Annotated in this window: 344 protein-coding genes, 3 tRNA genes and 7 pseudogenes (1 of these 354 only partly in view); 182 read left to right on the top strand and 172 right to left on the bottom strand. The window is 41.1% G+C overall.

Annotated features, from left to right (window positions below; all coding sequences use genetic code 11):
- The first annotated feature begins 180 nt into the window (after positions 1–180).
- A complete protein-coding gene (locus ACFG4S_RS08240) occupies positions 181–4,839 on the top strand; it encodes a GAF domain-containing protein (RefSeq protein ID WP_392534331.1) in 4,659 nt (1,552 codons plus the stop codon).
- Positions 4,840–4,881: 42 nt separating this feature from the next.
- Here ACFG4S_RS08240 and ACFG4S_RS08245 read toward each other — a convergent pair whose 3' ends face one another.
- From ACFG4S_RS08245 to ACFG4S_RS08255, 3 genes are all read right to left on the bottom strand, one after another.
- Positions 4,882–5,760, bottom strand: coding sequence for an inositol monophosphatase family protein (locus ACFG4S_RS08245; RefSeq protein ID WP_392534332.1), 879 nt, complete (start codon positions 5,758–5,760; stop codon positions 4,882–4,884).
- Positions 5,761–7,269: 1,509 nt separating this feature from the next.
- Complete coding sequence (locus ACFG4S_RS08250; protein ID WP_392534333.1) at positions 7,270–12,390, bottom strand: hypothetical protein; 5,121 nt, start codon at positions 12,388–12,390, stop codon at positions 7,270–7,272.
- Positions 12,360–13,697, bottom strand: a complete 1,338-nt coding sequence (locus ACFG4S_RS08255) for a P-loop NTPase fold protein (RefSeq protein ID WP_392534334.1) — start codon at positions 13,695–13,697, stop codon at positions 12,360–12,362. The genes ACFG4S_RS08250 and ACFG4S_RS08255 overlap by 31 nt, the downstream gene beginning before the upstream one ends.
- Positions 13,698–14,399: 702 nt before the next feature.
- Between ACFG4S_RS08255 and ilvA the strand changes: the two genes are divergently transcribed.
- Positions 14,400–15,911, top strand: a complete 1,512-nt coding sequence (gene ilvA / locus ACFG4S_RS08260; protein ID WP_392534335.1) for a threonine ammonia-lyase, biosynthetic — start codon at positions 14,400–14,402, stop codon at positions 15,909–15,911.
- Positions 15,912–16,013: 102 nt separating this feature from the next.
- On the opposite strand, the gene ACFG4S_RS08265 is transcribed toward ilvA, so the two are convergent.
- From ACFG4S_RS08265 to ACFG4S_RS08275, 3 genes are all read right to left on the bottom strand, one after another.
- The gene (locus ACFG4S_RS08265) at positions 16,014–17,042 is read right to left on the bottom strand and encodes a hypothetical protein (RefSeq protein ID WP_392534336.1); all 1,029 of its coding nucleotides are present in this window, start codon (positions 17,040–17,042) and stop codon (positions 16,014–16,016) included.
- A gap of 10 nt (positions 17,043–17,052) precedes the next feature.
- A complete protein-coding gene (locus tag ACFG4S_RS08270; protein ID WP_392534337.1) occupies positions 17,053–17,298 on the bottom strand; it encodes a hypothetical protein in 246 nt (81 codons plus the stop codon).
- Positions 17,299–17,934: 636 nt separating this feature from the next.
- Entirely contained in the window at positions 17,935–19,392 is a 1,458-nt protein-coding gene (locus ACFG4S_RS08275; protein ID WP_392534338.1) for a TonB family protein, read from the bottom strand.
- A 361-nt stretch (positions 19,393–19,753) separates the two neighbouring features.
- Here ACFG4S_RS08275 and ACFG4S_RS08280 point away from each other — a divergent pair, with 361 nt between their 5' ends.
- The 3 genes from ACFG4S_RS08280 to ACFG4S_RS08290 all read left to right on the top strand — a co-directional run bounded on the left by ACFG4S_RS08280 (position 19,754) and on the right by ACFG4S_RS08290 (position 22,228).
- The gene (locus tag ACFG4S_RS08280; protein ID WP_392534339.1) at positions 19,754–20,407 is read left to right on the top strand and encodes a MotA/TolQ/ExbB proton channel family protein; all 654 of its coding nucleotides are present in this window, start codon (positions 19,754–19,756) and stop codon (positions 20,405–20,407) included.
- Positions 20,391–20,795, top strand: coding sequence for an ExbD/TolR family protein (locus ACFG4S_RS08285; RefSeq protein ID WP_392534340.1), 405 nt, complete (start codon positions 20,391–20,393; stop codon positions 20,793–20,795). The genes ACFG4S_RS08280 and ACFG4S_RS08285 overlap by 17 nt, the downstream gene beginning before the upstream one ends.
- Positions 20,796–21,130: 335 nt before the next feature.
- Complete coding sequence (locus ACFG4S_RS08290) at positions 21,131–22,228, top strand: Gfo/Idh/MocA family protein (protein WP_392535939.1); 1,098 nt, start codon at positions 21,131–21,133, stop codon at positions 22,226–22,228.
- Between the two features lie 93 nt (positions 22,229–22,321).
- Here ACFG4S_RS08290 and ACFG4S_RS08295 read toward each other — a convergent pair whose 3' ends face one another.
- Positions 22,322–22,762: a TIGR02281 family clan AA aspartic protease gene (locus ACFG4S_RS08295; protein ID WP_392534341.1), complete on the bottom strand. Its 441-nt coding sequence runs from the start codon at positions 22,760–22,762 to the stop codon at positions 22,322–22,324.
- Positions 22,763–23,121: 359 nt separating this feature from the next.
- Positions 23,122–23,904 (bottom strand): nucleoside phosphorylase, encoded by a 783-nt coding sequence (locus tag ACFG4S_RS08300; protein ID WP_392534342.1) that lies wholly within the window; start codon positions 23,902–23,904, stop codon positions 23,122–23,124.
- Between the two features lie 232 nt (positions 23,905–24,136).
- Between ACFG4S_RS08300 and ACFG4S_RS08305 the strand changes: the two genes are divergently transcribed.
- Together ACFG4S_RS08305 and ACFG4S_RS08310 are read left to right on the top strand one after the other, a co-directional pair.
- Complete coding sequence (locus tag ACFG4S_RS08305; RefSeq protein WP_392534343.1) at positions 24,137–24,742, top strand: isochorismatase family cysteine hydrolase; 606 nt, start codon at positions 24,137–24,139, stop codon at positions 24,740–24,742.
- 1 nt (position 24,743) lies between these two features.
- On the top strand, positions 24,744–26,132 hold the full coding sequence (locus ACFG4S_RS08310; RefSeq protein ID WP_392534344.1) for an ATP-binding protein: 1,389 nt from the start codon (positions 24,744–24,746) through the stop codon (positions 26,130–26,132).
- A 163-nt stretch (positions 26,133–26,295) separates the two neighbouring features.
- Here ACFG4S_RS08310 and ACFG4S_RS08315 read toward each other — a convergent pair whose 3' ends face one another.
- Together ACFG4S_RS08315 and ACFG4S_RS08320 are read right to left on the bottom strand one after the other, a co-directional pair.
- Positions 26,296–26,862 carry a hypothetical protein gene (locus ACFG4S_RS08315; protein ID WP_392534345.1) on the bottom strand — a complete coding sequence of 189 codons (567 nt, stop codon included), beginning with the start codon at positions 26,860–26,862 and terminating at the stop codon, positions 26,296–26,298.
- 285 nt (positions 26,863–27,147) lie between these two features.
- Complete coding sequence (locus ACFG4S_RS08320; RefSeq protein WP_392534346.1) at positions 27,148–27,759, bottom strand: macro domain-containing protein; 612 nt, start codon at positions 27,757–27,759, stop codon at positions 27,148–27,150.
- Between the two features lie 288 nt (positions 27,760–28,047).
- Between ACFG4S_RS08320 and fusA the strand changes: the two genes are divergently transcribed.
- Positions 28,048–30,051 carry an elongation factor G gene (gene fusA, locus ACFG4S_RS08325; RefSeq protein WP_392534347.1) on the top strand — a complete coding sequence of 668 codons (2,004 nt, stop codon included), beginning with the start codon at positions 28,048–28,050 and terminating at the stop codon, positions 30,049–30,051.
- 205 nt (positions 30,052–30,256) lie between these two features.
- Here the strand turns inward: fusA and ACFG4S_RS08330 are convergent, their stop codons facing one another.
- Positions 30,257–30,922 (bottom strand): class I SAM-dependent methyltransferase, encoded by a 666-nt coding sequence (locus ACFG4S_RS08330; RefSeq protein WP_392534348.1) that lies wholly within the window; start codon positions 30,920–30,922, stop codon positions 30,257–30,259.
- Positions 30,923–30,987: 65 nt separating this feature from the next.
- On the opposite strand from ACFG4S_RS08330, the gene ACFG4S_RS08335 reads away from it, so the two are divergent.
- The gene (locus ACFG4S_RS08335) at positions 30,988–31,392 is read left to right on the top strand and encodes a hypothetical protein (RefSeq protein WP_392534349.1); all 405 of its coding nucleotides are present in this window, start codon (positions 30,988–30,990) and stop codon (positions 31,390–31,392) included.
- 98 nt (positions 31,393–31,490) lie between these two features.
- Positions 31,491–32,264 carry a hypothetical protein gene (locus ACFG4S_RS08340; protein WP_392534350.1) on the top strand — a complete coding sequence of 258 codons (774 nt, stop codon included), beginning with the start codon at positions 31,491–31,493 and terminating at the stop codon, positions 32,262–32,264.
- Positions 32,265–32,599: 335 nt separating this feature from the next.
- Here the strand turns inward: ACFG4S_RS08340 and ACFG4S_RS08345 are convergent, their stop codons facing one another.
- From ACFG4S_RS08345 to ACFG4S_RS08360, 4 genes are all read right to left on the bottom strand, one after another.
- Complete coding sequence (locus ACFG4S_RS08345; RefSeq protein ID WP_392534351.1) at positions 32,600–32,905, bottom strand: hypothetical protein; 306 nt, start codon at positions 32,903–32,905, stop codon at positions 32,600–32,602.
- Positions 32,906–33,189: 284 nt separating this feature from the next.
- Complete coding sequence (locus tag ACFG4S_RS08350) at positions 33,190–35,424, bottom strand: CHASE2 domain-containing protein (protein WP_392534352.1); 2,235 nt, start codon at positions 35,422–35,424, stop codon at positions 33,190–33,192.
- A 95-nt stretch (positions 35,425–35,519) separates the two neighbouring features.
- Positions 35,520–36,287: a DUF928 domain-containing protein gene (locus ACFG4S_RS08355; RefSeq protein WP_392534353.1), complete on the bottom strand. Its 768-nt coding sequence runs from the start codon at positions 36,285–36,287 to the stop codon at positions 35,520–35,522.
- A gap of 670 nt (positions 36,288–36,957) precedes the next feature.
- Complete coding sequence (locus ACFG4S_RS08360; protein WP_392534354.1) at positions 36,958–38,640, bottom strand: DUF262 domain-containing protein; 1,683 nt, start codon at positions 38,638–38,640, stop codon at positions 36,958–36,960.
- Positions 38,641–38,881: 241 nt separating this feature from the next.
- Here ACFG4S_RS08360 and ACFG4S_RS08365 point away from each other — a divergent pair, with 241 nt between their 5' ends.
- From ACFG4S_RS08365 to ftsH2, 7 genes are all read left to right on the top strand, one after another.
- Positions 38,882–41,731 carry a CHAT domain-containing protein gene (locus tag ACFG4S_RS08365; RefSeq protein ID WP_392534355.1) on the top strand — a complete coding sequence of 950 codons (2,850 nt, stop codon included), beginning with the start codon at positions 38,882–38,884 and terminating at the stop codon, positions 41,729–41,731.
- A gap of 141 nt (positions 41,732–41,872) precedes the next feature.
- Complete coding sequence (locus ACFG4S_RS08370; protein ID WP_392534356.1) at positions 41,873–42,199, top strand: hypothetical protein; 327 nt, start codon at positions 41,873–41,875, stop codon at positions 42,197–42,199.
- A gap of 197 nt (positions 42,200–42,396) precedes the next feature.
- Positions 42,397–42,651, top strand: a complete 255-nt coding sequence (locus tag ACFG4S_RS08375; RefSeq protein ID WP_392534357.1) for a hypothetical protein — start codon at positions 42,397–42,399, stop codon at positions 42,649–42,651.
- 288 nt (positions 42,652–42,939) lie between these two features.
- A tRNA-Asp gene (locus tag ACFG4S_RS08380) sits at positions 42,940–43,013 on the top strand.
- A 97-nt stretch (positions 43,014–43,110) separates the two neighbouring features.
- Positions 43,111–44,556 (top strand): glutamate--tRNA ligase, encoded by a 1,446-nt coding sequence (gltX, locus tag ACFG4S_RS08385; protein ID WP_392534358.1) that lies wholly within the window; start codon positions 43,111–43,113, stop codon positions 44,554–44,556.
- A 232-nt stretch (positions 44,557–44,788) separates the two neighbouring features.
- Entirely contained in the window at positions 44,789–45,283 is a 495-nt protein-coding gene (locus ACFG4S_RS08390) for a hypothetical protein (protein ID WP_392534359.1), read from the top strand.
- A gap of 388 nt (positions 45,284–45,671) precedes the next feature.
- Complete coding sequence (ftsH2, locus tag ACFG4S_RS08395) at positions 45,672–47,558, top strand: ATP-dependent zinc metalloprotease FtsH2 (RefSeq protein WP_392534360.1); 1,887 nt, start codon at positions 45,672–45,674, stop codon at positions 47,556–47,558.
- 643 nt (positions 47,559–48,201) lie between these two features.
- Here ftsH2 and obgE read toward each other — a convergent pair.
- Entirely contained in the window at positions 48,202–49,230 is a 1,029-nt protein-coding gene (obgE, locus tag ACFG4S_RS08400) for a GTPase ObgE (protein ID WP_392534361.1), read from the bottom strand.
- Positions 49,231–49,381: 151 nt separating this feature from the next.
- Positions 49,382–50,059, bottom strand: coding sequence for a Mo-dependent nitrogenase C-terminal domain-containing protein (locus ACFG4S_RS08405; protein ID WP_392534362.1), 678 nt, complete (start codon positions 50,057–50,059; stop codon positions 49,382–49,384).
- Positions 50,060–50,693: 634 nt separating this feature from the next.
- Here ACFG4S_RS08405 and ACFG4S_RS08410 point away from each other — a divergent pair.
- Positions 50,694–51,794: a glutamate--cysteine ligase gene (locus tag ACFG4S_RS08410; RefSeq protein ID WP_392534363.1), complete on the top strand. Its 1,101-nt coding sequence runs from the start codon at positions 50,694–50,696 to the stop codon at positions 51,792–51,794.
- A 463-nt stretch (positions 51,795–52,257) separates the two neighbouring features.
- Here the strand turns inward: ACFG4S_RS08410 and ACFG4S_RS08415 are convergent, their stop codons facing one another.
- Positions 52,258–55,569 (bottom strand): efflux RND transporter permease subunit, encoded by a 3,312-nt coding sequence (locus ACFG4S_RS08415; protein ID WP_392534364.1) that lies wholly within the window; start codon positions 55,567–55,569, stop codon positions 52,258–52,260.
- 447 nt (positions 55,570–56,016) lie between these two features.
- On the opposite strand from ACFG4S_RS08415, the gene ACFG4S_RS08420 reads away from it, so the two are divergent.
- The 8 genes from ACFG4S_RS08420 to ACFG4S_RS08455 all read left to right on the top strand — a co-directional run bounded on the left by ACFG4S_RS08420 (position 56,017) and on the right by ACFG4S_RS08455 (position 62,237).
- Complete coding sequence (locus ACFG4S_RS08420) at positions 56,017–56,913, top strand: LysR family transcriptional regulator (RefSeq protein WP_392534365.1); 897 nt, start codon at positions 56,017–56,019, stop codon at positions 56,911–56,913.
- Between the two features lie 140 nt (positions 56,914–57,053).
- Positions 57,054–57,257, top strand: coding sequence for an RRXRR domain-containing protein (locus ACFG4S_RS08425; protein ID WP_392534366.1), 204 nt, complete (start codon positions 57,054–57,056; stop codon positions 57,255–57,257).
- 348 nt (positions 57,258–57,605) lie between these two features.
- Positions 57,606–58,268 carry a hypothetical protein gene (locus ACFG4S_RS08430; protein WP_392534367.1) on the top strand — a complete coding sequence of 221 codons (663 nt, stop codon included), beginning with the start codon at positions 57,606–57,608 and terminating at the stop codon, positions 58,266–58,268.
- On the top strand, positions 58,261–59,022 hold the full coding sequence (locus ACFG4S_RS08435) for a class II aldolase/adducin family protein (RefSeq protein ID WP_392534368.1): 762 nt from the start codon (positions 58,261–58,263) through the stop codon (positions 59,020–59,022). The genes ACFG4S_RS08430 and ACFG4S_RS08435 overlap by 8 nt, the downstream gene beginning before the upstream one ends.
- 153 nt (positions 59,023–59,175) lie before the next feature.
- Positions 59,176–60,291, top strand: a complete 1,116-nt coding sequence (locus tag ACFG4S_RS08440; protein WP_392534369.1) for a sulfonate ABC transporter substrate-binding protein — start codon at positions 59,176–59,178, stop codon at positions 60,289–60,291.
- A gap of 115 nt (positions 60,292–60,406) precedes the next feature.
- Entirely contained in the window at positions 60,407–61,228 is an 822-nt protein-coding gene (locus ACFG4S_RS08445) for an NADPH-dependent oxidoreductase (protein ID WP_392534370.1), read from the top strand.
- Positions 61,229–61,246: 18 nt separating this feature from the next.
- Positions 61,247–61,384, top strand: coding sequence for an SDR family NAD(P)-dependent oxidoreductase (locus tag ACFG4S_RS08450; RefSeq protein ID WP_392534371.1), 138 nt, complete (start codon positions 61,247–61,249; stop codon positions 61,382–61,384).
- A gap of 25 nt (positions 61,385–61,409) precedes the next feature.
- Positions 61,410–62,237 carry a hypothetical protein gene (locus ACFG4S_RS08455; RefSeq protein ID WP_392534372.1) on the top strand — a complete coding sequence of 276 codons (828 nt, stop codon included), beginning with the start codon at positions 61,410–61,412 and terminating at the stop codon, positions 62,235–62,237.
- 217 nt (positions 62,238–62,454) lie between these two features.
- Here ACFG4S_RS08455 and ACFG4S_RS08460 read toward each other — a convergent pair whose 3' ends face one another.
- On the bottom strand, positions 62,455–62,955 hold the full coding sequence (locus ACFG4S_RS08460; RefSeq protein WP_392534373.1) for a GNAT family N-acetyltransferase: 501 nt from the start codon (positions 62,953–62,955) through the stop codon (positions 62,455–62,457).
- A gap of 242 nt (positions 62,956–63,197) precedes the next feature.
- Between ACFG4S_RS08460 and ACFG4S_RS08465 the strand changes: the two genes are divergently transcribed.
- The 3 genes and pseudogenes from ACFG4S_RS08465 to ACFG4S_RS08475 all read left to right on the top strand — a co-directional run bounded on the left by ACFG4S_RS08465 (position 63,198) and on the right by ACFG4S_RS08475 (position 66,369).
- Positions 63,198–64,244, top strand: coding sequence for a 3-deoxy-7-phosphoheptulonate synthase (locus tag ACFG4S_RS08465; RefSeq protein ID WP_392534374.1), 1,047 nt, complete (start codon positions 63,198–63,200; stop codon positions 64,242–64,244).
- Between the two features lie 337 nt (positions 64,245–64,581).
- Positions 64,582–64,728, top strand: a pseudogene (locus tag ACFG4S_RS08470) (IS630 family transposase); the annotation flags it as partial.
- Between the two features lie 456 nt (positions 64,729–65,184).
- The gene (locus ACFG4S_RS08475; RefSeq protein WP_392534375.1) at positions 65,185–66,369 is read left to right on the top strand and encodes an SDR family oxidoreductase; all 1,185 of its coding nucleotides are present in this window, start codon (positions 65,185–65,187) and stop codon (positions 66,367–66,369) included.
- A gap of 489 nt (positions 66,370–66,858) precedes the next feature.
- Here the strand turns inward: ACFG4S_RS08475 and ACFG4S_RS08480 are convergent, their stop codons facing one another.
- Positions 66,859–69,597 carry a zinc-dependent metalloprotease gene (locus tag ACFG4S_RS08480; RefSeq protein WP_392534376.1) on the bottom strand — a complete coding sequence of 913 codons (2,739 nt, stop codon included), beginning with the start codon at positions 69,595–69,597 and terminating at the stop codon, positions 66,859–66,861.
- Between the two features lie 860 nt (positions 69,598–70,457).
- Positions 70,458–70,847 (bottom strand): hypothetical protein, encoded by a 390-nt coding sequence (locus ACFG4S_RS08485; RefSeq protein WP_392534377.1) that lies wholly within the window; start codon positions 70,845–70,847, stop codon positions 70,458–70,460.
- Between the two features lie 902 nt (positions 70,848–71,749).
- Here ACFG4S_RS08485 and ACFG4S_RS08490 point away from each other — a divergent pair.
- Positions 71,750–73,312 (top strand): ammonium transporter, encoded by a 1,563-nt coding sequence (locus ACFG4S_RS08490; protein ID WP_392534378.1) that lies wholly within the window; start codon positions 71,750–71,752, stop codon positions 73,310–73,312.
- A gap of 153 nt (positions 73,313–73,465) precedes the next feature.
- Here ACFG4S_RS08490 and ACFG4S_RS08495 read toward each other — a convergent pair whose 3' ends face one another.
- A complete protein-coding gene (locus ACFG4S_RS08495; RefSeq protein ID WP_392530720.1) occupies positions 73,466–74,377 on the bottom strand; it encodes an IS982 family transposase in 912 nt (303 codons plus the stop codon).
- A gap of 817 nt (positions 74,378–75,194) precedes the next feature.
- On the opposite strand from ACFG4S_RS08495, the gene ACFG4S_RS08500 reads away from it, so the two are divergent.
- The 5 genes from ACFG4S_RS08500 to ACFG4S_RS08520 all read left to right on the top strand — a co-directional run bounded on the left by ACFG4S_RS08500 (position 75,195) and on the right by ACFG4S_RS08520 (position 80,883).
- On the top strand, positions 75,195–75,578 hold the full coding sequence (locus tag ACFG4S_RS08500; RefSeq protein ID WP_392534379.1) for a hypothetical protein: 384 nt from the start codon (positions 75,195–75,197) through the stop codon (positions 75,576–75,578).
- 791 nt (positions 75,579–76,369) lie between these two features.
- Positions 76,370–77,800, top strand: coding sequence for a dihydrolipoyl dehydrogenase (lpdA, locus tag ACFG4S_RS08505; RefSeq protein WP_392534380.1), 1,431 nt, complete (start codon positions 76,370–76,372; stop codon positions 77,798–77,800).
- Positions 77,801–77,910: 110 nt separating this feature from the next.
- Positions 77,911–78,801, top strand: a complete 891-nt coding sequence (gene trpC / locus ACFG4S_RS08510; RefSeq protein WP_392535940.1) for an indole-3-glycerol phosphate synthase TrpC — start codon at positions 77,911–77,913, stop codon at positions 78,799–78,801.
- A gap of 242 nt (positions 78,802–79,043) precedes the next feature.
- Positions 79,044–79,295, top strand: coding sequence for a DUF5340 domain-containing protein (locus ACFG4S_RS08515; protein WP_392535941.1), 252 nt, complete (start codon positions 79,044–79,046; stop codon positions 79,293–79,295).
- A gap of 919 nt (positions 79,296–80,214) precedes the next feature.
- Entirely contained in the window at positions 80,215–80,883 is a 669-nt protein-coding gene (locus ACFG4S_RS08520; RefSeq protein ID WP_392534381.1) for a carbonic anhydrase, read from the top strand.
- 172 nt (positions 80,884–81,055) lie between these two features.
- Here the strand turns inward: ACFG4S_RS08520 and ACFG4S_RS08525 are convergent, their stop codons facing one another.
- Both ACFG4S_RS08525 and ACFG4S_RS08530 read right to left on the bottom strand, forming a co-directional pair.
- Complete coding sequence (locus ACFG4S_RS08525; protein ID WP_099065790.1) at positions 81,056–81,214, bottom strand: YqaE/Pmp3 family membrane protein; 159 nt, start codon at positions 81,212–81,214, stop codon at positions 81,056–81,058.
- Positions 81,215–81,363: 149 nt separating this feature from the next.
- Positions 81,364–81,711 carry a translation initiation factor gene (locus ACFG4S_RS08530; RefSeq protein WP_392534382.1) on the bottom strand — a complete coding sequence of 116 codons (348 nt, stop codon included), beginning with the start codon at positions 81,709–81,711 and terminating at the stop codon, positions 81,364–81,366.
- 426 nt (positions 81,712–82,137) lie between these two features.
- Here ACFG4S_RS08530 and trpB point away from each other — a divergent pair, with 426 nt between their 5' ends.
- The 5 genes from trpB to ACFG4S_RS08555 all read left to right on the top strand — a co-directional run bounded on the left by trpB (position 82,138) and on the right by ACFG4S_RS08555 (position 86,660).
- The gene (gene trpB / locus ACFG4S_RS08535) at positions 82,138–83,373 is read left to right on the top strand and encodes a tryptophan synthase subunit beta (protein WP_392534383.1); all 1,236 of its coding nucleotides are present in this window, start codon (positions 82,138–82,140) and stop codon (positions 83,371–83,373) included.
- Between the two features lie 31 nt (positions 83,374–83,404).
- Positions 83,405–84,541 carry a class I SAM-dependent methyltransferase gene (locus ACFG4S_RS08540; protein ID WP_392534384.1) on the top strand — a complete coding sequence of 379 codons (1,137 nt, stop codon included), beginning with the start codon at positions 83,405–83,407 and terminating at the stop codon, positions 84,539–84,541.
- A gap of 15 nt (positions 84,542–84,556) precedes the next feature.
- A complete protein-coding gene (locus ACFG4S_RS08545) occupies positions 84,557–84,844 on the top strand; it encodes a hypothetical protein (protein WP_392534385.1) in 288 nt (95 codons plus the stop codon).
- A 548-nt stretch (positions 84,845–85,392) separates the two neighbouring features.
- Positions 85,393–85,941 carry a CAP domain-containing protein gene (locus ACFG4S_RS08550; RefSeq protein ID WP_392534386.1) on the top strand — a complete coding sequence of 183 codons (549 nt, stop codon included), beginning with the start codon at positions 85,393–85,395 and terminating at the stop codon, positions 85,939–85,941.
- An 89-nt stretch (positions 85,942–86,030) separates the two neighbouring features.
- The gene (locus tag ACFG4S_RS08555) at positions 86,031–86,660 is read left to right on the top strand and encodes a ribonuclease H-like domain-containing protein (protein ID WP_392535942.1); all 630 of its coding nucleotides are present in this window, start codon (positions 86,031–86,033) and stop codon (positions 86,658–86,660) included.
- A 303-nt stretch (positions 86,661–86,963) separates the two neighbouring features.
- Here the strand turns inward: ACFG4S_RS08555 and ACFG4S_RS08560 are convergent.
- Positions 86,964–87,410 (bottom strand): annotated as a pseudogene (locus ACFG4S_RS08560) (rhodanese-like domain-containing protein); the annotation flags it as partial.
- Between the two features lie 1,177 nt (positions 87,411–88,587).
- On the opposite strand from ACFG4S_RS08560, the gene ACFG4S_RS08565 reads away from it, so the two are divergent.
- Positions 88,588–89,307, top strand: coding sequence for a response regulator transcription factor (locus tag ACFG4S_RS08565; protein ID WP_392534387.1), 720 nt, complete (start codon positions 88,588–88,590; stop codon positions 89,305–89,307).
- Between the two features lie 243 nt (positions 89,308–89,550).
- On the opposite strand, the gene ACFG4S_RS08570 is transcribed toward ACFG4S_RS08565, so the two are convergent.
- Positions 89,551–90,177 (bottom strand): CPP1-like family protein, encoded by a 627-nt coding sequence (locus ACFG4S_RS08570; protein ID WP_392534388.1) that lies wholly within the window; start codon positions 90,175–90,177, stop codon positions 89,551–89,553.
- 705 nt (positions 90,178–90,882) lie between these two features.
- Here ACFG4S_RS08570 and ACFG4S_RS08575 point away from each other — a divergent pair.
- Positions 90,883–91,602, top strand: a complete 720-nt coding sequence (locus tag ACFG4S_RS08575; protein WP_392534389.1) for a response regulator transcription factor — start codon at positions 90,883–90,885, stop codon at positions 91,600–91,602.
- 771 nt (positions 91,603–92,373) lie between these two features.
- On the opposite strand, the gene ACFG4S_RS08580 is transcribed toward ACFG4S_RS08575, so the two are convergent.
- On the bottom strand, positions 92,374–92,571 hold the full coding sequence (locus ACFG4S_RS08580; RefSeq protein WP_392534390.1) for a DUF2811 domain-containing protein: 198 nt from the start codon (positions 92,569–92,571) through the stop codon (positions 92,374–92,376).
- A 701-nt stretch (positions 92,572–93,272) separates the two neighbouring features.
- On the opposite strand from ACFG4S_RS08580, the gene ACFG4S_RS08585 reads away from it, so the two are divergent.
- Positions 93,273–93,395: a hypothetical protein gene (locus ACFG4S_RS08585; protein ID WP_392534391.1), complete on the top strand. Its 123-nt coding sequence runs from the start codon at positions 93,273–93,275 to the stop codon at positions 93,393–93,395.
- Positions 93,396–93,476: 81 nt separating this feature from the next.
- Here ACFG4S_RS08585 and hisIE read toward each other — a convergent pair whose 3' ends face one another.
- On the bottom strand, positions 93,477–94,127 hold the full coding sequence (hisIE, locus tag ACFG4S_RS08590) for a bifunctional phosphoribosyl-AMP cyclohydrolase/phosphoribosyl-ATP diphosphatase HisIE (protein WP_392534392.1): 651 nt from the start codon (positions 94,125–94,127) through the stop codon (positions 93,477–93,479).
- A 249-nt stretch (positions 94,128–94,376) separates the two neighbouring features.
- On the opposite strand from hisIE, the gene hemL reads away from it, so the two are divergent.
- On the top strand, positions 94,377–95,675 hold the full coding sequence (gene hemL / locus ACFG4S_RS08595) for a glutamate-1-semialdehyde 2,1-aminomutase (RefSeq protein WP_392534393.1): 1,299 nt from the start codon (positions 94,377–94,379) through the stop codon (positions 95,673–95,675).
- A gap of 262 nt (positions 95,676–95,937) precedes the next feature.
- On the opposite strand, the gene ACFG4S_RS08600 is transcribed toward hemL, so the two are convergent.
- Positions 95,938–97,323: a carotenoid oxygenase family protein gene (locus ACFG4S_RS08600; protein WP_392534394.1), complete on the bottom strand. Its 1,386-nt coding sequence runs from the start codon at positions 97,321–97,323 to the stop codon at positions 95,938–95,940.
- 54 nt (positions 97,324–97,377) lie between these two features.
- Complete coding sequence (locus ACFG4S_RS08605; protein WP_392534395.1) at positions 97,378–97,908, bottom strand: PadR family transcriptional regulator; 531 nt, start codon at positions 97,906–97,908, stop codon at positions 97,378–97,380.
- A gap of 228 nt (positions 97,909–98,136) precedes the next feature.
- On the opposite strand from ACFG4S_RS08605, the gene ACFG4S_RS08610 reads away from it, so the two are divergent.
- On the top strand, positions 98,137–98,553 hold the full coding sequence (locus tag ACFG4S_RS08610; RefSeq protein WP_392534396.1) for a hypothetical protein: 417 nt from the start codon (positions 98,137–98,139) through the stop codon (positions 98,551–98,553).
- A 298-nt stretch (positions 98,554–98,851) separates the two neighbouring features.
- Here the strand turns inward: ACFG4S_RS08610 and ACFG4S_RS08615 are convergent, their stop codons facing one another.
- From ACFG4S_RS08615 to ACFG4S_RS08775, 33 genes are all read right to left on the bottom strand, one after another.
- A complete protein-coding gene (locus tag ACFG4S_RS08615) occupies positions 98,852–99,736 on the bottom strand; it encodes an alpha/beta fold hydrolase (protein WP_392534397.1) in 885 nt (294 codons plus the stop codon).
- Between the two features lie 51 nt (positions 99,737–99,787).
- Complete coding sequence (locus ACFG4S_RS08620; protein WP_392534398.1) at positions 99,788–100,297, bottom strand: HugZ family protein; 510 nt, start codon at positions 100,295–100,297, stop codon at positions 99,788–99,790.
- A gap of 169 nt (positions 100,298–100,466) precedes the next feature.
- Entirely contained in the window at positions 100,467–101,597 is a 1,131-nt protein-coding gene (locus tag ACFG4S_RS08625) for a 3-oxoacyl-ACP synthase III family protein (protein ID WP_392534399.1), read from the bottom strand.
- Positions 101,598–101,676: 79 nt separating this feature from the next.
- Positions 101,677–103,437, bottom strand: a complete 1,761-nt coding sequence (locus ACFG4S_RS08630) for a ScyA-related TPP-binding enzyme (RefSeq protein WP_392534400.1) — start codon at positions 103,435–103,437, stop codon at positions 101,677–101,679.
- A 99-nt stretch (positions 103,438–103,536) separates the two neighbouring features.
- On the bottom strand, positions 103,537–105,075 hold the full coding sequence (locus ACFG4S_RS08635; RefSeq protein ID WP_392534401.1) for a class I adenylate-forming enzyme family protein: 1,539 nt from the start codon (positions 105,073–105,075) through the stop codon (positions 103,537–103,539).
- Positions 105,076–105,246: 171 nt separating this feature from the next.
- A complete protein-coding gene (gene hutH / locus ACFG4S_RS08640; protein ID WP_392534402.1) occupies positions 105,247–106,959 on the bottom strand; it encodes a histidine ammonia-lyase in 1,713 nt (570 codons plus the stop codon).
- A 107-nt stretch (positions 106,960–107,066) separates the two neighbouring features.
- On the bottom strand, positions 107,067–108,086 hold the full coding sequence (locus ACFG4S_RS08645; protein WP_392534403.1) for a beta-ketoacyl-ACP synthase 3: 1,020 nt from the start codon (positions 108,084–108,086) through the stop codon (positions 107,067–107,069).
- A 366-nt stretch (positions 108,087–108,452) separates the two neighbouring features.
- Positions 108,453–109,718, bottom strand: a complete 1,266-nt coding sequence (fabF, locus tag ACFG4S_RS08650) for a beta-ketoacyl-ACP synthase II (RefSeq protein WP_392534404.1) — start codon at positions 109,716–109,718, stop codon at positions 108,453–108,455.
- Positions 109,719–109,727: 9 nt separating this feature from the next.
- Positions 109,728–109,973: an acyl carrier protein gene (acpP, locus tag ACFG4S_RS08655; protein ID WP_392534405.1), complete on the bottom strand. Its 246-nt coding sequence runs from the start codon at positions 109,971–109,973 to the stop codon at positions 109,728–109,730.
- Positions 109,974–110,228: 255 nt separating this feature from the next.
- Entirely contained in the window at positions 110,229–110,591 is a 363-nt protein-coding gene (locus ACFG4S_RS08660) for a hypothetical protein (RefSeq protein ID WP_392534406.1), read from the bottom strand.
- Positions 110,575–110,901, bottom strand: coding sequence for an AMP-binding protein (locus ACFG4S_RS08665; RefSeq protein ID WP_392534407.1), 327 nt, complete (start codon positions 110,899–110,901; stop codon positions 110,575–110,577). Before ACFG4S_RS08665 ends, ACFG4S_RS08660 begins: the two co-directional genes overlap by 17 nt.
- 324 nt (positions 110,902–111,225) lie before the next feature.
- Positions 111,226–111,840, bottom strand: coding sequence for a hypothetical protein (locus ACFG4S_RS08670; RefSeq protein ID WP_392534408.1), 615 nt, complete (start codon positions 111,838–111,840; stop codon positions 111,226–111,228).
- A gap of 393 nt (positions 111,841–112,233) precedes the next feature.
- Positions 112,234–113,043, bottom strand: a complete 810-nt coding sequence (locus tag ACFG4S_RS08675) for a hypothetical protein (RefSeq protein ID WP_392534409.1) — start codon at positions 113,041–113,043, stop codon at positions 112,234–112,236.
- A 218-nt stretch (positions 113,044–113,261) separates the two neighbouring features.
- Positions 113,262–114,998 (bottom strand): FAD-dependent oxidoreductase, encoded by a 1,737-nt coding sequence (locus tag ACFG4S_RS08680; RefSeq protein ID WP_392534410.1) that lies wholly within the window; start codon positions 114,996–114,998, stop codon positions 113,262–113,264.
- 259 nt (positions 114,999–115,257) lie between these two features.
- Positions 115,258–115,707, bottom strand: coding sequence for an SRPBCC family protein (locus ACFG4S_RS08685; protein ID WP_392534411.1), 450 nt, complete (start codon positions 115,705–115,707; stop codon positions 115,258–115,260).
- A 307-nt stretch (positions 115,708–116,014) separates the two neighbouring features.
- Positions 116,015–116,785 (bottom strand): thioesterase II family protein, encoded by a 771-nt coding sequence (locus tag ACFG4S_RS08690; RefSeq protein ID WP_392534412.1) that lies wholly within the window; start codon positions 116,783–116,785, stop codon positions 116,015–116,017.
- Positions 116,782–117,888: an alpha/beta hydrolase gene (locus ACFG4S_RS08695; protein ID WP_392534413.1), complete on the bottom strand. Its 1,107-nt coding sequence runs from the start codon at positions 117,886–117,888 to the stop codon at positions 116,782–116,784. The genes ACFG4S_RS08690 and ACFG4S_RS08695 overlap by 4 nt, the downstream gene beginning before the upstream one ends.
- Positions 117,889–118,190: 302 nt before the next feature.
- Positions 118,191–121,433, bottom strand: a complete 3,243-nt coding sequence (locus tag ACFG4S_RS08700; protein ID WP_392534414.1) for a beta-ketoacyl synthase N-terminal-like domain-containing protein — start codon at positions 121,431–121,433, stop codon at positions 118,191–118,193.
- A gap of 139 nt (positions 121,434–121,572) precedes the next feature.
- The gene (locus tag ACFG4S_RS08705) at positions 121,573–127,116 is read right to left on the bottom strand and encodes a type I polyketide synthase (RefSeq protein WP_392534415.1); all 5,544 of its coding nucleotides are present in this window, start codon (positions 127,114–127,116) and stop codon (positions 121,573–121,575) included.
- Positions 127,117–127,263: 147 nt separating this feature from the next.
- Positions 127,264–133,305, bottom strand: coding sequence for a type I polyketide synthase (locus ACFG4S_RS08710; protein WP_392534416.1), 6,042 nt, complete (start codon positions 133,303–133,305; stop codon positions 127,264–127,266).
- Between the two features lie 146 nt (positions 133,306–133,451).
- Positions 133,452–139,055 (bottom strand): type I polyketide synthase, encoded by a 5,604-nt coding sequence (locus tag ACFG4S_RS08715; RefSeq protein ID WP_392534417.1) that lies wholly within the window; start codon positions 139,053–139,055, stop codon positions 133,452–133,454.
- A 135-nt stretch (positions 139,056–139,190) separates the two neighbouring features.
- Entirely contained in the window at positions 139,191–139,328 is a 138-nt protein-coding gene (locus ACFG4S_RS08720; protein WP_392534418.1) for a hypothetical protein, read from the bottom strand.
- An 80-nt stretch (positions 139,329–139,408) separates the two neighbouring features.
- Complete coding sequence (locus ACFG4S_RS08725; RefSeq protein WP_392534419.1) at positions 139,409–143,266, bottom strand: AMP-binding protein; 3,858 nt, start codon at positions 143,264–143,266, stop codon at positions 139,409–139,411.
- Between the two features lie 280 nt (positions 143,267–143,546).
- The gene (locus tag ACFG4S_RS08730; RefSeq protein WP_392534420.1) at positions 143,547–144,767 is read right to left on the bottom strand and encodes an FAD-dependent oxidoreductase; all 1,221 of its coding nucleotides are present in this window, start codon (positions 144,765–144,767) and stop codon (positions 143,547–143,549) included.
- 84 nt (positions 144,768–144,851) lie between these two features.
- Positions 144,852–145,613 carry a 2-oxo acid dehydrogenase subunit E2 gene (locus tag ACFG4S_RS08735; RefSeq protein ID WP_392534421.1) on the bottom strand — a complete coding sequence of 254 codons (762 nt, stop codon included), beginning with the start codon at positions 145,611–145,613 and terminating at the stop codon, positions 144,852–144,854.
- Between the two features lie 50 nt (positions 145,614–145,663).
- Positions 145,664–145,885: an acyl carrier protein gene (locus ACFG4S_RS08740; RefSeq protein WP_392534422.1), complete on the bottom strand. Its 222-nt coding sequence runs from the start codon at positions 145,883–145,885 to the stop codon at positions 145,664–145,666.
- A complete protein-coding gene (locus tag ACFG4S_RS08745; RefSeq protein WP_392534423.1) occupies positions 145,878–147,794 on the bottom strand; it encodes an HAD-IIIC family phosphatase in 1,917 nt (638 codons plus the stop codon). Before ACFG4S_RS08745 ends, ACFG4S_RS08740 begins: the two co-directional genes overlap by 8 nt.
- Before the next feature lie 10 nt (positions 147,795–147,804).
- Positions 147,805–148,839: a 3-oxoacyl-ACP synthase III family protein gene (locus ACFG4S_RS08750; RefSeq protein WP_392534424.1), complete on the bottom strand. Its 1,035-nt coding sequence runs from the start codon at positions 148,837–148,839 to the stop codon at positions 147,805–147,807.
- A 241-nt stretch (positions 148,840–149,080) separates the two neighbouring features.
- On the bottom strand, positions 149,081–149,836 hold the full coding sequence (locus ACFG4S_RS08755) for a 4'-phosphopantetheinyl transferase family protein (protein ID WP_392534425.1): 756 nt from the start codon (positions 149,834–149,836) through the stop codon (positions 149,081–149,083).
- A gap of 77 nt (positions 149,837–149,913) precedes the next feature.
- The gene (locus ACFG4S_RS08760) at positions 149,914–150,354 is read right to left on the bottom strand and encodes an acyl carrier protein (RefSeq protein WP_392534426.1); all 441 of its coding nucleotides are present in this window, start codon (positions 150,352–150,354) and stop codon (positions 149,914–149,916) included.
- 153 nt (positions 150,355–150,507) lie between these two features.
- The gene (locus tag ACFG4S_RS08765; protein WP_392534427.1) at positions 150,508–151,278 is read right to left on the bottom strand and encodes a response regulator; all 771 of its coding nucleotides are present in this window, start codon (positions 151,276–151,278) and stop codon (positions 150,508–150,510) included.
- Between the two features lie 420 nt (positions 151,279–151,698).
- On the bottom strand, positions 151,699–152,016 hold the full coding sequence (locus ACFG4S_RS08770) for a hypothetical protein (RefSeq protein ID WP_392534428.1): 318 nt from the start codon (positions 152,014–152,016) through the stop codon (positions 151,699–151,701).
- A 527-nt stretch (positions 152,017–152,543) separates the two neighbouring features.
- Positions 152,544–152,810: a Mo-dependent nitrogenase C-terminal domain-containing protein gene (locus tag ACFG4S_RS08775; RefSeq protein ID WP_392534429.1), complete on the bottom strand. Its 267-nt coding sequence runs from the start codon at positions 152,808–152,810 to the stop codon at positions 152,544–152,546.
- A gap of 1,681 nt (positions 152,811–154,491) precedes the next feature.
- On the opposite strand from ACFG4S_RS08775, the gene ACFG4S_RS08780 reads away from it, so the two are divergent.
- The 6 genes from ACFG4S_RS08780 (at position 154,492) to ACFG4S_RS08805 (ending at position 161,505) form a co-directional block, all read left to right on the top strand.
- Complete coding sequence (locus ACFG4S_RS08780; protein WP_392534430.1) at positions 154,492–156,303, top strand: ScyA-related TPP-binding enzyme; 1,812 nt, start codon at positions 154,492–154,494, stop codon at positions 156,301–156,303.
- An 86-nt stretch (positions 156,304–156,389) separates the two neighbouring features.
- Positions 156,390–157,529 carry a 3-oxoacyl-ACP synthase III family protein gene (locus ACFG4S_RS08785; protein WP_392534431.1) on the top strand — a complete coding sequence of 380 codons (1,140 nt, stop codon included), beginning with the start codon at positions 156,390–156,392 and terminating at the stop codon, positions 157,527–157,529.
- Between the two features lie 111 nt (positions 157,530–157,640).
- Positions 157,641–158,618 (top strand): SGNH/GDSL hydrolase family protein, encoded by a 978-nt coding sequence (locus tag ACFG4S_RS08790; protein ID WP_392534432.1) that lies wholly within the window; start codon positions 157,641–157,643, stop codon positions 158,616–158,618.
- A gap of 148 nt (positions 158,619–158,766) precedes the next feature.
- Complete coding sequence (locus ACFG4S_RS08795; protein WP_392534433.1) at positions 158,767–159,519, top strand: SDR family oxidoreductase; 753 nt, start codon at positions 158,767–158,769, stop codon at positions 159,517–159,519.
- A 418-nt stretch (positions 159,520–159,937) separates the two neighbouring features.
- Positions 159,938–160,957, top strand: coding sequence for a tRNA-dihydrouridine synthase family protein (locus tag ACFG4S_RS08800; RefSeq protein ID WP_392534434.1), 1,020 nt, complete (start codon positions 159,938–159,940; stop codon positions 160,955–160,957).
- 335 nt (positions 160,958–161,292) lie between these two features.
- Positions 161,293–161,505, top strand: a complete 213-nt coding sequence (locus ACFG4S_RS08805) for a hypothetical protein (RefSeq protein ID WP_392534435.1) — start codon at positions 161,293–161,295, stop codon at positions 161,503–161,505.
- Between the two features lie 162 nt (positions 161,506–161,667).
- Here the strand turns inward: ACFG4S_RS08805 and ACFG4S_RS08810 are convergent, their stop codons facing one another.
- The 6 genes and pseudogenes from ACFG4S_RS08810 to ACFG4S_RS08835 all read right to left on the bottom strand — a co-directional run bounded on the left by ACFG4S_RS08810 (position 161,668) and on the right by ACFG4S_RS08835 (position 168,384).
- Positions 161,668–162,102, bottom strand: coding sequence for a hypothetical protein (locus ACFG4S_RS08810; protein WP_392534436.1), 435 nt, complete (start codon positions 162,100–162,102; stop codon positions 161,668–161,670).
- Between the two features lie 170 nt (positions 162,103–162,272).
- Positions 162,273–165,275, bottom strand: a complete 3,003-nt coding sequence (locus ACFG4S_RS08815; RefSeq protein WP_392534437.1) for a valine--tRNA ligase — start codon at positions 165,273–165,275, stop codon at positions 162,273–162,275.
- Positions 165,276–165,559: 284 nt separating this feature from the next.
- Positions 165,560–165,706, bottom strand: a pseudogene (locus tag ACFG4S_RS08820) (arsenate reductase family protein); the annotation flags it as partial.
- Between the two features lie 29 nt (positions 165,707–165,735).
- Positions 165,736–167,352: an ATP-binding protein gene (locus ACFG4S_RS08825; protein WP_392534438.1), complete on the bottom strand. Its 1,617-nt coding sequence runs from the start codon at positions 167,350–167,352 to the stop codon at positions 165,736–165,738.
- Positions 167,353–167,406: 54 nt separating this feature from the next.
- Positions 167,407–168,012: a chemotaxis protein CheX gene (locus ACFG4S_RS08830; RefSeq protein WP_392534439.1), complete on the bottom strand. Its 606-nt coding sequence runs from the start codon at positions 168,010–168,012 to the stop codon at positions 167,407–167,409.
- Between the two features lie 6 nt (positions 168,013–168,018).
- Positions 168,019–168,384, bottom strand: a complete 366-nt coding sequence (locus ACFG4S_RS08835) for a response regulator (protein WP_335041344.1) — start codon at positions 168,382–168,384, stop codon at positions 168,019–168,021.
- A gap of 585 nt (positions 168,385–168,969) precedes the next feature.
- Here ACFG4S_RS08835 and ACFG4S_RS08840 point away from each other — a divergent pair.
- The 7 genes from ACFG4S_RS08840 to psbA all read left to right on the top strand — a co-directional run bounded on the left by ACFG4S_RS08840 (position 168,970) and on the right by psbA (position 176,818).
- Positions 168,970–171,156 carry a chemotaxis protein CheW gene (locus ACFG4S_RS08840; RefSeq protein ID WP_392534440.1) on the top strand — a complete coding sequence of 729 codons (2,187 nt, stop codon included), beginning with the start codon at positions 168,970–168,972 and terminating at the stop codon, positions 171,154–171,156.
- Entirely contained in the window at positions 171,149–171,619 is a 471-nt protein-coding gene (locus ACFG4S_RS08845) for a chemotaxis protein CheW (protein WP_392534441.1), read from the top strand. Before ACFG4S_RS08840 ends, ACFG4S_RS08845 begins: the two co-directional genes overlap by 8 nt.
- A 17-nt stretch (positions 171,620–171,636) precedes the next feature.
- Positions 171,637–172,938, top strand: a complete 1,302-nt coding sequence (locus tag ACFG4S_RS08850) for a methyl-accepting chemotaxis protein (protein WP_392534442.1) — start codon at positions 171,637–171,639, stop codon at positions 172,936–172,938.
- 59 nt (positions 172,939–172,997) lie between these two features.
- Positions 172,998–174,068: a chemotaxis response regulator protein-glutamate methylesterase gene (locus ACFG4S_RS08855; protein WP_392534443.1), complete on the top strand. Its 1,071-nt coding sequence runs from the start codon at positions 172,998–173,000 to the stop codon at positions 174,066–174,068.
- Entirely contained in the window at positions 174,068–174,904 is an 837-nt protein-coding gene (locus ACFG4S_RS08860) for a CheR family methyltransferase (RefSeq protein WP_392534444.1), read from the top strand. The genes ACFG4S_RS08855 and ACFG4S_RS08860 overlap by 1 nt, the downstream gene beginning before the upstream one ends.
- Before the next feature lie 179 nt (positions 174,905–175,083).
- The gene (locus ACFG4S_RS08865; protein WP_392534445.1) at positions 175,084–175,245 is read left to right on the top strand and encodes a hypothetical protein; all 162 of its coding nucleotides are present in this window, start codon (positions 175,084–175,086) and stop codon (positions 175,243–175,245) included.
- A 490-nt stretch (positions 175,246–175,735) separates the two neighbouring features.
- Entirely contained in the window at positions 175,736–176,818 is a 1,083-nt protein-coding gene (gene psbA / locus ACFG4S_RS08870; RefSeq protein ID WP_392531032.1) for a photosystem II q(b) protein, read from the top strand.
- Between the two features lie 188 nt (positions 176,819–177,006).
- On the opposite strand, the gene ACFG4S_RS08875 is transcribed toward psbA, so the two are convergent.
- The 6 genes from ACFG4S_RS08875 to ACFG4S_RS08900 all read right to left on the bottom strand — a co-directional run bounded on the left by ACFG4S_RS08875 (position 177,007) and on the right by ACFG4S_RS08900 (position 185,331).
- Complete coding sequence (locus tag ACFG4S_RS08875) at positions 177,007–179,130, bottom strand: substrate-binding domain-containing protein (RefSeq protein ID WP_392534446.1); 2,124 nt, start codon at positions 179,128–179,130, stop codon at positions 177,007–177,009.
- 21 nt (positions 179,131–179,151) lie between these two features.
- Complete coding sequence (locus tag ACFG4S_RS08880) at positions 179,152–180,054, bottom strand: DUF1822 family protein (protein ID WP_392534447.1); 903 nt, start codon at positions 180,052–180,054, stop codon at positions 179,152–179,154.
- A complete protein-coding gene (locus ACFG4S_RS08885) occupies positions 180,051–180,767 on the bottom strand; it encodes a hypothetical protein (protein ID WP_392534448.1) in 717 nt (238 codons plus the stop codon). The genes ACFG4S_RS08880 and ACFG4S_RS08885 overlap by 4 nt, the downstream gene beginning before the upstream one ends.
- A gap of 161 nt (positions 180,768–180,928) precedes the next feature.
- A complete protein-coding gene (locus ACFG4S_RS08890) occupies positions 180,929–182,872 on the bottom strand; it encodes a tetratricopeptide repeat protein (protein ID WP_392534449.1) in 1,944 nt (647 codons plus the stop codon).
- Between the two features lie 408 nt (positions 182,873–183,280).
- Positions 183,281–183,931: a hypothetical protein gene (locus ACFG4S_RS08895; RefSeq protein WP_392534450.1), complete on the bottom strand. Its 651-nt coding sequence runs from the start codon at positions 183,929–183,931 to the stop codon at positions 183,281–183,283.
- Between the two features lie 536 nt (positions 183,932–184,467).
- Positions 184,468–185,331, bottom strand: coding sequence for a DUF6671 family protein (locus ACFG4S_RS08900; RefSeq protein WP_392534451.1), 864 nt, complete (start codon positions 185,329–185,331; stop codon positions 184,468–184,470).
- A 361-nt stretch (positions 185,332–185,692) separates the two neighbouring features.
- Here ACFG4S_RS08900 and ACFG4S_RS08905 point away from each other — a divergent pair, with 361 nt between their 5' ends.
- Positions 185,693–186,715 carry an HNH endonuclease gene (locus ACFG4S_RS08905; RefSeq protein ID WP_392534452.1) on the top strand — a complete coding sequence of 341 codons (1,023 nt, stop codon included), beginning with the start codon at positions 185,693–185,695 and terminating at the stop codon, positions 186,713–186,715.
- A 151-nt stretch (positions 186,716–186,866) separates the two neighbouring features.
- Here ACFG4S_RS08905 and ACFG4S_RS08910 read toward each other — a convergent pair whose 3' ends face one another.
- The gene (locus ACFG4S_RS08910) at positions 186,867–187,064 is read right to left on the bottom strand and encodes a DUF5996 family protein (RefSeq protein ID WP_392534453.1); all 198 of its coding nucleotides are present in this window, start codon (positions 187,062–187,064) and stop codon (positions 186,867–186,869) included.
- Positions 187,065–187,141: 77 nt separating this feature from the next.
- Here ACFG4S_RS08910 and ACFG4S_RS08915 point away from each other — a divergent pair, with 77 nt between their 5' ends.
- Both ACFG4S_RS08915 and ACFG4S_RS08920 read left to right on the top strand, forming a co-directional pair.
- Complete coding sequence (locus tag ACFG4S_RS08915; RefSeq protein ID WP_392534454.1) at positions 187,142–188,782, top strand: ATP-binding protein; 1,641 nt, start codon at positions 187,142–187,144, stop codon at positions 188,780–188,782.
- Between the two features lie 632 nt (positions 188,783–189,414).
- Positions 189,415–190,492: pseudogene (locus ACFG4S_RS08920) on the top strand (IS1634 family transposase).
- A gap of 717 nt (positions 190,493–191,209) precedes the next feature.
- On the opposite strand, the gene ACFG4S_RS08925 reads toward ACFG4S_RS08920, so the two are convergent.
- The gene (locus ACFG4S_RS08925) at positions 191,210–192,106 is read right to left on the bottom strand and encodes an SDR family oxidoreductase (protein ID WP_392534455.1); all 897 of its coding nucleotides are present in this window, start codon (positions 192,104–192,106) and stop codon (positions 191,210–191,212) included.
- Positions 192,107–192,959: 853 nt separating this feature from the next.
- Between ACFG4S_RS08925 and ACFG4S_RS08930 the strand changes: the two genes are divergently transcribed.
- From ACFG4S_RS08930 to ACFG4S_RS08945, 4 genes are all read left to right on the top strand, one after another.
- Complete coding sequence (locus ACFG4S_RS08930; RefSeq protein ID WP_392534456.1) at positions 192,960–194,432, top strand: hypothetical protein; 1,473 nt, start codon at positions 192,960–192,962, stop codon at positions 194,430–194,432.
- Positions 194,429–195,829: a radical SAM protein gene (locus ACFG4S_RS08935; protein WP_392534457.1), complete on the top strand. Its 1,401-nt coding sequence runs from the start codon at positions 194,429–194,431 to the stop codon at positions 195,827–195,829. The genes ACFG4S_RS08930 and ACFG4S_RS08935 overlap by 4 nt, the downstream gene beginning before the upstream one ends.
- Positions 195,826–197,949, top strand: a complete 2,124-nt coding sequence (locus ACFG4S_RS08940; protein WP_392534458.1) for a ferritin-like domain-containing protein — start codon at positions 195,826–195,828, stop codon at positions 197,947–197,949. The genes ACFG4S_RS08935 and ACFG4S_RS08940 overlap by 4 nt, the downstream gene beginning before the upstream one ends.
- Before the next feature lie 99 nt (positions 197,950–198,048).
- Positions 198,049–199,236, top strand: coding sequence for an NAD(P)/FAD-dependent oxidoreductase (locus tag ACFG4S_RS08945; protein ID WP_392534459.1), 1,188 nt, complete (start codon positions 198,049–198,051; stop codon positions 199,234–199,236).
- A gap of 61 nt (positions 199,237–199,297) precedes the next feature.
- Here the strand turns inward: ACFG4S_RS08945 and ACFG4S_RS08950 are convergent, their stop codons facing one another.
- Positions 199,298–199,720 (bottom strand): hypothetical protein, encoded by a 423-nt coding sequence (locus tag ACFG4S_RS08950; RefSeq protein ID WP_392534460.1) that lies wholly within the window; start codon positions 199,718–199,720, stop codon positions 199,298–199,300.
- Between the two features lie 148 nt (positions 199,721–199,868).
- Between ACFG4S_RS08950 and ACFG4S_RS08955 the strand changes: the two genes are divergently transcribed.
- Both ACFG4S_RS08955 and ACFG4S_RS08960 read left to right on the top strand, forming a co-directional pair.
- Complete coding sequence (locus ACFG4S_RS08955; protein ID WP_392534461.1) at positions 199,869–200,018, top strand: hypothetical protein; 150 nt, start codon at positions 199,869–199,871, stop codon at positions 200,016–200,018.
- Positions 200,005–200,298 carry a strawberry notch C-terminal domain-containing protein gene (locus ACFG4S_RS08960; RefSeq protein ID WP_392534462.1) on the top strand — a complete coding sequence of 98 codons (294 nt, stop codon included), beginning with the start codon at positions 200,005–200,007 and terminating at the stop codon, positions 200,296–200,298. Before ACFG4S_RS08955 ends, ACFG4S_RS08960 begins: the two co-directional genes overlap by 14 nt.
- 334 nt (positions 200,299–200,632) lie before the next feature.
- Here the strand turns inward: ACFG4S_RS08960 and ACFG4S_RS08965 are convergent, their stop codons facing one another.
- The 3 genes from ACFG4S_RS08965 to ACFG4S_RS08975 all read right to left on the bottom strand — a co-directional run bounded on the left by ACFG4S_RS08965 (position 200,633) and on the right by ACFG4S_RS08975 (position 206,715).
- Complete coding sequence (locus tag ACFG4S_RS08965; protein ID WP_392534463.1) at positions 200,633–201,928, bottom strand: response regulator; 1,296 nt, start codon at positions 201,926–201,928, stop codon at positions 200,633–200,635.
- Positions 201,925–204,363 carry an ATP-binding protein gene (locus ACFG4S_RS08970; protein ID WP_392534464.1) on the bottom strand — a complete coding sequence of 813 codons (2,439 nt, stop codon included), beginning with the start codon at positions 204,361–204,363 and terminating at the stop codon, positions 201,925–201,927. Before ACFG4S_RS08970 ends, ACFG4S_RS08965 begins: the two co-directional genes overlap by 4 nt.
- Positions 204,364–204,582: 219 nt before the next feature.
- Positions 204,583–206,715, bottom strand: coding sequence for a tetratricopeptide repeat protein (locus tag ACFG4S_RS08975; protein ID WP_392534465.1), 2,133 nt, complete (start codon positions 206,713–206,715; stop codon positions 204,583–204,585).
- 205 nt (positions 206,716–206,920) lie between these two features.
- On the opposite strand from ACFG4S_RS08975, the gene ACFG4S_RS08980 reads away from it, so the two are divergent.
- Together ACFG4S_RS08980 and ACFG4S_RS08985 are read left to right on the top strand one after the other, a co-directional pair.
- Positions 206,921–207,625, top strand: coding sequence for a rhomboid family intramembrane serine protease (locus ACFG4S_RS08980; protein ID WP_392534466.1), 705 nt, complete (start codon positions 206,921–206,923; stop codon positions 207,623–207,625).
- Between the two features lie 194 nt (positions 207,626–207,819).
- On the top strand, positions 207,820–208,362 hold the full coding sequence (locus ACFG4S_RS08985; protein ID WP_392534467.1) for a response regulator: 543 nt from the start codon (positions 207,820–207,822) through the stop codon (positions 208,360–208,362).
- Between the two features lie 12 nt (positions 208,363–208,374).
- Here ACFG4S_RS08985 and ACFG4S_RS08990 read toward each other — a convergent pair whose 3' ends face one another.
- Positions 208,375–208,539, bottom strand: a complete 165-nt coding sequence (locus ACFG4S_RS08990) for a hypothetical protein (RefSeq protein ID WP_392534468.1) — start codon at positions 208,537–208,539, stop codon at positions 208,375–208,377.
- A gap of 183 nt (positions 208,540–208,722) precedes the next feature.
- On the opposite strand from ACFG4S_RS08990, the gene ACFG4S_RS08995 reads away from it, so the two are divergent.
- Positions 208,723–210,057, top strand: coding sequence for a GTPase family protein (locus ACFG4S_RS08995; RefSeq protein ID WP_392534469.1), 1,335 nt, complete (start codon positions 208,723–208,725; stop codon positions 210,055–210,057).
- A 119-nt stretch (positions 210,058–210,176) separates the two neighbouring features.
- Here ACFG4S_RS08995 and ACFG4S_RS09000 read toward each other — a convergent pair whose 3' ends face one another.
- Positions 210,177–212,513, bottom strand: a complete 2,337-nt coding sequence (locus ACFG4S_RS09000; RefSeq protein WP_392534470.1) for a beta strand repeat-containing protein — start codon at positions 212,511–212,513, stop codon at positions 210,177–210,179.
- A 1,378-nt stretch (positions 212,514–213,891) separates the two neighbouring features.
- Between ACFG4S_RS09000 and ACFG4S_RS09005 the strand changes: the two genes are divergently transcribed.
- The 3 genes from ACFG4S_RS09005 to ACFG4S_RS09015 all read left to right on the top strand — a co-directional run bounded on the left by ACFG4S_RS09005 (position 213,892) and on the right by ACFG4S_RS09015 (position 217,082).
- Complete coding sequence (locus tag ACFG4S_RS09005) at positions 213,892–214,398, top strand: Mov34/MPN/PAD-1 family protein (protein WP_392534471.1); 507 nt, start codon at positions 213,892–213,894, stop codon at positions 214,396–214,398.
- 71 nt (positions 214,399–214,469) lie between these two features.
- Entirely contained in the window at positions 214,470–215,642 is a 1,173-nt protein-coding gene (gene moeB / locus ACFG4S_RS09010) for a molybdopterin-synthase adenylyltransferase MoeB (protein ID WP_392534472.1), read from the top strand.
- Positions 215,643–215,882: 240 nt separating this feature from the next.
- Entirely contained in the window at positions 215,883–217,082 is a 1,200-nt protein-coding gene (locus ACFG4S_RS09015) for an MFS transporter (protein ID WP_392534473.1), read from the top strand.
- Positions 217,083–217,148: 66 nt separating this feature from the next.
- Here ACFG4S_RS09015 and ftsH4 read toward each other — a convergent pair whose 3' ends face one another.
- The 3 genes from ftsH4 to ACFG4S_RS09030 form a co-directional block, all read right to left on the bottom strand.
- Positions 217,149–219,014, bottom strand: a complete 1,866-nt coding sequence (gene ftsH4, locus ACFG4S_RS09020; protein WP_392534474.1) for an ATP-dependent zinc metalloprotease FtsH4 — start codon at positions 219,012–219,014, stop codon at positions 217,149–217,151.
- 193 nt (positions 219,015–219,207) lie between these two features.
- Positions 219,208–219,414 (bottom strand): DUF2949 domain-containing protein, encoded by a 207-nt coding sequence (locus tag ACFG4S_RS09025; RefSeq protein ID WP_392534475.1) that lies wholly within the window; start codon positions 219,412–219,414, stop codon positions 219,208–219,210.
- Between the two features lie 582 nt (positions 219,415–219,996).
- Positions 219,997–220,449, bottom strand: a complete 453-nt coding sequence (locus tag ACFG4S_RS09030) for a molybdopterin-binding protein (RefSeq protein ID WP_392534476.1) — start codon at positions 220,447–220,449, stop codon at positions 219,997–219,999.
- A gap of 312 nt (positions 220,450–220,761) precedes the next feature.
- Here ACFG4S_RS09030 and ACFG4S_RS09035 point away from each other — a divergent pair, with 312 nt between their 5' ends.
- Complete coding sequence (locus tag ACFG4S_RS09035) at positions 220,762–221,559, top strand: hypothetical protein (protein ID WP_392534477.1); 798 nt, start codon at positions 220,762–220,764, stop codon at positions 221,557–221,559.
- 3 nt (positions 221,560–221,562) lie between these two features.
- Here ACFG4S_RS09035 and ACFG4S_RS09040 read toward each other — a convergent pair whose 3' ends face one another.
- The 4 genes from ACFG4S_RS09040 to ACFG4S_RS09055 form a co-directional block, all read right to left on the bottom strand.
- Positions 221,563–221,799 carry a DUF4351 domain-containing protein gene (locus ACFG4S_RS09040; protein ID WP_392534478.1) on the bottom strand — a complete coding sequence of 79 codons (237 nt, stop codon included), beginning with the start codon at positions 221,797–221,799 and terminating at the stop codon, positions 221,563–221,565.
- A 99-nt stretch (positions 221,800–221,898) separates the two neighbouring features.
- Positions 221,899–222,081, bottom strand: coding sequence for a hypothetical protein (locus ACFG4S_RS09045; RefSeq protein WP_392534479.1), 183 nt, complete (start codon positions 222,079–222,081; stop codon positions 221,899–221,901).
- Entirely contained in the window at positions 222,059–222,400 is a 342-nt protein-coding gene (locus tag ACFG4S_RS09050; RefSeq protein ID WP_392534480.1) for a hypothetical protein, read from the bottom strand. The genes ACFG4S_RS09045 and ACFG4S_RS09050 overlap by 23 nt, the downstream gene beginning before the upstream one ends.
- Before the next feature lie 61 nt (positions 222,401–222,461).
- Positions 222,462–223,016 carry a cupin domain-containing protein gene (locus tag ACFG4S_RS09055; RefSeq protein ID WP_392534481.1) on the bottom strand — a complete coding sequence of 185 codons (555 nt, stop codon included), beginning with the start codon at positions 223,014–223,016 and terminating at the stop codon, positions 222,462–222,464.
- A 528-nt stretch (positions 223,017–223,544) separates the two neighbouring features.
- Here ACFG4S_RS09055 and ACFG4S_RS09060 point away from each other — a divergent pair.
- From ACFG4S_RS09060 to ACFG4S_RS09070, 3 genes are all read left to right on the top strand, one after another.
- Complete coding sequence (locus ACFG4S_RS09060; RefSeq protein WP_392534482.1) at positions 223,545–224,975, top strand: FAD-binding domain-containing protein; 1,431 nt, start codon at positions 223,545–223,547, stop codon at positions 224,973–224,975.
- A gap of 282 nt (positions 224,976–225,257) precedes the next feature.
- Positions 225,258–225,503, top strand: a complete 246-nt coding sequence (locus ACFG4S_RS09065; RefSeq protein WP_392534483.1) for a hypothetical protein — start codon at positions 225,258–225,260, stop codon at positions 225,501–225,503.
- Complete coding sequence (locus ACFG4S_RS09070; protein ID WP_392534484.1) at positions 225,484–225,765, top strand: hypothetical protein; 282 nt, start codon at positions 225,484–225,486, stop codon at positions 225,763–225,765. The genes ACFG4S_RS09065 and ACFG4S_RS09070 overlap by 20 nt, the downstream gene beginning before the upstream one ends.
- A gap of 343 nt (positions 225,766–226,108) precedes the next feature.
- Here the strand turns inward: ACFG4S_RS09070 and ACFG4S_RS09075 are convergent, their stop codons facing one another.
- The 3 genes from ACFG4S_RS09075 to ACFG4S_RS09085 form a co-directional block, all read right to left on the bottom strand.
- The gene (locus ACFG4S_RS09075; RefSeq protein ID WP_392534485.1) at positions 226,109–227,221 is read right to left on the bottom strand and encodes a glycosyltransferase family 4 protein; all 1,113 of its coding nucleotides are present in this window, start codon (positions 227,219–227,221) and stop codon (positions 226,109–226,111) included.
- Between the two features lie 234 nt (positions 227,222–227,455).
- Positions 227,456–228,175 (bottom strand): WecB/TagA/CpsF family glycosyltransferase, encoded by a 720-nt coding sequence (locus ACFG4S_RS09080; protein ID WP_392534486.1) that lies wholly within the window; start codon positions 228,173–228,175, stop codon positions 227,456–227,458.
- Between the two features lie 1,000 nt (positions 228,176–229,175).
- Positions 229,176–230,411 carry a glycosyltransferase family 4 protein gene (locus ACFG4S_RS09085; protein WP_392534487.1) on the bottom strand — a complete coding sequence of 412 codons (1,236 nt, stop codon included), beginning with the start codon at positions 230,409–230,411 and terminating at the stop codon, positions 229,176–229,178.
- A 417-nt stretch (positions 230,412–230,828) separates the two neighbouring features.
- On the opposite strand from ACFG4S_RS09085, the gene ACFG4S_RS09090 reads away from it, so the two are divergent.
- From ACFG4S_RS09090 to ACFG4S_RS09100, 3 genes are all read left to right on the top strand, one after another.
- Complete coding sequence (locus ACFG4S_RS09090; protein WP_392534488.1) at positions 230,829–231,848, top strand: Npun_R2821/Npun_R2822 family protein; 1,020 nt, start codon at positions 230,829–230,831, stop codon at positions 231,846–231,848.
- 118 nt (positions 231,849–231,966) lie between these two features.
- Positions 231,967–232,410 (top strand): RpiB/LacA/LacB family sugar-phosphate isomerase, encoded by a 444-nt coding sequence (locus ACFG4S_RS09095; protein ID WP_392534489.1) that lies wholly within the window; start codon positions 231,967–231,969, stop codon positions 232,408–232,410.
- 448 nt (positions 232,411–232,858) lie between these two features.
- Positions 232,859–233,536, top strand: a complete 678-nt coding sequence (locus ACFG4S_RS09100) for a response regulator transcription factor (protein WP_392534490.1) — start codon at positions 232,859–232,861, stop codon at positions 233,534–233,536.
- 34 nt (positions 233,537–233,570) lie between these two features.
- Here the strand turns inward: ACFG4S_RS09100 and ACFG4S_RS09105 are convergent, their stop codons facing one another.
- The gene (locus ACFG4S_RS09105) at positions 233,571–233,993 is read right to left on the bottom strand and encodes a lysozyme inhibitor LprI family protein (protein WP_392534491.1); all 423 of its coding nucleotides are present in this window, start codon (positions 233,991–233,993) and stop codon (positions 233,571–233,573) included.
- Positions 233,994–235,044: 1,051 nt separating this feature from the next.
- Between ACFG4S_RS09105 and crtR the strand changes: the two genes are divergently transcribed.
- Positions 235,045–236,097: a beta-carotene hydroxylase gene (gene crtR / locus ACFG4S_RS09110; RefSeq protein WP_392534492.1), complete on the top strand. Its 1,053-nt coding sequence runs from the start codon at positions 235,045–235,047 to the stop codon at positions 236,095–236,097.
- 87 nt (positions 236,098–236,184) lie between these two features.
- Here crtR and ACFG4S_RS09115 read toward each other — a convergent pair whose 3' ends face one another.
- Complete coding sequence (locus ACFG4S_RS09115; RefSeq protein WP_392534493.1) at positions 236,185–236,793, bottom strand: sterol desaturase family protein; 609 nt, start codon at positions 236,791–236,793, stop codon at positions 236,185–236,187.
- Between the two features lie 753 nt (positions 236,794–237,546).
- On the opposite strand from ACFG4S_RS09115, the gene ACFG4S_RS09120 reads away from it, so the two are divergent.
- Together ACFG4S_RS09120 and ACFG4S_RS09125 are read left to right on the top strand one after the other, a co-directional pair.
- On the top strand, positions 237,547–238,518 hold the full coding sequence (locus ACFG4S_RS09120; RefSeq protein WP_392534494.1) for a YegS/Rv2252/BmrU family lipid kinase: 972 nt from the start codon (positions 237,547–237,549) through the stop codon (positions 238,516–238,518).
- A 208-nt stretch (positions 238,519–238,726) separates the two neighbouring features.
- Positions 238,727–240,277, top strand: a complete 1,551-nt coding sequence (locus ACFG4S_RS09125) for a metallophosphoesterase (RefSeq protein ID WP_392534495.1) — start codon at positions 238,727–238,729, stop codon at positions 240,275–240,277.
- A 390-nt stretch (positions 240,278–240,667) separates the two neighbouring features.
- On the opposite strand, the gene ACFG4S_RS09130 is transcribed toward ACFG4S_RS09125, so the two are convergent.
- Together ACFG4S_RS09130 and ACFG4S_RS09135 are read right to left on the bottom strand one after the other, a co-directional pair.
- On the bottom strand, positions 240,668–242,155 hold the full coding sequence (locus tag ACFG4S_RS09130) for a M16 family metallopeptidase (protein WP_392534496.1): 1,488 nt from the start codon (positions 242,153–242,155) through the stop codon (positions 240,668–240,670).
- A gap of 49 nt (positions 242,156–242,204) precedes the next feature.
- On the bottom strand, positions 242,205–243,740 hold the full coding sequence (locus ACFG4S_RS09135) for a M16 family metallopeptidase (RefSeq protein WP_392535943.1): 1,536 nt from the start codon (positions 243,738–243,740) through the stop codon (positions 242,205–242,207).
- A 286-nt stretch (positions 243,741–244,026) separates the two neighbouring features.
- Between ACFG4S_RS09135 and ACFG4S_RS09140 the strand changes: the two genes are divergently transcribed.
- Positions 244,027–244,641, top strand: coding sequence for a TetR/AcrR family transcriptional regulator (locus ACFG4S_RS09140; protein ID WP_392534497.1), 615 nt, complete (start codon positions 244,027–244,029; stop codon positions 244,639–244,641).
- A gap of 243 nt (positions 244,642–244,884) precedes the next feature.
- On the opposite strand, the gene ACFG4S_RS09145 is transcribed toward ACFG4S_RS09140, so the two are convergent.
- Both ACFG4S_RS09145 and ACFG4S_RS09150 read right to left on the bottom strand, forming a co-directional pair.
- Positions 244,885–245,334, bottom strand: coding sequence for a DUF4332 domain-containing protein (locus ACFG4S_RS09145; RefSeq protein ID WP_392534498.1), 450 nt, complete (start codon positions 245,332–245,334; stop codon positions 244,885–244,887).
- An 83-nt stretch (positions 245,335–245,417) separates the two neighbouring features.
- Entirely contained in the window at positions 245,418–246,647 is a 1,230-nt protein-coding gene (locus ACFG4S_RS09150; protein WP_392534499.1) for a TetR family transcriptional regulator, read from the bottom strand.
- A gap of 171 nt (positions 246,648–246,818) precedes the next feature.
- Here ACFG4S_RS09150 and ACFG4S_RS09155 point away from each other — a divergent pair, with 171 nt between their 5' ends.
- The 4 genes and pseudogenes from ACFG4S_RS09155 (at position 246,819) to ACFG4S_RS09170 (ending at position 251,292) form a co-directional block, all read left to right on the top strand.
- Positions 246,819–247,721 carry an acyl-CoA desaturase gene (locus ACFG4S_RS09155; RefSeq protein WP_392534500.1) on the top strand — a complete coding sequence of 301 codons (903 nt, stop codon included), beginning with the start codon at positions 246,819–246,821 and terminating at the stop codon, positions 247,719–247,721.
- Between the two features lie 106 nt (positions 247,722–247,827).
- Positions 247,828–248,018 (top strand): annotated as a pseudogene (locus ACFG4S_RS09160) (DUF2887 domain-containing protein); the annotation flags it as partial.
- Between the two features lie 367 nt (positions 248,019–248,385).
- Complete coding sequence (gene sppA, locus ACFG4S_RS09165; protein ID WP_392534501.1) at positions 248,386–250,221, top strand: signal peptide peptidase SppA; 1,836 nt, start codon at positions 248,386–248,388, stop codon at positions 250,219–250,221.
- A gap of 291 nt (positions 250,222–250,512) precedes the next feature.
- The gene (locus tag ACFG4S_RS09170) at positions 250,513–251,292 is read left to right on the top strand and encodes a hypothetical protein (protein WP_392534502.1); all 780 of its coding nucleotides are present in this window, start codon (positions 250,513–250,515) and stop codon (positions 251,290–251,292) included.
- Between the two features lie 120 nt (positions 251,293–251,412).
- On the opposite strand, the gene ACFG4S_RS09175 is transcribed toward ACFG4S_RS09170, so the two are convergent.
- The gene (locus ACFG4S_RS09175) at positions 251,413–251,943 is read right to left on the bottom strand and encodes a pentapeptide repeat-containing protein (RefSeq protein WP_392534503.1); all 531 of its coding nucleotides are present in this window, start codon (positions 251,941–251,943) and stop codon (positions 251,413–251,415) included.
- 391 nt (positions 251,944–252,334) lie between these two features.
- Here ACFG4S_RS09175 and ACFG4S_RS09180 point away from each other — a divergent pair, with 391 nt between their 5' ends.
- Positions 252,335–253,225 carry a hypothetical protein gene (locus tag ACFG4S_RS09180; protein WP_392534504.1) on the top strand — a complete coding sequence of 297 codons (891 nt, stop codon included), beginning with the start codon at positions 252,335–252,337 and terminating at the stop codon, positions 253,223–253,225.
- A 50-nt stretch (positions 253,226–253,275) separates the two neighbouring features.
- Here ACFG4S_RS09180 and ACFG4S_RS09185 read toward each other — a convergent pair whose 3' ends face one another.
- Positions 253,276–258,294, bottom strand: coding sequence for a CHAT domain-containing protein (locus tag ACFG4S_RS09185; RefSeq protein WP_392534505.1), 5,019 nt, complete (start codon positions 258,292–258,294; stop codon positions 253,276–253,278).
- A gap of 361 nt (positions 258,295–258,655) precedes the next feature.
- On the opposite strand from ACFG4S_RS09185, the gene ACFG4S_RS09190 reads away from it, so the two are divergent.
- From ACFG4S_RS09190 to ACFG4S_RS09200, 3 genes are all read left to right on the top strand, one after another.
- Complete coding sequence (locus ACFG4S_RS09190; protein ID WP_392534506.1) at positions 258,656–260,488, top strand: ShlB/FhaC/HecB family hemolysin secretion/activation protein; 1,833 nt, start codon at positions 258,656–258,658, stop codon at positions 260,486–260,488.
- Between the two features lie 128 nt (positions 260,489–260,616).
- Complete coding sequence (locus tag ACFG4S_RS09195; protein WP_392534507.1) at positions 260,617–261,486, top strand: polyphosphate kinase 2 family protein; 870 nt, start codon at positions 260,617–260,619, stop codon at positions 261,484–261,486.
- Between the two features lie 109 nt (positions 261,487–261,595).
- Positions 261,596–261,991, top strand: coding sequence for a hypothetical protein (locus ACFG4S_RS09200; protein WP_392534508.1), 396 nt, complete (start codon positions 261,596–261,598; stop codon positions 261,989–261,991).
- A gap of 153 nt (positions 261,992–262,144) precedes the next feature.
- Here the strand turns inward: ACFG4S_RS09200 and ACFG4S_RS09205 are convergent, their stop codons facing one another.
- Positions 262,145–262,837: a glycoside hydrolase gene (locus ACFG4S_RS09205; RefSeq protein WP_392535944.1), complete on the bottom strand. Its 693-nt coding sequence runs from the start codon at positions 262,835–262,837 to the stop codon at positions 262,145–262,147.
- Positions 262,838–263,125: 288 nt separating this feature from the next.
- Here ACFG4S_RS09205 and ACFG4S_RS09210 point away from each other — a divergent pair, with 288 nt between their 5' ends.
- From ACFG4S_RS09210 to ACFG4S_RS09220, 3 genes are all read left to right on the top strand, one after another.
- Positions 263,126–264,088, top strand: a complete 963-nt coding sequence (locus ACFG4S_RS09210) for an aldo/keto reductase (RefSeq protein ID WP_392534509.1) — start codon at positions 263,126–263,128, stop codon at positions 264,086–264,088.
- 119 nt (positions 264,089–264,207) lie between these two features.
- On the top strand, positions 264,208–265,968 hold the full coding sequence (locus tag ACFG4S_RS09215) for a protein kinase (protein ID WP_392534510.1): 1,761 nt from the start codon (positions 264,208–264,210) through the stop codon (positions 265,966–265,968).
- A 416-nt stretch (positions 265,969–266,384) separates the two neighbouring features.
- Positions 266,385–266,948: a pentapeptide repeat-containing protein gene (locus ACFG4S_RS09220; RefSeq protein WP_392534511.1), complete on the top strand. Its 564-nt coding sequence runs from the start codon at positions 266,385–266,387 to the stop codon at positions 266,946–266,948.
- A 252-nt stretch (positions 266,949–267,200) separates the two neighbouring features.
- Here the strand turns inward: ACFG4S_RS09220 and ACFG4S_RS09225 are convergent, their stop codons facing one another.
- The 4 genes from ACFG4S_RS09225 to moaC form a co-directional block, all read right to left on the bottom strand.
- Positions 267,201–267,416 (bottom strand): acetyltransferase, encoded by a 216-nt coding sequence (locus ACFG4S_RS09225; protein WP_392534512.1) that lies wholly within the window; start codon positions 267,414–267,416, stop codon positions 267,201–267,203.
- A 451-nt stretch (positions 267,417–267,867) separates the two neighbouring features.
- A complete protein-coding gene (locus ACFG4S_RS09230; protein WP_392534513.1) occupies positions 267,868–268,176 on the bottom strand; it encodes a DUF3181 family protein in 309 nt (102 codons plus the stop codon).
- A 120-nt stretch (positions 268,177–268,296) separates the two neighbouring features.
- Positions 268,297–268,554, bottom strand: a complete 258-nt coding sequence (locus tag ACFG4S_RS09235; RefSeq protein WP_392534514.1) for a hypothetical protein — start codon at positions 268,552–268,554, stop codon at positions 268,297–268,299.
- Positions 268,555–268,917: 363 nt separating this feature from the next.
- Complete coding sequence (moaC, locus tag ACFG4S_RS09240; protein WP_392534515.1) at positions 268,918–269,421, bottom strand: cyclic pyranopterin monophosphate synthase MoaC; 504 nt, start codon at positions 269,419–269,421, stop codon at positions 268,918–268,920.
- Positions 269,422–269,458: 37 nt separating this feature from the next.
- Here moaC and ACFG4S_RS09245 point away from each other — a divergent pair.
- Positions 269,459–269,532 (top strand) — tRNA-Arg (locus ACFG4S_RS09245).
- A gap of 29 nt (positions 269,533–269,561) precedes the next feature.
- On the opposite strand, the gene ACFG4S_RS09250 is transcribed toward ACFG4S_RS09245, so the two are convergent.
- The 3 genes from ACFG4S_RS09250 to ACFG4S_RS09260 form a co-directional block, all read right to left on the bottom strand.
- Entirely contained in the window at positions 269,562–269,786 is a 225-nt protein-coding gene (locus ACFG4S_RS09250) for a hypothetical protein (protein ID WP_392534516.1), read from the bottom strand.
- Between the two features lie 59 nt (positions 269,787–269,845).
- Complete coding sequence (locus ACFG4S_RS09255; RefSeq protein WP_392534517.1) at positions 269,846–270,004, bottom strand: hypothetical protein; 159 nt, start codon at positions 270,002–270,004, stop codon at positions 269,846–269,848.
- A gap of 78 nt (positions 270,005–270,082) precedes the next feature.
- Positions 270,083–271,735, bottom strand: a complete 1,653-nt coding sequence (locus tag ACFG4S_RS09260) for an ABC transporter substrate-binding protein (RefSeq protein WP_392534518.1) — start codon at positions 271,733–271,735, stop codon at positions 270,083–270,085.
- 693 nt (positions 271,736–272,428) lie between these two features.
- Between ACFG4S_RS09260 and ACFG4S_RS09265 the strand changes: the two genes are divergently transcribed.
- From ACFG4S_RS09265 to ACFG4S_RS09305, 9 genes are all read left to right on the top strand, one after another.
- A complete protein-coding gene (locus ACFG4S_RS09265) occupies positions 272,429–272,755 on the top strand; it encodes a hypothetical protein (RefSeq protein ID WP_392534519.1) in 327 nt (108 codons plus the stop codon).
- Positions 272,756–273,255: 500 nt separating this feature from the next.
- Complete coding sequence (gene psbB / locus ACFG4S_RS09270; protein WP_392534520.1) at positions 273,256–274,788, top strand: photosystem II chlorophyll-binding protein CP47; 1,533 nt, start codon at positions 273,256–273,258, stop codon at positions 274,786–274,788.
- 146 nt (positions 274,789–274,934) lie between these two features.
- Entirely contained in the window at positions 274,935–275,039 is a 105-nt protein-coding gene (locus ACFG4S_RS09275) for a photosystem II reaction center protein T (protein ID WP_196514711.1), read from the top strand.
- A 312-nt stretch (positions 275,040–275,351) separates the two neighbouring features.
- Positions 275,352–276,419, top strand: a complete 1,068-nt coding sequence (locus ACFG4S_RS09280) for a 30S ribosomal protein S1 (protein WP_392534521.1) — start codon at positions 275,352–275,354, stop codon at positions 276,417–276,419.
- Between the two features lie 284 nt (positions 276,420–276,703).
- Positions 276,704–277,438, top strand: a complete 735-nt coding sequence (locus ACFG4S_RS09285; protein ID WP_392534522.1) for an HAD family hydrolase — start codon at positions 276,704–276,706, stop codon at positions 277,436–277,438.
- A gap of 446 nt (positions 277,439–277,884) precedes the next feature.
- On the top strand, positions 277,885–278,211 hold the full coding sequence (locus ACFG4S_RS09290; protein WP_392534523.1) for a hypothetical protein: 327 nt from the start codon (positions 277,885–277,887) through the stop codon (positions 278,209–278,211).
- 113 nt (positions 278,212–278,324) lie between these two features.
- Entirely contained in the window at positions 278,325–280,739 is a 2,415-nt protein-coding gene (locus ACFG4S_RS09295) for a filamentous hemagglutinin N-terminal domain-containing protein (RefSeq protein ID WP_392534524.1), read from the top strand.
- A 399-nt stretch (positions 280,740–281,138) separates the two neighbouring features.
- On the top strand, positions 281,139–281,432 hold the full coding sequence (locus tag ACFG4S_RS09300; RefSeq protein ID WP_392534525.1) for a hypothetical protein: 294 nt from the start codon (positions 281,139–281,141) through the stop codon (positions 281,430–281,432).
- Positions 281,433–281,636: 204 nt separating this feature from the next.
- A complete protein-coding gene (locus ACFG4S_RS09305) occupies positions 281,637–283,949 on the top strand; it encodes a filamentous hemagglutinin N-terminal domain-containing protein (RefSeq protein WP_392534526.1) in 2,313 nt (770 codons plus the stop codon).
- A gap of 84 nt (positions 283,950–284,033) precedes the next feature.
- Here ACFG4S_RS09305 and ACFG4S_RS09310 read toward each other — a convergent pair whose 3' ends face one another.
- On the bottom strand, positions 284,034–285,065 hold the full coding sequence (locus ACFG4S_RS09310) for a hypothetical protein (RefSeq protein ID WP_392534527.1): 1,032 nt from the start codon (positions 285,063–285,065) through the stop codon (positions 284,034–284,036).
- 164 nt (positions 285,066–285,229) lie between these two features.
- Between ACFG4S_RS09310 and moaA the strand changes: the two genes are divergently transcribed.
- Entirely contained in the window at positions 285,230–286,216 is a 987-nt protein-coding gene (gene moaA, locus ACFG4S_RS09315) for a GTP 3',8-cyclase MoaA (protein ID WP_392534528.1), read from the top strand.
- A 59-nt stretch (positions 286,217–286,275) separates the two neighbouring features.
- Here the strand turns inward: moaA and rpsD are convergent, their stop codons facing one another.
- Entirely contained in the window at positions 286,276–286,884 is a 609-nt protein-coding gene (gene rpsD / locus ACFG4S_RS09320) for a 30S ribosomal protein S4 (RefSeq protein ID WP_392534529.1), read from the bottom strand.
- A 419-nt stretch (positions 286,885–287,303) separates the two neighbouring features.
- On the opposite strand from rpsD, the gene ACFG4S_RS09325 reads away from it, so the two are divergent.
- Both ACFG4S_RS09325 and ACFG4S_RS09330 read left to right on the top strand, forming a co-directional pair.
- Positions 287,304–287,948 (top strand): hypothetical protein, encoded by a 645-nt coding sequence (locus tag ACFG4S_RS09325; protein ID WP_392534530.1) that lies wholly within the window; start codon positions 287,304–287,306, stop codon positions 287,946–287,948.
- 674 nt (positions 287,949–288,622) lie between these two features.
- Entirely contained in the window at positions 288,623–289,219 is a 597-nt protein-coding gene (locus tag ACFG4S_RS09330; RefSeq protein ID WP_392534531.1) for an acyltransferase, read from the top strand.
- 14 nt (positions 289,220–289,233) lie between these two features.
- Here ACFG4S_RS09330 and ACFG4S_RS09335 read toward each other — a convergent pair whose 3' ends face one another.
- Together ACFG4S_RS09335 and ACFG4S_RS09340 are read right to left on the bottom strand one after the other, a co-directional pair.
- The gene (locus ACFG4S_RS09335) at positions 289,234–290,007 is read right to left on the bottom strand and encodes a hypothetical protein (RefSeq protein ID WP_392534532.1); all 774 of its coding nucleotides are present in this window, start codon (positions 290,005–290,007) and stop codon (positions 289,234–289,236) included.
- 51 nt (positions 290,008–290,058) lie between these two features.
- On the bottom strand, positions 290,059–291,450 hold the full coding sequence (locus ACFG4S_RS09340; RefSeq protein ID WP_392534533.1) for a cytochrome P450: 1,392 nt from the start codon (positions 291,448–291,450) through the stop codon (positions 290,059–290,061).
- 263 nt (positions 291,451–291,713) lie between these two features.
- Here ACFG4S_RS09340 and ACFG4S_RS09345 point away from each other — a divergent pair, with 263 nt between their 5' ends.
- Positions 291,714–292,346: an AAA family ATPase gene (locus ACFG4S_RS09345; RefSeq protein ID WP_392534534.1), complete on the top strand. Its 633-nt coding sequence runs from the start codon at positions 291,714–291,716 to the stop codon at positions 292,344–292,346.
- Positions 292,346–292,969, top strand: coding sequence for a hypothetical protein (locus ACFG4S_RS09350; RefSeq protein WP_392534535.1), 624 nt, complete (start codon positions 292,346–292,348; stop codon positions 292,967–292,969). Before ACFG4S_RS09345 ends, ACFG4S_RS09350 begins: the two co-directional genes overlap by 1 nt.
- A 306-nt stretch (positions 292,970–293,275) precedes the next feature.
- On the opposite strand, the gene ACFG4S_RS09355 is transcribed toward ACFG4S_RS09350, so the two are convergent.
- The gene (locus ACFG4S_RS09355; RefSeq protein ID WP_392534536.1) at positions 293,276–294,172 is read right to left on the bottom strand and encodes an alpha/beta fold hydrolase; all 897 of its coding nucleotides are present in this window, start codon (positions 294,170–294,172) and stop codon (positions 293,276–293,278) included.
- Positions 294,173–294,442: 270 nt separating this feature from the next.
- Between ACFG4S_RS09355 and ACFG4S_RS09360 the strand changes: the two genes are divergently transcribed.
- From ACFG4S_RS09360 to ACFG4S_RS09385, 6 genes are all read left to right on the top strand, one after another.
- Positions 294,443–294,754: a BMC domain-containing protein gene (locus ACFG4S_RS09360; RefSeq protein ID WP_392534537.1), complete on the top strand. Its 312-nt coding sequence runs from the start codon at positions 294,443–294,445 to the stop codon at positions 294,752–294,754.
- An 85-nt stretch (positions 294,755–294,839) separates the two neighbouring features.
- Positions 294,840–295,193, top strand: coding sequence for a carbon dioxide-concentrating mechanism protein CcmK (locus tag ACFG4S_RS09365; RefSeq protein WP_392534538.1), 354 nt, complete (start codon positions 294,840–294,842; stop codon positions 295,191–295,193).
- 895 nt (positions 295,194–296,088) lie between these two features.
- Positions 296,089–297,276, top strand: a complete 1,188-nt coding sequence (locus tag ACFG4S_RS09370) for a HetZ-related protein 2 (protein ID WP_392534539.1) — start codon at positions 296,089–296,091, stop codon at positions 297,274–297,276.
- A gap of 243 nt (positions 297,277–297,519) precedes the next feature.
- Positions 297,520–298,749: a pilus assembly protein PilB gene (locus tag ACFG4S_RS09375; protein ID WP_392534540.1), complete on the top strand. Its 1,230-nt coding sequence runs from the start codon at positions 297,520–297,522 to the stop codon at positions 298,747–298,749.
- Between the two features lie 205 nt (positions 298,750–298,954).
- Positions 298,955–299,638, top strand: a complete 684-nt coding sequence (locus tag ACFG4S_RS09380; protein WP_392534541.1) for a Crp/Fnr family transcriptional regulator — start codon at positions 298,955–298,957, stop codon at positions 299,636–299,638.
- A gap of 57 nt (positions 299,639–299,695) precedes the next feature.
- Positions 299,696–299,848 (top strand): hypothetical protein, encoded by a 153-nt coding sequence (locus tag ACFG4S_RS09385; protein ID WP_392534542.1) that lies wholly within the window; start codon positions 299,696–299,698, stop codon positions 299,846–299,848.
- 163 nt (positions 299,849–300,011) lie between these two features.
- Here ACFG4S_RS09385 and ACFG4S_RS09390 read toward each other — a convergent pair whose 3' ends face one another.
- The 5 genes from ACFG4S_RS09390 to hetF form a co-directional block, all read right to left on the bottom strand.
- Positions 300,012–300,785 carry an SDR family oxidoreductase gene (locus ACFG4S_RS09390; RefSeq protein ID WP_392534543.1) on the bottom strand — a complete coding sequence of 258 codons (774 nt, stop codon included), beginning with the start codon at positions 300,783–300,785 and terminating at the stop codon, positions 300,012–300,014.
- Between the two features lie 3 nt (positions 300,786–300,788).
- Positions 300,789–302,255, bottom strand: coding sequence for an MFS transporter (locus tag ACFG4S_RS09395; protein WP_392534544.1), 1,467 nt, complete (start codon positions 302,253–302,255; stop codon positions 300,789–300,791).
- 256 nt (positions 302,256–302,511) lie between these two features.
- Complete coding sequence (locus ACFG4S_RS09400; protein WP_392535945.1) at positions 302,512–303,120, bottom strand: rRNA large subunit pseudouridine synthase E; 609 nt, start codon at positions 303,118–303,120, stop codon at positions 302,512–302,514.
- A 424-nt stretch (positions 303,121–303,544) separates the two neighbouring features.
- Positions 303,545–304,678 (bottom strand): substrate-binding domain-containing protein, encoded by a 1,134-nt coding sequence (locus ACFG4S_RS09405; protein ID WP_392534545.1) that lies wholly within the window; start codon positions 304,676–304,678, stop codon positions 303,545–303,547.
- A gap of 480 nt (positions 304,679–305,158) precedes the next feature.
- Entirely contained in the window at positions 305,159–307,672 is a 2,514-nt protein-coding gene (hetF, locus tag ACFG4S_RS09410; protein ID WP_392534546.1) for a cell division protein HetF, read from the bottom strand.
- A 1,793-nt stretch (positions 307,673–309,465) separates the two neighbouring features.
- On the opposite strand from hetF, the gene ACFG4S_RS09415 reads away from it, so the two are divergent.
- Positions 309,466–309,792, top strand: coding sequence for a thioredoxin family protein (locus ACFG4S_RS09415; protein ID WP_392534547.1), 327 nt, complete (start codon positions 309,466–309,468; stop codon positions 309,790–309,792).
- A gap of 115 nt (positions 309,793–309,907) precedes the next feature.
- On the opposite strand, the gene ACFG4S_RS09420 is transcribed toward ACFG4S_RS09415, so the two are convergent.
- Complete coding sequence (locus tag ACFG4S_RS09420; RefSeq protein WP_392534548.1) at positions 309,908–310,129, bottom strand: hypothetical protein; 222 nt, start codon at positions 310,127–310,129, stop codon at positions 309,908–309,910.
- 172 nt (positions 310,130–310,301) lie between these two features.
- On the bottom strand, positions 310,302–312,155 hold the full coding sequence (locus ACFG4S_RS09425) for a S8 family peptidase (protein ID WP_392534549.1): 1,854 nt from the start codon (positions 312,153–312,155) through the stop codon (positions 310,302–310,304).
- Between the two features lie 116 nt (positions 312,156–312,271).
- Here ACFG4S_RS09425 and ACFG4S_RS09430 point away from each other — a divergent pair, with 116 nt between their 5' ends.
- Positions 312,272–312,706 (top strand): hypothetical protein, encoded by a 435-nt coding sequence (locus tag ACFG4S_RS09430; protein WP_392534550.1) that lies wholly within the window; start codon positions 312,272–312,274, stop codon positions 312,704–312,706.
- Positions 312,707–312,751: 45 nt separating this feature from the next.
- On the opposite strand, the gene ACFG4S_RS09435 is transcribed toward ACFG4S_RS09430, so the two are convergent.
- Together ACFG4S_RS09435 and ACFG4S_RS09440 are read right to left on the bottom strand one after the other, a co-directional pair.
- Positions 312,752–316,315: a choice-of-anchor D domain-containing protein gene (locus ACFG4S_RS09435; RefSeq protein WP_392534551.1), complete on the bottom strand. Its 3,564-nt coding sequence runs from the start codon at positions 316,313–316,315 to the stop codon at positions 312,752–312,754.
- A gap of 235 nt (positions 316,316–316,550) precedes the next feature.
- The gene (locus tag ACFG4S_RS09440) at positions 316,551–316,787 is read right to left on the bottom strand and encodes a hypothetical protein (RefSeq protein WP_392534552.1); all 237 of its coding nucleotides are present in this window, start codon (positions 316,785–316,787) and stop codon (positions 316,551–316,553) included.
- A gap of 708 nt (positions 316,788–317,495) precedes the next feature.
- Here ACFG4S_RS09440 and thiD point away from each other — a divergent pair.
- From thiD to ACFG4S_RS09455, 3 genes are all read left to right on the top strand, one after another.
- The gene (gene thiD / locus ACFG4S_RS09445; protein WP_392534553.1) at positions 317,496–318,341 is read left to right on the top strand and encodes a bifunctional hydroxymethylpyrimidine kinase/phosphomethylpyrimidine kinase; all 846 of its coding nucleotides are present in this window, start codon (positions 317,496–317,498) and stop codon (positions 318,339–318,341) included.
- A gap of 184 nt (positions 318,342–318,525) precedes the next feature.
- Positions 318,526–319,110 carry a hypothetical protein gene (locus tag ACFG4S_RS09450; protein ID WP_392534554.1) on the top strand — a complete coding sequence of 195 codons (585 nt, stop codon included), beginning with the start codon at positions 318,526–318,528 and terminating at the stop codon, positions 319,108–319,110.
- Positions 319,111–319,636: 526 nt separating this feature from the next.
- Positions 319,637–319,975 carry a P-II family nitrogen regulator gene (locus ACFG4S_RS09455; RefSeq protein ID WP_012410794.1) on the top strand — a complete coding sequence of 113 codons (339 nt, stop codon included), beginning with the start codon at positions 319,637–319,639 and terminating at the stop codon, positions 319,973–319,975.
- Positions 319,976–320,062: 87 nt separating this feature from the next.
- On the opposite strand, the gene rdgB is transcribed toward ACFG4S_RS09455, so the two are convergent.
- From rdgB to ACFG4S_RS09495, 8 genes are all read right to left on the bottom strand, one after another.
- Positions 320,063–320,641, bottom strand: a complete 579-nt coding sequence (gene rdgB, locus ACFG4S_RS09460) for an RdgB/HAM1 family non-canonical purine NTP pyrophosphatase (protein ID WP_392534555.1) — start codon at positions 320,639–320,641, stop codon at positions 320,063–320,065.
- Positions 320,642–320,773: 132 nt separating this feature from the next.
- Positions 320,774–322,210, bottom strand: coding sequence for a phosphoglucomutase/phosphomannomutase family protein (locus ACFG4S_RS09465; protein ID WP_392534556.1), 1,437 nt, complete (start codon positions 322,208–322,210; stop codon positions 320,774–320,776).
- 242 nt (positions 322,211–322,452) lie between these two features.
- Positions 322,453–328,509, bottom strand: a complete 6,057-nt coding sequence (locus tag ACFG4S_RS09470) for a tetratricopeptide repeat protein (protein WP_392534557.1) — start codon at positions 328,507–328,509, stop codon at positions 322,453–322,455.
- Positions 328,510–328,550: 41 nt separating this feature from the next.
- Positions 328,551–329,855, bottom strand: coding sequence for a P-loop NTPase fold protein (locus ACFG4S_RS09475; protein ID WP_392534558.1), 1,305 nt, complete (start codon positions 329,853–329,855; stop codon positions 328,551–328,553).
- 350 nt (positions 329,856–330,205) lie between these two features.
- The gene (locus ACFG4S_RS09480; RefSeq protein ID WP_392534559.1) at positions 330,206–330,685 is read right to left on the bottom strand and encodes a plasmid segregation centromere-binding protein ParR; all 480 of its coding nucleotides are present in this window, start codon (positions 330,683–330,685) and stop codon (positions 330,206–330,208) included.
- A 5-nt stretch (positions 330,686–330,690) separates the two neighbouring features.
- Positions 330,691–331,839 (bottom strand): ParM/StbA family protein, encoded by a 1,149-nt coding sequence (locus ACFG4S_RS09485; protein ID WP_392534560.1) that lies wholly within the window; start codon positions 331,837–331,839, stop codon positions 330,691–330,693.
- A gap of 238 nt (positions 331,840–332,077) precedes the next feature.
- A complete protein-coding gene (locus ACFG4S_RS09490) occupies positions 332,078–332,701 on the bottom strand; it encodes a DedA family protein (protein WP_392534561.1) in 624 nt (207 codons plus the stop codon).
- Positions 332,702–333,198: 497 nt separating this feature from the next.
- Positions 333,199–334,281 (bottom strand): Gfo/Idh/MocA family oxidoreductase, encoded by a 1,083-nt coding sequence (locus ACFG4S_RS09495; RefSeq protein WP_392534562.1) that lies wholly within the window; start codon positions 334,279–334,281, stop codon positions 333,199–333,201.
- Positions 334,282–334,732: 451 nt separating this feature from the next.
- Between ACFG4S_RS09495 and queC the strand changes: the two genes are divergently transcribed.
- Entirely contained in the window at positions 334,733–335,407 is a 675-nt protein-coding gene (gene queC, locus ACFG4S_RS09500) for a 7-cyano-7-deazaguanine synthase QueC (RefSeq protein WP_392534563.1), read from the top strand.
- Positions 335,408–335,474: 67 nt separating this feature from the next.
- Here queC and ACFG4S_RS09505 read toward each other — a convergent pair whose 3' ends face one another.
- Both ACFG4S_RS09505 and ACFG4S_RS09510 read right to left on the bottom strand, forming a co-directional pair.
- Positions 335,475–336,893, bottom strand: coding sequence for a hemolysin family protein (locus ACFG4S_RS09505; RefSeq protein ID WP_392534564.1), 1,419 nt, complete (start codon positions 336,891–336,893; stop codon positions 335,475–335,477).
- 80 nt (positions 336,894–336,973) lie between these two features.
- A complete protein-coding gene (locus ACFG4S_RS09510) occupies positions 336,974–337,681 on the bottom strand; it encodes a hypothetical protein (protein WP_392534565.1) in 708 nt (235 codons plus the stop codon).
- 296 nt (positions 337,682–337,977) lie between these two features.
- Between ACFG4S_RS09510 and ACFG4S_RS09515 the strand changes: the two genes are divergently transcribed.
- Positions 337,978–338,050, top strand: a tRNA-Ile gene (locus ACFG4S_RS09515).
- A gap of 130 nt (positions 338,051–338,180) precedes the next feature.
- On the opposite strand, the gene ACFG4S_RS09520 is transcribed toward ACFG4S_RS09515, so the two are convergent.
- On the bottom strand, positions 338,181–338,615 hold the full coding sequence (locus ACFG4S_RS09520) for a hypothetical protein (protein WP_392534566.1): 435 nt from the start codon (positions 338,613–338,615) through the stop codon (positions 338,181–338,183).
- Positions 338,616–338,715: 100 nt separating this feature from the next.
- On the opposite strand from ACFG4S_RS09520, the gene pyrE reads away from it, so the two are divergent.
- The 5 genes from pyrE (at position 338,716) to ACFG4S_RS09545 (ending at position 347,322) form a co-directional block, all read left to right on the top strand.
- Positions 338,716–339,339, top strand: coding sequence for an orotate phosphoribosyltransferase (gene pyrE, locus ACFG4S_RS09525; protein WP_392534567.1), 624 nt, complete (start codon positions 338,716–338,718; stop codon positions 339,337–339,339).
- A 532-nt stretch (positions 339,340–339,871) separates the two neighbouring features.
- Complete coding sequence (locus tag ACFG4S_RS09530; protein ID WP_392534568.1) at positions 339,872–342,625, top strand: TIR domain-containing protein; 2,754 nt, start codon at positions 339,872–339,874, stop codon at positions 342,623–342,625.
- 81 nt (positions 342,626–342,706) lie between these two features.
- Complete coding sequence (locus ACFG4S_RS09535; protein WP_392534569.1) at positions 342,707–345,244, top strand: peptidoglycan-binding protein; 2,538 nt, start codon at positions 342,707–342,709, stop codon at positions 345,242–345,244.
- Between the two features lie 46 nt (positions 345,245–345,290).
- On the top strand, positions 345,291–346,616 hold the full coding sequence (locus ACFG4S_RS09540; protein WP_392534570.1) for a DUF58 domain-containing protein: 1,326 nt from the start codon (positions 345,291–345,293) through the stop codon (positions 346,614–346,616).
- Between the two features lie 136 nt (positions 346,617–346,752).
- Positions 346,753–347,322, top strand: coding sequence for a thermonuclease family protein (locus tag ACFG4S_RS09545; RefSeq protein WP_392534571.1), 570 nt, complete (start codon positions 346,753–346,755; stop codon positions 347,320–347,322).
- A gap of 225 nt (positions 347,323–347,547) precedes the next feature.
- Here the strand turns inward: ACFG4S_RS09545 and ACFG4S_RS09550 are convergent, their stop codons facing one another.
- The 3 genes from ACFG4S_RS09550 to ACFG4S_RS09560 all read right to left on the bottom strand — a co-directional run bounded on the left by ACFG4S_RS09550 (position 347,548) and on the right by ACFG4S_RS09560 (position 353,827).
- Positions 347,548–349,350: an ABC transporter ATP-binding protein gene (locus ACFG4S_RS09550; protein ID WP_392534572.1), complete on the bottom strand. Its 1,803-nt coding sequence runs from the start codon at positions 349,348–349,350 to the stop codon at positions 347,548–347,550.
- Between the two features lie 98 nt (positions 349,351–349,448).
- Complete coding sequence (locus ACFG4S_RS09555; protein ID WP_392534573.1) at positions 349,449–351,191, bottom strand: ABC transporter ATP-binding protein; 1,743 nt, start codon at positions 351,189–351,191, stop codon at positions 349,449–349,451.
- 644 nt (positions 351,192–351,835) lie between these two features.
- Positions 351,836–353,827: an ABC1 kinase family protein gene (locus ACFG4S_RS09560; protein WP_392534574.1), complete on the bottom strand. Its 1,992-nt coding sequence runs from the start codon at positions 353,825–353,827 to the stop codon at positions 351,836–351,838.
- Between the two features lie 403 nt (positions 353,828–354,230).
- Between ACFG4S_RS09560 and recN the strand changes: the two genes are divergently transcribed.
- The gene (gene recN / locus ACFG4S_RS09565; RefSeq protein WP_392535946.1) at positions 354,231–355,979 is read left to right on the top strand and encodes a DNA repair protein RecN; all 1,749 of its coding nucleotides are present in this window, start codon (positions 354,231–354,233) and stop codon (positions 355,977–355,979) included.
- Positions 355,980–356,135: 156 nt separating this feature from the next.
- Entirely contained in the window at positions 356,136–357,473 is a 1,338-nt protein-coding gene (locus tag ACFG4S_RS09570) for an AAA family ATPase (protein WP_392534575.1), read from the top strand.
- A 71-nt stretch (positions 357,474–357,544) separates the two neighbouring features.
- Here ACFG4S_RS09570 and ACFG4S_RS09575 read toward each other — a convergent pair whose 3' ends face one another.
- On the bottom strand, positions 357,545–358,510 hold the full coding sequence (locus tag ACFG4S_RS09575) for a glycosyltransferase family 2 protein (RefSeq protein ID WP_392535947.1): 966 nt from the start codon (positions 358,508–358,510) through the stop codon (positions 357,545–357,547).
- Positions 358,511–358,800: 290 nt separating this feature from the next.
- On the opposite strand from ACFG4S_RS09575, the pseudogene ACFG4S_RS09580 reads away from it, so the two are divergent.
- Positions 358,801–359,268: pseudogene (locus ACFG4S_RS09580) on the top strand (alkaline phosphatase PhoX); the annotation flags it as partial.
- 59 nt (positions 359,269–359,327) lie between these two features.
- Here ACFG4S_RS09580 and ACFG4S_RS09585 read toward each other — a convergent pair.
- Both ACFG4S_RS09585 and ACFG4S_RS09590 read right to left on the bottom strand, forming a co-directional pair.
- The gene (locus ACFG4S_RS09585; protein WP_392534576.1) at positions 359,328–359,468 is read right to left on the bottom strand and encodes a PEP-CTERM sorting domain-containing protein; all 141 of its coding nucleotides are present in this window, start codon (positions 359,466–359,468) and stop codon (positions 359,328–359,330) included.
- A gap of 143 nt (positions 359,469–359,611) precedes the next feature.
- Entirely contained in the window at positions 359,612–359,884 is a 273-nt protein-coding gene (locus ACFG4S_RS09590; protein WP_392534577.1) for a hypothetical protein, read from the bottom strand.
- Positions 359,885–360,322: 438 nt separating this feature from the next.
- Here ACFG4S_RS09590 and ACFG4S_RS09595 point away from each other — a divergent pair, with 438 nt between their 5' ends.
- Entirely contained in the window at positions 360,323–361,525 is a 1,203-nt protein-coding gene (locus ACFG4S_RS09595; protein ID WP_392534578.1) for an argininosuccinate synthase, read from the top strand.
- A 69-nt stretch (positions 361,526–361,594) separates the two neighbouring features.
- Here ACFG4S_RS09595 and ACFG4S_RS09600 read toward each other — a convergent pair whose 3' ends face one another.
- Positions 361,595–362,227 carry a DedA family protein gene (locus tag ACFG4S_RS09600; RefSeq protein ID WP_392534579.1) on the bottom strand — a complete coding sequence of 211 codons (633 nt, stop codon included), beginning with the start codon at positions 362,225–362,227 and terminating at the stop codon, positions 361,595–361,597.
- Positions 362,228–362,724: 497 nt separating this feature from the next.
- Here ACFG4S_RS09600 and ACFG4S_RS09605 point away from each other — a divergent pair, with 497 nt between their 5' ends.
- Positions 362,725–363,078, top strand: coding sequence for an STAS domain-containing protein (locus ACFG4S_RS09605; RefSeq protein WP_392534580.1), 354 nt, complete (start codon positions 362,725–362,727; stop codon positions 363,076–363,078).
- Between the two features lie 773 nt (positions 363,079–363,851).
- Here ACFG4S_RS09605 and ACFG4S_RS09610 read toward each other — a convergent pair.
- Positions 363,852–364,412, bottom strand: coding sequence for an Npun_F5560 family protein (locus ACFG4S_RS09610; protein ID WP_392534581.1), 561 nt, complete (start codon positions 364,410–364,412; stop codon positions 363,852–363,854).
- Positions 364,413–364,802: 390 nt separating this feature from the next.
- Complete coding sequence (gene rpsF / locus ACFG4S_RS09615; protein WP_392534582.1) at positions 364,803–365,171, bottom strand: 30S ribosomal protein S6; 369 nt, start codon at positions 365,169–365,171, stop codon at positions 364,803–364,805.
- 418 nt (positions 365,172–365,589) lie between these two features.
- On the opposite strand from rpsF, the gene ACFG4S_RS09620 reads away from it, so the two are divergent.
- Positions 365,590–366,363, top strand: a complete 774-nt coding sequence (locus tag ACFG4S_RS09620) for a fumarylacetoacetate hydrolase family protein (RefSeq protein ID WP_392534583.1) — start codon at positions 365,590–365,592, stop codon at positions 366,361–366,363.
- A 3-nt stretch (positions 366,364–366,366) separates the two neighbouring features.
- Here the strand turns inward: ACFG4S_RS09620 and ACFG4S_RS09625 are convergent, their stop codons facing one another.
- Both ACFG4S_RS09625 and ACFG4S_RS09630 read right to left on the bottom strand, forming a co-directional pair.
- The gene (locus ACFG4S_RS09625; protein ID WP_392534584.1) at positions 366,367–366,846 is read right to left on the bottom strand and encodes a Tic20 family protein; all 480 of its coding nucleotides are present in this window, start codon (positions 366,844–366,846) and stop codon (positions 366,367–366,369) included.
- Positions 366,847–366,927: 81 nt separating this feature from the next.
- Positions 366,928–367,125 (bottom strand): hypothetical protein, encoded by a 198-nt coding sequence (locus tag ACFG4S_RS09630; protein ID WP_392535948.1) that lies wholly within the window; start codon positions 367,123–367,125, stop codon positions 366,928–366,930.
- Positions 367,126–368,033: 908 nt separating this feature from the next.
- On the opposite strand from ACFG4S_RS09630, the gene ACFG4S_RS09635 reads away from it, so the two are divergent.
- Together ACFG4S_RS09635 and ACFG4S_RS09640 are read left to right on the top strand one after the other, a co-directional pair.
- On the top strand, positions 368,034–371,012 hold the full coding sequence (locus tag ACFG4S_RS09635) for a hypothetical protein (RefSeq protein WP_392534585.1): 2,979 nt from the start codon (positions 368,034–368,036) through the stop codon (positions 371,010–371,012).
- Positions 371,013–371,202: 190 nt separating this feature from the next.
- Positions 371,203–371,313 carry a photosystem I reaction center subunit VIII gene (locus ACFG4S_RS09640; RefSeq protein WP_084227157.1) on the top strand — a complete coding sequence of 37 codons (111 nt, stop codon included), beginning with the start codon at positions 371,203–371,205 and terminating at the stop codon, positions 371,311–371,313.
- A 266-nt stretch (positions 371,314–371,579) separates the two neighbouring features.
- On the opposite strand, the gene ACFG4S_RS09645 is transcribed toward ACFG4S_RS09640, so the two are convergent.
- The 6 genes from ACFG4S_RS09645 to ACFG4S_RS09670 all read right to left on the bottom strand — a co-directional run bounded on the left by ACFG4S_RS09645 (position 371,580) and on the right by ACFG4S_RS09670 (position 373,920).
- Positions 371,580–371,699, bottom strand: a complete 120-nt coding sequence (locus tag ACFG4S_RS09645; protein ID WP_392534586.1) for a photosystem II reaction center protein J — start codon at positions 371,697–371,699, stop codon at positions 371,580–371,582.
- A gap of 70 nt (positions 371,700–371,769) precedes the next feature.
- Positions 371,770–371,889 carry a photosystem II reaction center protein L gene (locus tag ACFG4S_RS09650; protein ID WP_015209609.1) on the bottom strand — a complete coding sequence of 40 codons (120 nt, stop codon included), beginning with the start codon at positions 371,887–371,889 and terminating at the stop codon, positions 371,770–371,772.
- Positions 371,890–371,898: 9 nt separating this feature from the next.
- Positions 371,899–372,036, bottom strand: a complete 138-nt coding sequence (psbF, locus tag ACFG4S_RS09655; RefSeq protein WP_334717164.1) for a cytochrome b559 subunit beta — start codon at positions 372,034–372,036, stop codon at positions 371,899–371,901.
- A 9-nt stretch (positions 372,037–372,045) separates the two neighbouring features.
- Positions 372,046–372,294, bottom strand: a complete 249-nt coding sequence (psbE, locus tag ACFG4S_RS09660) for a cytochrome b559 subunit alpha (RefSeq protein ID WP_392534587.1) — start codon at positions 372,292–372,294, stop codon at positions 372,046–372,048.
- A gap of 170 nt (positions 372,295–372,464) precedes the next feature.
- Entirely contained in the window at positions 372,465–373,469 is a 1,005-nt protein-coding gene (locus ACFG4S_RS09665; protein ID WP_392534588.1) for a photosynthesis system II assembly factor Ycf48, read from the bottom strand.
- 115 nt (positions 373,470–373,584) lie between these two features.
- Positions 373,585–373,920: a rubredoxin gene (locus ACFG4S_RS09670; protein WP_392534589.1), complete on the bottom strand. Its 336-nt coding sequence runs from the start codon at positions 373,918–373,920 to the stop codon at positions 373,585–373,587.
- Positions 373,921–374,275: 355 nt separating this feature from the next.
- Between ACFG4S_RS09670 and ndhC the strand changes: the two genes are divergently transcribed.
- The 5 genes from ndhC (at position 374,276) to ACFG4S_RS09695 (ending at position 378,636) form a co-directional block, all read left to right on the top strand.
- Positions 374,276–374,638 (top strand): photosynthetic/respiratory NAD(P)H-quinone oxidoreductase subunit C, encoded by a 363-nt coding sequence (gene ndhC, locus ACFG4S_RS09675; RefSeq protein ID WP_100899269.1) that lies wholly within the window; start codon positions 374,276–374,278, stop codon positions 374,636–374,638.
- Positions 374,629–375,366: a photosynthetic/respiratory NAD(P)H-quinone oxidoreductase subunit K gene (gene ndhK / locus ACFG4S_RS09680; protein ID WP_392534590.1), complete on the top strand. Its 738-nt coding sequence runs from the start codon at positions 374,629–374,631 to the stop codon at positions 375,364–375,366. Before ndhC ends, ndhK begins: the two co-directional genes overlap by 10 nt.
- Entirely contained in the window at positions 375,359–375,889 is a 531-nt protein-coding gene (locus ACFG4S_RS09685) for an NAD(P)H-quinone oxidoreductase subunit J (protein ID WP_392534591.1), read from the top strand. The genes ndhK and ACFG4S_RS09685 overlap by 8 nt, the downstream gene beginning before the upstream one ends.
- A gap of 319 nt (positions 375,890–376,208) precedes the next feature.
- Positions 376,209–376,604 carry a hypothetical protein gene (locus ACFG4S_RS09690; protein ID WP_392534592.1) on the top strand — a complete coding sequence of 132 codons (396 nt, stop codon included), beginning with the start codon at positions 376,209–376,211 and terminating at the stop codon, positions 376,602–376,604.
- A 1-nt stretch (position 376,605) separates the two neighbouring features.
- On the top strand, positions 376,606–378,636 hold the full coding sequence (locus tag ACFG4S_RS09695) for an SUMF1/EgtB/PvdO family nonheme iron enzyme (protein ID WP_392534593.1): 2,031 nt from the start codon (positions 376,606–376,608) through the stop codon (positions 378,634–378,636).
- 283 nt (positions 378,637–378,919) lie between these two features.
- Here the strand turns inward: ACFG4S_RS09695 and ACFG4S_RS09700 are convergent, their stop codons facing one another.
- The 4 genes from ACFG4S_RS09700 to ACFG4S_RS09715 all read right to left on the bottom strand — a co-directional run bounded on the left by ACFG4S_RS09700 (position 378,920) and on the right by ACFG4S_RS09715 (position 383,688).
- Positions 378,920–379,462, bottom strand: coding sequence for a transposase (locus ACFG4S_RS09700; RefSeq protein ID WP_392534594.1), 543 nt, complete (start codon positions 379,460–379,462; stop codon positions 378,920–378,922).
- A gap of 329 nt (positions 379,463–379,791) precedes the next feature.
- On the bottom strand, positions 379,792–380,160 hold the full coding sequence (locus ACFG4S_RS09705) for a hypothetical protein (protein ID WP_392534595.1): 369 nt from the start codon (positions 380,158–380,160) through the stop codon (positions 379,792–379,794).
- A 785-nt stretch (positions 380,161–380,945) separates the two neighbouring features.
- The gene (locus ACFG4S_RS09710; RefSeq protein ID WP_392534596.1) at positions 380,946–382,160 is read right to left on the bottom strand and encodes a DUF790 family protein; all 1,215 of its coding nucleotides are present in this window, start codon (positions 382,158–382,160) and stop codon (positions 380,946–380,948) included.
- Positions 382,090–383,688, bottom strand: coding sequence for a DEAD/DEAH box helicase (locus tag ACFG4S_RS09715; protein ID WP_392534597.1), 1,599 nt, complete (start codon positions 383,686–383,688; stop codon positions 382,090–382,092). Before ACFG4S_RS09715 ends, ACFG4S_RS09710 begins: the two co-directional genes overlap by 71 nt.
- Before the next feature lie 205 nt (positions 383,689–383,893).
- Here ACFG4S_RS09715 and ACFG4S_RS09720 point away from each other — a divergent pair, with 205 nt between their 5' ends.
- Positions 383,894–385,186, top strand: a complete 1,293-nt coding sequence (locus ACFG4S_RS09720) for an adenylate/guanylate cyclase domain-containing protein (RefSeq protein WP_392534598.1) — start codon at positions 383,894–383,896, stop codon at positions 385,184–385,186.
- A 508-nt stretch (positions 385,187–385,694) separates the two neighbouring features.
- On the opposite strand, the gene ACFG4S_RS09725 is transcribed toward ACFG4S_RS09720, so the two are convergent.
- From ACFG4S_RS09725 to ACFG4S_RS09755, 7 genes are all read right to left on the bottom strand, one after another.
- Positions 385,695–386,960 carry a hypothetical protein gene (locus tag ACFG4S_RS09725; protein ID WP_392534315.1) on the bottom strand — a complete coding sequence of 422 codons (1,266 nt, stop codon included), beginning with the start codon at positions 386,958–386,960 and terminating at the stop codon, positions 385,695–385,697.
- A gap of 246 nt (positions 386,961–387,206) precedes the next feature.
- Positions 387,207–387,773 (bottom strand): hypothetical protein, encoded by a 567-nt coding sequence (locus tag ACFG4S_RS09730; protein WP_392534314.1) that lies wholly within the window; start codon positions 387,771–387,773, stop codon positions 387,207–387,209.
- Positions 387,766–388,722 carry a hypothetical protein gene (locus tag ACFG4S_RS09735; protein ID WP_392534313.1) on the bottom strand — a complete coding sequence of 319 codons (957 nt, stop codon included), beginning with the start codon at positions 388,720–388,722 and terminating at the stop codon, positions 387,766–387,768. Before ACFG4S_RS09735 ends, ACFG4S_RS09730 begins: the two co-directional genes overlap by 8 nt.
- Positions 388,723–388,906: 184 nt before the next feature.
- Positions 388,907–390,046: a hypothetical protein gene (locus ACFG4S_RS09740; RefSeq protein ID WP_392534312.1), complete on the bottom strand. Its 1,140-nt coding sequence runs from the start codon at positions 390,044–390,046 to the stop codon at positions 388,907–388,909.
- Between the two features lie 220 nt (positions 390,047–390,266).
- Positions 390,267–391,232: a DUF6262 family protein gene (locus tag ACFG4S_RS09745; RefSeq protein ID WP_392534311.1), complete on the bottom strand. Its 966-nt coding sequence runs from the start codon at positions 391,230–391,232 to the stop codon at positions 390,267–390,269.
- On the bottom strand, positions 391,222–392,817 hold the full coding sequence (locus ACFG4S_RS09750; protein ID WP_392534310.1) for a tyrosine-type recombinase/integrase: 1,596 nt from the start codon (positions 392,815–392,817) through the stop codon (positions 391,222–391,224). The genes ACFG4S_RS09745 and ACFG4S_RS09750 overlap by 11 nt, the downstream gene beginning before the upstream one ends.
- Positions 392,780–393,907, bottom strand: coding sequence for a tyrosine-type recombinase/integrase (locus tag ACFG4S_RS09755; RefSeq protein WP_392534309.1), 1,128 nt, complete (start codon positions 393,905–393,907; stop codon positions 392,780–392,782). The genes ACFG4S_RS09750 and ACFG4S_RS09755 overlap by 38 nt, the downstream gene beginning before the upstream one ends.
- Positions 393,908–394,031: 124 nt before the next feature.
- On the opposite strand from ACFG4S_RS09755, the pseudogene ACFG4S_RS09760 reads away from it, so the two are divergent.
- A pseudogene (locus tag ACFG4S_RS09760) lies at positions 394,032–394,913 on the top strand (YifB family Mg chelatase-like AAA ATPase); the annotation flags it as partial.
- Positions 394,914–394,980: 67 nt separating this feature from the next.
- Here the strand turns inward: ACFG4S_RS09760 and ACFG4S_RS09765 are convergent.
- Entirely contained in the window at positions 394,981–395,862 is an 882-nt protein-coding gene (locus ACFG4S_RS09765) for a 4-hydroxybenzoate solanesyltransferase (RefSeq protein WP_392534599.1), read from the bottom strand.
- Positions 395,863–396,296: 434 nt separating this feature from the next.
- On the opposite strand from ACFG4S_RS09765, the gene ACFG4S_RS09770 reads away from it, so the two are divergent.
- The 3 genes from ACFG4S_RS09770 to ACFG4S_RS09780 all read left to right on the top strand — a co-directional run bounded on the left by ACFG4S_RS09770 (position 396,297) and on the right by ACFG4S_RS09780 (position 401,021).
- The gene (locus ACFG4S_RS09770; protein ID WP_392534600.1) at positions 396,297–397,949 is read left to right on the top strand and encodes a Ppx/GppA phosphatase family protein; all 1,653 of its coding nucleotides are present in this window, start codon (positions 396,297–396,299) and stop codon (positions 397,947–397,949) included.
- Between the two features lie 682 nt (positions 397,950–398,631).
- The gene (locus ACFG4S_RS09775; RefSeq protein ID WP_392534601.1) at positions 398,632–399,657 is read left to right on the top strand and encodes a DMT family transporter; all 1,026 of its coding nucleotides are present in this window, start codon (positions 398,632–398,634) and stop codon (positions 399,655–399,657) included.
- 206 nt (positions 399,658–399,863) lie between these two features.
- Complete coding sequence (locus tag ACFG4S_RS09780) at positions 399,864–401,021, top strand: peptidoglycan-binding protein (protein ID WP_392534602.1); 1,158 nt, start codon at positions 399,864–399,866, stop codon at positions 401,019–401,021.
- A 5-nt stretch (positions 401,022–401,026) separates the two neighbouring features.
- Here ACFG4S_RS09780 and ACFG4S_RS09785 read toward each other — a convergent pair whose 3' ends face one another.
- The 9 genes from ACFG4S_RS09785 to ACFG4S_RS09825 all read right to left on the bottom strand — a co-directional run bounded on the left by ACFG4S_RS09785 (position 401,027) and on the right by ACFG4S_RS09825 (position 414,824).
- Entirely contained in the window at positions 401,027–401,482 is a 456-nt protein-coding gene (locus ACFG4S_RS09785) for a DUF2141 domain-containing protein (RefSeq protein ID WP_392534603.1), read from the bottom strand.
- A 159-nt stretch (positions 401,483–401,641) separates the two neighbouring features.
- Positions 401,642–403,471, bottom strand: coding sequence for an ATP-binding protein (locus tag ACFG4S_RS09790; RefSeq protein WP_392535949.1), 1,830 nt, complete (start codon positions 403,469–403,471; stop codon positions 401,642–401,644).
- 89 nt (positions 403,472–403,560) lie between these two features.
- The gene (locus tag ACFG4S_RS09795) at positions 403,561–406,128 is read right to left on the bottom strand and encodes a PAS domain S-box protein (RefSeq protein WP_392534604.1); all 2,568 of its coding nucleotides are present in this window, start codon (positions 406,126–406,128) and stop codon (positions 403,561–403,563) included.
- Positions 406,129–406,694: 566 nt separating this feature from the next.
- Entirely contained in the window at positions 406,695–407,183 is a 489-nt protein-coding gene (locus tag ACFG4S_RS09800; protein WP_392534605.1) for a hypothetical protein, read from the bottom strand.
- Positions 407,184–407,271: 88 nt separating this feature from the next.
- The gene (locus ACFG4S_RS09805) at positions 407,272–409,668 is read right to left on the bottom strand and encodes a response regulator (protein WP_392534606.1); all 2,397 of its coding nucleotides are present in this window, start codon (positions 409,666–409,668) and stop codon (positions 407,272–407,274) included.
- Positions 409,669–409,680: 12 nt separating this feature from the next.
- Positions 409,681–409,833 (bottom strand): hypothetical protein, encoded by a 153-nt coding sequence (locus tag ACFG4S_RS09810; RefSeq protein ID WP_392534607.1) that lies wholly within the window; start codon positions 409,831–409,833, stop codon positions 409,681–409,683.
- A gap of 843 nt (positions 409,834–410,676) precedes the next feature.
- Positions 410,677–411,417 (bottom strand): dienelactone hydrolase family protein, encoded by a 741-nt coding sequence (locus ACFG4S_RS09815; RefSeq protein ID WP_392534608.1) that lies wholly within the window; start codon positions 411,415–411,417, stop codon positions 410,677–410,679.
- 188 nt (positions 411,418–411,605) lie between these two features.
- Positions 411,606–412,571: a class I SAM-dependent methyltransferase gene (locus tag ACFG4S_RS09820; protein ID WP_392534609.1), complete on the bottom strand. Its 966-nt coding sequence runs from the start codon at positions 412,569–412,571 to the stop codon at positions 411,606–411,608.
- An 87-nt stretch (positions 412,572–412,658) separates the two neighbouring features.
- Positions 412,659–414,824 (bottom strand): GumC family protein, encoded by a 2,166-nt coding sequence (locus tag ACFG4S_RS09825; RefSeq protein ID WP_392534610.1) that lies wholly within the window; start codon positions 414,822–414,824, stop codon positions 412,659–412,661.
- Positions 414,825–416,355: 1,531 nt separating this feature from the next.
- Between ACFG4S_RS09825 and ACFG4S_RS09830 the strand changes: the two genes are divergently transcribed.
- The 36 genes from ACFG4S_RS09830 to ACFG4S_RS10005 all read left to right on the top strand — a co-directional run.
- Entirely contained in the window at positions 416,356–417,708 is a 1,353-nt protein-coding gene (locus ACFG4S_RS09830) for a glycosyltransferase family 4 protein (RefSeq protein ID WP_392534611.1), read from the top strand.
- An 816-nt stretch (positions 417,709–418,524) separates the two neighbouring features.
- The gene (locus ACFG4S_RS09835) at positions 418,525–418,953 is read left to right on the top strand and encodes a hypothetical protein (RefSeq protein WP_392534612.1); all 429 of its coding nucleotides are present in this window, start codon (positions 418,525–418,527) and stop codon (positions 418,951–418,953) included.
- 38 nt (positions 418,954–418,991) lie between these two features.
- The gene (locus ACFG4S_RS09840; RefSeq protein WP_392534613.1) at positions 418,992–419,837 is read left to right on the top strand and encodes an ABC transporter permease; all 846 of its coding nucleotides are present in this window, start codon (positions 418,992–418,994) and stop codon (positions 419,835–419,837) included.
- Between the two features lie 15 nt (positions 419,838–419,852).
- Positions 419,853–421,133 carry a polysaccharide ABC transporter ATP-binding protein gene (locus ACFG4S_RS09845; protein WP_392534614.1) on the top strand — a complete coding sequence of 427 codons (1,281 nt, stop codon included), beginning with the start codon at positions 419,853–419,855 and terminating at the stop codon, positions 421,131–421,133.
- A gap of 19 nt (positions 421,134–421,152) precedes the next feature.
- Positions 421,153–421,674 (top strand): acyltransferase, encoded by a 522-nt coding sequence (locus ACFG4S_RS09850; protein WP_392534615.1) that lies wholly within the window; start codon positions 421,153–421,155, stop codon positions 421,672–421,674.
- A gap of 226 nt (positions 421,675–421,900) precedes the next feature.
- Positions 421,901–422,938 (top strand): Gfo/Idh/MocA family protein, encoded by a 1,038-nt coding sequence (locus ACFG4S_RS09855; RefSeq protein ID WP_392534616.1) that lies wholly within the window; start codon positions 421,901–421,903, stop codon positions 422,936–422,938.
- Positions 422,935–424,029: a DegT/DnrJ/EryC1/StrS family aminotransferase gene (locus ACFG4S_RS09860; RefSeq protein ID WP_392534617.1), complete on the top strand. Its 1,095-nt coding sequence runs from the start codon at positions 422,935–422,937 to the stop codon at positions 424,027–424,029. Before ACFG4S_RS09855 ends, ACFG4S_RS09860 begins: the two co-directional genes overlap by 4 nt.
- Before the next feature lie 12 nt (positions 424,030–424,041).
- Positions 424,042–424,737, top strand: a complete 696-nt coding sequence (locus tag ACFG4S_RS09865) for an acyltransferase (protein ID WP_392534618.1) — start codon at positions 424,042–424,044, stop codon at positions 424,735–424,737.
- Position 424,738: 1 nt separating this feature from the next.
- Entirely contained in the window at positions 424,739–425,713 is a 975-nt protein-coding gene (locus tag ACFG4S_RS09870; protein ID WP_392534619.1) for an NAD-dependent epimerase/dehydratase family protein, read from the top strand.
- Positions 425,706–426,908, top strand: a complete 1,203-nt coding sequence (locus ACFG4S_RS09875) for a DegT/DnrJ/EryC1/StrS family aminotransferase (protein ID WP_392534620.1) — start codon at positions 425,706–425,708, stop codon at positions 426,906–426,908. Before ACFG4S_RS09870 ends, ACFG4S_RS09875 begins: the two co-directional genes overlap by 8 nt.
- 452 nt (positions 426,909–427,360) lie before the next feature.
- Entirely contained in the window at positions 427,361–430,387 is a 3,027-nt protein-coding gene (locus ACFG4S_RS09880; protein WP_392534621.1) for a N,N-dimethylformamidase beta subunit family domain-containing protein, read from the top strand.
- A 23-nt stretch (positions 430,388–430,410) separates the two neighbouring features.
- Complete coding sequence (locus tag ACFG4S_RS09885; RefSeq protein ID WP_392534622.1) at positions 430,411–431,427, top strand: hypothetical protein; 1,017 nt, start codon at positions 430,411–430,413, stop codon at positions 431,425–431,427.
- A gap of 436 nt (positions 431,428–431,863) precedes the next feature.
- The gene (locus ACFG4S_RS09890) at positions 431,864–434,221 is read left to right on the top strand and encodes a glycosyltransferase (protein WP_392534623.1); all 2,358 of its coding nucleotides are present in this window, start codon (positions 431,864–431,866) and stop codon (positions 434,219–434,221) included.
- A 34-nt stretch (positions 434,222–434,255) separates the two neighbouring features.
- Positions 434,256–435,479 carry a glycosyltransferase family 4 protein gene (locus ACFG4S_RS09895; protein WP_392534624.1) on the top strand — a complete coding sequence of 408 codons (1,224 nt, stop codon included), beginning with the start codon at positions 434,256–434,258 and terminating at the stop codon, positions 435,477–435,479.
- A 13-nt stretch (positions 435,480–435,492) separates the two neighbouring features.
- Entirely contained in the window at positions 435,493–436,497 is a 1,005-nt protein-coding gene (locus tag ACFG4S_RS09900; RefSeq protein ID WP_392534625.1) for a glycosyltransferase family 2 protein, read from the top strand.
- A 12-nt stretch (positions 436,498–436,509) separates the two neighbouring features.
- Positions 436,510–437,514, top strand: a complete 1,005-nt coding sequence (locus ACFG4S_RS09905; RefSeq protein WP_392534626.1) for a glycosyltransferase family 2 protein — start codon at positions 436,510–436,512, stop codon at positions 437,512–437,514.
- A 166-nt stretch (positions 437,515–437,680) separates the two neighbouring features.
- On the top strand, positions 437,681–438,928 hold the full coding sequence (locus ACFG4S_RS09910) for an ISL3 family transposase (protein WP_392535950.1): 1,248 nt from the start codon (positions 437,681–437,683) through the stop codon (positions 438,926–438,928).
- 134 nt (positions 438,929–439,062) lie between these two features.
- Entirely contained in the window at positions 439,063–440,145 is a 1,083-nt protein-coding gene (locus ACFG4S_RS09915) for an acyltransferase family protein (RefSeq protein ID WP_392534627.1), read from the top strand.
- Positions 440,146–440,246: 101 nt separating this feature from the next.
- Positions 440,247–441,581, top strand: coding sequence for a glycosyltransferase (locus tag ACFG4S_RS09920; RefSeq protein WP_392534628.1), 1,335 nt, complete (start codon positions 440,247–440,249; stop codon positions 441,579–441,581).
- A complete protein-coding gene (locus tag ACFG4S_RS09925) occupies positions 441,574–442,722 on the top strand; it encodes a glycosyltransferase (RefSeq protein ID WP_392534629.1) in 1,149 nt (382 codons plus the stop codon). Before ACFG4S_RS09920 ends, ACFG4S_RS09925 begins: the two co-directional genes overlap by 8 nt.
- 62 nt (positions 442,723–442,784) lie before the next feature.
- Positions 442,785–443,696: a glycosyltransferase family 2 protein gene (locus tag ACFG4S_RS09930; RefSeq protein WP_392534630.1), complete on the top strand. Its 912-nt coding sequence runs from the start codon at positions 442,785–442,787 to the stop codon at positions 443,694–443,696.
- Between the two features lie 92 nt (positions 443,697–443,788).
- Positions 443,789–444,964, top strand: coding sequence for a glycosyltransferase family 4 protein (locus ACFG4S_RS09935; protein ID WP_392534631.1), 1,176 nt, complete (start codon positions 443,789–443,791; stop codon positions 444,962–444,964).
- Positions 444,961–445,989 (top strand): glycosyltransferase, encoded by a 1,029-nt coding sequence (locus tag ACFG4S_RS09940; RefSeq protein ID WP_392534632.1) that lies wholly within the window; start codon positions 444,961–444,963, stop codon positions 445,987–445,989. Before ACFG4S_RS09935 ends, ACFG4S_RS09940 begins: the two co-directional genes overlap by 4 nt.
- On the top strand, positions 445,986–447,173 hold the full coding sequence (locus ACFG4S_RS09945) for a glycosyltransferase family 4 protein (RefSeq protein ID WP_392534633.1): 1,188 nt from the start codon (positions 445,986–445,988) through the stop codon (positions 447,171–447,173). Before ACFG4S_RS09940 ends, ACFG4S_RS09945 begins: the two co-directional genes overlap by 4 nt.
- A gap of 2 nt (positions 447,174–447,175) precedes the next feature.
- On the top strand, positions 447,176–448,558 hold the full coding sequence (locus ACFG4S_RS09950; RefSeq protein WP_392534634.1) for a hypothetical protein: 1,383 nt from the start codon (positions 447,176–447,178) through the stop codon (positions 448,556–448,558).
- A 75-nt stretch (positions 448,559–448,633) separates the two neighbouring features.
- The gene (locus ACFG4S_RS09955; RefSeq protein WP_392534635.1) at positions 448,634–449,776 is read left to right on the top strand and encodes a glycosyltransferase; all 1,143 of its coding nucleotides are present in this window, start codon (positions 448,634–448,636) and stop codon (positions 449,774–449,776) included.
- Between the two features lie 30 nt (positions 449,777–449,806).
- Entirely contained in the window at positions 449,807–450,784 is a 978-nt protein-coding gene (locus ACFG4S_RS09960) for a phytanoyl-CoA dioxygenase family protein (RefSeq protein ID WP_392534636.1), read from the top strand.
- A 6-nt stretch (positions 450,785–450,790) separates the two neighbouring features.
- Positions 450,791–451,930 (top strand): glycosyltransferase family 4 protein, encoded by a 1,140-nt coding sequence (locus tag ACFG4S_RS09965; RefSeq protein ID WP_392534637.1) that lies wholly within the window; start codon positions 450,791–450,793, stop codon positions 451,928–451,930.
- Positions 451,931–452,028: 98 nt separating this feature from the next.
- On the top strand, positions 452,029–453,219 hold the full coding sequence (locus tag ACFG4S_RS09970) for a glycosyltransferase (RefSeq protein ID WP_392534638.1): 1,191 nt from the start codon (positions 452,029–452,031) through the stop codon (positions 453,217–453,219).
- An 81-nt stretch (positions 453,220–453,300) separates the two neighbouring features.
- Complete coding sequence (locus ACFG4S_RS09975; protein WP_392534639.1) at positions 453,301–454,335, top strand: methyltransferase domain-containing protein; 1,035 nt, start codon at positions 453,301–453,303, stop codon at positions 454,333–454,335.
- Positions 454,336–454,351: 16 nt separating this feature from the next.
- Positions 454,352–456,172, top strand: a complete 1,821-nt coding sequence (gene asnB, locus ACFG4S_RS09980; protein WP_392534640.1) for an asparagine synthase (glutamine-hydrolyzing) — start codon at positions 454,352–454,354, stop codon at positions 456,170–456,172.
- 10 nt (positions 456,173–456,182) lie between these two features.
- Positions 456,183–457,352, top strand: a complete 1,170-nt coding sequence (locus ACFG4S_RS09985; RefSeq protein WP_392534641.1) for a glycosyltransferase — start codon at positions 456,183–456,185, stop codon at positions 457,350–457,352.
- Between the two features lie 31 nt (positions 457,353–457,383).
- Complete coding sequence (locus tag ACFG4S_RS09990; RefSeq protein WP_392534642.1) at positions 457,384–458,502, top strand: acyltransferase family protein; 1,119 nt, start codon at positions 457,384–457,386, stop codon at positions 458,500–458,502.
- A 311-nt stretch (positions 458,503–458,813) separates the two neighbouring features.
- On the top strand, positions 458,814–459,686 hold the full coding sequence (locus ACFG4S_RS09995) for a hypothetical protein (RefSeq protein ID WP_392534643.1): 873 nt from the start codon (positions 458,814–458,816) through the stop codon (positions 459,684–459,686).
- A 13-nt stretch (positions 459,687–459,699) separates the two neighbouring features.
- Positions 459,700–460,602, top strand: a complete 903-nt coding sequence (locus ACFG4S_RS10000; protein WP_392534644.1) for an aldo/keto reductase — start codon at positions 459,700–459,702, stop codon at positions 460,600–460,602.
- Between the two features lie 12 nt (positions 460,603–460,614).
- Positions 460,615–461,373, top strand: partial view of a glycosyltransferase family 2 protein gene (locus ACFG4S_RS10005; protein WP_392534645.1) — the 5' portion only. Its footprint extends 18 nt past the window's final position; the window shows 759 of its 777 coding nt (coding positions 1–759); it begins with the start codon at positions 460,615–460,617; the stop codon falls past the right edge of the window.

Below are 461,373 nucleotides of genomic sequence, written 5' to 3' on the forward strand. Positions count from 1 at the left end.
CGGGATGTTTAGGCAGTGCTGAGTAAAGAAGTGAGATTTGCACTCAGCACTCACTACTCAGAACTGATGAGCGGCATTGGGCATTGGGTATGGATAATAGAATTTAACTTTTAATTTCCTGTCCCTGTGCCCCGCCTCTTTGCTCCCCACTCCCCAATCCCTTGTAGATAAGGCTTAAGGATGAAAGCACCATTACCTGATAACGAAGCCCAGAGAATCGAGACGCTTTTGCAGTATAAAATCCTCGATACCTCACCAGAAGCCGCCTTTGACGATCTCACTCGTTTAGCCTCGTATATTTGTCAGACTCCTATTGCCTTAATTAGCTTAATTGATACCGATCGCCAGTGGTTTAAGTCAAAGGTCGGTTTGGCTGTCCCAGAAACACATCGAGACTTCGCATTTTGTGGCCATACTATTTTAAAACCTGACGTTTTTATTGTGCCGGATGCAACAAATGACGAACGGTTCGCCGCTAATCCACTGGTCACTTCTGACCCAAAAATCCGATTTTATGCTGGTGTTCCACTAACTAATGCTGAAGGATATGCACTAGGAACACTTTGCGTAATTGATTATGTACCACGAGAGCTTAGCCCAGATCAGATAGAAGCATTAAGAACTTTGGGTCGTCAACTGATCAAGCAACTGGAACTGCGACGTAATTTAGCAAATTTATTACTTGTGACTAATAAAGGCAAACAGCCGGAAAAAGTACGCAAGCAATTTTTCCGAAAGATTGCGGTAGGTTTTGTTTTGCTATCGGCAATTTTAGTTTTGATTGGCATAGTTTATTATCAAAATACAAGAGTATCTATTAATAACCGTCATATAGTAAAAAATACTTATAAAAAAATCAATGTCTTGGAAAAACTACTCTCGCAAACCAAGGATGCTGAGACCGGAGAACGTAGTTATATCCTCACTGGAAAAGAAATTTATCTAAAAGCGTATCAAATAGCACTGACCAACGTTGATGAACAAATTGCAAAACTGAAGAAATTAACCGCAGAGCAACCAAACCAACAAAAGCAGATTGCAAAGCTTGAATCTCTGATCAAAACTAAAGTTACTGAACTCAAACAGACTATTGACTTGCGTCAGAAGCAGGGATTGCAAGCGGCTTTGCAGGTACTAGTGAGAAATGATAGTCAAAATATCATGGATGATATCCGCAAGGCGATCTATCAGATCGAGAATGAAGAAAGGACGCGGCGTCTGCAAATATTACAAGCCCAAAAAGCTTGGACTCGCACAACAACTATGACAATGGCGATCGCTATTTGTCTGAGTTTTTTCGTTCTTGCTGTAGTCTACTACGTAATCTATCGTGAAGTTTGTGAGCGCAAGAGAACACAAGAAAGCTTAAACCAAGAACGTAACTTTATCTCCGCAGTCCTTGATACAGCTAGCGCTTTAGTTATAGTTACCGATACCCAAGGGCAAATCGTTCGTTTTAATCAAGCTTGTGAGCAAACAACAGGTTATTCCTTCGATGAGGTGAGAGGTCGGTATTTCTGGAACTTGTTTTTACTTCCTGAAGAGGTAGAGTCAGTCAAAGCAGTTTTTGAGCAATTGCGAACTGGTAAGAGTTTCCAAGAACACGAAAACTATTGGGTAATCAAGAATGGCACTCGGAGACTAATTGCTTGGTCTAATACTGTCTTAAAAGACGATGAAGGTTCAGTAGAATACATTGTTGGCACAGGTATTGATATCACAGATCGCAAACGTGCCCAACAACATCTGACTGCACAATATGCTGCAACCCGCGTTTTAGCAGATGCGACTACAATCAACGAAGCTATGCCCCAAATCCTCCAAGGAATCTGTGAGAGTTTGAAATGGGATTTAGGTGAAATTTGGATGGTAGATCGGGAAGCAAATGTCCTGCGTTTTTTCGATATGTGGCATAAACCATCCCTGGAAGTGCAAGAGTTTACCGAACTGAAGCAACAAACAACATTCATACCAGGAATTGGACTACCTGGCCGTGTTTGGGCTAGTTCAGAACCTGTTTGGATTGCTGATATCGTTAAAGACCTGAATTTCCCTAGCTTCCAAATTGCTGCTCAAGTAGGACTACACGCAGCTTTTGGTTTTCCGCTCCGCACTGGTAATAAAATTCTCGGCGTCATTACCTGCTTCAATCGTGAAATCCAGGAACCTGACAAAGATTTGGCAAAAACGATGAATTTTATTGGCGAACAAGTGGGGCAATTTATCCAGCGGAAACAGGCTGAAGAAGAATTACAACGTCAAAACTTGCGATCGCAATTATTTACCGAAATCACCCTAAAAATCCGCCAGTCTTTGCAAATCGAAGAAATCCTGGAAATCACTGTCAATGAGGTGCAAAAGATTCTTCAAACTGACCGAGTATTAATTTATCAGCTTTTGCCAGATGAGTCTACAACTAATGTTATCGAAGCAGTAGTTTCGGGCTTACCAGCAATCAAAGAGCAAAACATTATTCCCCCATACTTTCAAGCGGAATACCTACAACAGTATTATCTACAGCAGTACCGTCAAGGACGAATTTTGGGGCTGGCTAATTTAGATCTGTTGGAAGTCGAACAAAAGCATCTGGAATTAATGCAACAGTTTGGAGTGAAAGTCAATTTGGTTGTGCCGATTTTGGTCAAAGAAGAACTTCGTGGTTTGCTGATAGTCCATCAGTGTGCCTATTCTCACCAATGGTCTAGTTTTGAAACTCATCTTTTGCGACAAATAGCCGATCAAGTAGGTATTGCTTTAGCCCAAGCCCAACTATTAGAAGCAGAAACTCGCCAACGACAAGAACTAGAAATTGCCCGTTACCAAGCTGAATTAGCTTCTCAGACGAAAAGTGCCTTTTTGGCGAATATGAGTCATGAAATTCGCACTCCCATGAATGCTGTATTGGGAATGACCAGTTTGGCCTTAGATACTTCCTTAGACCCAGAACAGCGAGATTTTATTGAAACAATTCGCATCAGCGGAGAAGCCTTATTAACTTTAATCAACGAGATTTTAGATCTGTCCAAGCTAGAAGCTGGACAAATGGCTCTAGAAACTCTAGATTTTGACCTATCTATTTGTATTGAAGAAGTATTAGAATTATTGGCTCCCTCAGCCCATAATAAGGGATTAGAAATTGCTGCCCTGATCGATCGCAATGTCCCCATTCACCTCCAAGGAGATGTTAGTAGGCTCCGGCAAATTCTTATGAACTTAATCAGCAATGCTATCAAGTTTACCAGCGCTGGTGAAGTAGTAGTGCAAGCAGAATTGCGTTCGCTTTCCTCCACTACAGTCACTATCTACTTTGCCATCACAGACACAGGTCTTGGTATTAATCCTGAAGACCAACACAAACTCTTTATGGCATTTACTCAAGTCGATGCTTCTACCACTCGCAAGTATGGTGGTACCGGTTTAGGATTAGCCATCTGTAAACAACTGGTGACTTTGATGGGAGGAGCAATTGGAGTGGAAAGTCAGATAGGTAAAGGATCTAAGTTTTGGTTTGAAGTACCTTTCGCCAAGCAAATCGAGCCTATTTTCCCAAAATATGAACGCCCATTTTTAATCAATCGCCGCTTATTAATGGTGGATAACAACCCGATTAATTGCAAAATGATCGCTCATCAAGCTAGTAGTTGGGGAATGCAGGTAGATCGAGTCAACAATGCTACTGCTGCACTCAAAGCTCTTGAGGAAGCTTGTGAGCAAGGAAATTGCTATGATGTCGCCTTAATTGATATCCAAATCCCTCACATAGATGGCATCAAATTAGGAGAAGAAATTAAAGCCAATTCCGCAATTTCTGAGATTCCTTTAATTATACTCACCTCTACTAATCAACGTCATCAAGTACAGCAAGCCCTGAAAATCGGATTTGCGGCTTATTTAGTCAAACCCGTTAAGGCATCACGACTTCTGGATACGATTATCAATATTTTAGAAACTCAGCCTGAAGTGGAAAAAGGAGCTAGAATTTCTGGGCTACAAGCTAGGGGAAAAGTGCAAAATACAGAAAACTCAAGGATTATTCTTTCTTCTTCCTCTAGCCTCCAGAATAAATCTAAATTAAGAATTTTACTCGCTGAAGATAATTTGGTAAATCAAAAAGTAACGCTCAAACAACTCCAGACTTTGGGCTACAAAGCTGATGTTGTCGCCAATGGCAAGGAAGTTTTACAGCTATTAGAAAAAATTCCTTTCGATTTGATTCTCATGGATTGCCAAATGCCAATTCTCGATGGTTTGGAAACTACAAAAGAAATTCATCATTGGCAAGAGAGCGCTTTTGTCAGTCATCGTCGTCCTGTGATCGTTGCGATGACAGCTAATGCTATGAAAGACGATAAAAAAAAGTATTTAAATGCCGGAATGGACGATTACCTAAGTAAGCCAGTGTTGAAAGAACAATTGGCAGCTATCCTAGAGCATTGGACAGATGTAATCTTTTCCAAACAAGAGTTAGCTGTGACTGAGCAGAGTGTTTCCCTCACAAACGATGCTAAAGTTGATCGATCGATCAATTGGAAATACCTCCATGAAATATCGGAAAATGATACAGGATTTGAATTAAATTTATTGCAAATCTTCGTTCAAGATATTAAACCTCGTTTAGAGATCATTAAAACAGCGATCAAACTTTATGATTTTGGGAAAATTGTCCGAGAAGCTCATTACCTCAAAGGTGCTAGTGCCAACATTGGAGCCACAGCTATGTATCTAGCAGTCGAGAAACTAGAACAATTAGCTCTCCAGCAAGAGCAGAAAGGTACGAGTAATTTGATTTCAGAAATAGAAGATTTTGTCAACCGTATTCAAGAATTTTTAACTAATTAGCAAACAAGGCTGGAGGCAGAGGCAAAAGTAAAGAATAATTTACTAGTTTTTACTTTCAGCTAGGCTTTGGGTTGCTTCTAACAGGTGCTGATGAACGGATTTTGATGCAGCTATTATTAATCCAGGCAAACTATAGTTTTTACAGGTATGCAGTGGCGGTAAAGTAGAACCATCCAGAGTAGTTACAAGATAGCCAGCTTCTTTGGCCAGGAAAGCGAGTGCAGCAGCATCAATAAATTTGCCCGCTCTGATTGCCGCTCCACTTAAGTCACCAGTGAATATACCATTGAGATTGGGAATTTGCATATCACTCGAATAATCATTTGCAATATCAATTACTTGATATCGATCTTTTAGTAGAGGTGCGATCGCATTCATTCCCCATCCTAACAATACAGCAGATTTAGGCGATGTAATATTTAACGGAGTGCATTCTTCTAGGTTCATTTCCAGCGTTCCTTTAAAAGCACCTTGCCCTCGAAAAGCATAAAAATAAACATTTTCAGCCGGAGAAATTGCCAGTACTGCCTCAAAATCATCATAGTTGAGAATACTGAGAATAATTTGGTAATTAGAATGCCCATCCATATAAAACTTCGTACCATCAATCGGGTCGAGTGTGACTAAATAATCACCTTCTAAACCCAGTTCCGTAGCACGAAAATACTTAGTATTGCTAGAACTCTCATACTCTTCCCCATAAAAGCGAATCTCTGGGAAAGTCCCCAGTAGTACTACTTCCACCATATTTTGAATCGCCACATCCGCATCCGTAAGTGCAGCGGCAAAAAAGTTTTTTCCTTGTTCTTTCGCGGGAAGTGCAGCAATTTTTGGTTGAAGAAAACGGGCATAGGCTGCTGCTACTTTGAGATGAGGAAGTAAAGTCTCCAAAATTAATCGAGTAGTCGGTGTTGTGGACATTGCAGCAAACTCCTTTGAGAAATAATCTCCTGTTTCCAGGGCGATAGAATTCTATATCCAGAAAAATAGGGTATCACTTTAATGCAAAGATACCACCGTTGTTATATTACTCTAATCCGTCTATTTCAAAGAGCTTATCTTAGAGGTTGTTTGAAAAGTGTTTTGCTGTGACTTTAGGCACTTTTAGATCCTTAAAAAGGGGGACTTAGCAGGGTGGTTTCATACGAAAAAAGAAAAATACATAAGTCTTGATTGATCGTTTGGTAGCATGGCTTTTTCCCTCTCTCCAAACCTCTCACCCTCCGGGGGAGAGGTTTTGAAACCTAGTTTTAGTTTTTCTCTGCTTGTATGAAACCACCGTGCTTTTTAAGGGGGACTTAGGGGGATCTAAAACTTTTGATACCGAGAAGAGGACTTTTCAAACATCCGCTCAGCGTACAAAGAGACCATTTACAGAGTAAACCTAAATTGTCAGGTGCGTTACGCGTTGCTTTAACGCACCTGGAAATATCCTGGTTAGCGCTAAATTAGACTTTCTCAAACCCTCAAATTCCTAGACATTCGTAACGCACCCTACTTAATATTTCGTTAATATTTACTTAATAAATGGGCTATAAATTATTGAATTATCACTGAGCTAGAGATAAAAAGATATAATCCTTTTCAGCTATAAGTTTCTTAACATCGCCAATATGTATTACTAGCTAAGCTTGTACATTTTATCCTCCTTCTAAAAAAGTTTTATGGTATCAGAAGATGATTGGAGTGGTTAAGATAATAGGAAATAGTAGGTAACTTTTGCTCTAAATTCTTAAAGGGTAAAAGAGTTAATTCAACCAGAAGATTTCCTGGAGGTAATAGCAATGACGGGAATATTTTTGTTTTCGGTTTGCTGCTTTCTTTGGCTAACTGGCTTAGCCCTTTTAGCCGAATTTTTATTTCATGAAGAAGAACAGGAATTAGGACAGTGAGCATAGTTAAATAAGCTCTAATACCAATTTTTTATGAAGCTGCATATAATTCGATCCCTCCTAGCCCCCCTTAATAAAGGGGGAACTGGAAAAACATCTATCAAAGTCCCCCTTTTTAAGGGGGATTTAGGGGGATCAAGATATATGCAACTTCACATTAAATTGGTATAACCCTCTTCTGTCACTCTCCGCGAGGGCAATCGCTAGAAGCCTGATGAGGCAACCAATACAAGCTATACTATTAGAAAAAATGGGTCTTGTATTTGTTATTAGAAAAGAATCGCGCGACGCCGAATAGCCCGTCGTAGACATCGCTTGCTATACAAAAGCTCTAGAATTCAGAAATGGCAAATGTTTTCGAAGAGTGACAGAAGAGGGATAAGAGACTTCCCAATTCAAAAAACATTAAATTTTTCTTGTAGGGTGGGTGTCTCGCCCACCCACAACAAAAGGCAGACAAGATGTCTAGCTCAGAAATAATATTAATTCATACCAATTTGAAAAATTATTTCGACAGATAGAGCATTCAAAATGAAAATTACCTACTAGAACACAAAGACTGATCGCCTTTCATTAACTTCTGGTTAGTCTGCAAATAATCATGTAGCAAATCGCAACCCCGTGCCAGTAATTTTTCCAGTTGGATATCTGCTAAATTCTGGAAAATTACTGTACCGTTGGCACTTCCTACAGCTAAAGTTTTGCTGTCAGGGCTAAAACTGACGCTGGTTAATTCATCTTTATAACCTTTCAAAGCAATCAGCAATATTCCTTCACGGTTCCAAATATTCACCTTGTCATCACTACTAGCTACCAAAGTTTTACCATCAGGACTAAAGCTAACACTGATGAAACTATCGCCATCCCCAGTAATATTACTTAGTAGATCGCCGGCTCGATTCCAAATCTTCACTGTGCTATCAATACTAACTGAGGCGATCGCCTGACTATCTGGTGACCAAGCTACCCCATTTACCCGGCGATTATGACCAGTTAATGTATGTAGCAGTTTACCATCCTGACTCCAGATTTTCACGGTTTTGTCATCGCTGGCTGAGGCTAGTAACTTGCCATCAGGGCTAAAACTTACCCAATTCACTGCATCTTTATGTCCCTGCAAAGTGTTCAACAGTATACCGTTACGACTCCAAAGCTTGACTGTTTTATCTTTGCTAGCTGAAGCAATTACTTGACCATCAGGCGACCAAGCTACACTCAATACGGTGTTATTATGACCCTGTAAGGTGTGAAGCAATTTACCGTCCTGACTCCAAAGCTTGACTGTTTTATCTTTACTAGCCGAAGCGATCGCTTTACCATCAGGACTAAAACTAACGCCCCAAACTTGCCCCTGATGTCCAGTTAAAATACGTACTAATTTACCTTCTAGACTAAAAATTTTTACAGTTTTATCTCGACTCCCTGCGGCTAAGGTGCGACCATCAGGGCTAAAATTTATACTAGTAATCCAGTCATCGTTATCGGCTTTGGGTTTTCGCAAAAATACATCGTCCCAACGCCAGAGTGTAATAGTTTTGTCCCGACTCGCAGAAGCAAGGGTGCGACCGTCTGGGCTGAAGCTGACGCTGTTTACCCAATTATTATGCCCCTTCAGGGTTCCGAGTAGGACACCTTCAGGACTCCAAAGTTTGATTGTTTCGTCAGTACTTGCAGAAGCAATGGTCTGACCATCTGGGCTGAAGCTGACACTGGTAACTCCAGCACTATGTCCTGATAAGGTTTTCAGTAGGTTGCCTGATAAACTCCACAATTTGATCGTCTGGTCTAAACTAGCAGAAGCGATCGCTTTACCATCAGGCGACCAAGCTAAACCTAATATTGCATCATTATGACCTTGAAAGGTTTTGAGTAATTTCCCATCCCGATTCCAAAGCTTGATGGTGTTGTCAGCACTCCCGGAAGCAATGGTTTGTCCATCAGGTGACCAAGCGACAGCCAAGACTGCACTAGTATGTCCCTCTAAGGTTTTGATTAATTTACCGTCGTGACTCCAAAGTTTTATGGTTTTGTCTGTACTTGCAGAAGCAATCAGTTGACCGTCAGGGCTGAAACTAACACTATTCACCACTCCTTGATGTCCTGATAGAGTGGTTATTAGTTGACCCTCCCGACTCCACAATTTTACGGTTTTGTCTTGACTGGCGGAAGCAATAAGTTGACTATCGGGGCTGAAACTGACGCTATTGACTACATCATCATGTCCCGACAAGGTTTTGACTAGGCTACCATCAGGACGCCAGAGTTTGATTGTAGTGTCTGCACTGGCTGAAGCAATTAAAGAGCGATCGCGGCTAAATATAACACTATTTACCCCAGATATATGCCCGTCAAAACGATTATATTCTCTTGCTCCAGAAACTGCTTGATAAAGAGCCGTTTGTACTTGTTCTCTTGTATAGGAATCTACCCAGATTGTCTGTTGTAATTTTTTCCCGGCTTTTAAACCTTCTTTTAAAGCATCAATGCCTTTTTGCGATGCAAATAAGGCTTCACTGGATACACTTAGGGTTTTAATCTCGCTATCTATTGCTGTGACAATAGAAACGCTCAACCCTAATATCGCCAGTACAGAAGCAGTCAAGGCAATTTTCAGCGAACGATTTAATTTAGCTTCACTGACTCTTTGTTTTTCTTGGCTTTCTGCTAGTTTAGCTGTTAATTCTTTTTCTTTGAGTTCAGCTCGCAACTGCTCAATTTCTAACTGACTTAATTCTTCCCGCTTTTGTAACTCTCGCAATTCTGTTAATAAATCTAATCCCGGTTGGGGATGAGTACCGATTAATTTGGTTCGCTGCTTTTTTTGGCTAAGTTCGCTTTTTAGTCGCTCAATTTCCGCTTGACTTTGTTCTACCTTGTAGCGTAGTTGATTGAGTTGTACTTGTAAGCTTGATTCTTGTTGTTGCAAGTAACGAATTAAGTCTACTAAATAATCATGAATCAATTGATAGCGTTCTGGTACATCGGGAAAAAGCACCACTAACCCAGAGCTTACTAAAATATCTAAGACTAACTCTAATTTGCCAGCATCTTCTAACTCTGATAACTGCGCTGCTAATTCAGCACGAGTTTTAAAAGGTCGGTTGTTGCTTTCATCTGTTAATAAATATAAAACAAGTAAAGCGGCTCGTTCATTTTCTGGACCACAGTCTTTAATCAGTTCTTTAATATATCGCTCAATCAGTTTATTGGGTCGATATGGTTGATATTCTTCTAGGGTGGTAATTCGTTCATCTTGGATTTGTGCCCCGACAACTTGTAATTCAATGGGACGGACTTCTCCAAATTCTGTAGATAAGTCTTCAACTAAGGCATCAATTAAAGCAGGTTCTAAGTTAAATTGAGAACGCTCTGTCAACTTTCTGATAATTACTTTGGCATATTCTGACGAAAAATTATTTAACTGATAGCGGATATTTTTATCGAGAATATTGTTGTTAATCGCTTCTAATGCCGACAGATGTTTAAAGTCTAATAAACGGTGTAAATAATCTTCTCGCAGAGAAAGAATAACCTTGACAAATGGTATATTGAGACAGTCACTAATAAATTGATCGAAGGCTTGCTTTTGATTGCGATCGCTATATCCAAAGAAAAATTCTTCAAACTGATCGAAAATTAAAACTGTGATCAAATGATTATCAGCATTTCTTTGTAATTGTTGTAAAATATTAATGATAGCGATCGACTTAGCAGAGTAGGGTAAATTTTCGGGTTCAATGCCGACTTCTCCCTGAATCTGAAACATCGCCTCAGTTAAAGATTTGCCTAATTCCCTAGCCCAATCGGTATAAACTTGCAGCACCACAGGTACAGCAATTTGATCGCCAATAGCTCGATTTTGTAGCGCTGGAACTAAACCTGCCGTCACCGTAGAACTCTTGCCCACTCCCGATTGACCGTGAATCACCGTCAACTTTTGATCGGCGCGGCTAATTCTGCCAATTAAATTATTAATATCACGCTCTCGACCAGAAGCCGCAATTTCTAAAGCAACAGTGCTACTCCCAGTAGGTGACATCAATGCTGGGTTTGTCACTTGTCTTTGGGGTTGCAAGCGTCCGGCGCCAATAAAAGCCCGAAAACCATACTGCTGCTCAACAGAACGCCGTTTCTGGCGAATGCAATAGGCTTGCAAATAGCGACCTTCTTCAAAGTAAAGCGATCGCAATGTCCGCAACATCCGAATATAACGATGGGCATCATATTGATGAGCGCTGGTTTCTAATGCTTCTTTTAGTTCTTTTGTCGCTTTTTCTAAATATTCACGGGCGACTTCTTGCTCGCCTAAATTCCGCTGGGCTTTTGCTAAAACTAAATAGTAAATTTGTGCCAACAGCAAAGGAAATAAGCAGTTGTAAGGGTCATTCTGCTTTTGAGCCTCGGCTAATTTCAGCAGTGATACATGTGCAAAGATACTCGCCTGTGCCCAGCGTGACTGCTGTATAGCCACTTGTGCCAGAAAACCGTAGTCACAAGCGAGTTGAATTTGACTACCATAAGTTTGATGCAACTCCAAAGACTTTTGAGCAACAATCTGCAATTCTTCCCACTCTTGCAGATATTGCAAAACTTCAGCGAGTTGATTAATAAATTCGGCAACTATATCTAAACGCCCAGCTATCTCTAAAACATTCAAAGATTGCTGAAAATAAGATTTAGCCGCTAACCAATGACGACGATTTTCTGTTTGATTTTGTTCTGCTAAACGACAACAAGATAGCCCAATATAAAACAGCAAGACTCCCTGGCGAAGGAGTAGGGGAGATGGGGGAGATGGAGGAGATGGGGAAGAAAACGGAGTAGGGGGAGATGAGGAAGCAATATTTTTATCTCCCTCATCCCCCTCATCCCTTCTTCTGCCCAACTTTTCCCAAACCTGTAAGCTTTTATGAAAATGACTTAAAGCTGGATTAATGCGATCGCTAACATAATTATCTAGACCAAAAACAAATTCTAAACTAGCGTGTAATTCTGGCTCTAAGGTAATACCACGATTTTGCAACTCTCGAATTCCAAAGTGGAGTTCATAACTATGTTCCCAGACTTGCTCTAGAGTAGAATAATTTTCGGTAAACTTAGGTGCCTGAGGTTGTTTATTATTGTTTGCTAATACTGTAGCGAATAAAGAATCTGTTTCTTGCTGGAGAAATTCCAGTAACGAGCGAGTTGTCATTTCAAAATGAATCGGTGTCGCCGCCCAACTGGCAAAATCTGGCGCTAAACGTACCACCTTTTGCAATACTTCATCATTCATCCAAACAACTATGGGAAATGCATGGCGCTTGCGAAATTCATCCCGAATATGATTAATAGACCGGAGAAAATCATCAAGTCCATCCACTGACTCTAAACCCAAAATCATTAATGCCGCTGGCGGTTGATTCTTGGTAACTAATTGTAAATGAATAGTAGTATAAAGACTTCTGGCATTCTGGGGTAAAACTACCCTTTGAATGTTCTGTAATCCCGGAGAAATTTCTTCGAGTCGCTGCAACATTTGCTCTTGCAAAACTCGATAGTTACAGCATACTAATACTAGGGAAAATTGACCGCTAGAAAGGGCGATCGCTCTCCCTAAACTTCGTAACGCCCGCTCATTAGCTGCTCTTATATCTGCTTGTGGGTGTCGTTCAACCATGATTTAAATTTTTGCGTCTCTGCTAAAACTGGGTTGACGGCAAACCAAGCCCCCTCGCGATCGCGGTATTCAAATACAAATAAACTCCGCAATAGGGTATGGTACTCTATATCACCTCTAACCCTCTGCTGTTCCACTACCTGAAAGATGAGTTCCCATTCCTGAGGGTCAATGGCATTGGCTCGGTAATCGCGCTGTCTTTGAATCACCAATTCGACACACTCCCGCTCAAAGGGTGGATCTTGTTCGCGCAAACAGTCAAACAGCAACCCTAGCAAGTCACGCACATGACCACCACTAATCAGGCATAACCGATCTAAGGTTTCCAAACTATCAAACACTTCTGTAATTAAGCCTAACCGATCGCTAGGTAAATTGTCTGGGAAAGCTCTAGCTAGCACCATTTGTCTCATCATTGCTAGCCCTTGCGGAAAAATCTCTCCAGAGCGCAAACGTACAGGTATCATCGGTAACACTTTTGGCGCTACTCCTCCCCCCAAACGATGCTGAAGTTCGGCGCTATCGTTGGAGAAAGTCAAAGCTAGGGGAATAGTGTAGACAACATGACAATTTAGTTTGCGTAACTGTTCGCCCCGCTGAATAAACAAGTATTCTGGTAGCGATCGCCCCGATGGTAAAGGTCGAATTGCCACTCGATCCAAATTATCAACAATTACCACTAGTCCTTTTTTGCCCCTAGCTTTGAGTTCTTTATTGGCACGTTCTAATAATTCTTGATTAATTGACTGTAAAATATTTGCCGTTCGCGGTTCTAGATAATCTCTTAACCGCCGCCGCAATTGGGGACTTTCTTTGGTTTTGGCTGTAATTTTGCCAATCCCCACAGATAATTCGGCTTCAACTCCCAGTTCAATTGGGGTTTGCAAAAAATCTACAATTTCGCCAAACAACTTGGTAAAATAGGCAGGTTTGAGCTTGATTTTCATGGCTTCTAGGCTTTCACTTACCTGACCAGCGATCGCCAACAAAACATCAGTCACATCCACATCTGCCATTTCTAAGACATGGGTAGACTCAAAGTAAACTACTTGAAATTGCTGTACTTCTAACTCAGCTTTCAGCCGCAGCAATTCCGTAGATTTTCCACAGCCGAGATGTCCTGTAAATAGCTGACAAGTGGGTGTATCTGGCGAGATCCGAGTGATAGTCCGCTGCAAAGCCTCAATGATTTTACCACCCCGCACCGCAGCAAAATCAATATAATATCGGCGATCGCTCGGATCTTCTATCATTAGAGGTCTACTTGGATTGCAAGCCTGATAAAATCTTTCTAAATCTAGGAGCATAACTAATCGAGTTCACTCACTAATAGGGATGACAAAATTTATAAAGAATGGGGAGGGTGGGGTATCCTCTGGGGATAAGGAGCGGGGGAAAGATAAAAAACGAGTGGAATGGTGGGCGACCGAATTCAACCCTTTCCCTTTATTTGTTATCTATATAATTTAAGTAAATCTTACTTAAATTACTAACTAAGCTAGCAGCATTCCGGATTATTTTTGATATCTACGTTTTATATAGCACAGGGTAATGCTGATATTCGATTTTTAAGTAAGTAGAAATACCGCTATAAGTACAAATAGGATAAATCTTTAATCGAGAATAAGGTACTCTTATGAATATTAAAAATATTCAACACAAAAAAAGGTACTATTAAGTACAATTTTCTAGTGTTATTGAATTTTGTACCAAAATTAGGGGTATAAGCCTCCACTGATTTATTCCCTACACTCCACACCCTTATACCCTTATACCAATTCTGGATGAAGATAGGCCAACTACGTCATTTCCAATTTGCAATGACGCTCTCTACAAGATACTGTATGTAGGTTACTTCTGGGGAAGAGTAGGCGGACTCGCTAACGCATTTTAAATTGCAAATTGCAAATTGTTTTATCTTGCCCATCTCCTCCTTATTCTCTTCTGGTCAGGTACATCTCTAACGTAGAATTGATCTCTATCTGGTATGTGCTAAACCCTTGACGCTCATGTATTGCGACTACCTCATCCAAATTCTGACTGCACGTGTGTACGATATTGCCCAGGAAACACCACTAGAGTGTGCCCCAAATTTATCTGCACGGCTGAATAATCAACTGCTGCTGAAACGGGAGGATATGCAGTCAGTATTTTCCTTTAAATTGCGGGGTGCTTATAACAAGATGGTGCAACTGCCACCAGATATATTAGCACAAGGTGTAATCGCAGCATCTGCGGGGAATCATGCTCAGGGGGTCGCCCTTGCAGCTCAGCATCTGGGAACAAAGGCGATTATCGTCATGCCAATAACCACACCTCAAGTAAAGGTGGATGCCGTGAGAAGTAGGGGGGGAGCAGTCGTCTTACATGGAAATACCTATGACGATGCTTATATTTATGCACGTCAATTGTCAGCCGAAAAAGGATTGACCTTTATTCATCCCTTTGACGATCCCTATGTAATTGCTGGACAGGGAACAATCGGGATGGAAATTTTACGCCAATATCAGCAACCCATCCATGCGATTTTTGTCGCCATTGGAGGAGGCGGATTAATTTCTGGGATTGGAGCTTATGTGAAACGGTTGCGTCCAGAAATCAAAATTATTGGTGTTGAACCAGTCGATGCTGATGCCATGTCTCAATCTTTAAAAGCCGGACATCGGGTGCGCTTATCCCAAGTAGGGTTGTTCGCCGATGGGGTAGCGGTGCGAGAAGTAGGTGAAGAAACCTTCCGTCTATGTCAGCAGTATGTAGATGAGATTATTTTGGTGGATACAGACGATACTTGTGCCGCCATTAAAGATGTATTTGAAGATACGCGATCGATTTTAGAACCAGCCGGTGCATTGGCGATCGCAGCAGCCAAAGCCTATGTCGAACGAGAACAAATCGAGGGACAAACCTTAATCGCGATCGCTTGCGGTGCAAACATGAACTTCGATCGCTTACGCTTTGTCGCAGAACGAGCAGAGTTTGGCGAACGCCGCGAAGCGATCTTTGCAGTCACAATTCCTGAAGAACGGGGAAGTATTCGCCAGTTTTGTGAATGTATTGGCAACCGTAATCTGACTGAGTTTAATTATCGCATTGCCGATGAAAAAACAGCCCATATTTTTGTCGGTGTGCAAATTCAAAATCGTGCCGATGCTGCCAAGATGGTAGAAACCTTTGAAGCTCATGGATTTGAAACCCTTGATTTAACCGACGACGAACTAACAAAATTACATCTGCGGCACATGGTGGGTGGACACTCTTTTCTTGCTCACAATGAATTGCTCTACCGTTTTGAGTTTCCCGAACGTCCCGGTGCATTGATGAAGTTTGTTACTTCTATGAGTCCCAACTGGAATATCAGTCTTTTTCACTACCGCAACAACGGATCGGACTACGGGCGAATCGTAGTTGGTATCCAAGTTCCCCCCCAGGAAATGGAAGAGTGGCAAGCTTTTCTCGATGCTCTTGGTTATCGCTATTGGGATGAAAATAAGAATCCAGCATACAAGCTGTTTTTGGGATAAGGGGATGAGGGAGTGAGGGGAGATGAGGGAGACAAGGAGATAAACAAAACTCTTAACTCCTAACTCAGCACTCAGCACTCCTAACGCCCCATTCCCCATTCCCTAATTCCGTTCCAATATCATATTTGAGTCCCAAGTGTAGAGGCCGATTTGGTCAGGAACCTTAGAGAATCTTCCTGTCCGATAGCCTCTAGATAATTCATTCAGCACCTTATTTTTAATCTCTCGAATTTCCTGAGAATCTAGTTCTCCGTAAATTCCGGCGATTACTTCAGCGACGCTGAAAACTTTACCTGGATTTTGCTCAAAAAGAGAGGTGAGAGCATCAATCAAGAATTGACCTTCAAAGACTTTGAGCATTGGTACTGTTTTTGTCTTCGGAGGTACGAAAGCTTTCTTCTTTTTGTTTTTGATGCTCCGAGAAGCACCATTGCCATTAGTTTGGGAGACTAAACTTAAATCCAGAGTATAACAACCTGGTTCTTCGGGAATAGTTGCCCAGTAATTCCTTTCTCTACCTTGGGTAAGGGAAGATTGAACTCTACCTTTAACGACTCTGAATAGAGTAGAATCTAACTCCCCATAAAGCGATCGCACGATGAAATCGATATGACATACAGTACCTATCTGCTCTTGTAATAGCTGCTTTATCGCTTCCATTCGTGAGAGAGCATGTTGATACTGAGGTAGCATGGGAATTTCCGACACTTTGCTGAAGTTGTCGTTGTTCTCCGGAGGTGTCTCAATGTCTAAACTTGGAGATTGACTTCGTTGTGTATCAACAGCAACAGACGAATTATCTATTTCAATGTCTATAGAGTCTTTTTGTTGTGACTGTCTAGACTCAACCAAGTTGATTTGGGAGATATCATCATGGGATGATAAAAACCGCACAGAACCTTCTTGGGAAGAATTTGAAGTTTCATCAACTGCCTGAAGTCTTGATATATGCTTGTTAGCATCAGAAAAAGACCAGTTAGATAACAACGCTTCTACATGATCGAGTTGCGATCGCGCCTCCACAAATAAGCGTTCGTATTCTTCTGTGAGGCGAGCATAATAGTCTCGTAATTCCAATAGTGGCGAGAGAAACGTGCCCGGAGGTGGTTCTAATTGTCCTTTAGGATTCATAAGGCTTTAATCAATTTAAATCGGTGTCACTTTGGTAAGACATTGCTCTGGGTTTCGCTTTGTGAGATGTTGGCTGGGATTTCTTAGGCGGTTGAGGAGGGCGACATCTCTCACAATATAAAGGTCGAGGTCCAAAAGTCTCACGTTTTGTCAGTTCGTTACACTCTTTACAGACAAATTGGAAAACACGAGTGTGAATCTGTCTTTTGTGCGCCCTAACAGTATATTCTCTAACATCAATGAATTTACTTGCCATAATCAGGAATCTTCAATTTCCTTCGTATCAATGTCCTATCAATATAGCTATTCAAGCAAATCAACCTGCATCAGTGTGTGTTTATGTAGAAGTCTTATTCAAATCAGTAAATTTGACGCCAAATACAAAGTGCAAATGTTGCTTGGTAGCAAATCTGTTGTTCAGGAAAAAAAAGTGATTGAGCATAGGATATGGGGAATGAGGGTATGAGAAAATGGCACGCTTGTTAAGTGCAAACCCAAAATATACAGCGCTATCCTGCCTCCAAACCCATAACTTTGTACTTGATGCAAAAGAAAACTGCTGTAAATAGTTTTTGGGGTGTAGGAGTGTAGGTAAAACCTTAACCTGTCTTGACTGGCTAGGATCTCGTCGATTTTACGTGTTAGTTTCACTTATACTCCTATCCCCTTATACTCTTACAGCCAGCCAAGTGCAAGAGTTTCATCTTTATCAACATCAAAGTGGAGTAGGTTCGGTTTTATTATGAAGAGCGATCGCAATAACCGTACCTTTTATCAGTTCACAAAAAATCAAAAGTTGTTAATGGTCAATGGTAATCAGAAGAATACTGAAGCAATGACAACTAACAACTAAGTGACAAAACGATTTTATCTGACAGTAGGTTTTGCAGCTCTACTCCTGAGTTGGTCCAGTCGGTTGCGATTGGGGTTGTTGACGTAAACGGCGCAAAGACTCCCGCAACTTGTTTTGGCTAGTGTTTTCTCTTCGGCGTCGTCGATCTGTAGTTGTTTGTGGCTTTTGTGATGAATTACTACTGGCTCGTTCGCTCCGGATGCGGCGTAGAGATTCTCTTGCACTTCCTTGAGAGCGAGTTGTCCTCGATTCAGATGATGAACTGGCGCTATTAGTTTCCACTCTCTGACGACCTACACCCCGACTCAATCCCGATTCTGATGGTTTTGTAGCTGTAGCTTCATTAGATGACGATGTAAGCTCTCGCCGCCTACGCCTTGAAGTTCCTTCTGTGGTATTGGAATTAGATGATGCTGCTTGTTGGGTTCTCTCTTGTGCTTGTCTTTGTCTATTCCGTTCTTCAACTTGGCGGTGTCGTCGTGAACCTTGTATAGCAAATTCAGTGGCGATGGAAACTCCTTGTCTACCACCTTCTGCGGGTTTTAATTTCCAGTTACGCGCTTGTCTTAAGGTTTCTTCATCTAAGTCACGATTTCCACTGGAATTAGCAATCCGCACGTTGGTAACGTTACCTTGTGCATCAGTATCTACAGCTACTTCTACTCTGCCTTCGACTCCTCGCCGTCTTGCTGCTTCAGGATACTTGGCATTACATTCACGACAAGCTGCACGACCATTACCATTGCTTGAACTGTTAATTTTTGGAGGTGTTGGTGCTGTTGGTGCTGTTGCTACTGTCGGACGGTTTCCTGTTTCGTTGCTAATTCTGCTACCGATGCTACTACCAATTCCAGTGCCAGCACTACCAATTCCACTACCGATGCCAGTGCCAGTACCGCTACCAGTCCCAGTGCCAGTTCCACTGCCAATGCCTCCACCAGTGCCAGTGCCAGTTCCTCCACCAGTGCTAGTACTGCTGCTAGTACCTACAGCAATACCACTACCAGAGCCTAAACCAACACCAGAGCCACCACCGCCACCCCCACCCACCGAACTTGCTTTAGAATCTTCAGATAGAGGCGATCGTGAAATGGATGCAGATTTCACAGGAACTTCTGGCTTGGTAACAATTGCTTTTGGGGAAGTATTTGTTGGCTGTGGCTTTTGAGCAACTGCTGTAATCTGTTCAAATTGCTGCCGAACTTTTTCTATTGGTGGAGTTTCTACAGACTGTTTTTGGATACTTTCTGGTTCTTTTTTGGGTTCTTCTGGAATTGCTTCAAGTGGTTTTTCTGGTTTTGCAGTCGGAGCATCAACGATCGCCAACTCTACTGGTTCATCATTATCTTCAGGCGTTCTTGTCAAATAATTACCTAGGCCTGATGATAATACGCCGAAATGCAGCGCCAGTGAGCCTATCAGACTGTAAGCCAGAAAAGACTTGAGAGCCTCAACTTCTTTGGAACGTTGCTTGACAGTAATGCCGGAAAAGCTCATAGCTCTTGCTACCTATTCTCACTAATCTAGTCATCTTAGAATGCACTGTTACAAATATCAAGTAAAAAATTAAATTTATTTCCGGTAGCGTTACGTAACCGAACACTAGTCAAAATATCTTTGAAAGCTATCATTATCAAGATTTCTAAACAAAACCAATTTTGGTTTTCATAGAATTAATTTATGTAAACTGAGCAATTTATGTACAGGAGTTACACATCTGGCACATAAAGTAAATCAATATTTTGACGATCTCATTTGAGAAATTATCATTATATTTTAAATTTTATTGAGAAAAAGTTTCAGCTTTTCTCTAGATTCTGCTAGTCTTACTGTGTATTGTTGATGACGTTTAGAAAATATGGGTATTCAAAATCTTTTTGCAGCAGGTGGTGTGGTCATGTGGCCGCTGCTGGGGTTTTCAGTATTGGGTGTGGCACTGATTATCGAGCGTATCAGGTTTTGGGTAAGGATCAATCAGCGTCAAAGCCGCGTGGTACGGGATGTATTGAATCTTTATCGCATCGATAATGTTGTTGGTGCAATGGATAAACTTCAGAAAAACGCAGATTTGCCACTCGCTCGGATTTTTCTGGCGGCTTTAGAATTAGAGGAGCCAAATCCAGAGGAATTCCGTTTGGCGTTGGAAAGTGAAGCACAGGCGGAAATCCCAGTACTCAAACGTTTTCAAAACATTTTTGAGACAATCATTAGTCTGGCGCCACTGTTGGGTCTTCTGGGTACAGTGTTAGGATTGATAGCTTCCTTCGCTTCTCTAAATCTTGGTGATGTAGGAGGTAGTAAAACAACTGGCGTTACCTCTGGGATTAGTGAAGCTTTAGTATCTACAGCATCAGGATTAATAGTTGCTATATTCATACTTTTGTTTGCCAATACCTTTCGGGGACTCTACCAGCGACAAATCGCACTGATTCAGGAGTATGGCGGACAACTAGAATTACTTTATCGCCGTCGTTATGAAAGAGGAGAAAAAACTTATGCGCCTACCAGATGAACCAGAACTTCCACTACAGATCAACATTGTGCCGATGATTGATGTGATTTTTGCAATTTTGACATTTTTTATTATGTCAACTTTGTTTTTAACACGATCGGAAGGTTTGCCTGTAAATTTACCCAAAGCAGCAACAGCCAAACAACAGCAAATCCCCTCTAAAGTTACCATTACGGTAGATGAACAAGGCGTAGTCAGCCTGAACCGTAAACAAGTTGCAGTTGATGATTTGACAAACCAAGTGCGGACTTTAATTGGTTCCAACTCAGAAATGTTAGTGATTATTAATGCTGATGAAAAAGTTAGTCACGGTAAGGTGGTAGCTGTGATGGATCGAGTACGTGAGGTTCCAGGGGCAAAATTAGCGATCGCCACTCAAAGACGATAGGGGAAAGGGGTTAGGAACTAGGAGTTAGAGACTAGATGTATTGCATCCAGTCGAAAAGTACCAAAATTCCTAACTCGATCAATTTTGAACTTTGAATTGAAGAAAAAATCTAAAAGCTAAAATTTGGCGATATTTACAATGATCTAAACTTAGACATTTGTAATTCTTGAGATAGAAGTTTAACTAATGATTTTTGATGTGTCTGAATTTGCTATCAAATGATGTAATGACTGTGGTGCGATAAAAATAATTCAGCCTCAGAGAATTATGATAAAATGCCACCAGACTTTCCATATCTTGGTTTGTCTATTTGAATTGTGAATTTTGAATTGCTTATGATTGGAGTTGCGATCGCCGGTACTGGATTTGGTCAAAAAGTCCACATCCCTGGATTCCAAGCACATCCTCAAACTGAGGTCGTTGCTGTTTATCATCGAGATATCAATAAAGCCAAAGCCATAGCAGAATCCCATAATATCACCCATGCGTGCGACACACTTGCAGATATTATGGCATTACAAGAAGTACAAGCAGTCAGTATCTCTACGCCGCCGTTTTTACACTATGAAATGGCAAAAACTGTATTGCAAGCGGGGAAACATTTATTACTAGAAAAACCCATAGCTTTGAATGCAAATGAAGCTAAAGAACTTTATCAGTTAGCTAAAGAAAAAGGGGTTATTGCTACTGTAGATTTTGAATTTCGGTTTGTACCAGGATGGCAATTATTTGCTGAACTTTTATCAGCAGGATATGTAGGTGAGTTACGCCTGATTAGAATTGATTGGTTAGGTTCTTCTCGTGCTGATGCTTCCCGCCCTTGGAATTGGTATTCTGACAAAAGTAAAGGCGGCGGTGCATTGGGATCTTTGGGTTCCCACGCTTTCGATTACATTCATTGGTTATTCGGACCGATACGTAAATTAAGCGCCCATTTGAGTACTGCAATTCCGGCGCGAGTTGACCCAATAAGTCAAGAATCAAAGCCAGTGAATACAGATGACAACTGTATATTAACGCTGGAATTAGCTGATGGCACACCTTGCCAACTTTCAATTAGTGCGGTTGTTCATGCACCGAGAACCCATTGGATAGAAGTATATGGCGATCGCGGTACATTAATTCTAGGTAGTGAAAATCAAAAAGATTATATACACGGCTTTCGTGTTTGGGGTTCTCAGCCAGGTAAACCTCTCGCAGAAATAGAAATACCAAATCGATTAATTTTTCCCCAAAATTATGCTGATGGGCGAATTTCTGCATTTATTCGTGTCATAGACCAATGGGTACAGGGAATTCAGCAAAAGCAGCAAACAATACCATCCCTGCGAGAAGGAGTTTATTCTCAGTTATTGATGGATTTATCCCACAAATCCCATGAAATCAGCAGTTGGGTAGATGTACCCAGTTTGGAAGCTTATCTTGAAAACTAGTAAAAAAAAGCGACTGAGAATCGATTGGATGTTAAATTTTTCCTTCAATCTAAAATTCCAAATCTAAAATTAGCAGAGTGATGGATTTACAATCTAGCGATGCTGAAATTGGACTTCTTTTTCTAAAATCTTGATATCGTAGTTACCGAAGAAATCGTGACCTAATAGCCCAATATCGGCTTGTGGTGCGATCGCTACTTGAAGATTATTCGCTACAACTCCACCTACTGCAATAGATTTCACCTTACTGGTTGAGAATTTAACTTCACTACCATCAGCAACTTGAGCTTCTATTATACCAGTATTTTCGAGTTGCAAGCTACTTGCCATCTTTCGAGTGATCACAGTCGCACTTGCACCTGTATCTACAATCATTTCAAAGGTTTTTTTGTCGTTGAAAGTGACATCAATTATCGGAGTTCCACCAAAGCGGCGTTTGATAGGAATCCGAAAGATTTTGTCGTCTGGAGGTGCGGTGATTGTACCAGCGCAAAGCCTTCCCAATCCAACTGTTTCACCAGAAGATGTTACCATGAAACATACTCCCGGATCTGCAATTGATACTTGATTAAATAATAGTAAAAATACTAGTGTTTGCATGAATGAGGAAGCGTATCCCCTCGTAGACATCGTAGTTAAATTTATGATCTTCATCCCATGCTTTAACACATTATTCATATTATATTTTTCCTCAATAATTTAGATATTTATAAATATCTAAATTATTGTTTATTTTTAATTTTTAAATCTGACTCAATATATATTAGCTAGAATTACGATAGAGAAATTAAAGATTAGATAAAGACATGATAAAACTACTGAGAGTAGGGGCGCATAGCTCTACGCCACTGAGATTTACCTGATTAAGATGAAAATGCTGGATGAAGTAAATGTTAATTAGCTGACTCCAAAGTTGCGGCTGTGCGAACAGCAATTGCGATCGCATTTTTAATAGCAATATCTTTCTGTTCTAAGATGACATTTTCACCAACATTACGTTGAGCAACTACACCGCAAATAGCTGCTGCGGCAAAATTATACACTCCTGCCATTTTAAACAGGGTGCCGCATTCCATCTCATAATTCAAGATATTTAATCGCCGATATTCTTCTGTAATACCATGCAGCGATCGCATTAAATTTGGATTCGCTGAATTAGTACGTTCTTGTCCTTCGTAAAAAGTATCAACTGATGCCGTAATTCCTAAGTAATAGTCAACCTTTAATTCTCGTGCGGCTTTAACTAAAGCGACTGTCAAAAACGGGTCGGCTGCGGCTGGATATTCCACTGGTGCAATGTCATTTGCTGCACCTTGGCGACACAATGCTGCACTGCTAATAACAACGCTACCGACTGGTATGTAAGATTGAATTGATCCGCAAGTTCCAATGCGAATAATTTGCCTGATTCCTACTTGGATTAACTCATTTACCACAATACTTAATGAAGGCGCACCCATACCGCTAGTAGCTGATAAGATGCTGCGACCATTTGGTAAGTATCCCACATAGCTGTTAAGACCACGATTTTCGGACAATAAGCGGACATCTTGGAAATAAGTTTGGGCAATTAGATGCGATCGCTCTGGGTCGCCAGATAATAAAGCAATGCTAGGAGGTGATGAACCTAAATCATCTTGTCCAAAGCCAATGTGATAGAAGCGTTTGCTAGTCATACAATGACAATTTATCTCAAATTATATGCTTTTTCTAACTATTCCCAGCTAAATCCCGATCGCTAATAGGCTTTACGCAAAAAGACGGTGAAAGCCTTGATATGCCGTAGAGTTAGCGCGTCTTAAACCCTATACTCACACCCCTATATGTTCTCTGTGTTAGTTATCGCTAGAAACACATTTAAAACGGGAATAATAAAGTGTCTATATCTACTAAATAGTTAGAAATACAATGCAACCCCAAAGTAGTGCTGTGATCTTGATTGGTTATCAAAATGACTACTTTGCAGCCGATGGGATTCTACATAATGTCATTGAGGAATCCTCAACAGCCACCAAAGTATTAGAAAACACCGTTGAGCTTGTACAATGTTTGCTGCAAACTCCAGTGTTGATGATTGCCACACCGATTTTTTTTACGCCAAACTACCAGGAATTGGTTGAACCTGTTGGCATTCTTAAAACTATTAAGGAAGTTGGGGCTTTTCAAGCTGGTACGAAGGGATCGCAGATGATTGATGAGTTGCTACCCTTTAGCAGCAGAATTCTCGAAGTTCCCGGTAAACGAGGATTTAATGCTTTCATTAATACTAACTTAGACATGATTCTCCATGAAAAAGAGATTACTCATGTAGTTCTAGCTGGTGCAGTCACTTCGGTTTGTATTGATTCTACAGGTCGTTCTGCCCATGAGAAAGGTTATCAGGTTGTTGTTTTGTCTGATTGCACTTCTGCTCGCACGGTGTTTGAGCAAGAATTCTACCACACTCACGTCTTCCCCTTATACGCCGATACAATTAACCATACCGAGCTACTTCAGCGTTTGAGAGTACAGTAGAATGTCAGACTTGAGCAATGAATTGCATACACAGATTCAGTACAGTTTGATTGAAAAATTGTCTGAATCCGAACGGCGTTACCGCGAATTGGTGAATAGTCTGCGCGAAATTGTGTTTAAGTGCGATCGCTTCGGTAATCTCAATTTCCTCAACCGAGCCTGGACAAATACCCTTGGTTATGGGATAACAGATGCTATCGGTAGTGCTTTAGGCAATTTCATTCACTTAGATGATCGGCACTTGTGGTCAGAAACTCTAGAAAAGCTACAAACCGGAGTAGAGGTTTGTCAACAACTCCGCTTTTACCATCAAACTGGTGTAATTGTTTGGTTGGAACTGTCTGCTCAACCTCAAAGTGAAACAGAATTCTCTGGCTCACTGATCAATGTTAGCGATGTCTACGACGAGCTTCGCTTACGCAAACACGCAGAAGCATTACTGAAGCAAACAAATGAGCAACTTGAAGCTAGGGTAGAACAACGAAATATTGAGCTAATTCAAGCTAATCACGACCTAAAAGTTACCCTTGAGAAACTTAAATATACTCAGGCTCAACTGGTGCAAACTGAAAAAATGTCGAGTTTGCGGCAATTAGTTGCAGGGATTGCTCACGAAATTAATAATCCAGTTAACTTTATTTACGCTAATCTCAACTATGCATCTGAGTATACAGAAGTCTTATTAAAAATCTTGCAACTCTACCAGCAAACCTATCCAGTTCCCTCGCTACAAATTCAAGAAGCAATAGTAACCTGGGATTTGGACTTTATTCAAAAAGATTTAGGTAAGCTGCTGGAGTCGATGCAAGTTGGCAGCGATCGCATTAGAGAAATTGTGCTGTTACTGCGAAATTTTTCTCGGTTGGATGAAGCAGATATCAAAAATGCTGATATCCACGCAGGTATCAATCACACAATCACATTGCTGCGTCACCGCTTTCAAAGTGAGTCGGGAAATCTGGTAATTAAAATAATTAAAAACTATGGGGTAATTCCTTATGTAAAGTGCTATCCCGCACAACTAAATCAAGTATTTCTGAATATTTTAAATAACGCTATCTATGCTTTAAATGAGGCAATTACTAAGGTAGCAACTATTGAAAATTCTCAATATCAAGCGTTTTCCCCTACTATTTGGATTAGTACTGAGATCGTTGATGAGACTTGGCTTAATATTCGCATTAAAAACAATGGTCTGGGTATTAACGAATCGGTAATTTCCAAAATATTTGATCCGTTCTTTACAACAAAACCTGTTGGTAAAGGAACTGGACTTGGCTTATTTATTAGTTATCAGATTGTAGTAGAAATGCACCAAGGCAAGTTAACTTGCACTTCAAAAGCGAGCCAAGAAACAGAATTTTGTATCCAAATTCCTATCTATAGTTGATAAAGAACTATCAGATTTGGGTTATGAACGCGATCGCTCTGGGTCGCCAGATAATAGAGCAATGGTGGGAGGCGATGAACCTAAATTATCTTGCCTAAAGCCAATGTGATAGAAGCGTTTATTTGCCATTCAATTTTGGATTTTAAATTTTAGATTATCTTACTTACGAACCGTCTTTACCTCTCCATGTAAGATGCCATTGGTCATAGAACTTAGACTGTGGAAGAATTTTTTGGCGAATTTCTGCCATTTCTTCGGAGCGGTTAATGCTTTGCATCAGATAACCACTGTCAAAGATAAGTTCATGAACTTCCTCGTATTTATAAGCAGGTTGAAAGCCAAGATGAACATATAAACTATTAATAAAATTATTAGCTAATAATAAGCTTCCTGTGAATTCAATAAGATGATTGAGCTCATCATAAATAGCACTAGGATGACCCACAGGTGTATTTCGTAGATATGGTAAGACACCCAGAAAATCTCTTTTTGCTCTACCATGTTTTATAGCAAGTTTTTCTTTTAGTCCGACGGAGATAATTAATTCTTTTAAGTAAAGTGTTTCTTCTATTATCTTATAAGTGCAAGAATAGCCTCGCCAACAAGCTGTTGTACCCAATTGAGGAGAAAAACCGTGCTGTGTTGGCTCAAATAATCCTACGCCATCAACACCTGCAATGCAGAATATTTGACTTTTATAGATTAATCCATCACTAACTTGACCAGTCATTTTTTGTTCTTATACCAATTTTATATTTAAGCAAGTCGGTGAGAATAAATCAAACTAGATTAAGTAATGTAAAAATATTGAGATTAGTTTGTAGTAAGCGGCTCCAGCCCTTATAAGAGGACTAAAGTCCTCTCTGCGAGACGCTACGCGAACACTACAAACCTTGAATTATTTACGCAGCTTTACTTAGTTAGGGTTAAAGCCTACGCTAAAACCCAGATGAGTAAATTGTTTCATACTTCTGTGTACACCATAGAGTGGTTTGGAGGAGAAGTTATAACAGAATTACTGAATTGATGTTCTAAAATCTCCTCCTTCCCATATCTGAAGTTGTCTTTCAGCCGCAACTATGCAATTAAGATGCTTGGGTGGATACAAAAAATGATCGTAAGCTAATGCCATCTGTCTAGCAGCTTCAGTATATGGCACTCGTCCTATTCCCGTACCCAATCCAGGACAGGCAATGGTATTAATTTTTTGCTTGGCGTGTTGATTATGATGCCGAACTGCCAGCAGCATCGCCCACATTGCGATATAAGGAATATCTGTCCCAGCAATAATCATGGGAACTCGCATCGTAGGAGTATGAGCCAAAAAAAGATGCTTGTAATGACCTGTTTCCACAATCATTGATGTTCCTACAGGCTGTTCACCCAAATAATCTTCAAGAATGCGCTGCTGGACTTTTGCCATTAAGGAATGACCGAAAAAACGGATAATTGCCGCATCTATGCCACCATCCATCATTCCGAAAGAGTTAGCAGGGCTAACCATACAATCAAAATCTGGCAACCACTCGAAATAGTCATTCACTATTTCTATATTGGGTAAATAATTAAAATGCTGTTGAAAGGCTGCACACAACAAAGAGTCAGGAGCTACCAATATCAATTTCAAGCTTTCATTTCCTCCGCTTGAATACCTATTTTAAACGTCAGCTAGTAGTTCGCCAAGGAAACTTGGCGGGGTAAGGGGTAAGGGGGAAAGGTTTCAAATCCCTTGCCCTTTCCCTTTTACCCTTTCCCCAGCCCTCACCTAACAATTTTGGGTTTGCAGACTACTAGGGCAAATATCAACGGTTTTTCTGTATTATCAGCCTTGTCTTTTATTTATACTACACATATAATACAAAATATGTCACCACTCAGTTGGTGACTGTTTGTCGCTTGAACAAAAGGAAATTTTATGATTCCCCGAACACGCATCCGAAATATTGGTATCTCTGCCCACATCGACTCTGGTAAAACTACGCTGTCAGAGCGAATTCTCTTCTACACGGGCAGAATCCACGCTATTGAGGAAGTGCGGGGAGGCGGTAAGGGTGCAACGATGGATTTTATGCCAGAAGAAAAGCTGCATGGTATAACTATCACTTCTGCTGCTACTACCTGCCAATGGCACGATACTCAAATTAACCTGATTGATACACCTGGACACGTAGATTTTACAATTGAAGTGGAACGCGCTTTAAGGGTATTGGATGGGGCAGTGATGGTGCTGTGTGCTGTGGCGGGTGTGCAGTCCCAGTCCATTACGGTGGATCGGCAAATGAAGCGCTACCGTGTGCCGCGTTTGGCGTTCATTAACAAAATGGATCGGACGGGAGCAGATCCATTTCGTGTAGTACAGGGAATACGCGATCGCTTGCAACTAAATGCAGTATTGCTCCAATATCCTATCGGCAGTGAAGACCAATTCCAGGGAGTAATTGACCTGGTAGAAATGACCGCCGACTATTTTGAAGGTGAAAACGGGGAAAACTGGGTGAAAAAGCCAATTCCCGAACCTCTTAGGGATGAGGCGCAACAGGCACGCGACAAACTGCTAGATACTTTGTCGCTCTACTCAGAATCGATGACTGGGATGCTACTGGCGGGTGAGGAGATTCCCAAAGAATTAATTTGGCAAACTATCCGACAGGCAACCTTGAGCCTCGAATTCACACCTGTATTGGTGGGTTCGGCATTCAAAAATAAAGGAGTGCAAAACTTATTGGATGCAGTTGCGCTCTATCTACCATCTCCCATAGATAGAGAAGTGGTCAAAACCGCAGAGTCGGTGAGTGTCTACCCTAACCCTGATGATCCTTTGGTGGCATTGGCATTTAAACTCACCCTTGAGTCCTTTGGGCAGTTGATCTATACCCGGATTTACTCTGGGACGCTCAAACCAGGCGATATTGTCTACAACTCACGGACTGAACAACGGGTGCAAATCGGTCGCTTGGTGAGAATGCACGCCAATAAGCGAGAAGAGGTAAAAGTTGCCGTAGCTGGGGATATTGTGGCTCTGTTGGGTGTGGATTGCGCTTCTGGTGATACATTCTGTTCTGGGGAACCACTGGTATCTCTAGAAAAGATGTTTGTGCCGGAACCAGTGATTACGCTGGCAATTACGCCCAAGAAACAGGAAGATAGCGATCGCCTTTCCAAGGCACTCAATCGCTTTCAAAGGGAAGATCCCACCTTCCGGTTGAGCATCGATCCCGAATCAGGAGCAACTCTGATTTCTGGGATGGGCGAACTCCATTTGGAAATCTACCTCGAACGCATTCAACGAGAATATAATGCCGAGGTTTTCGTTGGTACTCCTGCGGTGGCGTACCGCGAAACCATTAGGCAACAAGCTACTTTTGACTACCGATTCAAGAAACAGTCAGGCGGTCCCGGTCAATACGCCCATATTACTGGGTGGATTGAACCCACAGATGAGCCGTTTGTCTTTGAGAATCAAGTGGTTGGAGGTGCGATTCCCAAAGAATATATCCCGGCGTGCGAGAAGGGTTTCCGTGAGGCGATGCAATCAGGACAGCTGGAAGGCTATCCGGTAACTGGGGTGAAAGTCGTTTTAGATGGTGGTTCTTATCATCCAATTGACTCTTCAGAATTGGCTTTCCGGTCAGCATCCCATCAAGCAATTGAGGGTGCGATCGCCAAAGCCAAACCCTACATCCTGGAACCCATCATGCTTGTAGAGGTGGAAACACCCCACGAGTTTATGGGAAGGGTTCAAGGTGACTTATCCTCTCGTCGGGCTTTGTTGTTGGGTTCTGAGACAATGCAGGGATACACGGTGATTCGAGCAGAAGTACCGCTGGCGCGAATGTTTGGGTATTCTACAGAATTGCGATCGCTTACTTCTGGTATGGCGACTTTTTCGATGGAATTTGGCTGCTATCGACAGTCTTAAACCCACATTGCCAATTAGCATAGCTCCAGCTTCTGCGATAAAAACATAAGCTGGAGCTTAATTAAGTCAAGTCTGAAAATAATAATGACTGGCAGGTTTGTCTGATTGTAATAATCAATAGACTTCTTGCATAAATATTTTTTTGTCTCACGCAGAAGCGCAGAGAAGAACGCGGAAAAAGGACTTTTGCAAGAGGTCTAATTATTTAACGTCGTTTAAGTGCTAAAGTCAGTCCATCAGCGATCGGGACAAGAGAAATATTTACCCGTTCGTCATGATGTAACTTTTCATTAATAGCTCGGATTGCTTGGGTACTTTCATCTTGATTTTGCCGATTGGCAACTTCTCCTGACCATAAAACATTATCAATAGCAATTAATCCACCTGGACGGACTAATTGTAGCGATCGCTCATAATATCCATCATAATTCTCTTTATCAGCATCAATAAAAGCAAAATCAAATGTTTCGGCCTGTCCAGTTGCCAACAATCGATCTAAAGTTTCTAAAGCTGGCACCAAGTGTAGGTCAATTTTATCGCTAACCCCGGCTTCCTGCCAATACCGTCGGGCGATCGCGGTAAATTCTTCGCTCACATCACAAGCGATAATTTTTCCATCATCTGGTAGCGCCAAAGCTACAGAAAGTGAGCTATAACCGGTAAACACTCCAACTTCTAGAGTTTTTTTGGCGCCAATGAGTTGCACCAAAAGTCTCATAAACTGTCCTTGTTCTGGTGAAATCTGCATTGTGCCTCTGGGATGACTGGCGGTTTCTTGGCGCAATTTCTGAAGAACCTCTGGCTCCCGTAGAGAAACCGATAACAGATAATTGTAGAGTTGATTATCAAGACCTATAGACTGTTTTGGCATAGTAGATGAGAAAATTAAGAGAATCTACAGTTATACTATCGCCCAAGAGTGGAATCTCAAAAAACATGGTGCGGTTAGTTTTGACAGCAATATTGCTGGTGCTAGTGACAGCCTGTGGCAGTATTGGACTGCTACCGACTAGCGAGTTAGTGCAAAAAGCGATCGCATTTGAGTTAGAACAAACTCAACAAAAGCTCAGCCAACAGTTGGATCTAGATTTTCAAGGCTTTGAAATTAAGCGGCTATCAATTAGCCAAGAGCAACCCCTAACCATTGAAAATTTACCAGCTTTCCGCGTTCGGGGAACTTACGACTTAATTGTTAAGTTACCAAAACGACAATTGACACAACCGAAAAAATCCTTTGAAGTTTATCTGCAAATTCAGCAAGAAGGTAAAACTTGGCGATTACTGCTTCCAGATAAGGATAGTAAAAATACTAAACCAATTTGGCGCAGTTATCTTATCTGATAGCTGATGTGTGCAGCTAGAAAAAGCATCACAATGATTTCAGTATAACTGCTGGGGCACAGTCACGATCGAGTTAATCCTTTCGGAGACAGGGCAAAATGTATATTAACTTTTTCATCAGTTCCATTGCCGGAATTGTGGTTGTAGTGCTAGCGGCTTTTGGTTTGCTGCAATGGTTGCACATACCGGCTGGTAATTTTCTCGATTGGGTGATTGGTGGTGCGAGTTTTTGGTGGCTGTTGGTAATTGTTACCGTACCGTGGAATGTCCATTTTCAAGCTAAAGAAGTCTTAGCAGAAGCAGCACAATCAAGTGAGAAAGGAATTCCAGTCGATGAGAAACAAGTGAAGTATGTCACAGTTTTGGCAAAGCGATCGCTCTGGGTTGCCATTGCTTTACACTTACTCTCAGCCATTGGTCTTTATACTCTCGCCGCAACTGGTATTAGTACGGTGGGATATATAAGTTCTGGTGCAGCTTTATTATTAACAATTCTGCGTCCAGCGATTCGGGCATATGAGTATTTATATGCACGATTAGCGATGATTCGCCAAGAATGGAAGTATCCCCGTGAAGATATTATTGAATTGCGCGATCGCTTTTCTCTATTGGAACAAAAAATCCAATCGCTAGAAGATCAACTCAATCCAGAACAACCCTACTCATTACCCACAACTCAACAACGCTTTGCCGAAGAGACCCGCCGAGATTTAGCCAGAATTGCGGCTAATTTAGAAGAATTAAGGGCGACAAATCAAACTGAACATGAGCGTTTAGGTAGAGAAGCTAGAAACGCGATCGCGCAACTTTCCACTGACGGACAATTTCTCGATCGTGTCCGCGAAATTATCCGATTTTTTAAAACAGCCTGAATTATCTCCTGAAAAACATGATAAATCGCCCGCTGTTTCTACAAAACGCGATAAATCGCCGTCTCTACAAATGTTTTGCTCTCATCCGATCTGTATTGGGTTAATAAGTATTCTGAAATCATTGGTGAAAACTACTATAGGAATCATATTTGATTTCTGAAAAATCTAAGTATTTGTAGGGTGTGTTAGGCGTAAGCCGTAACGCACCATTCTTAAGGCTTTGGTGCGTTACGCTGTCGCTAACGCACCCTACGTATCTTTTCAAAAATCAAAGAGTAGTCCTATATCCCTGCCAAAGTTGACAGGGATAGTAGTTTTTAGCTGGGTCTTTTCTGCTAACTAACAAAATCTTTGTGGGCAGCAACAAGCATCTGAGCTTGCCTTAAAACGTTTCCGAATAAATAAAAAGGTATCTGCCAAGCTGCAACGGTAACTTCTTTAACTATATCCTGTACGCTAACTGCGATTAATTCATGCTCTGGCGGCTCTCCTTCAATTGCACCAGACCAAGTAAAAGCTAATAAGAAATCATCGTCTCCAGGTAAGGTTGCAATCAAGCATTCTTCTGGTGTTGGCTGGCAAATAATTCCATGATCGTTTGCAAGTTCTACTAGTCTTTGAAAGTTGTTTATGTTCGTCATTTGTCCTTAGGATGTTATTTAATCTCAGTTTGAGAACAAATCATATTTTGACCTTCATAACTCAAGTTGCTTAGTCTGTACCATATATTACAAAATATTAATTATTCGGTCAGAGTTAGGAGTTATTGAAGTTGAATCGAGCTTAAGTCCAAAATCTTACCGCGATCGCCTACTTCTATCAGCAACAATTGCTACTGTTTAAAAAAAAGCTATTACAGTAGGTAATTTTTCGGTTGACGATATTGACGCTGAATTGGTGACTATTTCAATACAATATTTTTGTCCTAGTCCGATCCGGACTGACGGAGGGCATTGAGAAATGCGATCGCTTTTGGAGGAATGGCTGTAAACCGAATTAGAAAGAGATTCTTTTCCACATCAGATTGTTTTATTACTTTGGCATAAATATATTCTTCTTCTGTAGATATTTCTGAAGATATTTCTGATTTAATTAATAATTTCAGTTTGAGATTATTCAAAGTTTCTAAAGAATGCAAAGATTGCAGTTGTGCCGCTTTTTCTGAAAGACAAACTAAATTTCCTGCAAATACTGTTCCTTCTGCATGTTTTCCCTGTAAAATGCTGTATTCTAGAGGTACTTCTGCATTGAGGGTAACCATCGCTTCATCATCTTCAGGCAAGAATAGATTATGTTGACCGCCAATGCCACGAATATCACAAATTGTCACAGGATCTTTGATGCCCTTAGGTTTTATTTGTAATTCTCCAGCAATTCTCAGGTCAATATTGGCATCTTTGCAAGTATTTTCGGAAATTAAAATCTGCCCTCCCACAGTATAAGTTTCAATTCGGGCAGCCAAATTGACATGACTACCAATAACTGTATACTGAGCGCGTTTTTGAGAACCAATATTTCCGGCTACGACTTCGCCTGTATTAATTCCAATTCCCATTTCGAGAATTGGTAAATTCATTTGCTGATTTTTTTCGTTTACTTGTTTCATAGCTAATTGCATAGCAATAGCACAAGCGATCGCTCTTTGAGAATCATCTGGGCGACTAATGGGCGCACCAAAGATCACAAAAATGCCATCGCCCATAAACTCATTAATTGTGCCTTTATGCTGGTTAATTACATCGGTCATTGCTCCCAGATAAAGATTGAGAATCCTGACTACTTCCTCTGGGGGTAATTGTTCAGAAATAGCCGAAAATCCTCTTAAATCAGATACCAGAACTGTAACTTTTCTTCGTTCTCCTCCTAGCTTCAACCCAGAAGGAGTTTCTAGGATATTGGCGACTATTTCATCAGTTAGATAGCGACCAAGAGTTTTTCGCATTTCCGCAGACCCTTGGGCAATATACTGAGTCAGGGCGATCGCAGAACCTCCTAACGCCAGCATTGAAGGTACAACCGGAATCCACCAACCAGCTAGAAAGGCTAAAAAGCTACCACCGAGTAAACCAGCAGCCCCTAAACCAACAGCCACAAAAATTTTCTGGTTACTGCTGTGGCGTTGTCGCCAACATAAAATAGCACCAATAATTGACCAGATCAAAATCAATAGCCATTCTATCGGTTCAGGTAAAGTTTTAATCAGAGTACGACCATCCAAAGCCGCACTCAAAATTTGACTAATTAAATTAGCATGAATTGTCACACCCGCCATGCGTTCTGGCTCAGTCAGTACATTGCTGCTATAAGGCGTATAAAACAAATCTTTTAAACTTTCAGCCGTAGCACCAATTAATACCACTTTCCCCCGCATGAAATTTGGTGGAATGCGATTTTTTTGTACTTCTGTGAGAGAAATTTTATGAAACTGTTGTATCCTTCCTCGATAGTTCAAAATTATTTGATAACTTCCTGCATCTGCTCTGACATAACCTCCATCATTAGCTTCAAAAGTAGGAAAAATAGCGTGATTTAACTGCAAATAATTAGAGTTATTTGCTGATGGCTTCGAGGTAATTCCTTCAGGTTTCAAGTACAACAAAGCCAGTTTCAACGCAAAACTTTCTAGAACTTCATCATTTTTTAAATTAACGTAAAGTAATCCTCGTCGAATTTTGCCATCTCCATCTAAAGGTAAATCGTTTGCTCCAATTTGATTGAGTTGTTTTAGTACTGGAGATGCATCAACTGAAGAACTATCGAAGCTATCAGAAGTTTTTTGTACACCAATCAAATTGGGGGTAGACTTAAACAGTTTAACTAGAGCTTGATGACCAGGATTTACAGGTAAATCTCGATAAATATCTAAACCGATCGCTCTCGGTTGCTGTTGTTTAATATTATCTAATACATTGGTAAGCACCGCATCCGACATCGGCCACTGTCCTTGCTTGCGGATATCTGCCTCATTAATTTCAACTATCACAATACGAGTATCAACTGGTTCTGGTGGACGGAGGAGAAAAAATTGATCCAGTCCAGCCAATTCCAATAATTGCAGTAATCCAGTCAAGCGTAGTGCAATCACCAGAACTGTAATATTGGGAACTGCAAATAAAACACCCCGCCATTGCCAAATTCGCGGTTTCAACTTTGCCCACATAATATTTAGTGCTAAGTGCTGTTAGCGGGGCGTTTAGCCCGTTGTAAGTTACAAGTGATAAATTATCCCAATGCCCGATACCTAATCCCAAATGTTTAATTTGATGACGAATTTTTAGATGTACAACAATTAATTACTGGACTTGGGGCGATCGCACTTAAACCAACTGATTTGAAAAATTGTCTCCAATCGATCCTCACTTTTAAATTATTCGGCTCAGATCGGCGTAGTTGCACTAAAGTAGTCAGGGCTTCGTGCCAAATTCCCGCTTCTGCATAGATGCTGGGCAAGTTTTGCAAATTGGCTTTTGCTAACGCCTGAGACAAGGGTAATTCTGGTTGAATCCGTTCTACCCAACCATCTACAATCGGATTTTCACTGGAGTCTTGAGCATCGCAAAGAATTGTGAAATACCAATGATATGTTTTACCTATTGCAAGCGCAGGGGCACTATCAGGAAGTTTAAAGCTAACAATTCCGGATCTATTTGGAAGTGTAAAAGATGTTGTATAAAATTCTGTGCGATCGTCATCGGTAAGAAGCAAAAACTTGGCTGTTTTGACTGAAGATTCCGGTAGATGCCAAAAAAATGTCGGATGTTGACTAAGTGTCAGCCCTAATTTATTTGGAGGGATTAAGGGAGTTATCAGTTTTTTATCTGCGAGACAAGAGCCACCACGAGTTGAACCACCAGCACTTGCCGGAGGCGCTCCCCGCTTTGGTGGCTTAAATGTTTGACTAATTTGCCAAGTTTTGTTTTGTTGAGACAACTGAGCCTGTGCTGTCAAGGCAAGCTGAACGAAATTCAAATACAAAGGTAAGGAAAACACTAGAAAATATTGGGATGGCTTAATCCATTTCATATTGATATCAAAATACCTTGGTTCTAGATTGGATAACTAAAATTGCAAATAGTCAGTTGACTAAATCAAGTATTCCCCAAAAGCAGACTGAGATTTCACATTCAATGAAAGACTGTCAAGTATAACCAAAGTTTATCGTTGTTACCGATCTCAAAAAACAGATACGCGACTTATTCGAGAAATGAGGGATTTGAGTAATACCAATTCTATGTAAGGCTGTACTTGATTCATGTAGTTATTATGTAAATCCTTTAGGTGCATCTTAAAAAAATCATAGAAGTAAAAATCAGGCTCAAAATTTTCACAGAAATATCTTGGCTATTTAGTAATTATTCTATTAGCTAGATAAGATTCCTTCATTGGTCATTGCATTAAGTTCTTCAATCATCAATGGGGATATACTAGTTGTGTCCTGAGTCCCACAACCTATAAGACAGACTATCTAGTTTTATCAACCGTTACAACCCCATCTGAAACTATTAGTAATCGAGCTTAATTTGTGGTTCTGGTTGAAGATGGTCATCCACAAATACAACCAGTCTAATCGGTTAATTACTAGGTATCCACACCAGAAAACCTGATATCAAACAAATGGGGCGTGCAGCTAGCTGTATGCCCCTACCAGCCTATTTGTGTGTTGCTTAGATTAAAAGTGGCGTGGCGATCGCACTTACAGCCGCCATATTTGTCTAAGGCTTTGCAAACAATCTTCTTGTCGCTGATTGATAACTTCTGGAGTCCATTCAGATTGCTGTAAAACTTGGGTTGTCAGCACAAAAGGCACGATACTTGTATTACTCAAAAAATACTTTTTTTTCTTTTTATCAAAGTCGTAGTTTTGCGCCTCTGCATTCTTCTTTCGAGAAAGCAACGCTAAATTCCCTATACGATGCACATACTGAATACGCTCTTCATCATTCGGAAACCATTTAAGCCATATACTTCCTTGACTGGGATTTTGAGGAAGGACATGCTCAACTGTAATAACTGGATAGTCATAAGTCGCTTCGCCTTCGCAAAGTGCAGAGTCAAGGCGCAGAAGAACATATTGTCTAATTCGTGTGATGAGATATAAATCTCCATCAAGCGTTTTAATGATTCGATTAATTTCTTCAGGAGTTAGCTGTAAAGGTGACTCAAATGCGTAGAGATCGATATCTCCTTCAATAGCTGCAATGAGTTTTCCATACCGCCGTATACGTTCATTGATATCTGCTCGTAAAATCATTAATCCCGCGGCTAATCTTTCTAGTCCAGTAAAAAACTGCTTTAATTTATCAGGATAATAGCTATTTTTAGAAAAATAAAAAATTGCTGGTGGAATCCAATCAACGTTGTCTATTTGATTTAACCATCGAAGCAAAGAATTAATAGTTTTGGCATCTTTACCACTGTGGTAATTTGCTGTTTTAATAATCTCTAAAGCATCAGAATATGGCTTTAGTACCTCATTAATAAATTTCTGCGGCTCTCTCTTGGGCAGTATATATTTACGAAATTCATTAAGGGCTGTCTCACTCAGTTTTGCCTTACGCTCAATCATCCGGATATGGGAAAATAGTTCTTGAAACGTCTCTCGACCTAAATCTTCTTCTTCAGTTTCCCAGATTCTTGTGTATTTATCCTGTTCAGATGGATCAATTTCTCCAATAACCTCTGATTTCAGGAAATCACTGAGTGAGAGGTCTAAACCACGTGCATTGAGAATAGAAAATATACGATAAGCCGAGTCAAGATCCGGCGTAGAAACAAGTACTAAGAAACAGCGTGTCATTAGATAATGAGAAAAACGCTCTCGCTCCTGCTCAGAACGTTGACCCAATTTGCCAAGAAAATAACTTGCGTTTGCTTGAATGTTTCTTTGGCTATCTGTTAACTGCGAAGCATCAAGTTTTAGAAGATTATCTAATCTATTTTCGGATTGTATATATTTACGAAAGAAATCTTCATCTCGTTCTCTTAACTTAAGACGATAACAATCAGATGTTCCTTCAATCTCATCGCCTTCCTGATAAATATATTTTGTCATTTTTGATGCGTTCTTTTCGCTGAGTAAACTTCGTAAAACAGCTAGAAGAATTGTGAGCGTTGTCAAACGCTGCTGTCCATCAACTACATCGGCTTTAGGAGCATCTTCACTTTTAATCAAAACTATACTCCCCAAAAAATAAGGGTTGGTATCGGCTATAGTTTCTGAATCATCCCCTAAAAAAGACAACAAATCACTTAACAAATCACCTGCTTGCTCTTTTGTCCAAGCATAAGGACGCTGATAAGCTGGTATCGAAAATGCAAAGTCATTACTAAAAACCTTGAATAGTGCTTTTTCTGTTGCGTGAATGGTTGCTGGCATAAGATTTCAAGTACTACCTGAGTATAATGTGATGCTACATTCCCTAATCAAACGCAGTTTAACTCACTAATTACTGCGATCGCCACAAGTCACAAATACTCTGCTACATATAGGATATACTTACGTTGGCGTAGCCTCTCCTTTGAAAAATCACCACCAGTTCAGCGTGCATAAGCATCTTAGATTTTTTACTTCCTTTTGGGAATCCTAAATTTAGGAAGCTCAAGAAATGCAGATGTATATGACTAAATTTAAAATATCTGACTCAATACAATGGCAATTTATCCCATTTGTAGCAGGTCGTAGTATTCTTGTTTTAACCAGTGTTTTGTTATTTACAGAATCAAATATTGCAATTGCTAAAGAATATCCGGTAAATATTGCCCAGACGACACAGACCAATGATGCGATTCACACTGCTGCAGAACTTGCATATAAAGAGGGAAAGCAGCTATACCAACAAGGAACAGCAGAATCTTTGTTAAAGGCGATCGCTAAATTTCAAGAAGCACTTCCACTCTATCGCAAAATAGGCGATCGGTCATCAGAAGCTTTTACTGTCGCTCACCTCGGCAAAATCTACTCAGATTTAGGACAGCAGGAAAAAGCACTCGATTATTTGAATCAAGCTCTATTACTCAGGCGTCAATTGGGAGATAAAACAGGAGAAACTATTACTCTGAACAACATTGGTAGTACCTACTCAGATTTAGGAGAATTGCAAAAAGCACTCGATTATTTTCACCAAGCTTTGTTAATTAACCGAGAGATAGGAGATAAAACCGGGGAAGCCCGTACTATCAATAACATTGGTAATGTTTACTTAAATTCGGGAGAATCTCAAAAAGCACTAGATTATTTTCAACAATCTCTTTCCCTCAGGCGTGAAGTAGGAGATAAACTAGGGGAAGCACGTACCATCAATAATATTAGTTTAATTTACTTAGATTTAGGACAAAAACAAAAAGCGCTAGATTATTTACAGCAATGTTTGCCCATATATAAACAAATGGGAGACGAGTCAGCAGAATCCATTTCTCTTAACAATATTGGCACTATCTACTTAGATTCAGGAGAACAACAAAAGGCGCTGAATTATTTACAGCAATCTCTTGTTCTCAGAAAACAAATAGGAGATAAACTAGGAGAAGCTCGTACCCTCAATAATATTGGCAATGTCTATTCAAAATTTGGAGAAAAACAAAAAGCGCTAGATTACTTCCACCAATCGTTACCTTTATTTCAATCTGTAGAAAATAAATTAGGGTTGGCAGCTAACCTCAACAATATTGGCAGTATCTATTCAGATTTAGGAGAACAGAAAAAGGCACTGGATTATTACCAACAATCTCTACCTCTATATCAAAAAGTAGGAAATAGAGGAGGAGAAGCTCTAACTATTTATAACATTGCATCTGCTCAACGTAAGCAAGGTAATCTTAATGCAGCCCTGACTCAAATAAAAATAGTCATCAATATTGTTGAAGATTTGCGTACCAAAATTAACTCTCAAGAACTCCGCACTTCCTATTTTGCTACAGTCCAAAATTATTATCAGTTCTATATCGATTTGCTAATGCAACTGCACAAACAGCAACCATCCCAAGGGTATGATGCTCTAGCATTACAAATTAGCGAACGTGCGCGGGCTCGCAGTCTTTTAGAACTGCTGACAGAAGCTAAAGCTGATATTCGCCAAGGTGTAGAACCAAAATTGCTTTCTCAAGAAAAAAACTTGCAACAACAAATTGATGTTTTAGAAAAACGTCGAATACAACTATTAGGTGGTAATTACACTCAAATCCAACTGCAAGCCTTAGAAAAAGAAAATGAAGCAGTTCTAGAACAATATCAGCAAGTCCAGACACAAATCCGTGCCACTAGTCCGCATTATGCAGCTTTGACTCAACCTCAACCCCTTTCACTCGCACAAATTCAACAGCAAGTACTTGATGAGGATACCTTACTTTTAGAATATTCTTTGGGTGAAAACCGCAGTTATGTTTGGGCAGTTACTAATAAGAGTATCACTAGTTATGAATTACCTAAACGTGCAGATATTGAAGCTATTGTTCAAAAGTTCCGTCAAGAAATCACTACCCCATATCTCAAACATAGCCCATCTATAGATGCTCTCTCTAAAATTATACTTGCACCAGTAGCCCCACAACTCCAAAATAAACGCTTAGTAGTTGTTAGCGATGGGGCTTTGCAATATGTACCATTTGGCGCTCTAACTAAACCTAATTCACAACAAACTAGCAGCTATGAACCATTACTAATTAACCACGAAATCATTACTCTACCCTCAGTCTCTACAGTCGCTATTCTCAGAAGCGAACACAAAGAACGTAAACCTGCTACCAAGACATTAGTTGTGTTAGCAGATCCCATTTTTAGTATTGATGATGAGCGTCTCCAAAGTAAAGTACAAGTGCCTCCTGCACCTGTGCCAGAAGATAATTTAAACACCCTCGCTTTAAGCAGAGCAACTAGAGATTCAGATATTAGCTTTAAGCGTTTACAGTTTACACGCCAAGAAGCTGAGGAAATTCTTGCCCTTGTTCCAGCTGACAAAGCCAAGTCAGCTTTTGATTTTACCGCTAGTCGTAACACTGCGACTAGCAACGATTTGAGTCAATATAGTATCATCCATTTTGCGACTCATGGCATTCTCAACAGCAAGCATCCAGAATTATCAGGAATAGTGTTGTCGCTATTTGACAACAAAGGAGTGCCAGAAAATGGCTTTTTGCGCTTGCACGATATCTTCAACCTCAACCTGAAAGCAGAACTAGTGGTACTTAGCGCTTGCAAAACCGGATTGGGAGAGGAAGTTAAAGGTGAAGGATTGGTAGGATTAACGAGAGGATTTATGTATGCAGGGAGTCCACGAGTTGTGGTGAGTCTGTGGAGTGTAGACGACCAGGCAACATCGGAACTCATGAAAGTATTTTACAAAAAGATGCTACAGGAAGGATTAAAACCCGCGGCAGCATTGCGAACAGCCCAGCTAGAAATATGGCGCACTCAAAAATATGCTGCACCTTATTACTGGGCGGCTTTTACCCTACAAGGTGAATGGAAGTGAGGGAGATCAGGGAGTAGAGGCGCAAAGGAGATAATACTAACTCCTAACTCAGCACTCCTAACACCCAATTCCCAATTTTTCCGGATGAACCAAAATATAACTGAATAATTACTTTACATTGAATATGTATAGCTAAAACTCATGGACATACCTCAACGCGTATCAGTCCGCTACAAAGACGCGTCCTACAACAGTAATGAAATCCGTTTGAGGACTTTTCGGCTTGGATTGCAGATATGGGATGAACAAACCAAGCCTAGAAAAACAGAGCTTTATGAGTTTATATTGTCTTGCTTAAAACAAGTTGATCGCCAAGATCGTTTTATGTTTTCTCTGCTGTTTATAGAATTAACAGACCTCATACGCAATTCTTCTCTGGAGAGAGGAACCAAAGAGGTTCTAATTAAGACAGCTTTTAGGGAGTTCGCTTATGCAATAACAGACTTTGAAGACGTTGCGAAAAAATAGTACAGATTGGGTATGGGGCATTAGACTTTGAGAATTGTATAGATTGACCATCATCAGGTTACGGAATTTACCCAAACTACCTGGTGCTGAGTCATTTATTTTCAGCAGTAGTTCTGGAATGGAAATTTATGCTGTGTATTTAGACTTAGACAAAAATTAAGTCTATAACTGTAGTAATAATTATCAAGAGCGAACTGATGACACACCCTAATCCACAAGACAAAAATAACTTTCTTTACCCTCGTAGTCGGTATTATGGTAAATTCCAGCCAGAGAACTTAGTCTTTAATGCCAATCTGCAAGAATTTTCCCAAAAAATTAGTTACATTACTTCTCTGCAAACAGGTGGAAAATTATCTGTGGAAGAAGCTTACGAGCAAATAAGGGTGCTTTGGAAACAGTTGAAACATAGCAAAAAAGAACTAGCTATTGGCGTCAATAAAGAAATTTAAATTTTTAATAAGATCTGCAATATTTTTCGGGAAATTTGATAGACAGAATTACTCAAGTGTCTCGACATGGCAATTTCTACATCGGTAAGGGATACAAAAAATAACTAACCACCGATGAATATAGATCCTTGTAGGATAACATCGCTGCGCTACCCTAATTGTGTAGCTTTTAAGAATAAATTGACGATCGCACCCTGGAAAAACGGGGCAAAAATAATTCCTCAGTTTTCAATCCAGAACACTTGACAAGCAGAAAAAAAATAGTGATAATAGCAAAGTTGACCACAAGGGACTGTAGTTCAATTGGTTAGAGCACCGCCCTGTCACGGCGGAAGTTGCGGGTTCGAGCCCCGTCAGTCCCGTTCAAAATATATGAAAAGTAAACTCCTAAATATTATGTGTTTGGGAGATTCCGTATAAGCTACATTTATTCATGCTTTACAAAAGAGAGAATTAACTGTGACTGTCAGAGTCCGTATTGCGCCCAGTCCGACTGGAAATTTACATATTGGTACAGCTAGAACGGCAGTATTTAACTGGTTATTTGCTCGCCACCACGGCGGGAAATTTATACTGCGAATAGAAGACACAGATTTAGAGCGATCGCGTCCCGAATACACCGAAAACATTCTTGAAGGGTTGCGCTGGCTGGGATTGAACTGGGATGAAGGACCATTTTTTCAATCCCAACGCCTGGATCTTTATAAAGAAGCAGTAGAAAAACTGCTAGATCGAGGATTAGCCTATCGCTGCTACACTACTTCCGAAGAACTAGAGGCGCTCCGAGAAGCTCAAAAAGCTAGAAACGAAGCACCTCGCTATGACAACCGTCACCGCAACCTCACCCCAGAACAACGCGCCGCATTTGAAGCCGAAGGTCGCTCCTTTGTGATTCGCTTCAAAATCGAAGATGGGCGGGAAATTGTCTGGAATGACCTAGTACGCGGAAAGATGTCTTGGAAAGGTAGCGATTTAGGTGGTGATATGGTCATCGCCCGCGCCTCAGAAGAAGGTAGCGGTCAACCTTTATACAACTTTGTAGTTGTAGTGGATGACATTGATATGCAAATCACTCATGTCATTCGCGGAGAAGACCACATCGCCAACACCGCCAAGCAAATTTTACTGTATGAAGCAATGGGTGCAAAAATTCCAGAGTTTGCCCACTCACCATTGATTTTGAATAAGGAAGGGCGCAAACTTTCCAAGCGAGATGGCGTCACTTCCATTTCTGACTTTCAGCAAATGGGCTTTACCGCCGAAGGCTTAGTGAATTACATGACATTGCTAGGTTGGTCGCCACCAGATTCAACGCAAGAAATATTTACCTTAGAAGCAGCAGCCAAAGAATTTAGTTTTGAGCGGGTCAATAAAGCAGGTGCTAAGTTTGACTGGGACAAGCTGGATTGGTTGAATAGCCAGTATATCCACCATACCCCTGTGGATAAACTCACAGATTTACTCATACCTTATTGGCAAGCGGCTGGGTATAAATTTGATGGTGGAAGAGAACGCCCTTGGTTAGAGCAATTAGTAACTTTAATTAGCCAAAGTTTGACTCGACTAGTGGATGCTGTAGCTCAAAGCCAAGTGTTTTTTAGCGACACTGTTGACTTTAGCGATGAAGGTAATGCACAGCTCAAGCAAGAAGGTTCTGTTGCTGTTCTTCAAGCGATTATCGCAGCTTTGGAAAATCAGCCCCAATTCTCTGAGGAATTTGCTCAGGACATCATTAAACAAGTTGTCAAAGAGCAAAAAGTCAAAAAAGGCTTAGTAATGCGATCGCTCCGAGCAGCTTTAACTGGAGACGTTCATGGAGCAGACCTAATCCAATCTTGGTTACTACTAAATCAGATTGGTTTAGATCGTCCCCGCTTGAATAGAGCGATCGCCCAAGCTAATTAGCGATTACTCCCAGATTTTAGAAATATTTTAGATTTTAAGGGCGCACAAACGTGCGCCCTTATCCATAAACTAGAGCAACTATAGAAACAATAGAAACAAAAAATCATTGACTAATTACTAATGAATTATCCCCAATTTCAAATCTAAAATAGGTAGTCAATTATTCTCGTATTGGGAACTTGGGGTGTAAAAATCATGTCTTCAAAAGCACTTAGAAGCAAACCTAATTACAATGCCGACAAAAGCGCTCAATAGAGGGATCAGATTATCGTTGATGATAGTTACGCTCTTCATCACTTCAGCAGTTAATGCCATAGCTGATGCCCAAGAAGCGCCAACGATATTTGGAGATGTCACCATTAGCCCCCAGTTTTCCCCAGACCCTCTAACAGTTCGCGGGATGAGTGGTGGCTCAATATCTGGAAGTCAAGTAGGTGGGAGAAGTGAAACAGCCACCGGTCCTTGTACTGGATTTGTTGATGAAACACCAGACCATACATTAGTACTAACAAATAAATTTGACTACCTGAAGCTACAAGTTCAAAGCCCTGAAGACACCACCATGATTGTGAAGGGACCCGGTGGTACTTGGTGCAATGACGATTTTGATAGCAAAAATGCCGGCATTGTTGGTGAATGGCTGGCTGGAACTTATCAAATTTGGGTTGGTTCCTACGACAAAGGCAAGTATCTTCCTTACACTTTACAAATTACAGAAGTTAAGTAGGGAATGGGGCATTGGGGATTGGGTAGGGTGAAAATTCCTCTCCTCTACACCCCGACTCATTGTCTTCATCTCCTCATACTTCGGCTTTGTGGTAGTTGAGCGTAGTCGAAACTCAGTACAAGTCCGCTCAGTACAAGTCTCGTCATCTCCTCATCTCCCCTTTCCCTTTATTTTCTCGTGCGATATTGTATTAAAATTAAGTTAACTTTAATTAAGATTCTTGTTGGCATTGCCATAATGCCTTAATGCTTCTATGGCAGTGTATGTAAGAGATCGATTAAACAAAATGGATTTATGAACATCCGTTTAACAGCTTAAAGTGACAGAGTAATGAACCATTCGGTTGCTAAGGCTAATGAGTTGTATAAACATCTAGAGGCAAATTAACATGAAATTCTCCTGGAAAGTCCTGGTACTCTGGACGTTGCCAGCTTTGGTAATTGGCTTTTTCTTCTGGCAAGGGGCTTTTGCAGGTGCGCCTGCGGATATGAGCAAGAATGCAGCCAATACTCGCATGACTTATGGTCGCTTCCTAGAATATTTGGATGCCGATCGCGTCACCAGTGTCGATCTGTACGAAGGTGGTAGGACAGCAATTTTAGAAGCCCGCGATCCGGATATCGAAAATCGTGTCCAAAGATGGCGGGTGGATCTGCCTGTTAACGCGCCTGAGTTAATTAGCAAGCTGAAAGAAAAGGGAATTAGTTTTGATGCTCACCCCATGCGGAATGATGGCGCAATTTGGGGATTGTTGGGCAATCTTGTGTTTCCAGTTTTATTGATTACTGGATTATTCTTTTTGTTCCGCCGTTCTAGCAACCTTCCCGGCGGTCCTGGTCAAGCAATGAACTTCGGCAAATCCCGCGCCCGCTTCCAAATGGAGGCAAAAACCGGAGTCAAATTTGATGACGTAGCGGGAATTGAAGAAGCCAAGGAAGAACTGCAAGAAGTTGTCACCTTCCTGAAACAGCCAGAGAGATTTACCGCTGTGGGCGCACGTATTCCCAAAGGAGTTTTGTTAGTTGGACCTCCGGGAACTGGTAAAACTTTACTAGCAAAGGCGATCGCTGGAGAAGCAGGTGTACCTTTCTTTAGTATCTCTGGTTCGGAATTCGTGGAAATGTTCGTTGGTGTGGGCGCATCCCGCGTCCGCGATCTGTTCAAGAAAGCTAAAGACAACGCTCCCTGTATCATCTTCATTGATGAAATCGACGCCGTGGGCAGACAACGGGGTGCTGGTATCGGTGGCGGTAACGATGAGAGAGAGCAAACCCTCAACCAACTCCTCACCGAAATGGACGGGTTTGAAGGCAACACAGGCATTATTATTATTGCTGCCACCAACCGTCCTGACGTATTAGACTCAGCATTGTTGCGTCCCGGTCGCTTTGACCGCCAAGTAACAGTGGATGCACCCGATATTAAAGGGCGTTTGGAAATCTTACAAGTTCATGCGCGGAATAAGAAACTAGACCCTAGCGTATCCTTAGAAGCGATCGCTCGCCGCACTCCCGGATTCACTGGTGCTGATTTAGCCAACTTACTCAATGAAGGCGCAATTCTCACCGCCAGAAGACGCAAAGAAGCTATAACCCTCCGCGAAATTGATGATGCGGTGGATCGGGTAGTAGCTGGGATGGAAGGTACTCCTTTAGTAGATAGCAAGAGCAAGCGCTTAATTGCCTACCATGAAATTGGACACGCCTTGGTGGGGACTTTGTTAAAAGACCATGACCCAGTGCAAAAAGTTACCCTCATTCCCCGCGGACAAGCCCAAGGTTTGACTTGGTTTACTCCCAACGAAGAACAAGGATTAATTTCTCGTTCTCAGTTAAAAGCCCGGATTACTGGTGCTTTGGGTGGTCGCGCCGCTGAAGAAGTGATTTTTGGCCCTGCGGAAGTCACTACTGGCGCTGGTGGAGATTTGCAGCAGTTGTCAGGAATGGCGCGGCAAATGGTAACCCGCTTTGGGATGTCCGATTTAGGTCCACTTTCTCTGGAAAGCCAACAGGGAGAAGTCTTCTTGGGTCGTGACTGGACAACCCGATCTGAGTATTCTGAATCCATCGCTTCCCGCATTGATGGACAAGTTAGGGAAATTGTTGAGCAGTGCTACGAAACTGCTAAGAAGATTATCCGTGACCATCGCACCGTCACCGATCGCTTAGTAGATTTGCTCATTGAAAAAGAAACAATTGACGGCGAAGAATTCCGTCAAATTGTAGCTGAGTACGCTCAAGTCCCTGACAAGCAACAATACGTACCACAACTGTAATAACTGACTTTTTTCTGGGCTAATGCCTGTAAATGAGTAAAGAAGCAGAAACAAAACTGAGGATGCCATATGACATCCTCAGTTTTTGTATACAGTAGACTTCTTGCAGAAGTCGGGAAAAGGGGAAGGTGGGGTCCCAAGAAGGGGATAAGGGGCGGGGGAAAGGGGAAAGAAAAAACCTTTAACCTTTACCCTTTAACCTTTACCCCAAACCCAATTCCGAGTTAAAAATTCTTTACCCGAGCAGTATTGGGTGGGGTCCCAAGAAGGGGATAAGGGGCGGGGGAAAGGGGGAAAGGTTTTGTATTTTCCCCCGCCCCTTATCCCCGGAGGGGACCCCACCTTCCCCTTTAACCTTTTCCCCAAACCCACCTCTTGCAAAAAGCACTTTTGCAAGAGGTCTAGTATATCTGACTTCAATTTTTATCAAAGATCGTCAACATCGTTGGATATTAATTAACGATCGCTACTGTGATTTCGTGGGTTATGGCAATTCGGAATTCGTAATTTCAAGACACTCTCTAAGAGAGGCTGGGCTGGGGGTGGCTAGTTTCTCAGTGATATTAAGTAAGGAGAATTCTTCCCCTTGCACTACAAGTAGTAGCTCCGAAAATCTCCACTATCTTTAATTAAGAATTACGAATTATCTGAGTACCTCCAATTCTTCAGTCACCTTCATTTGATCCAGAATTCCCCAGATTTGCTGTAACATCGGCTCTAAGCCGGTGCGGGTAACTGCTGAAATCAAAAAAACCGGGGCGTAAGAGAGATGATTGAGTTGGGTAGCTAATGCTTCCAAGTCCACAGTTTCCCGATCTACTGCATCAATTTTATTCAACGCCAAAATTTGCGATCGCTCTGTTAAACCTCTTCCATAAGCTTGCAATTCTTGCTGAATTGTATGATAGTCTCTAACTACATCATCGCTGGTGGCATCAATCAAGTGCAATAGCACCCGTGTGCGCTCGATATGACGCAAGAAATCGTGTCCTAATCCAGCCCCTTGGGCCGCCCCTTCAATTAGTCCAGGAATGTCAGCGAAAACAGTACCATCGCCAGTAGGTTTCCGGACTACACCCAAATTTGGGATGAGAGTAGTGAAGGGATAATCAGCAATTTTTGGGCGTGCAGCTGACAAAGATGAAATTAAAGTGGATTTCCCTGCATTTGGTAACCCAATAATCCCAACTTCTGCCAAAAGTTTCAACTCTAGGCGCAACTGCTTTATTTCGCCTGGTAATCCAGGGAGAGCGTATTCTGGGGCGCGGTTACGGTTGCTCAAAAAGTGCTGATTTCCCAGTCCGCCCTTACCGCCTTGAGCAATACGCAAAGTCTGCTTATGCTCAATTAAATCTCCCAATAATTCACCTGTTTCTGCATCATAAATAGAAGTACCACAGGGAACTTCAACGGTCAAATCTTTACCATTAGCCCCAGTGCAGTTATTTGGGCCTCCACGAGTACCGTTTTCTGCTTGAAAGCGATGCTGGTATCTGAAGTCCAGCAAGGTTTGCAGGTTTTCCTCTGCAACAAAAATTACCGAACCGCCTCGTCCTCCATTACCACCAGAGGGGCCACCAGTCGGCACATACTTCTCCCGCCGAAAGGCGACAATACCATCGCCGCCCTTTCCAGCTTCAACTTCAATTTCTGCTTGATCGATAAATTGCATATTTCTAGAGTGCTGAGTCCTGAGTTATGAGTTATAAATTATAAGTTTTTAATTAACTTTAACTCCTTACTCTTTACTTTTAACTCAATACTCCCGGCTCAGCACTTTTGTAGAGACGCGATTAATTGCATCTCTACTTTCCACTCAACACTCAAATATATGGTGAAACATCTTCATTGCATTTATCTGCCAGATAAGAGAGGGCGCGGAAACGTAACCCTACCAGCTGTTCATACAACGGGTTAATTTTACACATAGGGGGTATATGCACAATTTTGCGTCCAAATAAGGTGACATCCCGCTCAAATGGACATTGGGAGGGAATCATTTTACACAAAAAGCGGGCTACTCTTGGATCTTGGATATCTAGTTTATCGAGCCAGTCGCGCAGAGGGTGTAGTGCATTAATTTGACGCTTTGTCAGTTCAGTTGCTGGAATGGTGGGGGTAATTTGCTCTGGGTGTTCCAGGGTATGGCGGAGGGCTTCGAGTATATTCTCTGGTTGTTCTAAGGCTTGGCAGAACTGTTGCAGAACCTCATCTTCACTGGGAGAATAAGTACCATCTGCGATCGCTACCATCACTGCTGTCCTTAAAAAATTTTCCGCTGCTGGCGTACCTTTACCCAACACCGCGGTTAATTCTTCAGGTGTAATTATCTCTAGTGAGTCCCATTGAATCTTCGGAGCTAATTCATCTTTAGTGATGCTGGTAATTAATTGCTGTTCTTGCTCATCAAAATTACCATCAGCCCAAGCAATAGTAAGCAGTCCACGCAACCAAGCGGCAATTTGTTCGCTGCTGTAGGGGGATTGAACGGTACTTGTCATAAACTCACGTCCCAAGCTTTCCTCAGTCACTACTAAGCTACCCTAACCAGGGACTATGAGGATAGTGGGTGCAATAGAGACTTGCAAATCAAAAAATAGCTAATCGCTCTAGGAGTAGGGAAAACGCGGGAATAAAAGCCAAACCCAAGGAAATTTTTAAATTGCCACACTCTGTCTTAAGGTAAAATTTATCTGAAACAATCTTGGGAATATTTTCTATTTATTTTTACAACGAGAAGTTAATCTGTGTCATGGAGGTATTCATAAGTAAAATCAAAGTTAACCTGAGTGTGATTCAAGAAACGGTACTAATTTCCCTCTGGGCTAGAACTTGTAAGCTTCACACAACAGACCCAATTATTGCAGATCCTAAGTTAGCCGAGATTCTGACCAATACTTTTCGGTTAAGGGGGAAAGGGGAAAGGGAAAGGGTTTGAATTTCACTTTCCCCATTGCCCTTTAACCATTCCCCAGACCAAAAAAGAGATTATTGGGTTTAACCGAAAAGTATTGAGATTCTGAACGCAATTGATGACTAATTTAATAAATTTATTTCTGCAAAATTTTCTCAGATAGATTGTCGCTTTGGCATTAGTTAAATTAGGTTAAACCTAAGCAATTAAGGTAATATATAATGTTTTTCTTTGGCATTGAGCATGAAGTCGCCTTCCTAAATAAGGAAGGAAAATTTGCTGATTTTTCCCAGACACAGTTTTCTGATTTCAATCAAATTATTGAAAAGCTACCCACATATCCCAGTGACTATCCTCAACTGCGAGTCGGTGATGCAGGTATTAAAAAAAAGAGATGGTACATTGAGGGATTTGAAAGATTTGCGGATTGCGATCGGGTGATAGACTGTCATTCTAAAGGTATTGAAATTAGAACAACCATACATTCTAATATTCACGGCGTAATTGCTGAATTATCAGAAAGTTTTGACTTATTGCGTCGGGTTGCAGCTAACTTTGGTTTTTCACCAGTGTTAGTCAGTTTTAATCCTGACAATAAGATTTTTGAGCCTCACCCCCCGTTAAATGATTATGAAATCAAACAGTTAGAAGCTTATCCTGACGAACAAACTGCTAATATTCATATGGTGACATACGGGCCAGATTTAAATATTTCAGCAACCAATTTATCTATTGAACGTGTAATTGATATTGGGAGAAAGTTAACTTATTATAGTCCCTATATTGTTCCTTTTAGTTATAGCTCTCCTTTTTATGCAGGAAATTTGTGGGATGGTCTATCAGTAAGGACTTTTATCAGAACTGGAAAACGACCAGCAACTTTAGTTTTTGTCGAGAAACAAGAACAATTGATAGCTAGTACGCCTTCATTGACAAAAATTGCCCGTATTCCCAATGAAGTTGGTCGAATAGAATTTAAAGCTTGTGATAGTTGTGATGATTTTTATATTTATGCTGCTTTACTAGCATTATTGAAAGGTTTGATCTTAGATGAGACTCTGCTTGGTAGAGCAACTGTACCGAATGCAAATTTACATCAAACTTCTGCTAAAGAAGGCTTTGATAATGAGGATATTTTTGAGAATACTACAAGAATTTTACAAGCAGCCGAAGTTGCACTTGGAGATGACCGAGATGTTAATTTGTTAAATCCATTGAAAGTTATGCTGTCAAAGCGCAAAACAAGATCCCATACACTAATAGAAATGTTCCATAACTTAGATTCAATAGAAGAGGTAATAAAGCAGACTTACCAATTTTAAAGATGCTTTAATTTTGGCTGCACCTTTGTAGGCGTCCTCTAAAATTTATATAAAAATTGTTGATTCAGGTGAGGGAGATAAGAAAGATGGAATAATTGGCAATACTGCTCGGATAAGCAGGGGAGGTAAAACTCAACGCCAGCCTCCATTTCTCCCCCTGCTCAAGAACAGCTTGCCTCAAGCAAGAAATTCCAAAACCTACGCAGTATTGGGATGATTGGGGGTGACACGGGGATACGGAGACAAGGGACAAGGATAATAAACAAAACTCCTCACTTTTAACTCAGCACAGGCTAAACGCCTCGTTACCCCTAACAGCACTCAACACTCAGAACTGTTTTGCCCCAGACCCTTCAGGAGTGCTGAGTGCTGAGCGGGGAATTTCGTTCTTTACTCAGAACTCAGAACGGGCTAAACGCCCCGTTAAGGGAACTCGGAACTGTTTTGCCCCATACTCAATATCCTATAAAGCAGTTCCCCCATCCTGCTGAGACCTGAATTGTGTCTCTGGCTGACCTGAGGTAGTAGTCAAAGCTCCATATCCAGATCCGGAAGTTCCATTTGGAGAATCTGGAGGATTTGAGCCGCCACGACGGTTACGATAAAATATCGCCTGAGCTAAGCTCTTAACCAAAATGTACAGAATTGGCACTAAGAACAAACTTAAGAACGTCGAAAGCAGCAGTCCGCCAAACAGCGCTGTTCCTAAAGACCAACGGCTACTTGCTCCCGCTCCTTGAGAAATCACCAAGGGTAAAAAGCCTAACAGCGCCGCAAAGGAAGTCATTAAGATGGGTCGCAAACGTTCTTGTCCAGCTTTCACCGCCGCCCGCGTGTAGCTCATGCCTTGCTCGTGCAATTGATTGGCAAATTCCACGACTAAAATCGCGTTCTTTGCAGCTAGACCAATCAAAGTTACCAGACCTACCTGGCAATAAATATCATCTACGACTTTTGGGAAGAGGCTACCCACCATGAAAATATTCGATCGCACCCAAAGCGCTGTCATAGCTCCCAAAACTGCTAGGGGAACCGTTAGCAAAATAATGATTGGGTCTATGTAGCTTTCATATTGAGCTGACAGCACCAGAAACACAATCACGATCGCTAAGGCAAAAATCAGCCCGGTAGATCCTCCAGATGTCTTCTCTTGGAGATAAGTCCCTGTCCACTCGTAACCAAATCCTTGAGGTAAAACCTCTGCTGCTAGTTGCTCCATCGCTTTAATTGCCTGTCCGGAACTAGCACCAGGAGCCGGAGCGCCCTGGACTTTGATTGAGCGATACAAGTTGTAATGGGAAATAGTTTTCGGTCCCACAAAGGGGGTAACTTTCACCAAATTGCTCAAAGGAATCATTGCCCCAGTAGCAGAGCGAACATACAGCTTGCCAATGTCATCAGGATTAGAGCGGAAAACCCCATCGGCTTGGACATATACCCGATACTGTCGCTGTCCCTGTATAAAGTCATTCACGTATTGCGACCCTAAGTAAGTTTGCAATGCCCCAAAGACATCGTTAATCTCCACATTTAGGGCTTTGGCTTGATTGCGGTTTACCTGGATTTCAAATTGGGGAGTGTCTGCGGTGAACTGAGTGAAGACTCGTTGGAGAGCAGGGTTTTTATTAGCTGCCCCAATGAACTTTTGAGCGGTATCAAGGAAGGTTTGAATTGGCGCACTACCGGTTCGGTCTTGAATAATAAACTCAAAACCACCTGTAGTACTTAATCCTCTAACTGGAGGAGCATTTACAGCGATCGCTCTAGCTTCAGTAATTGCAGACAGCTTTTTGTTTAGCCTTTGAAGTATGCCATAGACAGATTGAGATTCTTCAGCTCTCTCTTTCCAAGGTTTCAGGTTAGCAAAAGCAATGCCTAAATTAGAAGCATTTCCATCGAAACCAAAGCCACTAATCATAAAACTAGCTCTGACTTCCGGAGCCGAGGTGACTTCCTTGACAACCTTATTCATTACAGATTCGGTGTATTTCAAAGAAACCCCGTCAGGTCCTTGGACAATTACAAAGAAGTAGCCCTGATCTTCCTCTGGAATAAATCCAGTAGGCACTGCTCTGTACATCAAAACAGTTGCTACTAAACCACTGATAAAAACCCCAATCACAATCGGCTTGATATGGGTAAGGTAGCTAACAAACCTGACATAGCGCCGCGTGAACCAGCTAAATCCCCGATTAAATTGGGTGAAAAACCAGCCCAAAGGTCCCCGTGGAGTCTGAGCCGGGCGCATCAGAATCGCTGCCATACTAGGAGAGAAGGTTAAAGCGTTAAAAGTCGAGATCCCAATGGAGCAAGCAACGGTTAACGCAAATTGTTTGTAAACAATCCCAGTAGTGCCTGGAATGAATGCAACTGGAATAAACACCGCCATGAGTACGAGTGAAGTGGCAATAATTGCCCCAGTTAACTCTTTCATCGCTTCCACTGCTGCGTCAAATGGCCTCATGCCTTCTTCCAGTTTGACTGCAACAGCTTCCACCACAATAATTGCATCATCAACGACAATACCGATCGCCAGAACGAAACCAAATAAGGTCAGTGTATTAATCTGAAATCCTAAAACGAAAAGAGCCGCACATGTCCCAATCAAGGAAACAGGGATCGCAACAGTGGGAATAATCGTGGTGCGCCAGTCTTGCAAAAACACAAAAATTACCAAGACCACCAGGATAATCGCCTCAACCAGAGTGTGGAGAACTTCTTCTAAAGAAATTTCCACAAATGGAGTCGTATCAAATGCCAACTGTGCTTTCAGTCCGGGTGGAAAATTCTTTTCTAGTATCTTAATTTGTTCTTCAACAGCATGAGCAACATTCAGGGCATTACTACCGGGAAGTTGATATATCCCCAAACCTACGGCTGGCTTGGGAGCATTTCCTGGTATGGTGAATTTGGCATCAGCAAGATAGTTTTCTGCACCGAGTTCAACTCGACCAATATCTTTGACTTTAACTAGGGTGTTGGTGTTACTCGTAGTAGTGTTACCTTGAGCCACCTTTAACACCATCTCCTCAAATTCCGCTGCATCTTTGAATCGACTGGTTGCCTTTAAAGCAAATTCAAAGCTTTGATTATCTGGTGCTGGTTCCTTACCAATTGCTCCTGCACCCACCTGAATATTTTGTTCTTGCAGAGCAACTGTCACATCTTGAGGAGTTAGCTGATGTTGGGCGAGTTTGTTGGGATCGAGCCAAAGGCGCATCGCATATTTGCGCTCTCCAAAAATGGTGGCTTTTCCTACACCAGGAAGCCGTTTAATCTGATCCAGAATAAATAGGTCAACATAGTTACTAATAAAAATGTTGTCATATTCATTATTGTCTGAGTAAAAGCCATAGACAAGAAGCAGACTACTTGATGCCGTTTCAACAGTCACACCTGTTCGTTGAACAGTATCCGGTAATTGAGGTTCAGAGAGAGCTTCTTTATTTTGAACGTTTACTTGAGCAATATCGCTATTGACATTAGTTGGGAAGGAGACAGTTATATTGCTCGAACCATCATTACCCGTATTAGAAGATATATAAGATACATCTTTAACGCCATTAATTTGTCGCTCAATAATGTTGGTGACGGTGCTTTCTGTTGTTTGAGCGTCTGCACCAATATTATTGGAGCTAACGGTGATTTGTACCGGGGCGAGATCTGGTAGCTGAGAAATCGGCAGGATGGGAATACAAATGCTTCCCAGCAGCAAAATTATGAATGTACAGACGGTCGTGAGAACCGGACGCCTGATAAAAGTATTGACAAACATAAGTCAGAGAAGAGTTTTTGGGCATTGGCTATTGGGCATTGGGCATTGGGCATGGGGCATTGATCGTAGGGCATTGGGCATAGAGAAAAACAAAGCAGAAAGCTCGAGTTCTTTAATTTTATTAGCGTAGCGTAAAGCTTTACTCTTCTACCTTGGCGCTAGCCTCTCCCTTTGGGAGAATGGGAGACTTGCGTTCGAGAGACAGTTCCTTCGTCGGCATAGTAACCCTATCAGAAACTGGGCGCAGCGTCTCGTAGAAAGCGTCATATTGAATTTTGAATTGATTTATCATCTTAATTTCCCATACCCAATGCCCAATGCTCAATGCCTAATGCTTAATGCCCCATACTTAATGCCCATTAACAGTTTTTATCGCAAACTATCTCAAAAGTCCAAGACATATTGCTATAACCAAAAAGAATAGATCAAAAAACCAAATAGTATAGTATGGATGCTGACTTGCGCTTGCTTCGTTATTTTGTTGCCGTGGCTGAAGAATTAAATTTCACCCGTGCTGCCGAACGATTATATATCTCTCAACCAGCATTATCTAAGCAAATTCGCCAACTAGAGCGGGAATTGGGTATTGAACTACTGCGCCGTAATAGTCGAGAAGTGAAACTGACCGCTGCTGGTACAGCACTCTTACCTTTAGCCCAAAGACTTATCGATGATTGGGAGTTTACCTTATTAACTGTGCGAGAAGCAGCAGCAAGCCAAATGCAGACATTACGCGTCGGTTTCATTTGCCGGATTGGCAGCGAATTAACGAAAGCTGTACTTTCACGCTTTCAAGCCCTACAACCAGGATGGAAGGTAACGATTCGCTTCTTTGAGTTCTCAGATCCAACAGCAGGATTACTTTCTGGAAATACCGATGTTGCTCTATTACGATTACCAGTTCCTAAGCAAGAAAAACTATTCACTGAAATCCTGTTGGTTGAGCCAAGATGGGTTGCCTTATCATCTGAGCATCCCTTAACGCAGCGCGAAGTTTTGCATATGGCTGATTTGGTTAATGAGCCTTTTATTACAGTGCCTGGTGAAACAGGGATATGGCGCGATCACTTGCTAGCAAATGATGAGCGGGATGGCCATCCAATTGTCTTTGGTACAGAAGTAAATAATACTAACGAAGCAATGGAAGCGGTGATTAATGGTCAAGGAATAGCACTAGTCCCAGAAACCACTACACAGGTTTACGCCCTCTCCGGACAAACTTTCCGCCCAGTTAAGGATCTCAGCCCCAGTGTGCTAGCTGTGGCGTGGCGACGAGATTCTTCAAGTAGTGTAGTTCAAGACTTTGTGCAAGCTTGCCTTGATGTGAGTCAGCCAAGTGCCTGAATCAACGAGTATTTTTATTAGCTTGCTTTTTGAATTTGTATGTGATAATTTCTGCTTGTAGCGTATTCTACTGTTTTCCGACCGACTTAGTGGATTTAAAGTAACTAGGAATTTCCAATAAATTTGAATAATTTTAATGCATGACCAAAGTTTTCATTCTCGATGCCAACCAACAACCGTTATACCCAGTACGGATCAGTCGCGCTAGGCTGCTGTTGTCAGAAGGAAAAGCTACCGTATTTCAGCGATATCCCTTCACTATTATCCTTAAGGAGTCGCTTTCCCATTCCAAACTTGAGCAACTTGGCTTTAAGATTCATCCTAGTACAGCACGGCGGAAATAAACCACCCATTCTAAATCAACGAAACCCTTACGCTGCATTAATTTTGAATTTTGAATTCACGGCGGTACTAGTGTCAAAACTACTAAGCTGATGCGCGTCTAAAAGATATAAACACTCTTGATGGTCGTTGACTGTTGACTGTTGACGGTCATCAGTCATCAGCTAAATGTACAAATTAAATGCGTAACAACTTAGTACTACGATCGCTAAAATTAATCAACTTGGTAAGTAGCTTGATACAATAAAACGAAGCTATTTAAAGTGAATAACTAAACTAAAATCCTCATTTTTATTGCCAACGACGAATATTTACACCGACTTATTTATGAATGTCAGTAGTTAATATAGATGACAAACGATACTATTTTAGAACCATTGGCAGAAGACCAATGGTTTATTGAAAGCCAAGAGCTGCGTTCGCTTGTAGCAACAGTGCGCGAAATTAACGCCAGTAGTATTGGCGATCGCACCCAAGCTCTCACCAAACTGGAACCCTATTTTCAAGAGCTACTTGCCCAACAGCAATGGTTACCTGAAAAGTTTGCCCAAGTCAACCCCGACAGTAAAATGGGCGGTGGGATTGGTCAGTGGCTACTTTATCGGGCTAAAGACCGTTCTTTGTCAGTCTTTAGCTTGGTGATTCCCCCAGGTTCGACGACTCCCATCCACGACCATTTGGCTTGGGGATTAATTGGTTTATATAAAGGCAATCAAGAAGAAATAGTCTATCGCCGTGTAGATAACGGCGATGACCAAGGACACGCACAATTACAAATAACTGAAGTGCGATTCCTTCAACCAGGGGATATTTACCGCCTCTTACCTCCAGATGGTGATATCCACGCTGTTAAAACTACATCCCAGGGTGAATCTATATCTATTCACCTTCTCGGCAATGATACTGGTTGCGTCTGGCGTCACCAGTTCATCCCAGAATCTCACACCGTCAAATCTTTCCGCTCTGGATATTCCAATGCTCCCTGTAAAGAGGAGGAAAAAGAACATGCCTAAGTACGATAGACCACAACCCCCCAAATTCGAGCGAGTTGAGGATGAACGCTTGCACCGCAAGCAACGCCTAGCCGCTGCCTTTCGCCTATTTGGTCGCTTTGGTTTCAGTGAAGGGATCGCAGGTCATATTACAGCTCGCGATCCGGAGTTTACAGACCATTTCTGGGTCAATCCATTGGGAACATACTTCGGTCATATCCGAGTTTCTGACCTGCTCTTAGTTAATAGCGAGGGTGATGTAGTTAAAGGCGATGCTCAGGTGAATCAAGCCGCTTTCGCCATTCATTCTCAGATTCATGAGGCTCGACCTGATATAGTCGCGGCTGCACATGCTCATTCAATTTATGGTAAAGCGTGGTCTAGTTTGGGTCTTCTCCTTGACCCCTTGACTCAAGATTCTTGCGCTTTTTACGAAGACCATGCGCTATTTGAAGACTATAGTGGTGTCGTGTTGGATACCTCTGAAGGCAAGCGACTTGCTGAATCATTAAGCGCCAATAAAGCCATTATTCTCCGTAACCACGGCATTTTAACTGTGGGACATACGGTAGATGAAGCTGCTTTTTGGTACATTAGCTTAGAGCGATCGTGTCAAGCACAACTCCTAGCACAAGCAGCAGGTAGACCCACTATTATCAAGCATGAAACTGCCCGTTTAACACACAGCCAAGTGGGATCGGCGACAAGTGGGTGGTTTAGCTTCCAGCCACTTTACGATCGCATTATCCGCGAAGAACCCGATTTACTCGATTAGTACTGTGTTTTTTGGCACTGGGAGAATAGGGAACAGGGTCGCAAAAAAGGATATGTAGATACTGAGTCTTATTCAAAAATCAAATAGGAAGCCTATATACTACGGTAAACCTATAGATATATAGTATTTATATACTTCCAAGAAATCATTTTGATGATTAACCTAATCTTTCATCGCTTAATTGCCAAGTGTATATCCACGATCAAAATCAGGAAGATTTCATTTAACAATCAACCTCAATTATTCTCTTCTTCTGCTTTACCAATAGCGGGGGCTTTTATTACAGGTCTTTGTTTGAGCTTGCTATTTGCTGCCTGTTCATCGACATCCACTGTTAATTCTCCTGATCCCAGCGCTACATCTGTGGCTAATTCTACTTCTAGCAAACTAACAGTGTTACGATTTGGCTATCAAAAATCGAATATTTTATTGAGAACTAAAGGTGTCTTAGAAAAGCGTTTGTCACCAGATGGTATATCTGTAGAATGGATTGAATTTCCTGCGGGGCCACAATTATTAGAAGCGATGAATGTTGGTAGTATTGACTTTGGACATGTAGGAGAATCACCGCCAGTATTTGCCCAAGCCGCAGGAGCATCATTAACTTATGTAGCTGGTATTGTTTCTAGTCCTGCTGGTTCAGCTATTCTTGTTCCTCAGAATTCTCCTATTCAAAAACTGACTGACCTGAAAGGCAAAAAAATTGCTTTTCAAAAAGGGTCTAGCGCCCACTTATTGTTAGTCCAAGTTTTAGAAAAAGCAGGAGTCAAATACAGTGAAATTGAACCTAAATATTTGCCACCAGCTGATGCCCGTGCTGCATTTGTCAAGGGTAGTATAGATGCTTGGGTAATTTGGGACCCATTCTATGCAGCGGCTCAAGAGGCAACTAAAGCCAGAGTCTTGATTGATGGAACAGGAATTAATAAACAGGGAGGATATTATTTAGCAACCCGGAAATTTGTGACTGAAAATCCCCAAACTGTGAAGGCAGTTTTGGAGGAAATACAAAAGCTAGAAGAATGGTCTAAACAGCATCGAGAAGAGGTAGCAGAAACTCTATCATCTGTGTTAGGAATTGACATAGAAACCATGAAAAAGGCTACTCAGAGACGAAGCTTTGGAATTGTCCCAATTGATGATGATCTGATAAATTTACAACAAAAAGTTGCTGATACATATTATCAATTGAAGTTGATTCCTAAACAAGTTAATGTAAGAGATGGAGTGCTAACCAAAGAACAATACGCGGCATTTTCACCAAAATGACTGATGACTGTTAACTGATGATTGTTAACCGTTAACCTTCAACCATCAACGTGAAATCACATCCCCTTTTAAGGGTGGGATGAGCTTAATAATTTTGAATTTGGAGCGAAGCAACGTGACTAATCCTACAGAACTACTGCGATCGCGCTACGGTGAAATTCCCTTCAATCCCGAAATTGAATGGAACGATTCGCTGACAGCACTACTATCTCACCGTTCGATTCGTGCTTATTTATCTGATCCTTTACCACCGGGAACTCTGGAATTACTTGTTGCAGCCGCCCAATCTGCATCAACTTCCTCTAATTTGCAAACTTGGAGTGTGGTAGCAGTAGAAAATCAAGAACGCAAAGATGAGTTATCAAAACTAGCGGGGAATCAAGCACACATTCGACAAGCGCCTTTATTTTTGGTGTGGTTGGCAGATTTAGCGCGTCTGGCTTATGTTGCTGACAGTCGTGGCATATCCCATGACGGTCTGGAATATTTAGAAATGTTTGTTATGGCAACAGTTGACGCCACTTTAGCGGCGCAAAATGCCACAGTTGCAGCTGAGTCCCTCGGTTTGGGAACAGTATACATCGGTGGAATCCGCAACCGCCCGCAAGAAGTCGCAGAGATATTGAATTTGCCTTCCTCTGTGTATGCTGTGTTTGGGTTGTGTGTAGGCTATCCGAATCCGGAAGTGGATGCTGCAATTAAGCCACGCTTGCCACAATCAGCTGTCCTGCATCGAGAAACTTATAAATTGGCAGAACAAGACGAAGCGATCGCCCATTACAACAACATCATCAAAGAATTCTATACTGAACAAAAGATGAACATTGCTGGAGATTGGTCAGAACACTCAGCCGGGCGGATTGCAACTGTCGAGTCTTTGAGAGGACGCGATCGCTTGCGAGAAGTTCTGAATAACCTGGGATTCAAGTTACTCTAAACACGAAAAATCAAAATTATGGATTTGCAACTCCGTGGCAAAGTCGCCTTAGTAACAGCTGCTAGTAAAGGTTTGGGTAAAGCTACAGCAAGGCAATTTGCCCGTGAGGGTGCAAAAGTGTCTATTTTCTTCATTAGGATATTACATACTTGTTGAGACGTTGAGATAAGGTGGTATAACTGTGCATCAAAAACTCAAGGAACTAATAAATCTGTGTAGAAAACCCACCATCGAGCTACTTAGAAAGGCACTTTTGTGTAGACAAGAATTTTCTGAAGCTGAGAGTAATTTTATTACATATATGGCTGGATTTTCTCATCATGAATTTGCAGAAAGTTTATTTTCAGATTTTAATTTATCCTTCTTAGAAGGAACTTCGATATTTTTTGATAGAGAAAATAATAAGTTTCACTTCAAAATATTATTAAATGACCAATCTCATTACTGTAGTAAGTTACATATGGGAAGCATAGAGCGTAATTATGCCTCTCCAATGTTTGGGAGTCGCATGGCTTTCAGGGATAAAGATGGTTTATACATTGATAGCCTTGGAAAGCAGCTGCGCGGATGTTCTGGAGAACAGGTCAGAGCATACATCGCACAAGGAACATCAGGTCTAGCTGAAAACGTGGTATCCTATCAAAGAGATTTGCAAGATTATTGCTTAGTTACTCATTTCGTTGGAGCAGCTGAACCTAATGTGGATATAAATGTGAAAACTGTTTTCAGCAGAGTCACAGCGTGCATTTTTGTAAACACAATGGAGAACATTTTCTATAATTTGTCGCTCGATCAATTTCAACACCGAGTCGAGCTATACCCGTTACTAAAAAGCGTATATTGGTATGTCATAGATGCCATACAGCCTGAAAGAGTTACATATTTTCTACACAAAATTAAAGCCGATTTCAAACTCATGCAATATGATGTAAAATACGACTATCTTCAAGAAATATTACCTGAGATTGAGATAATGGTATTAGAAAATATTAGAAAGTCTTTCCAATAGTGCCTTTTAATTATAGGACTAATATTTGATTTTTGAAAAAGCTCCGTACATCTGAAGAGTGGGAAAATCAAATCTCGATCCCCCTAAATCCCCCTTAAAAAGGGGGACTTTGATAGACGTTTTTCCGGTTCCCCCCTTTTTAAGGGGGGCTAGGGGGGATCGAATTTTATGCAGCTTCATAAAGAATTGGTATTAGACCGTAAAATTGAGGCACACATCAGCTTATTCTTTCAGTGTTGTCGAAAAACTGAATTGTTCCTTGGCGATCGCTATCATCGATCGCAATTTCTGTAAATTTCCCTGTTGTGTACTCTCCAACGACATTGCGCCAGAATTTTTGAGCGATTGTATTTGTAGTAATTTGATAGATCTCCCACTTTCCGTAAAATCGGTCGAAGACTTGAGAAGCGACCAGCTTACCAATTCCTTGCTGCCTATATTTTCTTAAAATAAAGAACTCTGCAATCGAATATTCACTCTCTTGAATGTATGTGAACTGACTCACTAAAACAAATCCAGCCAGCTTTCCACCTACTCGTACAATGAAAGGGTAGCGATCGCCTTCCACCCAGTAATAATCTAAATATGGGTATCCAAAATAACCATGTTCATTAAGTTCTTTATGTTCAAACTCTGAAAAATCATACTGATAAAGCTCCATCATTCTTTGAATGAGTGGTTTGTCATCGATTGAAGCAGATAATACCTCTACATACATAATCAATCGAGCAAAAATAATCTTCTTTAATCATATTCAAGAGCAGCCCCAGAAGCATCTACAAACTTCTCTTAGATGTTATTTTAAAAATGGTTAGCTCTAATTGCTTGACTAAAATTAAGTTTAATTCTAGATTTTTAGAGGCAAAACATTTACTATCTTGTATTTTTTATTCAAACTGCGTACATGAAGTTTTACTTGGTACTCAGTATCATAATACCATAAGTTCAGAGAAAACCTCCATGCACGACCACAAATTATTTGATGCTAACATTGAGAGCGATCGCGTTCTCTTAACCCCCAATCAAATCAAATCAAGACTACCCTTAACTAAATTAGCAGAACACAGAGTTCTAACATATAGACAGGAACTAGAAGATATTCTTGAGTTTCGCGATCGCCGAAAATTCATAGTAGTTGGTCCATGTTCAATTCATGACCCAAAAGCAGCAATCGAATATTCTGAAAGATTGAAAATATTGGCTGAGCGAGTTAAAGATAACCTACTCATAATTATGCGAGTCTACTTTGAAAAGCCAAGAACAACCGTAGGCTGGAAAGGATTAATTAACGATCCAGATATGGATGATTCTTTTCATGTAGAAAAGGGGTTATTAATTGCCCGCGAACTGTTATTAAAAATTACAGAATTGGGATTACCTGCTGGCACAGAAGCACTAGATCCAATCATCCCTCAATACATTAGTGAACTGGTCACCTGGTCTGCTATTGGGGCACGCACAACAGAATCACAAACTCATCGAGAAATGGCCAGTGGACTCTCCATGCCTGTGGGTTTTAAAAACGGTACTGATGGCAATATTCAAGTAGCTTTGAATGCTCTACAATCAGCGAGAAACCCTCATAATTTTTTGGGAATTAATCAAAATGGACAAGTCGGTGTATTTGAAACCAAAGGAAATGCCTACGGTCATGTTATTTTAAGAGGTGGTAATCAGCCCAACTTCGATGCAGCAAATGTAAAACTGGTAGAAAATAACTTAAAAGAGGCAAATTTACCACCGAGAATTGTCATTGATTGTAGCCACGGGAATACGAATAAAGACTACAAATTACAAGGTGCTGTCTTGGAAAATATTATTCAGCAAATATTGGATGGTAATACATCAATAGTTGGTATGATGCTGGAATCGAATTTATTTGAAGGTAATCAACCAATTAATGGTAAAAAAGAAGAATTAAAATATGGTGTTTCTGTAACTGACAAATGTATTAACTGGGAAGAAACAGAGAAAATTATTTTGGCTACTCACAAAAAACTTAAGTAAGTGACCAAAGAATTCAGTAGTCAGTCAAATTAGAGGTTATTTATCAAAAAAGGCAGAGGGCATTTCTTGCTGGAGGCAGAAGGGAAATACTGCTTCCTGCAAGAATAATAGTCAGCCCTGGTTAATCCCAAGCATTCACAGGCCATACCTAACGCCTCTCAGGTATGGGGATATGAGTAAAGGCGATCGATACTGTTAGCGAATGTATTACATATTTGTAAATAGAAGTATTACGTGAGATCAAACCTTCAATGTCTCATTGCAACTTTGAGTTGTAATACCTCTGTTTATCCTTTTGTAACACTTTCGCCCACAGTATCGGTTGCTTATTCTACTGCAACAAGAGCAAATTGACTGCATCCGTTTTGCTTATAATTGCCCATGACAAAATCTGAGTGAGGATATTTGGTTAGAAGCTAAAACCTGGGTGCAGCGTTTATGTGCTTTAATTCCTTCATTCTCTTATCTCAAATGGATTTTTGAGTAGTTTATCCGTCACACTATTTTGATTTTAGCACTCTTTAAATATACGGATATTAGTCCCATAACAAAATATTTATCTGAAATTTAATTTGATCTTAAACAAGGAACACTGATTTGTTAATTTAATTTAGTTGTTTATCAATTTAAATAAAATTAAACAAATCATGCCTGATGTCAGAGGATGTTTGAAAAGTTCTCTTGTCGGTATCAAAAGTTTTATATCCCCCTAAATCACCCTTTTTAAGGGGGGTTACGGGGGATTTAAAAGTGCCTATCACAGCAAAACACTTTTCAAACAACCACTTAACTAAGAATGTCTCTTGTGTCATAAAAGTTTCTAGGCTTCAGCAAAATCATGATTTTGGAAATATCGACGGAATTACAAGAGTTTTAACGACTAATTCACATTAAACGTAAATCTAGCAAATATTCCCACTACAAAATTATGCAGAAAAATATGAGAATTGTGATTACTGGCGCAACGGGTTTATTAGGACAAAATCTGTTATTAGAATATATCAAAAACTATTTAGATAACCTAAGTAATATAGAAATTATTATTTTAGGTAAATCAAGTGGAGATTTGAGCCTGAATCAACGTATCCATCAAATCATTTTAAATGATAATTTCGGCTATTTAGAAATTAGTGATTCTCGAAAAGAAGAATTACAGCAATTTGTTACAACCCAAATCAAATGTATTGAATCAGATTTATTGAAATATAAACTTGGCATATCTCCAGAGTCGATTGAAAATTTATCTTCGTTAAATATAAATTATTTTTATCATGTTGCTGCCTTAACTGATTTTAGAGATTCACCACAAGTCGTTTCTTTATTGGAAAAAATTAATGTTGAAGGTACACAACAAATATTAGAATTAGTTTCTTGTTTAAATGTTGAAGAATTTGTATATGTTAGTTCAGCGTATGTCTGTGGAAGCGCTACAGGAAATATACTACCTGATTATTTAAATATAAATGAAACATTTAGAAATCCTTATGAGAGAACCAAATTACAAGGTGAATTGCTAGTTCGGAAGTTTGCCAAAACTTCAAAGATTAAATTTCGTTATTGTAGACCTTCTACTATTTGTGGTCGTTTAATAGAAAACCCATCTGGTTACACAAATAAATTCGATGTTTTCTATCAATGGATAGCCTTTTTCTTACGTCAAAGATTTAACAAAAATAATAAATCTATTAACTATTATAGTAATTCTAATATCCCATTACAGGTATGCATGAATACAACCAGTGGTTTGAATATCGTCCCAGTAGATTATGTTGCTAAAATGATGTATCAATTATGTATTCAAAATGATGATGGAGAAAGCTATCATTTAGTAAATTCTCAAGAAACTCCTCATTTACTTTATCTTTTATCTCCTTTAAAACGGTTTAATTTTGAAGGTATTACTGTCGTTGAAGAAATACCGAAAATTAAAAATAAGTATGAAACGCTATATTATAAGACCATTGGTAAAATATTTCATGGATATATAAATTCTGAACCAATACTTTTTGATTCGTCAAACTTAAAAAATGTGATGAATCATAATCAGCTTTATTGTCCAAAAATCAATGAAGATGCTTTACAAATACTAATAAACTTTGCCATGAAATATAACTTTGGTCTATAAGACATTGAGGAAAAATACATCTCTGCTGGGTAGATAAAATTGACGTGGTAAATTTGGTATTTATTGATGAGTTCGGATTAAATTTATCAATGTAACGGTTGTTCTTCATCTATTACTCCAGCGAATGAGCGGTTGCTAGTAATGCTGGAACTCAGGGTGGAAAGGTTTATTTAATTTGGTATTCATAAATGAACTTACAAAAAATGATTTCTACAAGAACTTCAACCAAATGGAATATACCTGGGCCTAATCCTTCGCCCATTTTTGGAAACCGAGCTTCAGTTATTAAGTTAGTTAAAGACTCTATTGGATATACAGACCAACTCTTTAAAACTTATGGTAATGTAGTTTCTTTATCAGCAGGTGGTAGGACTCATATATATTCTCCACTAATTTAGATGGTGGAGTTACCTATCTAAACTCTAGCGAACTCTAAACAAACCAAAATTAAAACTAAAATCCGGCTATTGGAAACTTTTGGCGATGGTACTATTTTGAGAATAACTGTGCGTTTAATACTTTATTTATACGATCGCCAGAAACTTGCAAATGGGCTAAGGTGTAAGTATCAAAGTTTTCACCCAGTTGCTTGAGTCTGACTTCAATGGCTTTTTGTAGTTGATGCAATTCGTACCAAGCCAGTGTTCGGCCGTCTTCAGGTACATTAGTACTATGCAGCGCCATCCCTAGCAAAATATTCAGATATTCCCCTTGCAATGAACGGCGGATGCTAGAAATTGGTTTTAATTCACCTGGGGCTAAGACTTCTGTCCAAATACCTGTTTGCAAGGTATCGAAGAGTTCCGGGATAGAGAGTGCTTCGCCAGGTAGGCTTTTTAATTCTATATCTTGTAAACGATTTAAACGATCGCTGTCTAATAGCGATCGCAATATCGCACTTTGGAAACTCAAAATGCGATCGTGAATGGGATAATCAAGGCGTTCGTTGGGTACAAAACTACCCCAATGTTGCCAGCGTGATGGTGCTAACTGATTCAACAATTGCGGTGAAAAATTAAAAGCATTTTCAGTAAATACATACTCTTGTAATTTAGTCAATGCTTGACGTTGTTTTAATAATGAAACTGGTACAAATGCCCAGGAAGTTTCATCACCAGCATGGAGACGCCGAAACGATTCCCCACCAATGTATTGAGAGAGCAATTTAGCGTTACTAAAATAATATTGAAGTACTCTATCGAATAAAACGCGTAGATTACTATAACTTTCTCCTGGTGATAAATAACCCTTTTCTAGGCGCTGCCACATAACGCGAGCATTATCCAATTGCCACTGAGAATAAACTAGGACATCATTACTCATATCCCAGACATTTGCCAGGGGATTGATATCTAATATATCTTCGTCTGTGGCATAGGATAATTCTGGTTGCGGGGACGCCAAGGCAATCTGTTCCAAAAAACTTTTTTCGCTTTCTGGAATTATCGATCCAAGTGCTGCTGATGTGCTGATTTTATAACCATACTCAATTGCCCATTCATCATAAGGACCAACAATTTCCGGGAAATAGTCACCTTGCTGTATTCCCTGTGGTGCTACGTTCACAGGTAAGTAATCCATCACCGAACCCACCAAACCTTTAGTGTGAGTAATTTCAGTGTTATTTAATTCTTCGGGGGGTAACATACTGCTACCGTGAAAGTTGTGGCGCAAACCAAGAGTATGCCCAACTTCATGAGCGATGAGAGAACGCAAATATTGATGGACATATTCCTGCATGGTTGCACTACTGGGTGTAGCGTTTTGCAAAATTGATAAGGCGATCGCCCCCATACTTGCCTGATTTATAAACCCCATACCATAGCAAATATCCGAATCCTTTTGGGAAGACAACGCTTTCGAGTTAAAACTCTGGGGTAAATCTTCATCAGTGCATTCGGACACGAAAGTAATGTTTTTCTTGCCAAATTTGTTGTTCTTTGAGTCTACGTAGGTGTGATACATTTGCTCAATTGAGCGTACCATACTGCCATCCACCATAATATCTGCATCTAATATTTCTCCGGTGAATGGGTTGACGCGGGTTGGTCCTTTGGCAAAACCTGCATCTAGAGAATTAAACCAGCGAATAGTGTTGTAGCGCACATCTCCCGGTTGCCAATTAGCATCATCTGGCATTTGCTGTACTTCAATGGCATTTTGAAATCCGGCTCTTTCAAATGCTTTGTTCCACATAAGAACACCTTCACGAATCGCATCGCGGTACTCTAGCGGCACAGCATTTTCAATCCAAAATACAATTGATTTTTTGGGTCGAGATAAAGGAGCGTTAGGATCGGCTGGTTCTAAATGCCAACGATTGATATAGCGTACAAATTCTTCTTCAGGGTTCTTGCTAGAGAAATTTTGGAAAGCAGTAATAAAATATCCTACTCTGTCATCGGCAAGTCTGGGAATATAAGCATTGTTTTCTTTTAGCTGGGAAAAACTGTAGTGTACTTTGAGAGTAAGTGACCTACTATCAGGTACAGTGACTAAATTTGCTCCTTCTAGTGATGAAAAACCATAAATAGAATCAATCTCGATGTTTTCTGAGAAGCTATTGACATCACCAAAATAAGACTTGTTTGGTTCCAAGTAGTAATCAGCTTGTAAAGAGTATTTTAATAGCAGAGTTAATCCGGAAAAATCCTGCATTAATAGGTGTTCCAGGTTTATTAAAATATTCTTACTACGTGGATGAATACTATCGATTTCCAGTGAATAAAGAACTGAGTCGCTAAATGAACGAGCAAGCGATCGCTGTTCTGATATACTTTCTGTACGGAATTTAACATTCCGAATAACAAAATGTAATTTATTGTTGACTCGTCGAAAATAAAAGATAAAATCAGACAGAGGTAATCCGCTATAAATTCCACTTTCTCCAACACCGGATTCTAATGTCACAGTAGCTAAATAGTTTTTATTTAGCTGCTCTGGTTTAATTTCTAAGTAAATTTTGCCGGAGCCATCATTGCAATAAACTGTGAAGAGTCCCTCTAGTTTATTTGACCTTTTGACTATTTCACTAAATCGACGGAAATCTTCCTTTCTACTGTTACCAAAATTATTGTCAGCACTTGCTAAGTTTTCAACTACCGGGAATACATTTAATCCCTCTACATCAATAGTTGAAAGTTGGTTAGCTCCTGCGTAATCTATAGTCAGTATGAAATTACATAAAAAAAATACAAGTATTGCTAATTTCGCTATCCAGTATTTCATCCTTTGGCTTTCCACCTGAAGCAGTTCTCGTGTCGAGGAAAAAATGTGGATTAATCTGTTGTCTCCAAGCCTCTCAAATACTTAGGCTTTACAGTATAAATCCATCTCAATAGGCGAATAATTGTTCTTTACCAGCGAAAATAATGCTCCTAGCCGAAAAATAGTGTGACTTTTGATTGCTGTAGTTCTTCAGGAATTATCTATTTCCTAGAAGAAATCAATTATACACTAAAAAATTTATATCTTAAGATAGATACATTTTCTAACTAAAGATATATGTTTCTGAATTATATCTGTATTAAAAGCCAAAGCTAGCAATAAAAATGTATTCAATGCTACCGTGAAGGACTAGTTTTGTCTGACAGCAAAAGTAAGTACACCAATTTCTTCTGCGTAACTGGTGTCATCAAGTCAGACATGAAAAATCATGTCTTCTAGTTGAGGGCTGATGTTTAGGAACGTGGATTAAATAAGATGCAAAACTTCATCCGGTCTCTAGCTTCCCTCTCCTTTATAAGGAGAGGGATTGAGGGTGAGGTAAGCCAGGAACATAAATTGTATGTTATTTAATTCTTATTCTTTAATGGAGTTGATTTACCTGCATAATGATTGGCATATTCTCCTCCATAGAAGCTTTGAGGATATTAGCTTAATTTTTCTAAATCATTACAACGCTGGAATCACCATGATTTCGTTGATAATCGCGCCACTGAGAAGTTATTCCGAACACTTATCATTTGATTAATACATTCACGTTTTCGAGATGAATTCCTTTTGTGTTATTTAATCAACACAAAACCTCCGATGTTAATCGGAGGCTTATTGCTGGAAATTAAACAATTCGGAAAACCTTAATCTGCCTATTTAGAACCAAAAAAGCTGTACTCACCGAAAGACCCTAGATCGGAGTCAAACACCCCACTTATGTAATTTTTAGTACCAGCTTGCGAAAGATTGGCGCTATAATCCTGAATGGTAAAGCCCGAAGAATCTTTCCGTAAAAAATGAATACGACCACTGGATGGACAGTAAAAGCCCACAATAGAATTGCCGAAAATAGTGCCTAGAATTTTCCTACATTGTCCTGTTGTATCTTGAAAGGTAATAACCAACTGTCCAGAGGTTTGATTGGCAGTAACATTCCAGGTTCCAACGACGCTTGTAGGCCAACCGTCAGCTAAGGCATGTTGAGAAAACATTAAAGGACTTAGAACTACTAATGCAGATGACAAAAAGCTAAATGGTTTCATATTATTAACTCGGTTTGAGCGTATTTTAATAGTCAAAAGTATCCCGCGATACAGTGATGTTAATACTAATACAATCATCCGTGAAAAATGTCAATTACATAAAGTTAATTAAAATACATCTTTAATCTCGATATAAAAATGAATAAACATATTTTCCCTAACATATCCACTTGACGAAAGCATGACAAAAGCATGACGAAAATGTGACAATACTGATGAGGTTGTAAATACAAAAAGTAACAACTTATTGATTTGTTGTATATAAAATTAATAACATTCTGAATGTTTCTATCTTAATATCGGGAAATACTGATACTGTAAAGAATACAGTGGTTATACCTGATATAGCAGGAGTAAATTCATGCAACATCCTAAACATAAACTGTATTATATAATACAGTTTTTTGTCATAAATAAATAAACAATTAGTCAAATTTATTAGTTTATTCCTGTAAGTGAATATTCAGATTTATCAAAATATCAGTGTTTTTGATATTAGAAAAATTTGGTTAAAAACTTACAGAAAAACTCCTTTTTTGTTGTTGATAGTGCCGCAACTATCGTAACCTGATAGGCTAGCAGTTTTGAGACAATCATGCTCAATTTTTTTTGCCATAAAGACTTCAGATAATTCCTCAACAGCTTGACTGACAATTGAGGTTTTGCTTGTTGAAAAATATTTACCTTCATGGAGGTTTGACTTAGTGGTTAACAAGAGAAGCAGATTCAAAACTATCTTGTTTAAAGCTTGTAGTTATTTGGGAAAAAACAGTCGAAATTCCCTCAACCTATTTGGCTATTTGGTAACAAGTTTTATTATCTTTTTCGTAAAAGCGATATCTACCCCAGTCAATAAAGGCTTTTTCCTCTTTAAGCATCAGCAATTCCCTACAATTAAGAAAATGTCTCTTACTGTTGGGCAAAGTCAGCAAGTTAACAAGTTGTCACGATTGGGACAGCGTTTACGCGATCCGGAGTGGAGGCGCTACGGCTACTTACTACTGCTGGGCAAGGCAACGGCTATCATCATGCTGTTGATGGTATTTACCTTCATCCCCAATTTGATGGAAACACCAGTTCTGGCAGCCGATCCAATACTCAAAGGCAATGACATCATTAACCCAATTAATACACTCTGGACACTGCTAGCGGCCTTCCTAGTATTCGCAATGCAGGTAGGTTTTACAATGCTGGAAGCAGGTTTCTGTCGCTCTCGTGAAACCGTCAATGTCTTGATGGAGTGCATCGTTGACACTTGTCTTTGCGGTTTATTGTTCTATGCATGGGGCTTTGCCTTCATGTTCAGTCATGGTAACGGCTTGATTGGACTGAATTGGTTTTTCTTGCAAGGGTCTCCTGCTACCTATGAAAGTACAGGCGTAGCGTTTCTGGCGTTCTGGCTATTTCAGTTCGCCTTTGCAGACACTTGCTCGACGATTACCTCTGGGGCAATGATTGGACGGACAGGGTTTATTGGCGATCTTCTCTACAGCTTTGGCGTTTCTGGATTCATCTACCCAATTATCGGACACTGGGCTTGGGGACCAGACGGCTTTCTGGCAACGATGGGCAGCAAAGACGGTTTCCTGCCTTTCTTGGGAATTGGTTTCCATGACTTTGCAGGGTCTACAGTTGTTCACACCATTGGGGGATTCATTGCCCTGGCGGGTGCGATCGTCCTTGGTCCGCGTTTAGGTCGTCGGTTCAAGCGCGACGGTGGCGGGCCGATGTTACCCCACGATCTTGTAATTGCTGCTTCCGGTGGTCTGATTCTGTGGTTCGGCTGGTACGGTTTCAACCCCGGCTCTACACTCTCAGCGATGGATTTTGTGGGGACTGGACGGGTTGCTGCCAATACTACCTTGGCAGCATGTGCAGGTGGTCTGTCGGCACTGTTTTTTGGATATCCGAAAACAAAAAAGTGGGATTTGAGCTTCACGGTCAACGGTTTCTTAGCGGGTTTGGTTGCGATTACTTGCCCCTGCTATTGGGTGAATCCAACAGGTTCTATCATCATTGGGGCGGTAGCTGGCGTAGTTGTCATTCTCGGAATAGACCTCTTGGAATGGCTTCGGATTGACGACCCCATCGGTGCAGTTCCTGTACATGGTTTTTGCGGGATTTGGGGAACGTGGTCGCTAGGGTTGTTTGCTACCGGTGAATTCGGCGCGACTGGTCCCATCACACCTGATGTCTCTGCACCCTTAAGAGGTCTATTGTATGGTGGAGGGATACAGGTGTTGAGCGCACAAGTTATCGGCAACCTAATTATTACTGTGTCTACATTTGCTGTGGCACTAGGGTTGATGTATTTAGTAAATTTAACTGGGACTCTGCGTGTGTCGAAAGAAGGCGAATTGGAAGGTTTGGATTTACACGAGCATGGCATACCAGCCTATCCTGAATATGTCATTAGTACATCAGCTAATCTTGACAGTTCTCCATTAGAAGAAGTGAATAGATAGAGAGTTTTCCCAAACGCACCCTAAACAGATTGGACTTTAGACAAAAAGAAGATAGTTCGCGAGTGTAACTCGCGAACTAAAAACTACGCATAATAAACTACCCCAGTTATTTTTCAAACTGAGTCCAACTGAGTTAACGTGAGTTCGACAGAGCTAAAAAAGGGCAGGAGGTAGAGCAAGTAAGCCTTTTGGGTAAATGTCAATAGAAGGTTTTTTAGGCAAATAAGTATAAGCAGCTAAACCAGCCATTAAATTAACCAAAAAGTTAAATGGACTACGATGGCGAGAATGTTCGATTTGACATATATTTTTTAGATGGTCATTGACGGACTCAATCACAGCGCGTTTGCGTAACAGAATCTTATCAATCAGTTTTACCAAACGGTTTTTCATTTTCTTCTTAGATTTTGTGACTAACTGCAATCCGCGCTCATATAACTCCTCAAATAATTTTTGAGAGATGTATCCTCTGTCACCAAAAAGTTTACCAATTAAGTCACGAGTCATTTCTGGAACTGGTTTTCGGTCATCTACATTCGCCGGAGTTAATGAAAATGCAAGTAATTCTCCGCAATCATTAATAATCAAATGAAGTTTAAATCCAAAGTGCCAACCTACAGAATTTTTACCCCATTCTACTAAGCCTTTAAATACCTTATGAGAATGGGCTCGACAGTTATGACAAACATTAATCGGAGTGGAATCAATAAAGCTAATCCCTGTAATTTCTCCTGTACGTGTATGTAAAAAGCAACATAATAACATTAAGCACCAAGGCATCAATTCCACAAACCGAGTGTAGCTGACCAAATTCGGAAATGCTTGATGCCAACTTTGAAGCACATGCAGAGTGTAGAATTCCTTGAAAGTCTTATATCCACTGCCATGAAACGCAATGACTATTGTCATTACCTCTGATAAACACATCCTCGATTTACTGCGACGCTCTCCAGAAGTAGACGGTAATTGTGGTATTTGCTGCCATAGATTTTCCCATTGGTTACAGAAATCATCTACATCCCAGAATATTTGAGTGATATCGAGCCGAGATACAATGGTAGACATAGCCGAGACCTTGATTTTTCTTAGATATTTTTAGTCTCGGCATTTTTTTGTCACTTTTTCACAGATTCTCAATCAATCGTAGCGATCGCCTGAACAATACCCAATTGTGCAAATCTATATATGGCAAGCTTTTTTGGCTTTTTCTAACCGTCGAACTCACGTTGAGTTAAACGCCTAAAGTCTAAGAAAATTTACGCGTTTTTTTGTTTATCAGGTGTTGATAACTAAATTTACAGATTATTTTGCATAATTATAATTATAGATTCCTGGACATGATTTAAGTATTAAAGACGTTTAGTAGTACTCTGAAAAGCAAAGCGTCTATCTTACTTAACGATTCCATTTGATGACATCAGGTTTTAAATCAGATGCGCTTTCCCTGGGATAATATCCAACTAATGTTTGAAATTTTTAGCCGATTACTGGACAAAATTTAGCAGCGAATAACTCTGATTAGATTTAAGAATGTCAATATCACCCAAGTTTTGTGAGCTTGTCTAAACTATAATTGTTTTTCTATTGTATCTTTTGAAGCCTCAGATTTTTATGTTGACTGATAAAACTTTGTATAGCGCAAGATGTAGCTCCTTCTCAAAGGTAATTAACCATCGATAAAAAAACTGTTTAAGATACACACAAAGGTATACTTTTTCTGGATGAATATGCAATACATCTACCAATTGATTTAACAACTCACATCTTCCCCAGGATTTAAAAAGCTTTTATTTTTCATAACTGAGATACGTCTTTTGCTAGAAGGATAATTAATTTTTTATAGTTAGTCTTTATCTGTACTAAAAAAAGCAATCTAATCACCATGACAAATTTAATTTCCAAGACGATTGGTCAGATCGGTTCCCTGCTTAAAGGACTTCAGATAAAAAGTTTTTTAGCTGTTGTCTTAGTTGGTTTTCTTGTGCTGACAACGAATATTGCTTCTGCTGACAATAATAAAGCCTTAAAAGAGAGAGTTCGCGAACAAGTCCAGCAAGATGATTCTCAAAGACCGAAAACAATAGGTCAGTGGAATAGAGAAGCTCGGGAAACCGAAGGCTCTCCTGGTCAACGACTGCAAAAAATTGGAGAAGAGTCAGCAGAAGCTTTTAAACAATTTGGATCGGGCTACGTAGAAGGTACAAAAAAAACTGCTCGTGATGTAGGGGAAAGTGCAGCACAGGTAGGCAAAGATATTTCTAACTAGTTTCTACGGTGACATACTCCTACACTGAACACAGTTCAGTGTAGGGTTTTGGGCGAATCTGGCTGCTGGGGACGTTTTGACTAATTCCAGCTTTTTAAAGTTAATTTAACGAATTATCTAAACTTTTGTTTTTTTTAGGACTTACGAAAATGTCACAAAAAATTAAAACTTTTAGTGTGTAGTAAGGTCTGAAGCCCTGATTTTGAGGACTAAAGTCCTCTCTGCGAGACGCTGCGTGTAGCTTGCTTCCCCAGGGGGGTGCACTACAAACTAAAAATAATATACCAGTTGCGTAAGTCTCATTCTTATTCAATATTTATAGGGTGGTAGTTTTTCTCAGAGCTACTAGTGGTATGACCTGAAACCAAGTATTTGACAGTTAGAAGAGTGCTATATCTGACCATCCAGCACTGAACTATAGAACTACTATTTGATTTTTGAACAAGACTCAGTACGTATCTATCGATTTTTTTGTGTTCGCTGTTAAAAGTTCCCTCTCGACGCAAGTAAGTTTAGGAATCAAACCGGATTCCTATATGTAGATTTGACTATAATTACTGAAAACATCCATCTTTTCGCCAAAAGTGAGTGAATCATAATTGGATTGGAGTTAGCAACGCCCAAAGGTTAAATGTTCCCAGTGTTCAACGATCGCAGATCACAGGTAACTCTGTCTCAAGGCTCAAACCCAGCGACGAAACTGACAACTTATAACCGATAACTGTTAAAGGGGTTGCGTTGATGCTCGGTCAAGTTGAGAATAAATAGGCGAAGCACACGGGGAAACTAACGTGAGTCAAGGATTTGATTACGATTTAGTAATTATCGGCGCTGGTGTAGGCGGACATGGCGCTGCCCTACACGCCGTAAGTTGTGGTCTAAAAACAGCGATTATTGAAGCTGCTGATATGGGAGGAACCTGTGTTAATCGGGGCTGTATTCCTTCTAAAGCACTGCTAGCAGCATCTGGACGTGTGCGGGAGTTACGGAATGCCCACCACCTCAAGTCGTTGGGAATTCAAGTTGGTAGCGTGGAATTCGATCGCCAAGCGATCGCCAATCATGCTACCAATCTTGTCTCGAAAATTCAAGGCGATTTAACTAACAGTCTCAAACGTCTGGGAGTTGATATTATCAAGGGCTGGGGAAAAATCGCTGGGGCACAAAAAGTCTCCATCGCTGGAGACGGTGGTGAAAAAACCATCACAGCCAAAGATATCATCCTTTCTCCTGGTTCAATTCCTTTTGTTCCTCCGGGAATCGAAGTAGACGGCAAAACTGTCTTTACTAGCGACCAAGGTGTGAAGTTGGAATCACTACCAGAGTGGGTAGCAATTATTGGCAGTGGTTACATCGGCTTGGAATTTTCTGATATTTACTCAGCTTTGGGTTGTGAAATCACCTTGATTGAAGCCCTAGATCAGTTAATGCCAGGATTTGACCGCGACATTGCCAAACTTGCCGAACGGGTGCTAATTACTCCCCGCGATATTGAAACCAAAGTTGGGATATACGCCAAAAAAGTCATCCCAGGTTCACCTGTAGTCATTGAGTTAGCAGATTTCAAAACCAAAGAAGATCTAGATGTCATCGAGGTAGATGCTTGCTTGGTGGCTACTGGACGCATCCCAGCGACCAAAAATCTCGGTTTAGAGTCTGTAGGTGTAGAACTCGATCGCCGGAATTTTATCCCAGTGGACGATCGCATGGCGGTGCTATCAGCCGGTGAAGTCGTGCCCCATGTCTGGGCAATTGGCGACGCTAATGGCAAGATGATGTTAGCACATGCGGCTTCTGCTCAAGGCATCATCGCTGTAGAAAACATCGTTGGTAGGGAAAGAATAGTAGACTATCGCAGCATCCCAGCAGCGGCGTTTACCCACCCAGAAGTCAGTTATGTAGGCTTAACAGAAACAGCAGCCAAGGAATTGGGACAAACCGAAGGCTTTGAAATCGCCACCAGCAAGAGTTACTACAAAGGAAATTCTAAAGCGTTGGCAGAAAATGAAGCCGACGGTATGGCCAAGGTGATATATCGCAAAGACACCGGAGAAGTCTTAGGCGTCCATATTTTCGGACTCCACGCCTCAGATTTAATTCACGAAGCGTCAGCCGCGATCGCTCACCGTCAATCTGTGCAAAGCCTTGCACATCTAGTTCACGCCCACCCAACACTTTCAGAAGTTCTGGACGAAGCTTATAAACGAGCGATCGCCATTTAGGGATTGGGGATTGGGTATTGGGTACTGGGGATTGGGAAGAATTCTTCCCCAGTCCCCATTCCCCAGTCCCCATTCCCCAGTCCCCAGTCCCCATTCCCCAGTCCCCAATTATGGAAATCCGTCGTCGTTCACCTAACCCAGCTATTGCTGTATCCACGTTACGTTATCAGGCTACTGTACCTGATTCAGAGCCAAACAATATTTTGGAGGAAATTGTTTGGCAGAAAGAAGTAGAAGTTGACCAAATGCGCGAAAGGTTACCTTTACGGGAATTGCAACATCAGGTACTTTCCGCGCCGCCAACCCGAGATTTTTTTGCAGCTTTGCATTACGGTAAGACGAAGCCAGCATTGATTGCGGAAGTCAAAAAAGCTTCACCTAGCAAAGGCGTTTTACGAGAAGATTTCGATCCAGTAACGATCGCCCTTTCTTATGAACAAGGTGGTGCTAGCTGTCTTTCTGTGCTAACGGATACGAAGTTTTTTCAAGGTAGCTTTGAGAACCTAGCCAAGGTTCGCGCTGCGGTAGATTTGCCCCTACTGTGCAAAGAATTTATTATCTATCCATACCAGATGTATTTGGCACGAATTCACGGTGCAGATGCTGTTTTGTTGATTGCGGCTATCTTAAGCGATCAATATTTACAATACTTCCTCAAAATTGCCAACAACCTGAAAATGACTGCCTTGATTGAAGTCCACAGTTTAGCTGAACTTGACCGTGTGTTAGCCTTGGATGGAGTCTCCTTAGTAGGAATCAATAATCGCAATTTGGAAGATTTCTCTGTTGATCTCCAAACTACTTGCGAACTTTTGGCTAGAAGAGGTAGCCAATTGCAACAGAAAAACATCCTTGTTGTCAGCGAGTCAGGACTACACAACCCAGACGATCTGAGTTTGGTGGTTAAAGCAGGTGCATCCGCTGTACTCATTGGAGAATCTTTGGTAAAACAACCCGATCCCGGCGCTGCGATCGCCCGTCTGTTACCAAAGAATTTCTGAAAAAAACACCCTCCCTAGGCCAAAAGCCCAGGGAGACTGCAAATAATAATCAGGCAATTGGGCATACTATACGTGAATATACAGCACTTTGCTGCCTAATATGACCAATATCTTTGCTAAATCTTCATCGCTAACCAAATCAAAGCCCTAAACAAATAGTTATTTCTTATGTAACAATTCATTAACAAGAGATAAACTCTGACTGATAAAAAATCCCAAATTTGAAATTAAAAATTAACTTCATGGAGCAAATTCCTCTACCTTCACCTATCCACTACGAACTTATACTTCAACTATTAGAAAGACAAACTATGCTAGCTGTAAATGATAATCCAGATTTAAGGCATCAGGTGAATCAGCTAATTATTACTCTCCGTAAAGCTGCTGTGCAACAAAAGCGACTAGAAGAAATTTGCCAGTTTTCCTCTCTCGATATCGATCACCGTTGGTCAATCAATCATCATAACGGTAGCAAAGTTGTTGCTCATGATTGAAGCTGATAACTTAATACCATTTTGGATTTTATATTTGGGGTAAAAATTCAGATTGAGGAATAGTTGGCACGTAAGAATTCAGGACTCAGAATTACTCGAAAATCAAGGTTGCTACGGATGCTTGATATTCTTCAAAATAATCAAGTTGGAGTCTTCAAGTATTATAAATTCTGGATTCTCGATTTTGAATTCTTACAATTATAATATTGCCATAAATGAGGATTTAAAATTGGCAATTTCAATTTATACACAGACATAATATTAAATTTATACTAACAATTATCAGGTTTATAAAGATTTTAGATCCAAACCAATTTATATTGCTTTAGAAAAAATTTGAATCAGCTAAAATATTTATAATATCCTCTCTCTTAAGTAGGTAGACATAATTAAACCTAAAATGCAAACCACTGAAATTATGTCCTACGAATGACTTATCATTAAAATTTCTCCGCGTCCCTGTGTCTTTGCATCAGCCCAAATAATAAGTAGACCTCTTGCAAAAGTGCTTTTTGCACCTTCGTGGGAAAAGGGAAAGGTTAAAGGGGAAGGGGAAAATATAAAACCTTTACCCGGGACCATCTCACTTTTGTAGAAAGCTTTTTCAACCTCACCCCAACCCTCTCCTTACTAAGGAGAGGGAGCAAATATCTTGTTTCCCCCCTTACTAAGGGGGGACTAAGGGGGGTCGATTTAGGGTGCATTTGCAAAACTGAGATGCTCACCCTTTACCCTTTCCCCCCGCCCCTTATCCCCAGAGGGGACTCCACCTTCCCCTTTTCCCGACTTCTGCAAGAAGTCTAGTCTTTTGCTCATGATATGAAATCAGCTGAGTGAGTAGATTTTACTTAACTTGTACCTAACCTGCAGTAAGCCTTTTGCGAACTGCCTCGTGCCTTCTACTTAATTTGATGAAAGAATGAAATATAACAGCATTGATGAACTCTTCAAAAATAATCAGGCTTGGGTTGCCCAAAAGCTGGCGATCAATCCAAATTACTTTGAAGAATTATCTAGCGGACAAACACCACCCTTTCTGTATATTGGTTGTTCTGATAGTCGTTTGCCTTTAACAAACTTTACCAGTACAGAACCGGGAGAATTATTTGTACATCGTAATATTGCTAATCAAGTATCTCTGACAGATATTAACTTTTTAGCCATTTTAGAATACGCAATTCTCCATCTTCAAGTGGAACACATTATCGTTTGTGGCCACTACGATTGCGGAGGAATTAAGGCCGCTTTAGAATGGAGAAGCATCGGAATCATTGATAACTGGGTAAATCCGATCCGGGAATTATATTTACAGAAACAAGAAGAAATTGACGCCTTGCCAACAAGAAAAGAACGTCTTAATCGTTTGGCAGAAATCAATGTTGTGGCACAAGTAAAAAATCTTTACCAGACTTCCGTAATGCGCCAGGCACTTTATGCACGAAAAGCACCTACGGTTCATGGCTGGGTATTAGATATAAGTACTGGGTTAATCAAAGATTTGAAAGTCTCAACCGCACAATGGCAATTGCATATCTGCCCATTGCTTCTAGAGTTTAGACTCTACGCTATGTTAAAAAATGATAGTTAATTTATAATTACGAATTATAAATATGTTTTGTAAACGTCAAAATTGGGGTTTTTAATGCTTTTTTTGGAATGAAATAGGTAGTCTTTTCATAGTTTAGAGGCAATTCATCAATTGCCTCTAAACTATGATTCAGAATCGCCAAGATTCGCATACCAAATGATTCTACAAAGAATTATTTCTTCGCAATTATCCAGACTGCATGAATAATCCCAGGAATATAACCAAAAAGCGTTAAAACTATATTAATCCAAAAATCTATACCAAAACCTACTTGCAAAAAGACTCCCAAAGGGGGCAAGAAAATGGCACACAGAATCCGAACTAAATCCATTTAAACCTCCTAACAATTTTATCAAATACAGGTTGTTGAACAAGTCATTTACTACTCTTCAAGCATATTTATATATACTCTTTAAACATAACATTCCTTCTCTAAATTTATGTTGCGGTTGAGATGCGGTAAACCGCACTCAATTAACATTAGCCACCACTAATTTTGGCTTTGTAACCTAGCTTAGTCAAAATCTCGAGAATTTTCTGCTTGTGTTCGCCTTGAATTTCAATTTCGTTGTCTTTAACTGTCCCACCTGTGCCACACTGAGTTTTCAACTGTTTCACCAAATCTGCCAAGGTTTCTGGTTTGGCTTGAAAACCGCTAATCACAGTGACGGTTTTTCCTTTACGTCCTTTGCGTGAAGCTTGTACTTTCAGATTTTGTTGTTGTGGAGGTAGTTCTGGAATTGGTCTTTCTGTGGCGGGGGAGTTGTCGTTGCCAAATTCGCGGTAGACAAAGCTTTTATCGTCAGATTTAGAATTGGAAGAAGACATAAAATTTTTATTACAAAAAAATTCAAAGCAGTGGAAACTTCTACACAACCATTTTGCTAGGATATCAATTTCTAAGCTAACATCACCAATCCATTGCAAGGAAGTGGGCATAGGGCAAAACAGTGAGTGGTGAGTGCTGAGTGCTGTACATGGATAGCGGGACGTTTAGCCCGTGCTGAGTTAAGAGTTAAAAGTCAGGAGTTGTATCAATACTTGTCGGTTAAGGGGAAAAGGGAAAGAAAAAACCTTTAACCTTTACCCTTTAACCTTTTCCCCAAATCCAATTCCGAGTTAAAAATGCTTTACCCGAGCAGTATTGGGAGTTGTATTTATCTCCTTGTCCCCTTGTTCCCTATTCCCCACTCCTCAGATATGCTTAGACTTTTCTATAATGATTTAAGCCCTTCCCATCATTAAAATCAGCCTGTGACTACCACTCCCCTGCCTACAAATTTAACTACTTCTGTTCCCGATACGCTAGGTCGCTTTGGACGTTTTGGCGGTAAATATGTGCCTGAGACACTAATGCCTGCCCTTGCTGAATTAGAAACAGCTTATCAACAATACCGTAACGATCCTGGTTTTCAAGCAGAACTACAGCAGTTGTTACGAGATTATGTAGGACGTGCCACACCATTGTATTTCGCTGAACGCCTGACTGCTCATTATGCCCGACCCGATCGCACCGGGCCACAAATTTACTTAAAACGTGAAGATTTAAATCATACTGGCGCTCACAAAATTAATAATGCTCTTGGTCAGGTATTGTTGGCGAAGCGTATGGGTAAACAGCGGATTATTGCCGAAACGGGCGCTGGACAACATGGAGTTGCTACAGCCACAGTTTCCGCTCGTTTTGGGCTGGAATGCATAATTTACATGGGCGTTCATGATATGGAACGCCAAGCTTTGAATGTCTTTAGAATGAAGTTGATGGGGGCAGAAGTACGTCCGGTGGAAGCGGGAACGGGAACCCTGAAGGATGCCACTTCTGAAGCTATCCGAGATTGGGTGACGAATGTGGAAACGACTCACTACATTCTGGGTTCAGTTGCAGGACCTCATCCTTACCCAATGATGGTACGTGATTTTCATGCAGTCATTGGCGAAGAAACTCGCAGCCAAGCAATGGAAAAATGGGGTGGGTTGCCTGATATTCTTTTAGCTTGTGTCGGTGGTGGTTCCAATGCGATGGGACTATTTTATGAGTTTATCAATGAACCTTCTATCAGGTTAATTGGAGTTGAGGCAGCCGGAGAAGGTGTCAATACTGAAAAACACGCAGCAACCTTGACAAAAGGACGAGTTGGTGTATTGCATGGGGCTATGAGTTATCTGCTACAAGATGAAGATGGACAAATCATTGAGGCACACTCAATTAGTGCGGGGTTAGATTATCCCGGTGTGGGGCCAGAACATAGCTATTTGAAAGATACTGGTCGGGCTGAATACTATAGTGTGACGGATGCCGAGGCTTTAGCTGCGTTCCAGCGATTGTCGAAATTGGAGGGGATTATTCCGGCATTGGAAACAGCTCATGCGATCGCCTACTTGGAAACCCTCTGTCCTCAACTAACCGACAGTCCTCGGATTGTCATCAACTGCTCTGGACGTGGTGACAAGGATGTACAAACTGTAGCTAAGTTATTAAATCCTGGGTAAATAGACGTTAAATATTGGGGAGAAAGCAACAATGGATCGACAACTCCAACACGCTATGCTGCCGCAAGCCACTCATGATGAGTTGGCACGCCAAAACTTTGTCCAAACTCTAAAAATGCATATTTTCAGGAATCTCTCTCCTCAAAATAAAGTAATTTATGAAAAACTAGCAAAGCCCAAGTTTGAACAAGAACATCAACGTTCTCCCGAGAATCGCTATGAAATTCGGGAAGTAATGCAGCATCAACCCCAATATCTCTGGATGGGTCTTCTGAAGCGGATCAGCCAGGAAATGTTATGGGATGCTGTAAATACCAGCGTTGATAGACAACTGCCAGATTTGATTGAACGTGCCAAAAATAAGGGTAATGAACTGGGTATTTTAACCCTCGATCCAAATCTTCCCATACCTATTCATCAAAAGGCTGTAGACATTCACTGTATGCCTGGAGGATATCACAGTGAATTTACTGCTGATGATGTAGCCGCCGGAGCAACTTACGATCGCGGCAGTTATGTTTATGGTGTTGGTTGGTTAGGACCACTTAACGATGATATGGGGTTATCTATAGTCAAAAACTACCTCTTACCAGAGTATCCCGACTTTCAAGCGAGAAAAATTCTTGATATGGGATGTTCTATTGGCAATAGCACATTACCTTATGTAGATGCTTACCCAGATGCAGAAGTCCATGCCATAGATGTAGCCGCACCTATGCTGCGTTATGCTCATGCAAGAGCCGAATCCTTGGGTAAACGGGTACATTTCTCTCAGCAAAATGCCGAACACACTAACTTTCCAGATGAATCTTTTGATTTAGTGGTTTCTCATATTTTGCTGCATGAAATTCCCCCGCCAGTTGTCCGTAAAGTGATGCAAGAGTCTTATCGTCTGCTGGCTCCTGGCGGGATGATGCTGCATTTGGAAGCACGCTTGTATCATCATATGGATGCCTATACACAGTTTGTTTTTGATTGGGAAACTGCTAACAACAACGAACCCTTCTGGAGTGCTGTACGCGATCTCGATTTGGTGGCGCTAGCTATAGAGGCTGGTTTTGCAGCAGATAAAACATTTGAGAAATTTGTTCCAAATGGAGCATGGAAAGCTCAAAATAGCAACTCCAACAGCCAAGGCACTTGGTTTGTAGTTGCTGCAACTAAGTAAGCAAAGGAAGTGAGGATGGCAAAAATAGCCAAGGGTAAACGACCAGTTTACTTAGAGAATCCGCAAATCGATAAATTATTGGCGATCGTCATGGCTTTAACTGGTGAAGTATCCGTACTGCGTGAACGCCTAGACACCATTGAACAGTTGCTAGAAGCTAAAGGTATTCTATCGGTTACTGATATTGAAGGTTATGACCCTGATGAGAAAGTAATTCAAGAGCGACAAAAGTGGCGTGCGGAATATATTGCGCGGGTTTTGCGCGTAGTCCAGGAAGAGTCACAAACCTTCAGTCAAGATTAATTTAAATTACCCAAAAGAGTAGTGAATTTTTACCCAATACGGTTCAGTTAAGGCTAAAATCCTTTGTCAAAGTCAATTTTTTTAACGTAGACGCAAAGCGGCCTGCCACAACCTACCGAGAGAACAAAGAAATGTACATCCTTTACCCTTTACTTCTTCCCTTTTCCCCAGACGACAAGGAAAGGGAAAAATTCTGATCCGAACCGTATTGGAACTCATATTTGATTTTTGCGAAGTTAGGTACAACTAAAAGAGCCATCTAAGTCAAGTAAGTTCTTCAGATGAAATTGGTTTCTCTATATCTGTACTGAATACTACATTCTTGTTTAGTAATTGATGAAAATTATAAATTTTCAGCAAAAGTAAAGATAATTTTGGGAAAGTGACCGATGAGAGTATTGACAATTGGAAGTGATTGTTTGTATGTCTTGTAAAGGGTATGGTCAAATTGCCGAAATTCATCAATCCTTAATAGTATTCTCTTATATATTTTAGGAACTATGAGGTAGAGTATAAGTCTTATATCTCTACACATTACGCAATTCTCCATGTTCCGACAAACTGCTTTTGGCATCGCTTTAAGTGCGCTTGTCCTTGCTAGTGGATTAACAACTGTTCCGATACCAGGGCAAAATTCTACAAATACATCCACCCGTAATAAGCTGTTGTCGCTTTTTTCCAGTCAGGCTGCAATCTCGACTCCTACTTTTAAATCTACGGAGCTAGAAAAATCTGTTTTTGAGGAAATTAATCGATATCGAGCTTCTAAAGGGTTGCCAAAGTTGACCCTAAATGCGAATATCACACGACAAGCAAGAATTCATAGTCAAAATATGGCTAAAGGTAAAACCCCATTTAGCCACCAGGGATTTGAGGGGCGAGTCAAAGCTATACCTATTCGCTACAACAGTGCGGCGGAAAATGTCGCTTTTAACCGAGGATATAGCAACCCTGTGGAGGAAGCTGTTACTGGTTGGATTAACAGTCCGGGACATCTAAAGAATATTAAAGGAAATTACAACCTCACAGGAATTGGCGTTGCTACTAATAATCAAGGGGAAGTCTACCTGACACAATTGTTTTTTCGCACTAGGTAGATTTAATTTTTGATATTTTTGCACAATAATAATGTAGTGTCTGACAAGACTTTTATTTGCTAGACACTGCTATTATTTTTGAACATTTGATGACATTACCAGATTTTCAGGTGAGCGATCGCGATCTCAGCGACGCAGCCCTTGGAGAATATTTAGAATCGACTGCGATCGCTGTGGATACAGAAACAATGGGATTATTGCCACAGCGCGATCGCTTGTGTCTCGTCCAATTGTGCAACCTCGAAGGAAAAGTAACGGTAATCCGCATAGCTAAAGGACAAGCTGACGCCCCAAACTTAAAAAAACTCTTGGAAGCAGCGAATGTTGTGAAAGTGTTTCACTTTGCTCGTTTTGACCTTGCTACTTTACGAGCTTATTTGGGAATTCAAGTTCAGCCTGTTTTTTGCACCAAAATTGCTAGCAAGTTAGCGCGTACTTACACAAATCGTCACGGACTTAAAGATGTCGTGCAAGAGTTAGAACAAGTAGAACTCGATAAAAGCGTTCAAAGTTCTGATTGGGGTAACGCTGCTAATTTATCTGAAGCTCAACTGAGTTACGCCGCCAATGATGTGCGCTATTTACTGAGTGTCCAGCAAAAACTCACAGAAATGCTCAAACGAGAAGAACGTTGGGAAGTTGCTCAAGAATGTTTTAAATTTTTACCCACAATTGTTTCTTTAGATTTGTTGCAATTTAAAGATTTGTTTGAACATTAATTATTCTCAAAAAGCAAAGCCATTAGCCTATTAGTCCATCGTTTATAACTAATGGCTAATGACTAATGACTAATAGGTATGTTGCTAATTTTCTAACTCATTTTTTCCCTAAGATCCAACATTAGAATCATCTCGCTCTGTAGAATTTCTAGATTCAATGCCTTCTTTAAGGTCACTAGCTTTCTCTTGAATACCTTCCTTCAAGTTACTGGCTCCTTCTTTCAGGTTACTAGCTCCTTCTTGAATTCCTTCCTTCAGGTTACTAACTCCCTTTTTAATACTTTCTGCGGCATTACTACCTCCCTTTGCCTGATGTTCTGCATGACTTTGTAGCCGAGCTACCACATTGTACTCATCTGCTCCTGGGGGAGTCTTTGATTCAATAATCCCTTCTGTTGGACCGCCGATCGCCTTCCATGCAGCAAGACCACCTATGAGTTGAGAAACATGCTCAAACCCACTAGAACGAAGTTGTTGGGCAGCTTGGGCAGTCTCTTCTTCACTGGCACCGTAAACATAAATATCACGGCTCTTATCCAGGGAAGCTCCTGCACGCTCTACCAATTCATCTATTGGCATAGGCATCGATCCCATAATGTGACCTTGATTGTAGGTATTGCGATCGCGCACATCCAGTATTGTAAAAGCTGGTTCACCCCATTCCAAACGAGATTTCAGTGTGTGAGCATCAGATTGTGCTTCTATTGGTGGCTGTGGGGGAATGATGCCGCCTACTAAATTGTTGTTCATAACTATTCCTTGCTGACGATATTAATAGCAATTTAACGAACAACACTTCTTTAATTGCTCCTTCTCTGGGATGAATATCTTCAATGTCTCTCCTCAGATATACTGGTTATTTTTTAGAATTTCTACCAATTAATCAATTGCAAATAAAGCAAGATCGGACTATGGGAAGATACAAATATTGTCTCTAATATTTAACTATTCTGACAAATTATCTACCTTTTTAATATCGGCGATCGCTAATAATAATGTTTCCTAAATTGCTTTTTTATGTTCCTTTTTAACGTTGTTCGATCATAGCAATTCATCATTACAATTTATCCATCAATCCAGTCGATCGTGAAATATTAATTAGTAGATTTTTCTATCTTTATCGCTCAATAGAGTTGTTTTGTACAATTAATTAAAAATTACCTTAGCAAGTTGGGAAAGTAATAAGCTGCAAGTAGCTTGCTGAATACCAGGGATATGAGCATTACTACAAATTAGTAATTATTTTAAATAAAAAGGTTTAAGACCCCAACCATTACATCTGGCGCCAGTTAAACTGCGGGATCTTGCTACAACCAGGGTGTCGTAGACACCCTGGTTGTAGCAAGAATTTGGAATTTTTAATTGTTAATCTGCTTATGGTCTCAAACTCAGACTTGTAGTATAGTATATGCTTAAGAGGATAACTACATGTAAATGCACGTCAAGTAAATTTTCATAGGTCTTTTTGAGGAGGACATACATCTTAGTAAGAGCCAAGTTGAGTAAGTGTTTAGAATATAGATTACCGACTCGCTTTGTAAGTCTTTATAGAAACCTAATTGTTCGGGTAGTGTCTTCCTTTATCAAGTTGTAGCGATCGCAGTTTCCTCTGGTTTTTCTCTCAGCAATTTGTGGTGATGGAAATGATCTTTAGTGGCATCTTTAAGTGTGTAAGTTTAAATTTATACTATAAAAAATCAAAATTATACCAAATTCAAACAATACTCATACAATTAATAAGCATTACGATGGCTGAAGTTTTTAGTAACTTCATGGAAAATTTATTGTAAACAAGTACTACATTAGCGATTGAGCGATTGTAATCATCACAGGTAAGCGTGAATACACTCTCAACACAAATACGTAAAGCAAAACTGGCGCAACAGCCAATTGCCCAATCAACAATAGGCAGCAAGGTAGCATTATTATGATTATGGCTCCCGATACTACTCCGAAAATTCTCATAGTCGATGACGATTTCGGCGTCCGGAATCTCGTCTACCGCTTTTTAAGTCGGAAATATCAAATAGAATCAGCAGCAGATGGTAAGACTGCTTTATCCTTGTTTGAGCAATTCAACCCGACCTTAGTGATTTTGGATTGGAATTTACCAGATGTTAACGGCTATAGTCTCTGCCAAGAAATGCAGAGTCGTACTAATGTTTTAGTGATGATACTGACTAGTAGGACTGATGAGGCTGATAAAATTAAAATCTTAGGCGCAGGTGCTGATGATTTTATGACTAAACCGTTTAGTCTTGCAGAAGTCGAACTTAGAGTAGAAGCGCTTTTGAGGCGGATACGCTACATTAACCCCTCTCCAACACAACGTATCGTCTTCAAGCAGTTAGTAATTAATCCAGAAGGTCGGGAGGTAACACTTAATGATAAACCTCTCACCTTAACAGCCCTAGAATTTAATATTTTACATTTTTTGGCAAGCCATCCTGGTCAGGCTTGGAGTCGTCCACAACTAATCCAAAAAATTTGGGGTTGTGACTACGTAGGAGATGGACGAGTCGTTGATGTGCATATTGGTCAGCTTCGCAAGAAGATGGAAATAGATGCAAGTGTACCAGAGTTTATTAAAACTGTGCGCGGCTATGGTTACAAGTTTGAAGTATCTGAAGAAAATACTAATTCATAAAATTTACCAATTTCCAAAGTAGTTGATAATAAAGAATATATTCCATGAATTAAAACTAGTGTTATCACTTACAAACTGACCGTGACACCACCACAAAATAGTTTTACAAATTTAATTTAAAAGCTTATCGGCTTAATACTGGGTAATAAGTAATTTGATGCTAACTGGTTACCAATTTTACCTACTACCCTAAATACATAAGCAACTACGTCTTCTTCGGCCAGCCTTACTTAAAACTGGAATCTAGCGTAGAAAGCTACTAACCAACCACAACAAAATAAAAGTTAGTACCGTAGAGAACTGATTCGATCCCAGAGTTATGAATGGTATTTGTGGTAACACCCAGCTAGCAATGAGACCTCCGGCAATTAAACCAATTATCAAACTGACTAGGGTGAATAAAACTGCCCGGCCAAATTTGCCTTCTTTGCGATTGAGAAAGTAAATACCGATACTTACCCCAACCACCAAGGCTAATTGTAAAATCTGAGTACCTCCTTCTGGGTAAAACAGACTAATAGCACTCAAACCAAGATACCAAGCTCCTGGTAAGAGAATATCAGTAGGAGTTGGCCGATCGAGTATTCGTTGCAGCCACGCAGGTGATTTTTCGCGAGGGGTTTGAGTTTCTTTGGGAGGCAATTGTACTCGCAACTCTGGAAAACGGATACGTTCAGGGACTTTGATTTTACCTTCCTGGCGCATCCGTAAGCGATCCATTAAAATCGCATCGTAAGCAGCTTCAATGACTTCTAGATGCTTTGAGTCGCCACTATACTGCTCAAATAGGCGATTACGAGCATCCTGAATTTCATCGAAGGTAGCCTCTTCTGATACCCCAAGTTTTTCGTAGGGATTTTGATCGCTCATGGGAGTTTGTTACTTCAGCCTCAGTCAGCGGCAGTCTTTTGTCGAAGAAAAAACAGTTTTAGCTTTAATATGGATCGAAACATTGGTTTCGATCTATAGTCTATGCTCTACCAGGATAGTAGCACGGGTTTAGTTTGATTGACTTTGACATTTTAGACTATAGTCACTTTAACATATCACCATAACTCCGTGTATACCCTCATGTCGTTGCTTAGTTCTGGCTCTAATCTAGAATTTGAACTGATAGTACCTAAAACAGATGCTTTTTATGAAAAAATTAACTTTACTGTTTCAGATTTGGCAACTTACTGTGCCCTAAAAGAGTTTTTTTAATTATACTAATGATCGCTTGTGGTGTAGCTTTGCGTCTCGATTTATTAAAATTGAAACGTTTTAAATTACCACCTAACTGGGATAAAAAAGTACTCCAGTCCTACAAATTGCTCCGGTTAAGGTCAGAACGTTTGTTTGGTAGACATAAAATTGACAGTTACAAGACCTGCACTCCATGCAGGGCTAAGCTACTGGCCAACAGAAGTTTCCCGTTCTCATCTCCCACAATCCTGATTACAGTATTAAATATTTGAATTATCAGGATTTTCATGCCGTAGCTATGTAGATTCTTAACATTAGTCCCAAAGTGGAAACTGTGTTTTTACGTAACTTTTCTGTTAATCTTACGAATTTTTGTGCAAAGTGATGGTCATGGCTCCTGCCAAGATTCTTGTAGTTGACGACGACCCTGCGGTTCGGAATCTAATCCAACGCTTCTTGATGAAGCAGAACTATCAGGTGGAGGCTGCCGAAGATGGAAAGACAGCCTTAACTCTATTTGAGCAATTTAACCCTGATTTGGTGATTCTAGATGTGAATTTACCAGATGTAATTGGGTTTAACCTCTGCCAAGAGATGCAAAGTCGTAATGGTGTTTTTGTTTTGATGCTGACTAGCCGTGCTGACGAAGCTGACAAAATTCGCGGCTTTTCTAAAGGCGCTGATGACTATCTCACTAAGCCTTTTGGGCTGGGAGAGCTAGAAGTCAGAGTGGGAGCGATTTTGAGACGTCAGAGAGTCATAACTACTGCTGAGCAAAAACGCTTAGTATTTGAAAAGCTGATGATCGATCCAGTGCGACGGGAGGTGGCATTTAATAACCAACCAATACCCTTAACTGCTCTGGAATTTGACTTGTTGCATTTTTTAGCCAGTCATCCAGGTCGAGTTTGGCGGCGTGCAGAACTAATTCAAGAGGTCTGGGACTATGAATATGTGGGCGATCAGCGAGTTGTAGATGTACATATAGGTCAAATTCGGAAGAAGATTGAAATTGATGCTAGTCAGCCAGCATTAATTCAAACTGTACGCGGTGTAGGGTATAAATTTGAATCTCCTGCTCACTCCCAGCAATTGGAAGCCAAGTCCTGAGTTTATACTCTAAAATTTTTTAACTTTTGACCGAAACAATTTTGGATTATAGATTTTGGATGAAATTTATTTCGGTTTCACAGCCATCGGGAGGAACTTGCTACAGGGTAAAGATACTTGAGCAAACTCGTTTAACGTTCGTAGGGTAGCACAGCTAACTGTGCTACCCTACGTGTTTTGCATTTACATCACGAAGAGAAGCCGTAGATACAACTAAGACTTACGTAAGTGTCATATTTTTTTGTCGCCGTTGTCAAAAGTCCATGACAAAAAAGATATGTGACACTCCGTAAGTCCTAAAGAATTAACCAACGCTCAGCTAAAATAGTCAAGTTTTGCTTCAATTCTAAATTTTTGGCTATTACCAGATAATTTTAGGGATATAAGAAATTAATCTCCTGAGTTTCTTTGCTCGAGTACTTTGTACGTAAGTGAGGTAAAAAATGCAAAACTCAAAATCATAATAAAGAAAAGAGTTTCTAACTCCTGCTGACGCTTTTTACGAGACGCTAAAAGTGAACGCAGACTCGCTACAGCTGCGCTATCCTGCATCAAAACACGTAACTTTGTACTTCACGCAAAATAAAACTGCTCTATAGTCTGATCCTAGACGATCGCCTTGGGTCGCAATCAATGCTATTGATGGGGCATGGGGCACGATTTACCGTGCCCACATTAGGGCATATGCCACAATAAAGCGCTTCATACCAGTACCTATGGGGTGTCTAGTAGATTAGCTGTTGTTTGTGAATCGATGCAGGGTATTTCTACTTATGAGTGGTGAAACAAAGTTTCTAGATAAACTCGGGCAGCACGGCGATCGCTATCTCCATTTTGAAGTAGAAACAATGATAGCGCCGCCGTTAATACTCTGTTTTCATCCCAATCAGGATGCGTTTCTAAGTAGTTTTTTAAGGATTCGTGGAGCGTTTCGGGAATTTCTGTAAAGATGCTAACCGTTGCTTTCATGAGATTTTCCTCCTATGAGGACAATCAAAAGGGACAAGTCGCTTGCGGTAAAGCAGCCTAAAGCTACCTCACACGCTCTTTTGGCAGCCCGATAATCTACGCCAACATCTTAGGTAATATATTTTACACATTTGATGTCAACGGTTAACGGATTACAAAAGCAAGCCGCATCATTGTGCGCCAAGAGGGGGTAGGTTTGTCAATGCTGCGAAATGTAAAAAACGGTGGTATAAAAAATAAATACGAACGAAATAATCAGTTTTCTAGCCAACTTTTTGTTACTTTACTTTACAAAAACTCAGTCCCAGAAGTTTCTTGCCACTGTTAATTAACAATCCCCAGTAAAACGGCAACAGCCTATTAGCTCGTAGTTCACCTGTGGAAAACTTGAAAAATCTCTGTGGAAACCCTGTGGAATTAGTGAGGAAAATTGCAACCAATGATAAGAATTACAAAAATGTCATGTTTTGTTGATATTTGAACTGATGAAATTAGCTTCGCAATCCCAGTTTTCCTTGTGGTTACCCTCAACACATCGCCAGGTATGGATTTTGGCGATTACGTAGATTTCTCTTGGAAGTTGGTACTAGCTTTACCCTGTTTTACGTGCCGATCTTTTTTGTGAATGAAGTTGGTTTATCTATAACCTCCTTCTGCATAGCCTTGGGTATGCCTCAATTTCCGGCATTCTAGGGCAGATTGTGGGTGTTTATTTGGGTGATTCTGGGGAACTGGGAACACCGCCAAACTTTGTTGCTAGCCAAGGCGATTCTGAGACACACAGCAACCCTGTGGTTTTAGTTGAAAAACATTGGGAATATTGACGGTTGTGATTGTTTCCCATAGCCGATCTTTTGGTTCTAAGTAAGGTAGCTTAGCTATGCCGCCTGACTTATTTTTTCCTCCTATCGGCGACGTTCTTGGAGCTTACGATACACCGACTTTAAATCAACTTGATGGTGAGCTAGGGCAACCAAAGTATGATATAGCAAATCAGCCACTTCACCAGCGATCGCCTCTGCTTCATCATCTTTAAACGCCATTATCACCTCAGCGGTTTCCTCACCGATCTTTTTCAAAATTTTGTTATCGCCATCTGCTAATAATTTGCAGGTATAAGAACTTTCAATCGGACGATCGCGGCGATCGCAGATTATTTGAAACAATTGTGACAATGTATCCCCTGGTGGAGGTACTATTTTCCCATCTGTTTGATGAAAGCAACTCCGTTCTCCTGTGTGGCAAGCAACATCTCCTAATTGCTCTACCCCAATGAGCAAGGCATCACTATCACAGTCATAACGGATACTCTGCACTTTTTGAATATGCCCAGAAGTCGCCCCCTTGTGCCATAACTCTTGACGAGAACGACTCCAAAACCAAGTTTCTTGAGTTTCTAAAGTCTTTTGTAACGACTCCTGATTCATCCACGCCATCATTAGGACAGTACCATCCAAATAGTCTTGGACAATTGCAGGCACTAGACCTCGTTCATCGTAGCGAATTTCCTTGATAGGGATGGAGTAATGCAGTGAATGCGAATCGTTAGAATACATACCAGCTAATCTGCTTTAATGAGAATGATTCATGGATTCACGATACCATTCTCAATAGGGTAGCTAGCATATTTTTTGAAATCGAACTATTTTATCTACTTCTAAACAAAAGCATTCCCTTCCATATTGGACCTTCATAACATATTGTTATTTTTTTGGTCGATCTAATTTTATACGATAGAAATTCTAAGCAGCTTTTGACCCTATTCTAAGATAGAGCTTTTTATTGCCCACTGTTAGGAGAGAACTTTGGTAAATACCACAATTAAAACAACAAAATCACAAGAAATCTTTGCCGCCGCTCAAAACCTCATGCCAGGAGGAGTCAGTTCTCCAGTTCGTGCTTTTAAATCTGTAGGCGGACAACCCATCGTTTTCGATCGCGTTAAAGATGCGTATATTTGGGATGTAGATGGCAACCAATACATTGACTATGTAGGCACCTGGGGACCAGCCATTTGCGGTCATGCTCATCCGGAAGTCATCGCCGCGTTGCATGAAGCTTTGGAAAAAGGTACCAGTTTCGGTGCCCCTTCAGCACTAGAAAATGTGTTGGCAGAAATGGTCATCGATGCGGTTCCTAGCATCGAAATGGTAAGATTTGTTAACTCTGGAACCGAAGCCTGTATGGGAGTTTTGCGGGTGATGCGGGCTTTCACCAACCGAGACAAAATCATCAAGTTTGAAGGCTGCTACCACGGACACGCTGATTCATTTTTAGTGAAGGCGGGTTCTGGTGTGGCTACACTTGGTTTGCCAGACTCGCCAGGAGTTCCTAAATCGGCAACTAGCGGCACTCTAACGGCTCCTTACAATGACCTAGAAGCCGTCAAAGCCTTATTTGAAGAAAACCGCGACGAGATTGCTGGTGTCATTCTGGAGCCAGTTGTTGGCAATGCTGGATTTATTGCGCCTGATGCTGGTTTCTTAGAAGGATTACGGGAACTTACCCAGGAGCATGGAGCATTATTGGTGTTTGACGAAGTGATGACCGGCTTCCGCATTGCTTACGGTGGCGCTCAGGAAAAATTTGGTGTCACTCCCGATTTAACGACTTTGGGCAAGGTTATTGGTGGTGGTTTGCCAGTAGGAGCCTATGGCGGTCGTCGGGATATCATGTCATTGGTTGCCCCCGCTGGTCCGGTATATCAAGCAGGGACTCTTTCAGGTAATCCTCTGGCGATGACTGCTGGTATTAAGACTTTGGAATTATTGCAAAAGCCCGGTACTTACGAGTATCTTGACCGGATTACGAAGAAGCTAGGAGATGGTTTGCTAAAAGTAGCTAAAGAAACTGGTCATGCCGTTTGCGGTGGTCAAATTAGCGCCATGTTCGGCTTATTTTTTACCTCTGGTCCAGTTCACAACTATGAAGATGCGAAAAAGTCTGATACAGCCAAATTCGGACGCTTCCATCGGGGTATGTTAGAACGCGGTATTTACTTAGCACCTTCTCAGTTTGAAGCTGGGTTTACGTCTTTGGCTCACACCGAAGAAGATATTGACCAGACTTTGGCAGTTGCACGGGATGTAATGTCGAGCCTGTAATATTATGTCCGATTGAATACTTATCATTTAGACTGACGCGGGGAGACGGGGACGCGTAGACACGGGGAATTTTTTTGATCGGTGATTAGGCGGACATAAATATCAGCTGTTAAGGAATTTCTAGATAAAAAAGTATCTAAGCGAAATTCTTGAACAAGCTAATAATCATTCAAATTGCATCCCCGCGTCTTTGCGTCTCCCACTCTCCGCGTCTTTGCGTCTTTGTGAGGCTAAGGATTATGCAACTTCAAGGCGGATTAGTTTATTTCTCTGCAACCCAGGCACCATGAAACCCATAAGGCACTCGCTGGGGAATTATCACCCGCGCTAGAGGTTCAGCCGCTACATCTTGGGCATTTACTACTACCAATTCGGAAATATCTGAACCCTCATCGTGGACGAAAGTCATCAGCCAACCATCATCCTCAGCGGTTGCACCAGGACGGGGCGCAAAAACGGCTTCACCGCCATAGCGTCCTTGTCCAAATTGATGAGTTTCAGACTTTCCACTGCTGAAGTCGTATTTGATGATGCCTTCAAATAAAGGTAGGGGACTGTTTGCTGCTTTGTTAGTGTAGCCATATCGGTTTTGTCGCCCCAATAGGTTTTCGTTGACGCGAGGAAATTCTGAAGGTACATCATCCAACATTTCTTCGCGCACTGTCCCAGTGCTGAGGTTAAATCGCCAGCGATGCAGACGGGGAATATTTCCTTGTGGGTCGGGTTGCGAATCATCTGAACTCAAAACACTGGTAGAAGTCATACGACAAGCAATCAGCACTACTTCGTCTCCTTCTTCATAGGCGTTGAGGGTATGGAAGACGTAGCAAGGGGGACTTTCAAACCAGCGAATATTACTGTTGTCTCCGTGACGTGGTAAAATACCAAAGCGACTGGGGCGATCGCGCTCAAACATCATTACTGGTTCTCCCCGTTGCGCTCTTTCTGGATTGATAGTCAACGGCAAATCCATAAAAATAGTGTATTTTTCAGTGATGGCGAAGTCATGCATCATCACCCCCATTGGCAAATCAATTGGCACTGTCCACAATAGTTTGCCTTCTGCTGAAACCACACTATATTGCAGGTACGGTGGCGCGAAGAAAGAGTAGCCAAAGAAGATCATTTCCCCTGTAACCGGGTCTACCTTGGGATGGGCTGTGAAGGCAGAAACTAGTTTGCCATTGTAGGTATACTCGCCAATAGTATCTAATTCAGGAAGCTTGATAGCATGAGGATTACCTCCCTCATTCAGCGCCAACATCTGACCAGCGTGCCACACTAAGGCAGTGTTGCCAGTATTTTTGTAAGCACTGTGAAGATTATCCATTTGCGGTGGTTCTAACAACCCCGTCCAAATAGCTTTACCCGCTTCTCGTTCCTTTTTCCATCCGGCTGTCTGGACGTAGCGGTTACGATAAGTAGCTACGCCGTTGCTAATTCGCACACCATGCAACATCCCATCGCCGTCAAACCAGTGATATTGACCGATGGGTGTCCATTGAGGGTTAGGTCCATTCCGCACAAACATCCCCGATAAGTCAGGGGGTAATTCACCAATGACTGACAATTTGTCGGTGGTGATTTCTTGATGAATTGGAGCAAAATTGCCATCAAGATACGGATTGACTGCTGCTATTGTTACCATTATTTTGATTTATGAGAGTTAGAGAATTTGGTAATGTGATGAATGTGGGTTTTCCTAACTAATCACATTAATTACCGTCTTCAACCAATCAATATAAATCTGTTCTCTCCGAATTACCAACTCCAGCACGAGCCTTTGCATTACCTGCTCGCGGTTAGCCGACTCATCACCCAGGGGTGGTAAATCAATGGTTTCACATTCGGTAAGCTTTTCGTTTCGAGCTGCCAATTGCTGCTCTAGCAAATGAATAATGCTTTCATTGGGCAATTGATCTGCAAAATGCAACTGAACAAGCATTGGTTCTCGTACAGTCGGTAAGGGCTGGTGAGTACCAAGCCATTGAACTAATTCGGCTTTTCCTGGCTCGGTTACAGTGTAAACTTTTCGATTGGGGCGATCGTGCTGAATCTGAATCGTACAGGTAATATAGCCTTGCTCAACTAGCTTATCGAGGGTTCTATAAATTTGTGCCTGGTCGGCTGGCCACAAATGGGCAATACATCGATCAAAGCAGCTAGTTTTGAGATCGTAACCCGTCATTTCTTGCTGCTGAAGAAGACCCAGGATTACATGTGCTAGGGACATGAAGACGATTTTTCCATAATTGATGTTTGCTTGACAGCTTCTATCTATGTACTTGCTATAATTTTATGCTATTATATGATTAATCAAATATAAGACGTAACTACTATAAAAAGATATGTTAATTGTAGTGCGTCGTCAAGAAACCGATATGTTAACTGAGGTTGATATATACCAAAGCAGAAATTATTTAAGCTATTGAAGACTATCGTAACGAGAGGATGGGGAAAATTGACTTCTAACACACTTTTACAACGAATACGTCAACATCAATATCTGCGTGATTTACGAAACAAATTACTATACCTTCACAAGATGTTGCTGGAAACAGAACGTATCGCCTACGAACAAGTTAGCGGACGGGTATCCAGTGGAGAATTACTGCAACTTGTGATTGCTCATGAGCAATTTGCTTGGCTACATCGGATTTCTGAGATTGTTGTGCAAATCGATGAAATGCTCACATCAGATGAGCCAATATCGCTGGATGATTTGGAAAAGTTGATTACCGATGTCCGCACTTTAATCGTGCCGTTAGAGACAGGTAATACCTTTGAAAGAAAGTATTATAATGCGCTTCAGAGCGAACCTGGTGCTGTATTGGCACATGCGGAGATATCAAAGCTTCTCATGTCTAATGTCCAGTAATTTAAGGGTATGCAGTAATTGAAAAAGGGATTGGGGACTGGGGACTGGGGACTGGGAAAATTTGGGTAATGGATTCAGACCTAAACCTTGTTTTGTTCGTGCAGCGTCTCTCTCGTAGAGAAGAAAACTCTTCCTAGTTCCCAGTCCCTAGTCCCAGTCCCTAATCCCCATTCCTTTGCGAGTTGCTCCGCCCAAGTCGGAGAATCCTGGCGCGACCCGTTGAAGCATAAAGTTTACAAGGAATACCATTTTGGATTTTGGATTCAAGAAAAATCTAAAATCTAAAATCCAATGGTTCCTAAAGATATCGCTGTAATAGACCAATGATAATTTCTGGTACTTCCAAATGAGGTAATATTCCTGCATCTGCGATCGCCTGAAAATGTTGAATCGCATTTTTGTTTGAATTTGCCAAGCGTTGTCCTAATTTAATGTTAGTAAATTGTGCCTTTTCTCCCCAAAAAATCACTGTGGGAGTCGTTAGTTGTTGAATATATAAACTCAAGTCAAAATAAAGGTCACCTCGCAAAAAAGCTAAAGCGGCAAACTTGGCATTGGGTTGTTGTGCAGAAGTTAAATAAGCCTCAACCATTTCTTGGGATACTCGTTGTGATTTGGCGAAGAGAAAACCTTGTAAAAAGTTTCGGACGGCAATTTCATTTTTAGCACCAAGAATATAAATAAAATCGTCTAACAGAGGCGTATTAATTACCGAAAGTGGAAGTCTACGTCCAGCACCTTGTCCATAGTCATCAAATCCAGAAGGAGACACCAAAAATAATCTTTGGAATAGATTGGGTTGGTTAATGGCTAAGCGAATAACAAAAGCCGCTGTCAGGGACGACGCGACTACTGTCACTGGCTGTTGACAAGTTTGAATGATAAACTCGGCGATCGTGGTGAGATAATCCCTAATTTGATAATCCCGAACTGGATGAGCCGATTCTCCCCAACCGATTAAATCGGGGGCTAAAATTTGGTAATTCGAGGCAAAAGCTGGATAAACTTTAGACCATTCATATGCAGATGCACCACCACCAAAGTTATGTAGAAACAAAAGTGGGGGTAAATTTTTAGTATCAGCGATAGCCCAAGGTGCATTAGTTTGGGTATAGTAAACTATTGCTCCCAAGGATGTATAGATGACTTTATGTCCAAAACCAGGAGGTTGAAACTTAAGCATAAAATTAAAAAAGTTAATTTAATGGAAAAATTAATTTTGAATTTTCAATTGTTAATCTTGCTTTTGGTTACTATCTCCTGTAATTTGAACAAGTTGATGGAGGTTATCACCGCTGATGTTATAGGCTGCCCCAAAACCCACTACAAAACGACCTTCATTAGGAGTTAACTGGAAAATCCGAAAGTCAGCCAAGCCTCGCAAAACCTCTATAATTTGACCAAATCGCCCTTGAAATTGCTCAACAATTTGATTCCACTTATCTGTTTCACGCTCTATCAAAGTTGCGGTACAATCAAAACTTAAACGGCTACGGGCAAAAATTTGGTTACTCTTAATTTCATCCTCGATAAACAAAACACTAATATGAGGATTGGCATAGAGATTTTTGGTATGAGTCGAAAGACCACTAACGTAAATGTAGATATTTTTGGAATTATCCATCACAAAAGGAGCATAGCTAGCATTGGGTATTCCCTGGGCGCTAACGGTGCTAATGATTATACTTTCAAATTTTTCAGGAAACTTTTCGTACTCAGCTTGAATGTTTTCCAGTTCACTCATAAGTAAATTACTATTTAATAAATAACAATTAATTTTGTATTCTAACGTGGTTGAGGGATTACGCGTGGAATGCCAAAGATTTGCCTTAATTGTAGCTATTCCCAAAGTTCTAGGGGCAATTTATCAATTGCCCCTAGCTCAAATGCTAAAAATAGTTGTAAAACATCCTTTAACTTATTAAACAAGGTTCTTGAGTTAGATTATCTCTGGTTCTAGACTTACTCGCAGAACCTAGAGCAACATTGCCCCAGCGCATTACAGTTGCAGCAGCGTTAGACACTGAACCAATAGAGTATACAAGAACCAAATCGTTTTCCTGAATCTTGCCTAATTGTGCGCCGTGGTAAAGATTAGCGATGGGGAGCATTGGCCCAATGTTGGCATATTGAGGGTAAAGGTCGATGGTTCGTTCTTGCTGGATGCCGAGTGCTTCGATACAGAGGCGGGAATACCAGGCAGTGGGTGTATTAAAAGCAAAAAATTTAATTTCATCTAGAGTAACACCAGCCGTAGCGATCGCCCCCAAGCAGCACTCACGCAAATAATCTACAGCAGTATCGCTCAGTACTTTGTTAGTGTGCTTGGCTGCTCGGATTAACATCCTTACCTTACCCTCAGCATCCGCAGTAAACTCATTATAGAACGTGTCACAAGTTGCACACGTATTCACAATTTTCGTACTAATAATTCCTTGATTTTCTTTGAGTGCCCCAACCACAAAAGCTCCAGCACCATCACCGAAAAACCATGAAAGCGTATCATTTTCATCAGTAAAGCGAGAGTAAGTGCAAGAAACTACCACAAGCACATTGCGATACTCTCCAGTTCGCACCAACGCAGTAGCATTTTGCAGGGCAACTAAAGCATTAGAACAAGTTGAATCAAGATTCCAAGCGGCACCGCGCAGACCGAGTTGAGCAGCTAGGAAAGCCGCATTACCAGGTAGAATATTTTCCGGCCAAAGTGAAGCAACAATCATCAAATCTACCTCTTCCGGAAACAGCTTTGCCGCTGCCAAAGCGTCCCTAGCTGCGCCATATTCTAGCGTCAGCGATGACTCACCTACACCCAATATTCTGCGCTCAACAGTACCACGGAAAGGGTCTTTGAGATACGGTGACATTTCCAGTTCAAACTCATTACTGGGAGTAGAATTACCAGGCGAAAATACTTTTGATAGACTTTTTTGCTCAGCTGTTGCAACTAAATCGGGATAATTATTTCGCCAATAATCATTAGTGCGAACAACACTAGGAAAATTGACTGCAATTGAGCGAATTCCTACTGGTGGATATATCATAATAAATTTCCGGAAAAATTGAGTGGGGAGTGAGGGACACGGGGGAAAAACCAATGACAAATGACCAATGCCCAAAATATTACTTTCCATGAGAAATAAGACTGTTAATCCTACTACCAATGGGTGCTGGACGAGTCGGATCGATAATCACATCAACAACAAATGGGATACTCAAGGTTAGTGCTTTTTCTAAAGCCGCTTCTAGATCGCACTCCTTATTTACACGAATACCATCGGCTCCCATAGCACGAGCAATCATCACAAAATCTAGGCTGGGAATCTTTGCATCGACACCGTGAAATCCCTCCATATTCATACCTTGGTCGCACATGTTGTAACGTGCATCATTAAGTACAATCCAGACAGCAGGAATTTTGTGTTTAACAGCGGTACTAATTTCGTTGTTCATCAGCATGGCACCATCACCGAGAATGGCCACAGCTTTACGATTTCGGGCCAGTGCGGCACCTAAAATACCCGTACCAGCATGTCCCATTGAACCAAATCCAGTACTTACTCGATAACGTCCTGGTGCAGTAAATCGCAGCATATTTGTTCCCCAAGCAAAGGAGTTACCAGCCTCGGTCATGATGATTGCATCGCTTTTTTCGACAATTACCCTTTGAATGGCATCCATCAAAAATTCAGGGCGTACCAAACCCTCAATATGGGGCTTGATTACTTCGCGTTCAGGATGGGGTAGGGGTAACACTGGTGAAGAACGAGAGATTTCTGGAAAATACTTCAGTATAGACCTGACAAAAGCTCCAATATCAGACTGAACGGAGAATGTCTCTGCATATGGATAAGCCGCTCCCGGTACTTCTGGGTCGATATCCACATGAACAAACCCCCGTGAAGGAACCATAATTGGGTTCCAAAATGAAGTAAATTCACCTAATTTAGTTCCTAAAACCAGTACGCGCAAAGGACACTGTTCCTGCATATATCTGAGAACAGAATTTTGTCCGCCGAAGCCAGTCACACCGACAAACTGAGGATGATCTTCAGGGAATATACCTTTACCACGAGCTGATGACATCACAGCGGCTCCGGTTCTCTCAGCAAGTTGGCGGATTTCTAAAGCTGCATCTCTAGCACCGAAACCAACCCAAATGGCAAACGGCGCTTCACATAGCAGTTGTAAACATTTGCTGACAGTATCTTCCCCAGCAGTCACCAGAGTTGGTGCGAAATTCACATGGGGTAATGGTGTTGTTAACAAACTTGTCTGGATGGTTCTGGGAATACTAATATGGGCGACAAAGCCACCTAATTTTCCTATACCTAATGCCAGCCTACGAGTAATTTCTGGGAGTTCCGAGTTGCATTCAACAGTGGTCGCATAATGAAATAATGTGCCTGAAGTAAAAATCCCTGTATTAGACATTGTGTAGTGACTCGTTTCTTGAAAAGCCCAGCGTCCGCGCTGCGTTGCAGAGGTGCAAGGGGATACGAAAATAACTTTTGCTCCTTCCCAACGAGCAGCAAACAGCCCAGTCAAGGCATTAGTAATACCTGGTCCGGTTGTGCTAAACACTACAACGGGATGTCCGCTAGCAAAGTATGATTCAATAGCTGCGAATGCAGCTCCGGCTTCATGACGAAATTGCAGTACCTTGATTGAGCTTTGCTCTAGGCTAGCGATAAAGGGTGTGATTCCGCCTCCGAACAGACCAAAAGCATAGCGGACTCCCAAATTTTCCAGGGTCTTTACTAAAGCTGCTGCAACAGTTAAATCGCTTGTTTGTTCAACTGATAATCGATTCGATTGGATAGCAGTATTTCTCTGCAACAGCTCCAATAAATTTAAGGTTTTTGTAATTGTTTCTAGGTTCACGATCGCCTTTTTTAATTCTACAAAAATTGGATGAACTTGAGAGTATGAGTAAGATAAAAATCCTAACTCTTGTAAAGACGCTTAATCGGGTCTCTACTTCTAACTTCTAACTCCTAATTCCTGCCTTTTTTCAGCAATAATAGATGTTGATTCGTGACGTAAAACTCGCTTTAGCACTTTACCAGTCGAGTTTTTGGGAATTGAATTTACAAAGTTGATTGCATGAGGAACCTTATAAGCTGCCATCCTCTCATAGCAAAAATCAATAATTTTTTCTTCTGTGATTGTGTGACCAGTTTTGAGAATAATGTTTGCTTTGACAATCTCGCCTTTAAGAGGATCGGTAACGCCATATACAGCTACTTCAGCAACTACCGGATGTTGATAAATAACATTTTCAATTTCTGTCGGATATATCTTAAATCCAGAAACAATAATCATGTCTTTTAAACGGTCAAAAATGTAGAAAAAACCGTCTTCATCCATGCGACCAATGTCACCAGTATGTAACCAACCATTTTTAATCACTTCTGCGGTTTCAAAAGGGCGATTCCAATAACCAAGCATCACATTGGAACCCTTAATCGCTATCTCACCTAATTCGCCTATTTCTACCTGATTACCATCACCATCGACAACCTTCATTTCTACATTTGCGATAGGAGTTCCAACACTTCCTAGTTTGTAGTTGAAGTTGTGGTTATAACTGGCAAATGGTGATGTTTCAGTTAGACCATACCCTTCATGAATAACAATTCCAAACTTTTGATACCAAAGTTGTGCTATTTGTGAGGGCATAGGTGCTGCTGCTGAAAAGTAATAACGAATGCTTTTGAGGTTATAGCTAGAAGTATCCATATTCAACAGTTTAATAAATACTGTCGGCACCCCAAACAACATTGTTATTTGATGTTGAGTGATAGTTTTTAGAACTTGGTCTAGGTCAAATCTTCGTTGCAATACAATCGTTGAACAGCCAGAAATACCAGCATTTAGAATCGCATTTTGTCCAAAACAATGGGATAAAGGTAGAAAAAGTAATAAGCGATCGCTCTTTTGAATCCGATAACAACAATTCGCACAGTAGCTATTAAAAAGAATATTGCCGTGAGAAAGTGTAGCACCTTTGGGAAAGCCTGTTGTGCCTGATGTATAAAGGATACTCGCCGGAGCATCACGATTCATTTCAACGGCGCGTGCCTCAGGAGAAGATTTTGTCATCAATTGTGTTAGGCTAATACCTTTATTGGCTCTACCTTCGGCAATTAAAATATGTTGGAGTTCCGGTAAGTCTGGCTTTTGAATATACTCCGTTTGTGACTCTGTTGTAATAATTGCTTTGGCAGCACAATCGTTGAGAATGTATCTCACTTCATCGGTTTTGAGCATGATATTGATAGAGACAGCGATGGCGCCAATTTTCAGAATGCCAAGATAAGAAATCACAAATTCTGGAATATTTGGCAAAAATAAAGCTATACGATCTTTACGCCTAATACCTAAATCGCGTAAACCGTTAGCAACACGATTTACCATTTCATTAAGGTCTTGGTAAGTTAAACATTGTTCTTCAAATATTAAGGCAGGTTTATTGGGAAAAAGGTAGCAACTAAGCTCTAGGTTTTGGGCAATATTCATTATTTAATCTCCTTGGTGTCTTAATTCGTAGTTTGTAGTTAAAAAATTTGGTGTTGCTGATGGAAGGATGAATTAGTCTCACGCAAAGGCGCAAAGACGCAAAGAAAGAAGGGAGTATTTATATCGAAAAATGTCAATTCATACTCTGATTCAGCAACACAAAGTTACGAATTATATTGACTTTAAGTTTGAAAAAATATGGTCAACTGCTTGTACAATTAAACCGCCAGCAGCGATATCAGCTGAAATCCGGGCAATATGCTCATCTAAGGACTGCTCATTGTCGTTCCAAATGTAGGGACGCAGAGGTGTTGGTCGTTTTCCAACTACTTCGCAGACTGCTGTGTATAACTGCACAGTACTAGGGGAGAGGCATGTACGTGCGTCATAATGACCTGTCATTTTATATGTGCGGAGGTCAACAGCTTGAACTCCAAACATGAGCGCGATCGCCATATAATTCTGAAAGATGTCTACGGAACGACGTGTCAAATTTGCGGAAATATAGCCTTGACTGTTGATATTTTGATTAAATTGCTCGGCGTGGGTAGGAAAGCGATCGGCTAAGGAATTTCCATAGAAGCTCAATAGTGGCATAATCGAGTTTCCACTGATTTGTAAACCTTTGAGTCCCATATTGACTTTGCGATCGCTATTACCAACTAAAGAAGGTGGTAAGCCGTTGCTAAACTCAGGCGAGACAAGCAGTGCAATCTGCACATCGATGTGTTTGGCCAATAGCCCGATGTAATAACGTAGGCGATCCATTGTCACACCAACATACTGTCCGAGAAAATTACCGCCGTGATAACTTGCTTGGTTCTCGACATCAATCAGTGGGTTATCAGTAACTGAGTTCATCTCTACTTCGATTTGCTTGCTAATCTCCGATAATCCATCAACGATTGGCCCGATGAACTGTGCAAGACAACGCAGAGAATAACGATCCTGTATCAAGTCTTTACCACGGTATTCGTGCTTACCATCTAACTCTTCACGAACTAAATATGAATCTTTCAGCAGGGAAAACATTTGATCTGCTGTCCATAGTTGACCGGGATGTGGTTTGCACTGATGAATAAACGGATGAAAGGATTGATTCGTTCCGTATAAACCTTGGATGGCTAAGGCGTGTACACCCATTGCAAGAGCGAGTAAAACTTTCGCATCATAAACACAATTAGCTGCAATACCTGTCATGACTGAAGTGCCATTCATCATTGCTAAACCTTCTTTCGGTTGCAATTGCAACTTTGGCAAATTCAACCGAGACAAGGCTGTAACGGCATCCATTTCTTTACCGTCGAAGTCAACTTTAAAGCTAGGATCTAGACCAATTAATGCCCCAGTAATGTAGGATAATGGCACCAAATCACCACTAGCACCGATGGAACCAAATTCATAGACATGGGGTGTAACGCCAGCATTGAGGAAACTTTCAATCCGCTGAATTAGTTGGAGACGGATGCCAGACGCACCATACAAATGTGAGTTTGCACGTAAGAGCATAGCTGCACGTACATCTGCTAACGGCAATCTGTTTCCTGCACCCGATTTTAAAAACCAAATTAAATTGGTCTGAAGTTCCCCTGCTTGTTCGCGAGATATAACAACATCCGCCATACCGCCAAAGCCAGATGTTACACCATAAATTGGCTGTGCATTTTCGACTGCATTATTAATGTAATCACAAGATGCTTGAACACCCCGAATGACATTGACATTATCAGTTAAACGTACTTGTGTGCCATGACGGGCAACACTTACAACCTCGTCGATTGTGAGACTGCGATCGCCTACAGTTACAATTGAGTCTGAACTGTTAGTAAAAGGTATTTGCCAAGAACGTGTTATGTTCTGTTGTAGAGATGTTAGATTCTTCATACGCGAGTTATTTTAACTGGTAATATGGACATTGCAAAAGACAAATTTCTCTTGATTTTGGCTAGATGATGAAGAGAAATTTGCATAACAATAAATCTCGAATCAGATTAATTCTTGAAATCATCCAAAGAACCCCACTCAAAAATTGCAGCACCCCAAGAAAGTCCTGCTCCAAAGCCAGCGAAAGCGATAACATCATGTGCTTTAATTTGTCCTCGGCGAACAGCTTCATCCAAAGCCAAAGGAATTGAAGCAGCAGAAGTATTTCCGTAATTTGCTAAATTACTAATGATTTTTTTATCAGGAATTCCTAAACGTTCAGCCACAGCGTCTAAAATTCGCTGATTAGCCTGATGCATCAACAACCAGTCTACTTGTTTAACATCAAGACCTGCCCTAAATAGTGCCTTTTCAATAACTTCAGGGACTTTTTGAACAGCAAATCGATAAACTTCTTGTCCATTCATTGAAATAGGTTTATATGTACCTTGTCCAACGCTGATATTATCAACAAGTACTTTCTCTTCTTCCTGAAATTGTAATTTCAAATGCTGACTTTGCGTGCCATCAGTATGAAGTTGAAAACCAAGGAGACAATCATATTCACTTGCTTGTAAAACCACTGCTCCTGCTCCATCACCAAACAAGATGCAAGTACGTCGGTCAGACCAATCTACCCATCTTGAAAGAACTTCAGCGCCAATGAGAAGAACATTTTCATAAGTCCCAGTCCGCATAAATTGGGCAGCAGTTACTAAACCAAAAACAAAACCAGAACAGGCTGCTGTTAAATCAAAAGCTACAGCTTGAGTAGCTCCGAGCCGAGCTTGAATTTGACTAGCATTACCAAACAAATCATCAGGAGTAGATGTAGCTAAAATAATTAAATCTATGTCTTGTGCTGCTATACCTGCCATTGCTATGGCTTTTTGAGCAGCTTCAGTAGCCATAGTTGTGAGGGAATTCTTGGGTGGAAGAAGATGGCGATGGTGGATTCCTGTGCGAGATTTAATCCAATCATCAGAAGTAACTACCATTTGGTTAAGTTGATGATTATCTAAGCACTGATGTGGAACCGCAGAGCCAGTCCCTGTTAGAACAACACCTTGTCTTACTAAGGATTTCATCTGCTTTAATTACTAATTATTTTTTCTAACTTAAATCTTTGATTCTGTTTAATTTTGTAAGGTGCGTTATAGACGTTATAAGCTGATGCGTGTCTAAAGTATATAAACAGTCTTGATGGTCGTTGACTGCTAACTGTTGACGGTTAATGGTTAACAGTTAACAGTCATCAGGTAAATGTACAAATTAAATGCCTAACAGCTTACCATTTATTTATGAACTGCACCAAACCCTTTTAACTTCTTTCTTTGTGTCCTTTGTGGTTCGTTTTTCTTTCTTCTTTCTTGTACTTACATTGGTATTAGTCCTAACCCGTCTAAAATCTAGGATGGAGCGTTAGCCTAAGGCATAACATACCCTACTAACTCCTAACTCTGAACTCCTAACTCAAATTTTTTAAAAGCTAAAGAGACATTATGACCTCCAAAGCCAAAAGAGTTAGAAAGAGCAACATCTACCCTTTGACTTCGGCTTTTGTGAGGAACATAATCCAAGTCACACTTTGGATCTGGCTGCTCTAGATTAATTGTTGGTGGGATTAAATCAAGAGCCACAGTTTTGACAGTAGCAACAGCTTCGATGCCTCCAGAAGCGCCCAAAAGATGACCAGTCATTGATTTTGTGGAACTAATGGGAATTTGGAAGGCGCGATCGCCAAGAGCTTTTTTAATCGCTAAAGTTTCTATGGCATCATTAGCTGAGGTGCTAGTACCGTGAGCATTGATATAACTTACTTCGTTAGGGAACACGCCACCATCTTTTAAAGCTAGTTCCATAGCTCTCATCGCTCCCTCTCCGCTAGGAGTTGGAGCAGTCATGTGATAAGCATCGCAAGTCAAACCATAACCAACAATCTCTGCATAGATTTTAGCTCTACGACCAAGAGCGTGTTCTAAATCCTCTAAGAATAAAATACCTGCGCCTTCTCCCATCACAAAACCATTGCGATCGCGATCGAATGGACGAGAAGCACGGGTGGGTTCTTCATTCGTGGTTGATAGCGTTTTGGCAGAACCGAATGCAGCTATCGATAGAGGTGTAATCACTGCCTCTGTACCACCACAAATCATTGCTATAGCATGACCTAACTGAATTGAACGAAAAGCTTCTCCAATAGCATTCCCTCCCGCAGCACAAGCCGAAACAGTGCAAAAATTTGGACCTTTGGCTCCAGTGTAAATTGCTATTAATCCAGATGCCATATTAGCTATTGTCATCGGCACTGTAAAAGGACTACAGCGTTTAGGCCCGTGAGTCAGGTAAATTTTCTCTTGTTCCTCTACAGTATAGAGGCCGCCCATACCGTTGCCCACAATAACACCCACTTGAGTAGCATTAGAGTCATTAATTTCAAAACCAGCATCGGCGATCGCTTGAAAACTTGCAGAGACTCCAAATTGAGCAAAACGAGATATATGCTTAACATCTTTGCGTTCTAGATAATCATAAGGGTTAAAGTCTTTAACTTCACCTGCAATTCTACAAGTATGCAAAGAAGCATCAAATTGGGTAATCAAATCAATTCCACTCCGTCCTGCAATCAATCCTTCCCAATATTCTTTGACGGTATTTCCTAATGGGGTAATAGCTCCCATACCTGTAACTACAACCCGCCGGATATTTTTGCTAATCATAACTAAAACTCAAATAAAAACTTTCTGATTGATGTAATTAACGATTTGTTGTACCGTTACAAGCTGATTTGCTTCCTGATGAGGAATTTTTGTATCGAAAGTATCTTCTAATATTTGGAACATTGCGATCAAGTCTAAATAATCAGCTCCTAAATCTTGAGTAAGATTAGCATCTAGGGTAATTTTTTGTTGTTCATTTACTAATTCTGCGGCAACAACAGCTTGAACCTTGTTAAATATATCTTGTTGGGTCATAAATAACCTCTTGTGTTTGATAGATTGAAATATTTATTCAGAAAAAAAATTGGATGAGAACACTTATAATATAAGTCTATTAAAATATAGTTGCAATGGAGTTTTGTTTGAAAAATGAGGAGATATATTAGACATAATTAAATATATTTTGATTGATATTCTTTCTTCCTAAAATTAAGATTTTATATAAAATATCCCTGAATTATTTAATAACTCAGGGATAGATATATTTTCTGTTACTCTATATTTAATTAACTAAATGAAAGATTTTACCAGAACTGTTTTTAGATATTTATTAGGAATTTTATCACAAAATTCCACAATTTTAGGAATTTGGAATTCTGCTAATCGTTCTTGACAATAAGAAAAAATCTCTTGTTCATCACACTGTTCTGATTCTTTTAGGACAATAAGAGCTTTGACTAGTTCACCAGGGTAAACACCTTTAATACCAAAAACGAGAGCTTCTTTCACTTTTGGGTGCTTAATCAAAATATTCTCTACCTCTATCAGATCTACCTTGTAATCTTGGAAGACAAATGGCATCTCTACTGGTACAACATTTTGGATAAATGGCTCCAGTATGACCAAGGTTGAGCCATTACAAATAGCCGGCAATAAACAGTTTTCTAAGGTGTGAAGATGAGACAAAGGCAGAATAAATTTCTTCTATTTTAGACAAATGATTGAGGGGAAGAACAATGGCATTTAAAAAGGCGATCGCGTAAAAACTAATCAAAAATTCTGGATAATTAGGTAAGAAAATTGCAACACAATCTCCTCTCACAATACCAATTGAATTTAACTCCTCAGTGAAACTTATAATTTCAGAGTAAAGCTCTTGATAGCTGATTTTAATCTTTTGATAGACAATTGCTGTCTTTTGAGGATAATTCAATGCAGTCTCAGTTAATATTTTAGTCAACATATGAGTGTTTGATTCCTCCAAATATTACATAAAAATCTGAAAAAAAGTAATTTATTGATTTACAATTTGTTGAGGATTTTACAAATAACTAACATGATTATTACCTGGCTTGTTTGAGTTAGGATTTAAACCCTAACTCAAACATTGATAAATGTTGACTATTCATTGTTAAATCATCTAAAAAGGACTAATTTTAATGAACCGCTATGCTACAAAATCACTTGATTTCAGCAAGTAGACAATTAATCCAAAAAGGATGAAATTTTCCTGGGTAATATAATCTTCTATTTACCCAGAAAATATCTGGAATACTTAGGAAATACACTATTTTTGTGATGATATCTTAAATGCAGGTTTGCCATCTTCTAAAGTTAAAAGAAGATAACATTTGCCAAATGTATCATCATTCCAACGATGGACGGGAATTCCTGAACAACCTAAAGATTCTGTCATAACTTTTGGTAAGTCTTGTAACGTAATATTTTTGACTGAATTCAATGATGAAATAGCTTCTGCAAGTATAAGAACTGAACCAATTTCACTTAACCGTCTACTTTCTAGTGAAATGGTATTACCATGTTGAAGCTCATTTAACTCGAATTCAGATACATTTAATCCAAGAAGATTGAAGCCCTTCTGAATTTCAGGACTTCCGATTTGAGTTGATGCAGACTTAATTGGAGTTGAGATAGACATAATTTCAGAAGTTCCGATTTGAGTTGATACAGACTTAATTGGAATTGGAATTGCAATTGATGGAGACATAACTTTTAACCTGTGGAATGATGTAGTTGGATTAACTTTTAAGAAACACATTGTATAAACCTTGCCTAGTAAGGATTTGAGGTTTTTAATTTTAATGTGTTTATTTCTGATGTTGGAAGATAAAAAAAGGGTTTGTGGAGGCTTATATCTTGTACCACCTTTTTCATCCGCCAATAAATGTATTTCTTCGCTCAGCTATTAGCTTTAGTCTGCTTGGCTATGCAACCCCGAACTTTACTTCAATGTGTACTCAGGGGTAAGTGCAAAACTTTAGATGCTAATTCAACAATAGCTGATTGGAGTTGAAATGTAGAGGCTTAGCAAATAGTTGCAAGTTATTTATCAAACAGATTATTTTGACAACCTTTGAGGTGTAATAAGATAGTTGTCGTTATGAGGAAAATGGCACTCACTGACTAATAAGAGATTAGGCATAAATAAATTAAAGTTTGTAGTAAGGACTAAAGTCCTTACAATCCTGGAGAAGCGATGAATCGCTCACTACGAACTAGGATTTTATTTTATATTTAATTATGCCTATCTACTTAACACTCTCAAGAGTCTAAATTAGATTTCTGCTTTATAACTAAAAAGCAGTGCCTGAATTTCTTTTTTTTGTTGTGAGCGATGAGTTTTTAAGTTGCTAATACCGAAAAAACTTGCAACTAATATACTAGCTAGAAAAGATGAAGGTTCGGGAATAGGAGTGACTTTAAATTGTGTCACCAATCCAAGAGTAGAACTAAATTTTGGATTAGCATTGACAGCATTAGCATCACCGGCAGCAATCACTGTAGATACAGAATCTCCCAAGACAAACTCGCTATCAAACCTGTTACCTGTAATTTCAGGTGTAAACTTTTTGTACTCTAGTAATAAGTTACCTTCTCTAGGATCGTAGATAAATGGTTTTGTGAAATTGAGAACAATATCAAAGTTTTTTGGCGAACCGGCGAGTCCAATATTTTGAGAACTTGCTTTCCATTCTCCATCAAAAACTTTTGTATAGTTCGCGCCAATGTTCTCTTCAAAAACACTGCTTAACGCATCAGGATTTCGTGTTGTTGTGGAAAAGTAAAATTGGATATCTCCAATTGTAAAGTCAAAAGGTGTTGTGTTTGACTCATCAGGACGCAAAGCAAGTTGAGAGATTTCTATAGGTGCAGAACCAAACTGTGAAGCATCATAAACCTGTTGAAATCTTGATGGAAATGGAATGAGAAAACCAAGTCTAGAATTACCTTCTCTATCTTGTAATTGATCTGTTGATACGAAAGATGCTGCTTGAGCTGCATTAGTAATTCCTACAGATAATAATGCTACTTCTACAGTAAGCATTGATAGTTTATTTAAGATTCTCATTGATTTAAGCTCCAACAGAGTAAATGTTTAGCTCGATTTTATACTATTAAGCTGTGCCAAACCAATACAGTCCAGTTAATGTTTAAAATTGAAGTTTATGTACATTAATTTTAATTTCTTAACCAAAACTAAAACTCTGCTTAACTGAAATGTATTGGTATGAAAATAGTACATTACGGTACAAATAAAGCTACCAGCTTAATCTTTATTCAAAATCGAAGTTAACTGCAAAATCAGGACTCAGCGTTAATGAAAGACCATTCAACATCTTCAGATTGAATATCTGTCACGATATTTGGCTCTGGGAAGACTGCAAGAAAGAATCTATTCACTAACTGCTGCCAATTTTCCCACACTAGTATCCACCACGGGAACAAGAATGGATACTCTACTTCCTCGACTCCCAAAGCCTCACATTGCTGTTTCCATTCACGTTTGCAAAACTCAAGGTATTTACCATTTCCTCCTTTTTCTATCATCGATTTTGATTTTTTCGCAGATGTCCGTAGAAGAAATTTCTTGATATCTTTATTAGCAACTAGTAATTTTGAGAGTGAACCCATGTGATAAGAAATGTTATATCCGGCATTTTCACTTGTTGGGAGTAGAGGTATAATTTGCTCAAATTTACTTGGATTAATTAAGCTCATAGCAAACACTCTGGCTGCTATCTTTGTCAGTAATAATGTACTGCCGCTTGTCATCAGCTTAGTTGCTTTCGTAGTCATACCAAACTCAGGATCTTGATCTAAAACGAAATTAGTTTTTTTGTTAACCCAAATCCAATTTACTGCCTCAAATGGAGGATAAACTTGTTTGAAAACATCCATTTGTCCTTCAAAGCCCACGCACTTGAGAATAATATCTGCCTCAACTTGACTACCATCACTAGTGATGACACTATTGCTATCTATAAAGTCAATACTGCCTTTTTTAAATTCAGCTTTACCTACTTTATGTGCTAAGAAAATAAAATCTGAAATGATGGGAACAGTTCTTTGGTTAATAGAAAAACCATCCAAGTTTTCTTTCATAAAATTAGTTCCAGCCCAATCATACATTTTCCAACTCATTTTTAATAGAGGAGCTACAGGAGCTAGTCTCATAGAGTTGAGCCAAAACATTACCATACGCGGTAAAACTATATTTATTGTCTTGGCGATGATAGTGACATGCGTGGCGCCGTTAAGCAGCGCAGTCCGAGCATTTTCCATCGCAAAAGCACCGCAACCGATAATTGCAACTTTTTTACCACGGTATTCGGAAATAGGCATATCATCTGAAAGTCCGTAGCGAATTAAGCCTTGAAAATTTTCTTCTCCAGGGAAGTGAACTGTACGCCGTTTATGCAGTCTACCGCCAGCATAGTAAATGCCATCTACTTCTAATGATTTGTTACCATTATCGTGTTTGTAATGCACGCGGTATTTGCTATTGGAAATATCTTCTATGGAGAAAACTTCTGATTTGAAGATGATATGTTTAGCAATCCCATGTACATTGATGAAGCGTTCAGCATGAGCTAAAATTTCATCTCTAGGTGTAAACTCACTTGGTAATCCATTAGGATAATCCATCTCAAAGCGATATTCTGGTTCGGGGATTTGTACATAGCTTGACTGATTAGCAAAGGTTCTCCAAACTCCTCCTGTAGCATCATTTTTATCGAGGATAACAAATTCTATCCCTGCATCTTGAAAAATCTTTGCTGCTGTGATACCTCGGAAACCTGCTCCAATAATGGCAATTTTTTTGGGCTTTGTTAGTTGTTGCATTGATTTATTCTCCAAAGTAGTATTTGACCAATTGAATTGGCAGTAGTTGTGTATTTTGAATTTTGTTAGGTAAGCTTTTTTCGAGTTTCCAAATATCTTTGGAAGATGAATATTCAATTCATCAATCTGTGCATTAATATCACAGGAGCTTGCTGTATTTTTTGTTGGCAGAAAAATTTTATATAGGAATCCCATTTTAATTTTGAAGATTTAAGCTGATTGAAACGTTGCTAGGCTTATAAATATATCTAGCAAGACTCAAATGGGATTCCTATATTTCAATCAGGTTCAGTTAAGATTTGATCCTCCCTAACCATATTTAAAAAGGAGAGAATTATAGTAAGCTTTTTAAGATGGTTAGGGAAATCTTCTAAAGTTCAATACTACTAACATCAAGCATCTTGTCTTATGTTTTACATTCATGATGTTAGTATTAGTTGCACCTGCATAAATCTCATAATGTTGATGCTCGCTCTACACGGGTTTTCAAGGCTTGATTCATTGCTTCAAAACCAGCCCGTGAATTACCTTCTAAGCTTCTTTTAAACAAGGGTACTAGCAATCCAGAAAAGAATTCACTATGAAAAAGCTGTACTGAATTGGTTCCAGTTTTTTCGAGATAAAAAACATGTTCTGCATCCAAAAGTTTAGGAAGTAGAAACTTTCCTAACCAACGAAATTCTTTCTGTGGCTCTGCTTTCAGAACTATGGGTGTGAATGTCATGCCTTTAGAACCAGGGGGCTTAATAAAAACATTTAATCTAGCTCCAGTTCTAACATTTCCAGTTGCCCGAAGAATGAATGGATTCCACTGAGGATAACTGGCTAAATCTGTAAGTTGTTGCCAAACTTCCTGGGCAGAAGCTTGAATTTCTATTTGGGTGTGTATTTGCATACGAAACATTTGAATACCTCTCGAAACTAATTAGTGTAAATGCCAATCTGTCTATATAGCCGTATTCAGAAAAATGGCATTTTTTGACATAACATTTGCTGAAGTTGGCTTTGCTACATACAGCCGCAAATCTTGATATTGAATTCGTAGAGATTGACTTGCTTTATTTCGGAAAACTTTATTTTGCAGTTGTGACTATATTCTACATGACTTGGAAGATAAGAGACAATTAAGCTGTCAGATGATAATAATCATCCCCTTGATTCAGATGTCATAAACCTGTAAAAATACTTTATTTTATTGACAACTGAGGTAATCAGAATAACTCATATGTATCTTTGTGGCTCCAGTGTATAATTCCTGATTGAATCAGATTGAACAGCTTGGTAATTTGGTTCTTATTTCTAATATAAAAGTGTCCTTCTGGAAAGAAATAACTTCTGAACTCCTTAGTTGTATGCTGTTCCCAAGCATTGATATCCTGTTGGCTAACCATTGGATCAAATGTTCCTCCAAGGGCGTAAATTGGGCAAGGTAAAGGTTCAATTGGGCGCGGTTGGTAGCTTTCACATAGGAGGAAGTCGTCTTGCATTAGTGGCAATAAAACTTTCATCCAAGCCTCATCATGCAACATCGATTCTGGGATGCCGCCAAATCGATTTACGAATGATTTAAATTCTTCTAGGTTCATACTCTTGCAAGAGTTATGAGGATACTGAATGTGAGGGGCGCGGTGAGCGCCTAGAAATAAAACTAAGGGTAGGTTTGTATCTTTTTTGCGACATTCATGAGCTAATTCATAAGCGATTAGCGCACCTAAGCTGTGTCCATAAAAAGCATAAGGTTGGTGTAGATATTGTTTTATCTGGGTGTACAGTTCTGGAATTAGAGTATTAAAATCAGTGATGCGAGGTTCACCAAAACGGTTCTCTCGTCCAGGTAACTGTACTGAGCATATTTCTACATTATGTTCTTGAAATGACTCAGCCCAACCTCTAAAACAAGACGCTCCTCCACCTGCAAAGTGAAAACAAAAAAGGTGGGTTTTTTGATTTGTTGAAACAGGCTCATTTATCCAAAGATTCACGCGTTTTGCCCTCCCAATTTGAAGATTCGCTTTGTTTGTAGAATAAATAATACTGTTCGGAAAAGTTGTGCTTTTAAGGCTAAACTATGTCGGTTTTTGAGCAGCGAGAGGAGAATCCAAAATTTAAATTCCTTCATATGATTCGGTGAGCCATGTACATCATTGAACTCTTTCAAGTTAAGTTTGGAAGTATGCTGTTGTAAAAAACGTTTCTCGGAAATGGGAATGATTTCGTCACGCAGACTGAAGATATAGTTTAATGGAATGGCTAAGGACTTTAATTGAGTTTGGGTAAGCGCCATCGGTGAAATTGCGCTGAATAAGTCTTCGATCTCAATATCAATACCCATGAGATGTGCGAGAGTACGTTTTGTGGTGATGGGTACTTGATTCCACCACTGTCGATCGCTAAAAAAGTCATGAATAGGTGCGCTGGCTGTTGTAATTCCTTGAATGCGTCGATCGCCGATCGCACTTTGAATCGCCATATGTCCACTAAAGCTTAAAGCAACGAAGTAGGTGTTATTCACGTCTGCTAGCTGGCTTAAGCGATCTAGGAGGGCGGAAAACATCTTCCATGCGGTTGGGCTATACACAATCTCGTTTTCGCCTACTCCTGGCATTTCGACAAGAGCGATCGCCATTCCCAATGTATCAGCATTTTCAATAAAGGCAGCCCATTGTTCTTTGATGGAAACTATGCCGCCACAAACTACGAGTAAGGGGCGTTTTTTTTGCTCTGAGCCACTAGTGAAGTAGGTTTTAAATGTCCCCTGTGGTGTTTTAATTTCTATTTTTTGGGTGTTTGGTTTTGTTAGTAACCATTGCTGAAATGAGTTGATACAAGCCTGGTGAGCTTCGATGTGGGCGGCTGATTTAATGAAGGGGAAACGAGCTAGGTTATATAGTTGGGCTGATTCTAACCATCTGGCTTTTTTTTGTAATGCAGGTGCATCTTTTGACCATTCATAAACCCATGAACCTGGTTGATTTCCTTCTTCGCTAGTAATTTTTTCTAGGATGGATTTGCTGTAATCAAATGAAATTCCTTGAGCTTGGCTGTGGAGTAAAACTAGTTCTTTGAGTTCATTTAGATATATCATACTGGTTTTGGTGGGTGAGTAATGGGATTTTTGGAGTGAGTTTTCGGGAGTTAAAGAATGAAGGAACGAACCGCAAAGGACGCAAAGGAATAAGAAGTTGAAAGAGTTTTTGCGTCAGTCTTACCCCACCCTAACCCTCCCCTTATAAAGGGGAGGGAACCATATTTCCAGTGTCCACCCTTTCTAAGGGGGGATTAAGGGGGGTAATTTGACTTGTGTATAGACGGTAGCCTTTATAAGGAGAGGGATTGAGGGTGAGGTAAGCTAGGGAGATAAATTGTATGTTATTTAATTCTTATTCCTTAGGATTTAAGTGCTGAGATGCTACCGCGTTCTATTAGTTGTTTTGTGAGTTCTTCAGCGATTTTAATTATGGTAGGGTTTTCCATGAATTTTTCTACGGAGACGACAACTTGAATGTCGGTTTCTATACGACTGTTTATTTCCATGAGCATCATTGAATCAATACTTAAATCAATTAGGGTTTGCTTGGAGTCGATGGTTTTATTGGTATCAAGTTTGGCGACTTTGGCAATTTGTTCTAAGACATAGGTCGTTAATAGTTGCAAGATTTCATTTTTGTTTGTGGCTTTCTGTAAGTTTTCTAAGATTTTTGATTGCTGTTGCGCTAATTGTGGAAAATTTTGTTGATGTTGATTAACTAAAACTGACAGCAATTCTGGCAAAAGTTGGATTTGTTCTGGTGAAAAAGTTGCAGTTTTCTGGAGATGTTGGGTTAGTTCTTCGGTGTTTCCTTGATTGAGTAGGCTCAGAATTGGTGTCTCAATTATCTGAGAAGATTCTGAGATTTGAGGCTTTTCAGTAGTTTCAATCCAGTAGTGTTGACGTTGCCAGGGGTAGGTGGGCAATATGACTTTATGTCGTTTATGGTTACACTCCAAGGCTGACCAATCTACTTTGATGCCGCATGTGTATAAATGCGCCAAACTGGTTAACAAAGTTTGCCGTTCTGAGTTTTTTAAGGACAAACTGGATAACCAAATTCCAGTTGTTTTGAGCGATCGCTGTTGCGCCTTTTCTTGTAATGTGGAGCCGGGACTAATTTCCACAAATAACTCATATTTCAAGCGCTGCAAGGTTTTAACGCTAGTCTCAAATTGCACTGGTTCGCCTAGTTGACTCAGCCAATATTCAGGTGTGGCAATTTGTCCATCGGCTACTTTTCCCTTGCGATTGGCAATTAGCGAAATGCGTGGTAATTGATAGTTGATTTGACGAGCAATTGTCTCAAAGTCTGCGAGTAATGGCTCAACTAATGGAGAGTTGAAGGTTTGGGCAATACTTTCGGCTTGTGGTGCGAGGGGTTTGTAAACTGTCTCGAGAGGTTGGGAAAAGGATAAGCTACGGGAACTTCTGTCTGTAGAAATTGCTACTGGCTGCGGTATTTGTGTGGATTCGGTAAAAGCGATCGCACTGTTTACAGGTACAGCTTCTATGAATCGGGCATGAGCGATGGTTAATTTCAACCCGTCTTCTAAGCTAAATACTCCCGCTACACAAGCAGCGACATACTCGCCAACATTATCGCCTAAAACAGCATCTGGTTGAATACCCCAAGAATGCCACAACTGATACAGAGCGTATTCTAAGGCAAATAGAGCGGGTTGAAAATAGGTGTATTCGTTCAACAGGTAGGAGGATTTGCCCCAAAGTAATTCAAAGAGGGAAACATTTAATTGTGGGTGTAAAATCTCTTCACAGTGGTCAAGGGTGGCACGGAATATAGCTTCAGTTTCGTAGAGTTCTTGACCCATACCTAAGCATTGTGACCCTTGTCCACCAAACAAAAAGGCGATTTTAGTTTTGGCAGATGACACGGCTGATGGTTGGTGAGAAATACCAGCAACGTTAGTTTTACCTGCTACCCAAGCAGCAAGGCGATCGCTAGCTTGACTCGCACAAGAAGCGACAACGCCCAAGCGGTAAGGAAAATGCGATCGTCCGGTGTTAGCGGTGAAGCAAACATCAGCGAAAGATTGTTGCGGATGAGCATTGAAGTGGAGCTGATAGCGATCGGCGAGTTCTTTCAAAGCTTCCGGCGTTTTCGCAGAAAGCGTCAGCAGGTGGGAAGACTTGCTGTAACTTCTCCCCTGCCCCTCTGCCCCTCTGCTCCCCTGCTCCTCTGCCTCTTCAACGGGTGCTTCTTCTAAAACAACGTGGGCATTCGTTCCGACTAAACTAAAGGCGCTAACTCCAGCAATGCGAGACTTCTTTCCGCGCCGCCAAGGTGTGCGCTCAACTGGGATTTTGATGGGCAATTTGTCCCAAGCAATGCGGGGATTGGGTTTTTTAAAGTGAAGGTGAGGAGGAATTTCTTCATTTTGCAATGCCAGTAAGACTTTCAGCAAGCCAGCAATCCCTGCTGCACCTTCTTGGTGGCCAATGTTTGTTTTCACTGAACCGATAACTAGGGGATGATCTTGAGAATGATTGTTGCCAAATACTTCACCCAAGGCTTCCACTTCAATGGGATCGCCCAGTGATGTACCTGTTCCATGAGCTTCTATATAATCAATATCAGCCGCTTCTACATTACTGTTGGCGAGTGCTTGACGAATCAGTTTTTTCTGAGCAACTCCGTTGGGTACTGTCAAAGCACTACTGCGCCCGTCTTGGTTAACAGCAGAACCGCGAATTAAAGCTAGGATGTTATCGCCATCAGCAATGGCATCTGATAAACGCTTCAGAGCGATCGCCCCACAACCTTCACCACGCCCCATGCCATTGGCACCTGCATCAAAGGTTTTGCAACGACCATCGGGCGCCAACATCCTCGCACGAGATTCAATTACACTCATATAAGGATGGAGAATCAAGTTAACTCCACCAGCTAAGGCAAGGTCACATTCTTTCAGGCGCAGACTTTGACAAGCTAAATGGACAGATACCAAAGAAGAAGAACAGGCGGTTTCAATAGTTAATGTTGGTCCCTGTAACCCCAGGAAATACGCTAATCTCCCAGCACCAGCGCACAAACCTAAACCTGTGGCTGTATGAATATCTGCACTAGTAGGTTCGCTACCCACAACCTGAGTATAATCTTGAGTCATCACCCCAATGAATACACCAGTTTGACTATCTCGCAACTTGTCAGGAGATAAACCAGCACATTCCAAGGTTTCCCAAGCCACTTCTAAGAGTAATCGCTGTTGCGGGTCTAACATCACTGCTTCACGAGCCGAAATGCCAAAAAATGAAGCGTCAAATTGGTCAACTTGTTCCAGAAAGCACGCATTGCGACTATAAATTTTTCCTGGTGTATTTGGGTCTGAGTCGTAGAATTTGTCAACATCCCAGCGGTCTTGGGGAATTTCTGCGATCGTATCGACTCCATCCCTTAACAACTGCCAAAAAGCTTCTAAATTATTGGCTTTGCCGGGAAATCGACAACCTGCTCCGATAATGGCGATCGCTTCGCTTTTTTCATTTTCCAGTGTATTGATTTTAGTTTGCAGTTTTTCTAACTTTAGTAAAGCTTTAGCTAATAAAGCCCGATTATCTGTATTGTTTTGATTTGCGTTCATTATATTTCTCCAAGATGATTTTTTTCACGCAGAGGCGCGGAGAGGATGAGGAGTTTGAGATTTCGGTAACACACTCTTGCGTTCTTCTCTGCGCCTCTGCGTCTCTGCGTGAGATAAAAAGATGTCATTCACCTAGCTGTTAATCTAAAGCATCGAGTTTCAGAGTTAGCAATTCAGCAATTTGTGCCTCAGATAACTCTTCCAAACTTTCTGAAAATTCAACAAGCAAATTGTCATTATTTGACGCTGGTTCACTTGCAGCCAATGGAGTTTCTGTCTCCAGTACTTTTTCGGCAATATAATCAACCGCAGCCTCTATCGTCGGGTAATTAAACACAAAAGTATCAGGAATTTGGCATCCTAAACTTTTCTGCAAGCGGTGTTTTAATTCCACTGAAGTCAAGGAATCCATGCCTAAATCAAAGAACCCATGCTGAGGATTAATTTGTGATGGGTCAAGAGCAATAACTTTGGCAACTTGATTACATACATGAGCAGTTAATAATGCCCGTTGCTCGTTAATTGGTGCAGTCTTTAACTGCTGTAAAATATCAAATTCTTCTGCCTCTGGTTGCTCTAATTTAACAGCGAAAGCTTCAAAAAATTGTTCGCCAATACCGAAGGATGATTGCTGAAAGAACTGATTCCAGTTGATTGGCAAAACGCCTACTTGGTAAGCTGATTGCCCTAATAACTCTCCTAATACCTGCAATCCCTTTTCTAAAGGAATGCCACTAATTCCTTGGGCTACTATTTTACTTTGGCTGCGGTTTTCTAAACGAGCTGCCATTCCCACTTCTGCCCAAGGACCCCAGTTAATACTCAATCCCGGTAAACCATGAGCTTGGCGATCGCAAACCAAGGCATCCATAAAAGCATTTGCTACTGCATAGCTTCCTTGTCCAGGAGTACCAATTAATGAGGCAATAGAAGAGTAACAAACGAAGAAATCTAAAGTCAAGTCCTGAGTTAGGCAATGTAGATTCCATGCACCTGCAATTTTTGGTTCGAGGACACGGTTAAACCGTTCCCATGAGAGTTGACGCAGTGCGCCATCATCTACAACCCCAGCGGAATGAATGACTCCTCGTAATGGGGGAAGAGATGAGCGAATAAACTCGAACACATCAGTGGCGGCGGTGGTATCTGAGATATCTGCTGTCACCACATGCACCTGAACGCCTGCATTTTCTAACTGAGCAATCGTGTCTTGGGCTGCTGCGGAAGGCTGGTTTCGTCCTACAAGAACTAAATGCTGTGCCCCTTGTTCAACCAGCCATTCAGCACTTTGAAGACCTAAAGCGCCTAGTCCCCCGGTAATTAGATAACTGCCATCCTTTGCAACTTTGAAATCCTTGTTTGGCGATCGCCCCCGATAACGTTCTAATCTAGCAACATGGCGCACACCTCGATCGTAGCTAATTTGATTTTCGCTATCAGTGGAGGATAATTCACTCACCAAGATTTCTATGTCCGCTTCTGCATTAGCAGCTAAATCAACGCAGGTGCAAGACAATTCGGGATGTTCGTGGTTAATTACCCGCCCTAATCCCCAAAGTGCTGCCTGGGAAACTTGTACAGGAACTGGATTTTTACTGACATTTTGAGTTCCCCTGGTTACTATCCACAATCGTGGAGATTCTAATCCCGGTATCTGTAGAACTGCTTGTACCAAATGTAAAGCGCTAGCATAACTGATTGTTTGCGCCTCCCGCAGGGCATTCAATGATACATCCTCTGGGATGGCAGATGTTTCTAAGTAGACAACGCCACGCAAAGGCGGTTGTTCACTAAGGCTGTCTTCAAGTAATTGCTGAAAGTCTTCTGGCTGGGTGGGATTAACTTGATAAGTTTCTTGATTTAATTGTTTGTAGCTCGTGCCAACGGTAGCGATAATACAATGCTGACCTTGCTGGCGCAATTGTTGGGCTAATTGCAATCCTTGTTCGTAGTCGTGGGCAAAAAGCAGCCAACTACCGGGTTGTGGATGTGTAGGAAGTACTGAAAGTTCCTGGGCTTGCCAATGAACTTGATAAAGCCAATTCCCAGTTTCCGCTTGAAAATTTCGCAGTACGGCTTGGCGATTGGCTTTTCTGCCTTCAAAACCTGTGACTTCTGCAATTAGTTGTCCAGTTTGGTCAAAAAGTTGCAAGTCGCCAATGACTCGATCTGCTTGAATGGTATCTAGCGATCGCAATTTAGCATGACACCATAACAATTCGCTTGCTGGGCGTTGATAAAACTGGAATTTGTCTAAGCTAAAGGGAATAAAGGTTTCTTCGCCTTCAATTGGAGTGATGGCAAAAAACAGTTGAAAGCAAGAATCAATCAGCGTCGGATGTAATTCATATTCGGCTGCATCTAAAATAGTTGCTGGCACTTTCAGACAACCAAGCGCTTCTCGTTCTCCCAAATGAATCGAATTCAACCAACGAAAACTAGTCCCTAAATCAATATTCCGTTCTCTGAGAGCTTCGTAAAGTTGAATACTTGCTAATTCCTGCGTGCAGCGCGATTCAACTTCCGAACGGGAAACTGTTGACGGTTTCCCGTAACCAGTAGTAACTTTCCCGGTGGCGTGGACAGCCCAATTATCAGCTTCCTCTTCTTCAAAGCTAATTAGTTTGAATGCAAAATCTACGTCTTCTGCTGTCAGTGCTAATTGTACAATCCGTTCTTTATCTTGAGCGATCGCCAACGCCTGGGGAAATACTACGTTTTCTAAGACACATCCGGAATTTTTAAACGTGCTTTTTGCTGCTGCCAATAACAGTGACAGGTGACACGCTCCCGGTACTACCACTTCACTGTAAACTAAGTGGTCGCCTAAAAACGGTAGTAATTTGGTGCTAAAACGAGACTCAAAGAAAATATCTTGGGATAAAGGCGATCGCAATTGTTTATCTAACAGTGGATGCAACTTGTGCAATGATGTAGCCTTGGCTCTGGATTTGACCCAGCAGCGCTGACGTTGCCAAGGATAGGTAGGTAATATAACTTTCGCTCTAGTGTAATCGCGGTCAAAACCTACCCAATCGACTGTCACACCGTAGGCGTATAACTGCGCTAAGCTTGGCAACATACTATACCAATCCGATTGCCCCGGATGTAGACTGGGCAACCATACCGCAGAATTTTCTGGTAGACATTGCCGTGCCATACCCAAGAGAGTAGGCTTACTGCTGAGTTCGAGAAATAACTCATAGCCTGACTGCTGGAGAGTTTGAACACTCTTCTCAAATTGCACGGCTTCCCGCACATGTTTTACCCAATATTCCGGGGTAGCAATTTCTCGTTGTGCGACTTGTCCAGTCAGGTTAGCAATGAGCGTAATCCGGGGTTGGTGATAATCGACTTGACGGGCAACTACCTCAAACTCTGCCAACATTGGCGCCATTAAACTTGAGTGGAAGGCGTGAGAAACAATCAAGCGCTTGGTTCTCGCTCCCACAGCTTCTAATTTCTTGCAAACTGCTTCTAATGGTTCCACAGCCCCAGAGATGGTAAAGCTGCGCGGACTGTTGTAGGCAGCAATTACTACCTGTTCTTTATAAGGAGCCAATGCTTGTAGCAATTGAGATTTATCTACCAACACCGCAGCCATCGCCCCGCCACTAGGCAAGGCTTGCATCAATCGGGCGCGGGTAGCAATCAACTTCAGCCCGTCCTCTAAACTAAACACCCCAGCTACACAAGCCGCAATGTATTCACCAACACTGTGTCCCAAAACTGCCTGAGGTTGAATTCCCCAAGATTGCCACAATTGATAAAGGGCGTATTCAATGGCAAAAATGGCAGGTTGAGTATAAGCAGTTTGGTCAATGAGATGGGAAGAACTACCCCAAAGCAATTCCAGCAGGGGAATATCTAAATAAGAACGTAAAATATCGGCGCATTTATCAAGGGCAGCTTTGAAAGTAGGTTGAGTAACGTAGAGTTCTCTACCCACGCCTGCACACTGCGAACCTTGTCCAGCAAACAAAAAAGCAATTTTGGGTTTAGCAGTAGGTTGTTGACCTTGCCAAATACCAGCAGTGTTAGTTTCGCCAGCCTGCCAAGCAGTTAGGCGATCGCGTCCTTCTTCCCCAGAAGCGGCGATAATGCTCAGGCGGTAAGGTAACTGGGAACGTCCGGTATTAGCAGTAAAACAGGTATCAGTAAAAGACTGTTCTGGATGTGCAGCTAGGTGAGACTCATAATTAGCAGCCAGTTGTTTCAGAGCCTCTGGAGTTTTAGCAGAAAGCGAAAGAATATGCAGAGGGCGATCGCTGCTAGCCACAGAAGTATCTGGCAAAAAAGTAGAAGCTTCTTCTAAAATCAGATGAGCGTTGGTGCCACTGGCTCCAAAAGCACTAACTCCAGCAATCCGCCGTCCTTTTGTTGCCTGCCAAGCAGTTTGTTTTGTGGGGACAGTAATTGCCAGTTCTTGCCAATTTATATGAGGATTTAGCTGTTTGAGGTGTGGGTGAGCAACTATTTGTTGATGTTGCAGTTGGAGGATAGTTTTAATCACCCCAGCAACACCCGCAGCTGATTCTAAATGACCAATGTTAGTTTTTACCGTACCAATTTTCAGGGGTTCAGAAGGCGATCGCTTTTTCCCCAAAACCCCTGCTATGGCTCTAACTTCAATGGGGTCGCCCAGAGAAGTACCAGTCCCATGAGCTTCAATATAACTAACTTCCGAAAAGTCTACTTTTGCATTCTTCAGGGCTTGGCGAATTACAGTTTGTTGTGCCGAACAGTTGGGAACAGTAAAGCCGCTACTAGCTCCATCTTGATTAATTGCTGAACCCCGAATTACAGCTAAAATATTATTTTTATCTGCCTGGGCATCAGAAAGGCGCTTCAAAACTAAAATTCCACAACCCTCACCACGAGCAAAACCATCAGCATCAGCATCAAAGGTTTTGCAGCGTCCCTCTGGAGAAAGCATTCGGGTTCGGCAAAGAGCAACTGTCACTTCTGGAGAGAGAATTAAGTTAACGCCACCTGCTAGCGCTTGATTACACTCTCCATTACGCAAACTTTGACAAGCTTGGTGAATCGCCACCAAAGAAGAAGAGCAAGCGGTATCAATTGACATACTCGGTCCTTGAAAACCCAAGGTGTATGACAAACGTCCGGCGGCGGCATTTAAAGTATTTCCGGTAATATAATAGCTATCAATTTGGTCGAGTGCTTGAGATTGCAATCTGGCGTAATCGTTGGCTGTAATGCCAATAAATACCCCAGTTTGAGAACCAGCTAACTTATCAGGGGCTTCACCGGCTCTTTCCAAAGCTTCCCAACAGACTTCTAAGAGTAAGCGCTGTTGGGGGTCAGTACTAGCGGCTTCTCGTGGAGAAATTCCGAAAAACTGAGGTTCAAATTGGTCTATTTCCGATAAAAAACCCGCCGAACGAACATACATTTTTCCTGGAATATCTGGATCTGGATGATAGTGAGAGTCAATATCCCAGCGTTCGGGGGGAACTTCTCTAGTAGCATCTAAACCGTCGCATAATAATTGCCAAAGCATCTCAGGATTATTAGCACCACCAGGAAAACGGCAACCCATACCGATAACGGCGATCGCTTCATTTTTTGAACGTTCCGTCGCCTCAATTTTAGCTAAAGCTTCATCGAGGGCAAAAAGTAATCGTTTTGAGGATGAAAGTTGGTTTTGATCTGCAATAGTCATTGTTTTAATTCGTAATTCGTAATTCGTAATTTTTGAAAAAAGAGGCGTTGCATAGATGCGAGATGATCTGATTTACCTTTGCGTCTTTGCGCCTTTGCGTGAGATTTTCATCTTGTTATTTAGCAACGCCCAAAATCCCAAATCATATCAGTTAGCGTCCTGTAAAAAACTTTCTAACCTTGCCAGCCTTTGACTAATTGAGGCTTCAATTTCATCTTCGCCAAGCTGTTCAATTTCAAAAAATGTATTGACTTGCTCCTGAATCACAGGTAACTCTAAACTTTCTGTTACCGAAGATTCCCAACCTAATACCTCTGTGCTGAGATACGCCACCAGGTCATTAATTGTCGGGAATTCAAATGCCAGAGTTGAAGGCAAAGTACAATTCAGACTAGCTGCTAATCGATTTCTCAACTCCAAGGTGATGAGCGAATCCATGCCCATATTGAAAAAGCCTTGTTGGGGATCTGGCAGATGCGCCGAACCGAGTCCCAATACCTGAGCCACTTCTGATTGCAGGTAAGCAACTAAAATCTCATGGCGATCGCCTTCTTGTGCATCTTGAAGTTTCTGCAAAATCTCCGGTTGTTTTACAGTAGCTTCTTCAGGCTGATTCTCAGATGCAACTTCAATGTCTAAAAGTAATCGCCGTTGTTTGTTGGCTTCGTAAACAGCTTTGAATTTACCCCAATCAACTTTAGCAACCACTGTTTGCGTAACGTTGGCTGCAAGTAAGAAACCTAAAGCATCAAATCCTGCTTCTGCGGGGAATTCTTCAATACCAATGCGAGATAACCAGCGATCGTATTCGGCGTTAACCATGCCGCCAGAACCAATTAGTGCCCAGTTAACGCTCAGAGCCGGCAATCCAATGGAACGGCGATAATGAGCAAAGGTATCTAAGAAGTGGTTGGCAGCGTCGTAATCTCCTTGACCTTTTGCTCCCCATACAGAGCCAGCGGAGGAGAAGCACACGAAGAAGTCTAACTTAATTTCTTGGGTGAGGCAATGCAATACCCAAGTCCCGACTGTTTTGGGATACAATACCGCTTCTAGGGTTTTGCTGTCTAAGTTGTGTAAAGCTTGGTATCCTGGTGTCACCCCAGCAGCATGAATAATACCTCGCAGAGGAGAGTGAACGGTGTGAACCTGCTTCAATGCCAAGGACATCTGCACCAAATCGCAGACATCAACTACCAGGACTGTGACTTTCGCACCCTTTGCCTCTAATGTCTGAATTGCTTTGACTTTTCGCCCTTCTTCGGTATTTTCACTCAGGTTTGCCCACTGTTGGCGCGGGGGTAATCCTCGGCGTCCGGCTAAAATGATCTCTTTTGCTCCCTGTTCAACCATCCACTGAGCAAGTTTCAACCCTAAGAAACCCAAACCACCAGTAATTAAATAACTTCCATTGGCTTGGAATTGCAAGTTTTGCAAGTTTTCTGGATGCTGGCTGCGAACCAAACGAGCAACGTAACGCTGTTGTTGGTGGAAAACAATATGGTCTTCGCCATCGGATTCTAAAATTTCTGCTTGTAAGATGATTGCAGCTTTCTCGCTAGCTAAACCAGGTTCTAAATCAATCATTCCCCCCCAAGCTTCGGGGTGTTCGAGGGAGATGACTTTACCCATACCCCACAGTGGAGATTGAGCGATACCGGGAACGGGAAACGCTTGATTAGCGATCGCCTGTGTCCCTTGGGTAACTAACCACAAGCGCGGAAGTTGGGAAGCTTCTGCCTGGAGTATAGATTGAATTAAGTGAAGTATACTGCCACAGCTTTGATTAGTAGCCGTTTTGATGCCTTCCACTGTTAGCACATCTGCATTCGGCGCATCTAAACCCCAAAGATGGACAACTTTAGTAATGGCAGATTGAGATGTTAGTAGCCTTGAGAAGTCTTCGGGGCGATCGCCTGCAACAACAAAACTTTGCTCTCCCAGATCCCGGTATTTTTCTCCTTGGAAAACTAATACACAGCCTTGTCCTTGAGAGCGTAACTGGTTGGCTAGCTGTTGGCCGATGCCTTGTTGGTCAGCTAAAATCAGCCAATTTTGAGAAGAGTCAGCCGGAATCTTGGCTACTTGGGCAACCATAACAGCTTGTTCTGGAAGAACGCCGTTATTTTGAGAAATTGAAGGTAACGCTGTAGTTGTAGAAAAACCAACTTCTTTGAGTAACTTTTGCCATTGGACAGTTGTCAACAAGGCGTAATCTGGGCGGAGGTCTACATCTTCAAAGCGCCACCAACCATCCAGTAATCCAAAAATCAGATCCAGCCAGCGTTGACGAGCAGTCACTTCCATTAATACAAGTATTCCACCAGGCGCGAGCAGTTGCCGTGTATGTTGCATGGTTACACGTAAGTCTTTAGTGGCATGTAACACATTAGACGCTACGATAATATCGTATTGTTCGGCTGGAAATCCTTGGGAAATGGGGTCTTTTTCAATATCTAGGGTTTGGTAGCGCAAGCAAGGATAATCTGGAAATTTTTCCTGTGCTTGACCCAGAAATACCGGAGAAACATCGGTAAATACATATTCAGTCTGTTCTTGTGATAACAGAGGTAATAAGTGTGCCGTTGTCCCGCCAGTTCCCGCACCGATTTCTAACACTCGCAATCCCCGCCCTACGGGTAACTGCTGCAAAGCGGAACTGACCGCTTGTCGCACTAAAATATTCATCACCCGCGCACCTGGAGATTCTTGATAGAACTGAGTGGCGATCGTTGCATCTCCGTCGGGGAAAATCAGTTGTAGTGGGTCGCATTTTCCTTGTAAAATCTCAGCTAGATTTGGTCCGCAGTTACCCAACAAAGTTAACTCTGCCTGGGCTGCTGGATATTCATGGTGAAGATATTCAATTTGTGATTGTGGGTCGCCCTTTTGTGGCACTTGGGTCACTTCCCATTGAGTGCCTACAGGTTGTACAATTCCTACTTCTGCCAGCATTTCTACTAAACGCTGCCAAAGTCGGCGATGTTGGGAAATCACACCCAACTGTTGAGCCAGTGGTTCCGCTGAGAAACGCGAACCTAATTGGAAATTCCAGCCCAAATCCTCAAACGCCTTGACAACGTAATCGATACTAATAGCTTCTAATGGGGAAAGAACTTCTTGTCTGTAGCTATTGAGTTCGGGTAGCAACTCAGCGATTTGAGGATTTAGGTCAGAGCTAATTTGTTCTGGAGTCGGCAGATAATTGGGATAAAGTTCCTTGCCAAAACGAGCCTGAGGACGCCAATTCAACTCATAGAGCCAATCTTTGACAGATGCTGCTGTCACTTGCTGATGATGCTGTTTCACCAACTGGGTTAACATCTCTAGTAGGAGTTCTTGCTGTTCTGGGGAGTAGTTGCTTGTGTTTGCAAGTTGTTGCAATAACTCCTGGGTATTTCCTTGGTCAATTAGGCGGACAATAGAAGTAGAAGTTGTTGATTTTACAGACTGAGTTTGCTTGTCTGGGGTTTCTATCCAGTAGCGCTGGCGTTCCCAAGGGTAGGTAGGTAATGCTACTTTATGGCTGGGACTGCCTGACCACTCCACTGTCGCACCAGATACATACAACTGCCCTAAGCTTGACAGCAAACTTTGCCAATCTGACTGCCCTGGACGCAAGCTAGGTAACCAAACTCCGGTTGATTCTGGCAGACATTGCCGAGCCATAGATAACAGAGTAGGTTTAGCACTGAGTTCGACAAATAACTCGTAGCCGTCCTGATGCAATGTTTGAATACTCGCCTCAAATTGCACAGCTTCCCGCACATGGCGCACCCAGTATTGAGGAGTGGCGATTTCCCGCTGTGCTACTTGTCCGGTGAGGTTGGCAATCAGCGGAATTTGGGGTTGCTGGTACTTGATTTGACGAGCGACTGCCTCAAACTCTGCCAGCATTGGTTCCATCAAGGTTGAGTGGAAGGCGTGAGAAACACTCAAGCGCTTGACTTTACCTCCGTTAGCTGATAAGGCTTGGCACACTGCTTCTAATGGTTCCACAGCACCAGCAATCGTAAAGCTGCGTGGTCCATTGTGAGCAGCAATTGTTACCTGTTTTGCATAAGGAGCCAGTGCTTGTACTAATTTGGCCTTGTCTACCAAGACCGCAGCCATTGCCCCGCCACTTGGCAAAGCTTGCATCAGTTTGGCACGGGTGGCAATCAACTTTAACCCATCGGCTAAACTAAACACACCAGCAACGCAAGCGGCAATGTATTCTCCAACACTATGCCCCAAGACAGCATCAGGTTTAATCCCCCAAGATTGCCATAATTGATAAAGGGCGTATTCTACAGCAAACAAAGCGGGTTGGGTGTAGGCGGTTTGGTCGAGGAGATGGGAAGAATTACCCCACAGCAGTTCTAACAGAGGTACATCTAAATACGGGCGTAAAATCTCGGCGCATTCGTCAAGGGTAGCTTTGAAGGTGGGCTGAGTGGCGTAGAGTTCTCGACCCATTCCAGCTTGTTGAGAACCCTGTCCCGCAAACAAGAAGGCGATTTTGGCTTTAGTTGCGGGTTGTTGACCTTGCCAAATACCTGGAACGTTAGTCTCACCAGCCGCTAAAGCTGCCAATTGGTCGCATAATTGACTAGAGGAATTAGCTACCAAGCTGAAGCGATAAGGAAAATGGGAACGTCCGATGTTAGCGCTGAAGCAAACATCAGCTAGGGATAGTTCGGGGTGGGCTGTCAGGTAGAGGTGGTAGCGAGAGGCAAGTTTTTGCATCACCTCTGGGGTTTTGGCTGAAAGAGTGAGCAGATTGAAGGGTTGCTCAGGGTTTGTTACAGACGAAGTTCCAGAAGTGGGTGATTCTTCTAAAACGACGTGGGCGTTGGTGCCACTAAAGCTAAAAGCACTCACTCCGGCAATGCGGCGATCGCCTGGTGCAATCCAAGGTGTAGATTGTGTAGGTACGGCGATCGGTAGCGCTTCCCAATTAATATGCGGATTGGGCTGTTGAAAGTGCAAGTGAGGAGCAATTTCTCGATGTTGTAATTGCAACACAACCTTAATCAAACCGGCAATCCCGGCGGCGGCTTCTAAATGACCGAAGTTTGTTTTGACAGAGCCAATATTTAGAGGGTTACTTGGGGAGTGGTTCTTGCCAAAGACAGCACCCAAAGCACCGACTTCAATGGGATCTCCTAAAAATGTACCAGTACCGTGGGCTTCGACATAGCTGACTTGAGCGGGTTCTACGCCTGCGGTTGCCAAGGCGCGTTGAATAACTGCTTCTTGGGATGGGCCGTTAGGGACAGTTAAGCCACCACTGGGGCCATCTTGGTTAACGGCAGAACCACGAATCACTGCTAAAATCCGGTCTTGTTCTGTGATTGCATCGGATAAACGCTTTAAGACGATGATTCCGCAACCTTCCCCTCGTGCATAACCATTAGCAGCGGCGTCAAAGGTTTTACAGTGCCCGTCATCAGCCAGCATTCGAGCTTTAGAGAAAGTCAAACTAGCTTCTGGGGACAGGATTAAGTTAACTCCACCCGCTAGTGCTAAATTACACTCGCGTTGGCGTAGGCTTTGGCAAGCTAAATGCACTGAAACTAAGGAGGATGAACAAGCTGTTTCTACGGCAAAACTTGGCCCGGTTAGTCCGAGAAAGTACGATAAACGTCCAGCGGCGGCGCTAAATGCTTTACCTGTGCCAAAGTAGGCATCAATACCTTCGCGTCCCTCTGCATCGAGGAGGCGTTGACTGTAGTCGTCAGCGCTAATACCGATAAAAACTCCTGTGGGGCTGTTAAATAAGTTTTGCGGAGTTTGATTGGCATTTTCCATCGCTTCCCAGGTGACTTCGAGGAGTAAGCGCTGTTGGGGGTCGAGGCTGATGGCTTCACGGGGGGAGATATTGAAGAAGTGGGGGTCAAAACTATCTACTTCACCTAAGAAACCACCGTTGCGGGTGTTGATTTTACCGGGTTTGCTGGGGTCTGGATCGTAGTAAGCATCTACATCCCAGCGGTCTTTGGGAACTTCGGTAATGGCGTCTACTCCATTGCGGAGGAGTTCCCAGTATGCTTCGGGGCTATCTACACCGCCGGGAAAGCGACAACCTAATCCAACGATCGCAATTGGTTCTGCTTTGAGTAATTCTAGTTTAGATTCTAGTTGTTGAGCTGCGAAGGCCAGCTTGATGGGGGACATGTCGGAGATGCGTTTGGAGATGGTGTTCATGGTGGTTGGGTATTGGTGAAATATGGATTTGTCTCACGCAAAGGCGCAAAGGCGCAAAGAATAAGAGTTTGAGAGAGTATTTGGCAAGGCCTTTGCGTACCTTTGCGCTTACTTTGCATTCCTCTGCGTTTAAAGAAGTTACGATTTTAGGCGTGGGATAAGTTGACTAGTTTGTTTTGGATGTCAAACTCTGACATCTGCTCTAGTTCTAAGAGGAGGGCTTCTAGCTCATCGTCTTGAGCGATTTCTACTGTCTCTGCTGTGGGTGATTCTAGAGTTAGGATTTCGCGGGAGAGATAATCTACGAGTGCTTCGAGCGTGGGATAGTCGAACAGTAAGGTTGTGCGTAGCGAACAGCCTAAGCTTGACTCCAAGCGGTTTTTTAACTCGATCGCCATGAGAGAATCTACACCCAAGTCGAACAATCGTTGACGTGGTTCAACTTTTTCGGGTGAATTCCATCCGAGGATTTGGGCGATTTGCGAACGAACGTGAGTTGCTAGGAGTTGTTGACGAGTATGAGGCGGGCTATCTTCTAATTGTTTGAGGAATTGGGAGCGATCGTTCACTTTTGCTAAGGTTGGCGCTAGTACCTCGAACAGTTTCAGGTTGGTTCCGCTAGAAAACTGCTTGACGAACAATGACCAATCAACGGTCATTACTCCGACTTGCGGGATTTGCTGAGTTAATAATTCTCCCAACACCTGCAAACTTTGTTCTGGGTTAATGGGAACGATTCCCTGGTCTTTTAATCTCGCTTGTTCTCGACTACCCAAATTAGCTGCCATTCCCGTTTCTGCCCAAGGACCCCAGTTAATTGTTAATCCAGGTAAACCCAGTCCTCGACGATAGGAAGCCAGGGCATCCATGAAGGCGTTAGCGGCTGCATAATTGCTTTGACCAACGGAACCGATGAGGGAAGCAATGGAAGAGAAACAAACGAAGAAATCTATTGGCAAGTCTTGAGTTAAGGTGTGCAGATTCCATGCTCCAGCTAGCTTTGGCGCCATGACGCGGTTAAAGCGTTCCCAAGTTTGTTGCAGGAGGAGTCCGTCATCTAAAACCCCGGCGGCGTGGATGATGCCGCGTAAAGGAGGATGAGATGAGCGAATTTGCTGGAGACACTGGGCAACTTCTTGAGTATTGGCGATATCTGCGGTAATAATTGTGACTTCTACCCCAGATGTTGCTAAATGAGCGATCGCATTTTGAGCATCTGTCAAAGGTGAACGCCGACCCACCAACACTAAATGCTTTGCTCCTTGCTGGGCAAGCCACTGCGCTACTTCCAACCCGAGCGCCCCAAGTCCGCCGGTAATCAGGTAACTAGCCTCAGATGTAACTGGGATTGGAGATTTCGTAAATTGGGCGCGGACTTGTTCGAGACGGGCTACATATCTTTTGAGTGCTGAGTGCTGAGTGCTGAGTGCTGAGTGTGGAGTGGAAATACTAGTCCCCAAACGATAGGCAATTTGGTTTTCTGTGTCTGCGGAGAACAACTCGGCTAGTAAAATTTGGATATCTTCGGTGGTCGTTAGCGGTAGGTCAAGGCGTGTGCAGTTCAGTTCTGGATGCTCGATCGCAATTACTCGACCTAATCCCCAAAGTGTAGTCTGTGAGAGTTGTAGAGGTTCGAGATTGCTATCAACAGCTTGAGTATTTCTGGTCACCAACCACAAGCGCGGTTGAGTCTGTTGTTGGGATTGCACAAGCGCCTGTACCAAATGCAGAACGCTGGCGCAACCTAATGTTTGTGCTTTGTCAAGACCCTGTAGAGATAAATTTTCAGTTGTGTCTTCTGCCAAACCCCAGAGGTGAACGACACCATCTAAGTTAGGAATATCTTGTAGCAGTTGGCGGAAGTGTTCTGGTTCTGTAGGATCGAGCTGGTAATGTTGGCTGCCTAACTGGTGGTAAATTTCTCCGACTTCTGCAAGTATACTGTAGTGTCCTTGTTGTTCTAACTGTTGAGCTAATTCCAGTCCGCTTTCTGTACCATCGGTGAAAATTAACCAATTTCCTGGTTGCTGATTGACTGGAGATGCTACATTTTCTTGCAGTTGCCAGTGAATTTGATATAAGGAATCTCGTCCTTGAGATTGCAGACTATTGAGTAAAACGGCACGAGAGGCTTTTCTCGCTTCAAAGCCGATCGCTTCTGCTATTATCTGTCCAGCATCGTCAAATAAATAGAGGTCACCTACCCGCTTGTCTTCCTGGGATTCTGTCCCGTGTTGCAACCGCGCATGACACCAAAGCACATCACTGCTGGGACGTTGGAAAAACCGGAATTGTTTGATGCTCAAGGGAATAAATGTCTCATCGCCGTTGATTGTCCCCGTTGCTGCGAGAATTAAATGGAAACAGGAATCAATTAAGCCTGGATGCAATTGATATTCAGCAGCATCAAAGGCAGCCGATGGCGCTTGCAAACAACCCAACGCTTCTCGTTCTCCAAGCCAAACTGTTTTCAGCCAACGGAAGCTAGCCCCTAATTCAATTTGGCGTTCCCATTGGGCTTGGTAAAGGTCTGCGCCTGGTATTTCTTGGTTACAGCGCTTTTGAATTTCACTCCCAGAAACAGCCTCTAGGGTGGTATTATTTGCTGACACTTGAGCGATCGCATGAACAATCCAACTCACCGATTCTTGAGGATCAGAAGGATTTTCAAAACTCAAGACTTGTGCGGCTAAGTTGCCTGATTCTTCAGGTGTCAGTGCTAATTGTACAGTTCGCTCTTTGCCTTTAGCGATCGCCAACGCCTTGGGAAAAACGATATTCTCCAGCAAACAACCCGGTTTACCAAATGTTAATTCTGCTGCTGCCAATAACAGCGATAAGTGAGATGCTCCCGGTACCACTATTTCGTTGTAAACTAGATGGTCAGCGATAAATGGCACTAATTCAGTATTAAAGCGAGTTTCAAAGAAAGTTTGTTTAGAAAGGGGCGATCGCAATTGCTTGTCTACTAGTGGGTGCAATTTGCTAGTTGGTTTTGCAGATAAGCTTTTTAGCCAATAACGCTGACGCTGCCAAGGATAGGTAGGTAATACTATTTTGCGACCAGGCAGATTATTTGCCCAACCAGACCAATCTACTGTGACACCAGATACATATAATTGCCCTAAACTTGTCTGCAAACTCTGCGTATCTGACTGTCCCGGACGCAAGCTAGGTAACCAAACTCCGGTAGAATCTGGCAGACATTGCCGTGCCATTCCTAAGAGAGTTGGTTTTGCACTGAGTTCGACAAATAACTCATATCCTTCCTCGTGCAAGGTTTGAATACTCGCTTCAAATTGCACAGCTTCCCGTACATGCCGCACCCAGTATTCAGGAGTAGCAATTTCCGCTCCTGCCAATTGCCCAGTGCGATTGGCAATCAGTGGTATCCTTGGTTGGTGGTAGGTAATTGTATTGGCAATTGTCGCAAACGCTCCTAACATTGGTTCCATCAAAGGTGAGTGGAAGGCGTGGGAGACATTTAGGCGTTGGGTTTTGCCTCCTTGGGTGGCTATGGTTTGGCAGATATCCTCCACAGCCGCAACCGCCCCAGCAATGGTAAAGCTGCCGGGGGTGTTATAGGCAGCAATTACTACTTCATTTTTATAAATATTCAGTACTTCTAGCAGTTTGGATTTATCTAGAAACACCGCAGCCATCGCCCCGCCACTTGGCAAAGCTTGCATAAATCGGGAACGAGCGACGATTAGCTTCAGCCCATCTTCTAAACTAAAGACTCCCGCAACGCAAGCGGCAATGTATTCTCCAACACTATGTCCCAAGACAGCATCGGGTTGGATTCCCCAAGATTGCCACAATTGATAAAGGGCGTATTCAATGGCAAAGATGGCAGGTTGGGTATAGGCGGTTTGGTTGAGGAGATGAGAGGAATTACCCCAGAGGATTTCTAGCAGAGGGACATCTAAATGACCTAAGATATCAGCGCATTCATCAAGAGCGGCTTTGAACGTCGGTTGAGTCGCGTAAAGTTCTTGACCCATTCCCACTTGTTGAGAACCTTGTCCGGCAAACAAAAAAGCGATTTTAGACAGCGTATCGCCGACTGGACTTGTAAGCACCCCAGGACTTTCACTACCTGCGTTAAAAGCTGCAAGTTGTTGCTGTAACTCGGCAATTGATTCTGTGGTAATAGCTAAACGGCGATCAAAATGCGATCGCCCCACATTAGCTGTATAACAAACATCATCAATAGATATCTCCGGTTGCGCCTCTAAAAATTCTTGATAACTTTGTGTTAGCTGACGTAGAGCAAGTTCATTTTTAGCAGAGATTGTCAAAAGGTTGCTGCAATTTCTCCCCTGCTCCCCTGCTCCTCTGCTCCCCTGCTCCTCTCCAAAGGGTGTTGCTTCTAAAATAATATGAACATTAGTCCCGCTCATCCCAAAAGAACTGACACCTGCAAACCGTTGTCCTTCTTTGGCTGACCAAGGAGTAAGCGCTGTCGGTACAACAATCGGCAGTTTTTCCCAAGGAATGTGGGGGTTAGGATTTTGAAAATGCAGGTGCGGAGGAATTTGGCGATTGTATAAGGAAAGAACAACTTTCATCAAGCTAGCTACACCAGCGGCGGCTTCCAAATGACCAAAGTTAGTTTTCACTGAACCGATGGCTAAGGCTTCTTCGGCGGAACGATTTTGACCTAAAACTCTTCCTAAAGCTAAAACTTCAATCGGATCGCCGAGGGAAGTTCCGGTTCCGTGGGCTTCTACATACTGAATTTGCGTTGGTTCTACCCGCGCTTCCTTCAAAGCTTGGCGAATTAATCTTTCCTGCGCTAAACCATTGGGTGCTGTGAGTCCATTACTTTTACCGTCGTGGTTGACAGCCGAACCGCGAATTAGTGCAAGAATATTATCACCGTCAGCGATCGCCTCAGACAACCGCTTCAACACCACAACGCCGCACCCTTCGCCCCGGCTATACCCATCAGCAGATGCATCGAAGGTTTTGCAACGACCATCGGGGGCTAAGGCTTTCAGCTTACAAAAGCTAATGGTCATCACTGGCGACAGCATCAAGTTGACTCCACCTGCTAGAGCTAAGTTAGATTCTCCAGCGCGTAAACTCTGACAAGCTAAATGGATTCCTAAAAGTGAAGACGAGCAAGAAGTATCAAGTTGCAGCGTCGGTCCTTGCAATCCCAAAACATAGGCAACGCGACCGACGGCAATACTCCGGGCACTTCCCAAGCTACTATAAGCATCAATGCGATTTAAGTCACCAGAATTAACGCTTAAACGAGAGTAATCATCTGAGCCAATACCCACAAATACGCCTGTGCTGCTACCTTTGAGAGATTCTGGAGCAAGACCAGCATTTTCTAAAGCTTCCCAAGCTACTTCTAAAAGTAAGCGTTGCTGAGGGTCCATACCTTCCGCTTCTCTGGGAGAAATCCCAAAAAACTCCGGGTCAAATTCATCTACTCGATCGATGAATCCACCGTTACGTACATACATTTTACCGGGAGCGTCAGGGTCAGGATGATAGCAGCGATTAACGTCCCAGCGATCGCTCGGAATTGGGGCGATCGCATCTACGCCCTCACGCAGCAAATCCCAGTAAGCTTGCGGGTTTTTGACTCCTCCCGGAAAACGGCAACCCATGCCAATAATAGCGATCGGTTCGGTTTTCTTTTGTTCTACAACTTCAAGTTGAGTACGAGCGTCTAGAAGGGCTTGAAGTATGCGTTCTGATGAAGAGAGTGTTTCTGAAGTGTAGTTTGACATTTTATACCAATTCTCCAAAACAAGGCAACAGATTTAAATTTGGAAACCCAGACAAAATGCATATTTGTGAGATGATTTATCTCAAGCAGAGGTATCTACCGTGTACACACAAGTTTTTTAGAGTTGTTGTGTAATTTAAAGAAAGTTAATTGTTGCAGGTCGATGTATTAAAGGTGCAGGTCGATGCATTAAAGGTGCGAGTCGATGCATTAAAGGTGCGAGTCGATGCATTAAAGGTGCAGGTCGGTGCATTAAAGGTGCAGGTCGATGCATCAAAGGTGCGTGACTTTCTTACAAATTACGAATTACGTTGGCGTAGCAGGGCGTAGCCCATTACGAATTACGAATTGTTATTATCTACTTCCATTCTTTCCGAGCAAGTTTTCTAGTTTGGCGAGTTCTTGAGCAATTGAGGTTTCCAAAGGCGTTGTTGTTGGTGGGATGAATTCAAACACAGCTTTTGCAGAAACTTTGACTGAATCTTGAGGTTCTGGTGTTGTCGCCAGGGATGCTAAATGCTCAGCCAAAGATTTGACTGTGGGAAAGTTCCACAGGATAGTCGATTCAAGAGGATATTTCAGCCACTCTTCTAAATCTTGGGCTAATTCCACGGCCATCACAGAATCTAAACCGTAGTCAGCAAAGGAGGTATTAGCATTCACAGAACGCGCAGCAATTCTTAATTTCTTAATCAGCCATTTTTCTAGCCAATGTTGAATGGGGAGTGGGGAGTGGGCAGTGGGGAGTGGGGAGTGGGGAGTTACGAGTGAGGAGTTACGAGTGAGGAGTGGGGAGTTAGGAGTTAGGAGTGAGGAGTTAGGAGTTAGGAATTCTTCCCCTGCTCCCTCATCTTCCCCTGCTTCCACTGCTTCCCCTACTTCTTCTAATTGCAGAAGTTCGTCTAAATTGTGGTTCTCTCCGGCGGAGGTTTGTACTACATTACCAATGCTTGCAATATAATCAGAAATTTGAACGGTTACAGTTTCGGCATCTGATAAAACATTTTCTGCGGGGGTTCCACTGAGAACGCTTGCGAGTTTTTGCTCAAATTGTAACTTCGCCCAGGTAACAGCACGTTGTAATTCAGCAGATGGCGATCGCTCTAATTCTCCTTGAACTGCTGCCAGTAAAATTGCGAAGGTAACTACTTCACCTGTACGAATATAAGCCCAATGTTGTGCTGATTTACTTTCTAAGAAAGCTGGCTGTACGCTTGTTAAATGCGTCTTAATCTGGGTTACAGCTACAGCTAAGGTTTCAGCTACCGTTGCTGCACCTAATTCTTCACTTAAAAAGCGGTGTAACTCTGCACCTTGATTCATCGCGCGAGAGCCAAGGAACATATTCAGGGTTTCAGTGGGTCCTTCAAAAATGCGGAATAATCTGGCATCGCGGAGGATTTGCGGTGCAATGTTGGTTTCAATATAGCCACGACCGCCTAACATTTGTACCAGGCGATCGGCTGCTTGCCAAACCAATTCCGGTCCGGCTGTTTTGCACGCAGTGAAGGCTTCTTGAGGAATGACGCGTCCTTGGTCTAACAAATCGGCAATTTTGAACAACAGGGTTTCTAAAGATGTAATTGCTGCTGTTAGATCGCTCAACCAAACCAGAGAAATGGGGTTATTAAGTAACCGCCCTGTGGACACAGAACGACGGGAACTGTAACGTAGCATCAATTGGGCACAGCGTTTCATTCCACCGAGACTCATGACGCCGATGATTAATCTACCGTGCATCATCGCATCTTGGGCGACTTCCATACCATTGTTGAGGGTTCCTAAAAGATTCTCTGGAGTAACCAAAACATCTTTCAGGTAAATGGTATTCTGTACCATCCCGCGCACGCCCATCGTCAAAGCTTCCGGCCCTTGACAAAATCCTGGTGTTCCTTGACGGATGATAAAGCTGCTAATCCCAGTTGGTTGGTTGTTCGCATCCAGTGTTTGAGCGAAGACATTAGTTACCCCCGCCCAGGAACCATGACCAATCCAGATTTTCTCACCGCGTATTCTCCAACCGCCCGCATCAGGAATTGCTCGTGTAGCGATCGCTCTGGGATTAGAACCCGCTGTTTGTTCGGTGATGGCAAAACCAGCCAACTCGCGCCCACCAGCTAGCAACGGCAGTATTTCCTGACGCACATTCTCCGGTGCATAATTCAAAATTGGGCGAGTACCTAAAACGTGGTGAACCGCCACAAAGGACGCCAGGGTTAAATCGATCGCGGCTAATTGCTCAAAAACGCGGAAAGTATCTCGATAACTGAGAGCCAAACCGCCGTATTCTTCGGGAATTTGCATCCCCAAAAGTCCGCGATTGCCAAAATCAAGGACAATATAAGGCGGAATACAACGGCGTTCATCAATTAATCGGGAGTTAATGCGATCGCTGGCATAACCGCGCAACCACTCAATGATATTATCAGCTTTGGTTTTGCTAACAACTGGCTGCACAGCAACTTCTGACTCAGCTTCTATTTCAAATTTCCACTCACCCACCACCTCTAAAGCATTCTCTAGAAACTTGGCTCGACAGGTGCGGCGCTGAATCTTACCGCTGGAAGTTTTGGGAATAGTTGCCGTCTTCAATAGAATTACTGCATAAAGTTGTAATTCATGTTGTTGTGATACCGCCCGCCGGATTGCTCCTATCACCTCATCTACATCTAACTTTCGCAAATGTAGCCGCTCTATTTCTTGAGCCACAATCAACCTTTCCTCGCCCTCAATCTCTACCGTAAAGGCAGCGGTACAGGTTGGTCTAAGTGCTGGGTGACTCTTTTCAACAGTCAGTTCAATATCTTGTGGGTAATGATTGCGACCCCGAATAATAATTACATCTTTAATGCGTCCAGTGACAAAAAGCTCACCGTTGTGAATAAATCCTAAATCACCTGTACGCAGATATGGACCTGCTTTAGTATCTGTTAAATAAGCTTGAAAAGTTTCCGCCGTCGCTTCTGGTCGATTCCAATACCCCAGAGGAATCGTAGAGCCAGACGCCCAAATCTCACCAACTTCGTCATCACTGCGCTGAGTCAGAGTTTCTGGATTAACAATAACAATTTGAGTATCAATTTCCGTCCAGCCGCAACCAACAAATTGCCGACATCTAGGATGATTGGCGCTCACTTCCACAACCCGATGCTGCTCTAGAGCCTCAGCATCAACATGGAGATAAACAGGTAAATCTTTTGAGCGCACAGCAGAGACTTTCAAAGTTGCTTCCGCCAAACCATACCCCGGACAGAATGCTCGTCCATCAAAGCCACAGGGTTTAAACGCCTCAACAAACTCTTCTAAAACATCCGCTCTCACAGGTTCCGCACCATTGAGCGCCATCCGCCAACTGCTGAGGTCTAACTTAGCTCTTTGTTCTGGTGTTATTTTCTCCACGCACAATTTATAAGCAAAGTTGGGAGCGCCACTGTGAGTTCCGCGATAACGGGAAATCGCTTGTAACCAGCGAATCGGTTTTTGGAGAAAACTTACAGGAGCCATCATGTAGCAACTACAACCTTTATACAAGGGTTGTAGCATTCCATAAATCAGCCCCATATCGTGAAAAGTCGGTAACCAGGTAACTATGACGCTATTTTCATCATGATCCCAGCCTAAATCTAAGTCAGCAGAATTACGCAAAAGATTGTTATGAGTGACCATTACCCCCTTCGGTGTTCCCGTCGAACCAGAGGTATATTGCAGAAAAGCTAACGTCTCACCGTTAATTGCTGGCCGAACCCAACTAGAACCATCGCAGAGGATTAAATCGTTTGTTGCTAACCACTGTATCTCAGCTAACGCTAGACTGTACTTGCCTACATCCTTTAAATTAGACATAACCCCAGATGTAGTCAGCACAATCTTGGCTTCCGCATCCAAGACAATAGCTTCCAACCGAGAAAGCTTGTGATTTTGTCGGGGAGGATAAGCCGGAATGGGAACGATTCCAGCATACAAACAGCCAAAAAACGCCGTAATAAAATCTAAGCCGGCTGGGTAGAGCATTAATGCTCGTTCTCCAGCATTCATTATAGACTGGAGATGAATGGCGATCGCTTTAGCTTGCCGATCTAACTCTTGATAACTAATCTGTATAGATTGAGATTCATCTTCTCCATCAAGGAGAAAAGTATAAGCAATACGTGACGGTTGTTCCTTTGCTCTAATAAGCAGCAATTCAACCAAATCTTTAAACTGATTGTTCATAATTCTAAGTCTCAGCTTAATCCAGAAATTTCCCTATTTAACTTCCATTTGATACAGTAAAAAACAACATAGCAATCCTAAATCATTCGTGAAATCGGCGTTAGTGAATTAGAATATGAAATTGAAAAATAAACTCTTCTCACCTCTTCCTCTCTGCGTCTCTGCGTGAGATTAATTCATATTTCTACTCAGCAACGCCGTGAAATCTCTCTTCTCTTCCCGTCCTTGGCGCCTTGGCGGTTCGATAAAATCACAAATCAAATAGGATTGCTATCTACATCTAACTTGCTAAATCCCTAGCCTGATGCTTGTAATATACAGGCTGCCACATTTTCGCCTTCAGCCAACCGCTAGAATTAAACAATCTATAAAAAATTGTCCGCAGAGAAACCGTCAAATTAGTAGAAAGAGTCAACATTTTCTCCTGACGAAGCTGCATATTCCGTATCGGACGCAAATCTTTTTCTCGAATTGCTTGAAACTCCTTCAAAACACTAGCCTTCACCGGAGAACCAGGATTTTCAGTCAACGCTTTTGCCACAAATGGAGCCAACGTAACAGCGTCAAAAATAGCATGATTCACACCTTGACCAAGAATAGGAGATAAAGTATGTGCAGCGTCTCCAATTAATACAAATCCTTCCCGATACCACTGCGGAACAACAGTCATGAAAATGTCTAATATAGTCGTATCCGACCAACTTGTAATCGACTTCTTCGCACCCTCAGCCAAATCAGGTTCAATTTGAGCGATTTTCTCATGCAAATATTGAATTCCTTGCGCCTTAATTTTTTGTATTCCTCCCTTAGGAATATTAAAACCTACCCGCAACAAATTAGGATAACTGGGGATAACTACTGCATGACTATCGCGGTCAATCTTCACACGATAAGATAATTTTTGTTTCCAATGTTCTGGAATCGGGACTTTAAACCACATAAAGTCTCTCTCCAACATCCGCTTAACATATTTGCACTTCGCCATGTCACGAGTTTTGCTGTAACGTCCATCAGAACCCACAGTTAGGTGAGCATTAATTATTAACTGCTCCTCCTCAGTTTTACACTTCACCCCAACAATTGCTTCTCCATTCTCAATTAATTCTGTACAATTAGCACCACGCAAAATGGTGAATCCTTCGTATTGCGAAGCCTTCTGAATTAATGCCTCCAACATTACAGGTTGCGGCACATCAATAGGATATTTGAAATCATATTTGAAATCGCTCAAATTGATATGTAAAACTCTTTGATTATTTTCAAACAACTCTAACTGACGAGTATAGAGAACATCATGTTCACCTAAACCCTCCATGATTCCCAGCTTATCAAGAATATAAACAGAATCTGGCGAAATTGATTCACCTCGAAAAGAGCGCGTGTAAGCTTTTGCTTGCTCCAATACAACAACATTCAGATTTCTTCTAACCAACTCCAAAGCCAAAGTCAAACCAGAAGGACCGCCGCCAACAATGCACACATCAGTATCAATTGTTCTCATGATAATTACTCTTTTGGTGAAATTTGCAACTAAATCTTTCTCTCTGCGCCTCTGCGCCCCTGCGTGATATTTCCATCACCTAATTCATTCGCAAAACCTTTCCAGCGATTCCCTAATATCGCTCAAAATATCCGCTGCCATCGCACCATCAATTACCCGATGGTCAAAAGTCATACTCAAACGCATCACAGGAGCAATTTTAATTTCCTCCTTTTGCACAACAGGCTGCGATTGAATTTGTCCCAATCCAAAAGTGAGTGTAGTTCCTCCTACCGAAAAAAAGCTGTTAATTGATTTGTGTCCGAGTGAAGAAACCGAAAATGTTCCTAAGCGGCTTCTCCGTCTTTTTAAATCGGCAAGAATCAAACCAAATATCAATTCTGCTAAGAACAAAGGAAGTTTTTGTAACTTTTTCAGAGCAGCGTATTCCTGAATGTTATCAAAATCATTTAATTTGTAATAATCAATGATGTTTTGAATTCCCTGTAAAGAAATTTGGTTAGCATGAGGAATTAAACCAGGAAGAACTACACGCTGCTCACCTATTTTTTTATCCAAAGCAAACTTTGCACTGACAGTATCAGACTGTGCTAACTTCGGTAATAATCCCCCTAAAAGACTACTATTAGCTTCTGGATATTTAGAGAGAACTCGTGCAGCTGCATAGATAAAATAAGTGATGATGCTCAATTTACTTTGTGACAATGTAGCAGAACTTTCTCGTAAATTGAGAATTTTCGTCATGTCTACATCTGTATCTATAAAAACAGGACTGCAAGCTTTGGCATAGTTTAAAAAAGCAAAGGTATGTTTCCGTTCATTGGGAAATGGCAGAATGTTAATCATAGAGCTTATACACCTCAAAAATGAGTTTGTTGGATGAATAATATCCTGGCTTACTGAATAGACTCGTAAATATCTTGGATATTACGTGCTTGGAGCATAGACAAAACAGAAACTTTCTTACCTGTGCGGATTTCAATCGAAGTAATCAAACGCAATAAACCAAGAGAATCCCAACCTCCTAATTGATCGAAAGGAGTATTAATATCTTGTTCGGCGATGGGTAATTCTAGTACGTCTTGAATGAGATGAACTAAATCTGTAACGTTATTCACAAGTAAAACTCCTGTAGTCAGAAGATAAATTAATATGCTTAACGGAAAGAGCAATATTGTCTGTCAATGAGCGAAGATAAAGTACTCTCTGAGGAGTTTCTTCTACAAGCTCAAAGCCCTGTTTTTTGTAAAATTCATGGACTTTCTGATTTTTGGAAGATGGAATATACTCTGCGTAAACCTTTTCAATGTTTGCTTTTTGAGCTTGCTGTAGAACATGCTCTAGGCTAATTGTTTCAATTCCTCGTGAGAAAACCCGACAACTCAGCAGAAAATTATCTATGTAAAGTTCGTTTTTATTATCGATAGGTTGGCGAGTAAAGATACAGCCGACAATTCCATTATCTCCAAAGCGATCTTGAGACTCAATTCCAATAATAGTTATGGATGAATCATCAAGAAGTTGATTAATTTCTGCCTCTTGATAGCGCTTGGTAGTCATGTTGAATTGATTGGTGCGTAAAGTGAGTTGAGAAATTCGCACAATATCTGCCTGTTGCGGCGCGAACAACCTCACTTTCAATTCCAGTTCATTCAAGTAATCATCTATGGAATCAAATTTTCCGATAAATTCTTGGCGTTTAACCTCAGTTTTATACTTTTGAGTTCGGCTGTAATCTTCCTTGGTGATTTCAAGAGTATTAAACCAACCTCCTGTAAGCAAAGTTTTGCTGTAGGTTGCTGGGTCTTCCTCAAGCTCTAGCACTGTAACACTTGGTTGTTTGGAACGTACAAGATTGCGTTCAAATTCACTATCATCAACAAACACAAAACTATCTAAACCCAAGTTCAGAGATTGAGAAATTTCTTTGAGGTTTTCATGTTTTGGAGACCAGTTAGCGCAGATGTTGACAAAATCATCTTCCCGTAAAGCCATTTTTGGATGATTCTGCAAAACATCTTTAACTTTTTCTATGTCATTTTTACTATTAATGGCAAGAACTATACCTTGGTCTACCAGTTGTTTTATCGCAAGTTGAAATTGATGATAAGCTTCTCCAACTAAAGTATCGCTAACTTCAATTCCTTCATTACCATCATCCCCAAGAATACCTTTCCAGAGAGTATTATCTAGGTCGAGAACTAGACATTTTCGGGTTTTTCCTTTGATGGCTCGACTGATTTTACTAATCTCAAAAGCATAATTTGATAATAACGATTCCGTCATGTATATCTTGGCATATTGACTTAGACGGTCATCTGATAGTCCGGTAGCATTTGCTAATAAAGGCTCAATGTCTATAACAATTAAACTTTTAAATTGATTAGACAACTTGAGGAGACTAGCGTTAAATTCTTTCCACAGACTACTTAAAGATGCTTTGGATTTATAATCTAGAAGTTGGTTAGTTTGGTTGAGCGAAAGAGGAATTGTGTTTAAAACCAGTAATCCTGAACTTGTATTAACATACTGAATTACAAGTTTTTCTAGATGTTGCAACTTTTCTTGTAAAGTATGCTCAATATCTAATAAGCGCCAGGGAGTCGCTAATTCATTAAATATCAAATGTTCGTCAAGCAGACAAACTGTGATTTCTGGTTGATGTTCATACAGCGCACTATTTACATCAAGAATTTCATAGACATATTGCCCATAGTCTGCAATATAGGTATCAGGAAATATATTGTCACAGAGGTGAAAATAATTCAAAAAAGGCTGGATAGGATTGAGAACAAAATTACCAGTCAAAGCAATATTGACTTTTTTAACTTCAGGATATCTTGTGGTAATTTCCGAGTAGTCAAGATTTTTCAAAATCTGACCTAATTGTGCTATTTCTTCAGTTGTTTTGATATCTTTCAAAAGATAAGATACTCTGGAAAATTCAGCTTCGATCTGCTTTGAACGTTTAAGTTCACGAATTTCTTGGATAACACTATTAACGGTATTTGAACTGATAGTAACCATAATTTATTCCTTACACTCTTGATAGTGCTAAACCACCTTTAATCCATTTGGATGATTCGACTGTAATGCAAAAAGCTCGTTGTCCTTGATGCATCATCGACTCCAAGTTTTGCAGCTGAATGAAGGGTAAAGCATTAGCTACATTTCCGGTTTCTGTAACGCAATGCACAGCTTTCTCTACAGGAATATCCATGAACTCAACAATGCGCTTGCTCATATTTCCTGAGAGTTGAGGAGGCAATATAAAATCAACGTCATATAACTCCCAGTCCACTGCATCCATCAGAGATTCTAATATTTCTTTCGCCAAAACTGGAACTGCTTTTTCTATAGCTTTGTAGTCTTCTTTAACAGCTTGCGGAAGCTTTGTATCACCTGATGGAGGTACAGCAAACCAATTGAGTATTTGACCTGGTTCTTTGTCTAAACCTGTTAGTTGGTTTAGCACATATTCGATTGTAAAACCTGTTTTGTTTTCCTCACTTGTCAAAACTGCTGCACCCGCACCATCACCAAACAAAACGTAGTTTACTAGTTCACCCGACGGCATATTATTAAAGTCACGGTTGAAGTCTGCAAATCTAGAGCAAATATCACCGCCAATTACTAAACCAACTTTGTAGCTACCACTAAGTAAAAATTGCTGGGCAACATCTAAGCATTGAACTGCGCCGCTACATCCAGATTGTAGTTGATATGTTGGGACTAAATTAATTCCTAGTTTTTCGGCAACGAGATTGACTGTAGCAGGCATGAGATAATCTGGAGTGCCTGTTGCCATAACTATAAATTCAATATCTTGGATTGAATAACCAGAATTTTGAATTGCTTCTTTAGCAGCATAAGCGCATATTTCTGCTAGTGTATGCGTTGTTTCTTGGGTAATAAGGTCAACGGCAAAATAACGTCTTTTACTACCAATAAAAAGCTCAATCCAATCTTTATTGATATTGAAGATTTCTGCAAGTTGTTTGTTTTCAACTGCTTTGCCTGGTAAAAAAGTACCTAGCCCAGCTATAGTAACTGTGCATTTTGTGTCTGTCATAATCTACTCTAATTGGTGATAAAGTTGGAAGTCTGTTTGTTACTTTTTTATCTCACGCAGATTCGCAGAAAAAGAGAGTGAAGTAAGTAAAATTGTGTTGCGATATGTAGAAATGTAGGGGATATGAGATTTAGATGCAAGGGAAAATCTTTCGCTAATCAGGGATGTATATAAGGTTTTAGAAGTTGGGAGTTAAGAATTATTTGTGCAATTTCCCACTTTCTCCCTTCGCCGCGTCCTTTTACTCCCATTGCCAGCATTTAAGATGCCAGTCATGTCCTTCTACAGCCAGGGCACCGACATAGCTCAAAGCAGGGATAAATGCTTGAAGAGACCAACGGATGACAGTGGAGCGATCGCCATTTATACTGTAAAGTTGAACTGGCTCATTCTGTGATAATGAAACATCTAATTGATCCATCGGAAAAACTAGTCCCTGTCCAGTAGCTTTTAAATAAGCTTCTTTCCGAGTCCAACAGTTAAAAAAGGCTCCTAATTTCTCATTCTGAGGCAGTTGACGAAAGACATCTTTTTCTCTTTCTGAAAAACAACGTTCAGCAACTTGTTCAAAGTCGGAAATAGGGCGCATATATTCAATATCTACACCAATTTCACGTTGACGCGTTACGGCATATAAAACAAGTTCATGAGAATGAGATAGATTAAAGCTTAATGTATTCCCACCTGATGTTTCTGCTAGAACGGGTTTACCATGTGAGCCATAACAAAACTGCAATTGCCTGGCATTCGTGCCTAAGTAAGAGCCTAAAATTGTCCGAAGTAACCCACGTCCAACAATGTAACGCTTTTTATCTCGCTCCAAATAAAAACGCTCAGATCGGGTGCGTTCATCTTGTGAAAGTAATTCTGCTAAAGTTTCAACACGAGATGTTGATTGGTTAAGAAAAGTACACCAAACATGAACATCTTCGCCTAAGACTGACCAGTTTGTTGGTGGAGGACGCCACAGACAATCAACAGTATCAACAGCGATCATAAAAAATAGCCCTGGTGGTTCTATAGGAATGTAGTTTCAGTCTTTGTCTCATACTGGTCTTAGTTCACGGAAATAATTTAGCGGACACACTCAACTTCCTGGGCTAAATGTTGGGCTAATACCTGAACTGTAGGATACTCATATACAACCTCTATAGAAAGGCCACGGTCAAGCCAAACTTCTATGGCATGTGTCAAACGTAATGCTTCTAAAGAAGTTATACCGTAGTATTCAAAAGGTAAATTAATGTTAATTTCACTATGATTAACTAACAGCAATTTAGAAAGATAAAAAACTAACCACCCTTGAATAACTTCCTCTGTTTGAAACAGTTTTGGAGAAGGTAATGCTTGACGATAAGCTGCTCTGAGTTGTACTTGAGAATTCTTCTTATATGAGAATGTTTCGTTACTCTTAGCATTGCCAAAATTTTGTATCCACTCAAGTAGTGCATTCTGATTCTCTGTGAAAAACTGCACTAATCCAGCATTGATGAAACTATCGGTTGCAGATGTCATTTTTGTTTGTACTCCTTTCATAATTCAATAATCTCCTTTTAAATCCAGATGTTATAGAGAAGAAAAACAATTCATTTCGAGTGTATTATTTTGCTTTCTTAGCAAGCTATTTTCCAGATATTAGAAACTAGCACTAAAATCCTTAAACAATACTTATAAAATAGATGCCTTTCTCCATTCTTTTGGAGGACGCTTATGGATTTGGCGAAATAAGCGAATGAAATAACCTGCATCTAGATATCCTACTTTAGTAGCAATTTGATTGATGGATTCATCACTATTAAGCAGCAAAGAACGGGCTTGTGTCATCCGACGCTCAACAATCCAGTCGTGTACTGTTCGTTTAGTTTGACGCTTGACTAAATGTGTTAGGTAAGCATTAGAGTATCCCGCTGCTTGAGCAACATCAGAAAGGCTGATTTGTTGATGATAATTCTCTTCAATAAATTGGAAGACTCTACTAAGTCTAGAGCTAGTGGGATAAAAATTTGTAGTGTCGGTAGATTGTGATTGTTTAGCTGACTGGCGCTGATTAAGATACCACTGTTTAAGAGTTTTTTGTTTTTCCAATCTAGCAGCGATCGCTCCTACTAATTCTTCTACAGAACAAGGTTTAGTCAGATAATCATCTGCACCTAAATTCATACCTTTACGAAGTTCAGCTTTGCTAAGTTTAACAGTTAGAAAAATAAAAGGAATAATCGCAGTTGTAGGATTTTGGCGTAGTCTAGTCAGAACACCATAACCATCAAGTTCTGGCATCGAAGTATCACAAAGTACTAAATCAGGTGAATATTCCTCTGCCCGTTGGACACCAACCATACCATTCTCAGCACCAATAGTATCAAAACCTTTAGATTTGAGAGAATTGACAAAAAGGTTGCGGGTTTGTGTCTCATCTTCAATCACTAATATATTGTTCATGATTTCTCCTGCTAATGATCTTGTAAACAAAGCGAATACATTTAGCATCTCTCAATCTTGTTTCAAAAGAGCGATGACGAAGCCTGTAAAAGCTTATCTGCTACAGCAGCTACATTCATTCGCAAACCTTGTTATTTATAGATTGCCAGTCCTTAAAGATTTTCACCAGTAAATATCTAAAATTTAAGGATCAAGTTAATGATTTACTGTTTTTTACATAGTTCAAGCTGATTAGGTATATAAATAGCTTAACTTTTAAAGAACGTTAGCCAATAACTTAGCGATCGCAACTTGACTTAAAGAAGAATTCAGAATCAATTATAGGCATTCTTAATTGAATTAGTTAGACAGTAGGGGCGCACAATTGTACGCCCCTAGAAGAATTTATTTTCATTTAAAAATGACTATAATTAAAAACCTTTATTCTATAGAACCACCCTTCTCTACCCACTGTGTTATGAGTGCATATAAAACCGAGCGCATCGTTACTTGTTTCTGCTTACAGAGAATTTTGAACTCATACTTTAGATTTTTTGGGATGTATCCTTTAATCTCTTCTAATTCTTCTATCGCCAAATTATTAGTTATTTCAGGAATAGGTGCGCCTATTTGTATCCATTGGTGAATTAAAATTTCTAATATTTCACTCATTTCTACGTTTTTCTGTACGCAGAAAACTTTGAATTGAATTTTTAGTTGTTTTGGTATATTGCCCTTAACTACTGCAAATTCTTCCATTTCTTCTCTAAGCACTATCATACAAACTTATAATTTTAATTCCATTTTTTACCTAAAGCATGAAGACTGAGTTCTAATTTTATCTTAAAAATTTTACATATAGTCTACTGTTAGATTGAAATATTTTCCTAGAAATTATTAATATATATTTAAACAATTTTGAATTAAATATTTTTGTTGAATTCACTGCCTGATATACTGTTTTTCTATCTAAAAAAGACTTACAAAAATAACTATAGATGTTGCAGAGTAAAACTTCAGGAGATACGTCAAATAAATAAGTCATCTCGGGCGGAAAAAATTAACTTGTGTAATTATGTTAGAACATTGGAAAATATTCACAACTGAATATCTTCAAGATAAGAATCAACTTAAGACAATATCCAAGTTATAATCGGTCATTCAAGGAGCCAATTGTAGAAGAGGGCGAACATAGAGATAATTAAACAGACAGTACACTGTATGAGATGCATCTACGCATTAAGTCAATTTAAGTGCTTGAGTATTTACGGAATCAAAGTAGGGATTTATAATTCAGATGCATTCTCCTGGTGCTGGGTGAGATAACATGAAGCACGAAAACGCAACTCAATCAACTGGTTGTATAGCGGGTTGAGCTTACATAAAGGTGGAATGTACATAATCAAATACCCAAATAGGTTGATGCTGCATTCAAATGGGCAAGTAGATGGAATGACTCGGCATAACAATTTCGCCAGTTCTGCGTTACGAATTTCGATAGTATCTAGCTTCTGTTGTATTATTTGTAGTATGTTTAACTTGTGTACATTCATAGTCAGTTCCCTTAAATTACAAAGTTCACATCATCCCTGAGCAGTTCCGGTTACCACAGGGAAGGCGAGATAGAGATATTATGGATATCAAGTCTGCGATCGCTCTTTCTCTGCTCAGCTTTACTCCAACCTGGTTACTTGTCAGTTTGCCAATTCTGAAAAATTTTAACCAGTCAATATCTATAAGTTAAGCAGCAATTTAAAAGTCGATTGGATGCCATTTGTCATTTGTCATTCAGCAATGCCCCATCCCCGAAAGAAATTCCTATTTTTCTATTGGTATTAGGTTAAGTATACTTTAACGTCAGGATAAATAATTGCTTTATTAGTCTGTTATCTCATTTTTTCGTATCGTTAAATCCCACTTAAAATAACCTTTTATCCAAAAACAGTAAGATTTTGAGAGATCGCAACGACTTATTCTACTTATTTTAAAGTAGTGTCGCTTGCAATCATCCCCACCGTTTTTGCAGGATTATCTTAAGTTGTTGCTTAAGTTAGTGATTTTTAATCGACAAAATTTCGTTAAGTAGGGAAACTGAATTTTAGCAAGACAAAAGTTCTACTGAGTTTCCAGTTCTAAGTAATCAGTAGAGATAAGCTGTTATGCTTTTAACTTATATATTTACTTAATGACGTTTGACCCATAACCGTCAACGATTATAAAGAGTGTTTATATAATTTAGACGCATATTAGCTTACTCACATCTGTACACTCATGACTTTTAATGCTTTCAAGCTGAAGTCTCATATAATTCATCAAGAAAGGTACTTTGTGTTAACATTTGTAAAGTTCAGCAGTATAAACTAATAGTTATCGATTAGTTTATATAGGAAAATATCACAGCTATTTTGTATCAAAACTGTGCTATTTTATGGATGTATGACTTATCAATTTTTATCCTTAATCTTAAGGTAACCAATTCTTAATCTTGAAGAAAACATTTTTGTAAATGTAACTTGAGTTAGATAAAATACATTGAGTAGCAAATTACAATGGCCGAAGAAAACTTTTTGTCAGGTTTTCGTGTATAATCTAACCAAGCTGCTGGAGAATTACATAGTCTTTAAATAACAAGACAAAAATAAGCTTTAACCTCTACAATTTGCTCTTTTTAGAGTTTTAAGTTTCTAGTTCAAGACTTGTTACTTAGGAAATTGTCTACTGACTGTTGGCAAATTTAAAATTTCATGTGAGTGTGATTTTAAATTTGTCATCTAAAACTATGAGGGACTGATTAAGGTTTTCGGATAAATGTTAAATAAAAAAAGACCTAAGCACTTTTTAATTTTCTCTGTAAAAGGACTTAAGTCCTTTTTGCTAAATCAAATTCAATTGATTTGTTTGAGTAAGGTAATAAATACAACTTTTAAAAGGGTAAAAACTCGTATGACATAATGACGTAAATTATCGAATTAAATCCAGTTAGAGGCATGATTAATTAATCTGTTTGCAGATACTATTACTAGATTGGCGTTGCAGAATAATGAGATGATTGGGGCTGAAACGGAGACGCAGTGATTATGTATTTATCCAAATTCTCAAACCATCCCGAAATTATGCAACGCCACTAGGTTCATTTACCTTCAGATTGATCCTGACGTAAAAGTAGCTACTAAATTATACTCAGTAGCATAAATTCAACACATTGTCCCACACATCAATAATTTGGAGCAAAATATGTTGGTATTATCAGAAGGAACTACACAATTAAACTATCCATCCAAGGCTTTCGTTTCCTTCCCGGAAAATAACTCATTGATTGCAGACATCCAAGCAAGTATGCCGTTGGATACGTTTTCTTTTGATAATCAAGACTTAGAGCCGATTTCAGTTGCTTCTGCAATTGTGAAAATGCTAGAAGACTTAGGAGTGGAATATGCGTTTGGTGTTTCTGGAGGTGCGATCGCTCCTGTATGGTACAAACTGCAACATAGTTCAATAAAGTTGCTGCACTTTCGTCACGAAGCGGGAGCAGCTTTTGCAGCCACTGAAGCTTATTTTGCCAGTGGTCGCCCGGTTGTAGTCTTTACCACATCAGGTCCGGGAATCACCAATGCCCTCACTGGATTATTAGCTGCACGTTGGGAAGATGCCAAAGTTATTTTTCTGTCGGCTTCTACCTCTACACCACACCGGGGACGTTGGGCACTCCAAGAAACCAGCACCTACACTATGCCCAGTTCCGGACTTTTTACCTCAGACTCACTCTTCCATTATGCAACTACTCTCGAATGTAGTGAAGAACTTCCAGAAGTATATCGACGACTAGCCAAAGGTTTAGCTCGACCCGATGGGTTTGTCGCCCACTTGAGTATCCCCACTAACATCCAAACCAATTCAGTCGAGAAACCTTTACCACCAGTCACACTTTCTTTTGCTGCACCAACAGCCAGCGACGAAGCCATCTCAGAATGTGGACAGTTGCTTTCAGAAGGGTCATTCGCTATTTGGGTTGGCTTTGGTGCGCGGTTTGCGGCGGCAGAAATTCGCCAGCTAGCTGAGAAGACGGGAGCAGGGGTGATGTGTTCGCCACGCGGGAAAGGTATTTTTCCAGAGGATCATCCTCAATTTGTGGGAATCACAGGTTTTGCTGGACATGAATCAGTTCTGAGATATATGCAAGAACACCCTCCTCTACGGACATTAGTACTCGGAACACGTCTTGGTGAATTTACCTCATTTTGGAACCCCGCGATGATACCTTCTCGGGGCTTTTTGCATGTTGATATCAATCCAGATGTACCAGGAACTGCTTATCCATCTAGCGAGACGATCGCTATTCAGTCTGACGTGAAAATGTTTGTCAAAGCCTTACTCAAGCGCTTTCCGAAACGGCAAAATCGGACAAAAAAACAGTCTTTGCCCAGACCAGAACGTAGTGTAATCAATGCCAGTACAAATGGTCCGGTGCGTCCTGAAGTACTGATGAATCTTATGCAACGAGTGATTATTGAAGGTAGCGATGCCATCGTCATGGCTGAAGGAGGGAATTCATTTGCTTGGGCAATTAACCTATTGCGATTTGGCAAACCGGGACGTTTCCGGGTCAGCACTGGATTTGGGGCTATGGGTCACTTCGTTACTAGCGTTGTCGGTGCAGCCTTAACACATCAAGGTAAAGCGATCGCCATCGTTGGAGATGGTGCAATGCTGATGAACAATGAAGTCAGCACAGCTGTGAGGTATCAGATACCTGCCGTTTGGATTGTCCTTAATGATGCACGCTACAACATGTGCGAACAAGGTTCCACAATGCAGGGTTACGAGAGTATGGATGTAGAAATACCACAGACCGATTTCGTCATGCTTGCCCGTAGCATGGGAGCCGACGGCATTCGGGTTGAAAAAGAGTCTGATATCCAAGCAGCATTAGAGATAGCAATGGCTTCCACTAGTCCATTCGTTATTGATGTACTTATCGACCACACTAGATTGGCACCAATTGGAACTCGTATTTTTAGTTTGATGTCACAAGGCGCTAAAAATTAGGGCGTTGCATATTTGCAAAATGAATTGAGATTCTTGACCAATATTCAAGATAGATACTTTCGCCAAAATTCCCGGAGATTTTCATCATGAATCACCCAGTAGGTATTCGCTCCATAGCATTAAGCTTCCCAAGCATCAAGCGTACAAACGATTACTATACAAATAAATATCCCGAAGCGATCGCTCAGTCCGAGCAAAAAAGTTTAGCAAGATTGTTTTCCCTCGCTGGTACTACCCCCAGCAACGAGTTTGACTCAGAAATGTTGCCCTATATCAAAGACCCTTTTCGCGGCACTGTTCACCGATGGTTACTAGCACCAGACGAATCCTCACTCATGTTGCAAGAGCGTGCGGCTCGTCAAGCCCTCGACGCAGTAACATTGACTCCCAAAGAAATCGATCTCATGCTCGTTGCTTCAGTCTGGCCTGAACAAATTGGATTTGGCGATGCTGCTTTTCTAGCTGGTCAACTTGGTTTGGAAGGTGCTGCGTGGAATCTTGATGCTGCGTGTGGGGTTACCCCAGTTGCACTGCAAACTGCCTTTGCCTTAGTCCGAGCCGGACAGTACCGTAATGTGCTGGTAGTGATTTCATGTGCATACTCTCGCTTTTTCGATGAAGACGATACCTTGTCATGGTTTATGAGTGACGGTGCTGGGGCTTGCGTAGTCAGTTCACTTGCACCAAATCAAGGCATCCTTGGTACAAAGACCATTCATACTGCTGCTTTATGTAATAGCTTTTTTGCCAAACTCACCGAAGATGACCTGGGTAATCCACGCATACATATGCGGATGGGCAAAGGCGCAAATAAAGCCATCCGAGAAACGGCTGTGGGACAACTGCGTACTTGTTGTGAAGGCGCTCTGGCTGCGGCCAATGTCACACTTGAAGAAATTGACTTTTTTATTTTCAATACATCTACTGCTTGGTCGGCAAGCTTCTGCACGCGCGTACTAGGCATTGATCCAAAGCGGACAATCAACCTTTACTCTGAGTATGCAAACATTGGCCCAGTTATCACAATAGCTAATTTGTACTATGCTGCACAACTGGGCAAGATTCACGAAAATGACTTGGTTCTTATTTATGGTTTAGGTGCAGCAGGTGCCGCCTCTGCAAGTGTTATGCGTTGGGGCGATGTGGCATTAGGTTCTGTTCCAAATCTCTACCAACCTGAGATAATACTAACAAGTTCTTCAGATTGTAGCTTGGCTGTTTGCTAAATATAGGACTCATATATATTTGATTGCGTGAGAAAAATGACTTACACCAAGCGCTCACTCAGAAGCAATTAATACTTTCCCAATTTCCAATTCACCATTCCCTATTCCCTTATGCAAAAACAATTTCTAGCAACAGGGTTTTTTCTCTTGTCTTTGATGTTTCCGCTCAAAGTTTTGGCACAAAATTATGACGATATTTATGTCTTTGGTGACAGCTTATCTGATACAGGTAATGTATTTAATTTGACAAATGAATCTGTTCCCCCAAAACCAACTTACTTTAATGGACGTTTTTCCAATGGTCCAATTTGGCTGGAATATCTCGCCTCTGATTTAGGGTTAACTTTCAATCCAAACAACAACTTCGCCTTTGGTGGTGCGACAACAGGAACCGATAATTTAGGACTAAGTTTCTTACCAGGATTAAAACAAGAAATTAATGAATTTACAACAATAAATAACTCCGCAGATCCTAATGCCCTTTATATTATTTGGGCTGGTACTAATGATGGTCTTGAGTACTTTTTTAATAAGACTCCCAACCCAATAGAATCCGTCAGCAATTTATCTGCTGCAATCACTTCCCTGGCTGCTGTGGGTGCGGAAAATATTCTGGTAGTTAATTTACCAGATTTAGGAAAGTTCCCAGTTACAGGCGGTGATAGTCAAACCGCAAGCGTACTAGAGACTTTCACCAATGCACATAACTCTGATTTAACTACAACTATTAACTTGTTGAACCAGGAATTAAGTCCTGAGACTCATATTATTCCTCTCGATGTTAATTCTTTATATAATCGCATCATTGCTTCTCCCAAAGAATTCAGTTTTACAAATGTCACCGACTCTTGCATCGGAGATTTATCGGTGGTGCCGATCAAAGTTCCAGTGAAGCCAGTTGTATGTAATCCAGACCAGTTTTTATTTTGGGATGAAGTCCATCCAACAACTGCGACTCATCAGCTAATTGGGGAATTAGCATTTTTAGCATTGAAATCAGCTTCTATTCCTGAATCTTCTACTCTGTTAGGAGTATTGGCATTTGCTACTCTATGTGTGATTTCGCTACGAAAACGTCATAGCTATTAGTCCAAATAATTCGTAATTCGTAATTGTTAACCCACGACTAAAGTCGCTTTTTCTGAAAAAGAAATTATGTTTTTATTTTCATTAATTACGAATTATGAATTATTCAGTCAGTACAAAACAAACCAATTAAAAACAAAGGAGTACGCCCATGAGCAGCCAATTGTATGGAAAAGTAGCGTTGGTGACTGGAGCTTCATCAGGTATTGGTAGAGCTACAGCGATCGCCTTTGCCCGTGCTGGAGCCAAAGTTGTGACTGCTAGCCGTCGCACCACTGAGGGAGAAGAAACCGTCCATCGCATCCAAGAAATCGGAGGAGAAGCTATTTTCATCAAAACTGATGTGTCAAAGGCTGTTGATGTAGAAACACTAATTGAGAAAACCATAGATATTTATGGTCGTTTGGACTATGCTTGCAACAATGCTGGACTTGGGGGTGCAGCCAGCTTAATAACAGATATGTTGGAAGAAGACTGGGATCAACTGGTTGACGTAAATTTGAAAGGAACCTGGCTTTGTTTGAAGTATCAAATTAAAGCAATGCTTAAACAGGGAAGTGGGGCGATCGTCAATATCGCTTCCGTCGCTGGTGTGGTGGGTTTCCCCGGTTTTACTGGCTACTGTGCTAGTAAAGGTGGGGTTATCGCCTTAAGCAAAGCCGTAGCTATGGAGTATGCCAAGACAGGCATCCGAATCAATGTTGTGAGTCCTGGTGCGATCGCCACTGATATGCTAGCTACGTTACCTACAGATGTACTTACTCAACTAACAGCAATGCATCCCATTGGACGCATTGCCAAGCCTGAAGAAGTTGCAGAAACTGTAGTGTGGTTATGTTCAGATGCGGCTTCCTTTGTCGTCGGGCACAACATGATGGTTGATGGAGGGTATACCGCACAGTAAAATAGTTGAGTGAAATACCCCTTGTAGTCTATCAAGTCAACTTTTAATTTCTCTCTTTTCCTTCTTCCTTTGTGCCCTTTTCTTCTCTACGAGAGGCTGCACTTCCACTACGCAGTTCGACTGCGCTCACCGTAAACTCAGTGACCACGCCAACAAGACACTTCTCTTCGAGAGGCTTCTCCTGTCGGAGACGCTTCGCGAACGCCAACGTGAACGCGTCTTTGCGGTTCGTTATTATCTCTTCAGTCTAACTTAGCTTGTGGTTCAATTATCTGAAAATTGGTGTAATCAACACTTCATCGCTAACAAGCATTAAATAAAGACGTTTGATTTTTTTCTTTTCTGGAGATGTCTTTTTGTGTTCCCAACAAGTAATCATTTTTGATAGAGTGATGCTTTGTCGATCGCTGGAATCTCTATGTCCCAGGTATCGCTCCCCCCATCGCTCCAGAAAGACTTACCTCTCACCGCTCTTGCGCCTATGCAGGATGTGACAAACCTCTGGTTTATGAAGGTCATTGCCCACTATGGCAGTCCTGACTATTTTTTCACCGAGTATTTTCGCGTCAATGATACCTCACGCCTCAATCGTAGCATTCTCGCAGCAATCACTGAAAACGACACCGGGCGTCCCGTTTTTGCTCAAATGATTGGCGAAAGTATTCCAGACTTAGTAAGAACAGCAAAGGAACTCTGTGGCTATAATATAGGTGGAGTTGACTTGAATATGGGCTGTCCAGCACCTAGAATCTATCGCAAAAACGTTGGGGGTGGATTGCTGCTCTTACCAAAAAAAGTGGATCGGATTTTGGGAGAACTGCGTCAGGCAGTCAACGATCGCCCTTTGACCGTCAAGATCCGCGTAGGTTTTGAAAATACAGATAACTTTTACGAAATTCTAGATATAATCAATCGCCACAACATTGATTTGCTCAGTTTGCATGGCCGCACAGTGAAAGATATGTACCACGGGGCAGTGAAATATGATTTGATCGGTGAAGCGGTCAAACGAGTCAATTGTCCAGTGCTGGCTAATGGCAATATTCACTCGGCGACAACTGCCCTGGAAGTGCTTTCTCAAACAGGCGCAGCTGGTGTGATGGTGGGACGGTGGGCGATCGGGAATCCTTGGCTTTTTAATCAAATTCGCCAGGCTTTGCGAAAAGAGCCGATCGCACCCGTTCCTTTAGTAGAAGTACGCAAATATATTGATCGTTTATGGCAAACCCCCAGAGCGGCAACTATGCCAGAGCGATCGCGTGTAGGCTATCTCAAAATGTTCCTCAACTACATTGCCCTAAGTGTTGACGCTGAAGGTGATTTTCTGCGGCTAATGCGACAGACGCAAACCGAGCTAGAAATGTTTAATCTCTGCGATCGCGTTCTCCTTACCGATCTGACGAAAACTTTAGCCCTAGCACCTTACTCAGGCGTGTAACTACGTAAAGGAAGCAGTCCCGAGAAACAAGTTTCAAAAGCCTTGAATGAAAGAATAACTGGAGACTAGTATTTTCACTCATCACTCAGCACTCATCACTCATCACTCAGCGTTGATGCGTCACAGCGATCGCCTCACAAAAGCTATGTTGAAAGTGCGATCGCTAGATGATATTATCCCAGTATCCAGGGTATGGTTTTGGACATCTCAATAGGTCTTTAGCTAACTCAAGTGGGTCGCTTTGAAAAAGTGTCATCAATGAAAGTTACAAACAAGCCTTAATATTTCCAAGACACTCGATCATCATCAAGACGCTCGCACTAATTGTTATTTTTATGAGCAACTACTCATTTCATGACGAAATCAGTTTAGCAGAACAAACAGAAGATTTGGGAAGAAAAGCAATGAAGTTGGGATTGATTCCTTCTTTTGTTGTTCATCACTTCCCTGATAGCTGGGTATTCTATATTCCCGATCAAAACGCCTCAGCTGCTCTTACACCAGAAGAGGCATATCTAAAATTGAAAAAATTATTAAGTGTTGCATAATATTAGGGGGATTAATTCAAAATTCCCCTAAGTTTATTTAAGATAAATAAGTTGGTGGGAAAAAACAAACTATGCGAATAAAAATTAACTAGTCTCCAACCCTCTTCCTTCCTGCCTCCTGCCCGATGGCAACTACTAAGTATTTACGCCAGCCTACTTAATTCATCCCTCATCTTTGTGATAGCCATTTTTCTCACGTTTGAGGCTTTCTTCTAAAGCCTGAATTTGTTCGCGTCTAGCTTCCAATTCCAAGGAACGCCGCGCTAAGTCTTGGTTTTGCAATGTTAGGGATTGTCGCCAATGTTCTGCTCGCTCAGCTTCGTGCTGCAAGAATTCTGGTGTAATACCAGTAGTAAGATATGTTTGTACTAAATGAAGTACCCAACCGGTGGCGTCTTCCAGTCTTTCAATGTCACCTGTAGAGGAAAGCTCTACTAAAACAAGCAAGTTCTCATTCATAGAATTTCCCTTTCCCAGCAGAATGAAGGCCTCTTCTGGAATTATTGCCCACAGGTTATCAGCTTCCTGACGCGCCAATAAACGTAACTGGTGCTGGTCTAAAAAATCGTTTTTATGCACCTGAGCTAGATATAGCATGAGAGTCGCTTCGCTCCAATTCAAAATTCAAAATTCAAAATTAATAAAAAATTAATAAAAAAATAAGTCCTAAAATTGATATTTGGATCTTGTTAATTGGTAATGGGTAATTGGGAATTATTGACATTCCCATTACCCATTACAGTTATCCTAAGCCACCCAGGCGATGCTTACGACAATGCCTTGAGGCGATCGCGTAAAATTTCCGCTTGTTTGGAGGCTTCGGCTAAAGCATCTCTCGCTCCTTGAACTACGTCAGCTCTTGCTCTATCGACAAAACTAGGATTGTTTAATCTGGTACTCAAAGATTCAACTTCTGCTTCAGCTTTGCTCAAGCTTTTCTCTAGTTTGGCACGTACAACCTCGATATCTACCACACCGCTGAGAGGAATTAGCACTTGTATTGTACCTATCACACCAGCGATTGCATTTTCTGGTTCTTGTGCCTGTTGTGATTCTGTCTGCGGGAAAAACTGTCTCCATAGCTTAAGTCTCGCTTCAGCAGTCAGTAAATTTTGACTAACAAACCAAGCTGCATAAAGAAAACCAACCATTTCAAAGAAAGTTCCAACGATCGGAGTTTCATCGATGGCATTTCCCACAGCTAAACCTAACTTACCAAAGACTATAGCCACAATAATTAAGCCAATTGTCTTTAAACCTCTTTGAGGTTTGTTCGCTGCAACAGTTTGCTTTTCTTGTTTGTCAGCAATGGTTAAAGTCTCAACCTTGGCCAAATCTTTAATGTAAGCCTGTCCAGCAGTGAGGATTTCCCGCTCTTTTTCACTTTCAGTTTGTAAATTAGCTGTTACCTTCACTCCTGGTTTCACATCCGCTTCAGCTCGCAAATTCCGAATTGTGCGAATAGTAGCAATCAGTAATTCAAACTGCTCTTCTAATGCTTCATCGATGAGATTTACATCTACCTGGGGATAGGTTTGTAAAGGTAAAATTTGTTGTGAATCTGCTGGTTGTTGGGTGAGAGTTTGCCAAATTTCCTCAGTAATATGGGGCATGAAGGGATGAAGTAATTTCAAAATCCCTTCCAGTACGTAGGCGAGGGTTTGTTGTACTACCCGCCGCGATGCGGGGTCTGCATCTGGCTGGAGGCGAGATTTAACTAGTTCAATATATTGGTCGCAGAAATCACCCCAAATGAATTCATACAATCCCTTTGCTGCTTCTCCTAGACCGTAACTGTCGATGTCATTAATAGTTTGTTTGACAACTTGATGATACCGCGAGATAATCCAGCGATCGCTCAGTTCTAGGGATTGGGGATTAGGGATTGGGGATTGGGAAGATTCTTTCCCAGTCCCCAATCCATCCAAATTCATCATCACAAATCGGGCTGCGTTCCACAACTTGTTAGCAAAGTTGCGGGATGCTTCTACTGATGCTGATTCATCCTTTTTGCGATCGTACTCCAATCTGATATCTTGACCCGCACCAGCCACTTCTCTAATTAGGGTATAGCGGAGAGCATCAGTACCGTATTTGTCAATTAATAACAGTGGGTCAATACCATTACCTTTGGTCTTTGACATCTTCTGACCTTTTTCATCCAGCACCAAGCCGTGGATGTAAACTGTTTGGAAAGGCATTTGTCCAGTAAAATGTCCAGCCATCATTGTCATTCTGGCTACCCAGAAAAAGATAATGTCAAAGCCTGTTACCAAAGTGGTAGTCGGGTAGTAAGTTGCTAAATCCTGAGTTTGTTCCGGCCAGCCTAAAGTCGAAAACGGCCAAAGTCCAGAAGAAAACCAAGTATCTAGTACATCTGGGTCTTGTTCTAAGTTGACACCTTCGCCAAATTGCGCTTTAGCTTTCTCCCAAGCTTCAGCCTCTGATTTTGCCACCACAAATGGCGTGTTATCGGTAATTTGCCCACCCGTTTCACTGATAGCGTACCAAGCGGGAATTTGGTGTCCCCACCATAATTGGCGAGAGATACACCAATCAGTGAGTTTTACTAGCCAATCACGATAAACCTTTGTCCAGCGCTGGGGGACAAACTCTGGAGAAGTTTGCTGGTCGAGGAATTCGAGAGTTTTGTCAGCTAAGGGGCGAATTTTGACAAACCACTGAGTTGAGAGGAGGGGTTCAATGGGTACTTTACCGCGATCGCTATAAGGAACGGTATGCTTATAATCTTCGATCTTCACCAAAAAGCCATCTGCTTCTAGGCGAGAAACCACATTTTTTCTAGCAACAAAGCGGTCTTGTCCTTGAAACTCCCCAGCATTGGTGTTGAGAGTGCCGTCTTTATTCATAATGTTGATTAACGGCAGATTGTGACGCTTACCCATGTCAAAATCGTTCGGGTCATGGGCGGGAGTTACCTTCACGCAACCCGTACCAAAGGTGGGATCGACGAATTCATCGCCAATGATGGGAATCTCTCGTTGTAGAATTGGCAAAGTTAAAGTTTTGCCAATGAGATGTTTGTAGCGATCGTCATTGGGATTAACAGCTACAGCCGTATCGCCCAGCATCGTTTCTGGTCTAGTTGTCGCCACCTCCACAAAACCAGAACCATCGGTGAGGGGATAACGGAAATGCCAAAGATTGCCATTAACCTCTTGATTTTCCACCTCCACGTCAGATACAGCTGACTGAGAAGCTGGACACCAGTTAACTAAATATTCACCACGATAAATTAAGCCTTCTTCGTAAAGACGAGTAAACGCCTCGACAACAGCTTTAGATAAACCCTCATCCAGGGTAAACCTTTCTCGTGACCAGTCCACCGAGACACCCAAGCGTCGTAGCTGATTAAGAATCGTTCCCTCAGACTCCGCCTTCCATTGCCAAGCGCGGTCTAAAAATTGCTGACGTCCCAATTCGTAGCGAGTCTTACCTTCTGTCTTGAGTTGTTTTTCCAGCATACTATGGACAGCGATGCTGGCGTGGTCAGTTCCGGGTAGCCATAGGGTATTTCGTCCCTGCATCCGGTGATAGCGGACGAGGGTATCAATTAACGTACTTTCAAAGGCGTGACCCATGTGTAAGCTGCCGGTGACATTCGGTGGCGGAATCACAATGCAGTAAGGCTCGCCGCCTTTGTTGGGGTCAGCTTTATAAACTTGGTTGTCTTCCCAGAATTTTTGCCACTTGGCTTCAGTGGAAAAGGGGTCGTAGAGACTGGGGAGATTGGGAATGGTTGCGGTCATGCGGGAAAACTAAGGAAGGACTCTAATAAATTTTGCCACAGGGTTGGAGAGGGATTAATGGAAACGAACCGCAAAGGGAAGAGGAGGAAGGCAAGATGAGGCAAACTAGTAGTCTACCAACCCAAAATTGCTAGGTTTGGACTGGGAAGAGGGGACTGGGGTTGGGGGAAGGAATTAAAACCTTTTCCCTTTTCCCCTTACCCTTTACCCCGCCAAGTTTCCCCTTTACCCCGCCAAGTTTCCTTGGCGAACTACTAGCGCTCAGTTAGAAAATTTAGCTTATGGAGTGATTCGGGCGGCGGAGTTTCTTTGGTGTTAATGAACTGATAATCAATATTGTTGTGTTGGAGGCACGTCAAAGCTTTTTTGCAAGTGCCGCATTTTTGAATGCCGTAGACTTGAATTCGTAGTTTGTTTACGTATCTTAACAATATATCCAGAAAACCTTTTGATTAAGCAGTTAGCCCTCAACAAGTGCTGCAATTACAGCTATTAATTTTGAGGGGTCGGCTGGTTTAGTGATATGAAGTTGAAATCCAGCGGTTAAAACCTGTTTTTGTGTAGTTTCTGCGGCATAAGCAGTTAGAGCAATGGCGGGAATTTGTCCACCTTGATTAGCAGGCATTGCTCGTAATTTTTTGATTAAAGCGTAGCCATCGACTTCTGGCATACCCAAATCGCTCAAAAGTAGGTCTGGTTTTGACTGTGCAATTATAGCGAGTGCTTCGTTGGCAGATGCTGCGAGCGTCACAATTGCTCCGTTCTCTTCCAATAGGAAGGCAAGAAACTCACGGGTATCAGCATCATCATCCACAATTAACAAGCGTATTCCTTCTAGTGGAGTATGGAGCATACAGAATGGATAGAAATCGTCAGAAATGTTCTGATCTTCAATTTTGAATTCCAGACTCTGTTGAACCACTGGTAGGCAAACTGTAAATGTCGCGCCTTGTCCTTCGCCAGGGCTTTGTGCCCAAACTCTACCACCATGTAACTCGACAAGTTGGCGCACAATTGCCAAACCAAGTCCTAAGCCGCCAGAACTTCGGCTTGTACTACTATCTGCCTGATAAAAATGCTCAAATACGTGTGGCAAAAAATCAGGATTAATACCTTTGCCCGTATCACAGATTCTGAGTTGTATCTGAGAATTAATCTGTTCTAAACAGACTTCGACTTTTCCACCGGCTGGTGTGAATTTAATGGCGTTAGAGAGTAAATTCCAAACAACTTGTTGAAGACGACTACTATCACCTTTAACTTGTCCAGTTTTTATATCTAGATCGAGATTAATTTGAATAGACTTTGCTTTTGCTGCCAAATGCACTGTCTCTAACGCAGCTTCAATAATAAAAGCAAGATCAACAGTTTCTAAATTAAGTGCTAACTTGCCCCGCAGAATACGAGAGATATCCAATAAGTCTTCAATCAACTGAGCTTGTAGTACAGCATTTCGTTCGATTGTCTCAAGGGCACGTACAGTAGTAGCTTCGTTTAAGGAACGGTTTCTCAGTAGCTTTGCCCAACCCAAAATTGGATTAAGAGGGGAACGAAGTTCATGAGAAACTATGGCTAGAAATTCATCTTTAATGCGGTTTGCGGCTTCAGCTGCTTCTTGCGCTCTCTGGCGATCTTCTGCTAGTGCTAATGCTTGATCTCGTAAGTTTTTATATTCCTGAACTCGAAAAGTTAAATCTGTGAAATCCTCAATTGAGAAGAGGGCATAAAACCTATCTCCATCCAATGCAGACACAGCAGTTACTGTTGTTTGCTGAATGCGATATTTATTTTGAGATAGCGGTATAGGAATAACATATTTATGCAGTTGAGAAGAAAAGATTGCCGGAGGACCGCCTTGAAAAATTTGATCCAAGCGACTAGTATAACGAGGCTGATTCAAATGAGGGAAATATTCAAGAATAGAATTTCCTAAAATTTTACTTCGGGGAATTTTTGTCCATTCTTCTAAACAGCAGTTCCAGAATAAAACAATGTAATCTGACTGTAAAACAAAAGCTCCCAAAGGAATGTTATCTAAAAGGCTAAATTTTTCATGAGCTTGTTCTATGATATTCATTGTTTTAGCCGAAGTTTCGATCTTTTATACAGCCATTTTATAAGATTTTATCGATCACATTATTGCAATTTCATCATGAATTGCATTGATCAGCGTATCAAATGTACCTACGTGGAAGATTAAAATAATATCCCCAATAATTTCTAACTCTTCAATTATGAATCGAGCTTGTGCCAGCAAAATTTTGGAATCGTTTTCGTATGTAGATAATAATAAGTTTTCAATTGTATCTTCTAAGTAAACAGGTAATGTATAGTTTACGTGCTGCTTTAGCACATTACTAAGTGAACCCATTACCCCATTGATCACAATGTTACCAATTTCGCTGAGAGTGCCAATTTTCACCGCATCTAGATCAACAGAACCTGGCTCTTCACCTGTAAGCACTGCAACTAATGATGATGCACTGTCAGTAGGAAAAATCAAGCCAGCAGCACCAGAAAAAGAACCTGTAAAGCCTAGTCTTACAGATGCCAAGCTGTCATCATGAAATCGTGTTGCTAATTCCTCATAGGCTTCAGTAGCAGTTAATACTTTCACAAATGGAATTTTGAGACCAATGTGAGAGTCTACCATCTCATTCAGTAGACTTGCAGCTCGACCAACTCCAATATTAATCAGCTCTTGCAGTGCATCCAGTTCTTCTGCTGTTACATTCATCAAAAGTTATTCCTTAGTATTAAGAACTTCTTGGACTGCCTTTCGCAATTCATTTTCTTTTGGCGGTTTATTGATAAAGTTAATAGCGCCAAGACTATAACTTTGATTGCGTGCCCCTTCTTGGATATCCGCTGAGATGATAATTGTGGGGATTTTCAATTTTTCATCTTGTAAAGCTTGTAGAAATTCAAACCCATTCATGTCTGGCATAAGTAGATCCGCTAGTACGCAATTGGGCTGGCGTTGGTGAACTAATTCTAATCCCTCACGTCCATTTGTTGCTTCTATAATTTCGTAACCATCAACTTGCAGAAACTTCCGAATCATTCTGCGAGAAAAGGCTGCATCATCAATAATTAAAACTAATGCCATTATCTCTGCCCTTTTGTGTTGTAGCTCAATAATTGTTAATTTATCTCAGTTAACTGATAAGCTGATGCGCGTCTACAGTATATAAACACTCTTGATGGTCGTTAACTGCTGACTGTTGACGGGTTTTCAGTCATGAGTCATCAGTCAAATGTACAAATTAAATGCGTAACAGCTTATCATTAATAAAATGAAATCTTACCCATAAAAAAATTAAATCTAGTTCCTCAACTTAAAAATATTTAATAAATAATTCATCGGGTGAAAAGTTAATGGTATAGGGTGTCACTTAACTTTAGTTAAGTATTTTAAATTTTACTGGAGTAATACCAAGGTTGGTAAGATTCGAGGAACTGACGATCGCATTGTTTACATTTGTAACATTGTCTGCTTTTACGAAAACTATTTTTGAAAGTTTGAGTGAATAGCAACGAGGACATTGCATATTTATTACTTTACCATTAAAATAACATTATCTTTTCAGCATTAAAAATCTAACATTATCTAATAGTGGTATATTGCTGAGATTTAAAATTAAATTACTATAAACATAAACACAAAGGATATAGATTTTTAACCTAAAAGGCAATGGAGTTAACTGAAATTAACGATGATATAGAAGCATTCCTGATTGAAAGCTATGAAAATTTAAATCAAATTGAACAAGATATTATTTCTATAGAGAAAACATCAGAACAACGAGAAGCCCTAGTTCGCATTTATCGCTCACTCCACACAATTAAAGGAAACTGCGGCTTTTTACCTTTTCCCAAATTGGAATCACTTGCTCATGCCGGAGAAAATTTGCTTTCGTCTTTACGCGATCGCCAGCTAGCAATTACCCCCACGATCATCAATACTTTACTGCAAATACTTGACAGCATTCGGCAGATTCTGTCTCAAATTGAAGCAACCAGACATGAGGGCGATCGCGATTATTCAGCACTCATTACGACTTTAACTCAATTGCAGTCAACTGAGCAGCCGATGGTAGCATCTGCTGTTAATCAGCAAGCGTCACAGCTAAATCCAGATACTACGTATCTCAATCACGAATTGCCCGAAGTCTCAACCCTGACAGCATCAGAATCTTCTCAGATCCGAGTCAATGTTAACCTGCTAGATCAGGTGATGAACCTCGTAGGTGAACTCGTTTTAACCCGTAATCAGGTGATCGGATTTAGTACCAAGTTTAAGGATAGTAGCTTTACTGCTACTTGCCAACACCTGAGTCTTCTGACATCCCAGTTGCAGGAAGAGATCGTGAAAACTCGCCTGCAATCAATTAGTACCATTTGGCAAAAGTTTCCTCGCGTCACCCGCGATTTAGCGATCGCTGCCGGTAAACAAGTTAAGGTTGACATGGAGGGAATAGATACTGAACTCGATAAAAGCATTATTGAAGCGATTAAAGACCCCTTGACTCATTTAGTCCGCAACTGTATAGATCATGGCATTGAGTTACCAGCCGAGCGGACTGCTTGTGGAAAGTCATCTGTAGGACGGTTATTTTTAAGAGCTTTTCATGAAAGCGGCAAAGTCAATATTGAAATTGGCGATGATGGTCGTGGTCTGGATTCAGAAAAACTCAAAAAGCGAGCGCAGCAACTGGGTTTAGTGAGTGCCGTAGAAGCTGCGTCCATGAGTGAGACAGAAGCAATAGACTTAATTTTTTTACCCGGCTTTTCTTCTTCAGAACAGGTGACAAACCTTTCTGGGCGGGGAGTCGGGATGGATATTGTGAAAAATAATATTGATAAAATTAACGGCACCATTGAAATTTATAGCCAGCAAGGACAAGGAACGACATTCAAAATTAAGATTCCCCTGACCTTAGCGATTATTCCGGCATTAATTATCACCAGTGGTGGCGATCGCTATGCTATTCCCCAAGCAAATATCCAAGAGCTAGTACGCCTAGAAGCACAGGCAGTTAATCACATTGAGATGTTTTACGATGTCCCTGTATATCGCTTGCGGGATACTCTTGTGCCATTGGTTTATTTTGATCAAGTATTGCAAATAGCCAATAGCGATACCAACTTGGAAATGTTCAGTTTAGTAATTGTGCAAGTTGATAACTATCAATTTGGATTAGTTGTGGACACAATTGAAGACATCCAAGACATTATGGTTAAACCTCTAGGAAAACAGTTAAAGGCGCAATCTTTATTTGCCGGAGCAACTATTCTAGGGGATGGCACAGTGACATTAATTATTGATATTGTTGGTTTGGCAAACCGATCTGGTGTAACTGCAAAACAAAAGCAGCAGTTATTAATTGAAAACGCCGTAAAAGACCAAGATCAAGTTATTGATCGCCAAACAATATTATTGTTTGAAGGACCCGGAGGCGCTCGCATGGGCATTCCTCTAACCATTGCCTTTCGGCTCGAAGAAATTCTTTGTTCTGCGGTAGAGAAAGTAGGTAATCAGGATGTCGTGCAATCCTACGGGAAAATTTTGCCATTAATTGACCTCCACAAAGTATTTTCCCATAGTTATGAAAATAACCTCCGCGATCAGACTAAGGCAACTGTTGCAGAGACTCTCCAAATAGTGATTGTCTCCCCCTCATCAGAACTCAACGTTGCGCTAGTGGTTGATCGCATTCTTGACATTGTAGAAGAACCACTGATAATTACAGGTGTCTCTAGTAGACCGGGTGTACTTTTATGCGCTGTATTTCAAGGTCAAATTACAGAAATCCTTGACATTGAGGCTGTAATTCGCATTGCTAACCCTCATTTGCTGCAATTGATTACTAATGGCTGAACAACAAATTTGCACATTTTTTCTTAAAGGAGTTTATTTTGGTATTAACGTGCTACACGTTAAAGAAGTGATTCGCCCACAACCAATAACTCGTATACCTTTAGCCCCACCAGATATCTGTGGCTTGATTAATCTACGTGGACAAATTATTACTGTAATTGATTTGCAACGCCGACTAGAGATGAGCGAACCGCAGACACAATCAAATATAAAACTTGTAGATGAAGCCCAGGGATTTAATATTATTGTAAATTTTGAGGATGAAATAGTCAGTCTGCTCGTCGATAATGTTGGTGATGTCTTAGAGTTTTCACAGAACATGTTTCAACCCCCACCTACAACCTTAAAAGGTAAAATTCGTTGGATGCTAGTAGGGGCTTACCCTCTCCCAGATGGATTTTTGCTAGTTTTAGATGCCGAAAAAATTTTAGATGTTAATTTGATAAATAAAGTTATCGAGTAATTGAGGAGCGCTTTGCAATGACTACGAATCGGGCTGCAAAAATAGCCAACTCTAAATCTTCTTCAGAAGATAGTGTATCTTCACAGGCTGATAACGGTGTCACAAAAGAACAACTGCAAGCGTTACTATTAGCACTTAAATCTGTAAAAAATGGTGATTTTAGTGTCCGTTTAGCTGTTGAAAATAATGAACTAGGTGAAATTGTCTTGGTTTTTAATGAATTAGTAAGTTTAAACCAAAACTTTGCCCAAGAAGTTTCTCGATTGACAACCGAGATTGGTACAGAAGGAAAGCTCGGCTCTCAAGCCGTTGTCAAAGGAGCAGAGGGAAGTTGGCAAGGATTGCTTGATAACTTCAACCAAATGTCTACAAATTTAAAAGAGCAGATCAAAAGTATTAATGAAGTAACCCTTGTCGTTGCCCAAGGAAATTTATCCAAACAAATTGAGGAACGCAATGCTGGAGATTTTAAGCAACTCACAGATAATGCCAATCAAATGATTAGCAGCTTGAGGTCTTCAATTAGACAGATGGCAGAAGTGGCGACAGCAGTTGCGTCTTCATCAGAAGAATTGACCGCAGTCAGCACACAAATGACTCAAAATGCCGAACAAACTTCTGAACAGGCAACCTCGGCATCTAGCTCCGCCGAACAGGTGAGCCAGAATAGCAGTACAATTTTGACTGCGGTAGAGCAGATGAATGCCAGCATTCAAGAAATTGCTAAGACCGTCATGGAAGGGGCAAAAGTCACGACTCAAGCAGTTAAAACTGCTGACCGCACCAATGAAACAATTAATAAACTGGGTCAAAGCAGCATTGAAATTGGCAAAGTAATTAAAGTTATTACGGCGATCGCTGGGCAAACAAACTTACTGGCACTCAATGCGACAATTGAGGCGGCAAGAGCCGGAGATGCCGGCAGAGGATTTGCTGTAGTCGCCAACGAAGTGAAAGAATTAGCCAAACAAACAGCAAATGCCACTGAAGATATTAGCCAGCGCATTGAAGCAATTCAGACAGATACAAAAGCTGCCGTTCAAGCCATTACTCAGATTACTGATATTATCAATCAAATCAATGACTTTCAAAGCACAATCGCTAGTGCTATTGAAGAGCAAACAGCAACGACAAATGAAATTAGCCGCAATATTGCTGAAGCAGCCAAAGGAACATCTGATATTGCTAAAAATATCGCAGTTGTGGCATTGAATACTCAAAGTACGACAATTGGCACGAGTAATACCTTACAGGCAGCCACAGAATTATCGCGTATGGCAGTAGATTTACAAAAAGTCGTCAGCCAGTTTATGTATTAGTTTTTTCACTATCCCCAATTCCCAATTCCCAATTCCCAATCCCCAATCCCCAATCCCCAATGCCCAAAATCCGGGTACTAATTGTTGATGACGCGGTAGTAGTTCGCAGTCGAATCAGTAAAATTTTGTCCATCGATCCAGAACTGGAAGTGGTAGGAGTCGCTGCTAACGGTCGCATTGCCCTTGCCAAAATTCCCCAGGTCAATCCTGATATTGTGATTCTGGATATCGAAATGCCAGAAATGGATGGTTTACAGACTCTAGCGGCGATTCGACAAATCTATCCCTACCTACCAGTGATAATGTTCAGCACCTCTACACGGACTGGAGCGATCGCAACCCTCGAAGCTCTCTCTTTAGGGGCTTCAGATTACGCCACAAAACCTAGTAACTTAGGAAGTGTAGAGGCGATAAATCAACATATTCAAGCGGATTTAATTCCCAAAATCAAAGTATTTGGTGCAATAACTACTCCATTTCCCACACCAAGCACGGTTGATCCAGTTGTTTTTGGCGTTTCCACCAATCCCAAGCGGGTAGAGGTTATAGCAATTGGGGTTTCTACTGGAGGTCCTAATGCCCTAAGTGTATTACTTAGAGAGCTTCCAGCCGATTTATCAGTTCCCATTTTGATTGTGCAACACATGCCCCCCATGTTTACGAAACTATTAGCTGAAAGATTATCTTCTAAATGTCAAATCCCAGTGAATGAAGCGGTTCCCGGAGTGGTACTAGAACCTGGACAAGCTTGGATTGCACCGGGAGATTTTCATTTAGTTGTGCAACGCGACAAAGGTGTAGTTCGACTTGCTACTCATCAAGCACCGAGTGAAAATTCCTGTCGTCCTTCAGTAGATGTTCTGTTTCGGTCGGTAGCAGAGGTTTATGGTGCTGGAGCGATCGCAGTCATCCTTACAGGTATGGGGCAAGATGGGTTACATGGCTGTAAGTGTATCCGCGAGGCGGGTGGACAAGTGCTAGCCCAAGACAAAGCTAGTAGCGTAGTGTGGGGGATGCCTAGTTTTGTGGTTAATGCTGGACTTGCCAATCAAGTTGTCACCCTTGACCAAATGGCAAGTGAAATTATGCGGCGAATTCGTTACAAGCAAATTCCTATTTCAGGTCTGTAATGGAACAGACTAAGGGTGTCAGCACCAATGATTTTGAGTATCTTCGTCAATTAGTTCGCGATCATTCAGCAGTTGTGTTGTCTGCTGAGAAAAGCTATCTAGCGGAGTTACATTTACAGCCAATTGCCGAATCAGCAGGATTTGCTTTAATTGCTGAACTGGTAAAATATCTCAGAACTCAACCCTTTAACAATCTTCATGTCCAGACAATTGAGGCGTTAGTCACTAATGAAACCTCATTCTTTCGAGATCATTACCCTTTTGAAGCACTGAGACAATACATACTACCAGAGTTAATCAAAAAACGGGCTGTTGAGCGATCGCTCAATATTTGGTGTGCTGCTTGCTCTAATGGACAAGAACCCTACAGCATCGCTATGCTAATTCGTGAACATTTTCCTTTACTTACCAATTGGTCTATCAGGCTAATTGCTAGCGATTTTTCTACTAAAGTTTTAACGCGTGCCGAAAAAGGGCATTATAACCAACTTGAAATTAGCCGTGGACTATCTAAAAATCTCCGTGACAAGTACTTTCATCGGCTAGATAGTGACTGGCAAATAAAGGACGAAATTCGCCAGATGACAGAGTTTCGTCAGATCAACCTGATGCAATCTTGGTCATGCCTTCCCGAAATCGACGTGATCTTTTTACGCAATGTTTTAATCTACTATGATCTAGCGACCAAGAAAGCCTTGCTAAGAAAGGTAAAACAGCAATTAAGAACAGATGGCTACCTGTTTCTTGGTAGCGCTGAGACGACTATCAACCTGGATGGCTCATTCAAGCAGGTTTCGTTTAACAAGGGTATCTGCTATCAATTGCACAATGCTTAACAAGTTTGCCTACAATCGTTTCCGTTTTTACCAGCTAGTCGATGCAGCAATTGTTGTGAACAATCTGCAAAAATGTCCACTAATTGGGGACATTTTGCCAGCAGCAGAGAGGCAAGTTCGACCCTGAACAAAGCTTGAACCCCAGCAACAGCAAGAAGTGTGGCTAAAAGCAGTAGAACTTGCTGGCGACAAAGCGAAGTAATAATTCCATACGGACTTTAACACTACAAGAAGCATTCTTAAATAATTTTGTATCTTTGCCTTTTGATGAGTGGACATCTCAAATTTTTGGCACAATTCGGGCAGAGTTAGGGATGCTTGGTACACCAATTGGGCCTTGACTTTTTTCTCTTTGAATGGAAGCGATGGACTACGCTCCGCGTAAGGGACTTCCAACTAAAAAAATATCCCATCGCTTTGGCAAGTAGGGGAAGCAGCACTTCGGCTTCGCTCAGTGGCCTGGGCGCAGAGTAAGCAGGGGAGGAAGAATCTAACGATCATCTTCGTTCCAAAATTGAATAATTTAATTTCTGGAAGTCCCTAAGGCGATCGTTTCCATGTCAATACTTGTCGGTTAAGGGGAAAAGGGGAAAGAAAAAACCTTTAACCTTTACCCTTTAACCTTTTCCCCAAACCTAATTCCGAGTTAAAAATGCACAAAGCGAGCAGTATTGGTTTCCATATAGTTCTTAAATAAGTAAAACTAATAATTTATATCAGTTTAGCAAAAGTAATAAAACTTGATTAAATTTTGTAAAGCAGTGTAAAGTATACTCACAAGCGAAAACGAAATCGCTTGATTCATTCATAAATAACCGCACTTATAAAACAATGACAGCAACCATTCAACGCCGCGAAAGCGCCAACGTATGGGAGCGGTTTTGTAGCTGGATCACCAGCACCAACAACCGCTTATACATCGGCTGGTTCGGAGTATTGATGATTCCAACCTTGCTAGCCGCAACAGCTTGCTTCGTAATCGCCTTCATCGCAGCACCACCAGTAGATATCGATGGTATCCGCGAACCAGTAGCAGGTTCCTTGATGTACGGAAACAACATCATCTCCGGTGCAGTTGTTCCTTCTTCTAACGCCATTGGTTTACACTTCTACCCAATTTGGGAAGCAGCATCCTTAGACGAGTGGCTTTACAACGGTGGTCCTTACCAATTGGTAATATTCCACTTCCTAATCGGCGTATTCTGCTACTTAGGTCGGGAATGGGAATTATCTTACCGCTTGGGTATGCGTCCTTGGATCTGCCTAGCATTCTCAGCACCAGTAGCTGCTGCAACCGCAGTCTTCTTGATCTACCCCATCGGACAAGGATCATTTAGCGACGGTATGCCTTTGGGTATCTCTGGAACCTTCAACTTCATGATTGTGTTCCAAGCAGAACACAACATCTTGATGCACCCCTTCCACATGTTGGGTGTGGCTGGTGTATTCGGCGGTTCTTTGTTCTCCGCAATGCACGGTTCTTTGGTAACATCTTCTTTGGTTCGTGAAACCACCGAAAACGAATCACAGAACTACGGATACAAATTCGGTCAAGAAGAAGAAACCTACAACATCGTTGCGGCACACGGCTACTTCGGTCGCTTGATTTTCCAATACGCTTCCTTCAACAACAGCCGTTCCCTGCACTTCTTCTTAGCAGCATGGCCTGTAATCGGCATCTGGTTCACCGCCTTGGGTGTCAGCACAATGGCGTTCAACTTGAACGGTTTCAACTTCAACCAATCAGTGATTGATTCTCAAGGTCGCGTCATCAACACTTGGGCTGATATCATCAACCGGGCTAACTTGGGTATGGAAGTAATGCACGAGCGTAATGCTCACAACTTCCCCCTAGATTTAGCGTCTGCACAAGCTGCTCCTGTAGCTCTGACTGCTCCTGCTATCAACGGTTAGTTCTCAAACTTAGTTAAATCAAAGAGCGCTCTCCTCAAAAGGGGGGCGCTTTTTAGTGTCTATGATTGGGGGTGTAGAATTAGGAGGGAGGCTTAGACACTGCATCGGCTTGTCGCAGACATCGCAAGTAAAGTCGGGTTTCACTGCGATCCCCGCGTTCTAGTCTCAAAGTAGTGTAAATTTTATACTCAGCGGATACGTACAAATCCAGCTTTATTCATCAGTTTTTGTCCCTGAGATGTTAATAGCATATTGGCATATGCCTCGCCCGCTTGTTGTTCTAAATTGCCATTTTGCTTGACTATGACAAACATCTGACGTGTAATCGGATAGTCACCTGTTTTAAAAGCATCGATGTTTAACTTGTTGCGCTGATTCGGACATTGTTCGGCTTTAATCAAAGGTTCTTTGTAAGGAGCAACAAAACTGTTTCCGTGTTTGGCGATCGCCAGTGGCTTAATTTTACATTGGGGGACGACTTCTGGAGCCGAAGCGTAGTAAATTCCACTGCGATCGCTTGCTAATTTTTGCAGTCCATCTGTTGTATCGTGGACGTATACTACGTTACTTCCAAGTTTTTCTCCATTGAGAATGTTGTTAACTAAGAACTCAACAGTACCTCCGTCTTCAAAGCGACGTGAGTAAGCAGTAATTTTCAGATTAGGGCCGCCAATTTGATTCCAGTTAGTTATTTTACCAGTGTAAATATTTTTGATTTGTTCTAAAGTTAGCCCTGGAATTTGCAGATCGGGGTGAACAGCGATCGCTAATCCTTCCAAAGCCACTGAAATCTGTTTCAGACTCAATCCGCGTTGTTGAGATTGTTGATACTCTCTATCTGCGATCGGGCGGGAAGATTGAGAAAAGGTGAGTTGTCCTTCCAACAACATCCGAATTCCCGTACCAGAACCTGGTGTAGCATTAATCGCGTCGGTATAGCGTAATTCAAACTGGGGATGCGCTTTTTTAATTTCAGGATCTACGTATTCTCGAATTGGTGCCCAAGATGTGCTACCACCATATAGCCATGTTCCTTCGGGAGCATTTACGGAACTAAAATCGGAGTTGACTTTTTTATTAGCTAAATATAAGACACCACCACAAACAACCACACCAAGCAAACCAATTAATAACCACGGCTTAATCTCGATTTTTTTCTTTGATTGATCGTTTAATTCCTTTAGCTCGATCGAAGTCGGCTTTGGCGGAGAAATTTCGCGTAATCCTTGCCAAGTTAATGGTTCAACATTGGCTTCAATACAAATTGTTGGCAACCAAATTGCACCCGGGTAATCAGATTTAAAATGTTCTAGGCGTTTCCGTGCTTTTTTGACAGAAGAAAATAATGACTTATTATTATGAGTAAATTCTTGAAAAAAGTACCTAAGAAAATCTATTGCTACGGTGTCTGGTACGGGTTCCCGCATAACAATAACTTGAGGCAAATGTATTTGGGCAAGTTGGTTAGCTAATCCCAAACCATCACAAGAATTAAAAATTGCTAACTGTAATCCTTTTTCAATAGCTTGCTTCAAAGCTTCATTAAATTCTTCAATAGTCAAGCTATCTTCGTCATTAAGTTCAATCCAACCTATTTGCCCATCTTCTTGACTGCCACTGTGTCCTGTAAAAACGAAAATATGGTAACCTTGATCGTCCCAAAGTGTTTCACACAATTCTCTGCGGCTAGGCTTAATTAGACAGCGTACTTCTACCCCATCCGTCTCTAAATCTTGAATTACCTTTAAGTCATTTTTTGTATTAATACCGTCACTTCTACCGACAGCAACTAAAATTCTGACTTTTGTACTTTTAGGAACTAGCTTATTTATCTTTGTATTGGAACTTTTGGGCGCACTGAGGGCGACTTCGGCGTTGGGATAGTGTTCTTCAAATAAATTCCATGCTTGCCAAGGAAGACGACGTAAATTAATATCTTTGGCATCAATGATGACGCGAATCTCATCATTTGACTGATGTAATTGTTCGGCGATCGCAATTAATCTATCTCGAATTGGTTGCCACCTACTATCTCCAGAGTTGAGCCATTGATTCAGATAATCTTTGACTGCTCCCGTGTGTTCAGCGTGGGAATGAATTGTGACACTTTTGGGTGTGAGACGGAACGTAGCACAAGAACGCACCGCCTCGATTTGGCGATAGGCTGATTGCCATTCATTAAAAGATGATTCTAAGTTAGGTGGTAACGGAGGCAGAAACCCTTCTGTTTCTTCATCCAAGTTCTTCGCTGTGAGAATTACCAGAAATCCATCTGGTGAATTGCGTCTGAGTTTCAACTTGACGATCGCCATTGTTGTCTCCTTTTGTTTGTCTTAAACAACAAACTCTTGCATCAAACTTGTTTCTCCTAACACTATCTTGACACTGAATTTTTCTTCGTGTTGGCAGCTAAATTCTAGTTGCATCCAGTCATCTGTGCTTCTTGCTTGCACTTCCATACCAGTGTTCCCCGCTGCATCAAGGACAATCAGTTGTAAATCTGGTGGTAGATGAATCGCATCATCACCCGGATAAATCCGCAACCGAATATCGAAAACTTCGCTATTTGTGGGAGTTAACTGCACTAATAACAGCACTTTCCTTCCCAAATCAATCACCTTCGCCCGATTAATGGAGTTAGTTAAGGGGCGAATTGTGCTACTGCTTCTCAAATTGTTAGCAAACAGCAACTCTGGGGCTTGCCAATCTGACTGGAAGACTCCCATAACCCATTGACGCAGATTTATTGATAGCCTTCGCCTATGTATGATCTCGAAAAGAGTATCAAAGGATTGCAATTGTGCTATTGGCAGTATTGTTGGTGATTCAGTCATCTCCCTTGCTGGAAGAAATCCCAGCAATTCCACATAATCTAATTGCTGACTAAACTGAACTCCTACATAACCAATGCGCTCTTGTGTCATGCTTGGAGGCAAAACTATGGCAACCTCACTCGGTAACACTGGACGGCATTCAAGCTTACCAACACCCGCCAAGACTAAATCAGCAACATCAAAAATCGCCCTTAAACCGCGATGCCAGCTATCGCCTTGATTCAGGGCTGTTTCAACGTTTAGCCATTTGAGATAAGTGTGAACGGCATAAACAGCCAAAGTATTCAAATAAACTTGTTTGCCCTTTTGGGGAGTATCTTGCTGGGCAGCAAATTCTTCAGCCCAACGGTGGGCATTTTGAGGTAGAGGGACGCTTAAACGATGTGGTTGTGTGTTAATCATTGCTCATATCCGAAATTCATACCAATTTCTCTTAACAAGGGAAGGCAATTTTGCTTCCAGTGAGAGTAAAGAGTTTGATTGCTTATATTTAACTCTCTAGCAATATCAGCGATTTTATGAGGTGGATTTTCCAGAAGTAAGCGCATTGCCAATAAGTGACAATGGCATTCGGGATTTTTGCGGGGATGACTGGCTGTTAATCTACCGTCTTCGTCTTGCTGAATGTATTGCTTGATGCGGTTCCCAAGGCACTGGCGCTCAGTTTCCTGGATTTGAGCAATTTTAAGATCCAGCAAATCTAAGGAAATAGTTGCTGACTGACGATCTGGCAAGATATTGAGTAAGGTTGTTTCGTCACCCTCATCGTTACGGCTAAGTCTGTCTAAGCTGATGGTATATTTAGTGTCTGGGATGTATAAATCTTTTATACGCCATTTGAGATAGCCATTAATCCAGATTACTAGGCTTTGTTGGAAAGAAGGCGATACTCCTTCGGAGTCACTTCGTGAACGCGCTTCAAATTCGCAAATCTTTCGACTTACCCATTCCCAAGTTTGATTTAAGGCTTCTAAATAGTCTTGGTGTCCAGATTTATAAATGCCAGGGAGTTGTTGAATCACTATAAGCAGTCTATTTAATGCTTTCTGCCTCTCTGGACTGGAGTCTGGATAGCAGCGCACCTCATCAATCAGTTTTTTCAGTTGTTCATCCACAAGGATTATTCTCCCAAGCTGCTGTGCTTGTTAATTACTTACCCGAAAGACTGCAGCTTGAGTTTACCCGATTTTTAATTGGTATTGTTAGATTAAATCCATGTTGGCGCTCAACTAGCATAGCTGTCACCAGGGCAAATCGATACTGGAAATTACATGAGCTAAGTTAGAGAAGACTGCAACAACTGTCGTATGGATACAGCCTGTACATGATTAGGGAAGATAGTTAAAAAGTCATTTAGGTCTTGAATAGCTGCATGGATACTTTCTAAGGAAGCACCTTGAGATAAGACATAGCGGTAGAACCGCTCTGCTAGTTGAGTATATTGAGCAGCCAAATAGTAAAGGGCTAAATTAAAGGCATTGCGCGAATCTTTAGAATCTTTTTCGTAATGCTGTTTAGCACGCTTTCTAGCAATAACAAGGTCAGATTGTGCTTTGTATACTTGGTTAAGAGCTAAATAAGTTAAAGCGCGATTGTATAAATACCAATCATTATTAGAATCTAAATCAATAGCGCAATTTAAATCTGTAAGAGCCTCATTATATAGCTTTAGCATCAGGTAGGTTTGACTGCGACTTGCGATCGCCCAGTCATATTTGGGATTAAGCTTAATCGCACAGTCAAAATCTTCTAGAGCTTCTGTGTAACGCTCCATTTGGCGGTAAGTTATACCCCGATGTGCGATCGCCCAGTCCGATTTGGGATTAAGCTTAATCGCACAGTCAAAATCTTTTAGAGCTTCTGTGTAACGCTCCATTTGGCGGTAAGTTTCACCGCGAAGTACGATCGCCCAATCATATTTGGGATTAAGCTTAATCGCACAGTCAAAATCTTTTAGAGCTTCTGTGTAACGCTCCATTTGGCGGTAAGTTATACCCCGATGTACGATCGCCCAGTCATATTTGGGATTAAGCTTAATCGCACAGTCAAAATCTTTTAGAGCTTCTGCGTAACGCTCCATTTGGCGGTAAGTTTCACCGCGAAGTACGATCGCCCAATCATATTTGGGATTAAGCTTAATCGCACAGTCAAAATCTTCTAGAGCTTCTGTGTAACGCTCCATTTGGCAGTAAGTTATACCCCGATGTGCGATCGCCCAATCAGATTTGGGATTAAGGTTAATTGCACAGTCAAAATCTTCTAGAGCTGCTGTGTAACGCTCCATTTGGCGGTAAGTTTCACCGCGACCTGCCAGCGCAGAGTCAGATTTGGGATTAAGGTTAATCGCACAGTCAAAATCTTCTAGAGCTTCTGTGTAACGCTCCATTAAGCGATAAGTTTCACCTCGACCTGCCAGCGCAGAGTCAGATTTGGGATTAAGTTTAATCGCACAGTCAAAATCTTCTAGGGCTTCTGCGTAACGCTCCATTTGGCGGTAAGTTTCACCGCGAAGTACGATTGCCCAGTCAGATTTGGGATTAAGCTTAATCGCACAGTCAAAATCTTCTAGGGCTTCTGCGTAACGCTCCATTTGGCGGTAAGTTTCACCCCGCCAAGCTAGAGCAATTGGTTGCCTTTTTACTTCAATCCTAGAATTTTGTAGGACTGCGGTAAACATTTCTAATGTAACTTGGTATAAGTTCTCATCATAGGCTTTTAATCCATTAGCTAGTCGCTCACCCCAACGCTGAACTTCGGCACAATCGACATCTTTACCAGCCTGAAGCATTGTTTCTGCCCACTGTTGGGCAAATTTACGTTGATTTTTGAGTGCAGTGAGAAATTCATTGAGAGCTGAAGATAAACTCCTTTGGGGTGACTGACATAACCTGTGGTACAAGACATTTAAAGTATGACTTTGCCAGCTAGGGTCGCGCTGTTTCTTCTCTTCTGACAATTGCAGATCATTCCGCAAGGTGTCGTAGTAATTTGCAAATTTACCATGTATGTCAGCCCAACCCTGCGGCGATGAAAGACCCTTGTGGCGTAACATTTGCATTTTGAGGACATCATGATAAGCCCAGCCATCGGTACGTTCGTTAACAAAGGATGTTTGTTTTAGCCAATTAAATAGCTCATCGGCTTCTTGTTCTCCTCTCAATTGAGCTATGATATCCCGATTCAAGCTTCGAGGAATTTTAGGTTTGTTTTGCAGGTTCATTACAAGATTTAATTTTCAACAGAAGAACTACTAAATATACAAGGTGTATTTCAGGATTTATGAAATGTTTTCTAGGTAATTTTTACGTGTAACCTTGATTTGATCTCGACGTTGGCTTTTTGAGACTCAACGTTGAGCCAATACTTTTCGGGTTTTGGGGGAAAGGGGAAAGGGAAAGGGTTTGAATTTCCCTTTCCCCATTGCCCTTTAACCTTTCCCCAGACCAAAAAAGAGATTATTGGGTTTAACCGAAAAGTAGACCTCTTGCAAAAGTGCTTTTTGCAAGAGGTGGGAAAAAGGAAAAGGTTAAAGGGGAAGGGGAAAATACAAAACCTTTCCCCCTTCCCCCCGCCCCTTATCCCCTTCTTGGGACCCCACCTTCCCCTTTTCCCGACTTCTGCAAGAAGTCTATTGACTAGCACCAATAGCAGATTTCAATTGAAGTTTAATATTTGTACCTTTTTTAAGGGCAACTTCTCCACCAGGGCTAGACAAAACAAAAGCAGCCGCAGCAGCACCACCTGCTAGCCCACCATGCTTGAACTTAGCTTGATTACCAAGAAAATGACCTGCAATTGTACCACCTAAAATAATTCCTGTATTTTGAATAAATTTACCTTTGGTTTTTGTTTCTAACTTGGTATTTACTAAAGTTGCGTCAATGGGATAAGATGAACCATTTTTAAGTGAAATATCATCAAAAACTAAATGTAAACTTGCTTTTTTTCCTTTAGCAGCTTTGACAACATCTTCCAGGTGTCCCTGTATTTGACCTTCTTGAAGAACTTTATTGACTCCGGTTGAGGAATTCTTGATTTCTAAAACAAAGCGGTCATTATTTTGACTTTTACTTGTAGATATATCTTGTTGAAGAACAGTCTCAAAACTTGTTCCAGCAGGTACAGATATTTGTTGATTATTTGGTTGATTAGACGTGCCTTCAGGGAGCGCAGGTTTATTGTTACTAGAAGTGTTGTCAGTCTGGGTATTAGTTTTATTACAACCTGATGTGCTACTTAATAAAATAACACTTAATAACAATGGCAACAGATTTTTCATAGCGACGGTGTTGATGTAATAAATAATAACAATACAATCTTTTTAGGGTTATTCGGTTATTTTTATGGAAAACCTGGTTCCAAATCCTTGAAAGCCTTATTCTGTAAGTATTTTATTTAAAACAAAGTTATAATTCTTTATAACTCTTGCTCCATCTGACTTTTCACGGGAAGTACTGAAACTCTCCTCAAGGCGACTCGGATTCAGTTTGAGTATCTTGAAGAAACTATTGAACGACTGGCAAAACTTGCCCAAGGCAATCGCACTTTTAGAAATGCTTTTAAATTAGGTGCTGCTAATAGACTTGTAAGTAGGATTCTTGATAATCGGGATCAACAGAAAAATCAAGGGATTGTTGGAACTACTGAATCGGTTGCAGTACACGCAATTATCGTGCAAGCACTTTACGAAAAACTAGAATCGGAGTTAGAAGCATATCTAAACAAGGTGAAAGTTAAACAAATGGTGGTATCATCTTGTGGTTCAAAATACGGATATTTGACCAATCCCCCAAATCCTCTCCGTGTAGAGACACCCTACGGATTACAGTACATACATTCGGCTGGATTCGCAAATTCCATACCATTGGGAAATAGTTTCTCTTGATTAAAACCACATTTTTTACATTGATAAATTGCAGTCAGTGGTAAGGTGGTTGGGAGCTGACAAAATTCACAGGGTAATCCCTGAATTATTTCAGCTATTTCAAAACCAGGGATATTACATTTCGGGCAACAATTGCTAATTTTATTGAGTAAATTATGGGTAGCTTTTGCAATATTTTTCATCCGAGTGGGATTATACATTGCCCGCATATCTGTCTCAATATTTACCTGACTATTTGGGGAATTATGCAATGCAAAATTTACTGATGTTATCAAATCTATTTCTTTTGTAATACCTTTAGTTATCTCATTACATCTATTCTCTAAGTTTTCAAACCAGACAACTAATCCATGTTCTGGAAAACCAACTTTCTTAGCAAAAATATATGCTTCATCTAAACTTGTTATAATTTGATGATTAAAGTTAGTATCTGTAGAAATTTCCTGACCAATAATTTCTAAATTATTAATTTTATCCAAAAAAAGAACTATTTCTCTATTACAGTAAATGTAAGGAACTAATGGATGAGGTGTAAAACTCCCTTCGCTGGCGATCGCTAAATTTTCTCCTGTTAATTCTAAGGCTTTCTCTGCTTTGAATTTAGCTGCGGCAATTTGTGTTCCTGGACGTTTTACCTCTCTAGTAAATGTGCCAAAAATATCAGTATTAAAATCCTGTGGTACTATAACTTTGATGCCTAACTCTTGTTCTAATAGTGGAGCAATTACCTTTTCTTTTTGGTGCATGGTCGCCAACACAGCGAGACGATCATTAAATAATTGCTGGTCATGCATTCTGTGCTAATCCCTATTAATTAAGTTTATAGCTTTATCGTAATTCTAAAACGGCCGATCATTCTGATTTTATCGGCGCAAACCAGCGTGAGCTTCTTGAGCGCAAGCGCGCTGGCAGCGACGTATGACCCTCAAGTTCATCAAACCCAAAGCCCCCTAATTAGGGCTTCCTGAATGAAAAAACAGCCTACACTAGCTTCATAGTTCAATTTCTAAACTAGCACAACCTAAATTTATAAATTCCTTACTATCTCTTTAAATATTACCCTGGAAGTTCATGATTAATGCTGATGTAGTTTTTAGCTTTGAGAGGAGAAGCTGAACTAAATACAAAATCGTCAAAACAACAGTTCACTAAAACATGTATTTCATCAACCAAGCACGAAATTTGGCGGATACGCTCAAAGATAAAGCGCAAGAAGCAGCAACTAATACAGCAAAGGGGATAGAAGAAGTAGTTGATGGAATCAAAAATACTACTGTAGAGATTACTACCTCAAGTATTAATGCAGTTACTGATTTACCTGCAACAGCACAGCAGGGTTTTCAAACTTTACAAAATGTGGGTAAAGCATTAGAAAGCACTGCTATTGGTGTGACAACTTCGAGTGTAGCTATAGCTGAGGCATTACAAAACTTGCCTAAGACAGCTGCGGAACTAGCCCTAGAGATGCCCAAGATTGCATATAGATTGAGGTATCGTGCTGGTCTGAGAACTGGGGATTTACCTCGTTCTGATACAGATGTGGTAAAGCTTTTTGAGAAAATTCCTGGTACATCAAAGCTGGGAGGTAACGAAAGAACCATCCGTCAATTCTTGAGCGATAAACATGGTAGCCATATCATTCCACGCTCCCAAGGTGGCCCAAATGGTGCTGACAACATTGTGTGGGAAGTGGGTGTTGATAATCTGCGTCGTGGTGCCAAGGTTATGACTGTTGGGGAGCAGTTTTATATTCGGGTTTACAATGCCGTAGATTCTATTGTCAGCAATTCTGGAACAATTGCTAGGCTGGGGATCACTGCTACAGGAACCGCTATTCTTACCCAAGTTATAGTTACAGCGATTTCATACTCCTTGGATCTTTATCGGGGCGACATTACTGTTGAAGAGTATAAAAATTTAATTGTAGAAGCTGCAAAGGCAGCAGGCATTGCTACACCAATTGTTTTTCTGATCTTAGTGGCTGTATTAGCCTTATTTCCAGAATTTACAGTTGTATTATCTGCACCAGTCGTTATTGCAGGTTTCAATGCCTTATTTGGCATGAGTATTGCGGTGCCGATAGTACAATCGCTACTCCGTCATGCTCAAGCTGGTGGTTTTGGCACAGAAACTGCTGATGCTTACAGAAATGCGCTTAGTGGATCTGCGCCTGCTTGAAATCTGCGATCAACTTTACCATGAGTGCTGGCTTCATCTTCAAGGCTACTCTTATTTGGGCTGACTACAGACACTTTAATGCGATCGCAGCAGGTGTTATTAGAAGCCGTATTGAATTTTCAACAGATTTACTGATAAAGATTGTTTGAAATTAGCTTTTCAGCACTGGAGCGTAGTCTAATGCAGCACGGTCCCATTGTGCTAAATTGGCTGCTGCTTTGTATGTAGTTTGTAAAAACGTAAGTACCATTGCATCTGAGTCGTTAGCCTGGCGTACTGCTTCGTAAGGCAGGATAGATTTTAGGTTTGATAATTTATGCTTTAGTTTAATCTTCACTGTATTTATCATTATTCAGTAATCTTAACGTTGTAACTAGTGGATATACTTAGTTACCTTAAAGACAAAATTTAGATAACAAGATTAGTGTGTTTAATCTAGAAGATTTCTTCAACCTTTCAACTGATCTATTCTGTATCATCTCAAGGGATGGTTGCTACCAGCAAGTCAATCCTGCATGGGAAAAGGTATTGGGATGGAAACCAGAAAACTTAATTGGGCATCCTTGGTTAGAATTAGTACATCCAGAAGATATTGCAATCAATCAGCTACCAACCGAACCACTGCAAAATTTGCACTGGGATAACCGTTATCTTCACAAAGATGGCAGTTATCGGTGGTTATCTTGGAGTATTTCTACTAGCGAACAGGGATTCATCTATGCAATAGGGAAAGATATCAACCAGCAGTTGCGTCAAATAGAAGCACTCTCAACTGAACGCCAAAGCCTCTATAACCTATTGAATCAGCTACCTGCTTTCCTTTATCTCCAACCCAATGATTATGGCGTAGGATTTTATAACCAACGCTTCCAGGAGGTATTTGGAGACCCCACAGGGAAACGTTGTTATGAGGCGATCGCTGGGCTGAAGCAACCTTGTCCAGTCTGTCCTACCTTTCGCGTCTTTGAAACTAATGTTCCGCAACTTTGGGAATGGGTTGATAGCAAAACAGGTAATGTGTATCAGATTTATGATTATCCGTTCAAGAATATGAACGGTGAACCAATGGTTGTGGAAATGGGTTTAGATATTACTGCTGTGAAAAAGGCAGAGGTAGCCTTGCGACAGCGCGAGAAGGAATTAACCGAAAAAAATCAACAACTCACTGAAGCACTAAAACAATTAAAAAAGACGCAAGCGCAACTAATCCAAACTGAGAAGATGTCTTCTTTAGGACAACTAGTGGCTGGAGTGGCTCATGAAATTAACAACCCTATTAGCTTTATCAATGGTAATGTTACTCATGCTGAAGAATATGTTCAACAATTACTAAAAATACTACAACTTTACCAACAAGAATATCCTGACCCTCCACCAGTAATTCAGTCAGCCATAGCAGCGAACGAGTTAGAGTTTATTACTGAAGACCTAAAAAAATTGCTCGATTCCATGAAAATGGGAAGCGATCGCATTCGTAATATTGTACTATCCCTGCGGAACTTCTCTCGACTAGATGAAGCTGAAATGAAAACTGTGGATATCCACAGTGGTATTGAAAGTACACTATTGATTTTGCAAAACCGTCTCAAAGATAAATCCGACTATCCGTCAATTGAAATTATTAAAGAGTACGGTCAATTGCCTTTAGTAGAATGTTATGCAGGTCAACTTAACCAGGTGTTGATAAATATCCTCACTAATGCTATCGATGCTTTAGAAAATTTGTCTGTTATTAATCAAAAAGATAACCTACAAATCGTTATCCGCACTCTTGTACTCAACTTAGATTGGGTTGCGATTGAGATTGCTGACAATGGGTCTGGAATGTCGCAAGAAGTTCAGCAGCGTCTATTTGACCCTTTTTTTACGACCAAACCAGTAGGTAAAGGAACTGGTTTAGGAATGTCAATTAGCTATCAAATTATCACAGAAAAACATCAGGGAAATTTAAGCTGTATTTCATCTCCAGGAGCGGGAACTAAATTCATAATCGAGATTCCCATTCAACAAATTAAACCTGTACAAGCAAAGATACCAGAAGCTCACAATAATATCCCAGTTAAATAACTAGTGTCTTTTTAGTGGCAAAACACTACTGCAAAAAATAAAAATGTCGCTCTGTCAAGCTTGGGATGAATAACCCATATCAGCGTTATGCGACTTGCAATAAATAAGGACAGACTCGCCTCTACCAGTTCATTAAACAGTCGCTTAAACTCATCTGAACGAACCGTTGACCCTTTACCTGGCGGATTAATTAAGCATCAAAATCAATCAGATTACCGTTGAAATGGTTGTAACCCACATTCCGCACTTCAAAATGTAGTATAAAAGCCTAAGTAATGATTTCCGAATACAAGTAAATAATAAGATATGTAAATCTTTAATAAACTCGCAGAAATAAACCTGTGTGACGAAGACGGTGAGGGAGCATCTCACTTTTGTAGAAAGCTTTTTCAACCTCACCCCAACCCTCTCCTTAGTAAGGAGAGGGAGCAAATATCTTGTTTCCCCCCTTACTAAGGGGGGACTAAGGGGGGTCGATTTAGGGTGCATTTGCAAAACTGAGATGCTCCCAGACGGTGAGGCTTACATTGCTGAGAAGAAATTGATTTCAAGCTTTGTCTAAAACTAAATAGACATTGGTTCAATCCAAGTGAGACAATTCATATAAACTCAAAAACATTTGAGGGTAAAAAATGTCTCCAATCGAAAATGCTCAAATTAAAAATATTGACCATTTAGGAATAGTAGCTGGGTTAATTGATGAAATAGGAATAGTTGAAATAATTAATTCCCAATTAGGAATAGACCCTCGTGAAAAGATAACAGCAGGAACACTGGTGAAAGCAATTTTAATCAATGGATTAGGAATGGATAAGTAGAGTGCCAATGACCATAAAAAAAGCACGAGACTTAGTGCAATTGGTAGAGATAGAAGAGAGAAACACACAATCAAGAGAGAAAGGGGTGGCCCAAACTTTAGATGAATACCAGTGGAAAGAAGAAATAGTAAATTATGGTGGGATTAAACAAACTTGGCTGATAGTAGAAAGCCAAAAAAGAAAGTCCAGTGATTTAGAGAAGCTAGAGCAAAGGCTCAAGAAAGAAAAAGTTAACGTTGAAAAACTACTACAAGAATTAAAAAGAGAAGATTTTGAAACTCCGGAGACAGCCAGATATAAACTAAAAGTCATCAATAAAAAGCTGAAACTCTTTGAAATTAAAGAACTCCAACTTTTTGAAAGTCAGTCAAAACAGAAGAAAACTGTTTATAAAATCTCAGCAGAGATTCATGAAAAACTAGAAGAGATAGAAATCCTCAGAAAATCAGCCGGAAGATTTATTTTAGCGACGAATTTAGTTGATGACGAAAAGTTAACACCCTCAGAAATTATTACAACTTATAAAAATCAACAGTCTTGTGAAAGAGGATTTAGATTTCTGAAAGACCCTTTATTTTTTGCAGATAGTTTTTTTGTAGAAAACCCTGAGCGCATTGAGACGATGTTATTTTTAATGTCTTTGTGTCTGTTAGTTTATAATCTTGGTCAAAGGGAACTGAGAAATAGCTTAAAAAGACTCAAAGTCGGCATCAAAAATCAACTAGGAAAATTAACAATTTCCCCTACCTTAAGATGGGTCTTTCAATGTTTCCAAGGAATTCACTTTTTGACTTTAAATGGGATTAATCAAGTGATTAATTTAACCTCAGAACGCTATTATATTTTGAATTGTTTACCATCATCTTGTCAAAAGTATTATCTACTTTCTTAAGCTAAACACTGTTTTCAGATTGAATCAAAATTTATCAACATCTGGAGGAACAATCATTGCTCTTCAAAATCAGCGTCCTTGCATAACCTATTTTATGGGTCAAATTTTTTATATTTGCTCATTTATCTTCATGCGTTAGATTCATTCTGTACTCTAGTTCTTAACTATCCTAATTTTTGGCTTTTCTCTTCCTCGTAATCTTTTTATACTTCAATTTGAAGTGCGGAATATGGGTTGTAAATATCCTCTGGGTTAAGCCAGCTTAGTGTACGCTCTGCTAATCATCAAGTCACTACTCAACGATAAAGTAAAGGTCTCAGCTTTTAAAAATGCTTTGCGATGGCGTACCCGCCATAAGTCGGTGGCGATCGCAGTTAACTAACCAGAATTAATCTGAACGTTTTCCCCATGTTCAAGATCAGTGACTCTTATAAAAGTTCTTCTAGAGTCATTTCAACATTTTAGAATTCTTGGCATTTGTGGGGAAAAGAGAAATAGGGAAGGGGTAAAGGTATGGCAATACTGCACGCTTTGTGCATTTTTAACTAGGAATTGGGTTTTGGGAAAAGTTATTGGGTAAAGGTTAAAGGTTTTTTCTTTCCCCTTTCCCCTTAACCGACAAGTATTGAAAGGTATGGAATTTTCCCTTCCCCTTTAACATACAAACATGCACCCTAATATTTTGGCATTTGTTACTTTTGCAAGATGTCTTTTGAATTAGGCAATCCCGATGCCACCTGTTACACCATAAACTTCTCCAGTGATGTAGCTGCCTTCTTGGGAAGCAAGCAACACATACACAGGAGCAATTTCTACAGGTTGTCCGGGTCTTCCGAGCGGAACTTCAGAACCAAATTTCTCGATTTTGTCTTGGGTCTGACCACCACTAGGCTGTAGCGGTGTCCAGAATGGACCGGGTGCGACTGCATTAACGCGCACTCCCTTGTGGATCATCTGTTTGGCGAGAGATTTGGTGAAATTCTCAATGCCGGCTTTGGTCATCGCATAGTCAAGCAGACTCGCTGAAGGTTGATATGCCTGAATCGAAGTGGTGTTAATAATTGATGCTCCGGGCAAAAGATGTGGAATGGCAGCTTTGGTAATCCAAAATAGCGCGTAGAGGTTTGTCTTCATCACTTTATCGAAATGCTCAGTCGTGATATCGCTAATTGATGGGTAAGATGTCTGTGCGCCAGCATTGTTCACGAGAATATCTAAACCGTTCAAAGATTGCACTGCATCTGTCACCAGCTTTTGGCAAAAATGCTCGTCGGTGATGTCACCCGGAAGCCCAACCGCTTTGCGTCCTGATTGTTCAATCAATTGGATCACCTCTTGAGCATCAGCCTCTTCGCTCTTAAGATAGCCGATCGCCACATCAGCACCTTCCCGCGCAAATGCGATCGCAACAGCACGCCCGATACCAGAATCGGCTCCGGTGACCAATGCCTTCCGACCTGCAAGCTTTCCACATCCAATGTAGCTCTGCTCACCGTGATCCGGTTGGGGCTGCATCTTTTGAGCAAGTCCTGGTACGGGCTGCGGTTGTTGAGGAAAGGGCGGAGCGGGATATTGCTGCCGGGGGTCTTGCATCTCTAATCGATCGTCTTTCATCACTTAGTTGTTTTGATAGTTTTTGCAATTCAAGACTCAAGTATCAAGCATTGAGGAGAACGATTCCTCACCCTTTGAGCAGAATAATCTTCCAGAGTATGTAAGACTTAGGCGCGGGCTGCTGCTCTTTCAACTCATGCTAATGCTTTGAAAGTGAATTTTCGCAATGAACATTTAAATACTAATACTATTGCTTTTAATAACACTAAACTAATCCGTGAGCGTCAATTCCATGAACAGCAGGTTCGTGAACAAAAAGCTCGTGAATTACGTGAACACCAAGCCCATCTTCATCACTATTTGAATTTTTACTCGCTCTGCGGTAAGCGAACCCGAGTAGCGTCTCGTAGAGAAGCTATGCCGTAGGCTTATAGTCATCGGGAAACTGCCAAGATGAAATACCAGTATAGGTGATAGGTTTTTCACTTGAATAAGTTTATGTTTTTGCTCATTTATCAGGCAGTTTGGGGTTTGATAAACGAATTTAAAGATAGCATCAGAAAAATTATCCCAACTTTTAGCTTTTGTATTTTCCCCCGCCCCTTATCCCTAGAGGGGACCCCACCTTCCCCTTTAACCTTTTCCCCAAACCCACCTCTTGCAAAAAGCACTTTTGCAAGAGGTCTATTGAGAATCAGTGAGTTAAGGCAGGGCTGGCATTGCTGAGTAAGAAATCTCACCTGTTGACTCTTAAATGTTTTGTCGAATACCCCAATTCCAGCTAGGTAAGCAAAAATAAATCTAGCTATGTAAATATATGTAAAGTTTAACCTTCAAGTATGTGCTTATAAGACACTAAATATTCTAGAGTTTGTCTAGAGAGTATTTAATAATACATAACAAAACATTCTTTATGTCTTCTCAAGATCAGTTAATTCTTGAAGAAATTTGGATTTGTCCCCCCTTAGCCTTTGCTCGGTTTGGACAATCCCCATACCCAATGGAGAATTTCCATTGGGCGGAGAATGATTACTCGCCTCGAGGTACAGCTGAAACAGTCATCAAACCTGCACTGACGTTTAATATCGATCCCAATGGCAATATTTCTGCTTATTTGCCAGAAGAAATTCGCTTCAAAGATAAAGGTAAGTGGCGTCCGGTTTGTCCTTTTTTTGAGTTACATGGACGTTGGTCAGACGGGCATGAAGGTCCCATAGGACTGAATGAATTGCAAGCAGCTAAATTGAGTCTCAATGATGTAGTGTGGCACGTGGAAGCAGCCAATCGCAAAGCATATCACTACACCTTAGCAGATGGGGATCTAGTTGAAGCTGCGATCGAAATTCCCGGTACAGATCATCTTTTACACCCGATATTGGGTCACAGTCCTGAAGGGGCAGAAAATCCTCTGATTCCCCCTGGCGTGGATGTTCCATTAGGCCATGTGCAGGTAATTCGCCCTAATCCAAGTTGGCCTGAGTTGCGTTTGCGAATTACCCCACCGCAGGGATTGATTTATGCTCCTAGCAATAGTAGCGATCGCAACTTAACCCAATTGATCCCACTGATTCAAGACCAAGAGGCATTTTTGCGACAAATTAACTGCTGTCTCAATCCCAATGCTGCATGGCCTCACTGGAATCCAGGGCCAGAGGATAATCAAGATCCGCGTACCAATCCTGGTGGTCTGTATGCTCAAGAGCCGGATAACACTAGCTTGGGATTTTTGGATGATTCCAATGACGGTTTGATTAGAGTGACAGTCACAGGAGCAAGTGTCGCCACAGGTAAACTCACTGCTTATGCTCGTTACACATGTTGTCCGCAAGATTTCCAACCAGACCGTCGGCCATTTGTCTCCATTGCTGATGGTTTGAGTGATTTAGTCAAGCGAGACGAAGTTTTGCATCAAGCATTTATCAAGGGGGAAAACTGGTCGGAAACAGAAGCGGAAATCGCTGATTTGATGCAACGAGTCCGCGAGACAATGGAAGCTTCTAATTTGGATCAGCAAAACTTGCGATCGCAGTTAGCCAATAACCCAAGTGATTCAGGTACAGACGCTCCTTTCCCTTTCGACCCCGTACCCCCACGCCCAGGGCATCCATTACCCTTGACCGAATTAGGTCGGATGAATCATGTACGTTTTCTGGCTTACGAAGTGTTCAAGCAACGTATGGGACAACGTCCAGAAGTGTTTGAACAATGGATTCGCAAACCCACCGACGAACCGAAATCATACGACAAACAAATGCCCGCCTTGATGCGAGGTTCAGATTCCACACCGATGTCCATTTCCCAACGTCAGTACTACTTGATGAAGGAATGGTTAGAAGTATTGCAAAACGGCCAAGGAACATCTCAAGAAGAAGATAGTTCATCATGAATCCTCTATCGCCACAGTCATCCATATCGTCGGAAGTAGACAATTTATCCCGCGACTTTCATCTGTTTGAGAGCGCTGTTGCAAAACACTTGCTGGTGGTAGACGCTTCACGAGTATTCGATCTCGACGAGTCCACCGCCCAGCGCATCGCTCAATTGCTAGTGGTAGACGACTCAGTGAATGAGCAGGAAATCGCCGACTTTCGTCAAAGCTTTGTGATGCCAAGTGGTTATCCTGCCATTGATGATAATCCCCTCGAACCGCCTCCTCTGCGTTCCTTATCGTTGAACGTCGCCCAAAGCTGTAATCTTGGTTGTAAGTATTGTTATGCTGACGAAGGCAAGTTTGGCAGCAAAACACAATTCATGCCCCAGGACATTGCCCAGCAAGCCGTAGACCGTCTAATCGCCGAGGCCGAGCCAGGTGTAGATTTAGTTGTCGGGTTTATGGGGGGAGAACCTCTGTTAAACCGCCAATTAATCCACCATATTACCCGTTATGCCAGCCAGCGCGGCCAAGAAACCCGGCATAGAGTCCGGTTTTCTCTGACTACAAACGGCACCTTGGTTACAGAGGAAGATGCAGCCTTATTCTCCGAGTACCGATTTAATGTGTCTGTTAGCCTCGATGGGCCGCAATTTCTCAATGACCAATTGCGCCCAACAGTCAACGGTCGCGGAAGTTACGAAGCGGTTTTACGTGGCTTAGAAGTCATGTCAGTTCAGCGTCCCGGTCATTTGTCGGCTCGGATGACAGTCACGCCCCAAAGCGGACGCTTACTGCCAATTTTGCAACATGTGCTGTCCTTGGGTGTTGATGATGCGGGATTTGCGCCGGTGCTGGTGTCACCCAATGCAGAGTATGCCTTTGGGACTGAAGAGTTCGAGCTATTTTTGCAGCACATGATCGAATGTGGTGAGGTATGTAAACAACACCTCTTGCAGGGTAAGCGTTTTCCTTTTACCAACTTTGAAACGGCACTCAATGAAATTCATCGTGGTAGCCATCGTCCTTACCCCTGTGGTGCGGGTGCAGGTTATTTGAGCGTGAATGCCCAAGGCGAACTTTATGCTTGCCATCGATTGGTAGGAGATGAGGAGTGGGCTATGGGGTCGGTCCAACAAGGCTCAGACTTTGCGGCTCGAGAGCAGCTATTACAGCGCAATCATGTCAACTCTATCAAACCATGTAGTGATTGTTGGGCGCGTTACCTCTGTGGAGGAGGTTGTTACCACGAAGTCAGCAAACGTGGGCGAATTGGCTGCGATTACATTCGCGGCTGGCTGGAATTCTGTTTGGCAGCTTATGCCGAATTGTCTACTTACACTCCTGAGTATTTTGTGACTCCCGAAATCTACTTTGCAAACGGAATTACAAATTTAACTGGAAAAATATGAAAATCACCAAAAATAATAACCCGTGGCGACCCAATGAATTCTCACCCCAAGATCCAAAAGAATGGAAGATTTTTCCGCGTAACCTAACCGCACGAGCCGCTTACATTGTTCCGGGGAACCCAACCACTACCCGCCCAGAAGATGCTGTAGACAATTGCTATCCGGGGTTAGAAATGGATGCCCGAAATCTACATAAGTACTTCTTCCCCGGTTTGTATTTTGAAGTTTATCCGGGTGATGGCGCTCGACTTGTTGAATTAACTCCCAGCGATCGCGCCGCCCAGTGGATTAACTTAGGATTGAAAGAAAGCGATCTCCAAGATGAGTTGTTTTTGTGGATTCTCAAGGGGAAAACTGCTGCTGATGAGGATGCCACGAATCCGCCAGCTATTGAGTTCGTTGATACTGATAACACTACGAATATTAAAGACCTAGGCGGCTTATATATCTGGCGCAAAGTTAATGCGCTGTTTGCGGGAAAAACTGCCGTGGCGATCGGGCCGAAACCGCCAGCGACAGGTGATAGTTTGAATGCTGCGAAAGCTCAATTAGATAGCTCTTGGAACAATAACAATAGCCATGTAGAACGAGATCCAAATGGTAAATTGAAATTTGCCGTCTTGATTACAGACCGCTCAGTTTACTTGAGCAATCAAGGTGTCATTGACCCGGATGTTTACAAACCAGGTGAACTGACACGTACCCTGTGTACCCCCTGGACTTATGATTTCCGGGATTGCCAATGTTTTTATTGGGCATCTAATAAGCCTGATGTCAATAGCAGTGAAGATGGTAAATACCAATATCTCAACTTCCAGCGTAAGAACTCGAATATAGAACCACAAACCGAAGATATTGCTAACAGTTACGAAGCTCGTCGCCTCCGGGAAATCGACTATGCAGAAATGATGGTCGATTGGGAGCAACTGCGCCCAGTGGTGAATGGTCGGGAATATGGCGAATCCTACAAACCTCCTATTCCCCCGAAAGGACGAATTCTAACTCTAGAAGAAATTAAAAAGGAACTAGCTTATTTAGCTACAGTAGAACACGCCCTAGCGGTGCAATATCTCTACGCCTACTATTCTGTAAATGCTCCAGCAGAGGAGCCGCCAGAGCCAGATTTGAAAACATTCCGCATTTGGAAAGGAGCTAATGAGGTTTTCAATATCGCTATTGATGAAATGCGCCATTTGCACTGGGTCAACCAAGTATTAAAGTTACTGGGAGTCAAAACGACTGTCAAACGCGCTGCTAAGATTGGACGCAGGTTTGAAGTACCCTTCTATTTGCAAAGTCTTACCAGTACTCAGTTGCAGTGGTTTATCGATGTAGAAGAACCTAGTCGCTCTACCTCAACTGGGTTGGATGGAATGTACGTTGGGATTCAGACCTCGTTGCAACAGCTTTCACCAGAAGAGTTAGACCCAGAAACGCAACGTCGGGCGGTGGAAATCATTAAGCTGATCATTGATGAGGGTGAAGGACACTATGTGCGTTTCAGTACCGCCCAGCAGAATTTGGCTTTCTATGACAATGCGGGTCGTGGTGATTTGCCAAAATATATTCGCGGCGGTCAGTGGAGTCAATTAAGCAATCAACCCAACCCGGAATTACCTAACAGTAATCTCTATGGTGTTCCCCATGTTGAAGAATTCGGCAGCGAAGGCTTCATCCTGCAAAAACAAAGTGACGCTGTATATTTAACGTTGATAGTGTTTTTGAAGTTGGCGTTTGCTATGCAAGATGAAAAAATTAGTGGTGCATCGCTACGCAAAGCGATTTCTTTGATGTTTAAGCTGAACGCAATCAATTTTCAGCTAGCAGAAAAGGGACTGACACCACTGTTTACCATTCCTAAATGGTGGGAAAGCGATCCTCCCGTTACATCGCAGGAGATTGCCCAAACTTTGTTAAATACAGCCAAAAAACAATTGCTGGAATCAGGAGTATTGCAAAGCCCTGCGATCGCTCAATTTGCCCAAAAAGCACCATTGACTGAATCAAAGGTGTTGAAAGAGCCGATTCTCTCTAAAGTTTTGCAGAAAGCCCACAATGAAAGCATTGATGAAGTGCTTGCCCATTTTGATAATGCTATTTCCGAAACCACATTTCAATGAGCCAGTCTGAAGTTTGTTCCCTAACAACGATGATGTGAAGAAGGAAGCAGGAAGCATGTTAATTTTGAATTTTGAATTTTGAATTCGGAGCGAAGCGACGTGACTCGTGTGGCTGTTGTTGGCGATAGTTTGAGTGCTTATGCTGTGGTCGCAGTTTTAACTAAGCTGGGTTATCATTGCGATTTGCTATGTTACCCAACAAAATCTAACTTTTACGGGCCTTCATTAGTACTCAACGATGTTAGCGAAACATTGCTTGCCGAGCTTTTCCCGGATGTGAATTTGGGTATTGACAGTCAACGTCTGACTCATCGTTGGGTGTGTTGGGGCACACAGCCAGTGCAGGTAGAACAGCCTGCATTGGCGATTAGATCCCACTCTTTACTAGAGTTACTACGAGAGTCCAAGGTCATGCAGCACACGCGTATGATTGATGCTAGTCAATTGACTGCTCAACAAATATCCCAGAAATATGCTTGGACAGTCTATACCAAACGCAAACAAGGTGCAATGCCAACTCTTGGAGAGCCTTGTCTGCAAAACGCTTCGCGTAGCTTGCTTCCACGTTCGCGCAGCGTCCCGCTCTTAAGTGGTACGCCAACGGCGGACGTAGCCATCGCTTTGTCGGAAAGTTCCCAATCTTTGGTTGGTGGTCAACGAGTCATAGTCACCGCTGAGGTACAAGACACGCCCAAATCTGCATATACCTGTTATATGGAGTCGCTGGCTGATGGTTGGTTATTTTATGCTCCAGTCACTGGCTCTGGCGCTATGCTTCAGGCATGTTTGCCGATAACTCCAGCCAATCCTCGACGGGCGTTATTAGAATGTTTGTATCAAAGCACTACAATCAGCACGTTTGTCAACGATTTGCAAAAGGTAAATTGTTTTTTTTCTGCCCCCCACTTGGAATGGCCTCTCTGCGGTTTAGGTTGGCTGATGGTGGGCGAACCTGCGATTAAGATCGATCCTGTAAGTGGAGAAGGTACGCCTTTTGCATTACGCAGTGCAATATTGGCAGGAGCGGTAATTGATGCAATTTTGAGCGATCGCATTCCTGATATATCTGCATTAAATCATTATCAAACTAGATTAACTCATTCATTCATTTCTCATTTGCGAGGGTGTATCCAGTTTTATCGAGAAGTGTTTAGCACAAATTTAGCATGGCAAGCTGAAATAAATCAGATGATTGATATTGCTGAGACTCTATTGACTCAGCTAGAACACCAGGCTGTTAATGTGTTGAACTATCGGTTGATTGATTTTGAGTTGCATATTGGGTGAAGGGGTGAATTTGTCGCTCAGTACTTTTCATTCAATCATAGCCAGATTATCAAGCATCTACTCAAGTAATGCGATCGCCATCGAGCAGGCGAATCCGTTGAGCATCGACAGCAACCCGTCCACTCTGATTGTTGTTTCCAAAGGTGATGAACGTGCCAATCGTATTCACAATGCCCAAAGAAAAAGATGTTTCGTCTCCTACCATATCCAAATCGGTAGCGTGGATGGTAATGTCTCCTGTGATAGAGTTGTTGCCAGATGTTGAGGACTGAATCCAAGCGCCATTGGCTAACCGCAAGCGATTGGTTTCGATGGTTTTAATAATATTAAAATTATTACCATTTTGGTTAACAATAGTGTTGGTAGTACCATCAGATGTTACTTGGGCGTTGGCACAGCCACTCCAAAGGAGTATCGCCGTTAGCATCATCCCTGGAGTTAATAACCCACTTATTAATATAAATAGAAAGGCTAGGACTCTCATCACCAACAACGTCCTTTATTGGATTTAAGGCTAGTGTTCCCTAAATAGTGTTATTGATAACATGATTACTGAGTAGCAAAATAGGATTTTTTCTCACACTATGCCCGAACAATAATCAAAGAACGCCCATTTTTTGTAGTTGTCATTTATGTTGTTAATCGCTCCTCTATGGGCAAAGCTTTGGCAAGTAAATCGAAAATCATTAACCAACCAAAATTTACCCGCAACCTTGCCAAATAGGAATCTAACTGTTCCAGGCCTGAGTCCATTGGCGGTAAATCGCATTGGCGATCGCTAATCCTCCCAAGGAGTCTATTTTACATAAACCCAGGTCGAGAACAAATTGGGGTAAATATAGCGGTGCGATCGCCCAAGTCCTTGAATTGCGTTATGAAGTTCCACTAGGGACTTTTGAGCAAATGACAGGACTGAGCCTCACTTTCCACGAAGGCGGTATGAAAATCGATCTCCCACCCCTGCGTCAATTCTTTAACCGACTACTGGCTGTACGAATTGATATGCAAAACGTCATTTTCCAGAGGTTTGAACTACTCTTGAAGCAGCAATCTATGAGATAGGGGTGGAAACACTTCGAGCAGAACGGTTTACTGTTGAGAACCAGGAAATCGTGTACACTCATACTGCCACTGGTAGCATAACAAACTATTTCTATATTGAAAGTTGAGGATGAGTACTACCATTGCTTATGCTGTCATTGATAGAATTCAAACAAGAGGAGAAAAAGGAAACTACAGTACACAGCGTGTAAGATTTAACTCTAACTCTTCTGCTTAATTGTTTGTTACATACTTATAAATTTTCTCTACGACTTACTTATGTAAACTGTATTGGTAACCAACTGATTACAATCTGACTTCTGAATTATTATTCAATTAGTTTGCAAATTTTAATTTAATGGACAGGTAGTTTAATAATAAACTCCATACCTTTACCTGGTTGGGAATAGTATGTGAGCTTGCCATGATGATTATTAGCCACAATTTGGTAAGCAATAGATAGACCAAGCCCTGTTCCTTTACCGACGGGTTTTGTTGTGTAAAAGGCATCAAATATTTTTGTTTCATCTCCTTTATTTATACCTGAGCCATTGTCAGCAATTCTTAAAATAACTTGCTCTCCAATTACCTCAGTTTTAATTTTAATCATACCAGGATGTTGATGCAATTTATCAACATCTTTACTTTTATGTGTTTCTTCGATTGCATCGATCGCATTACAAATTAAATTCATAAAAACTTGATTTATTTCACCAGGAAAACACTCCACAAGTGGCAAATTTCCATATTCTTTGATGACTTTTATGCCTGGGTGATGAGTATTTTGTTTCAATCGGTGTCCGAGAATGAGTAATGTACTTTCTAACCCTTCATGCAAGTTAGCTAGTTTCTTGCCAGCTTCCCTGTGTCGGGAAAAGTTATTCAAATATGACACAATTTCTGTAACGCGATTTGTCCCGACTTGCATAGATTGAATAATTTTAGATAAATCATCCAGCAAAAAGTTGATTTCGCTTTTTTGAATTGCGTTTTTAATTTCATCTGGTGGTTCGGGCAGATATTTTTGATAGAGATTCAGTAAATTAACTATCTCCTGTACATACTGTTCCACAAAACTTAAATTACCAGCTATAAAATTGATGGGATTATTAACTTCATGAGCAATTCCTGCTGTAAGTTGACCTAAAGTTGCTACCTTTTCTGCTTGAATCAGTTGAGTTTGAGTCTGTTGTAATTCGGCATTTTTAGCGATTAAGGTTTTCGTCAAATTTCTCAGCTTGAGATGATTTTCGATCCGTACTAAGACTTCTTCATGCTGAAAAGGTTTGGTAATGTAGTCTACAGCTCCTAATTGTAAACCTTTGATTTTATCAGCAGTTTCGGAGAGGGCTGTCATAAAAATGACCGGAATATCTTGGACACGAGGATTGCTTTTTAGCTGTTTACAGGTTTCAAAACCATCGATACCGGGCATCATTATATCCAGCAAGATTAAATCAGGTAAATCATCATTTTCTAATCGTTGAAGGGCTTTTTCTCCACTGCGTGCTGCCCAAACTTCAAAGCTAGACCGATCCAGAAAGCTGGATAAAACTTGTAAATTAGTAGGGTTATCGTCAACGACTAAAATAATTCCCCTAGAACAAGGGTAATTGATAGAATCTTTTTGATATCCAATAGTAGTTTTCATAGTCTTTCCACCGCATATTGAGTCAAGAAATTGAGGATTAAATCTTCATCAAATTGCCTTGCTAGTTGCCGTAGTTCGTTAGCAAATGGTGCAAAAGTTGTATCTGTTTGTTCCAATTGATCCGCCCACTTAAGAATGGCATTGAAATTACCTTTACTAGCTAGAGTGACTAGTTCCTGTAACACTTTGGGGGAAGGAGGAATTAATTGACTAGATTGACTATTCGCTGTCTTTGATTCTCGAACTTTTTGTACATCAGGCTGAGACTGCTTGTAAATCCATACCAAATTTAAGAGGCTTTTTAATTGATGGAATAATTCATCTGCTTGTACAGGTTTGCTGAGGAAGTGGTTACCTCCGGCTTGCAGACTGCGATGTTGATCGGCTTCAAAGACACTAGCCGAAGAGACGATAATTTTGACATCCTGAATTTCTGGAGTGTGGCGCAGGTGTTGAATTAATTCAAACCCGTCCATTTCTGGCATTAGCAAATCTGTAACGATCAAGTCTGGCTTGAGGGCGATCGCTTTTTCTAAACCTTCTTGACCATTACTGGCTTCAACGACATTAAAACCCAGTGGTTGCAGTAGGTTTGTAATCACTGTGCGATTCTCCCAGCGATCGTCAACCATCAAGATAGTGTAAGGGCTACCCTCAAAGCCAATGATTTGTTTCTCTGATGCAGCCATTGCAGACTCTACCCAGTCTGTCGCTTCGGGAATCTCCAATTCAAACCAGAAGCTACTCCCCTGGCCAATCTGACTCTTAAGATGGATCTCGCTACCCATCATCTGTACTAACTGTCGAGTAATAGCTAAACCTAGCCCAGTACCTTCAGCTTGGCGCTTTTTCTCTCCTACTTGTTCAAATGGCAAAAAAATTTGGCTCAATTCTGTGGGACTTATACCAATTCCCGTGTCTTTTACAGTAAAGCGAAGGCAATGTTTCAGTGTCTTTCCATCGCTGGGAGGTCGCTCGATTACTTCAACATTGAAAGTAACTTGACCTGCATCCGTAAATTTGATCGCATTTCCCAGCAGATTCAATAGTACCTGACGTAATCTTTTGACATCAACATGAATTGCTGTAGGCAAATTAATTGCAGGTTCATAGACAAACAAAATGCCCTTTTGTTTTACCCGAATCTGGCAGATTTCGACAATTCCTTGTAAAAAAGAGGGGAAATGCAGATCGTGGGGATGCAGTTCTAGCTTTTTCGCTTCAATTTTGGAGAGATCCAAAATGTCATTAATTAAAGTCAGCAGATGAGAGCCGCATTGTTCAATAATACTGACATGATATTGTTGTTGTTCAGCTAAAGCTGGGGAACGTAGCAAAATTTGGGCACAACCGAGAATGCCATTCAACGGCGTTCGCAGTTCATGACTCATGTTGGCTAAAAATTCGCTTTTAGCATGGTTGGCTGTATCAGCTGCTGCTTTAGACTTTTTCAGTTGAGTTTGTTCAAATGCTTGTACTTGCCACAACACAGTAATCATGGTGACTGTCAGTCCACCAACAATTAAGGCAATTAAATCGAGGAATTGCAATCGAGATTCGATATTTTGGCGGGGAATCACCAAAGCCACAGACCAATTAGCTTGTGTCAACGGCAGATAAGCTACATACTTTTGAGTGCCGTCAATTTCCATCAACTCAATTCCCTGTTGTTTGTTTACCATGTGGTGGGCGATCGCCTTTAAATTGCGATCGCCCATTTTCAGCAGACTGGGTGCAGGTTTTTCTACAGTTGACATTAACGCCGAGTTAGGGTGAACAATCGCCTGTCCTTGGGAATTGAGAGCAAAAGCATAGCTATTCGCGCCGTAACGCAGCGAATTGACTACCTCTGCAATGCGATCGACTCTCACATTGCCTTGAAAGACGCCGATTGGTGAACTACTGCGAACAGAATTTGACGAGATCGGGGTGGCGATCGCTATTAAAGGAATTCCTGTAGAACGGCTAATGAAGGGATCGGAAATGTTGCTATTTCCTGCAATTGCTTTTTGAAAATAGTCTCGATCCTGAATATTTTTATTTGCTCGACCAACTTTTGTATTGGAAAATGAACCATCTGGAGTAGCTATTTGGAAAAAGAAAAATTCATCATTGATCCGCTTAACTTGTGCCTTTAAATAGGGTTCTGCCACAGACCAGTTTAAGGAGCGTACAGTTGAAGTATTCGCCAGGGTTTGTACCTCTGCTTGGCGAACGTGTAACCACTCCTCAATTTCAGCAACCCCTCTCTGTACCTCTAAAAAAGCACTATGTCTTAAATCTTTGAGCATCAGATTTCTAGCAGCTTGATAGCTGAAATAAGCAGAGATGCTGACTACAAGAGTAGTGCCGCCAATAATAAATCGAATCAGTAAATTTTGCGAGGGATGATTTCCTCTGTCAGATACTGATAGGCTGGAGTTTTCTGGTATCAAGGGTTAGCTCCTTAATCACATGGTTCGGTAAGCAGAAATTCTAGGCTGTTTTTAGATTGCCCAATAAATTACCGATGCTCACAGCTTTTGGTAAAATAAACAATAAATTTATAGTAATGCCATGAATGATAAGTTTTGATCTCAAAATCTTCTTGATAATCAATTAAAATTCCACTTATTGCTTCTAATTCAGTGTTGTTAACAATTCGTAATTACGAATTATGGTATCCTCTGTGGTGGATTGCTGGGATTAAGAAGTGGGATGGTCGGTACAATAATTAGAGGCTTTGATTTTTCGCCTTGTAGTTGAATTTGCGCTTGGTTGCGAGCGTCTATTGCTTGTTGGTAATTAGGCTTATATTTGATTGCTTGGTTATAAGAAGCGATCGCATCTTGATAGCGTTTCAAATTTAAGAGGGCATTGCCTCTACTATACCAGCTTTCATAATTGTCTGGTTTATAACGAACTGCTTTATTATAAGATGCGATCGCCTCTTCATATTTTTGCAAATTGTATTGCGAATTTCCCAAGTTATACCAGAGTTGATAATCGCCTCGCTTAATATTTGCTGCTTTATTATAAGATTCTATTGCGGCTTCATAGCGTTGGCTTTGATGCAGCGACCAGCCCATATTATACCATGCTTGATAGTTACTGGGATTGTATTTAATTACTTGATTAAAAGATTCAATCGCTTCTGGATAACGTTGTAAATTCATGAGTATATTACCTCTAGATAACCAAGCTTGATAAAAATCTCGCTTGTATTGCACCGCTTTATCGTAAGCTGTAAATGCATCTCGGTAACGTTGCAAATTGACTAGAGCATTTCCTTGATTATACCAAGCTGACACGTAATCTGGCTTTAAATCAACGACTTTTTGATACGCAGCGATCGCTTCTTCATAGCGTTTGGAATTTTGTAAAGCTAATCCTTTTTTGTACCATGCTTCAAAATCATCTGGTTGAAATTCAATGGCTTTTTCATAAGCTTTAATTGCTTCGTCATATTGGTTTAAATTACTTAAAGCTTCTCCTTTAGCATTCCAAACTTCGCCATTTTGATTATTTAATTCTAAGGCTTTGTTAAAAGAAGCGATCGCTTCTTGATATCGCTGTAATTTTCCCAAGACAAAGCCTCGTCCAATCCAAGCTTCTAAATAATCTGGCTTAATTTGAATTGCTTTGTCATATGCTGCAAGAGCGTCTTTATATTTTTTCAATTCATAAAGCGTTTTACCTTGACCATTCCAGCCTTGAGGATAATCTGGTCTAATATTAACTGCTTTTTCATATACTGCTAATGCTTCTTGATAACGTTGCAAATCAAAAAACGTATTTCCTTGTTTAGATAATTCTATGGCGTTATTAGAATTAACGTGATTGAAAATAAATATTGATACTACTCCACTGACCCCAATAAAAAATATTACCAATAAAATTTTACCTAATATGCCTTTTTTCGGTGGAGAATTTTTGATCTGATTTGGTGAGGAAATAGGAGTCAACGCTATTGTTTGAGCCGGTGGTTGGGTTAACTCTTTTAGCGCTCTTAATGCCACCGTTGCCGAAGGGTAACGTTGCCGAAAATCATAACAGACCATTCTATCTAAAAATTGAGCAAATTCTGGTGTAACTGTGGTTTTATTCTGCCAGATAATCTCATTCGTATCAGCATCTTTGACTATTTCTTCCGCAGATAATCCGGTCAGGGCTTGAATAGCAATTATCCCTGTAGCATAGATATCACTGCTTAATTTGGGTGTACCATGAGCCTGTTCGCTTGGAATATATCCAGGTGTACCTATAGCAACAGTACCTTGACTTACACCTTGGGGAGTAATAACTTGGGTAGCAATTTGTTTAACTGCACCAAAATCAATTAAGATTAATTTGCCATCAGCAGCACGCCTAAGAATATTTCGGGGATTGACATCACGGTGAATTACATTCTGTTGATGGACAAATTCTAAGATTGTCAAAATTTCTTGTAGAAGTGAAATCACCTCGTCTTGACTCCAGGTTTTCCCAAGTGTTAATTCTTCACTTAGGTCATGACCTTCGATTAATTCCTGTACGAGATAAAATTCGGCATTTTCTTCAAAGTAAGCTAAAAGTTGGGGAATACAATCGTGAGTACCCAGTTTATACAAAACTTGAGCTTCTGTATCAAATAAACGCCTTGCTGTTTCTAAAGTTACTGGGTCATTTGCTTGAGGCTTGAGTTTTTTGACCACACATTGAGGAGAACCAGGTAATTGAGTATCATAAGCAACAAAAGTTTCACCAAAACCCCCACCTCCCAAGTTACTAATAATTTGGTATCTTCCAACAAGCGTATTTCCCAGCATCTCGTTTGCCTAGTGTAAGTGCGATGCGATCTGATTTCAATCTTGCCACAGGTTAAGGGAAACTGAGGGAGTAGGGAGCAAGCCTTGTTTAGCATTTCTGAATTACGAATTACGAACTTGTACTGAGCGTCTTGCTCTGAGTTTCGACTACGCTCAACTACCGCGAAGCCCAAGGGAGCCGAAGTATTATGAATTACGAATTAGTATGATTCCTATTAGTGATAACATTCGTTGTTGGAATAAGCCGATTATTAATTACTGGCTAATCGGCATTAATATTGCTGTATTCTTATGGGAATTGAAACTAGAATTTACTGAAGAATTGGGCTACTTTGTCAATAGTTGGGGTGTAATTCCAGCCCAGATTAGTGGAGCTATTACAAATGCTATTTTCTTTAATTCGGCTGCTTGGATAGTTGTCTTTTGGCGAATATTTTCCCTAATTTTTGCAGTATTTTTGCACGGAAGTTTTAGTCAAATCTTGGGAAATCTTCTATTTTTATGGGTTTTTGGGAAGACTGTAGAAAATATTCTGGGACATAGACGCTATCTCGTATTGTATCTGGCGGGTGGTGTTGTGACTGGGGCGATCCAAATTTTAGCTGAACCGAGTTTGACTGTACCTTTGATTGGAGCAAATGGGGCGATCGCTGCTATTTTAGGAGCGTATATTATTAAGTTTCCTAAAGCAAAAATTGACAGTATTTTGCCACTCATAATTGTGTATGTTCCTATGGAACTCCCAGCCTTTTTTTATGTCTTTTGGTGGTTTGCCCAACAGCTATTTTATGGTATTGGAAGTTTGAATATCCCCCCATTTGGTGTAAATCAATCTGGTGTTGTCTACTTGAGTCAGGTTGTAGGATTATTGATTGGTGCTGGTTTCATGCGATTTAGAAGGATTTTATAGATAAACAAACAGATACCCAACTTATTAGACAATTTGGGGATATTAGCCTTGGGATTTTCGAGTATTTTAAAATTTTTAATTGTTTATGCGCCTTTTGATAGATTGTATTTCTTAACTGAAAAATTCATACTCATAAAACTAGGGGATGCCAAACTTGAAGAGTAGGCATTGTTTAGTTATGAGTGCTGTGCAAGATGCCAACTGTTGATATGATTCATAGGCAAAAAGTTAAAGCCGAAAGTCTCGCAGAAGAATTGAATCCAACTTTCACCATACACTTACCGCTTTTGATCGCAAATGAACAGATAGGGAATCAGGAAAATGAGTCTTTAGTGGATGAGCTTGATACATCATTTCTCAAGGAAACTAAAATTCTAGTGGTGGACGATGAACCAGATATCCGCGACTTAGTGACCTTTATTTTGCAAGAGTATGATGTAGATGTCACCACCGTCACATCAGCGCAAGAAGCACTAAAAGCACTATCTGAGTCCATCCCAGATGTTTTAATCAGCGATATTGGAATGCCAAAGACAGATGGTTATATGCTGATGCGTGAAGTGAGAAAACGATCGCCTCAAGCAGGTGGATGCGTACCAGCGATCGCGCTGACGGCTTATGCTGGGGAAATCAATCAGCAGCAAGCACTAGCAGCAGGGTTTCAAATGCATATAGCTAAACCAATAGAACCAGATGCATTAATCAAGGCGATCGCTGATTTAATTAACTTAAGTTGATAAAGTTCCAGGTCAATGCAACAAAGATGCAGGTCGATGCAACAAAGATGCAGGTCGATACAACAAAGATACAGGTCGATGCAACAAAGATGCAGGTCGATGCAACAAAGATGCAGGTCGATGCAACAAAGATGCGGGTCGATGCATTAAAGGTGCAGCGGCTGCGTAGCTGGACAAAAATTATTTATCGTTATTCCCAACGAAGTATTACCCAAGTTCACAACACTACTTATGGCAGTGGTTATTTTTTTGATAATCGCTATAAAATCACTATTAAAGTTCTTCTAGATATAACAATTTCAGTCTTGAACCGGAGTAAGTTTTCTGAGCTATGGAAAGCAATCTGCCATTTGGATGGGAATGAGTGAACAACATAATCCTGACTCGCTGTCAGATGACTCTCAGCAATTAACTGAATTGGCTGATGCTGTAACCAATAAATCAGTCGATAATTCCTGGACAAACCGCATTGCTGGTGTCTGGAACAACGCAACAACACGTTTGACGCAACTTTTACCCGTAGAACAACTGGCACAGACAGTTATTGATTGGTTTAGTGTAAGCGAGGCTCAAGTTGCTGAGATTTTAGAGAGAGTTCGAGCCGAACTACCAACCACAGAAGCCCTGTTAATTGGTAAACCCCAAGCCGGAAAAAGCTCAATTATCCGGGGATTGACGGGAGTTTCTGCGGAAATTATCGGTCAAGGATTTCGTCCGCACACCCAACACACCCAGCGCTATGCCTATCCTTCCAATGACCTGCCATTACTGGTTTTTACTGATACCGTGGGGTTGGGTGATGTTAATCAGGATACTCAAGCCATCATTCAAGAGTTAGTTGGCGATTTACAACAAGAAACTCGTTCCGCCAGAATATTACTTTTGACCGTCAAAATTAATGATTTTGCAACTGACACCCTGCGACAAATTACTCAAAAGCTGCGCCAGAAGTATCCAGATATTCCCTGTTTGCTAGCCGTTACTTGTTTGCATGAGGTTTATCCTCTCGATACTGTCGATCATCCCGTCTATCCGCCAGACTTTGAGGAAGTCAACCGTGCATTAACTGCGATACAAGAAGCTTTTGCTGGAGTCTTTGATCGCTCTGTAATCATTGACTTTACCTTAGAAGAAGATGGCTATAACCCAGTCTTTTATGGCTTAGAAGCTCTAAGAGATTCTTTAGCAGAACTACTCCCACAAGCAGAAGCCCAAGCAATTTATCAGTTATTGGATCGAGAAGAAGTTAGTAAGCAAATTGGTAACCTCTACCGTGATACAGCACGGCGTTATATTTTACCATTTGCGATTATGTCTGCAACCCTGGCCGCTGTGCCGCTGCCATTTGCCACAATGCCCGTGTTAACAGCTCTGCAAGTTTCGATGGTAGGTATTTTAGGAAAATTATATGGGCAAACAGTTACTCCATCCCAGGCAGGGGGTGTTGTAAGTGCGATCGCTGGTGGTTTTTTAGCACAGGCCATTGCACGGGAATTAATCAAATTTATACCAGGATTTGGGAGTGCGATCGCGGCATCTTGGGCAGCCGCCTATACCTGGGCGCTAGGGGAAGCAGCCTGTGTTTACTTTGGTGATTTAATGGGTGGCAAGAAACCCGATCCCCAGAGAATTCAGTTGGTAATGCAAGAAGCTTTTCAGGGCGCACAAGAACGGTTTAAGGGAATTAAACTTTAAGATTTGGTTTTGGGAAAAGGTTACTGGGTTTGGGTTAAAGCTTTTTTCTTTCCCTGTTTCCCCACCCCTTATCCCCAAAACCCGACAAGTATTGCGTTATGTGCGATCGCTAATTAAGATTAAACAACCACAAAATTGTGTGCGGTTAGTGATAAGCCTGTAGATAGCTGTGCAAATTGTACCTGACTAAATACACCTGCGCTGCCATCCCGGTCAAAGAATAATGCACCTGTAGTTGAGTTATAGATAAATCGCTGAGCGCTAGTGTTTGCATATGCTCCGATTCTAAACTGACTAACTGAAAGTGAACCTATGGATAACCCGCCACCAAAACCAGCAGCTGATACCTGAATCACTTCATTAGTGGCCTTAAAATCATCCAGTCTATCAACCCCTTCATTGAAACTATTGAAAGCAAAGGTGTCAGTACCAGTTCCTCCAATTAGACTATCATTACCGTAGCCACCTGTGAGGATATCATTTCCATTACCACCAGAGATGGTGTCATTGCCATTGCCACCGTTGAGGGTGTTATTACCAGAGGCGCCAGAGGCACAGAGATAATCATTGCCATCACCCCCATAGAGTAAGTTCTTGCCTGTTGAAAAATCAACAATCAAGCGATCGCTACCTGCCCCACCATTGAGAGTATTATTGCCTGATGTAACACTGTAGGTTCCGTCGTACTCATTGTAGTTGTAGCCAGATGCAGAGAGATAATCATTGCCATTGCCTCCATCCAACAGGTTATTACCTGATGAATAGTCAATATTCAACGTATCATTGCCGGCACCACCGTTAAGGGTGTTATTGCCTGATGTGACATAATAAGAACTTCCGCTATAGCCGTAGTCGTAACCAGAGGCTGTGAGAGAATCATTCCCATCACCGCCATTAAGTAAGTTGTCGCTTGTGGAAAAATCAACTTTTAAGGTATCCTTACCTGCGCCGCCATTTAGAGTATTCTTACCAGAAGCGAAAAATTCTCCTCCGTAGTAATCAAGGTAGCCAGATGCAGAGAGAAAATCATTGCCATCGCCACCATTGAGTAGGTTATTGCCTCTTGAACCGTCAACATTCAAGGTATCGTCACCAGTACCACCATTGAGGGTATTATTGCCTAAGGAGCGATCTATACCATATCTAGTGATGTTGCTGGAAGCAAATAGATAATCATTTCCATCGCCACCATCAAGTAGATTATGGCCACCTGAAGCGCTAACATTTAGTGTATCATTACCAAGACCTCCATCGAGTAAGTTATTACCTGTTGAATAATTAGCATTCAAGTAATCATTATCAGCACCACCGTTAAGGGTGTTATTACCTGATGCGCCAATGGTTGAGTAATATTGGAAGCCAGACACAGAGAGAAAATCATTGCCATCGCCACCATCCAGCAAGTTATTGCCTGATGAGTAATCAGCATTCAATTTATCATTACCACCGCCACCGATGAGGGTGTTGTTCCCTAAAGCGCCAATATTCAAGTAGTAGTATTCGCTACTGACACTGAGAAAGTCATTGCCATCGCCACCATCCAGCAAATTATCGCCTGATGAATAATCAGCATTCAACTTATCGTCACCAGCACCACCCTGAAGGGTGTTATTCCCAGAAGAATAGACAACATCTCCTGTATCGTTGGATGTCCGGAAGCCAGAGGCAGAGAGAAAATCAATGCCATCGCCACCATCTAGCAGGTTATTCCCTTCTGAATAGTTATCATCACTAATACCACCAAGGGTGTTATTCCTCGTACCAGCAATGAGAGTATCATTGCCTACACCACCAATGAGGGTATCATTTCCTGTACCACCCCTCAAAAGGTCGTCACCACTTAACCCGTCGATTTTGTCATTACCCCCCTGACCATTCACTACATCATTTGAGTCGTCTAAAGCCGTAATGTTGTTATCCAGGTCATTGAGGAAGGTTACCGTATTCTTGATGCCGATGCTTGTATCTGTAGAGTTGGCATCGAGAACATTAAAGCTGTCGGTGATACTAGTTTGTCCATCAAACAGAATATTACCAATGGCCGACATTGCACCAGAAGCTTTCAGGTTCTCCAAGTCTTCTAATTTGAAGTTTTTCAGGATGATTTTGGCATCATCTACTCCTTCAAAAGTGATTTCCAAATTTGTACCATTCTGTGTCAGCAGCAGATTTCGTGCAGTAAATCCAGCACCAACGAATTTGATGACATCAACTTCGGCAATGACTCCTGCTGTCGGATTTCTACCTTTACCTACACCACCGAAATCGGTGATGGTATCAGTACCGTCACTCAAGTCACTGTTGTAAACAAATTTATCTTTGCCACCACCACCAGTTAAGGTATCGTTACCCTGCTTACCTGTAATGATATCGTTACCGGCTTTACCGTTAATTGTGTCCGCATTGTCAGTGCCCACTAAGGTATCATTCTCGTTGCTTCCAATGATATCTACCATTACTTTTTCCTCTGTGAATTGATTTTCTCAGTAAATTAAGTTCTAAAGTTACTTAGGACTTACGCAAGTCTCATATTTTTTCGTCAAGGTTATCCAGAGTGAAGAGTTAAATGGCACTCTTGTAAAGTTGAAACCCTTGCGCTTGCCTGGGTGTAACGGTATAAGTCGGTAAGAGTACAAGTGAAAGCACTAAGCTGATGCGCGTCTAAAAGTATATAAAGACTCTTGATGGTCTTTGACTGTTAACTGTTGACGGTTGACGGTTAACAGTTAACAGTCATCAGGTAAATGTACAAATTAAATGCGTAACAGCTTACCTCGTGAAATCGAGATTTGAGCGAGTCAATATATGTTAGGATTTTCCACACCTACATACTCCTACACTCTCTGTCAAGAGTTATATTAAGGAAGGATCTGTGCGTGAGTATGCGTGCCATTCGCATCAAGAGTCAAAAAACTCTAGACTCTTGACCAGTATCAGAGAAGATAGATTTGGCAGTTGCCTAAGTCCTGTTAGTTTTAGTGTCTTTTGAGTACACAAATATTAGCCAAGACTGAGGCTTTCAACATAATTTAATGTCACCCTTGAGAGTTAGGATTTTTTCCGTAGATTCTCACTTTGATTGGCTTGCAAATATTACTTACCCAACTTATTGGACTCTCTAAATCTTAAGCACTGTAGACAAATTCATTGGTGTGTGGATTCACAAAAATAAGTAGTCTCAGGCTTATTTTATTTATCCTTGGTCAGTAACAACGGCAAGCATTTACCGTAAGCATCGCTGAAAAAGAATTGAAAAATTAAGCTTGAACACCTGAAACCCAAAGCCAATAATTTGGTCGATTTGTCAATGCGTAAATTTTACCAGCTTCAAAATAGAAAACACTTAGTAGGGCATAGAAGTATAAATTTTATACCTTTATTGCCGACTATCACCCGCAGGTGTTTAGCTTTAAAAATAGGGAACATTTGAATAACCTGTTAATAACAAAATAGCGAATATTTACTTAAATGTCTATACTTAGACAAATATTTTTTCCTAGTTATTTGCTAAGTGATGTCTATATAAATACTTAGATTTGTAGATTGTTTATATTTTGATAGTCTAGCTATATGCAGAAAGCCTCAGCCTGATGCATCAGGCTCATTAGAATAAAATTAGTAGTGACTAGTAGTCTACCAACCCAAAAATGCGCTTGTGAGGACTGGGGAAAGGGAAAAGGGAAAAGGGTAAGAGATTTAAACCCTTTCCCCCTGCCCCTTATCCCCACTTCGTGGGGGCCCCACCTTCCCCTTTTCCCGACTTCTGCAAGAAGTCTACTGAGGTATGGTGTCTAAACGAGAATCCCTAGAAATTGCAAAATTACAAACGCAGACATGATCCGACTTAGCGAAAAACAATTGCAAATCATCTGTACCCATGCCGAAAGTATCTACCCAGAGGAATGTTGTGGTATAATTTTTGGCCATCTGGGTAGTGATGGCAAAATCACAGTGGAAGTCATGCCAACAGAAAATGTCTGGAATACTGAAGCAGCAGCTGAGTTTTCTGGCGATGTCTCACGACAAGCTGCTTCTCTACGAGAGGCTACGCCAACGCGTCTACGTACAGCAGAAAGTAAAAAGCGGCAATATGCGATCGCTCCGGAAGTGATGTTACAAGCACAAAAGCAAGCACGGGAGCGTTCATTGAACATTATCGGCATTTTTCACTCCCACCCAGATCATCCGGCTATACCCTCAGAATGCGATCGCCTATACGCTTGGCCAGGATACTCGTATATAATAGTTTCCGTCCAAAACGGTAAAGCCGGAGAACTCCAAAGCTGGAGCCTTGATGATAGTCATCAGTTCCAAGCAGAGGCAATTGAGAATATAATTTAACAGCTTAATTTCAAGACAGATATCATTTTTCGATAGGATTAATATTCTCGCTCTTCCACATCTTAACTGCTATGCTTAATCCCAATCTGGATGAAATCCAGTTGACCAAAGACGATTACGAACGCTACTCCCGACATCTGATTTTGCCGGAAGTGGGACTAGAAGGACAAAAGCGCCTGAAAGCCGCCAGTGTACTGTGTATCGGTACTGGTGGATTAGGTTCGCCATTACTTTTATATCTAGCGGCGGCGGGTATTGGACGCATTGGGATTGTCGATTTCGATATTGTTGATACTTCCAATCTGCAACGCCAAGTGATTCACGGTACATCTTGGGTGGGTAAACCGAAGATTGAATCTGCAAAAAACCGCATTCATGAGATTAACCCCTATTGTCAGGTTGATTTATACGAAACTCGCCTGAGTTCCGAAAATGCCCTAGAAATCCTTCAACCTTACGATATCGTGGTGGATGGCACAGATAATTTCCCCACGAGATATCTAGTTAACGATGCTTGCGTATTGTTAAACAAACCCAACGTCTACGGTTCGATTTTCCGCTTTGAAGGGCAAGCTACTGTATTTAACTACGAAGGTGGACCGAATTATCGTGACCTGTTCCCAGAACCACCACCACCAGGAATGGTTCCCTCTTGTGCAGAAGGTGGCGTATTGGGAATTTTGCCAGGAATTATTGGTTTAATTCAAGCCACGGAAACTGTCAAAATCATTATGAGACAGGGTAATACGCTAAGCGGACGGTTGTTGTTATACGACGCCTTAGCAATGAAATTCCGAGAGTTGAAATTGCGTCCTAATCCCATTCGTCCAGTCATTGAAAAGCTGATAGACTACGAACAGTTCTGCGGAATTCCCCAAGCTAAGGCAGAGGAGGCGAAACAGCAGATGGAAATTCAAGAAATGACGGTTAAGGATTTGAAGGAATTGCTAGATAGTGGTGCGAAAGATTTTGTGCTGCTAGATGTCCGCAACCCGAACGAGTACGAGATTGCGAAAATTCCTGGTTCAGTTTTGGTGCCCTTACCAGAGATTGAAAACGGTGATGGCGTTGCTAAAGTGAAGCAAATATTGAACGGTCATCACTTAATTGCTCATTGTAAAATGGGCGGGCGATCGGCAAAAGCCCTGGCTATCCTCAAAGAAGCCGGGATTGTCGGAACAAATGTCAAAGGTGGAATTACCGCTTGGAGTCGGGAAATCGATTCCTCAGTTCCGGAGTATTAAAGGAGATAGGGAGATAAGGAGATGAGGCGATGGGGAGATAGGGAAAGAAATTTACCCAATCACCCTATCAACCCAACCCTCCCACACTCCCCACCCCCTCCTCTCTTCTTAAGCTGATGCGCGTCTAAAGTATATAAACACTCTTGATGCTTGTTGACTGTTGACTGATGACTGTTGACGGTTAACGGTTAACAGTCATCAGTCATCAGGTAAATGTACAAATTAAATGCGTAACAGCTTATGACTACTTCAAATTCTTCTTTAAATATCTTATGGGTGCAAGTTTGGGTGTTGGCAGCCGTGCAGGGCGCCATTACCCTGACTTGGTTAATTTATAATGCATATTTGCCCCAACTTTTGACTCAGTTTGGTTTTCCTGCGTCCTTGGCTGTTGGTTTATTGCTAGTAGAAAATGCCTTGAGTGCGGTGTTGGAACCAGTGATGGGAGGACTTTCGGATCAATCTAGGCGCTGGGTAGGAACTCGTTTTCCTTTCATTTCAGTAGGTGTTATTCTGGCATCGGCTTTGTTTATTGCCATACCATGTGTTGTGAGTTTTATTCCACCTACTATGGTAGGGCGATCGCTCTTGCCTATAGTATTAATAGCCTGGGCATTAGCGATGACAATCTTTCGCTCCCCAGCTATGTGTCTGTTGGGAATGTATTCTACACCCGCTCAGTTACCATTGGCAGTCAGTTTTGTGACTTTGGCAGGAGGATTGATTGGCGCTTTTAGACCGATCGCTAATAAGTATATTCTCAGTTTAGGGCCAGTTTTGACCTTTGCCATCGGTTCTTTTGTTTTGTTGGGGGCAGTGGCTGTGTTGCGGTTAGTCAATCCGCCAGAAACACCGGTTGAGCCACACAATGCAGAGATAGTAGAGTTTCCTTTACAGCAATTGGCTTTGATTTTAGGAACTGGTTGTGGTGTAGCGTGGGGTATCCGTTTTTTGATGGATGTCTTGGGTAAAGTACTCAAAGCCCAACTTAATACTGATAATATTGATATGCAGATGGTAGGCATTGGAATAGCGATCGCTCTCGCTAGCATCCCAGCTGGAATGTTCGGCGTCAAAATCGGTAATCGTCAAGCGATGCTTTGTGGGATCTGTGCAATCATTCCCTCATTACTGATAATGATATCTGTGGGCGCACAAATTCCCATAATTGTGCTAATCATTGCTGGCTTTAGTTTAATTGTCAACGGCGCAGTTCCTTTTGCTTTAGGAATGGTACCCCAAAGGTGGGCAGGATTAGGAATTGGTATGTATTTTGGTGGATTCGCTTTGGCGATGAGTTTGTTTGGCATTATATTTCCGCAGATGCAAACGATAACACCTTTTGTTGGTGCAGTTGGCAGTGGATTGGCTTTTTTCCTAGCTGGTGTTTGCATTGGGGTGAGTGGCATTTCGGAAACGCAAACGAACGCAGAGGTTTAACGCAAAGTACGCAAAGTTATTCTTTGCGTACTTCTGGGTTTAAAACCTGACTTTCTTAATTACGAATTACGAATTAGTTACAGGTTTAACTTGACTTAACAAACTGTGGAGTTTTTCGCCTTCAATGACTTCTGTTTCTAGCAGTTGAGTAGCTATCTCTTCTAGCAAGTCTCGATTCTGTCTGAGAATCTCTAGGGCTTGTTCGTGGGCTGTTTCAACGATTTCCTTAACTTCGCTATCAATAGCTTTCGACGTTTCTTCACTTACCGCCCGCCGAGGATTAGCCGCACCATTACCGAGGAACATTGCTTGTTGTCCTTGTTGGTATGCCAGTGGCCCTAAGACTTTACTCATACCATAGGCTGTTACCATCCGTTCTGCCAAGTCAGTTGCTCGTTGCAAATCGTTGGAAGCACCAGTGGTAATACTGTTAAACACAATCTCTTCGGCGGAACGTCCACCTAACAAAGTCGCAATCTGACCCCGCAATTCTGCTTCATTCATCAAAAAGCGGTCTTCGGTTGGTAATTGTAGGGTGTAGCCTAAAGCAGCCATCCCACGAGGGATAATCGAAATCTTTTCTACACGACCGTTTCCAGTTGTTAGCGCCCCAACCATTGCGTGACCGACTTCATGGTATGCAACAATCTTTTTCTCAGTCTCGTTCATCACGCGACTCTTCTTTTCTAAACCGGCAACTACCCGCTCAATTGCTTCGGCAAAGTCTTCTTGAGCAACACTTTGACGGAGATTGCGAGCGGCCAATAATGCAGCTTCATTCACCAAGTTGGCTAAATCTGCCCCAGCAAAACCAGGAGTACGAGTAGCGATCGCTTTTAAATCTACATCATCTCCTAATTTTACCTTTTGAGCGTGAATCTTGAGAATTGCTTCGCGATCGGATAAATCAGGACGGTCTACCAACACTTGGCGGTCAAAGCGACCTGGACGCAGCAATGCAGGGTCGAGTATTTCGGGGCGGTTAGTAGCTGCAAGGACAATCACCGTTGCATCGCCAGCCGCAAACCCATCCATCTCAGTTAATAACTGGTTGAGGGTTTGTTCTCGTTCATCGTTACCGCCGTAGAACCCGTTACTGCTGCGAGACTTACCGATCGCATCCAATTCATCAATAAATATAATACAGGGAGCCTGTTTCTTGGCCTGTTCAAATAAATCCCGCACTCTAGAAGAACCCACACCAACAAACAGTTCTACAAACTCCGAACCAGAAATACTGAAGAATGGAACTCCTGCTTCCCCTGCTACAGCTTTCGCTAAAAGTGTCTTCCCAGTTCCCGGAGGTCCAACCAATAGCACACCTTTGGGAATCCTAGCGCCAATTTGCGTAAAACGTGCTGGAGTCTTGAGGAAATCAACAATTTCCACTAATTCAGTTTTCGCTTCTTCTACCCCAGCCACATCTGCAAAAGTGATTTTTGCTGATTCCCCTTCAACGTAAACTTTAGCTTTGCTCTTACCAATAGACAGGGCACCTTGAGGACCACCGCCACCACCACGAGCTAGAAAAAACTGCCAGATGCCAATAAAAATCAGGGGTGGAATCACCCAACTCAAGAGGGTTGTAAACCAAGTATTTTTAGGTGGAGGTGTAGCAGCAAACTCAACACCTTTTTGTTCTAGTAGTTTGGGCAATTCCAAATCAAAGATTGGTGTAGTTGCAAATACCTGGCCTGGTTCGCCATTCTCTGTTTTTATTTGGTAGATAATCTGGTTTTGCCCCACAGAAACGCGGCTAACTTCGCCTTCCTGTACTTGATGAATAAATAGGCTGTACGGAACACCAGCAGGCCCGGAAGTAAATAAACCAGGTAAAAAGAGATTTAAAAGTAGAAATACTCCTGATACCGCCAACAATATATTAGCAATGATCCGAAACCGAGGTGACTTAGGCTGTTCTTTAATTGGCATAGGTGTTATCAATCTTTAGAGAAAATCGGCGTTAGGAGTGCTGTACATGGATAGCGGGGCGTTTAGCCCGTGCTGAGTGTTGAGTGTTGAGTGCTGAGTGCTGAGTTAGGAGTTAGGAGTTAGGAGTTAGGAGTTAGTATTAATCTCTCCTCTGCTCCTCTGCTCTTCTGTCCCCTTGTCTCCCTCATCTCCCTCATCTCCCCAATCCCCAGTCCTCAGTTCCGTCTAACCAATCAAAAATTTGGGCTAACTGGTCTATTGTTACCAGACCATATTGCCAGAGGGTCATTGCGAGGAAGTTGGGAGTCTGTTCGCAGTGTCGCAAGGCGAGGGAAATTGCTTTCCCAGAAATACCCAACTCTTTTTCTAAAAAATCCACTAATTGATTTGTAGCTTTCATGGCAATGTTAAACAATGTTAAATAAGTTTTATTTTTGATGGGATTTGAGAAATTTAATTCAAGAGTGGTCAACAATGCTTAGCAAACAAGCAAGTTGCCAGGACGATACCTGTGTTGTCTGACATAAATCCAGTCTTCAAGCCGTGTCTGCCTAATTTAGGCAATGTGTACAACGGGCTAGCCCAACGCCAAGTTTTTTATTGTATCTTGATTCTCTAGGATGCTATCCCTTCTCATAGATTTTTCCTTCCAGCTATGTTTGCTGCAATTTTTAATTTATGTAACTAAACTTAACAATTAAATTAATCTTTGGGAACTAATGAGCAAATACGGTTTACCGTACTCAAAGCACGCGGGGACGCAAAGATGGGAGACGCGGAGAATGAGAGACGCGGGACGCAAAGAAATTATTATGTTAAGTCTGGAAAATCATTTACTATTCAAAACTCCCCGCGTCAGCTTTTATATCTGCGATCGCATCGAAATATAAATACTCAATTTATGTTACAGATTTTCAGAATCAAAAATGTTAGTGAGGTAAATTTATCTTCCTAAGATATCATGTCTAAAATCAATATATTTCTATTCTCTGGCAATCACTATATCATTCGACTTAATGACTGCATAAGCTTCTTTTCCTTCAGCTAATTCCAACTCTTCAGCAGAAGCTCTGGTAATAATCGAGGTTAATTCTACTTTGTGAATAATCTCCAGCGTCACCTCACTATTAACAGCCCCATAAACAACTCGTTTAATGACACCTTTAAGAATATTGCGAGAGCTAACTTTTAATGATTTTTTCGGAATATTACTTTCTATCTCAAGTTTTTGACTGTAGTCATCTTCCTGCCTTTCCTGCTTTTCCTGCTTTGTTGATGGTGATATTGGTAGTGAAGAGTGCTGATTGAGACTACGCACTAGTTCTCGCAGAATCTCAGTCTTGGTTCGTTGAGAGTTTTCGCAGAATTCCTCCAGAATCTTCCGCTCCTCTTCTGAGGTTTGAAATGTGACCCATCCTTGTTCTTTTCTTGGCATAATATTATCAATTTGAGTTATCTGGGTATGATTCTACCAAGTATTAATTCGATCTATCATTTTACTAATAAAAAATTTTCCGCAGGATTTTTTGCATTTCCCTGGAAAATTCATCAATTAATCTCATATATTTAACTACATAGATATTTATTTTTTCTAGATACAAAATAATTTGTTACTTGATAATGGATAAACATCAGTATAAATATACCAACAAAAATGGTAATATTAGCTGGATTCATCTGGGAGAAAACTAATGGAGCGATCGCCCGAGTACCATAGGATTATCTAATGTAAGTTCATAAAAGGGTGATGAAGCACCTCAAATCGCGTTCTCAAGACCTGCGGAGTTTGTTTGAGAACAATATCACCATTGAATACGTTGCAGAACCCCTCAAAGCTATGCCAGCTGATGCGGAGGTGACAGAAGTGCTGCATTGGATGCAAGCACAAAATTTTGATGTCATTGGTGTGGAAACGGGAGATACAATTAGCGGTTATGTAGAACGCTCTAGTTTGATTCAAGGTAAATCTGGGAAATGTAGCGACTATCAACGGGTGTTTCATCCCAAAGAATTAATTGCTATTTCCACCCCACTGATGAAGTTGCTACCGATTTTACAACAAACTCCCCGATTGTTTGTTCTCGACTGCAATCAAGTAACTGGGATTGTTACCTGTGGCGACTTGCAGAAAGCACCTGCACGAATGTTACTGTTTGGGTTGGTAACGCTGCTAGAAATGAATCTGTTACGCCTAGTGCGTCTTTACTATCCCCAAGATTCTTGGCAAAAAGTCCTCAAAAAAGAGCGGTTAGAAGTTGCTCAACGGCTATGGCGAGAGAGCCAGGAAAGAAACGAAGCTACGGATTTGTTAGATTATCTGCAATTCTGCGATAAGCGAGAGTTAGTTTTAAATCAACCAGAACTTTTCGACCAACTAGGACTGAAATCTAAGCGCTTTGGCGAACGCTTCCTTAAGTCTGCTGAACAGTTGCGAAACCGATTAGCTCATGCCCAAAATTTAGTCACTGGCTCCTCTTGGACAGATTTAATTTCTCTAGCACAAGAGATGGAAATGCTGTTAATTCGCTGTGAGGAAGTTGAGTAAAGTCTATTGGTGATTCTCCAGCCAGCTTATCAAATCTCCTGGTGTGGAGAAATCTAATAGTGCCTCGCTCAACTCTTCCAATTGAATCAGAGATAAATCTTGAATCGGCGATCGCAATTCTGGACTAACTATACCAATTCGCCGAGTCAGTTGGTGCACAACCACAGAGAGAGCCTCTTCTTTTCTCCCCTGCTCAATTCCTTGTCTAATAATTCTTTGATAAACCACAGATTCCTGCATAAGCTCCTCCCGCAAAAGCTACTGATTAAATTTTTGTCATATTTTAACCCTGCAAGCAACTGAGTACAGGCAGAAATATTTCGCTGCTGGCTTGGTTCTTCAATCATTATCTACCTGAGCAGCAACTTGCTCTAGCAAAGATTCAGGGGAATCTGTTCGCGCTAGAACTGCTAAAGGTAGAAGACCAACAAATGCTAACAAAGGAGCAGGGTCTTGCTCCCAAATCCGAATCACTCGGAAGCGATGAACTGTGTTTGTATCAGTAAATTGTTCGATAAACACCGCGTCTGAAGTGGTTTCTTTGAGGTAGATGACAACCTGTATGTAGAATGGTATAAAAACTGTATTGCCGACGCAATCTTGCATAGTAGTCTAGCATCCGAATCGGCATCGGCGGGACTGAAGTGGGTGCAACTTGGAACTCGATATGGAGAATTTCCTGTTGGGGATTTAGCAGAATAATGCAGTCTGCTCTAACTGGCTCAACGCTCAACTCAGTTTTGAGGTCTTTAACTTCTGCTGGAGTTTTACCTAATAACCAGGTAGCAAAACTTTCGGGATACTGTTCTGAAAGATAGCGGCAAACGTTATCGATAGACATTGAGGTTCTGGTTAAAGCATTAAGTAATAAAAATTACATATACTTACAAAATAAATGAGCTTTAACGCGGTTTATTGAGCGAATCACTTAACTTAGTTCCCGTATATTTGGGAACCCATCCCTCTGCATTTGCAAAATAGCGTACTGCTTTAAAACTCAACGATGCAGTTGGGCTGCACCAATGCTCAACACCAGGGGGGATATAAAGATAGTCTTGTGCGTGAACTAAAAGCTGTACTTGGCTACCATCAGGTTGCACGAAGCCATAGATCATTTCTCCTGCCAACACATAGAGAGGTTCAGGAGTAGTGTGAGTATGGTAACGGCTGTAAGTTGCGATCAGATGATGAAGATTAGGGGAACCTGGATGCAGATTTAGCAAGTCACACCACACAGCGTTATTTTCTTGCTGGATAAATTCAAAGACGCTGTTATGGAGTTCCATAGTATAAAGCTTCTCAGACTCAGTTAAAACGTCTTGCTCTACCAGATTCGGGAAGAGAAGCGATGTTCCTGGGTCGTAGTGTCGGAATTCAATTCCCAGAGGGGTAAGTTCACGAGTTATTTCACCTAAATCGCTCTCAATTGTACCGTCATCAAGTAATAGGTTAGCCATGACAAAAAGACTAATTAATTGTTAACAAGAGTATACTCAATTTTTAATTTAAAAGCCACTATTACCGATTGACAAACCGGGGATTTGGGACTGGGTATTGAGAAAGTATTTCTAAATATTTATATTTATTTCCTGAGAGCATCCCAAATGTGCAAGTTTATTTTTATACGGTATTTGGACTTAGGCGGAGAATAGACCTCTTGCATAAGTCGAATAGACCCCCTTAATCCCCCCGATATATTGGGGGGAAACTTGAAATATCGCCCCCTCCCCTTGTGAAGGGGAGGGTTGGGGAGGGGTGATTCAACGATTTTTGCAAGAGGTCTAATGAAATAACGAACCGCAAAGGACGCGAAGAACGCAAAGTCAAGAGGTTTGTACAGGGTTTGTGTACCAGTCCTATGATTTTGGCAAAATTGGGATGCTCCCCAGTCCCTAGTCCCTCACAGAATAAATTTATCAGCAGAATGATGTTTATTGGTACCACTAGCATCTAAGCTAGTACGGGTGAACTATATCCAGTGTGGAATGTCTGACTTAATTTTGTTTTGGCATCGGCGTGATTTACGTGTTTCTGATAATACCGGGTTGGCTGCGGCAAGACGGCAGAGTCCGAAAGTGGTGGGGGTATTTTGCCTCGATCCGCATATTTTGGAACGAGATGATGTTGCTCCGGTGAGGGTAACTTATATGATTGGCTGTTTGGAGAAACTACAACAGCGATATGCCGAAGTTGGCAGCCAGTTGCTAATACTCCATAACAATCCGGTGCAAGCCATACCAGCTTTAGCAGAGGCAATGAATGCCAAAGCTGTTTTTTGGAACTGGGATGTAGACCCTTATTCCCAAAAACGCGATCGCACCATTATAAATTCCCTCAAAGAAAAAGGTATTCAGTTTCTTCATCAAAATTGGGATCAAATCCTCAATTCCCCCGAAGAGATACGTACAGGTAGTAATCAACCTTATACGGTTTATACGCCCTTTTGGAAAAATTGGATTACCAAACCCAAGAGTCAACCAGTAGAAACTCTACAAAATGCCGAAGGGTTAACGGAAGCTGAAGAGAAAATTGCCAAACTTGCAGGAGCGAACGCATTACCTTCAGCCAAAGATTTAGGATTTATTTGGGATGGAGAACTAATTATTGCACCAGGAGAGGCAGCAGCACAAGAACGCCTAGAGGAATTTACTGCTAAAGCCATTACTGAATACCAAGAACAGCGGAATTTCCCCGCAGTTGAAGGAACATCGCAACTGAGTGCAGCTTTGAAATTTGGCGCGATCGGTATTCGCACTGTTTGGCAAGCCACCATAGAAGCACTAGAAAACAGCCGCAGTGATGAAACAGCAGTTAATATCCGCACATGGCAACAGGAACTAGCTTGGCGGGAGTTTTATCAACATGCAATGTATAATTTCCCCGAATTGGCTGAAGGTGCTTTCCGCGACACTTTCAAAAACTTTCCTTGGGAAACTAACGAAGAACATTACCAAGCTTGGTGCGAGGGGAGAACTGGCTACCCCATTGTGGATGCAGCCATGCGCCAGTTGAATGAAAGCGGCTGGATGCATAACCGTTGTCGGATGATTGTCGCTAGTTTTCTCACCAAAGATTTGCTAATTAATCCCCAACTAGGAGAAAAATATTTTATGCAAAAGCTGATTGACGGTGATTTATCTGCTAATAATGGGGGTTGGCAATGGAGTGCTTCTAGCGGTATGGACCCCAAACCCGTGCGAATTTTCAACCCAGCCAGTCAATCCCAAAAATTCGATCCAGATGGGGAATATATTCGGCAATGGGTTTCAGAATTACGCTCAGTGGATACCGAATATTTAGTTACTGGTAAAATTTCACCTTTAGAACGCCATGCTGTTGGCTATCCTGAACCAATTGTGGATCATAAGATACAGCAACAGCAGTTTAAACAGCGTTATCAACAACAAAAAGCATGAGTAGTGCTGAAGGTTGAACAAAATTGTTAATTTTTTAATGTTTATAGCAATCTATCTTAGGGGGACAGATTATTGTACCCCTATAAATTTGTCCTGTAATTCACTGAGAATCAGGCTTGAGCAAGGTTGCAGTCCTTTTGCAGTAAATTTATAATTTCGGATGCCTTACCGCAAATGCGCTGATATTTTAATTTCCCCTCTTCATAAATTCCGCAAAAACACCGTTACGCAATTTGTGCTTCTGATCAAAACTTAGAGCATCCAGTTTATTAGGGCATGTTTATGACCAACCCTGTAAAAACGGTTATACAAGTCAATCAGGAGATGGCTCAAGAGGTAGCTCAAGAATTGGAGCAAGCTCCATACACTAAACTCGGTGCTTATTGTTTAGAAATTTTGCGGGAGATAGGATGCCCTGGTACTGAACTCCCAGTTAACTTACAAACTCGCGATCAGCAGCTAAATTTTATTACTGGCTTTGCATCTTATGCATTTGGGGAGGTACAAAGTGTACAAAGCATTAATTGAAGATATATTTTCTGATTCAGAAGAGGAAGAAGAAATTACTTTTCCTGCCACCGATCAAGATTTGTTAATTTTAACAGAAAAATTTTTAGGGTTTGAAATTCCCTCAAAGGTTTTCTTGCAAGCTATATCTATTGCTGATTACGACTGTGCCGCGGCTTTTCGCTACGTTGATAATTATTTAGCGACCCGGAAGAATAAGAATAAGCGTAGGCAGAAAAATTTACTTTTGTTAAATTCTGCGGTTGGTTTTGAAAATAATTGAGATACATTCATTTTTGCTAGTAAAAAACGCTGCTTGGACTGGGAAAAAAGAGTAATACCTCTCTTTTTTCCTTTAACACTTATCAATTTAATCCTTTAACAAAACAAAATACTAAAGGACTAATATTTGATTTCTAAAAAAGCTCCGTACAAATCGAAAAGTCTGATTTCCTATTCCCTCCTCCCTACTCCTGGCTTATCCCGCTTGCGCTGCTGCTCACGCACCACTTAGATAATTTCAAAAATCAAAATATGATTTTGAGGCGATCGCTAAGGTATAACTATACTTCATATATAAAGCTTGAGTTTCAAGGATGCACCTCATTTGAGCGAGAATCGTTATATTAGTTATCACTGAAGGCTTTGTCTTGATATAGACTGTTTTTTTTGTAACTATCAATAACTAAGCAATAAATATTAAGCAACGATTTTATATAATTTTTGATATCAAATGGCATTACACTTTTTCTCGCAGATTTACCTAGTGTCAGCCTTAATTGCTCGTTACTAATTAAAGATTGCATTGCTAATGATAAATTTTGAACATCGCCTGGTTCAACTAGTAAGCCATTCTCATTAGAGATTATTAGTTCGGGAATTCCTCCAACCGGTGTAGTAATTACAGGTAATTCCCAACTCATTGCTTCAAGTATTGCCATAGGCAAGCCTTCATTGTAAGAGGGTAATAAAAATATATCAGCTTTAGCTAAAAGTTTGTCGCGTTGTTCTGAGTTTACCCAACCCAAAAAAGTCACATATTCGGAAATATTTAGAGTCTCAATGAGCTTTTGCCCTTGTTCTATATCTCCATCTCCAGCAATAATCAACTCAGCACAGTTTTTTTGCTCGGTAGGTAGGTTTGCAAATGCTTTAATCAAATCGAAGGTTCCTTTACGTTCACCAACTCGCCCACAAAAGAGTAAAGTTACTTTATTGTTATCTTTATTTTTATTTAGATGTTGGGAAATTTCTGTTGGGTTAGACAGCACAAAAACTTGTTGTGGATTTAAACCTAAATTCAGAACATAGTACTCTTTCCAAGAATTTGATAAAACAATCAAACCATTGGATTGACGAAATATTTTAGCCACTAACTGCTTTGCAAATTGAGGAAGCTGAGGGTAATTTAAGTGAAATTCAGCACCATGAGCATGTATCAAAACTGGCTTGCGAAAACCAAAAGCAATGAGGGCAATAATTGATTTTCTTAAAATACTCCCACGTTCGGAAACATGAATATGTACAATATCAGTTTTTTGAAATATAAATATCTGTAGTAGCTTGATTAAAGCTTGTGCAAATATTATTAATTTTGATCCCATTGATCCATCATTAAAACTAGTAATATGTTCAATCTGTAACTCAGTTGGAGCGTGCTTTACGATAAGTTTTTGACAAGTTGCTATACCTCCATTTTGATTTAAGCTTGAACCCACCATTGCTATTTTAACCAGCATAATTTTTAGCTTATTTCTGTATAGTGTTTTTATTTTAGCTGCTTAAAACAAAAAAGCCGTACTAGTACAACACGGCGTAAATAAACTAGCCATTCAAAATCAATACAACTCTTGGAGAGGCTGGCACCAACGGCAAGCTGAGTAACTATGAAACACTTACGCTGCATTCATTTTGAATTTTGAATTTTGCCTTGTGGTACTAGTCCGATAATGGTAAGCAATAAGTTTTTATTTTTAGATTGTTTGTTCATCTTGATTTGAAGAAACAAAGGCATAGATCAACAGCAAACGCAAGAATACAAAGTTGCCGATGAGATAGCGCTGCCACATCCGACTTGGTTCCATTGCTAGTCGCCATACCCACTCCATTCCAATAGCACGAATTGGACGTGGGGCACGAGGTACACGTTTAGCAATAAAATCAAACAGCCCTCCTACACCCATGCAAGTAATACCAGGTAGTTCATTGGCGTATTGGTTAATCCAAATCTCCTGTAGCGGTACACCCATCGCTATTAACAGTAGGTGCGGACGAGCTGCTCGGATTTTATCCAACACTTGCGGGGTTTCTGCTGGGGAGAAATAGCCATGCTGAGTTCCTGTAATTACTAGTCCAGGATAAGCCTTCGCCAAGTTAGCCGCCGCTTCTTCAGCTACGCCAGGTTTGGCACCTAGAAGATAGAGTGATAGACCTTTGGGTGCCCCATTTTTGCATAGAACTGGAACTAAATCAGTCCCATTGAGGTTATGCACCAATGGTTTACCACATAAGGCACTACCCCATAGAACTCCACTTCCGTCTGGGAACAAAAAGTCGCTTTTCTCTAAGGCCTCCACTAGTGCTGGGTTTTTGGCAGCAGTTACCATCGTATGACTGTTGGCATAGCATACACGTCCACCCTTTCGCTTTAACAACCACGTCAGTAGAACTTCGATCGCTTCCGAAGAGGACATACGATCAAAGTCGGTGTTTAGAAAATTAACTCGGTCTGCCATATAAATCAAGCCTGTCATTTCAAGTTTGGAGATGCGACATTACAAAACTTATGGAAAACTGCCCTCTAAGTGAGTACAAAACTGGATTGTCGGTAAAGAAGGCAGTCCCGATGAAGCAGGTTTCAAAAGCCAAAGATGAAAATCTTTTAGATACTGAGGCTGGGAAGTTAGATTTTTACTCCGCATGGGCTAAACCTTAGCTATCCGTTAACAGCACTTTCAAGTCAGAGGCGGAAAAGGTAACAATTTTCAATGGGTCGGAAGCCCATAAAAATGTGAGACCACTAAATCAAAGATTTTGATGGAGGGTTTAAACCGTTGCTTTTTTCGGTCATGAGAAATACACAGACAAAATTATTTTGCCTCTGTAAATCATCGTTTTTTGCTAAGTAATATTACTATGTCGCATATTGTATATTAGAATTTTTGCGTATAAACACGCTGATTTTTTGGTTTATTTGGCCTTTAATAATTATAATATTTGATTTTTACTTGGATACATCCACCATTACATAAAGAATATGTAAAGATAATGCAAATATTTCACATAAACTGGGATTTATCCGTAAGACTTCTTACAGTATTTTTACCATATTAACAAGTTAATAGGAACATGTGGGGTAGTTTTGCTTATAATAATGATTATCAATATATTGAGAGCGAAACTAACTGACTAAAGCTGGCAAACCTTGAGAATTATGCTGAATAATCAATTTCAAATAAGCCTGGCTATTAAAAAAAAATTGTTATAGATAACGATCTACCATGTAATATGTAGAATCAGATTGAATCACTGTGTATTACAAATAATTTTAGGATAAATAAATAAATTACAAACAAAGGCAGAGGAGAGAACGCAGAAGGCAACTATGTAAGAAGTATTAATAAAAACTGATGACTGATGACTGATGACTGATGACAGAAAACCCCTCAACCGTCAACCGTCAACCGTCAACCGTCAACTGTCAGAGGGTATATCTTTGCGAAGACAAACTTCTTCATAGCTTTTACCGGCGATATCCCAAGTAAATTCTGTTTCTACTAGTTGTCTGCCGTTGTGAGACAATTGCGATCGCAGATCTGGATTATCGAATAACTGACTAATTGCGCTGACGTACTCCGCAGGTTCATTGGCTCGTAATGCTCGTAGGGATGTGGTATTACTGTCTACAGCTAATCCTTCTAAACCGCGATCGCTTCCTACTATCGGTACGCCAGCTGCCATTGCCTCTAGAGTCTTATTTTTAATGCCAAACCCAGTCCGCATCGGGACAACGCAGATTGTAGCTTTATGTAAATATTCTACCATTGAAGGTACACGCCCAGTCACATTAATTCCTACTTTTTTATTAAGTGCTAAAACTTCTGGTGCAGGATGAGAACCAACAATATCGAAAGTTGTATCAGGATAATGTTTTTGAATTTCTGGTAATACTTGATTGCTGAAAAAGCAGACAGCATCAATATTCGCCAGATTATCCATTGCACCAATAAAAATTAAACGATGTCCTCCTGGATCGCTGGTACGATTGGGGAACGAAACAAAATCTACACCATTGGGAATAACTGTAATTTGACTATTGGGATTAAATTCTTGGATTTGAATTTTATCTTCTTCTGTTGTCACAACAATTGCTGAGAATTTAGCACAGTAGTTTTGCTCATAACGACGCAGAAGTGGGAGATTAATTTTGTCTCTAACTGAATTTTCGGAAATACCTGTTGTGAGTTGATTCCGACAAGTAGCGTAAACAGAACTATGAACATTAACTATAGTTTTTAGCTGTTTCTGAAAATGTGGCTGCACATAAATTTCATTAACGCTATGTTCGCAGGTAATCACATCACATTTTCCTGCTTTTACCCAATTGTTAACCCACGTTTGCATTTCAACTGAATAGCGGTTGAGTACGCTTGGTGGTGTCCCTTGTAATAAGAAGTTACCAAAGCGCTGGAGCTTCTTCAAGATTCCGGCTGTGGTTGGAGAATCAGGCGGGCGATCGAAAACTACCAAACGATTGACGCGATCGCGTAATTCACTTAGTTCTACATCTGTAACATCACTTTCGCGTTGAGTGACAAGGGTAACACTATGGTTTTGACTTAAGTACTTAAGTAAATTAAATGTCCTGACTTGGGTTCCCCCCCTTGTTGGTGGATAGGGAAACGTCGAAGATAGCATTAAGATGTTCATATAGGTAATGCATCAAATGTGATACATACACCATGACCTGATTATTGGTTGTATGTCATCACAAGTATCCCTTAATATCTTATTCGTAAAATTTTTATAAATTAAAGTAAATAAAAAGCTAGTTGCCTTTTGACACACCACAATGGTAAATTTACTGTATAGTTACCCGTTAACTGTTGTTTTTACAGTTAAGTGTAAGACAGTATATAACTGTCACTGAAAAAGTGCTGAGTCAAAAATGCTAAGTAATTAAGCTCACATCACCACTAAAAGGGGACGAGATTTCACGTTAACACTTATAAGGTGTCGGCTATCCCTCCCACCTCTCTTGTTGGAATGGGTTTCCCGTCGGCTTCGATGAAAATTACTCAGTACAAGCGAACAAAGTACTCTATATGTTAAGTAGGATTTAGCAAAATGAAATCATTTGGTATTTATACACTTGCCAATGACGCTGTATATGACCAACTAGTTGCTTTGCTAAACAGCATTGAGGTAAATGTTGGAAAAGATATCCCTGTTTGTGTGATTCCTTATAATCAGCAATTAGATTTGGTTAAGCAGGAAATAAAGTCTAGAAGAAATGTCACACTTTTTGAGGATTGGGAAGCAATTCATCGCTGGGATAATTTTGTAAATCAGCTTTGGGATGCTCATCCAAGGGCAAATGAATCTAAGTTAAATCGTCCTGGGTGGTACAAAGGCTTTGTACACCGAAAGTTTGCTTCTTTTAATGGCGAGTTTGAGAAATTTGTGTTTTATGATGCTGATAGTTTAGCCATGAAACCAATTGATGATATTATTCAAAAGCTGGATACTTATGATTTAGTGTTTAATGATTGGGAACATGCTAAACCTAGAGAGAAAACACAATTAAATCTTGATGTCTTGGAAAGAGTAATGCAGCTAACAGAAGCTGATTTGCGTCAAAAAATCCATTGTGATAGCTTTTTTGGTTCAAAACGTTTGCTTTTCGGCGGCAAAGATTTAGATATTATCAAAGAAAAATGGATTGAAGAACGGGAATTTGAATGGATTCGTGAAGGTTCTTGGTGGTCTAGTTCTGGCATATTCGGTTATATAACTTTATACGGCGATCCCCGAATCTTTAACTTTACCCTCAGTCACAATGCTCAAGATAGAACAGGTAATTGTGCTAATGCAGATCCATTCATAAATATTAATAATATTCTTTATAATCAAGATGGCTTAAAACCAATTCATCGCATTCACTATATGAGCTATTCTTCTATTGATTTTACTCGTTTATGTCAAGGAGAAGCTGTCAATATTGATTATAGAGATGAGTTTTTACATTATCGATTTCTCAAAGAGCCAGAACGAAAACCAAAACAATTGAGAGATCCTAGTATGGTGTCACAAATGAATCGGTTTCTCAAAAAATCTCGGAAAAAGCTTGAGAGAATGATCTCTTAAATAAGTCTGACTGTTAATATAATCTTGGCACATTGTAGCGACAGTTAATCACTTTTTGAAGTGTCGCTACTTATCGTAAAATCAGACAACAGAGCAGACTACTTTTAAAGGGGAAGGCATGAGAATCGCTATTGGCAGTGATGAACGCACTAACCTTACTGACATGGTACTCAAAGAACTTAAGCAGCGTGGGTATGAAGTTATACCTTTTGGTTCCCTAGACGATAATTCTCCAGAAGTTGATTGGCCTATCAGCAGTAGTAAAGTTGCTTTAGCAGTATCAATTCAGAAAGCCGATGAGGGGATTGTCTTTTGTTGGACTGGTACTGGTGCATCTATTGCTGCGAATAAAGTCTCTGGGATACGTGCTGCTTTGTGCCATGATGCTGAGACGGCACGGGGCGCCCGCATTTGGAATCATGCCAATGTTTTAGTATTAAGTTTACGTGCAACTACAGAAGCGATCGCTAAAGAAATATTAGATGCCTGGTTTAGCACGCCTTATTCTGAAGATGACTGGAACTTGTTACAAATAAAGCGGATTCGACAGCTAGAGAAATGAGGAGCAGAGAGTAAATAAGGCTGATATTATACTGCTAGCCGCGTGCCTCCTGCCTCCTAAACTTGCTTGCTGAACTTCAATAAAAGCATCAACAGGTCAGGGCGATCGCGTAGCTAAACGTGTTTTACCTGCGACCTGTTGTGCCGAGCTTACTTAAGAGCAGGGTAGGAGCGTCATAATCGCCGACCATACTAGGATTTAGGCAGAATTATCAATTATTAGTGTTCTTCTCTTCTGCTGAGGTCGGCGTTGGGTGTAGTTTGCTTCTCCTGGTAAATAGGAGATGCTCTATTGAGCATGACATATCAAAAGTAAGGAAATTAGTCAGGAAATAGTAAAGAAATCGGAAAGAAGCACTGAAATCGAGAAATTGTTACTTTTTGCAATATTTTCTGAATCAGAGTTCACAGATTGTTTTAAACATAACTTGTATTGTTAAAAAAATGCTATGCGAATTCTCTTAGTTGAAGATGATGTACGCCTTGCTGAAACTTTAGCAGAAGCGCTGACAGATCAGCGTTATATGGTTGATGTGGTGACGGATGGTGAGGCAGGTTGGAATCAAGCAAAAATGCTGGATTATGATTTGCTGCTGTTGGATGTTATGTTGCCAGAACTCGATGGAATTAGTCTATGCCATCGGTTGCGATCGCACAGCTATAGTATGCCTGTTCTCATGCTGACTGCGCGTGACACGGTTAGCGATAAAATCACCGGACTTGATGCAGGAGCAGATGATTATGTCGTTAAACCAGTAGATTTGCAAGAACTATTTGCCCGAATTCGCGCCTTGCTTCGTCGAGGTAGTGTTTCATCACCACCGATTCTGGAATGGGGTAATCTGCATCTCAATCCCAGCACTTATGAAGTGACCTATGAGAAAAATATGGTGCATCTTACCCCAAAAGAGTACGGTATATTAGAGTTATTACTGCGAAATGGTCGCCGTGTTCTGAGTCGCAGCGTGATTATTGAACATATTTGGTCGCTAGAGTCTCCTCCAGAAGAACACGCTGTCAAAGTTCATCTCAGAAGTCTGCGTCAAAAGCTCAAAGCAGCAGGAGCTGATGAAGATTTTATTGAAACAGTCCACGGTATGGGCTATCGTCTCAAGCAACTCGAATAACTACAAAGGCTGTATTGATATTTCTTTAAACTATTTAATGGTCGGGTTTAAGATATTCCTGTAATTGTTGAGTACGCTCTTTTGTCGTATTTTCCAGACAAGAAAAGTAAATGCTAGGGGCTATACTTCCGCCCTGATATGCACTTTTTTCAAACTCACAATTGTTATCTCTAAACTTAACCCATGCTTGCTGTGCAGCAATCAATTTTTGTTTTCTAGTTTTGTTTAAGTTAGGTACAAGTTGTTGATACACTTGGTTCAACTTTTTATCAGCATTTTGATACGACAACTTACTGCATTCATTAATTGCTGCTTGAGTTTGAGCATTATCGCAGTTTAGCTTTTGAGCTAAGTGTATTTTTGGGAAATCCGGTGTTGTGCTTGCTGCTGTCACGCTAGGAGTGTATAAACTGCTGAAAGCTAGTACATTTACTAGCAAGAGTGATAAATAATGCATGAATTACTTTTTACCTGATGTTGATTTGTATACTACGTAAGTCGTCACCTTGACTTTATCCCACTACTATACATAAATCAGTTCATCAGTCAAGAATCTTAATTTGAGAGAATCCAAATTTTGCAAACACAAATATCTAATGACTATAAATCGCAGTTAGATATAGAAAGATCTTCAAGACAACAAAGTCCGCGTAGTTTTAGAGAATCGAAAAGCGCCAGAGCGATCGCTTGTGCATATACTTTTTGTAGAAGTCAGCAAAAGGCACGAAATTTTCCTTTGCCCTTTCCCTGTAAATGTGCAAAAATTACTTTTGCAAGAGATATCAATCGACTATAATAGGCAACTCCCGATGAAAATACCTGATTTTTCCTTCTCTACTGCCCACTCTCTAATCTCAAGACAGCCCTGATTGGTTGTTCAAATTGAAGTCTAGAAGCTTCAAAAGCTTAGCTTCTTTTAAGCTCGATACCATAAAACGGCATTGAATCTGAACTGCTATTTCGATAAAATCTAAAAATTAGAATTTATCATAAAAACTTTAAACATCATAAACAAATAACATATAGATTTTTTCTTAGAAGTATAATACTTGTGTCTAAAATAGTTCTCTCACATATTAAATTATGGCAAAAGTATTGCGTTAATGAATCAAAAAACTGTATTGTTTATATTGTTGAAAATTGTTTTTCCGTAAAATCAAGTTAACAAAACACAAGTTTAGCACACGGGAGAAACCATTGCTTTGGTGAATCGAAAAATATCGATACCAAACCACAATAGTTATCCCGTTGTTGTTGGCGTCATTAGCAAGAGGACTAACTCTAGAAACAAAAAATCAAATATTTTGTTGGTGCGTTTAGTGTAGCGAGGAATCTAAAATTTTACCTACATAATAGTTCTAACAATGGATACATAATTTTCATAGAGAACAGTATCGGCTAGATTTTCAGGGTTTCATCTCTTTAATCGGGGCAAGAAATCTCTTCTGTGCTGGCTGAATTCGGGATTTCAAGCTCACTTTATCAAGGAACCGCGACAGGAAAAAATTATGACCTCTTTAGATCCTAATTTTTTTGACGACATCCCACCCAAAAGCTTAATCATCATTGACCCAGCCGTTGATGACTATCAAAAGCTAAATGGTAAAAACTTTGAAGACGTAGCAAATAGAGAACCAGGAGCGATCGCGTCAAAGCCACAAAAACTGCTAAAAGTTCCGCCTAAGGAATTTCTAGCGCCTCCTGGTGATTTTAATCCCACTTTACTGCTATTTTTGGCATCTGTAGCAGTGTTGGTATTATCTAATTGTGGTTACTGGCTTTGGCACTGGCCAGACTGGATATGCTTTAGCGCTAATGTTATTGCTTTACATTGTGCTGGTACAGTAATTCATGATGCTTGTCATCAATCAGCCCACCGCAATCGAGTCATCAATGCCATGCTAGGACATGGCAGTGCCTTGATGCTAGGATTTGTCTTCCCAGTGTTTACGCGGGTGCATTTGCAGCATCATGCCCATGTAAACGATCCCAAAGATGACCCAGACCATTATGTTTCTACAGGTGGTCCACTGTGGCTAATTGCATTTCGTTTTTTGTCCCACGAAGTGTTTTTCTTTCAGCGACGATTGTGGCGTAAATATGAACTATTAGAATGGTTTATCAGCCGTTTAATTGTTATTGCAATTGTTTATATCTCAATTCAATATCATTTTTTAATGTACGTCCTCAATTTTTGGGTTGTACCTTCTGGGATAGTTGGGCTAATACTGGGCTTATTTTTTGACTATTTGCCCCATCGTCCTTTTAGCGAACGCGATCGCTGGAAAAATGCTCGTGTATACCCCAGCCCTATTCTTAATATCCTGATTTTAGGACAAAACTATCACTTAGTTCATCATTTATGGACTTGTGTTCCCTGGTATAAATATCAGTCTACATACTATCTGATGAAGCCCTTGTTAGATGAAAAAGGCTGTTATCAGACTTCCGGGTTACTACAAAAAAAAGACTTTTTAGAGTTTCTTTATGATATTTTTGTAGGAATTCGCTTCGATCATGAAACAACTAAAAATAAAGATGAATCACAAAATCGGAAGTAAGTCGTTAAGTCTTTGAATTAGCATATTAATTTGTGAGGTTGTCATTAGTCATTTGTTATTCACTAATGACCAATGACTGATAAAAAATTAAAACTCCCTTGTGGGGGTTTTATTCTCATAACTAGAGTCTTCAGTGCCAAGGAGTTTATCCCAGAACGTAAAATACAAACCGTAATGTACTTTATATTTACGGTGATGTATTGAATGATGCATAGAACCGATAAACCACCTGCTAATCCAGTAGTTTTGAGATGACGAGGGAAATACCTCAAATCCAATATGGGTAAACACTGCCCACACGGTCATAGTTATAAGTGCGACAACTAAAGTGATAAAATGAAGCGGCACTATGAAGCTCACACCGACAAAAAAAAGTGCTTGTACAATCGCCTCAGGCAGATCAAAAGCGGAGGAACTCCAGGGCGTTGGCTCTCCTGAACGGTGGTGTCCATAATGCATCCATTTAAAAATCCGAGGGTGGTGAAATATCCGATGGATAAAGTAAAAGTATGTATCTTGAAGAATTAGCACCAGAACAAAGCTAGCTACTAAATACCATAGTCCGTATTTGTTTAGGTCAGTGTATAACAGCGTTGCTCCCAAACTATACTGTGAGACAATAAATGCTCCAGAAATAGCAAAAACCATTGCCGAGAGTACCGATAATTCGATATCCTTTTGAATGGAACAACTCATCAACGGCTTCAAACGTAAACTCTTGTTAGCAAGGGACTTTCCCAAAACTGAATAAAAGAGCAAGTATGCTCCCCCAGCTATCAGAAAGTATCGGGCAAGAGTGATACAGAATAAGAAAAAGGAATAATACCAAAATGAGTGATTCGTCAATTAGACCCATCCATAATATTAATTTAGTGAAATAAAATTGCTGATTATATCCACAATAGCTAAGTTTTCACTTAATTTATTAATCGACAAAATCCACTGTTAATCCTACAATACTTAATACTCAAGCTCTACTATATTTAAATTTCTTAATATATTTTTAACAAGAAAGAATAAAAGTGCCAAGCTCCAGAATTAAACTCTGAATTTATGTGTCACTACTGGGTGAATCAACGGCGACACACCACACTGAAATATACAGATTCAGTGGTCTTCACTACGTGACACAAAGGGAAACAATGATTGGCAAATCTGAGTCTCCCACTTATTGATTATGAATTTTGAAATTTGAATTATACATGCTTATTTAACCTTGTTTTGTTGTAAATACAGTAAAATATTCGGTGTTCGTGAAAAAGCGTTTTTGCTCAACTTGGATATTATTTTTTAAAGCAAATCTCAGGTTGTCATACTCCAGAATTTGTTAAATTTGATCCAACATACTTTGGGTGAGTATAAGCTAGCCGCTAGAAGGAAGTCGAAATTTTGTAAGAATGTTAAAAATAATTTGATATCTTAGTGATCCAAGCTTAGTTGTCATACCCTATGAATCGTTCCGCCTGCCTCATCTTCAATCCAGTAGCCGGTCAGGGTGACCCAGAATTAGAACTGGCAGAAATTCGAGCAATATTAGAGCCAGAAATTGATTTAGATATTTATTTGACAACTGAGGAAATTGATGCAGATGCCCTGGCTTATGCAGCAGTAGAGCGAGGGGTTGATGCGATTATTGCTTCGGGGGGAGATGGTACGCTCTCAGCAGCGGCGGCGGCTGTGGTAAGTACTGGTATTCCATTTGGTATTATTTCTAGAGGTACAGCAAACGCTTTTGCCACAGCTTTAGGAATTCCAGATACGATCGCAGCTGCGTGTGAGACAATTTTGCAGGGAGGAACCCAGAATGTAGACGTAGCCTATTGCAACGATCGACCAATGGTACTCTTGGCAGGTATTGGTTTTGAGGCTGAAACGGTGGAACTAGCAGACCGAGATGCCAAGAATCGTTTTGGAATGATGGCCTACGTCTTGGCAGGAATTCAGCAATTAAGAAACTTACATAACTTTGATGTTGAAATTGAAACCGAGGATAGAATAATTAAAACTAGTGCCTGTGCAGTCACAGTTGCAAATGCCGCGCCTCCTACTTCAGTTTTGGCACAAGGGCCAGCCGGTCTGATTTATGATGATGGTCTACTAGATTTGACGATTGTAGCTCCAGCTAACAAGGCAGGAGCGATCGCTGCTACATTCCATCTTTTCCAAACAGCTTCTACAGGTAACGCAGCAGAAAGAAATGACATTGGTTACCTGCGAGCCAAACAATTTAAAATCACCACAGAACCACCACAAAAAGTTGTTCTAGATGGTGAAATAGTTGGTACAACACCGATAGAAGTTAAATGTGTACCAGCAGGCCTGAAAATTTTTGTCCCACTAGTAGAAGAAGTTGAGCCTACAGAAAAATTAGAGGGATTGCCCAACTTGACAATTGAAATGAAAAATCCAGTAGAAGAGTGAGGGGATTGGGGATTGGGGATTGGGGATTGGGCATCCCCTCGGCTTCTGTACGAGACGCTACGCGAACGCTCAGGGCATGGGGCATTGAGCATTGGTTATTTCTCCCCCTGCCTCCCCTGCCTCCCCTGCTTCCCCTGCCCCTCCGCTCCTGTGCCCCTGTGCCCCACTCCCCACTCTCTCCAATTCAACATTTAGGAGTTAGGTTGCATTGAAATTAGTATCCGATCCAGCGATCGCTAAAAAAATTCGGAAAATGAGCCAGCGGGTACGATGGCAAGACCCGTTGATTGTGGAACGCAATATCGACCAAACTCGGCTGGTGTTGGATGATGGTCAAGCAGACGATTGTGAGTTCTCGTTTTTAGTTGTAGGTGATAGTGGTTCTGGAAGGCATGGGGGACAAAATCCTCAGCGACAGGTGGCTGAACTGATGCTGCCCCATCACAATGAATGTCGTTTTATGCTACACACTGGGGATGTGATCTATTTAGTGGGATCGAGTGAGTACTATCAGCAAAACTTTATCCAGCCCTACCGAGAGTTTCTCCTAGGTGGAGAGCATCCCAAACAAATTGCCTATGACCAGATGATTTTTAAACTGCCGATCTTACCTGTACCGGGAAATCATGATTATTATGACTTGCCGATTTTTTTAAGCTTGGCGTCCTTGACAACATTACCGATTCGTCGTCTGTTGCGATCGCGGTTAGATTTAGATGTCGGTTTGCATGGCTCAGATACAGGTGACGCTTACGCACGGGCGTTTTTAGACTATCTCAAAGCCTATGGGTTGACAACAGAGTTAGAGGATCATTTCAATCGGTACTACACAGCCAAGACAGATACAGGTCATTGTCTTCGCTATCAACCAGGGCACTTCACGCGCCTCCCCAATCGCTACTACACTTTTCGCTATGGCGGGATTGACTTTTTTGGCTTGGATTCTAATACATTTAACGACCCACCACCTCTACCAAAAACAAAACAAGGCCAAGTCGATCGCCAAATTTTAGAAAAACGTCGTCAAGATTTAGAGCAAGAAAAGCTGCAAATCATGGAAACCTCAGCCAAGCTTGACCCCAACAACCCCATCGAGGCGGATGAGTTAGAGGATTTCCAAGCCAAGATGTCCCAAATTGAAGAAATTATTGTTGATATTGATAAGCAATTAGCCACAGATAAATCAACGCAGACTGACACGGAACAACTCAACTGGCTTCAGCACAGACTAATTGAATCTTGGAATAATAGCGAAGTTCGGGGGAGAGTGATTTATTTCCATCATCCTCCCTATGTGACTGAGGCGACGAAGTGGCAACAAGGACAAACTCTAGCGATTCGCAATCGCCTTCGTGGTGTACTGGATGCAGTAGCTGAAGAAATAGGTTCTCTAACTCAGGGGCGTCCTTTAGTCGATTTGGTATTAAATGGACACGCGCACTGTTTGGAACACCTGGAAACAATGGATACGGGACACGGTGATTCTCATATCCATTGGATTGTTTGTGGCGGTAGCGGGTTTAGTCTGCGACGCCAGCGAATTGAGGGAGCAGATTTGATAGAAAAGAATAGATTAATGGCGCGATCGCACCTCTTCATCGGTCGTAACGGTCAAGGTTCTCACAAGGGAAGACCTTATTCAGCTTTACGCATTGACGTTAAAGGCGAAGGTCAGCCTAAGTTTATTGTTCGCCCCTTGGTTGCTGAATGGTATCAACGACAATGGCATAATCGGCAACTTGAACCCTTCATCGTTTAGGAATAATAAGAAATAACATACAATTTATCTCCCTGGCTTACCTCACCCTCAATCCCTCTCCTGATAAAGGCTACTGTGTATACACAAGTCACCAGTTTTACCCCAATACGCTTGGGATCAGCCAGAAAGCCCTCATGTAGAGACCCGATTCATCGCGTCTGATTCATCTTGACAGACTCCTATTTCCGACTTGTGTATACACGGCAGCCTTTTTAAGGCCGGGTTATACCAATTCACTCAAATTATAAAACAGATGTAAACCCTGAAAGGATTGCTATATCTAAGTTTTTTAATTGCAAATTGTGAACTGGTATTAGGGGGGAGCTAAAAGTGCCTAAAGTCACATTAAAACACTTTTTAAACAACCTCTTAGGAGGATCTATTATGGAACTAATTCTTCGCCTCTGGTTGTGAGTTAGGAATTGTCACATCTATTGGTGTTACCTTGGCAGCTAGCTGCGTCAAGGGTGGTTGAATGGCGGTTTGATTCCCTACCACTAGAGTTACAATATTTTCTGGCTTCAGGTATTCTCGTGCTACCCGTTGCACGTCGGCGGCTGTGGTACCTGCGACGGCTTTTTGATAGCGGAAGAGAAAATCAGCAGGATAGCCGTAATATTCGTATTGCATCAACCGTGATAAAGTTTGGCCTGGATCTTGAAAGTTGAACACAAAGGAGTTGAGTGTAGATTCTTTGGCAAAAGCTAGTTCCTTTGGTGTAACTGGTTGAGCTTGAATACGCTTAATTTCAGCTTGTAAGGCTTTGACAAACTGCACAGTAGCATCCGATCGCGTTTGTCCACCAGCGACGAACATTCCACGATAATCGTAACGGGGACTCCAGTAGCCGTATACAGAGTAAGCTAAACCTTGACGCGATCGCACTTCATTAAATAAACGTCCGCCAAAACCATTTAATACTTCATTCAACACATCCAGCGCTGGATAGTCTGGACTATCGTACTGTCCGCCTAAATGCCCCATCAATACGCTACTTTGGGTTAGTTGCGGCTGATTGACAAAAAAGACTCCGCTAGTATTCGCTGGGGAAACTTCCGGTAATTGGGGTTTAGCAATTTTGGGGTTCGGCTTCCAGTCGCCAAATTTAGCTTCAATGAGCGATCGCATTTTTTTCGGTTCAAAATCCCCGACAATCCCCAAAATCAGATTATTTGGGTGGAAATATTGCTGATAAAACTTGAGTAAATCCTCACGGGAAACTTTATCTACCGTTGCATACTCTGTTGTCCGACCATAGGGGCTATCTTTCCCATAGATCAATTTGCGAAATTCTCGACTAGCAATGCTATCTGGATTGTCGTTGCGACGCGCAATGCCTCCCTTAGCTTGAGTTTTCGCCAAATCTAGCTTTTCTTGAGCAAATACAGGCGATCGCAATACTTCAGCAAACAGCCCAAACACCGTATCTAAATCTTCACTCAGGGTATCAAAGCTACCACTACCAGCAGTTTCGCCAATACTAGTTTCTACCGCCGCCGCCCGTTGTTCTAAAATGTCATTTAGTTGATCGGGCGAATGGTTTTTAGTTCCTCCAGTTCGCATCACCGCGCCTGTAAAAGCAGCCAACCCGACCTTTTCCGGAGGTTCCAAACGATTCCCAGTTCGTACCAACGCCGTACCCTTCACCAAGGGTAACTCATGATCCTCCATCAAATAGACAATTAAGCCGTTTTGCAGAACAAACCGTTCATACTTTGGTAACTTAATTTCAGGTAGCGGTGGCAACTGCAACTCAGTGTAGTGCTTTGCCTGTGCCGTCGCCGCCATAGAAAAATTCCAAGAAGTTAAAAGTAAAAACGCCAAAACCACAACCAACGCATAAACCAATTTCTTCCCGTTTGGGATTTTCACAGCCATCTTTCTCTTATACCTTTGCATATCTCTCTTCCTCTGCGGTTTGTTTCTCTTAAGCTGGTTTCGACAACAACTTACCAATGGTGCGATTTTCCGGCGTAAACGTTCCTTTTGCTACGCGCTGAATATCACCAGGAGTTACCGCAGCAATGTCATCCAACTGCTTAAACAAATTCCGCCAAGAGCCAGTTTTCACTTCATATTCCAACAACTGTTGAGCCATCCCCGTATTAGACGCTAGAGTGCGTAATAAATCCGCTCGTGCTTGGGTCTTTACTCGTTGCAACTCATCTGTGGCAACAGGCTCAGTTTTTAATTTGTCAATTTCTTGGCGTAAAGCGATCGCTAACTCATCAACTGTATGACCAGGAGCTGTGAGAGCATAAAATAACATTAGGTTTGGGTATTTATCCCCAGGAAAACCACTGAAACCCTGAGCATTTAAGGCTAAGCGCTGCTTTTCTACCAAAGATTTATACAGTCGGGAGGTGCGCCCATCACTTAATAAACTGCCAATGATTTCATAGATTGCATTATCTGGATGAGTAACTGCCGGACGGTGATAGCCTTCTAAATACAAGGGTTGAGAAGGTAGTTCTAAAGTGACTTCCCGTGTTTGTTTTTGTTGCGGTTCCACCGAGATTTTTTCCACAGGTTTGGCTTTTGCTTGATAGCGACCAAAATAAGTTTGTGCTAGTTTTTTCACTTCAGTCGGATTAACATCTCCGACAATAGCGATCGCTAAATTACTTGGTACATAATAAGCGTCATAAAACTTTTGTACATCTGCTGGTGTTAAGTTACGAATATCTTTGTCATAACCAATCACCGGACGCCTATAGGGATGGACTTTATAGGCAGTATCAATAAATTTCTCCAGCATCATCCCAATGGGCGAATTTTCCACCCGCATCCGTCGCTCTTCCAAAATTACATCTTTTTCCTTATAAAACTCACGACGAATTACAGGATCGAGAAATCGCTCCGACTCCAGCGACATCCAAAGTTCCAACTTATTGGCAGGAAAGCTGTAAAAGTAACGGGTAGCTTCGTTTGAAGTATTAGCATTTAAACCCACGCCTCCCGCTTGTTCGACAATTCGCCCCATTTCGTTTTGCTTGACTAGTTTACCTGCTTCGGATTCCACTTCTTTAAACTCAGCTTCTAACTTGGCAACTTCATCTTTTTTGCCATCAGCTTTTGCTGTTTTAATTTGAGTATCTAACTGTTCCAAGCGTTCTAGTAGGGGTTTTTCTGCCGTGTAATTTTCTGTACCGATGCGCGTTGTGCCTTTAAATGCCAAATGTTCTAGAAAGTGGGCTACACCTGTTTTGCCATCAGGCTCATCTACACCACCGACATCAGCATAGGTCAAAAAAGAAACTACAGGAGCTTGATGTCGTTCCAAAACAATGAATTTCAAACCATTATCGAGGCGAAACTCGGTTAACTTCTTGATGACTCCATCTAGATAAGGTTGGATTGAACTAGGAACTGGCAAAGTTTGAGTTTTCGTTGGTGGGGGAGGAGATATTGTTTGAGTTTGAGCCAGAGCAATTTCTGGCTGCCATCCCCAGCAAAAAACCATTGAGGCCAACAAAGCGACAAACAGCCTACGGGATGTTAGGGATAGATTCTTTGGCAATTCCAGAATCCAAGTTGAGCTGCAAGCCAAGGAAAGACGCGACGTAAAATCCCAAATTGACCGACTGAGTTTGTTCATAAGCAAAAATTAAGATAAAGTTACACTACCGAAGAAGTACGCTACTTAGCAAATAGGGCGTTAATGTTGTATTAAGCTTTTTCGGCTTTTTCAACTTGACGTTAGACAATAATGTTACAAATCCTGTTCCGGATATCTCACCATAACTGTTATGCGAGTTTTTAATTCTCCCCCACCATCAGAGGCTCAGACACGCACCCGGATTTTACAGGCAGCACAACGCTTGTTTGCGTCTCAGGGATTTGATGGCACTACCACCCGTGATTTAGCACAGGCAGCAGGTGTAGCTGAAGGCACTCTATTTCGTCATTTTCCCAATAAAAAAGCGATTTTGGTAGAAGTAGCTACAAGTGGATGGGTGGAGATTCTGACAGATTTACTGACAGAATTAAGTGAAATGGGTAGCTATAAAGCTGTAGCTCAGGTGATGCGTCGTCGGATGTGGAACTTCCAAAAAAATGCCGATTTAATGCGCGTTTGTTTTATGGAAGTGCAATTTCACCCCGATTTACGCGATCGCATTCAATTAGAAGTCATTGCTAAAATGACCGATGTCGGCGAAGCCTTCTTTCAAACAGCTATGGATAAAGGCATTTATCGCCAAACAGATGCTAAACTAGTCGCCAAAGTTTTCTTAGGAATGTTTGCGATCGCTGGTTTTTCTAACAACACCCTCATAGAACCAGACGCCTCCCCCCAAGAAATGCAGCACATGGCAGAAGGACTAGCTGATATTTTTCTTAATGGAGTATTGGTTAAAGATTAGGGGATTGTTGACTGTTGACTGTTGACTGATGAGTGTTGATTGTTGATTGTTGACTGTTGATTGAGGAGTTATATCAAGTCCGGTTAATTACTCATAATTCAAAATTGCCCGTGTCTCCGTGTCTGGTGTGTCAGAGCGTCAGTCTTAACTATAAGTATTCAACCGAACGTACAGTTATTATTCTCCCTTGTCTCCCTCATCTCCCTATTCAAGAGTCAACAGTCATTAATCAACAGTCATCCGTCAACAGTCAACAGTCCCCACTATCTTCGCTTGCTGACTCCACTGTTGTACTAACTCAATTGCTGGACACAAATCTCGTCGCTGCATTGTTGCTACCTGCAAGCGCAAAATCTGTTTGTGCAATCTGTGAGTAGGAGTCTGAGCTAACTGTGCCACAGAACCAATACCTGCATGAAGCAATAAACCACAATATTGTGTACCTACGCTGGGAATACGTGCCAAGTCAGCCAAAGCCATCCATTTATTTACATACTGAAGATGAATCTGGAGTTTATTTGCTAACGCCACCCTTGCCTCCAGAGTCTTTCCTTGTTTTACTAGCGCTACTGTGGTGGTAATCCCACAATTTTGTAGTTGGGATTGTTCTTCTTGGCTGAGTCCAGGTAATTGCTCAATTGGCCAGTCACCAGATGCGACAAGATTTCGATTATCTCTGTGCTTAGCAGACATTTGTAAAAATAAAACATAAGCGTATTTAAATATTGTGACAATCGTAGCGTGCAGCGTGCGTGAAAGTTTATCTTCCCGGTTCTCTATCCTGGTTTTTGATCTAAACGGGTAGCTTGCTCTAGGGCGGCTTTTTCTTTGGCTCGACGAGCATAGGCTTGTAATTGGGCGCGATCGCAACCTGTCAAAATAGCCAGGTTTTCTAAGCTAATTCCCCGCATTAACATTTCTACCCGCCAAGTTTGTTGTGCTTGGGCGATGGCTGGCGGTTGTCCTTGGGGAGTTAACAATCCCTCACTCCATAGTTCCCAACGTATCTGAAGCTCTGATTCGGAAATCGGTTTGCCTGTTTCATTCAGAAACATTGCTGTTTGATTATCTTTACGATTTTTCAGCAATTTGATTAAGGGATTATTCGTGTAATAACCGTAGCGTTTGCCCAAAATCCACTGATTTACAGGTACTTGCCGGACAAAGCCGGGAATTGTAATTTGTAGGAAGTGTCCTTGAGTATCATAAATTTGGTGCGATCGCTCTAAGCTAATTATTTCTGCAGCAGATAACCCAGCACCAAATAACACATAGGCTAAGGCATAATCTCGTATTCCCAATTTCCTGGCTTGTTGCAGAATTTCATGAACCAAACTACCAGGTAAATCAGCTACTTCTGTGGCGATCGCACCTCCTTGTAAGGAGTTAGCTGGTGATTCCCCAGAGTATGACATTGCCCCATGTAAAAACAACTCTACCAAATTTTCCAAAAAATCATCCCGATCCTCCCAAAGTTCATGGAATTCACTGGTGAATTCAATTACGGCATATCCCAAAATCATCCCATTGAGTAAACTGGCTAATTTTTCTGCTGGAAGATAGGTATTTAAATGTCCTTGCTCGATTATAGTAGCTAAATACTGCGCTACATAACGGTTTGCCTCTGTTACCCCCCGGCCTAAGGCGCGGCGGTTTTCCGCCGGGAATTGGTCGGCTTCCCCCACCACAGAGCGAACCAACTCTGGCACTCGTTCTAATGCGTGTAAGGTGTCACTTGCATAATCTTTGAGAGCTTGGTAAACATTACCAGGAGGAGTTGCCCGCCGCACCAGCGACTCACCGAGATTCTTGAAGGCTGCGGACTCTTCCAGCACAGCCAAAAGCAACCCATGCTTGTTACCAAAATTTCGGAATAATGTCACTTCATTGACTTCAGCTTTTTCAGCTATTTGCCGGGTTGTGGTAGCGCTGACTCCATGAGCAGTAAATAACTCAAGTGCAGCTTGGATAAGGCGTTGACGAGTTGAAATAAGTTGAGACGACATAAAATATGCAAGTGGCACTTGCACCATTATAAGACTACTGCTAGGATAAAAATGTAAGCGATACTTGCTTGACTCTACTGTAACGAACTAGTGTACAGATTGGGTAAATCCCTTGGGGGATGGCATCCGAGAAAAGGCAAATCGCTCGATCATCCATCAAGAGGAATTTTTATGACCGCAAATTTTGGAGCGATCGCCAAAGGCGTTGGCGAAGGCGTTGCCTCTCGTAGAGAAGGCATCATTCCTGAGACAGGAAATCCACCTAAACTCAGTTGGACAAATGTAGTATTTTTTACTACATTTCATGTCTTAGCACTACTAGCTCCTTGGTTTTTCTCTTGGTCAGCATTAGGTTTGGTAATGTTTTTCCACTGGTTATTCGGGAGTATTGGTATTTGCCTGGGATATCACCGACTACTGAGCCATAAGAGTTTCCAAGTTCCCAAATGGTTAGAATATGCGATCGCCTTGATCGGAGCGATGGCTTTACAAGGGGGGCCAATTTTTTGGGTAGGTGGACACCGCCAGCATCACGCCCACACCGAAGATATTAACCTAGACCCCTACTCTGCTCAACGAGGATTTTGGTGGAGTCATATGCTGTGGATTCTATACCCGCGTGCAGAGTTTTTTGACTATGAAACTTATCACAAATATGCTCCCGATCTAGCAAGACAACCCTTCTATCGCTGGCTAGATCGCTACTTTTTACTGTTGCAAATTCCCTTAGGATTATTGCTATATGTCTTAGGAGGATGGTCTTTTGTCATCTACGGAATGTTTGTCAGATGTGTCTTACTTTGGCACTCAACTTGGTTTGTGAACTCAGCATCACACTTGTGGGGTTATCGCACCTTTGACGCCAATGATGGCGCTCGTAATCTCTGGTGGGTATCCCTTTTAACCTATGGAGAAGGATGGCACAACAACCATCATACTTATCCTCACATGGCCAAATCTGGCTTATCTTGGTGGGAAATTGATGTAACTTGGTGGAGCATTCAAGTTTTGCAGACTTTAGGTTTAGCTAAAAAGGTTGCCTCGCGTCCTCCTCAAAGTGCAACTCACGGCTAAATTGTAATTAGTCATTAGTCATTAGTCATTAGCAAAGATAAATGACTAATGACATATTCTTTGACGATAAAATCCCAACGAGGAAAATCTCAGCAATACATCAAGCGTGAAAACTGACAGCATTTCTTACCGCCTTTTTCAAGAATTTTATGGCATTGTTTTGAATTAATTGGCAACCCACCTCAAACTGCAGATAGTTATAAATTCTCTTCAATTGAAATTAAGCAAACTGCATTCCGCATAGGTGCTGTTTTTCTCCCAACACAAGGGGAAGAAAATCCGATTTACTTTCTTAAATCCCCAGTGAGTTAGTTTGTCGGAGTTGCAGGGCTAGGGCGTCTCAAAACCTATTGACAAGAGGACTCGCCCGATGGGTAATATTTGGACGCGCTAACCCTGTAGAAACACGCGAGATTCCCTATTACCTTAAGCCTTATGCGTGTCGGCACACCTTCGCTACATGGGCTATCAGCAATGGCAGTACACTGGACAAGGTTGCCCTCTTGCATTGGGGATGAGGTTTTAACCGTTTTGCGTTATTACTGCCACCCTAATGTCGTTGATGCCAAATGCCCTGATTTTTGATTTCCGGGCAAGACAAGCTGCTACTTAAATGCTACTTATAAGAAAAGGAAAAAATCAGTAGAGAATAGACTTACAAGATATGAATAACTTTATTAAACAAACTTTTGCTAGTTTAATTGGCAGCTTACTAGGACTAATTATTTTCGCCGGACTGGGAACCAGCGGACTATTTTTGCTGATATTAGCTGCAACTTCTTCTAAAGAGACAGGTCCGCAGGTGAAAGATAAGTCAGTGCTGGTTTTTGACTTATCCATGAAAATTACTGATGCTGAACCCAATTCCGACAAATTTCTTCAGAACGCACTCTCAGGTGTCGATGAAGAGACAATGACACTCCGCAAAGTTGTGGAAACCTTAGAAAAGGCACGGCGCGATCCGCGAATTGTCGGTATCTATCTAGATGGGACACGCAGCGGCGAAGCTAGCAATCTCGGCTATGCTTCTCTCAAAGAAATCCGGAAAGCACTCGAGGAATTCCGCGCTGCTGGGAAACAGGTTGTTGCCTATGGCAGTAACTGGAGTAAAAAGGAATATTATCTGAGTTCAGCAGCAAATTCCGTTATCCTTAATCCCTTGGGATTAATGGAAGTCAACGGTTTGAGTTCACAACTGATGTTCTTAACGGGAGCATTGCAGAAGTATGGTATTGGTGTTCAAGTTGTGCGGGTGGGGAAATTTAAAGGAGCAGTTGAACCGTTAATTTTGACAAAGTTGAGTCCAGAAAACCGCGAACAAACTCAGAAGTTATTGGATGATGTTTGGGGAGAGTGGCGCACTACTGTGGGTGCCAGTCGGAAAATTGAACCAGAAAAGTTACAGGCGATCGCAGATAATGAGGCGTTTTTAGAAGCAACACAAGCTAAAAGCAGTGGTTTGGTAGATCGAGTAGAATACGCCGATGAAGTAGTGAGTGACCTGAAAAAGCTCACAGATAGTGATAAAGAAGAGAAAACATTTCGGCAAATTAACTTGAATGATTATGGAGAAGTTAGCGGCAAATCTTTAGGTGTAGAACGCAACTCAAAAAATAAAATTGCCGTTGTTTATGCTGAAGGTGAGATTGTCGATGGCAAAGGTGAAGATGGAGAAGTAGGAGGCGATCGCTTTGCGAAAATATTTAGCAAATTGCGAGAAGATCGGGATGTGAAGACAGTTGTATTGCGAATTAATAGTCCTGGTGGTAGCGCTACCGCAGCCGAAGTGATGCAGCGAGAAGTAAAATTAACTCGTCAAGTCAAACCAGTTGTAGTATCAATGGGCGATCTCGCCGCCTCTGGTGGTTACTGGATTGCTAGCGACTCTAATCGCATTTTCGCCGAACCAAATACAATTACAGGTTCCATTGGAGTCTTTGGAATATTATTTAATGGGCAAAAGCTGGCGAATGACAATGGTATTACCTGGGATTCAGTGAAAACTGGACGCTATGCTGATAGTCAAACAGTTTCTCGCCCGAAATCGCCTCAAGAGTTAGAGATTTACCAACGCAGTGTTAATCGGATTTACAATATGTTTCTGAATAAAGTTTCTCAAGGTCGGAAACTCCCAGAACAAAAAGTTGCAGAAATCGCCCAAGGAAGAGTTTGGTCAGGTGTAGCAGCAAAAGAAGTTGGTTTGGTGGATGAAATTGGCGGTTTGAATAGTGCGATCGCATATGCTGCCAAGCAAGCGAAACTAGGAGAAGATTGGGAATTACAAGAATATCCCCGCTCTGGCGGCTTGGGAGAACGCTTTTTTGGGCGAGCAGCTCAAGAGGTACAAAATACTTTCGGGATTGAGAAAACCCAACTCAAACCAGCTACTCCCCTCACCGCCGAATTCCAAAAACTGCAACAAGAAATCGGAATTCTGCAAAAAATGAACGACCCACAGGGAATTTATGCTCGGTTACCTTTCAACTTGAAAATTGAGTAGGTGGGCATTAGACCTCTTGCAAAAGTGCTTTTTGCAAGAGGTGGGAAAAGGGAAAAGGTTAAAGGGAAAGGTGGAAAGGGAAAGGTGGAAAGGGAAAGGGGTAAGGGGGAAAGGTTAAATTTATCCCTTTACCCTTTACCCTTTACCCTTTAACCTTTTCCCCTGCCCCTCTGCTCCCCAGTCCCCATCCATCTAAGACAGTCTGTCAAAGATTTTTTAATTATGTGGAGAATACAGACAAGGCCTCACTTAGGGTAAATTACACATTAAAGTCTGAAATGGAGATTGTCGATGCAACTTCTCGAATGTCCTCGTGTTGCAGTCATTGCTGGAGAAAATGCGGTTCACGTTTCTCAACTACCCCATACATGGCAAGAGATTGCAAGAGGAACCACGAGTGTGGGACTTTCCCATCCCCAAACTTATGTTGAGATGGCACAGTTGTTTCTATACAAATTAGAGCATGGTGAAGTTGACTTGTTTAGCGATCGCCCCCAACTAGCTCATTTAATACCGTCATTTTCCCAAATATTTGCCCAGCTAGCATGGGAAACCCTCGAGTTTTTTGGGCAAGATTTTATGAAACAGAGCTATCCCAATTTTGCAGAAATTCTCCGAGAGGTAGAGTCAAAGGGAATCGAGTCCGCTGATGAGGTAAAAGTAGCTCGTATTGGCATAGATTTATTCAATGAGTTTGGTTACGAACTCCCTGCCAGCTTTTATCATGTGCATTTAGCACCAATTTACCGAGATCATATTTTTGAAGAACGTGCTTTAAGATTTGACCCCCGTGACATCGAACATAAACGTTCTTGGGATGCCATACTCCATGCAGGTAAGGTATTTGCTATTCAAATGAAAGTGCAAAGTATTGCCTCCAAATATGGTTTTACTTATCAACATGGTTGCGGTTGCAACTCTCACCTATCTTCCATCGATCCGGCGCATGGGGCATTTGAATACGAATTGAGTCCCGAAAAGCGTCAGCGATGGATTCGCAGTTTCATCTGGACTGCCTGGTATGAGTATGCCTTTTTTGCGATCGTACCGAATACGAGTTATTTGGTGTAAAAGGTACTGGGGAGATGAGGGGCGGAGGGGCAGAGGGGCGAAGGGGCAGGGGAGATAATACTAACTCCTAACTCCTAACTCCTAACTCCTAACTCCTAACTCCTAATGCCCCATTCCCTTTTACAAATTCTCATCCAAAATTGTTCCTTCTATATTGGCTCCTTCCAAATTTGCCCCGTTTAAATTTGCCTGGTTTAAGTCTGCTTCGTGGAGATTTGCCTGGGACAAGTCGGCGACAGTTAAATCTGCGCCACTCAAATCCGCTCCATTTAAATTTGCAGCAATTAAGCTTGCTTCGTGTAACTCCGCATCACTCAAGTTAGTTTCAATCAGCTTGGCAACTGTCAAATCAGCTTGACTCAAATTTGCTCCATCCATTGCTGCTCCATCCAAAATGGCTCCATCTAGGATGGCTCCAGTTAAGTTGCTACCACTGAGATTGGCATTGCTCAAATCTGCTCCATTCAAGTCTGCCTGAATCAAACTGGTTTGCACTAAATTAGCATGACTCAAATTAGCTCCATCCAAAATGGCTCTATCTAAAATTGCGCCACTGAGGTTAGCTTCCCTGAGGTTTGCCTCACTTAAGTTGACACCAGTAAAGTCTCTTATGCCTGCGGCATAATTTTTCAGGAGTTGTTCTGCTTTCATATCTGTTTTGCTCTGCTAAAGAACTTTGAATAGAGGCTACCCAGACAGGCAGTAGATCCTCGGCACGCGCTGCAAAGGATATATGTGGTAAAAAGTCAATACTAAATCAATACTTTTCGGTTAAACCCAGTAATCTCTTTTTTGGTCTGGGGAATGGTTAAAGGGCAATGGGGAAAGTGAAATTCAAACCCCTTCCCTTTCCCCTTTCCCCCTTAACCGAAAAGTATTGAATACTAAATCACTTTTATCTAGGTTAGCCATCCTGAACTGCTAGCACTACTACCTGGAGTTGTGAATTTTTTTCATACCTGGGAGAGATGTTTAGAGATTATTTAAGCATTGGTGCAAAGCGATCGCTATACTCTATTGTGGTGTTCGTCTGGTACAGGTTATGGCAAAACCAATTCGTATTCTTTTGCAGACTACGATTCCTACGACTGAAAATGACTGGAGCATTTTTCGTTTCTCAATGTTACAAGATTACTTAGCATCTATTAAAGATGAAGCGGGAAACTCTGTATTTGAAGTTACAGGACGCGATTATGAGTCAGATACAGTAAGTGGTGACCCAGTATTAAGTACTCTCGACAAATCAGATTTTGACGAACTGTGGCTGTTTGGCTTAGAAGTGAGTGACGGTTTAACCGAAAAGGACATTGCCGGAATTAATGCTTTTCGGCAACGTGGCGGCGGTATTCTGACAACACGCGATCATCAGGATATGGGCTGTTCAATGTGCGGTTTAGTTGACATTGGTGATATCCACTATTTCAACACCAAAAACCCCGACCCCGATGAATCTCGTTGGAACCGAGATGACTCATACACAACTTATATTTCCTGGCCTAACTATCATTCTGGGGCAAACGGCGATTATCAAAAAATTACCATTGTTGAACCCATTCATGAACTTTTGAAAAATCCCAATTCACCTTCGGGACATATCGAATTTTTCCCAGCACATCCCCACGAAGGCGGTATTGGAGCGCCTTCAGGCAACACTAATGCACGGGTAGTTGCTTTAGGGAAAAGTTTAGTGACAAATCGTAACTTCAATCTTGTTGTCGCGATCGAGCATCATCCAGATCGACAAGGAAATATTCTCGGACGAGCAGTAGCTAACTCAAGCTTTCATCATTTAGTAGATTACAACTGGGATATTGAAAAAGGCTGTCCCACTTTTGTCGATGAACTACCAGGAGATGGCATGAAAAAAGAGCCACGTGCCTTAGAAGATATCAAAATCTATGTACGTAACGTCGCTTTTTGGCTAGCAAATTAAAAATTCATACTGCAATCAGCAACGCTGAATTATGAATTAATTTTTCTGCTTTACCAAGGATTGCCAACCATTGTGAATCCAGCCCAATAATAAGGATGCATAAGTGATTCATCAGGTTGATCGATACTTTCAGCAGGTAAAGACAAGTTACCGATTTCTCCCAAACCTTGGATTTGACCATTCTTGACGTAAATCTGTCCTTTAGCCATTGCTACTTGAGCCTTTCTCAAAGCTTCCGCCTTAATGGGGGCTGTTCTTAAATTCTCATAAAACTTCGTCATCAATGCTGCTGTACCAGAATCGTTAACTGACCAAAGACTGGCAACACTAGTTTTCACACCTGCCAATACTGCTAAACCTGCAAACCCAAGTTCTGATTCTTCATCGCCCAGGGCTGTTCTACAAGCACTCAGCACTATCATCTCAACTTGGGGTTCATTCAACCGCAACTGCCGTAATTGGTTCAAGCGTAATTTGTCCTCCCACAGTTGAATATAGGAATTATTCAACGCGCCAGTAGTAAAATCAGCATGGGTTGCCATATGAATAATCCCAAAAGGTTGTTGACGGCGAATATTTTTGAGATTTTCTAAGGTGGCTTGCTTGTCCAATAATAATTTACCTTGCCACAGTTTCGATACCAATGTTGATATTTCTAGAGGGACTGCTGGTAAAGGATCTTGGCCTTGAGTACTCTGAGAAATACCCAACGCTAAAACTTGAGATTTTCTAATATCTGTATAGAGAGTGTTGGTTAAGCTGAGACTTGGCATCAAACCGATACTATATTTTTCGATCAGAAACTGCTTACCATCATGAAGCGCCGCCATTGGAGTTGAACGTAACCCAATGTCCGGTAAAAAAACTAAATTGTTGATTCCTCTGGCTTGTAAATCTGCCTCTAGTGGTGTAATTATCCAGCGATAAAGTTGTTGAGATGAAGGCAAATAACCAGTGCGGCGACGATTTTGTGGACTAACAATTTCGTCACGAAATTCGTGAGCTACTTCTAAAACTTTCGCTCTCGTTGTTTTGGGAATGCGCTTACGAATGGGGTTGCCTTTTGCAGTGACTACCACGATTTCCAGTTCGTCGGTATTTTGTTCTGCTAGGGTATTCAGCTTTTTAGTTCTCTCTGGTACGATTTCCACAGGCACAAAACTAATGTAGATAAATGCAGGTTTTGCACCAGTAGCTTTCTCAATTTGGCGAGCAATTTCTTTGGCATCATCTAGTGTTTTAATTTTGGGACTCGGTATGCCTAAATGATCGCTAAAGTCATCTGTGAATTTATCTTCGGGAGTAGCATCAGTATTAATTACAGGGTTATCAATCTTAGGATTGCCTGGGTCAGGGTTACCTACTTTATTTGGACCGCACTCGAATGAGCAGGGGGGAGGAGTGGGGTTAGGGGTCGGGGTAGAAGTTGGGATAGGAGTTGGAGTAGGAGTTGGGATAGGAGTCTGGTTTACGTTGATTCCTATCTGTACAGGCGCAGAGGAGGAAACGCGGTCATTTGCACTAATTACAAAGGCATTTAGTAACCCATTAGTATTTGCCGGAGGTGTATAGACCAGAGTATCGCCGCTAGATAAGGTCGTAACGCCAGGGACGACGGGAAGTCCATTGACAGTCAGATTTCCTGTATTCACCGCATCAACTTGGATGAAGGTGATGTCATTATTTGTATCGCTGACCAGTGGAGCCAAACTAGAGAACGTTAAGGTCACTGGTTGATTAGTTTGGGTATCGGGTAGCGATGAGTTTGCCGTTAATGTAGGTGGCGTGTTGACAGATGTAATAGTGATGCCGCTTGGGGTGCCAGTAGCATTTCCACCATTTGGCAAGACGGGAAAGTTATTTAAAGAGGTAATTAGAGTTGCTCCCGTATTAATTGACCCTGCTGTGCCATTAACACTGGCATCACCTACGGTAAATGGCACATTGTTTGGACCACCATCATGTCGAATGCTAACAATACCTCCCGCTAAAGGTTGAATGGTAGAACCTGCTGTACTAGTAAAAAATCCACCAGTTGCGATGGTGTCACCCGTCCCCGATCCTTGAATTAGACCGTTAGTTAGCACTTGCACATTGCCACCTTGAACGGTGTTACCATTAACAAGGTCGTCGGCTATGGCTTGAGTGTTAATTCTGGTAAAACTAATATTGCTGCCAGCAGTATTGGTAGTCCGTAAAGTCACGTTGCCAGCTGTAACATTTCCAGTACCATCCACTCCAGTGGCACTGGCTGAGGCATCAATAGCGTCATTAACGGTAATTTTATCTGTGGCTGTTAAGGTGACTGCGCCAGCCGTTCCGATAAAATTGCCACCTCCAGTTTTGACTACAGATGAGTTAATTGCCCCGGTGGTGATACTGCCGTTTGTCGTTGTTGCTATTACACTGCCACCCGTACCTGAACCAGAAGCATTATTGGAAGAGGAGTCAATCCTATTGGTGATAATGTTACCACCGGCAGACAAGTTGACATTACCGGGAGAGTAACCCCCGCCAGTGGTAATAATGTTACGTGCAATAATGTCACCGATCGCAGATAATGTTACATTGCCGCTATTTCCAGAAAAATTAGTAGTTGTATCTAAATTTCCTAGTGATAGGCTGGTTCCGGAAATGTTTATTGCTCTTCCGTTTGTCTGGATTGTGTTGGTAGGGTCAATAAAGTTTACAGAACCGTTTTGTGAGCTAAGGCTGAAACTACCGCCAATACCCAAGTTTAATGTCGCAATCCCAGCGGTGGTAGTTACTCCGGCTGTAGCTCCGGTGATATCATTGATGGTAATATTGCCTGTGGCTTGTAAATTGATATTTGCACCCGACGCAGCGATCGCACCCCATGAAACTGTATTAGCCCCAATATCTGCATCCCCAAAGGCAATATTCCCTGCTGCGGCATCAAAATCACCTGTACCTGCTGTACCATCGATAATGGTCAGTGTACTGGGATCTAGCAATAATGTACCAAAGCTGCCATTAACTGCTGAAGTATCTACCAAACCGTTAAAGGTCAAGAAATTTTTCCCTGATACTTCGACATTTCCACCATTCCCGGCATTTGCTCCTCCACGAGCCGAAATTTTACCAAAATACTGAGTTGTGTTGTCCCCCCAAACAATTACCCGTCCACCATTTCCATACAAATTACTATCAGCGTTAATCACGGAGTTGGAGTTAACATAAGTCTGCTCTGCATTCGGTAAACTTCCTTTACCTTGGTAATCGCCACCAATTAACACGGTGCCGCCGCCATTGGTTCCAGAGGCGTTAATGTTGGCATCAATCAGCCCGACTTTTGTACCCAAAGCAGTTACTGTCCCGCCTGTTTGACCTGAGACATCCACTGTGCCAGAAACAATAGTTGTACCTGGAGTTGTGGGGATTTTGACCTTAGAACCTGTCAGTTGCACAGTACCATTAGGATTGGCAGTTAACCCAGTCTCAGTGTTACCAACTGTCAGCAATTCGGGTAAAGATGCAATGGGAATTGTCCAATTATTGGGTTGGTTGCTGCTAGAGGCTAGGGGCTGAATTTCCAAACTTAGTACATTTCCGGGCTGACTGATACGCACCCAATTTTGACCCGGTACAGATGTGACAGAAATCTGTCCTCCTGGTGCTGAGATTTTCCCAGTGTTTACCACCGTACCGCCCAATAAATTCAAATTCTGCCCTGTACCTACTGCCAAATTCCCCGCATTGACGATCGCCCCTGGCTGATTACTACTAAAAGCAAATCCATTGGGGTTTCCCAGTAAATTAATGTAGTCATTAACACCGATAGCATTAAACCAACTGCTGCCAAAGCCAATTCCGTTGGCTGTTGTCACCGTGAAAGCCGCAGGTACATTTAAGCTGGCGTTTGAGCCGAAAATAAATCCGGCTGGATTCATCAAGAACAGGTTAGGGCTACCACCTGTCACCTGAATTAAACCATTGATAATGGAAGGATTTCCGCCTGTAATCCGACCAAGGATATTTTGTAACGCCGGACTGGCTTGAAAGTTGGCAATTTGTTGTGGTGAAATTCCAAACTCTTGAAAGCTATGGAAGAGGTTAGCATTATCCTTAGAAGTTGTACCGCCTGTAATATCAAGTCGATTGCCGTTGGGAGTCACAATTGTGCCTGTACCATCCTTAGCAGGAACTATTTGCTGTGCTTGGGCTAATGTGGGACTTCCCAGGGAGGCAATAACTAGCACTGAAGCAGCGATACTAGACAGTGAAGGTTTTTTACAAAAAAGGTCTTCTTTCCCCTCTGCTCCCCATCCCCTCTGCCCCTCTGCCTCTTTTTTGTGCCGCAAGATGAAGCGACCTACGGGCAGTTCTATATCAATTTGTAACTTATTTGCTAATCCGCGTCGCCAAAGTGCTTGGGCGATCGCCTTTTGTGACCAAAGTATTTGTTCTGTTCTTCTACTAACAGAGATGCTTTGAGAATGAATCCGGTAGAAGTAGAGGGGCTGTTTAAGTTGACGCACCTGGGCTACTTCGGAAAGTTTTAAACATAAATCGTAATCATAGGCACTACCAGCAAATGACGCATTGACACCTCCCACTTGGTTGTAAACTGAACGGCGCATGAGGCGGAAGTGGAAGGTCATAAAGTTTACTAACAAACCTTCAGGAGAATAAGGGATGTTACAGCGATCGCCATAACCGAGAACTTGGCTATCTGCATCGATATTTAAGTAGTCGGTATAAACAAATCCTGTTTCTGGGTGACAATTTAGTACTGTGGCGGTTTGAGCGAGGGCGGTAGGGGCTAGGATATCATCACTGTCAACTATACCGATGTAAGTGCCGCTAGTTTGGTTAATCGCTGCTTTACAAGCCGCAGCCACTCCTTGATGGTGTGCTGTAACTACTCGCACTCGCTCATCTTGTTGAGCAGATGCTTTGGCGATCGCCACCGATCCATCTGTGGAACCATCATCCCAAATTAGTAACTCAAAATCTTGCCATGTCTGCGCTAAGACACTGGCGATCGCTTCTTGAAGGTAAGCCTCCCGGTTGTAATTGACGATGACAATGGAGATCAATGGTGACATCGAAGTAATCCCAAGTTTTCTACCTATTTACCAGAATATAATGTTCAGGGCTTTCACTTAGGTAATGATTGCTGTTTATTATTTTTTAGTTACAAATTGTCTTAAATTTCCATGTCAAAAATATGATATTCAATACTCATGCACCCATAAATAGGCATTAGGAGTGCTGTACATGGATAGCGGGGCGTTTAGCACGTGCTGATTTAGGAGTTTTGTTTGTCTCCTTGTCCCCCTTGTCCCCCTTGTCCCCTTGTCCCCTTGTCCCCCTTGTCCCCCTTGTCCCCCTTGTCCGCTTGTCTCCCAGTTCACAGTCGATTTGAAATCAGTCATGTTGTAAAATCAGGCACTTTAACGAAAACAAATGAGAAAAGGAACAGAAACTCGTGTTCAGTCTAAAGCAATGACTCAGCAAAGAATTGTCTATCTCTGCGATCGGTTAGACACTTGGCAAAGTCTAGCAACTACTCAATGGAGTAAGCACAGTTTCAGTTTCAAGTGCGGCTTGCTAATTTTACCTGCGGTCTGGATTGTAACTAGCAATGGACTCACAGCTACCGCTGATATTTCTACACCAAACCCGATTGAAAATAGCAATCACCCACAGTCACAAATAGTACAGGAAACAGAATCTTCCCCAACAACTGAGCCTAATCAACCAGAATCCTCCGAATCACCTCTACCACAACGCATTCGGGTTCGGAAAATCCAGGTTGTAGATAGCACAGTTTTTAGTGAAAATGACTTTAATCCAGTTGTCAAACCGTTTGAAGAACGAGATTTGACCTTAGAAGAAATTAGACAAGCAGCAGATGCCGTTACCCAGCTTTACCTAAATAAAGGTTATTTAAATTCCAGAGCAATTCCAGAGACTCAGCAACCTGGAACCACAGATGGTATTGTGGTAATTCGTGTGATTGAAGGGCGTTTGTCAGATATAGATATCGAAGGAACGCGGCGATTAAATCCTTCTTATATTCGTAGTCGGATTGAATTAGGTGCTGGTATCCCTCTGAATATGGGTAAGTTGGAAGACCAACTGAAGTTATTGCGACTCGATCCTCTATTGAAAAATATCGAAGCACGTCTGCGTCCTACGGGAAAAGTCGGTCAAAGTGTTCTCGCTGTGAGAGTTGAAGAGGCAAATCCTTTAACTGGTAGCTTGGGTGTAGATAATTATTCGCCTCCCAGTATAGGTGCAGAAAGATTGGGCGTTGACCTGCGCGATCGCAATTTAAGCGGTATGGGAGATGAGTTAGCCGGCTCTTATTACCACACATTCTCCGGTGGTTCCGATGCCTTTGATTTGAGCTATCAAGTACCAGTGAACGCAATGAATGGCAAAGTGCAGATTAGAGCTGCATTTAACCGTAATAAAATTACTGAAGCACCATTTGATGCCTTTGGCATTCGGGCAAACCAGGATCTTTATGAAATTAATTATCGCCAACCATTAATCCAATCGCCAAGAGAAGAATTTGCCCTATCTTTAGGATTTACCTATGAAAATGGTCAAACTTTTCTGTTGAATAACCTTGCAACTCCCTTTGGAATTGGAGCTGATGCCAATGGGGTTAGTCGCACCAGTGTAATTAAGTTTGCTCAAGATTATATCAAACGGGAACCCCAAGGTGCTTGGTTTTTGCGATCGCAATTTAGTTTTGGCCTTGACATTTTCAATGCCACCATCAACAATGACCCCATACCTGATGGTCGCTTTTTTAGTTGGCTCGGTCAAGTACAACGCGTGCAGCGACTCAGCAACGATCAACTATTACTCATCCAAGCAGACTTACAGCTAACACCAGATAGTCTATTACCTTCTCAGCAATTTGTGATTGGCGGCGGACAATCTGTGCGGGGATATCGTCAAAATATCCGCTCTGGGGATAATGGATTTCGGGTAGCGATCGAAGATAGAATCACTGTCCAGCGGAATGAATCGGGATTATCGACCATTGAAATCGCGCCCTTTGTTGATATGGGATCTGTCTGGAATAAGTCTAATAATCCCAATTTGCTACCCAATCAAACTTTTCTCATCGGTTCAGGCTTAGGATTCTTGTGGAATCAAGCCTTTGGCATCGATAATTTGAAATTACGACTCGATTATGGATTTCCATTTATCGATCTGAGTGATCGGGGTAATAACGCCCAGGATGATGGCTTTTATTTTAGCCTTCGCTATCAACCCTAGATAGATAATTAATTTCTAATTCGTAATTTAGGCAATGTACAACTTATTCTTAAAACCCTACCTCGATCGCTAATGATAAGTCTTCAGAAATTGATATGAATTCTTACAAAAATTAGGAGATTTTATATATGGATTGTGATGCTTTTATTGTTCCACCAGGTTCAAAGATTTCTCTCAAAAAAAACTATAACCCAGCTTATAAAATCGATTTTCATAAAAAAACTGATGCTGTAATTAAATTACAAGCAGATATTGAACGACTAGCAAATTACCAAAATATTCTTTATGCTCAAAACACTTATGCCTTGTTAATTATTTTTCAGGCAATGGATGCTGCTGGGAAAGATAGCACAATTAAACATGTGATGTCTGGTGTGAACCCACAAGGATTTCAGGTGTTTAGTTTCAAAGAGCCAAGTGCAGAAGAGTTAGACCATGACTACCTATGGCGAACAACGAAGGCTTTACCAGAAAGAGGGCGAATTGGTATATTTAACCGTTCATACTATGAAGAAGTCTTAGTGGTTCGCGTGCATCAAGAAATGCTTAAAAAGCAACAGCTTCCCAAATTTCCAGAAGAAAATAAGATATGGAAGCAGCGCTTTCAAGAAATTAATAACTTTGAAAAATACTTGGTAGATAATGGTATTATCGTTATGAAGTTTTTTCTTAATATCTCAAAATCAGAGCAGAAAAAACGCTTTTTACAAAGGATTGAATCCCCTGAAAAAAATTGGAAGTTTTCAGCTAGTGATGTCCAAGAGAGAGCTTTTTGGGACGATTACATGGATGCTTATGAAGAAGTTTTTAACTACACCAGTACAAAATCAGCACCGTGGTATATTATTCCTGCCGATCGCAAATGGGTTACACGACTGGTAGTTGCCAATATCATCTGCAAAAAATTAGAAGAACTTAATCTCAAATACCCAGCAGTTAGTGAGGAACATAGACAGCAACTTTTACAGGCCAAAGAAATTTTAGAGCAGGAAGATTAACTGATTAGCTTATGGTGGTTAATATTTTTGACTACAACTAAAATATTAACTTTGTATTATTACCAGCCTTAGCAGCAAGAATATGGAATTTTTTTACAGGATTCCTGTGATGTCTTTAGTATTACTCTCGCTGGCTTATGATTTCTTGGGATGGTATCTTGCTGCTAATCATATTATTTGGTTGGTGGGAGCTTTTGTTGCTTCTATAGTTATAGCTGTAGCTCGTAAGAGTATTTCTTGGTTAGAAAGTTTAGTTGAATTTGGTTCTAAAACATTAATTGTCATCTTGTTTTTAAGTATGTCAATTGCTTTAGTCGCAACTTGGTCATTATTATTTAGTCTATTTATTATTCCATTAGCAACTACGCTTTTAGCTGATTTAGAAATGCGTTTTGCTGGCTTCAACAAAATAGATTCATTTTGGATATTAACAGTCTTAGCAATCTTGGGTTTAGTCGTAGGTGAATTAATAGATATTCTATTTTTTCCTAGTAGCAGATACTAATAATAAGGGTTGGCGCTTTTTCTAAAATAGCGATCGCTTGTATCGACATGAAATTTATTATATAGAGAATACTTATAAAACTAACCTTCATGAGAATGTTAAAAGTGACATTTCTATGGTCAAAATCGCTTTTAAATTATGTTGTGCTGACTGTTACTTTTTTGGCTGCTTTTCTCGTTGTTTAGTGGAAGGAGTTAGAGATGGAGTTAAATTATAGACTGGTGGTTGCTTAGCTGCGTTTAATTCCTCTTGCAACATTTTTTGATAAATCTTCGGCAAAGAGTTACTCACAGAGTTAGTTTCTATACCATATCCCAAACTTGTCCAAGTGGGAGAAAGTCGCCGGAAAACATCATTTAATTTTCCATTACGTAGTTGTTGAGAAATGTCAATTCCCCAAACTTTGGAATCATTCAACCATCGATAAACTACTATATCTTGATACTCTGCTTCAAAACTATAATTAGTCCAGAACATTAACTTCATTGCTTTTGGGTGATAGCGGGGGGCTAGATGATACCAGGTAGTGTTGATAATTTGATATCTACCAGCAGCAGTAGAACAATTACCTGTGTTGGGACCGATGACAATTGTGACGCAGATTTCAGGATGTCGGCTCAGGTCGCTGACTTGCTGTCCACCATACAATAGAGAATAGGGACGGTTACTATTTGCCTCACTTGCGGAGATGGTTCGCATTAAAGCACGGATATAAGGGTCACCCTCCTTCATTACCAAAGGTGGTTGTTTAACTTCAAAGATGGGATCGGAAGGCGATCGCAATTCCCCATAAATATACCACTGCAACAAACATACAAAGCCGAGAAGCGCTGCTATTGGCCCAATAAGTTTTTCAACGCCTTTGAATTCAAAACCTTTCAGAGTCTGACTCCTTGAAATTCGCTTTCTTAAGTAACAAAAACTATCGACGAATTCATTGTGACAAAGTTCATAGTTGATTGTCAGTTATTATCATTCCCGGTTCGCACATCTTTTTAACTCCTAAACAATGGAAATCCTGCCCGATCGCCTGGAAAAGTGTATCTTGAGAAAGATATAGTGAAATTTTCCTTGTGTTTAAATGAACACGCAGTTGTATGTACTTGATTAGTCGCTGGTATACAAGGAAAACAGATGTCAGAAACTACGCCAAATTCACAAATGCTATATCGAGTTCTCGGTAGTACAGGAGAGAAAGTTTCCGCCATCGGACTGGGTGGTTGGCACCTCAGTTTAAAGCACGTTGATGAGCAACTGGCTATCCGAATTGTTCGCACAGCGATCGATCGCGGCATTACTTTTATGGATAATAGTTGGGATTACAACGGTGGAGTCAGCGAAATTCGTATGGGAAAAGCACTGCGCGACGGCTACCGAGATAAAGTGTTCCTGATGACGAAAATTGATGGTCGCTCCAAAAAAGCAGCAGCAAAACAGCTAGACGAATCACTTCAACGTCTGCAAGTAGATTACATCGATCTCGTTCAGCACCACGAAATTATTCGCTATGAAGATCCGCATCGTGTTTTTGACCCAGAAGGAGCAAATGCTGCCTTGATTGAAGCGCAAGAAGCCGGTAAGCTGCGATATATTGGCTTCACTGGACACAAAGACCCCCATGTGCATCTGCATATGTTGGAAGTTGCAGCCACTCACAACTTTAAATTTGATACAGTGCAGATGCCGTTAAATGTCATGGATGCACATTACCGAAGCTTTGCCAAGCTGGTTGTGCCAGAACTTGTAAAACAAAACATCGGCGTTCTGGGGATGAAAAGCCTAGCCAACGGGATACTTTTACGCTCAAATACTGTCAAGCCAATTGAGTGTTTGCACTACGCCCTAAATCTGCCGACATCGGTTGTGATTACCGGAATTGACAGCATGGAGATTTTGGAGCAAGCTTTTGAAGCAGTGCGGACATTCCAGCCAATGAACGAACAGCAAGTGCGATCGCTTTTAGAAAAAACGGCAGCAGCAGCATCACGCGGCGAGTTTGAGCCATTCAAAACATCATCAATTTTTGATGGCACTGCCCAAAATCCCGATTGGCTGGGAGATGAGCCACAGCGCCTCCAACAATTGATGTCAACATAATCTATTATTAATACCATTTTGGATTTTATATTAGAATGCCCAATGCCCAATACCCGATTTTAAAATCAGGAAACCTAAAGAAACGCTAAAATCAAGTCAGCCTTTGTATTGTAGCGGTTGTGTCTCACATCACTCAGAGGGCGGTTCACTGCGTAAATCCTGATTGTCAACGTCCTTATCCTCAGCCTTGGGGAAACAAATTTTGTAACAGCTGTGGCGCACCGCTACAGCTGTTAGACCGCTATGTTCCAGTTCAGCCATTAGGATCGGGAGGATTTGCTCAAATTTACACGGTTTGGGATGAAAAAACTCAAACCGAAAAAGTGCTGAAAGTTTTAGTAGAAGATTCACCAAAAGCACTGGAATTATTTACCCAAGAAGCGGCAGTTTTATCAAGGTTACAGCATCCAGGTGTGCCCAGAGTGGATGCTGATGGCTATTTTCAGGTAAATTTATTCAATCCCAAACCGCACCAACTACCTTGTTTGGTGATGGAAAAAATCAATGGGCGGACTTTAGAGGAGATATTAAAAAAGTATCCCCAAGGATGTCCTGAGGATTTGGTTTTAAGCTGGTTCGCCCAAGCTGTAGAGATTTTAGAGGAATTACATAAACGTCAGATTATTCACCGGGATATCAAACCTTCTAATTTGATGCTGGGTACTTCTTCGCCAACTGTACCCGCGATTCCCGGAGAAACAAGAAGCGATCGCCTGGTATTAATTGATTTTGGCGGAGCAAAACAAGTTAGTCCCTCAAAACTGCGTTCTAAGTCTAGTTCCACCCGATTATTTTCTTCTGGCTACAGTCCACCAGAACAAGTGACTGGAGGAATTGTTGGGCCAAGTGCTGATTTTTATGCCCTCGGTCGCACGATAATTGAACTACTAACAGGCAAGTATCCCCTAGATTTGGAAGATCGGCAAACTGGGAAATTGGATTGGCGAACTGAGGTGAAAGTCAAACCACAATTAGCAGATTTACTCGATGAGATGGTGCAGGAGGATGTGCGATCGCGTCCGCTAAATGCAGCAATGATTCAAAAACGTTTGGCGAAGATTTCCCAACCATTACCGTCGCCAGGGTTGTTTTCCCAACTGCAAGACAAGGTTAAGCAAGCCTCAACCCAAATCTCCCAGAAATTTATCCAGCTAAGACAAGATATTAAACAAGCTTTAGTTAAGTTTAGCCAAGCTGTAGGTAAAACCATTATTTTCATCGCTCAGACAATCCTGAAAATTTTCCAAGCTTGTTTGGCGACAATTTGGGCCATGATGTTAACTTGTATCGGTGGTTGTTTTGGTGCGATCGCTGGTTTTATTTTGGCCTATCACACAAGCTTAGGCCGTCAGCTTGTAGAATTTCTTGGGACTCAGCTAAATCAATTAGTTCCAAATACTCAACCCACGTTTGGGGCAGATATTTTGGTCTTTGTCGCTGCGGGTTGGGGAACCGCATGGGGACTGACAGTATCCGGGTGTTTTGGTCAACGACGGCGGTTTTTAGTAGCGTCGGTCATGGGTATAATTAGCTACGGCTTCGGCTGGTTGATTTTGCAATTAATCACCCCAAAAGACAGCGGCGAGGGTTTAGTAGCAGTAATTCTAGTGGGAGTTTCGTTACTCACCTTGAGTTTAGGAATTCGTAGCCATCACATAGTCTATGCTGTATTCGCTGCCTTTGGTAGTGCGATCGGCTATGCATCTTTGATTCTTTTGAATTTAGCACCTCGGATCTTGCAATTTTCGAGTCAACCAGGTTGGTCAGAATTATACAGCCCTCTGATCTTTTTTGGTTCTGTAGGCTTCTTTCTCAGTTTCTGGTTAGGAGTGAGTTTTTACCTAATTGTGCCTGGGTTGCGTCTTTTGGGGTGGCGATGAAGAAGCTAGGGAGCAGGGGGGACAAGGGGGACTAGGGGGACAAGGAGATAAACAAAACTCCTCACTCCTCACTACTCACTACTCACTCAGCACGGGCTAAACGCCCCGCTATCCATGTACAGCACTCCTAACGCCCAATCCCCAATGCCCAAAAACAAGATCCCCCTAGTCGTATTTTTCATCGAGCTAGGGGGATCACATATGTGGTAGTCTATAAATGGTTCGGTATAGTTCCTTACGACTTGATTGTATAGCGTAGATTTGAGTTTGAGTAGTCCTACCGCTAGAATTTATAGTATATTCATTGCTTCTTAATCAATGCTTCATTCGCGTCATTCACTTGGAAACTTTTATATGTAAGGATGACAGTACCCACTGTAAATTGCTTGTCATCCTTCTAAATATCTGTAGAAAATATGAAATTTAAGATCCTCCCTACCCTAGCTCTGTTAGGTTGTTTCGGCTTCGCAGGGCAAGCCCTTGCCTTAAATCAGCAAGACTTGGATCAGTTGAAGGCAACCAACGACTGTCCCAGGTGCGATTTGAGTGGTGCTGACCTAACTAAACAGAATCTAACAGGAGCAAATTTACGAGGGGCTAACTTAATGGGTGCGACATTATCTCAAGCTAATCTCACAAATGTCGATCTAACTGGTGCAAATTTAGAAGGTGCAATTCTAAATTCCGCGAATCTTACTGGTGCTTCCTTAACAGGTGCAAACTTGAAATCGGCATCCCTAGAAAATGCCGATCTGTCTTATGCTGGTTTTATGAGTGCCAATTTAGAAGCAGCAAACTTGAAAGATGCCAAATTGGACTTTACCAATTTTCGGGCGGCAAACTACCGATTAACAATTTTAACTAATGGTGTAGTTACCTCTGACAAACCCTATGGTTGGTCATTAGAGCGTCAAAATATCAGAGAATGTAACGAGTTCAAACCCGAAAATACTCCAGGTACAACCTGCTATACAAAATAACTAGCTTTGAATTTAAGAATGGGGATTACAGAGTACTGCTTCTCTATTTTAAGTTGGCGTATTCCCACGGATAAGCAAGCTACACGCAACATTCCAAAGGAAAGTATTTCCTAGAGAAGCAACACGAAGTCCAGCAATAAGGGTTGCAAAGCTTCTCTGCTTACAGTACGTTTACTTGATCTCAACCCTCCTTTTATAAGGAGGGTTAGGAAGGATCATGCCTTAATTCAAGTCGATTAGATTTGAAATTAATTAAGCATTAGCAGTTCGGTAATCGGCATCTAACCAACAGCGTGGTAAATCTTCACCCGAAGGGAAAACGAGATTTTCTTTTTTAAAAGAATCAGGTTGTTGTTCTTCTTCACCTTCTTGCTCTTTTGCATGAACAATATCACTATTAGGGTCAAGTAATTCTTGAATCTCAAGAATTTTTACCAATTCGCCGCTATGTTTGAGTTGTAGTAGCATATAACCAGCCTCAATAAGTTTGCACGAAAATCAACTTGCTCAAATCTCAACTATTTGAGAATACGGAGATTCCTTAATCGTTAAAGGAAATTTTTATCTGATATCCACAGTAAAACTACACTAGTACAGCACGGCGTAAATAAACCACCCATTCTAAATCAACGAAACCCTTACGCTGCATTCATTTGGAATTTTCTTAGCGCAGCATTAGCGAGTCCACGTACCATTACAGGGAAGCAAGCTACGCGCAGTGTCTCGTAGATGAGCGTCATTTTGAATTCACGGCGGGACTAGATTCATCTGGGTGTATCAGTGGTTTTTATTTTTATAAGATTGATACAGTGCAAAAGCTTTAATGTTTTCAAATCAATACTCAATTGTTGACCCCAGATTAGACCGGGTGATGGCGACCGAGAAAATTATTTAACTAAAATAGTCTTGGTTTTAGTGATTAGATTTCGCGTTGATATTTTTCCAAAATATCGACTAAATTCACTTGGCATTGCATTGGCAGAAAATCAATTAAAGGAAGTTCGCGTTTACCGCCGCCAATTTTTATTTGAATTGATTTCAATACTTCTATAACTCGGTCTTCATTGACAGAGTTGGAAGTGATTAAGGGATAGAGTTGCTGAGCAACAACCGTATGCAGTTTGGCATTAGATAAATAAAGATGCCATTTGGCAACGTCTATATAGACATTTTCGCCAATTTCTGCTGCTAGGGCTTCTAATAGTTCTGAGGTGTTAGTCTTAGCCATAAAAATAACCCTAAATTAACAAAGAGTGTGAAATTTCCGGCTTTTCTACATTATTGCTCAATTAACTGGGTTCAGACTACTGCCGCAGGTTACAACTGCCCTAGCATCAGCAGTCCATCTTCAGGTGGATTTGGGTGGAGTTTCGGTGTAGTTGGCGATCGCACTAATATAAATCAAATGCACCAATACTATTGCTGTCCAACTTGTAGTTAACCAGGGTAGCCACTCCCAGGTAGTGCCTTTCAAGATATGGAAAAACCACAAGCCAGAATTGATAGTAGCAGCGATCGCCACATGCACAGCAAAATTCATCCGATCGTCGATTTTGCGATAATCTGGGTCTTTGCGATCGGGTTTGCGAGGCCAACGAGGAGGCATAAATATTTGTTACAGATTTAGATACACCCTACCTATTCTAAGGTTTTTGGGACAGCCATTGCGATCGGACTTCTATAACCATTAAAAGTCATGACAACCTCCCATCAGTAGGCCAACGGTGTACACACAAGTTACCAGTTTTACTCCAATACGCTTGGGAACAGCCAGAAAGCCCTCATGTAGAGAAGCGATTTATCGCGTCTAAAAAACTGCGACGTTAAAGAGACAAGATAAATCGCCGTCAAGACAGATAATCTACTTGCCAAGTATTCCTTAACAGACTACTATTTCCGACTTGTGTGTACACCGTAGATCAGTAGGCAGAGGAATAAAGCAACTTGCAGTAAGTTTTTCCCCAATCCATCAACCTAGTGAAGAATAATCTCCTGATTTCCCGCCACTTTTACTAATTAAACGAATCGATTCAATTTGAATCGACTTTTCTAAGGCTTTTGCCATATCGTATAGAGTTAAGGCCGCGACAGAAACGGCGGTTAAAGCTTCCATCTCTACACCAGTTTCAGCTTTGGTTTTGACTGTGGCTTGAATTTCATAGCCTGGTAGTTCGGCATCGGGTATGACCTCAATAGCAATTTTTTGCAAAGGCAACGGATGACACAGGGGAATTAAAGCAGCTGTTTGCTTGGCTGCCATAATTCCAGCCAACCTTGCAGTTGCCAACACATCCCCTTTTGGGACATTTCCAGCTTGAATTGCTGCAAAGGTTGCTGGTAGCATCCGCACCTTAGCAGCGGCTATTGCTTGGCGGACGGTAGGCGCTTTCTCAGACACATCTACCATTTGTGCCTGTCCTTGGGAATCTAGATGAGTTAAGCTGGGAAAATTAGATGAAAAATTATCTTGCATTATTTAGTAAGAAGGTGTTAATATAGATTGTCGGTGAGGGCGTGTAGCTCAGTGGACTAGAGCACGTGGCTACGGACCACGGTGTCGGGGGTTCGAATCCCTCCTCGCCCGTTTTTATAGAGACGCGAGACCTCGCGTCTCTAAAATTTTTTCAGGCGTAGATATCTGGAGCCCGAACCTAGTGCAAAGCAAACGGCTTTAGGTAGCTTTTTACTGGACTGGGTGAAGAAAATCGTTAATGCCAGAGAAGCGATCGCAGCACCATCGCCAAAGGTATTGCGGTCACTCACAATTCTCAGATAAAATCCAGTTACGCGAATACCAAAAATTCGCTCCTTTTGTTGTGGTAGTGAATCGTCTGCCATCAAGGTGATAATCACCGATATAACTGTACACCACTAGCACCTTCAAAAATCGCTGCCAATCAGAAAGCGATCGCACTGTGAGGATGCCACAGCAGTATCACCGCTAAAGCATAATAAATTATGCCAAAGATGATGAATAAACCGCGACTGAGGCGTAACAGCAAAGATTTTTGATAGTAAAGCGAGAAATTGCTGCAACTGTAAAAACAACCCACCATTGAAGTTTACCTGAGTTTATTTGATGAACAATGCATTTTTAGTCATTAGTTATTTGACTAATGACTAATGAATAATGACTACTTTTTAATTGTCTGGTAAACCAAAATTTGGGTCGGATTAAGTTTTACGTTACTAATACCATTTCGGGCAAATACATAGTCTTTGTTTTGCCATAGGGGAATGTAAGGTACATCTACAATTACTTGATTTTGAATTTCGGTGAAAATTTTCTGACGCACTTGGGGATTTAGTTCTTTACGTTGCTGGTCAATCAATTTATTCATAGCTTCGTTATAGTAGAAGGAACCCTGAGTTTGACTTGCCCCATCTTCGCATCCCTTAGCAACTGAACCTTTGTCACAAGACAAAAATGGTTGGACGTAATTATCTGGATCTAAAAAATCTGGATACCAATCAAGTAAAGCTGCCGGATATAATCCTTTAGAAATGTCTTTAAAGAAAGCAGGACCTTCCGCAACACTAACTTCAAATTGCAGTATTCCATCCATTTTGGCATCGACCAAAGATTTAAGTGTCTGTGCTGCCAAACTACGAGTAGGCGAACTAGAAGGATACCAAACTTGGATTTTGGCAGGATTTTCTTTGGAAAAACCAGCCGTAGTTAATAATTGCTTGGCTTGATTAAAATTAGCATCGCCATATTTATCTTTAAACAATGGCAGAGAAACATTAAAAGTCGTAGGAATCATGCTGTAAAGCAGATCGGCTTGACCAAGTAACACTCGTTCATTTATTAATGGACGGTCAACTATTGAGGCGATCGCTTGTCTTACTTCTGCTTTATCTAAAGGCTTCTGATTCCGGTTCAACGCCATATAACTTACTACACTACCCTCAGCAGCGATCGCTTGCCAATCCCCTTTTTTACCACCTTCTTCTAAGCTACGAGTTTGGTCTGGTTGCAGAGATAAATAGGCTACATCTACTGCACCTGTACGGAAAGCATTAAACAAATTAACCGGACTAGTTTGAATTTGGAGGTTAACACCTTTGTTAACTGGTTTTTCACCCCAATACTTATCAAACGGATCGAATCGGATTGAATCAGTACCATACTGTCCTAATTTGTAAGGGCCAGTCCCCACAAAAATATTTGGCTTGAATTTACCAGCACCGACTTCGTAAGCTTTTGGCGAAACTGCACAGACCCCAGGAAATGCTAGGAGTGAGGGAAATGCTGAAAAAGACTTTTTCAGCTTGATGGTTAACTCATACTCACCTGTGGTTTTGACCGAATCTACTATATCGCTTAGTAAAAAGGAAGGTTTGCCTTTATTTTCGATAAAGCGTTGGATGGTAAAGGCCATTGCTTGAGCGTTGAAGGTAGTCCCATCATGAAAAACTACTCCCTGACGTAAAGGAATGGTATAAGTTAAGCCATCTTGACTGACTTTCGGTAATGCTGTTGCCAGTTGTGGCTTAATTTCTGTACTTCCTGGTTCGTAGGTGTAGAGGCGATCGCTCATATTAAACACCAAGCCTAAAGATGCTAACTCATAAGCATCAGCCGGATCAAGGGTTCTCGGCTTGGCTGTTGTACCTATAGTAATGCGACCATCACCTGTAGGGCTATTTACAGAACCCGCTCCTGGCGTAGTTGGCTGTGGGCGAGGAGCGCAACTAACAACTATAAGTAAACATACACAGAACAAAGTTAGGAATTGTGTAATCCGACCCCACCGTTTCACGAACAAGGAAAACCAGGTCATAGTAATAATATTTTTGATATCAGCGGTCAGCCATCTTACTACAGTTGTTGGGTATTATGCCTTAATTTTTACAAATTATTTTGCTAATGCTTGTAGCTAAGTATATACGTATAAATAAACATAACTTTCACTCAGAGTATGAGAGAAGTTATTTTACATAATGATTCCCTAGCCGTCTAAATAAAAAATTGTGGTAGCGACTCAATTTGATAGTTTATAGCCCAAACTAGGGTTACTCAGACAAGTATTAAGGCTGTTTTACTTCTTTTAGTGCAGTTGAGCGTAGCCCATTCTGAGTCCAGAATTATGCTGTAAAATTATTATTTTTGTGCGATGTCTACGACGGACTACGCCTACGCACTATTTGTTACAAAAAAATATTGATAAAAGTCTAGACTTTAATAAGTATTAATTAGGTAAAAATTTTTATTTAATTAAGATTTTCAACATTGACTAAATTTGTCGTAAATTCATAGTTACTAGGGAATAGCTTTGTTAAGCTTTGACAGTAACCCAAGTAGTGTACATTAAAACTTAGCCTGTTGCTGCTTGGATACACATACTCATGCAACAGTTTCTCCTAGAGAACGGCTGCATGGTTTTACTGACAAATCTAGTGTTTATACATCAGCGAATCAAGCGATCGCGATATCGTGAACAGCAGATTTAAAGTCTAATAGCGAGACTAAAACCGTGAAGTATTTCTTTCTATCTGAGGGATGGACAGTAGCCAGAGTCTGGGCATCTGATGGACTCTGGCAAATAACAGCATGGCGACGCCAACCAGATATTCAGCGAATGAATATTTGTTTGGTGGAAGAAAACGAATTGCTATGGCTTTATCGAGTTGAAGAAGCCGTTTTAACAGTGGAAGTGAAGCCAACAACACCAGTAACCGCCAGTAAGACTATCGGTCAAGTAGTACTCAAGCGTTTAATGAGTGCCGAACAGGTAATCGAACGTCTGGGTACAGCTGAAACCAAGTGTCAGCTGCAAAACATCCAGTTGGTGGTTCAGTAGGGATTGGGCATTGGGAGGTGTGGGAGGTGTGGGGGGTGCTGCGTTGCACAAAGCGAGCGACATGAAGCGCCCATTCTCAAATCCTCCTCATTCTCCCCACACTCCCCACACTCCCCATCTCCCCAGTCTCCAGTCCCACTCTCCTCGTAAAGAAAAGATAAGCAAATTTAATCCCTAACAATGATTGGTAGCGAAAAAACTTCTACATGCTACGCGATCGCATTAATTTACACGCTTGCAAACAGTTCCATCAATAGTTACACTTTTTAAAACATTCTCATTTTTGCTTGGCGATGCCTACCCTACGGGGTAAATCTCAAGGGAGCAAGTAAGCTTTGCCAAACCACCCACGCTGTCTAACTTATAAGACGTTGTGGTAAAACTCTGGCTCTGGCAATAACAAAAAACAAAAGAGAGTTTTCTGAGTGGCGTTTTCGTTTCTCAGAATCTCAGTAAGAAAATTGCTTTGTAAACTAACTCATCGAGGAGGAGCGTAGTCGATGGGACTACCCTGGTACCGAGTACACACAGTCGTTCTGAATGATCCAGGGCGGCTGATTTCTGTACACCTGATGCATACAGCCTTAGTAGCAGGCTGGGCTGGTTCGATGGCACTATACGAACTGGCTACTTTTGACCCAAGCGATCCGGTTCTCAACCCGATGTGGCGTCAAGGAATGTTTGTGCTGCCTTTCTTAGCACGTTTGGGCGTTACGGAATCTTGGGGTGGTTGGAGTGTTGTTACCGGTGCTTCAGCTGGCGATCCTGGCTTCTGGTCATTTGAAGGCGTTGCTGCTGCTCACATCATTCTTTCCGGTCTGTTGTTCCTAGCCGCTGTTTGGCACTGGGTTTACTGGGATTTGGAACTCTTTAGAGATCCTCGCACAGGTGAACCCGCTTTAGACTTGCCAAAAATGTTTGGCATTCACCTGTTCTTATCTGGTCTACTTTGTTTTGGCTTTGGTGCTTTTCACCTCACCGGACTATTTGGCCCGGGGATGTGGGTTTCTGACGCCTACGGTGTAACTGGCAGTATCCAAGCAGTAGCACCAGAATGGGGACCAGATGGTTTTAACCCATATAACCCTGGTGGTATTGTGGCTCACCACATTGCCGCAGGTGTTGTTGGTATTATTGCAGGCTTATTCCACCTGACAGTCCGACCCCCCGAACGGCTCTACAAAGCTCTGCGGATGGGGAACATTGAAACAGTACTTTCTAGCAGTATTGCAGCAGTATTCTTCGCTGCTTTCGTGGTAGCTGGTACGATGTGGTACGGTAACGCTACCACCCCCATTGAATTGTTTGGCCCTACCCGCTACCAATGGGATCAAAGCTACTTCCATCAAGAAATTGAGCGTCGCGTTCAAAATAGTGTTGGACAAGGTGCAACCCTTGAGCAAGCTTGGTCGCAAATTCCAGAAAAACTGGCTTTCTACGATTACGTCGGCAATAGCCCCGCTAAAGGCGGTCTATTCCGTACAGGACCGATGGTTAAAGGTGATGGTATTGCCCAATCTTGGCAAGGTCACGCCGTATTCAAAGATTCTGAAGGGCGCGAATTGACCGTGCGTCGTCTCCCCAACTTCTTTGAAACCTTCCCAGTGGTCTTGACTGACGCAGATGGAGTTGTCCGCGCTGACATTCCTTTCCGTCGGGCAGAATCGAAGTATAGCTTCGAGCAATCTGGTGTCACCGTCAGCTTCTATGGTGGTGACCTCAATGGTAAGACCTTCACAGATCCAGCTGATGTGAAGAAGTATGCCCGTAAAGCTCAAGGCGGTGAAATCTTTGATTTTGACCGGGAAACCTTGAACTCTGATGGCGTATTCCGCACCAGTCCTAGAGGTTGGTTTACCTATGGACACGCTGTGTTTGCTCTGCTGTTCTTCTTCGGTCATCTTTGGCATGGCGCTCGAACAATCTACAGAGACGTATTTGCCGGTGTTGATGCGGATCTAGAAGAGCAAGTTGAATGGGGTCTATTCCAGAAAGTGGGTGACAAGTCAACCCGCCGGAAGGAAGCCCTTTAAGGGAGTGGGGGACTGGGGACTGGGGACTGGTGACTGAGAATTAGAGAAAACTTTTCCCAGCACCCAATAGCTAATCCCTAATACCCAGTCCCCAATACCCAATCCCTAATCCCTCATTATTAGCTGGATAGGCAGGAAATCGTAATATGGAAAGCGTTGCATACATCTTGATTTTTACCTTGTGTATAGGTACTCTCTTCTTTGCGATCGCATTTCGCGAACCCCCCCGCTTTGAGAAGAAAGATAAGTAGGTTGCCATTAGCAAAACTTTAAGCACATTCAATGTTAATATCCGTTGCTACTGAGCATGGTAGCGACGGATATTATTGTATTTGTCGTTGGTTATTTCTCTCTACATTTCCCTATACCCAATGATTAACAACCAATCATTTTGATATTATGATATAATTTCCAATCTTGGGAGTTGATATGTGTTAATACTAGCTTTTCTGCGCTAGGATGAAAAAGCATGTGTTTTGTGTAGACTGCCTTAAAAACGGATGCATGTACATCGCGCTTTTCGCACAACCTTTACGGAGACTAGAACCAGGAACTAAATCAGCATGGTCAATCAGAATTTAACCGCTACAGAAATTGGATTCACTCACGAAGATTTCGCTGCTCTACTTGACAAATACGATTATCATTTTAGCCCTGGTGATATTGTACCAGGAACAGTCTTCAGTATAGAGCCGCGCGGCGCTCTGATTGACATTGGTGCTAAAACAGCAGCATATATACCCATACAAGAAATGTCTATTAACCGGGTTGATGCCCCGGAAGAAGTTTTACAGTCAAATGAAACGCGCGAATTTTTCATCCTCACCGATGAAAATGAAGACGGTCAATTAACTCTTTCCATTCGCCGTATTGAATACATGCGGGCTTGGGAACGAGTACGACAATTGCAAGCAGAAGATGCTACAGTCCGTTCTGGCGTATTTGCAACTAATCGCGGCGGAGCTTTGGTAAGGATTGAAGGATTACGCGGGTTTATCCCTGGTTCCCACATCAGTACCCGCAAACCTAAAGAAGAATTGGTAGGCGAAGAACTACCACTTAAATTCCTAGAGGTGGACGAAGAACGTAACCGCTTAGTTCTATCCCATCGTCGAGCGCTAGTTGAGCGGAAGATGAACCGCCTAGAAGTTGGCGAAGTAGTTATTGGGACAGTTCGTGGAATCAAACCCTACGGTGCTTTCATTGACATCGGTGGTGTCAGTGGTCTACTACACATTTCAGAAATTTCCCACGAACATATTGATACACCTCATAGCGTGTTCAATGTCAATGATGAAGTGAAAGTTATGATCATTGACTTGGATGCAGAAAGGGGTCGGATTTCTCTATCTACCAAGCAGTTAGAACCTGAACCCGGTGATATGATTAAAAACCGGGATTTGGTGTATGATAAAGCAGAAGAAATGGCTGCTAAATATCGGGAACAGCTGCTCGCTAAACAGCAAGGTATTACTGTTGCGCCTGGTGGAGTTGCGGAAGTTATAGCAGAGGAAGATATTCCACCAGCAGCGGAACTTGAAGATGAGATTCCACCAGCAGCGGAACTTGAAGAAGAAATTCCACCAGCAACGGAGACAGAAGAAGAAATTCCAGCAGCTATTGAAGAGTAATACATTTATAGTTTTACTATCTTTAATTAAGAGTATCAAAATATTGCTTAGAGGGGGTTTTTCCCTCTTTTTTTATGTGAATAGTTTGTCATTGGTCATTAGTCAATATAGTTAAGTTAAGCATTTTTTCCTTCTCTTCCTTTGCGTTCTTCTGTGCGAGACTCTGCATGAAGGCGGTTCTTTAAAAAATTGACTTTCACAAATATTTAACTGAAGCGTATTGGATTATATAGTTAGAAACAACAAATGACAAATGACAAATAAATTAAAAGGGGTGAAATATTTTGGTAACTATTAAATGTAAAAACATCACGTTTGATAATATCCAGGCAATTTTGTTTGACAAAAACGGTACTCTAGAAGATTCAGAAACATATTTGCGATCGCTCGCACAAAGAGGAGCAAGATTAATAGACGCGCAAATTCCCGGTATTGGGGAACCGCTATTAATGGCATTTGGTGTCAATGGCAATAATTTAGATCCTGCGGGTTTAATATCGGTAGCAAGTCGCCGCGAAACAGAGGTTGCAGCTGCGGCATATATTGCCGAGACTGGAAGGGGATGGTTTGAATCTTTAAAGATAGCTCGTCAAGCTTTGGATGAAGCCGAAAAATACATTGGACAGACTCCTTCACCACTATTTGTTGGCAGTTTGGAAATGTTGAAATATCTACACGAAACTGGACTGAAACTCGGTATACTTTCAGCTGCAACAAGTGATGAAGTACGTAAGTTTGTAGCCCATCACCAATTAAGTGATTATATGCAACTGGAAATGGGAGTGGATGAGGGACCGAGTAAACCAGATCCAGTACTATTTTTGCAAGCTTGCGAAGCTTTGGGAGTGGAACCTAGCGCTACGTTGATGGTGGGTGATTCAGTTGGTGATATGCAAATGGCTCGTCATGCTAAAGCCGCAGGTTGCATCGGAATCACTTGGGTAGGCAAATCAGATAATGTTAAAGGTGCAGATGTGGTGATTAATCAACTTGATGAAATCCAAATTTTAGAAGATTAATTCGAGAAAGCTAAGTACAGGGGCTTGTCGTCAGACATCGCTATTTTCTATCGGAATTGGCCAGCCAAAAGATTACTGATCCGAAATATAGGCAAATGTATCATACATCATACATTTAATCATGTGTCAAGTTAAAAATTCTCTGATACTAATTGCTCCTCACCATTGCAAAATAACATTAAAAAGTGGGAGAACCCAATCGTTAAAAGTTCCATGAATTTAGGCAAGCTGTTTCTTCTCGGCTCTGTTTAATCTTAACTTGCAATTTGAGACCCATCAGACTTGTACCAAATACACTCTTGTTAAGAATTTAGAGCAGCTTCATATACAAATGGTATTAATGGAAATCTGGGAGAAAAATATCAAGTTTTATTACACATTGCGTAATTCCTACAGGGTAACTTGAACCAATAATTGTAAACATCCCGTAAGGAACCCAAACAGTTATGAGTTCTCAAACAGTTATAGACTCTGAAACACTAGAGCAGTTACAAAATGAGATTCAGCAGAAACTCGGTGAAAGCCTACAAAACGCTGACTTACACTCACTCCTGGAAAAGTACGGCATATTAGAAGACAGAGTTCTGAGAATTCATTGGCAGTGTAATCTCGACCCGAATCAACTCCAATCTGATGATGCAGTTGATGAGCAGCAACCTAATGCATTGTTGGCAGCAAACCCAAAACTTCCAATACCAGAAATTGTGTTAGTTAAAAAATCATTGTGTATCCCTTGTCCCTCAACTGGCAGTCCTTTAGGCTGTAACTGCTAAATAGTTTAGTTTTGGTACTGCAAAAAGTTTATCCTAGTCATTAACTCTGATTTTTTGAGTGCAAGTTTGTCATGTCTCAAAATCGAAGCAGTTGGTACTGGGAGTTAAATATAATGAGTACTCTAGCAATAGCTGGAGTACTCACTTACTTTGAAAGTTTTGCTTTAGCCCAAATTCAAAACGATGATACACTTGGATCTGAAAGTTCAATCATTACACCAAAGCTAATCGATGGTCACCCTATAGACCAGATTGATGGAGGGGCAGTTCGTGGTAAAAACTTGTTCCACAGCTTTGAAAATTTTTCTGTTTCTGCGGGAAGAACAGCGTATTTTAACAATCCAATAAATATTAATAACATTATTAGTCGGGTGACAGGCAATTCTATTTCTAATATAGATGGCATTCTCAAAGCTAATGGCATTGCCAATCTATTTTTGATTAATCCTAACGGCATTATCTTTGGTCCCAATGCTTCTTTGAATATCAGCGGTTCATTTGTGGCTAGTACGGCAAGTAGTTTGAATTTTGTTGATGGTACAAAGTTTAGTGCTACATCTCCTCAATCTACGCCTTTGCTAACATTAAATGTTCCCACTGGTTTACAATTTGGAGCAACTGCGGCTCCTATCCGCAATCAATCGCAAGCAAGTTCAGATGGCGCAATTAATATTTTAGGACAAGGTGTTGGTTTACAGGTACAGCCAGGCCAAACGTTGGCAATTATAGGCGGTGACATAATCCAAGAGGGCGGAAATTTAACCGCAAAGGGAGGAAGAATTGAGTTAGGAAGCGTTGGTCCTAATAGTTTGGTCAGTCTCAATTCAACGAATCAAGATTGGGTATTGGGATATAAAGGTGTTGAAAATTTTCAGAACATTAAACTAATTAAGTTAAATAAAATTCCATCTACTGTAGATACTAGTGGTGAAAGTGGTGGCAATATTCACCTACAAGCCAAGGATGTGTTAGTAACTGGCAGCTCATATATCTTTGCTATTACTTTGGGAATGCAACCAGGAGGCAATTTGACAGTGAACGCTTCTAAGTCTGTAGAACTTGGAAGAAATGCAATATTGTCTACTGGAACTTTCAACACCGGAAACGCTGGAAATATCAATATCACTACTGGGAAGTTGATTGTTAAGGATGGAGCGCAAGTACTAATGTACAATATCGGCTCCGGACTGGCAGGACAATTGACCATAAACGCCTCAGATTCAGTAGAACTAATCGGCGGCACTTCCATTCCTTTGTTGCGAGATGGTAGTGATTTAATATCCAGTGGATTATTGAGTGCAACTTATGGTAATCAAAATGCTGGCAACATCACAATTAACACTGGAAAGTTGCGTATCCAGGGAGGAGCAAGAATATCAACCAGTTCTGAAGGCATCTATAGGTTTAGACTTAACCAACTTACACCAGTTACAGGAAAAGGAGGAAACTTAACAGTGAACGCCTCTGAGTCTGTAGAACTAATTGGCACATCACCAAATGGTTCTAAGCTCAGTGGCTTGTTTTCTGGCACTGAAGGACCTGGAGATGGGGGAAACTTGACGGTAACTACAGGGCGATTGATTATCAAAGATGGGGCTGCAATAACTGTGAACAGCCAAGCTCGAAAGAATGTAATTTATGTGGGAGATCCAAATAATCTTGGGAAAGCAGGTGATTTAAATATAAGTGCTGACTCCATACTTTTGGATAATCAAGGAAAACTCACATCTAATAGTGAATCCGGTCAAGGTGGAAATATTGCGCTACAGGTACGGGACTTATTACTAATGCGCGGCAATAGCCAAATATCCACTAATGCTGGGGGTGATAAAACTGGTGGTAATATCAACATCAATGCACCTAATGGCTTCGTCGTTGCCACTCCCTTAGGAAATAGCGATATCACTGCCAATGCCTTCTCTGGCTCAGGTGGTAAAATTGCGATCGCCACTAAAAACATCTTTGGATTTGTGCGGCGTACCCGTGCAGATGTAGAGAAGTTAGATTCACAAGAAATAAATCCGAATAATCTGCCAACAAGTGATATCACCGCATTTTCTCAGCAAAATCCTTCCTTAAATGGCACAGTCCAAATCAACTCACCAGATGTTGACCCCAGTAAAGGATTAGTCGAATTGCCGACAAATCTGGTTGATGCTTCCCAGCAAATTGTTACTGGTTGTGGTTCTAGTGCGAAAATAGCCAGGAGTTCATTTATTAATACTGGGCGTGGAGGAATAGCAGCTAATCCCACAGAGCCATTAACATCTGATGCAGTGCTGACAGATTGGATTGCACCGAATCCAGAAAGTGAGAATCGTACTGAGGGTATCGAGAATAAAGTTGTTCGCGCGCAGAGAAATACAGAAGAATCACAGAAAGTTAATTCTGTCAATGAACCTAGTGAAATTGTGGAAGCCCAAGGATGGGTAATGGATGCTAAGGGAAATGTGGTTTTAGTTGCTGAAGTACCGACTGGGGTACCCCATAGTTCCTTGCTTACAGCTACATCTTGTGCTGCTAATTAGAATTTGACTGCCCTTTATACTAAAACTCATCTGTACGATCGCTTCTTGGCTATGAGGTTGAGACAAGCGATCGCCAAGCAGAGTGTGAGAGTTAAGGAGGTATCAATTACTGAATCCTTTTGAGCGATCGATAGTCAGTAGCCAGATTCATGAAGGCTTTAAGGAAATCCAACAAAAATATATGAAGTTATGTTACACAATGCGTAATTATTACTAGTCAAGTTGAACTAATAATTATCGGAGTTCGCAAGAGCATTATAAACCTAATGCGATCGTGCCACTCTAGACTCTGTATTTTTGATTCTTTCGTTGCCAAACTGTACTAATCAAAGTCAGGTCAAATTAGTACATCATAAGATAAGTTCACACATCTATCAATCTGCAAGGAAAGCACAACTCATGGATTCTCAAACAGTACAGCCAACAGTCATAGATGCTCAAACATTAGATTTATTAAAAGACGAGATTAAACAAGAAATTAGTGAAAGACTGAGGAATTCTAACTTGAGCAAGCTGCTCGAAAAGTACGGAATATTAGGAGATGATATCTTACAAGTTAAATGCGATATTGACTTAACTAAAATGCAACTTAGAGATACGAATTGTTCGCTATTACTTCCAGCTAAGCGTGTCGAGGTATGGGCTTGCTTGTGTAAGGGTGAGATTACTGATTGTCCTTGCCCAAAGCCATAGCTTAAGTTTTAGTTTTTCATAGCGTCATAATTGTTTATACCAATTTTCTATGAAGATGCGCTTAATTTTTATTGAACAAACCACAAAGGACGCAAAGAAAGAGAATGCTAGTCTGTTAGTGGTAAGGGAGTAACTATTAAGTGTGAGTTTACAGAAAATTGGTATTAGCAACTGGTACTACTTTTGAGAGGTGTAATATCTGGTATGGTTAATCTTTGGGGCTGGTGTCAAGGGCTAGGAGTTGTAATAGTTAGTGTAATAGCTTTTTCTGGAAACTCTGCTATTGCCCAAATCAGTCCTGATAGTACTCTACCTGAAAATTCTCGCGTTATAGAACAAGGCAACATCAGAATTATTGAAGGCGGAACCCTATCTCAAGATAAACACAATTTGTTCCACAGTTTTAAAGAGTTTTCCTTAATTAAGGATGGTATAGCTGATTTTCACTATGTTGGCAATGTTCAGAACATTATTACTCGGGTAACAGGTAAATCTACCTCTAATATTGATGGCATTCTTAAAGTTAACGGCACAGCTAACCTCTTTTTAATTAATCCCAATGGAATTATTTTTGGTCCCAATGCCTCTTTGCAAATTGGTGGTTCATTTGTGGCGAGTACGGCGAGTAGTCTAAATTTTGCCGATGGAACGAAGTTTAGTGCTACAAATCCCCGAACTACACCTCTGCTAACAGTAAGTGTTCCCACTGGTTTACAATTCGGAGCAACTGCTAAACTTATCCGTAATCAATCCCAAGCAAAAAATCCAGATGGTAAAACAACTAATATATTTGAGCAACCTGTTGGTCTACAAGTCCAGCCAGGCAAAATCTTAGCATTGATAGGCGGTGAAATAACGCTGGATGGTGGAAATTTAACGGCGGCGTCGGGACGAATTGAGCTAGGAAGTGTCGCTAGCAATAGTCTAGTCAGTCTCAGTCTCGAACCAATAAACCAAAGCTGGAGTTTGGGATATGAAGGTGTCCAGAATTTCCAGGATATTAAATTAACTGGGCGAACTATTAATGGTGAAGTATTTCCATCTCAAGTAGATACTAGTGGTAAGGGTGGTGGTAGTATTCAAATCCAGGGAAAGTCTGTAGAACTAAGTGGTCTTCGTGTGCGCGTCATAAGCCAAACTACAGGCGATCAAGATGGTAAAGAAATAACCATCAATGCTAGAAAATTAATTGTTCGGGATGGAGCACAAATAGCCACTTCTACTATAGGTATGGGATCGGGAGGAAGTTTGACGGTCAACGCCTCCGAGTCTGTAGAGTTAATTCGTAGTAGAACCCAACCAAGTCCTCTGACGGGACTGTTGAGTACAACTTTTGGTGATGGAAATGCAGGTAACATTACGATAAAAACTGGGAGCTTGCGTATCCAAAATGGGGCAGGGGTAACAGCAGACTCCACTATGATGGACGATCAACCAGCTAGAGGAAACGGAGGAGATTTAACTGTTGAAGCCTCTGACTCTATAGAACTAATAGGAATTTCACCAACAGGAATTGCCAGTAACTTGGGAGCTGGGACTCTAGGCTTTGGAGACGCTGGAAAAGTAACAATTAGTACAAAAAAATTGATTGTTCGGGACGGAGCTGAAATAGTTGTGAGCAGTATAGGGGATGTAAATAATCCAGGGAAAGCAGGTGATCTCAATATAACTGCTCGCTCTATCCTGCTTGACAACGAAGGAAAACTCACATCTAATAGTAAGTCAGGACAGGGTGGTAATATTTCGTTACAGGTGCGGGACTTACTACTGATGCGCGGGAAAAGTAAAATAACCACTAACGCTGGTGGTAATGGAGATGGCGGTAATATCACTATCACTGCACCTAATGGCTTTCTCGTCGCCCCTCCCTTTGGAAATAGCGATATCACGGCCAATGCCAACTTTGGCTCTGGTGGTAAAATAGCGATCGCCACTAAAAACATCTTTGGATTTGTAAAGCGCACAGGTGCAGAGGTTGATAAACTCGATCCAACAGGCGAAAAAGACCCGAATAATCTGCAAACAAATGACATCACGGCATTTTCTCGACAAAATCCTTCATTAAGTGGCACAGTACAAATTAACTCACCAGATGTTGACCCCAGTAAAGGATTAGTGGAATTGCCAACAAATCTAGTTGATGCTTCGCAGCAAATTGTTGCTGGTTGTGGTTCTGGTGCGAAAATAGCCAGGAGTTCATTTATTACTACTGGGCGTGGAGGAGTAGCAGCAAATCCCACAGAGCCATTAACATCTGATGCAGTGCTAGCAGATTGGATCGCACCGAATCCAGAAAGTGATAATCGTGCTGAGGGTATCCAGAAGAAAGTAGCTCAGGCGCAACAGAATACAGAAGATAAATCGCAGAAAGTCAATTCTGTGAATGAACCTAATGAAATTGTGGAAGCCCAAGGATGGGTAATGGATGCTAATGGTAACGTGGTTCTGGTTGCTCAAGTACCCACTTCATCGCCTCATAGTTCCTCGCTAACCGCTGTATCTTGCGCTGCTAATTAGAAATTGAGATATAGCGATAAACAAAGGGGCAAAAAAGCAGAAGACAGGAGAAATAACTAATACCCAATTCCTCACGCCCCACCCTTAATTCGTTTCCTGAATTTGTAAACGTACTGTGTGTTCAGTTGCGCCACTCAGTTGCAATTCCATGATTTCACCACCCAGAGGTTCTAAGCAATTGAGGAGCGATCGCAAGTTGGGTGTACTTGCACCAGTATCTACATACAATCGATCTGCTAAATTGCCGATCCGTTTCCAAGTCATGTAAAGTTTGGCGATAGTTTGCTCGATTTGCGATGCTTGATTTACCAAATCAGCCGCAATGCTCAAACAGCCGACTCTTTGCGCTTCTTCTAAAGCTGTTTCAATATCAACATTTTCCTGTGTCAACGCCTGGACTTGAGCTGCTCCTTTGAGGTATTTTGCTAAATTACGTGCTTCTGTAGTTACCTGTTTGAGGGTATCTACATCAGGATTGGCAGCTATTTCTTTTTGGATAAACTTTTGGTGCGATTCTGGCAGTTTTTCCATTTCCTTCACCAAAGGGGCAATGTAGCGCGGGGGAAGGGTGTTATCTGCGGCTTTTGCTTTGATTTCTTCAGGTAGTAATTCTGAGGACATAGCTGTCCATTCATCGGAGAGTTGTCGGACTTCGCGCCTGGTAATGCGATCGCCTTTTTGAGCAGCTTCACTTACCATCTGTTGCACTTCGGTGACTGCTTTGGAGGTTTCAATAAAAGCTCGTTTGCTAAAATTATTAACTGCGCTGGGGTCGAGTTTGCCTTCTTCTAAAAGGGTATCAGCACTATTAGCGAGTTGAATCCAGGCATAAGCTTGGCTTTTGCTGATTTCTCGTTCTTTTAGCCATCTCAGAAAGCCTGTACCGCGTCCGTCACCACCAATTTTTTCTCTATCGCGGATGGCGCGTAAAATTCGCCCCCGCCAGATTTCAGTTTGCAAATCAAAGCGATCGCATACCTGCCAAGCTATTTCGAGCTGCTGTTGAAAATCTGACTCGAGAATCTGTTCATCTTCGGGATCGGGCAGTTCAAAGGTGAGATCTGCTGGCTGTTGCAAAGCAGCAGCAAGGTCGTTGATAGAGTCGGTATCTTGCACGATTGATGACTAACAAGTAGTGGATGCGATCGGCTTATTATGCCACAATCTGCGGATTCTAACTTAAGGGGTAGCACGGTATTCTGAATTACAACAAAATAGAAGAAAGGGCTAAACCACCTCAGTAAGGTTTTTAATCGATCAAAAACAATAAAAATAAAACAATGAACCAGGTAGACTACCTCCGCATTAGTTTAATCGATCGCTGCAACTTCCGTTGTCAATACTGTATGCCAGAGGGAGTAGAACTGGACTATATTCTCAAGCAACAGTTGTTGACTGATGAAGAACTGCTCACCCTCATTCAAGAGGTATTTATTCCTCTAGGCTTTAGCCGCTTTCGTTTGACTGGGGGTGAACCATTATTACGTCCGCGCGTGGTGGATTTGGTAAGTGCGATCGCTTCTTTTCCCCAAACTCAAGACCTCTCAATGACTACCAACGGGTTTTTGCTAGCTCCAATGGCGCAAAACCTCTATAATGCAGGTCTGCGACGCATTAATATTAGTTTGGACTCTCTCGACCCCGATATTTTTGACCAAATTATTGGTAATCAAGGGCGTTCTCGTTGGCAACAAGTTTGGCATGGCATTCAAGCTGCCTATGAAGTCGGATTCGACCCCCTGAAGCTAAATGTGGTGGTCATTCCTGGCGTCAACGATGGCGAAATTCTAGATTTAGCTGCCCTGACAATTGATAAGCAATGGCATGTTCGATTTATTGAATTTATGCCTATTGGTAATGTGCATTTATTTGGCGATCGCGGTTGGGTATCTTCAGCCGATTTACGTCAATCCATCCGGGAACGTTGGGGATTGACAGAATCCCAAGTTCGTGGTGCTGGTCCTGCTGATGTATTTCAAATTCCTGGCGCGAAGGGAACACTGGGATTTATTAGTCAGATGTCGGAATGTTTTTGCGATCGTTGTAACCGGATGCGCCTCAGTGCTGATGGCTGGCTGCGTCCCTGTTTATTGAATGAAACGGGTCAACTAGATCTGAAAACTGCTCTGCGGTCTGGTACTAGTACTGCTCAATTACAAGAGCAGGTGAGGCGTTTACTAGCAATCAAACCAGAAATTAACTTTAAAGGGCGTGAATCTGGAGTTACAGGTGTATATAGCCGCACCATGTCCCAAATTGGCGGATAGTCATGGATCATTTGTCCTTTGCAAATGACTCAGGACAAATGACTAAAAACAAATGACTATTACGCTTGTCGTGAGTAGTATTCCACCACAAGTAGTTCATTGACTTGTAGTGCCACCCATTCTCGCTCAATAAGGCCGTTAACTTTACCAACCAACTTATTTTTGTCAAACTCCAGATGGCTGGGGAGGTTGGCTAAACCAGGATATTGCAAGTTAGTTTCCACCAACTTCCGTGATTGTTCCCGGTCTCTGACAGCAATTACTTCACCAGTACGGCACTGATAGCTAGCAATATTAACGACACGGCCGTTGACAGTTATGTGTCCGTGGTTCACCAATTGACGAGCCGCTGGAATCGTTGGAGCTAGACCCAACCGAAAAACGGTATTATCCAAGCGCATTTCTAGCAATTGTAGCAACACTTGTCCGGTAGAACCAGTAACACGTCTAGCTTTCCGCACATAGCGCAGTAGTTGCTTTTCAGTTAAACCGTAGTTGAAGCGGAGCTTTTGCTTTTCCTCTAGACGGATAGCATACTCAGAGCGCTTCTTGCGGTTTTGACCATGCTGACCTGGTGGATAAGCGCGTCTAGCGCTTTTACGAGTTAATCCTGGTAGGTCGCCCAAGCGACGTACAATTCTGAGGCGGGGCCCTCTATATCGGGACATGAGTTTCCTTAATCTAATCCTGTTTAAACTTTACCTAGACATTCCATTTTGACAGTCCCTGATTAAAAATCAGGAGATTCTTGGTTTTGTGAAGCTGTTTACTTTGGTATGACGTATCCTACTAAAGTAGAGGCAACTTCTCCCCAAGCGTAAATCCCGACGTGGCACGCCGGAATCTTGCCAATTAGTTTTTTGTGCTTATTTGGTTTCGTAGGCTACTCAATCGTCAGATTGGTTTACGCAGTATTGTTACTCTGAAATACTTTTTACGTTACCTACTTATCTTTCAAACAAATATATTAACACAATTTTTGGCATAACTAATTATGTCTGTATCTTGATACCGCTGAAATTCTTGGATTGCAGAGGATTTTTAGAATATTTGAGTTAGCATAACTTTGGGTGTTTGGAGAATGGCAATGTTAAAGAGCAAAAAAGCGGTTAGCAGAGGTCAGAACAAACAAGGTAGTTCGACCTTTGGAATTTTAACAGTATCAGTTTTGGCGATATCTGGATTCTTGACAACGATTTTACCTGATATGGCGATCGCTGCGTCTTACAGGAATGATTACAGTGTCTGTGCAGAGGGTCTTGTGAAAGCGGGTATAACTGGAGAAGCAGCCTCGCAAGGTTGTGCCAAGGCACTACGTCCAAGGGATTTTGCTGCTTGCGTTGTTAAAATTGAGAAGGAAACTCAAATTAGCGGCACAGATGGGCTTTCGTACTGTGGAAAAGCTAGGCGTCCTGAAGAGTTAGCCACCTGTGTAGTCGGCGTCAGCTTAAGTACCAAGGAAGCAATTAATCCAGCAGCTTTAGATTATTGTGGTCGCAGTTTGTTGCCCGTGCGCTTTGGTCAGTGTGTAGTTGGCTTACTTAGTAAAATCGATCTTGCCCCTACCCAAGTGTTGGACACTTGTATCGATGGTAGTGACAGTAGCCTTATCGGCGCTTCATCTCCGTCTACACCACCAACTCTATTACCTGCGGGATCGAATCCTAGTTTGGAGACTACACCATTTCCAACCCAACAGGTCGTCCCAACAACTCAACCCAGAACTAATTAAATTAGGTGCTTTACAACTGATTGAAAATACAGGGTGAATAGAGTTGGCTAATAGCCAACTCCATCCAGGTACTACCAAAAAATAAATCATCCGGTCTTAATTTGAAGGTTGGGTTGAACTTTTGCTCAACCCAACCTCATCAGTGAAAGGTTAAATTAAAGTGAATTTTGTCAATAGTTAAAATACTCAAATGACTTAAATGAAAATAATAATCGTGTGTGTGGGAGGATAAGGAGGCAATAGTCCCTTCTTAACCTTTATTTGATTATCATTATCGTTATAATTTTTAAAAGCTAAAATGTGAGACAAAAAACTATTGTAACGAGAGAATAACGGCTTTTCCGGTAGTTTTATGGCAATTAAAATAGTCAGAATTTATCAATTTCTTCGATTAAGTATTATCTAGCGATAAGCCTACGGTATCGCTTCGCTTACCGATAACTAAATAAATTGACAGCAAACATTGTTTCAGCAACCCCTAATTACTGAAATTCTTTAGCAAATTCCGAAATTATTGTGGCTATTGCCCAATCGACTTTTAGAGAAACGGTATTCATGGGGGAGAAAATACTCTAATTGGGGAAACCTAATAAATATGAAGGGTATTAAAGTACCTGCGTCATTTTTCCTCCCTGGTTGAAATCCAAATGTTTCCTAAACTTCCATGAGGTTTTATGAAAGAGATCAAAAATAAAATTATAAATAAATTAGAGCGAATATTGGAACAATGGTTAGTACCTCGTCTGGTACGGTGGGGAGAATATCTAGAAATAAAAATCAGGCGATATAAGCATCAAGAGCTAAAGAGTCAATTAAAATTTTGTGGATCGGGTCTACGATTTAAGCGAGATATTAAAATTGACCATCCGCAAAATGTATCTCTGGGTAATAAAGTCTACATTGGTCCGGATGTCTTATTAGATGGTCGTGGTGGAATCACAATTGGCGACAATACCACACTTGGATTTAATGTGGTTATTCTCTCTGCAAACCACGATTATCAAAGTAATGATTTGCCATATGAACATAATGTCTACATTCATAAACCTGTTGTCATCGGTCGCAATGTTTGGATTGGTGGAAATGTTCTAATTGTTCCAGGAATTTCCATTGGAGATGGTGCAATTGTGGCTGCTGGTACAGTTGTTACTGCCAATGTTGAACCTTTAGCAATTGTGGGAAATCAACCGATGAGAATAATTAAATACCGTGACAAAGAACATTATGAAAAACTCGCCAACAAACAACAGATTCAACTTCCTTCAGAGTAATTCAAGGTAAGTTTTCAGGTTTGATGGTTGGAATTTCGCGGGGGTAATGGCTGGAGTAGACTTTCTGTCCCTAACTGCACCTCGATACGATGACGAATATAACTATCAGGATGAGTTTTAGCGATCGCAATCGCTTCTGGTATAAGATGTCTAAGTTCATCGGGATAAAGCAATGGATCTAGTACAAGACTAGGAATAATACTGCGGCGCACTTCGACGCTAGAATTTTTCACGAACTCTCTCAGAAACAGACAGCGCTTACGTAGCTGAATATCAGCTAAAGCATCATAAGCTGCCTGTGACTCTGGTGTTGCGTACTCTTTGCTAAAGCTGGGAACTTCTCCATGAAAGCGTAAGGGAACCTGTGCCCAATATAGTGCGTTTACCGCCCCTGCTTTCTCGAAATTTGACCCATGCTCAACAAAATCTAGCAAAGCTTCATTGACAAGACGATGACCAAAAGCGATCGCACATGGCTCTACAAATGAACGATTAAAGCTGGGATTTCTTTCATAAATAGCAGCGCGAATTAGAGGAGAAAACAGCGCTTCTTTAAGTTGCTTGGGAGCAGATTTAGTGACTTTGTTGACCATGAAGACAACAAACAATTTACGTTGTTCATCTGCAAGTGCTTGTATAAACCAATTGATATCTTCTTCAGATGCACTTAAAAAACGCTGCCTAGTCTCAGACCATAAACTTTTTAGAGTTTCATCAGCCAAATCAGTTCCCAGCGCTGATAGGTAGCGTACACAATAGTCATCCCAGCTATTATTTAGTCTGCTCATCTTGTTAGAGAATAAAAGCGATCGCCTTCAGCATAGCTTCACTTCAGTAAATCAACTTAAACTAGAGGCAACAATTGGATTCCCACGCTTTACTTGAGGCGTTGCAATCATCCTCATTCCGGCTGGTGCAGCTATAGTTAAGCCACGGCGCACAGGACGCACGGGACGCTTATTCACTAGCGAAACTTGAAATTCCGACAAAACAGTTGCCAAGACAATTTTCATTTCATACTGGGCAAATGCCATGCCAATACAGCGACGATTACCGCCACCAAAGGGTAAATATTCATAAGGTGAATATTGTCTTTCTAAAAAGCGTTCTGGTTTAAATTGCTTGGATTGTGGGTAAACTTCTTCTCGATGATGCGCTAAATAAATACTGGGGATTATTGCCGTTCCTTCTCGCAGTTCGTAGCCCATAATGGTAATTGGAATCTTCACAACCCGCCAGAAAGCATTCATGGCAATTGGGTAGATTCGCAATGTTTCTTGGCAAACTGCTGTCAGATATGGCAATTTAGCAATGATACTCAAATCGGCGTTAACTCCAATGGTGTTGAGTTCCTTTTGCAACTTCTCACGCACCTCTGGTAAATAGTCAATCCAGTAAAAAGCCCATGTCAATGCCGAAGCGGTAGTTTCATGTCCCGCAACTAGCAGTGTCATTAACTCGTCGTGCAATTCTTCGTCTGACATCCCTTCACCATTGTCGTCACGAGCCGCCATCATCAAACTCAGGATATCTTGGCGATTTTGATCGAGTTCAGCCCGACGTTCTCGAAGCAAAGCATAAATCAGTCCATCAATTTTTTGCTGTTGTTGCAGAATCCAACCCCACGGACTCCACGCCCCAAAATCTTTTTGCATAAACCGAAAGAAGAAGGCGCTGGACATTATGGGCGAAGTAATGAAATCTAGTAAATCACTTAGCGATCGCCTCAGTTCCTCAAACAACTGTCCATCATTCAAACCAAATACAACCCGCAGGATAACACGCAAGGTAATTTCTTGCATCGACTCACGAATCTTAAAAGGCTTGCCAATTTGCCATTCATTACTCACCTCTGTGGTGATTTTGCGAATTTCCTCGCCATAAGCCCGCATCCTTTCGCCATGAAAGGGAGGAGCTAATAATTGCCGTTGGCGCTGGTGGCGATGGCCATCTGATAACATAAAAGAGCGATCGCCAAGCAAAAATCTTAATCCTATATTCCCCCTGCCAACCTCGAAATAACTGGAATCAGCAGTAAAAATCTGCTCAAGTGCTTCAGGTTGACTAAAGTACACAATATGGTTATCCCCACGATTACTCTTGATCGTAAAAGTGTCACCATAAATTTTGGCAAAATCATCAATATATTCTATCGGCTGAGCAATAAACTTGATTATTCGCAGCCAGCGCGGCATTTCCGGACCATCAGGCAAATTGTAAGTTGTTGTCATAGAATTTATCCAATTGATGACTTCTAAATTTTATTGTTACGAGTTTTTATGTTAATTAGGGTCACAGAAAGGAGTATATTCATCAATAGGGAGTAGCAATTGGGGAGTAGAGAGTGGGAGAAAAAGAATAATAACTCCTAATGACTAACTCAGTACTCACAACTCTTTCAAGTCAGTCCACGATCAAAAAATCCCATAAACAAACATGAAACAGATTTTTTCCCCTACTCCCCACTCGCCACTCCATTTTTCTAGCTAAAGCAGTGCCAAAAATCATCGCTATTCTCAACGGTAAAGGAGGAGTCGGTAAAACGACTACCGCAGTCAATCTGGCTGCAAACTTTGCTAAGAAAAAAAAGGTGTTGCTGATTGACGCAGATATTCAAGGTTCTGCCAGTTGGTGGTTTGGGCGGAGTCAGCAGGGAATGGGATTTGATTTATCTCAAGAAACAGATCCGACACTTTTAGGTGATTTAGGTAAAATAAAAGGTTACGATTTAGTAGTGGTGGATACGCCTCCCGCGCTCCGCTCTGAAGCATTAGTGGCGGTAGTTGCGATCGCAGATTATCTAGTTTTGCCTACACCCCCAGCCGCAATGGATTTGGCTGTCCTCGTGGAAACAGTCAAGGAAGCCGTTATCCCTTTGGGAACCCCCCATCGGGTATTGCTCACCAAAGTTGATACGCGCAGTCTAGGGGAAGCACTAGAAGCAAAGAAAACTCTGACTCGACTAGGTATTCCTGCTTTTAATACCCTCATCCGTGCCTATAAAGCTCATGAGCGAGCAGCGCTTGAAGGTGTAGCAATTACTCAATGGCGAGGAGGAAACGCACGGGAGGCGGAGTTAGACTACCGCCGTGCAGCTGACGAATTAGAGCGTGATTGGAGAAAATAATGGCAGCTAAGAAACAAAGTCTCTCTGACTTACTACAAGAAGAGGCGCAAAAATTTACACCCTCAGAAGGTGAATCTGCGATCGAAGTTACAGCAGAAAAAATTGCCGAAGAAGAGACTTCATCAGATGAAGAATCCTCAGCACAGACACTTGAGCCAATTTCTAGTAAGCGCACAAGTCCCACTAAGGCTGATTTAGAAGCAACTGTCAAAGAGTTGACAAGTCATCTAGAAACAAGCCACAAAAAAGAAGCATCTCTTGCACAGAACATTGATGATTTACAATCAAAATTATCTAAACAAAAAACATTTGTATCTGAACAAAAATCATTACTAGAACAGCTAACAAAAGAACTTGACGAAACCAAAAAAACAGCACTGCAACTTGCAGAAGCTAATTCCCAACTTATAGAAGAAATTAAAGCTTTAAAACAAACAGCAGAAAATACTTCTAAAGTTGTTGTCAAAGAAACTAGTGCTATAAGACCAGTAAAAGAACACTACAATCCACTTAACTACAAAAAATCACATCGTTCATCAGAAAAACTAGCTCAAAATCAACCAGAACAAAATCAACCAGATGAGTATCCTAATAGTTCTAATGAGATGTGGTTACTTGATTAAAGTCAGTTAATTTAGTCAAAGAATCTATGGCACTACTTAATTCATCTATCGTTCCCGCAGTGCCATTTCTGACCTAGACTATCCTCATTTAAATGCCTTAATTATTGGGTTCATAGCAGCGGTGAAGACTTCGGTTATGTCTACATTTTTAGTCAGTGATTCATCGCTGCTTTAGGATAAAGCTAATCGTCATTTAAATCGGATCTTCCCGTCTTTCTAGGGTTTTGAATTATGTAACTTAAAAGGGCACTAGCTTATCAGAACTTTAGTCCTGACTACAAGCTTTAATTTATTTACCCTAGCTAATTAATGTGGTTCACTACAAAAGTTTAAAATATGCTGCGCGGTGATTTTAGGTTGTTCCAAGTGGGGGAGATGACCACAATCTTGAATCCAGACAAGAATACTGTGTGGAATCGCTTTTTGAAACTTTGCGGCATCACCAGTACCTAAAATCTTATCAGAATCGCCCCACAAAATTAGCGTTTGTTGCACAATTTTTGATAATATTTCAAATTTAAAAGCACTATAACCACCACTTTTAGTAAAAGCAATCATAGCTTGATGCCAACTCGGCATTTGTAAGTGTAATGCGCCACAACGTAGTGCATCGTCAGAGACAAGAGTTGGATTTTTATATCCAATGCGGGAAACGCGATCGCGCACCTTCATATTCCTCAAAAACTGAGTCGCTAAATAATCCAACGGGGGAAACATAAATTTGCTCAATGGCGAACCACCTGCTAACCCCGCACTATCAATTAACACCAGCTTTTTTACAACTTCCGGGTAAGTCAGCGTAAAATCAATGGCCGTAGCACCTCCCATTGAAGCCCCTACCAAAATTACAGGTTGCTTAATTAGGCTTTTCCAAAAATAATAAAGATGCGTTTTCATCGTAGTTGGGCTGTAAGGAATTCCTGAGAGTCTGTCTGTAAATCCAAAACCCAACAAATCCACTGCCCACGTTTCATTATCTCCAGAAAGTAGTGGCAAAAGCCGACGAAATTCTAATACAGAACTATCAAAGCCGTGAATTAATAAAATAGGCGTTCCACCACTTCCTTGCTTGACATAGGTTGTGGTAATTGATTGATTAGTTAAAGGAGTAGCGAGAGGCGTTGTTTGAATACTCTGAGCTAATGCGATCGAGTTTGATTCTGTTAGTCCATCAACTGCTGTAAGAAGAAAATCCGGAAACATAAATTTCACTGTATCGTACTAGCTTAGTTCCATGCAATGCTGATTTTGTTAAACAATAAAATTAAATAAACTTATATCATAAATTATTATTTGTAATATAAAAAACATAATGCAGTAGCTATCAAAATATTCTCACTTTCTACCCTCGAGTCACAACTCTTCACTCCCCCAAAATTTCCGCCATTAAAGAAAGTTTTCCAAAATGTCAAAATTGGGACTAAAGCCACGTACAATTAATATCGCCTATCCCTTAATCCAGGAGCTAATGCCATGCCAATGGCGGTTGGCGTAATTGAAACTTTAGGTTTTCCTAGTGTATTAGCCGCAGCAGATGCAATGGTCAAAGCTGCCGCAGTCACAATTGTGTATTATGGTCAAGCCGAAAGCGCTCGCCTGTTAGTCGCCGTCCGGGGACGAGTTTCTGAAGTACAAAGAGCTGTTGAAGCCGGAATCGAAGCTGGAGAGCAAGTCAAGGTTGGTACAGTAATCACCCACTATATAGTTCCCAATCCCCCGGAAAACGTAGAAACCATTCTACCAATCCATTTCACTGAAAAATCAGAACCTTTTCGTATCTTCTAAGCAATTTTGCCATCAAAATCTGTAGCGAAGCTTCGTACAATTAACTTCTAGCGCCACATACGTTTATTCATACAGGAGATTACTAATGTCATTACAGGCAGTTGGGGCACTTGAAACTAAAGGTTTTCCTGCTGTGCTAGCCGCAGCCGATGCTATGGTAAAAGCTGGTCGAGTTACCCTCGTTGGTTATATCAGAGTTGGTAGCGCTCGTTTTACAGTTAATATTCGTGGCGATGTGTCTGAGGTCAAGACAGCGATGGCTGCTGGTGTTGAAGCAGCAGAAAATGTTTATGGTGGTACTCTGGAATCTTGGGTAATTATTCCTCGTCCTCATGAAAATGTTGAAGCTGTTCTGCCTATTGCTTACACAGAAGCAGTCCAAGAGTATCGAGAATCTGTAGAAAACCCCATCGTTGGTAGATCGCCAAATGGACGGTAAAGTCAAAGTCAACTCTTTTTCTTAATTCAAAATCAGGCCCTGTTATTTACCCTTATCCTGACGCAGACGCTTAGAGTAGCTTGCTTAAGGTAGGGGTACAGAATTGATAATAGCCTCAGACTAACGCTCATGCTTCTTCTGAGGCAGAGCGTTTCCGGATTTGCTCAAAATTGAAAACGAAGCATCTTCATATTTCTCCTTCTATCTAGAATAGCGATCGCCATATGTATCCAAAAATTATTAGGTTTAATCTGAAGTCTATCTAATTACTTACCATTTAAATAAAAATTAAGATCGTTTTTTAAAACTTGAGTAAAGGTAGAGCGAACTCTCCTACGATGAATCTATCTTCATCTGTAGTTAATTATTTTTTGTGTATTTTACCTGTGTGAGAGCAACTACATGTATTAGATTCACTCTTTTTACCAAAGCAAAAATTGTCTTCTCATAAAGAACGGCATCCTCTTAATTTAACTATTTGAGAGTCTCAAGTATAACTAAGTATTTCACTACGTAAAGTGGTGTAGAGAGTTGAAACTTATACGGGTGAAATAACGTCTGGAGTTGAGTTAAATTATATTCGTTCCTCGGCTGAGTTCAAAAATGTCAGATTTCCCGAACCCATCTTCCCCAAAGGTGTATTTTACCGACTCTCGGTAGATTTCTGTTCTCAGTTAAAAACATAACTTTACAAAAAGTTTAAATTAACAGAATTAACAGAAATGGCTTATAGGCATTGGTTTGGGGCACTTGAAAATTCCCAATAAAAGATCGATACAGAAATTTCTGCATAAAGTTAGTCAATTCAGACGTAATTAAAGTGGAATCACTGAGATCTTTTCATGAAAGTCATGAAATCCAGGGTAACTGCCAGTTAAACAATTAGGTGGGATGAATGGGGGTTGTGATGCAAACTTCAAAATTGAGTTTCGAGGAGCGCAATCTCGCTATGACAATGGATGTAGAAAAACTGGCTCTAGATTGGCGAAAGCGCTTGGCTGTAGAATGTCCAGAACAAACTGAAGCTTCTAGGCAAAGTATTATTCTCTGGCTATTGGGATCTGACTCAAAACGGTTTGATCTGTTTAACCCCAAGGAATTCGATATTGCAAAGCAAGCGATGGAATATCGATGGAGGATTTTACGCCAACGCTACTTAGGGTTAGGGCGAGAACGTGCTTATCGCAACTTGATCGCGCGATTGGGAAGTTTAGTTACATTACGGAATAAAATTCAGACTTGGGTTGCACTGAGCCGCGATCGCCAGCGTAGTGTCATAGATGTGTTGCAAGAAGTATTACAAGAACTATTGCAAAACGACACCTACATGCAACAGCAAATGTCTGACATTGCCAAATATACCAGCGATCGCCGATTGGCGGATGCTCTACTATTTGCCAGCGTAGAAGAATATTGTTTGAGGCCAGTACGCAATCAACCTCTATTGGCTTACCGATTTGTCAATTACTTGCGTCGTACTCAGCGTGGCGGCTTAACCCAAGTGCCAGGGCGTGATTTGATTAGATTAGTGTCAGAAGAAGTTCTCACAGAGGATAATGACAATCGAGTTAACTTAGTTGATAGTCAGGCGATCGCAGAATATCAAGAAGCACAACAAATAGAAGAACAACAGGCGCTGCGTCAGTCCGTACAAAAAGAATTTGAAAATTATTTACAAGAAAATTTGGGGATAGAAGCAGTAGAGTGGCTACGACTGTATCTGCAAGGTAAGTCTCAAGAAGAGATCGCCAACAGATTAAAGAAGCCGACTAAGGAAGTATACCGACTGCGAGAGAAAATTAGTTACCATGCTGTGCGCGTCTTTGCCCTCAAGGGTAAACCAGAACTCGTAGACAGCTGGCTCTCAATTTCTTTACAAGAACATAATTTAGGCCTAACACAAAACCAATGGCAGCAACTTGATGAAAAACTGACTCCTCTAGGGCGGGAGATCCTAGATTTGCGGAGAGCAGGTAAATCAATAGAAGAAATAGCCCAACACTTAAAACTCAAAACTCATCAAGTACTAGGTGAATGGACAAAAGTCTATCTTGCAGCCCAAGCTTTAAGAACTCAAGAGTGATGTTTCTGGGGAGTCGGGACGCGAGGACTGGGGAGATGAGGGAGAATAATAACTCCTAACTCAGCACTCCCAAGGCCCACTCCTCAGTATTATCCCTAATGCTTAATCGAAAATTTATCTTTTGCTTACGTCTACTTATGTATAGATAATTGAATTTTTAACAATCGAATAAAGTATCTTTATTAACTACCTACTAAATTAGGGGCAAAATATTATATAAGCAAATACCAATTAATCAAATCTATGTTGTCTTCAGAGGGCGAACTTACAAATACCACGTTCAATAGGCAGCAAGTGCTAACCGCGACACAAACTAACTGGGAGCAAGAAGGTAAACGCGAGCAAATATTTCAGCTAATTGATAGTTTTTTGTCATTTGAAGCTTGCCTTTACCACCAGATTTTGCCTTGTCGATTAGAAGACAAACAGCTTTTGCTAGGTATGGTTTATCCACAAGACACTGAAGCACTAGATTATGTTGGTCGCATTTTGTCTTATATCAATTGCACAATGATAACCCAGGCGATCGCCGCTGACGCTCACCGCAGAATACTGTCAGCCTACCTCAACCACAAGAATACATCCCAACTACATACTCAACAAAGTCATCAGCAAATAACAGCTACCATTGCTGACAAATCAATTATGTCTATAGATACCGACTCGGAATCACACCAGCTACCAACATCAATAGCATCTGAGACACAGACTAATCAGCATTCTTGGCAGCGAGTAGATTTGCAACTCCCAAATCTAGATAACCTATCTCAACTTACCACCTTCTTAACATCTGGAAATAAAAGTCAAGCAGGAGATACTTCCGAAGCAGCAATAACAGAGAATTTAACAGTTTTCCCAGTAGAAGTTACCGATCTCTCTAGTCCTATTGAGTTCCTGGGAACACTACCACCAAAGAAATTACTAGAAGAATTACTAGGGCGAATTTTAGCAGGGGGAATTGGTCGACTATACTTAGAAAGACAACCTTATGAAGGTAGGATACTGTGGAGTAACAACGGAGTTTTGCAGTCTGTATTAGATAAACTCCCGCTCTCTGTTTTTCAAGGAGTACTTAATGAATTAAAGCGGTTTGCTTCCTTACCTATTAGCAAGGTTGCAGAACCAAAACAGGTAGAGAAAGAATGCCTATACAAAAAAAACCGTTTGTTATTACGCTTGCGAGTGATGCCAGGCATCTACGGCGAGGAAGCTACACTCCAAGTATTGCGGGGAGCAGCATTAAAGTTCTATCAGCAACAACAGTTGACACGTCTAAGCCGCGATGCCTTAGGAATTTCTCAGCAACTAAGCTTCAAGTTGCATGAACTACAACAACGGCTTTTTCTCAATCCTGGCCTTGACTCTCAGCAGTTAGAGGCTTTAGTTACCCTAAATCAACTAGTGAAAAATTTAGATCAACAGATCAAAATACTAGCACTGGATAGCAATCCACCAACAAATAACAAATCATAGGTCTATCAGTAAAACCGCTGTTTTCGATCGGAATACATAATTGTTATGTTGTAATCGAACTTTGAAGCTATCAACCTCAAAGACTCAGAACAAATAAATATAAATCTTACGCTTATATTCTACGTAAGATTGCGGTTTAAATAAACTTAATAGTAAGTAGCAAAATTAGTTTTCTATTTTTGAATCCATTTCTTGCAAATATTTCATGCAGACAGAGGTTTTTAGTGAACTTTTCCCCTTGATGAGTACAGCCAACCCACAGACTTTGGAATGGCTGCTCAACGTTGCAATCGAACATGAATACCCATCTGGGCGAGCTGTTGTCATGGAAGATGCTTGGGGTAATGCCGTTTATCTGGTGGTTTCTGGTTGGGTAAAAGTACGACGTACAGTAGGGGAAGATTCAGTAGCTCTGGCAATTTTTGGCCGTGGTGATTTTTTTGGAGAAATGGCAATTTTGGATGAATCTCCCCGTTCAACTGATGTCATTGCCCTTTCACCTGTCAAGTTGCTTAGTATCTCCAGAGAGCGTTTCATTCAAATATTGTTTAAAGACCCCCAATTACATCATCGGATGTTGCAACTGATGGTGCGACGATTGCGGCAAATTAACCTACGCTTGCAAATGCGGTCTTCACCACCAGCAGTTAAACTCGCCCATACCCTAGTGACTTTAGGCGAAAGCTATGGTCAGGAATCGAACTCGGGAAGAGAAATTTTTAACATTCCCTTTAAAGATTTAGCAGAAGTAACAGAAATAGGCGTTGAAGAGACTACCAAAATCATGGAAAAACTCCATGAAAAAGGCTGGATTAACATTGACAATGCCAATAACATTACTTATCTCGTGAACTTCAAACAGTTGATAAACTTGGCTGGCAAAGTGTGATTTTGGTAGATACAAAGGGTACAAACAGCAGATTCTCTTGGCTTTGGATGTCAAAAAATGATAGATATTAAGCGATCGCAGCAAACAAACACGAACCCTAAAGTTAGTTCTAAAAATTCTGCATCTAATCTGAAAAAATGGCATCAATTGGAAACTGTATTAGGTCAGTATCTCATTTATAAAGCTCTACTTGCATCAATGGCGTATTAGAGGTCGTTTGAAAAGTAGTTAACTGTGATTTTAGGCACTTTTAGATCCCCCCTAACCCCGCTTAAAAAGGGGGGAACCCAAATCAAAGTCCTCCTTTTTTAAGGGGGATTTAGGGGGATCTAAAACGTTTTGCTACCAACAAGAGGACTTTTCAAACATCCTCTTAGTGTTCTTGTCCTGTTGGTCGGATAAGGATTTCGTTGACATTAACTCGCTGTGGTTGGGTAACAGCATAAACAATCGCGGCGGCAATGTCTTCGCTTTGCAAAGGTGTAATTGCCTTGCGTCTTTCTTGGATTCGCTGTTTGCTAATGGGATCGGTAATATGGTCATCAATGCCTGTCTCTACCAAGCCAGGTTCGATGATGGTGACGCGAATATTATCTTTATAGACTTCTTGGCGCAATGCTTCAGACAGGGCATTGACACCCCATTTGGTGGCATTATAAACACCAACGCCCGCCCGCGCTGTTCGGCCAGCCACTGAGGAGATATTAACTATATGCCCTGATTTTTGCTGTTTCAAAATGGGCAAAGCTGCGTGAGTCACATACAACAGCCCTAAAACATTGATATCAAACGATCGCCTCCAGTCTGCGGAATTACCTGTCTCAATAGTACCGAGTAAAGCAATACCAGCATTATTAACTACAATATCTATCCGACCTAATTCTGAATTCGCCTTTTCTACTAGCTTATTTACCTGAGTTTCGTCAGTTATATCAGTTTCGATGGGCAATGCCTTACCACCACTAGCTTCGATACGTTCTGCTAATGCCTGAAGAAGTTCGCCACGCCTAGCAGCAAGCACTACTTTTGCTCCTTCTGCGGCCAAGGCGATCGCTGTTGCTTCTCCAATACCCGATGAAGCTCCAGTAATAATTGCTACTTTACCTTCTAATTTATTTCTCATATGACTATCTAGCTCTTTGGTCATTTGTCATTGGTTATTCTTCTCTACCCTCTGCCCTTCTGCCGTACTATCCCTCTTCTTGGTTAACCTTAAAACGGATGCAACTGCTGCCCCACAGAGTATTAGGGCTGCAAAGCGAAAAGTTCCTTGGAAACCAAAAACGATCGCCTCAGCAGGAGCAACAGACACATCTGCACCCGCAGCCCTACTAGCGATTAAGGCTGCAAATATTGCCCCAATTAAAGAAACTCCTACTGTGTTACCTGAGGTACGTGACAAAGACAGCAACCCAGAGGCAATCCCTAGCCGTTCTCGAGGTACCGATCCCATGACAGCGCTGTTGTTGGGGGATTGGAATAAACCCAGTCCAATACCATAAATAAAATAACGCGATACATAGCCTAACTCTGTGATTTGGGCATCAAAGGTGCTAATTCCTAAACAGCCTCCAATCATCAACCCCAGACCAATTGAACCGATCAATTGAGTGCCGAAGCGATCTGCAAGTGTTCCTGCTAAAGGGGCAATTAACCCACTGATCGCAGGCGATACTGCTAGTAAGAGCCCGACTTTTACTGTCGGATATTGCTTTACTCCCTCTAAAAAGAAAGGGACGATTAGTAGTGAACCTCCAATGACAATAAAGGCTAGCCAGCCACTCAGCAAACTCATACTCAACTGAAGATTGCGAAACAGATGTAGTTCTAGTAGTGGCTGTTCTAGGATGGTTTCAACTATCAAAAAAATTGTAAAACTAAGCGCAGCGATCGCCAATAATGATAATGCGTTGACACTACTAAAGCCTTGGCTTTGCCCTAGCGTCATACCTAGTCCAAAACTACCCAGAGTTAATAAAGCCAATATTGCCCCAAAAGGGTCAAATTTCTGTTTACCCTCAATGCGTACAGAAGGTGGTACCACCCTCGCTACTAAAAAACTAGCTACGATCCCTAATGGTACATTGATCAGGAATATACTGTGCCAGCCTGACCAACTCAACAGTAGTCCACCAGCCGAAGGACCAAAAGCAATACCTAGTGAGACTACACTACCGATAATACCCACAGAGCGACCTCGTTCGGAAGAAGGAAAAACTTCTGTGATGATTGCCAAACCAAGTCCGGAAATGAACACAGCGCCTAGTCCCTGAAGTGCCCGAAAGCCAATTAAACACTCGATACTAGGTGCAAAACCACACAACAACGAACTGAAGGTGAACAGAACGAGTCCTGCTTGGTATAAGGACTTCTTGCCCCACATATCGCCCAGGCGGGTTGCTCCCAAGACTAAACCGGAACTGACCAACTGGTAACTCAATACAGCCCATTGGGTCGTAGCAAAACTGGTGTCAAAGGCTTGCACCAATGTGGGTAAAGCAACGTTGATAATACCCACATCCAAGGTAGACATGAACACCCCAAGTCCGATACCGAGTAAAACCCAATTTTTTTGAGAACCTGACAAAGCCAGAGGTTGTACTTGCAATTTTGCCAACGTTTAGACTCCGCCTTTAACTTTACGGTTATGAATAGTTTGCATACGTATATTAATTTTAGGTTGGTAAATACTTTTAATTCTTGACTTTTTAAGCTATATCAACCACAGGATTTATTAAAATACGGTAAATAGATAAACTTAGTGTATTTTATATTCCTTAGCAAATTATCTATCATAGACAATTCTAAGAAGCAAGCTCTAAAAGTAATTGCGATCGCATTTGTAACTCCAAACAAGTACTTTAGCTAGAATTTTAGCTTTGGCGGAAAATTTTTGATTTGTTAAAATGATGCAGAAATTGAAGTTCAGATGCAGTGAGGTCGCGCCATTGTCCGGGTTGTAGGTCATTGAATTGTAACTGGGCAATGCTAACCCTGACTAATCGCAAAGTCGGAAACCCCACAGCCGCAGTCATACGCCGTACTTGGCGGTTTTTTCCCTCAGTCAAGGTCATTTCCAACCAAGCTGTCGGTACATTTTTGCGAAATCTAATCGGCGGGTTGCGTTCGGGTAGCTGTGGTTCTTCTGGTAACAGCCGAACTTCTGCTGGTTGAGTGCGATAATCTTGAATTTCCACACCTGTTTGCAACTTTTTTATCGCCTCTGCATCAGGAATTCGTTCTACTTGTACCCAATAAGTGCGTTTGTGAGCAAAACGCGGATGGGCAAGGCGATGTTGCAATTGTCCATCGTTGGTTAATAGCAGTAAACCTTCACTATCCCAATCTAAGCGTCCCACGGCATAAACATCAGGCACATCAATATAATCTTTGAGAGTGCTATGTGTGGGAGTTTCTTTTGTAAACTGGCTGAGAACGCCATAGGGTTTGTAAAAAATAATATATCGATGGTGATTGGGCATGGGGCATTGGGTATGGGGCATTGGGCGTTGTTATTTACCCTTTGCTCGTCTGCTGTCTCAATGTGCAAATTACGTGTATTTTGTGAGATATTCTTAGTCTAGGCATTTTTTTGTGCCTTTTTTGCTGATTCTCAATCAATCGTAGCGTAGGCTAGCAAGAACCGCAGGTATCGCCTCTGATGGGCGCTTTGCGCCATCGCTTGGTCTTTAGCAGTTGACCAAATCAATATATAGCAAGCTTTTTGGCTTTTTATAATCGTCAAACTCACGTTAAATTTAAGACACAATTATTTTTATCTATCCAGAGTGATGAAAGCTGTTTACGGACGCGATCGCTTTCGTTATGGATAGAAGAAACAAATCAAATCCTCTTCCCTTCTGCCTCCAGCAAGAACTGCCTTCTGCCTTGTTTCTTATGAGAGCGCTAAACAGTCGCTACAACTTCCCCAATTTTGCTGATATCGTAACCACCGAGAATTTCAAATTGGGAGTGAACCATCCGATGTCCCAAAGTACTGAGCAACTGCTGTACAGGTGCTTCTTCCAAATATTCTTTGAGAATCACCAAATCATATCGTGACTGATGTAAAGGGATAAATCCCAGCCCAAAGGCGGTAGCTACAGATGCCGTACTCATACCAGCATCGGCAACTCCTCTGACTATAGCTTGGGCAACATCTTGGTGACTTTTGAGTATATTGTCAAAACCCTGAACAGTATCGAACGCTATCTGCTCTTTTTGCAGTGTTTGTTCCAAAAGCATCCGACTACCAGAACCTATTTCGCGGTTAACAATAGTCGCTCCCCCAGCAACTAAGTCACTAACTGTTCTAATTCCCATTGGGTTTCCTGACTTTAATAAAAGTCCCTCTTCCCAGACACCAAGGGTAATCAGAACTGCTTCCCTTCCAGCCAGAACATCTCGAACAAAGGGAGTATTATACTCACTAGTCTCAGGATCGTATAGGTGCATCCCAGCGATGTGCGCCTCACCTCTGCATAGACTGTGCAATGCAGCCATGCTATTGGCGAAGTTATATTGAACTCGCAGTTGGGGATGCCAGCGTTCGGTGGCTCTTGCCCATAGTGAAATCACAGGGGCACAACCAGCAATCACAACGGTGTTGTGGAGTGTGTCGAGATTATCGTCTAGTAGCCTAACTCGAACTTTATTTGTACCTGTAAGGCTTGTGCTTTCACCATCAGCCGGAATCATATCTTGGCGAAAAGCATCCTTGCCAATTAAAGGATAAGCTATCCATTGTCCTCCTACACGAGCCATGCTAACTCGTAGTTGCTGACCATTCGGAACAGGTTTGGCAAGAACGGCTTCAATTTCAGGTAAATCCCGCTCTAACCAGAATAGATCCTCAACTTGACAGCCAAGTGCTTTGGCCAAGCGAAGTGTTATGGCTACTGAAGGAGCATATAGTCCCGACTCTACACCACTAATAGTCTGACGAGTTACATTAGCAATGTTAGCCAAATCTTGTTGGCTCATACCTAAGCGAGTTCTAATGGACTTCAAGTTATTACGGAGATCGCTATCCTGCTTCATTGGCTTTGTCTCTTAGTTTCAAAAAGCCATAGCGGATTTAAACATTGCATCTGCCAAGGCGAAAGTCTGGTTTTTGAGTTTATATCATTTCTCTTTAAAGACTTTTTGTGCAATCGATGTCTTGATTCCCTATATAAAAAGATTATCACAGAAATTGCCAATTTGCTTGCGAAGCGCAAATTATTTTTGCGGATCGACCATCAAGAGTGTTTATATACTTTAGACGCGCATCAGCTTATTTAATAGAGTTTTAGAAATTAGTTTCAGCTTTGATACTTGATAGGCAAGTAATATAAACAGTAGAAAACATCCCAACCAATTTTGCTTTTTTGGGTAAATTTGGCCCTGACGAAAAATTACCTATTTGACTAAAGTGAATATGCAGATAGCATCACTAAAGAATTGCTATTTTAAATTATTGTATAGTTTAAAGTAATTTCCTCTTCAGAATTCTTAGCCCGGAAGAGGAAATTACTGTTCTTAACTTTTCTCTTCAAGGAGCGATCGCCAATCTTCAATTGCTTTTTCTGTCCATAGCCAATTTTTCGCTAATTTATCTACTTGGAAATTGACTCCATCAGACTTAATTACGATTTGTCGTAACTTGGTCGCTTCATTCAGATATTGTCTCTGTTTGCCACGAGATTGACTCAGTGCAGATTTATACAGTCCAAGAGCCAAGCCAGCATAGGAAGTTAAAGCATCTTGAGGTACTGGCGTATTTGCGGTAGAACCTGTGTTCTGTGGTTTGAGAGCTAAATTTAAAGCCTTGAACCAAGAATCATTAGCTCGATTCAGATTGCCTTCTGCGTAGTAGGCAAATCCTAAAGCATTATTATACAAAAGCGAATCGGGTTTAGCTTTTGCAGCAGTTTCCCAGTAACGACGGGCATCATCAACGCTATAGTTATTGTCTCCAATCTGGATAGATTGCCATGCTAATCGCCCCTTTAAAAAGTTGACAGATGGATCGTTAATTTGGTTATTGTTAACCATTTTCAGAGCAGTTTCCGCCGCAGCAAATGCGCCACGATTGAGGAGTTCTTCTACAGCAAACAACCCCGCTTGCAAATCACCTTGACTCAATTTTTCTGTGGCTGTGGCGGTAACGATTCCAGTTGGTGCTGTTTCTAAATCGATGTTCGGTTGCTTTTGGATGGGTAAAGACTGAGTTGGAATTGGTGGTAGATTCGGTAGATTTGCCTGGAGTCGATTTTGCCACCACCAATTTAAACCGATCGCCACTGCGATCGCACTCGTTCCCAAAATACCAACAATCGCCCACAGCTTGCGCCCCCGGGTACGATTTCTCGATGGAGATGGGATTGGTTGCAGCCTGGAAAAATCAGAATTTTCCCAATGTCCTTCCAAGTTAGCAGGAGTTGGAGGTGGTGGCGTTGGGGCTTCTCCCCACAAATCTGCTTCCTCTGCAAAGGAAGTCATTTCTTCGGAAGCCTGTCTTTGATGAAGACTATTTTCGTGAATTTGTTGGTCTATTTCACTAGAGGCTTTTTGGTTATCCAGGCGACGAAACAAATCTGAAACGATCGCCGAATCTTCTGCATAACTTGGGTCATCATACTCAATTTCATCAACGAGATCGCCCCAAGTATCTTCCCCTAGCCAATCCAACCCAGAAGAGTCACGTGTCAAACCAGAAGGAATCATTTCCTCCATTCCTAAAGGTATCTCGGTATCATCTGCGTTGGCGTAGCCCGTCGTAGACATCGCGGAATACATGGAACTGGGACTTGCCCCTAAAGGCGAACTATACTGGTTGAGCGACTCCTGACTTTCGGGTAAGCCAGTGTCTTGGCTCAAAAAACCGTCAAATTCTGGCTGGAGATACAAAATTGGTAACGCCCAGTACATCTGGTGAGAACCATAGGCAGAAATTAATCCTTGACGCACCCGACTAACACATAAATCTACTGGATATCCCTGACTCAAGTTGCGGTAAAATAATTGTGTCAGTGTCAGCGCCACTTCATCAGGAATCCGCTCTGACATTGCTAAAACGCTACTAATTCCGCGTTTCACCAGTGTTTCCGCCAGGTTCTGTTCCCCAGTATCACCAGAGGCTTCCGATGCTGCTCTGTACGCCCCCAAACATGAGTTAAACACCGCCATTTGGATATTATTGTTGACTAGCAAACCTGCCAAATCATCTCCAGTCAAAATTTCCGTTAAACCAGTTCTGCGACTAGCAAGATAAATTTCTCCGCCATTGGCGCCTAAATTACTATGACCAGAGTAATGTAGAACGTGGTATCTGCCTTGCTCTAAAGCTTGGGTTAATTCTTCCCTTCCTGGTTGGTCTAATACAGTCAGTTCAATTTCTGGGAGATGATTGCTACCTTCAGTCAGTCGAGGCATTTGACGCTGAAGTTCCGCTTTAAGTTTGATTGCTTCTTGTTTGAGTAGATCGAGGCGCACTTGATCTGAGGGCGAAGCAATTACCATCAATACTTTTACATCACCTTCTTCTGGTGGTGTGGGCATATTTGGCGAGCGCAAACGCGAAGCCCCCAAAATTCCACTTTGGAAGCGAGAAAAAGCAATATAAGGCCCAGTAGCCAAAGGGCGATCGCCTGCGTGCATAACTTCCCAAGGCAGACGAGCTAACCTAGTGTCTTTTAGCCCCACACGTAAGCGTAATACTTGTTGGTGGTTCTGAGCAATACCTTGGGCAGTAATCCAACTATCTCTGAGAGTGCCTTGAAATAGTGCATTATATAATTGTTGACCCAACGCCACCAAGTTAACAGAGTTTCTAGCAATATCGCTTTCCCGCCCGCTAGAGGCGAAAGCATCTCCCTGTAACACCGACTTCAAAGGGTCATTCATCAAATGCCCAGCAGCCATCAACCAATCAGCTACAGGCCAACTCACCAATTCTTCTGCCAATGGCACCCCAGGCGCGACTTCTTCCGTCCGCACCAAGTAGTCGTTTTGCCCTACTGGGGTTACGGATATATGGAATTCCTGGGTCACAACTTCTCCTGTCCGCCTCCTAAATTCGGTTTGAAACGCGAAAGTTTCAAGTCGATTTTTCGCTCCCTCTGATAATTTAGATGCATCCCACCCCTGAATGTTTCTGAATTTTAGTTGTTTTGGTTTTGCCGCCTTTACAACTTTATCCGGATCGGATTACTTGGGTCTAGAACACTTTATTGGTAGATGCACCTTGATCTTCAACTCCCCTAGTTGGCTAACACCGACTGGGGGTTTTTTTGAATTTTGGCAAACAATAGCAACCTTTAACGCAGATATTCTCTACCAGAAAATACTCCTTAACCCTAGAATACTTGATTGGTAGATGAATGTACCTCGATCTTTAACTCCCCTAGCTCAGTTACTATCCATTAGTACAGCACTTTCTTTAATGACCTGCGCGCCGACTTATTAAAAAAGTCGGAGATCTGACGATCTTCATGGGTCGGAATGAATGATATGAACCATTAGTTCAGCCCTGAATTCAAAAATCAAAAATCAAAACAGCGTAAGCGTTTCATGGTTACTGAGCAAAGTCGAAGTATTGATTTGGATGGATCGTTTACTTACACCGTGCTTTACTAGTGGTTTATCTCATTAGTTCTGAAAAGTTCCTAGTAGTCTGCCAACCCAAAATTGCTAGGTTTGGACTGGGAAAAGGGGACTGGGGTTGGGGGAAGGAATTAAAACCTTTTCCCTTTTCCGCTTACCCTTTACCCCGCCAAGTTTCCTTGGCGAACTACTAGTAAGCGCTTTAGTGCTTAAGACAAGGACTAAAGTCCTGACTATAAACACGTAGTTTTTTTGATCTAAAACATAAATCAACTTTCTCGTAAATTTATCCGGAATATGGTGGTTAAACCTAGAACATTTAATTGGTAGATGCACCCTGATAACTAACTCCCCTGGTCGGCTAATAGCCACTGGGGGTTTTTTTTACTCATTACACCTAAATTTTTCAGGTAGCGCACTAGTCATTTAATTGGTAGGTTTGACCTGATAACTAACCCCTCTGATTGGCTAACACCTGTTGAGAGTTTTTTCTTTGATGAGCAAACAGCAACAACCTCAACTTGTCCATAATTTATCCGGTGGATAGCCATTAACGTGAGAACAAATAATTGGTAGATGCACCCTGATAACTCAACTCCCCTGGTTGGATAACACCCACTGGGGGTTTTTTCTAGTTTGGATCGCCATCAACCCCATCTTGAGCATTTTTCCGGAAAATCCTAGTTGCTCCTAGAAAATATTGTTGGTAGATGCACCCTGATAACTCACTCCCCTAGTAGGCTAACACCAACTGGGGTTTTTTTATCTTAAAAAATAACTTGACCTTCTGACAAATTTATCCGGAGTATGGTCTCCAACCTTAGAACATTTAAGTGGTAGATGCACCCTGATAACTAACTCCCCTGGTTGGATAACACCCACTGGGGGTTTTTTTTAGGCTTAGACGCTTAACAGCTCCTTAGACATCACTAGCTTACATAGCCTTGGCATACAAGCAGAATGCACCACTACCTTTGTTACTACTCCTAGTAGACCTTGAGAATCTTCCTTTTGCTAGGATACAGCAAAACTTGGTCACTCAATCAATTTCTGAATCGCTTTCTTTTTATTGTGAGCGATAGAGTAAACTCTAAAATGATCGCCATGATATTTAATCACATTCTTAAGTTTTTTTCTATATTCCTACTTTTTCATTTGTTGACATCAATAACACGCTACATGGTAATATTTCATAACGTCATGCTAATATATCTACCCTAAAACCCAAAAGTTACCAAGCCATGAGTTTAGCTGTAATTAAGTTCTCTTCAGAAGAGTGCGGCATTTGCCACAAAATGTCTTTTTATGACAAAAAGGTGGCTGAGGAACTGGGTTTAGAATTTATTGATGTGAAAATGCAAGATACCGCAGCTTACCGCAAGTATCGTAAAATTTTATTGACTCAGTATCCCGATAAATCAGAAATGGGATGGCCTACTTACATCGTTTGCAATTCTCCAGATGGGGAATTTCACATTGTGGGTGAGGTAAAAGGAGGTCATCCCAAAGGAGAATTTAGAAGTCGTCTCCAAGAGGTTTTGGATTCTACAACTCCTAGTCAGAAATAAAAAAGGCAGAAGGTTGAAATACAATGTAGGCTTCTCTACAAGACGCGACCCGAACGCACAGCTTTTCTTAAAGCGAGTCTGCGGGCGTCAGCCAACATTCCTTCTGCCTTTGTTGTTAAATTACCTCAAAAGATTTAACCTCTAAAACAGGTCCAATCATGGCAGTTGTCATGATATCTTCACGTACCTGTCCTTTAACTTTTGCTTTTTGTCCTGCTTTGAGTAAGTCTTTGTCAGTTCCTCTGAGGATTTCGTAAGTAACACCCTCTTCTGTAACTAAAGCCCACGCGCCTGAACCAATATCACGGTGTTGAATTGTACCTGTAAGTGTAATCATAGTGCTGATTAGGGAATAGGGACTGGGAACTGGGGAAGATGAGGGCTATAAGGGAGTGGGGGAGCAGAGGGGCAAAGGAGATAATCCGAACTCTTAACTCCTAACTCAGCAGAGGCTAAACGCCCCGCTACCGCTAACAGCACTCCTAATGCCCTATTCCCCACTCCCTAATTTATGCTGCTTTCTCTTCGTTTTTCAATGCTAAACGAGCGAGTCCATAACAAAGTATGGCATTGGCGATAAGGAAAATGCGTGCTAAGTTATCACTTGCAAATCCCCAAACTGCCGGATCGTAAATAGCACTTACTGTCAAACAGGCTGCTACACCTAGTGTTGAACCAATGGCAAACCATTTCCAACTAGGATGTCCTAAGAGTAATGCCATTAACACAATTGGAATCAATACGCTGGCAAATAGGGGATTCAATGCATTAGTTCCCTGGAGGGTATTGCCAAGTTCCGGAATTGAACTGCCCAAAACTCGGAAAGGCCATTGGGGAAGGTCAAAGATATAGATTCCTTTGAGGAAGAATAACCCAGAACTGCCAGCAATTAAGCCACTGGATAAAGACCAACTCCAAGTGAAAGGGAAGTAAACCCGTAAAAACCAAGCCAGTAGGTAAGAACCAACTACCATTAAAATTTTAGGTAACAGTGCTACTGCACCACCATCAATCCAAAAGCCGGGATTAAGATAGCCGTTATCACGTAACCAACGGAAGAAATCGGGGAAACTGATTTGCCCACCAAAGGCTAGTTTGACTGCTGCTTCTGCATTGAGTTGTCCAGCCCCATAATAATTTAAACCATCATCCTGGATCGCTCGTGCCGACTGTTTGAGAACTTTTAAAACTTCATCTGGTTCTTTAATGCCAGCAGCTTTGATTAATGCTGCAACACCAGCAACGTGGGGAGAAGCCATGCTTGTACCTTGGAAGCCAAGAAATACGCCTTCGCCCTTTTCATCGATAGTTTCTTGGAGAATCTTACCAGCATCACTACCGCCAGGAGCAGAGATATCCACCCCTGCACCAAAGTTAGAATAAGGTGCTTTTTCCCCGTCTGGACCAAAGGCAGAAACGCCAATTACATGAGGATAGCGGGCTGGATAGCTTGCACCGTTGGCGCTTTCATTCCCCGCTGCGGCAACGATGACTACACCTTTTCTATGGGCATAGTCGATCGCTTCTTTCATCAACTTGCTTTCACCACTACCACCTAAGCTCATATTAATCACATCTGCGCCTTTATCAGCAGCAAATTTAATCGCTTCGGCAATATCGGCAACAGTACCGCCACCATAGGAACTCAGTACCTTCAGGGGCATCAGACTGGCTTCGTAGGCAATTCCAGCTACGCCATATTTGTTATTTGTGGCTTGGGCAATAGTTCCAGCAACGTGAGTACCGTGACCGTTATCGTCTTTGGCTTCTTCTCTGTCGTTGACAAAATCATAGCCTTTGACGAATTTTGTCTCATACAAGTCTCGTACCTTAGTAATTCCACTGTCAATTACCGCAACGGTAATGCCGCTGCCTTTGGTTTGAGTCCATGCACCTTCAATGCCGATTTTGTGCAAGTTCCACTGCTTGCTGTAATATTGGTCATTGGGACCAGTTAATGAAGGACTTGCTTCATTATCATCTTCTTGGGGTCGCAAAAATTCTCCTAACCAAGCGGCTTTACCTGGTTGAGGAATCTCGTTGTAGATATAATTTGGCTCTATAAATTCTGTCGTTTGGGCAAACTGAGATTTTTTCAATTCTTCGAGTCGCTGGCGATCGCCCTTGATAATATATACACGATCCTTCGCCGAAAACTTGTTGTCTAATTGGGGTGTAACGTTGTATTGTTTGGCGATCGCTTGTAGATTCTCTTGCAGCACAGTTGATGGCATATCTTCCCGAAAATCAAGCAAAATCGTCTCAAACTCGCCTTTAACAGCCATTCCCTGAAAATTCAGGAAACTAAATATGGCAGTTCCTAACCCAATGACAAACAAGCACAATAATATAAGCTTTCTCATATTAACTAATCACCGCTTTTTGCCAGTTTGCTCACTACCATAACTTATCTGTGTCGCTTGTTGGTGTATTTTGCACTTTAGTTTACTTTCACTTCAAACTCAGGACTGTTTAAACGATGGAACGTGGTCTTTTGTGGTTACCTTTGTTGGCAATGTTTTTTTGGCTAGCTTGGCAAGGCTCGAAGGAGTATCAAAAAGTTGAAGCCTATCGTGTTTGGGCAGAGCAATTTGAACGAGCTAAGTATGATATCTATTCGGTGTTGGGTCAAAAAGGCAACTCCATAACATGGGGTAAACCCACACCGAAAGGACCGATTAAACTAGAAACATTTTCTTTAGTGAATGTCCAAGAAGTATCTCTTTTGGTAGATGGCAAACCAGTAAATATCGAAACTCCACCAGAGAAAGGTCGTTCTATAGAATTAGAATTTGTATTTTCCGAATCTACTGACTCAGTGCGAGTTCCCTTTACCGAAATCCCTTTGGCTGCGGAATGGGGAAAGTATTTGCAGGGAACGTTAGAAGGATTGCGATCGCCAGCGAATCAGTAAGTAGAAGGCAGAAGGAATACTGCCCTCTGCCTTCTGCCTTTCTTCCTAAATAGTCATAAAATTCGTAGAAGGCTGAGCTAAGAGCATAGTTGCAGTGACATTATCCAACTTCGCCAACACTTGATGGTCAGAAGTATTCATAATCAAGGCTTGACTTCCTTGTTGCTGTATCGATAATTGACCAAACACGAGGCCACCTGAGAGGGCAATCTTGTCTTTACCTACTTCAAAGTCAAGAATGGAGTCAGTACCTTCACCTGAAGCCAACACAAAAGTATCAGCACCATAACCCCCTGTGAGTACATCGTTGCCTTGACCTCCGTAAAGCCAGTCGTTGCCAGCACCCCCGTAAAGCTTGTCATCGCCGATACCACCTAAGAGGGTATCGTTCCCGTTATCACCCGAAAGCTGGTCATTGCCACTATCCCCATAGAGGAGGTCATCACCATCTTGTCCCCAGAGAGTATCATTTCCATCGCCTCCCCAGAGTTGGTCATTTAGCAGATTACCTACAATGGTGTCCTGACCCCCAAAGCCATAAATCTTGTTGGCTGGGGCATTACCTTTTAAGTATTGAGAACTGTCAGTACCATTAATAACTGGAATTCCTGGAGCCGGAGCAGGTTTAACTGTGCCACTGATAGCAAAGTCAAAAGAGCTTTCATTAGTATCGTTGTTGGTTAAAACAAGGTTACCCCCATAAGTACCCGGTGTAGTTGTATTGAGTGCGATCGATATGTTAGCCGAAGCATTAGCAGCCACCGTGGTGGGAAGAGTTCCAACTAAACTAAATCCGTCGGGAAGTTTCAGATTACTCAGGCTCAGTGCTGCTGTACCTGTGTTCTTGATGGTAAAGGTTTTGGTCAAGGTGTTACCAACAGTGGCATCACCAAAGTTAATGGCACTAGTGCTGCCATCTACAATGTCAACTGTGCCATTGAGAACTTGAATTTCAGGGGTAGGAGCAGGTTTAACTATGCCACTGATAGCAAAGTCAAAAGAGCTTTCATTAGTATCGTTGTTGGTTAAAACAAGGTTACCCCCATAAGTACCCGGTGTAGTTGTATTGAGTGCGATCGATATGTTAGCCGAAGCATTAGCAGCCACCGTGGTGGGAAGAGTTCCAACTAAACTAAATCCGTCGGGAAGTTTCAGATTACTCAGGCTCAGTGCTGCTGTACCTGTGTTCTTGATGGTAAAGGTTTTGGTCAAGGTGTTACCAACAGTGGCATCACCAAAGTTAATGGCACTAGTGCTGCCATCTACAATGTCAACTGTGCCATTGAGAACTTGAATTTCAGGGGTAGGAGCAGGTTTAACTATGCCACTGATAGCAAAGTCAAAAGAGCTTTCATTAGTATCGTTGTTGGTTAAAACAAGGTTACCCCCATAAGTACCCGGTGTAGTTGTATTGAGTGCGATCGATATGTTAGCCGAAGCATTAGCAGCCACCGTGGTGGGAAGAGTTCCAACTAAACTAAATCCGTCGGGAAGTTTCAGATTACTCAGGCTCAGTGCTGCTGTACCTGTGTTCTTGATGGTAAAGGTTTTGGTCAAGGTGTTACCAACAGTGGCATCACCAAAGTTAATGGCACTAGTGCTGCCATCTACAATGTCAACTGTGCCATTGAGAACTTGAATTTCAGGGGTAGGAGCAGGTTTAACTATGCCACTGATAGCAAAGTCAAAAGAGCTTTCATTAGTATCGTTGTTGGTTAAAACAAGGTTACCCCCATAAGTACCCGGTGTAGTTGTATTGAGTGCGATCGATATGTTAGCCGAAGCATTAGCAGCCACCGTGGTGGGAAGAGTTCCAACTAAACTAAATCCGTCGGGAAGTTTCAGATTACTCAGGCTCAGTGCTGCTGTACCTGTGTTCTTGATGGTAAAGGTTTTGGTCAAGGTGTTACCAACAGTGGCATCACCAAAGTTAATGGCACTAGTGCTGCCATCTACAATGTCAACTGTGCCATTGAGAACTTGAATTTCAGGGGTAGGAGCAGGTTTAACTATGCCACTGATAGCAAAGTCAAAAGAGCTTTCATTAGTATCGTTGTTGGTTAAAACAAGGTTACCCCCATAAGTACCCGGTGTAGTTGTATTGAGTGCGATCGATATGTTAGCCGAAGCATTAGCAGCCACCGTGGTGGGAAGAGTTCCAACTAAACTAAATCCGTCGGGAAGTTTCAGATTACTCAGGTTCAGTGCTGCTGTACCTGTGTTTTTGATGGTAAAGGTTTTGGTCAAGGTGTTACCAACAGTGGCATCACCAAAGTTAATGGTACTAGTGCTGCCATCTACAATGTCAACTGTGCCATTGAGAACTTGAATTTCAGGGGTAGGAGTAACAACAATTTGCGGGGCTTCGTAAGCACCCATATCAATTACTGCAATGCCATTGCCATCACCATCTTGAGGGGTCTTACCAGTGATGGCATTGAAAACATTGGAACCAGCATCAATCCCAACACTTCCAGGCTTGAGCGCAAAATCACCTTTTGTAGGATCAACAAATTGTGGGTCTTTGCCCAAAATAAAATTAGTTCCCGCCTTGTTGTAAGTATTAGTGTTGTAAATCAAATTATGATCGGCCTTGACATTAACTCCGTTACTCACAACATAAGATCCTGCATCTTTTCTGGCAAACATAATGTTGTTTACTACGTTTGCATTAGTAACCTTGTTGATGAAAATTTCACCGACATCAGGCATATCAGGATGATTTGAATTGTTGTAAGCGGTGTTATTGATCACATCTACATTGCTACTGTTAAACACTTGGATGCCAGCACCACCATTGTTGTAAACAATGTTATTAGCAATTAATGTTTTTCCTTTATAGGGTTGCTTGTCTAACCCTAGCGCATTCCCACTGTCAATCATAATCCCGTGCCCTTCTGAAGCGACGGTAAATATTGGATAGCAAGGAATATACTGGTAATTGTCGTGGGAAATATTGTTGCGGATGATTATTTTGTAGTCGGTGGTGTTGTTATCTGAATTCCAGTTGTCGAGAGTAGTAATACCCTGTGTTCCCCAAGGACTATAATATGCACAATTAGAAACATTGTTGCCTTCTATGGTCAGATAGTCTGCTTCGTTAGAGCCAATTCCATTACTTGGAAAGTTAGAAATTGTGTTGTTACGAATGGTGATGTGATCGGAGTGTATAGTATTATTAGCATCAGTTGAAATGTATACTCCATCACCATTTGTTAGTGGATTATTTTTATTATCTTTTTGAGATTTTGCATAATCTAGAGTAATTTTATCGTTAGCTCCAACCATTGTTAGGCCTTCTATCACAATGTAGGAGGAGCCAGCAATATGAACAGCATGATAATTACCAGCAGATTTAAGGACAGGATTCTGGCCAGGATAAGCGGCAAAGGTAATTGGTGCATCAGCTGTACCGTGTTTTTGTTTAATAGACAGGATTGGATTGCTAAGGTATTTAGTCTGCTCGTAAGTGCCATTCATGACGTATACGGTGTCACCTGCTTTCACTAAGTCTGCGGCTTTTTGCAGAGTGCGAAATGCGCTTCCTTCTTTCAAACCATTATTACTATCGTTACCTGTTCCAGAAACATAGTATGTTTGCCCAGCCATAGATTTACTCCGAATATTTGTAAGCGAATTGGTAGTAAACTTTTAGCAACTAAATTAATTGCTAAATAGTTACTCAAATGGTTATTTTTCTTGAGTTTTGAGTTTTCAGGACAGTCAGAGTTATGCGATCGCAACTTGAAATCGCATCAGTCTTAGAAACGCTGTTGTAAAACTAGAAATTTTTTCTCCTGTTAACTGCTGATAGTTAAATCAGGGATATTGATACTATTAATCGTCATGGTTCTGTTGAGGGTAACCATCCGATTAGTATGTTCATTTGATTAATCCGGTTAGAGTCGAATAAAATCGTATCTCCACCGCGATCTTTGTTGCTATATTCGATACGGCGATCATATTTTGTATCTAAAATTCCTCTGAACTTTATCCGTTGTTTTAGGTCAGAAGTTGCCAAATTAGCATGGTAAAGCGCACCCCTGGCTGATAACTGGGGACTTAAAGTTACAGTGGTCAAAGCTGAATTATTTCAAACTTTAGTAGGTTGACCCTTTAAGTTAAAGGGACTATTGTAACAACTTAATCCAAGCTGTTTTAAGCCCTGTAACCGAGTTTTGTTAACTAAATTTAGACTAACCTTCACAAAGAGGGATTGATATCAGTAAATACTCATAACTTTGTTAGATTTTTTACAACAAAAGCGCAGATTGTATGGAAATTATCCGCTCGAATCCTGTTAACTTTGAGTCTGATATGGAAATAGACAGAGCTTTATGCAAGCATTTGATGAAGTTTCTCTGAATTTAGTTAACAGTCTAAAAAGAGGACAAAGAGACAAGAGGATGGGGGACAACGAGAAAACCCTATAGCGGAGAGGAACTAGAGTCTGCCAACCCAAAATTGCTAGGTTTGGACTGGGAAAAGGGGACTGGGGTTGGGGGAAGGAATTAAAACCTTTTCCCTTTTCCCCTTACCCTTTACCCCGCCAAGGAAACTTGGCGAACTACTAGGTTTGGACTGGGAAAAGGGGACTGGGGTTGGGGGAAGGAATTAAAACCTTTTCCCTTTTCCCCTTACCCTTTACCCCGCCAAGGAAACTTGGCGAACTACTAGGACTTGAAACAATGACAGAACAAAGAGTTGTCCGCTTAGGTTATAGTCGAATGGCGTTAAGATAAGGCGATATGCGGACACGCACTGTATTGCACTAAGTTGAATCTGCTATATGAATGCGAATGCTGAAATCATATCCAGGATACCTGTTTGTTTAACCATTGCTGGTTCAGATAGTGGCGGTGGTGCAGGAATTCAAGCTGATTTACGCACCTTTGCTTTTCACTGTGTCCACGGTACTAGTGCTATAACGTGCGTTACTGCACAAAATACTTTAGGTGTGGTCAGAGTTGATGCGATGCCAGCAGAAGCTGTTGTAGCGCAAATTCAGGCAGTAGTTGAAGATATTGGCGTACAAGCTGCCAAAACTGGAATGTTGCTTAATCAGGAAATTATCTTTGCTGTTGCCCAGCAAGTGGAAGCTTTACAAATCACTAACTTAGTAGTCGATCCAGTGATGGTGTCACGTACAGGGGCACAATTGATTGATGATGATGCTGTGAAGACTCTGTGTCATGTCCTTATCCCCAAAGCAGCTATAATCACGCCCAATCGCTACGAAGCTCAAATTTTGAGCGGTTTAGAAATTCATTCCTTGGACGATATGCAAGCTGCTGCTGAAATTATTCATCAGAATCTACAAACGAAGGCTGTTTTAGTTAAGGGTGGAGGTATGCAAGGAAATTTGCGTGGTGTTGATATCTGGTTTGATGGGGAAAAGTTGGAAGTTTTGACTACAAAGCAAGTAAATACAAAAAACACTCACGGTACTGGTTGTACACTATCAGCTGCGATCGCTGCTAATCTGGCAAAGGAAAAGAACTTGTGGCAAGCAGTGCAACAGGCAAAAGAATATGTAACTACTGCACTTACTTACGCCCTAGATATTGGTGAAGGGCAAGGTCCTGTGGGACACTTCTTTCCGTTGTGGGGCATAGGGACTGCGACTAGGGACTAGAGATTGTTTTCTCAGTATCCAATACTCAGTACCCAATACCCAGTCCCTAATATCCAGCCCCCAATAAAAAATCTTTGCCGTCTCGGCATTTTTCTATTATTCTTGGGCATAGTTTCAGGGTTGACTATCTCTGTTAGCATCTCTGTACGATCTAATCACTTTGATTTTTAATACCAAGCCCCCAATGCGAACAACCACAGGTTCTGTTCACAGAAATTCATCAACACGGACTGGTCAAGCGTACCCTTCCTCAGTACCACTATCTGTATACCGGGAATTGTCAATGGAGTTGCAAGCAACTCAGGCAAGATTAGATGCACTCACCACTAAAAATCAGCAATTAGCACAAGAAAATCAATTACTACGACAAGAAATTACCAAAGTCGTTGTTTCTTTTTCGCACTTGCAAAAGTTTGTGGATTCCTACGGAATTTTTAGTGAAGACCAAACTTCCCAAGGTTCTGGCAACGTTAAAACTGCTGCCAAACAGCCAGTGACACCAGCACATCCACCTCAAGAGGTTTATCGGTCATATCCACCGGAAAAAAGCCGCCAAGACTTTTCTACACCTGTAATGGAAATGAATTTTCCCATACCAGAACCAGTTTTTATAGAAGAGCAAGAAGTAACTTATTATTCTACTGCTGAGCCAGATGCCAAGGAAATTAGTGGCTGGTGGTTAATTATTACTATTTTGTTAATTATGCTTACTGCCTTTACTGCTGGATATTTAATTGTCCGTCCCTTGTTTGAACATCAAAAACGTTAGTTGACACTCCCACATTCAGCAGCAGACTTGCAGACTAATGCACAATCTTTCTTTCATCACTATTTTGAACATCTGAGCGGATCTACTTAATACCAGAATTTATCTATAGTTTTAGCTAAAAACAGCAAGAAGCTTCTCACCTCCCTTTGGGTAGGCGATGAGATGAATTGTGCTGTAAGTTGACGACAGTCATCTGACGGCAACTGCTCGAATTTGGAATACACAAAACTGCACTGCTTGTCAAATGTGTGTAGTACGGGGTCATATCATCTTGGGTGGAAGACTTATCATTAAGACTGACGTGGGGATGCAATTTGAATGATTATTAGCTTACAACTTCAAAGATTATCGAATTAGTTAATTCAGCTTGCTTCTGACTTCAAAAGCAGTCAGGCTAAGCATGTGCAGTATGATAAAAGTGGCAATTATTACATATCTTTTAGGAAAGGCGCTACTAGTTACAGTTTCAGACAACAGATCTGGTTAGATAGATAAACGAAGCTAGTACAAGTCAGAAGTCAAAGAAATGAAAAAAGTAGAAGCTATTATCCGCCCGTTTAAGTTAGATGAAGTGAAAATTGCCTTGGTTAACGCAGGGATTGTTGGTATGACAGTTTCTGAAGTCCGAGGGTTCGGACGTCAGAAAGGTCAAACTGAACGTTATCGCGGTTCTGAGTACACTGTAGAGTTTCTGCAAAAACTGAAAGTGGAAATTGTAGTTGATGACAATCAAGTTGATATGGTGGTTGATAAAATTATCGCCGCTGCCCGCACTGGTGAAATCGGGGATGGTAAAATCTTCATCTCGCCTGTTGAGCAAGTGATTCGGATTCGTACAGGGGAAAAGAACACAGAAGCTGTTTAAAAAAGTTAGGAGTTAGGAGTTATGAGTTAGAAGTTAGGATTTGTATTCAATTCTCATTTATTATTGCTAACTCACAACTCATGACTTTTAATTCCTAACTCTCTCCAGTTGGGGAAGTAAAGCTGTAAAAGCCTTGCCTCGATGGCTAATTGACCCTTTCAACTCTCGTGTCATCTCGGCAAAGGTCAATTGCAACTCTTGTACGTAAAAAATAGGGTCATAACCAAATCCACCATCACCACGAGGTGCATGAAGAATTTCGCCACGACAAATCCCTTCTGCTTGTAAGGCGATCGCACCATCAGGACGAGCGATCGCCACTACACAAACAAATTGAGCTTGGCGATTTACTTCGTTCTCTAATTCCTTCAATAACCGAGCAATTCGTTCGGAGTCGGTTTTGGCGTAGCGTGCCGAATATACGCCTGGTGCGCCATTCAAAGCATCTACTTCCAAACCAGAATCATCGGCGATCGCCCAGTTTCCTGTGGCTTTGGCAATCTGTGACGCCTTCAGACAAGCATTGGCGGCAAAGGTTTCGCCTGTTTCTTCAATTTCTAGTTCTTCTGGTTTGAGGGTTAATTCCCAGCCAGAATTTGCCAGGTAAGCTTGCATTTCGCTCAACTTACCCGGGTTTCCTGTAGCTACTACTAGTAATTTGGGCATTGGACATCCCTTCGACTTCTCTGCGAGACGCTACGCGTAGCTTGCTTCCCCGAAGGAGGTACGTTCAGGGTAAGTGGGCATTGGGCATTAGTCATTTACCCAGGACAAAGGACAAATGACTAATAATTAATTTTACTCCGCCCACTGTTTTGCCCAAGCAAGAGTTTGATGCACTTGCTCAATTGTTGGGGCTTCGCAGTAAAGGCGTAAAACTGGCTCAGTTCCGCTAAAGCGAATCATTAACCAACTTTTATCAGCGAGGCGGTACTTGTAGCCGTCAATTGTTTGGCAATCAATTACTGCTAACCCGGCAATTTCGGTTAAGGGTTGGCTTTGCAGTTGTTGCAAAAGACGCGATCGCACTTCCATGCTTGCTAAGGGTAAATCAATGCGATCGTATGCTGAGCTAAATCCTGTTTGTTGCTGTAAGTGGCGATAATATTCACCTAAATCCAAACCAGATTCTACGATCGCTTCTAGTACGTACAATGCTGATAGGAGTGCATCGCGTTCGGGAATATGGCTACCATAGCCAATTCCTCCTGACTCTTCACCACCCAACAAAACTTCTGCTGCTAACATTCTGTCCGCGATGTATTTATAACCAACTGCCGTTTCAAAGACTGACAGGTGATGTAGTGCTGCCACAAGGGGCATTAAGTCGGAACCACTGACCGTTTTGACTATTTCACCCTTAAAGCCACGTCGTAGGGTTAAGTGGTCGATTAATATCGGGATTAATACTTGGGAACTTAGGAAGTTGGCTTCTCCGTCTACAGCTGCGATGCGATCGCAGTCTCCATCAAATACCAATCCTACAGATAAACTGGATTTATTTGTTTCTCGGTGAGTTTTGATGACTTCAAATAGCTGGGAAAGGTATTTAGGTAAGGGTTCCGGCGCACCGCCACCAAATAGAGGGTCGCGATTACTGTTGATTTCTTTAACTTTATTGCCTAGTAGTTGTGCCAATCCGCCAGCCGCCGCACCATGCATCACATCGGCGAATACCGTGAGTTTATCAGAGGCGATCGCTTCTCGAATCTTCGTAATATCAACTTTCTTTTCTAGGGCTGCGGTGTAACTAGGCCAAGGATTAAATTTCTCTTGCTTCCCTGCGGTCGCTGCGGGAGGCACTCCTTGGGATAACTGTGCTTCTATCTCCTTTGTCACTTCTGGCGACACCGAACCACCGAAATATCCCTTGACTTTTAAGCCTAAGTATGTACCTGGATTATGGCTGGCTGTAATTACTAGTGCGCCTAAGGCATTAAGTTCTTTTGCTGCCCAACTAAAAGCCGGGGTTGGGGCATAAGTTTCACTGAGTAAAACATCGAATCCGACAGCGCTAACGGTATCAGCGACAGCCTGAGCAAAGTCTTCGGCCATGAATCGGCGATCGTAACCGACAATAATTGTCCGGCTACCTACCGTAGAAAAATATGTATCATATAATACTTTTGCGGCAACTGGCGCGACTAGGGCTAGACGTTCAAAGGTGAACTCATCAGCAATCACGCCCCGCCAGCCGTCTGTACCAAACTTGATTGAGTTAGCTGCAACTGGCATCTAGGTATCCTAACTGTCTACCTGAGGATTTTACCACTGATACAGTGTGCAGAGTAAAAAAAGAATCTAGTAAAAATATGTACTGATAATATTCAACACACAAGTTAGCAATTTTGTGCAATAAAGTGGGTAGGCGCGCAGGGACTTGTCGTTAGACAGCGCCTTTTGGCTCACAAGTAAAATCGCCTTCGTAGACTTTTCACATAGTATCTACGCAAGTTTGGTTTATTTAGGGGCAAATTCTAATCGCTAAGTATTCCAGTGTTATCCAGATTTGGATGTATTAGCTGCTCTACCTCAGCAGCTTTTTCACTTAAATCAAGCTCTCTGTAGATTTGTAGACTTTGAGTGAGAAACTGGGTAGCAGTTATCTTAGTATCTGATTGATGATGCTGGGCGCGGCTCAAGTATATTTCGCCCAAGAGTTTACGAGATGAAGCTTCTAGTTTCCGGCGGTTGTATTCCTGAAAAACTTTGAGGGATTGTTGGGCTAGTTCTTCGGCTCGGTGAAGATTTTTTAAGACACTGACTTCCAGATAAGCACGGGCAATATCAAGAGCTTCTTCTGCTCGATTTACTGTCTGCCCCAGTTCGGCAAAATACGTCAAGCCAGTATTATAATATTGTTCAAATTGGCCAATTTGTTCTTGCGGTAATGAATCGTCAATAGACGATAAGTTTAAGCGTTCCGACCAGATTAAGCTAAAGATAATGTAGTCGTAAGCAAGATTTTCTTTATAGTCTCCTGTAGTATTTATTTGGATAGCTTGACAGATATTTTGTTCAGCTTGCGTCAGTAATTCAAAAGCTACTGCTCTATCTGAGGTATTTTTTGCTAGCAAGCGTTGGCTGTTACCAAGTTGTCTACAGTGCCTAGCTCCACTCTCATTATGACCTAACTGCTGATAGAGATTTCGACTTTGCTGGTAATACTCAATCGCCTTCGTGTAATCCTTGAAACTGCGGTAGCAACTAGCGATCCAAGATAGTTGATTAGCTACATTATTCTCTAGATCCAATTGCTCATAGAGATCGTGGCTTTGTTGGAAGTAGGCGATCGCTTGTTCATATTTACCCCATACTTGATAGATTCGACCTAGTTGATTGTAAGCATCTGCTATATTTATTTGGTCATCGAGTTGTTGACGGATTGTTAAATCCTTGAGTTCATATTCGAGTGCCTGTTCATATTTACCCCATTCCCGATAGCAAGTAGCCAGCCAATACCACTGATTAGCTACATTCTTATCTTGACCCAATTGCTCATAGAGGTCACGGCTTTGTTGGTAATGGGCGATCGCTTGTTCATACTTACCCCATGCTTGATAAATTCGACCTAGTTGATTGTAGCCATCGGCTACATTTGTTTGGTCGTCGAGTTGTTGATAGATTGCTAAATCCTTGAGTTCATATTCGACTGACTGCTCATATTTGCCCCATTCCCGATAGCAAACTGCTAAGTTGTACCACTGATTTGCTACATTCTTCTCTTTACCCAATTGCTCATAGAATTCACAGCTTTGTTGGTAGTGGGCGATCGCCTCTTCATACTTACCCCAAGCTTGATAGATGTGACCTAGCTGATAGTATCCTAAAGCTACATCTGATTTGTTTTCTAATTTCTGCCGTTTTGCTAAACACTGTTGCTGACACTCAAGTGCTTGTTCATATTTTCCCCATTCTCGATAGCAATCACCTAACCAATACCATTGGTTTGCTACATTCTCGTCTTGACCCAATTGCTCATAGAGGTCACGGCTTTGTTGGTGGTGGGCGATCGCTTGTTCATATTTGCCCCAAGCTTGATAGATGCGACCTAGCTGATAGTAAGTCACAGCTATCAATGATGTGTCATTTAATGTCTGGCGTATACTCAAACAATGCTGCTGATATTCTAATGCCCGTTCATATTTTCCCCAGTCCCGATAACAATCGGCTATGTTGTAGCATCTGCTAGCTACATCTTTCTCTTTGCCTAACTGTTCATAGAGATCGTGGCTTTGCTGGTAGTGAGCGATCGCTTGTTGATATTTTCCCCAAGCTTGATAGATGCGACCTAGCTGATAGTAAGTCACAGCTATCAATGATGTGTCATTTAATGTCTGGCGTATGCTCAAACAATGCTGCTGATATTCTAATGCCCGTTCATATTTTCCCCAGTCCCGATAACAATCGGCTATGTTGTAGCATCTGCTAGCTACATCTTTCTCTTTGCTTAACTGTTCATAGAGATCGCGGCTTTGCAGGTAGTGGGCGATCGCTTGTTCGTATTTGTCCCAAGCTTGATAGATGCTACCTAACTGACAGTAAGTCACAGCTATCAATGATGTATCATCTAATGTCTGGCGTATGCTCAAACAATGCTGCTGATATTCTAATGCCCGTTCATATTTTCCCCAGTCCCGATAACAATCGGCTATGTCGTAGCATCTGCTAGCTACATCTTTCTCTTTGCCTAACTGCTCATAGAGATCGCGGCTTTGCAGGTAGTGAGCGATCGCTTGTTCATACTTACCCCATGCTTGATAGATGCGTCCTAGCTGCCTATAAGCATCCGCTACGTTAGCTTGGTCATCCATCTGTTGGCGAATTGCTAAATCCTTGAGTTCACATTCAAGCGCTTGCTCATATTTACCCCATTCCCGATAGCAATCAGCTAGCAAGTAGCACAAGGTAGCCACATCCTTTTCTTTAACCAATTGCTCATAGAGGTCAAGGCTTTGCTGATAGCGGGCGATCGCTTGTTCATATTTGCCCCATGCTTGATAAATTCGACCTAGCTGATAATGAGCAAGAGCTACTTCTGATTGGTCTTCTAACTGCTGGCAAATTTCCAAATCTTTTTGTTCACACTCTACAGCTTCCTGATATTTACCCCATTCTCGGTAACATCCAGCCATGTTGTACCATCGAGCCGACACAGATTTTTCTTTTCCCAATTGCTCATAAAGGTCACGACTTTGCTGGTAATGGGCGATCGCTTCTTCGTATTTACCCCATGCTTGATAGATTTGACCTAGCTGATGGTATGCACTAGCTACACCTGATTGGTCTTCTAAATTTTGACGTTTTGCTAAACACTGTTGCTGAAATTCAACCGCCTGTTCATATTTTCCCCATTCTCGATAGCAATCACCTAACCAATACCATTGGTTTGCTACATTCTCGTCTTTACCCAATTGCTCATAGAGATCACGGCTTTGTTGGTAGTAGGCGATCGCTTGTTCATATTTTCCCCATTCTTGATAAGTTCTACCTATATTCCACAGATCGCTTGCTTCATCTTCAGACTTGCAAAACTCTTTGTCTATAGCTAAGGCTTGCTGGAAGCATTCTAGTGAATGGTCGTATTTGCTGTGTAAGCGATGACAAATACCTCGATTTCTCCAAAACAGCAGAAAAGCAGATGGATGAATATATAGAGCTAGTTTTTCAAAGCATTCTTGATAATAGTCAATTGCCCGATCTAATTTATCTTGTTCCTGATAACAAGTTGCAATTGCCCAAGCTATGTAAGCACTGAGACTGCTATTTTGCTGAACATTTATTTGTTCTATAAGCTCAACAGCTTTGGCATAATTATCTGTACGAATATAAGATATTGCCGTGAGAAAAGTTAATGCTTGTTGAGAGTCTTGATTGCTGCTATGATTTTGCCGACTAAATTCTAGAGTAGGTGTCATATCTTCACCTAGTTCTTTAACCAATTCTCTAAGACGACAAAATATAGTAGGCTCTAGCTGATTCACAATATCGATCGCGTGACTAACTAATAATCCTCCTGATTCACCACAAGCAATATAAAGAATAGCTACCTGTGCTTCTATGCGTCTCTTTTCAGGAAGTATTGAATCGTTAGCTAATTCTTTCAGTTGTTCTATAACTTCACCTTTCTGGTTAAAAATTTCAATTTGGCGTAGCAGTCTCAGCAGTTGCTTAGTTGTATCATCCTCAAAGTCTGTATCCAAAACAAGATAGGTTAAAACTAACTTGTGAATTATCTTTTTGCGAGTAATAGGATAAACTTCAACTTGAGTTAAAACTTCCCCAGCAAACAACAAATCTTTTAACCGTAATTCTGACTGTTTAGAGTTAGTAGTTGATTCTTCCTCTGAACCTGACCAAATGATAATCGCGTCTTGCAAAGATGCGTTTTTTATTGTTAACTTTCCACCTTTAATTGGAGGTTCATAAGCCTCAAGATTGCTGAAAAGCTGCTCTACTAGCCTATTAACCAGTTTACTAGAATTGCTATAGGAACCTAAAGCTAGTAAAATCGGCTCATTCCAACGTGGCTCATGCAAATGCTCGCGGATGATTTTTAAGATATCGCTTGGCTCATTATCAGCAATATAAAGTGCAGCAAAATACTCTTCAAATGTCAGGTGCATAAAACCGTATATTCCAGGCGCACGTTCCACAAATAGACCTGTAGTTTCTCGCACCTTTCGCAAAAATTCCTGCACTGCTTGGCGTACTGAGTCTGATTCTGGATTAGTAGCATTTAGTTCTGCTAGCTTTGCTCCTAACTGTTGTTCAACTTCTGCCTCACTGAGTAAACCAGAGGGCTTCTCCTCATGCATCCAGTAAGCCAGGGGTGCTAAAAATGCTACTACTTCATTTTGCTTCAGCAGCACTTTAGGAGCATCTGGCAACTTCTTCCCTAATTGCCAATCTTCGGTCAAGGTTTGCACCGCCAATTCATAAAGTTTCACCCGGCGGTTAGGTAGGCGCTCGCCATTGCGGTGAATCAGTGCCAAAATTGTCAACAGTAGAGGGTTCGCTGTCAAGCGCTTTACACCCTCATTATCTTTAATTGCCTCTAAAATCTTCCTTGCTTGGTCATCTCCTGCTCTTTGCCATTGCGCCTCATTAGCTTCTCGCTGCTGCGCTCGTTCTATGGCCAAACACCAGCGATGGAGGAATTTTTCTACTTGTTCGCTACCCATATCCTCGATAGTGAACTCAGCAAAGCGGCTACTCAGTTTCACATCGCGGTAGCCAGCTATCCTACTGGTAATGACAAACTTATTAGTAGAGAAATCATTAACAAATCGATCGATTCTTTCCACAATCAGCCTACGGCTTTCTTGTTCAAATACCTCATCTAGCCCATCCAGCAGCATTAAGCACTGCCCTTGACGCATTTTTTCTAAAAGTAGTGCCGCCACCTCTGTTCCCGCTTCAGCTTCATCTTGAAAGTCAGCTTCCCATTGGCGGTAGAATTGGCGCAGATAGTCGAGCAGACTCAAATCAGGTTCTTGTTGCAATCGTTCTGCATAATCGGCAATGCGAAAGAAAATTGGTAACAGAGCTTTACCCAATTCTTCTTCTGTTTCGCCGCCTGTAACTGTTTCATAGCCATCGCGTTTCGCTCTGGCAAAATGTAGTGCCAGATAGCGCAATAGAGTTGTTTTCCCTGCACCAGGAGCGCCAAGAATCACACAGTACGGGTTCTCCCGGACTGCATGAGATAAATCAATTCTTTGTGTGACTGTTTTGGTGCTAGAAGTGGGTATTGAACTGAGTAAAACTGGTTCGTAATAAGAAGGTTCATCTAAATCGTAGAGGCTAGAGATGCTCACGCTCAACCGATGTTCGGCTTTGCGAAATGTAGTCATCTCTTGGTCTAGTTTCGAGGTTTCTGTGACCTCCTGTCGTCTTACTGCTTGTAGTGAAATATAAATTTGATCCAGAAAAATATCTACTTGGCGCTGGACTTGCATCACACCGCTGATTTTTAGATAGGAATTCTCAGCTATCAACCACTCCAAATAAGGATAAAACAGAGGATTTACGGGTGGACGTGCCTGAAATTTCACTAATTTACCCCGCCAATCCCAGAAATCAGGCGCACGGTTCCGAAATTCTTCTAAAAATTCTTCTTTATTCAGCCAAAAAATTATGACTAATTCCCGATCGAATAGTGAATCTCTCCCTAAATTCAACTGCTTCATTTCTTGTTTGAGGCGCGATGTAGGCAGTTGATCGATTCCAAATGCCATCACCAATTGGCGTTTATTTTGGGAATTTTGATATTCAGTTTCATTCCAACTGTAAATAAAGTTATATAGCGAATTATCACTGTAAAAAAAGTTTTGAGGTTCATAAAAATCTCCGTCGCTAGCTGCTAACAGAGACTTGACTTCCTCTACTACCGGATGTTGTGGTCCACTTTCTGGCGCGATCGCAAAAATCGTTGTCGTTCCACTAGATAATTGTAAGAAGCTGACTAACTTATTTAACTCTGCTGTGTCCGTGCTGTTCAGCGAGTAAGTTGTAGATTCGTGAGAAACCATTTTAATTAGTGAAGAATTTTTAATAAGTCCAAAAATCAGAACTACTGTTTTTGTGGAGAATTAGCAGCTTGCCAACGTTGTAAATCTTCTATGAGAATCGGGTTGACATCGAACCAGGATTTTCGATTGCGATCGCAATAACCTAATATAAATTTATTTTGCAAAAGTTCATCACAAATCACAAACTGACCTTTGCTAGGTAAACTATGAGTATTAGTAGTTAAGCAACCTGTGCGATGAACCTTATCTAGTTCTGGATAATGGTAGTCACTCAAGTTATATTCTCCGCGTACTTCTTTCACAGCCTCCTGAGCAACATCTAAGTCTACATATATCAAATCTTTTCTTAAAGAAACTTCACAAGCAGTACGAGCAAGTCTTACTAAGTCACGTATCACTCCACCACTTTTTTCTGAAATTAATTCTAGTGCATCTAGATTAAATAAACCCTTATAAGCAGCACCTAAACTTGCCAAACGCTTATGAATGACACTATTAAGAATGTCTCTACCAAGCTGATTAGGAATTGTAGTAGGACATAAATTTTCATCGCACTCAAATACTGGTGGATTAGTTAAATCTAAGCATTTTTGAAAGCTTTCCATTGGTTGACGAAAGCTTGGAGAATACCTCAGTGAAATCGGAATTGCATAGATAATATGGCAACTTAATTGAGTCAGCAGTGGACTAGCGAACATTTCCAACGCTGTAGCTTGATCGTGTCGGTCAAGACCATCTACAATCACCAGTAATTTCTGCTTGTTTCTTTTTTCAGCAGCTTCTATGATGGCATTAACTCTGTCAATGATTGTGCTAAGCTGCGGACGAATGTTGAGAGTTGTAGTAACTTTTCGAGTTAGTCCTTGTTTAAGAATTAGTCCTAGTTTTTTAAGAATTTCTGGAAGTTCAAGACCAGCATTTTCAGCGTCTTCATCTTGATAAACTACAGTTTTTAGGCTTTTAAGTAAATCATCTAATAAATCCTCTCTTAAACCCCATTCTGGTTGAATAACGTTTTCAAAAATTTTAATTCCAATTAGTACTACAACCTCGGCATAGCCAATATTATATTGTTCGAGAGCGGTTACAGTATCAATCCAAATTACTGTATATTTATTATTTAAATTTTGCTCTAATCGCCGTAATTCTGTAGTTTTACCACCACCCCTGTGACCTGCTAGTAAAAATTTAGCTGGGTCGTCCTCCATATCCAGAAAAGTGATTAAATTATCTACAGGACTGTTGGCTCGCTGGACATAAAAATTTTTTAGGTCTTCAGGTGTAGTAAGTGGTTCTTCTGGCTTAAAAAGCTGGTAAGCAGGCTTCCAAAAACTGGTGTTACTCATGCGGATAAATCCTAACTGAGGGTAAACGGTATCTTGGCTTACATTTGTTTATCTCAGTATAGCTGAGTAATTTGCTGCTATCGATTGCTAGAAGTCAAAAACTTTATACTATAGTCATAAATAATACTCGATCCTACTTGAATCGCACACTAAAAATTTATGTGCGATCGCTCATTTTAACTAACTTCATTACTGGCGTAGACGCATTCGCAAACCGTTTCGTAGAGAAGCAGTTTCCTGCCACACATTGCATCTCTCTAAACTATATATAAATATTAATAATCCTTAATAGTTATAACTATTAAGGATTGTTAATATGAGCCAAAACTGCTCACAAACCTAATTGTTCCTTAAAAATCATCGAGAAACTGACTAAGGCGACTGATTACGGGGTCAACCTCTTGAGGAGGCGCAGGAGCAGTATAAGAAGTATTAGTTACTACTTCTGTCTGATTTGGATACTGAATAATTGAACGCTCATTGACTACGATCGCTAGTTGTGCAACTTGTTGAGAAAGTTGCAAAAGATGGTGTTCCATCGCCTCCAAACGATTAGATCCCTTGGCAAAAAAACGTTCCTCAAGGCCAGCCACTTGACGTTGCAGTTCACCGATTTGTTGTTCAATCGGTGTTGTTGCTTCTGTTTTTGGAGCAGGTCGTACAGATTCCGGTACACACAAGGATTGCCACAGGGCTTCTTTACATAGGTCACTGAAAGTTTTGTCGGGTTGTTTCTCCAAATAACTTTCCACTTGCGCTAACAAGCTTTCATCAGCAAGCCCTGGGTTGAACGTGACGGATTTAACTACCTTTTTTGACCATTGGAACATTAGTTTTAAGCCCTAGCAGCGCGAACGGCAGATAATTGCGCCTCTCCATAAATATACTGCCCCAAAGCATTCGCCTGCCTAGAAGGTGCAGATAAATGAGCATTAATCTTTGCTTCTTTGAGCAGACGTTGAACATCTTCCCAGAAGAACTCACCACCCCCGCCAGTGAGAATCACATCAGTGACGCGTTCTGGCAACCAAGCTAGCACACGGCTACAAATTTCCCGCGAAAACATCTCTGTGAGGTTCGGCAGAAAATCGTCTAGGTTGGTGGGCTTGCTAGCGCCTTTAGGACGGTAAAAACGTTCACCCCTGGGTTTGTTAACAGCAGAAATTAGCGCCAGAGATTGACTATCCGCGCCCTCAATTTCCGCAGCTACCAATTCATAAAACTTATTCATACCGAAGTCTTCACTCCTAGAAGCACCTCTGGCAAAGCGGAAGTTATCTACCATCAAAAGATCGACCGTTTGATGTCCGATATCAACGATCGCCACCGATATTTTTGTAAAATCGGGACTGCCGGGACTTTTCTTCGGTTGGGCTTCAGACCACAACAAGCTGCCATACCCTTCTGGCATTACCCAAACTTTATTGACATTGAGGGACACAGATTCACCTCGGAAGTTCAACACATGAGGGCCACCTACTTGGCTGATTAACTGCGCTTTTTCCTTTTCAAATTGCTCTAAAGAAAGAAAAGGCAAACCCAGTACCACTGAGATATCATTTTTCAGTTTGAAGTAGCCAGCACTTGCTAACACTTTTACCAGTGCAGCCTCTACCTTAGATTGGCCGACTCCTAAATTCGCTCCAAAATCTGCTGCTAGTTGACCTACAGCATATCCATTGCCTTGATACTCCAGCCATAAATCCATTAAGGGATCGGTAGCGCGGGCTTCAAAAACACCGCCACGTACTTGTTCTATTGACATTTGCTTGACGTTGGCAGGTACGAACACCACATTACCGGGTTCACGACTCACACAAGTTTTTGTGGAAGTTCTGCCTAAATCAACACTGAGAATAGTTTTTCCTGAAGTTGTTCCTGGTGCAGGAGTATTAACAGCATTTATGGGAGTAGATGCCGATACTCTATTCATCGGTATAGCAGCGGAATTCATTGGGGTGGCCGCGGAAGGTTGGTCTGTCATGAAAGCTCCTAGTTCTAACTTAACTGTAAAAAGTTGTCATGCTCATCTTACAAAAATGCGAGCAACCAGAAATTCTAGGTTGCGTCAAGTGTAGCTAGAAATACGCCAAAAATGAATTCTGGCGATACCTCTGGTGGGCTTTGCCAACGCACATCTAGTATTATTTGGCATAGTGTAGGCGAATTTTGGCCAGATGTAACCCCTGCTTTCACTGCTTTCAAACCAAAAGCGCCCCTGTTTATCTTCTGGTGCGTCTTAGTTGGCGCTTGAATATCCAGAAAATAAATGCTAAAACCAAACCCCCAAGCACAATTTTGGACACAGGAGCAAGGTACTTATCGACAAGTTCATACTGACTACCCAACGCGTATCCTGAGTATGTTAGCAGACCTACCCAAGCAGCGCTACCTAAGGTGCTGTAAAACAGAAATGGCAGCAAGTCCATGTTAGTGATACCTGCAGGAACAGAAATCAAGGTGCGAATTCCTGGTACAAGACGACCAATGAATACTGCTTTGTTACCTTGTTGGTCAAACCACCGTGTTGCCTTGTCAATATCTTTGCTGGATATAGCCAGCCACTTGCCGTACTTGTCAGCCCAAGCTTTCAAGCGTTTTTCACCCAGAAACTTACCTGGATAGTACCAAATAAGTGCCCCCAATACAGAACCCAAAAGTCCCGCGAAAAAGACACCAACGATATTGAGCTTTGCTCCTCCTGGTTGATATGGACTTGCTGTAAATCCAGCCAGTGGCATAATCAATTCTGAAGGAATGGGAGGAAAGAGGTTCTCTAGGAACATCAGCAGGGCGATTCCCCAATAGCCCAAAGAGTTGATAGTGTTAGTTATCCATTCAAGCATTGAGTCGATTCCTAAAAATTACTCCACTAGTTTTTTTAGTAAATTGAGCATTAGCTTTCTCAAAAGTTGACTATCTCCTCTTGTTAGAGTCAAGATGACTTGGCCAGAGGAAAAATTAGCATTGTAACTGAGGAACATAATCACAGATTGGGAAGCTAAACTACATCTATTTTGAGAACCATAGTTTTAAAAGTAGTGGGAGAATTTTGCTTTATAGTGTTGGTACCAGGCAATATAGCCACACTACTCTATGGTTCAAAATCTACGAGATTTAAGTTTTGTTTTCTAAATTATTTAGATCCCCCTTAGCCCGTTTTTTCAAAGGACTAGGGAGGATCTAAAGATTTGAGGATAAATTTGAAAACACACTCTAGGGTTCTGGGGGATTGGGCATTGGAAATTGGGCAAAAGAGTTGCATTAGCGTGGCATTTAGCCCGTGCTGAGTTAGGAGTTTTTTTATCTCCTTGTCCCCTTATATCCCCATACTCCTTTAGTTCTAGGCTGTCGGCGTCAATGATTGTACTCTTGGTTCCGATTGCCAGTCTAAGGGATTCCAAACTCTATCTTCCAAAGCCATCTGCTCAATTAAACTTGCCAATCTCAGGGCTTTGAGAGCTTGTTCACCACCTACTGAGGGTTGATTGCCACCATGTACGCAGTTGACAAAATGTTCTAATTCTGCGCTTAAAGGTTGAATATTGCTGGTGTAGACTTTTTCAATGACGCCATCTTGCCTGTAAAGTACTTGTCGGTGGTCGTTAAGAGAGTTAGCATTTGTTTGTCGATGAATCAAAATTTCATTCTTGAGAAAATCTGCTTCAGTGAATGAATTTTTGCAATGGGCAACAATCCGACGAATTTTGCGATGAGTGACTTTACTGGCAGTCAGAGTAGCGACAATGCCATTGGCAAAACCGAGGGTAGCAGTTACGTAATCTAAATAACCAGAGTCTAGGGCACGACTACCGCTAGCGGTTAATTTGGTAACTGGGGAAGCAGCTAATTCTAGAAGTAGGTCAATGTCATGGATCATTAAATCCAGGACAACGGAAACATCGTTAGCACGATCTGAGTAAGGACTCATTCGGTGGGCTTCTAGTGCCAGTAATTCTTCGGTTTTTAGAACTTGGCTTAATTCCCTAAATGCCGGATTGAAGCGCTCAATATGACCTACTTGCAGGATACATTGAGACTCCGCTGCTGCGTTTACTAGGGATTCTGCTTCAGAAATACTAGCTGCGATTGGTTTTTCAATCAAAACATGAATTCCCGCTAACAGACAGCTGATGCCCACGGCGTAATGCAGACGGGTGGGAACAGCAACACAAACTGCTTCCACCAGGGGTAGCAGGTCACAGTAGTCTTCAAAAAAACGCACTTTGTACTTGCTGGCAGTTTCTAACCCCCGCTCGACGTTAATATCTGCCACACCGACTAGTTCAACATCTTTCATTGAACTCAAGACGCGAGCGTGGTGTTGTCCCATGTTACCCACCCCAATCACGCCTATGCGGATTGGCCGTGGCTGGTTGCGCTGTGTATATGGATTCGGTTCTGCCAGTGACATGCTATTTTGCACTATTATTCTCTCCTCAACCACCAAATTTAGAGACGCTACGGCCGTTGGCGTTTATACTCGAAAGCCAGTTACGATCCGTCTAAAACCATCCAGATGGTAACATAGAGGCTATGTTTATGAAGAATTTCAAAGTTTGTAATCAGTTCCCGCAATTCAGCTATCTTTTGTATAGATAGTTCAAATTAGCTTTGCATTTCGCATCTTCTACAAAAAAATATGTGTCTTTTTATTAACTTTAAAATATTCAGTAAAGCTTAAGTGTAAAATTCCCAAAATTCTTAGGGTCGTTTCCTCTGATTGGATTTTGCTTAAGGTTACAATTAGGCGATTAATTACGAGATCAATATCCAATTGAAAGCATTAAAGTTACACAATACTTAGGAAGTAATACTTATGCTTTTTCCCAAAAATTATGGTATTGGCAATTTAAAATTGAAAATTTGCAACCGAGATGAAAGCTGTAATTCTGTTATCTGGGGGATTAGACTCTTCCACAATTTTGTACAAAGCCAAGATAGACGGCTGTGAATGTTATGCTATCTCCTTTGATTACCAGCAGCGACACCGACGAGAGTTACAGTCAGCCCTTCTAGTTGGTCAAAAAGCTGGGGTAATAAAACATCAGGTTGTTAATTTTGATTTAAGACAATGGGGCGGTTCGGCACTTACAGATGATGCTATTGATTTACCTCAGGAGCGTTCTCTGGATGAAATGGCTCAAAATATTCCTCTTACCTATGTTCCGGCTCGTAATACGATCTTTTTAAGCTTTGCTTTGAGTTACGCCGAAGCGATCGCTGCTAAATGTGTTTATATTGGCGTCAACGCTTTAGATTATTCAGGATATCCTGACTGTCGCCCCGATTATATCCAGGCTATGCAGGAAGTTTTTCGCCTGGGAACCAAACAAGGGCGTGAGGGACAACCAATTAACATTGTTGCACCCCTAATTAAACTGAAAAAAACTGAAATAATTCAACTAGGTAACGAATTGGGAGTACCTTGGGAGCTAACCTGGTCTTGCTATGCCGATGGTGATATCGCCTGTGGTGTATGTGATTCTTGCCGCTTGCGACTAGCAGCTTTTGCCGAATTGGAACTCGTCGATCCAGTGGCGTATGCTTAGTACGGGCATGGGACATTAAGAGTGCTGAGTGCTGTTAGGGGTAACGGGGCGTTTAGCCCGTGCTGAGTTAGGAGTTTTGTTTACCCCCTTGTCCCTCCACCTCCAAGTCCTCCTCTAACCGCCGCAGTTGAATTTGATGCAAGCGTGGTCCCACAACTGACACCACGGTGAATTCGAGATTTTGATAATAGAAGGTTTCCCCTTTGGTAGGAATTTTCTGCAACTCGTACAGCAAAAAGCCTCCTAGTGTCTGATATTCTCTGGTCAAGGGTAGATTGAGATGCAAAACCTCGTTGAGATCTTCAAGGTTGATTTGTGCCTGCACCAGAAATTTTTGCTCATCTAATATCTGAATTAGCAAGTCGTCGCTACTTTCAGCTTCACTGGCGTCGCCAATAATTTCGGCAATCACATCTTTGATTGTGACTAATCCGACAGTACCGCCAAATTCATTGACTACCATAACCATAGCTGGTTTCTCTTGCTGCATCATCGGCAAAAGTTCACTTAAGGGTGTGTGTTCTGGAACAAATCGAGCAGGACGCATCCAAGATTGGATTTGTGTCTCTAAAGTTAGCTTTCCTACAGCTAAAGGTTGTGCCAGATCTTTAAAATAAACAATGCCGCGAACATCGTCTAAAGATTCACCAATTACGGGATAGCGAGAGTAACCAGTAGCAGCCATTTCCTTAAGTAATGTCTCGAAGGTAGCATCTTTGGGTAGGGCAACAATACTGGTTCGGGGGATCATTACAGATTGGGCTATTACATCCCCAAACTCAAAGACATTATTCAATAGTTCTCGCTCTGCAACCTGTAAACCAGTAGACCCCCATTCTGTAGAGATAATCAGTTGTAATTCTTCGGGAGTTACAGGCGGTCTCCAGCCTTGACCTGTGTATTGGATACCAAAAATACGCAATAAGCAACGAGTTGATTGGTTGAGAATCCAAATGAAGGGGCTAAAAAAACGCACGATCGCTTTTACAGAAGGTCCCAAAAATCGAGCTAGCTGTTCTGAGTACAACATTGCTAATGATTTAGGACATAATTCTCCTAAGACAATTTGCAAATAGGCAATTAAGAAAAAGGCGATGGGAATTGATAAAGAATGAGCGATGAAGTTATTCATACCACTGGGTAGAGACCAGGATTTTAACCATGTATTCACCAGCACTACAATCGTACTTTCTCCAATCCATCCCAGAGCCAAACTAGAGAGAGTAATGCCTAATTGGGTGGTAGATAAGAGTCGGTCAATACTGCGTTGTAGCATTTCCACGGCTCTTGCTGGAACATCCCCAGCCTTAACTAGCTGGTGAATACGCGATCGCCGCACGCTCACCATCGAAAATTCCGCCGTCACAAAAAAGGCATTTATGGCAATCAGTAGTAGCACTGACAACAATCGCAGCCCTGCATCTGTCCAAATTAAACTAGGAAAACCAATCACCACCAAAGCTCGTGTAAAATTCACGCCCTCCATTTAGGAAGATTGGGGATCGGGGATTGGGAAGAATTCAGTTCCCAATACCCAGTCCCCAGTCCCCAGTCCCCAGTCCCCATTTACCTTTCTACTGGAATATTTAATGCCTGTAGCTTCAATTCTTGAGCCGGATAATCAGTTAGAGCAAGTGATATTTTCTTGACATCATCAAGTAAAGCCGTGGGAATACTCACTGTACCTGAAAATGTTGGTCCATTTGCAGGCAATTCTGTTGGTAAACCTTCTGTACTAGCACTCAGTGTTCGTCCTTTATCATCGGTAACATCTAAAAAACTATACAAGAAGCGGACAGAATCTTTACCTTTGTTCTGCATTTTGACTTTCAATAGCAAATCACCACCGGAGTAGCGGGCAGATTGCACAATCATGGTTACGCCTTCACTTTGGGCAGTAACTGGAAAACCTGGTTGGGGTTTTTCTTCAACCACTGCTGGAGGCTTTTCCTCTGGCTTCTGCTTGCTGCTATTGGTTTCTTCATCATCCTCGTCTATTTTTTCCGATTTAGCAGCCTTGGTCTTACCCTCAATTCGCGCCTTAACAACTTTCAGAATTTCTTCCTCTTTTAAGAGCGCTACCCCTCCTTGTTGGGAGTTGGAGTTATTTGTTTTACTGCTGGCAAATTTAGTTGTGGGGCGCCCGTCTGGTGTAGTAACGCCTTTGAGTGCTGAACTTCCCAGTTCAAACCCCAAAAAGGCGCTCACAGAACCTGCTCCCAACATCAGGATTAACAAAACCAAAGTAAGAAGTACAGTAGAATTTATTTTCATTGCTCACAAGCTAATGCACAAGAATGCTGTTTTTTAAGAAAAATGAAGCTTTTCACCTCAATCCTTAAAGGAACTTAATCAATATTAGTTTGCACTATTTCATGATTAGATTATGTAGTATAAAAATCTGATAAAGTATTGTCGAGTATTCACAGGCAGTAAATTCGTGCTAAAATCGTGCAGTTTGCTAAAATTAAGTTTAAGTAATTCACTTTACCTCACTTTAAAATTAGCAAATAAGTAAACCCCAAGGTTTAAGTCGTTGAGTCATATCAACCCTAAACCGAACAAGACAAGCGCCTTTGGCCGATTGGGGAGGCAGCGAACTCATAATTCGCCTTCAGGCTGGTTCGATTCCAGCAGGGCGCACTTAATTATTAAGAAGCAGTAATAGAGGGATAGGCAGTATCGGGAGTGATGGGTGTTGAGTGATGGGTGCTGAGTGCTGAGTGCTGAGTAAAAATACTAGTCCCCAGTCCTCAGTCCCCAGTCCCCAATCTTATCGAGGTGGTAAAGTTTCAAACTTGAATTCAGTTCCGACTTTGAGCTTGTTGGCATTTAAGCGAGGAGACATCATCAGCGATGTGTCATAGGGATTTGGTAAATCAGGAGTGCGAATATAGGGATCGTTACCTGCTTGCTGAGTCAGAACATCATGATATAAAGTGTTAACCAACTCACCATCACGGGCAATTTCATTTTCTGGGAAGGAACCACCAAAACCCGGACCAGATCCAAGAAGTGAGTCTAACTGACGCTTGAGGCTGCCATTTTCGTAAAAATTGCGATCGTGGCTAAAAAATGCTTTTTCAAATACATCACTCGTAGTTTCATTATTGGGTGTTGCACTCTCGGCAGATGCAACAGATGGAAAAACAATACCAGCAGCAAGCAGTATTAATAAACCACCAAAGGCTTTTAATTTTATAGCCACTTCCTTACTCCTCAAATTTTTGGCGAATCTTAATTTATGCTTAATTTCAGAACTCTGATAAGTTCAACCTTTGGTGTAGCACAACTTTTAATGTTTTGTAATGACGTATCCTACTGAAACTGTTACCGACTCAAATATTTGGGCAACCACCCCTAATTTGACTAATTTGCGCCACAAGCTACTTGATTTATTTTCTCAACTGGCTTACCAAGAAGGTGATTTTGTTCTGGCTTCTGGGCTACGTAGTTCTTATTACGTCAATAAAATGCAGGTAACACTTCACCCTCAAGGAGCTTTGGCAGTTGGACGGTTGCTGTTTCCTCTGTTACCTATAGATACGGAAGCCGTAGCAGGTTTAACAATGGGTGCAGATCCAATTGTTACAGCAGTGAGCGTGGTTTCTGTTTATGAAAATCGGCCGATACCAGCGCTGATTATTCGCAAGGAAGCCAAGGGTTATGGGACAAGAGCTTATATAGAAGGACCCACTTTACCAGAAGGTGCAAAGATAGTAGTTTTGGAAGATGTCGTCACAACTGGGCAATCTGCTCTGAAAGCTGTTGAGCGTCTTCAGGAAGCGGGTTATACTGTCAATCAAATAATTGCACTGGTAGACAGACACCAAGGGGGAGGGGAGTTGTACCAGTCAGCTGGGTTAAAGTTTGAAGCCTTGTTTTCAATTCAGGAAATTCAGGAACGCTTCCGACATCTGGCAAATTTATAAAAGGGAAAAGGTTAAAGGGGAAAGGGGAAAGGGATGATGATTGTCGCTTGACTTCCGGCGGAAAGCGCGCAGCCAGAAGAAGTACGGTTTTTACCTTTCCCCCCGCCCCTTATCCCCTTCTTGGGACCCCACCTTCCCCTTCTTCATAAAAAACTGAACTGGGACTAATTCGTAATTTGTAATGACGCTCTCTACGAGAGCGATGCGCGTAGCTTGCTTCTGGACAGGAGTACGAATACTCGCTAACGTAATTCGTAATTCCCAATTAGTAGCAGTTCTGAATAGGAAAGATCCAGTAAACACTATAACGTTACCGTAATTTGAGTATTTAGTTGAAGCTTTGCATCAAAATAATTAATTTTTGCTCTTTAACTGAAATTTAACCGAAGAAATCATCATATAGTAAGACCATCTAAACTATATGCAAAATTTCTATTCAGCTAATTCTTCTGAAAAAGAATTTGATTTTTTTACTAAATAGTAAACAGGCAGTATTTTTTCAAAATTTTATTAAATATTTATAGATAATTAAATGACTGAGGCGTTTATTTCTTACTCTCGCAAAGATAAAGAGTTCGTTAAAAAACTTTATGAAGCGCTCAAGCAAGAGAAGCGAGAAGTTTGGGTGGATTGGGATGGAATTCCATTCACAGCCGATTGGCGTAAAGAAATTGATGAAGGAATTGAAGCCGCTAATAATTTTATCTTTATTATTAGTCCGAATTCAGTCGTTTCTAAATATTGTAATGAAGAGATTGCACAAGCCCTCAAGCACAATAAACGTTTAGTGCCAATTGTCTGGCAGTATGCTGAGGGTATTCATCCAGAATTAGCGAAAATTAACTATATTTTCTTTCAGGAAAGTAATGATTTTAATACAGCTTTGCAATCATTACTCCAAGCGCTTGATACCGATTTAGCTCATGTTAAAGAGCATACCCGTCTACTCATGTTGGCCTTGGAATGGGATCGGAATAAACGCAATAGTAGCTACTTGCTACAAGGTAGTCAACTAGAACAAGCAGAACAGTGGTTCACCAAAGGAGCAGGGAAAAAGCCCTTAATTACACCACTCCAACAAGAGTATATCGGCGAAAGTCGCAAAGCGCAAAGGGTGCGTCATAGAACAAGAGTAATTGCTTTGACTTCAGGGTTTGTGATTTCAACAGCATTGGCTGTTATTGCCGGATTTAAATGGAAGGAAGCCGATCGCTTGCGGATAGCAGCACAAAAATCGGAACTCCGAGCATTAATTCAAACTTCAGATTCACGTTTTGCCTTAAATAGAAGTACCATTGATGCCCTGATCGCAGCTTTAAAAGCTGGGAAGAAACTTCAAGAACTAGATACAGCTAAAGTCAATATTCCAAATCAGGAACGAGCAGAAGTCATGACTGTGTTGGGACAGGGGATTTATTGGGTAAGAGAACGCTCACGCCTCCAGGGACACAGCAGTTTTATTCAAAGCGTTAGTTTTAGCCCTGATGGAGAAGCGATCGCTACTGCTAGTGCAGACAAGACAGTGAAACTCTGGGACAAACATGGTCGCCTACTGCAAACTCTCACAGGACATGAAGTTGATGTCATTAGTGTCAGCTTCAGCCCTGATAGTCAAACACTCGCTTCGGCTAGTTTAGACGGAACAGTAAAACTCTGGAGCAAAGAAGGCAAGGAACTTAAAACCTTCAAGGGGCATACTTCTGGAGTTCGTGCTGTCAGTTTCAGCCGTGATGGCAAAACACTTGCTACAGCCAGTGACGATCTTACAGTAAGACTGTGGAACTTAGACGGTAAAGAAATCAGAATTCTCAAGGGGCATACAGGCTCAGTTTATAGTATCAGTTTTAGCCCCGATGGTCGCACCCTTGCCTCAGGAAGTTACGATAATACAGTCAAACTCTGGAACCTTGTTGATGGTAAGGAAATCAAAACCCTAACAGGGCATAAATCTACAGTTACTAGCGTGAGTTTCAGCCCCGATGGTCGCACCCTTGCCTCAGGAAGTTACGATAATACAGTCAAACTCTGGAATCCTGCTGATGGTAGCTTAATCCGAACTATTAACGCACAAAGTAATACGATTTATAGCGTCAGTTTCAGCCCCAACAGTCAAATCCTAGCTACAGCTAATGGCGATCGCACTGTCACACTTTGGAATCTATTGGGTCAGCAACTCTGGAAATTTGCAGGACATAATAGTGCAGTCAACAGCGTGAGTTTCAGTCCCGACGGTCATACCATTGCGTCTGCTAGCCAAGATAAGACAGTCAAACTGTGGCAAATTTATGATATTCCGCTCACTCTTCTCACTGGGCATAAAGATAGTGTTAACCATGTGAGTTTCTCACCTGATGGTAAAGCGATCGCGACTGCAAGTGATGACAACACAGTGAAACTTTGGGATCGTCAGGGTAGGGCGATCGATTTCCTCAAGGGAAATAAGAAAGGAATTTGGGATGTAAGTTTCAGTCCTAATGGTCAGGCGATCGCTACTGGTGGTTATGATGGGACGGGAAAACTTTGGAATCTTCAGGGTAAACTGCTTCACGCCCTAAAGCATAACAGTTATGTCTATAAAGTAAGTTTTAGTCCTGATGGTCAAATAATTGCCAGCGCCAGTGCAGATCATACCGTGAAACTCTGGAATCTTCAGGGTAAACTGCTTCATACCCAAGAGTATGGCCGTGCTATGTATGATGTGAATTTTAGTCGTGACGGCAAAATAATTGCTAGCGCCAGTGAGGACAAAACAGCCAGAATTTGGGATTTGGAGGGCAAGCAGATTAAAATTTTCAACTATGACACCCCAGTACAGAGCGTCAGTGTTAGCCCCGATAGTAAAATAATTGCCGTTGCTACTGGGAATATAGTAAAACTCCAGCAGCTTGACGGTAGTGAAATTGCCAGTCTCAATGGGCACACTGCTACTATCTGGCAGGTAATTTTCAGCCCACACGGTAAGATAATTGCTACTGCAAGTGATGACAACACAGTGAAACTCTGGAACAAAGATGGTACTTTGATTATGACTCTGACTGGGCATACTGCTGAGATTAATGGTATCAGTTTTAGCTCTGACGGAAAGTATCTCGTCTCTGGCAGTAAAGATGGTACAGCGATCGTCTGGGATGTGCAAAATCTCACCCTAGATAGATTAATGGGGCGCGGGTGCGATTGGTTACATGATTATCTAACTAATAAACACAAGACTGAAAGCGATGTCTACGAGACCGCTGACCTAGAACGCTATCTTTGCGATCCAGTTACAACTCACAGCAGTCATTGATGTAGCTGAATATTCTTTTGCATAAAAAGTACTGTCAAACCAGATAAATATAGATAGTCAAGAAAAATATTAGAGGAAATTATGGTTGATAAAAAAGGAACAGGGTGGATACCAGATTATCCTGATGTGAGAGATTATCATGTGGGAGAAATCAATCCGAGGTTAAAGTCTACAGGTCAAGATATACAAATAACTAACGACCTTCAAAGTATTCTCGATAAGATTGTAGATACTTTAGAGAATCTTCAAAATCACAAGTTAATTCCTTCAAAGTATATTGACGATTTGACTACAACAATGAGTGGGAGTTTCAAATTTATTAACACAAAAGTTTTAAAAGATAAAGTCCTTTTAGATTATGGAAGTTTAGGTTATGAAGTGCATCAGTTTCAGCAAAATTTATTAAAGCTTTCCGAATATAAACATAAGTTAGAAGGTTCGGAAGATCTGATTAATAGTTTTATAGACTCGCTGGGAAAATTAAAGGCTGCCTGTGAAATAAATGAAACTCACTACATTGAGCATGGATACTTTGGAGAATTTACTAAAACAGCCGTCCAGGAATTCAAGAAAATGTGTTCCCTCTCAAATAATACAGATGATACTGATACTATTGTTGATTCCACAACATTCTGCAAGCTCAACGAACTTTTAGAAAAACTAGAATCAACTGATGATACTAAAGTTGATCTCAAAACTAATCGAACCAAAAGCTATGAGCAATCGGAAATCGGTCATAATACATCAGAAGATCCGCCTCAACCATCTTTGAGAATTGGTAGTAAAAATGATAAAGTTCAAGAACTACAATCTTTCTTGGAGAAGCTAGGACAATTTAATGGAGAGAAATCGGGCTATTTTGGCCCACTGACACAGGAAGCGGTTATAGATTTTCAAAGGAAATATGAACTAATAGTCGATGGTATTGTTGGTAAAAAAACCTGGTCAGCTTTGTTTTATCTAGTTAACCAAAAAAAACAACACCAGTCACAGCGATTAGTTTGTCCTTATCCTTCACCGATACCTACTCAGTTTTATGAAATAATTTTAGATATTTTTGAAATCAGTAATTTAACAAAAAAAATTATAGATTTTGATGAATTTAAAGCAGAAAACTTTGTTAGTAAAAATGAATTTGGTTCAGAAACAGTTAATGAACCACCACTTAAAATAGATAAAGATAAGGAAGAATTACGGCGAACAATTAATGTCTTAGTTCAATTAGTTGCTCAAATAATTTCTCCTTTGGCTCAATATACAAATATCGAAAAAGCTATTAGAGATGTATTTGAAAAGATGGATCAACAGTTTGAAAAATCTAAATTTGATCAAAATAATATAGAAGCAATTGCTATAGGCAATTCTGGCATTTCCCCAAAACCAGAACCTAAAAATGAATCTTTTAAAGAATGGGATATCAATTTAATATTTTTACCTCTAGCTATTTCAACAATTTTAAACTTCAGAAAAGCCTTAAGCAATATTAAGATTAAGTATCAGGATGAGAGTAAAAATGGTAATCGACTCACGAATAATCAAATAATTTATAAATACCTAAACAATTCTATAGATAGAATCAATGAAATATTTAAATCTATTAAATGTTTAGAAGCTAGTAATTACGACAATAATCAAGAAAACAAACAAGGAAACTTTAAAACAATCATTGAAATTATCAAAGATATTAACGATATACCAATAGCCTTGAAAAAAAGCGAAGAATTTAAAGTTGATTTACAACTGCCAATAACCCGGAAATTATATAAAAGCATTATAGAAAAAGAACAAACAATCTATTTATTAATGCCAGAATTTGTGGATTTAAGCTTATGGTGTTCCCCCATAGAAGACCAAGGTTCATTAGATTCATGCACAGCATATGCTGGTATTGCCTTAATAGAGTATTTTCAAAACAAAAGCTTTGATAGATATATCGATGCCTCTCCACTTTTCCTGTACAAAGTCACACGCAAATTAATGCATCGCCAAGGTGATGCAGGAGCTTCTCTTCGAGAAACGATGAAGGCAATGGCCTTATTTGGTGTACCTCCAGAAGAGTATTGGCCTTATGAAAAAGATAAGTTTGATGAAGAACCAAGTTCTTTCTGCTACTCTTTTGCCCAAAGTTATCAAGCGCTGAAATACTTCCGTCTAAATCCTACAGGTACTTCAAATGATACACTCCTACTTCGAGTTAAAACAGCTTTAGCTACTGGTATTCCCTGCGCGTTTGGATTTACCTTATATTATTCGATTGATGATGACTCAAACCCAAAGGGTCATATTCCCTATCCGGTTGAGAAAGATAAGGTTAAAGGAGGCCACGCTGCTGTTGCAATTGGCTACGATGACTATAAGGTAATAGAGAACGCCGATGGTAGACAATCACAAGGGGCATTACTAATTAGAAACTCTTGGGGAATCGATTGGGGCGAAGGCGGTTATGGTTGGCTTCCCTATGACTATGTGTTGCAAGGACTGACGGGTGATTGGTGGTCGCTGCTAAAGTCTGAGTGGTTTGAGACAGGAAAATTTGGGTTAGGTGCAAATGATTGGGCTTCTAATTTGGGGGGACCACCTACAGATAACCAACCTGGAAACTCTGGAGGAGGAGGATAGCGTGTTACCCTAAAATTTAAAATTCTTTACTGTTGACTCGAAAAAAATGGTTCCTTCCAAACGAGTTTATTTTTTATTCGTATTAGGAATGGCGATCGCCTTCATCCTATCCCTTTTTCTCAGTATTACAGTAGCGATCGCCTTCACCTTACTATTTGATGTCATAGTTCTCCTCTTAATGGTTGTAGATGGTTTACGGGTGCGGCGTTCTCGCGTACAAATTACCCGCGAATTACCGTCACGATTATCCATTGGGCGCGATAATCCAGTTGTATTAAAAGTAATATCAGAAAAAAACAACGCCGAAATTAAAATCCGTGATTATTGCCCAACAGGTTTTGGTGTATCTGCACTTGAACTGGATGCGACGATTCCCAGCAACACCACCCAAGAATTAACTTATACCGTTAACCCCACACAACGAGGAGAATTTCCTTGGGGAAATATTCAAGTCAGACAATTGGGAATTTGGGGATTAGCTTGGGATGATTGGCAGATTTTGCAAAGTCTGCCGGTGAAAGTTTATCCTGATTTAATGGGATTACGATCGCTCACCATTCGCCTCACACTACAATCATCGGGAGCAATGCGCCAAGCTCGACGCACAGGTATCGGTACAGAATTTGCCGAATTGCGGAATTATCGTACTGGTGACGATTTGCGGTTTATTGATTGGAAAGCTACCGCCCGTCGGGTTGGTGCTTATGGGAATGCAACGCCACTGGTGAGGGTTCTGGAACCAGAACAAGAGCAAACTTTGCTGATTTTACTCGATCGCGGCAGGTTGATGACAGCCAAAGTCCAGGGTTTACAGCGGTTTGATTGGGGTTTGAATGCAACTTTATCTTTAGCTTTGGCGGGGTTACATCGAGGCGATCGCGTCGGTGTTGGTGTATTTGACCGCCAGATGCATACGTGGATTCAACCAGAACGCGGTCAACTGCATTTGAATCAGTTAATTGATAAGCTAACTCCGATTCAACCAGTGTTATTTGAATCTGATTATTTGGGTGCGGTGACAAATGTTGTGCAGCGACAAACTCGCAGGGCGCTTGTGGTGGTGATTACTGACTTAGTTGATGTCACGGCTTCTATGGAATTACTAGCTGGACTCTCGAAGTTGGCGCCGCGGTATCTGCCATTTTGCGTGACTCTGCGAGATCCGCAAGTCGATCGCTTAGCAGACACTTTTACTGAAGATGTTACAGGTGCTTACGTGCGTGCAGTAGCGCTAGATTTATTGGCACAGCGACAAGTGGCATTTGCTCAACTCAAACAAAAAGGTGTATTAGTATTAGATGCACCAGCAAATCAAATTGCCGATAATTTAGTAGAGCGATATTTGCAACTGAAGGCGCGAAATCAACTTTAGTGGGGTGAAGACCTCACGCAGAGGCACAGAGGCGCAGAGAAGAGTCAATACAATACCTGCGGTAGTATGTCAACAGTTAACAAAAGTATCTTTTCATTTTGCTGTATCATGCCTCAAAGGTAATTTGGTGAGTTGGATGCAAAAATTAACTAAACCAGTGGGATTTTGGCTTTGTGCAACTATCGTGATTTTGGGTTTGATAGGCTGTGATCGCTTCATGAATACTTCTGGAGATGTGGTTGAGCGAGTTAGTGATGGGGATACTTTAGTATTAAAAGATGCTAGTGGTAAAAATTTTACTGTGCGCTTTGCTTGTGTAGATGCGCCAGAAATAGCTCATTCTAATAAAGAAAAGCAGAGTAGACGTAGTAGCGATCGCAATCAATTTACTTGGGGTGTGAAAGCCCAAGAACGTCTGCAAGAACTGGTACAGCAAGGAGGCGATCGCGTCACTTTGAATATTACTGATAGCGATCGTTATGGGCGTAAAATTGCCGAAGTTCGTTTAAAAGATGGCACATTTGTACAACAGGTATTGTTGCAAGAAGGGTTAGCAAAAGTCTATCGCCCTTATCTAAATAAGTGTCCTAGTAAAGACTTAGTTCAACAAGCCGAAACTGAGGCTAAACAAGAACGGATTGGCGTTTGGAGTGATACTAAATTTGTCAATCCTTGGGAATATCGTAGTTTATATAAGAATAAATAAAACCGACATTCCACTATTTGGAGAGACCACTAGAGAATTAAAATAGGGTCAAACTAATCGACTTTATCCAAAATTAAGAAGTCGGTTTTCTTGATCCTACAAAAACCCTGGCTTTGTCGAAAAAGTAAAACTACTGCCCTACAAAGGTTTCAGTGTTACTTTGAGCGGTGCGAAAAAATGGATAAAGTCGAGATCAGCCCCAATCATCCCATTATTCAGCAACGCCTACTTTTTATCTTGAATAACCGTTGTGTCTGCTGCACCTAGTTGCAGGGCATAGAGGTTAGCATAAACACCCTGCTGATTAATCAGTTCGGCGTGAGTACCCTGCTCAACAATTTCTCCTTGCTGAACTACTAATACCCGATCTGCCTGAGTAACTGTACTCAGACGGTGGGCAATTACGAAACTGGTACGACCTTGCAACAACCGGGCGATCGCTGTTTGTACTAGCGCTTCTGTACGGGTATCGATGCTGCTGGTCGCTTCATCAAGTATGAGAATTCGCGGATTAATTAACACTGCACGGGCAATACTAATTAGTTGGCGTTGTCCCTGACTCAGAGGAGCGCCTTTTTCACCTAATTGAGTTGTATAGCCCTGTGGTAATGAGATGATAAATTCATGTACATTTGCCATCTGTGCGGCTGCTTCAATATCAGCTTGGCTTGTATTGGGAGCGCCAAAGGCAATGTTTTCAGCAACGGTGCCACTGAATAAAATATTGTCTTGCAGAACGATGCCAATCTGACGCCGCAGACTTGCTTGAGTAACACTACGTACATCAATATCATCAATTTTCACTGCACCGCTAGACACATCGTAGAAGCGCAAAATCAAATTAATAATTGTACTTTTTCCCGAACCAGTCGAACCTACTAACGCAACCATCTGCCCTGGTTCAGCGTGTAAATTCACTCCTTTGAGAACCAGTTGATCTGGGTTATAGCCAAACTTAACATTCTCGAATGTCACTTTACCCTGAATCGGCGGCATTTCACTGGCATCGGGTGCGTCTTGAAGTTGTGATGGTTCATCTAACAACAGAAAGATTCGCTCTAATCCGGCGAATGCAGATTGAGCTTGGGTGTAAAATTGGCTGAGAATTTGGATCGGACGGAAAAACTGCTGTACATAAAGTAAAAACGATGTCACCACACCGACTGTTGCAGCCCCGGTGACGGCGAGATAGCCGCCATAAGCCAGCACCCCTGCGGTTGCTAGTGTATTGAGGAAATCAATGGACGGCAAAAAGGCCGAAGTAATTGCCACAGCCTGGACATTAGCATCTCGATTGGCGGCGTTCAGAATATCGAATTCTGCAATATTCATCTGTACGCGATTAAATGCCTGTGCTTCTCGGACGCTGCCAATATCTTCTTCTAATTTGGCGGAAAGCTCACCAATGGTTTGTCGGGTGAGGCGAAATCTGACTCTTGCCCAACGTGCAAACAAGCTTGTGGTAAAAATCATTAGTGGCACAACTAGATTGCTCAACAAACCGAGTTTCAGGTTGATTGAGAGCATCGCAATCACAATGCCGACTAAACTGAAAGTATTGCCCAGCATTTGGGCGATCGTCAGTCCAAATGCCTGATTCACGGTATTGACATCATTGAGCAAGCGGCTCATTAAATCCCCTGCTTCGCTGCGGTCAAAAAAGCTGAGTGGCAAACTCTGGATTTTTATGAAAATATCTTGCCTCAGTTGAGCCAGCAATCGTTGCATAATCCAACCAACTCGAAGAATTTGACCCCGGATTGCCAAGACACCAAGTGCATAGTTCAGCGCCAGTAGCCCTAATAAGAGCAGTAGTCCCTGCAAATTGCCTTGTGCAATCAGACGATCGATCGACCAGCCGATAAAAAATGGCCCAATTGCCTGGGTTATAGCACCAATCAATACTAATGTGAGGGCGATAGGAATTTCTTTGCGATATAGTAGGATGTATTGCAAAAAGCGCCGCAGGGTAGAGAGTTGCTGACTCGCGTTTTCGTCAGATGCAACAATGGGAACTGTGCCTCTCATAAAAATTTTAGATTTTAGATTTGGGATTTGGGATTAAAAGTCTTTATTACAAGGCTGCGATGGAATTTTCTAGCTAGAGTAATTATGCTAATTGCGGATCATTTTTTCTCCTTTGGCTTTACTTGAGATTCCAAAATCACACCGTAGAGTGGGCTAGTTTGCATTAATTCTTCGTGAGTGCCTTGTGCCACTAATCGTCCTTTGTCCATCAGGAAAATGCGATCGGCATTCATAACGGTGCTAATGCGTTGAGCCACTACAAAGGTTGTACAAGCTTTTTGGCGCATTAAGCCATCTAGTTCAGCTTGAATCTGGGCAGCAGTTTTGGCATCTACAGCGGAGGTACTATCGTCCAAAATGAGAATGCTGTAATCAGTCAGTAAGGTACGAGCGATCGCAATTCTTTGTTTTTGCCCACCAGATAAGCCCACACCCCGTTCGCCCACAATGGTTTCGTAGCCATCGGGTAAACCAATAATAAAATCGTGCATTTGTGCGGTTTTTGCCACCTCAATTACTTGCTCTAAGGTTGCATTGGGTTTTGCATAGGCAATATTCTCCCGGAGTGTCCCAGAGAAAAGTGTGGTTTCCTGAAAAACAATGCCGATACGAGATCTGAGGCTTTTGAGCGTGAAACCTCTGACATCTCGCCCATCAATGCGGACTGCTCCCCCAGTGGCATCGTAAAAGCGGGGAATCAAGTTCATAATTGTGCTTTTTCCCGAACCAGTCATCCCCAGAACAGCGATTAGCTCATTGGGCTTCGTTTCAAAGGAAACTTCTTTGAGAGTTTCCGTGGTTGCTCCCGGATAGCGAAAGGAAACATTTTCAAAGGTGATTCTACCACCACAGGTATCAAAGGGTACGGCATCGGGGCGATCGCTAATTTCTACCTTTGCATCCACAACTTCGTAAACGCGTTCTGCCGAAGCCGCTGATTGAGCAATGGCAGGTGCAGCAAATCCAATCAACAAAATAGGTTGGATAATCAATGCTAGGTAGGAGTTAAACGCCACCAATTCGCCAATAGAGAAGCGCTTCCCAATTACCTGCGCTCCTCCGTAGCCGAAAACTGCCAGTGTTACCAAATTACTCAGCAAAAAGATCACAGGGAAGGTGTCACGGATGGCGCTAATGGTCTTCATATTTGCCCTGACTAAGCCATCATTCAGAGTTGTGTAACGCGACCTTTCGGTAGACTCCCGCACAAAGGCTTTCACCACCCGTATGCCGATTAAGTTCTCTTGCAATACAGCATTGAGATTGCTTAGTTGCTCTTGTACCTGGCGAAAGAGTTTGTTATTCCGGCTGATGAATACCGCCATCAACCAGCCAGCTAAGGGTACTACTGTCAGCGTAATCAGTGCTAGTTGCCAGTTCATCACCAGTAAAAGCACCGAAATACTCACCAATGTCACAGCTGCACCGACGACCTGAATCAGGCTAGTACCAACAAATGTCCGGATCTGCTCAATGTCACTGGTAACACGGGTTAGCAGTTGGGAAGTCTGCGCTTGGTCATGATAGCTGAAACTGAGATTTTGAATTTTGCTGAAAATTTTGTTGCGTAGATCGTAAGCTACACCTTGAGAGGCAGCTTCTGCTAAATAACTTTGTCCAAAGTTAAATAAACCACGAGCGATCGCTGCAATTACCATCCAGCCAGCGCTAAGTAGCACAATTTCTAAGTTTTTTTTGCTAATCCCTTGATCGATTCCCCACCGAAATAATTGTGGGGTAACTGCGTTAGCGATCGTCAACAGCAATAGGCTTACCAAGGCTCCCAGCGAAGTCCATCGGTAAGTACTCAAAGTACCCAGTACGCGCTGGATTGATTGCATTGACGAATTTTCTTGGAGTTCTCGTTGTTGAACCAATGGAATTCACCCTGTGTTTTGGGAAAATTATCTCTTACTTTGATTGTAAAAAACCAGTTGTGTCAATTGAGCGTCAGTAATTTCAGAAGTTATACCAATTTGCAAAAAGAATATGACAAAACAATTCAGATAAGCCCAAAACCATCATGTAGACACGCGATTTATCACGTCTTTAAATACCAATTATCTACACCAATAACCCTTACACGGGGTAAATAGACCACCCATTCCAAATCAATACTTCTGCTTTGCTCAGTAACCATGAAACGCTTACGCTGTATTCATTTTGAATTTTAAATTTTAAATTCCGCCTTGCGGTACTAGTGGTCTCAATACTATTGGGTTAACGCAAGAGACGCGATGAATCGCCGTCTCTACAATAATCAGTCTTTCATCTTGACGGCGGTTTATCACGTCTTAGCGATTTAGAATTTTCATTTAAAAAACCTTAACTGAGCCGTATTGCTACTGGTCTATCGTAAAATTTTTGAGAGGTTCGTACTAAGCATTTTAATACTTACTACGAACACGTATGAGCTCAAGTAATTGCGCTGCTAGTACCAGATATAAAAAAATGCAGTAAATTATACAAACATCTAACTAATTGCTTACTCAGATGTCAACAATTGGCGAATTATCTTGGCTAAAGCCTTTTGGGTGAAGCGGCTAGCCACTTGTTGACCCAAACGCTGTACACCTGGATTTACCAATAATTGAGCAATTTGAGGTGCAAATTGCACTGGGTCAAAACCTTGTGTTTCTCGGAGAATGCCTAATATACGTTTGATATGCTCCAAGGTTTGTTGTTGCTCAAATGTCGCAGCTGGAGTTTCATTAACTGCTGTCAACCCTACTCGTTCTCTTAACAAATAGGTAAAGTTATGCAAAACATTTTTACCTAAAGCATCCAGTCCATTAATAGATTCATCCACCAGCTTGTCACGAATGAAAGCGCCACGTTCAGATGACAGAAATTCTATTCCCTGATTCAGCACTAAGTTAAAGTCATAGTCTTGACTGTTACGCGCATTTTTTAACAAGTTTTCTAAGCGGTTCCAGCGGAATCTATTATCTTTAAATAGCAAATCTTGCAACGATGCTCTTAATTGTGGTGCTGGATCTGTTAAGAGACGTTTAGAAACGTAGGGATAAGCTTCGCTGAGAACTTTAAAATTTGGATCTATAAATATTGCTATGCCTTCCAGAGTTACTAGGGAACGGATAATTAAAGCGTAGTAGGGCGGTACCCGGAAAGGATATTCATACATCAAAGCTGATAATTCATCGGTGATGCTTTTAATGTTGAGTTCAGCAACACTGGCTCCTTGAGCATCAGCAAATACTCTGCCAAAAGCTGGAATAATTGGTGTTAAATCTGTGTCCGGGGATAAAAAATCTAATTTAACGTAGTCTTTTGCTAAGCCTTCAAAGTCGCGGTTGACAACATGGACGATCGCTTCAATTAAACCATAACGCTGTGGTGGCTTAATCTCGCTCATCATCCCAAAGTCAAGATAAGCTAATTTCCCATCGGTTGTTGCTAACAAGTTACCGGGGTGAGGATCGGCGTGGAAAAATCCGTGTTCTAATAGCTGTCGTAAAGAACACTGTACGCCTACTTCAATGAGATAACGAGCATCTATGCCTTGGGCTGTAATTTCTTCTGTCTGGGTTAATTTAGTGCCGTTAATCCACTCCATCGTCAAGACACGGCGATTGGTATATTCCCAGTAAATTTTCGGTACGTAAACGTCTTTTATATGACCATATAACTCGAAAAATCGTTCGGCATTTTCGCCTTCATGGATGTAGTCCATTTCTTCAAAAATGCGATCGCCTAATTCATCAAGAATCCCAACTAAGTCACTTCGTACCCGTTTGACCTTTTTCTGCACCCAGGCGGCGAGGTTACGCAAGATATACAAATCAATGGTAATCCGCTCTCTTAAGTCTGGGCGTTGGACTTTAATAGCCACTTCTTCACCAGTTTTCAGCTTACCTTTGTATACTTGCCCCAAGGAAGCGGCGGCAATTGGCTGAGGCGAGAGTTCGGCATATACTTCTTGAGGAGGTGCGCCTAGTTCTTCTTCGATAAACTGGTAAGCAATTTCGTTGGCAAAAGGTGGTAATTGGTCTTGTAGCTTAGTTAATTCTTCCAAATATACCGGAGGAACCAAATCCGGTCTAGTGGACAAAGCTTGCCCAATTTTGATGTAAGCAGGTCCTAGTTGCGTCAGTAATATTCGTAGCTGAACGGCTCGACGACGGTCATTTTTAACAACAATCCCCCGTTTACTATCCGACCACATCCCAAAAGCCAAGGAAAGGGTTGGCCTCAACACGGCGAAAATCCGTCCTAAAACTTGTAGGGGTTTCTTTTGGTAATGCCCCGCTATGGTCACGGGATCGTAAAGCGTTTCAGGTTGGACCGTTTTAGTATCGTTTCGGGCGGCTAAAAATCTTGGAGATAGCACTACCAAGTCTTGTATATCATTTTCTGGCACTACATCAATCACATCCAGCCCACCTCGGCTATTTTTGCCGTTGCGACTGTCGTCCTGAATCGGTTCGGAATTAGGGGGAAGTGTCTTAACAATCATGAAGAAGTCCACCGCTCAGAATGATCATGTTAAGTATTGTAACAATATGTTGGGGTATTGGGAATGGGGCATGGGGCAAAAGAGTGCTGAGTTAGGAGTTACTATTATCTCCTCTGCCCCTCTCCTCCCTCATCACCCTTGTCCCCCTCATCTCCACCAATGCCCAATGCCTCAGTCCCTACTAGTTTGCTACACTACTATGGGCATATTAATCTAATAGTAGTAGGTATTGCTGTTTTTCTAAGTGCTGAGTTGAAAGTGCTAAGTCTTATGTAAAGACATTGCTTGCAGCCTTACTAGCTCCAAAATTTTCTTCCTAATTCACAACTCAGCACTTCGCACGGGCTAAACGCCCCGCTATCCATGTACAGCACTCGGCAGTATGGAAGGAGAATTTCGCTTAATGTTGCTTTGCTTGCGAATTGAAAACTTTGCCTTAATTGACCAACTGGAATTGGAATTTGGCGCGGGACTAAATGTTTTGACGGGTGAAACCGGCGCGGGAAAATCAATTATTTTAGATGCTATCGATGCTGCTTTAGGCGGTAAAGTCTCTAGTCGAGTGATTCGCACCGGGACAAGTCGGGCAATGGTAGAAGCTACTTTCACTTCAAACCCTCCCTTAGCTGCTTGGTTGACGGAACAGGAAATCGATTTACTTGATGAAAACTCCGTAGTTATTAGCCGAGAAATCACTGCCACAGCCAGTAATATCCGCAGTCGATCGCGGGTGAATGGCGTATTGGTGAATCGGCAAATTATGGGAGGACTGCGCGATCGCTTGGTGGAAATTACAGCCCAAGGCCAAACCGTACAAGTGGGACAATCAGCCCAAGTTCGCGACTGGTTGGATTTATATGGCGGTGACTCATCGATGCACCAACGCCAAAAGGTCGCCAGTAGCTTTAGTGCTTACCAACAAGCCCATCTAGCACTAGAAAAACGCCGAACATCAGAACGGGAACGTTTGCAACAACTCGACTTGCTCGCCTATCAAGTGCAAGAATTGGGAGCAGCTAATCTGTGCGAACCTAATGAATTAGAACAGTTGGCTCAAGAACGAGAACGGCTGAATCATGTTGTTGATTTGCAACAAATGAGTTACAAAATTTATCAGGCGTTGTATCAAAACGATAATGAAACTCCCGCAGCCGCTGATTTATTGGGAGATAGCGAAGCAATATTAAATGACATGGTGGAATACGACACCCAACTGCAACACCTGTTGGAATTAGTCAGGGATGCCCAAGCTGCGGTGATGGAAGTGGGAAGACAGATTAACGCTTATGGGGATGGCTTGGAAGCCGATCCGCAACGGTTAGAAGAAGTAGAAGAACGGGTTCAGGAATTAAAGCAAATTTGCCGCAAGTATGGGCCGACACTAACAGAGGCGATCGCCTATTACCAGCGTATCCAAAGCGAATTAGCCGAACTCAACGACAGCGAACAATCTATCGAAAGTCTAGAACAGCAAGAAAAAACCTGTTTTGAGAAACTCACTCAACTAAGCAATCAATTAACTCAACTGCGTAGTAAGACGGCTGCTAATTTAGAATCACGTTTGATATCTCAACTCAAGCCGCTAGCGATGGAAAAGGTGAAATTTCAAGTTGAAATACTGCCGACTTCTCCAACTGCTATGGGTGCAGATAAAATCACCTTTATGTTTAGTCCCAATCCCGGAGAACCACTGCAACCTTTAACAGAAATTGCCTCTGGTGGAGAAATGAGCCGTTTTTTACTGGCATTAAAAGCTTGTTTTTCCCAAGTAGATGCCGCTGGGACAATGGTATTTGATGAAATTGATGTCGGCGTTTCGGGAAGAGTCGCCCAAGCGATCGCGGAAAAATTACACCAGCTAAGTCAGCGCAACCAAGTATTGTGTGTTACCCATCAACCCTTAGTAGCGGCAATGGCAGACCGCCATTTCCGGGTGGATAAGCAAACTATCAATCAAGGTAAAGGTAAAAAAGCTAACAATGACAACCTGGAACAGCGTACTGTTGTCAGAGTTACTGCCTTAGATAATTTAACTACTCGACGAGAAGAATTAGCACAGTTAGCTGGTGGTAAATCAGCAAGTGATGCGATCGCTTTTGCAGAATCTCTGTTATTGCAAGCCGCTAACCACCGTCGTGGGGAGCAGACTTGATAATTCGTAATACTTCTCTACGAGAGGCTGCGCCAACGGCTACGCGGTAGTTGAGCTTAGTCGAAACTCAGTACAAGGTTTAGCTGTAAAATCTTTAGCAACAGATGAACGATTGATACCGCTTAACTTTGTTGCTCATTCTTCAAACTACTTCCCATGAATACAGAAAACGATCCAACCCCCCAGAGGCCTCAGATCAATCCATTCTATTTTGGTGGTGCCGTTTCCCCAGATAAGTTTGTGGGACGTAAATCATATATTAATGCTGCATTTTTGGATGTGATTCCTAATCGGACATGTCTGGCAATTCAAGGTAGTAGTGGTATGGGTAAATCTTCACTGCTGCAATATATCTCCTCAGCAGAAATTTGGCAAAATCAAGGATTTGATCCATCTGAAGCATTGATTATTTTTTTCAATTGTTTCCAGATTCAGCCTTTTACTCCCGTCGGGTTTTGGGAGACGGTACTGAATTCGTTGAAAAACGAGGCAAAAGATAACCAAGTATTGCAATCTGCGATCGCCCAAATTTTACTGCAAGGAACCTATAGCGTCAACGAGCTACGTTCTTTGTTAGCCCAGGTTGGCAAAGACAAGAAATTTGTGCTGCTCTTGTTGGATGATTTTGATGCTGCTCTCTATACTAATCCTTCCTACAGTGAAGATGAAATGCGCTCATTTTTGAGCCAATTTCGAGTTTTAGCAAATGATGGTCAAGAAGCAAAATACCTTTCAGTGATTGTTACTTGCCTAAAACGACTCTCGGATATGGGGCCTAATTTGACACCAGGAACTTCCCCTTGGCATAATCACTATCTCCAACGCTACCTCCAGTCTTTAAAGGATAAAGAAGTATCGCAGTGGTTTCAAAAATTGTCTGAAAAGCATTCTATTCAGTGGATACTAAATTTTCAAGCAGGGATACAAGAAGTTTCCGGAGGAAATCCAGCGCTGATTCAAAATGCTGGTTCTCTGCTTTATAGAGCTTGGCGCGATCGAGATTTGGAAACGGTGTTAGATTTCGCTATCGAATTTGAAAGAGCAAATAGACAATACTTTTCTGTAGCTTGGAATCAGTCAACTGATGAGGAAAAAACTCTCCTGAAATTTATTGCTCTCTCGCGTTTAGAAGGTCGTGTAAATCGCCAGCGACAGTACACTTTGGATGGGGTGGATATTATCCTCAGTAAAAAAGACAGAGAATTGCGCGAACTAGAAGAACGAGGTATTCTCCGCCGCTGCGATGATGACGATCAACAAATTTATGAGTTTGCATCATCTGTTATGGAATGGTGGGTTATCAAAGAATTAGAAAACAGCGAAAAAGAACCACAATTCGCAGAACGTGAGCTAATTTTTCTCAACCTTAGTAGTAAGCAGGTTAAGCAGATGACAACCATTACGAAACAAATGTGGCAGTATAAAGATGCGGCTCAATCGGTGGCTGGATGGGTTGTTAAATTGGGAAGCACTTTTTTTAAAGGATTTTTATAGCGTTCCCATTCAGATTCAGTTTCGATTTAAATCACAATACAATAAAAATTATGCCTAAATGAAGCCCAAACTCAGGATAATTGCTGCATTTCGGCATAGGCTTGATAAACACCTTTCACGTTGTACCAGTTAAGGAAAATTCGAGCAATTTCTAAAGCCAATTGAGGTTTACCTAAATTAATTAGCCATTGCAATAACGGAGCCATTGTCCGTTCATTTAGTGCGCCATTGAGTGACAAAATTCCCCAAAGTAAGCGATGCAGCCAAGTCATTTGAATCATCATTCGTACTTCCCATGTAGGATGCTTTTGATAAAACAAAACTCCCATACGTCCGCGTTGAATTTCTTGGTCAATCAATCGGGGAATTTGTTCTAATTTAAATGCTGGATGCCAGTGATATCCTACAGCTTCTGGACATTTAATTAGTGTCAAACCTAATTTTTTCAGCCGCACACCTAATTCTAAATCTTCCCAGCCATAGAGTTGAAAACTAGTATCAAAAAGTCCCGCTTTATCTAACCAATGTTTAGGAATTGCGACATTTCCTGTAGCAAAAAAAGCTGCGGAAAAATCTGTGACTTTGTAGGGTTCAGCCGTTGGATTGTCGAAATTACAAGTATTAATAACTGCGCCGTAAGTGAAAAAGCGATCGCTCCCCAATTTCTCTTGTCCCTGCATTAGTGCGCTAGCATGAGCTTGCAGGAAATTATCTAGCACTACTAAATCACTATCAATAAAGATAATTGTGTCTCCCAGCGCTTTTTCTACCCCCAAATTCCGAGCTGCCGCAGGTCCAGCATGATCTTGCTGAAACCATCGCACATGAGGAAACTCTTCTTTGTGGGCTACTAACCACTCCAATGTGCCATCAGTTGAACCATCATCCACCAAGACAATTTCGTAATCAGTAACAGAACTTGGCTGACTTAACTCCTGCACCTCCAAAGCACGGAGGCACTTTTCTAAAATCGGTTGGCGATTATAAGTCGGTATCACAACGCTGAAAAACACAGTCTCACCCACCACACTATTTATCCATCTCCAGGATAGGACAGATGAGGCGCTAACACTGTTCCTTAGCTGATTCTGGTTAAGAAAATGTCAAAGTCAATAATTTTTATAGGTATTCCCCAACCATCTGTAATTGGTATCTGCCCGAAAATTATCAAAGTAAGTTTATTTAACAAGGCAGAATTCAGAATGAATTCTGACTCCTGAATTCTGTTTGATAAATCTCCATTAATCAACATATAACCTGATGTTAATTTTTGGTCATTAGATTATATGAAAAACTTAAAACTTTTTGTCTAGTTATGTAACCTAAATTGTCTACCACCACTCACAATGGTTTTAATGTTGGTGCTGCCGGTACTGTAACTACCATCGACCACACAGCCAATGGTAATGTTTCTAACTTCACAGGAGTTTTTGGTAATAACTGGCTATTCTACATTCCTACTACTGGTGCTAACGCGGGAGAGGTAATACCGTTTGCTCATGGTCCAGTGCGTTGTGAGATGACCAGGCCAACTTTTGTGGGAGATACGCTGATTATTTCCGTCCAGCATCCTGGCGAAGATAGCCCAATTAACGATGGTACGATTTTGAGTCGTGATATTGAATTACTGGATTTGAGTGGTGTTACATTCAATCAGGCTCGCACAGTGCCTCGTGGTAGTAGTTGGCCAAGTAACATCCCAACTGCTGACGGTGGTAAAGGTCAACCTAGAAGCTTTCCTAAACCATCTGTAATTGGCATCAAACGTAAGAATACTACTGGTAATTTTACTTAGAATTACGCATATAGAGAAGTTAAAATAACGTCTCTATATTGATTTGCAAGGTAGCGCCACTAATTCACTCCAGATAGTTTTTTCTTGCGTTTCATCCACAACGCCGTAGCACTTGCGATCGCTATACCACTAATAGTCATCGGTTCTGGTACGGGTGTACTCTTAGAGTAGCTTACTGTACCCACCTCTGTTGTAGACAATAAGTCAGTACTCAGAATGCTATAAAATTTTGTTCCTCCTGTATTTGGATTACCTGGATCGTTACCAATAAAAAACTGATCTTCAACTAAATAGCTCAGTCCTGACAGGTTGCATCTGTAAAGCTGACTACAGGAGATAATGGCTAATCAAAATCACTTGCCTCTGTATACTGAGTACCCAAGTAGTCAAAGGCAATAGATAATCCATTGCTAACGCCTAGGGTTTCCTCACCTATGCCGGTTAAGGTCGAGTCATTATATTGAAAAGAGCCGAAATATTGACCGGGATTATCGCCCGATGTCGCATTCACGGTGAAACCATAATTAACCAAGGCAGCTTGCGTCGGTTTAGCAACAGTAGCAACCGAGATACCAACAGCAAAAGCAGCAATGCTAATATCTTTAGCTAATTTCATCAGATAATGCTCCGAAGCTAAAAATGATTAATTCTGCAATTTCACTTAAATAAACTTTCAACCTATGTATATAGGTTAAGAAATAATAAACAAAAGATGATCCTGGTTAAATCTTCAAGTTTGTCAGCTATATATAAAAGTTGTGTAAACTATTCCATATTTACAGTAGGCTATGTTGATATTTGAAGCTGATTATCAACATTTGTTGAAAAAAATATTTTCGACTATTCTTATTAAGAATATTGAGACGTTCAAAACTGGCTTAAAAATATTTCTATCCAAGCGATCGCTTTATTAAGTAAACTTCCACGAGAGTGAACCGTAATTCTGACTCCTAATTTCTAAATCCTTCTATAGGTTGTTGTATGAATAAAATATACCTGGGTTAGTTCAGATATAATAATGACTCATTCTTTGTTGTCCTAAGTGGAGAAATTAATGGGTCGCGCCAAAAAGGTTGTCCTGGCATATTCTGGTGGAGTGGATACTTCCGTTTGCATCCCTTACCTCAAACAGGAGTGGGGTGTGGAAGAGGTGATTACCCTAGCAGCAGATTTAGGTCAGGGAGATGAATTAGAGCCAATTCGAGAAAAAGCTCTCAAATCAGGTGCAAGTGAATCACTCGTGGCGGATGTCAAAGACAGCTTCGTTAAAGATTACGCTTTTGGAGCGATTCAAGCCAACGCACTTTATGAAAATCGTTATCCTCTAGGAACTGCTCTTGCCCGCCCACTGATCGCTAAAATATTAGTAGAAACGGCTGAAAAATATGGTGCTGATGCGATCGCTCACGGTTGTACCGGCAAAGGTAACGATCAGGTTCGCTTTGATGTCTCTGTCACTGCCCTCAACCCCAATCTGAAAATCCTCGCACCCGCCAGAGAATGGGGCATGAGCCGTGAGGAAACCATCGCCTATGGTGAGAAGTTTGGTATCCCCTCACCAGTCAAAAAATCTTCTCCCTACAGCATTGACAAAAATTTGCTCGGTCGTAGCATTGAAGCTGGTTTACTCGAAGATCCATCATTTGAGCCACCAGAAGAAATTTATGAGATGACCAAAGCGATCGCCAACACTCCAAACGAACCAGAGTATATCCAAATTGGTTTCCACGCTGGCATTCCCACCACCCTCAACGGCGTAGCCAAAAAGCCAGTTGAGCTAATCGAAGAACTCAATCAGCTGGTAGGAAATCACGGTATCGGGCGGATCGACATGATCGAAAACCGTCTAGTGGGCATCAAATCGCGGGAAATCTACGAATCACCCGCGATGTTAGTCCTAATTCAAGCACATAGGGATTTAGAAAGTTTGACTTTGACGGCAGATGTCACTCATTACAAGCGTGGCGTCGAAGAAACTTATAGTCAAATAGTTTACAACGGTCTCTGGTATAGTCCACTCAAAGCTGCTCTCGATGCCTTTATTCAAAAGACACAAGAGCAGGTGTCTGGAAATGTGCGAGTAAAGTTGTTCAAGGGTAACGCCACCATAGTTGGACGTTCGAGCGACAACTCACTTTACACTCCCGATTTGGCAACCTACGGAGCCGAAGATCAATTTGACCACAAAGCTGCTGAAGGCTTCATCTACGTTTGGGGACTACCGACTCGCATTTGGTCGCAGTTAACTAGAGGATAGGAAGACGCACATAGTTGGAGACGCGGTGAGTATTTGTGATAAATTCCCCGCGTCCTCGCATCTACTCCCTCACTCCTCATTCCCCACTTCCTTAACTTGGCGGGACTCCAACCATATCGGCACAAAAATTAAACCAGCTAGGAGCAGTAACGCTGCGATCGCAAATTTACTCACCCAACCAACTAATTGTTCTAGGGAGATGATTTTGCCAGCAAAGAAAGCTAATGTCACCATTAAACTAGCCCAAGCAACTGCTCCTAAGAAGTTGTATAAAAAGAATTTTCCAAAGGGCATTTCAGATATACCTGCTAGTGGTGCAGCAAAAACCCGCACCAATGCCAGAAAACGTCCAAAAAATACCGCTTTTGCACCATTTTGAGTAAATTGGTCTTTAATACTTAGTAGTCGAACTTCCGAAATCCTAAAGATGCTACCAATTTTTATTAGGAAAGGCCAACCGCTAAACCTACCAACCCAATAACCACAAGTGCCGCCAATTACAGCACCCATAATTGCGTCACCGAGAACCAGCCAGAAATTCAGTTCGTCGCTACCAGCTAGAAATCCGCCCACTAAGGTCACAGTTTCGCCAGGAACAGGAATGCCTAAATTTTCTAGCAAAATTCCCAAAAAAATTGCCCAGTAGCCGTAGTTGTGGGCGACTTCTTGGATGTTTTCTAGTGAAATCAGCTCTAAAGACATCCCGCACCGCCGTCTTTACAAATTTTTACGTTTACCATATCTTTGCTTGTTTTTGGGTAGGGTGTCAATTAAACCACTACATCGATTCATTGACTCATTATTAATCCTGAATAATCCATACCCCATAGGCTATGGTAACTATTAAGTTTTGATTATTAATTATAAGATTTTTACCATTTATTACCACAAAGATACAGGTAGTAAAAATAAATTTAAAAAATTTATATAAATTTTATAAATATCCCATTAAATTATGAAAATCCTGTAAAAGATACGGTTGATACCGAAATTAGTAGGCGGTTATGCCTATATTGGGGAAGGTTATTACAAATTATACGACACAACTACTGAAATAAATTGTGTCAAGTTGCACTGCTGCAATTCCCCAAATATCTGGGTAAAATGGTGATTTTGCGGTTATTTGCGGTTCAAAGATAAAAAATGTTCATGTCTTTTTTCGATTTTCTCTCAAGTGTTCCAACTACCCTGTTAAATTCATGACTCTTACACAAGAAGTTCAAGTGATTTTGTTCAAACCCCAAGCAAGTATCGACTTGGAAGGTGGTATGGTTTTGAGCGAACAGATGGCTGGAGTAGTGCCCCAAGCGAATCAACTCTGGGTAATTGACTTAGCAGAAGTTCATTTTATGGACAGTTCTGGTTTAGTTCCTTTAGTAAAAGGCTTGAAAGCTGCACGTCAAAGCGGCTGTCGTTTAGTTCTGTGCAACGTGCAAACCCCTGTACGATTAATTTTGGAACTCACCCAATTAGATTCTGTATTTGAAATTTTTCACACTTACCAAGACATCTTTAAGGGTAATAAAGATGAGAATCTGGTGCTAGCAAGCTAGTATACAAATCTATCTTTAGAAGGATGGTGTAGTCAAGACAATTTGCATTTATTTACAGTTTCCTGTGTAATTTCAGATCCTCAAAAATAACAGTCTGTTGTTAGCAGGTTAATTTTTGGTTTTACCTATTAAGGAAAACTGATAATTTACAGCTATATACCTACCAGAGAAATGGCCAAAATTGGTCAAAGCAAATGCAATTCTTTGTATCAGGGACTTCCAGAAATTAAATTATTTAATTTTGCCAGAGAAGACGATCGTTAGATTCTTCCTCTTCTGCGTCGCCTGTGTCCCCTGCTGACCAAAACGATGGGATATTTTTTAGTTGGAAGTCCCTCAGTCTCCTGCCTCCTAGCTTTTCAAAGCACTGTGAGCTAATTTCTGCCGTTAGGCGCAACTAATGCCAAAAAGCAGAGAAAAGCCCAAGGGCTAATTTCCGAGCAGGATGTAAAGCAGAACTTTATTGCTGACTACGAACTCGGTTAACCTGTCATCATCTGTTACGTATTTAAAAAATTGCAGTCTGACTAATACTCATACAGCTTCTCTCTTGAGAGGGTTGTCGTTTGTCATTAGCCATTTGTATTTTCAAAGGATAAAGTACAAATGACTAATGACAATCTTCTCCTATGGTCGCTGCTGCACGAATAACGAAAATAGCGAAACATCTTCAAGCACATTATCTTAATCACCCTTGGCAGACTAAGGTTTGGATTTCTCCAAAATAGTTTGCCGCAATTTATTACTTATTCAATTCCACCAAAATTAGAATTTTAAGCATTCTGGGGTGTTGAAATATTAGCTTGTTCGGATGCAGGGCGAGGAAAGTTTGGCAAATCAATGCCGCCGTGACTAGCATTGCGGGTTTTGAGTGCTAAACGGTAACTAACACTTTGTAATTCTGCCTGTAATTGGCGGTTTTCCCGTTGTAGCATTGCTACTTTTTCTCTGACTGGCGTCATCCGCTCCTCAAACTTACGACGGTAAATTTGAGGCAACTCTTGTACTACCTGCTCCAACATCCGACTGCGATCGGTAAGTTCTTGGACTGACTGTCGCAATTGGTAAATTTCGGAGTCACGAGTTGTAATTTGCTCTTGGTAGAATGCTACCTGCTGCTCCACAGCTTGCAGTTGTTCTTGCAAAGCTTGTAACTGGGTCAGATCGCGTTCAAGTTCCGGCTGCTGAGGCATAAAGTTATTATTGCCCTTTACCAGCCGGAAGAGTTCTTGAGATAGTTGTTGCACTAATTGATCGCGAAGTTGCAACTCTTGGCGTAGTTGCGATACTTCCGTAGAGAGAACTTGAATATCGGGTGTATCAGATTGACTCACAGTAGCTTACAGTTCCCATTCAGAATCTTGTCCACTCTTAGGTATAACTGCGGGAGTACTACCTTTGGCAAGTATTTGTTAATTTAGCATTTCGAGCCAAGTCACTGACGAAGAAAAAACAAAATTTTATTGAAGGGCATTGGGAATTGAAAATGTGTGAGGAGGCTGGTGGGCAAAGAATTTCACCCCATACCCTATGCCCACTTGCCCTGAGCGACTCGTGCCGAGCGGACTTGTACTGAGTTTCGACTACGCTCAAATCGAGCGACTTGCACTGAGCGGCGTCAAAGTGAGTCGAGATTCAACTACCGCAAAGCCGAAGTAGCCGAGGTAAGTCGTTCGCGTAGCGTCTCGCAGAGAAGGGATGCCCTATACCCCATACCCTATACCCTAGACAGTTGCAGTTGCAGTTGCAGTTGGAGTTGCAGTTACAGTTGCAGTTGTTGCGGCTTTAGCGGATTTTTCCTCTTCAACTTCTTGCTTAATTGTCAGATAGCGAATCACTTCTTCACTTAAGCGCATAGCTCGTTCAAAGGGAGCGATCGCAGTTGCAGGTGCGCTGTAGTTTAACTGGATGTAGATGCCATCACGGTTTTTTTGGATTTCATAAGCCAAACGACGCTTACCACGATTTTGAATTTTGATATCCTCCGCGCCTTGTTCGGTAAGCAAATTCTGATATTTGCTAACTGCTTGCTCTACCTGTTCGTCTCCCAAGTCAGGACGCAGGATGTACATTGTTTCGTAACTTGTAGCCATGTTTTTGAGTCTCCTTATGGACAAAATGGTTGCTGGTGTCGATTTATACTTATTTTATTGCTAAATACTAGTATTAATCAACATTTGAAGCAACAAGGAACTATAATCTTAGCAGTTTTCAATTTGAATCATTAGCCCAATCTGCCGAACTTGGATTTCATTTCTTTAGATGTCCCTGATGAAATACTGGCTTGGGAGTCGACCCTCCAGATTTCTCGATCGACTAAGAATCCAACTTTTGGTATTCGCCAGCAAATTGATCGAGCTATCAGCTTAGCTAAGGGGTATCTTTACCTAAGGGGATTTATAGCGATCGCTTTTTTCTCAAGGCTCAATAGATTTGCCAAAAAGCTAACTGAGGATTGCTATTAACCACTTACAGCTTTTAATCGCAGACAAAAGGATATTCATCAAGGTTATGGCGCAGCGCTATGTCAGAATTCAAAATCAAGAAGGACAGATTTATTATGGGTTACTACAACCCTCCTTCAACGTCCAGGTGCTAGATGCTCCGCCCTGGTTACAAGGACAACCCACTGATTTAACTTTGATACCAGAAAATTACCAAATTTTGGCTCCCTGCGCTCCCTCAAAAATTGTGGCGGTGGGTAAGAATTATGCAGATCATGCCGCAGAAATGGGAACTCCAGTGCCTTCGGAGCCACTAATCTTTCTGAAGCCACCAACGTCGATTATTCCATCTGAGACGGAAATTAAATATCCTCCCCAATCGCAACGAGTAGATTACGAAGGAGAATTAGCAATAGTGATTGGCGATCGCGTCTTTGATTGCACACCAGAAATAGCCCAAACTAAAATTTGGGGCTACACTATTGCTAATGATGTGACAGCGCGAGATTTACAAAAACAAGATGGTCAATGGACGCGAGCCAAAGGTTTTGATACTTTCTGTCCTTTGGGTCCTTGGATTGTGCGGGAATTAAATCCAGGAGCGAGATTGCAGACTTTTGTGAATGACGACGCCAATCCAATGCAATCTGCCTGTATCGATCAGATGGTATTTCCGCCGGATGTTTTAGTGTCTTATATCAGCCAGGTAATGACGCTACTACCCGGTGATGTGGTGCTTACAGGTACGCCGGAGGGTGTAGGTCCATTGCACCAAGGCGATCGCATCCGTGTAGAAATTGAAGGTATTGGCCGCTTGGAAAATACCGTAGCGACCCGTTAACTACTAGCGTACTTGCATGTAAACTGCATCAGAAATCGCTGGAATTTCTGCATAACGCCCGATCGCAGACTGGATGACTGAATATCCGACTGCTACCACTACGCCTAAAAATATGGTGTTAGCTACTGTTTCTAGTGCAAAGCCCGTACCAGGAACCTGTCCTAAAACTCGCACCAGTATAGAACACAAAAAGATAACAATGTCCAAAAGAATTGCTTGCATTGTGTTGAAACGAATGAAGTGATTGATTTTTTCGTTTCTCACCACTAATAAAAACAAGGCAAAGAACACGATTAGTTGTCCAAATTGTCCTAAACTACCGTAAATTATTAGTACTGGTTGCAGCGGTAAAAGTAGGACTTGTAGTGCTGGAAACTGTCTTAGCAAAAAGCTGCCAAACACTAAACCATCAATTAGGGGTAGTAAATAAGGCAAGGAAGCAAAAATCCGATCTGGAACCGTTGTAGACCCGCGCCAAGTCATTATGCATTCTCCTATGGTTATATTTCAACACTTACTTGACCTTAGGATAACGCAGTTGCTTAGTCTTGCTGGTAAATCCAATTATTCTATATGCGCGATGCGAAAGCCCATCATACACTCATACTGGTTTGCCTGCTGTTGAGTAAGTTTGTGAATCGCTTGACCACAACGCAGTTGACCGCCACGCCAGCGTGGTTGACCGCTCACATCAGCCAGTAAACAAGAGTGGCAAACTTGCTCGGGGGCAAGAATTTGCTCGTTCATTAAAATGACTAACATGGAATCTGCTCTACAACACTTGGACAAAGTTAAACGTTGTTAGTTGCCCGGATCGCTTCCCACCCCTTTCGGGCAGTGTCAGTACTCACTCCTTGGAAGTTTATCGGCAATAGTTAATTGAGAAAACCCCTAAAACTTAGCTCCCTTACCAGTCTACATACTTAACCTGGCATAAAGCTTACCATAGTTGTGAATTATCTTTGAGTGAGATTTGGAGAGACTTTGCTACTTTAAATCTCAGTAATTAGGCACTATTAAAGAAAGTTTTTGGACTTCTCAACGGTCTGAGAACAGATGCGCTACTGTTAAAAGTTTTGTACTGTTTTTCAAGCTTTAATTGTTGCGCTTAGTTTTCGCCTGTGACAAGTATAGCAAATTTTATATTGCACAAAATCTCCATAATGTCTTTACTCTGCGTCTGTAGTGGTTAGATAAATTACTTTGAAACCGCATAGGCATAACCGACAAGTCAGAACTGGGGCTTGCAGCGTTAGCGTACCTACGGGGAAGCTACCCTTAACGTATCGTAGAGAAGCGTTAGCCAGTCTGCGAGCGTCACTTTCAAGTCAGTCCCGATGAAACAAGTTTCACACCCAAGAATGAAAGAATAACTGGAGACTGGTATTTTTACTCAGCACTCAGGACGGGCTAAACGCCCCGCTATCCATGTACAGCACTCAGCACTTTCAAGTCAGAGAGATCGGAGTTGAAAAACCAGATTGTTAGAGTCCCCTTGAAAGAACTGAAGGCTTATTTCAAAGCGTTGACTTTGGCAAAATTTAAGTATATGAAACTAAGTTAAGTTGATAGCTATTTTGTTGATGCAATTACAAATTACTGAGCTAAACTTGCAAGCAAGCTAATACACAATATTACTGGGCAGCTTGTCGGTCTGGGCATCACTTATAATGGAACACTGGCAATTTCTGATACAGAAACAAGGCGATCGCTCGTGGCATGTCCTGGAATCGCCAAATTTAGAAATTTTGGAAGGGCAGTATAGAGTTTTGGCTCGTTCTAGCTTTCAAAATACAGATGTGGAAGTGCGCGTCACTCACCTTTCTAAGGGGGAAGTTCCACCAAAGCGACGAATTTTCAAGCGCTCACGTCGCACGAATGCAGAAGGCTTAATGGCGGTAATTCCTTTTACTGACTTCGAGGCAGGAGTTTGGGAATTGCGCTGTTCGGGCGATTTGATGTCGGAGCTACTCGGTAAATCTTGGCAATACAGCGTCCAACTCCAAGTCTTGCTAGAGAGGGGAGTAGGGGAACCAGGGGAAGTAGAGGAACCAGATGAAGTATCAGAAGTAGTCGAAGTAGCTGAAGTAGCTGAAGTATCAGAAGTAGTCGAAGTAGCTGAAGTATCGGAAGTAGTCGAAGTAGCTGAAGTATCGGAAGTATTGGGAGTAGCCGAAGTATCGGAAGTAGCTGAAGTATCGGAAGTAGCTGAAGAAAGTATAACTAATACTCAATCCCCAATGCCCAATGCTCCATACCCAATACCCACTAAATTAGACTACGTGGAAACGCTAGATACAGCGATCGCCATTGCCACAGAACTGCCAATTGCTACTTATAGCAGCCCTGATACAAGTGTTGTGGCAGATAAAACCAAAGAAGAAGATGCAGCGATCGATCCGCCTGTTAGTCCTGTTTGGCTCAAAGGTGAAAGCGCAGAACAGATTTTACAAAATTTAATAGAATTAGCTTTACCCGCCTCTGAACCGTTGTCTAAAGATGAAAAGGTTATAGATTCTCTAGGAACACAAGCACCATTATTATTACTAAGTTTAGATCGGGATACTTACATTGCTCGTTGGGGAGAAGCTGTAACAATTAATGGACAGGTAGAACTCAAAGAAAAGACGAATTCAGAACTAGATGAAATATTATCCCCAAAAACCCTGGATGAACTTGAATTAGAAATTGAACTGCGATCGCCCTTAGAGTCACAAATCTTCACCCACATACGCCAACCTTTACCAAATCAAGAGCTGCCCTTCAAAATTAATACCTCAATTGATATTCCTGCTGACTGTGAATCGAAGTTAATTTTGGCAGATATCAGTTTGTATGGTAGGTTCACTAATACTAGTGAAGTTATACAGTTAGCCAGTCAGTCCTTCACCATTACAGCAGACGTAACAGAATTACTGGCAATCAGAGCCGCAGCAAAACCAAATACATCATCAAATGATCCCGTAGCACCATCGGCATCGTCTGCTGATTTGATAGAACCAGAGGCAACTGTTAAGCTCGATTTAAAACTATTCAATCTGGTCAAAGTTTCAAAAACTGACCAATCTGCGTTAGTCAATCCATCTCCAAACACACCGCTACCACCACAAATTAACCTGCAAGTTCTGCGAGAAACTACTCTGCGAACATCTCATCTGAAGAATTCAGCTAATTCACCTCAATTGCCAAAACTGCCTCCAATTCAAATTGATCCAAACATTCCTACAGATGTCGTTGCCGAATCGCCTACAAACAACCAGCCTCTAGAAAAGGATGCTGTTATAGCTGCCATCAACTTGGAGCAGTTAGTTATCAGGCAACGTCGAATACCAATACTTGACACTATTTTTCCCTACTTGAGGAGATTACAAGCTTTACCAAGTGATGCAAAGGAAGTAAAAGAGAACACTCCAGATACATTGGAAATTCAGGTAGCTGAGGACTTACCCGAATTAGACACAATTCTCACTGAAAATAAAAATACAGATGCAGTAGCAACTCAATCAAATCTAGAACTCCACGAAGAATCTGTTGTTGAAGTAGCACCCCAGCCAAATCTAGAATTCCACGAAGAATCTACTGTTGAAGTAGCACCCCAGCCAAATCTAGAGTTCCAAGAAGAATCTACTGTTGAAGTAGCACCCCAGCCAAATCTAGAGTTCCAAGAAGAATCTACTGTTGAAGTAGCACCCCAGCCAAATCTAGAGTTCCAAGAAGAACCTGTTGCTCAAGTAATAGCCCAGCCAATTCCAGAATTTATTAAAACAAACCTTTACTCATCTCCCTTGCTCAGGAGGTGGATGCAAAGCCAAGGATACTCTTTACCTGAACCCATAAATGAGGTGCAACCCCAAGATTACGATACCCAAGACTACGATAATTATGTTCTAGCCGAGCAGACGCCGCTTTCTGTGAGTCCAGAAACTCCCAATAGTGATGTTGATGTTGTTGATGTCAACTTGCTATTAAGCTTAGATACTAATATGGAAATACTGGAAGACACAGATACAGTAAAAAAAGTGGACTTGGTTATAGAGGAAGATACGGAAGTAGAAATAGTATTAGAAGAACCAATATTTTCACCGCCTCTTGTATCACAAATACCACCACCTCCTCCTCCAATAAAAAGAAATATAGCGTCAGCTTGGTTGACGCAAGAAGTTGTTGTAGATGATACATATAGTGAACTCGAATCAGATATAACAAAGAGTTATGCCTTTGAAGAAGAGGAGGAAGCTCTATCAGATTTATACCTTCCCCTAACTATAAATACGGTAGCCATTGAGCCTTTGCCAATTCCACAGTTGCATGTCCCAGAAGGCGAGCTAATAGCTGGTAAGTCAGTGATAGTGCGCGTAGTAGTGCCTGAAGTACCCCGACAAGTTGTTATTAAGTTATGGGTTGAAGATTATCAAACTCGTTGGTTATTAGATGGTCCCCATATACTGACAAATTTACTACCTAATACCTTGGGAGGGTTGGAAGTGATGACCCAATTAAATATTCCCTTTGGGTGCTTGGAAATTCGCCTGGAAGCGATCGCTCTCGATCCAACAACCCAACAGGAGAGCCACAAAGTCACAATAGTGCGAACTGTCATTCCTCCAGATTTACCAAGCTTAGAGCTAGATGAGCTATTAGGTATGTAATGGATGAAGGGGAGGTGGAGGACGCAAAGAAATTCTTAAATACTCTTGGCGCGTCCAATTTTCACCGTATCTCTCTGTCGCCACATCCCAAAATCGGCTGTGTTAAAAATATGAAAGAATTTCAAAAATTAGGCAGGATTTGCAGTAAGCTCATTTTGAATCGTAGTGTCATTAAACAGGAACCTTTACTATGGCAGCTTCCTTTTTGCCTTCTATCTTCGTTCCCATCATTGGTTGGGTTTTACCAGCTATCACCTTCGCATTTCTATTTTTGTACATTGAAAGCGACGATATTAGCTGATATAGTCATTGGTCATTAGTTATTAGTCATTAGTCATTTGCAAATGACAAAAGACTAATGACCAAAATTAATACCGCCTATCTGATGAAGACAGGCGGTTTTTTTTCTTTGAATTCTCAAGAAATGCTAGAAAATTCAAACTTATAGTATTCGGTTCAAACTAGTACAACACGGCTTAAATAAACCACCCATTCCAAACTAATGAAATGCTTACGCTGTATTCATTTTGAATATGGAATATGGAATTCTGCCTTGCGGTACTAGTATTACATTGAAGAACCGATTCCGGCGTAGGCACCATAAAAGAAAATGCCCAAGACTGTAATTATACCTAATCCTGCGACCGTAGCGACGACCCACAGGGGAATTCTCCCACTTTCAGACACAGCTTCTCTCCTCCCTTAACAAAAAATCAACACACGTTCAATAAAAAAAGATTAACAACAGTAATGCCAGTTAGTTAAAGAAGTAACTGGAAAAAAGAATCCCTAGAACAAAAACTAGTAGTAGTCCCAGGTATAGCGAAGTCCGGTTTAGTTCAACCGGTTGATTATTGGGATTGGGCGATCTTTCCATGAATTGCTCCTAACGTTGAATAAATTGCATTGCGGCGATCGCGCCTAAAAAGAACACAGTTGGCACACCTAAGGTATGAACTGCCAGCCATCTAACAGTAAAAATTGGATAGGTAACTGGTTGATTGATGTTATTGCCGCTACTCATGATCTCAAATTACTTTCCGATAAATTGTTCAACTTGCTTTTTCGCTTCAAAACGGTTGTTCACAATTGGCACTTCCTGCCGCGCTGGTGTGAAATACTCGTTAGGGCGGGGTGTGCCAAAAGCATCATAAGCCAGGCCGGTGCTGACAAATAACCAACCAGCAATGAATAATGCCGGGATGGTGATGCTATGAATTACCCAGTAACGAACGCTGGTAATGATGTCCGAAAACGGACGTTCTCCAGTGGTACCTGACATCTATATCCCTACCTTCACAAAGAATGTATAGAGTTTATTATCCTACAAAGTTTAGAAAGAGTTACAAGTTGCAACGTTCGTTCTCAGAAATTGGGGATTGGGTACTGGGGATTGGTTACTGAGGATTGGAGGGAAAACTCTTCCCTAGTCCCCAGTCCCCAGTCCCTTAACTAAGCAGCTTCTGGGTTTGGCAGATATTTGAGCAAAATGCCGCGATCGCCAATGACAAATCCGCGATTTGGTTCCAAGAAAACAATCTTGTATAAATTAGCTGCAACTTCTTCCACCTGACGATCTTTTTCCCAGGTTTTACCACCATCGGCACTGCGTAGCAAATTCCCGCTACCGCCACCTATCCAAATTTCATTAGGTGTGCGGTATGCCAAATCCAGTAAACCCCAACTGGCGGAGAATTCTGGATATAGTGCTTTTTGCCACTCCTCAGGTTTAGTCTCGTCACTAAACTGAATTTGACCTCCCCTAGCTAGCAACCACAATTGCCCATTGTCAGCAAAGCCCATGTTTTCTACCCGTCGAGAACTATTGCGGTTATGGGGTACCCAAGCATCTTGCCCTGGTTCCCAAGTTGAGTAGAAACTACCCTTAGCGGAAACGGCAACATATTTACCATCAGCAGAACGTTCCAAGTTACGGACTACACCAACTGCTGATTCGACTTGAGCTTTCCAGTTTTTGCCGCCATCTGTGGTCTTATAGATGGCTCCAACATCAGTCGCTAACTCAGCTGTGTTGTCTGCTAGGGCTTTAATTTTGATTGGATTACCAGGTAGCTTTTCGCTCAAGGGAATTCGTGACCAAGAAGCACCTTCATCAGTTGTATGGATTAAAAATCCAGGTTCTCCGGCAATCCAGCCTTCTTTACCGACAAAACTGACTGAGTTAAAGCGATACTTTTGCTCATCTAATTGCAATGCTATTGGTTTCCAAGTATCACCTGCGTCATTGGTTTCTAATAGGGTGGCATTGCTACCTACTAAATAACCATGCTGAGGATTAGCAGTAAAACCAATATCTAGCAATTTCGCATCTGTTGGCACAGAAATGATTTTCCAAGGGTTGTAGCTGACAGTGGGGACTTTGCTACAACCTATACACATGAGGACTATGAGCAACGAGGCAACTATTCTTTGCCAACTTTTTACAATTGAATGCATCAGTATCTCTTAGTTGTTTCTAAATTTGTGTAAGGGTTCTCTAAAAGCTTTACCTTAAAGGCTATTGTCGTTCTACAGACTTGAGAATTCAGAACTCAGCACCCTCAAGCGGGTCTTATTGTAAGCCGTAGAGACTGATAAAAAACAAAAAGGCAAGAGCTAAAGCACCAAAAATTAGGATATTCTTTTGCCCTGGGGTCATCTTGTTGACACCCAAACCGTAACCGAGATTTGCTTTGAAGCCCGATGCACTACCAGCAGGACCGATGTTAGCAAAAGCGGTTTTCTTTGCAGTACAAACTGGGCAACGCCAATTTATAGGCAGTTCTGTAAAGAGTGTGCCTGAAGCAATATTATGTTTGTCGTCTCCCTTCTCAGGTTCGTAAATATAACCGCAGGCGCGACACTCATAGCGGTCTAACACTGGAGTCTCAACAGCTGGTTCGCTCATGGCTAAGGCCTCCCAGAGAAGAAATATTAAATATACGTTAAAAATTATGACATAATTGTTAGACTTTTCTATCAATACTAAAAAGGAATCAAATACGTGAAGTGCATCTGTTTCCTAGATTTCAGAAAAATCAAACAGATATAATGTAAAAGAAAGTAACGCAGTTGAGGGATTAGGGACTAGGGATTGGGAACTGGGAATTAAAAATAAAGAATTTGGTATTAAGGATAAGGGATTGGAAATTCAAAAGGATTTCCCACTACCCAGTACCCAGTACCCAGTCCCTAGTCCCCACTCCCCACTCCCCACTCCCCACTCCTCACTTAAAATACTCCATAAGCGGTAGATACTCATTGTGTTTGTCCTCAGCGGTTACGAGTACCTTCTAGGCTTCTTCATCGTCTGTAGCCTAGTTCCTGCCTTAGCGCTCTCAGCATCCAAGCTTCTACGACCCAGTGGTTACAGCCCAGAACGGCACACCACTTATGAATCTGGCATGGAACCCATCGGGGGAGCCTGGATTCAGTTCAATATCCGCTACTACATGTTTGCTCTGGTCTTCGTAGTCTTTGATGTAGAGACTGTATTCTTGTATCCTTGGGCTGTAGCTTTCCACCGTTTGGGGCTACTAGCATTTATTGAAGCGCTAGTCTTTATTGCAATTCTTGTAGTCGCTTTAGTTTACGCATGGCGTAAAGGAGCTTTGGAATGGTCTTGAATTCTAACTTAACAACCCAGGACAAAGAGCGAATCATTAACCCGATTGAGCGTCCCACAATCACTCAAGACCTTTCAGAAAATGTGATTTTGACGACGGTTGATGACCTCTACAACTGGGCGCGGCTTTCTAGTTTGTGGCCGTTGCTGTTTGGTACTGCTTGCTGCTTTATTGAATTTGCAGCTTTAATTGGCTCACGATTTGATTTTGACCGTTTTGGGCTAATTCCTCGTTCTAGCCCCCGCCAAGCCGATTTAATTATTACGGCAGGGACAATTACCATGAAGATGGCACCTCAATTGGTGCGTCTTTATGAACAAATGCCAGAGCCGAAGTATGTCATCGCAATGGGTGCTTGCACAATTACTGGCGGGATGTTCAGTGTTGACTCTCCCACGGCAGTGCGCGGAGTTGATAAACTGATTCCTGTGGATGTCTACTTGCCTGGTTGTCCTCCTCGTCCAGAAGCAATTATCGACGCGATTATTAAGCTACGGAAGAAAATTTCCAATGATTCGATGCAAGAGCGGGACAAAATTAAGCAAACTCACCGCTATTACAGCACGGCTCATAACCTCAAGCCAGTAGCAGAAATCTTAACTGGTAAGTATTTGCAGTCTGAAACTCGCTTTACACCACCGAAAGAATTGGCAGAAGCGATCGGTATGCCAGTACCACCTGCACTGCTGACAGCAAAGGCACAAAAGGAGGAACAAACCCGTGGCTGAAGAAGAATCTAAACCAGTACCAGCTGCTAAAGAAGAGTCATTGGTGCAAGCGGGTAAAGTTTCCCAGTGGTTGACAGAAAATGGCTTTGGTCATGAGTTTTTGACACCAGACAAGAATGGGGTAGAGATAATTAAGGTGGAGCCAGATTTCTTGCTCCCCACCGCTACAGCCCTATATGCTTATGGGTTTAATTATCTTCAGTTTCAAGGTGGTATTGACCTTGGACCGGGACAGGAATTGGTGAGTGTGTATCACTTGGTTAAAGTCGGTGATAATAGCGATCGCCCTGAAGAAGTCCGAGTGAAGGTGTTCTTACCACGGGAAAATCCTGTAGTCCCTTCTGTGTACTGGATTTGGAAAACCGCAGATTGGCAAGAGCGCGAGTCTTACGATATGTACGGCATTATCTACGAAGGACACCCAAATCTCAAGCGCCTTTTGATGCCGGAAGATTGGGTGGGTTGGCCTTTGCGGAAGGATTACATCTCGCCTGATTTCTACGAGTTGCAAGACGCTTATTAGAGATTCGATGAATCGAGACGCGATGAATAAAGACGCGATGAATCGCGTCTCTACAAGATAGTGGTTTCGGCAATGATTAACCCCTTTCCGGTGGCGGAGAGGGGTTATGTTTTTGGTATCATCACAAAAACGCCATAAATCGCTGATTATTGTAGAGACGGCGATTCATCGCGTCTCTTGTCTAGGGAAGCGCGGAGGTTCGTAGAGTTGGGAGAGTTGCGATAGAGATATTCCATGAGATTTCCTAGTAATCGGAATCGCTATGTCTAGTGTTGTATCTAGATTTGTGAGAAAATTTAATGTAAATATTTAAAGTAATATGTCAGAAACACCCCAAGACGATCGCATTTGGATTGTAACGGATGAAACGCCGCAAATATCCATTCCTGATGGTGCTAAAGGCGGGAGTACTAATACAGGTAGTTGGGGAGACGAAATTATTAAGGATAGTACTGGTAGCAAAGGGGTAGGAGATGCCGTTAAGGTTAGCGCTCAAACATTAGAGCAAAATATGACTCACTTTCTCAAACTGGTGGGAAGTTTGTTTAGTCAAGCCGAACAGCAAGCAAAAGTCAACTCCAAAATTCAGCTAGATGAAATTGAGCTATCGGTAGAAATTAGTGCAGATGGGGAAGTTAAATTAATTGGCAGTGGTGTTAAAGCTGGGAGTAAAGGAGCGATTAAGCTGAAGTTTAAGCGCCAAGAAGTACAGTGAGATGGCAAAAAATTGGGCGATCGCAATTGGTATTAACCAGTATGATTATCTGCAACCGCTAAACTATGCCAAGCGGGATGCCCTGTTAATGCAAGAGTTTCTGGGCAAGGAAGCCGGATTTGAGCGGATATATTTCTTCTCTGATGACTCCCCTGATGTTAGCGGAAAATCAACTCGCCCAAATCGCGCAAATTTGCGTCAAGTTTTCTTAGAATTATTCAATAAACCCTTCATGGAAGCAGGGGATAATTTCTGGTTTTTCTTCAGTGGGCATGGTATAAGACACGCTGACCGTGATTATCTCATGCCCTGTGATAGCAATCCAGCAGACATTGAAGAAACCGCAATTCCGATTAACTTCGTTGCTGAACGCCTACGTCGCTGCGGTGCTGATAATGTTGTTCTAATTCTGGATGCTTGTCGTAGTCTAGGTACTCGTGCTGGCGAAGGCATTGGGCGACAAACCGCAGAAGAAGCACGTCAACAAGGAGTTATTAGCATTTTTTCTTGTAGTCCACAGCAGTATTCTTATGAAATTGAGGCTTTACAACAAGGTGCTTTTACCAGGGCATTACTAGAAGGGTTAGGAATTCAAGGTAAATGCGCTACTGTTGAACGATTGGATCAGTATCTCAAGTTTCGTGTGCCTGAACTGGTTCGTCAGCATAAGAATACAAGGCAAACACCTTATCTTATTGCTGAACCTGTGAATAAATCTCACCTAATACTTGTGCCACGATATGCAACTCTAGCAGATATTGCCACGTTGAAAAATGATGCTTACCAAGCAGAAGTGAACAGGAATTTAGATTTAGCAGAGCAATTATGGATTCGGGTATTAGCTGCGGCTTCAGGGCAAGATATGGAGGCGGTGAAAAGTTTACAAAGAATTGAAGGGTTGCGAAATAGTTCTGCAATTCCTGATTTACCTCAGCAAACAATTCCACAAGCATCTAAGTCAGTCACAAATACACCTATAAGTAAACCTCCTCAAATTCCAACTCCCAAATCAACCTCACCATCCCCTGTTACTAATACTCAAACTTCTGATGCGGGACAATTTGCAACATCTACTATTTCAACACCTTCAACGCCATTAAAAAAACTAATATTGCCTAACTGGTCACGACGACGTGTAATTCAAACTACTGGGTTTGCAGTTGCTGGGTTAGGTTTTACAATTGCAATACCACGTTTTTGGACATCTGGTGATACTAGCAAAAGTGACACTAATACGACGGCAGAAAATCCGCAGGTAAACATCACCAAGGGCAGTAGCAGTATCGGTAAAGCAAAACACTTTGTTGAAGATTTAGGGAATCGTGTCACCCTGGAAATGGTGCAGATACCAGGGGGAACCTTTATGATGGGTTCACCGGAAGGAAAAGCAGAAATATATAAAGATGAAAGTCCACAGCATCAGGTAAAAGTACCTGGGTTCTTCATGGGTAAATATGAAATCACCCAGGCGCAATATCAAGTAATTATGGGTAGTAATCCTTCCAACTTTAAAGGTGAGAAACAACCTGTAGAAAGCGTGAGTTGGGATGATGCAGTAGAATTTTGTAAAAAGTTGAGCAATAAAACAGGAAAAACCTATCGACTACCTAGTGAAGCAGAATGGGAATATGCTTGCCGTGCTGGGACAACTACACCGTTTTATTTTGGTGAAACGATTACCACAGATTTAGTTAACTACAACGGGAACTATCCTTACGGCTCTGCACCAAAGGGCCAATATCGTGACCAAACAACAAATGTAGGAAAATTTCCGCCTAACTCTTTCGGTTTATACGATATGCATGGTAATGTATTGGAATGGTGTAAAGATGTATATAATGACAACTACCAGGGTGCGCCAGAAGATGGTAGTGCGTGGCTAACTGGTAAAGATAATAACATAAAGTTGCTGCGTGGCGGTAGCGGGGTCAACGATGCCGGGTTCTGCCGTTCTGCCGTTCGCTTTAGTTACGCGCGCGCGACTCGTAACAACAATATGGGTTTTCGCGTGGTAGCGGTGGCTGTGGCGTGAGTACTCCCCAAAGTCAGAGTTGATAAGTGGGAATTTATCGAGCATACACCAGGGAGTCCAGACCTGAACCAGCGAGGAAGGCGACAACCTCCGAATATAAAACCGAGTCGGATAGCTTGGTAGCTTGCAAAACCGAACAGTTGTTCGACTCAATTAATTTTGCGATATTTAAAAGTAATTCGTAGGTTGGGTTGAGGAACGAAACCCAACATTACCCATCACAACACCCAACGCTGATGTTGGGTTTCACTTCGTTTAACCCAACCTACAATTTAGGTGATACCTACTCTTTACCAATATCAGAGTCAAATACAGTTGCTTGACCAGCACCCCACGTAATATCATACGTACCCTGACGAACAGAACGATGAAAGCTGGAATATTCCCAATCTTTTGGAGCTTTCACTAAACCATGTTTGACAGGATTGTAGTGAATATATTCAAGGTGATTTTTAAAATCTACCTCGTCTCTAATCAAGTGTTCCCAAAAACGACGCTGCCAAATACCTCGCTCTTTTTTATTTTGCCTAGAATTAGATAGGTTTTCCTGTGATGAAGTAATGCACTGGCGACTAAAATAGCTTTTAATCAAACGCCAACGAGTAGAAAAATTGCGATCGCCCTGTGGCAATGTCCAAATACAGTGCAGATGATCGGGTAATAAAACAAAGGCATCAATTATAAATGGGTGTTGATGCATTACATACCGAAAAACATTTCTTAATAAAGATACGTTAGTAGGTAAGCATAATAGTCTTTGTCTTTTATATGTTACAAGTGTAAAAAAGTAAGTGCCACCTTCGATTGTGGCTCGGCGATATTGCATTGTGTTAATTTTATGATGGTTGAATTTCGCTTTTTATACCAAAGTATTGGTATAAAGGATACCGTCAATTTATTTCTGTTGAGATGTAAGTTAAGAAATGAGTGAAGGGCAATCTAATAAACTAAAGTAGATGTTGGGTTTCGTTCCTCAACCCAACCTACAATTAAGTCTAATTTGGGGTTTGACAATACTTTTAGCCCATTTGCGATCGCTCTCAGCATTCAATTTTAGGATGTGAAAAATCTCTAGAGAAGTAAAGCGGTAGAATCATGCTGCGTTGCCGTTTGCGACAACGCACCTTTGTATAGAGAAACGACGAGTCCAAACAATCACTTCACAGATATCACTGTTTGGTTTCCTACTGGACGTGCTTTTTTACGGATTGACCTACGGGTTCCACCAGCCATCTCATATTCATCACTATTTTTGCCATAGTGAGATGCAACATTCAGCAGCATTTGCTCAGAATAAGTATTCAATTCACGTTCTGCTTCTATTAATGCATTGTGTGTCTTATCTACTATTGTTTGTGCTTGATTATAGGCTGCTAGCTTTTCTCGCAAATCAATGACTTTAGTGTTGTAAATAGCAATTGAAAACCCATTATTAAAGTCTAACTGACGATTAATTGTCTCCATTCCTTCAATCCGTCGTTCAGCCTTGGTCAGTGCGGTGGAGTTTCGTTTCCGTTGCGTCATATAATTTTCCTGTTTAGATTAATTTATAAATAACCTTGATAGTTATGTACACTGAGTTATTTATATATCTTTAAGATACGCAACTGGCAGATATAAGAGCGACAGTGAAGTTACAGAATTTTGAAACAATTGGATGGCATTAGCCAACTAGATAGATGCAGGTATATTTGCGGAAATTTATTGAGAAAAGCTGGTTTATGAGTCGCAAAAGCTGGTTTACGAGTAACAAAAGCTGGTTTACAAGTCGCAAAAGTTGGTTTACGAGTTGCAAAAGCTGGTTTACGAGTTGCAAAAGCTGGTTTACGAGTCGCAAAAGTTAGTTTACGAGTCGCAAAAGTTAGTTTACGAGTCGTAAACTAGGATTGAGTCGTATTTATGATGTGTAAGCGATCGCTTATACCAATTCTGTATGAAGATGCGCCAAACTATATGAGGAACGAACCGCAAAGGGTTCAAAGGACACAAAGAAGAAAGAAAATTTGGCGCAGCCTCACAAAGAAATGGTATTACAAAACTAAAATTTGTGTGTCCACAACTATATAGACGAATTTGCAAGTAAGTGAAGTACAAAATACAAGACTAAAAATTCAGATATCAAGAATTTGTAATCAAACTCAGTTACTTATTAATGGGAGCATCTCAGTTTTGCAAATGCACCCTAAATCGACCCCCCTTAGTCCCCCCTTACTAAGAGGGGAAACAAGATATTTGCTCCCTCTCCTTAGTAAGGAGAGGGTTGGGGTGAGGTTGAAAAAGCTTTCTACAAAAGTGAGATGCTCCCCTTATTAATCCATTACAGCTAATACAGCTTTTGGCAATAACTTATCTTTAAACCAAACAATTCTCGCGGGGACATCATTTAATTTAACTCCCGCTTTTTCTAAATTAAGTCGCTCGGAAATTGCCAAAATTAAGTCATCACGTCCAGCACGTCGCACCTGAGAAAACTTTTTTTGTAAATATTCTGGTCGCCAATAACCAACAATTTCTAATAAAAAAGTGCGTCCATCAGAATGCACCAAGCGAAAATCTGGAATCATCACACTACCGGGAATTGGAATCAAATCAACTTCTCGCTCTAAAGCCCAACCACTTTTCAACGCATCCCATTTATCAGCAAAAGATGCTTCTAGCATACTGTCGTAGGGCTTACCTGGTGGATAATGAGATACTAAACCACATTCCGAATTGAGAGTAAAACGTCCAGTTTTCCAAGTATTTGTATAGGCGTCGCGGGTTTGGAGAATCGACGAAAGACTCCATTTTGTAACGTGAAGTAAAGCCGGAATCAATTTAGCGATCGCCAACCCATAGCGCGTACTAGGATTAAACAAACTCGTCGGTCCATCTATGGTAATTGTAAATCCGTGGTCAGCATCGCCTTCAATATAAGCCATCAATTGAAACAACTTGAGATAGCGAAATAACAGCTTATATTCACCCGGAACATTCCGGTGAGCATTTAACACCAGTTGACTGGCTTTATAAAACACACCCTGCACCTGAGATAAGTTATATCGATTTAACAAATCTGATGCTATTGGTGCATCAAAAACAGTCAAAATTTTGTTTTCAGATAAATCAGCATATAATCCAGTACGAACCTGTTCTGCTAAAACTTCCTGCTGAAGTTCTTGAGTTAACTCATTAGCAACTTTATCAAGAGTAACTTGTGTTGATTCTCGACTAGAAACAGACTTTGCAGCCAGAGAAAACACCCGTTCTCTTAACATCTGTGGTTCTAAAGGACTAACCACCTCAAAAGTGCAAAAGCTGCTTTTGAGAATATAAGCTAATCCCCGCTTCACCCGATAATCTGTAGAATCTCCTTCAAAATCAGTCAGTTGTCGCTCAAGCACACCCTGAGTTTTCCCCACCGCTGATTGAAAATAGTTAATTAACTCAATCGCCAACTCTGAAGTTTTATTATCAATCTTCAGTCTCTTCGGGATGATCTCCTCCCCGTTTTGGCGATGCATCAGTAAATCTGTCGGTAACATCTGAATTTTTATTTTTAGATTTTGAACTTCCCGTTGAATAATTAATTTCTAACTGTTCCGCCGCCTTCAAACTTCTTTCCTTCCCACTCCCATACACAACCCGCAAATTCCCTTTCTTCTCCCCTTGTCCCCTTGTCTCCTTGTCCTCTTGTCCTCTTATCCTCTCCCCTCTCCGCCTAGCCGAAGTCCCTTCCTCACTCGTATCCTCCGCCACCACCTCATACAAAATCGCCTGTTTATTCTCAATATTCCCCTTCCGTAAAATTCTCCCCAATCGCTGAGTATACTCCCTAGCCGAACCCGTTCCTGATAAAATAATTGCAACAGTTGCCGCAGGTACATCAACACCCTCATTCAACACATGAGAAGCAACTAAAGTATTATATTGACCCTCTCGAAATTTTGTTAATATTTCATGCCGTTCCTTCACAGGAGTTTGATGAGTAATTGCTGGAATTAATAACTCCTGAGAAATACGATAAACCGTTGTATTATCAGCAGTAAAAATCAAAATTCTTGCGGGATAATGTTCTGCCAACAAATTAATCAAAATTCGCAGCTTTCCATCAGTACCCAAAGCGATATCTTTCGCTTCTCGGTGCGCTAACATCGCTCTACGTCCGGCTTGCGATCGCGCGCTCATTTGCACGAACATTTGCCAACCTTGCAGACTCCCCAAAGAAATTTTTGATTGCTTCAAAAAGTCGTTGCGAGTTTGAATTAACTGGTTGTATCTTTCCCGCTCAAGTTGCGATAACTTTACCTTGATTTGAACAATTTCATGTTCTGCTAACGCCTTCCCCGCCAAATCCTCAGCGCGTTTGCGATATACTTCTTCGCCAATGAGGATATTTAAATCAGCGTGTTTACCATCGGTGCGTTCTGGTGTCGCGGAGAGTCCCAGACGATAAGGTGCGATCGCATATTCAGCAATTACCCGATTAAAATCTGTGGGTAAATGATGACATTCATCGAAAACAATCAACGCATATTGATTTCCCAACGTCTCAGCGTGAATTGCAGCACTATCGTAAGTTGCAATTAAAATTGCCGTTCTATCCCGCGAACCACCCCCCAGCAGTCCCACCTCAGCATCGGGAAAAGCCGCCGCCAAATGTGCATACCACTGATGCATTAAATCCAAAGTAGGGACTACAATCAGCGTCGTGCGTGGCGTTGATTGCATCGCCATTTGGGCTAAATAAGTCTTTCCCGCCGCCGTGGGAAGCACAACCACTCCTTGTCTACCCGCCAGTTTCCAAGCCGCTAGGGCTTCACTCTGATGGGCATAGGGTTCCATTTCCAAAGTAGCAACCAAATCTAGAGGATAAAATTCCTTAGCCTCATCAATAAAATGAACATCTTCCGCTTGTAGGGCTTCTACTAGCGATCGGTATCTAATCGCCGGAATGCGGAATTTTTCAACTCTATCATCCCATGTGGCATAGTCCATCCAAGCCTTGCCGCGTGGTGGTGGATGCAAAATTAATGTGCCACGATCAAAATTTAATGTAGGGGTACGAGCCATTTTGGGGATTGGAGACTGGGGATTGGGGACTGGGGATTAGAGATTGGGGATTGGGGATTGGGGATTAGAGATTGGGGATTGGGAGAATTCTTCCCTAGTCCTCAGTATCTGGTACTCGGTACTCAGTCCCTAGTCCTCAGTCCTCAGTCCTCAGTCCCCAGTCCCCAGTCCCCACTCCCTTGATTACTAATAACGCAAAAAGTGCATGATTCATCCAAATAACTCAGATAAAACTCAGCTAGATGCGCTCATTAGTCATGGAATGTCCCATCGACAAACCAACAATAACCTTGCCGAATTCTACAAAGAACAGCGACAGAGCTTTATGCTGAAACGGCTGCAATTGCAAGCGCAGATTATGCTGGTAGCTGGCTTGACTTTAATCACTTTTTTTTCCTGGACAAATTCACAAGTAGAAGGCAAGATATATGCTTTTAAAATTGGTATTGTAGTAGAATTATTCACTCTTCTTTGTTGGGGTTTATGTAAAACTCCTATCGGTCGCCGCTATCCTGATTTAATTTTTTTGAGTTTATGCTGGGCTGTAACTTGTGTTGTCCAAATTGATATAGCATTGCTATTTAATAGTCTCGAACCGAGAAACAATATTTGGACTCTGATGTTTCTCACTCAGGCGACAATAATTCCTGTGCAATGGTGGATGCATTTAATATCTCAAATTGGAACAATAATTTGTTATTTAACCTTATATATTTTATATAATCCGACATTGAAGAATCCATCAGCTTTTTATGGTGAGCAAGGGCTATATTTCTTTTGGACTTGTACAATTTGTGTTTTTTCGGTCTATTTATACGAACGCCTGCGACAAAAAGAATTTTACGCCCGTAAAGCAATGGAACTAGCGCAGCAAAAATCAGAAATGCTGCTACTCAATATTCTGCCAGAGATGATTGCAGAACAATTAAAACAACAGCCGACGACTATTGCCGATAGCTTTTTGGAAGTTACGGTTTTATTTGCCGATATTGTTGGTTTTACAGAACTTTCAACTCGCACATCTCCAGCGGCATTAGTTGAGTTATTGAATACAATATTTTGTTTGTTCGACCAATTAGCAGAACGTCATGGTGTAGAGAAAATTAAGACCATTGGTGATGCCTATATGGCTGTGGCTGGGTTACCAAATCAGTCAAATACCCATGCTCCAACAATAGCTAATATGGCGTTAGATATGCAAACTGCTATAGCTACGTTTAACGAAGAAAATAACCAATCCTTTTGCATTCGTATTGGCATTAGTACAGGCCCAGTAGTAGCTGGAGTGATTGGGCTGAAAAAGTTTGCCTACGACCTTTGGGGAGATACAGTCAATACAGCTAGTAGAATGGAATCACACGGCATAGCAGGTAGTATCCAAGTTTGTGAAGCAACTTATCAACTTTTAAAAGATAAATATTTATTGGAAAAACGAGGTTTAATCAAGGTAAAAGGTAAAGGTGAAATGATGACTTATCTATTAAAAGGAATTAATTAGGGGAATTGGGCATTGGTGTCAATTTAAGCTAAAAATAGCTTATCTGTTAGAGGTTGTTTGAAAAGTGTTTTGCTGTGACTTTAGGCACTTTTAGATCCCCCCTAACCCCCCTTTTTAAAGGGGGAACCGGAATTAAAGTCTCCCTTTTTAAGGGGAATTTAGGGGGATCTAAAACTTTTGATACCGACAAGAGGACTTTTCAAACATCCTCTTAGCTTACTTACCCGCCTTGAACTGAAGTTCTTTGGCTTTTAGATAAAGTCTACTGAAGTAGACCAAAGATTTTTGGGAATATTTTAGTCATCTAAAAGATGACTTTTGCTATTAGCAAGGAACTTCAGTTCCTTGTGGGACATAACTTAGAAATTATCTATAGCTAAAACCTTAAAATACTTTTAGGACAATAATTTCACTTTGTTTATATATCCAAGAAGTAAGCTCAAATGTTTGTCTATAACGTTAGCCATAAGAACCAAGGGCTAAACTTCTTATACATTACCTTTTTATCTTAACTGCCTAGATTTAACCTTGAATGAAGGGACTTAGATGCAACCGAGGAAGGGTGTCCAGGTAGGCAGTACCTATCTCTTTCTACAATTGCTTTGTAATATTCCCATCTCGATTCTTTGTATTGCTCAACCCACAAATCTGGGTTGCATATTTCTAAGCAAATTTGATTAACTTTATCTTTAATAAATGAGAATTGATTTCCAATTTTACCCGTTGGATCTTTATAGGTATTTTTTATAGCTGGATAAAGTTGGTTCCATACAAAATCATCTAGTCTGACTGCATCTATGTATACTTTTTCCTTGTACTTTTCATCTGCGTGCTTTTGAACTTCATTTAATGCTTGTACACCTTCTTCCGTAATGCCACAAGGAGAAATAAATTGAAACACTAATGATGTTTGAAATAAATAATATGGATTGCTATTCAAGAATCTGCGGAATCGATTATAAGCTAAATCAACATATCTTCTAACTTCGTACACATCTTTTATATCTTCATGAGTAACATAATTAGATTTAATCTCACTGACAATAACGATACGCTCAAGTCCTTTAAACATTGGAACTTCTGGTCTTAATAATAAATCGAATCTTCTGGATTTATTTTTGGAAGTTTTATAATGAACTTTTTGTGCTACTTGCCTCCACGGGCTTAAGTTTGCATAACTTGCAAGGGTGACTATCCATTCCTCTAAAATATCTTCACTTCCTGCCCAACCATAACCATTTTTAATATCTTTTGTTACTTCTGCGATTGGTTTCTCTTTTGACCCTAACGGTATATCTTCAAAAGAAAATAGAGATTCAAGCTTTAAAGTTAATATATCATTAGCAACTAAGGAAGGGATTGCTTCTATCATGTCTAGAGCAATATTTCTTACCTGTTTTGCTATTTCTGAATCTCTAAGAATAAATCCCATACGCATGACTGCACGGGGTGGAAACAAGTTAACTGAAGAAGTTTTTGATGCGAGGTGCATTATGCACCTCGCATCATTTAAAGCTTGCCCACGTAATAATCTTATCCCATCTGCTTCAAATTCATCTCTATGACGCTTGAAGTTTGCATCTATGGTTTCTTCGGAAACTTCATAAAATTCAGCAACTTGTTTTAAGGTAAGCCATCCAGAACCTTCCCATACAGCAAAAAATATTTGTTTTACCTTATTTAAGATATTTTCTGCATCTGAGTTAGATGTTGCTAACAGTTGACTGTCGCGTGCAGTTTTAGACTCAACAAAAATTTCTTGCGAGAATTCCATATTGCTTCTGTTTAACTAGAAAACTTGTATATATTTATACAATACTTTTGACTTGTACTTTATAGTAGTTATTTTTATAAAGTTTATAATTATTTCATTTAAACTTTATTAAGTTATCAGCCAGAGGCTATTCTTTACGTAAAGCAAAAATTATCCCATGAATCGGCAACGCCTTGAAAATTTATCTAAGAAAATTTTCAAGGCGCATTTTGTTTTTGTGTAAGAGTTCTATTAATCTACAAGTAATTAAGGTAGAGATTTTTTTTGTTGCTCAATTTCTTGTGAAATAAGTTTATTAACTCTTTTCAAAACCATTAAAAAAGTTAAAACAAATGAAATAGCCAAGAAAAAAACAAACACAGAGGAAATAGAATTAGCTAGCCCATTATTAAACATAATGGAAATAGAAAGCATAACAACAATAAGCAAAGATAATAATATTTCAAAAGAAATATTAAAATATATTTGCTCCAAAATTTCTACTTTTAAACTGTTAGCTTGTGAGGAATTGCTAGACTTTACAGCTTTTGACGCTGCGTCATAAACAAGAATCAATAAATTAAACAGAAGTCCAGCAAAAATTGCAAATACATTTATTAAAATACCAATCAAATCTTTGTTTAGAACAATCCTAAAAAAAACAACACAGAGACTGATAATGAATGGCACAAGAAAAAATAAAAACAAGTCAGATAGAGAATTATTGGATGCTCCGTATTCTTTTAACGTGCTTAAATGATTGGTCACAATTTCTAAAACATTGATTTTAGAAAAAGTTTGAGGACTTGTCCTAGAAGAGCTAGATTTAGGCATCTATGTTATCCCCCCAAATAGATATCGCTAAATCTTTTAAAAGAGATTTAGCTCTAGAATCCATTATATCAAATTTAGGATGCCCATTTATGTCTAAATCAATGCCAGATATATCTTCATAATATCTTAACTTACCCATGTCTGAAATATCTATTGTTTTATATGAATTGCCAACTCTGACTTGCATTTTAATATTGTCATAATCAAAGTTTTTTACTTCTACAATACTTCCTACGCTTAGGTCATCTGTGTTTAAAAATTTATCAATATTCGTGGTTATCATTGAACGGATGTAGTATGGTAAAATACCATTTTTAGGCGCAGACAAAACTAACTCACATTGCCCTTCAAATTCATTTTCATCCGGCATTCCATTAGGGTGTCTATCAAAAATATCTTTTGGATATCCTTGTTTAATTAATCTCAACTTAATAAATCTACCATTGATATATTCTTTAATTAAACCCCTGGGAACTAAAGGGTTTATGTCTAATAAATATTCATCAGATATTTTAGTTTTGAAATACTGAATAAAGTTATCAAATAATAAAGTTTTAACACCAATATTATTAAATCTTTGTAATATAATTATTCCTTTATCTACTTGAGATGGTAATCTTATTAAAAAATAATAAGGTATAAGTTCAGCATCCAAAGTATTTCTTTCATAAGAAACTGTGTCAGTTACAGTATTTAAAAGCTTAGAGCCATATCCATTTTGTCCAGCTTCAATCTGACCAAAAATAGTCCTATTTTCTTTCTTAATGGAAGTAACTTTTATGACTTCACCCGTTTTGTTGTTGATAGGCGAGATAGGTAAAATATTGGATAAATATTCATAAAAAATGTCAAAAAAGTCTAATCCAAGGACATCTTCAAAAAATAAATAGTGTTTAGAATTTTTTTGTCTTAACCTTAAAGTATATGGAGCTAAAGAAAATTTAGACATAAAGGTTTACAACTAATAAACAAATTTACAAAATCAAAATTCCACTAACATCAATTAAAATAGCTCTAGGGATTGTGGACGATGAGGGATTTGCGCCCTCCAGTACGCAGTTTAGGAGACTAGTCTGGCACTAAGCATCGCCCATGAACTACCAAGCAGTAAGGGTAAAACCTTGCTGCTTCGGTTAAAGTTTTTCGGATTCCAGTTCAGCTATTAATTCTTCAGCTTCCTTGCCACCCAAGTCACGTAATTCTTTGTGTATAGTGCTGAGTTTGCGGCGAAGTACCAGTAATTCCTTAATCTTAGCCATAATTTCCCCGGCTACTTGTAAATTATCTTCCAAAGATGGTGATGAAGTAGAAGTTTCCTGCTGGCTGGTTTCAGATTTCATAGAAATGTTTGCATTACTATCGTCTAAATTTTCGTTAAAATATATTTCTGACACCAGTTGATCTAAAGATGCTAACTGGCTATCCGAAAAAGAGGTGCTATTTGAAGACGAAATTACAGATACGTCGTCATGATAGTGATTCCCATTTTGCGAATCACTCAATTTACTATTTAAATGCTGGTCGTTGCCAGGTAGCAGAAGCCTAATTAATTCAGCATTAATTCCATTACAGAAAAAATAAATATATCCACTCCTACCCTGACCTTTGGTACTAGCCGTTTGCCTACTAAGCCAACCTGAATCTAAAAGCTCCTTCAGACGTTTGTTAATTGTAGTACTATGCAAGCCAAGTTTATTAGCGATTTCAGTTGACATAATGCCAGTATCTGGAATCAGCTTCAAAATAGATTGAATAGTAGGTGAAAATTCTTGTGCTAGGTGTTTTAAATGAAAGAAAAATAAGTCTCTTTCTTCCGTAACATCGTCATCTAGATTAGTACCTGATAAAATTGATTCCAGTAAATTCTCAACTACGGACTTGAGAAGTTTCAAACTTTTCTTACTTTTGTACTTTATTGCAAAATCAATAACTTCAATTGATAAGTCGCTTGCAAGTGAAAATAAATGCTTTGCCTTAACTGCACCTACTCCGACACAAACTTCTCTATAAGTTGCGTATTTTTGGACGTGAAGCTCTTTAATTTGTTTTCTAACAGATGAATCAGAAAGGTGTATTTCTTGAGAAATTTGCTGTGTGCTACTTTCGCCTTTAATTGCTAAACACCGCAAAATTGCCAGTTGTTGTTCTGTTAATTTTGCGAGTTCAATAATTTTAGGCTCTATTTCAAGCTTTTGACGATGCAATTTGATTAGGCATGTCCATTGACTTTGCCGGACAGACTCTTCTAGACTTAATGACGTAAGTCTAGACATAAGCTCACCTCCTAAATGGGTAAGTGTCTTGGCTTCCACCCAAGTAGAGCGAGTGTAGTGGGCTGGAAATTCACATCACCTGCTTACTTAGAGTGGAACTTTGATTTAACTCAAGCAAGCCTTCCTAAGTAATTAGGAAGGTTTGTTCTAACTACTCAAAATAGCATAGAAGAATCTAAAACAGATCCTGCAAATTTTTAAAAATATAAAATTAATAGCATTAAGTTTTATTAAGTTTAGCGTTTTTTATTTGTTGAAGCTCCTCTAAAGGATATCTATCAGTCATTTCAGCGAACTGCATCCACTTATCTTGGGTGGTAATAACGTACTGAACACCTTCATCATAGATAGAAGCTTTGACTAGCCCTAGTGATTGAGCCAGGGTGAACCACTCATTGAAAGCAGCTAACTCTTGCTTTTTCTTGTAGTCCTGATTAGGAACGTAGGAATTTTTGATGGCTGCCATTAAAAAACGAACCCTATCATCTGCTCTATTTTCGGATATCGCTTCCTTAAGGCTGGTAATCGCTTGAAGAGTTACTTCGTTAGGCGCAGAATTAATTGCTTTTTTCAAGGTAGAGTTAATTACAATGCCTAGCTCCTCTAGCTCAAATTTAATTGCGCTATTTATTCCTGAGTTACCTGATTTTTTTTCAGTTAAAGACGCATCTTCGCCCTTTGCAGGACTGGGGAGGCTAGATGGCAATAATAATTTATCGCTACGACTTTTAATAATTTCAATTTCAGCTTTTGTGCCAGCTAACAATTTGGTTAATTCCTCATTTTCCCGCCGCAGAACTGCATTCTCGTCTACCAAAGCTCTCTGTCGTCCATGAATAGTTTCCAAATGTTCTCTCAAGCCTCTATTTTCAGCCTCGATTTTCCTAAGTTTTTCTCTCAAGGTTTTGATGATTGCGTCTTTGGAGGTATCTGAAGCTTTTTGCTTTGGCAAGACTTTCTGGGATTTGGGGTGATTATCCCTAAGATCCTCTATTTGAGCTTTAATTTTAGGCTGTTTATAAAGCCAAGCCTTGCTAACCCCTGAAGCTTGAGCAACCGTATTAAAATTAATGACTTGCTTTTCTTTAATTAATCGCTGAATTCCCTGCTCTACTTTTTTAAATGCCTCTTGGCGCTTTTTTTGGGCATTGTCACGCAGTCCCTCAACATTACGCTCAACCGTCATTTGAGTCCGCCTCCAATCTTGCAATGATTTTTTCTAGATTTGATTTCACCTTTTGGTTCATTTCAACTTGGCGCACCCATCCATTAGCCTCAGCTTTTTGAATAATTTGGTTAGCTTGTTCTAGCTGCTGTTTATGCTCTAGTAAATACTCAGTTGTAGTTCGGAAGTGAGTACAGGTTAAACAAGCATTAGCATGGGGGCATCCTTGAGAAATCGTAGGCAAGGCACAAGAACCATTTGGTAATGCCTGCGCTTGAATATTCCGTTTGAACCACTGCAAATCAGCTATATCTGCCTGTAAATCATTAGGTTCGACAACTTGCCCTGCAATATTCACAACCTTGCCTTGAAACTTTGCAATTTCTTCTTTCATTGTCTGGTCGTGAATATGAGCATAAACCGCCGTCATGTTAGGGCTTTCATGTCCTAAATATCTTTGGACAATGTGCTGAGGAACACCATTATTTATCATCCTTGTTCCGACTGTATGACGAAACTGGTGGGTTTGAAAATGCCATACATTACCAGAGTTGTCGCAAATCTTTCTTCTTTGAGCTAAACGGTTAAGATGATTCGGTAATGTTTTCCGCATCATTACATGAGGGGATGGAACAAAATTAGGTCTAATTGCCCCTACATTTGCACAAAATAAATAGTTAAATTCTTGTTGAGTAAAATGTTTACGGATATACTTCTGTTGTTCTTGAATTACTCTTACGACCTCTCTTGAGATGGGTATAGTAATTTCCTTTTTCATCTTGAATTGGTAATATTTTAAAAACCAATCTCCAGATTTATCCTGCAATAAACAATCAAAGCTAAGATTTACTAGCTCTGAAATTCGCATTCCACACTCTTGCAATACTAATACCATTCTCATTATTGGCTCTGCCAAATCATCTAGGTATTGATTAAGTTGCTGCATTACCTCTTCTGGAATGTAGCGAGGCAGTCTTTTTTCTATTTTGGGGAAATCTTCAGGACGAACCAAATACCTTCGGACATCAAGCCATTGATATTGATAAGCAGCATCAAACAATAGCTTTGCATCGCTAATACACTTATAACGGGTACTAGATGCTAATTTTTGACTTGCTAAATATATTGTGTACTCAGTAATAATATCGCGGTCTATATTTTCTGGAATGATGTCAGGGTAGTTTTCTGCTAAGAATTTTGACAATTTTCTGATTGAACCAAGCTTCTCTTGTACAGAAGCAAATGTGATGGAACTCAAGCAAACTTTTAAATAAGTTTTTGCTGTTTGTTTCAACCAGTCCTGCTTTATAGGGACGAAATTTAGTTTATAACTGGATTTCCCTACACCACCCTCAACTCCCAATGCACGACAATCCCAAACATCTTTAGAATACTCAAGTTTGGGATTAATACTTGTTTCAGGAAACTCTTGATTTACATCCAGTACCTCTGGTGTAAAAGTTTTGTAGCACCGCTTGCATATATAAATTTGAGTACCAGACGGATTTTTACCATTTTTTCTGAAACTGGTGCTTTTACACCTAGTACAGTTGATAAACTGATAAACTTTATTCTGGTTCTGAATTGCTTTCTGATTCCGTATCATATTCATTATTCAAGTATTGACTCAATTCTCTTTTCATGTCTTCATTGCTGACATGAACGTAGGTGTTGAATGTGGTTTGAATGCTGGCATGGTCTAATCTCTTTTGCACATAAGCCATGCCCACACCTTGACGAATTAGTTCTGTAGCGTGAGTATGCCGAAAAATATGGGGGTGAACAGCAATACCAGTTTTCCTCTTGAGGCGATTGAACAAATCCATTACATTGCTATAAGTCATAGGAGAACCAATCCTTCCATCCCACAGATTGACAAAGACATAATCGCTAAGGTCGTCGCCAAGTATCTCCATAAATTCATCTTGCAGATACTTACTGTATAAGCCCATCAATTCTTTCGAGACATGAAGATCAAAAGGAGACTTCGTTTTAGCACGAGCGCCATTGGCATTATTGCTTCTAGGAATGACTTTGATTAAATTGTCCCAAGAATGAATATCCTCATGTCTTAACCCCAAAGCCTGTCCAATTCGCATACCGCTTTCATGCAACAAACAAAGTAGGAATTTATCTCTAAGTCGGGTACAGGAATTAATTAATTCCTCTACTTGTTCAGGAGAAAGTGTTTTGGGTAGACGCTTTGGCTCTTTCAGTTTGAGTAAACGAGTTCTAACTGATTTACTTTTAGTGATATGGTGCAGAAAACCTTTGTATTTCCGCCCAGGCATTACCTGTGACCGATAAAGCGGAATATGAGGAACCTTACCCGTTTTTTCGTGAAAATCGTAAAGCATACAAACCGATGTCAGAATCAAGTTTACAGTTGATTCTGTACGCTTTGCTTCTTGCTCTTGGATTGATAGAATACCTTGGGGATTAGGACTTCTGAGCCATGACATAAAATCAGCAAGCTCAATCACACCCATTTGTGTCCAATCTAGGTTATGAGCTTGCAGGTATTCAAAGTATTGCTTTAGATGGTGAGCGTAAGACCTAATTGTGTTTGGCGATCGCTCGATGCTTTCTAAGTATCTTAAAAACTGCTCGATTGGAGCAATTGGCAAATAATCAGCACCTAAGACCGTCCAAGTAATTTGGTTACTGTCAGGGATACGTACCCTTTGAACTTTCACAGTACTTTATAGACGTTTATTACTTTGTAGAAAAGCTTAATATTAATATTCTACGATGAGGTGATTTCCGTGTCAATACTGTTGTTGTTTACTTTAAAGAATTGTTTTTAAGAGCTATAGATAATTAATTTTTGTCGGACCACCGGGTAGCGGGAAAACCATGTTAGCACGGCGTTTACCAGGAATTTTGCCGCCTCTGAGTTTTGCTGAATCTTTGGAAGTGACTCGCATTCACTCGGTGGCTGGGTTATTAAAAAATCGTGGTTCCTTAGTACGCGATCGCCCTTTTCGCAGTCCTCACCACTCAGCATCGGGGCCTTCTCTGGTCGGTGGTGGTAGTTTCCCCCGTCCTGGGGAAATTTCTTTATCCCACAATGGGATATTATTTTTGGATGAATTAACAGAATTTAAACGTGATGTTTTAGAATTTCTGCGTCAACCTTTAGAAGATGGTTACGTAACAATTTCTCGCACCAAATTATCAGTCATGTTTCCCGCGCAGTTTACTTTGGTGGCGAGTACCAATCCCTGTCCGTGCGGTTACTATGGCGATACTATCCAACAGTGTACCTGTTCTCCCCGCCAACGCGAGCAATATTGGGCAAAACTTTCTGGGCCATTAATGGATCGAATTGATTTACAAGTGGCGGTGAATCGCTTGAAACCAGAGGAAATTACCCAACAACCTACAGGAGAAACATCAACATCGGTGCTTCAACGAGTCCAAGAAGCACGCGATCGCGCTATTACCCGTTTCCAAGAAGAAGCGAATCTGCGTTGCAATGCCCAAATGCAAAGTCGTCATCTGCAAAAATGGTGCAAGCTAGATGATACTAGCCGTAATTTATTAGAAGCCGCAATTAGAAAATTAGGTTTATCAGCAAGAGCAAGCGATCGCATTCTCAAAGTAGGACGGACTATTGCAGATTTAGCAGCAGAAGAAAAGCTCAAAGCCAATCACATAGCAGAAGCAATTCAATATCGCACGATAGATAGAATGCAGTAAGCTGTCAAATTGAATACTAGTCTAAATGATAAGTATTCAATCGGACATAATGTCAAGTCTGGTATGACTACCAAGAGCCAAGAATCATCCCACCAAGTAAGATAAAACCAATCCAGACGTTTTGGCGGAACATCTGACCATAAACAGGGTTAGGTAAATTTTGCTCTCTTAATCGCAGAGATTGCCAAACCCAGCTAATACTAGCAAATACAAGACTAATCCAGAAAGCTAGGTGAAGATTCATAACTACGCCTAACCAAGCTAATAAGAAGATTGTGCCAGCAAAGAAAATTCCAATAGCGAGAGGAGCATAATCACCAAAAAATAGAGCGCTAGAATTAACACCAATGCGCCGATCGTCTTCCTTGTCGCTCATAGCATAAACTGTATCAAATCCCAATGTCCACAATACAGTTGCGCCCCACAGTAGCCAAGTTCCTTGGGAAATAGTTTGTGTTACCGCACTCCAGCTAATCAACACGGCAAAACCCCAAGCGATGGAAAGCACTAGTTGCGGCACAGGAAATACTCGCTTTGCCCCTGGATAAAGGAGAATTACTGGCACTGCGGCCACAGATAACCAGAAACTCAAGGGGTTAAGGTAAAACGCAAGAACCGCTGCACAAGCCATCGCCACTATAGCGACGGCAATTCCGACTTTCACAGACAAAGCACGAGAAGCGAGGGGGCGATCGCGCGTTCTCTCCACTTCTGGATCGATATTCCTATCCCACAAATCATTGACAACACACCCAGTCGCACTTGTCGCCAAAGTCCCTAAAATAATCACACCAACCAAAGGTAAAGGCGGTTTCCCCGCAGCTGCCAAAAACACAGCCCACAGCGCGGGAATCATTAAAATCAAGCGTCCTTCTGGTTTATGCCATCGCAGCAGTCGAATAATTACAAGCCAAACTGGTTTTTTGTCGCGTTCTATAGTATTGTGCATGGGGCATCCCTTCGACTTCGCTCAGGGCAAGTGGGCATTGAGCATTGGGCATTGGGCATTGGGAATTGGGAAAAAGGAGGCAGGAGTTTTTGAATTTTGATTTTTGAATTGATTTGTCCCCTTTTCTCCCTCATACGCCATACCCAATGCCCCATGCTTTAATTCACAGATCTTTACATCTATAGAATAACGTTATTTGTTATTTGTAAAAACATAACCCAAGTGGCAACTTTAAAGACTTTTAAATAGTCACTAGGTTAGAAGTAGTAGGGTGAATATACTTAGTTCAGTTACCCTCGACCAAAGTGAGTTGCGAGTGCGGAGTATTTTTTAATTCACTCACTACTGGGCACTCAGCACTCACTAAATATCAGTGCCAGCTACCGCGACATACCACCGTTTGCCATCACTTCTTAATATAGAGAGAAAACTAGATGCAGAATTTAGTTTCGGCTAGCTGCGAGAGCATTCCAACTCAACCAGTTGAGCAACACCGGATTATTGCTGCCATTGATTTGGGAACCAATTCTCTACATATGGTAGTTGTCAGGATTGACGCCACACTACCAGCTTTTAGCATTATTGATAGAGAAAAAGAAACTGTAAGACTAGGCGATCGCAATTTAACTACTGGGGAACTCAAACCAGAGATAATTAAAAAGGCGATCGCTGCTTTAGGACGCTTCCAAAAAGTTGCCAAAACTATCAATGCTGAGACAATTATTGCTGTGGCGACTAGTGCTGTGCGCGAAGCCCCCAATGGGAAAGAATTTTTGCATACCATAGAAACGGAGTTGGGTTTAAGCGTTAACTTGATTTCCGGTCAAGAAGAAGCGCGACGAATCTACCTTGGCGTGTTATCGGGGATGGAATTTAACAACCAACCCCATATGATTGTTGATATTGGTGGTGGTTCCACAGAATTAATTTTGGGGGACAGTCACCAACCCCGTACTCTTACCAGTACCAAAATCGGTGCTGTGCGACTTACTAATGAGTTAATTACCACTGACCCCATTAGCAACGCTGAGTTTCAATATCTGCAAGCTTATGCACGCGGAACATTAGAACGGTCTGTAGAAGAAGTACTAGCAAACGTGGAGTTGGGAGAATCTCCCCGTTTAGTGGGTACGGCTGGCACTATTGAAACCCTGGCGATGATTCATGCACGGGAAAAGTCAGGTGTTATTCCTTCCACTCTCAATGGTTACCAGTTTAGTCTCAAGGACTTACGAGAATTGGTAAATCGTTTGCGAAAACTAACTAACGCAGAAAGGGCCACCATACCCGGAATGCCAGAAAAGCGCTCAGAAGTGATACTCGCTGGTGCAGTAATCTTACAGGAAGCGATGACTCTTTTGGGTGCTGAATCGGTGACAGTCTGTGAGCGCTCTTTGAGAGAAGGCGTAATTGTAGACTGGATGCTCTCCCACGGTTTAATTGAAGATAAACTGCGCTATCAAAGTTCTGTTCGGGAACGCAATGTTCTAAAACTTGCTAACAAGTATCACATTAATTTAGAGTATAGCGATCGCGTGGCTAAATTTGCCGAGAGTTTATTTGACCAAACCCAAGGCACGCTACACCATTGGGGATCTGACGAGCGACAATTGCTGTGGGCAGCAGCAATACTACACAATTGCGGTCATTATATCAGCCATTCGTCTCATCACAAGCACTCCTACTATCTAATTCGCAATGGGGAATTGCTCGGTTATACAGAAACTGAGATTGAAATCATTGCCAATTTAGCCCGTTATCATCGCAAATCACCACCCAAGAAAAAACATGAGAATTATCAGAATTTGCTGACTAAAGAGCAGCGACAAATAGTCAGTCAATTGAGTGCAATACTAAGATTAGCAGTCGCATTAGATAGGCGACAAATTGGAGCGATCGCCCAAGTGCAGTGTGAGTACTATCCCCAGTTTAGACAATGTAATCTGCTGCTTTTCCCAAGTCAAGCTGATGATGACTGCGCCCTAGAACTCTGGAGTCTAGATTACAAAAAAGGAGTTTTTGAGGAAGAGTTTGGCGTAAAACTTATAGCAACTTTAGAAAAGTCTACCCTTGCTAATTTCTCCTAGAAAGTTGAAAAACAGGTGCGTTACACAGCGTTAATTCACCTGTTTAATAAAGCATAAGCGTATAGATATGCGCCAATATGAATAAAGACTAATTCATGCACATATTTTGAAAATTTTATTTAAATTAATCAAGAATTTTTCATCTTACTTTAGGATGAATTGATAAACCATCTTTAGAAGTATTTAAATCACCAAAATTAGCAACTAGAATGTAGTTAACAGTTTAATTATTAATTACTGTTAGGTTATGTTGCTTTAGGATATCTAAGCTTGAGAAACTTAGATATCCTTGTTCTTAATATATGTAAATATAAAGAAAAAAGAAAATTTCTCTCTGGATCTTCTGCACTTGACAAAAAAACGTTATCAGGGAGTGGCTTTTTAGAAACCCCCAACCGCAAAGATTTTCAAAAAGCTCCTAATTTGCGTCCATAAAAGTGTAGAGTAGCTGAATTTTTTGCCCAACCTAGACATTGCTTCTGAAACTTAAGCTAGAAACAAAAGATTGCACTGTATACACTGAGACTTTTAACTTTAAGAATACTTGAAGAGAAGGACATACACCATGCAGTAGAGGTGTTTTAAGGTACAAATGAGTATTTCGTCTTCACAAAACGACATAATTCGGTAAAATTGGGTAAAGTAATTTTTGCGCTTGTTAAACAAAGGCATCAGCAAACCCATGCAACTGAAACTCAGTGCATCTCGACTTCCCTTCGCCCCTCTTTTGTTAATTGCCCCCTTTTTCCTATGGGGGACGGCAATGGTAGCCATGAAAGGAGCGATTCCTCACACCACACCGCTATTTATGGCGGGTGTACGTCTGATACCCGCGGGGATGTTAATTCTGATTGCAGCAGCATTGATGGGTAAACCCCAACCCAAAGGTTGGGCTGCATGGCTCTGGATTGCCTTATTTGCCCTCGTAGATGGGACGCTGTTTCAAGGCTTTTTGGCGGAGGGATTAGTCAGAACTAGTGCGGGGTTAGGGTCTGTAATGATTGACTCGCAACCTTTGGCTGTGGCTTTGCTATCTTTGTGGCTATTTCAAGAACATATTGGTTTTTGGGGATGGCTGGGATTAGGCTTGGGAGTCACAGGTATTAGTTTAATTGGCTTACCTGATGAGTGGATTTTGCATTTTCTCGACTCAGGGGAAAATATCATAATTGGTAGCTGGGAAGATTTGTTTGCCAGTGGTGAGTGGTTGATGCTGGTAGCAGCGCTATCAATGGCGGTAGGAACAGTGTTGATTCGGTTTGTGTGCCGACATGCTGACCCAGTAACCGCTACAGGATGGCACATGATTTTGGGCGGATTGCCACTATGGGGAGTTTCATCAGTTGTCGAATCCCAGCAATGGCAGAATTTAGGAGCATCTGATTTAGTAGCTTTGGGTTATGCTACTGTATTTGGCAGTGCGATCGCCTACGGATTATTCTTCTACTTTGCCTCTAGCGGTAGTCTCACCAGTTTGAGTTCCCTGACTTTCTTGACACCCATCTTTGCCTTACTATTTGGTAATCTCTTCCTTTCAGAAGTCCTCAGCCCATTGCAGTGGGTTGGTGTTTTCCTGACTTTAATCAGTATTTATCTCATTAACCAACGTGATGCTTTAGCAACAAGAAATGACACAGTTACTGTCGGCGAAATAGCTAACATACAGCAACCAGCTTTAGAAGCATCAGCAAAAAATTCAACCCCATAAGCGGGACAAGGGGATGGGGAGATGGGGGGCAGAGGGGCAGAGGAGATAATACTAACTCCTAACTCAGCACGGGCTAAACGCCCCGCTACCGCTAACAGCACTCCTAATGGCCATAACAAATAACAAATAAGAGTTAACATTTGGACATCTTGAAGGTATTGTAATATCGATGACTTCAAAAGCACGTTTAGGCTGAAACTTGCAATATGAGGCTATGCCGTTCCTCAATCTTGGTATTTACCTGTTTTTCTTGCCTGGGTTTTTACGCAAATACCCCAAGCACAGCTACATCTAAACCTGAAATCTTAGAACTTGCACAAGCTAATTCGAGGATTTCTGCTAGTGCGCCTGTTTTAACTACTGGTAGTCAAGGGTCAGATGTACAGAGATTACAAATCCAATTAAAGAAATTAGGATATTACAATGGCGCAGTTGATGGAAAATATAACGTTACTACCGAAATAGCTGTAGCTAAATTTCAAAAAGTAAAGGGTTTAAAAATAGATGGCATTGCAGGTCTAGCGACTAAGATAAGACTGCAAACAGCCTTCGCAGACAAAAATCGCTTGATTGCTTCTCCAATTGTCACTTCTAGAATTATTACCTCTGCTAGGGTCACTTCCAAGCCAACTGCAAAACCCCAGCCAAGTGAGAAAGGTTTTCTGTGGTGGTTAATATTTGCTGTTGGAGTTTTAGGAAGTTTTGGTGTGCTTGTTTACCTACTGAGGTGGTTTCGTCACGCCAAGCAATTGCAAAAGTCCGAAATATCAAATACTAAAAGTTTGAGTGAAGTGAAAAAAGATCCGATGACAGAACCTTTAGCAGAGAATATAACTAATCCACAGATAACTAAGCTACCACCCCCTCCCCCTCCTCCTACACAACTATTGCTACCAGAAAAAACTTCCCGTCTTGTTAAACTCAACATCGTTGACGAATTAATTCAAGATTTACGCAGTACTGACCCAAAGAAGCGGCACAAGGCTATTTGGAATTTGGGTCAGCAAGGAGATTCGCGGGCAATTCAGCCAATGGTTGACTTGATGATTGATGCCGATTCTCAGGAAAGCAGCTTAATTTTGGCAGCTTTGGCGGAAATTAGCACTCGCACACTCAAACCGATGAATCGTGCTTTGGCAATTTCTATGCAAGATGAAAATCCACAAGTGCGGCAAAATGCAATTCGGGACTTGACGCGTGTTTATGACATGATGAGTCAAATGAGTCAGATATTGTGTCATGCGCTGGAAGACCCAGATGCCGAAGTGCAAGCAACAGCCCGATATGCTTTAAGTCATATGAATAAAATACGTGGTTTGCCTGAACAGCGGAATGTTCCAGAAGATTCACAAAGTAATCCGTAATCAACCTAAAAATATTTCAATTTGATTTTGATATTAGTATTCGGACCTGCTACTAAAAATGATGCTTCGCCAAATTTGGGCGCTCTTGTTTTAACTTCTGGGTTGCTGGAAAACCCAAAACCTTCCACGGGAATACCAAGAATATTAGTATTGAGAGTACGGTCATTATTTTGATCGTGTATGATGGCAACGGCATAATTCCCTGCTTTTAAGTTATCAAAAGTGAGCAGTAAGGGAATATTAGTAATTTTAATACATTGGCTTTGTAAAACGCGATCGCGTTGGCTAGGAAATCCTTGACTACTAGCAAATAAACTCGCACAAACTTGTCCTTCTTCATTCTTTAATCCATCAATTTCTACGGTGAGTTTGCCATTGTAACCTGCCTTGGCGCTCAATGAACATGCCAGATTTCCGAATACTGCCAAGAGCAGCATACTAACTCTCAATCTCCTCACCATAAAATTTTCCTTTTGTTATTTGTCATTAGTCATTAGTTATTTGTCTTTATATATACAACTAATGACAGTCTTAATTATTATAAGTGTTGATCTCGACTTTAAATAATACAGCGAATTTCAACTTAGTCAGGTGGAAAATCTCAGTCTCAAAATCAAACATCAAGACTCTGAATTATGACTTTTGAATTCTGGTATAGGTAATGTAAACCAAAAAGTTGCCCCAGCTTGGGGAGTGGTATTAACACCAATTTCGCCGCCATGAGCATTGACAATTTGCTTACATAGATACAAGCCTAATCCCAAACCGACAGAATTGCGGATGTGACTACCCCGATAGTAAAGTTCAAAAAGCCGATCGCTTTGTTTTTGACTAATGCCGACGCCGTTATCACTAACAGTAGAATAAATTTTGTCGTCTTTAGGAGTAGCGTTGATTGTCAAAAGCAATCCAGGAGGATTGTGTTTCAGAGCATTGACAATTAAATTAGAAAAAACTCGCCATAATTGCGTCGGATCTGCATTTACTAATGGCAAATCTGCGGACACCAAATTGATCAGAGTTGCTTGATTTTGTTCTAGCAATGGCTCTAAATCTGCGATCGCTGCTTCCACAATTCTCAGTAATTGTACGGCTTCAAGTTGTAAAACAACACCTTGTATTTCACTGATATGAGCTTCCATCAAGGAATTAATTAAGTTAAGTTGGCGATCGCTACTTTGAATCATCCGCTCTAAAATTGAGCGTGAGACAGGAATTGAGGATAAAGAAGACGCGGGGAAAGAATTCTCGGTGTCTCCGTGTTCCCCCGTCACCTTATCCCCTACTTGCTGATTTAACAAATTCTTTAGCACCATCACAGTACCCAGAACTGGGTTGCGTAAATCGTGGGAAACTGCATGGAAAAACACTCGTAGTTCTTCTTCAGTTTGTTTTCGCTGTGTAATGTCTTCAATCAAACCTTCGTAGTACAAAAGTTTTCCCTGTTCGTCACGCACTGCATAGGCTTTTTCGGAAATCCAGACAATACTGCCGTCTCGGCGATAAATTTGAGACTCGAACTCGGAAACCCTGCCATACTTTTCCATTAGGCGTACAAATTCTGCCCGGCGGTTTGGATCGATATACAATTGGTGTTCAATATCAGTAAAATTTGCTGTCACCTCCTCTGCTGATGAGTAACCATAAATACCTGCTAAAGCAGGATTTGCTGTAATATAACGTCCATCGGGACTACTTTGAAAAATACCTTCAACGGCATTTTCAAAAATGGTACGATATTTAGCTTCTGCAACCTTGAGTTTTTGGTAGGCAGATTCAAGTTGTTGACGGGTGAAAAACTCAGAGTGTTGTAGGCGATCGTATAGATAAACGCCTATATCACATATTGTACAAAACCAAAAAATATATAAAATAAACGTTACATTATATATTTCTGGGTGTTCTGGGATTGGTGTTTTTAATCCAAGTAGCGTATTGATAGCAAAATAGTAAATCAATACAGTTATTTGAGACATCAAGTGAAGAGTCCAAGAGACTGGCATTAACACAGCTTGGCTCAAGAACAGCAGCGACCAACCAATGGTATCGGGTAAGGCAAAACCTCTAAAGGTTGCAAACAACTGTGATGCTAGACTAATTGACCAAGAAGAACCCAAAAATAATAAATCTGGACGATGGCGGCCTAACTTAGTTTTATGTAGGCCAAAGCATATAAGTATATTCAGCAGCATTGCAAAATTAATTACAAGGCTTTTCGGCCTAAGTATTTCTGACAGCTTCTCCATTTCTTGGAAAGGGAAGAACAAGCCGTAAATATCTCGCAAAGTAAAAGATAATAGACAGAACAGCGCCAGCCATAACCATAAACGCAATCTCTGCCACAAAAATTGGTTGCGCCAAGCTTTGTAAAGAATAGTGATTTCATCTGTTGTGGGTGCAGAAAAGGTTTGTCTCCACCACCTTTGCACTTTTATAAATGGGTTAGCCATTAGTATCCGAGCAACTTTGCCTGTACCATCGAAGGTGTTTTTGTTCGTCAAGATTGCCACAAAATAATACCTTCGCATTTTTTGGTAATTTATGGGTACTTTGTTGTGGATGAAGTTGCCAAAGGTAATGTAAACCAGAAAGTTAAGCCGCGCTTGCGGTTAGTCAGAACACCAATTTCGCCGCCATGTGCCTTCATCACTTGCCGACAAAGATACATTTTTAAACCAATGCTTGTAGAACAACAATCTTGGGGATCGCGGACATGGAGATCGAAAAGGCGATCGCCATCTACTTTGCTCATAGGTACACCGTCATCTTGAATTTGAGTGCGAATCATGCCGGCCTCAACGGTGGCACTCAAAGTAAAGTTTAATCCTGGTGGATTATTTTGCAAGTTATATGTGACTAAATGAGCCAAAACTTTTTGCAATCGAGTCTCATCTGCCATGACTAAAGGTAAATTTGCGGGAACCAAGTTTTTCAAAGTTGCTTGGTTTTCCATCAGCATCGGTTCTAACTGAGCGAAAATTCCTCCGAGTAGCGTGGAAAATTGCACAAGTTTGGGTTTAATTTCCAGACCCTCTTTTTCACAGGAATTAATTTCTAGTAATGAGTTAATCATCGCCAATTGGCGCTCGTTACCTTGAATCATCCGCTCAATTATTGAACGAGATATAGTTATTGGGGATTGAGTATGGGGTATGGGGTATGAGCCATGAGAAAGAGGCGAAAGACTGGCGACAATTTCCCCCCTGACCCTCTGCTCCCCTGCTTCCCTACTCCCTACTCCCTGATTTAACAAATTTTTTAAGACCATCAAATTACCCATGACAGAAGTTCGTAAATCGTGGGCAACTGTGTGCAAAACTACATCTTTGATGCGATGTAATTCTTCAACTTCCTGGATTTTTTGCTGCAACTGTGCTGTACGTTCTTGTACTTGCTGTTCTAAATTAGTGTTGAGTTCTGCTAGTTCTTGATAAATCTGGCTTTGGTGAATGGCGATCGCTACTTGTTCTGACATTTGCTGTAGCAAATCAATTTCTATTGGCTGCCAATGACGCGTCCCTGAGCATTGATTGGCAATTAAGGCACCAAATAATTCTTTCCCTAGCATAATTGGTACAGCTAAACTAGCTCTGGTTTGAAATTTTTGACAGTGTACTGTTACTTTGGAAGATAGTGGCATTTGGCTTATATCTTCAACCACACGTACAACATTATCTTTTAGTAAGTTTCTTAATTCTTGTAAATAATCTTCATCATTAGTAGACCAACCAGAGACTGATGGATATTGAGGATCTCCTGATTCAGCAAGAGTTCTAACTCCCAAGTTGGCATTATTTAGAGTAATAAAAACCCGATCTGCTTGCAGAAATTGCCTGACTTCTGTCACTGTGGTTTGGAGAACTTCCTCCAAATTTAGCGAAGAGCGAATTCGCACTAGGGTTTCTGCTAACAAGCGATCGCGTTGTGCTGATAAGCGTAATTTTGCTTCTACCTGCTTGCGTTCTGTAATATCGTGGTGAACTGCTAGTAGGGAAGGAATACCATCCAAATCAATGACTTCGGCTGAAAGTAGCGTTGTCATTAATTTACCTGATTTTTGGCGAAATTCTACTTCCAAGTTACGGATAACTCCTGTAGCTTGCAATTCCTCTATTAACTTTAGGCGATCGCCGTCATTTACCCAAAGATTTAACTCAAAAGAAGTTTTCCCAATCGCTTCATCTCGCTCATAACCTGAAAGTTTTACAAAACTGTCGTTAACTTCTATGAAGCGTCCTTCTTCGAGCGTACTAATAGTAATAGAATCGGGACTGCAACTAAAAGCTTTAGCAAATTTTTGGGCAAGATTTTGTAAAGCGATTTCTGCTTGCTTGCGTTCTGTGATATCCCGAACAATTGCGAGTATCTCATCTGAACCACTTACCACCAACCGCGCTTCATAATCTCTTACTCCCAGAGATGTCGGTAGCTGATATTCGCAAGTTTGCAAGTTTCCAGAATCTAAAGTTTTAGCGATCGCTTCTTGGCTAATCGCTGCAACGTCACTTGGTAATAATTCTTGCAAGTTTTTGCCAACTATTTCTTCTCTCGAAAGCGTGATATTTGCTCCCTCACTTTTCAAATCGAGATACTCACCATCGCGGCTGATGCGAAACATCAAATCGGGAATGGCACACAAAATTGCTTTATACCGCGCTTCGCTCTCTTGTAATTTTTCTTGGGCTTGTTTTTGGTTTGTAATATCTATGATCAAGCCATTCCAAAGCCAATCACCATTGGTTTGTACTTCTGGTTGAGAACTACCTTGAATCCATTTCAGTTTGCCACTAGGTGTAACGATTCGACCTTCCCAATGCCAAGGTGTAAAAGTCTTGCGACAAAAGGCTATAGATTCTGTAAAGGTTTTGATATCCTGTGGATGAATCAATTTGTATAGCACCTGGAAGTCTGCTTGTATAACTTCTGGTTCTAATTCATACAAATATTCACAACCAGAACTCACATAAAGGACAAATACAGAACCATTCTGCTGTTGCAGAACTTGAAAAACCATTCCTGGTAAATTGACAGCAATTTTTGAGAGCAGATTGATAGCCTCTTGCGGACAATCTGGTGTATACAGCGATTTTACAACGATTTCATCCACTCTTTGAGCCTTTATAAAGAATTTATGGATCTATAATTAAAAGCTAGAATAGCCAATTCAGGAGTTTAGATTCTGTTAGCGATTATGCTCCTAGAATCTAAACTCCATCTTCTTTCAGAGTAGTTCCTGAGCTAGCGATCGCATTCACCCAATCGGGTGAACCATTTACTATGGAGAGGGTAAAGTGATGGAAAAGTTACTTATGATTAGTGATTAGCAACACTTTTTTGACATGATGCTAGTCTTTAGTTAGCTTTTATAACTATAGACTGACACTCTTTTGAAGACGATTAAGTATAATAATAATCAATAATTCTACTATTTCTTAATAATTTAGTTTCATGAATAGCCTAACCAAGTAATTCCAAAAACTGGTTGAAAAATATTTCATTATTGAACAAGGTACTGACAATTGAAGGAGGCAAAAGGTGAAGGTAATTGAGTTTTAACTAATTGACAAGACTATATTTTTATTAACTTGAAACCAATAGCAAGATACCTACCCTACAAAATTGGATAGTTTCTTGGTTGAACATCGCTAATTACAAATTATTTAATTGACTTTTTTAGTTTCTCTCAGGGTTGAGTTCGTTGATTTCTCTACATTTCGCTTCTGCTGCTTCATATGCTACTAAATACTCTTTACCACCTAACATCACGTCACCGTAATATTCATAAGGTGCATCACCATAGATGGGTAAAGGATCGTCTTCTGGATAGTCTTCTTTTGATTCCTCGATGATGGCTTTAAGTTTTTTTACTGTCAGTTTTTGTGCAGCAAAATACCAAAGTTCTTGAGGTTTTTTTTTCAGGTGCGGGAACGTAGGATCGATAATACGTATAAGAGAATCATTGCTGGAAGTATCACCGACCTCAATCCAACTGTGTTCAATTGGTCTGTATGGCTTTCCAGCAAAAGTTAAAAATCCTTGAACATATTTTGCTCCTTCAGTGGACAATGCTGCTTTGTAAGCATTATCAAAAGGGGTGCTAGCTCTGCTTTTTATATGTTCCGCAACTTTGATTGACAGCGTTTCATCCAGTAATTTATTCATCAATAGCAAGGATTAGAGCAGCCATGACAACATATTATCACTATTTTGCTTGGGCATTGGGCAAAAGATAAATGACAATTGACCAATTCTACTTTGTAGCAATCACCATCTGTAAATTTATTAACAAATCACCTGATGTATAAGGCTTAGACAAAAAACTTTTAACACCGTTGCCAAGCATTTTAAGCATTTTATGGTTAGAAGCTAATCCACTAACACCAATAATTTTGATGTCTGGATTAATTTTTTTTAAAATAGTGATAGTGGTTAGGCCATCCATGCCTGGCATCATCATATCAATCAACACCACACTAATTTCTTGTTCATATTTGGTATATAGTGCGATCGCATCCATACCATCATTAGCTACTACAACTTTGTAGCCATTTTGTTCTAGCCAGGTTTTAGTAATCTCTCGAATTGAATCTTCGTCATCAACAACCAGAATTAATTCTCCATTTCCTGGGGGTAATTTGCGCTCCTGTAGTAATTTACTATCTGTCTCCATTGCCTGAGTGACAGGCAAGCAAATTTGAAATTCTGTGCCTTTTCCCACTTCAGTAACTACATTTATGAAACCGCTATGGCTTTTGATGATGCCAAGTACTGTTGAAAGACCAAGCCCTGTACCTTTACCTAGTTCTTTTGTTGTGAAAAATGGTTCAAAAATTCTATCTACTATTTCTCTCGAAATTCCTGTACCTGTATCAGAAACGGCGATCATTACATAAGAACCCATTTTAGCATCAATATTCATCCGAGCATAATGACTATCAACCCAGAAATTTTTGGCAGAAATTCTCAGAATACCGCCATGAGGCATGGCATCACGAGCATTAATACACAGGTTCATCAGCACTTGGTGCAGCTGAGTAATATCACCAAATATATTCCACAGGTTTTGTGTTGGAATATCGATATGGATTTCAATAGCTCTGGAAAATGTTTGTTTAATAATATTTTCTATTTCCGAAATTAAATCCCGCACCTGTAATGTTTTAAAGTTACCTACAGAACCGCGTGAAAACCACAAAACTTGTTTAACTAAATCTGCTGCACGCTTAACATTTGTTTCCATAATTGCTAGCCATTGCTGACTTTTTTCATCAGGAAGTTTTGCCTCTAGGAGTTGCACTGTCATCATCATTGGTGTCAGTGCATTGTTGAGATCGTGGGCGATACCACTTGCTAGTGTGCCAAGACTTTCCATGCGCTGTGCGCGGAGAAATTGGGCTTCGAGTTGTTTTTTTTCTGTAATGTCAGAGTTGACAATGAGGATTGATTTAGCTTGATCTCGATCGTGATTTACGAGTGTCCAGCGGCTAGCAACAATAATCTCTTGTCCTTGTTTTGTGACTTGACGTAACTCACCTTGCCACAAACCATTCTCACCTAAAGTTTTCTGGATATTTTTTAGTTGGCGCAAGTTTTGTTTTTGATACAAAAGCTGATTCGCATTTTTTCCCAGCACTTCTTCAGCCATCCAACCATAGAGACGTTCAGATCCTTTATTCCAAAATTGAATTTCGTTACCCAAGTCTTGAACGAGAATCGCGTCTGTAGTGATGTCAAGTAAAGCAGCTTGCTCGCGAATTTTCTGTTCTGCCTGTAAGCGATCGCGCAATGCAGCCTGGCGATCGCTAATATCAATCACAAAGCCCGCCATCCGAGCAACTTTGCCTGTAGAATCTAAAAAGATATACCCGTTATTCTCAACTGTAATATAAGTGCCATCTTTGTGAGATACGCGAAATTCTAGGTGGAATCGCTCTTTTGTGGATAAAACTCGGTTAATCTCTTCGTTAAAGAAGTTTCTATCCTCAGGATGAACCAATTCTAGCCAACGGTTAAAACCTCCCAAAATCTCAGGCATAGAATAACCTAATATTTGTTCTACATTTCCACCATATTGAATATCATTTGTATCTAGGTTCCAGTCGTAGAGAATCTGACCACTTGCCTGAATTAGTGCTTGATAACGATTTTTCCATTCGCCTAATGCCGCTGAATGATTTCGTAATTTTTCCTCTACTTGCTGGCGTTCAAAGATTTCTATCTCCAACCGTTCATTTTGCTCGGTAAGTTTTTTTGTCAGGTTTCGTAAGCGTAAATGGGTATTCACCCTAGCTAAAACTTCTTGATGTTCCAGGGGTTTGGTAATGTAATCTACTGCTCCAACATTCAAGCCTTTAACTATATCCAGTTTATCGATAAGGGCAGTTATAAATATTACGGGAATATCTTGAGTTGCTGGATTGCTGTTCAAAAGTTTGCAAGTTTCAAACCCGTCGATTCCTGGCAATAATATATCCAATAAAATCAGATCGGGTGACGCATTTTCTGCTATTTCAATTGCACTTTCTCCATCTTCAGCTACTAAAACTTTAAAGCCATAATCCTCTAAAAAATCGAACAATATTTTTAAATTATTAGGAAGATCGTCAACTATTAAAATTACATTTTTTTCATTTTTGTTAAGATTCATACTTAATTATGATTAATTTTTTTTAAATTCTCGACTTTGTTTGTCTTTAAAAGCTTTGAGATGCAATTGGTAAAAGCCTGTAATGGCATAACTGACCAATAAAGTCATTTTTCCAACAGCAACCAGGTAATTTTTTGGTTTAGGTGTTTTCACCTCATCAATCACAACACTCTCTCCTGGCTGATTTGAGATATCAGATCTTCTGCCACATTTTTGAGATATTCCCGAATTGTGTACTTGAAAGTAAAAAGATTTAATTAAAAGTAAACTATCTTAAGAAAATACCTAAAAAATCCGCTTTTTCGCTGTATAAAAAGTACCTGCTATCTGCTGAAAGAGCTACAAGTTGAGCATTCACATTTATTTAATAGTGGACGATGCTTGGGTAGAGCTACATCTATGCTACTTACAATTTTAGATATTAGGTGTTAAAAAATATTTTTAATTTGATAATTACCGATTTGACCAATGCTTAACTCAGTGTGGAAAGCTAGCCTTCTAACTATATAGATTTATTTTTGAATTTTCCGGTTTTGAATATAGCATTGTCATCAAAAAGTTACTCATAGGTGACAAATGAAGAACAATTTTATTTTTGCCATATCTCTACAAAACAAAGTAAAATTGCATTCTCAAATCGGAATAATTAAGTAGTCAGAATAGTTAAAGAATTAGACTAAAATTTGACGGATGAATATCCAAATTATACTAAACTCCTTATAAATTCTGACTTCTGAACAGCAGTTGTTACCTTGTGGAAAAGCAAATATACCAGGCGATTATAAATCACGGATACACAAACCAAGTCCGCCTACGCGGACTCAAAGAATTTGGAACCCACGCAGGTGGGTTTTGTCTGTATAACCGCGAATTACATTCGCCAGGGCAGGTCTGTTTTTACACTCATTGAGATGCTCTCTTGTCTCCTACTAGATACTGAATGATTTCATTTTTTAGGTTTTGAGAGTTTCACTTTTCCGTTTTGAACCAGTATTTTTATAAGATTTCTCAGTTAGCAAAGACACCTTCCAAGAAAGCTACTATTTCCATCCAAGCAGATGTAGAGGCAGCTGAATCATACCGATAACCGTCGTCACGCATGAAAGTATGTTCGGCTTCATATAAGAGAACTTTGTAAGTTACATTAAGATTTTCTAACGATTTAACTATGGTTTGTCGGTCATCTTCTCCAATATGAGGGTCAAGTGTACCGAACACCAATAGCATCTGGCCTGTGATTTCACTTACTCGGTCGATTGTATCAGCTACTCCAAGTCCTAGTTTACCAATGGGAATCCCCGTCGGGTAGCAGCAGACAGCAGCCTTAATTTCCTTCATGAAAGCGGCTCGAAAGGCCAAATGTCCACCAATACAAAAGCCGAGAGTGCCTATTTTTTCTGAAGAAACTGAACTTTCTGCTTGAAGAAATTCAATTACAGCACGACAATCAGCATCATAATCGGCGATCGCTGTGCGGCGTGCATCGTCATTACCACGCATCCGGCCTAAATCGTTCGGTTCAATGGCTAAACCAATTGGTTCAAGCCGATGAAAAATTTCTGGTGCTGCTACTACATAGCCATATCCTGCTAAGTAGTTAGCTAAACGAATCATTGCATCACCTAACTGATAGATATCACTATAGAACACAATACCTGGGTAACTTCCTGCTGCCTTGGGAGCAGCTACATAAACACGCATTAAGCTGTCATCTACTCTCAACTCGATATTGCGTTTAGTGATTTGCACTGTTTATCTCCGTTTCATACCTGCTTTTATTATTTCTCTTGTCGCGATCGTGATTATCAGGAAGGCAATAAGCAAAAACAAATTTTATTTGGAATTGCTCTGGACATTCACCTAGAGAAAACTATCAGTAGCGACTCGCTACTGATAGCTTATTTGCAGTCTATAGACGAATACTGCTATTGGTAAAACTAGTTGCGCTTCATAGCTTTGCTTCTGGCGATCGCTTGTATTAACATTTTTGGCAGCCAAAAAAGATAACAATATACTTGTTTTGCCTGACTATAAAGCGAGAATAACTTTGCTTTACTCAATAAAGTATATGGTTGAACTGCTGTGAGAATTTCTCCGAATTTATCTTCAGCCACAGTTTGAATTGAACCGCTAACAGAATAATCTTTTAAATGTGGAGGTAAGCGCCAGTCAATTTTAGCATCTGGCTGATGTATTACAGGCTCAACATTTCCTCGCCATGCAACTCCCATAATTTGCATAGTATGGTACACCATTGTGTTCCATCCTTTCTCTTTTAAGTAGTCCAAACCTTGTCCTACATCTGGAGAAGCCAAATCATGAAATAAAATTAAAGCATCTGCTTCGGCAAATTGTTCGCACATAATTGTATCATTCAGCGGAGCAGGTGCTTCGTGATTACCATCTATAAATATCAATGACCATTTACGTTGAAATTTATTTGCTATCTCTTCCACTTTTTCAGGGCTATATCCTGGTATTAAATTCACCAATTCCTTAACCCCTGCCGACTTTAGCGACTCTGTGACACTTTCATTAAATAACTCTGCAGATAGCATAGGATCTATTACATCTAGCTCTACTCCTCCTAAAGCCAAATGACAAGCTGACCAACCCATCCAACAACCTATTTCTAAAGCTTTTTTTCCTCGAAATTTTAAGGCAGTATTGTATAGAATATGAGCTTCATCTCTGCTGACAAATCCTACACCCTGCCGTCGCTTATCCACATACCAATTATGAGTAATATCCCGCCGCAAGTAAAGCCAAAAAGAATCATATTTATTTCCTAAAATGATATTAGGAAAACATGAATCGGGCTGGATAGTGGCAAATCCTGACGAAACATAATCTCCTTTCGGCAATAAGTTTCCTTCAATGACTTTTAGTATTTTTTCACTCATAAGTTACTCATCTTGTTTTTTTGTAATACAAAATAAGTTTCTCATTGATGAGCCATTCTTCCAATATCAAGTCTCAAATCCAGTATTTTAGTAACTGTTGATGTTGCCCCTCTGACCGTTACTAACCATACCTAAGGCATTCATCCGGGACATTTTTAGATAATCTAAAGTTCTGTCTATCATTGACGAGTCTGTTTTGTCAATCTTTACCACTAGCAATATGCCATCAGTATGGGGTACTAGAAGGTTAGCATCAGCTAATCCCAATAAAGGGGGAGAGTCATAAATTACCAAGTCAAAGGTATTATGGAAATCTTTCATTAGTTGCTTCATCTTTTCAGACGAAAGTAGCTTTGTGGGATCGGGCGGTATAGATCCAGCAGTGATTACAGATAACTGATTCATCGAGGGTAGCGCCCGGATCGCCTCACTCGTTGGCAGATTTGTCGAGATTAAATTACTTAATCCCTGTAAGTTATTTAAACCGCATAAGGCGTGAATCTTGGGTTGGCGTAAATCAGCATCTACAAGTAGTACTCGTTGTCCCATACTTGTAGCGACTTGAGCTAGATGGAAGGCAATAGTAGACTTACCATCACCAGGCATGGCTGAGCTAATAATTATAGAAGTAATATGGCGATCGCAACTGAGCAATTGGACATTTGTATAAAGTACTCGCAAGGCTTCTAAAAATTGTCCTGAATACTTGCTATGGTCTTTATCTGGTAAAATAGCTAACCCAGGAATGCGTTTAAAAATGTAACTTGGTATTCTTACTAGAGGAATTTTTTGCTTAGGTGTATAATTTTGAGTGCTTTCGACTTTTGCTTCAAATGGAATATTTCCTAACAACGGCAGTTTGACCTTCTGTTTCAGTACCTGAACGCTATGGTAGGTATTGTCTAGCTTTTCTAAGAGTAAGGCAACGCCAATTCCTAAAGCTATACTCGCAAGCAATCCTGGTATTAAATCACGTTTGATGCTCGAATCAGAGATTGGCAATGTCGGCTTACTTGGTGCTTCAAGTAACTGCCAACCAAGTTCTGTCTGAGATATTTGAATTTGGAGATTTTCGCGAGTCGATAAAAAACGATTCAGGCTCTCGGTCGCCACCTGTAATTTTCGCTGTAGTTCAGTGTATTGTCGTGCCAAGATTGGCCATTGTTTGCGCTGTATTTCAATTTTCCGTTCTACTTTCGCAAGCTCTTGACTTTGCACCTCCAGAGTTTGAACTTGAGTCGTTATTTGGGCAATTTTTGTATTCAGAGAGCGTTGCGCTTCGTCATTTAGCAAAGGTAACAGACTTGCCCGTTTCTCTTTCAATGTTTGGATGGTTGGGTTATTATCTTGCAGACGAGTTGACTCTGTAGCGATTTGAACGTCTAGTTGCCTTACTTGACCTAATAGCTCCTGATACAAAGTAGCATCCTTTAGCACTGCCACCTTGCCATTTTTTTCCTGAACAAAAGAGAGATTGGCACGAGCTTCTGCCAATTGACTATTAATCACTTCTCGTTGGTGAGACAACTCGCCGATTTGACTAACAACTTGTCCAGACTGAACTTCTGGATCAACAAAATCGTACTTTTGTCGGAAAGTTTGCAGTTCTTTCTGAATCTGATCGACTCGATTTTGGATAAATGGCAGTTGTCTTTCAACAAACTGAATTCCTTGGCGTAACTTAGTTTGCCGTTTTTCCCGACTGTAATCTAGATAATCCTTAGAAATTTGGTCAAGTACAACTAGAATTTCATTTGGATCGTTACTTCGATAACGAACTTCTATAATCTTGGTGTCAGCTAACCGAGCAATCGTCAGATCTTGGATCAGCGAAGCATAGTTGATATCTTGATAGGTAGCTTGCAAGTGTTTCACAATGTTTCCCATCAATTCAGGGCTTTTGAGAACCTCAATTTGACTTTCATAATCTAGACCAGACTTACCTGCGTTCGGATCTTTGACAATATCGACTACTTTGGTGTCATCATTTACAGGTTCCACTAACAGACGAAAATTACCTTCATATATTGGTAGCTTTCGGTTGAGTGCCAAGTTGACAAAAAAAACTGTTGTTAGAGCAATACTTACCCCTGCAATTACTAGCGCTCGTCGCCGTACAAGACTCAGAAATTCTGGGAAACTCCAATCATTGCCTTCCTCTTCAGATAACGGCAAAGGTTGAGGCTGAAGAAATGGCGGTATAGAGTTCCTATTTTGATCGTAACTTGATGATTCAGAAGAATGATTCTCCATTTATTTAAAAATACTTATTAATTAAGCTACAAAGAATGTGTGTAATTCAGTGATTCAACATAAGAGAGTAAGTGTACAAAAGTTTATTATTAGCCCCCTGAGTGGCAAACTTTTTAGTACAACGCGTCATCAATGGAGAATATAAATCAATATCTTGCTTGATAACTCCTGGATATTGATTCATCCTTCAGGTTAATTCTAACCCTCTATTATGATGGTGTGTACTTAGTTTCAACTGTTAATGGTTATAGGCTTTTCTATCTCTTTCGGATTCTACCTGAGTAAGCAACGATAAATAACATTCTTGTTTTAAAGTATACATTTTTTCAGTTCCACATCATACCTTAAGTAAAATTTAACCTGCAATTGCATCAAGGTGTAGTTTGCATAAAGCAGATGACAAATTTTTATACATTAAATTCTAGCCAGAGGAATTTAAATGTTAGTAAGTGCGTGTCAATTGTGATTATCAAAAGGTGGTAGCATTTTTGATATAGTAAAATTTAATACCATAAAAGATTAAAGGATTACTTGAATATAGAGAAGAATAACACTTGATTTGCTAGAGACTGTTTTCTACTCGTTTAGCCCCCTTAATTTTTAGATGCCTTTAAATCTAAGCCATTTGCTTACGATCTACGTCATTTACTTATGGGTTAAAGGCTCATACCTACCTAAAGCTGCTCTAATCTACCCTCAGGAGAAGACCCCATTAGCTCCCCTTGAAAAAGGAGACTTGAAAATACTCTGAGCAAACCTTTTTAACAGTGCTTAGGGGGATATAACAATTGAAAAACACACTCTAATAAGACTGTAAATGTTAGTAACTAGACTTAACTCTTGTATAAATTAATGTATAAACTAATGTATAAATTCTTCATATCCCAAAAAGTGACTATTTTGTGAAGTTTTAGTTTACACGTATTATCAAAAAATAAATTTTTGATAAAGTCTATCGGTAAATTTGAAACATCCTTTTCTCATGGTATTCTTTAATTAATTACATGTAAAAATCAATATTGAATCTACTAAATATATTCAGTGTAAATACATGTAATAAATGCTGCTTAATTAACTGGAAAATCAAGTAAGTGAAAAGCTCCAAGATCAAATCGTCATAAGTTCTCTATTTATTGACTAACAGCAGTTTATTTTGACAGCTAGTGTCATTTAGATATAAAGTTAACTTTCTTAGAAGCCTGTAAAAGGCGTCACTCTAGGGCGATCTATATTTCTACGATTGCCGTAGCCGTTTAGACTAATGCTTCTTTTTGTGTTCCCATGTCCAAAGAAACATACCGTATACAAATTAAATTGAGTATAAATTCTTATTAAGCGGCTTAGTTCGCAGCCCAGTTCGCAGATATATTCCTGTGAGCATAAGGAAACTCTATGTATACCAGTAAATTAATCAATTAGCCTTAAGCAAATCGAAAATATTTGTTAATTTAGGCAATTTTTTGTGTGTAATTAATGGCTTGAGCAGTTCAGGAGTATCTTCAACAAAGATTTCTAAACCAGGATACAGCCGATGAGACTTAATGAATGGATTAATCAAAAATTTTTGCAATCCATTTCCACCCGCTTAGATGTTAACAATGACTATTCTTTAAAAACTCAGCAATCGATTAAATTATCTGTAATCACCCAGTTTTTCCCACCAGACTATGCTCCTACAGGACAGTTGATTGAAGAACTAGTGAAACAGTTAGGGCAACAAGGAGTGGATATTGAGGTTTTTACGAGTCAGCCAGGATATGCGTTTGACTCTCATACTGCTGCCTTAGCAGTTGAACGTATGGGTAAAATCCGAATTCAGCGATCGCGCACAGCCCAACTATGGCCGGGGCGAATTCGTGGCAAAGCTGTCAATGGTATCTTATATACCTTGCGCGCTGGACTTCATATACTTAGAGGCTGGCAACGTAGTAATGTGTTATTAGTAACTACAGCTCCCCCATTTTTGCCAGTCATCGCATATTTAGCTTATCTGTTGTTCCGACTTCCTTATGTTTGCATCCTCTATGACCTTTATCCGGATATTGCGATCGCTCTGGGAGTAGTCTCAAAAGATAACTTGCTAGCACGGTTATGGCGCGCTATTAACAAACAGATTTGGCTAAATGCTAAGGGAATCGTGGTACTTAGTCCAGCCATGAAACAGCAAGTCCTAGCAAATTGTCCCCAAGTAGCCGATAAGATTTCAGTAATTCACAGTTGGGCGAACCCTGAGTTAATTGTGCCAATTGCCAAGCAAGAAAACTGGTTTGCCTTGAAGCATAACTTAGTAAGCAAATTTACCGTACTCTACTCTGGGAATATGGGACGTTGCCATGATATGGCAACTATCCTCAAAGCTGCCGAGCAACTACAAGATGAGCCAGTTCAGTTTGTCTGTATTGGTGGTGGAGCGAAACGAGATGAATTGATTCAACAAGTAAATCAATTAGAACTGAGAAATTTTACATTTCTGCCATACCAAGAAAAGCAGGTGCTGCCCTATTCTTTAACGGCTTGCGATCTTTCACTAGTGAGTGTAGATGCATCGACTGAGAGCTTAGTCGTTCCTAGCAAGCTTTATTCAGCTTTAGCATCTGGGCGACCTGTGGCAGTGATTTGTTCGCAGTATTCATATCTGAGACAACTTATTGCCGAAGCTGACTGTGGGGCTACCTTTGACAATGGAGACAGTAATGCTCTAGCTCAATTTATTCGCTTACTCAGTCGCGACCAGCAACTAGGGGAGCGCATGGGTAAGGCTGGTCGTCAGTATTTGCGATCGCATTTCACACCTAAAATCATCTCTCAACAATATCTTGATGTTTTGCAGCAAGCAATATTAGTTGATGGTGTAATAGGTATGTCTCAAAGCCATACAAAGTAGTTGTTTGAGAAACTTAATCACAGATTGGTCAGGGTTCCAAATACTTTTAGCCTCATACCACTTCTCGAAAATACAGCTACAAAACATTCTCCCTTGTCCTTTCATCTTGACTCTGCTACCAGTGAAATGGTACTAGCAGGGTCAGCCCATACAAAATCAAGTATTTATCAGAAGTATTTGCCATCATTTTTGAGTTTGGCAGTACTTTCTCGATATGAGAATACAGGTGCAATAGGCAAAAGAGAAAATACTCTTTTACCAGAAGATTTACCTTTTTATTTAAGCTAGATTACTGTCTTTCTTGAATAAAAACTATTACATATTCAATATAAATTTAGCTTTTGGAGGCTTATTTTTAATACCTAGTAGAACTGGAAAAAATTCTCAAAAGAAACCCAAAAAATAAATAGCTAGCATATAAGCTGATAGATGAGAGTCATTTGTGAGTCTTACTTATTTTCATGCTTAAACTCCTATAAATGATTCCCAAAATAGTTTTGTTTTTCCATCATGATGACTTTGATTAAGATAATATAAAGTATCCCTAATTATGTTATGCTCTAAGACAGATTGACAAGAGTGAAATAATCACTTTTTAAAAGAGAATTAGCTGATATATTGCCTAAAAACAAGGTAAAACTTGTTGCAATATTACAAAAAAACTGGATTTAAAACATTTGTCAATCAGCATACTTTAATTAAATACTATTTAGTTTTTAACTTTTAGGAGATGAGCTTCGATGGTCTTTTTGATCTCAGTTCCTCCAACGTAACCTTCCAGATTTCACTGTTTATTAACTCAAGTGGGAGGTCGAATTGCAGAGAAGGTGTGACCGAAATCGGAAACGTTCAAAACGACGGGCTATCTACTGTCCAGATCATGAGTCCTATCTTGAAAGTAGAAGTCAAAAATATCAATTGTTTGCCGATCGAGCAGGGCAATTACAGCAGCGGGGCATGAGTCGGCGAAGTGCATTGATGTTGGTAGCAAGCCAAACCACAGTTACCATAGAGGGAGAATGGTTGGAAGCCTTTTGGTGCGACCATTGCCAGCAAACAAAATGGTATCACATTTGCAAATCGAACGAACGCACCTATAAAGTTTCCATAGCACCCCAAGAGCTTTGGCAGCAGGTAACAGGAGTGATTAATCCTCAGGGAAACCCTTCTGTTAGCGAATTTACTCGCAGACAGGCAAAGATGCTTAACTATCAGAGCATCAAAGATTTTCAGTTTGTCAATTAATAGTTAATGCTTAAAAGCAGTGGTCTTTAATCAATATTATGAGTAGTAAAGGAATTACCTCAAAGCCAGAATTGATCATTGAAGCTGGACGTACTGAGGAGCATTATTGGAAAGACCTATGGCGCTATCGAGAGCTATTTTATTTTCTAGCCTGGCGTGACATTTTAGTACGCTATAAACAAACAGTAATTGGTATGCTCTGGGCACTCATTCGGCCATTTTTGACGATGATCGTGTTCAGCGTCATCTTCGGAAGTTTGGCAAAATTACCTTCAGAGGGGACAGCACCGTATCCAATACTGGTATTTGCTGCCTTGTTACCCTGGCAATTTTTTTCCAATGCCCTTAGCGAGTGTAGCAACAGCCTAATTAGTAATTCCAACTTGATTTCTAAAGTTTACTTTCCGCGCTTGATTGTACCTGCTAGCTCAGTAATTGTCAGCTTTGTGGACTTTCTCGTTTCTGGGATAATTCTCTTAGGACTGATGGCTTGGTATAACTTTATTCCCAATTGGCGTATATTATCCTTACCAGTATTTATTAGCATTGCTTTTGCTGCTTCATTAGGAGTAGGGCTGTGGTTGGCAGCTTTAAATGTAGAATATCGAGACTTCCGCTACATTGTGCCGTTTATTGTGCAGTTTGGCCTATATGTATCGCCTGTTGGTTTTAGTAGCAGTATTGTGCCAGAAGAATGGCGTTTGCTGTACTATTTGAACCCAATGGTGGGCGTGATTGATGGCTTTCGCTGGGCAATTTTAGGGGGAGAGTCAAAAATTTACTGGACTGGATTCACACTATCTCTAGGACTAGTTGCCCTCTTACTGGTAAGTGGCATTTGGTACTTCCGCAAAATGGAACGGACATTTGCTGACGTAATTTAGGAAGGAACTGTGCAGATGTCTGAGAACATGATTAATGTAGAAAATTTAAGCAAAAAATATATTATTTCTCACCAGGAGGAAGGAGGAAGTAGCTACAAAGCGCTGCGGGATGTAATTGCTGATGGTGCTACATCTTTGACTAAGACATTTATTAAACCTGCGGGCAAAAAAATGCCCAACCCAACGCGGGAAGAATTTTGGGCATTAAAAAATGTTTCCTTTGATATTCAAAAGGGTGAAGCTCTTGGTGTTATTGGACGCAATGGTGCCGGGAAATCCACACTTTTAAAAGTTCTGAGTCGGATTACTGAGCCGACGATGGGACGTGTTGCCATCAAAGGGCGGGTAGCAAGCTTATTAGAAGTAGGAACAGGATTTCACCCAGAACTGACGGGACGAGAAAACATTTATCTCAACGGTTCTGTTCTTGGAATGAGTCGAGTCGAAATTAAGAAGAAATTTGATGAAATAGTAGCCTTTGCTGATGTGGAAAAATTCTTAGACACTCCAGTAAAGCGCTATTCTTCCGGAATGTATGTCCGCCTTGCTTTTTCGGTTGCAGCTCATTTAGAGCCAGAGATTTTAATTGTCGATGAAGTTCTGGCTGTAGGCGATTCGGCATTTCAGAAAAAATGCTTGGGGAAAATGGGTGATGTCACAACCAAAGAGGGACGAACAGTTTTATTTGTCAGTCATAGTATGCAAGCTATTTCTCAACTCACCAAACGTTGCATACTGCTTTCTAAAGGTAGTGTTCAGTTTGATGGCGATACTGGCAAAGCAATACAGTTATATCTGGCTGGCCAGAAAGATGAGTCTGTATTCCCAGGTTATTACCAAGTTCCTGTCAACAAAACTGGCAATCATGTCGCTTGGGTAAAAGCACACACTTCTGAAGAAGAAGGAATTCACTGCTGGGGAAAACCAATTACCTTTGAGTTTGCTTTACATGTAACTGAACCCCATGAAAGTCTGCGTTTTTCCTTTCAGATAGTAAACTTTTTACAACAACCTATTTGTATCTTCTGGTTTTTCGAGTCTGATGCTCCGTTTCATCGAGAGCCAGGAACATTTATTCTGCGATGTGAGATTCCCAAATTTAGACTCTACATGGGTTCATACACCTTAACTACATGGTTCTCTAACCGTCGTAGCGAGACTCTGCTAGAAAATCTGAAGGAAATTTGCCCTTTTGAAGTAACTATGCATAATTTTGAGCGTCCTGAGTATCAATGGCAAGCTGATGAATGTTCTTATTTAGAAGATGGTATTTGGCAAACTGTAGAAAAGTATTAATTTGAAGGCAGATTAAGTAATGGCAGTAAATGATGATGTCAAGTTAGGCAAAAATGTGAAGATTTTTCATCCCGATCTCGTGAATCTTTACGGTTGCGTTATCGGTGATGACACAAAAATTGGTACATTTGTGGAGATTCAGAAAGATGTCACAATCGGAAGTAGATGTAAAATTTCATCCCACAGTTTCTTATGTGAAGGCGTTGTCTTAGAAGATGAAGTGTTTATTGGTCATGGAGTCATGTTCACTAACGATCTTTATCCTCGTGCAACCAATGAAGATGGTAGCTTAAAAACTGAAGATGACTGGTATACAGTTAAAACTCTAGTGAAGCGCTGTGCATCCATTGGTAGTAATGCTACCATCCTGCCAGGAATAACTATTGGTGAGAAAGCCATTATCGGTTCTGGAGCAACAGTAACTCGCGATGTTCCTGATTATGCAATTGTAGTTGGAGTCCCCGCTCGTGTGATTGGGGATGTACGCGATCAGATACGCTCCGCTGTAGACGATCGCCAAAATTTGCAAATATTCAGCTAGCAGTTTGTGAGATCCTTGCTTCTGCGAGACTTGAACAATTTAAGTTTTGTACACAATCTATTTATAGATATTTGAAAACTACATTAGTGAATTCTGAGGTGTTCCAAAAATAAAGGTTTTTTATCTCAAATAGTAAGTAATTGCCAATACAGCCATAAGCTATTGCCACTCAGGAGTAGCAATAGTTGATAGCGTATAAAAAATAAATTCTGATTATTTAAAAGCAATGGTAAACAACATTAATATCGGTGTAATTGGTTATGGTTATTGGGGTCCAAATCTGGTAAGAAACTTTGTAGAGATGCCAGGAGTTCAGGTTAGAACAGTCAGCGATTTTCAACCAGAACTATTAGCAAAGGTACAGGCTCGATATCCCGCTATCCAAGTTACTAAAGATTGTCGAGATATATTTACAGATCCCAAAATTGACGCTGTAGCGATCGCCACACCAGTTTCAACTCACTTTGAATTAGCTTTAGCAGCCTTGCAAGCTGGTAAACACGTGATGGTAGAGAAGCCAATGACAACTACCTCTGACCAAGCAATGCGGCTGATTGAAGAGGCAAAAAAACGCAACCTAGTGTTAATGGTCGATCACACCTTTGTGTATACGGGTGCTGTACGCAAGATGCACGACTTGATCGCTAGTAATTCATTAGGTGATATTTACTACTATGATTCTGTCCGCGTCAACCTCGGACTGTTTCAACATGATGTTAATGTCATCTGGGATTTAGCAGTCCACGACCTCTCAATCATGAGCTACTTATTACCATCCCAGCCTTATGCTGTCTCCGCTACAGGCATTAGCCACGTTCCGGGAGAACCAGAAAATATCGCCTACTTGACCTTATTCTTTGAAAAAAATCTCATTGCTCACATTAATGTGAATTGGTTAGCACCAGTGAAAGTGCGCCGTACATTAATTGGTGGTAGTCAACGGATGATTGTTTACGATGACTTAGAACCAAGTGAGAAAGTCAAGATTTACGACAAGGGTATTACAGTTAATGGCAACTCTGAAAGCGTGTATCAAATGATGATTGGTTATCGCACAGGGGATATGTGGTCACCCAAGTTGGATATGACAGAAGCATTGAAGACAGAAGGATTGCACTTCATTGATTGTATTGAAAAAGGCGATCGCCCCATTACTGATGGAGAAGCAGGACTGCGGGTAGTCAGAATTCTCGAAGCTGCAACCCAGTCTCTCAAACAGCAAGGCCGATTAATTGAACTGAATGTGGCAGAGGTAGCAGCGTGATTCCATTTGTAGACCTAAAAGCTCAGTACTTGAGTATTAAAGACGAAATTGATACTGCCGTACTTAAAGTACTTGAAAGTACCCAATTCGTCTTGGGGAATGAAGTCAAAGCTTTAGAACAAGAGTTTGCAGATTACTGCAATGCAGATTATGGTATTGCTGTCAATACAGGTACTAGCGCCCTGCATCTAGCATTACTAGCAGCTGGCATCGGTGCTGGCGACGAAGTGATTACCGTACCTTTCACCTTCGTGGCGACCACAGCAGCAATTTGTTACACCGGAGCCACACCTGTTTTCGTAGATATCGATCCTGTTTCCTACACAATCGATGTTACCCAAATTGAAAAAGCGATAACTGAGCGCACCAAAGCTATTCTACCGGTACATTTGTACGGTCAACCAGCAGACATGGAGCCAATTTTGGAGATTGCGCGCCGTCATGGTTTGGTTGTTATAGAAGATGCAGCCCAAGCTCATGGGGCTGAGTACAAGGGACAACGAGTAGGTAGTATCGGCGATATTGGTTGTTTTAGCTTTTACCCTGGTAAAAATTTAGGCGCTTACGGTGAAGGAGGTATGGCAGTCACCAAGAATCCCGAATATGCCCACACTATGGGAATGCTGCGCGACTGGGGTCAAGAACGCAGGTATCACCATGTTCTAAAAGGTTACAACTATCGCATGGATGGCATCCAGGGAGCGATTTTACGGGTGAAGTTACGCTATATCGAAGCCTGGACAGAAGCCAGAAGAACACACGCAGCCCAGTATGACCAACTTCTGACAGAATCTGGTTTAAGTATACCTACTGTGATGCCTTATAGTCGTCATGTTTACCATGTCTACGCGGTGCGATCGCCTCAGCGAGATGCCCTACAACAAAGTCTGCAAGAGCAGGAAATTCAGACAGGCATTCATTACCCAATTCCTGTACATCTGCAACCAGCTTATGCCGATTTAGGATATAAACTGGGAGACTTTCCGCACTCAGAAGCAGCATCTAATCAGGTGTTATCCCTGCCTATGTATGCAGAATTAAGCACAGAGTCACAAACTCAGGTTGCTAAAGCAGTAATTAGCTTAACATAACTGAGGAATTCAATGTCCGATCCAGGTAAGACTAAGATAGTCAGAGCTATCCACGGTTTACAAGCAGAAAAGCTAGACCCTGACTTTGAAATTCAACTAGCAGAATATTTAAACACTCAGTATGAACAAAAATCATTAATCGAATTATACGCACGCTTTGCTACAGGTGATGGCGACTTTGATGGGCTAATGCGGCGAGCTATTTGGCGAGCGGTAGCACGGAGATTTGGACATAACATTCGGATTGGCAATGGTGTAGGCTTTAAACATCTTGAAACCTTTGAAATTGGAAACCAAGTGTTTATTGGTTCACAAAGCTATATTCAGGGAAGGTTCGATGGTACTTGCATCATTGGTAATCATGTTTGGATTGGTCCACAGAGCTATTTTGATGCCCGTGATTTGATTATTGAAGATTATGTGGGATGGGGCCCAGGTGCAAAAGTACTGGGTTCAACACATACCGGATTGCCAATTGATGTTCCCATCATCCAAACAGATTTAGAAATTAAATCGGTAAAAGTCGAAACAGGAGCCGATATTGGCATGAATGCGGCGATCTTACCTGGAGTCACAATTGGCAAAGGCAGCATTGTTGGTGCTGGAGCAGTTGTGACTAAGGATGTACCACCATTTGCGATCGTCGCTGGTGTCCCTGCTAAGTTTTTACGCTGGCGGGAAGGATATGAACCATTGGAGAGTAAATAATATGCAAAATAAACGAATTTTAATTACAGGTGGTGCAGGTTTAGTTGGTTCCCACATTGCCGATTTATTGGTAAACGAAGGAGTCTCGGAAATTATTGTTTTAGATAATTTAACCCGTGGACAACTAAAAAACCTAGCTTGGGCCAAAGAACATGGTCCTTTAGTAATTGTAGAAGGCGACATCCGAGATCAAAAACTCTTGGGTGAAGTTATGCAAGGTGTGGATATAGTCTTTCATCAAGCAGCAATCCGCATTACCCAATGTGCCGAAGAACCGCGTTTGGCATTAGAAGTTTTGGCAGATGGCACTTTCAACGTTTTGGAAGCAGCAGTGAAAGCCGGGGTAAAAAAGGTAGTCGCTGCCTCATCAGCCTCCATCTACGGTATGGCAGAGAAATTCCCAACCACTGAATCTCATCACCCCTACAACAACCGCACTCTCTATGGTGCAGCAAAGGTTTTTAATGAAGGGTTATTACGCAGCTTCTATGATATGTATGGACTGGACTATGTAGCATTACGCTACTTTAACGTCTACGGCCCGCGTATGGACATTTACGGTGTATACACTGAAGTCTTAATTCGCTGGATGGAGCGTATTGCAACAGGTCAGCCACCACTGATTTTTGGTGATGGCAAACAGACAATGGACTTTGTATATATCGAAGATATTGCCAGAGCGAATATTTTAGCTGCCAAAGCCGATGTTACTGATGACGTATTTAATATTGCCAGTAATGTGGAAAGCAGCCTAAATGACCTAGCCTATAGTTTGGCTAAGGTAATGGGGTCAGATTTACAGCCAGAATATGGCCCAGAACGTAAAGTCAACCCCGTAGCACGCCGACTAGCAGATGTGAGTAAAGCCAAACAATTGCTATGTTTTGAGGCGCAGGTATCCCTAGAAGAGGGATTGCGTCGGCTAGTGAGTTGGTGGCGCGAACAGAAATTGGCAAAGGAAGCAAGCAATGTCTGAGAAAATGCAGTCTATCCCGATCGCTAAACCCTGGATGGGTGAAGCTGAGGCTGAAGCAGCTAGCCGTGCAATTATGTCTGGGTGGGTAACACAAGGGCCAGAAGTCGCTGCATTTGAGCAAGAGTTTGCCGCTTACGTAGGAGCCAACCATGCTTGTGCTGTCTCCAATTGCACTACAGCATTACATCTCGCGCTATTGGCTGTCGGTGTGCAACCTGGGGATGAAGTAATTACCGTCAGCCATTCTTATATTGCCACTGCCAACAGTATTCGCTACTGTGGTGCAATACCAGTGTTTGTGGATATTGAACCACAGACATACAACATTAATCCCATGTTAATTGAGGATGTGATTAGCGATCGCTCTCGCGCCATTCTCATCGTCCACCAAATCGGGATGCCTTGCGACCTCAAAGCCATCTTGGATATTGCCCACCGTTACAATTTACCAGTAATTGAAGATGCAGCTTGTGCGATCGGTAGTGAAGTTCTCTGGGATGGAAACTGGGAAAAAATTGGCAAACCACATGGGGATATCGCCTGCTTTTCTTTTCACCCCCGCAAAGTCATCACCACAGGTGACGGTGGAATGCTTACTACCAACAACCCCGAATATGACAAACAGTTTCGCCTGTGGCGGCAACATGGGATGAGCATCCCCGATACTGTACGCCACGGTGCAAAACAGGTAATATTTGAGTCATATCCGATGCTGGGTTACAACTACCGCATGACTGATATTCAAGCAGCAGTCGGGCGAGAACAACTTAAACGTCTTCCAGAGATTGTAGAACGCCGACGTTATTTGGCACAGCAATATCAGGAAAAGCTAGCAGATATACCGGGATTAAAGTTACCGAATGAACCAAATTGGGCCAAGAGTAACTGGCAGAGTTTTTGTGTCCGCCTTACAGAGAAATACGACCAGGTACAAGTAATGCAGCGAATGCTAGATGCTGGCATTTCCACCCGACGCGGGATTATGTGCGCTCACCGTGAACCTGCTTATCAAACTGAACCTTGGTCATGTGGAGTTCAGCCAAAAGCTTGTGAGTGTGAAGTGGGAAAATGCGATCGGCTTTCTGAAAGCGAGCAAGCACAAGATCGTACTGTCCTACTACCCCTGTTTCATCAAATGACTAAAGAAGAAGAGGATTATGTAGTGAAAGTTTTGAAAATGGCTTGTCAGGTTTAAAGAAAAATATTCCTTTCCTGGAAATTACTTCTAGCGCTGCCTCTAGTTTGTGCTGTCAAATAAACTCAATATTTGGAATCTATTATTTTATGTAAATTTACTAACATTAGTTAATTAATTAACAGTTCAGTTAAGAATCATTTTTAGTCAAAATTTCCCTCTACTAAAAATTTATCGCGTGTGCATATCCGCGAATAAATTTCACATCTCTACTGCTTAGAGATTTGCTCAAGGGTCGCAATCAGCAAGTTGCTGAAAGGCGAAAGTCTTTCTAATTACTAAACTAATACCAATTCAAAAAAAGTTTGTGACAGATCCCACCAGCCCTATCAAGCACTCTCCCTTTGGTAAGCAAAGGGTTGAGGGGGAGTTTTATCCATCGGTTGTATTCTTTTTTCAAATTGGTATTACTTCTGATAATCCGTAGTCATTAAACATTGCAGGAAATAGCTATGACTATCCTCTTTACCAATCAAGTACCAAGCCTTCCAAATATCACTGATAGCATTCCCTACGAATTAGGCATGAAATTCCGTAGTGCTCAAGGTGGACAGATTACTACTATCCGCTTTTGGAAAGCTCCTAGCGAGACAGGAACTCATACTGGCAAGATTTGGACGGCAACGGGAACGCTATTGGCAAGTGTCACTTTTTCTAACGAGACGGTTTCTGGTTGGCAGGAACAGGCTTTGGACATACCACTTAACATTCAAGCTGATACAACCTATGTAGTCTCTGTTAACGTCAACGCCTATTACGTCGCCACTAGTAATCAACTGGCCAACGCCATCATCAATAGCGATCTCAGTTCAGTGGCAGATGGTAACAATGGAGTGTTTAATGTGACTCCGGGAGTCTTCCCAACCAGTTCTTACCGGAATACTAACTATTTTCGTGACATCAACTTTGTGGCTGTGTCCCTGCCTACTATTACCAAAGTTAGTGGCGACAATCAGACTGGTCAAGCTGGAACTTCCTTACCCAACCCATTTGTTGTTCAAGTCAAAGATAACGCCGGTAATCCTCAATCCGGGGTCACAGTCAATTTTGCTGCTACTACTGGTGGGGGGGTAGTCTCGCCCGTCAGTGCAATAACTGATGCGACTGGTCAGGCTAGTACAACCTTAACACTGGCAGCTAGCCCTGGTGCAACAACTTATGTGACTAATAGTGTAAGTGCCACGGCATCCCAAGTTGGTAGCGTTACTTTCTCAGCTATTGCTAGTCCCTCAGGGAATACACAAACACTTCTAACGACTCAAGTTCCGAGCATCTCAAATGCTACTGATAGCGTTCCTTATGAATTAGGGATGAAATTCCGCAGCGCTAGATGGGGACAAATTACCGCCATTCGCTTCTGGAAAGCCCCTAGCGAGACAGGAACTCATATTGGCAAGATATGGACAGCCACAGGAACTTTGCTGGCAAACGCCACTTTTACGAATGAAACGGCTTCTGGCTGGCAGGAGCAGGTTCTAGAAACGCCAGTTCCCATTGAAGGGAATACGACTTATGTAGTCTCTGTTAACGTAAACACCTATTACGTAGCTACTTATTATGAACTGAGTAACCCCATAGTCAATGGCTATCTTAGTTCGGTAACAGATGGTAACAATGGAGTGTATAGTGCAAGTCCAAATTCTTTCCCAGACAGTTCTTTCGTGAATAGTAACTATTATCGAGACATCGGCTTTGCCGTCGGCAGCACTTTAGTTAAAGTCAGTGGAGATAATCAGATTGCAGCCACGGGTGCAGCTGTGCCCAATCCCCTGGTCGTCCAAGTCGTAAACGCTCAAAACAGTCCTCAGTCAGGAGTTACGGTAAACTTTGCCGTTACTGGTGGTGGAGGATCGGTCTCGCCCACCAGTGCAGTGACTAACGGTAGCGGTCAAGCAAGTACGATTTTGACAGTAGGGGGGGTTCCTACCGGACCTGGAGGGGTAGTAGTAACTGTGACAGCACAAGGCATCGGTAGTATAACTTTCTCGGCTTCAACAACTCCACCAAATCCCAATGCAATCTTTTTGGAAAACCTAAATCCTGGCACCACTAACTGGAAGCTTGTTAATCGGGGTAGTGGAGAGATCGCTGGTTATGCTTCCGCAACCAGTGTCAACAAAGGAGAATCTCTGGGTATTAAGGTTTCTCTAGGACAAGTCGGACAGTTTACCATCGACGTATACCGCTTGGGCTATTATGGTGGCACCGGCGGCAGGCTGATGGCAAGTAGTGGGTTGCTCAATGGTACGACTCAAGCTGCCTGTACTGTAGATCCTGATACCCACCTAGTTGAGTGTAACTGGACAACTTCCTATGTCTTGCAGGTAGGCAATAATTGGACTAGCGGTATTTATGTTGCCAAGCTAATTGACCAAGCAAGTAGCAAAGCAGCGCACGTGTGGTTTGTCGTCCGCGATGATAGCAGAACTGCTGATATTTTATTCCAAAGCGCCGTTTCTTGTGTCCTAGCCTACAGCACAACCGGTGGTTACAGCTTGTATAACTTTAACAGCGTTGGTGGTCAGAGAGCTTACAAGGTTTCCTATGACCGTCCTTTCTCCCAAGCAACTTATCAAGAATCCTACGAGGCCGATACACCTCTTCGATGGGAATATAATATGGTGCGCTGGCTGGAATCTCAAGGTTACGATGTAGCCTATACCGAGAGTATGCAGCTTCATACCAACGCACAAAGTTTGCTCAATCACAAAGTATTCCTGTCTGTGGGTCACGATGAGTACTGGTCTAAAGAAATGCGCGATGCTGTGGAAGGAGCTCGCAATGCCGGCATTAATTTGGGATTTTTCTCTGCTAATACTTGTTACTGGCGAGTCAGATTTGAAAGTTCTACTCTCGCTGCTGGGCAAGTGAATCCCAACCGGGTGATGGCGTGTTACAAACAAGATTGGTCATTGGATTCAGTCGCCCAGCAGCAGGGAGCATCAGCAGCAACTAATAAATTCCGCAGCGTCCAGAACCAGCGGCCGGAAAACGCCTTGTTAGGAATCATGTACGGTAGCGACCTCAGCGATATCTACGGTGGTTCTAATTTTGTTGTCAGCAATAGTAGCGATCCTTACTATGCGAACACGGGACTCCAGAATGGAGATCAGCTGGCTCTGTTAGTGGGCTATGAATGGGATTTTGTCGTTAACAATGGGTCTAGTCCTTCTGGTCTGGTCACCTTGTCTGAATCACCAATGCAACCTTCTGCATTATTGCCAAACTTTGACGAACCGCCGGGAGAACAAGCGCTCCCTACCAACCAGGATTTTACCAAATCTCACTCAGCCCGCTACACCGCTAGTAGCGGAGCTAAAGTCTTTGCCTCCGGCACTATTCAGTGGGCATGGGGGCTAGATAGCGATGGTGTCAGCCCAGCTCGGGAAGATATTCGTGTCAAGCAAATAACCGTCAATATTTTAGCAGATATGGGAGCTAAACCGCAAGCACCAAATGCAAACCTCATTGTCCCTTAAAGTATCACACCAGGAGTACAAGAATGACACCACTACAACGCCGCCAATTTGGCAAGCTGGTAGCAGCCAGTTTGACTTCCACTGTTGTTGCTGACATCTCTAGTAAGGTGCTTGCTCAGACGAGCGAGTCCAGCAAGGAGATTCTTTATGGAGTAAACCTCCTTAAAACATCCAACGCTCGCAACCGAGAAGATCAAACTCCTTCAGTAGAGCTAAATACTAACGATACAGCGACGCTAAAGATTCTTTCTAATACTAAGAAGCTAGATTTGAAAGTGAATCTGCCAAATGTGAAGATTCTTTCTAAGGTGAATCTACCAGTTCTCTCCGTTGACAATCCATTGTCTGTACCTAAACAATATCGGGCTTTCTTTTTACCAGAGTCTGACCGGATTACGAAAGCAATAGTGCTTGGAGATAAGACTATTGTAATTTCTACGGTCTCTTACTCCAAAAATGGCCATTTCAACCATCTTATTTCTGTTGCCGGAACTGGTACTAGCTCTAAATTCAGAGCAAAAAAAGTTTTAGACTTTAAGAAATCTAATCAAACTGTTGAAAGTTTGCTAGGTCTTCCTAAGAATAGACTTCTATGCTTGGTAGGAACTGAGGGCATTCCACCATATACCATGAGAATAATCGATTACACAACAGGTAAAATTCTTTCTGGAGACGATCTGGCTCTACCCTCACTCCCACTCAATCATCGATTCGCTAACCTATGCCAAGATCTAAAAGGAAATATTTTTGCAACTGAGATTGGCTCAGAAGGTATCCCCATTTTAATCACGATGAACTTACAGGAGAGAGCTATACTTACAGGCAAGGTCAAAATTAAAAGACTGACTCCATTGAGCTATCAAGGACGCCCTCTGATCAACGATGTTAAAGACTTGGCCTTCTCTTCTTCTGGACAATTGTACGCACTGGCTGCTGACAATAGTACAAAAAATAATGTCCTTTATACGGTTGACGTGACAACTGGTAAGATGGATGTAATAGGTAACTTGACAGCTGAAAAGTTTTTGTTCTCCTTGTAGTAATACAACGAGCCTTTGAATAATCTTCTGGTGCTAACTTTCCATCCTTGTTTTGAGAAATAGGTGAAATACAAAAGTATGAATTTTTCAGGAGAGAGAGATTCAACTGATTGAGAAACAAAAGACCAATCTGTTTGTTTTAGTGGCACAGCAATGCTGTGCCACTACCGTATGATCTATTTACCTGAAAATAGCTAGCTGCAAGTCTGAAAATACAAATATGCGATCGCTTTAAGAATTGGATTTTGTTGTTCAGAGAATTAAATTCAGAGAGCATATGCACTCGCTAATTTGAAACTTAACAACCACGGTACAATGGCACTATATAAGCACTGTTCGATCCTATGACTGAAGAGGAAATTGGACGATCGAAATTTTGAAGTCTGTTTGTAAATTTTGAGTGTATTGCTTAGCCAAGTCTAGCACAAGTAAGTAAATGAATTTTATGGAGATAATTACTAAGCCAAGACTTGTATTTTTCCAATGGAAAAATCAAGGCTTATCTAATTTAGTGGTTTTACACAGAGAACAGCACGTAAAATGCTTATCAGAATTCTTTGAAGTAACTGTAATTAATGAAAATTGCGACTACCAAGAAATTTGTGAAAAGTATCAACCGGAGGTAACATTTTTTGAAGCTGGTGTCAATTATCAACGTTGTAAAAAACTAGAAATTAAAAATACACATACTTATCCAGAAATACCTAAATTAGGCTTCCATAACGGAGACTCTTGGTGTGAAGCACGTGCAGGTTTTCTTTCGGATATGGAAAATTGGGGAATAAATACTTTCTTTACTATTTGTACTACTACTGCTGAACATACACCAGAGATTGCCGAAAACTTATTCGTGTGGCCAAATTTTATAGATCCCCAGACATATCGAGACTATGGAGAATCAAAAATTATTCCTGTATTGTTTAATGGTTACATAAATAACTTATACCCTTGGCGACAAAAAATTTATGAAACTGTTTCTCAATTTTATCCCTCACTAATTTGTCCTCATACTGGATATTCTAATCAGCATTTTGCATGGCGAATGATATATGGTGAAAAATACGCCCGAACTATCAATGCTTCTTGGTTTGTACCAACATGTGGAACATTAGAAAAGGAAATTGTTCGTAAACATTTTGAGATACCAGCTTGCAAATCGTGTCTGATTACAGAAAAAACTGCTTCTGTTGAAGCCAGCGGATTTGTTGATATGCAAAATTGTGTATTTGCTGAGGAAGGTGATGTCTTAGATAAGATTGACTATTTATTTCAAAATCCAGAAAAATTAGAGAAGATCACTAACGCAGGGTACGATCTTGTTCATTCTAAGCACACTTTAAAACAAAGAGATCAGGTTTTTCAATGGTTTAATCTTTATCAAAAACTTAAAGCAAATCAAAAAATTGTTCAGACCAGTCCTTTTGAGCCACTTACTATTGTAGAACAATCATCTGGGATTAAAAATTCACATATTATTGGCAATGGATTAATTCTAGAGTTTATCCGCCAAGGAGATGAAAAACTAAGCGCTGGTAAATACAAAGAAGCAGAAGCTTTATATCTAAAATGTGTAAATCATATATATTGGATGCCTGAGCCGAAACTGCGGTTAGCAATATGTAACCTTTACAAAGGAGACACACACACAGCACTTTCTTGGATTACTCAACCAATTAAATATACTCTTGAGGAATACCAAGCCTCAGATCCCGATCCAGTAGAGTGGGCTTATTTTATTATTTGCCTACTTTGTCATGGAAAATTAGATGAGGCTGTTAATAGTGCTGAGCAATTTCCATGTCTTTCTCATTCGATTCTAGATCGTACTCGTTGGGTAATTAATTTACTCAACAATAGAGAAGATAATACTATACCATACTTAGAAAAATCTCAGCCTCGCTATAGTATTCACCAATTACCCGATCGCAGTTTTGATGAGTGGATTAATCATCTCTGTATTATGCTTCACTCGTGTGAACAGTTTGACTTAGAGAAAATGTTAAGAACTTGGTCTAATTTACAAAAGGAATTGCAAGTAAAAGAAAAACACACTAATAATTTCGCTTATGAATATATCAAAAATGATGATAATAATAGGGAAATATTAAATAAATATTCTTTTAAAAACCCTCAGCTTAATCCAAAAGTATGGATAAAGTCAAAGACTAAATCAATATTTTTTAGAGGTTTCCGTTATTTGGAAAGCAGATTTGGCTACTTTCTTCCTTATAAATTATCAGAAATAAAAAATGATGAGTTTTTCTCAGCTATTCGAGTTATGGTAGCGAGTGATAACATTAAGTCAGCTTTATTGATTGGAGCATCTAACGGTGAACCAGCAACTGAAGCATTTTTAACAGGTATTCGAGAAAATCGAAATAGGCCAGTAGGATTATGTATTAACATGATGACCTCTCGATTTGTGCAACTCCAAAAACGTTTTCATCATGATAATTTAATTAAATGTTATCAAATTCCATCTATTTTACCGGAAATAAATAATGAACTTAAATATATCAAGAAAGAGCATAAAATTGATAGTTTTGATTTAGTGATGATTGACACCTTGGAATCTTCTGCTGTAATTAATTTAGAAGAATTATTGGGTGCAAGATATATCATAATTGATGATATCAATACTTTTGATAATTACAAAAATTGCCAAAAAATCCTTGTAGAAAAGCATTATAAACTAGTATCTTATAACCCCTCTCTGCGAAATGGATATGCAATTTTTGAAAAAGGCAATAATAATCAGCACTCATTAGTGGAGAAAATTAGCCTGCATATGTAATGAAATAATTTAACCAAGGCTATGATTCAATATTATGAACGTCTTACATATTAATCAATCAGACATCACTGGCGGAGCAGCGATCGCTGGTTATCGACTACACCAAAGTTTACTAGCTCAGAATATTGATTCGCGCTTGCTAGTAGGACATGTTAATACTAGCAGCGATCGCGTGGCAACAGTGCCTTTGACTAAGCAGCGTCTGGAAAATCATATCTATCGTTTTACGGGACGTTTAGGGCTTAACCAGATCAATTTGCTTCGCAGCTTTGATATTCTCAAGCATAGTTTCTACAAACAATCAGATGTCCTGAACTTTCACAACATTCATACTAATTACTTTAACTACTTAGCAATTCCCTCATTAACAGCAAATAAACCAGCTGTTTTTACACTTCATGATATGTGGAGCTTTACTGGACATTGTGCATATAGTTATGATTGCGAACGCTGGAAAATTGGTTGTGGTAAATGTCCTTATCCAGATACATATCCAGCAATCGCCAGAGATAATACACGTTTAGAGTGGAAATTAAAAAACTGGGTTTATAGAAACTCTAACTTAAGCATCATCACTCCCAGCAACTGGCTAACTCAGCAAGCCAAGCAGAGTTTGCTCAAAGAGTTTCCCATTCATCACATTCCCAATGGCATTGATATACAAGCCTATCAAGTTCTCGATCCCGAACATTGCCGTTCATTGCTAGGTATACCTTTGGGTAAAAAAGTTTTGATGTTTGGCGCCCAAAGTATTAAAGATAGTCGTAAGGGTGGCGACTTGCTTTTCAAAACTCTACAAAGCTTGCCAGAATCACTTAAAGCTGAAACTGTGTTGCTAACTATCGGCAATGGTGATGAAATCATCTCAAAAGCCGTAGGGATGGTAAGCCTGAATCTTGGCTACGTCAGCAGCGATCGCCTCAAGTCTATTGCATATTCTGCGGCTGACTTGTTCATTTTTCCCACCCGTGCCGATAATTTGCCTTTAGTTCTGCAAGAAAGTATGGCTTGTGGTACTCCCCTAGTATCTTTCAAAGTTGGTGGCGTTCCTGATTTAGTACGTCCAGATATTACTGGTTACTTAGCTTTATTAGAAGATCCTCAAGATTTGTCCAATGGTATTGTACAGCTTTTAGAAGATACTGAACAGCGCAATAGTATGGGTAAAAATTGTCGAGATATTATTTTAAAAGAATATACTTTAGAATTGCAAACTCAGCGATACATTGAGCTATATCATAAAGTTTTAGAAAATTAATAAGGTCTTGAATATGTCAATTCGTCCCGTACCGCAGCTAAAAGACTTACCACCACCACCGCCGGATAAAACAGGTTGGCCTTGGACTGAGGAAAGCGATCGCCTTAGTGAAGAAATGCCTGATGGTTCTGAATGGCCTCGTATAAGTATAGTTACACCTAACTACAATTATGCTCACTTTCTAGAAGAAACTATACGTTCAATTTTGCTGCAAGGATATCCCAACCTAGAATATATTATTATCGATGGTGGCTCAAGTGATAATTCTTTAGAAATTATTGAAAAGTATCAGCAATGGCTAGACTATTATGTAAGCGAGAAAGATAGCGGACAGGCGAATGCGATTAATAAAGGACTTGCCCAGTGTACAGGTAAGATTTTTAATTGGATTAATTCAGATGATATCCTTACCCAAGGCAGCCTCAAATTAGTTGCTGAAGGAATTAAAAATTTTGATGCTTTTGCTGGTGCTGTACTTGACTTAAGTGAAACTGGTATAGTTGTCCAACAAAATCAGGGATTATCGGCATTTAATATGGTCTTACCCGATCAGAATGTCGTTTTTCATCAGCCTGGATTCTGGTTAAGAACTGACTTAATCTGTCAAATTGGTGGTTTGCCAGAAAACTTTGACTTTTGCTTTGATTGGGAGCTAGTAATTAAATATTTATATTCATTTGATCGAATCAATTATACTTCTCTGATATTAGCTCATTTTCGGATTCATCCTAATTCTAAAACTACAGTTCAAGCAGTCCAGTTTGAAATTGAAAGAGAAAAAATATTATCCCAGCTTATGCAGGATTTGCAATATGCTAAATTACATAAATATATTTCTCTAAGAAAGCGCCAAAAGTACTGGAATAAATTTATCACAAATTCTTTAGATTTCAACTCATTAAATAAGCCGCAGAGAATAAATCAATCAATCAAAATATTAATTAACTCATGTTTTGATCCCAAAATTAGATGGAGTAGATTTACATTAGGTGCTATCCGTAAAACTTTATCTGCCTAATTGCCTAAAAAGATGCATATTAATATTAGTTTAATTATTATTAATTACCAAAAAACTAATTTTTTAATTCCTTTACTCAATTATTTAGCTAAAGCTGCTAGTAACTGGGATTTATGTTTAATTGAAATTTTGGTAATTGATAATTTTTCGTCTGAGTCAGAAATTCTGAAGCAAATTGTTTCAGAAAAGAAATTGAATAATTTAGATATTAAAACAACTTTTTTATTTTTAGATAAAAATTATGGACCTAGCTATTCGAGAAATAGAGGTGTAGAAATTGCTCAAGGAGAATATATTCAATTTCTAGATGTCGATGATTGGATAGCTCCACATAAAATTCCTATTCAATATCAATTTGCGGTTGAGAATAGTTACCCTAGCTTTGTCACTTCCAAATGGTCACGAGTAACAGCAGAATCTAGTTGGGATACTAGGAAAGAAATTTCTATCCATCAACCTTACTTTAGCGAGCCAATCCCACTTTCTCTGATAAAAAATGATGGCTTTGTTCCTGTGATGGCTGGCTTAATCAAAAAAGATTCATGGCATAAATCTGGTGGATTCAGGGAAGAAATGTGGCTGGTTGAAGATGTGAGATTTCTAATTGACTTGTATCAAGTAGAATCAAGTTTTGCTGTTTGTCCGAGCGAGCAACCTCTATTTTTTTATAGAGTTGGACAAAGCCATAGCTTATCAAATTCTAGAAACTATGAATTTTGTAACGCGTGCTATTCTAATGCTGTTTATGTAGAAAACTTGCTCCAAAATAGCGATCGGATTTTGAGTGAAAGCGATCGCCAAGTATTGCTTGAAGCTTATGGAAATTTAGCCCGATTTTACTTTGAACGCGATCGCCCAAAGTTTTACGAAGTAATGGCTAGAATTCACAACTTAAATCCAAACTACCTTCCTTCTGCTCCCAAAGCTTTGCGACAGTTGACAAAATGGTTTGGATATGAGCAGGCTGAGGCGATTGCTTTAACTTACCGTCGAATTAAGCAACTTTTAAGTAAATGAATGTGGTTCTTCAGCACTTGTTATGCTAAATTGTTAGCCAAAAAGCTTAATAAATAAAAATAATCGTATCAGCTATTGAGAAAAAACTTTGACCTAATTGACTTATAAAGCATATTTGTTGTTAGCTGTAATTACAAGAGAAATATTTTTTGGTGTATTTACAGTCATGAATAGGAAACAAAATATTAAAATCCTAACAGCGCTTCTTGATTTAAAAGATGTGAAAGTTATATCTCATCGGATTCATGAGGGGATAGGAATGATTTTACAAACTGAATCAACAAAATCATACAGTAATTGTCCTCGCTGTGGTACAAAAAGCCATAGATTACATCAAAATCATCGATACGTTGTTAAAGACTTACCTTTTGGAGAAAAGCCAGTATTTTTAGAAATAAATAGGAGACAATTCAAATGTGAAAAATGTGAAAAACCGTTTAGTGAAAAGCTAGATTTTGTAAGTAAGAAAAGAACTTATACAAAACGGCTAGCAGACAAGATAATACAAGATGTTGTAGAAAATGATATTCATAGTGTAGCAAATAAAGGGATAGTGACAACAGAAGAAATAGAAAGAATGTTAAAAGATGCCTCAGAAAAATTATCTGATAACAAACCTGATTTTATAAAAAGGCTTGGAATTGATGAAATAGCTCTAGTTAAAGGCAAGGGTAATTACTGTGCAGTATTAATAGATTTAGATACATCTAAATTAATAACTTTGTTAAGTGGGCGCACACAAGAGGTAGTAAAGAAAACCCTTATAGAGTGGGGAACTGAGGTTTTAGCACGAATTGAGGAAGTGAGTATAGATTTGTGGGTAGGTTACAAAAATGTAGTAACAGAATTAATGCCCAATGCTCAAGTAGTAGCAGATAGATTTCATGTGATGACACAAATCAATAAAGAACTAGATACACAAAGAAAACAAGAGAAGCGGAATCTAGAAGAATTAGTTAAAAAAGCGCAATCATTATCAAAAAAATCTAAGTACGAAAAAGTATTGTCGGGACTAAAAAATAGTAAATACGTTTTATTGAAAAATGAGTCAGACTTAAATGAAGAGCAGATAAACAAACTTTATGAAGTGAAAAATTTATCTCCTATTCTCAAAGAAATGCATGAATTAAAAGAAAAAATTAGAAAGATTTTCAATAAGACAGATAACTGGTATCCGGGAGTTTTTAAACTCGGGATGTGGTTAGCAAAAGCTAAAAAATATTTTCCCAAGAGTAACAATACTATTATCCGTTGGTTTGATGAGATTATTGCTTACTTTGATAATGGGACAACTAGTGGTGTTGTGGAAGGCATTAATAACAAACTTAAGCTAATTAAACGTTCCGGCTATGGATTTAGAAACTTTGATAATTTCCGAGTTAGATGCTTGTTAAATTGGCATTTAAACTATTAGTTAAGCATATTATGTACTGAAGAACCATGAATGTTTATACTTTCGTCAAGTGTTTTCGAGATTAGCCATCACCTACCGCTATATTTTAGCTCGTTGAAGCCAGGTTAAATAAATAAAGCTAGATTGATAATATCATGGGATTTATACGTTTTTTACTCGCATTAAGTGTTATTGCATCTCATTCGACATCAATTTTTGGGACTACTCTACTACCAGGAAATCACGCTGTTCAACTTTTCTTTATCATTTCTGGCTTTTATATGAGTCTCATTCTTGATAAGAAATATACACATAATCAGTTTAGAACATTTATCAGTAATCGCTTTTTAAGGCTACTTCCAACCTACTTAATAGTTTTTGCCGCTTCCTGGGTGCTGTTTGCTCTGATATGGCTTTATCTTGGCAAGATGCCTGCAACAAGTTGGGCAGAACCCTTTAGTCACATGCCGATTTTAGTAAAGCTATTTACTTTATTTTCTAATAGCTCACTATTTGGGATAGATTTACTATCTCTCTTTTACATTGATACCGATGGTTCTATAGCTATTTTAAATAGCATGAATACAGGAAAAACTGATTCTGGCTTGATTTGGGGTGGAAATCTCCGATTAATGGGGCAAGCATGGTCTATTGGTGTAGAAATATGGTTTTATTTTTTAGCGCCGCTGTTGTTTAACATTAGCAATATCAAGCTTTTAATTATTATCATTTCCAGCGTGATTTTGAAATTATTATTAATATCTATTGGTAGTAATTGGAGTTACTTCTTCTTTCTTCCTCAATTATGTTTTTTTGGATTAGGTATCTTGATATATAAACAATCTATACTGAATATTAGCAATTTTGGAAAAATATCAACTTTTATTTTTTGGATATTGTTTAATTGTTTAATAATTGCATTTCCTTTCATCGATCAATCGACTTCAAATTTCATCTATCTACCTTTAGTATATATTGTTTTTACTATTCTTTTGAAACCATTATTTTTCCTGACTAGTAAAAATAGAATAGATAGATTTATTGGCAATTTATCGTATCCAATGTATGTATCACATATGCTTGTAATCCAAATACAGACATTATTGATGAAGACCAATAATGGGGTGTTAGCTGCAATATTAACTATTATATTCTCTAGTCTGATTGTCCTGTATATAGAAGAACCTGTAGATAAGTTTCGACAGTCAAGAATCAAATACAGTAATCATACCAATTGAATTCTGACGACTGACGCCAATATTGCTGTTTCGATAAAGCATGAAAAATTTGTGGCAAGTCAATTTAGAAATTACATTCTTTTGCCACCAGAGGATTGATTATGCGAGTCATTGAAGTTCCGTTCTGTTTCTATCCCGATCCCGTAGGTGGCACTGAAGTATACGTGGAAGCGTTATCTCGGTACTTGCAGCAACAGGGAGTCGAAGTTCTAATTGCTGCTCCTGGGGAAGTTAATCAATCCTACTTATATAACCAGCTAAGAGTACGCCGCTATGCGATATCCAGCAAAGTCGAAAATCTACGGCAAATATATGGAGAAGGCGATCGCCAAGCCGTTTTAGAATTTAGTCGCATCCTAGAAACAGAACAGCCAGACTTGCTGCATCTTCATGCCTTTACTAGCGGTGTTTCTCTCGGCTTAGTACAAGCTGCTAAAGAACGGAAAATCCCGGTTGTCTTTACCTACCATACTCCTACTGTGAGTTGCTTACGGGGAACACTGATGCAATGGGGGACTGACATTTGTGATGGGAAGGTAGATTTAAAAACCTGTAGTCAGTGTACGTTACAGGGGTTGGGATTGGATCGAACTAGTGCCAAAGCGATCGCTAGTTTATCACCCCAGGTAGGACGCTGGCTAGGTAACTTGAATTTACAGGGGGGAGCCTGGACTGCTTTGCGAATGACCGAATTAGTTAGTCTTCGTCATACAGTTCTACATACTCTCCTATCTGAAGTTGACCATATTGTGGCAGTATGCGATTGGGTCAAACATGTCCTACTAGTCAACCACGTTCCAGCAAAAAAAATCACCGTCATCCGCCAAGGACTGTGTCACGATCTACCCGAAAAAGCCAAATCTAGCCAGAAGTACCCTCAAGCAACCTTAAACATTGCTTTTTTAGGTCGGCTTGATCCCGCCAAAGGAATTGATATTTTGATCAAAGCCTTGGCCGCAGTTCCTCAGTTAGCAGTCTGCTTAGACATCTATGGCATTTCCCAGGCGAGTGATACCTATCTACAAGAATTACAGACTATGGCAGCCAAAGACCCCCGAATTACTTTTAAACTGCCAGTACCTCCGGAAAAAGTTATGTCAACTTTGACAAATTATGACCTATTGGCTGTGCCATCCCAATGCTTAGAGACCGGGCCAATGGTAGTTCTGGAAGCCTTTGCTGCTGGAGTTCCTGTCATTGGTTCTAACTTAGGTGGTATTGCCGAACTGGTTGAGTCCGAAGTTAACGGTATCTTAGTAGAACCTAATTCTGTGGAAGATTGGAGTCAAGCTATCAACAGATTATGCCAGGACAGGCAAGCGCTGATGCGGCTTCGCGCTGGAATTGAGTCTCCCCAAAAAATGGCAGCAGTCGCGACTCACATGCAATCCATTTATCGTTTTGCTAGTAACTGGGCACTAGGGAATAATGTTTAAAACAACGCTTACCGAACAAAAAATTCTCTACATTCAGTACACTAACCCTGGAGGTTACCCACCCTTAGAGCATAGTTCCCGGATATTGGCCGAAGAAGGTTGGCAGGTACTATTTTTAGGCACTGGAGCATTTGGTGCATCTGATTTGTGTTTTCCACCTCATCCCAACATCACTGTACAACTAATGCCCTTTTGTTCAGCAGGTTGGCAACAAAAGTTGCATTATTTACAATTTTGTTTTTGGGTGCTGATTTGGACGTTACGCTGGCAGCCTCAATGGGTATATGCGTCAGATTTGTTATCCTGCCCCATTTCTATTCTGTTGAGTTTTTTCAATACAAAGATTATCTATCACGAACATGACTCGCCTAACGCGACATCTGATAGCTTCTTCATTCGCTTTTGTTTGAAAAATAGAAAGTGGTTAGCAAAAAAAGCCAAGATATGTATTATACCCAATGAACAACGAATAGATCGCTTTAAAAAGGTGATAGGCGATCGCCAAAATATATTTTGTGTCTGGAATTGTCCAAGCAAAGAGGAAGTTTGTCAGTCTATTCAAGCTGACAATAGCAATGAATTGTGGGTTTGGTATCATGGTTCAATTGTGCCAGTCCAATTACCTCCAACAATTCTATCTGCTTTAGCAATTTTGCCCGATCGGGTAAAATTGCGCGTAGTTGGATATGAAACAGTCGGGCATCCGAATTATGTTAAACAACTACAACAAATAGCTTGTGAGATGGGAATTAGTGAACGAATTGAATATATTGGCACTTTACCTACTAGAGAAAAACTTTTAGAATCCTGTCAAAAGTGCAATATCGGTATTGCTTTATTTCCAAAAGACAGCCTTCAGCCAATGCCAGGTGCTTCTAATAAACCATTTGAATACCTAGCTTCTGGGCTACCACTCTTAGTTTCTGATTTACCCGACTGGAAACAAATGTATGTAGATACAGGTTACGGTTTAGCTTGTAACCCTGACGATCCAGAAAGTATTGCTGCTAGTTTGAAATGGTATCTGGAACATCCAGCCGAAAGGCAAAAAATGGGCGATCGCGGTAGACAGCGTATCTGGAATGAATGGAACTATGAGCAACAATTTATGCAGGTTCGCGATCAAATATGCTATTTTTGAACCAAAAATCTAATACCGTTTACTTGTCATCTACCTAGCCAAACTCTTCGATTAAAATAAAAATGACTAAAATTGCCATCTTAATTCCTACTTTTAATAATGAAGATACTCTAGGTTATACCCTTGAATCCATTCAATCACAAGAAGGATGGATCGAAAAAGTTTCTAGTGTCTATATTGCTGATGATTGTTCAACTGATGACTCTGTAGCTTTGGCAAAAAAGACTTGGAAAGGATTAATTCCATTACATATTTTCCCAGGAGAACAAAATATAGGTCAGTGGGAAAATGTTAATCATGCTATTAATCTCATCAAAGAAACTGTAGATTGGTTACTGATTTTGCATTCCGATGATATTGCCAAGCCAAATTGGCTAGAGATGATGGTATCAAGGATAGAAGCTTGTACAGAAAATGTAGGTAGTATTTGCTCAAGTTGGGACAACTTAATGTTTGATGGATCTATCCAAGAAGGAGAAGATAACCCTAATAGAGGAATTGAAGTCATTCAAGGTGATGAGAAGTCTGTCAAAAGTACCTTAATCAAAGGTTGCTGGTGGCATATATCTGGCTGTGCTATTCGGCTAAAAAGTTTTGAAGATTGTGGACAATTTAAACAGGAGTTTTTCTATCAAGCTGATTGGGAATGGCTACTAAGGTGCCTTAATTGTGGATGGTCTATAGAGTACATTCCTAGAACATTAATTTTGTATAGACAAAACCTTGCAAGTGTTTCTTCTAAATCATTTAAAAGTCATCTAGATATTAGTGAATTTACCGAAATCATACCTAATTATGTCAATCTTTTCAAAACGCCTGAGTTATTGCATCTATATTGGCAAAGAATTAAATGGATAATAATCAGAGCGATAAAATCTTTAATTACCTTAAATATCCAAAGATTTTTGTTAGCTCTCCAGGTTTTAATTTTGTTATTAATAAGTTTAAAAAATACCAAAAAAGCTTTTTCTTAATTGAAAAATAATCAACCAAGTCAAAAAGTTGTGTTGTTAATGAGCCACCTAATGATAGTATCTATAAATATAAAAAGATACTTAAAAAGTATATGCTAGCAATTATAGATACACATCCAATTCAGTATCGGACTCCTGTATATCGAACTCTCAGCAAACATTTTGATATCCCAATAACTGTGATCTATGGTTCAGATTTTAGTATTGTAGGATACAAAGATCCAGAATTTGGGGTTAGATTTGCATGGGATATTGACCTGCTATCAGGATATCCATCACAATTTCTTTCTCAAGTCAAAATGGGCGGAGCGGAGTCTTTTGAAACACTTTCATCTCAAGGATTAGCGGCAGTATTGGAAAAAATACAACCAAAAGCTTTGCTGACTACAGGATATAACCACCGCTTTTATCGAGGAGTTCTCTATGAAGCATGGAAAGCCAAGTATCCAATTATTTTTCGGGGAGAGACTACTGACCATGCCCAAAAACGGAGTTTACTCAAAACAGGAGTCAGAGACTCGATTTTATACTGGACTTACCGTCAGTTTGCCAAAGCACTCTATATTGGTCAGCACTCTAAAGCTCATTTTCAACGCTTAGGCTGTTCCGAAGAGCAACTAATTTTCTCACCATACTGCGTTAATACTAGTTTCTTTAAGTGCAGTGAAAGCGATCGCACTCAACTGCGTTACGTCACTCGCCAAAGTCTAGGTATTGCAGACAAGCAAATTGTACTGCTATTTTCTGGAAAACTGAGCAGTAGAAAAAGACCAGATCTTTTGCTGCTTGCAGTTAAACAATTACCTTTGGAAGTTCGCAATCAAATTGTAATTCTCTTTCTTGGGGACGGAGAATTGAAATCATCTTTAGAAAATTTTGCTCAGACTTCACCAGCAGTAAAAGTTCACTTACTGGGATTTCAAAACCAGACTCAGCTTAGTCGCTACTACCACACCGCTGACTTTTTAATATTGCCAAGTGATTATTCCGAGACTTGGGGTCTGGTCGTCAACGAAGCATTACATCACGGATTACCTGCAATTGTTTCTCAGGCTGTTGGCTGTGCGCCAGACCTGATTAATTCTGGTGTGACTGGAGAGATTTTTGAGACAGGCTCTTATGATAGTTTGGCTCAAGCAATTGAGCGGAGCTTATCGCTGATTGGTAGACTTGAAATTCGCCAAAAGTGCCGCCAAAAAGTAAGTGCTTATTCTGTAGAAAAGGCAGCGGAAGGCATTGCAATAGCATATAGAGAAACCATAGCATGAGACTTCTAATAGCTGGCTGTTTAAATGGAACCAATATAGGAGGTGCTTTTTTTAAGGCAGCGAAATCTCTGAATTTAAACCCTAGTTTATTTGATATTCGATCAGCTGATGCAGGATCAAAATTACTCAAGAAAATTAACTGGCATCTCAGAGGAAAATACCCGAACCAACTAGCAAAATTCAGCCAAAATATAGTAAAGGAATGTTGCATTTTTACACCTGACTTGTTTGTTTCTACTGGGATTGCTCCTGTCAATCAAAAAGCACTAGTGGAGATGAAAAAGATGGGGATCAAAAGAATTAATTTTCTCACTGATGACCCTTGGAATCGATATCACTATGCTCCTTGGTTTTTGCATGCATTGCCTCATTACGATATTGTTTTTTCTCCTCGCCGCGCTAATATTGACGATATCTTGCAAGCTGGTTGTCCCAATGTTGAATACTTGCCTTTTGGTTATGACTCTGACCTATTTTATCCCGAAGAGTTTATAAACAAAGAAGCACCGCTTGACTATACTTGTGATGTTATGTTTGCAGGTGGAGCAGATCGCGATCGCGTTGCCTATATTTCTGCTTTGATTCAGTCAGGAATCTGTGTAAATCTCTATGGAGGCTATTGGAACCGCTACCCCGAAACAAAAGCTCATACTTCTGGGATCGCAGACATTCCAACATTACGTCTGGCGATCGCAGGTGCAAAAATAGCCCTTTGCCTAGTTCGCAGAGCAAATCGAGATGGTAACTGTATGCGAACATTTGAAGTTCCCGCTGTCGGAGCTTGCATGCTTACCGAAGATACCCAAGAACATCGAGAAATTTTTGGTGAAGAAGGGCAAACAGTTTTATATTTCCAAACAATTCCCGAAATGTTGAAGAAAGTACGCTGGTTGCTCAACCACGAGGCTGAACGTCAACGCCTTGCTCATCAAGCCCACTCATTAATTTTTCACGGCAAACACACTTACAAAGACCGCCTAGAGACAATGCTTTCTTTGACAGAAAAGCTACTGTTTAAAAGATGAAACTGAAAATTGCAATTGTAGTACATGGTCGCTTTCATGCCTTTGACTTGACACGAGAGTTAATCAACCAAGGACATGATGTTACTTTATTCACAAATTATCCCAAGAAAATTGTCGAAAAATTTGGCATACCCCAAAAATCTGTTAAAACATTTTTACTACATGGTTTTTTAACTCGTATTATTTATAAACTGCATGGAGTTGTAGGTACTCCTAATTTTGAAGCTTTTTTGCATTCTGCATTTTCCCAATGGGCTGCTCGAATTCTGAATAAATCTGAGTATGACATTGTTCACGTTTTTAGTGGAGTTGCCGAAGAGATTTTTCAGGCACTTTCAGCTAAGGATGTCTTAAAAACTCTCGTGAGAGGTTCAGCACATATTCTGACCCAATCCCAACTCCTCTCAGAAGAAGAGCAGCGAGCTGGTGTATCAGTTGATCGGCCAAGTAACTGGATGATTGCTAGGGAAAAGCGAGAATATCAGCTGACTGATATAGTTTTAGTACTCTCAACTTTTGCTAAAGAATCTTTTATTCATCAAAATATTAGTCCAGACAAACTCAAAATTTTACCTTTAGGCGCTCAATTAGAAAAATTTCGACCAGTTGAGCAAGTCATTGAGGAACGATGTCAGAGAATTCTCTGGCAAAAACCGCTCAATGTCTTAATGGTTGGCACTTTTTCCTATCGAAAAGGTGCAATTGATTTTCTCAAAATAGCAGAATTAGTATCCACGAGTTTTCAATTTAAATTTGTTGGTACTGTTACTATTGAAGCTAGGGATCTTGCTAAAAAAAATATTGAAAATATTGAGTTTATTCCAAAGCAATCTCAATTTAAATTGTCCAGATTTTATGCTTGGGCAGATATTTTTATATTTACAACTATTGAAGATGGCTATGCTATGGTTTTAGCCCAAGCTCAAGCTGCTGGTCTACCGATTCTAACTACCACAAACTGCTCAGGTTCAGACATCATCATCGAAGGAAAAACGGGCTGGGTACTGCCAATTCGTAGCCCCGAAAGCTTTGTAGAACGTTTGAAGTGGTGTGATGAACATCGCCAAGAACTGGGACAAATGGTGCAAAGAGTTTATCAGGAATTTCAACCCAGAGATTGGGCAGATGTCGCAGCTGACTTTGTTAGCATTCATACAGATTTATTAAAGCAAAAGCTTGGGTGATTATGCTTACAGCCGATCCGCAGCGACAATGGTTAACTTTTTGGCTATGCATTTGGGTTGTAGTTGTAAGTTTGGTAATCCGCAGTCAGTGGAATAAGAGATTACCCAGCGTTGGTTTGCCAACGATTTATTTGCTCCAACTGTCTATTTTACACTGGTTCGGAGCGATGATTTATGCTTTTCCCTGGTATAATCCTAAAAGCCTCTACTTGATTAGTCAAAAAATTACCCTAACTACTACTGCCATAGGTTTTACCCAAAGTGTTTATGGTGTCATCGGGTTTGGAGTTGGCACTGTTATACTTGCTCCGATTGTTGAGAAAATCGTCAAACCTTCAAGGCGATTATATGTGCCGAAACAGCCTAACCTCAAATTTCCTAACAATTACATTTTATTGGGAGTATTTTTCTACTTTGTTTTAGGTCCGATTTTAGGTCGTATTCCTAGTATTAGTGTTTTGGTTAACTCAGGTTTTGTGATGTTGTCTACTGGGTTATGTTTAGCTTGCTGGAAAGCCTGGTATACGCGCGACAAACGTGCCTTGATCAAATGGTTGCTAATTAGCTGCTGTATTCCTTTTGTGACTATACTTGGTTCAGGATTCGCGGGTTTTGGGGTGATGGCAGTAGTGCCTGTGCTGATATTTGTATTCACTTTTTATCGCCCACGCTGGAAATCCATCATCTTATTATTATTATTTCTGTTATTGGGCTTATCTTTCTATACTAACTATTTTCGCGATCGCAATCTAATTCGCGCTCAAGTTTGGGGTGGAAAAGGTTTTGAGTCACGAATTGAGCAGTTGCAGCAAACAGCAAGTAACTTAGAGTTTTTTGATCCTTACAAGCAGGCACATTTAGAACTAATTGATGGTCGTTTAAATCTAAATCCTCAAGTCGGTGAAAGTGTCAGGTACATCACCAGTGGTCAGATTGATTATGCTAATGGTGAAACTTTCTTAGAGGCCGCAGTAGCAGTAATACCTCGAATTTTATGGCCAGGTAAGCCAGCTAATGGAGGTAGTGGAGATATTGTTAGCCGTTACACAGGTGTGAAGTTTTCTGAGGGAACCAGTGTAGGGGTAGGCAATGTTTTAGAGTTCTATCTAAACTTTGGGACACCAGGAGTAATTTTAGGATTTGCTGTGCTGGGAACTGTACTACGAGTTATAGATATCACAGCCGCAAAAAAATTACTTTTTGGTGATTGGGAAGGTTTTAGTTTCTGGTTTCTACCTGGACTAGCTTTAATAAGTCCTGGTGGTTCCTTAACAGAAATAGTCGGTGCTGTAGCAGGCTCAGTGGTTTTGGTTTATTTGATTAACAAGTTTTATATACAAAAAGTCAGTCGCTCAAGGGCTTTACCAACTGCTTCTTATTACTAAGACTCCTACTCCCCAACTAGATAAGGAACGCCGGAATTAGTAGTCGTCATCAACTGCCTACAGCATTATATAGCTATGCACAAACTTAAATATCACTGCCATCTTTGGTTTCCCGACCTATTCAAAGCCACAGGGGGAATTCAACGTTATTCTTCCTTCTGTTTCAAGGCATTCCAAAATCTCTATCCGAATTTTAACTACGATATTTTTATTAAGCATGATACCCATGTACCGCCAGCATCTCCTGACTTACATTTTCATGTAGGTGGTCGCTGGCCTCTATCCTTACGGACTCAGGTTTTTGCATCTCAATTGATTGGCTTTGGTGTTTGGCAACATCCCCAGTTAGTCTTCTCTAGCCATTTAAACTTTACCCCCGCTGCTCATCAACTCAAACAACTAACTGGGACTCCATACTGGACTATAGCCCACGGTATAGATGCTTGGAACATTCAAAATCCAGCTTTAAAGACTGCTTTACACCATGCCGATCGCATTTTAGCCGGTAGTCACTATACACGCGATCGCCTCCTTCGAGAACAAAACCTCGATCCAGAAAAAGTTTTAGTTCTACCCAATACCTTCGATGCCGATAATTTTCAAATTGCACCCAAGCCCGATCGGCTTCTCAAACGATATGGTTTGAAACCCGAACAACCGATTATCCTTACTGTTGCTCGCCTTTCGCAATCAGAGCAATATAAAGGCTACGATAAAATTTTGACCGCTTTACCCCAAATTCGTCAGGCTATTCCTAACGTTCATTACATTTTAGTGGGTAAGGGAGACGATAAACCCCGAATTGAAGAATTAATTGCTAAATATCAACTCCAAGATTGCGTAACGTTAACTGGCTTCGTTTCTGATGAAGAACTTAGCTCCTATTATCATCTGTGCGACCTATTTGCCATGCCAAGCAAAGCTGAAGGATTTGGTATTGTTTACCTAGAGGCGCTGGCTTGCGGTAAACCCACCCTTGGAGGTAATCAAGATGGGGCACAGGATGCACTTTGTCACGGAGAATTAGGCGCACTAGTTGACCCAGATGATGTAGAGGCGATCGCCCAAACCATAATTCAAATCCTACAGGGTATTTATCCTAATCCCCTGATGTATCAACCGCAGGCATTGAGAGATCGGGTGATTAACCGATTTGGTTTTGAACGTTTTCAAAAAACTCTTGGTGGTTACTTAGAAAAACATTTTGAGTCGGTCTAAAAATATTCCAAATTCCAGTCGGAGTCCTATATGTTTAATCCAGATTTAACCAATATCAGTACCACTCAAATAGTTAATGACCTCAAAACTAAAGGATTCTTTGCTTTTGAGCAAGCCTTGACTGCACAGTATGTTGAAGAACTACTTCAAGAAATTGATTTCAATCAGCTCCTCCTAAATACTAATGATGTTGGTGTGGTTACAGCTCAAGACATCAAATTTTTTACCCATTGTCTAGCCGGCTCTAAAAAAACCTACGATGTCATTACTTCCAGAAAAGTTTTAGATATTTGCCAAGAATATTTTGATGATAATTATAAATTAACTAATCATCGAGTTTATCAAACTTCTAAAAATTCGCATATGCCCTGGCATACAGATAATAATCGCCAAATCGGCAAACAATTATCTGAAAAGCATAATATGCCTGGTTTATTGTTTTTGTTTTATTTATCAGACGTTGAAAAGAATGCCTTTCAATATATTAAGGATTCTCATAAATGGTCTAGAAAGTATAGTGGCGAAATTTACCTCAGCGATAGTTATATTGACAGTAAATATGGAGAAGATATACTAACCTTCCCGATGAAGAAGGGAAGTTTTATCTTATGTGATATCCACGGAATACATAGAGCCGAACCTTTTCACGATCAAAACTACAACAGAACTACGTTGCTTTTTCAAGTCGATGAAGTTGGTAGCAATAATGTAGGGCATGGTGAAAAAAATATAGTGAATACTGAATACCTGGAAAATCTCACACCAGAGGTAATGGATTACTTGGGATTTGGTTTTAAGAGAGACTATCCAGCTTTTCCTAACACTTCAATCGCTACTATGACTCTCCAAGATATTTTGGAGCTACAAAAGCAGTTGTTACCCAAGACTTTAGAGGCTATTAACAAGAATATAGTTAAATCTCTATTGCCTGCTGAGGCAATAATTAATGCCAAGCGAGTTCTCTGGCATTTTAAATCAAAATACTCTAATCAAAAACCAAAAGTATAGCCAAAAATGAAAATTTTGTTGATTGGTAATTACCAATTAGATGCAATCCAAAGCATGGATATATTTGCTTCTATGTTGGAAAATTACTTAACCAAACTTGGGCATCAAGTCAGAATTATTCGCCCAAATCCTTGGTTTGGCAAGCTGCTTTCATCGGCTTTATTGAGAAAATGGTTAGGTTATATTGATAAATTTGTTCTATTCCCAGTACAATTGCGTCAAGCATTATCTTGGGCGGATGTAGTTCACATATGCGATCAAGGTAATGCGGTTTACGTAAAATATTTACGAAACGTACCCCATATAATTACTTGTCATGACTTATTTCCAATTCGTTCTGGTTTAGGAGAATTTCCCGAATGTCGCACTGGATGGACTGGTAAGCAATTTCAGCAGATGGTGATGAGGGGACTTAACCAAGGGCAAAAAATTGCTTGCGTTTCTCAACAAACTCAAAGCGATGTGTTACGTCTTTGTTCTCTGTCACAGAGTTCTGTATCTGTGATTCCTATGGGTTTAAACTATCCCTATAGTCCCATGACAGTGATAGAATCTCAACGACGTTTAAAAGCTTTGGGAATTCCTGATGATGGTCAATTTATTCTACACGTAGGAGCAAATCACTGGTACAAAAATCGGTTGGGAGTTTTATCAATTTTTTATCAACTAATTCTGCAACTGCAACAACCAAAATTTTACTTGGTAATGGTGGGTAAACCGATGACTGATGAAATGCATCAATTCATCAAAACTCATAATATTAAACAAAAGGTAATAGAGTTAGTAGAAATTGATAACGAAAGCCTGAGAGCTATCTATTCTTCTGCTACGGCTTTGCTTTTTCCTTCCCTCTATGAGGGCTTTGGTTGGCCAATTATTGAAGCTCAAGCTTGCGGTTGTCCTGTCTTTACATCAAACCGTTCGCCAATGAATGATGTAGGAGGAGAAGGAGCTATATATATAAAACCAGATCGGCCAAAAGAAACAGCTGAAGAAATTATTCGTAATCTTCCCATACTAAAAACGCTGAAGTTAAAAGGATTTGTAAATTCTCAAAAATTTTCAGCAGATAAAATGATTTCCGAGTATATTAAACTTTATCATCAAGCCATTAATGAAAAATATGATAGTAAAGTAAAAACGTAAAAACTCAGGAGTCAGAATTTTGGTGTATATTACGAAACCTAAACAGAATTAAAACTAGAAATGGTGCATCTTATTAGAGAGTGCTGCAAATCTCCGTTATGAGAGTTCTCCATGTTATTCCATCTGTTCCTCATGTGCGGGGTGGTCCAAGTCTTGTTGTTATGGACATGGTTAAGGCGTTGCGAGCCAACAATATTGATGCTGAAATTGCCACGACTAACGATAACGGCGATTACTTACTTGATGTTCCTTTACAGAAACTCGTTGAATATAAGCAAGTTCCAATTTGGTTTTTTTCTCGCTTTTCACCCACTGTCAAACTTGTCAGAGAATACGCTTTTTCTTGGCAGCTAACAACATGGCTCTGGAATAATATTTCTCAATATGACATTTTACATATTCATGCTGTCTTCTCTTATGCATCGACGATGGCAATGGCGATCGCTCGCCGGAAAAATATCCCCTATATTGTCATCCCACATGGCTTATTATCTGAATGGTCTTTGCAGCAAAGCACCTACAGAAAACAAATTTACATGAGGCTAATCGAGCAAGCTAACCTCAACCATTCTCAGGCTATCCATCTTACCTCCAAACTAGAACAGCAAGAAGTTGCTCAATTAAAACTTAATGCACCCAGTTTTGTCTTACCGCACGGACTTTCTGAACCTACACCGATTTTCAATGCTCGGAATCTACTTCGACAACATTTGCAAGTCGCAGCCGATGAACCTGTAATTTTATTTTTATCCCGCCTGCATCCTAAAAAAGGACTAGACTATCTCATTCCTGCTTTAGGCAAACTCACTCATCATCGTTTCACCTTCGCAATCGCAGGTAGTGGTTCTGAAGAATACGAAGCAGAAATTGAGTCGGCGCTGGTTGCAAATGGGATTCGCGATCGCACTCATTTTACAGGATTTGTTGTCGGAGAGATAAAAAACCTCTTGATTCAAGGATCGGATCTATTTGCTCTAACTTCCCATGCGGAAAACTTCGGTTTAGTAGTTCTAGAGGCTTTGGCGGTGGGTGTTCCCGTTTTGGTTACCCCTGGTGTGGCTTTGGCTGCTGTGGTTCAAGAACACCAATTAGGTTACGTTCCTCAATTGGATGTACTGGCGATCGCTAAAGCTGTTGAAGAATATCTCACTTATCCCCAAGTAGGGAAAGATATGGGCGATCGCGCTCGTCAAATGATTCGAGAACAATACACTTGGGACAAAGTAGCAGCCAAAATGGTTGGGATTTACCAAGGTATTATACTTAACCATAATTGTTGTCAATTGTAAAACCAATTTAATAATAAATTACTACAGCGATTTAGACATTTTTGAAATTTAGCAAAATATACCCAATCTCAAATGAGTAATATGAATGTTATTGATGACTGGTATTTAGAGAATTTAGTTTGCCCTAGAGATAAATCCAAGCTACATCTATCAGGTAACTTTCTCATATCTGAAACCGGAATTACTTATCCAATAATTCAGGGTATCCCTATTATGCTTTTGGATAATGTAGAACAAACTATAGAACTAGCCAATCAATCTCTAGCTGCTCAGCAAAACTACCAAGATATTTATTTCATTGAAACTTTAGGTATCAGTCAGGAACAAAAAAAATATTTAAATGAGTATATAGGCAATAAAAATATAGAAGATTTTTCTATCGATCCAATCGTTCAATTTTTAGTAGGAGCAACAAACGGCATATTGTATACTGATGCTATCGGTAATTTGCCAAAATACCCAATTCCGGAATTAAGATTACCAAATGGATCGGGTAAGAATTTACTAGATATTGGCTGTAGTTGGGGAAGATGGTGTATTGCTGGAGCAAATAAAAACTATAACTGCGTTGGCATAGATCCATCATTAGGTGCAGTTTTAGCTGGGAAGAGAATTGCCAAGAAATTAGGATTAAATATTCACTTTATAGTTGGAGATGCGCGGCATTTACCTTTTAAAAGTTATGATTTTGACCAAGTTTTTTCTTACAGCGTCATCCAGCATTTTAGCAAACTCAATGCTCGAAAAGCCCTCAAGGAAGTCGATCGGGTTTTAAAGCCTAATGGAAGTAGTCTAATTCAAATGCCAAATCGAATTGGGATCAGATCCTTACAGCATCAAATCAGCAGAGGCTTTGAAGAGGGTGATAATTTTGATGTGCGATACTGGGGAGTTGGAGAATTACTTAAATGCTTCAATCAAGAAATCGGGAAATCGAAGCTGACTATAGACGGATTTTTCGGTTTAGGAATTCAGAAGGCAGATGTGGATTTATTACCATTAAAATATAAACTGATTGTGGAATTATCTGAAGCTTTGAAAACTGTAAGTATCATCATACCTTTTCTTAAATATTTTGCTGATAGTGTTTATATTGAATCTATGAAAACCTCTTAATAATTAAATTCTTTTTATGTGTGGCATTGCCGGAATTTTAACGAAAACTGAAATAAAAAATAGCTTGGAAACCATGATGGTGAGAATGCAAACGGCTCTCCAGCATCGTGGACCTGATGACCAAGGAATTTATATTTCTCCAGATAGACAAGTTGCTTTTGCTCATACTCGTCTTTCGATTCTTGACCTAAGTGCCGCAGGACATCAGCCGATGTCCACACCTGATGGACGCTATTGGATTACCTTTAATGGAGAAATTTACAATTTTCGGGAATTACGGCTTGCTCTAGAAGCAAAAGGAGAAAAGTTTTATTCACAAACAGATACTGAAGTTATTCTCAAACTTTATCAGCAGCAAGGAGCAGAATGTGTAAATCATTTGCGGGGGATGTTTGCTTTTGCTATTTGGGATAACCAAGAACAAACCTGCTTTATTGCCCGCGATGCTTTAGGAATTAAACCTTTATACTATTGGCAATCTGGATCGACTTTAATATTCGCCTCAGAAATTAGAGCAATTCTCGCATCAAAATTACCCAGCATTGCCTTAAGTCCAGAGGGTTTATATGGTTATCTTGTCAGTGGAACAGTACCAGAACCTCACACCCTAATTGCCGGCATTCGCTGTTTAGAGGCAGGTCATTGGTTACGTTGGCAAGCAGGTAATGTCAGAGAGCAACAATATTGGCAAATTAACTTTACTTCGGAAACAATTTCTTTAACAGAAGCCAAGGAAAAAGTCCGCAATGCACTTGTTGACTCAATTGAACATCACTTTATTAGTGATGTGCCAGTAGGAATATTTTTAAGTGGTGGCATTGACTCAAGCTCAATTGTTGCCTTAGCGCGTCAAACTCAAAAAGGTAACTTACGCACCTACTCTATTGGCTTTGAAGAAAATGAGTGGAATGAAGGAGAACTTGCCCAAAAAGTTGCTCAAGAATTTGACACTGAACATACAGAATATAAAGTAACAGCATCGTTAGGCAGAGAACTGTTACCGAAGTTTTTAGCAAGTATCGATCAACCCAGTATTGATGGCTTCAATACTTTTTGTGTGTCCCAAATTGCCCACCAAGATGGGACTAAAGTAGTTTTATCTGGACTAGGAGGAGATGAGCTATTCGGTGGTTATAAAACATTTCAAGAAGTACCAAAGATGGTGCGTTGGGGTCAGCAACTCCAAAAAATTCAACCCATCAGCACTAGTGTAGGGAGAGGATTAGCATCTTGGGGCACATCACCACGAATCAAGCGCTTAGGAGAATTTTTACAGCAAAAGCCAACAACTGCAACAGCTTATCGTAGTTTTAGAGGTATTTTCTCCCAAACAGAAGCTGTGAAAATTACTCAGTACTACTTGAAAGATTCCTCGAATCAACTCCCCTTCCCCATATGGGAGAAGGGGGTTTTTCAAGATAAAAGCATATCAACAAATCTTCCTTCTTTAGAAGATGAAGTGAGCCGACTAGAACTAAGTTGTTATATGCGTAATCAGTTGTTGCGGGACAGCGATGTTATGAGTATGGCATGGGGGTTAGAATTGCGAGTCCCCTTAGTCGATCGTGGCTTACTAGAAGCGATCGCTTCTATTCCTAGCACAATTCGCCTTGGAGAAGGTAAACAATTATTAATTCAAGCAATTCCTGAGTTACCAAATTGGTTACTTAATCGTCCCAAGCGGGGTTTCTTTTTTCCGTTTCAACAATGGATAGAAAAAGATTGGAGAGATTATTTTCCAGAGCATGAAATGGGTAAAGATATTAATCTAAAACTATGGTATCGCCGTTGGAGTTTAGCAATTCTCCAGCATTGGTGGAATCAAGTTGCCGGATAATTGAATAATTATGAAAATCCTTCATATCATTCCTTCAGTAGCATCAGTGCGAGGTGGTCCGAGTCAGGCAGTGCTAGAAACAGTTAAAGCACTGGAAAATCAAGGTGTCGTAGCAGAAATTGCCACAACTAATGATAATGGCAATGATTTACTTGATGTGCCCTTAAACCAGCGTATAGAGTATAAACAAATACCAATTTGGTTTTTCTCACGTTTTTCTCCCGAAGTGGACTCCATTAGAGAATTTGCCTTTTCTAGTCAGCTAACTTCGTGGTTGTGGCAAAATGCTGCTAATTATGACTTGCTGCATATCCATGCAATTTTTTCCTATGCTTCGACGGTAGCTATGGCGATCGCTCGTTTCCAAGGCATTCCCTACATTGTTCGCCCCTTAGGACAACTGTGTGAATGGTCACTCCAGCAAAGCGCCCGCAAAAAACAGATTTATCTCAAGTTGATCGAACGGGCTAACCTCAACCATGCCCAAGCGCTACATCTCACCTCAAAACAAGAACAAGAGGAAGTTTCCCATTTAGATCTGAGCGTTCCTAGCTTTGTTTTACCTCATGGACTTTCGATTCCTGAGCCTCTGACTAACGCCCGTCATCAGCTCCGAGAATACCTCAATCTGCCAGCAGATGAACCTGTAATTTTATTTTTGTCTCGTTTGCATCCCAAAAAAGGGCTAGACTATCTGATCCAAGCCTTAGGTAAGCTAACTCATCATCGTTTCACATTTATTTTAGCAGGTAGTGGTACCAAAGAATACGAAGCGGAAATAGAGTCTCTTCTCGTTGCAACTGGCATTCGCGATCGCACTTCTTTAACTGGATTTATTACCGGAGAGACAAAAAACTTATTTATGCAAGGGTCGGATTTATTTGTCCTCACATCCCACTCGGAAAATTTTGGAGTCGCCGTTTTAGAAGCTTTAGCTGTGGGTGTTCCCGTCTTGGTTACCCCTGGAGTGGCTTTAGCTAGTGTTGTCCAAGAAAATCAGCTTGGTTACATTGCCCAACTAGATGTACTAGCGATCGCCGAAGCTGTTGATAACTATTTAAGTAATCCTCAAGCAGGTAAAGATATGGGCGATCGCGCCCGTCAGCTAGTTCTGGATAACTATACCTGGAATCGCATTGCTAAAAATCTCATGGAGATATATACGAAACTTATTAAGTAACAAATTCTATCTTAATCACTAATTAAGCATAATGAATACTAAAATATCTAATTCCGAATCTCCTATTGACTATCGAAAATTCTCTCAATCAAAGCTTTTAGAGGTAGTCAGGGCATTAGCAATTCTTTGGATTGCTTGGTATCACATAGACCTAGTTATGCTGCCTAGAAACGAAGATATTTTCAGCATCAGAACATTAGCAAGCTTAGGTTTTGCTGGAGTCAATGTATTTCTGCTGTTAAGTGGATTGGGTTTGACAATCTCCATCAGTAAAGTTTATCTCCAGTCTGAGACAACATGGAGAAAATTACCTTGGAAAACCTTTTTTTGGCGACGAATTTTGCGAATATACCCTTTATATATATTTGCTCATATTCTATTTTTTATAACTGGCATACTTCTCGGAAGATATGCAGACATGCCTTTAAATATTGGCTTTTTATTAAGCATAACCGGATTGAGAGTATTTTTTCCTGATTATTTTTGGTATGGTCCTCATCCTTTCTGGTTTGTCGGTCTGATTCTTCAGTTTTATCTATTATTTCCTTTATTATTTTGGTTAATCATTAAAACAGGAACAAGGAATTTTTTATTGATAACTTTCATTGTTTGTGGAATTTCTAGACTAATAACTACTAGTTCAGTAGAAGATGATTATGCTTTGATGTTAGGGTTATTTCCTAATCGTCTGGCAGAATTTTCTTTAGGCATGGCAATTGGCTACAATTTGTCACTAAAGCCAGGATTAAAAATTAGCGATCTAAAACTTAATAATAAATTTATTTGGATAGCTTTTCTATTAACCACAGTCATTGGATTATTTATTTATTGGCAACCGATTATTTTAATTAAAACTATTTTGTTTGATTTATTTTTAGCTATTATATGCTTTTTGGGCTTGACTATAATAGCTTTGATAGCTAGTTACATTTCTCCAATTTATAACGTACTAATTTTTATAGGAGGTATTTCCTATTGCTTTTATCTACTTCACAGCCCTCCAATTCGTCCAGCCTTTACTGCCTTTACTTTTCTGGGTATCCATAATTTCTGGCTCATGAGTATTATCTACTTGTCAATCATTATATTGGTGAGTTATACACTTACCTATTTAGAATCTCTGATATTACCAATGAAACGTAAATCCTAGCAAAAAATCAACTAAGTAATTGGGCAAATTGGATTGATCGACTGATACTGAAAGGTAGTATCGTTGATGTATGGAATAGTTAATCTTATGCATTTAAGCAAATTTTAGCAGAAAATATTGTGGCAATTAAGTAAGTCGGCGAGAAAAAACTAACCTATGTAACAAAAAGTAAAATCTCTGTATTTGGCTCGTAGTTGTGCTTTAGCGCTAAAGCGCAACTACAAACCAGTGATGATTATTTGCGCCGACTTACTTACTCTATTTGAGTATGGAAAATCGTATAACTAAATATGTAAAACCTAGGTTGAATAATGAAATTTTTATTGAATAATTTTAACGGTCTAAAATATCTTTTGGGTCGATTCTATCAATGTCGTCGCAGCTATTCTTTCATCCGCAAAACTCTTCAAGGTGTTAAGTTAGATCGACAAACTCTACTGCTGTGTGACAACTATCAAACTAACTATAAAGTCTTACATAGAAGTCAGGAAGATACTGTATTTAGCGATCGCTCTGAAGATGACCACATCACATTTCTTCGTCAGACTGCTTTTTCTACTGGACTGCGATTAAGTGAAAACACTCAGAAATCTTTAATAGAGGCTGCATCTTGCCGATCTTTGGTTGCTTCAGGCAGCCGCCGTGTCTTCACCTTAGCGGATGCTGTAGCCGATCCTAGCCTACGGGATACAGTGGCGATCGCCACCATTATCGACTCATCCGATTTAGCATGTATCCAAGATTTGGCAGCTTCCCCCATTTTACTGAACGTTGTTACCACCTACTTGGGCTATGCTCCTCGACGAGTTTCTAGCTGGTTTTTCTGGAGCTTTGCCAACCAACTACTCCAAGCTGAAAGAGAAGCAGTGTATCAGACGATTCAGTATCACTATGATGTCCACGGTCTAAACTTCATGTATGTCAACTTCTATCTACTAGATACCGATGCTGACTCTGGTGCCCATGTGTTGATCAGTGCTAGCCATCGGCAAAAGCGTTTACGGCAACTTCTAGGATCTGCGCGTCTGATGGATGAACAGGCATTGAGTTACTATGGCGCGGAGCGTATAGAAGTTATCACTGGAACAGCCGGCTCTGGCTTTTTTGAAGATGCTTCTTGCTATCATAAAGCCCTGCCACCCAAGACAAGCGATCGCCTAATGTTACAGTTGCGTTACTCATAACAACATATTATTGATGACATATTATTCTTTAGGTTTTGGCACTGCACCAATCCTCGGTCGCATTGGTAAGCGGCAAAGTTGGGCAGCTTTAGATAAGGCTTATACATCAGGCATTCGTCACTTTGATACAGCGCGATCCTATGGTTGGGGTGAAGCCGAAGAATTACTGGGTAATTTTCTCTCTCAGTATCCCCGTGAGAGCTACACACTCGTTAGTAAGTGTGGTATTCTCCCCAGCCGCCGATCCCCACTAAAGTCTTTTGCTAAGGCGATCGGTCGTCCAATATACCATCTTTTACCTGCAAGTCGCCATCTTGTCAAGCAGATTGCGGCTAATAGTTTTCAGCCGACTCACACCTACGATGTTGAAACCCTGAGATTCAGTTTTGAACAAAGCTTGAAAGCACTACGCACAGACTTTCTAGATGTTCTGTTGCTTCATAATTATGAACCTGAGCGACCCGGATTAGAAGCAGTTGTGACATGGTTTCAGCAGATGCAAAAGTTGGGTAAAATTCGACGTTACGGCTTCAGCATTGAAGGCGATCTGCTGGCTGGACTACAGCATTTGCATCAAGGTGGCTTGCTTGAGGGATCTGTCATTCAAACTCCCATGTGTTTACAGTTATTTACCTTGCCGCAACATCTACACCATGTTTCCTTTTTTGTTCACTCTCCTTTCCGGTTTCTGCAAAATTTCCGTGAGCTAAATCCCACCTATGAAGCAGATACGATCGCTCTCTTTGCTCAGCTTCTCGCTACTCTTAACCAAACGATTACTTGTGAGGTCGTGATTGCCTCAATGTTTACGTCCGATCACATCCAAGCCAACTGTCGCGTTCCCGTTCTAGCAGGACAAATATTACCTGAGACCGTAGCAGCGTTTCGCAATGATGTTATTGATGTTTTGATTTAGGCTAATAAATCTATGCTAGAGAGAATTACTCCTCTCATTCTTACTTACAACGAATCCCCAAATATTCATCGCGCTATCGAGCGCTTGACCTGGGCAAAGAAAATTATTGTTATTGACAGCTATAGTGATGATGATACCGGAGAAATTCTGCAAAATTATCCTCAAGTAGAAGTCTTTTACAGAAAATTTGATTCATTTGCCAATCAATGCAATTATGGCTTATCAAAAATTGATACTACCTGGGTTCTTTCCCTAGATGCTGACTATATCCTCAGTGAAGAATTAATTAAGGAAATTAAATATTTACCCGAAGAAGCGGAAATTAATAGTTATATTGTGCCATTTAAATACTGTATTTTTGGTAAACCTCTGCGGGGTACTTTACTACCACCACGTAAAGTTTTATATCAGCCCCAAAAAGCGATTTACCAAGACGATGGACACGCGCATCGCGTAATTGTCGAGGGAAATTCTAGACAACTTTTAGCCTGTATTTACCACGATGACCGTAAACCCCTCAGCCGCTGGTTGTGGGCACAAGACCGTTATATGGTGATTGAAGCTAAAAAACTACTAGAGACTCCAGAAAGTGAACTTAGTTTTAGCGATCGCATCCGTAAACAAAAAATACTCGCTCCCTGGATCATCTTGATTTACTGTCTGATCCTCAAAGGCGGTATTTTAGATGGCTGGCATGGTTGGTACTATGCATTTCAACGTGTACTAGCAGAAATTCTTTTGTCTATTAGGCTATTTGAATCCGAAAAATTA

The sequence above is a fragment of the Nostoc sp. C117 genome (assembly GCF_043099735.1).
In the GTDB taxonomy this organism is placed as follows: Bacteria; Cyanobacteriota; Cyanobacteriia; order Cyanobacteriales; family Nostocaceae; genus Nostoc.

Bases quoted from the DNA above. Each gene is read 5' to 3' on its own strand.
- ACFG4S_RS08620 (WP_392534398.1), bottom strand. From the start codon at position 100,297: ATGAGTGAACTGGAAAACATTCAAGCTGAGTACGAAAAGTTTCCTGAA.
- ACFG4S_RS09035 (WP_392534477.1), top strand. From the start codon at position 220,762: ATGAAGCACCTCAAATCGCGTTCTCAAGACCTGCGGAGTTTGTTTGAG.
- ACFG4S_RS08295 (WP_392534341.1), bottom strand. From the start codon at position 22,762: ATGGTAACATCTTCTGGTGAAACAGTTGGATTGGGAAGGCTTTGCGCT.
- ACFG4S_RS08580 (WP_392534390.1), bottom strand. From the start codon at position 92,571: ATGAAAGCAACGGTTAGCATCTTTACAGAAATTCCCGAAACGCTCCAC.
- ACFG4S_RS09900 (WP_392534625.1), top strand. From the start codon at position 435,493: ATGTCAATTCGTCCCGTACCGCAGCTAAAAGACTTACCACCACCACCG.
- ACFG4S_RS09415 (WP_392534547.1), top strand. From the start codon at position 309,466: ATGAGTTTAGCTGTAATTAAGTTCTCTTCAGAAGAGTGCGGCATTTGC.
- ACFG4S_RS09505 (WP_392534564.1), bottom strand. From the start codon at position 336,893: ATGGAGGGCGTGAATTTTACACGAGCTTTGGTGGTGATTGGTTTTCCT.
- ACFG4S_RS09145 (WP_392534498.1), bottom strand. From the start codon at position 245,334: ATGTCTGCTAAGCACAGAGATAATCGAAATCTTGTCGCATCTGGTGAC.
- ACFG4S_RS08540 (WP_392534384.1), top strand. From the start codon at position 83,405: ATGGATCGACAACTCCAACACGCTATGCTGCCGCAAGCCACTCATGAT.
- ACFG4S_RS08545 (WP_392534385.1), top strand. From the start codon at position 84,557: ATGGCAAAAATAGCCAAGGGTAAACGACCAGTTTACTTAGAGAATCCG.
- ACFG4S_RS09695 (WP_392534593.1), top strand. From the start codon at position 376,606: ATGGCAAAAAATTGGGCGATCGCAATTGGTATTAACCAGTATGATTAT.
- ACFG4S_RS09735 (WP_392534313.1), bottom strand. From the start codon at position 388,722: ATGTCTAAATTTTCTTTAGCTCCATATACTTTAAGGTTAAGACAAAAA.
- ACFG4S_RS09080 (WP_392534486.1), bottom strand. From the start codon at position 228,175: ATGTCCTCTTCGGAAGCGATCGAAGTTCTACTGACGTGGTTGTTAAAG.
- ACFG4S_RS09840 (WP_392534613.1), top strand. From the start codon at position 418,992: ATGAGTAGTAAAGGAATTACCTCAAAGCCAGAATTGATCATTGAAGCT.
- ftsH4 (WP_392534474.1), bottom strand. From the start codon at position 219,014: ATGCCAATTAAAGAACAGCCTAAGTCACCTCGGTTTCGGATCATTGCT.
- ACFG4S_RS09975 (WP_392534639.1), top strand. From the start codon at position 453,301: ATGAATGTTATTGATGACTGGTATTTAGAGAATTTAGTTTGCCCTAGA.
- rpsF (WP_392534582.1), bottom strand. From the start codon at position 365,171: ATGGCTACAAGTTACGAAACAATGTACATCCTGCGTCCTGACTTGGGA.
- ACFG4S_RS08755 (WP_392534425.1), bottom strand. From the start codon at position 149,836: ATGATCGCTGTTGATACTGTTGATTGTCTGTGGCGTCCTCCACCAACA.
- ACFG4S_RS08825 (WP_392534438.1), bottom strand. From the start codon at position 167,352: ATGAATATCATAGAACAAGCTCATGAAAAATTTAGCCTTTTAGATAAC.
- ACFG4S_RS09475 (WP_392534558.1), bottom strand. From the start codon at position 329,855: ATGAGTAACACCAGTTTTTGGAAGCCTGCTTACCAGCTTTTTAAGCCA.
- ACFG4S_RS08290 (WP_392535939.1), top strand. From the start codon at position 21,131: ATGATTGGAGTTGCGATCGCCGGTACTGGATTTGGTCAAAAAGTCCAC.
- ACFG4S_RS09725 (WP_392534315.1), bottom strand. From the start codon at position 386,960: ATGGAATTCTCGCAAGAAATTTTTGTTGAGTCTAAAACTGCACGCGAC.
- ACFG4S_RS09435 (WP_392534551.1), bottom strand. From the start codon at position 316,315: ATGGCTGGGCAAACATACTATGTTTCTGGAACAGGTAACGATAGTAAT.
- ACFG4S_RS08880 (WP_392534447.1), bottom strand. From the start codon at position 180,054: ATGATTAACACACAACCACATCGTTTAAGCGTCCCTCTACCTCAAAAT.
- ACFG4S_RS09400 (WP_392535945.1), bottom strand. From the start codon at position 303,120: ATGCCCAATCACCATCGATATATTATTTTTTACAAACCCTATGGCGTT.
- ACFG4S_RS08935 (WP_392534457.1), top strand. From the start codon at position 194,429: ATGAATCCTCTATCGCCACAGTCATCCATATCGTCGGAAGTAGACAAT.
- ACFG4S_RS08910 (WP_392534453.1), bottom strand. From the start codon at position 187,064: ATGATAAATACAGTGAAGATTAAACTAAAGCATAAATTATCAAACCTA.
- ACFG4S_RS08790 (WP_392534432.1), top strand. From the start codon at position 157,641: ATGCAAAAACAATTTCTAGCAACAGGGTTTTTTCTCTTGTCTTTGATG.
- ACFG4S_RS09075 (WP_392534485.1), bottom strand. From the start codon at position 227,221: ATGCTGGTTAAAATAGCAATGGTGGGTTCAAGCTTAAATCAAAATGGA.
- ACFG4S_RS08345 (WP_392534351.1), bottom strand. From the start codon at position 32,905: ATGACGAACATAAACAACTTTCAAAGACTAGTAGAACTTGCAAACGAT.
- ACFG4S_RS09470 (WP_392534557.1), bottom strand. From the start codon at position 328,509: ATGGTTTCTCACGAATCTACAACTTACTCGCTGAACAGCACGGACACA.
- ACFG4S_RS08940 (WP_392534458.1), top strand. From the start codon at position 195,826: ATGAAAATCACCAAAAATAATAACCCGTGGCGACCCAATGAATTCTCA.
- ACFG4S_RS08575 (WP_392534389.1), top strand. From the start codon at position 90,883: ATGGCTCCTGCCAAGATTCTTGTAGTTGACGACGACCCTGCGGTTCGG.
- ACFG4S_RS09060 (WP_392534482.1), top strand. From the start codon at position 223,545: ATGTCTGACTTAATTTTGTTTTGGCATCGGCGTGATTTACGTGTTTCT.
- ACFG4S_RS09885 (WP_392534622.1), top strand. From the start codon at position 430,411: ATGACACCACTACAACGCCGCCAATTTGGCAAGCTGGTAGCAGCCAGT.
- ACFG4S_RS09095 (WP_392534489.1), top strand. From the start codon at position 231,967: ATGAGAATCGCTATTGGCAGTGATGAACGCACTAACCTTACTGACATG.
- ACFG4S_RS09560 (WP_392534574.1), bottom strand. From the start codon at position 353,827: ATGATTGTTAAGACACTTCCCCCTAATTCCGAACCGATTCAGGACGAC.
- ACFG4S_RS09785 (WP_392534603.1), bottom strand. From the start codon at position 401,482: ATGGTGAGGAGATTGAGAGTTAGTATGCTGCTCTTGGCAGTATTCGGA.
- ACFG4S_RS09340 (WP_392534533.1), bottom strand. From the start codon at position 291,450: ATGACAACAACTTACAATTTGCCTGATGGTCCGGAAATGCCGCGCTGG.
- ACFG4S_RS08780 (WP_392534430.1), top strand. From the start codon at position 154,492: ATGTTGGTATTATCAGAAGGAACTACACAATTAAACTATCCATCCAAG.
- ACFG4S_RS09530 (WP_392534568.1), top strand. From the start codon at position 339,872: ATGACTGAGGCGTTTATTTCTTACTCTCGCAAAGATAAAGAGTTCGTT.
- ACFG4S_RS08370 (WP_392534356.1), top strand. From the start codon at position 41,873: ATGGACATACCTCAACGCGTATCAGTCCGCTACAAAGACGCGTCCTAC.
- moaA (WP_392534528.1), top strand. From the start codon at position 285,230: ATGAACCAGGTAGACTACCTCCGCATTAGTTTAATCGATCGCTGCAAC.
- ACFG4S_RS09990 (WP_392534642.1), top strand. From the start codon at position 457,384: ATGAATACTAAAATATCTAATTCCGAATCTCCTATTGACTATCGAAAA.
- ACFG4S_RS09115 (WP_392534493.1), bottom strand. From the start codon at position 236,793: ATGAGTTGTTCCATTCAAAAGGATATCGAATTATCGGTACTCTCGGCA.
- ACFG4S_RS08300 (WP_392534342.1), bottom strand. From the start codon at position 23,904: ATGACTAGCAAACGCTTCTATCACATTGGCTTTGGACAAGATGATTTA.
- ACFG4S_RS08980 (WP_392534466.1), top strand. From the start codon at position 206,921: ATGATTCCTATTAGTGATAACATTCGTTGTTGGAATAAGCCGATTATT.
- ACFG4S_RS09825 (WP_392534610.1), bottom strand. From the start codon at position 414,824: ATGGAGAATCATTCTTCTGAATCATCAAGTTACGATCAAAATAGGAAC.
- ACFG4S_RS09605 (WP_392534580.1), top strand. From the start codon at position 362,725: ATGACTCTTACACAAGAAGTTCAAGTGATTTTGTTCAAACCCCAAGCA.
- ACFG4S_RS09425 (WP_392534549.1), bottom strand. From the start codon at position 312,155: ATGAGAAAGCTTATATTATTGTGCTTGTTTGTCATTGGGTTAGGAACT.
- ACFG4S_RS09650 (WP_015209609.1), bottom strand. From the start codon at position 371,889: ATGGAAAGATCGCCCAATCCCAATAATCAACCGGTTGAACTAAACCGG.
- ACFG4S_RS09690 (WP_392534592.1), top strand. From the start codon at position 376,209: ATGTCAGAAACACCCCAAGACGATCGCATTTGGATTGTAACGGATGAA.
- ACFG4S_RS09855 (WP_392534616.1), top strand. From the start codon at position 421,901: ATGGTAAACAACATTAATATCGGTGTAATTGGTTATGGTTATTGGGGT.
- ACFG4S_RS09850 (WP_392534615.1), top strand. From the start codon at position 421,153: ATGGCAGTAAATGATGATGTCAAGTTAGGCAAAAATGTGAAGATTTTT.
- ACFG4S_RS09200 (WP_392534508.1), top strand. From the start codon at position 261,596: ATGTCTTTAGTATTACTCTCGCTGGCTTATGATTTCTTGGGATGGTAT.
- ACFG4S_RS09985 (WP_392534641.1), top strand. From the start codon at position 456,183: ATGAAAATCCTTCATATCATTCCTTCAGTAGCATCAGTGCGAGGTGGT.
- ACFG4S_RS08390 (WP_392534359.1), top strand. From the start codon at position 44,789: ATGCCGACAAAAGCGCTCAATAGAGGGATCAGATTATCGTTGATGATA.
- ACFG4S_RS09740 (WP_392534312.1), bottom strand. From the start codon at position 390,046: ATGTCTAGACTTACGTCATTAAGTCTAGAAGAGTCTGTCCGGCAAAGT.
- ACFG4S_RS09865 (WP_392534618.1), top strand. From the start codon at position 424,042: ATGTCCGATCCAGGTAAGACTAAGATAGTCAGAGCTATCCACGGTTTA.
- ACFG4S_RS09540 (WP_392534570.1), top strand. From the start codon at position 345,291: ATGGTTCCTTCCAAACGAGTTTATTTTTTATTCGTATTAGGAATGGCG.
- ACFG4S_RS09335 (WP_392534532.1), bottom strand. From the start codon at position 290,007: ATGAGCAGACTAAATAATAGCTGGGATGACTATTGTGTACGCTACCTA.
- ACFG4S_RS09770 (WP_392534600.1), top strand. From the start codon at position 396,297: ATGCAGAATTTAGTTTCGGCTAGCTGCGAGAGCATTCCAACTCAACCA.
- ACFG4S_RS09780 (WP_392534602.1), top strand. From the start codon at position 399,864: ATGAGGCTATGCCGTTCCTCAATCTTGGTATTTACCTGTTTTTCTTGC.
- ACFG4S_RS09485 (WP_392534560.1), bottom strand. From the start codon at position 331,839: ATGACAGACCAACCTTCCGCGGCCACCCCAATGAATTCCGCTGCTATA.
- ACFG4S_RS09150 (WP_392534499.1), bottom strand. From the start codon at position 246,647: ATGTCGTCTCAACTTATTTCAACTCGTCAACGCCTTATCCAAGCTGCA.
- ACFG4S_RS09935 (WP_392534631.1), top strand. From the start codon at position 443,789: ATGCTAGCAATTATAGATACACATCCAATTCAGTATCGGACTCCTGTA.
- ACFG4S_RS09715 (WP_392534597.1), bottom strand. From the start codon at position 383,688: ATGGCTCGTACCCCTACATTAAATTTTGATCGTGGCACATTAATTTTG.
- ACFG4S_RS08925 (WP_392534455.1), bottom strand. From the start codon at position 192,106: ATGAAAGACGATCGATTAGAGATGCAAGACCCCCGGCAGCAATATCCC.
- ACFG4S_RS08415 (WP_392534364.1), bottom strand. From the start codon at position 55,569: ATGTTTGTCAATACTTTTATCAGGCGTCCGGTTCTCACGACCGTCTGT.
- ACFG4S_RS08555 (WP_392535942.1), top strand. From the start codon at position 86,031: ATGACATTACCAGATTTTCAGGTGAGCGATCGCGATCTCAGCGACGCA.
- fusA (WP_392534347.1), top strand. From the start codon at position 28,048: ATGATTCCCCGAACACGCATCCGAAATATTGGTATCTCTGCCCACATC.
- ACFG4S_RS09750 (WP_392534310.1), bottom strand. From the start codon at position 392,817: ATGATACGGAATCAGAAAGCAATTCAGAACCAGAATAAAGTTTATCAG.
- ACFG4S_RS09965 (WP_392534637.1), top strand. From the start codon at position 450,791: ATGAAAATTTTGTTGATTGGTAATTACCAATTAGATGCAATCCAAAGC.
- ACFG4S_RS09155 (WP_392534500.1), top strand. From the start codon at position 246,819: ATGACCGCAAATTTTGGAGCGATCGCCAAAGGCGTTGGCGAAGGCGTT.
- acpP (WP_392534405.1), bottom strand. From the start codon at position 109,973: ATGACCCAACAAGATATATTTAACAAGGTTCAAGCTGTTGTTGCCGCA.
- ACFG4S_RS08890 (WP_392534449.1), bottom strand. From the start codon at position 182,872: ATGAACCTGCAAAACAAACCTAAAATTCCTCGAAGCTTGAATCGGGAT.
- ACFG4S_RS08840 (WP_392534440.1), top strand. From the start codon at position 168,970: ATGGAGTTAACTGAAATTAACGATGATATAGAAGCATTCCTGATTGAA.
- ACFG4S_RS09420 (WP_392534548.1), bottom strand. From the start codon at position 310,129: ATGATTACACTTACAGGTACAATTCAACACCGTGATATTGGTTCAGGC.
- ACFG4S_RS08645 (WP_392534403.1), bottom strand. From the start codon at position 108,086: ATGAAATCCTTAGTAAGACAAGGTGTTGTTCTAACAGGGACTGGCTCT.
- ACFG4S_RS08900 (WP_392534451.1), bottom strand. From the start codon at position 185,331: ATGCATGACCAGCAATTATTTAATGATCGTCTCGCTGTGTTGGCGACC.
- ACFG4S_RS09490 (WP_392534561.1), bottom strand. From the start codon at position 332,701: ATGCTTGAATGGATAACTAACACTATCAACTCTTTGGGCTATTGGGGA.
- ftsH2 (WP_392534360.1), top strand. From the start codon at position 45,672: ATGAAATTCTCCTGGAAAGTCCTGGTACTCTGGACGTTGCCAGCTTTG.
- ACFG4S_RS09880 (WP_392534621.1), top strand. From the start codon at position 427,361: ATGACTATCCTCTTTACCAATCAAGTACCAAGCCTTCCAAATATCACT.
- ACFG4S_RS08550 (WP_392534386.1), top strand. From the start codon at position 85,393: ATGTTCCGACAAACTGCTTTTGGCATCGCTTTAAGTGCGCTTGTCCTT.
- ACFG4S_RS09450 (WP_392534554.1), top strand. From the start codon at position 318,526: ATGCGAACAACCACAGGTTCTGTTCACAGAAATTCATCAACACGGACT.
- crtR (WP_392534492.1), top strand. From the start codon at position 235,045: ATGACCTCTTTAGATCCTAATTTTTTTGACGACATCCCACCCAAAAGC.
- ACFG4S_RS08425 (WP_392534366.1), top strand. From the start codon at position 57,054: ATGACCAAAGTTTTCATTCTCGATGCCAACCAACAACCGTTATACCCA.
- ACFG4S_RS08815 (WP_392534437.1), bottom strand. From the start codon at position 165,275: ATGACCGCAACCATTCCCAATCTCCCCAGTCTCTACGACCCCTTTTCC.
- pyrE (WP_392534567.1), top strand. From the start codon at position 338,716: ATGACGTATCCTACTGAAACTGTTACCGACTCAAATATTTGGGCAACC.
- ACFG4S_RS08410 (WP_392534363.1), top strand. From the start codon at position 50,694: ATGTTTTTCTTTGGCATTGAGCATGAAGTCGCCTTCCTAAATAAGGAA.
- ACFG4S_RS08995 (WP_392534469.1), top strand. From the start codon at position 208,723: ATGAGTGAACAACATAATCCTGACTCGCTGTCAGATGACTCTCAGCAA.
- ACFG4S_RS09365 (WP_392534538.1), top strand. From the start codon at position 294,840: ATGTCATTACAGGCAGTTGGGGCACTTGAAACTAAAGGTTTTCCTGCT.
- trpC (WP_392535940.1), top strand. From the start codon at position 77,911: ATGGAAATCCGTCGTCGTTCACCTAACCCAGCTATTGCTGTATCCACG.
- ACFG4S_RS09890 (WP_392534623.1), top strand. From the start codon at position 431,864: ATGAATTTTATGGAGATAATTACTAAGCCAAGACTTGTATTTTTCCAA.
- queC (WP_392534563.1), top strand. From the start codon at position 334,733: ATGAAAGCTGTAATTCTGTTATCTGGGGGATTAGACTCTTCCACAATT.
- ACFG4S_RS09955 (WP_392534635.1), top strand. From the start codon at position 448,634: ATGCACAAACTTAAATATCACTGCCATCTTTGGTTTCCCGACCTATTC.
- ACFG4S_RS08685 (WP_392534411.1), bottom strand. From the start codon at position 115,707: ATGTTTCGTATGCAAATACACACCCAAATAGAAATTCAAGCTTCTGCC.
- ACFG4S_RS09405 (WP_392534545.1), bottom strand. From the start codon at position 304,678: ATGAAGCAGGATAGCGATCTCCGTAATAACTTGAAGTCCATTAGAACT.
- ACFG4S_RS09375 (WP_392534540.1), top strand. From the start codon at position 297,520: ATGTTGTCTTCAGAGGGCGAACTTACAAATACCACGTTCAATAGGCAG.
- ACFG4S_RS09570 (WP_392534575.1), top strand. From the start codon at position 356,136: ATGAATACAGAAAACGATCCAACCCCCCAGAGGCCTCAGATCAATCCA.
- ACFG4S_RS08950 (WP_392534460.1), bottom strand. From the start codon at position 199,720: ATGAGAGTCCTAGCCTTTCTATTTATATTAATAAGTGGGTTATTAACT.
- ACFG4S_RS08515 (WP_392535941.1), top strand. From the start codon at position 79,044: ATGGAGCAAATTCCTCTACCTTCACCTATCCACTACGAACTTATACTT.
- asnB (WP_392534640.1), top strand. From the start codon at position 454,352: ATGTGTGGCATTGCCGGAATTTTAACGAAAACTGAAATAAAAAATAGC.
- ACFG4S_RS08810 (WP_392534436.1), bottom strand. From the start codon at position 162,102: ATGCTATATCTAGCTCAGGTGCATAAAAACGATTTTTTAGACCAGCAC.
- ACFG4S_RS08265 (WP_392534336.1), bottom strand. From the start codon at position 17,042: ATGAATCCTAAAGGACAATTAGAACCACCTCCGGGCACGTTTCTCTCG.
- ACFG4S_RS08665 (WP_392534407.1), bottom strand. From the start codon at position 110,901: ATGTTGACTAAAATATTAACTGAGACTGCATTGAATTATCCTCAAAAG.
- ACFG4S_RS09000 (WP_392534470.1), bottom strand. From the start codon at position 212,513: ATGGTAGATATCATTGGAAGCAACGAGAATGATACCTTAGTGGGCACT.
- ACFG4S_RS09370 (WP_392534539.1), top strand. From the start codon at position 296,089: ATGGGGGTTGTGATGCAAACTTCAAAATTGAGTTTCGAGGAGCGCAAT.
- ACFG4S_RS08440 (WP_392534369.1), top strand. From the start codon at position 59,176: ATGATTAACCTAATCTTTCATCGCTTAATTGCCAAGTGTATATCCACG.
- ACFG4S_RS08985 (WP_392534467.1), top strand. From the start codon at position 207,820: ATGCCAACTGTTGATATGATTCATAGGCAAAAAGTTAAAGCCGAAAGT.
- ACFG4S_RS08765 (WP_392534427.1), bottom strand. From the start codon at position 151,278: ATGAACAATATATTAGTGATTGAAGATGAGACACAAACCCGCAACCTT.
- ACFG4S_RS09745 (WP_392534311.1), bottom strand. From the start codon at position 391,232: ATGACGGTTGAGCGTAATGTTGAGGGACTGCGTGACAATGCCCAAAAA.
- thiD (WP_392534553.1), top strand. From the start codon at position 317,496: ATGAATGCGAATGCTGAAATCATATCCAGGATACCTGTTTGTTTAACC.
- ACFG4S_RS08745 (WP_392534423.1), bottom strand. From the start codon at position 147,794: ATGGTTACTATCAGTTCAAATACCGTTAATAGTGTTATCCAAGAAATT.
- ACFG4S_RS08245 (WP_392534332.1), bottom strand. From the start codon at position 5,760: ATGTCCACAACACCGACTACTCGATTAATTTTGGAGACTTTACTTCCT.
- ACFG4S_RS09130 (WP_392534496.1), bottom strand. From the start codon at position 242,155: ATGGCTGTGAAAATCCCAAACGGGAAGAAATTGGTTTATGCGTTGGTT.
- ACFG4S_RS08710 (WP_392534416.1), bottom strand. From the start codon at position 133,305: ATGAACACCATCTCCAAACGCATCTCCGACATGTCCCCCATCAAGCTG.
- ACFG4S_RS09895 (WP_392534624.1), top strand. From the start codon at position 434,256: ATGAACGTCTTACATATTAATCAATCAGACATCACTGGCGGAGCAGCG.
- ACFG4S_RS09545 (WP_392534571.1), top strand. From the start codon at position 346,753: ATGCAAAAATTAACTAAACCAGTGGGATTTTGGCTTTGTGCAACTATC.
- hutH (WP_392534402.1), bottom strand. From the start codon at position 106,959: ATGAAGAATCTAACATCTCTACAACAGAACATAACACGTTCTTGGCAA.
- moeB (WP_392534472.1), top strand. From the start codon at position 214,470: ATGCTTAATCCCAATCTGGATGAAATCCAGTTGACCAAAGACGATTAC.
- ACFG4S_RS08480 (WP_392534376.1), bottom strand. From the start codon at position 69,597: ATGAAATACTGGATAGCGAAATTAGCAATACTTGTATTTTTTTTATGT.
- ACFG4S_RS09260 (WP_392534518.1), bottom strand. From the start codon at position 271,735: ATGACCTGGTTTTCCTTGTTCGTGAAACGGTGGGGTCGGATTACACAA.
- ACFG4S_RS08430 (WP_392534367.1), top strand. From the start codon at position 57,606: ATGACAAACGATACTATTTTAGAACCATTGGCAGAAGACCAATGGTTT.
- ACFG4S_RS09305 (WP_392534526.1), top strand. From the start codon at position 281,637: ATGGTTAATCTTTGGGGCTGGTGTCAAGGGCTAGGAGTTGTAATAGTT.
- ACFG4S_RS09025 (WP_392534475.1), bottom strand. From the start codon at position 219,414: ATGAAAGCTACAAATCAATTAGTGGATTTTTTAGAAAAAGAGTTGGGT.
- ACFG4S_RS08465 (WP_392534374.1), top strand. From the start codon at position 63,198: ATGCACGACCACAAATTATTTGATGCTAACATTGAGAGCGATCGCGTT.
- ACFG4S_RS08275 (WP_392534338.1), bottom strand. From the start codon at position 19,392: ATGAGCTTTTCCGGCATTACTGTCAAGCAACGTTCCAAAGAAGTTGAG.
- psbA (WP_392531032.1), top strand. From the start codon at position 175,736: ATGACAGCAACCATTCAACGCCGCGAAAGCGCCAACGTATGGGAGCGG.
- ACFG4S_RS09600 (WP_392534579.1), bottom strand. From the start codon at position 362,227: ATGTCTTTAGAGCTGATTTCACTAGAAAACATCCAAGAAGTCGCCCAC.
- ACFG4S_RS09360 (WP_392534537.1), top strand. From the start codon at position 294,443: ATGCCAATGGCGGTTGGCGTAATTGAAACTTTAGGTTTTCCTAGTGTA.
- ACFG4S_RS08355 (WP_392534353.1), bottom strand. From the start codon at position 36,287: ATGAAATGGATTAAGCCATCCCAATATTTTCTAGTGTTTTCCTTACCT.
- ACFG4S_RS08635 (WP_392534401.1), bottom strand. From the start codon at position 105,075: ATGAATATTGCCCAAAACCTAGAGCTTAGTTGCTACCTTTTTCCCAAT.
- ACFG4S_RS10000 (WP_392534644.1), top strand. From the start codon at position 459,700: ATGACATATTATTCTTTAGGTTTTGGCACTGCACCAATCCTCGGTCGC.
- ACFG4S_RS09390 (WP_392534543.1), bottom strand. From the start codon at position 300,785: ATGACCAAAGAGCTAGATAGTCATATGAGAAATAAATTAGAAGGTAAA.
- ACFG4S_RS08760 (WP_392534426.1), bottom strand. From the start codon at position 150,354: ATGACATCTGCAACCGATAGTTTCATCAATGCTGGATTAGTGCAGTTT.
- ACFG4S_RS09120 (WP_392534494.1), top strand. From the start codon at position 237,547: ATGAATCGTTCCGCCTGCCTCATCTTCAATCCAGTAGCCGGTCAGGGT.
- ACFG4S_RS08285 (WP_392534340.1), top strand. From the start codon at position 20,391: ATGCGCCTACCAGATGAACCAGAACTTCCACTACAGATCAACATTGTG.
- ACFG4S_RS08615 (WP_392534397.1), bottom strand. From the start codon at position 99,736: ATGCTTAAGTTTCAACCTCCTGGTTTTGGACATAAAGTCATCTATACA.
- moaC (WP_392534515.1), bottom strand. From the start codon at position 269,421: ATGCAAGATAATTTTTCATCTAATTTTCCCAGCTTAACTCATCTAGAT.
- ACFG4S_RS08965 (WP_392534463.1), bottom strand. From the start codon at position 201,928: ATGAAAACTACTATTGGATATCAAAAAGATTCTATCAATTACCCTTGT.
- ACFG4S_RS09510 (WP_392534565.1), bottom strand. From the start codon at position 337,681: ATGAAAATAAATTCTACTGTACTTCTTACTTTGGTTTTGTTAATCCTG.
- ACFG4S_RS09845 (WP_392534614.1), top strand. From the start codon at position 419,853: ATGTCTGAGAACATGATTAATGTAGAAAATTTAAGCAAAAAATATATT.
- ACFG4S_RS09030 (WP_392534476.1), bottom strand. From the start codon at position 220,449: ATGCCAAGAAAAGAACAAGGATGGGTCACATTTCAAACCTCAGAAGAG.
- hisIE (WP_392534392.1), bottom strand. From the start codon at position 94,127: ATGTATTCTAACGATTCGCATTCACTGCATTACTCCATCCCTATCAAG.
- sppA (WP_392534501.1), top strand. From the start codon at position 248,386: ATGAATAACTTTATTAAACAAACTTTTGCTAGTTTAATTGGCAGCTTA.
- ACFG4S_RS09275 (WP_196514711.1), top strand. From the start codon at position 274,935: ATGGAAAGCGTTGCATACATCTTGATTTTTACCTTGTGTATAGGTACT.
- ACFG4S_RS08375 (WP_392534357.1), top strand. From the start codon at position 42,397: ATGACACACCCTAATCCACAAGACAAAAATAACTTTCTTTACCCTCGT.
- ACFG4S_RS08975 (WP_392534465.1), bottom strand. From the start codon at position 206,715: ATGCTGGGAAATACGCTTGTTGGAAGATACCAAATTATTAGTAACTTG.
- ACFG4S_RS08775 (WP_392534429.1), bottom strand. From the start codon at position 152,810: ATGAATGTACACAAGTTAAACATACTACAAATAATACAACAGAAGCTA.
- ACFG4S_RS09085 (WP_392534487.1), bottom strand. From the start codon at position 230,411: ATGAACATCTTAATGCTATCTTCGACGTTTCCCTATCCACCAACAAGG.
- ACFG4S_RS09210 (WP_392534509.1), top strand. From the start codon at position 263,126: ATGTCAGAAACTACGCCAAATTCACAAATGCTATATCGAGTTCTCGGT.
- ACFG4S_RS08800 (WP_392534434.1), top strand. From the start codon at position 159,938: ATGTCCCAGGTATCGCTCCCCCCATCGCTCCAGAAAGACTTACCTCTC.
- ACFG4S_RS08525 (WP_099065790.1), bottom strand. From the start codon at position 81,214: ATGGATTTAGTTCGGATTCTGTGTGCCATTTTCTTGCCCCCTTTGGGA.
- ACFG4S_RS09185 (WP_392534505.1), bottom strand. From the start codon at position 258,294: ATGTCACCATTGATCTCCATTGTCATCGTCAATTACAACCGGGAGGCT.
- ACFG4S_RS09670 (WP_392534589.1), bottom strand. From the start codon at position 373,920: ATGAGCGAACCAGCTGTTGAGACTCCAGTGTTAGACCGCTATGAGTGT.
- psbE (WP_392534587.1), bottom strand. From the start codon at position 372,294: ATGTCAGGTACCACTGGAGAACGTCCGTTTTCGGACATCATTACCAGC.
- ACFG4S_RS09220 (WP_392534511.1), top strand. From the start codon at position 266,385: ATGAAATTTAAGATCCTCCCTACCCTAGCTCTGTTAGGTTGTTTCGGC.
- ACFG4S_RS09930 (WP_392534630.1), top strand. From the start codon at position 442,785: ATGACTAAAATTGCCATCTTAATTCCTACTTTTAATAATGAAGATACT.
- ACFG4S_RS08280 (WP_392534339.1), top strand. From the start codon at position 19,754: ATGGGTATTCAAAATCTTTTTGCAGCAGGTGGTGTGGTCATGTGGCCG.
- recN (WP_392535946.1), top strand. From the start codon at position 354,231: ATGTTGCTTTGCTTGCGAATTGAAAACTTTGCCTTAATTGACCAACTG.
- ACFG4S_RS08335 (WP_392534349.1), top strand. From the start codon at position 30,988: ATGGTGCGGTTAGTTTTGACAGCAATATTGCTGGTGCTAGTGACAGCC.
- rdgB (WP_392534555.1), bottom strand. From the start codon at position 320,641: ATGCCCAAATTACTAGTAGTAGCTACAGGAAACCCGGGTAAGTTGAGC.
- ACFG4S_RS09630 (WP_392535948.1), bottom strand. From the start codon at position 367,125: ATGTTAGTCATTTTAATGAACGAGCAAATTCTTGCCCCCGAGCAAGTT.
- ACFG4S_RS09995 (WP_392534643.1), top strand. From the start codon at position 458,814: ATGAAATTTTTATTGAATAATTTTAACGGTCTAAAATATCTTTTGGGT.
- ACFG4S_RS08905 (WP_392534452.1), top strand. From the start codon at position 185,693: ATGTATTTCATCAACCAAGCACGAAATTTGGCGGATACGCTCAAAGAT.
- ACFG4S_RS09925 (WP_392534629.1), top strand. From the start codon at position 441,574: ATGTTTAAAACAACGCTTACCGAACAAAAAATTCTCTACATTCAGTAC.
- ACFG4S_RS09960 (WP_392534636.1), top strand. From the start codon at position 449,807: ATGTTTAATCCAGATTTAACCAATATCAGTACCACTCAAATAGTTAAT.
- ACFG4S_RS08405 (WP_392534362.1), bottom strand. From the start codon at position 50,059: ATGACAAGTACCGTTCAATCCCCCTACAGCAGCGAACAAATTGCCGCT.
- ACFG4S_RS09225 (WP_392534512.1), bottom strand. From the start codon at position 267,416: ATGCTACTACAACTCAAACATAGCGGCGAATTGGTAAAAATTCTTGAG.
- ACFG4S_RS08460 (WP_392534373.1), bottom strand. From the start codon at position 62,955: ATGTATGTAGAGGTATTATCTGCTTCAATCGATGACAAACCACTCATT.
- ACFG4S_RS09640 (WP_084227157.1), top strand. From the start codon at position 371,203: ATGGCAGCTTCCTTTTTGCCTTCTATCTTCGTTCCCATCATTGGTTGG.
- ACFG4S_RS08855 (WP_392534443.1), top strand. From the start codon at position 172,998: ATGCCCAAAATCCGGGTACTAATTGTTGATGACGCGGTAGTAGTTCGC.
- ACFG4S_RS09805 (WP_392534606.1), bottom strand. From the start codon at position 409,668: ATGAATCTTAACAAAAATGAAAAAAATGTAATTTTAATAGTTGACGAT.
- ACFG4S_RS09555 (WP_392534573.1), bottom strand. From the start codon at position 351,191: ATGCAATCAATCCAGCGCGTACTGGGTACTTTGAGTACTTACCGATGG.
- ACFG4S_RS08530 (WP_392534382.1), bottom strand. From the start codon at position 81,711: ATGTCTTCTTCCAATTCTAAATCTGACGATAAAAGCTTTGTCTACCGC.
- ACFG4S_RS08605 (WP_392534395.1), bottom strand. From the start codon at position 97,908: ATGTCCCTAGCACATGTAATCCTGGGTCTTCTTCAGCAGCAAGAAATG.
- ACFG4S_RS08365 (WP_392534355.1), top strand. From the start codon at position 38,882: ATGACTAAATTTAAAATATCTGACTCAATACAATGGCAATTTATCCCA.
- ACFG4S_RS09050 (WP_392534480.1), bottom strand. From the start codon at position 222,400: ATGTCTATCGATAACGTTTGCCGCTATCTTTCAGAACAGTATCCCGAA.
- ACFG4S_RS08490 (WP_392534378.1), top strand. From the start codon at position 71,750: ATGTCTCTTACTGTTGGGCAAAGTCAGCAAGTTAACAAGTTGTCACGA.
- ACFG4S_RS08570 (WP_392534388.1), bottom strand. From the start codon at position 90,177: ATGAGCGATCAAAATCCCTACGAAAAACTTGGGGTATCAGAAGAGGCT.
- ACFG4S_RS09970 (WP_392534638.1), top strand. From the start codon at position 452,029: ATGAGAGTTCTCCATGTTATTCCATCTGTTCCTCATGTGCGGGGTGGT.
- ACFG4S_RS09800 (WP_392534605.1), bottom strand. From the start codon at position 407,183: ATGAATAAATTACTGGATGAAACGCTGTCAATCAAAGTTGCGGAACAT.
- ACFG4S_RS09100 (WP_392534490.1), top strand. From the start codon at position 232,859: ATGCGAATTCTCTTAGTTGAAGATGATGTACGCCTTGCTGAAACTTTA.
- ACFG4S_RS09250 (WP_392534516.1), bottom strand. From the start codon at position 269,786: ATGGCAGACGATTCACTACCACAACAAAAGGAGCGAATTTTTGGTATT.
- ACFG4S_RS08770 (WP_392534428.1), bottom strand. From the start codon at position 152,016: ATGGAAGAATTTGCAGTAGTTAAGGGCAATATACCAAAACAACTAAAA.
- ACFG4S_RS08240 (WP_392534331.1), top strand. From the start codon at position 181: ATGAAAGCACCATTACCTGATAACGAAGCCCAGAGAATCGAGACGCTT.
- ACFG4S_RS08565 (WP_392534387.1), top strand. From the start codon at position 88,588: ATGATTATGGCTCCCGATACTACTCCGAAAATTCTCATAGTCGATGAC.
- ACFG4S_RS08330 (WP_392534348.1), bottom strand. From the start codon at position 30,922: ATGCCAAAACAGTCTATAGGTCTTGATAATCAACTCTACAATTATCTG.
- ACFG4S_RS09455 (WP_012410794.1), top strand. From the start codon at position 319,637: ATGAAAAAAGTAGAAGCTATTATCCGCCCGTTTAAGTTAGATGAAGTG.
- ACFG4S_RS09255 (WP_392534517.1), bottom strand. From the start codon at position 270,004: ATGGTGGGTTGTTTTTACAGTTGCAGCAATTTCTCGCTTTACTATCAA.
- ACFG4S_RS09235 (WP_392534514.1), bottom strand. From the start codon at position 268,554: ATGCCTCCTCGTTGGCCTCGCAAACCCGATCGCAAAGACCCAGATTAT.
- ACFG4S_RS08255 (WP_392534334.1), bottom strand. From the start codon at position 13,697: ATGCTCCTAGATTTAGAAAGATTTTATCAGGCTTGCAATCCAAGTAGA.
- ACFG4S_RS09905 (WP_392534626.1), top strand. From the start codon at position 436,510: ATGCATATTAATATTAGTTTAATTATTATTAATTACCAAAAAACTAAT.
- ACFG4S_RS09830 (WP_392534611.1), top strand. From the start codon at position 416,356: ATGAGACTTAATGAATGGATTAATCAAAAATTTTTGCAATCCATTTCC.
- ACFG4S_RS09550 (WP_392534572.1), bottom strand. From the start codon at position 349,350: ATGAGAGGCACAGTTCCCATTGTTGCATCTGACGAAAACGCGAGTCAG.
- ACFG4S_RS09705 (WP_392534595.1), bottom strand. From the start codon at position 380,160: ATGACGCAACGGAAACGAAACTCCACCGCACTGACCAAGGCTGAACGA.
- ACFG4S_RS09940 (WP_392534632.1), top strand. From the start codon at position 444,961: ATGAGACTTCTAATAGCTGGCTGTTTAAATGGAACCAATATAGGAGGT.
- ACFG4S_RS09590 (WP_392534577.1), bottom strand. From the start codon at position 359,884: ATGAAATTAGCTAAAGATATTAGCATTGCTGCTTTTGCTGTTGGTATC.
- ACFG4S_RS09300 (WP_392534525.1), top strand. From the start codon at position 281,139: ATGGATTCTCAAACAGTACAGCCAACAGTCATAGATGCTCAAACATTA.
- ACFG4S_RS09625 (WP_392534584.1), bottom strand. From the start codon at position 366,846: ATGACTTGGCGCGGGTCTACAACGGTTCCAGATCGGATTTTTGCTTCC.
- ACFG4S_RS08475 (WP_392534375.1), top strand. From the start codon at position 65,185: ATGAGAATTGTGATTACTGGCGCAACGGGTTTATTAGGACAAAATCTG.
- ACFG4S_RS09950 (WP_392534634.1), top strand. From the start codon at position 447,176: ATGCTTACAGCCGATCCGCAGCGACAATGGTTAACTTTTTGGCTATGC.
- ACFG4S_RS09295 (WP_392534524.1), top strand. From the start codon at position 278,325: ATGAGTACTCTAGCAATAGCTGGAGTACTCACTTACTTTGAAAGTTTT.
- ACFG4S_RS09105 (WP_392534491.1), bottom strand. From the start codon at position 233,993: ATGCATTATTTATCACTCTTGCTAGTAAATGTACTAGCTTTCAGCAGT.
- ACFG4S_RS09720 (WP_392534598.1), top strand. From the start codon at position 383,894: ATGATTCATCCAAATAACTCAGATAAAACTCAGCTAGATGCGCTCATT.
- ACFG4S_RS09195 (WP_392534507.1), top strand. From the start codon at position 260,617: ATGGATTGTGATGCTTTTATTGTTCCACCAGGTTCAAAGATTTCTCTC.
- ACFG4S_RS08730 (WP_392534420.1), bottom strand. From the start codon at position 144,767: ATGAGAACAATTGATACTGATGTGTGCATTGTTGGCGGCGGTCCTTCT.
- ACFG4S_RS09535 (WP_392534569.1), top strand. From the start codon at position 342,707: ATGGTTGATAAAAAAGGAACAGGGTGGATACCAGATTATCCTGATGTG.
- ACFG4S_RS09175 (WP_392534503.1), bottom strand. From the start codon at position 251,943: ATGAAAGCAGAACAACTCCTGAAAAATTATGCCGCAGGCATAAGAGAC.
- ACFG4S_RS08250 (WP_392534333.1), bottom strand. From the start codon at position 12,390: ATGGTTGAACGACACCCACAAGCAGATATAAGAGCAGCTAATGAGCGG.
- psbF (WP_334717164.1), bottom strand. From the start codon at position 372,036: ATGAGTAGCGGCAATAACATCAATCAACCAGTTACCTATCCAATTTTT.
- ACFG4S_RS08895 (WP_392534450.1), bottom strand. From the start codon at position 183,931: ATGAAAAATCTGTTGCCATTGTTATTAAGTGTTATTTTATTAAGTAGC.
- ACFG4S_RS09465 (WP_392534556.1), bottom strand. From the start codon at position 322,210: ATGCCAGTTGCAGCTAACTCAATCAAGTTTGGTACAGACGGCTGGCGG.
- ACFG4S_RS09055 (WP_392534481.1), bottom strand. From the start codon at position 223,016: ATGGCTAACCTATTACTTGATGACGGTACAATTGAGAGCGATTTAGGT.
- ACFG4S_RS09910 (WP_392535950.1), top strand. From the start codon at position 437,681: ATGAATAGGAAACAAAATATTAAAATCCTAACAGCGCTTCTTGATTTA.
- ACFG4S_RS09820 (WP_392534609.1), bottom strand. From the start codon at position 412,571: ATGAGTGAAAAAATACTAAAAGTCATTGAAGGAAACTTATTGCCGAAA.
- ACFG4S_RS08485 (WP_392534377.1), bottom strand. From the start codon at position 70,847: ATGAAACCATTTAGCTTTTTGTCATCTGCATTAGTAGTTCTAAGTCCT.
- ndhK (WP_392534590.1), top strand. From the start codon at position 374,629: ATGGTCTTGAATTCTAACTTAACAACCCAGGACAAAGAGCGAATCATT.
- ACFG4S_RS08720 (WP_392534418.1), bottom strand. From the start codon at position 139,328: ATGCATCGACCTGCACCTTTAATGCACCGACCTGCACCTTTAATGCAT.
- ACFG4S_RS09620 (WP_392534583.1), top strand. From the start codon at position 365,590: ATGGCGCAGCGCTATGTCAGAATTCAAAATCAAGAAGGACAGATTTAT.
- ACFG4S_RS09380 (WP_392534541.1), top strand. From the start codon at position 298,955: ATGCAGACAGAGGTTTTTAGTGAACTTTTCCCCTTGATGAGTACAGCC.
- ACFG4S_RS09190 (WP_392534506.1), top strand. From the start codon at position 258,656: ATGAGAAAAGGAACAGAAACTCGTGTTCAGTCTAAAGCAATGACTCAG.
- ilvA (WP_392534335.1), top strand. From the start codon at position 14,400: ATGTATTGCGACTACCTCATCCAAATTCTGACTGCACGTGTGTACGAT.
- ACFG4S_RS09710 (WP_392534596.1), bottom strand. From the start codon at position 382,160: ATGTTACCGACAGATTTACTGATGCATCGCCAAAACGGGGAGGAGATC.
- ACFG4S_RS09595 (WP_392534578.1), top strand. From the start codon at position 360,323: ATGGGTCGCGCCAAAAAGGTTGTCCTGGCATATTCTGGTGGAGTGGAT.
- ACFG4S_RS09635 (WP_392534585.1), top strand. From the start codon at position 368,034: ATGGAACACTGGCAATTTCTGATACAGAAACAAGGCGATCGCTCGTGG.
- ACFG4S_RS09730 (WP_392534314.1), bottom strand. From the start codon at position 387,773: ATGCCTAAATCTAGCTCTTCTAGGACAAGTCCTCAAACTTTTTCTAAA.
- ACFG4S_RS09875 (WP_392534620.1), top strand. From the start codon at position 425,706: ATGTCTGAGAAAATGCAGTCTATCCCGATCGCTAAACCCTGGATGGGT.
- obgE (WP_392534361.1), bottom strand. From the start codon at position 49,230: ATGCAATTTATCGATCAAGCAGAAATTGAAGTTGAAGCTGGAAAGGGC.
- ACFG4S_RS08955 (WP_392534461.1), top strand. From the start codon at position 199,869: ATGTTGTTAATCGCTCCTCTATGGGCAAAGCTTTGGCAAGTAAATCGA.
- ACFG4S_RS08360 (WP_392534354.1), bottom strand. From the start codon at position 38,640: ATGCCAGCAACCATTCACGCAACAGAAAAAGCACTATTCAAGGTTTTT.
- ACFG4S_RS08600 (WP_392534394.1), bottom strand. From the start codon at position 97,323: ATGGTAACAATAGCAGCAGTCAATCCGTATCTTGATGGCAATTTTGCT.
- ACFG4S_RS08350 (WP_392534352.1), bottom strand. From the start codon at position 35,424: ATGTGGGCAAAGTTGAAACCGCGAATTTGGCAATGGCGGGGTGTTTTA.
- psbB (WP_392534520.1), top strand. From the start codon at position 273,256: ATGGGACTACCCTGGTACCGAGTACACACAGTCGTTCTGAATGATCCA.
- ACFG4S_RS08860 (WP_392534444.1), top strand. From the start codon at position 174,068: ATGGAACAGACTAAGGGTGTCAGCACCAATGATTTTGAGTATCTTCGT.
- ACFG4S_RS09870 (WP_392534619.1), top strand. From the start codon at position 424,739: ATGCAAAATAAACGAATTTTAATTACAGGTGGTGCAGGTTTAGTTGGT.
- ACFG4S_RS08835 (WP_335041344.1), bottom strand. From the start codon at position 168,384: ATGGCATTAGTTTTAATTATTGATGATGCAGCCTTTTCTCGCAGAATG.
- ACFG4S_RS08495 (WP_392530720.1), bottom strand. From the start codon at position 74,377: ATGTCTACCATTGTATCTCGGCTCGATATCACTCAAATATTCTGGGAT.
- ACFG4S_RS09385 (WP_392534542.1), top strand. From the start codon at position 299,696: ATGATAGATATTAAGCGATCGCAGCAAACAAACACGAACCCTAAAGTT.
- ACFG4S_RS08270 (WP_392534337.1), bottom strand. From the start codon at position 17,298: ATGGCAAGTAAATTCATTGATGTTAGAGAATATACTGTTAGGGCGCAC.
- ACFG4S_RS09065 (WP_392534483.1), top strand. From the start codon at position 225,258: ATGACCAACCCTGTAAAAACGGTTATACAAGTCAATCAGGAGATGGCT.
- ACFG4S_RS09330 (WP_392534531.1), top strand. From the start codon at position 288,623: ATGAAAGAGATCAAAAATAAAATTATAAATAAATTAGAGCGAATATTG.
- ACFG4S_RS09170 (WP_392534502.1), top strand. From the start codon at position 250,513: ATGCAACTTCTCGAATGTCCTCGTGTTGCAGTCATTGCTGGAGAAAAT.
- fabF (WP_392534404.1), bottom strand. From the start codon at position 109,718: ATGATTAGCAAAAATATCCGGCGGGTTGTAGTTACAGGTATGGGAGCT.
- ACFG4S_RS09665 (WP_392534588.1), bottom strand. From the start codon at position 373,469: ATGCATTCAATTGTAAAAAGTTGGCAAAGAATAGTTGCCTCGTTGCTC.
- ACFG4S_RS08315 (WP_392534345.1), bottom strand. From the start codon at position 26,862: ATGACTGGTCAAGTTAGTGATGGATTAATCTATAAAAGTCAAATATTC.
- ACFG4S_RS09775 (WP_392534601.1), top strand. From the start codon at position 398,632: ATGCAACTGAAACTCAGTGCATCTCGACTTCCCTTCGCCCCTCTTTTG.
- ACFG4S_RS09765 (WP_392534599.1), bottom strand. From the start codon at position 395,862: ATGCACAATACTATAGAACGCGACAAAAAACCAGTTTGGCTTGTAATT.
- ACFG4S_RS09180 (WP_392534504.1), top strand. From the start codon at position 252,335: ATGGCAAAACCAATTCGTATTCTTTTGCAGACTACGATTCCTACGACT.
- ACFG4S_RS09230 (WP_392534513.1), bottom strand. From the start codon at position 268,176: ATGGCTAAGACTAACACCTCAGAACTATTAGAAGCCCTAGCAGCAGAA.
- ACFG4S_RS08785 (WP_392534431.1), top strand. From the start codon at position 156,390: ATGAATCACCCAGTAGGTATTCGCTCCATAGCATTAAGCTTCCCAAGC.
- ACFG4S_RS08340 (WP_392534350.1), top strand. From the start codon at position 31,491: ATGTATATTAACTTTTTCATCAGTTCCATTGCCGGAATTGTGGTTGTA.
- ACFG4S_RS09700 (WP_392534594.1), bottom strand. From the start codon at position 379,462: ATGCAATATCGCCGAGCCACAATCGAAGGTGGCACTTACTTTTTTACA.
- ACFG4S_RS08735 (WP_392534421.1), bottom strand. From the start codon at position 145,613: ATGATTAACATTCTGCCATTTCCCAATGAACGGAAACATACCTTTGCT.
- ACFG4S_RS09350 (WP_392534535.1), top strand. From the start codon at position 292,346: ATGGCAGCTAAGAAACAAAGTCTCTCTGACTTACTACAAGAAGAGGCG.
- ACFG4S_RS09015 (WP_392534473.1), top strand. From the start codon at position 215,883: ATGACTACTTCAAATTCTTCTTTAAATATCTTATGGGTGCAAGTTTGG.
- ACFG4S_RS08500 (WP_392534379.1), top strand. From the start codon at position 75,195: ATGACAAATTTAATTTCCAAGACGATTGGTCAGATCGGTTCCCTGCTT.
- ACFG4S_RS09040 (WP_392534478.1), bottom strand. From the start codon at position 221,799: ATGCAGGAATCTGTGGTTTATCAAAGAATTATTAGACAAGGAATTGAG.
- ACFG4S_RS08930 (WP_392534456.1), top strand. From the start codon at position 192,960: ATGTCTTCTCAAGATCAGTTAATTCTTGAAGAAATTTGGATTTGTCCC.
- ACFG4S_RS09290 (WP_392534523.1), top strand. From the start codon at position 277,885: ATGAGTTCTCAAACAGTTATAGACTCTGAAACACTAGAGCAGTTACAA.
- ACFG4S_RS08310 (WP_392534344.1), top strand. From the start codon at position 24,744: ATGTCAGACTTGAGCAATGAATTGCATACACAGATTCAGTACAGTTTG.
- ACFG4S_RS08850 (WP_392534442.1), top strand. From the start codon at position 171,637: ATGACTACGAATCGGGCTGCAAAAATAGCCAACTCTAAATCTTCTTCA.
- ACFG4S_RS09140 (WP_392534497.1), top strand. From the start codon at position 244,027: ATGCGAGTTTTTAATTCTCCCCCACCATCAGAGGCTCAGACACGCACC.
- ACFG4S_RS08875 (WP_392534446.1), bottom strand. From the start codon at position 179,130: ATGGCGATCGTCAAGTTGAAACTCAGACGCAATTCACCAGATGGATTT.
- ACFG4S_RS09280 (WP_392534521.1), top strand. From the start codon at position 275,352: ATGGTCAATCAGAATTTAACCGCTACAGAAATTGGATTCACTCACGAA.
- ACFG4S_RS08695 (WP_392534413.1), bottom strand. From the start codon at position 117,888: ATGATATATCTAAATGAACTCAAAGAACTAGTTTTACTCCACAGCCAA.
- ACFG4S_RS08705 (WP_392534415.1), bottom strand. From the start codon at position 127,116: ATGACTATTGCAGATCAAAACCAACTTTCATCCTCAAAACGATTACTT.
- ACFG4S_RS08700 (WP_392534414.1), bottom strand. From the start codon at position 121,433: ATGAACGCAAATCAAAACAATACAGATAATCGGGCTTTATTAGCTAAA.
- ACFG4S_RS08420 (WP_392534365.1), top strand. From the start codon at position 56,017: ATGGATGCTGACTTGCGCTTGCTTCGTTATTTTGTTGCCGTGGCTGAA.
- ACFG4S_RS08305 (WP_392534343.1), top strand. From the start codon at position 24,137: ATGCAACCCCAAAGTAGTGCTGTGATCTTGATTGGTTATCAAAATGAC.
- ACFG4S_RS09945 (WP_392534633.1), top strand. From the start codon at position 445,986: ATGAAACTGAAAATTGCAATTGTAGTACATGGTCGCTTTCATGCCTTT.
- ACFG4S_RS09005 (WP_392534471.1), top strand. From the start codon at position 213,892: ATGATCCGACTTAGCGAAAAACAATTGCAAATCATCTGTACCCATGCC.
- ACFG4S_RS09430 (WP_392534550.1), top strand. From the start codon at position 312,272: ATGGAACGTGGTCTTTTGTGGTTACCTTTGTTGGCAATGTTTTTTTGG.
- ACFG4S_RS09920 (WP_392534628.1), top strand. From the start codon at position 440,247: ATGCGAGTCATTGAAGTTCCGTTCTGTTTCTATCCCGATCCCGTAGGT.
- ACFG4S_RS08450 (WP_392534371.1), top strand. From the start codon at position 61,247: ATGGATTTGCAACTCCGTGGCAAAGTCGCCTTAGTAACAGCTGCTAGT.
- ACFG4S_RS09325 (WP_392534530.1), top strand. From the start codon at position 287,304: ATGTTAAAGAGCAAAAAAGCGGTTAGCAGAGGTCAGAACAAACAAGGT.
- ACFG4S_RS08845 (WP_392534441.1), top strand. From the start codon at position 171,149: ATGGCTGAACAACAAATTTGCACATTTTTTCTTAAAGGAGTTTATTTT.
- ACFG4S_RS09915 (WP_392534627.1), top strand. From the start codon at position 439,063: ATGGGATTTATACGTTTTTTACTCGCATTAAGTGTTATTGCATCTCAT.
- ACFG4S_RS09355 (WP_392534536.1), bottom strand. From the start codon at position 294,172: ATGTTTCCGGATTTTCTTCTTACAGCAGTTGATGGACTAACAGAATCA.
- ACFG4S_RS08750 (WP_392534424.1), bottom strand. From the start codon at position 148,839: ATGACAGACACAAAATGCACAGTTACTATAGCTGGGCTAGGTACTTTT.
- ACFG4S_RS08795 (WP_392534433.1), top strand. From the start codon at position 158,767: ATGAGCAGCCAATTGTATGGAAAAGTAGCGTTGGTGACTGGAGCTTCA.
- ACFG4S_RS08435 (WP_392534368.1), top strand. From the start codon at position 58,261: ATGCCTAAGTACGATAGACCACAACCCCCCAAATTCGAGCGAGTTGAG.
- ACFG4S_RS09790 (WP_392535949.1), bottom strand. From the start codon at position 403,471: ATGGCTAACCCATTTATAAAAGTGCAAAGGTGGTGGAGACAAACCTTT.
- ACFG4S_RS09480 (WP_392534559.1), bottom strand. From the start codon at position 330,685: ATGTTCCAATGGTCAAAAAAGGTAGTTAAATCCGTCACGTTCAACCCA.
- ACFG4S_RS08725 (WP_392534419.1), bottom strand. From the start codon at position 143,266: ATGAACAATCAGTTTAAAGATTTGGTTGAATTGCTGCTTATTAGAGCA.
- ACFG4S_RS08625 (WP_392534399.1), bottom strand. From the start codon at position 101,597: ATGATATATCCACCAGTAGGAATTCGCTCAATTGCAGTCAATTTTCCT.
- ACFG4S_RS09090 (WP_392534488.1), top strand. From the start codon at position 230,829: ATGAAATCATTTGGTATTTATACACTTGCCAATGACGCTGTATATGAC.
- ACFG4S_RS08680 (WP_392534410.1), bottom strand. From the start codon at position 114,998: ATGGGATTCCTATATAAAATTTTTCTGCCAACAAAAAATACAGCAAGC.
- ACFG4S_RS08520 (WP_392534381.1), top strand. From the start codon at position 80,215: ATGAAATATAACAGCATTGATGAACTCTTCAAAAATAATCAGGCTTGG.
- ACFG4S_RS08805 (WP_392534435.1), top strand. From the start codon at position 161,293: ATGAGCAACTACTCATTTCATGACGAAATCAGTTTAGCAGAACAAACA.
- rpsD (WP_392534529.1), bottom strand. From the start codon at position 286,884: ATGTCCCGATATAGAGGGCCCCGCCTCAGAATTGTACGTCGCTTGGGC.
- ACFG4S_RS08715 (WP_392534417.1), bottom strand. From the start codon at position 139,055: ATGTCAAACTACACTTCAGAAACACTCTCTTCATCAGAACGCATACTT.
- ACFG4S_RS09135 (WP_392535943.1), bottom strand. From the start codon at position 243,740: ATGGTTTTTTGCTGGGGATGGCAGCCAGAAATTGCTCTGGCTCAAACT.
- ACFG4S_RS08830 (WP_392534439.1), bottom strand. From the start codon at position 168,012: ATGAATGTAACAGCAGAAGAACTGGATGCACTGCAAGAGCTGATTAAT.